We start from the raw sequence: 461,373 nt of genomic DNA, 5'->3' as shown, positions 1-461,373 counted from the left end.
GCGACGCGCGGTGCACCAGGCCGTAGCAGACGAAGGTGCACGCGAACGCCGCGTCGACGCCCTCCTCCGTGAACACCTTCAGCAGCTCGCGGAGGTAGCCCGCCTGTTCCTCTTCGTCGCGGACGTAGTCGCCGTTCAGCCGGACCGGGACGTCTCCGTCGTACTCGAGGATCTCGCCGCTGCGGGCGCCGAGGTCGGCCGCGCCGCGGTAGGTCGTGCAGCCGAACTCCGTGATCGCCACCGGCTTGCCCGCCGCGACCAGGGTGCGAATGCCCTCCTGGTAGACGTGCTCGACCTCCTTCGAGCGGTGCGCGTCGACCGAGACGATGTCGAACGGCGTCCAGTCGACGCGCTCCAGCGGGACCGACGCGTAGGTGATCTTGCCGCCGAACCGCGCGCGGACCGCCTCGACCGCGCGGCCCAGGAAGTCGTTGACGCGGGTGGGGAGTTCGGCCAGCGCTCGCAGTGATTCCGGGGACCGCTCGAACAACCCGGCCATGCGCTCCGGGAGGCTGTCGCCCGGCAGAAAGCCGTGGTTGAACAGGCTCAGCTCGGCGCCGGTGACGAACACGACCTCGGCTCCCGCGACCCGAAGGCGTTCGGCTCGCTCGGCGCCGTCGGCGAGCTGTTCGAGGATCTCCGCCGGCCGCCGGTCCCAGGGGAACGGCGAGAACCACACCTCCAGCCCGAGGGCGGCCGCTTCCCGCGCGGCGAACTCGATCCGGTCCAGGTCGGTGCCGAACAGCCGGACGGCCGTGCAGTGCAGGTCGTCGCGGATGATCGTCAGCTCACGCCGGACCACCTCGGGTGCGAACGGGCGGCGGATGGTGCCGCCGACCGCCATTCCGGTGTCGTAACCGATGCCCTTGGCTCGCATAAGGGGTGCCCTCCAGAAGAAATAGCGTACGGTACGTACCGTACCCTATTGACAAGGTACGGTGAGTACCGATGACCGAAACGAAGACCCGGCGGCGCGGCGCCGAACTGGAGGACGCGATCCTGCGCGCCGCCGCCGACGAGCTGACCGAGGCCGGCTACCCGGGCCTGACCATGGAACGCGTCGCCCAGCGGGCCGGCACCAACAAGAACACGATCTACCGCCGCTGGCCGAACCGCGCCGCGCTCGGCGTCGCCGCCTACCGGCACCTGGCCGAGGACACCCTGCGCCCGCCCGACACCGGCGACCTGCGCGAAGACGCGCTCGCGTTGCTGCGCGCCGTCAACTGCGGCGCCTCCTCCCCCGCCGCGCAGATCCTGCGCGGCCTGCTGGCCGGCGTCAGCGACGACCCGGACCTGCTGGCCCAGCTGCACGAGCAGGCCGGCGACGGCGGCACCACCGCGTGGCTCACGCTCCTCGACCGCGCCGTGGCCCGCGGCGAGGCCCCGCCCGAGTCGCTGCACCCGCGCGTCGCGACCGTCGCGCTCACCTTGCTGCGCAACGAATACCTCACCCGTGGACTGACCACAGTGGACGACGGCGTCCTCGTGGAGATCGTCGACGAGGTCTACCTGCCGCTGATCCGCGGGCGCCGCGCCGGCGCGTAGAGCGTCAACCGCAGCGCCGGGTCCTCGTTCGCCTGGAACGTCGCGTACTCGTACTCCACCGGCTCCGGGCGGTACAGCGTCTTCCGGCCGGGTCCACTGTGGACGACGTCGTGGCGCTCCCACCAGCCCGCGAACTCGGGGCAGCCCGCGCGCAGGCGGCCGGCCAGCGCGGTGAACGCCGGGTCCGGCGCCCACAGGTCGTGCGCGGCGTGGAACTGCGCCACCGTGTGCTCGGCCTGCGCCGCCCAGCCGGGCCCGAACAGCCGCCGCCCCCGCTCGTCGAGCAGCAGGAACACCAGCACGTTCCGGTCCGCCTCGGGCAGCTTGCCGAAGTCGGTGAACAGCGAGACGGCCGCGCGGTTCCAGGCCAGCACGTCCCAGCGGCGGCCGGTGACGTACGCGGGCTGGGTCAGGTTCTCGATCAGCCCCCGCGTCGCGTCGGGGACGGACTCGCGGGCGAACGCCGTCCGCGCCGGGTTGCGGGCCAGTTCACGCAGGTGGGCGCGCTCCGCGTCGTCCAGCCGCAGGGCGCCGGCCAAGGCCTCGATCGTCTCCGTGGACGGGCTCACCGTGCGGCCCTGCTCCAGCCGGATGTACCAGTCGACGCCGATGCCGGCCAGCTCGGCGACCTCCTCGCGACGCAGCCCGGGCGTCCGGCGGCGGCGCCGGTCCGGCAGCCCGAGCGCGACCGGATTCAGCCGTTCCCGCCGCGACCGCAGGAACTCCCCCAGCCCGGCGCGGGCCACGTCCGCCATCGTCGACCTCCGGGTGGCACGCAACAGTCCCAGGATGATACCAGGCCTGGATAGGTCGTCCGGGAACGCGAAGGCTGGTCTTATGAAAGCTGCTGTCCTCGAAGAATTCGGCACGATGCCGTCCGTGCGCGAGTGGCCCGATCCGGTGCTGGGCACCGGCGAGGTGCTCGTCGACGTCGTCGCGGCACCGGTGCTGCCCTACGCCGGGGAAGTGTTCCGCGGCGAGCGGAACTACCTGCTCACGCTGCCGGTCGTGCCCGGCGCCGGCGCGGTCGGGCGGGTGCGCGCGACCGGCCCGGACGCGACCCGGCTCAAGCCCGGCGACTGGGTGTTGTGCGATCCGACCATCCGCTCCCGTGACGACGCCCGCACGCCGGACATCACGCTGCAGGGGCTGAGCGCACGCGGCGAAGGCGGCCTGTTCCTGCAACGCCACTTCGGCCACGGCGCCTACGCCGAGCAGGTGCTGGTCCCGACGGAGAACGCCGTCCCGCTCGGCCCGATCGACGCCGCCGACGCCGGCCGGTGGGCCGCGCTCTCCCTCTGTCTCGTGCCGTACGGCGGCCTGCTCGCCGCCCAGCTCCAGCCGGGCGAAACGGTGCTGGTCAGCGGCGCGACCGGCAACTTCGGCAGTGCGGGCGTGGCCGTCGCCCTCGCGATGGGCGCGGCCTGCGTGGTCGCCCCGGGCCGCAACGCCGACGCGCTGGCCGACCTGGAACGCCGGTTCGGCGCGCGCGTCCGGACGGTCCGGCTCACCGGCGACGACGACACCGCGCGGATGCGCAGCACGGCGCCCGGCCCGATCGACGTGGTCCTCGACCTGCTGCCGCCGTCGGCGGGAGCGGCCGTCACGCGGACCGCGGCCATGACGGTGCGCGAGTACGGCCGGGTCGTGCTGATGGGCGGCGTCGGCATGCTCGGCGGCGACGACCTCGCGCTGCCCTACCCGTGGCTGATGCGCAACAACATCACCGTGCGCGGGCAGTGGCTGGCCCCGCGCGAGGCGAACACCGGCCTGATCGCGCTGGCCCGCGCGGATCTGCTGGACCTGGGCGGGTTCGCCGTCACGGAGTTCGGCCTCGACGAGATCGCCGACGCCGTCGGCCACGCGGCGAAGGAGCAGGCGCGGTTCGCGCTCACCGTCATCCGGCCTTGAGTGCCGACGCCTGACCAGGCTGCTCGGCGGCCGCGCCCAGGATCCAGTTCCGGAACTCGACCGCGAAGTGCTGCAGGTGGTGCTCGATCACCTGCGGGCCACAGGTGACCGGCAGCGTCACCGAGAGGCGGGCGGTGAACCCGCCCTCCTCCTCGGCGAACGCGTTGGCGATGGAGCCGACGACGGTGCCGTCCTCGAGCACGAGGCGCGACCGGCGACCGCCGGGCGGCGGCTCCGCTCCCGGCGTCGCGGAGTCGTCCCACTCGCGCATGAAGAACGAGCAGACGTGCTCGCCGAGCGTCTCGACGATGTTCACCCGGCCGCCGGCCGCGTGGATCGAGTAGTGCTCCGGGTGGCCCGCGAGCAGGACGTCCTCCCGGCCGAAGGCTCGCGAGAGCCATTCGGTGAACTGTGCCGCGGTGATGCCGTGGGCACGCAACGTCGTCGTGCCGGTCGTTTCCTCCCCGGCGGAGAGCGCGACCTGTTCGCGCAGGAAGGCGCTTCCGGCCGCGATCTCGTCCCGCAGGAGGTCGAGCAGCCGCTCGCGGCCGAGCTTTCCCTTCAGCAGCGCCAAAGCCCGCCGTGCGGCCACCACCTCGAACCGCTCGACGCGCCCGTCGTGGTCGTCGCCGGCCAAGCGCACCCAGGGTGCCGGTTCGGCCGTCGCTTGCCGGACGGGAAGCTGCAGGTAGGAGGCGTGTTCGCCGCCGGTGTGGACGACGTGCTGCCCGCGGTTGGCGCCGGTGTACTCCCGGATGCCGGGCATCATGGTGCCCAGCAGGTTCCGCGAGCTGACGACGAACCGCAGCTGCTCGCCGGCGTGGAACGCGAGCCCGACCGGGAGCAGCTCGATCTCGACGTCGACGACCTCGCCGGCTGAGAGGCGCTCCACGCGGTCGAAGCTGTGGGCCGGCACGTCGGGAGTCGAAAGGGCCTCGTCGAGGTGGCGGGCCGAGACGCGCAGGCGTCCGTCGGAACCCTTGTACCGCAGGATCGTCGCGCCGTGCTCGGTCACGTCGTGGACGAGCGCGCCCCGGTTGGGGACGGTGAACGCCTGGAGCGGCGTGCCGTGGGCGTCGAGCTTCTGCACGAGCACGAAGACGTCCATGTCGTCGGCGCCGCGCGCTTCGAGCCACAGGTGCGCTTTCGGGTAACCGGCCAGCACGGTGTCGCGGTCGAACCGCACGACGAAGGACACCGCGTCCGGGTTCGCGTCGACCGCGTAGGTCACGGCGGCCTCGTCGGCGGGGGCCGTGGTCGTCAGCGCGCGCGAGCGGCCGTCGAGGTAGTACTTCGTCGACGTGACGTCCGCCGGGGGAAACTCCTCCGCGGCGACGCCGACCTGGTCGCCGCCCTGGAGGTCGAGGATCGCGTAGCGCACCCGGGGCGTCCGCTCCCAGCCGTTGTCCTCGCCCTTGAGGTAGTGGTCGAAGAAGCGGCGCAGGTCGGCCACGTTCGCTTCGTCGTAGTAGTCGGGCCACTCCTGGCTGTTGTGCACGCGCAGCCACTTCTCGGGCGACGCGATCCGCCGCCAGGCGCGGAACGTCCCGGCCGTGTGCAGCGTGTTGGAGTAGCTGGCCACGACGTAGGCCGGCACGGTGATCCGGCCGAAGTCGGGGATCTTGTTCTCCCACAGGTCGTTCACCAGCGGGTAGCGCTCGACCTCGGTGAGGATGTCCTCCTTGCCGTTCTTACCGAAGAAGCTGCCCTCCTGGAGCTGCCTGGCGAACCCGGTGTCGGGCATGCCGCCGCGCATCACCAGGTCGCGGTAGACGTCGCTGACGCCTTCCCACGGGTTGATCGCCGCCAGGTGCGGGGGCTGCTCGGCGGCGGTGAACCACTGGGAGACCGCGAGGTAGGAGGTGCCGCTCATGCCGACCTTGCCGGAGCACCAGGCCTGCTGCGCCAGCCACTCGATCACGTCGTGGCAGTCGCGGCCTTCCTGGCGGTCCCACAGCACGCTGTCGCCCTCGGAGTCGACCACGCCGCGGACGTCCGGATTGCAGATCGCATAGCCCCGGGCGCACCAGTACGCGGGGTCCGGGCCTTCGAACTTCTCCAGCCCGGACACGATCCCGTTGTCGAGACCGACCATCCCGAAGACGCCCATCGCGCTGGCGGAACTCCCCTGTCCCTTGCCGTACGGGCTCCACGCCACGATCACCGGCACCGGCTCCGCACCGGCCGGGCGGAAGAGGTCGACGCGGATCGTCACCCCGTCCCGCAGGCGGACCGCCACGTCCTTCTCGAACACGACGTCGACGGGCAGGGCCCGGAACTGCGGCGCGACCCGGAACCCCGCCGCCAGCGTCCGGGTGCCGGGGTCGAACCCCGTCAGCACGCCGGTCCGGGCGGCCGGCAGCGGCCGGGACGGCACGTACACCCTCTGGTCTTCACTCATGTCCCCGACCGTACGTCTGTTCTGCTCAGAACTCAACACTCGTTGAGATCGGCGGGCCGACCGCTACATTCGGGTCATGACCACGCAGGAAGACCCCGCGGCGGGGACGCGCCGTGGCCGCCGGCCCGGCAGCGGCAGCACGCGGCAGGTGGTGCTCGACGCGGCCCGGGCGCGGTTCGCCCGTGACGGTTTCGCCACGACCACGATCCGGCGCATCGCCGCCGACGCCGGGGTGGACGCGTCGCAGGTGATGCAGTTCTTCGGCTCGAAGGACGAGCTGTTCGCGGCCGTGATGGCCGTCCCGCGGTCCGCGCTCGACCGGTTCGACACCGCCTTCGAGGGCCCCGACGAGCACCTGGGCGAACGGGTGGTCCGCGCGTACCTCGGCGCCTGGGAGGGCGCGGCCGGCGAGTCGGAACCCCTGATGGCGATGCTGCGCGGCGCGATCACCAACGACCACGCGAGCGCGCAGCTGCGCGACTTCATCCAGTCCCGGTTGCTGCACGGCACCCGGGGGCGGGGCGGGGACGACGCGATGCTGCGGGCCGGTCTCGCGGCGGCGATGCTGGTCGGCATCGTCACGAGCAGGCAGATCATCGGCGTGCCGGTGCTCGTCGCCGCCGACACGGAGCAGCTCGTCGCGACCGTCGCCCCCGCGATCCACCAGATCCTCGTGGGCGCCCGCCCGGAGCGAGCGTGACGAGCACCCGGCTCGCCCGCCACGAGCGGATCGCGGCGGAACTGTCCACTTTGGACGTCCTGGCGACGGCGACCCCGCTGGGCAGCGGGATCGGCGGCACGACCTGGCTCGCGCGGGTGGCGGGCGAGCCCGTCTTCGTGAAGCGGATCGCGCTCACCGACGTCGAGCTGCGCCACGAGGGGTCGACCGCCGACCACTACGGCCTGCCGCCTTGGTACCACTACGGTGTCGGCTCCGCGGGCGGCGGCGCGTGGCGGGAGCTGGCGGCCCACCGCGACGCGAGCGAGTGGGTCCGCACCGGCACGTGCGAGAACTTCCCGCTGCTGCACCACTGGTGCGTCCGCCCCGGCCTGCCGCGCGCGCCGCTGCCCCCGGCCGAGCTGGAGCGGGACGTCGCGTTCTGGCACGACGACCCGGGCGTGCGGCGACGGCTCGAAGCCCTCGACGCGTCGAGCACGGATCTCGTGCTGTTCCTGGAACACCTGCCGCGGACGCTCGCCGAGTGGCCGGACGCGCCGGTCCGGTTCGTCGACGAAGAACTCCGGCGCGTCACGGACTTCCTCGCCGGGCAGGACGTCCAGCACTTCGACGCACACTTCGCCAACATCGTCACCGACGGCGGACGGCTGTGCCTCACCGACTTCGGCCTCACGCTGTCGTCGCGGTTCGAGCTGTCGGACGCCGAGGCGGAGTTCCTCGCCGAGCACACCACGCACGACCGGGCCTACGTCCTGGCCCACCTGGTCAACCGGATCGTCCGCCCGTTGCGGACGTGGCCGCACCCGCGTGTCCGCAACGACTTCGTGCGCGACTGCGCCGCGGGAAAGCCGGTCCCGGAGCTGCCGCCGGACGCGGCCGCTCTCCTGCGCCGGTACGCCCCGCTCGCCACCGTCGTCAACGAGTTCTACTTCGCGCTGCACGGCGACAGCCGGAAGACGCCGTATCCGGCGGACGAGATCGCCCGGCTGCTCGGCGCGCTCTGAACCCCTCACGGACTACTCGCGTTTGACTAGACCCTAGTACTCGTGTTTGAGTACTCACATGGGAGCAGTTCGGTTGTTCATCCTCGGCGCACTGGCGCGGGGCGGTCCGATGCACGGGCACCAGATCCGGCGGGCGGCGCAGGTCGACCGCACCGAGCTCTGGGCGGACGTCAAACCCGGCTCGCTCTACGGCGCGCTGCGGCGGATGGCGGACGAGGGCGTCATCGAGGCGCTGCGCACCGAACGCGTGGGGAACATGCCCGAACGCACGGTCTACACGATCACCGAAGAGGGCCGGCGCGAGCTTTCCGTGCTGCGCCACACCATCCTCACCACCACCAAGCTGCGCCCGGATCCGGTCGACCTGGCGCTGGCCTACACCGAGGACCTCGACGAGGCGACGTTGCGGGCGCTGGTCGAGGACCGCCGGGCCGCGCTCGTCGCGGAACTCGCGTCCTGGAAACACCTTCAGGAACACGCGGGGCCCTACCTCGACGGCCTGGAGCCGCTGGGGTTCGACCACGTGCTCATCCGCCTCGAAGCCGAGGTGACCTGGCACGACCGGGTGCTGGACAAACTGACGGATCTGCTGGCCAACCGGGGAGAACAGACATGAGAGCACTGATCATCGGCGGCGGCATCGGCGGGCTCGCGATGGCCCAGTCCCTCACCGCGGCCGGCGTCGACGTCCAGGTCCACGAGCGCAACAGCGAGGCGGCCGACTGGCTGCAGGGCTACCGCATCCACCTCAACCGGTTCGGCTGCCGCGCCCTGCGCCGCTGCCTGCCGGGCCCGCTGTGGGACGCCTTCGCCGCCACCGCGGGCGATCCGGGCGCGGGCCTGAGCTTCCAGACCCACCGCCTGCGCGAGCTGCTCTTCGTGGAGGAGGAGCTGATGACCGGCGGGACCGGCGACCACCGCGCGGTCAGCCGGATCGCGTTGCGGCGGCTGCTCCTGGCCGGCCTGGGCGAGAACGTCCACTTCGGACGGACGTTCGAGCGATACGAGACCAACCCGGACGGCACGGTGACGGCGCACTTCGCCGACGGCGCCACCGCGACCGGCGATCTGCTGATCGGCGCGGACGGCGCCAACTCCCGGGTGCGCGCCCAGCTCCTGCCGCACGCGCACCGGGTGCCGACCGGCGCGGTGGGCGTGGCCGGCCGGCTGGCGCTGACCGACGAGACCCGCGCCTGGCTGCCGTCGCGGATCCGCGGCGGGATGAACATCGTGCTGCCGCCGGGCGGCAGTTTCCTGTTCACCGCGGTGTTCGACGGCCGGACCCGCACCGCCGAAGCGGTCGGCGACGGCATCGACCTGACGGCGTTCGGCCTGACCGGCACCGATCTCCTCGACGACGTCCAGGACTACGTGCTCTGGGCGTTCGCGGCGAAACGCGCCGGCTATCCGGCCGACGTGGAGTCGCTGCCCGGGCCCGCGTTGCAGAACGTCGTGGCCGAGCACATCCGCGGCTGGCACCCGGACCTGCGCCGCATGGTCACCGACTCCGACCCGGCGGGCGTGCACGCGATCGCGTTCAAGTCCGCCACCCAGGTCGAGCCCTGGCCGACCGGCCCGGTGACCCTCATCGGCGACGCCGTGCACAACATGACCCCGGTGATGGGCCTGGGCGCCAACACCGCCCTCCGGGACGCGGCCCTGCTGGCCCACCAGCTCAAGGCCGTGCACCGCGGCGAAGCCGGCCTGACCGACGCGGTCGGCGAGTACGAGCGCCGGATGCTGGCGTACGGCTTCGAAGCCGTGAACACGTCGCGCTCCTTCGCCGACCGGTTCACCTCGGACAACGTCCTGGCCCGCCAGGGAATGAAGGCGTGGCTCCGGATGTGCGCCGCCGTCCCGGCCGTGAAGCGGAGCAGCTTCACCGACGAGTGGACCGACGACCTCCCCGCCGCGAGCGTCGCCCTGGTCTGAGCTCCCCGTAGCCGCTGGTCACCCGACCGGCGGAAATGGTGTACGCCCCTGTACACCATTGCTACTGGCTGGTAGGTTACCGATTCACCATTGTGATCCACTTCATGATTCAAAGGGGAGTCATGATCAAGCCTGCCCGCTTGCTGGCCGTCGCCGCGGCCCTCACGCTGACCGTCGCCGTGGCGCCGGCGGCCTCCGCGGCTCCGGCGGCCGATTCCTTCTACACCTACAGCGGCAGCGAACCGCTGTCGTCGTTCGATCCCGGGGCCGTGCTCAAGACCCGGACGCTGAGCTACCACATCGTCGGCATCCCGACTCCGCTGACGGCGATCCAGCTGCTCTACCGGACCACCGACGCGCAGGGAAATCCCGCCGCCAACGTCACGTCCGTGGTGCGGAGTCCCAACGGGGACAACAAAAAGGCCATCTCCTACCAGTCGGCCTACGACTCGCTCAACCCGGCGGACAGCCCGTCGCGGGCGATCGCCGGTGACGTCACCCTCGGCGGGCTGCTGCCCAACGGGGAGTCCCTGCTCGTCACGCCCGCACTGCTCCTGGGCTACAACATCCTCATCCCCGACACCGAGGGGCAGGACGCGAACTTCGCCGCGGGGCCGGAGTACGGCACCAACACCCTGGACTCGATCCGGGCCGCGACGAAGGCGACCGAGACGGGCCTGACCGGTACCACCAAGTTCGGCCTCATCGGCTACTCGGGCGGTGCTATCGCGACCGGCTGGGCGGCCGCGATAGCACCGAGCTACGCACCCGATGTCAACAAGAACCTGGTGGGCTTCACCGAAGGCGGCGTGCTCGTCGCGCCGTCGCACAACCTGAAGTACGTCGCCGGCAGCCCGGTGTGGTCCGGCGTCATCCCGATGGCGCTCGTCGGCGTCGCCCGCTCCTACGACATCGACCTCAAGCCCTACGCCAGCGCGTACGGCCTGAAGGTCCTCCAGGAGGTGGAGCAGGCGTCGATCATCAACGCGCTGGGCCGCTACCCGGGGCTGACGTGGGAGAAGCTCGTCAAGCCGCAGTACTCGAACCCGAACTCGGTGCACCCGTTCGTCGACGCCGTCAACAAGGTGAACATCGGCTCGGCGCCGACGCCGTCCGTTCCCGGCTTCATCGCGCAGGGGAACAACGGGCTGCTGGAAGGCACCTTCGGCAATCCGCCGGGGATCGGGACGGGTGACGGCGTGATGGTCGCCGGCGACGTGCGGGCGCTGGCCCGGCAGTACTGCGCCGGCGGCAACAGCTCGATCAAGTACGCGCAGTACGACCTGCTCAGCCACGTCGGCGGCGCGGTGCGCTGGGCGCCCGACGCGATCGGCTGGCTGAACGACCGGTTCGCCGGGAAGGCCGCGCCGTCCAGCTGCGGGCACATCCCGGCGGGCAACTCGCTCGCCCCGGAAGTCCCCACGAGCTGACACCGCTGTGCCCGGCCGGAGCACCCGGCCGGGCACAGTACGGTCTGCACGTGACAGCGCACCGGAAGCTGCCGAAGGGCCCGCACAGCCTCAGCCGTGACGAGGTGGCCGGCACCCAGCGCGCCCGGCTGATCGACGCCGTGCTGGAGAACGTCGGCACCCGGGGCTACCTCGGCACCACGGTCGGGCACATCACGGCGACCGCCGGCGTCTCCCGGACGTCGTTCTACCAGCAGTTCGCCGACAAGCAGGACGCCTTTCTCGCCGCATACCGCGTGCTCAGCAACGACTTCATCGACCAGGGCGTCGCCGTGGCCGCCGCGGCCCCGACCCCGCTCGAAGCCGTCGCCGCGTGCGGCGACTTCCTCGTCGACTACGTCCACCGCCGCCCGACGGCCGTCCGCGCCGTCCTGCTCGAGATCTTCGCTCTCGGCGACGCCGGTCTCCAGGCCCGCGAGGAAGTCCTGCGTGCGGGCGAAGCCGTGTTCGACCGGACGGTCCTTTGGTTGCGCAGCACCGATCCCGCGCTGCCGGCGCCGCCGCCGTTCACCGCGCGCACCGTCGTCGCCGCCACGATCGAACTCATCACCCAGGCCATCTGGCAGGCCACCGAAGAGGCGTACGACCAGGCCCGGGAAGCCGTCCGCTACACGTGGCTGCTCGGGATGTTCGGGCACCAGAGCCTCAGCTGGTGAGGCCCGCCTCCGCGCACTTGCGGAACGCCGCCACCAACCGGTTCCGGTCCCCCGCGCGGGTCGCCAGGGCCACGTGGCTCGGCTCGACGTCCGCCAGCGGGACGGTGGTCAGGTCCGGGCGCAGGCCGGTGGGTGTGGCGGAGCCCGCCGGGACGATCGCCACCGCCTGACCGCTCGCGACCAGCTCGATCTTGTCCTCGATGGCGCTGATGAACGGCCCGTCCGGCGCCGGGCGGCCGTCGGGACGCGGGTCGACGCGCCAGAAGGCGTCCCATTCGGCGTCGGACGCGCGGGGCAGCGGCTCGTCGGCGATGTCGTCGAGCGTCACGGATTCCTTGCCCGCCAAGCGGTGGTCGCTCGGGATCAGCAGGACCCGCGGCTCGTCGCGCAAGACCGTCACGTGCAGCCCGGTGCTGGGCAGCGGCAGCCGGACGATCGCCGCGTCCACGCGGTTCTCGAGCAGCGCCGCGCGGGCGTCGTCCCACTTCAGGTGGAGCGTGCGGACGTCGGCGTCCGGATGGCGGTGGCGCAGCGCGCGGACGGCCGGGGTGACGATCAGGTTCCCGGTGTAGCCGACGGTGATCCGGCTGGGCCGGGCGACCGCGCGGGCGCGGGCCGTCGCCGCGGCCGCCGAGCGCAGGACGTCGGCGGCGAGCGGGAGGAACGCCTCGCCGGCCTCGGTGAGCCGGGTACCTTGCGGCGTGCGGTCGAGCAGGCGCGCGCCGACCTGCTGTTCCAGCCGGACGATCTGGCGGCTCAGCGACGACTGCGTCAGGTGCAGCTCGGCGGCGGCGCGGCCGAAGTGCCGGTGCTCGGCGACGACGGTGAAGCTGCGCACCAGCCGGAGATCGAGGTCGTCCACGGTCCGAGCATACCGCCGTGAGCTGTGGTGATGCACAGATCGCGACACGCGATGCGAAACGCCAATTGGACGCGGGGTGCGTGGTGGCCCACGGTGGAGGCATGGACATCACCACGGCTCGTGCCGCGCTCGGCCCGCTCGGCGTCTACCTGCCGATCTCGTTCACCAGCAGCCCCTCGGCTGCGGACCAGCGCGAAGGCGCGCGATGGCTGGAGCGCGCCGGGTACCGCGCCGCCTGGACCAACGAGGTCGTCGGCGGCAAGGACGCCCTGGTGCAGCTGGCCGTGCTGCTCGCCGCGACGGACCGGCTCACGTTCGGCACCGGCATCGCGAACATCTGGGCGCGCGAGCCGCAGACGCTGCACGCGGGCGCGGCCCAGCTGGCGGACGCGTACCCGGGCCGGCTGGTGCTCGGGATCGGCGTCGGCCACGCGCCGCAGGCCGCCGGGGTCGGGCGCGAGTACGGCAGCCCGGTGAAGACCCTGCGCGACTACCTCGAGCGGATGACGGCGGAGACGTGGCCGCCCGCGCCGGACGTGGCGTACCCGCGGATCCTCGGCGCGAACGGCCCGAAGATGCTGGCGCTGGCGGGCGAACTCGCCGACGGCGCCTACCCCGCGAACCTCCCCCCGGCGTACACGACCGAAGCGCGCAAGACGCTGGGCGCGGACAAGCTGCTGGTGGTCGGCCTGACGGTAGTCACCGAGGCTGACCCTTCCCTCGCTCGCGCGGCGGCGCGGGAGAAGGTTGCTGCCAGCCTGGGCCTGCCGTGGTACGGAAAAGCCATGGAACGCTTGGGTTTCGACGTCGCCGACGTCGACGCCTTGGCGGACGCGGTGGTCGCCCACGGCGGCCCGGACGCGATCGCGGCCAAGGCCCAAGAGCACCTGACGGCGGGCGCGGACCACGTCCTGCTGATGCCCCCGACAACCGACGACTTCCTCGCGGACGTCGCGGAGCTGGAACGACTCGCGCCCGCGTTCGGCACTTTCACGTGAAAGTGCCGGACGCGGGCGCGGAGCCTGCCTACAGGTCAGCTCAGACCAGGTCGTACCGGTCCGCGTTCATGACCTTGTGCCACACGGCCACGAAGTCGCGGACGAACTTGTCCTTGGCGTCGTCGCTCGCGTAGACCTCGGCCAGGGCGCGCAGCTCCGAGTTGGAGCCGAACACCAGGTCGGCGCGGGAGCCGGTCCACTTGACCTCGCCGGTGGCGCGGTCGCGGCCCTCGAAGGTCTCCTGGTCCTCCGACGTCGACTTCCACTCGGTCTCCATGTCGAGGAGGTTCGCGAAGAAGTCGTTCGTCAGGGCACCCGGCGTCGAGGTCAGCGCACCCAGCGACGTCTGCTTGTGGTTCGCACCCAGCACGCGCAGGCCGCCGATGAGGACGGTCAGTTCCGGCGCGCTCAGGTTCAGCAGGTTCGCGCGGTCGATCAGCAGGAACTCCGACGGCAGGCGGTGGCCCTTGCCGCGGTAGTTGCGGAACCCGTCGATCGTCGGCTCGAGCGGCGCGAAGGACTCCGCGTCGGTCTGCTCCTGCGTCGCGTCGGTGCGGCCCGGGGTGAACGGCACCGTGATGTCGACGCCCGCGTCCTTGGCGGCCTTCTCGACGGCCGCCGCGCCACCGAGCACGATCAGGTCGGCCAGCGAAACCTTCTTGCCACCGGCGGAGAAGGACTCCTGGACGCCCTCCAGCGTGCGCAGGACCTGCGCGAGCTGGTCGGGCTCGTTGACCTCCCAGCCGCGCTGCGGCTCGAGGCGGATGCGGGCGCCGTTCGCGCCGCCGCGCTTGTCGCTGGCGCGGAACGTCGAAGCCGACGCCCACGCGGTCGAGACGAGCTGGGCGACGGTCAGGCCCGAGTCGAGCAGCTTGGCCTTGAGGTCGGCCACGTCGGCGTCGGAGACCAGCTCGTGGTCGACGGCGGGGACGCGGTCCTGCCAGATCAGGGCTTCCTGCGGCACCAGCGGGCCGAGGTAGCGCTGGATCGGGCCCATGTCGCGGTGGGTGAGCTTGTACCAGGCGCGGGCGAACGCGTCCGCGAACTGGTCCGGGTTCTCGTGGAAGCGCTTGGAGATCTGCGCGTAGACCGGGTCGACGCGCAGCGCCAGGTCGGTCGTCAGCATCGTCGGCTTGCGGGCCGGGTCACCGGCCTCCGGGCCGGGGATGGTGTCCTCGGCGTCCTTCGCCACCCACTGGTGGGCGCCGGCCGGGCTCTTCGACAGCTCCCACTCGTAGCCGAACAGGTTGTCGAAGAACTGGTTGCTCCACTGCGTCGGCGTGGAGGTCCAGGTCACCTCGAGGCCACTGGTGATGGCGTCGCGGCCCTTGCCGGAACCGAAGGTGTTGTTCCAGCCGAGGCCCTGCTCCTCGATGCCGGCGCCCTCGGGCTCCGGGCCGACGTGCTCGTCGGGGTCGGCCGCGCCGTGCGTCTTGCCGAAGGTGTGGCCACCGGCGATGAGGGCGACGGTCTCCTCGTCGTTCATCGCCATCCGGCCGAACGTCTCGCGGATGTCGCGGGCCGAGGCCAGCGGGTCCGGGTTGCCGTTCGGGCCTTCGGGGTTGACGTAGATGAGGCCCATCTGGACCGCGGCGAGCGGGTTCTCCAGGTCGCGGTCACCGGTGTAGCGCTCGTCGCCCAGCCAGGTGCGCTCCGGGCCCCAGTACACGTCCTCGTCCGGCTCCCACACGTCGGCGCGGCCGCCGGCGAAGCCGAAGGTCTTGAAGCCCATGGTCTCCAGGGCGCGGTTGCCCGTGAAGATCATCAGGTCGGCCCACGAGATCTTCTGGCCGTACTTCTTCTTGACCGGCCACAGCAGGCGGCGGGCCTTGTCCAGGTTCCCGTTGTCCGGCCAGCTGTTCAGCGGCGCGAAGCGCTGCATGCCGGCGCCCGCTCCGCCGCGGCCGTCGTCGATGCGGTAGGTGCCGGCGCTGTGCCACGCCATGCGGATCATGAACGGCCCGTAGTGCCCGAAGTCCGCGGGCCACCACTCCTTCGACGTGGTCAGCACCGCGTCGACGTCCGCGGCCAGCGCGTCCAGGTCGACGGTCTTGAAGGCGGCGGCGTAGTCGAAGTCCTCACCGAGGGGGTTGGCGACGGCGGGGTGCTTGCGCAGGATCTTCAGGTTGAGCTGGTTCGGCCACCAGTCGCGGTTTCCCGCGCCCTCGGTCGGGTGGTTGCGACGCCCGGCCGAGACCGGGCAGCCGCCCGCGGTCTCCTCGTTCATCTCGCCAACAACGGCGTCAGGGCTGTCAGACACAGGAATCCTTCCGGGAAACGGTGTTCAGGAACTGGAACAGTCGGGGCACAGGCCCCGGTAGACGACCTCGGCCTCGTCGATGACGAAACCGTGGGCTTCGGAGGCGGTCAGGCAGGGCGCACTGCCGACGGCGCAGTCGACGTCGGCGATGGCCCCGCAGGACCGGCAGACGACGTGGTGGTGGTTGTCCCCGACCCGGGCTTCGTAGCGCGCCACGGAACCCGGGGGCTGGATGCGCCGGAGCAGCCCGGCGCCGGTCAGTGCCCGCAGGACGTCGTAGACGGCCTGGTGGGACACTTCGCCGAGGTCGCCGCGCACGACACCGATGATCGAGTCGGTGTCGGCGTGCGGGTGGCCGTGTACCGCGGTCAGCACCGCCAGCCGTGGACGCGTGACGCGCAGGGACACCCCGCGCAGCATCCGCTCGAACTCCGAAGTCGTGGGCACGGCGGCGAGTCTGCCCGATAATCTGGAATGAATCAAGATTGACTCCGCCGGAGCCACCCATCCGGGTCTTGACCGCTACAGCTCGGCACGGTGATCGTCGGTCCGGCCATGCCGTTGACAAGGCGTTCCGGGCTCGCGCGGGCAGAGCACCCACATCTCCGACGCCGTGAACGCGTACAGCCGGTACGCCGACGGCGCCGTGACGTCGTCGAGGCTCACGGCCGCGGCGCCGTCACTCCGGGGGTAACCGGCCAGGGCGCGTTCGAGGTCGTCGCCGGCGAGTTCCCGCGCTTCGCCCGCCGCGTACACCGCGCGGCCGTGGTACGGCGCCACCGTCGAGTCGAAGACGACCACGCTCGCCCGCGGGCGTTCGGCCAGGTTGCGGGAGTGGCGGGCGTCGATCGCCGAGACCCAGACGAACTCGCGGTCGCCCGCCGGGGCGAAGTAGACCGGGGTGAGCCAGGGCGCGCCGTCCGGGTCGGTCGTGCCCAGGGTCAGGTAGCGGTTGGCCTCGATCAGGTCCCGCGCGTGGGCGTTGAGGTCACTGACGGTCATCGGGACATCCAACCGTATTCCCCGATCCGGTGAGATGGAGATCACGAGCGGCGGCGTTTACCGGGGCACCGGCCGGGTAACCGGACCGCGTCCGGGTTGGTTCACTTCTCCCAGGAGTTGTTCGCATGACCAGCGTCCTGACCGGCGGCCGCGAAAACGCCCGCCGGGTCCCCCCGCAGCAGCGCCGGCCGGACGGAGGCGACCCCTCCGCCGAGCTCACGCGGCTCGCGGCCCTGGCCGATCTGGCCCGGCGGTCGACACCGCCGATCATGCACCGCGCGATCCTCGCCGGCGGCGATCCGGCGAGCGTGGCCGCGGCCGCGCGGCTGAGCGCCGCCCAGGCCCACATCCGCTGGCACGAGTGGGCGGGCACCTCGGTCCCCCTCGACGAGTACCTCCGGGTCCACACCGCGTTCGCCGACGCCATCGGCGCCCACCACGACGTCATCCAGGAGATCTGATGTCCGCCACCACCGACACGCCGCCCGCGCCGCCCGCGCCGGGCACCCGCGCGACGCTAGCCGAGCTGGCGGCCCTGGGCGAAGCGGCGACGGGCCTGCTGACGGAGATCACCGAGCACCTGGCGCAGCTGGACCCGCCCGCGAAGGACTGACCTCGCACAGCTGACCACCCGCGTCCACTGTGGACGTGGGTTTCGCGCTTCTCAGGTGAGCCGAGTCCTCCGCGGCAACGGCCTCTCAGCCGCCGCGAACCCCAGGTGCTCCGAGACCTGGGCCGCCGCTTCCGCTGTGCTTCGGCCGACCGGCTCCAGGCGGTTCGCCAGCCTGGCCGCCGGTGCGGAGATGTTCAGTGCCGCCACCACGCGGCCGCGGAAGTCGCGGACCGGGGCCGATACTCCGGCCAGGCCCTCCTCGAACTCCTCGTGGACGCGGGCGTAACCGTCGCGGCGGCACTCCTGGATCTTCGCCCAGAGCTGCGGCAGCGTGCGGACCTCCGAGCGCGGGTCGTCGGCGTCGAAGGCGGGGAAGCGTACGTACAGCTCGTCCGGGGTCGCGTCGAGCAGCAGCACGCGCCCGGCCGACGTGCAGTACGCGGGCACCCCGCGCCCCTCCCAGTCGTGGGCGCGGAACGAGTGCCCGGACACCGAGAGCAGCGTCAGCACCTCCTGCTCCCGCAGGACGCACAGGTGGCTGGTCTCCTCCAGCTCCGCCGACAGCGCGTGCATCACCGGCTCGGCGGCGCGCACCAGCCGATCCTCCACAGTGCGCGCGACCAGGGAGAACAGCCGCCAGCCCAGCCGGTAGCCGAGGGTGTCCGGATCGCGCTCGACGACACCCTCTTCCGCGAGGGCCTTCAGCGCCCGCGAGACCTGGCTCTTCTCCCGGCCGGTCAGCTGCGCCAGCCGGACGACGCCGAGCCCGCCGGCCCGCTGCGCTTCGGGCGAGGCCAGGGCCTCCAGCAGGTCCAGGTCACGGCGCAGACCGTGGCCCGAAGGCCGGGCCGCGTCGGCCGGGAGCGTCATCTCCGGACGTTAACAGTTGGCCTGAGCGCAACGCGCGTTGCGATGTGCCGCCGTCCCTTGCCGCGTCCCGCCGCGGCTCATAACGTCGAAACCGATGAAGATCACCGACATCGTCCTGGACCGGCTGCGGCTCGACCTCGACCCGCCGCTGCGCGCGGCGTGGGACCCGCGGCCGCGGCACCACTTCGACGCGACGATCGTGCGCGTCCACACCGACGAAGGCGTCACCGGCATCGGGTCCGGCGACACGATGGCCGGGTTCGACGCCGTCAAGGACCTGTTCCTCGGCGAAGACCCGCTCGACATCGTGCGGCACGTGAAGGCCATCGAGACGGCCAACTTCCACGGCGGCCGCTTCTGGCCGCTCGAGGCCGCGCTCTGGGACATCATCGGCCAGGTCGCCGGGCTCCCGGTTTCGACGCTGTTCGGCAACGCGGCCAAAGCGGTCCCGGCCTACGCGTCGTCGGCCGAATTGAAGCCGCCCGCCGAACGCGTCGAGACGGCGCTGCGGGCGCGCGAAGCCGGGTTCCGGGCCATGAAGATCCGCATCGACCGGGACCACGTCGCCGACGGGATCGCCGCCGTCACCGCGGTGCGCGACGCACTCGGGCCCGACTTCGCGATCATGGTCGACCTCAACCAGTCCTGGCGGATGGCCGGGGACACGGCTGCCGCGTCGGACCTCGCCAAGACCCGCGGGATCGTTCGGCGGCTGGCCGAGCTGGACGTCTTCTGGGTCGAGGAGCCACTCCCCTACGAGGACGTCGACGGCTTCCGGACGCTGCGCGCGGAGAACCCCGGCGTCCGGATCGCGGCCGGCGAGATGCACCACTCGGTGCCCGAACTGCTGCGGTACCTGGAACACGACGTCCTCGACGTCTACCAGATGGACGTCGTGCTCGCGGTCGGCATGCACCGGGCGCGCACGCTCGCCGAAGTGGCCCAGCTCAAGCACCGGGCCTTCACCCCGCACAGCTGGACCAACGGCATCGGCGTGCTGGCCAACCTGCACGTCGCCGCCGGGGTCGGCGGCGGGCCGTTCTTCGAGTTCCCGTGGGACCCGCCAGGCTGGACGCCGCAGCGGCGCGACTTCATGCTGGCGGAGCCGCTCATGATCACCCCCGACGGCACCCTGGAGGTCCCGCAGCGGCCGGGCCTCGGCGTCGAACTGGACGAGGAGGCGGTGGCCCGGTGGCGGATCTGACGCACCAGGACTGGCAGGCCCTGGCGGACAAGCTGACCTTCGAGACCCGGCCGTTCGTCGGCGGCCGGCCCGTCGAGTCCACTTCGGACGCCACGTTCGCGAGCACGTCCCCGCGGAACGGCCGGGAGCTGACGCGGATCCCGGCCGGGAGCGCCGAAGACGTCGACCGGGCGGTCCGCGTGGCGCGGGAGTCGTTCGAGGACGGCCGGTGGCGCGGCCTCGCGCCGCGTGAGCGCAAACGTGTGCTCCTGCGCTGGGCCGAGTCCATCGTGGACAACGCCAACGAGCTGGCGCTGCTCGACTCCCTCGAGATGGGCAAGCCGGTCGGCGAGGCGCGGCGCGTCGACGTCACCAAGGCCGCCGAGACGATCGCCTGGTACGCCGAGACGATCGACAAGACCTACGACGAGGTCGCGCCCACCCCCGGCGACGCGCTGGCGTGGATCACCCGGGAGCCGCTCGGCGTGATCGGCGTCGTCGTCCCGTGGAACTACGCGCTGCTCATCACGTCCTGGAAGCTGGGCCCGGCGCTGGCCACCGGCAACTCCGTCGTCGTCAAGCCCGCCGAGCAGACGTCGCTGGCGACGCTGCTGCTGGCCCGGCTGGCGACCGAGGCCGGGCTGCCCGACGGCGTGCTCAACGTCGTCCCGGGCCGCGGTGAGGTCGTCGGCCAAGCGCTGGGGCGGCACCCGGACGTCGACAAGATCGCGTTCACCGGCTCGGCCGAGGTCGCGCGGTTGTTCCAGGTCTACGCCGGGGAGTCCAACGGCAAGCAGGTCGCCGTCGAGGCGGGCGGCAAGTCACCGCAGCTCGTCCTGCCCGGCGCCGATTTGGCGGCAGTGACACAGGCGGTCGCGTGGGGCATCTTCTACAACGCCGGGCAGACCTGCAACGCGGGTTCGCGCCTGGTCGTGCCCGCCGCGTTGAAGGACGAACTGCTCGCCGAGGTCATCTCGGTCACGGACTCGACGTTCCGGATCGGCGACCCGCTCGACCCGGCGACCGTGCTCGGCCCGCTCGTCGACGACGTCCAGCTGGACCGCGTCCTGGGTTATCTCGACGGCGCCCGGGCCGACGGCGCGACGATCACCCACGGCGGTGAGCGGGTGCTCACCGAGACCGGCGGGACGTACCTCGAACCGACCATCGTGGACGGTGTGCGGCCCGGGATGACCATCGCCCGCGAGGAAGTCTTCGGACCGGTCCTGTCGGTGCTCACCTACGACGGCGATGTCGGCGAAGGCGTCCGGCTGGCCAACGACAGCGACTTCGGGCTGGTCGCGTCGGTCTGGACGCGGGACGTCACCACCGCCCACCGCGTCGCGCGGCAGCTGCGCGCCGGGACGGTGTGGATCAACACCTTCGACGCCAGCGACGTGATCACCCCGTTCGGCGGCTTCAAGGCGACCGGCGCCGGCCGGGACAAGTCGCTGCACGCCTTGGACGCCTACACCGCCCTCAAAACCACCTGGCTCGCGCTCCCGGAGGATTAGCGTGCGACTGAGCATCGAACCCACCGGCCGGACGGAGTTCGGCCCGGGTGTGGTCGCCGACCTGCCCGCCTACGTCGACACCCTGGGGCGGACCCGCGCGTTCGTGGTCACCGACCGGGGCCTGCGGGCCACCGGCATCGTCGGGCGCGTCGAGCAGATCCTGGCCGCGGCCGGGCTCGAACACGCCGTCCACGAGGACGTCGGCCCGAACCCGTCGACCGCCGAGCTCGACCGCGGTGCCGCGCGCCTGCGCGAGTTCGGCGACGCCGCCGTGGTCGCGCTCGGCGGCGGCTCGGCGCTGGACGCGGCCAAGGGCATCTCGCTGCTCGCCGGCAACCCCGGCGCGGCGGCCGCGGACGCGGACCGGCTGTGGGACGCGGCGGAGGGATTGCCCCTGATCGCCGTCCCGACGACGTCGGGCACCGGCGCCGAGACCAACGGCTTCGGCGTCACCGAGGACCTGTGCGCCCGCCGGAAGGTCTACATCGGACATCCGTCGGTGAAGCCGCGGATCGCGGTGCTCGACCCGGAGCTGACCGTCGGCCTGCCGCCGGCGGTCACCGCGGCCACCGGCCTGGACGCGCTCGTGCACGGCGTTGAATCGCTCGCCTCGCGCGGGTCGAGCCCGGTGTCCGCGGCCTACGCGGCCCAGGCGGTCACCTTGGTCGGCCGCTGGCTGCCGGTCGCCCACCGCGACGGCGGTGACCTGGAGGCGCGCTCACAGCTGATGCTCGGGGCGCACCTGGCGGGCCACGCGCTGACGCTGTCGGGCCTCGGCTTGGTCCACGGCCTCGGCCACGCGCTGACCGCCCACACGGGCACACCCCACGGCGTCGCGCTGGCCGCGGTGCTCGAGGAGGTGATGACCTTCAGCGCGCCGTCCGCTCAAGCCGCGTACGAGGCGGTGGGCCGCGCGCTGCGGGTCACGCCCGAACCGGACTGGGCGGCGGCGTCGATCGCGGCGGTCCGCGAAGTCTCGGGCGCGCTCGGGATCAAGCGCCCGCTGCGCGACCTCGGCGTCACGGCGGACCTGATCCCGGCGATCGCCGAAGGCGCGCTGGCCGACGCGGTGACCAAGAACGCCCCGCGGCACCCCTCCGAGGCGGAGACCGTGGAACTGCTGCGGTCGGTGTACTAGGGTGACTTCAACGAAGGGCAGCCTAACCTAACCGGAGGTCGAGATGGCACGGCAGAACCTGACGGCCACCCGGATCAAGCCGGAGACCGCCGAACTGCTCACCATGCGGGTGCTTCGCCGTGAACGCCTTTCGCCGCACTTCGCGCGGGTCACCCTCGGGCAGAACGACGTCGAGTCGTTCACGCCGATGGGGTTCGACCAGTGGTTCCGGCTGTTCATCCCGATGGCCGAAGGGTCCCTCGACAGGCTGCCGAACAAGCTCAACGCGCTGGCCTACGCCAGGTTCCTGACCATCGCCAAGACGAGCCGGCCGGTGCTGCGCAACTACTCCGTCCGCGCGTACCGGCCCGACGGCCCCGACGGACCGGAGCTCGACGTCGACTTCGTCCTGCACGGCTCCGCCGCGGACGGGACCGCGGGCCCGGCCGCGACCTGGGCGCAGCACTGCGCGCGGGGCGACGCCGTCGCGATCCTCGACGAGGGCATCGGCTTCAACCCGGCACCCGGCCGCGAGCACTTCCTGCTCGTCGCCGACGAGACCGGCCTGCCGGCGATCGCGGGTGTGCTCGCCGCACTCCCCCGCGACGCGACCGGGCACGCCCTGATCGAGCTCCCCGACGCCGAGGATCAGCAGCCGCTCGACGCACCTCCCGGGGTCGAGGTCACCTGGCTGGCACGCGGCCGCGGCGCCGCCGCCGGACAGGTGGTGCTGGCCGCCGCCCAGGACACGCCCGTGCCGGCGGTTCCGGTGCACGGCTGGGTGGTCGGGGAATCGGCCATGGCCGTCGCCCTGCGCCGGCACTGGGTGCGGGCCGGGATCCCCAAGGACGACGTCATGTTCTGCGGTTACTGGAAGGCGCGCTGAACCCGCGTTCCTGGACGACCCACGTGTTGCCGTCCGGGTCGGCGAAGTCCAGGAGACTCGCGTAGTCCCGCCGCCGCGGATCGGCTCCGGGCGCGAAATCCCCTTGCCAGTCCACGGATTTCTTGTGCCGGACCTCGCTGACGGGGACACCGCGACCGGCCAGTTCGCGGTGCGCGGCTTCGATGTCGGCCACCACCAGATAACCGGCGCGGGCCGAGCCGGGGGCCGCGTCGGTCAGGCCGGTGCCGAGCTGGATCGAGCACGCCGAGCCGGGCGGAGTCAGCTGCACGACGCGGAACCCGTCGTTCGGCCGGTAGTCGACGTCCAAGGCGAAGCCGGCCTGGCCGGCGTAGAACCGGATCGCCCGGTCGACGTCGGCGACGGGCAAGGTGACGACCTCGATGCGGTAGTCCATGGCGCGGGCGCCATCCGGCGGCTGGCTGGACATGAGTGCTCCTTTCAGACGAGGGGTTCGCCGCCGTCGACGCCGAGCGTGACGCCGGTCAGGAAGGTGTTCGTGAGCGCGAAGACGACCGCGTCGGCGATGTCTCCGGGGCGGCCGATGCGCCGCGCGGGGTTCGTGGCCGTGCGGGTGGCGAACAGCTCGGCTTTCTTGTCCGCGCCGAGGCCGTCGTAGGCGCCGGTGTCGATCGTGCCCGGCGAGACCGCCGTGACGCGGATCGGCGCCAGCTCGACCGCGAGGCCGCGCGTCACGACGTCGACGGCCGCGTTGGTCGCGCCCACCGCGAGCATGCCGGCGGCGGGTTTGCGGGCGGACGAGCCCGAGAAGAAGACGAACGAGCCGTCCTCCGGCATCCGCGGCGCGAGGTACTTGGCCAGCAGGATCGGGCCGAGCACCTTGACCTCGAACGACTTCAGCACGGTGTCGTGGTCGAGGTCGCCGACCGCGCCACGAGCGCGGGCCGAAGCCGTCGACACGACGTGGTCGATCCGGCCGAGCCGTTCGGCCAGCGCGGCGACGCCGGCTTCGTCGGTGAGATCGGCTTGCTCGGCCGTGACGCCCGGGTCGTCGTACGCCGCGGCGAGGGTGTCCGGGTCGCGGCCGGCGACGACGACCGTCGCGCCCGCCTCCCGGAGGGCCAGGGTGACGGCGCGGGCGATCCCGCTGCCGCGGCCGATGACGAGCACACGGCGGTCTTCCAGGGTGGCGGACATGGTCACTCCGTTCCGGCGGGTGCGGCCGCGGCGCGGGACCGCAGCTCGTCGGGATCGAGGCCGCGGTCGACGCCGTGCGGGGACACGGTCTGGCCCGGTTCGAGGGCCAGCTTGCGGTCGTCGAGGTGGACGTCGACGAGGTCCGGTTCGAAGGAGACGAACCCGGACACCCGGGCCACCTCGGGCCACGCCGCGGGGTACGACCACGCGGCGCGCTTGCGGGAGCCGATGTCGAAGTAGCCGGCCAAACCCTTGTAGGGGCAGAAGGTCTGGCCCTCGACCGGGATCAGGGCCGCCTGGTCGACGTCTTCGCGCGGCACGTACCAGCGCGGCGCGAAGCCGGACTCGTAGAGCACGACCGGGCGACGGGTGTCGGCGACGACGCGATCGCCGTCGCGCACCACGAGGTGCCGGGACGTCCGCCGGATGTCGACGCGGTGGTACGGGTCGGCCGCGTGCCCGAGGATCCGCTCGTCCTCCTCGTAGAAGGCGTCCATCGCCCGCCAGGCGAAGGCGACGCGGTCGCGCAGCACGCCGGCGTGGTCCGGGAGGCCGGTGTACTGCCAGGCCGCCCGCGGCGCCTCCTGCTCCCCCGCCCGCACGGTGAACCACGCGGCCGGGCCGAGCTCGCGGTGGGTCGTCGTGCGCGGTTCGGTGCCGAGCACGCCCTCGGCGACGTCGGCGCGCGGGAAGTACGCCACCGGGTAGCGGTTCGGCTCGTGCAGGAGCACGACGTCTTCGCTGTCGGCCACCCACTGCCCGCCGAAGCGCACGCGCATCCGGCGGCGCAGCGGCTCGGCGAACAGCAGCCGCTCCGGCAGCGGCTGCGGCACCAGGAAGTGCCCGACCGACCGCTCCGAGAGCGGTCCTTGCTGCCACGACAGTCCCATGACCTGCCCCTTTCCGGCTAACCCCATAGATCAACTTTACTGGTTAGACACGGAACCACAGGAGGGTGTAACCTGTCGACTACGAGTTGGGAGGTTAGACCGATGGGCTTCGAAAAGCTGCTGCTCGACCTGTTGAACAGCACCCCCGTGCGCAACGGCGCACCCGAGGACGACCTGGCCGACGCGGCACTCGGCCGCAGCTGGCTCGCCGCCCACGGCCAGCCGGCCTCCGAAGCGGAGTGGCAAGCGCTGCGCGAGGCGCGTGCCGTGCTGCAGCGGATCGTGCGCGGCGAGGACCCGGCGGCGTCGGCCGCGCCGTTCGTCGAAGGCCTGAGCTACCGGGCGCACTTCGCGGACGACGAGATCCAGTGGGAGCTCGATCCCGCGCCGGGTCATTCCGCCGCGTCCCGGGCCGTGCTCGCCTGGGCCGACCTCACGAAGGCCGGCGGGAACCGGCTGCGCCCGTGCGCGAACCCGGAGTGCCGGCTGTTCCTGATCGACCACAGCAAACCCAACAGCGCCCGCTGGTGCTCGATGGCGGTCTGCGGCAACCGCATGAAGGCCCGGCGGCACTACCAGCGCTCGCGCGCCGAACCCGCGGAGTGAAACCGTGCCCAGACTGCTGTCCCTCAACGTCGGGAAACCGAAGGACGTGCCCTGGCAGGGCCGGACCGTCCACACCGGAATCTTCAAGTACCCCGTCGACGGCCCGGCGATGGTCCGCCGGCTCAACATCGACGGTGACGGTCAGGGTGACCTGGGCGGCCACGGCGGCGAGAACCGCGCGGTGCTCGTCTACCAGCGCCAGTCCTACGACTTCTGGCGTGACGAGCTGGGCCGGGACGACCTCGAATACGGCCAGTTCGGCGAGAACTTCACCGTCGACGGCCTGCCCGACGACGAGGTGCACATCGGCGACCGGTACCGGATCGGGGAGGCCGAGCTCGAGGTGACGCAGCCGCGCGTCACGTGCTTCCGGGTGGGGATGCGCCTCGGCGAGCCGCGGATCCCGGCGCTGCTGGTCGCGCACCACCGGCCCGGCTTCTACCTGCGGGTGATCCGCGAAGGCCGGGTCCGGGCGGGCGACGAGATCGTCCGCACCCGGACCGGGCGCCACGAGATGAGCGTCGCCGACATCGACGCGCTGCTCTACCTGCCCGGGCGCGACACCGCCGATCTCCGCAAGGCCGTCGACATCCCGGCGCTCAGCCCCGGCTGGCAGGGGTCGTTCCGCGACCTGCTCGCCGGCCACGAACACGAACGCAAGCCCGAAACCGTGGCCTGGACCGGGTTCCGCGAGCTGCGCGTGTCCCGCGTCGTGCCGGAGAGCACCACCGTCACGTCGATCCACCTGACGGCCGCGGACGGCGCGCCGCTGCCCCGGCCCGAGCCCGGCCAGTTTCTCACGCTGCGCGTCCCCGGGGCCGGCGACCCGGCGCCGGTCCGCAGCTACTCGCTCTCGGCGATGCCTTCGGACACCGAGTACCGCATCAGCGTGAAGCGGGAGGACCACGGCGCGGTGAGCGGCTTCCTGCACACCCGGCTGACCGCCGGCGCGGTCCTGCCGGTCGCCGCGCCCCGCGGCGACTTCGTCTTGGCCGAAGACGACTCGCCGGTGCTCCTGATCTCCGCCGGCATCGGCGTCACGCCGGTCCTGGCGATGCTGCACACGCTGGCGGCGGCGGGCAGCACTCGCGACGTCCGCTGGCTGCACACCACCCGCTCGGCCGCCGAGCACGCCTTCGCCGCCGAAGCGCACACACTGCTCGCCGGGCTCCCCCACGCCCGCGAACACGTCTACTACACGGCGGAAACCCCGCCGTCCGGCACCGCGGGCGCCCGGCGGGGCCGGCTCGACCGGGCCACTTTGTCCACTTTGGACCTGCCGGTCGACGCGACCGCATACGTTTGCGGTCCCGAAGGTTTCATGGCGGCGACGCGGGACGCGCTCGTCGGGCTCGGCCTGGCACCCGGCCGGGTCCACAGTGAACTGTTCGGCGCGTTGCCGGCGATCAACCCCGGGATCGTCGACGCCGTCCACGCGCCACCTCACCCACCGGCCACCCCGCCGGGCACCGGCCCCCGGGTCACGTTCGCCCGCAGCGGGCTGACGGTGCCGTGGAGCGCGGACTACCCGAACGTCCTGGAGTTCGCCGAGGCGTGTGACGTGCCGACCCGCTGGTCCTGCCGGTCCGGCGTCTGCCAGACGTGCGTGACGCCGGTGCTGTCGGGCGAGGTCGGCTACGAGCCCGACCCGCTGGAGGACCCACCACCGGGCACGGCGCTGGTGTGCTGCGCCCGGCCGCGGTCGGACCTGGTGCTGGACCTGTGACCGCCCGGACGGCGTACACGCGAGAGCCGTGGCAGTCTCGGGGCCATGACGTCAGAACGGTTCGAAGTGACCCGCAAGGTCGAGGCGCCGCCGGCGAAGGTGTTCGCCCTGCTGACCGACCCCCAGGGGCACGTCGCCATCGACAGCTCCGGGATGCTGCAGTCCGCGGACGGCGAACCGGTCCGCGGGGTGGGCGACGAGTTCGTCGTGCACATGGACCGCGAGTCCCTCAACGATGTGCCGATGGGCAAGTACGACGTCACGGTGATCATCACCCGCTACGAGCAGGACAGCCGGTTGGAGTGGACGATCTCCGGCACCATCCAGCCGCCGATCCGGCACCTCTACGGGTACCGGCTCGAGGCGGACGGCACCGGCACGCTCGTGACGTCGTACTACGACTGGAGCCAGATCGAGGAGCGGTACCGGGACAAGATCACTTTCCCGATCATCCCCGAGACGGCGTTGCGCGCAACGCTCGGCATCCTGGCCCGCACGGTCGAGTGACCAAGGTCGAGTGACGGCGTGGAGTAGCGACTCAGGTCGGGTGCCCGGGGTGATCACGCGGACTAAAGTGAGCTCACCCCGACCACCGGAGGGGCCGTGGAGCTGGAACTGCGTCACCTGCGCGCGCTCGTGGCCGTGGCCGATACGCGCAGTCTCACCCGGGCCGCCCGGGTGCTGCGGGTTTCCCAGCCCGCGCTGTCCGGGCTGCTGCGGCGGGTCGAACGCTCGGTCGGTGGCCTGCTGTTCGTCCGCTCCCCCACCGGCTGCGTGCCGACGCCGCTGGGCGCGGACGTCGTCGCCGAAGCGCGCACCGTGCTCGCCGGGGTCTCCGCGCTGACCGAACGGATCGGCGAACAGCGGGCGCCCGCCGGGCCGTTGCGCGTCGGCGGGTACTGCGGCTTCCTCCACCTGGCCGTCTCGCGGTGGCTGCGGGACCAGCCGTGGTGCCACGGCGTGAGCGTGCAGGAGGACCAGGACGAGGCCGTCGCGCTGGCGCGGGTCGCCGCGGGCTCGCTCGACCTGGCGCTGGTCTACCTCCCGCCGCTGCCGGACGCGGTCGTGCCGGACGGCGTCGGGAGCGTCGTCGTGCACCCGCGGGAGCCGGTGTTCGTGATCCTCGCGCACGACCACCCCCTGGCGCGGAGCCGGACCGTGCCGTTCGCCGGGCTCGCCGAGCACCCGTGGGCGGACGATCCGCCGGGCACCACGCGGTGGTCGGCCTACCTGCAGCGGGTGTGCCGCCGGCACGGCGTCGCGCTCGACCAGCCGCACCGGCCGCAGTGCCTGGCGACGCTGCAGGACCTCGTCCGGGCCGGCATGGCCGTCGCGCCGGCGCTCGCGACGCGCGAGGACCTGCCGGCGACCATCGTCGTGCGGGCCATCGAAGGCGCACCCCTGTGGCAGGAGCTGCGGCTCTGCTACCGGCCGGGCACGCCGGTGGCGGCGCGGATCGGCGAGATCCACGACGCCGTCGTGCGCGTCTACGCCGGCCGGCAGGGCTGCAGTGCCGCGTTCGACCACTGGTGGCGCGAACGCGGCCGCGAGCTGCTGCCGGCCGGCTGAGCCGACGCCGGTGGCCGGGGTGCTCGCCGGTCCGGCGTTCACCCTGGTCTCAGACGGTCACGCGCCAGGTGCTGTTCGGCGACGGGACCTCGAACCGCAACGTCGAGCAGTCGTAGTCGGCGGGCCGCGGGTTCGCGGTGGGCCGCAGCGGCGAGTTCGTCGCCGACGCCGCCACCCACTGCCCGGCGACGCGCAGCCGCAGCGAGCTCGACTCGAACACCGCGCCCCGCGCGTCCGCGCAATAGTAGGCGTTGCCGGTCGCGGGGTTGCGCGTCGAGTAGAGCTCGAAGATGTCCCAGCCCTCGTCGAGCCCGCTCTGGTCGCTGCCGCTCTGGGTGAAGAGCGTGTCCCACACACCGGTCTTCACGTTGCGGAGCGACGCGGTCCAGCTGTTGGCCGTGGTGTTCGTCCGGACCTCCTGCACCGTGTAGGCCGGGTGCCCGTCGACGGTGCTCGTGTAGTTCGCGAGGAACGCGCTGTCGATCGGCACGACCTTGGCCGGCGACACCGATCGGCACCAGTCCCACGCCCAGACCTGCGCTGCCTGGCCGAGCCCGTACGCGGTGACCACCTCGACGCACGAGTGCCCGGTGGGTTTCATCGTCGGCGCGTAGACGACGTCCGAAGAGTGGGAGATCCGCAGACTCGGCGTGACGCTCTGGGTCACGACCAGGCCGTCGGCGCTGGTGACCAGCTGGGGTTCCGGCCCCCAGAAGGTGTGCTTCTGCGCGGCGGCCCGGGGCGCCGCGCGGCCGGCCTGCGCCCGGCGGACCTCCAGGAACCGGTCGGCCGCGGGCCCGGCGGCGGCCTTCGCGGCGGCCCCGGTCAGCCCGGGCACGGTCCCGCCCGGCGCGGACATCGGCACAGCGGCAGCGGCCTGGACGGCGGCGAGCGGGGCGGCGCCGGCCGGCAAGGCCAGGGCGAGCACCGCCACCACAGCGGCGCAGAAGACGGTGGACAGTTTCCGCATCTCGGCATCTCCTCGTCGGCGAAGGAAACCGCGCGGACGGTGGGGAGCGGGGAGGACGCCGTCCGCGGGCCACCGGAGGTTAGGCCGGGCTTTCCCTTGTGCGGCAGCGACTTTCGACGGGTCGGAGCGCGTCGTCGCAGGCCACCGGGGTCATACGATCTGCGACGGTGAGGCGTTATGCCCCCGTTCGGCGCAGGGGCGCGTCCGGAGTGGACGGACACGCGCGTTCGGCGCGGCGGCCCGCGCGGATGGGTGCGGCACCCGTTCGGGCCAGTCCGGTCCCAGGTCATGGGCACGGTTGCGCATGGCCGCATGGAAGGGTCCACTCGGCCGAGCCACTACTACCGCGGAAGGACCACCATGTCGGTCACCGACGACCTCCTGGCCAACAACGCCGAGTACGCCGCGCAGTTCTCCGGGCCGCTGCCGCTGCCGCCCGCCAAGCACGTCGCCGTCCTGGCCTGCATGGACGCCCGCATCAACGTCTACGGCGTCCTCGGCCTCAACGAAGGCGAAGCCCACGTCATCCGCAACGCCGGCGGTGTCGTCACCGAGGACGAGATCCGGTCGCTGGCCATCAGCCAGCGGCTGCTCGGCACCGAGGAGATCATCCTCATCCACCACACCGACTGCGGGATGCTGACCTTCACCGACGACGACTTCAAGAAGTCGATCCAGGAGGACGTCGGCGTCAAGCCCGCGTGGGCCGCCGAAGCCTTCACCGACCTCGACACCGACGTCCGCCAGTCGATCGCGCGGATCAAGAACAGCCCGTACATCCCCAAGAAGGACTCGGTGCGCGGGTTCGTCTTCGACGTCGCGACCGGGAAGCTGAACGAGGTCGCCTGACGGCGTTCAGGCGGTGAACGGCGCGGGACCGAACCGGCCCCACGCCACGAACGCCGCGAGCGCGAGGTAGGTCAGGTTCAGCGCCACGAACCGGCCGGCACCGTCGTGGCGGAGGTGGGTGATCATCGCGCCGATCATCAGCACCACCCAGCAGGCGGCGGTGACCGGCACCAGCACCGGCGCGACGCCGGTGAGAGCGGGCAGGACCAGGCCGATCGCGGCCAGGAGCTCGAGGACCCCGAGGGTCTTCACGAAGCCGGCACCGAAGTCCCCGGTCCACTGCCCGCCGGGGATCCCGGCCAGTTTCTCCTTGGCCACGAAGGTCTTGCTGACCCCACCGGTCAGCGCGACGACGGCGAGCAGTCCGGCGGCGATCCACAGTGCGATGTTCACGGGGTTCTCCTTGAGGTCTCGGTGATCGACCTCGAGATGCCGTCGGACCGGAGTTTGTGACACCTCGCGAGACATTGCGGAAGGTGAGCACACGGCTACGTCGAAGACGTCGAAACCACACCTTTCGGGCGATGAAGGTGATCTCCTCCAACAGGGCGTAACGGATCACCCGCTTGGTCGATAGTCCGTTCGTGTCCGGGACGCCCGGACCTTCACGAGGGGACCCATCGCTCATGTCTCGACTCCGCCTGGGAGCGCTCATCGCCACCGGGGCCGTCGCCGCCCTGATCTCCGCCGGGTGCTCCAGCACCTCCGGGACCGCCGAGCCGGCCGGCGCGTCCGCCGCTCCCGCCGCCGCGTCCACCTCCGCCGAGGCCAAGGCCGCGTCGCTCGACGCCAAGCAGGCCGGGACCGCCGTGGTCGCCGCCGCGAAGCAGGCCAAGGCCGTGCACGTGCGGGGCACCGTCTCCGAGGGCGGGAACATCAACCTGGACCTGCAGCTCAACCCGGACAGCGCGAGCGGCACCATCGTGAAGGACGGCCTCGAGGTCCCGGTGCTGCGCGTCGGGGACAAGTACTACTTCCGGTTCAGCGAGTCGCTGATCAAGGAGGCCGGGATCCCGGCGTCGCTGAGCAAGCCGCTCAAGGACAAGTGGGTGCCCTCGACGTCCCAGATCGGCGCCGGCATGGGCGAGGCGTTCAAGCAGTTCCTCGACTACAAGACCTTCACCGACAACACCATCGGCGAGATCGACTCGGCGACCTTCTCCGGCGGCGAGCAGACGACCGCGGGCGGCGTCCCGGCCCTGAACTTCACCAGCTCCGACGGCACCGCGACGGTGGCCGCCGCCGAGCCGCACTACCTGCTGCGCATGCAGGAGCCGAAGAGCGGCACGATGGAGTTCAGCGACTGGGACAAGCCGACGACGGTCACCGCGCCGAAGGCCTCGGAGATCTACTCCGGTCCGGGCGCCTGACCCGGCCGACCCCCGAGCCCGGCAGCGACGCGCTGCCGGGCTCGGTGTCGTTTCAGGCCTTCAGCGCCGCCAGCTCCACGCGACGACCAGTACGTGACGACTCCAGCCCCGCCTCGGCCAGGCGAATGCCACGCGCGCCGGCCAGGAAGTCGTACGGGTGGGGCTCGTCCGCGACGACGTGGCGGACGAACTGCTCCCACTGCGCCTTGAAGCCGTTGCCGAACTCGGCGTTGTCCGGCACCTCCTGCCACTGCGCGCGGTAGTCCCGCGTCTCCGGCAGGTCCGGGTCCCACACCGGCTTCGGCGTCACCTCGCACGGCTGGACGACGCACTTGTGCAAGCCGGCCACCGCGCTCCCCCGCGTGCCGTCCACCTGGAACTCGACCAGCTCGTCGCGGTGCACGCGCACGCACCACGACGAGTTCAGCTGCGCGACGACCCCGCCGTCCAGCTCGAAGATCGCGTACGCGGCGTCGTCGGCCGTCGCGTCGTAGGTGGTGCCCTGCTCGTCCACCCGGGACGGGATGTGGGTCACGGCGCGCGCGGTCACCGCGCGGACCGCGCCGAACAGGTTCTCCAGCACGTAGTTCCAGTGGCAGAACATGTCCACGACGATCCCGCCGCCGTCCTCGGCCCGGTAGTTCCAGCTCGGCCGCTGCGCGCTCTGCCAGTCGCCTTCGAAGACCCAGTAGCCGAACTCCCCGCGCACGGACAGGATCCGGCCGAAGAACCCGCTGTCCACCAGCCGTGCGAGCTTGCGCAGGCCGGGCAGGTACAGCTTGTCGTGCACGACGCCGTTCTTCACGCCCGCCGCGGCCGCCTGCCGGGCGAGCGTCAACGCGCCCTCGACGGATTCCGCCAGGGGCTTCTCGGTGTAGATGTGCTTGCCCGCGTCGATCGCCCGGCTGATCGACTTCTCGCGGACCGACGTCAGCTGCGCGTCGAAGTACAGCGGGAAGTCCTTGTCGGCGAGGGCGGTGTCGAGGTCGGTCGTCCAGCGGGTCAGGCCGTGCCGGCCGGCGATCTCGGACAGCTTGTCGTCGCTGCGGCCGACGAGCAGCGGTTCGAGCTGCACGCGGGAGCCGTCGGCGAGCAGGACGCCGCCCTGCTCGCGGATCACCAGGACCGAGCGCACCAGGTGCTGGCGGTAGCCCATCCGGCCGGTGACGCCGTTGAGCACGACACCCAAGCTGTGTTTCGTCATTTCCACCTCGTCATTCGGGGAGCGCGTACCGGCGGAACCAGGCCGCGGCCGCGCGCAGGGGGACGTCGATCGGCGCGAGCGCCGGGTACCAGGCCTTCTCCCACTCCAGGGAGATCCAGCCCGACCACGAACGCAGGAGTTCGCCACACTCGGAGAGCGGGATCGCGCCGTCGCCCGGCGGCACCGGGGTCGGGTCGTCGCGGCCCACGGCGTCCTTGACCTGGAAGTAGCCGAGGTAGCGGCCCAGCACCTCGCGGGTGACGGCCGGTTCCTCCCCGGCGCGCCACGGGTGCACCGCGTCCCACAGGACGGCGACCAGGTCCGGGTCGCCGAACGGCTCGACCACCTCCAGGGCCGCGGCGCCGGTGGGACGCGAGTCGTGGGTTTCGAGCAGCAGGCGCACCCCGGAGTCACGCAGGTCGTCGAGGACGGCTTCGATCCGGGACCGCGCATCGCCGTCGCCGCCCGGGAAGACACGCACGGCCGGCGCGCCGATCCGGTGCGCCAGCTCGATCAACGCGCGCAGCTCGCCGATCACCGGCCCGTCGGGGCCGGGGCGGCAGACCTTCGCGTACCCGGCCAGGCACGCGACGGCGAGCCCTTGACCGGAAAGGAGCGAACGGAGGTCGTCGACGGCCCGGCCCGGCAGTCCCAAGTGGACTTCCTCGCTCGCGTGCACCCGCAGCTCCAGGCCTTCGCACCCGTGCGCCGACGCGGTATTGGCGGCCTCGCGCACCGGGATGCCCGGCATGCCCAGCGTGCTCACGGCGAACCGCCAGCCCATCGACGACCTCCTTCGCTCAGCCTCCTTTGTAAGCGCTTACAGTGTTGTGTGTCAAGCGTTTCACGTGCCGTCGATCAGCCGGACGGCGATGTCCGGGCTGAACGTCCCCGCCGGCACCGTCGGCGCGATGCCGCACTCGCCGTCGGAGACACCGGGCGTCTTCACCCACAGGAGCATCTCCGCGCCACCACCGGCTTGCGCGGTGACACCGAGCTTGCGCCCGGCCGGGTTGCACCAGTTCCCGTTGGAGCCGTTGGCGTTGCGGCTGGTGTCGATGACGAACTGCGCGCTGCCGCCCACCCCCGACTTCACCGAATTGGCGTAGCTGATCGACTGGCTGGTGGTGTAGTAGTTCGACACGTTCACCGAGAAGCCGCGGACGTTGGCCACCCCGGCGGCCTTCAGCCGGCTCGCCATGGTCGCCGCCGCCACCCAGCCGGCGTTGCCGCCGTCGAGGTAGGCGTAGGTGTTCGGGGCCTTCTGCTTGAACATCTGCGTCGCGTACGTGAGCATCGTGTTCCGGTCGGCGATCTGCGCGCTGCTCATGCAGTCGAAGTCACCGAGGGCGTCCGGCTCGATGATCACGACCGCCGGGTGGGTCCCGACGCCGGCCGCGAAGCTCGAGATCCACGTCTTGTATGCGCCGAGACTCCCCGCTCCCCCACCGGATTCGCCGCCACACGCGTCGCGGCCGGGCAGGTTGTACGCCACGAGCACCGGGAGCTTGTCGTGGCTGTCGGCGGCACTGACGTAACTCGCCACCGACGTGCCGATGGCGCTGTCGTTGCCGAACCACTTCGCGATCGGCTTCGACGCGATGGCCGCGTTGATCTTCGAGGCTCGTGAGTCACTCGAGTGCGACGCCACCCACTGGGCGGGCGCCGAACCCGTGTTGACGTAGAAGCCGCTGGTCAGGTCGAGCGGACTGGCGGCGTTCGCGGGCACCGCGGTGCCGACGAGCAAGAGCGCCGACACCGCGATGACGCGGGCTGTCCACCGCATTGTGGACCTCCTTCTTTCCGGGGGAACGGGCTGCCGCGGGGCCCGGGGGTCGGCACCGCCTTGGTGCGGCGGTACCTGCGGCGGGTGGGTCTGCGTGGCCGGGTCCACCGGTGGGGTCGTGAGTGTTTAGGGCGGTTCTAACCGCCCTGAACACTCACGACCAGCCGCGGCAGACCAGCTTCCGGAGCGGACGTCAGCGGGTGCCTGTGCCGGCGGCGAAGGCCGCGATCCAGGCGAGTGACGAGTTCCAGTTGATCGCCGTCTCGTTCGTGGAGTACGAGAAGATGTCGTCGATGTAGCACTTCGCGGGCGCGCAGCCGGGCAGGTTCTGCTGGGCGACCGGGTCCTGCAGCCCACTGTTCGGGCCGCCGGCCAGCGAGCCCGGCGGCGGAGTCGGCAGCTTCGGGTCGAGCTGGTGGGCCCAGATCCGGCCGTGTTCGTTGGTGCTGGCCCGTTCGCCGTAGCCGGTGACGAACGACTGGTTCAGCCCGTTGCGGCCGAGCAGGTAGTCCATCGACTCGAGGACGGCGTCGCGGTAGCCCGGCCGGTGCGTCAGGTCGTACGCCGTCGCGATCACCAGCGCGTTGTTCGTGGTCGAACTGGTCGAGCCCCACGGGTAGGCCGCGTCCTCGAACGGGTTCGGGTAACCCTGGCTGTTCACGTTGCGGACGTACTGGTCGGCGACGCTCAGCACCCGCTGCCGGGCACCCAGGACGCGATCCAGGGGGAAGCGCCACGGGAGGCGGGCGATCGTGAGGTCGGTCAACGCGCCGGTGTCGCGCCACGAGAACCCGTCGGCGGTGATCCGGCCGGTCATGGACTTCAGGTAGGTCCGGTCGCCGGTCGTGGCGTACAGCTCGGTCGCGGCCCAGGAGAACTCGTCGGTGACGTTCGTGTCGGCGTACGCGCCGCCGCCGACGCTGTCGTCGGCCGGCGCGTAGATCGCCGGGTGAGCGAGCGCGGCCTGCCACGCCGTCTTGGCCGCGGCCAGGCACTTAGCCGCGAACGCGCGGTCGTAGGGCTGCCAGACGCGGGCGCACTGGGCGGCCGCGGCGGCCAGGTTGAGCGTCGCCGCGGTGGACGGCGGGTGCAGGTAACGCGGCTGCGCGTCGGCCTCGGGCTGGGTCGGCAGCGCGGTCCAGGCGAGGTCGTGGATCTTGTGGTGGGCCATGCCCGCGAGGGACTGCCCGGCCGGGACCTGCATCTTGAGCAGGAACTCGACCTCCCAGCGTGACTCGTCGAGCACGTCGGGGACGCGGTTGCCCGCTTCAGGCACCTTGAGCAGGCCGTCTTTCAGGTTCGTCCAGTCCCCTGTGGACAGCGAGCGCTCGTAGCTGTCCATGAGCTGCCACGCGGCGAGCGCGCCGTTGACGACGTACTTGCCCTGGTCGCCGGCGTCGTACCAGCCGCCGCTGACGTCGAGGGAGTAGTCGCAGGTGCCGGGCAGGCACGGCACGGAGGTGTCGCCCTTGTTGGGCGCGACGCCGATGTGCCCGGCGGGGCGGGCGTAGGCGTCGCCGGCGTAGGCGGCGTCGATCGGGGTGCCGCTGCGGACGAGGTAGAAGTACTCCAGGGAGTCCTTGCGCAGGCCGTCGTACGGGTTGCGCGTGATGTCGAACGGCTCGCTGACGGCCGCGCCGACGGCGAGGGTGTAGCCGGTGCCGTCCTTGCGGTAGCCGCCGAAGTCCGCGATGTGCACGTGGTCGCCGGAGGCGGCGTCGTCACCCCGCACCTGGGTCCGGCCCTTCTTGACGACTTTGCCGCTGCGGTCGCGAAGTTCCCACGGGACCGGCGTCGTCGAAGCATCCACAATGGACGCCTCCTTCGGCCCGGCCGTCGCGTACCCGACCTGGTTCACCCGCACGGGTGAGCCGTAGTCCTTGCCGCCGCCGGGCGCGATGGCGCCGCCGGTGAGCGAGACGTCGTCGACGCAGAACGTGTAGGCCTTGGTGGCGCCGCCGAACTGGAAGTTCACCTGGCCGCGCAGGGTGGACAGGCTGGAGTTGCCGGTGAAGGTGAACGTCTTCGGGGTGCCGGTCACGGCGGCGGTCTTCGAGAACATCGTCGTGCTCGGGGCGACCGCGAGAGCGAGGCCGGCGCGGATCGTGACGTCGGCGGTGGCCGTCGCGGTGAACCGCAGCGTGTACGGCTGGCCCGCTTCGAGCGGGATGTCGTTTTCGCCGAGCATCGAGTCCCACGGGTTGACCGTGCCGGCGGGGACGTCGGCGCAGAGGCGGCCGGCGTCCACTCGGGACGGTGTGGTCCCGCTGCTCCACCAGGGGGCTTTGGTGGTGTCGAAGGTGCCGTTGAGCACGCGTTCGTACGGTGCGTCGGCGTGCGCGGCCGGGGCCAGCGACACGACGAGCACGACAGGCAGACAGGCTGCGAGCAGCCTGGGTCTTACGGACATACCGGTTCTCCTGGGGATCGAGCGGGGATCGGAGGAGCCGGCACGCCACAGCGTCAATGCGGGATGGTGCGCTCCGGGCGGCCGGTGTGTCAACCGTCGCGGGGTCTTGACAGCTGCCTCTTCACAACCGCGCCAACTCCGGGTTACAGTCCTGTAAGCGCTTCCAATTCTGGCGCAAGCCAGCCAGCGTCTCACCGGCACAGCCGCAGCGTCGCAGCAGGTGAAGGTGTTTTCACAAAGTCGTGATGAAGGCCGTACGGACTGTTAGCGGTTCCGGAATCGGCCTCGTAAGTGGAGGTTTCATGCCTGCCAGACTCAGGCGAACACTGCTGGCCACCGCCATGGCCGCCACCCTCGTCGCCGCCGCGGCCTGCGGCGGGGCGAGCGACGATCAGCAGAGCGCGTCCGGCCCGGTCACCCTCGTGGTGAAGACGTTCAGCCAGTTCGGCTACGACGCCCTGTACAAGCAGTACGAGGCGAGCCACCCCGGTGTCACCATCAAGGAGGAGAACATCGGGAAGCTGGGCGACTACTCGCCCAAGCTGCAGCAGTGGATGACCGCGGGCTCCGGCGCCGGCGACGTCGTGGCGCTCGAAGAGGGCATCATCAGCCAGTACGTCGCGAAGCCGGACAAGTTCGTCAACCTCCTCGACAAGGGCGCGGACTCGCTCAAGCCGGACTACCTGGACTGGAAGTGGAACCAGGCCCTGACCGCCGACGGCAGGACGCTGATCGGGCTCGGCACCGACATCGGCGCCCAGGGCATGTGCTACCGCAAGGACCTGTTCCAGAAAGCCGGGCTGCCGGTCGACCGCGACCAGGTCGGCGCTCTCTGGCCGACCTGGGACGCCTACCTGGCCACGGGAAAGCGCTTCCTCACCGCGAACACCGGCGCGAAGTTCTACGACTCCTCCAGCGGCATGTACCAGAACATCCTGATGCAACAGGGTGATCACACGTACTACGACAAGGCCAACACCTTCGTCGCGGACAGCAACCCCGCCGTGCGCAGCGCCTACGACCAGACCGTCGGGATGATCCAGGGCGGCCTGTCGGCCAACCTCGACCAGTACAGCCCGCAGTGGAACGCCGGGTTCAAGAAGGGCACGTTCGCCACCATCGCGTGCCCGTCGTGGATGCTGGCGACCATCCAGAAGCAGGCCGGCCCGGAGAACGCCGACAAGTGGGACGTCGCCAAGGTGCCGGGCAACGGCGCGGTGCGCGGCGGCTCGTTCCTCGCGGTGCCGAAGCAGAGCAAGCACCAGGACCAGGCCGTCGAGCTGGTGAAGTTCCTGACCAGCGCCAAGGGTCAGATCGGCGCGTTCCAGGCGAAGGGCAACTTCCCGTCGTCGCCGCAGGCCATCGACGACCCGGTCGTGCAGGGGCTGACCAACGCCTACTTCGGCAACGCGCCGGTCGGGAAGATCTTCGGTGCCAGCGCGAAAGCCGTGAAGCCGGTGTACCTCGGCCCGGCGAACGTCGCCATCGGCGACCGGTTCACCAACGCGCTGCTCGCCGTCGAGCAAGGCAAGCTCCAGCCCGACGAGGCGTGGGCGAAAGCCATCGACGAAGCCAAGCGCCTGGTCAAGTAGCCCGCCGGGCGGGCGCACGCGATCAGTCCGTGCGCCCGCCCGGCCTCCATTAAGGACACCCAGTTGGTCACCCAGCAACGGCCCCGCGCGGCCGCGAAACCCCCGGCGCCGCCGCGCCCGCGGGAACGCGGCAGCCTGCTGTCCCGGTGGGACCTCAAGGCCTCGCCGTACCTGTACATCGCCCCGTTCTTCGTCCTCTTCGCGGTCTTCGGCCTGTTCCCGCTGCTCTACACGGCGTGGGTCTCCTTGCACGACTGGGACCTGGGCGGGGACGGCGGGTTCATCGGCCTCGACAACTACGCCACCCTCTTCGGCGACCCGGACTTCTGGAACGCCGTCGGCAACACCCTCGGCATGCTGGTGCTGGCCACCGTGCCGCAGCTGCTGCTCGCGCTGGTCGTGGCCGCGCTGCTGAACCAGCAGCTGCGGGCCCGGCTCCTGCTGCGGATGGGCGTGCTGCTGCCGATCGTCACGTCGGTGGCCGCGGTCGGCATCGTGTTCAGCCAGATCTTCGACCGCGACGCGGGCATGGTCAACGGCCTGCTCCACCTCGTCGGCGTCGCTCCCGTCGACTGGCGGGCCGACAAGTGGTCGTCCTGGATCGCCATCTCGACCATGGTCGACTGGCGCTGGACCGGCTACAACTCGCTGATCTACCTGGCCGCGATGCAGTCGATCCCGCGCGAGCTCTACGAAGCGGCCACGGTCGACGGCGCGTCCAAGATCCGGCAGTTCCGCAGCATCACGGTGCCGATGATCCGCCCGGCGATCGTGTTCACGGTGATCATGTCGACCATCGCCGGCATGCAGCTGTTCACCGAGCCGCTGATCTTCGGCCAGGGCACCTACGCCATCTCCGGCGGCTCGCTGCGCCAGTTCCAGACCGTGTCGATGTACATGTTCGAGAAGGCCTTCCGCGACGCCGACCTCGGGTACGGCTCGGCCATCGCGTGGATGATCTTCCTGCTCATCACCATCCTCGCGGTCGTCAACTTCCTCATCACCCGGAGGTCGTCGAAGTGATGCGGAAGACTTCTCCCCTGGTCTACGTCACGCTGCTGGCCGGGATCGCGCTGTCGGCGTTCCCGCTGTACTGGCTGTTCGTGGTCGCCACCCGGACCAACGACATCGTCGGCGACTGGCCGCCGCCGCTGCTGCCCGGGGGCAACCTCTTCGGCAACGTCGGCCGGCTGTTCTCCGCGGAGGACGCGAACTTCCTGCTGGGCATGGTGAACTCGGCGATCGCGTCGGTGGTCGTCACCGTCTGCGTCGTGTTCTTCAGCACCCTGGCCGGGTTCGCCTTCGCCAAGCTGCGCTTCCGCGGCCGCAACGGGCTGCTGGTGGTCATCCTCGGCACGATGATGATCCCGGTGCAGATGGGCATCATCCCGCTGTACATGATCATGGTGCAGCTGGGCTGGCAGAACCGGCTGCAGGCGGTCATCGTGCCGTTCCTCGTCTCCGCGTTCGGCGTGTTCATGATGCGGCAGTACGCCGAGCGCTCGGTACCGGACGAGCTGATCGAGGCCGCCCGCATCGACGGCTGCTCCACGTTCCGGATCTACCTCACGGTCGTGCTGCCCGCCTTGCGGCCCGGCGCGTCGGTGCTGGCGCTGTTCACCTTCATGAGCACCTGGAACGAGTTCCTCTGGCCGATCGCGGTGCTGGAGAACGACAACCCGACCGTGCAGTTCTCCCTGAACCAGCTGTCCACGAGCTACTACACCGACTACACGCTGATGTTCGCGGGCGCGCTCGTCGCCTGCGTCCCGCTGCTGCTGGTCTTCCTGGCCTTCGGCAAGCAGATCATCGGCGGCATCATGGAAGGAGCGGTCAAGGCGTGAGCACGTTCGAACCCGGTTTTCTCTGGGGCGCGGCGACGTCGAGCTACCAGATCGAGGGCGCGACGGCCGAGGACGGGCGGGGTCCGTCCATCTGGGACACCTTCGCCGCGACCCCGGGCAAGGTCGACCGCGGCGACACCGGCGACGTCGCCGCCGACCACTACCACCGCTACCGCGACGACGTCGCGCTCATGCAGGAGCTCGGCCTCGGCGCGTACCGGTTCTCGATCGCCTGGCCGCGGATCCAGCCGGCCGGGTCCGGCGTGGCCGAGCAGCGCGGCCTCGACTTCTACCGGCGACTTGTCGACACGCTGCTGGAGCGGGGCGTCCAGCCGTGGCCGACGCTCTACCACTGGGACCTGCCCCAGCCCCTGGAAGACGCCGGTGGCTGGCCGAACCGCCACACCGCGCAGCGGTTCGCCGAGTACGCGGCGATCGTGCACGACGCGCTCGCCGACCGCGTCACCCACTGGACGACGCTGAACGAGCCGTGGTGCTCGGCGTTCCTGGGCTACGCCACCGGCCGGCACGCGCCGGGCCGGCAGGAGCCCGGCGCCGCCGTGCGCGCCGCCCACCACCTGCTGCTGGGCCACGGCCTCGCCGCGGAAGTCATGCCGGGCAGCACGGTCGGCCTCACGCTCAACCTGACCGAGGTCACCCCGGCGACCCGCGGCACGCCCGACGTCGACGCGGCCCGCCGGATCGACGGCATGCAGAACCGGCTGTTCCTCGACCCGGTGCTGCTCGGCGACTACCCCGCCGACGTCCAGGCGGACCTGGCCGGCGTCACGTCGTTCGACCACGTGCTCCCGGGCGACCTGAAGACCATCTCGGCGCCGCTGGACTTCCTCGGCGTCAACTACTACTCCCCCATGCTCGTCGCCGGCGGCGGCGCGCCCCGGCCGTCGGCCTACGTCGGCTCGGACCGGGTCGCCCAGGTCGACGGCGGCCACCCCCGGACGTCGATCGGCTGGGAGATCGACGCGGGCGGCCTGCTGGCCGTGCTGACCCGGCTGAAGCGGGACTACCCGGCCATCCCGCTGTACGTCACGGAAAACGGCGCGGCGTTCGACGAGCCCGTGCACGACCGGGCGCGGGTGACCTATCTGGACGGTCACCTGCGGGCCTGCGCGGCCGCGATCGCCCGCGGGGTGCCGCTCAAGGGGTACTTCGCGTGGTCGCTGCTCGACAATTTCGAGTGGTCCTTCGGGTACGCGCAGCGGTTCGGGCTCGTGCACGTCGACTACGAGACGCAGGAGCGCACGCTCAAGGACAGCGCCCGCTGGTACGCCGCCGTCATCGCCCGGCACGGCCTGTGAGCGCTCACACCCTTGTTAAGCTGACCGTCCGATCGACCAGGGGGAGGCGAGCACGATGAGCAACCGGCCGTCGACGCTCGAGGAAGTGGCGCGCCTGGCCGGGGTGTCCACCGGCACCGTGTCCCGGGTGATCAACAACGCCCCGCACGTCAGCACGAAATCGCGAGAAGCCGTGCAACGCGCGATCGAAGAGCTCGGGTACGTGCCGAACACCGCGGCCCGGTCGCTGGCCACGGCGCGGCGTGGCGCGGTGGTGCTGGCCATCTCCAGCGACGACCCGGCGTTGTTCGCCAACCAGTTCTTCGCCGAGGTGATCGCCGGGGTCAACGCCGTCATCGAGGAGACCGACCTGCAGCTGATGCTGGTGCTCGCGGCGTCCGAACGCGGCCGCTCGCGGCTGACGCGGATCCTGCAGTCGCGGGCCGCGGACGGTGTCATGCTGCTGGCCCTGCGGGAGAACGACCCGCTGTCGAAGATCGCCGACGAGGGCCAGGTGCCGGTGGTCCACGGTGGACGTTCGCTCGACCGCACTCCCCCGCACTACGTCGACGCCGACAACCGCGGCGGCGCCCGGCAGGCCGTGGAGTACCTGGTCTCGCTCGGGCGGCAGCGGATCGCGACGATCACCGGGCAGACCGACCAGCACGCCGGCGTCAACCGGTACCTGGGGTTCCGGGAGGCCCTCGCACTGGCCGGGCTGCCCGACCACCGCGTCGCGCACGGCGACTTCAGCGAGGCGAGCGGCGTCGAGGGAATGGCGCGGCTGCTCGACGAGCACGCGGATCTCGACGCCGTGTTCGTCGCGTCCGACGCGATGGCCGCCGGGGCGCTGAAGGTCCTGCGCGAACGGGGGCTTTCGGTGCCCGACGACGTCGCGGTGGTCGGGTTCAACGACATCGTCACCGCGCAGCACACGCACCCCGCGCTGACCACGGTCCGCCAGCCGATCGAGGCGCTGGGCCGGGAGATGACGCGGATGCTGGTGCGGCTCATCGACGGCGAGAAGCCGACGTCGCTGATCCTGCCGACCGAGCTGGTGGTCCGCGAGTCCGCCTGAGCGCGTCATCCGGCGGTCACGTCCAAGGGGTCGAAGCCGATCCGGATCGTGAAGCCGTCCGGCCAGCGGATCTCTGTGCTGTCGGCGGTGACCTCGGCTTCTCCGGCGCCGAGTACCGCATGGGCGGCGAAGACTGTCGTGCCTTCGGCGGGACCGGTGAGCCGGGTCAAGGTCACGGAGGGGACGTACGCGGTGCCGTGCGGCGCGCGGACCTCGTCCTGCCCGGTCCAGCCGCTCAGGGGGCGGAGGACGGACTCGCCGGGAGCGGTGGCCCAGCCGGTCTGCTCGGCGGTCGCTCCCGGCGGGCCGCCGACCACCCGGTGCACCCGCACCTCGTCGTGCCCGCGCACCACGGTGACGCTCTCGACCCGCAATCCCGGTACGGCCGCCGTCGTGAAGATCGGGCGGTGCCAGGACGCGGCCCACCCCCAGCCGTCGCCGTGGCCCGCGCCGAGGGGGTGGATGCGGCGGCGGACGCTGCGCACTCCCCCGACGACGACGGCGAAGTGGTTGTCCGACGGGTTGTCCTTGGCCGTGGGGCCGGTGTGGGTGGAGTAGGCGAAGCGGCCGTAGTGCGGGTCGTCGCCGTCGGCCGACTCGGCTTCGTGGGGCCTCAGGTGGTCGCTGCCGTGGTTGTGCAGCCGGACGACGCCGTCCGCCTTCTGCAGCAGGAAGCCCGGTGCGGGCTCCGCGCGTACCGTGTCCGCGTCGTCCGATTCCTCAGTGGACGTCCACAGTGGATGATCTTCGGGCGCAAGCAGGCAGACGAACGCCTTCGACGCCCAGTACGGCGAGCCCGGGCCGGAGTAGAACTGCGTGGTCGGCGCGTGCGGGCCGTGCCAGCCGAGGCTCAGGAGGCCGTTGCCGTCGACGGCGTCGTGGTCGAGGAAGTACTTGAGCGCGCCGCTGAGCAGCCGTCGTGACACGCCTGGGCGCAGCGGGGTGTCGCCGGTGACCGCGCCGAGGCCGATCGCTGAGACGGCGGCGAAGCGGTAGGTCAGGGAGCGTCCGAAGTGGAGCGGGGCGCCGTTGGCGCCGAACCACAGCTTGAAGCCCTCCAGGTGCTCGTACAGCCGGCCGCCGTGGCGGGGCGGTTCTCCCGCGAGGTGGGCGTCGAGGACCGGGTAGAGGTGCAGGGCCCAGCCGTTGTAGTGGTCGAAGGCGCGGCCGTCGCCGTCGGCGTACCAGCCGTCGCCGCGGTACCAGCCCTCCAGGAGCTCCAGCGCGCGGTCGCGGGCCCGCGCGGTCTCGGCGTCACCGCGGCCGACGTCGTCGAGGAACCCGGCGACGGTGAACGGGAACAGGTACCAGTTGTTCGGCGCCGGGACGTGCCTCAAAGCACCGCGCAACCATGCTTCGACGCGGTCCTGGACGTCTTCGCCGAGGTGGTCCCAGAGCCACGGGCGCGTCAGGCGGAGGCCGAGGGCGACGGACGCGGACTCGACCATCGGCTGCCCGGCGACGTCGTGGCCGAGGATCACCGGCCACGACTCGGCGTCGTCGCGGCCGGGGGTGCGGGTGCCCGCATCGAGACCTTCGGCGTAGCGCTCCAGCCAGTTGTGCGGGTCACCACCCCCGGCCACGCGGAAGCCGGCGGCGAGGAAGGTGCGGGCGAAGCCTTCGAGACCGTCCGAGCGGACGCCGCTGGCCGACGCGGGTCCGGGCAGGTCGAGCCGGGCTTTCCCGGGGCTCGCCCAGCGCCACGCGGCGGCGAGGAGGCCGTCCGCGGCGGCGACCCAGTGGTCGCGCGTGTACCCGGTGTGCGGGCTCAGTTCGCGGTCGTCGTCCGGCAGCTTCACGCGATCAACCCCATCCGGTCGCGGCGCAGGGGGTGGGCGAAGCCGTTGCCGGCGGCCCAGCGCGCGACCTCGGCGACGGCCAGCGCGGCCAGCCGGCCCATTTCGTTGCCCTGCGAGCCCGCCAGGTGCGGGGTGATCAGCACGTGGGGGTCGTCCCAGAGCGGGTGCGCGGGCGGCAGGACTTCGGGGTCGGTGACGTCGAGGATCGCGCGGAGCCGCCCGGCGCCGGTGGCCTCGGCGAGGGCGTCCTGGTCGAGGACGGCGCCGCGGGCGGTGTTGATCAGCACGGCGTCCGGGCGCATCGAGGCGATCAGCGACCGGCTGACCAGGCCGCGCGTTTCGGGCAGCAGGGGCGTGTGGACGCTGACGACGTCACTGCGCGCGAACAGCTCGGCCAGGCCCACTCGTTCGGCTCCTTCCACGTCGCCGGCATAGGGATCATGCACCAGTATCCGCAGGTCGTGGGGGCGCAGCAGCTCGATCACCCGGCGTCCGATCATCGACGCGGACAGGATGCCGACCGTCCGCCGGTAGTTGCCGACGTCCCGGAGCCAGTCGTCGCGGGTCCGGTTTTCCCGGTATTCGCGGGCGCGTTCGAGCACGCGTTTGCCCGACAGCAGGATCATGGCGAGGGTGTACTCGGCGACCGGCACGGCGTTGGCCGCGGCGGCCGACGTCACCTCGATGCCGCGGTCCCAGCACGCCTCGGTGACGTGCGCGCGGACCGACCCGGCGGTGTGCACGATCGCGCGCAGCTTCGGGGCGGCGGCGAGCGCGGCGGCGTCCAGCGGCGGGCAGCCCCAGCCGGTGACCAGCAGTTCGACGTCCCGCAGCGGGTCGCCCGCGAAGTCGTCGAGCACACCTTCGGTCAGGTCCACGAGGCCGCGCAGCTCGGTCAGGGTTTTGTCGTCGAGGACGGCGTGGGCCGCGTCCCGGCTCATCGCGAGGGCGGCGCGGATCACTTGACGGCTCCCGCGGTGAGGCCGGAGCGCCAGAAGCGTTGCAGCAGCACGAAAGCCAGCAGCAGCGGGAGGACCGCGAGCAGCGAACCCATGATGACGACCGGGTAGTACTCGGGCGACACGGTGGCCGAGCTGTTCCAGGTGTAGAGGCCGAGGCTGACCGGGTAGAGCTTCTGGTTCGACAGCATCACCATGGGCAGGAAGAAGTTGTTCCAGATCGCGGTGAGCTGGAACAGGAACACCGTGACCACGCCGGGTCCGAGCATCCGCAGCGCGACGCGGAAGTACGTCTTCAGCTCGCCGGCGCCGTCGATGCGGGCGGCTTCCAGGACCTCGTCCGGGACGTACCCCTGGCTGAACACGCGGCCGAGGTAGACGCCGAACGGGTTGAACAGCACGGGCACAAACACCGCCCACGGCGTGTCGACGAGCCCGGTGCCCGAGGCGATCAGGTACAGCGGCAGCGCGAGCACGGTCTGCGGCACCATCACCGCGGCGAGCACCAGACCGAAGAGCTTTTCCTTGTGCTTGAAGCGGTATTTGTCGAAGGCGTACCCGCAGGCGATGCTGATCAGCGAGCTGAGCGCGCCGCCGACGACGGCGTAGAACAGGCTGTTGGCGTACCAGCGGCCGTAGATCCCTTTGTCCATCGCGAAGAGGTCTTTGAGGTTGTCCAGCGGCGAAAAACCTTTCAGGGAAAGCAGATCGCTGCCGAAAAGCGCGTCGCCGTTCTTGGCGGCGGCGAGGACGAGCCACAGCACCGGCAGCAGCGTGTAGAGCACGGAGATCCCGACGACGGTGTTGACGGCCGTGCGGCTGAGCAGCTTCACGGCTTCACCTCCCGGGTGCGGTTGGTCCAGCGCGTCACGCCGTAGGACAGCGCGATCGTGCAGGCGAGGAGGATCACAGACGCGGCCGCGGCGAGGCCGTAGTTGTTGCGGGTGAACGCGGCGTCGTAGATGTACATGCTGGGCGAGAAGCGGGCGGTGATCACCGGCGTGGACTGCGAGAGCAGCATCGGCTCGGTGAACAGCTGCAGGGACCAGATGAGCGTGAACAGCACGACCATCACGACGCTCGAGCGGATCAGCGGCGTCTTGATCCGCAGGGCGGTGCGAACCGGCCCGGCGCCATCGACCACGGCGGCTTCGAGCACTTCGCGCGGCACGGCTTGGAGGGCGGCGTAGAAGACGACGACGTTGTAGCCGAGGTTGCTCCACAGGGCGATGTTCACGATCGCCGGGAGGACGGCGTGGAACCCGAGGAAGTCGACGGTGAGCCCGGCCTTGCCGAGGACGTCGACGACCGGGCTGAGGCCGGGGGTGTAGAGGTAGAGCCAGATGATCGCGGCGATGATCCCGGGCACGGCGTGCGGCAGGAAGAGCCCGAGCCGCGCGAGCGACGTGAGCCGCGCGGCGGCGGAGTCGAGCAGCAGCGCGAGCCCGAGCGACGCGACGACCAGCAGCGGCAGGTAGATCAGGCAGTAGAGGGCGATCACGCCGAGTCCACTGAGGAAGGTGGGATCGGTGAGCACGGCGAGGTAGCTGCGCAAGCCGACGAAGACGGTGTGCTCGGGCCCGAAGCCGAGCCCGGGTTCGTCGGCGCCGAAGAAGCTCAGCCAGACGGCGGTCCCGACGGGGATGAGGAAGACGACGAGGAGGAGCACGAAGAAGGGCGCCATGAGAATGGCGGCCGCGGACCGCTCTTTGTCCCGTCGGCGCGGGGTTGCGGCTTTCGCGGGCGGCTTGGCCGGGCGGGTGAGGGTGGCGGTCATCGACGACCTCCGGTCAGCTGGGCCCGGTCGCCGACGGTCATGGCCGCGGGCGGGTTGGCCGGGCCAGCCAGGGTGGCGGTCATCGGCGACCACCGGCCGGCTGGGCTCGGTCGCCGGCGGACCGCAGCTCCGCGAGACAGCTCACCTGCAGCTGGGCTCGGCTGCCGCCGGGTCGCAGCTCCGCGAGACAGCTCACGTGCCGCTGTTCGCCGCGATTGAAGTCCGTGAATGCCACATTGAGGGACATAGTGTCCGTGAACGTGGCATTCACGGACTTCGGGAGGACAGGGGTGGGCGGGCAGCTGTCGGCCGCCGTGCTCGGCCGCGAGAGTGCGAGGCGGGGCGGCGCGGTGGGCCGCGAGAGTGTGGGGCGCGTTGGTGTGGCGGGCATCGACGATCTCCGGTGGGGCGTGGCGCCCGGCCGGAAGGCGGGCGCCACGCGGTCCGGGCGGAGAGTGGGTGCCGTGCGTGTGGTCATCGGTGGCCTCCCCGGCGGTCGTGGCATCCGGCTGAGGGGTGGGAGTCTGCGGTCATCGGGAATCCCTCAGCTTTCGTGCTCGGTTGTGGCCAAGCCCAGCGCGACCAGGTCCGGCATCGTTGCCTTTTGGGCGTCGCGGACCGCGTCCAGCACCGTGCCTTGGCCGGCGCCCGCTCGGGCGAAGCCGTCTTGCAGGACTCGTTGGGTTGCGCTCATTCGGGGGCCCCAGAGCCAGCCGTCGCGGATCAGGTGGGCCTGGGTGTCGAAGAGGCGGTAGATGTCCTGGCCTCCGTAGTAGCTGCGGTCGAACGCTTTGCCGCCCACCTCGACCAGGGCCGGTGCCGCCGGGTACTGGCTGCTTGTGCCGCTCGACAGCCTGGCTCGCAGCGCGTCCGGGTGGGAGACCTGCCACTCGATGAACTCCATCGCCGCCTCCGGGTTCGCGCTGTCCTTGGTGACGGCGAACGTCGAGCCGCCGTGGGTGCCGACCGCCGGGTGGGCCGGGTCCCACTGCGGCAGCGGTGCGATCGCCCACTTGCCCTTCTGGCCGGGGCGCGCCTTCATCTGCGCGCCCGCGTCCCACGCGCCGCTGAGCCGGGCCACGACCAGGCCCTGCCCGATCTGCGCGTCGCTCTGCCGGCTCAGTGACGCGTTCGTGAAGACCAAGCCGTCCTCGATCAAGCCCTGCCAGAACGCCGAGACGCGCTGGGTCGCGGCGTCGGCGAGCGAGACGTTCCACGCGCCCGCCGACGTGTCGAACCAGCGTGCTCCGGCCTGCCACGCGAACGCGGCGAACTGCAGGGCGCCGTCGGTCGGGAACAGCGCGATCCGGCGGCGGCCGTCGCGGATCCGGCGGGCCGCCGCGGCGAACTCGTCCCACGTGCGGGGAATCGGCCCGCCGAACAGGTCCGCGCGGTAGTGCAGCACCATCGGCTCGACGTCCAAGGGCACGGTGAACACCCGGCCGGCGAACGTCGTCAGCCGCAACGCCTGCGGCAGCAGCTTCGCGCGGAGGCGGTCGCTCACCAGGTCCGTGATGTCGCGGGCGACACCGTCGATCGCGAAGCCGGGCACCTGCGGGTACTCGATCGTGGCGACGTCGGGGGCGTTGCCGGCGCGGGCCGCGTTGCTCAGCTTCGCGTAGCCGCCCTGGTCACCGGACGGGATCTGCTGGAAGTCGACGCGGATGCGGTTCTGCGTGCGGTTGAACGCGTCGACGACCTGCTGGCTGCCGCGCAGCGCCGACCAGAACGTGATCCGCGTGGGGCCGCCGGAACCGCCGGGCGCCGAGCACGCGGCCGCCAGGGGCAGGGCCAGGCTCGCGGCCAGCACGGCTCGGCGGCTTGCAGGCATCGTCGCCTCCTGTGGTGCGTTACGGGGACGCCCACAGTCTGATCACCTGAACGTTTTTCGGTCAATAATTCCGCTCAACTCGGTCAAACGATCGCGTTGAGGCTCGCACCTTCAGCTCGGGCAGCACCGCCACCTGACGCGCCGGCCCGGCGCCCGCTTCGAGCCGCTCGAGCAGCAGCCCGGCCGCGAGCCGGCCCACCTCGGCCTTGGCCGGCGCGACCGCGGTCAGCGGCGGGCTCCCCAGCGCCGCGACGACGTCGTCGTAGGCCACGACCGAGCAGTCCCGCGGCACGGCGATGCCGGCCTCGGCCAGCTGCCGGACCAGCATCAGCGCGTCGACGTCGCCGTGCATGACCACGCCGGACGTCCCGCGCTCGCGCACGACGTCGGCCAGCGACGGCCCGGTGGCGACGGCGGCCGGGTCGGCGCCCGCGTCCGGCGCGCTGAGCACCGCGGCCGCGTCCTCGACCTGCGGCCGCGCGGCGCAGATCTCGGCGAAGGCGGCGCGCAACGCCCGCGCCGTCGGGCTGTCGTCACGCGCGGCCAGCACCAGCCGCCGGTGCCCGAGCGCCACGAGGTGCGCCACCGCGAGGTGCATGCCGAACCAGTGATCCGTGCACACCGAATCCCGCGCGTGCAGCGCACTTCCCCGGCGGGCACGGCGTTCCAGCAGCACCACGGGCACCTCGACGCCGGCCAGCCAGCCGTCGTCCGCGGCTTCGGCCGCGACGGTGCGCCAGCGCGGCGCGATCAGCAGGCCCCGGACGTCGTCGCCGGCGAGCGCGCGTTCGACGATCGGCCGCTCCGCGCCCGCGACCTGCGGCGCCGGGTGCAGCACGATCCGCGTGCCGGCCTCCTCCAGCGCTTCGCGGGCGCCGTGGACGACCTCGTTGAGGTAGGCGTGCCGCTCGGGCACGACCAGCGCGACGACGCCGGTGCCCCGCTCCCCCGGCACCGGCGCCCGCCGCACCGGCACCAGCGACCGCGCGACGCCGTGACCGCGGCGAAGGCGGCCTTCGCGGGCGAGGTCTTCGACGTCCCGGCGGGCCGTGATGACCGAGACCTCCAGCTCGGCGGCGAGGTCGGTGACCCGCACCTCGCCGCGCGCCTCGACCACGGCCAGGACCCGCTGCCGCCGGTCCGCACCCGTCTCCCGCATCACGCCACCCTGACTGCTCGTTTGACCGTTTGATCGAGCATAGCGATCAAACGGCTTACGAGTCGACGGCGCCGAGCATCCGGAAGCCGCGGTCCACGACCGTCTCGAACGGCGTGCCCGGCGACACGGCCGCGAGCCGGAACGCCGTCTCGAGCACGCCGAGCGTGAGGTCGGCGACCAGCGGCGCGACGACGTCCAGGTCGGCCGCGCCGGCCAGCCGCCCGCGGACGTGCGCCTCGAGCTCGCTCAGCCACCTGATGCGGTTTTCGTAGGCCTGCCCGAGTACCACGCGGGAGCTGACCATGATCCGGGTGTAGGCGGCCGCCTGCGCGAGCGCTTCGGCGTCCATCCCCGCCAGGTAGGCCGACACCGCGGCGTGCAGGCCGGCGAGCAACGGCTTGTTTTCCTTGTCCAGCAAGGCGAAGAACGCTTCACGCCGCTCGGCGTCGTCCGCGGCGAGGACGTCCTCCTTGGCCGTGAAGTACCGGAAGAAGCTGGCTCGGGAGACGTCGGCGCGCCGCGCGATGTCCTCGACCGTGGTGGCCTCGAAGCCCTGGGTGGTGAAGAGGTCGAACGCGGCCCGGCGGAGGGCCTGCTTCGCGATGGTCTTCTTGCGCTCGCGCAAGCCGACCGCGGGGACGTCGCCGGACAAGCTTCCAGTCGGCATGCCGGAAGCCTACCGACGTGCCGGCGTTTCCCCCGGTGACGCAAGAAGGAATTGGCGTAAAAGAAAAGTCCCGCTTCCGCTCGGCGAAGGCTGAGGGGGAGTTGCCTGCGAGCGGAAGCGGGAGTCCGAGGCCGGTACGGGGGTCGCCTCGCGGCGAGTGGCGCGACACGGCTCCGGCGGACCGGACTTCCGTGAAGGCTGGGGGTGAGGCCCGGGGACCCACCCGTACCGACACTCGTTACAACGCCAGGGAGAACGCGGTGTTCCCGCGCCGCACGGTGACGTGCGGCACTCGCGCCGGGGTTTGCCCGGTGCGCCCCCGGGTATTCCGGTGACCACGCCGAACGAAAGAGCTCCCTTGTCCATGTTGACCGTCCTGTTCGGCGTCGCCGGATTGCTCGCGCTCGCCGCCGCGGTGCTGCCGAAGCTGGTCGCCGAACGGCCGTTCTCGACCCCGCTCGTGATGCTCATCGCCGGCGTCGGCCTCGGGCTCCTCCCCCTGCCCGCGCCCTATGGCGGCGGCTGGACCGACCCCACCGCGCACCTGGAGAGCGTCGAATCGTTCGCCCAGCTGGGCATCCTGGTGTCCCTGGCCGGCGCCGGGCTGTCCGTGGACCGCCCGTTCGGGTTCCGCGCCTGGGCGTCGACGTGGCGGCTGCTCGGGATCACGATGCCCGCCATGATCGTCGTGGTCGCGGTGCTCGGCTGGTGGTGGCTGGCGCTGCCCGCCAGCGCCGCGCTGCTGCTCGGCTCGGTGCTCGCGCCGACCGACCCGGTGCTGGCCGGGGACGTCGGGGTGCCGTCGCCGGACGTCGAGCCGGGACTGGCGCGGGACAACGAGATCCGGTTCACCCTGACCACCGAAGCCGGCCTCAACGACGGGCTCACGATGCCGTTCGTGCTGCTGGCCCTCGCGCTCGCCGGGCAGCGGGCGGGCGTCGACCTGCGGTGGATCCTGGTCGACCTCGTGCTGCCGGTCGCGGTCGGCGTGCTCGTCGGGCTGGCCGCCGGGTGGGTGCTGGGCTGGGCGATGTTCCGGGCGCCGTCGTCGCGGCTGCGGCTGGCCGAGTACGCCGACGGGCTCGTGCTGCTCGCCTTGGCGTTCCTGCCGTACGCGGTCGCGGAACTGGTGCACGGCAACGGGTTCGTCGCGGTCTTCGTGGCCGCCGTCGCGGTGCGGACGCAGGAGCGGTCCCACGAGTACCACGGTGTGCTGCACTCGTTCGGCCGCCAGCTGGAACGGCTCTTCGTCGCGATCGCGCTGCTCGGGCTCGGCCTGGCCATCGGCGACGGGCTGCTGCAGGGCATCACGGTCGTCGAGGTCGTGCTGACGGTGGTCGCGGTCCTGGTGGTCCGGCCGGTGCTCGGCTGGCTGTCGCTGCTCGGCTCGTCGGCCGGGCGGCACGCCTCCCCCGCCATCGCGTTCTTCGGCGTGCGCGGGATCGGCACGCTCTTCTACCTCGCCTACGCCCTCGACCGGTTCCCGGTGCCGCGGCCGGACGTCCTGTGGCGGATCGGCGCGCTCGCCGTCGCGCTGTCGGTGGTGGTGCACGGCATCCTCGCCGAACCGGCGATCCGCCGGATCGAGTCCCTCGGCGGCCACCTCCCGGTCGGCTGACGCTCGTTTGTCCCCGGCTCCCGCGGGTAGCCCTGGAGCATGAGCCCAGACGAGGACGCCGTCGTCCGGCACCGCCTCCACGCGAAGTTCGCCGGCCCGTCCTGGCTGCAGCCGTGGCTCGAGGGCCACAGCGGCCTCGACCTCGACGCGACCGGGCTGCACGTCCACCTCGGCCCTTGGTCCGTCTCGACGCCGCTGGCCAATCTCGCCGGCGCCGAGGTCAGCGGGCCGTTCAAGCCCTGGCGCGCGCTCGGTGTCCGGCTGTCGCTGGCCGACCGCGGCCTGACGTTCGGCACGAACGCGGCCCGCGGCCTCTGCGTCCGGTTCCGGGACCCGGTGCCCGGCATCGAGCCGTCCGGGCTGCTGCGGCACCCCTCGCTGACGGCGACGATCGCCGAGCCCGACCTGGTCGCCGACGTCCTCAACCAGGCGATCGGCGCCTGACTCAACGCCGGCCCAGCCGCTCCAGCAGGTGCCGGACCGGGAGCGTCATCGCACCCAGGCCCAGCGCCGGCGTCACGCCGTCCTCCGGCGCCGCCAGCCGCCGCTCCAGCTGGGCCAGCAGCTCGCGGCCGCGGTCCAGGTCCACCGGGTGCCCGGTGGTGCCGACGGCGCGGACGACGTCGGCGACGCTTTCGATGAGCTCGGCCAGCGCGTCGCGGGCGTCGGGCCACGGGAGGACGAACGTCTCCTCGTGCTCCGAAGCCGTCCGGACCGCGCCGATCAGCTGCTCCACCGGGGGCCAGAGCGCGATCAGCGTCTCGGTCCGGCGGTCGTGGTCGTGGCCGGAGCGGGGGTGCCGCCGCCGCAGGTTGAGGACGCGCTCCTCGCGGGTCTGCCGGACGGCGTCCGTGGCCGCGGTGACCAGGCTGCGCAGCTCGCGGGCCTCGCCGAGCCAGTCCTCGACGTCGCCGGGCGGCTCCTCGGCGCGGATCAGCGCGGCCGTGCTGTCGAGGAACGCCGCCATCGCCGTGGCCAGCCGGCCGGCGGCCGCCGCGATGCGCTGCCCGAACAGCGGCGGGTACACCAGCGCGTTGACCGCGGCGCCGATCGCCGCGCCCAGCGCCGTCTCGATCAGCCGGTCGCCCAGCAGCACCGTCGGCGTCCCGTAGGCGATCAGCAGCATGCCCGTGACGCCGACCCAGACCCCGGAGTCGCCGAAGCGGCGCCACGACCCGGCCAGCAGCCCCAGGAACACCACCAGCCCCAGCGCCACCGCGGGCCACGGGATCAGCTGCCCGGCGATCCCGGCCAGGACGACGCCGGCGGCGACCGCGCCGACCTGCTGCGCCCAGCCGCGCACCGACCGGTAGACCGTCGTCTCTACGAGGAACACCGCGGCGTAGGGCGCCAGGAAGGGCTGCGGCAGGTGCAGCACCGCCGTCGCCAGCAGCCACGCCCCGGTGGCCGCGAGGGTCGCCTTCGCCGCCTGCACGAGGACGTGGCGTTCCCGGCCCGGGACGCGGAAGGCGCGCGTCAGCCAGCCCAGCGGCGTCCGGACGCCCTGGCCGAGGACGTCGTCGCCGGCCGCCGATGTCATCTGGTCCACCCGCCGCGACTACCCGGCCCGGCGCCGGTCCACGCATGATCGCCCGGAATCCGGGTACCCGTGCCGCATGATCACGTGGGAGGCCAGACCGGCGCACGGTCTGCTGGAAAACGCTCCGCCGAAACCGCTGCCGCTGCCCCGCTCCACCGCTTCGATCGGGTCCGACCTCCGCACGCTGTACGCGGCGGGCGCGCTCGACCTGCCGCAGCCCGGCACCGGCGGGCTCGTCGGCCGCTGGGCCGCGCTGGCCGCGCTCGGCCGGATCGACCTGACCCTCGCGCGGCTGGCCGAGGGGCACACCGACGCCGTCGCGATCCTCGGCGAAGCCGGCCTGATCCCGGTGCCCGGCGCGCTCTACGGCGTCTGGGCGGCGAAGTCCGGCGGCACCGGCGCGACCCTCGAGGACGGCAGGCTCGGCGGCACCGTGCGGTTCTGCTCCGGACTGTCCCTCCTGGACCGGGCGCTCGTCGCGGCGGGCGACCGGCTGGTCGACGTCGACCTCACCGACCCCGGCGTGCAGCGGCACCCGGACACCTGGCAGGCGGTCGGGATGGACGCCTCCGACAGCGGCGACGTCGTCTTCGACGGCATCCTGGTGTCCGCCGACGCGCACATCGGCCCGCCGGACTGGTACATCGGGCGGCCCGGCTTCGCGCTGGGCGGCGGCGGGGTCGCCGCCGTCTGGCTCGGCGGCGCGGCCGGCGTCTTCGACGGCGTCGTGGCATACCTGCGCGAGTCCGGCCGCGCCGACGACCACCAGCTGGCCCACCTCGGCGCGATGCACGCCGCGCTGCGCTCGGCCGAGACGCTGCTGCTGCAGGCGGCCGGCACCATCGAGCAGGCCGCCGACCCGTGGCACGTCGCCAGCACGTGCCGCGCGGGCGTCGAGCACGCCGTCCGCGAGATCCTCGACCACGCGCCCCGGCTGACCGGCGCGAGCCCGCTGGGCCGCGACCGCCGGTTCGCGCAGCGGCTGGCCGACCTGAGCGTCTACGTCCGCCAGCACCACGCCGAGCGCGACCTCGCCGCGCTGGGCCGGCAGGTGCTGGACGCCGTGGAGGACGTGTGACCCCCGAGACCGCCTGGACCCGGGAGTTTCCCGAGTGGACGGACGACAGATTCACCCGCGCGCTGGTCGTCGCCGCCCACCCGGACGACGAGACGCTCGGCGCGAGCGGCCTGCTGCAGCACCTGCACCACGCGGGCACCGCCGTGACGCTCGTCGTCGCCACCGACGGCGAGGCCGCGTTCCCCGACGCCGGGCCCGAGGAGCGCCGGGAGCTGGGCCGCACCCGGCGCCGGGAACTGCGGGACTCCCTGCGGGAGCAAGGACTTTCCGACGTCGAACCGGTCTGGCTCGGCCTGCCCGACTCCGGGCTCGCCGACCACGAGGAGGCGATGACCGAGGCGCTGCGCGAGCACGCCGAGGGCCGCGACCTCGTGCTGCTGCCGTGGCCGGAAGACCCGCACCCGGACCACCGCGCGGCCGGCCGGGCCGCACTCGCCGCCGCGCCGGTGACCGCCCACCGCTGGTCCTACCCGATCTGGCTGTGGCACTGGCACTCCCCCGCGGACACCGGGATCCCCTGGCCGCGGGCCCGGTCCTACCGGCTGACCGGCGCCGAACGCGCCGCGAAGACGGCCGCCGTCGCGGCGTTCACCTCCCAGCTCAAGCCCGGGCCGCGGGGTGAGGACCCGATCCTGCCGCCGGAGGTCCTCGCGCACTTCGACCGGCCGGCCGAGACGTTCTTCCGCGAGCCGCCCGCGCGGTCGGCGCCGGTGAGCCGGTTCGCCGAGCTGTACGCCGCGGACGACGACCCGTGGCACGTCGCCGACGGCTGGTACGAGCGGCGCAAACGCGCGGTGCTGCTCGCTTCCCTGCCGCAGGAGCACTACGGCACGATCGTCGAACCGGCGTGCGGCCTCGGGCTGCTGACCCGCGACCTGGCGGCGCGTTGTGACCGGCTGGTCGCGTTCGACCCGGTTCCCGAAGCCGTCACGCGGGCTGCTTCTTCGGTGGCCGGCTTGTCGCATGTGGACGTCCACAGTGGATCTGTCCCTTCCGGACTCCCGAGTGGACCGGTGGATCTGCTGGTGTACAGCGAACTCCTGTACTACCTGGACGACGCCGACCTCACCGCGACCATCGAGGCGTCGGCGGCGGCGCTGCGGCCGGGCGGGGAGCTGGTCGCCGTCCACTGGCGGCCGTGGGCCCCGGAGGCGCCCCGCGACGCCGCCGAAGCGCACGGACGGCTGCTCGCGCACCCGGCGTTCGACCAGGTGGTGGCCCACACGGACGAGGCGTTCCTGCTGCACGTGCTGAGGCGCCGGTGATCACGGCGGTCGGCGTCGTCGTCCCGGCGCGGGACGAGCGGGACCTGATCGAGCCGTGCCTGCGCGCGCTCCGGCAGGCGTTGTGGCGGCTGCCCGCGCGGGTCGAACGCGCGGTGTGCGTGGTCGCCGACCGGTGCGCGGACGACACCGCCGCCCGCGCCCGCGCCGTGTTCGGAGGGTGGGCGACGGGCCGGGTCGTGGTCACCGGCCGGGAGCGCACCATCGGCGAGGTCCGCGACCTCGGCGCCCACGCGGTGCGGACCGACCTGGCCGGGCACGCGGCGTCGCAGGTGCTGCTGCTCAACACGGACGCCGACACGCGGGTCGGCGTCGGCTGGGCGCGCGAGCACCTGCGCCGCGTCGAGCGGGGCGCGCACGCGGTCACCGGCCCGGCCGAGCTGGCGGCGCCGTTCCCTGGGTCACCGGACGCGGCCCGCCGCTACCACGGGGTGGTCGCGGGCGGGGTGAACGTCTACGGCGCCAACCTCGGAGTCCGCGCGGACGCGTTCGACACGGTCGGCGGCTTCGGCGTCTGCCGCACGGGCGAGGACCACGACCTGTGGCGCCGCCTCGGCGAAGCCGGGTTCCACTGCCGGGTCGAGCCCGCGGCGGTGGTCCGCACGAGCGCCCGTCTCGACGGCCGCGCTCCGGACGGGCTGGCGGCGCTCCTTCGTACGTTGCGGGAGGAACCGGTCGCCTGAGCTGCGCCCGGCTCGATGGGCCCGCCACGCTGATTCGTCCGTTGCGGGCGGAACCCGTCGCCGGACGATTACCCCGGCCCGTGGTGGGTACGCCCAAGGATGACCTCCGAAAGCCTGGTAGTGATCGGCAGTGGCGCGGCCGGGGTGTCGGCCGCCCGGGCGTATCGCGAAGCCGGTGGGCGCGGCGATGTCCGCCTGCTCACCGCCGACACCGATCCGCCCTACGAGCGGCCGCCGTTGTCCAAGGACTTCCTGCGTGGCGAGACCGACGACATCGGCATGGAGAGCGAAGAGTTCTTCACCTCGCAGGACATTTCGGTCTCGCTGGGCGATCCGGTCATCGAGCTCGGTGACCACCGCGTGCGCACCGCCGCCGGTCTGGAGCACGCCTTCACCCGCTGTGTGCTCGCGACCGGCGCCGAGCCCGTGCGGCCGGACATTCCCGGCGCGGAGCACGTCGACGTGCTGGTGCTGCGCTCGGCGAAGTCGGCGCGCGAGCTGCAGAAGGTCGCGTCCGACGCGCGCAGTGCGATCGTCGTCGGCGCCGGGTTCATCGGCTGCGAGGCCGCGGTTTCACTCGTGCGCCTCGGGGTGCAGGTGACCGTCGTCTGCCAGGAGGACGTCCCGCAGGAAGCCCGCCTCGGCCGCGACGCCGGGATCCGGATCCTGCGGTGGCTCAAGGCCGAAGGCGTCAGCGTGCTGCGCGGTACGACGCTGGAGTCGATCGAGGCCGGGCACCGGATCCGCTCGGACCTGGTGCCGGTGCTCGACGCCGGGCTCGTCCTGCTCGCCACCGGCATCCGCCCCCGGAGCACGCTCGCCGAGAAGGCCGGGCTGACGATCGAACAGGGCCGCGTCCGCACCGACGCCCGGCTGCGCACCAGCGCGGCCGACGTCTTCGCGGCCGGCGACGTCGCCTTCGCGGACAACACCGCCGCGGGCCGCGCCCTGGCCGTCGAGCACTGGGGCGAGGGCCTGGCCATGGGCGCGATCGCCGGCCGCAACGCCGCCGGCGAGTCCGAGACCTGGGACGACGTCCCGGGCTTCTGGTCCGAGATCGGCGACCGGGTGCTGAAGTACGCCGCCTGGGGCGACGGCTTCGACCACGCCCACCTGGTCGAGCGCGACGGCGGCGGCTTCACGGTCTGGTACGAACGCGACGGCGCGGCGGTCGGCGTCCTCACCCACGAAGCCGACGACGACTACGAGCGCGGCGAGGAGCTGATCCGCAAGCACGAGCCGGTGCCCGCGAAGGGTTAAGCGCGAAGCTCCCCGGACAGCCGCCGGTGCATGGTCGCGCTGCGCTCGTCGAGCCCGGCGATCTCCACACTCTTCCCGCGGCTTTCGTACTTCGCGGTGACGGCGTCGAGCGCGGCGACGGTCGAGGCGTCCCAGATCCGGGCCCCGGTGAGGTCGACGACCACGCTGTCCGGATCGCCGGCGTAGTCGAACCGCGAGACGAGGTCGTTGCTGGAGGCGAAGAACAGCTCCCCCGCGACCGCGTAGACGATCTGGGTGCCGTCCGGGTCGGTGACGGCGGTGACCTCGACGACGCGCGCGACCCGGCGGGCGAAGATGACCATCGCGAGGACGCTGCCGACGACCACGCCGATGGCGAGGTTGCCGGTGGCCACGACGACGGCGACCGTGATGACCATGACGCCGATCTCGCCGGCGGGCAGGCGCTTGAGCGTGGCCGGGGCGACGCTGTGCCAGTCGAAGGTGCCGAACGCGACCAGCACCATCACCGCGATCAGCGCCGCCATCGGGATGTCGGACACGACCGGGCCGAACACGATGCACAGGATCATCAGGAACGTCCCGGCCAGGAACGTCGAGAGCCGGGTGCGCGCGCCGGCCGTCTTGACGTTGATCATGGTCTGGCCGATCATCGCGCAGCCGCCCATGCCGCCGAAGATCCCGGTGACGACGTTGGCGACGCCCTGCCCGATCGCCTCGCGGGTCTTGCTGGAGCGGGTGTCGGTGAGGTCGTCGACGAGCTTCGCGGTCATCAGCGACTCCATCAGCCCGACCAGCGCGAACGCCAGCGCGTAGGGCGCCAGCAGGGTGAGGGTGGCCCAGGTGAACGGCACGTCCGGCACGCCGGGGACCGGCAGCGACGACGGCAGCGCGCCCTTGTCCCCCACCGTCGGGACGGTGATCCCGGCGGCGATCGTCAACGCCGTGAGCGCGACGATGGCCACCAGCGGCGCCGGGACGGCCCGGGTCAGCTTCGGGAGCAGCACCATGATCAGCAGCCCGGCGGCGAACAGCGGGTAGACCGGCCACGGGACGTCGATCAGCTCCGGCACCTGCGCCAGGAAGATCAGGATGGCCAGGGCGTTGACGAAGCCGACCATCACGCTGCGCGGCACGAACCGCATCAGCTTCGCGACGCCGAGGGAGCCGAGCACGATCTGGAACAGGCCGCCGAGGATGACCGTGGCGACGAGGTAGCCCAGGCCGTGCTCCCGGGCGAGCGGCGCGACGACGAGGGCGATCGCGCCGGTGGCCGCGGAGATCATCGCCGCGCGCCCGCCGGCGACCGAGATCACCACGGCCATCGTGAACGACGCGCACAGCCCGATCCGCGGGTCGACCCCGGCGATGATCGAGAACGAGATCGCTTCGGGGATCAGCGCGAGCGCGACGACCAGCCCGGCGAGGACCTCGGTGCGGGCGACCTTCGGCGAGAGCCACGCCGGGCGCGCACGCGGGAACAGCGGAACTGAAGGCACGGGGAACGACCAGACATGCTCGGACGCGACGATCACCGCGTCGGCGTAGACAACGTGATCGTCACGGTAGAGGAGCGCCGCCGGTGGTGAGGGAGCCCGGTGAACGAAGTGAGGGCGGGGTCACGCCCGGGGCAGCGGCCGGGCCCGCTCCCGGATCTCTTCGAACAGCTCGTCGACGCGCTCGTGGACGCGGGGACCGCCGTCGGGGCCCGTCCAGTAGCGGCGGACCGTACCGACCAGGCGGTAGCAGACGTCGACGGGGACCAGGTAGCAGTCCGTGCCGCACCCGGCGTCGTGGAACAGGATCGCCTCGACCTCGGGCTCGGCCGCCGCGAGCAGCGGGTGGCCGGCGGACAGTTCGGTCCAGAGGTCGAGGGTCACCAGGCTTTCGGCGGCTCCCGCCGGGCCCGGGTGGAACGCCGCGACGCCCGCCCCGCGGCGCAGGAAGAACGCGAAGCCCGCCGGGATGCCGAGGCCGGCCCAGTCGATGGCGGCCACCGGGCGGTCCGGATCCCACAGGTACCGCTCGGGCACCGCGCGGTAGCGGGGGTCGCCGCGGTGGCTTTCGATGAAGAGCAAGAAGCAAGCCCGGCACGCGCACAGCAGGCCGCGGCGGCCGGTGTCGACCAGGTGGCCGTGGCGCGAGGCGACCGGCGTCCCGCACAGCTCGCACTTCTCCAGCCACGCCGAACGCTGCTCCGGCACCGGGCCCGGCTGGTCCGCGCGGTGCGGGAAACCGGTGCGGGAGCTCATGAAGCCCGCCCTTCCGCGGCCGGCCCCCAGCCGGGCGGCGGGCCCATGCCGATCTGGAAGAGCGCCGCGGGCTCGGTCAGCTCGACGCCGGTGAGCTCCGGGGCGGCGTCGAGGACCGCCGTTTCGAGCAGCGCGTCGGCCGCCGCGGCACCACAACCGCGGCCGCGGGCCACCCGCACCCGCGCGACGCCGTCGTCGACGCCCAGGAATTCGGCGTCGGTGCCGAGCCGGTCCAGGGCCAGGCGGACGCGGGTGCCCGCGTCGTGCGGGTGCAGGTCGTGCAGCACCAGGAGCCCGGCCAGCAGGCCGTCGCCGGCGAGCTCGTCGAGCAGGGCCGGGTCGCGCACGCGCAGGAGACCGGCGATCCGGGCGAGGCCTTCGCCGTAGAGGTCCAGCAGTTCTTCGACGCGGTCGCCGACGGCGCGGACGGAAGGCATCGGCGTCACCAGCTGGTGGCCCGCGACGGCGTGCTCTGCGGCTCGTCGGCACCCGGCTTGGTCCGGATCTCCCGCAGGATGCGGATCGCCGAGCCCGACACGGTGCTCGCCGCGGCCGGGGCGCCGGCGCCCGCCGGGTCCTCCATGAAGGGCATGAACTTGTCGGGGAAGCCCGGCATGGTGCAGCCGATGCAGATGCCGCCGACGTTCGGGCAGCCGCCGACGCCGTTGATCCAGCCGCGCTTGGGCACGTTGCACTTGACGACCTGGCCCCAGCAGCCGAGTTTGACCAGGCACTTCGGCGAACCGTGCTGCTCGGCGAACTCGTCCTGCTCGTAGTACCCGGCCCGGTCGCAGCCTTCGTGGACGGTGTTCTGGAACAGCCACTTCGGACGCAGCGCCTCGTCGACGGCGATCACCGGCGCCCGGCCGGACGCCTGGAAGAGCAGGTGCAGGATGGTCTCCGAAAGGTTGTCGGGCTGGGCGGGGCAGCCGGGGACGCACACGATCGGCAGGCCGGCCTTGGAGCGCCAGTCCCAGCCGAGGTAGTCGGGCACGCCCATCGCGCCGGTCGGGTTGCCCGCCATGGCGTGGATGCCGCCGTACGCCGCGCAGGTGCCGACGGCCATGACCGCCATCGCCTTGGGGGCCAGCCGGTCGAGCCATTCGCTGGCCGTCACGGGCTGGCCGGTGAGCGGGTCGTTGCCGAACCCGGACCAGAAACCCTCGGTCTTGTTCGTCTCGTCGGCGATCGAGCCTTCGATCACCAGGATGAACGGGTCGAGTTCGCCGCGATCGGCTTTGTGCCACCACTCGATGAAACTGTCCCGCGTCCGTTCGGGACCGCACTGGAAATCGAGGAACGGCCAGTGCATTTCGATCTTCGGCAAGCCGGGAAGGCCGCCGAGAACGATCTCTTCGATACTGGGCTGGCTCGCCGCGGTCAACGCCACCGATTCGCCGTCGCAGCTCAGCCCGCCATTCATCCAGAGAATGTGGACGGTGGGTGGGTCATTCGCGGAGTCGGCCGGCGGGCCGTTGCCGTGCTGCGGGGCCCTGTCCATCGATGCGCACCTCTGAAGGCTCGGGAAGTTCAGGAAATCCCGCCTCGGGACGGCCCGACGGACGCTCACCGTAGACCTGTCCGGCAGTGGCGGCAAGAGTGTCCGGTCCGGTCGCGACAGAACCGGGGCGACGCGCTACTCCGTTCCGGGGTCGGGGAAATTCCCCCGCACGGCTACACTCGGAGGCCACCGGAAGGGGCACTTCGAGTGGTTGAGTCGGCTGGTCTGTCGCGCGGCGAGGCGATCGAGGTGGTATCGGTCGAGGTCAGCACGAAGGTTTTCCCGGCGAGGCCGTCAGCGGTTCCGGAAATCCGGGAATTCCTCCGCGGTTGCCTCGCGGACTCACCACTGGCCGAAGCGGAAGATCGCGAAGTCGGAAACACGATCCTCCGCACGTTGCTGGCCGCCGCGGGCCCGGCGGGAATGATCGAAATCTCGTGCCGGAAATACCCCGGCCGGGTCGAGTTCGACGTCTTGCCCTCGGCGACGGCGCACCTGGATCCCGCCGCGCCGGAAACGCCGGTTCCGGAAGAACCCGGCGAGGCGGCGGAGAGCTTCGCCGAGTGGATGACGGAGGCGCTGCGCCGCACGGGCACCACCCGGGAGGCCGCCGCGCGGCGGCTCGGGGTGTCGGTGAAGACGGTGAACCGCTGGATCGGCGGGCAGACCGAGCCGCGGCTGCGTGAGCTGCGCCGGATCCAGGAGCAGTTCGGCGACGTGCCGCTGCGCTGAGCCCGCCGCGGACACAAGTGTCCGGCCGTCAGTTCTCGCTCGCCCACGATCCCGGCGTCGCCAGCTCGATGGTGCACCCCGACGCGTCGGAGCTGATGTCGAGCCACTCGCAGATCTGGTCGGTCAGCCACAGCCCGGTGTCGGAGCAACGCAGGTCCGGCGGCCGCGACCCGAAGAACGGCGGCAGGTCGAGCGGCTCGTCGCTGTGCAGCGTGCAGACCACGCGCCCGGCGGCCGGGCGGACCCACACGGCCGCGCGGCCGATGCCGTGCTCGGTCAGGTAGGTGATGGCCTCGCCGACGGCGATGCCGAACATGGCCACGGCGTTCTCGGGCCGCAGCAGCGGGCCGGCCTTCTCGAGCACGTAGCGCCGCACGGCGACCAGGTCGCCCTCGAAGCGGAAGATGTCGGCGGCTTCGCCGAGCGGCGGCGGGGACGCGGGAAGGCCCTCGACCCGCTCGGGCGCGGCGAACTGCGCGGACGGCTCGGCCCTGCCGCCGACGAGCAGCTCCGGGTGCGCGCGCCGGGCGTCCTCGATCGCGCCGGCCTCGAAGATCCTGGTGTCGTACGGGCAGAGCATCCAGATCCCGGTGTCGGCGAGGGCCACGTTGAACCCGGCCTCGGTGTGCGGCCACCCGGCCGCGCCGACGCGGGCCGGTTCGGCGAGCACGCGCACGGTGCTGCCCGGCGCCGTCGACCGGTAGCGCGTCCAGTACCGGTGCAGCGCGGCCGCGAGCTGCGGCGGACGGCGATCGAAGCAGGCCGGCTCGACCAGGACGATCCTGCCCGCGTCGGCGCCCAGCACGTCGTCGAGCAGCTCCTGGTTGGCCTCCGTCGTGCCGACGAGCACCGGCTCGCCCCGGCAGAGCCCGTCCCGCGCGAAGGGGACCGCCATCGCGAGGAACTCCGCGTCGCTGCCGTAGACGCAGCTCTGGTGCCGAAAGTCTGTCTCGGCGGGGACGGACGTCGGGGTCGCCATACGCGCTTAACCTCCGGGGACCGGTCTTCGAACTCGACCGCAAGATGGTGTCGTTCCGCAGAACGTTCTGTGGGAACGAGGGGAGAGTACCCGCGGCGGAGCCTTTTCGGTATCGCCGCAGGAATCCATTCCACCTTTCGGAGCATTCACGCCTGGTCGTTTTGGAACGTCCCGGTACCGCGCCATTTATGTCCCGTGCGTCGATCACCATCGACACAGGTCAGAGCCGTGCCGGCCATCGACGTACCGGCGTCGCGACCATTTATGTCCAAGCGCCCGCGAGCCTCGACCACAACTGTCCCGGCGACGGCCGGAAAATACCTCGCGGAAATGCCACCAAGTGTGCGCGTTGTTCGCAAAACACGAATACCCGGAGTCCGGTGGCAATGCCCGGCGGGCCGAGCGGGCCGGCCCCCTGATCCCACCTCCTAGCACTGGGTACCGCCGACCATCTCGGCGAGGTAGCCCGCGACCGCCGAGGCGTCGCCCGCGTCGGAGATCAGGGCGATGTAACCGTCGGGGCGGATCAGCACGAGGGTGCGGGCACCCGCGCCGTACGCGTCGGCGAGGAGGCCTTCGGTGTCGGCCACCTCGCCGGGGGCGGCCGGTGCTTCGACGACGCGGAAGGTCGTGACGTCGATCGATGGTGTGGCGCCGAAACTCAGCAGCGTGAAGCGGCCGCCGCGGGTCAGGTCGAACAGCCGGCGTTCGCCTTCCGGCGTCGTCAGCCCGGTCGCGTCGGGGGCGCGGTCGCCGGCACGCAGCCGCGCGGTCTCGTCGCGGTCGTCGCGGGCCAAGGCGGAGTCGCGGTAGCCGACGCCGAGCTGCTTCGTGCTCGCGTCGCTGCGGACGACGAGGCCCTTCTGCTCGATCGCGTCCTTGAGACGCGCGTCCGACAGCGCGAGCACCCCGGCCGCGACCGGGCGGCGCTCGGCCTCGTAGGTGTCGAGCAGCGCCGGCGACGCGCCGTTCGCGACCGCCGCGAGCTTCCAGCCGAGGTTGTACGAGTCCTGGATGCCGGTGTTCATCCCCTGGCCGCCGGCGGGCGAGTGGATGTGCGCCGCGTCGCCGGCGAGGAACACCCGCCCCGCGCGGTAGCGGTCGACGAGGCGGATGTTGGCGCGCCACAACGACGTCCACGCCGGTTCGTGGAGCCGGATGTCCGCGCGGCCGCTGCGCCGGTCGAGGATTGCCTGCATGTTCGCGAGGCCCGGCTCGGGATCCTGCCCCGGTGCGACGCTGGCCTGGTACTGGAAGACGCCGGTCGAGGGCAGCGGGCAGAGGTTGACCATGCCGTCTTCGTGGCGCCACATGTGCCAGGCGTCGCGATCGAGGCCGTCGACCTCGACGTCGGCGACGATCATCCGCACCGCGTCCCGGGTCTCGCCCTCGAACGCGATACCGGCCTGCTTGCGGACGACGCTGTGGCCGCCGTCGCAGCCGACCAGCCAGCGCGCGGTGACCGTCTCGGTCTCGCCGTCCCGGACGACGACCGCCGACACGCCGTCGTCCGACTGCTCGAAGCTCTCGAGCGCGGTGCCGAACTCGACCGCGCCGCCGAGTTCCGTGAGCCGGAGCCGCAGCGTTTCCTCGATCCGCCACTCGGGCGTGATCAGGCTCGCGGGGTACGGGATGTCGGGGCGCGCCGCGACCGGCTCGGTAGCGCTCGACGTCACCCGGCCGTCGGGCGCGGTCGTCCGGATCGGCATCGCCATCCGGCCGTGTGCGAGCACCCGCTCGACGACGCCGAGATCGTCGAACACCTCGAGGCTGCGCGGCTGGACGCCCTTGCCGCGCGAGCCGGGCTGCGGACCGGGAGCGGCGTCGACCAGGCGGAAGGGGACGCCGCCGCGGGCGAGCACGCAGGCCAGCGTCAACCCGGTCGGGCCCGCGCCGGCGATCAGCACCGTGGTCATCTCGTCCTCCGTCTCAAGAAAGGAATCTCTTTCTAACGCTAGAGTAGAGTGACTTGCCAAGAAAGGAAAGGCTTTCTATCGTGGGCCGGGTGGTCACCGAGTCAGCCGAACCCGCACGCCGTCGCCGTCACGGCAAGCAGCTCGAGGCCGCGCTGCTCACCGCCGGGTGGGACGAGCTGGTCGAGGTCGGTTACGGCCGCCTGACCATGGAGTCGATCGCGGTCCGCGCCCGCACCAGCGAGGCCGTGCTCTACCGCCGCTGGGCCAACAAGGACCGGCTGGTGCTCGCCGCGATCGAGCACCACCGGGGCGCCCACCCGGTCGCGCAACCCGACACCGGCACCCTGCGCGGCGACCTGATCGCCCAGCTGACGGCCGCGAGCGAAGCACTGGCCGCGTTCTTCGCCATCGCCGTGGCCACGGCCTTCGCGGGGCTGCTCGCCGACACCGGCCTGACCCCGGCGCAGGTCCGCGACCAGGTCATGGGCGACCAGCCACTCCCCCACGGCCGGGCCCTCTACCAGCGCGCCCACCACCGCGGCGAGATCGACCTGGCGCGCATCCCCACAGCGGTACTCGACATGCCGTTCGACCTGGTCCGCCACGACCTGGTGATGGGCCTCGAACCCCCGAAGCCCGAGCGCATCGAGGCGATCGTCGACGAGCTGTTCCTACCGCTGGTGCGGGCGACCGCCTAGGGCGCCTCGCGGCCAGCCACACCCGGTCCCGGGTCGGCGGGAGCTTCGTGAACCGGAGCTATCCGGCTTCGCGGCGCCGGTCGGGACGGCGCGCGCGAGCGCTCAGACCGGGCCGGAGGCGGGCGGGGCTCGGGGCTCGGGGCTCGGGGCTCGGGGCTCGGGGCTCGGGGCTCGGGGCTCGGGGCTCGGGGCTCGGGGCTCGGGGCTCGGGGCTCGGGGCTCGGACCAGCTGAAACCCCGCTGAGACGTGCGCGCCGCGTTGTTGTGCGGGTGAACGCAAAAGGCTCCGCGACGCACACCTGGTGCGTCGCGGAGCCTTTCGTGCGTACTGCTTACTTCTTCGGGCTGTTCTCCGGGCTCGGCGCGGGCTTCGGCGGGGTCACCGCCGGCTTCGGCGGGACGGCCGCGGGCTTCACACCGCTCGTCGGCGCCGCCGGGGGCTTGGCCACCGGGGTCTTCGTGCCGTTCTGCGGGGCCGGCGGCGGTGTCGCCGGGGTCACCGGCGGCTTCGGCGCGCTGCCGTTGGCCTGCGCGGCCGCCTTCTCCGCGGCCGCGTCGGCCTCGTGGAGCTGCGGTTCCGCCAGCGGGTTGCCCCGCTTGGCGCGCAGCACCGCCGCCGCACCCGCGGCGAGGACCGCGATGCCCAGCAGCCACGGCCAGCGGGCCTTCTTCGACCGCTCGCCCTTGGCCGCGCTCTTGGCCTCGGCCAGCGCCGCCGTCAGGTCCCTCTTCGCCGTCGCCACCGTCTTGCGGCGCTTGCGGCTGGAATCACCCCGCGAGCCGACGACGGCCGCGACCGCCTCGGCGGCCTTGCGGCCCGGGTCGCGCATCTTCACCGCGCGGGCCAGCACCTCGTCGCGCGCCGCGACGGAGTTCACCCGCAGCTCACGGCGGGACGCCTTCGTGCCCTTGTCGAAGTCCTTCGTCGCCTTGCGGCCGACCTGGGCCAGCTCGTCGGCCCCCTCGGTCAGCTTCCGGTCGGTGATCTCCACCGCCCGCGCGGCCGCGTCCGCGCCCACTCGCGCGGCCTCGACGGCGAGCTCTCGCACGCCGGCCGCCGCCGTCTTCACTCGTTGCCCGACCGCAGCGTCGCCCATGGCTTCACCTCTCCACTCGTTTCGGCGGACGTCGCCCACCACACCCCCTGGCTACCCACCCGAGGGCCGTCTCGAACATGCCGCCGGAGACACGAATGTGAAGAATGAAATACGTGTGTGTAAATCCATTCCGTAGCATCGAAGGCGAATTCGATCAACACCGACGTTCGTAGGGCATTCCCGCTCACCGGTGACCGGACAGGGAATGGACAACCGCAAGTTCGTTCTTGACCAACCGGCACACCGTCCCCGTAATGTGGTCCCCGGATGATCGCGGACGCGGGATCCCTTTCACACGAACGAAGGAGGACGTCGGTGAAGCTGGTTCGGCTCGTCAAGAAAGCGCTCCCCGCAAAGAGCCTGAAGGCCTACGCCTGGTACGGCTGGATCTGATCTTCAGCACCGGATCGGGCCGGTTCCGGGCATCCCGGAACCGGCCCACCGATTCTCTCGAAGGAGCACGGAAGAGTGGTCATCGCCGCCGGTAACCGGACAAAACGCACCGTCTTCGCGCCCCGGATCGACCGGCTGCTGCGGGAGCACCGGGGCGGCGAGCTCTTCCGGCTCGAACCGGACACCATCGGCGTCGCGGACCCCGATCTGATGAACGCCCTGCTCCTGGCCCGCCCGGCGAACGCCGAAGAACGGCCCACGTTCAAGCCCGTCCTCGGCCGGCGCGTCACCCGGACGGAGTCCGCGAGCCTGATGCAGGCCGTCGGCGCGGACGTCCGGGCCGCCCTGAAGAAGCCCACGGGCCGGCTCGACCTCACCGGGAAGTGGCCGGCCGTGCCGCACGCCCACCTGCGTGACCTGGTCTTCGGCCGCGAAACCCGCCGGTTCCGGACGCTCGTCGACCGGCGGCTGGAGCTGACCCCGAAGCTGACCTGGTCGGCCGTCACCACCGGGTCCGCGGTGCTCCCGCCGTCCCCCGAGGGCCGGGAGCTGTCCACCCTCGCGCGCCAGGTCCTCGCGGCGGACGGCTTCGCCGAGCGGCGCTTCCGGATGTACCTCTACCGGCGCGTCGCCGCGCCGATCTGCTTCACCGTCGCCGCCCTGGTCACCAACGCGGTCTGGCTCGGCGCGCCGTTCGCCGACGACGTCCCGAACGAGCACGTGCTCGACGAAGCCCTGCGGCTGCTGCCGCCGTCGTGGAACATCCTGCGCGTCCGCTCGCCCGAGTACACCGAGGTCGACGCGCGGATCACCCCTGGTGACGACGTCCTGCTGCTGCCGATCGTCAGCCACCGCTCCCCCGCGCTCTGGGACGACCCGGACGAGTTCCGCCCCGAGCGCTGGGCGGACCTGGACGCCGACACCCAGCCGGGTTACCTGCCGTTCGGCCACGTGAGTGAACGCTGCTGGGGCCGTCACATGGTGCTGCCGCTGGCCAGCCGCCTGCTGGACGTCGTGCGCGCGGAAGGGCTGGTGCCGGACCCGCGGCAGCTCAAGGGGCACGTCGATCTCGACGGCCTGCTGGAGGTGGCCGACCTGCGCGTCGTGCGCCGCTGACCCCTTGACACCCGCCGCGGTCCGCGCGCATCCTGAGTCTTATCAGGTTCCCTGATATCAGGAGGCGTGGCGATGAGCGCGGACTTCGGCCTGGGCAGCTGGCCCGCGCGGCGTGCCCGGATCGACCCGGGCCGCGTCGCGCTGACGCAGGCCGGGCGCACCCTCACCTACGCGCAGCTCGCCGGCCGCGTCGACCGCCTGGCCGGCAACCTGACCCGGCGCGGCGTGCGACCCGGCGATCGCGTCGCCTACCTCGGCGTCAACGACATCGCCGTGTTCGAGACGCTCTTCGCCACCGCCCGCTGCGGCGCGATCTTCGTGCCGCTCAACTACCGGCTCGCCCCCGCCGAGATCCGCTACATGCTCGGCGACAGCGGCGCGTCGGTCCTCGTGCACAGCCCGGACGCCGACGCCCTCGTCGCGGCGGCCGGACCCCACGACCTGCGCGTGATACCGGCCGGCGGCGACGGGGACGGACCGCCGCCGGACCCGGACGTCGGCCTCGACGACCCGTGCCTGCTGCTCTACACCTCCGGCACCACCGGCCGCCCGAAGGCGGCGGTCCTCACCCACGGCAACCTGACCTGGAACACCGTCAACCAGCTCGCCCACCTGGACGTCCTCGGCACCGACAAGGCCCTCTGCATCGCGCCGCTGTTCCACTGCGTGGGCCTGGGCCAGATCACGCTGCCGACGCTGTTCAAGGGCGGCAGCGTCGAGCCGGTCGCCAGGTTCGACGCCGGGACGATCCTCGCGCGCATCGCCGAAGCCGGGATCACGAGCTTCTCCGCCGTCCCCACGATGCTGGAGATGATGTGCCGCCACGAAACGTGGGCGGCCACCGACCTCAGCTCGCTGACCTGCGTCCTCTACGGCGGCTCGCCGGTGGCCGAACGCGTCGCGCGGGCGTGGCTCGACCGCGGCGTCCGGCTGCTGCAGGGCTACGGCATGACCGAGGCCTCCCCCGGCGTCTTCATGGCCACCCACGACGGCACGCTCGACCACCCGGTCGCCGCGGGCGTGCCGCACTTCTTCACCGACGTGGCCGCCGACGGCGGCAAGCCGCTGAGCGCCGAGCCCGCCGAACTGCTCGTGCGCGGCCCGCACGTCTTCGACGGCTACTGGAACCGGCCCGAGGAGACGGCCGCGAGCTTCGCCGGCGCGCACTGGTTCCGCACCGGCGACGTCGTCCGCGTCGAGGACGACGGCTGGGCCCACATCGTCGACCGGGTCAAGGACCTGATCATCTCCGGCGGCGAGAACGTCTACCCCGCCGAGATCGAGGCGATCGCCGTCCAGCTCGACGCCGTCGACGCCTGTGCCGTGGTCGGCGTGCCGGACGAGCGCTGGGGCGAGGTCGGCGCCGCCTACGTCGTGGCCCGCGACGGCGCGGAGCCGGACGAAGCCGCGTTCCGCGCCCACCTCGAAGCGCACCTGGCCCGGTACAAGGTGCCGAAGTACGTCCGGTTCGTCAAAGCGTTGCCGCGCAACGCCACCGGCAAGATCCGCCGCGTCGAACTGCGCCGGCAAGCCGCCCAAACCTACGGAGCCGCATGACCAGCACGCTGCACCTCGAACTGCACGACGACGTCGCGGTGCTGCGGCTGTCGCGGCCGAAGAAGCGCAACGCGCTCGACGACGCCACCGTCCTGGCCCTCGAAACCTTCTTCGGCAACCCGCCGGCTGAGGTGAAAGCCGTCGTGCTCGACGCCGAAGGCGACCACTTCTCCGCCGGGCTCGACCTCTCGGAGCTGACCGAGCGGGACGCGTTCGAGGGCCTGCAGCACTCGATGATGTGGCACCGCGCCTTCGAACGGATCGAGCGCGGCCGCGTCCCGGTCGTCGCGGTGCTCAAGGGCGCGGTCATCGGCGGCGGTCTCGAACTCGCGTCGGCCACGCACATCCGCGTCGCCGAGTCGACGGCGTTCTACGCGCTGCCGGAGGGCCAGCGCGGCCTGTTCGTCGGCGGCGGCGGCTCGGTGCGGGTGCCGCGGCTGATCGGCGCCCACCGGATGACCGACCTGATGCTCACCGGCCGCGTCCTCGACGCCGACGAGGGCCACGCGGCCGGCCTGTCGCACTACCGCGTCGAGCCGGGCGAAGGCCTGGAGCACGCGCTCGGCCTGGCCCGCAAGATCGCCACGACGTCGCCGATCACGACGTTCGCGGTGCTGCAGGCGCTGCCGCGCATCGCCGAGGCCAACCCGGCGGAGGGCTACCTGCTGGAGGCGCTGATGGCGGCGGTCGCCACCGGCAGCACCGAGGCCCAGGACCGGATGCGGGCGTTCCTCGACAAGCGCGCGGCGAAGGTCGCCCGGTGACGCCGCTGCGCCCGGTCGCCGCCGACGTCCGCGACACCACGGAGATCGGCCGCTACCTCGGCTGGCTGACCACCCACCGCGGCCTCGGCTTCGAGGACTACGCGAGCCTGCACCGCTGGTCGGTGACCGATCTCGACGGCTTCTGGTCGTCGATCCGCGACTACTTCGGCGTCCGCTTCCACACGCCGGAGACGGCGGTCGTCCCGGATCCGCGCATGCCGGGCACCGAGTGGTTCCCGGGCGCGACGCTCAACTACGCCGAGCACGCCCTCAGCCACCGGCCCGACGACGAGGTCGCCGTCATCGCGTATTCGCAGACGCGTCCGCGAGAAGAGCTGACCTGGGCGCAGCTGCGTGACCAGGTGGCCAGGGCCCGCGCCGGTCTCAGGCGGCTGGGCGTCGGACGCGGCGACCGCGTCGTGGCCTACCTGCCGAACATCCCGGAAGCCGTCGTCGCGTACCTGGCCACGGCGAGCCTCGGCGCGGTGTGGGCGTCCTGCGCGCCGGAGTTCGGGGCCCGCGCGGTGCTCGACCGGTTCGGGCAGGTCGAGCCGAAGGTGCTGCTGACCGTCTCGGGGTACCGGTACGGCACCAAGGACGTCGACCGCCGCGGCGAGGTCGCCGACATCGTGGCCGGGCTGCCGACCGTGGAGCACGTCGTCCGGGTCGGGTACGGCGACGACGCCACCGGCTGGGCGGAGTTGCTGGACCAGCCGGGCGAGCCGGGCTTCGAGCCGGTCGGGTTCGCGCACCCGCTGTGCGTGCTGTTCTCCTCCGGCACCACCGGCAAACCGAAGCCGATCGTGCACGGTCACGGCGGGTTGCTGCTGGAACACCTCAAGAACCACGGCCTCAGCTGGGACCTGCGGCCCGGCGACCGGCTGCTGTGGTTCTCCACCACCGCCTGGATGATGTGGAACGCGCTCGTGTCCGGGCTGCTGACCGGCGCGTCGATCGTGCTGGTCGACGGCAACCCGCTGCACCCGGACCTGGCCTGGCAGTGGCGTCTCGCTGCCGAAACCCGCGCGACGCTGCTGGGCGCGAGCCCGGGTTTTCTGATGGCGTGCCGGAAAGCGGACCTCGACCCGGCGGCGGATCTGGACCTGTCGGCGTTGCGCCAGATCGGCGCGGCGGGCAGCCCGCTGCCCGCCGAGGGCTACCGGTGGGTCGCCGACCGGTTCCCCGACGTCCTGCTCAACGTCGGCAGCGGCGGCACCGACGTCTGCAGCGGGATCGTCCAGGGCAGCCCGCTGCAACCGGTGTGGGCCGGCGAGATCTCGGGCCCCTGTCTGGGAGTCGACGCGCGGGCGTTCGACGAGCGCGGCGAGCCGGTGGTCGGTGAGCTGGGCGAACTCGTGATCACCGCGCCGATGCCGTCGATGCCGGTCGCCTTCTGGGGCGACCTCCCGGTCACCGACCCGGATTCCCGGTACCGCGCAACGTACTTCGCCGACTACCCCGGCGTCTGGCGGCACGGCGACTGGGTGCGCTTCTCACCAGACGGCGGCTGCGTCATCGCCGGCCGCTCCGACGCCACGCTCAACCGCGGCGGCGTCCGGCTCGGCACCGCCGAGTTCTACACGGTCGTCGAGGAGCTGCCGGAGATCGACGACTCCCTCGTCGTGCACCTCGAAGACCCGGCGGGCGGCAACGGCGACCTCCGCCTCTACGTCGTCCTGCACGACGGCGCGCTGGACGACGACCTGCGCCACCGCATCAAGAGCGCGTTGAAGAGCGCGCTGTCGCCGCGGCACGTGCCCGACGAGATCACCGCCGTCCCGGTGATCCCGCGCAACCGCACCGGGAAGAAACTGGAGCTGCCCGTGAAGAAACTCCTGCTCGGCGCCCGCCCCGAAGACGTCGTCGGCCGGGACGTCCTGGCCGATCCCACCGCCCTCGACCACTTCCGGGCGCGCGCATGAGCACCGTCGCGGTGGTCGGTACCGGCGTGATCGGCGCGAGCTGGGCGGGCCTCTTCCTCGCCCACGGCCACGACGTCGTCGCCACCGATCCGGCGTCCGGCGCCGAAGAACGGCTGCGCAGTGCGCTCGAAGGCGTGTCGACGGATCGCCTGCGGTTCGTCGATGACGCCGGCGAAGCGGCCGCCGCCGCGGACTTCGTTCAGGAGAACGGTCCGGAGCGCGAAGACGTCAAGCACGCGTTGTTCGGCGTCCTCGACGAGGCCGCGCGGCCGGACGTGATCCTGGCGAGCAGCTCGTCCGGGCTGCTGCCCAGCGTCATCGCCCGCGGCTGCCCGCGTCACCCCGAGCGGGTCGTGATCGGGCACCCGTTCAACCCGCCGCACCTGATCCCGCTCGTCGAGGTCGTGCCCGGCCGCGACACCGCGCCCGAGGTCGTCGACCGGGCCGTGGAGTTCTACACCTCGGTGGGCAAACGCCCGATCCGGCTGACGCGCGAGCTGCCCGGCCACGTCGCGAACCGGCTGCAGGCCGCGCTGTGGCAGGAGGCGTATTCGCTGGTCGAACGCGGGGTCGCGACGGTCGCCGACATCGACACGGCGATCGCGTACGGGCCCGGGCTGCGGTGGGCGGTGCTCGGCCCGTTCGTCAACCAGCACCTGTCCGGCGGCGCCGGCGGCCTGGCGCACGTCCTGCGGCACCTCGGCCCGCCCACCGAAGAATGGTGGCGCGACCTGGGCCAGGTCCACCTGACGCCGGAACTCGCCGAGACGCTCATCTCCGGGGTGGACGCCGAACTGGCCGACACCGACCAAGCCCGGCTCGTCGCCGCGCGCGACGCCGTCCTCGACCAGCTGCTGGCCGCCAAGGCCGCGCAGCCCGACCTGCCCTGACCTGGAGATACCGGTGGATCTTTCCGCACTGACCGCCCTCGACGTCCACACCCACGTCGAGCAGGACGGCCACGGCTGCTTCGCGCTGGACCAGGAGCTGCTCGACGCGTCCGCGAAGTACTTCCGCGCCGACCAGGACCGGACGCCGACCGTGACGGCGATCGCCGAGCACTACCGCGCCCGCAAGATGGCCGCGGTCGTGTTCACCGTCGAGGCGCCCGCCGCGACCGGGCATCCCGCGCTGTCGAGCGAGGAGATCGCCGACGCGGCCGCCGCGCACCCCGACGTGCTCATCCCGTTCGGCTCGGTCGACCCGCACTCCGGCAAGGCCGCCGTGCACCGCGCGCGCCGGCTCGTCACCGAGCACGGCGTCCGCGGGTTCAAGTTCCACCCCAGCCTGCAGGGTTTCGAGCCGAACGACCCGCGGTTCTACCCGCTCTACGAGGCGATCGGCGAGCTCGGCGTCCCGGCGCTGTTCCACACCGGCCAGACCGGGATCGGCGCGGGCCTGCCGGGCGGGCGCGGCATCAAGCTGCGTTACTCGAACCCGATGCTGCTCGACGACGTCGCCGCCGACTTCCCGCACCTGACGATCATCCTGGCGCACCCGTCGGTGCCGTGGCAGGACGAGGCGATCTCGGTGGCGACGCACAAGGCCAACGTGTACATCGACCTGTCCGGCTGGTCGCCGAAGTACTTCCCGCCGCAGCTGGTCCGCGCGGCCAACACGCTGCTGAAGCGCAAGGTCCTGTTCGGCTCGGACTTCCCGGTCATCACGCCGGACCGCTGGCTGGCGGACTTCGCCGAACTGGACATCAAGGACGAGGTCCGGCCGATGATCCTGAAGGACAACGCGATCCGGCTGCTCGGCCTATCCTGAGCCGGTGGCAGCGATAGCACTCCGGCCGGTCGAAGACGCCGATCTCGACGCGTTGTTCGAGCAGCAGCGCGACCCCGAGGCGGTCCGGATGGCCGCGTTCACCCACAAGGACCCCGACGACCGCGAAGCGTTCGACGCGCACATGGCGAAGGTGCGGTTCTCCGCCGGGATCACCCACCGCGCGGTGACCCGCGACGGCGTCCTCGTCGGCAGCATCGCCGCGTTCGTCATGGAGGGCGACACGGAGATCACGTATTGGATCGACCGGTCGGTGTGGGGGCAGGGCATCGCCGGGCAAGCGCTTGCCCTGCTGCTCGACGCGGTCGAGGTCCGGCCGCTGCACGCGCGCGCCGCCAGCGACAACGCCGGGTCGTTGCGAGTCCTGCAGCGGGCGGGCTTCACCGTCGTCGGCACCGACACCGGGTACGCGAACGCCCGGGGCGCGGAGATCGAGGAAACGATCCTGCGGCTCGACTAGCGGCGCGGATCGACGTGGACCTTCGGTCCGGGACCGGCGTGGTGCTCCCCGGCGAGGACGGCGCCGACGTCGTCGAGCCCGACGGTCGCCGCGACCAGCGGCCGCGGGTCGACGGCGCCGCTCGCGTACGCGGCGATCGTGTCGGCCAGGCCCGGTGACGCGGACAGGATGCCGACGGCCGTGACGTCCTTCAGGACCAGCTCGCGGGTGTCGATCAGGCTGGGCTGCCCGGCCAGTCCGATGTAGACGGCCCGGCCGGCCGGTTCGACCAGGTCGAGGGCCAGCGCGGGCAGCTCGACGGCGTTGGACGCGTCGACGACCGCGTCGAAGGACGAATCCGGGAGCGTGCCGCGGGTCCAGGCGTGCGCGAAGCCGAGGGTGCGGGCGAAGGCGAGGGTGGGCTCGTCGCGTCCGAGCAGGTGCACCTCGGCGCCGGCCGCGCGCAGGAACAGGGCCACGAGCAGCCCGATCGTCCCGGGCCCCAGCACCAGCGCGCGATCGCCGGGCCCGACGGCGGCGGCCTGCGCCGCGCGCAGAGCGTTGCCACCCGGCTCGACCAGGGCGCCGAGGACGGCGTCGACGGAATCGGGCAGCGCGTGCAGCGACCACGCGGGGACGGCGATCCGTTCGGCCAGCGCGCCGGGCCGCCCGCCGCGGATGCCGACTTCCTCGCGGCGCGCGCAGGTGTGCTGGTGGCCTTTGCGGCAGCGGCGGCACGTCTGATCGCCGAGCATGGTGTCGCCCATGACGCGGCGCCCGAGCCACGCCGGGTCGACGCCGGCGCCGACGGCCGAGACGGTGCCGGCCCACTCGTGACCCAGCCGCATCGGGTACGCCGAGTGGCCCTGGTGCAGGTAGGCCATCTCGCCGGTGAAGAACTCGACGTCGGTGCCGCAGACGCCGGCGCGTTCGACGTCGACGACCACCTCGCCGGGGACGGCTTCGGGCACCGGGACGTCCTGCACCGAGAACGCCCGCGGGCCGGTGAGCACGAAGGCCCGCATGGTGGTGATCACCCGGGAAGTCTCACCCGGGAGCCGGGGCTCACGCCACCTGGGTCAGACGGGGATCTCCGTCGCGCGCTCCCAGCCGGCGGGCAGCGGGCTGACGTTGAGCTCGTGGTCGAGCCCGGTGTCGGAGAGGGCCCGGCGCACGACGCGGTTGTCGCCCGTGACGACGCGCAGGGTGGTGCTCTCGCGCTGCGTCCGGGCCTGGATGTCGACCAGCGCGTCGAGGCCGGCCGCGTCCAGGAGGTCGACCGCCGAGAGGTCGAGCACCAGGACCGGGAACTTGCGGTGGGCCCAGGTGGCCAGGACGGCCTCGAGCTGGGCGGCGCTCTCTTCGGCGAGGGCGCCCCGGATCCGGACCATCACGGCACCGAAGTAGGGGCGGATCACCTTGATATCGAACGCACCGGCGCCCGCGCGGGTCACGGGGATCGCCGTCGCGGGGTGCTGCACAACCAACATCGGCAGACGCCTTCGTTCACAGATTGAAGTGCCGGGCGGGAGTCCCGCTCGGACGCAGACCGGAATGGGGGTAACGGCTGTTGCCTGAACCGTACCCTCGCAGCGTAGCCTCCCGTCCTCCCGGCGCAACCCCGCCCAACGGGCGAGCCGCGCTCCACCGCCTGCCCCATGGCGGAGGGGTACCCACGCCGATCGCCACGGCTGGGTGAAGTACGGAGTGCTCGACAGCGCACGCTCGAAGAAACGGGTCCACAATGGACAAAAAGGACCCGCTCCCGCTCGGCGAAGGCTGGGGGTACCTGCGAGCAGAAGCGGGAGACAAAGCGTCGGTACGGGGGTCGCCTCGCGGCAAGTGGCGCTACACGGCTCCAGCCGGACTGGCATTCCGTGAAGGCTGTGGGTGAGGCCCGGGGACACCACCGTACCGACAGTCTGTACAACGCACGGCCTGCGGAAATGTTCCCCGCGTGACGCACGTCGCCACAACGGCCGAAGCGACGTTTCGCGGTCGCCCCGCCGGGTACCACCAGAGCGTCCGAAGGAGGGATCGCCATCGCCACCGCTGTGCTCTTCGACCTCGACGGCACGCTCGTCGACTCCAACTACCTGCACGTCCACGCCTGGCAACGCGCGTTCCGCGAGCTGGGCCGCGACGTCGACTCCTGGCGCGTCCACCGCGCGATCGGGATGGGGTCCGGCAAGCTGCTCGCCGACCTGCTCGGGCAAGCCGACGCCGACGAGCTCGGCGACCGGCTCGAAGACCTCCACAGCCGCTTCTACCTCGAGACGGCCGGGATGCTCCGGCCCTTCGACCAGGCCGCCGCGCTGATCCGCGTCATCGCCGGGCACGGGGTGCGCGTGCTCCTGGCGACGTCGGCCGGGCCCGACGAGCTGGACGTCATGCGCAAGATCCTCGACGTCGACGACGTCGTCACGGGCATCGTCGCAGGCGAGGACGTCGAGGCCACCAAGCCCGACCCGGAGCCGGTGTACGCCGCGCTGGAGCGCGCGGGAACCGAGCCGGGCGACACGATCTTCGTCGGCGACTCCGTCTGGGACGTCCACGCCGCCACCAAGGCGGGCGTGCGCACCGTCGCCGTGCTCTCGGGCGGCGTCAGCGCGGCGGAGCTGACCGAAGCGGGCGCGGTGGCGACCTACGAAGACCCCGCGGCCCTGCTCGACGGCCTCGACCACAGCCCGTTGGCGGAGCTGTTCAGCTAGCCGCGCGGGCGTGCGCCACCCACCGGCCGTTGAGCCGGTGGACCTCGACCTCTCGCTCGTAACACGCCGACAGGCCGTCGTTCGTCAGGACTTCGTCGATCGGGCCGGCGGCCGTCACCGCGCCGCGGCGCACCAGCAGGGCGTGCGTTGCCGTCGCCGGGATCTCCTCCAGGTGGTGCGTCACCGTCACCGTGGCCAGCTCCGGCTGGGCCCGGGTCAGGTTCTCCAGCGCCAGCAGCAGGTCCTCGCGGCCCGGCATGTCCAAGCCGGCGAACGGCTCGTCCAGCAGGAGCAGCAGCGGGTCGGCCATCAGCGCCCGGGCCAGCCGGACGCGGGCGCGTTCGCCCTGCGAACACACCCGCACCGGCCGGTCGCCGAGGCCGGCGCACCCGACCAGCTCCAGGAGCTTCGCCGCGCGGTCGCGGATCGTGTCGTCGTAGCGCTCCCACAGCGGCAGCACACTGCCGCTGTAGCCGGTCAGCACCACCGTGTGCGCGTTGTGGTTCTCCGCGTCGGGCAGCCGCTGGTTCGCGCCGACGAACCCGATGTGCGTCCGGATGTCCCGCAGGTCGACCGCGCCCATCCGGTGCCCGAGCACCACCGCGGTGCCCGCGCTGGGAAACCGCTGGGTCGAGGCCACGGACAGGATCGTCGACTTGCCGGCGCCGTTGCGGCCCAGCACCACCCAGCGCTGGCCGTAGTCCACCCGCCAGTCGACGCCCGACACCAGCGGCGTCCGGCCGACGTGCACCTCCACGCCGGCAAGCTCGATCGCCGGGCCGTCGAGGTTGGGCTGCACGAAGACGGGCTTGCTCATCCTTCCATGATCACACGCGTCAGGATCCCGGGTGGGCGTCGGTCATCAGGTCGGCCAGGTCCTCCGGGGCCAAGAACGACGGCGGGGGCGGCGGTCCCCACGCGTAGAGGCTCTTCTCCCCCGCCACCACCCGCGGCTCCCAGATCTGGTCCTCCAGGATGCAGTCGATGTCGGAGTAGTATTCGGAGAAGTTGCCCGCCGGGTCGCGCAGGTACCAGAAGAAGTTCGAGCCGATGTAGTGCCGGCCCAGGCCCCACGTGTGCCGCTCGGGGTGGCCCTGCAGCATCGCGGTGGCGCCGCGGCCGACCTCGTCGACGTCGTCGACCTCCCAGGACGTGTGGTGCAGGAAGCTCACCGGCGCCTGCTGGACGAGCACGTTGTGGTGATCGGTCGAGCAGCGCATGAAGGAGGCGAAGCCGGGGGCCTCGTCGCTGACCTTGAAGCCGAGCCCCTCGGTGAAGAACTTCTGGGTGGCGGCCTGGTCGGTCGAGCCGAACACGACGTGCCCGAGCTTGCGCGGGCGGACGGCCTGCTCCCGGTCGATGGCCGGCGCGCGGACGTTGGCCCGGCGCGCCGCACCGGGCTGGTTGTAGGCCACCGGTTCCGGCGGCTCCTGCCGCAGCCGCGGCGCCACCGAGACGACGACGTCGAGGCCGGTCACCGGGTCCTTGGTGTGCAGGGCGTCGCCGACGCGCCGGCTGCCGAGGTCGAGGCGGGCCAGCGACGCGGCGACGCGGTCCAGGTCGTCCGGGTCGTCGGCGCCGACGCCGAGGGTGAGCAGCCGCCGCTGCGCGCTGGGGCGCAGTTCGAGCTGCTCGCCGCCGTCGGCGGTGGCGAACCCCGAGCCGGTCGGGGTCAGGCCGAACTCGGTGTAGTACTTCGCGGTCTCGTCGACGTTCGGCACGCCGACGGTGATCTTCGTGAGGCGGTGCAGGGCCATCACGGGCTCCTTCGGGTCAGACGAGCGGGGTGATCTGGTCGTCGCGGCCGAGCAAGGCCTTGCCGTAGACCTCGTAGCCGACGGCGGGCAGCACGATCGCGTGCCGCGCGGCGACGGCCGAGTCGCGCCACATCCGCTGCAGCGGGTTGGCCTCGGCGAAGCTGCCCGCGCCGTGGGCGGACAGCAGGACGTCGAACGCCTTCGTGACGTTCTCGACGGCCCAGCCGGTGTCCGCGCGCACGCGGGCCCGCAGCTCGGCGTCGGGGTAGGTGCGGTTCGCGGCGGCGGTGTCGATGTCGTCGGCCGCGCGGAAGACGTGCAGGTGCGCCGTGTCGATCCGCATCGCGGCCTCGGCGAGCTGCAGCTGGAAGGCGGCCGACTCGGCCTGGGTGGTGTAGGCGGTGTAGGAGATCGCCTTGCGGGCGGCCTTCTCCCGCACCATCCGCAGCGCCGCGCGGCCGAGGCCGAGCTGCGGGCCGGCGAGCACGAGCGCGAGGGTGGGCACGAACGCGGCCCGGTAGAGGTCTTCTTCGGGCTCCTCCACGGCGTACCGCCCGGCGATCGCGGGCGGCACGGACATCACGCGGTGATCGGGCACGAAGACGTCCCGCGCGATCAGGCAGTTCGAGCCGGACGAGCGCATCCCGGCGACGAACCACGTCTCCTCGAGCCCGAGGTCGGTGCGCGGGATCAGCGCCATCCCCTGGTCGACGACCTCGCCGCGCTCGTCGGTCAGCGGGATGCCGACGCCGGCCCAGTCGGCGTGCCAGGAGCCGGAGTTGTAGTACCAGCGCCCGGTGACGCGGTAGCCACCGTCCACTTTGGTCGTCTCGGCGGTCGGCGCGAGGACGCCGGAGACCTTCGCGTCCGGGTTCGCGCCCCAGACGTCGTCCTGCGCCTGCCGGCTGAAGAGCCCGGCCAGCCACGCGCAGACGTTGCTCAGGGCGACGACCCAGGCGGTACCGCCGTCGGCCTCGCCGACCGCCGCGGACACTTCGAGCATCGACCGCACGGGCAGGCCGTAGCCGCCGTAGCGGCGAGGCTGGGCGATCTTGAACGCACCGGCGTCGGTCAGCGCGGCGATGCTCTCTTCGGTGACCCGCCGGTCGGTCTCACCCTGCGCGGCGTTCTTCGCGAGCAACGGCAAGATGGCCCGGATCCGGGCCAGGACGGTTTCGGTGGTGGGCGCGGGTTGTTGGGTCGCGATCGTCATGACGTCGTTGTCCTTTCGCAGACTGGTCCTTCTGCCGCGGCTGGTCGTGAGTGGTAATGCGGGTTCTAACCCGCATTACCACTCACGAGCAGGTAAGCCGGGTGCAGGCGGCTAGCGGGCGCAGGCGGCGATCAGGTCCGTGATGGGTGGCCGGGGCCGTTCGGCGAACTTCGAGTGGGTGCCGAACGTGCGGTGCGCGTAGACCAGCGGCGGGCGCTCGGCCCGGCCCAGCGCCGTGACCCGGCCGAACAGCAGCAGGTGGTCGCCCGCCTCGACGGTGCGGTCCAGGTCGCAGCCGACCCAGCCGGCGGCGTCGCGCAGCCTCGGCAGGCCGTCGTCGGCGAACCACGCCGTTTCCGCGCCGAAGCGGTCGGCGCCGCGGGTGGCGAACAGGACGGCCAGGTCGTCCTGGCCGTGGCCGAGCAGGTTGACGCCGAAGCGACCACGGTCCCGGATCGCGGCCAGCAACGCCGATCGCCGGTCGAAGGCGACGCCGACCAGTGGCGGGTCGAGCGACAGGGACGTGAACGAGCTGACCGTCGCGCCGCACGGGCGGCCGTCCTCGGAGAACGTCGTCACGATCGTCACCGGCGCGCACACCGCCGCCATCACCGCGCGGAAGCGGTCCGGGTCGAGGGCCGTCACGGCGCGGTGAACCGGTGGTGCATCCGGCCGATGCCCTCGATGGTGCTGACCAGCTCGTCGCCCGGGCCGAGGAACCGCTGGGGGCTGCGCGCCATGCCGACCCCGGCCGGCGTCCCGGTGAAGATCAGGTCGCCCGGCCACAGCGGCAGCACGGCGGAGAGGCGGGCCACCAGCTCCGGCACCGAAAAGATCAGCTCGCTGGTCCGGCTCTTCTGCACGGACTCGCCGTTGACCGCGCAGTCGAGCGCGAGGTCGTCCGGGTCGGCGAACTCGTCGGGCGTCACCACCCACGGCCCGATCGGCCCGAAGCCGGGGCGCGACTTGCCGAGGCTGAACTGCGGCGCGGGCCCGGCCAGCTGCAACGTCCGGTCGGAGAGGTCCTGCCCGACCGTCAGCCCGGCGACGTGCTCCCAGCCGCGCTCGGCCGGGACGTCGCGGGCGAGAACGCCGATGACGGCGACCAGCTCGACCTCCCAGTCCGTCGGGCCCGGGAGCGGGATCTCCCCGGACGGGCCGGTCAGGCTGCTCGCGAACTTCGTGAAGACGGTCGGCGACTCCGGCAGGCCGAGGCCGGATTCGGCGGCGTGGTCGCGGTAGTTGAGGCCGACGCCGAAGATCTGGCGCGGCGCCGGGACCGGCGCCCCGAGGTCGCTTTCCGCGAACGGCGCCGCGGTGTCGTGCGGGGCCGCCGCGGCCCAGTCCCGGAACTCGGCCCAGCGGTCGTAGATCGCCTGCGGGTCGGCGGAAAACCGCCGCTCGCTGGCTTGTTCGACGTCGACGGCGCCGGCCTCGGTCACGAGGACGAGCCGTCCGGAGAGAGTCGCGATCCGCATGAGCTGCCTTTCGATCGGTCGATGCGACTCATACTCTGCCCGCAATAGACGACTGTCAAGCACAGAATCGATTATCTGTCGCAGAGTGTGTTACGCTGCGATCATGGCGAAGAGAGCGGGCGGCGAGAGCCTGGCCGTGATGGTCTACGAGCAGCTGCGGTCGGCGATCCTCAACGGCGACCGGCCGCCCGGCGAGCGGCTCAAGCCCGGTGAGCTGGGCGAACAGTACGGCGTGAGCCTCAGCGTCGTGCGGGAGGCGCTCGGCCTGCTCAGCGCGAAGGACCTCGTGCAGGTCGACCGCAACCGCGGCTTCCACGTCACGCCGTTGTCCCTGCGCGCGCTCAACGACCTCACCGAGGCCCGCGTGGTCAACGAAGGCGCGGCGCTACGGCTGTCCGTCGAACGCGGCGGCGTCACCTGGGAGTCCGAGGTGCTCGCCGCCCACCACCGGCTCTCGGTGCAGCCGATGCTGCTGCCCGGCGACCAGCCGCGGCGCAACGAGGAGTGGGCGCTGGCGCACCTGGCGTTCCACCGCACGCTGATCGAGGCGTGCGGCAACGCCGTGCTGCTGGACATCTGCGCCCGGCTCTCGGACGCCGCCGAGGTCTACCGCGCCTGGTCGGCCACCGGCACGAGGGAGCTGCACCGCGACGTCGCCGGCGAGCACAAAGGACTCCTCGATGCCGCCCTGGCCCACGACACCGAAGCCGCGGAGACCCTCTTCGCCGCGCATGTCCGCCGCACCCAACAGATCCTCGTCGACGGCGGCCTCACACCGGCCGCCGACCGGCCCGCGACGGAGACCGCATGACCACCCGCCTGCTGCTCACCGCCGCCACCGTCGTCGACCCGCGGGACGGCGGCCTGAGCGAAAGCACCGACGTCCTGATCGAGGACGGCCGGATCCTCGACGTCCGGCCCGGTATCGAGGCAGCCGCGCAGCGCGTCGACGCGGCCGGGACCTACGTCGTCCCCGGGTACAACGACATGCACGCCCATCCCCTCGGCAAGGCCGATCCGGCGGCGACCCTCGAGCTGATGCTCGTCCACGGCATCACCGGCTTCCGGCAGATGGGCGGCAGCATCGACCTCCTGCGCCGTCGCGCCGCCGGGAAGCTCGGCTTCCCCGAAGCCTCCCCCGCGCTGCTCGCCACCCCGGGGCCGCTGCTGACGCCGGCGAACGCGTCCACAGTGGACCAGGTCGTCGCGGCCATCCGGGAGCAGCACGCGGAAGGCGCCGACTTCATCAAGGCCGGTCTCGTCACCCGCGACGTCTTCTTCGACGCCCAGGCCGAAGCCCGCCGCCTCGGCCTGCCCATCGTCGGGCACCTGCCGGCCGGCATCGACGTCGAAAAGGCGTCCCGGCTCGGGATGAAGTCCATCGAGCACCTCGGCCCCGGCGTCGCGCTGTTCGCCTGCTGCTCCGGCGACCACGACCACATCCGCGAGACCGCCGCGGCGGGCGGGCCCCAGCTGAAGCTGCCGCCGTTCAAGATCCCGTTCCTGGACAAGATCATGGACCGCGTGCTGCGCAAGCTGGTGATCAACCCGCTCAACCTCAGCAAGCCGGCCGACATCGCGAACCTCTCGCACGCCGTCGGCACGTTCGACCGCGACCGGGCGCACGTCCTCGCCGAGCGGTTCGCCGCCGACGGCACCTGGCAGGTCCCGACGCTGATCCGGATCAAGACTCAGGAACTGTGCGACTCCCCCGAGTTCGCCGACGACCCGGACTTGACGTATGTCACGCCGTCGACGCGGAAGGCCTGGCGGGCGGCGGCCGCCAGGTTCGCCGAGTTCCCGGCCGACGCCCGCGCGACGTTCACCGAGGCCTACGAACGGCAGCTCGACCTCACGAAGCTGTTCGACGACGCCGGGGTCAAGATGCTCGCCGGCACCGATTCTTCCGGCGCCGCTTGGGTTGTCCCCGGCGCGGCGCTGCACCGCGAGTTCGCGGAGTTCGCCCGCGCCGGCCTCACGCCGTTGCGGATCCTGCAGCTGACGACGACGCTCCCGGCCGAGTTCCTCGGCACGACGGACACCATGGGCACCGTCGAGCCCGGCAAGAACGCCGACCTGGTCCTGCTGGCCGGCAACCCGCTGACCGACGTCAAGCACCTCGGGCACATCGCGGGTGTCGTCCGCGCCGGAAAACATTACCCCGCCGCGGATCTGGCCGCCCGCAAGGAGAAGCTGGCCGGGTCAGTGCCCTGACCGGCCGAGCAGCTTGAGCGTGTTCTCCGAGGCGGAGCCCTCCGCCGTCGTCACGACGACGACGGTCTGCTCCGGCGAGCGCGCCGGCGTCAGGATCTGCTGGGCCACCGTCAGCGCGCCCACCAGCGGGTGGCGCAGGACGTAGGAGTCGGCTTCGCACGGCTTGACCCGGTGATCGCCCCACAGCGCGACGAACTCGGGGCTCTTCATGGTCAGCTCCCCCACCAGCGACGCCAGCAGCGCGTCTTCGGGGTACCGCCCGGCGACGGCCCGCAGGTTGCCGACGACGGCGCGCGCCTTGCGCGGCCAGTCCGCGTACAGCTCGCGGGTGTGCGGGTCGAGGAACAGCATCCGGGCCGTGTTCGGCCGGTCCGCCGGGCGCTCGGGCGCGGTCGGATCGACGTGGCCCGCCATCAACGCGTGGCCCAGCGGGTTCCACGCCAGGACGTCGCTGCGCCGCCCGAGGACCAGCGCGGGCACGTCCCCCAGCGAGCGCAGCAGGTCGCGCGCCAGCGGGTCGAGCCGTTCCGGCGGCGGCCGCCGTTGCGTGCGGGGTCGGTGCGCGGCCAGCTCACGCAGGTGTTCACGCTCGTGCTCGTCGAGCCGCAGCGCCCCGGCCAGCGCGTCCAAGATCGCGTCGGACGCGTTGACGGACTGGCCCTGCTCCAGGCGTGTGTAGTACGAGACGCTGACGCCGGCCAGCTGCGCCAGCTCCTCCCGCCGCAGCCCGGCGACACGTCGTCGTTCACCGAGGGCGGGCAGGCCGACGTCTTCGGGGCGCAGCAGGGACCGCCGCGCCCGCAGGAACTCGCCGAGAACAGCCATGTCCCCAGTAAACACGGGATCCGCGCGGCGAGCCTGACCCTGCCGGGGGTACGCAACGGCGGGGCTGGTTGCCCGCGTGAACCCGCCGCAGGCTGGGGGAAACACCAGCGAACCCGGAGCGGACATGCAGGAGATTGTGCTGGGCGACGTCACGGTCACCCGGATCACGGAGTACTACGGCTCGGTCGGGATGACACCCGAGACGTTCTTCCCGGAAAGCCCTGAAGGGGCCTGGGACGCGGACTGGCTCGCGCCCGACTTCCTCGACCGGGAGAACCACGTCTGCGTCTCGGCCATCCAGACCTGGCTGCTGCGCAGCGAAGGCAAGACCATCCTCGTCGACACCGGCGTCGGCAACCACAAGGAACGGCCGTACACGCCGGTGTGGAGCCACCTGAACACCGGCTTCCTCGGCAACCTCGCCGCGGCCGGCGTCCGGCCCGAGGACGTCGATGTGGTGGTCAACACCCACCTGCACATCGACCACGTCGGCTGGAACACCTTCCTCGACGACCGCAGCTGGGTCCCGACGTTCCCCAACGCGACCTACCTGATGCCCAAGCCGGACTTCGAGTTCTGGAACCCGGCCAACGGCCACGAGCCGAACCTGGGGCGGGGCAACCAGAACGTCTTCGAGGACAGCGTCGCGCCGGTGCACGAAGCCGGGCAGACGCTGCTGTGGGAGGACAGCCACCGCATCGACGCGAACCTGACGCTCGACCTGGCGCCGGGGCACACGCCGGGGTCGTCGGTGCTCACGCTCGACTCGGGCGGCGACCGCGCGCTGTTCGTCGGCGACCTGCTGCACACGGCCCTGCAGCTGGTCGAGCCCGACACGAACAGCTGCTTCTGCGAAGACCCCGCGCAGGCCCGTGCCACCCGGCGGCGGCTGCTCGGCCAGGCCGCGGACACGAACGCGCTCGTCCTGCCCGCCCACCTCGGCGGCCACGGCGGCGCCGAGGTCGTCCGCGACGGCGACCGGTTCGCCATCAAGGACTGGGCCCCGTTCGCCAAGCTCTGAGGAGAATTTCGTTGATCGTCACCACCACCACGGGCGCCGTCCGCGGCCACGCCGGGGTCTTCCTCGACGTCCCGTACGCCGCACCGCCGCTCGGCGCGGGCCGGTTCGCGCCACCGGCGCCCCACGAGCCGTGGGCGGGGGTGCGGGACGCGACGCGGCCCGGGCCGACCGCCCCGCAACCGCGCCGGGACGGCTTCGGGGCGCTGGACATGTCGCCGTACTTCGGGACCGGCTGGGTCCGCGGCGACGACTACCTCACGCTCAGCGTCTGGGCGCCACCGTCGGCCCGGGACCGCCCGGTGCTCGTGTTCGTGCACGGCGGCGGGTTCGTCACCGGCTCGACGCGCTCGCCGCTCTACGACGGGACGGCGTTCGCACGTGACGGCGTGGTGCTGGTGACGGTCAACTACCGCCTCGGCGTCCCTGGGTTCCTCGACCTGCCCGGCGCGCCCCGCAACCGCGGGCTCCTGGACGTCGTCGCCGCGCTGCGGTGGGTGCGCGAGAACATCGCGGCGTTCGGCGGCGACCCCGGCAACGTCACCCTGGCCGGCCAGTCCGCCGGCGCCACCATCACGGCCGGTGTCCTGGCCACGCCGGAGGCCGATGGCCTGTTCCGGCGGGCCGTCGTGCAGAGCGGCAACGGCCTGGGCGCGTTCACCCCCGAGCAGGCGGCGCGGGTCACGCGGGCGGCGGCCGACGCGCTGGGCGTCTCGCCGACGGTGGCGGCGTTCGGCGAGGTGCCGGACGAGCAGTTTGTCGCGGCGCAGCTGGGTGGCCTGGACCTGCGGACCGCGACGGATTTCGATCCGCTGCTCGGGCTGAGCGCGTTCAGCCTGGTGCTGGATCGCCAGCCCGCCGAGGCACTGGCGACCGACGTCGACCTGCTCATCGGCACGAACGCCGACGAAGGGGCGCTCTACCTTGCCCCGCAAGGAAATCTGGTCACGTCTACCGAGCAGGATCTGTTCGAGACCGCGACGCGGGTGTCGGCCGACCCCGCCGCGCTGGTGACGGCCTACCGCGCGAAACGTCCACATGCGACACCGGGCGAGCTGCGGTCGGCGATCATGGGGGACGCGTTGTTCGGCACCGGCAGCCGTCGCCTCGCCGAAGCCCACGGCAATGCGTACACCTACGAGTTCGCGTGGCGATCGTCCGCTGTGGACGGTCAGCTCGGCGCGGCCCACACCATGGAGCTGCCGTTCGTCTTCGATCGCCTGGACCTCCCGGCCCTGCGCGGCCCGCGCGGCCTGCTGGGCACCGGGGAACCGCCCGCCGAACTGGCGACGCGGATGCACACGGCGTGGGTCGACTTCGCCCGCACCGGTGACCCCGGCTGGACGCGGTCGGAAACCTGCCGTTTCAGCGAGCGGGCCAGCTCCACCGCATCCCCAGGATCCCCGGCGCCACGCCGGTCCTGAAGACGTGCGCGGGCACCACCGGCGACACGACGACCTCGGCCGACTCGCGCTCGGGGCCGTCCGGTGACTCCAGCCGATACGCGTGACAGGACAACGGCAGGGCCTTCGCGTCGAAGTGGACCTCTTGGAGGTGCTCGGACACCGGGTGCCGGAAACGGCGGTCGTAACTGGTGTCGGGGACGCCGTCGGTGTACTCGAACTCGTACTCCAGGATCGCCGTCTCGCCCTCGGCCAGCGAGCGGCTCAGCACCAGTTCGCTGACGAGGAAACCGTGCTCCGGCAGCACTTCCGTGCGTCCGGGCCCGCAGTACCGGGTGGCGACCAGCCGCGGCGGCGTCCCCGCGACGCACCCGCGCAGCGTCACCACCCGGGCCTGCACGGGTTCCGCCACCGCCCGCACGACCTCGCGCACCCGCAGCCGGGACAGCGAGCGGTCGGCGCGGACGTGCAGGGACTCGTGCAGGCTCAGCACCACCAGCGCCGGGTCGTCGGCGGCTTCGAACGAGTTCAGCACCGGGACGACGCCGTTGCGCGGACCCCACAGCCGCTCCCACTGAACCAGGCCGACCGGCGACCGGCCGCCGTCCGGGCGGGCGAGCAGACCGGTCAACGCGCCGGCGGGCAGGCCGAGGACGTCTTCCAGCACCGTGACCGCGCGCAGGGATTCGGGGCGCTCGGGCCGGGTGCGGCCGGTGCGCCAGTAGCTGAGCGTCGTGGTGCTGACCGGCGCGCCCGCCGCGGCCAGCCGGTCCTTGAGGCGGGCGAGGCCGAGCCCGCTCAGGTCGACGGCCAGCGACAGCGCCCGGCAGAACGGGCCGTCGGCGAGCGCGCGGGCCAGCTGCTCCCGGCGTCCCGGCGAGTGCACCGCGAACAACGACATGCGGGTCCTTCTCGGGTAGGTCCGTTCGGTCTAACACCCCGAGTGGCCGGTGTCACCCGACGAACGATCCGTCCTGTTCCGTTGATCGGCCCGGATCTTCGGACGGTTACCCGAACCACCCCGGCCGCTTACTTTCGGTGAGTCCCCACCGCAAGCCCCGAGGAGTCCCCCGATGCGTGAATCCCACGGCCGGTTCGTCCGCGCCGCCGCCCTGCTCGCCGGTTCCTGCGCCGCCCTCGCCACGCTCGCCGCCGCCCCCGCGTCGGCGAGCACCGCGCCGCTCTCCCCCGACGCGGCGCCGTCGATCATCGGCGGCAGCACGGCCCAGAACCCCGGCTACATCACCCGCTTCAACGGCCACGCCAACGGCTACACGTTCTTCTGCACCAGCACGCTGATCGGCGCGCGCTGGGTGCTGACGGCCAAGCACTGCATGTACGACAACAACGGCCAGCGGCTGTCCGACATCGACCTGTACGTCGGCTCGAACAGCGCGTCGGGCGGCGTGCACGCCAAGGCGTCGTCGACCTATGTCTGGTCCGGCGGCGACCTCGCGCTGATCAAGCTGAACACCAACGGCGGCAGCACGTTCGCCCAGCTGGCCGGCAGCTCCTCGGACGCCGAAGAAGGCGACACCGCGCGCGTCTACGGCTGGGGCTCGACCCAGGCGACCGACGAGGGCAGCCACCAGTCGAGCGTCCTGAAGCGCGCCGACGTCCGGATCTCCGACACCTCGGCATCCGACAACTACGGCGGCCCGGCAATCTCGGCGTCCACCCCGAACGGCGCGGTCGCGGGCGGCGACTCGGGCGGCCCGATGATCGACGGCGGCGTCCAGGTGGGCGTCTGCTCGACCAGCGACCGCTCCAGCATCACGACGTACGGCAGCGTCGCCGCGGGCCGCAGCTGGATCCGCCAGACCACCGGCGTCTGACCGGCCGGTCAGTGAATATCCCCCAAGGCGTTTGGGCGATCAGGGTACGTTTTCCGCCTTGATGTAACACCTTTCGGACTTCTCGCGGCATACGGGACAGCGATCACGCTCGGTACGGTCCCGGCGCAAGGAGTTCGTGTGATGGGTTTTCGACGCCCACTGTTCCCGCGTAGAGCCAGACGAGCGGTGGCGGCGGGGGTGATCGTGCCCCTCACCGTCGCCCTCGCCGCCGCTGTGCCCGCCGCGGCGGCGGTCCCCACCGGGTTCACCGACACCGTGGCGATCGGCGGGCTCAGCTCGCCGACCGCCGCGGCGTTCGCCCCCGACGGCCGGGTGTTCGTCGCCGAGAAGAGCGGCCTGGTCAAGGTCTTCGACTCCCTGGCCGACACGACGCCGACGGTGTTCGCGGACCTGCGGACGCAGACCCAGGACTTCTGGGACCGCGGCCTGCTCGGGCTCGCCGTCGACCCGGCGTTCCCCGCGCGGCCGTACGTCTACGTCTCCTACACGCTCGACGCCGTCCCCGGCGGCACGGCGCCGCGCTGGGGTGACACGTGTCCGACGCCGCCGGGCGCGACCGACCAGGGCTGCGTCGTCACCGGCCGCGTCTCACAGCTGACGATGGGCCCGGCGGGCACCGCCGTCAGCGAGAAACCGCTGGTCACCGGCTGGTGCCAGCAGTTCCCCAGCCACTCGATCGGTTCGCTGGCCTTCGGCCCGGACGGCGCCCTGTACGCGGGCGGCGGGGACGGCGCGAGCTTCAACTTCGCCGACTACGGCCAGGTCGGCAACCCGTGCGCCGATCCGCCCTCGCCCGCCGGGACGAACCTCGCGCCGCCGTCGGCCGAGGGCGGCGCGCTGCGGTCGCAGTCACCCCGCCGCGCCGCCGGGCAACCGGTGCTGCTCAACGGAACCCTGCTGCGCCTCGACCCCGACACCGGCGAGGGTGCGCCAGGCAACCCGTTCGCGAGCAGCACGGACGCCAACGCCCGCCGCGTGATCGCCTACGGCGCGCGCAACCAGTTCCGCTTCGGCTTCCGCCCGGGCACTGGTGAGCTGTGGGCCGGCGACGTCGGCTGGAACACCTGGGAGGAGATCAACCGCGTCCCGAACGCCGGGGACGCCGTCGCGGAGAACTTCGGCTGGCCCTGCTTCGAAGGCACGGCAAGGCAGGCCGGGTACGACGGCGCGAACCTCGACCGGTGCGAGTCGCTGTACTCCGCCGGCGGGCAGACCGCGCCGTACTACGCCTACAACCACAACGCGAAGGTCGTCGCGAGCGACCCGTGCCCGACCGGCGGCTCGTCGATCAGCGGGATCGCGTTCGAGTCCGGCAGCAACTACCCGGCCGAGTACGCGGGCGCGCTGTTCTTCGCGGACTCGTCGCGGGGCTGCATCTGGGCGATGCAAACGGTTGCGGGCCAGCCGAGCCCGACCAAGCTGGTGCCGTTCGTGACCGGCGTCAACGCGCCGGTCCAGGTCCTGAGCGGGCCGGGCGGCGACATCTTCTACGTCGCGCTCGGGAGCGGTGAACTCCACCGCGTCAGCCACCCGGCCGGCACCAACCGCCCGCCGGTCGCGGTAGCCACGGCCACGCCCGCCACCGGCCCGGCCCCCCTCGCGGTGCAGTTCGACGGCACGGGCTCCAGTGACCCCGACGCCGGTGACGCTCTCACCTACGCCTGGGACCTCGACGCGGACGGCGCGTACGACGACTCGACGGGCCCCCGCCCGACGTGGACGTACACGACCGCGGCGGTGGTGGACGCGGGCTTGCGGGTGACGGATTCGCACGGCGCGTCGGCGACGACGACGGTCCGGGTGACGGTCGGCAATCCCGCCGGCCTCGACCCGGTCCCGGTGATCGACACGCCGGTTTCGTCGCTGACCTGGTCGGTGGGTCAGTCGATCCCGTTCTCCGGCCGGGCGGTGGACGCCCAGGACGGCACGCTCCCGGCGTCGGCGCTGTCGTGGCGGCTGGCGGTCCGCCACTGCGCGGCCAACGGCACGTGCCACACGCACAACGTCCAGGACTTCACGGGTGTCGCGTCGGGTTCGTTCGTGGCGCCGGACCACGAGTACCCGTCGTACCTGCAGCTGACGTTGACGGCGACGGACTCGACGGGCCGCACGGGGACGCAGACGGTCGAGCTGCAGCCGAAGACGGTGACGCTGAACTTCACGTCGAGCCCGAACCAGGTGCTGCTCACGGTGGGCGGCACCCAGCAGCGGACGCCGTTCTCCCGCACGGTGATCGCGGGGTCGACGAACTCGATCAGCGCGGACAGCCCGCAGAACGTCCCGCCGCTGAACCTGAAGTACGCCTTCTCGAGCTGGGCCCACGGCGGTTCTCGCGCCCAGAACGTCGTAGCGCCGGCGACGTCGGCGACGTACAAGGCGAACTACCGGCTCTGCTGGCTGCTGCAGCCCTGCTGACCAAGACCGGTCGTGAGTGCGTAACAGTGTTCTAACACTGTTACGCACTCACGACCACCCCGGCACCCCCGCCGTCAGGTGATCGGGAACGTGGTGCCGATGCCCATGCCCGTGATCCACTCCGGGACCGGCTCGTAGCTCGTCCACACCAGCGGCAGGCCCGCCGCCACCTGGCCGATCAGCCAGCAGCGGACCTCGTGGCTGCCCGTGCCCGCGGTGTCCTCCAGTGCCTCGTGGCCCAGTGCCGCCACCGCGTCCGCGTCGCCCGAGGACAGCTGCGACAGGAACCACCGGTCCCACTCCGCGTTCACCCGCGCCCCGGGATCCCCGCCCATTGCGCGGACCCGTGGTTCGCGGGCTGCCGCGAAGGCGTGGACGTCTGCTCGGCCGTGGATCAGCGAGTCACGGCGCTCGCCCGCCACCGCCGGGTCGCGCGGGTCGTTCGACGGCAGCCAGTGCGAGAGCCCGCCGCTCGCCGCGATCAAGACGCGGCCGGGGAAGTCCGCCGAACGCAAGGCTGCTCCCAGCGCGTGGCCCAGGGAAACGCAGCGGCGCAAGGAAGGCAGCGGCGGTGCGGCTGTGTTGACCACCAAGGGCACCATCGGCAGCGACGTGCCGCCGGTGATCATCTCGTAGCTCTGCACGATGCCGTGGTCGACCGTCAGCGAGTACGACAGCGAGATGTCGAAGCCCGAAGAGGTCAGGCCCGCGTGCAGTGGCCAGGCCAGTGAGGACGCCACCGGCAGCGGGCCCTCCGTGCTGCCGTAGTCCCCGAAACCCGCCGCCTGTTCGACGCCCAGGACGAACGGTGGCATCACGTCGTAGAAGTTGCCGTGGAAGTGGTCCGGGCCGATCACCACGATCGCGTCCGGGGCGAGGTCCTCGACCGCGCGGCGGACGCGCTCGGCGTCGCCGAGGAAGCGGCCGCCCGGACCGTCCACCCGGGACGGTGGCAGCAGTGTCGCGAAAGGACTGTGGGACATCCCGACGAAGCCCGCGATCTCGGCCATCAGGACGGCTCCTTCCCGGTCAGCAGCCAGGTGCGGTGGACGTCGAGGAACTCGCCGACCTTCTCCCACTGCGGCCAGTGGCCGGCGTCGTCGATGACGTGCAGCAGCGCGTCCGGCAGCCAGCCGAGCAGCAGGTCGGCCTCGTCGAGCCCGCCCGTCGGGTCGTGGCTCGTCCACAGCAGCAACGTCGGCGCCGTCACCTTCGACACCCACGCCGGGTCCCACGCGAAGTCCTTGCGCACCTCCGGGTCCTGCAGCACCAGCGTGTTGGTGATCGCCTGGACGAACCCGGGCCGGGAGTAGATCCGGCGGCGCAGGTTCACCAGCTCGTCGGTGACCATCTCCTTGTGGTGGAACAGGAATTCGACGCGACGGCGGACGGTGGCGTCGCTCGGGTCGCGCACCGCCGCCATCGTGCTGTCGCGCATCCGCGCCATCACCTCGGGCTTGTTGGCGATGTTGCCCGGGGTGTTCAGGACGAGGCGGTTCACCCGGTCCGGGTGGTGCGCCGCGACCCAGGCGACGACCCAGCCGCCGAGCGACTCGCCCGACAGGTGCGTCCGGTCGATGCCCAGAACGTCCAAAAGGGACACCAGGTGCGCGGCGAGGACGTCGATCGTGTACGGCCGGTCCGGCAGGTCCGACCAGCCGTGGCCGACCATGTCGTAGACCGTGACGTGGAAGTCGGGGGCCAGCCCGGCCAGGTCCCGCGCGTACGCCTCCAGGTGCCCGCCGGTCCCGTGCAGCAGCACGAGTTCCGGCCCGGTCCCCGCCTGCAGTACCCGCGTCCGCACGACGCCGTCGTCCAGCGGGACGTCGACGTAGCGCAAGGTGTGCTCGAGTTCGCCCAGCTCGCCCCAGATCCCGGCGTGCTCGGGGATCGGCGGGCCCGACGGTTCGACGCGGGTTTCGTCCACTGTGGTCACTGTTCCTCCGCCTTCCGGGCTTCTTCCATGGTGGCCAGGCCCGCGCTTTCCCGGCGGCCCAGGCCGAACAGGCCGAGCAGCCTCGAGTTCTCGATGGTCAGGAACTCGACCGGGTGCTCGGCCGAGTCGTTGTGGTGCCGGTGCCAGGTCCACGGCGGCGTGTAGACGAACGAGCCCGTCGTCCAGCTGACGACCTCGTCTTCGATCTCGCTGTGGCCGTCGCCGGCGATCACGAAGTGCACGGTCTCGTGGTGGTGGCGCTGCATGTCCGAGCTCTCGCCGGCCGGGATGACCTGCCGGAACAGCTCGAACGTCGTGGTCGGCAGGGTGCCCGCGACGCGCAGCGACGTCGGGTTCGGCACCGAACCGGCCGGGATCTCGACGAGGTCCTCGTCGTGCACGACGAGCGGGCGCTGCTCGCCGGGGCGCACGACGTGGGCGATGCTCGTGAGGAAGTCGCTCATCGCGAACTCGGGTCCGGACGTGGACATGGGTTTCCTTCCCTTGCCGTGACCACTCAGGCCGGGCATTCCGTGCGGCCGCCGTCGACCGTCAGCACCGTGCCGTTGACGTACCCCGCTTCGGCCGACGCCAGGAACGCCACCGCGGCCGCGACCTCGCCCGGCGCGGCGGCCCGCCCGGCCGGGATGTCGGCGAGGTCCTGGGCCATCGCGGTGGCGACGTCGATGCCGGCGGCGTCGGCCCGGCCGCGCACCACCGCCAGGCGGCGCGGCGTGAGGGTCGCGCCGACGGCGACGCAGTTGACCGTCACCCCTCGATCGGCGAACTCCCGGGCGGCCAGCTTCACCGCGGACGTCGTCGCCGACCGCAGGACCGTCGACGCGGCGAGCGCGGGCTGTGGCTGCCGCACCGCCGTCGACGTCGTGACGACGACCCGGCCGAACCCGCGTTCGGCCATCGCGGGCAGCGCGGCCCGCATCAGCGCGAGCGGGCCGAGGAGCAGCAGGTCGAGGTCGTGGTGCCACTGCTCGGCGGGGATGTCGAAGACGCCGCCGGGTGCCGGGCCGCCGGTGTTGGCCACGACGACGTCGAGCGAGCCGTACTGCTCGCGCACGCGCGTCACGGCGTCGGCCGCCGCGGCGGGCACGGCCAGGTCGCAGACGCGGTAATCGACGCCGTCGCCGAGCGCCGACGCCGTCTCGGCCAGGGTCTTCTCGGTCCGCCCGGCGAGCACGACCCGGTGCCCGGTGGCGAGCAACGCGGCCGCGGCGGCGGCGCCGATCCCGCCGGCGCCGCCGCCGACGAACGCGACCCGGGGACTGGGGTGCTGGTTGGTCTCCATGATGTGTCCTACATTCGGTCCATGAGCGAGAGCGGCCAAGGGTGAGTCCCACTGCCCGGGACTCCCGATCGGCTGACGACGGGTCGGCGGCCGGCGCGCTCGAACGCGCGGCCGCCATCCTGGACGCCTTCGACGCGACCCACCGCGAGCTGCCGCTGGCCCGGCTGGTCGAGCGCTCGGGGCTGCCGCGCTCGACCGTGCACCGCACGGCGGCCCGGATGATCGAGCTGGGCTGGCTCGACAAGCCCGGGGACAAGTACCGGATCGGCACCCGGCTGTTCGAGCTGGCCGGCCTGGTCCCGGTGCGCCACGAGCTGCGCGAGGCCGTGCTGCCGTACCTGCAGGACCTGTACGCGGCGGCGCGGACCACGGTGCAGCTCGGCGTGCTCGACGGCGTCGACGTGCTGGTCGTCGAGAAGATCACCGGGCACCGGCCGCTGCCGATGCTCTCCCTGGTGGGTGGCCTGATCCCGGCGCACTGCTCCGGCCTCGGCCGGGCCATCCTGGCCTGGTCGGACGCGGCGACCGTCGACGCGGTCGTGGCGGCCGGGCTCACCCGGCGCACGCCCCGCACGATCACCAGCCCCGAGGCGCTCGCCCGGGAGCTGGCCACCGTGCACGAGCAGGGCTGGGCCTACGACCGGGAGGAGGGCAACGCCGGGATCAGCTGCGTGGCGGCGCCGATCTTCGACTTCACCGGCAACGTCACCGCCGCGCTGTCGGTCACCGGGCCCAGCGCCGCCGTGCAACCGGACCGGATCGGGCCCGCCGTCCGGATGGCGGCCGCCGCGGCCAGCCGGGCGTACGCCGCCCGCCGGTGGGCGGTGCCGCGGCCCGCGCCCGAGCTGCCGTCCCAGTGACCAGGACTCCCGGTTGGCTCTCCGCGGCCGGTTGTTCCACGCTGTGGCCCACGCCGCGCCGGAGCTGCCCGGCACCGGCGCCGGATCAGGAGGACCAGGCATGCACGTCGCGATCATCGGGGCCGGGCTCGCCGGGCTCACCACGGCCAAAGTGCTGCTGCAAGCGGGCCACGACGTCGTGGTCTTCGACAAGACCCCCGACGTCGGCGGCGTGTGGAGCCGGACCCGCCGCTACCCCGGCCTCACCACGCAGAGCCCCAAGGCCCAGTACTCGTTCTCGGACTTCCCGATGCCGAAGGACTTCCCGGAGTGGCCGGGCGGGGCCCAGATCCAGCAGTACCTCGCGGCCTACGCCGACGTCTACGACGTCACCCCGCACCTGCGCCTGGAGACCACCGTGGAGTCCGTCGTCCCCGACGGCGCCCGCTGGGTGGTGACCACGGACTCCGGCGTCCCGGAGACGTTCGACCGGGTCGTCGTGGCCAACGGCGTGTTCTGCGAACCGGCGGTCCCGGACTACCCGGGACGCGCGGAGTTCGAGGCTGCCGGCGGCCGCGTGCTGGCCGGCAGCGATTTCACCGACGTCGAAGAGGCACGCGGGAAGCACGCGCTGGTCGTCGGCTACGGGAAGTCGGCCTGCGACGTGACCGTCGCGATCAGCGAGGTCGCCGGGACCACCGACGTCATCGCCCGGCAGCTGCTGTGGAAGGTGCCGCGCAAGATCGCCGGGTTCCTCAACTTCAAGATGCTGCTGCTGACCCGGATGGGCGAGGCGCTGTTCCGCTACCGGTGGCTGCGCGGGTTCGAGAAGTTCCTGCACGGCCCGGGAAACCGGCTGCGCGCGTCGATGCTGAACTCCGTCGGCTCGGTGTCGGTGCGGCAGTTCCGGTTGCGGCAGCACGATCTCCTGCCGTCCGGGCAGATGGAGGACATCGTCAAGGGCGCGATCGGCCTGGCCACCGAAGGCTTCTTCGAGGGCGTGGCCGGCGGCACCATCCGCGTCCGCCGCGACCAGGTGATCACCCGGCTGCACGGCGGCGACCGGCCGGGCGCCGAATTGGCCGACGGCACGGTGCTGCCCGCCGACCTGGTCGTCTGCGCGACCGGGTTCACCCAGGGCGTGCCGTTCCTGGACGAGACCGTGCAGAAGCAGCTGTTCGACGAACGCGGGAACTTCCTGCTGTACCGCCAGATCCAGCCGCTGCGGGCGCCGGGGCTCTACTTCAACGGGTACAACTCGTCGTTCTTCAGCCCGCTCAACGCCGAGATGGCGGCGCTGTGGATCGCGGCCGACCTCGCCGGCGCGCTCGCGCTGCCGGACGTCGAGGCACGGCACGCGGACGTCGTCGGGCAGCTCGCGTTCCTGGACGTCGCGACCGGGGCGCACCACTGCCGCGGCACGAAGATCATCCCGTTCTCCATCCACAACGTCGACGAGGTGCTCGGCGACCTCGGCCTGCAGATCCCCCGGTTCACCCGGGCGACGCACTGGCTGAACCCGGTTTCCCCGGCGGCGTACCGGAAACTGACGCCCGAGCTGCTGGCGCGGCTCGCGAAGCACACCCCCGAACCTGCCGCACTCTAGGAGGATTCCCGATGGACACCGCACCGAAGACCGGCCACCACGTCATCCACCCGGGTGACGGCACGAACCTCGGCGCGATCGGGCTGGGCATCCACGCCCGGCTCACCGGCGCCGACACGAACGGCGCGTACTCGCTGTTCGAGTACGTCGTGCCGCCGGGCCTCGGCGGGCCGCCGACCCACATCCACAGCCGCGAGGACGAGCTCTTCACCTGCGTCCAGGGGCAGGTCGAGGTCGAGCTGGACGGCGAACGGCACGTCCTCGGCCAGGGCGATTCGCTGCTGATGCCGCGCGGGGTGCCGCACGTGTTCCGCAACCCGTTCGACGAGGAGACCCGCATCGTCGCCGTCGTTTCCCCGCCCGGGCTGGAGAACTACTACAAGGAACTGAGCGAGCTGCCGCCCGGGCGCGACATGAAGCTGGTCGCGCAGGTGATGACCCGCTACGGCCTTTCGCTGCAGAAGTGACCGGCCACGAACGGATGGTGCGCGCGATGTGCGCGGCCGTCGACGCGGGTGACGCCGAGGCGTTCGGCTCCTGGTTCGCCGAAGACGCGACGTACACCTTCGGCAACGGCGAAACCCTGTCGGGCCGCGACGCGATCGTCGCGGCCACGGCGGGGGCCGCCGGCGCGTTGCCGTGGGTCCGGCACACCGTGGACCAGGTGGCTTTCGCCGGAGACGACCAGCTGTTCTGCCGCTTCACGATCGAAACGGAGTCCCCGGAAGGCAAGCCGCTCGCCCTGCCGTGCGTCACGGTCATCTGGCTGGACGGGCCGCGGATCGTCGACTACCGCGTCCACATGGACATCTCCCCGGCGCTCGCCTGAGCCCAGCCCCGCTGTGACCTGAGTCACCTCTGCCCCGATTCCCGGAACCCGTTCGCGGGTTCGGAGAACAGCAGATGACACTGGCGGAGCGAGAGGCGGGCGATGACCCCGGAGAACCCCGAAGACGACGACGCGAGCGTGATGGCGCGCTCCCGGGACGAGCCGAGCCTGTTCGCGGTCATCTTCGACCGCCACGCCCGGCACATCCACCGCTACCTGGCCCGACGCCTGGGCCCGACGGCCGCGGACGACGTGCTCGCGGACACGTTCCTCATCGCGTTCGGCAAGCGCGCGAAGTTCGACCTGTCCCGGCCGGACGCGCGGCCGTGGCTCTACGGCATCGCCACGAACCTCGTCTCACGGCACCGGCGGACGGAAGTGCGCGCGCTGAAACTCCGGCTGGCGCTCGGGCCGCCCGCCGCGGAAGACGGTCACGCCCAACGGGTCGCCGACCGCGTCACCGCGCAGGCCCTCGGCGCGAAGCTCGACCGGGCGCTGGCCGTGCTGCGCCCCCGCGAGCGCGACGTCCTGCTGCTCGTCGCCGCCGAAGGGCTGGGCTACCAGGAGGTCGCCGACGCCCTCGCCATCCCCGTCGGCACCGTGAAGTCGCGGCTCAACCGCGCCCGGGCCCGCGTCCGCGCCGAACTCGGCGCCGTCGAACTCGTGAAGGAGACCTCGCACCATGGATGAGCTGGACCTGATCCGCGAACGCGCGGAGGCCGTCGGCTTCGCGACGGCGGAGGACCTCGCGCCGGCCCGGGCGCGGCTCGTGGCCGCGACGCGGACCGGACGGCCCCGCCGGTGGTTCTGGGCCGCGGGCGCCACGACGATCGGGCTGGCCGCGGCGATCACCGCCGTCGTCACCCTGACCCCGGCCGACCGGATCGGGGTGGGGGCCGGCGTCGCGAACGCCGATCCGGTGAAGGTGCTGACCGAGGCGGCCGGCGCGGCGCTCGCGGAACCGGCCACCGCGCCGCGCCCGGACCAGTTCCTCTACGTGAAGACGGCGCTTCCGGAGCACCGGACACGCGAGGTCTGGCTCTCGGTGGACGGCACCCGCGACGGCTTGATCGACGGCACGAAGTCCGCCGGCTGCCGAGACGGGAAAGCTCCCGTCTACGGCGCCAACAACCCGAAGCTCGAAGGCACTCTGGAGGACTGCCAGCCCTACCCCGCCTACCGGGCGGACCTGCCGACCACGGCCGACGCCATGTTCGCCTACCTCGAAGCCCACCACAGCGGCGAAAAGGGCGACACGAACGCGCTCGGCAAGGACGTGGTCGCCCTCGCCTACGAGCAGGCCCTCACCCCCGCGTCGTACGCGGCACTGTTCGCGGCGGCGGCGAAGGTGCCGGGCCTGACGGCCCTCGACCACGTCACCGACGGCGCCGGGCGTCCCGGAGTGGGCATCACCTGGCCGGTTCCGCCCGGCTCGTCGCCGGAAGCGAAGCCGGAGGTGCTCGTCTTCGACCCGGCCACGCACCGGTTCCTGGGCACGGACAGCAGCGCGGTGGTGGTGAAGACCTTCGTCGACCAGGCCGGGCAGCGCCCCTGACCGCTCGGCTGTGGCGGGCTCCCGGCTCGCTCAGTCGAGCCCCGCGCGGCCCTCGGCCCAGTAGGCCTTGCCGGTGACCGCGCGGGGTGGGTGCGGCCACGTCCGGCTGTCGCGGCGGATCGCGTGGACCGTCGCCGCGTCGCCGGTGACGACGAGGCTGCCGGGGCCGGCCGCGCGGGCCCGGCTCAGCAGCTCGGCACGGTCGGCCGTCTTCCCGACCACCTGCGCGTCGAGGTCCAGGCCGGCCAGGACCTCGGTCAGCCCAGCGGGATCGCGCGCTTCGAAGACGTGTGACACCTCGGCGGTGACGGTCCGCAGCGCACAGGCGAGCGCCACGCTGGACTCGTCCCCGACGAAGACCACCGGGCCGGCGGTGGCGCGCAGGTCGATCGACCGGCGCGGGCCGAACACCTCGCAGGCGTCGCCGACCGCCACCTGCCGCAGCCACCGCGCCGCCGGGCCGTCGCCGTGGGTGAAGCCGAGCAGCTCCGTCACGCCGCGCTCGACGTCCCAGCCGATCGGCGTGTAGGTGCGCAGGCTCAACGTGCCCCGCCGCGGCCGGAACTGCAGCTTCGCGCCCGGTACCCAGGTGGCCTTGCGGAAGGCGTCGGCCGCCAGTTCCACGCGCACGAAGTCGGACGGCAGCCGGGTCACCGCGGTGACCCGGGCGGTGTCCAGCACCATGCCGCCGGCGAGGTCGGCGAGGCGTTCGAGTGCGGTCATCGTGCTCCTTTTCGACGTCCCCATGGACATCTCACGAACTCTGGACGGGCTCGGGTACCGCTTAACGAACGGGTATTGCGGCGCTACGGCGACAGTCCTAGCGTGTGCCCCGACCGTTGATCGGACTGGGGGTCCCATGCCACGTAGTCGTCGATTCATCATGCCCATCGGAGCGGTGCTCGCCGCCGGAATGCTCCTCGCACCACCCGCGAACGCCGCGGCGGGGCCCACCACCCTGCCCGCGAGCCAGTACACGCTCAGCGCGAACTACCACCAGTTCGACGCCGTCGACGCGGCGCTCGTCTCGACGCTGGGGACCGCCGCCGTGCACACGGTGATGGACAACGCGAACCACGACCGGACCGGGCTCCCGTCGTCGTTCGCCCCGGCCGGCCTGTCGACCGGGTTCCAGTTCGACAGCGCGGACAACTCCGACTGCGCGAACTACCCGCAGGGCATCACGACCAGCCGGGACGCGGTCGGCACGGCCGACAGCGGCAACTACGACGGCCACCAGCTCGTGGCCGTCAGCTGGTACACCAAGGCCTCCTGCACGGGCGCGCAGGAACGCAGCCGGATCACGCTGGTCGACTGGGATGCCACCTACCCCAACAAGTACCGCAAGATCCTGCTGGTGCAGCCGACCGGAACCGCGGCGGCGCCGGACTTCCAGGACATCCCGATCCACGCGGGCGGGGTTTCCTGGTACGGCGACTACCTGTACGTCGCCGACACCGGGCACGGCATGCGCGTGTTCGACATGCGCAAGATCCTCAAGACGAACACCGGTGGCACCGCCGACCAGATCGGCCACCAGAGCGGCAGTACCTATTACGCGCACAACTACGCCTACGTCCTGCCGCAGGTCGGCACCATCACGGCGAGCACGACGTCCGGCACCAACCTCGCCTGGTCGTCGATCTCGCTGGACCGGGTCAGCAAGTCGATCGTGATGGCGGAGTACACCTGCGCGTCGGGCTGCACGGACTACCCGAACCGCGCCCCGCGCGCGGTCCGCTTCCCGTTCGCCGCGGGCGCGACGACGTTCGCCGCGACGACGACCGCGAACCAGGCGCTGCAGCTGCCCTGGTACAAGCTCAACGGCGTCGCCTCGCACAACGGGCGCTGGTGGTTCAACTCCTCCGGGGACAAGAAGCTGTACTACTGGACCTCGGCGACCGGCCCGGCCACGCACACCTGGGTGGGCAGCGGTGAAAGCCTGTCGTACTGGGAGGACTCGGCCAACGCCGACCTGCTGTGGAGCCTGCAGGAGGGCGCGGGCAGCCGGAACGTCTTCGCCGTCACGCAGGCCACCTACGGGGCCTGACGTAAGCTGGGCGAAACGGACACGCCCCAGCGGAGGTGCAGGTGACGAGGCTCAAGCAGCTGCTCGTCGTCCTGCTGATCCTCCTCGGCACGGCGACCGGCGCGACCTCCTGGGACGCGCCGGTCGTCACCGCCGGGCCGTCGGCGTCCACTCAGGACACACTGACCGAGCGGCCCGCCGTCCTGCGGGTCACGGCGACCGCGCCACACCTGACCGCGCCGGCGCCGCACACCTGGTGGGCGGTCCACCCGCTCGCTCTCGAAGCGTCCTCGCCGGACCGGACCGGCCGCGTCCTGGACGCGCCCGGCACCCGATCGGCCGTCTCCCTCCCCACCGCGCAGTCCCCTCGGGCCCCGCCCGCCTGGTGAACCGGATTTCCCTGTTCACCACGCCTTCAGTGAGGACTGCGTTGTGCCCTTTGTCGTGCTCGTTCTGCTGATCGCCACAGTCGTGGCCGCGGTCGGCCTGCTCGTGAAGATGTTCCGGAACGACGAACCGCTCATGGGCGGGTTCGCCCTGTGCCTGCTGGTCGGCCCGGGAGCGGTGCTGGCGTTCCTGCACCTGGCCCTGGACGGCTGACGTCCGGCCCGGCCGGCGCTCGCTCCGGGCGCCGGCCGGGCTCGCTTATGCTCATGAGGTGGAGACGGCACTGATCCTCGGCGGCTCGGGTGTGGGCCTGCTGATCTTGCTCCTGATCACCACGTTCGTGCTGCTCGGCCGCCGCGCGCGCCGCGGCCGCAAGTCCGGGAAGTACACCTACCGCGCCAAGCCGAACGGCACGTACGACAACTCGTCGAGCACCCCGCACTGACCGGAAGCTCAGCCGTCGTGGACGGTCAGCTCCACGCCTTCGGCCAGCCGGTACGGGCGAGTGTCCACAATGGCCCCCAGCCAGCGTCGCAGCCGTGACACCTCCGCGCGGACCGTCACCAGGTGCTCGGCGTCTCCGTACAGGGCCCGGCTCAACGCTTCCGCCGACAGGCCCGCCGGGCCGGCCGTGCGCAGGCAGCCCAGGATCTCCGCGTGCCGCGGGGTCACCGGGCGGCACCAGCTCGTGTCGCCCGAGCGCATCCGCAGCATCGGCGCCCCGGCGACGTCGAGGTCCAGCCACACCCGGCGCTCGGTGTCGGCCGGGCGCACGAGCCAGCCGTCCGCCAGCCGCTCCGGCAGGCACGCGCCCAGGCCCGGCACCGCCAGCACCTGGCCCTCCGACGGCGCGGCGATCCGCTCCCCCGCCGCGATGCCGACGGCGTGGGCGACCCAGCCGTCGTCGTCGACCAGCAGGGCGGGGCCGGCCAGCACCGGTTCCGCCGTGCGCCGCAGCCGGTCGAGGCGCTCCTGGTGGTGGCGCCACAGCTGCGACTCGGCCAAGCGGCGGCCGGTCTCGACCAGCGCGCCGATCGCCGGGTGCAGGGTCAGGGCCGGGCCGCTGACGTCGATCACCCCGAGCAGCTCGCCCGTGCGCGGGTCGTGCACCGGCGACGCCGTGCAGTACCAGGGGTGCTGGTTCTGCTCGAAGTGCTCGCCCGCCAGCAGCTCGACCGGTGCGGCTTCGGCGAGCGCGGTGCCGATCGCGTTCGTGCCGACGCGGGCCTCCCGCCAGTCCGCGCCCTCGGCGAACCCCAGCGTGTCGGCCTGGCGCCGGATGCGGGGCGAGCCCTCGCGCCACAGGATGACGCCCTCGGCGTCGGTCACCACCAGCAGCACGTTCGCCGTGTCGAGCACCTGGCCGAGGTCGCCGACGACGTGGCGCAACGGCGAAGCGTGCCGGCGTCGCGCGACCTCGTCGAGCGGGACCGAGTCGCGGGTGTTGATGCCGTCGGCGGCGAGGCCCAAGCTCAGCGCGCGGGACCACGACCGCGACACCAGCGGCCGCGGCCGGACGCGCGGGCGGCCGCCGCCGATCACGGCTTCGTGCATCCGGACGAGGTCACGCGCGTGCGCCGGCAGGCTGGCACCGGGCGGTAGGGAGCTGTGCACGCCCATGGGCCACCTCCGCACCGTCGCGTCGGCCCACCAGCCTAGATCCGCCGGCCGGGTCCGCCAAGGGCGTGCAACACGGTGCAACCCTTGCCGCCGCGGTTCACCCAGGAGTGTGATCGGGGGCACAGCCGACGCTTGGGAGTGCTCATGACACAGACGGTGGATCGGACGGCCGCGACGGACACGCCGCAGGCCCGGGTGGACGCCTGGCTGAACCGGTTCGAGACGGCCCTCGCGGCCCGCGACGCCGAAGCCGCCGCCGCGCTCTTCGCCGTCGACAGCTACTGGCGTGACCTGGTCTCCTTCACCTGGACGATCAAGACGGTCGAAGGCCGCGAAGGCGTGACGGGGCTGCTGGAAGCCACCCTCGACCGGATCGACCCGTCCGGCTTCCGCACCACCGAGCCGCCGACCGAGGCCGGCGGCGTCACCGAGGCGTGGCTCGAGTTCGAGACCGCGAGCGGGCGCGCGAAGGGCCACCTGCGGCTGAAGGACGAAGGCGCGTGGACGCTGCTGACCAGCCTGCGTGAGCTCAAGGGCTTCGAGGAACGGCAGCGCGACCGGCGCGCGAAGGGCGTCGAACACGGCGTCGTCCGCGGCCGGACGTCCTGGGCGGAGAAGCGGGCCGAGGAAGACGCGCGTCTCGGCTACGAGCAGCAGCCGTACGTCGTGGTCATCGGCGGCGGCCAGGGCGGCATCGCGCTCGGCGCGCGGCTGCGCCAGCTCGACGTGCCGGCCCTGGTCCTGGAGCGCAACGCGCGGGCCGGCGACTCGTGGCGCAAGCGCTACAAGAACCTCTGCCTGCACGACCCCGTCTGGTACGACCACCTCCCCTACCTGCCGTTCCCGGAGAACTGGCCGGTGTTCGCGCCGAAGGACAAGATCGCCGACTGGCTGGAGATGTACACGCAGCTGATGGAGGTGCCGTACTGGACGAGCACCGAGGTGACGTCGGCGAAGTGGGACAACGACGCGGAGCAGTGGCTGGTGACCGTCGTCCGCGACGGCGAGGAGCTGGTGCTGACGCCGCGGCACGTCGTGTTCGCGACCGGGATGTCCGGCAAGCCGAACGTCCCGGCGTTCCCCGGGATGGACGACTTCGCCGGCGAGCAGCACCACTCGTCACGCCACCCCGGCCCGGACGCCTACGCCGGCAAGAAGGCGGTCGTCGTCGGGTCCAACAACTCCGCGCACGACATCTGCGCGGCGCTGTGGGAGCACGGCGCCGACGTCACCATGATCCAGCGCTCCTCGACGCACATCGTGAAGTCGGATTCGCTGATGGACCTGGGCCTGGGCGACCTGTACTCCGAGCGCGCGGTGGCCGCGGGCGTCACCACCGACAAGGCGGACATGATCTTCGCGTCGATCCCCTACCGGATCATGGCGGGGTTCCAGACGCCGGTGTACGACGCGATCCGCGAGCGCGACCAGGACTTCTACGAGCGCCTCGAAAAGGCCGGTTTCCGGCACGACTGGGGTGACGACGGGTCCGGCCTGTTCATGAAGTACCTGCGGCGCGGCTCGGGCTACTACATCGACGTCGGCGCGGCCGAGCTGGTCGCCGACGGGAAGATCAAGCTGGCCCACGGCCAGGTCGATCACCTGACGCGCGACGCCGTGGTGCTGGCGGACGGCACCGAGCTGGCGGCCGACCTCGTCGTCTACGCCACCGGCTACGGCTCGATGAACGGGTGGGTCGCCGACCTCGTCGGCCAGGAGACCGCGGACCGCGTCGGCAAGTGCTGGGGCCTCGGTTCGGAGACGACCAAGGACCCCGGGCCGTGGGAAGGCGAGCAGCGCAACATGTGGAAGCCCACCCAGCAGGAGGGCCTGTGGTTCCACGGCGGGAACCTGCACCAGTCGCGGCACTACTCCCTCTACCTCGCGCTGCAGCTCAAGGCGCGGTTCGAGGGGATCCCGACGCCGGTCTACGGCCTGCAGGAGGTGCACCACAAGGCGTGAACCGCCCGGGCGTGCCCGACGTGTTCGCGGTGTGAGGCCACCTACCGCGGAAGACGCCGAGATCACGCAGTGGGCCCAGCTCGCCGGCCGCGGCGACCGGCAGGCCCTCGACCGGTTCCTGCGGGCGACCCAGCCGCACGTCCGGCGGTACATCGCGAGCCTGAGCGACACCCAGACCGCCGACGACCTGACGCAGGAGACGTACCTGCGCGCGCTGGGCGGCCTCAGCCGGTTCCGGGCCGATTCGTCGGCCCGGACCTGGCTGTTCACCATCGCCCGGCGGGTGGTGGCCGACCACATCCGCGGCCTGCGCGCCCGTCCGCGTCAGGCCGCGCTGGCCGACTGGCAGTCCGTGGCCGAGGGGATCGCCCCCGCGGTGTTCGAGGAGCGCGTCGTGCTCGGCCACCTCGTCGCGGAGCTCGAACCGGACCGGCGGGACGCCTTCGTGCTCACCCAGACGCTCGGACTGTCCTATGTGGACGCCGCCGCGGCGTGCGGCTGCCCGGTCGGCACGATCCGCTCCCGGGTGGCGCGCGCCCGCGACGACCTCACGGCGGCGATGCGGGAAACCCCCGCCCGGTGCGCCTAAGCTCGCCGGATGACCCCACCGGCGGGACGTCTCGTCACCGAGACACTCGGCTACGACGGCGGCCGGCCGGTCACGGCGTACGTTCCGGCCGCTCTACCCCGGTTCGTCGTGTTCGCCGGGGACGGTCCGTCGATCGCGTCGTGGGGCGGCGATCTCGAGGCGGCCGGTTCGCCGCCCACGATGATCGTCGCCGCGCACCGCACCGACGACGAGACGCGGCGGATCCACGAGTACTCACCGGGCGAGAGCACGGCGGAGTTCAGTTTCGACCCGGAGCGGTTCGCCGCCCACGAGACGTTCTTCGTCGAGGACGTCCGCCGCTGGGCGCGATCGCGGTTCGGCGTCGCACTCCCGGCCGAGCGGACCGCGGTGCTCGGCGTCTCGGCCGGTGGAGAGCTCGCGCTCGCCGTCGGGCTGCGTCACCCCGACGTCTACGGCGCGGTCTTCTGCGCATCGCCGGGCGGCGGGTACCGGCCGCCCACGGTGCTGCCGGAGCCGCTCCCGCGCGCGTATCTCGTCGGCGGCACGAGGGAGCCGTGGTTCCTCGCGAACGCGACCCGGTGGGCCGACGCCCTGCGCGACGCCGGCGCGGACGTCGTCATGGCGGAACGGACCGGGTCCCACGGCGGCGCGTTCTGGCGGGCGGAGGTCCCGCTGATGGTGGCGTGGGCGTGCGCCGCTGGACAGCGGCTACGCCATCGCGACGAGCAGGCAGCCCATCCCGACGCTGGTGAGGATCCGGCAGGCGCCCAGCAGCCGCGGTGACCGGTTCCGCTCGGCCGTCGCCCCGGCGCCGGGCGCGCCGACCAGGGTCGCGCCGAGCCGGACCGTGTGCGCCGCGAAGTACCCGGCCAGCACCCACGCGATGATCGGCACCGCGAGGCCCGTCCCGACCCCCGCCACGGCGGTCATGCCGGGCATGGTGGCCATCTCGTGCATCCCCGCCATGTCCATCCCGGCCATGTCGGACATGTCGTGGGCGGCGGGGATGCCGAACATCGGTGGCAGCTCGGGCATCGCGACGACCATGTACAGCATCGCCGCGCCGCCGACGACGTGGTGCAGTTCCCCCGCCGGGGCCCGCCGGCGCAGGATGCGCGCGGTGAACCACACCGTGACGCCGCCGAACAGCGCGATCCACACCGGCGCGGGCAGCGGGTCCATCGCCGGCACGACCGTGACGGCCATCCCCGCGCACAGCACGAGGTGCGACGCGTGGGCCGGGCCGTCACCCCACCCGGCGGCGGGCCCGTCGCGGCGGGAGAGCACCCACCGTCCGGCGTAGTACGCGGCGAGCAGGAGGAACACGACGCCGAGCGCCAGCCGCAGCGCGAACGAGGCTGTCATCGCACCACCTTTCGAGGAGGATCCGCGCATAGGTCGGACGGCGGGGGCGAAAAGTTCCCGGCGGCCCGGCGTCACCCCGGCCCACCCGGATGGTTACGGTGGGTGGGAGTTTCTCCCCGCGGACAGGAGGCGCCCGGAAATGCCGTCGGACGATGCCGGTTCCCTGAACACCCCGGTCGGCGTCGACCCGGACCGGGCCAGCGTCGCGCGGGTCTACAACTACTTGCTCGGCGGCAAGGACAACTACGAGATCGACCGCAAGACCGCGGACCAGCTGGCGGCGTCGATGCCGGACGTCGTCGAGGTGGCCCGCGAGAACCGGCTGTTCCTCATCCGGGCGATCCGGTTCCTGGCCCACCAGACCGGGATCTCGCAGTTCCTCGACTGCGGCTCCGGGCTGCCGACCGCGGAGAACGTCCACCAGGTCGCGCAGCGGTTCGACCGGCTGTCCAAGGTCGTCTACGTCGACAACGACCCGGTGGTCACCGCACACGGCCGGGCACTGCTCGAGGACAATGAGCTGACCCGCTACGTCGAAGGCGACATCTTCGACCCGCGCAGCATCCTGGACCACGAGGTCGTGCGCGCTCACCTGGACTGGACTCAGCCGATCGTGTTGTCGCAGGTCGCCACCCTGCACCACCACAAGGGCGACCGCCACGCGCCGGCCGAGGTCATGCGCGAGTACATCGACGCCCTGCCATCGGGGTCGCACGTGCTCATCTCGCACCTGCTCGACCCGCAGGAACCCGCGGACAGCGACGCGGCGCACCAGCTGTCCGACGTCGTGGCCCGCGGCTCCCTCGGCGGCGCGACCTGGCGCACCCACGAGGAGATCGCCGAGCTGTTCGACGGCCTGGAGCTGATCGACCCGGGCATCGTGCCGCTCTACCAGTGGTGGCCCGACGGCCCGCGCATCAAGCCGGTCACGGTCGCGCACCGCATCATCGCCGGCGGTCTCGCCCGCAAGCCGTGACCGATCAGGGTTTCGTCCAGGCCGAACGCCGGTAGCAGCGGAACCCCGCCCGGCCGAGGTTGGCGGCGCTGACCGACCCGGCACGCGCCGTCGCGACGGCCAGCACACAGCCCGCGTCGGCCGCCACCCGCAGCCGGTGCCGCAGCAACCGCGGCTGGGCGCCGCGCCCCCGGTGCGCCGGCAGGGTGGCCGCACCCCCGAGCACCGCGACGTCACCGTGCACGGTCATCCCCGCGGCGGCGATCGGCGTCCCGCCCTCGACCAGCAGAAACCGCCGCATCGCCGGCACCCGGTGCTCGGCGGCGACGAACGCGGCGACCACACCGGTGACCTCGTACCCGGCGAGCAGGACGTCGACGACGTCGTCGGCGTCGGCTTCGGTGACTCCCGGGTCGGCCGCGGGCGGCTCCCCGAGCCGTCGCACGGCCAGGAGGCGGTCCTCCGCCCGCACCAGCCCTTCGGGCACCTCGTCGCCGGTCGTGAGCACGGTGGGGTCCCAGCCGGGCTCGGCCAGCAGGCCGTCGAGCGCGGGCAGCGTCTCCGGCGTGACTCCGGAGACCGTCGACAGAAACCCCAGGGCGGGGTCGGTGGCCAGCACGGCCAGCAGCCCGCCGTGCTCCCACACCCGGAACCGCCCGGGCAGCCCGGCCGCGGTCGCCGCCGCACAGGCCAGCCCCATCCGGCGGTGCAGCGCCCGCTCCGCGTCCCCCACCTCGCTCGACACGCCCCCAGCATGCCCCGCCGACCAGGTGATCGTTTGACCCGGCCCACACGTGGGCAGTGATCACCCGGGGACGGTGGCACGCGGAAAGCCGGTGGTGAACAGGTGGACAACCCAAAGCGAGCCGACACGGCCGCCGAGCCGGCAGACGCGGCCACGAGCGCCGAAGCGGAGTCCGACGAACTGGCGGACGCCCTGGCCGACCTGCACCAGCGGATCACACGCCACGAACACGCGGTGAACACCCACCTCAACCGGCCCCGCTGACCGCGACAGGCTTCGGAAACCGAGCCGATAAGGCCTTCGTCGACAGAGGCGCTGGTGGTCTTGCCCTCGCCGCTCCCGGTGGTCGCCCGGGACGATGCCTCGGCGCTGGTCACCGACTCCGCCATGGCCGCCGGTGCCCCCGCCGGGTCGCGACGGTGCTCGTCGCCACCCCGACCATGACCGCCGAGCAGCTTCGCCACTTCGGGCGCCGACGACCTGCTCGTCAGCGTCCGCACGGTCAAGCACCACGTGTCGAACCTGCTGGTGAAACTGGGTGCGAAGGACCGGGCCCACGCCGTGGCCCTCGCGTTGCGCTCGGCCGCGGCCAGCGGCTGACGCCGGCGGCACCGCCGTTCTCCTCCGGTGCACAACCCGGAGGAGAACGGCGACGATCCGTCAGGTTCCCGGGGTCACCGGGGTCTTCGACACCCCCTTGCCGCCCGTGGACGTGTTCGACGCGCCGATCACGTTCGGCTTCTTCTGCGAGACGCAGTCACTCTGGTTCGTCGCGTTGATGCCGTAGCCCGACGCGTTCGTCAGCGTGAACGTGTTCTTGCTGAACGTGGTGCCGCAGCCCGCGTTCTCCCAGACGTTGTGCACCTGGAAGCCGTCCAGGTACGGGTGGGTCACCTTGTTGCCGGTGATCGTGTACTCGTCGCCCTTGACGTCGATCGTGGAGTCGCCGGAGTTCTGGTTCTTCTCCCCCGTGCCGTCCAGGGTGTTGCCGGAGATCAGGCCGTCGTGGGTGCCCTCCTTGATGTCGATGCCCTCGGCCGCGACGCCGGGGCCGATCTTGTTGTCCAGCACCTGGATGTAGTCGCCCGCGTCGGGGCTCTCGCCGCCGCCGGTGCCGTAGCACTCCCAGTTGCTGTTCGCCGAACCCAGGTAGACGCCCTCGCCGTAGCCGGGCTCCTCCTTGCCGGTGTTGTAGACGGTCGAATTCTTGATCACGCCGTACGCACTGCTCTTGCGGAAGTGCACACCCTCGTAGCCGATGTCGTGCACGCTCACGCCGTCGATGGTGACGTGGGTCGCGCCGTCGAGGACGATGCCCTTCTTCGAGTTCGTGACCGAGATTCCCTTGATGTTCCAGTAACTCGCGCCCTGCAGCCACAGGCCGTAGCCGGTCTGGCCGGACGGGCAGTCGGTGTCACCGGGGTTGAACAGCGGGTCGTGCAGCACGGCCTTCGCGCTGCCGGTCAGGGTGATCGGCGCCGACGCCGTGCCCGGCTTCGTCGCCACGAACGCGCCGCTGTAGTCGCCGTCCGCCAGCGCGATCGTGTCGCCCGGCTTGGCCGCGGACAACGCCGCGGACAGCTGGGTCGCGGTGGTGACGGTGATGGTCGTCGCCGCGGGGTGCACGAGCTGCCCGACCAGGCTCAGCGCCGCCAGTGTCTTGATCATCGAATGGTCCTTTCCGGACGGTCAGTTCGCCGGGATGTTCTTGAGGAACAAGGACTTCGCGGTGCTCGTCTTCGTGTCGTCGACACCGTGTCCGTTCGTGTAGTCCCGCTGCTCGTTGTGCGCCCAGTCCACGATCGGCTGGCCGCCGACGTCGAGGTGGTGGAACTTGGTGCCGTCCCAGCCGAACTGGTAGATCTTGGTGTGGTCGGCGTAGTACGGCGTGTACGCCGCGCCCGCGGTGATCTGCTTGGTCATCGTGTTGTTGAAGAAGACGTTGCGGGGGCCCGACGAACCGGACCACTTGACCGCCTTCTGCCCGGTCGACCAGTAGATCGGGAACCAGGTCGAGTCGTCCGGCGCGTCACCGCCCTCGTCACCGCAGTGCGCGGTGCAATTGCCCGAGCGGTGGGCGTAGGACACCCGGTTGGTGTTGTTCTCGAACAGGTTGTTGCGCTCGTAGCCGCCGTGGATGTTGAAGTCCGAGTCGATGTCGTTGCCGATCACGACGTTGCCCGAGGCCGACCACTGGAAGGTGAAGTGCCGCAGGTCGCGGGTGGTGTTCCCGGCGTAGAGCGAATCCCAGACGCGGGAGCCGCGGAAGTAGCCGTTGCCGCCCTTGCCCTTGTTCCACGAGCCGTCGAGCTCGTTGTTCACGATCTGGAGGTTCTTGGCCTCCTCCGTCACGATCGGGTGCGACCCGGTCATCGTCGAGTGGATGCCGGTGACCCAGGAGTCGGCCGCCCACTTGAACACGATGCCCTGCATGGCCAGCGACGGCGCCAGGTTGCCGTAGTTGTCCTTGGCCTGCGCTTCGGTGATGCCGGCCGGGGCCGACTGACCGAAGGTGAAGTTCTCGAAGCCGACGCCGACGATCGGGTCCGGGATCGGCGACGCCTTGGAGGCGTAGACGCTGCCGTCGATGGCCGCCGAACCGTCCGAAGTGGAGTCGACCGGCATGTCGTACTCGAGCGGCTTGTCGATGGACACGGTGTGGTTCTTGGTGTCGATCGCGGTGATGGTGAACCACTGCTGGCGCATGTGGAGGTTCTCCAGTGGCCACGTCGTCGGGTAGGCGTTCATCGACTTGTAGAAGTTGATCGAGTTCGCGGCCCGCATGTTGATGAAGCCGCCGACCTTCATGTTCGTGGTCTTGGCGCTGGTGGCCAGGTAGACGGTCTTGTCTCCGGCCCGCGCCGCGAAGCCCTTGTCACCCGGCTTCTCACGCAGCTTCGCGCCCGCCTTCCAGTGCACGTTGACCGTGCCCTCGAAGATGTCCTTGCGGTTGGCCGGCGCGGCCTTGTACTCACTGGCGTAGCTCGGGTCGACGCCCCGCGACTGCACGCGGAAGAGGCCGCGGCCCGGCCACAGCCAGCCGCCGGAGCCGTCTTCGTAGCCCATGTTGCCCTGGTCCCACTGGTCCCCGTCCGGCGTGAGGACGTCGTACTCGGTGTTCTTGTCCGGGGTGTAGACGAACTTCGTCTGGTCCGTGCCGGCGCCGCGCAGGATCAGGTAGCCGGCGTCGACGTGGATCTCGTGCGTGACGTTCAGCGTGCCGGCCGGGAAGGTGATCAGGCTCAGCTTGTCGTAGCTCGCCGAGGGCGTGCACGACGTGTGGATCTTGTCGATGGCGGCCTGGATGCCGGCGGTGTCGTCGACGCCGTCGTCCGGCTTGACCTGGTACGTCGAAGCGAGCTGGGCCGCGGTGATCTTGCAGCTCGCGCTGGGGTTGACGGCACTGGCGCCGGGCAGGTTCCGGCCACCGCGGTAGCCGGCCTTGCTCCAGTCGTACAGCCCGGACACGGGGGCCGCCCGGTTGCCGGCCGAGGTGTCCAGGGTGGTGAGCGCGCCGGGGCCGGGTGCGACCGCGGTGGCGATCGACGGCGACACCGCGTTGACGCCGGCCGCGATGAACGCGGCGGCGGCGATGCCCGCGACTATTTTCTTGCGTGACAAAGGAACCCTCCGATCGAATGATGCACGGGACAGGGCACGGGGCCCTCGTGGAGACGCGGAACTCAGGCGGTGACGGGAATCCCGCGCGCCGGCCTCCTGGGGAACGCCGGCGGGACGGCGGGAACCGTCTCCGGGGACGTCGGGTACGCGGCAGACGACGAGGCTGCCGGCCGGGCGGTGACCGCCGGGCCGATCGCTGGTCTGGGCAAGGCTCCTCCGTAGCTGACTGGTTCTCACCAGGACTGCATGAAGGCGGCGTTGCCCCGAACCGTACAGCGTCGGGTCACGCTAGTAAAGATACTTTCCTAACAAAGGGTGTCCTACCGGCCACTCAGGGCGAGCCGACCTTCGCTTCCACCAGGGCATTCCCGACGAGCGCCCGGTCGCCGTCCCGCACGGTGCGGCTCAGCTCGACGTGGCGGAATCGACAGCGAGCGAGGGAGGTGCCGAGCGGCCGGCCTGGTTCGCCCCGTGGGCGGCCGGCGCGGCCCGCGACACCACCCCGGACGTGCTCGCCGTCGCGCTGCAGTACGCCGACGGCGCGCCCCCGCTGCGGGATCCCACCGGGCTCCGCATCTCCGGCGACGCCACGTTCGGCGAGGGCGCCGACTCGAGGGGTTACCTGGCGCTTCCCCGACGGCGTCGGCGGCGGGACCCGGCCCGCGGGTGTCCCGGGTCGGCAACCTTCGGCGACACGTCGTTACTCGAGGGCACGGGCGGGTACGCACCGGCGTGCCGGACCGCGACCCTTGTGACCCTAGCCTTCGAGCTGGTCGCGCAGCTGGTGCAACGTCTTGGCCAGCAAGCGCGAAACCTGCATCTGGGACACGCCGACGCGGGCGGCGATCTGCGACTGCGACAGGCCTTCGAAGAAGCGCATCCGGACGATCGCCTGCTCCCGCGCCGGCAGCTTCTTCAGCAGCGGGACGAGCGTGTGGTGGTCCTCGACGAACCCGATCCCGGCGTCCGGCTCGCCCATCACCTCGGCCAGGGAGCTGCTGCCTTCGCCGTTGTTGAGCGGCTGGTCCAGCGACGATGTCTCGTAGCAGTTCGCCGCGAGGAGGCCGTCGCGGACGGTCTCGACGTCGATGCCGAGGTGGCCGGCGAGCTCGCTGGGCGTCGGGGCCCGGCCCAGGTGCTGGGCGAGCTCCGTGGTGCCGCGGGACAGCCGGCCTTGCAGCTCCTGCAGGCCGCGCGGGACGCGCAGCGCCCAGCCGGTGTCGCGGAAGTGCCGGCGGACCTCGCCCATGACGGTCGGGACCGCGAAGGACAGGAAGTCCGCTCCGTGTGTGGGATCGAACCGGTCGACCGCTTTCATCACCCCGAGCCGGGCCACCTGGACCAGGTCGTCGCGGGGCTGGCCCCGGCCGCTGAACCGGGTCGCGATGTGGTCGGCGAGCGGGAGGAACTCGATGATCAGCCGCTCGCGCAGCCGCGCCCGGCCGGCGTGGCCCTCGGGCAGGGCCGCGAGCTCGGCGAACAGCGGCGCGCAGTGGGAGTAGTCGTCCCGCTTGCGCTCGCGGGACCGCGGGTGGTCGTGCGTGGCCGGCACCGGGACGGCGACGTCCTGCTCGGTGCGGCCCGCGACCGGCGTGACGGTCGTCAAGGCGATCTCCTGTTCGTCGGGCTGCTGATACCCCCGCCACGGCGGGGCAAACCTCGTTCCGCGGTGACGGACGTCATCGTGACACTGCAGTTACGAACCGTCTCCGCCGGTAGGCCATTTGGTCCACAGTGGACGGCCAAACCACGGTCCGGCGCACCCCGCGCGCCAACCCGCTAGGATCCTTGCTGATCCGTTGAAACCACAGCGGTTGTGGTGGCGGCCGCGACTCGGCCCCACGTACGCAGCAGTGGCGAACGGAGACCGGAATGGCGGACACGGAACTCACCGGCCAGCTCGACGAACTGGCCGCGTCGGCCTCGGCCCTCACCCGCGCGCTCGAATCCGCAGACGGCGAGCAGAGCGTCCTCGACACCATCGTCACCGAAGCGGTCAACGCGTTCCCCGACGCCGACATGGCCAGCATCACCGCCATCCACCACGGCGAACCGGAGACCGCCGCGCATTCGGACCAGCGCGCCGTGGACATCGACCGGCACCAGTACGAAGCCGGCGACGGCCCGTGCCTGCAGGCCGCCGAGACCGGGCACGTCGTGCGCGTGTCGCTGTCCACGGCGACGCGGGAATGGCCGGAGTTCACCAAGCACGCCACCGCACTCGGCGTCGGCAGCTACCTCGCCGCGCCGCTGCGCGTCGACGAGACGCTCGACGGCGCGCTGAACCTCTTCGGCTTCGGCGACCACGGCTTCGCCGAAGCCGAATCGCACATGCTCAGCGTCTACACCACGCTCGTCGCGTTCGGGCTGCGTACCGTCCGCCGCTACCGCGTGGCCTTGACGGAGTGCGAGAACCTCACCACCGCCATGCGATCGCGCGCGGTGATCGAACAGGCCAAGGGCATGCTGATGGCGATCCACCGCATCGACGCCGACGACGCCATGCGGCGGCTCGTGCGCCAGTCGCAGCAGACCAACGTCAAACTGCGCGACGTCGCACACCGGTTCGTCACCACGGTTTCGGACAAGGACATCCGGGCCTGACGCCTCTCGTACCCGGGTATGAGGAAGCCGGCCCGCTTCTCGTGCCCCGGTACGGACTTCCGCTTCCCGCACGGCGGCGGCCCGGCGGCCTGCCTACTTTCGGCTCATGGACATCCGAACGGACCACCCCACTCCCCCGGGCACGCTGGTCGCCGCGTTCTTCGGCTACCTCGTGTCGACGATCTCCGCGCTGGTCGGCGCCGGGCTGCTGCTCGGCTACCGGGACGAGCTGGCGCAGGCGCTGCGCACCGCGAGCGCCAGCTCGTCCTCGGCGCACCTGACCGAAGACCAGATCCAGCGGTCGGCGACCTTCGGGCAGGCGGCGGGGATCGGGGTGCTGGTCGTGCTCGCCGCGCTGTACCTGTTCCTGAGCTTCCGGCTCAAGGCCGGCCGGAACTGGGCCCGCATCGTGCTGACGATCGTCACGCTGCTGCAGGTCGCGTCCCTGGTGGCGACGTCGGGCACCGCGGTGAACTACGTCAGCACCGCGGTGTCGGTGCTCGCCCTGGTGTTGTCGTACCTCCCGGCGTCCAGCACCTACATCGCGCGCGTGAAGCACGCCCGCTGACACCTCCCGACGTCGCCGCGGGTCAGGCGCAGCTGCCGGAATCCGTGGCGAGCACCGGGTCCTTCGCGGGACGAGCGCTGAACGGCGTCTTCTCGTAGACGCTCAGCGCGCCGTCGCGCAGCGTGTAGACGGTGCGGGTGCCGGAGTACGTCATCTGATCCACCGGGCGGCTGACGTCGTCGTTCTCGGCGGCGACGGTCGTGAACGCGCGGCCGCCTTCCAGGGGCGTGCACTGGTAGCCGAGGTGCGCGGCGACGCCGCCGCCTTCGGCGACCGAGAACGGCTTGTCGTCGGCGCCGACGACCTGGCTCAGGTTGCGGCCGTCGTAGTGCAGGACGGAGTAGAACGTCGTGTTGGCGCCGACGGACTGCGTGACGACCAGTTCGGCCCGGCCGTCACCGTTGAGGTCGGTCACCCGCGGCGCCTCGATGCCGAACTGGCTGTCGGCCGGCAGGTGGATCGACGTGTACGTCCCGTTCACCGTGGCCGAGATCAGCTGGTCGCTGTCGCCGGTCAGCTGCGCGGTGACGGTCTCGATCTCCCCGTTGCCGTCCAGGTCGGCGACGGTGGTGACCAGGGCCGGGCCCGCGGCCATGGCCGGCGCGGCGGCGGCGAAACCCAGCGCCGCGGCGAGGCCGGCGACGGTGGCGGTGCGGACGAGTCCGGTGCGGTTCATGAGATCTCCCTCCGTCTTCCGGTGATCTTTTCACCGAAAGTGCTCTCATGGAGGAAGACGGTCACGGCGCCGGTGCGTGCACCGCGGGTGCGATGTGCCACACGAACGCAACCTCGGCTCCAAGGCCAGGTCAGCCCAGGGACGCGCTCGCCGCACGCAGCTCGTCCAGGGCGGCCAGGACGCGCGGCGCGAACTCGCCCGCGGTCTCGCGGTCGGCGTCGGACCACTCGGCGTAGGCCCGCTTGAAGGCGAGCACGCCCAGCTCGGCCGCGAGGTGGGCGATCGGGTCGGGCACCCCGCGGGCGACGAGCGCCGCCGTCATGGCGGCCGCGAGACCGACGCTCTTGAGGGCGTCCCGCTCCTGCAGCTCGGCGCTGGCGGCGACGGCCGCCTTCAGCCGGGGGCCGAGCTCGCGGTTCATCGGGCCCATCGTGCTCGCCGCGCGTTCGAGGCCGGCCGCGACCGCTTCGAGCGGCGTGGCTCCCGGCGGCGCTTCGGTGATCCCCTCGGCCAGCAGCCTGCTCAAGGCCTCCTGCCCGGCCACCAGCAGGTCGCGCTTGTCCGGGAAGTAGCGGAAGAAGGTGCTTCTCGTGACCCCGGCCTGCTCGGCGATCTGCGCGACCGTGGTGGCGTCGTACCCCTGCTCGGTGAAGAGGTCGACGGCAGCCAGGACGAGCCGTTCACGCGCCCCCGGTTCCCATCGTGCCATGGGGCGATCATAGGTGATGGGACTAGTGTCGCATCACTCTGGTAGCGTGATGAGACACTAGTCCCATCACTTTCTGGAGAGTCCCATGCATGTCTTTGTCACCGGCGGCACCGGGCTGGTCGGCTCCGCCGTCGTCGCGGAGCTGCTCGGCCACGGCCACACCGTGTCGGTGCTCGCCCGCTCCGACGCGTCCGCACTGGTCGCGGAGAAGGCCGGCGCCGAGGCGGTGCGGGGCAGCATCGCCGACCTTGACGTCCTCCGCGCCGGGGCCGAGCGGGCCGACGGGGTGATCCACCTGGCCTTCAGCAACGACTTCAGCAGCGCCGAAGCCGTCGCGCGGTCGGTCGCCGAGGAGAGCGCCGCCATCGCGGCCCTGGGCGAGGCGCTCGTCGGCAGCGACCGCCCGTTCGTCACGGTCTCGGGGACGCCGTGGGTGTCCGGCCGCCTCTCCACCGAGGCCGACCCGGCGCCGACCGACGGGCCGGTCGGCGGCCGCGGCCGCGCCGTCACGGCCGCCCTGGAACTGGCCTCGCGCGGGGTCCGCAGCTCGGCCGTGCGGCTGCCGCGCACCGTCCACAACGAGGGTGACGGCGGTTTCGCCGGCCTGCTGACCCGGATCGCGCGGCAGACCGGCGTGTCCGGCTACCCGGGCGACGGCACCCAGCGCTGGCCGGCGGTGCACGCCCTCGACGCGGCCGTCCTGTTCCGGCTGGCCCTGGAGGAGGCCCCGGCCGGGACCGCCTGGCACGCCGTGGCCGACGAAGGCGACGCGGTCCGCGACATAGCCGCGGTCATCGGCCGGCGCCTGGGCCTGCCGGTCGAATCGGTGGCCGAGGAGACGTTCGGCCCGCTGGGCCCGATCTTCGCGGCCGACCAGCCCTCGTCGAGCGTCCACACCCGGGAAGCGCTCGGCTGGGAGCCGAAGCACCCGAGCCTGCTCGAGGACCTGGAGAACATCCAGGCCTGACCGGACCGGCAGCGGGATAATTCGGTCCCGCTGCCGGTACCTCACAGATCATGATGACCGGGTGAGCACCACACCCACGCTCGGACCCGTGCCCCAGCGCGTGACCGTCGACGCAGATCAGGTCCGCCGGCTCGTCGCCGAGCAGTTCCCGCGGTGGGCGGGCCTCCCGGTCCGGCCCGTGACGGACGGCGGCTGGGACAACCGGACCTTCCACCTCGGCGACACGATGTCGGTGCGGCTGCCCAGCGCGGCCGAGTACGCCTTGGCGGTCGCCAAGGAACAGCGCTGGCTGCCGGTGCTCGCGCCGCGGCTGCCGCTGCCCGTCCCCGTGCCGCTGGCGGAAGGCCGTCCCGGCGCGGGCTATCCGTTCGCGTGGTCGATATACCCGTGGCTCGAGGGCGAGCCCGCGAGCGCGGACCGGATCGCCGACCCCGTCGGGTTCGCGGCCGACCTCGCCGATTTCCTGGTGGCGTTGCGGAGCGTCGACACCACGGACGCGCCCCGGCCGGGCACGCACAACTGGTTCCGGGGCGGCACCCTGCGCACGTACGACGAGTCGGCCCGGCGCGCGCTTGCCAAGCTGGCCGGCCACGTCGACGTCGACGTGGCCGGCGAGATCTGGCAGACCGCGCTGGCCGCACGCTGGGACGGCGCGGAGACCTGGTTCCACGGCGACGTCGCCCCGGGGAATCTCTTGCTGCGAAACGAAAAGCTGGCAGCGGTCATCGACTTCGGCACCTGCGGCGCCGGCGACCCGGCCTGCGACGTGGCCATCGCGTGGACCCTCCTGACCGCCGACGGCCGCCGGTCGTTCCGCGAGCGGCTGTCCGTCGACGACGCCGAGTGGGCACGCGGCCGCGGCTGGGCGCTGTGGAAGACGCTCGTCACGTGCGCCCAGACCTGGGGCCGCGATGACCACGAAGCCGTGAACGCACGGCGTGTTCTGGACGAGATCTTCGCCGAGTATCAGCCCTAGGACCGCTTCATCCCCACACCGCCGATGGCAAGCCGTTGTGCCGGGCGGGGGGCGCGTAGTGCTGGGCCGTCCGGCCACCAGTCCTGCAGGCGCACCAAGCCCGGGTCGAGCAGGTCGAAGCCGGTGAACAGGCGCTCTACTCCCGTTTCGGTGCGGCAGCGGACGGGGCGGTGGCAGCGGGACTCCCACGTGCGTTCGATCGCGTGCGGGGTGAAGCCCGCGCCGGTGGGTTCTGCCCAGCAGCTCAGCGCCAGCACCGATCCCGGCGGCAGCAGTGCTCGGTAGCCGGCCAGGGCCGCGACCAGGCGGGCGTCGTCCGGTTCGTGCTGGACGCCCGTGGTCAGCAGTACGGCGACCGGGCGGGTGAGGTCGAACGCCGTGCTGACCGTCTCGTGGCCCAGCAGGTGCCACGGTTCCAGGTGGTCGGCGCGCACCACCGCGGTGTTGTCGTTGTCGTCGAGCAGCGCGCGTTCGTAGCTGAGCACGAGGCTGTCGGTGTCGGTGTAGATGACCTTCGCGTCCGGGTTCTCCCGCTGCGCGGTCTGGTGCGTGTTGTCCTGCGCGGTCGGCAATCCCGCGGCCAGGTCCAGGAACTGGTCGACGCCGCGGGTGGCGAGGTGGCGGACGACCCGCACGTGCCACGCCCGGGCCGCGCGCAGCAGGTCGGTGAAACCCGGCGCGGCCTCGTCCAGGTCGCGCAACGCGGCGCGATCGGTGGCGTAGTTGTCGTGGCCGCGCAGGGCCGCGTCACGAATGCGGGCCGGTGACGCGACGTCCTGGTCCCACCAATGATCCGACCACACATCCGGGTCGACTGCGAGAGTCACGCCACCTCCGGATCGGGACCACATTCACCTGGGCTGGCAGTTTAACCACTTTGGTAACTCCTGTGACCACATCGGGGGCTACACGAAAGAATGGTCCGTAGCAGGCGGTGAACCACCGGCTGTGGGTCACCGCCCGCCGATCGGCCGGGCGATGCGGCCGTTCAGGTAACGCGGCCGGCCACAGCCGGTCACCGCACCGGCTCCACCATGCTTTCCAGGTTCTCGCGGGCGATCCGCTTGCGGAACTCCCCCTCGTAGGAGGCGTCGCCGGAATCGTGCATCGTCTCGGTCATCCGGACCGCGGCCGTCTGCCGCGCCCACGTGTGATCGAGACAGGTTTCGGAATAGCGGTCGAGCAGGCTCGGATCGTCGTTGTCGATCTGCTGGACGACGGCGCGGGCGAGCACCTCGGCGTCGTGGAGGGCGAGGCTCATCCCTTCCGCGCTCATCGGGGAAATGAGGTGCGCGGCGTCGCCCAGGAGGTAGAGCCGGCCGTAGCGCATGGGGCTGAACACCACCCCGCGCAGCGGCACGACCTGCTTGCTCGTGATCGGCCCGCGGACCGCCACGGGCTCCCCGAACCGGGTGCCCAGTTCGGTCCAGACGCGCTCGTCCGGCCAGTCGCCGGCGGTGTCGGTGAGCGGGCACTGCAAGTAGACGCGGCTCGCGCGCGGGCCGCGGGTGATCCGCGCGGCGAAACCGCGGGAGTGCACCGCGAGCACGGCCGGCGGATCCGCCGGCACCTCGGTCAGCACCGTCAGCCAGGCGTACCCGAACTCGTGGGTGTCGCAGGTGAGGACGTCGGCGGGCACGGCCGTCCTGCTGACGCCGTGGTAGCCGTCGGCCCCGGCGACGACGTCACAGCCGAGCACCTTCGCCGTATCCGACGCATCCCGGTAGCGCACCCGGGGCGACTCGGTGCCGATGTCTTCCAGCGCAACGTCTTCGGCCTCGAAGCGCAGGTCGCCGCCGTCGCGCAGGAACACCCGGATGAGGTTCCGGACGAGGACCTGCTGGGGGCAGAACGCGCCGTTGGCATCGTCGTCGTCGAGGTCCATCTTCCACCAGCGCGTCTCCCCGTCGATCAGCAGCGGCATCCCCGCGTCGGACGATTCGTGGCTCGTGCTGCCCTCGACGACCTCGTCCAGGCCCCACTCCCGCAGCACGCGCACCCCCTGCGCGTCGAGGGACCCGGCCCGCTGCCGGTGCTCGACGTGCTCGCGGCTGTGCTTCTCCAGGATCACGCAGCCGATTCCGCTGCGCAGCAGGAAGTTCCCGAGGGCGAGCCCGGCGACTCCGCCGCCCACGATCACCACGGTGGTGTGCTCTTCGGTGTTGGTCATGGCACCACCGTGGCCCCGGACGCGCGGGCCGACCACCGGTATCCGGCCAGCCGATGCCGGAAACCCGCCAACCTCAGGCGCCGTGGTCCTGGAGGCCGGCCTGGTAGCGGCCGGGCGTCTGGCCGACGACGGCGGTGAACGCCTCGATGAACGTCGAGGGGTTGGACCAGCCGCACGCGATCGCGGTGTCGGTGACCGACTGCCCGCCGGTGAGGTGGGCCAGGGCGTGGTGGATGCGCAGGATGGTGCGCCAGCGGTGGAAGCCCATGCCGAGGTCGGCGTGGAACAGCCGGCTGAGCGTGCGCTCACTCGCGCCAGCGGCGCGGCCCAGCTCGGCCAGCGTCGCGGTCCGGCCGGGATCGGCGCGCAGGAGATCGGTGACGACGCGCAGCCGGTCGTCGCGCGGTTCGGGCAGGTGCAGGGACTGCTCGGGCGGCTCGCCGAGCTCGTCGAGCACCACCGCGCGCAGCCGTTTCTCGGCCTCGGGCGTCCGCCCGTCCGGGCCGGTCAGCGCCAGGAGAACTTCCCGCAGCAGCGGGCTCACCGCGAACACACTGGGGTGCGCCACGAGCCCGCCGCACTCCGCGGCCGGGATGGCGACGAGCCGGGCGTCGGTCCGGCCGTAGAAGCGGTGGGAGTGCGCGAACCCCGGCGGCGTCCACGTCACCCGGCTGGCCGGCGCCACCCACGTCCCGCGCTCGGTCGTGGTGGCCAGCGCACCGGCGGCGGCGTACACGAGCTGGCCGTCGGGGTGGGAGTGCGCGTCGAGGTGGTAGCCGTGCGGGAGCCAGCCGCCACCACGTGGCGTCGGCCCTCCCGGCTTCGCGGGCGGCTTCGAGACTTGGCGGGTTTCCGGCATCGGGCGTCAGTTTACCGCTGGTCGGTTCAGGTAGTGGTCGGGCCGTAGGGGGCGTGCGCGGTCTCCGTCGCCAGCGCCCAGTACCGGTCGCCGTAGGACCAGTGCCACCACTCGCTCGGATAGTTCACGAAGCCGCTCGCCGACATCGCCTCGATCAGCAGCGGCGGCACGCTCTACACCTGGAACGGCCTCGGCATGAACAAGTTCGCCAAGGCGGTCGTCCACGGCGCCGGCTGGTCCCCGTACTTCTGACCCCGATGGCCGTGAAGGCCTCCTTCCCGGCCATAAGAGCTGGTAAGGAGGCCTTCACGGCTTTCAGGGGTGACGTCCTCGCCGGGTGTCACATTTCGGGGGGATCTGTCACTGGGAATCGCGCCCGGGGGCATTTCGGGCGCGATTCTTCCTCATCGGGGGTCGAGTTCGTCCGTCAGCGCGGCGTCGACCTTCGCCGCGGCTCGACGCAGCGTCCGGTGGGCCGCGGCCAGCAATGCGACGGCGGCCAGTGCCGCGACCATCGCCCAGGCGCTGCCGTCGTCGTCTGCCGGGACCACCGCGAACGTGACCAGGGAAAGCAGCAGCCAGCGATTCCGGTCGCCAGCCCGGATCCGCGGCCGGCGGGGAGCGTGGTCGCGCGCGATCGACTGCGCCTGCCCAGGTACACCCATCGATTCTCGGCCTCCCGTCGGCGATCCACGCGCGCCTTGACGTCACGGATCGCAGTCGTCTGACCCCCGAACAGTCGATCTGCCCGACAAGAGAGTTACAGATTTTTCTGTTTTTGACTCAGCGCAATCATCGATTCAGTCGAATGAGTGAAGAAACCGTCTTGTTCTCTCTGAGTCAAAAACTTTTTCACTTTTCGCCGGGCTCTTCCTCGTCCGGCGGGGCGAGCCCGCGGTCGAGCGGGTGGGTCGAGGTGATCTCGGGCTCCACCGAGGGCGGCGCGAGCCCGCGGTCCAGGGTCCGCTCTTCGGTCTGGTTCTCGTCTTCGGCGGGCAGCCGCCCGCGGTCTTCGCCATCGTTCGTCATGGCGGCGGAGTACCCGAATTCCGGCGCGTTATCCGGCGACCACCCCTCGGACCTGCGGCGATCACGCGTCGAAGCGGAAGTACACCGTCCGGTGGTAGTCGCCGGCGGCCGCGTTCGGGCGGCTCTCCGGGCCCAGCGAGGCGACGCCGTGGAACTTGTTGCCGATCGGCGCGATGCCGTCGAGCAGGGAGAGGTTGCCTGCCGGGTAGGTGACGACCGCGTTCTGCGGGTCGGGTCCCACCGCCGGGGTGAACAACCGCAGGAACAGGCCCTCGTCCGCGGCGACCACCGTGACCGCGCCTTCGGTGGTGTCGAGCACCGCCCAGCAGGTCCGGGCGTGGTAGCCCTTGAACTCCGGGTAGCCGAACCCGCTCGACCCGGTCGCCGTGTTGTTGTACGGCTTGCTCCAGACGTCCGGCTGCACACCCCGCAGCCGGTTCTTGTAGACGCGGTAGGGCCCGTCGCCGAGCCAGGTGAGGCCCCGGACGTTCGCCTCCGGGTAGTCGAAGTTCACGCCGAGGTGGTCGTGGTCGCCGGTGGCGCGGTAGCGGTACTCCAGCCGCAGCCAGCCGTTGGCGTCCAGCCGCCACCGCACCGACGTCAGGTCGCCGGTGTAGTCGGCTTGGAAGACCCAGCCGGTGCCGTCGCGGAAGTGGCTGAACGCGGTCAGCGCGGCCGTGCCGCCGGCCGGGGCGGGACCGTTGCCGAGCGACACCGGCGCGCTGCCGCGGCGCACGCCGGTGAGCCGGCCGCTGGATTTGCTGACGGTGACCCGGGTGGCGCCGGCGACGAGCGTGACGTCGGTGGCGGTCTCGGCCGCGGTGACCCCGCCGGTGGTCGCCGGCTTGACCAGGCGCGCGGCGAAGTCCGGCGCCTTGCGGATCCGCCACGTCCAGCCGGCGACGTCCCGGCCGGTCGCGTCGGTCACGCTCAGCCGCAGCGCGTCGGCGCCGGTCCAGTCGGCGGGCAGGCCGAGCGTCACCGCGCCGGTGGCGCCCGGGGCGACGTCCGGCGCGCCGGCCTGGCCCTGGGCGAGCACCTGGTGGCCGGGGCCCGCGCCGGGCGAGGGGAACGCGAGCAGCTGCCAGCCGAACCGGCACGTCCGGAGGTTCGTGAAGTCGTACCGGTTGACGAGCTTCACGGTCTTGTCGAACGACGCCGGGAAGACCGTGTCGTAGTAGCCGGGACTGGCCAGCTGGACCGGCGACCAGATGTCCTTGATCGTGAAGAAGCTGCCTTCCTTCTCGCGGTACGGGCCGAGGATGCCGTCGGGGGCCCGGCTGCCGTTGGTGTCGAGGGCGCCGCCGCGGTCGTCGCGCACGACGCTTTCGTCGACGAGCGCCCAGATGAACCCACCCGCCGAGCGCTGGGCGCCGCCCATGAGCTTCCAGTAGTCGTTCAGCCCGGCCCCGGCGCCGCCGTCGTAGAGCCCGTGCAGGAACTCGGTCGGCATGAAGACCGTGGTGCCGGCGGCCTTGGTCGCGGTGCTGCTGTAGGTCTGGTAGTGACTGGTGTCGACGCCGCTGAACGTCGTCCACGGGTGCAGCACCGCCCGCCGCTGCGGGTCGTACTGGCCGAAGTCGTCGTCCAGCGCGGTGTTCCAGCCGCCCTCGTTCCCGTTGTCCCAGAACAGGATCGACGGGTGGTTGACGTCGCGCCGCACCAGGGCCGCGACCAGCGGCGCGCCGACGCCCTCGTCGTAGTGGTGCTGCCAGCCGGTCAGCTCGTCCAGGACGTAGAGCCCGAGCTCGTCGCAGAGGTCGAGGAAGTAGGCGTCCGGCGGGTAGTGCGACATCCGGACGGCGTTCATGTTCATATCCTTCATCAGCCCGATGTCCAGCCGGGCGAGCCGGGGGCTCGACGCGCGGCCGGAAGTCGGCCAGAAGGTGTGCCGGTTCGCTCCTTTGAGGACGATCCGCTTCCCGTTGACGTAAACGCCGTCGCCGGTGCGGACCTCGATCGTGCGGAACCCGAAGCGCTCGACGGTGCTGTGCAAGGCCACGCCGGCGGAGCTCGCGAGCGTCAGCTCGACCTGGTGCAGGTTCGGCGTCTCGGCCGTCCACAGGGGCGGCTGGGCCGCGGTGGTGGTCAGCGTCGCACCGGTCGCGCCGCTCGCCACGGCGACCGAAAAGGCGCCGCCGACGGCCGTGCCGTCGAGCCGGCGCAGCTGGCCCGACACCCGGCCCGCCGCGCTCACCCCGGCGAGCGTGACCTGTGCGGTGAAAGTCCCGTCGGCGCGGGCGTCGATCGCGACGCGGTCGATCCGCGCGGCCGGGTACGCCTCCAGCGACACCGGCCGGAAGAGCCCGCCGAAGTTCCAGAAGTCGCCGCGGCGCTCGGCGTCGTTCACGGAGTTGTCGGCCGACTCCTTGCTGACGGTCACCTCGAGCAGGTTCGCCGCGCCGAGCCGCAGCAGGGCCGTCACGTCGTAGCGGAAGCGGTAGAAGCCGCCTTGGTGCACCGGTCCCGCCGAGACGCCGTTGACCCGCACGTCGGCGTCGGTCATGGCGGCCTCGAACACCAGGAAGATCCGGCGCCCGGCCCAGGACGCCGGCGGCGTGAACGAGTGCCGGTAGTTGCCCTTCTCCGCCGGGACGAGGTCTCCGCCGTAGTGGTAACTGCCGAAGCCGTGGCACTCCCAGTTGGACGGCGTCGGGATCGTGGCCTGCTCCCCCGCGCGCCGGCCGGCCGTGACCTGGAAGTCCCAGTCGACGGTGTGGTCGGCGTCGCTGCCGGTGAGCAGCATCGTCTCGGTCACCGGGCCCGCGAGCGCCGCGCCGGTTCCGGCCGCCGACGCGGCCCCGGACGTCGGCAGTCCCGCGGCGGCCACACCGGCCGCGCTGATCGCCAGCGCGCGGCGTCGGGTGAGTTCCACCAGGCCTCCCGAAGTCCGATCTGATATATGACACACCGTACAACGGCAATCACCGACTGAGCGGACAAGCAGCCGGACAAGTCTTGACGTCCGGTCGCGCGCCCACGACAGTGGTGCGGCACTCCGCACCCTCCCCGCGGTCTCCGGCCGATCCCCCGTGAAAGGTAGGAGAATGTTCTCCTCGAACGTCCGTCGGCGATTGCGCCTCGGTGTCCTGACCGCCGTGATCGCCGCCGCCGCGGTGGTCGCGCCCACCGCCACCACCGCGACCGCGGCCACCGGCTCGACCGTGGTCGGCGTGGCCTCCGGGCGCTGCCTCGACGTCGTCGGCAACAGCACCGCGGCGAAGACGCGCGTCAACATCTACGACTGCAACGGGCAGGCCAACCAGGGCTGGACGTTCACCTCGGCGGGCGAGCTGCGGGTGTACGACGGCACGATGTGCCTCGACGTCGCCGGCGCGAGCACCACCTCCCCGGCCGACGCGCAGATCTACACCTGCAACGGCGGGGCCAACCAGAAGTGGCGGATCGGCACCGACGGCACGATCACCGGCGTTCAGTCGGGCCTCTGCCTGGACGTCACCGCGGCGGGCACCGCCAACAGCACCCTGGTCGGGCTGTGGACCTGCAACAACGGCGGCAACCAGAAGTGGCGAACGTCGCTGGCCGCCGACACCCAGCCGCCGAGCGTGCCGGGCAACCCGCGGGTGAGCGACCTGGTCTGCGACGCCGTGACGTTCTCGTGGAACGCGGCCACCGACAACGTGGGCGTCGCGTTCTACGACGTCTACCACGACGGCCAGCTGATGAAGTCGGTGAGCGGGAGCACCCTGTCGACCAGCCTCACCGTCGTCGGCGGCGTGACCTGGGGCCTGTACGTGAACGCCCGCGACGCCGCGGGCAACGTCTCGCAGGCCAGCACCACCGTGCCGATCACCCCGCCGCAGTGCCAGCCGGACACCCAGGCGCCGAGCGCGCCCACCAAGCTGACCGGTTCCGCGGCCGGCACGACGGTGACCCTGAACTGGACCGCGGCCACCGACAACATCGGCGTCCGGGCCTACGACGTCTACCGCGGCGGCGCCAAGGTCGGCACCGTCACCGGGACCGCCACCGCGCCGCCCGCGACCACCTTCGTCGACAGCGGTCTCGCGGCGAACACGAGCTACTCGTACTACGTCGTCGCGCGGGACGCACAGGCGAACGTGTCGGCACCCAGCGCGTCCACGACCGTCACGACCGGCGCGGCCTGCGGCGCATCCGTGTGCACCGTGACGCAGATCGCCACCGACACCGACATCCCGTGGGGCCTGGTGACGCTGCCGGACGGCACGATCCTCTACACCCGGCGCGACGCGCACGACATCGTCCACCTGAACCCCGCCACCGGGGCCAAGACCACCGTCGGCACGGTCTCCGGCGTCGACAACACCGACGGCGAAGGCGGCCTGCTCGGCCTGGCCGTCGCGACCACGTTCTCCAATGACCACTGGCTCTACATCATGCACACCTCGCCGTCCGACAACCGGATCGTGCGGATCAAGCTGGAGAACGACAAGCTCACCACCAGTTCGGAGCAGGTCCTGCTCAGCGGGTTGCTGCGCAACAAGTTCCACAACGGCGGCCGGCTGCGCTTCGGCCCCGACGGCAAGCTCTACGCCAGCACCGGCGACGCCCAGAACGGCGACAACGCGCAGAACAAGACCAGCCTCAACGGCAAGGTCCTGCGCTTCAACCCGGACGGCAGCGTGCCCTCGGACAACCCGTTCGGCAACCAGGTGTGGAGCTACGGCCACCGCAACCCGCAGGGGCTCGCGTTCGACTCCCAGGGCCGGTTGTGGGAGCAGGAGTTCGGCAACGCGATCATGGACGAGACCAACCTGATCACCAAGGGCGGCAACTACGGCTGGCCGGCGTGCGAAGGCACCTCCGGGACGTGCGGCACCGCGGGCTTCATCGCCCCGAAGCGCACGTACCCGACGGCGGACGGCTCCTGCTCCGGCATCGCCATCGTCCGCGACGTGATCTACGTCGCGTGCGAACGCGGGACCCGGATGTACCGCGAGGTGATCAGCGGCAGCGACCTGACGAACGTCCAGGCGTACTTCAACGGCACCTACGGGCGGTTGCGCACGGTCGAACCCGCGCCCGGCGGCGGACTGTGGCTGACGACGACGAACAACGGTGACAAGGACAGTATTCCCGACAACAGCGACGAGAAGATCTTCCACGTCGTTTTGGGTGAATAGCCCCACCCGAACTCTTTCGCAATGGCAACTATCCCCGATAACCTGCTGACCGACCGTCGAGAAAAGGAGCCTCGTGACTTCAGCAGGGCACGCGCCGGACCTTCTGTCTCCGGAGTTCGCCGCCGATCCGTACGCCGCCTACGACGTCATGCTCGAGCATTCGCAGGTGATCTGGCACGAGGGAATGCAGAGTTACGTCATTTCGCGCTTCGAGGACGTGTCGCGCGCCTTCAAGGAAGGCGTGTTCACCACCGAGAACTACGGCTGGCAGCTGGAACCCGTGCACGGCCGGACCATCCTGCAGATGAGCGGCCGGGAGCACTCGATCCGGCGCGCCCTGGTGGCGCCGGCGTTCCGGGGCAACGAGCTGGAGCAGAAGTTCCGCCCGGTGATCGAACGCAACTCGACGCAGCTCATCGACGTCTTCCGCGGCCGCGGCTCGGCCGACATCGTGACGGACTACGCGCGGCACTTCCCGATCAACGTGATCGTCGACATGCTGGGTCTGGACCAGAGCGACCACGCCCGGTTCCAGCGGTGGTACAGCGCGATCATCGCCTTCCTCGGCAACCTCAGCCAGGACGAGGCCGTCACCGCGGCCGGCCTCCAGACCCACGACGAGCTCGCCGCGTACATGATCCCGATCATCCGCGACCGCCGCGAAAACCCCGGTGACGACCTGCTTTCCGCGCTCTGCGCCACGGAAGTCGACGGCACCACGATGAGCGACGAGGACATCAAGGCGTTCTGCAGCCTGCTGCTGGCCGCCGGCGGCGAGACCACGGACAAGGCGATCGCCAGCCTGTTCCGGAACCTCCTGGAGCACCCGGACCAGCTCGACGCCGTGCGCGCGGACCGCGACCTGATCCCGAAGGCGTTCGCCGAAACCCTGCGGCACACCCCGCCGGTGCACATGATCATGCGCCAGCCCGCGGAAGACGTCGAGATCGGCGGCGAGAAGATCCCGGCCGGCAGCACGGTGACCTGCCTGATCGGCGCCGCCAACCGCGACCCGCGCCGCTTCGCGAACCCGGGCGCGTTCGACATCTTCCGCACGGACCTGCCGACCGAGACAGCGTTTTCCGCGGCGGCGAGCCACCTGTCGTTCGCACTGGGCCGGCACTTCTGCGTGGGTGCGCTGCTGGCGAAGACGGAGATCGAGGTGGGCGTCAACCAGCTGCTGGACGCGATGCCGGACGTCCGGCTCGCCGAAGGCGCGGAACCGGCCGAGCGAGGCGTCTTCACCCGGGGACCGGCGTCGGTGCCGGTGACGTTCACCCCGGCGTAGGCGCCGGCGGGATCGGCGTCCGGTTAGCCTGCGGTGGTGACCGTTCCCGACCGCGAGCAGGTGGCGCGCACCTGGACCGAGCTGATCTCCGGGGCCGTCACCAGGGCCGCCGCGCACGCCTGGGCCGTGCGGTGGGTGGAGGACGAGCCGGAGCGCGTCACCGATCCGATGACCGGGAGCGCGCTCCTGCACCTGCACGGCTTCGACCAGGCCTGCACCGCCGACGGCCTGGTCGGGCCCGGCGCGAGCACCGACTGGCTGCACAGCGAAGCGGACATCGCGGCCGCCTTCACCCGCTGGCAGACGGCCACCGCCGAGTACGACCGCGACCTGGCCGGATACCGAGCCAAGGCCCGGGAGCGCGCGCTCGAACTGCTGCGCGAGGAACGCGCCGGCGGCGGCCAGGCGAGCTAGCCCGTCGCCGCGCGCCGACCCCCGTTGTCCGTGAAGGCCTCCTTACCGGCCATAAGAGCCGGTAAGGAGGCCTTCACGGACATGCGAGCGGGAGCGCCGAGGTCACGGTCACCACGTCGCCGGGCCGGCGACGTGGACCGGGGTGAAGACCACCGGCAGGCTCTCCAGGCCGCGCATCCACACCGATGGCCGCCACACCAGGTTCTCCGCCGGGACGGCCAGTTCCAGGTCCGGGAGGCGGTCCAGCAGCACCTCGACCGTCGTGCGGGCGATGACCTCGGCCACTTCCGGTGCGGGGTAAGGACATCCGTGCTCGCCGTGGCCGAACGACATGTGCGCGTGGTTGCCCAGTGCGCCCGATGCCGCGTCCGGGCGGGCGTGCGGGTCGGCGTTGCCCGCCGCCAGGCCGAGGACCACCAGGTCACCCTGGCGGACGCGGACGCCGCTCAGCACCGTGTCGCGCGTGGCGAAGCGGCCGATGAAGTTCTGCGTGGGCGTGTCGTGCCACAGGACCTCGTTGAGGGCCTGGCCGACACTCCCCCGGCCGCCCGACAGCGTCATCGCGAAGCGGCTGTCGGTCAGCATCAGCCGGATCGTGTTGCCGATCCAGTTGGCCGTCGGCTGCTGAGCCGCGGCCGTCACCACCAGCAGGTCCTGGACGACCTCGTCGTCGGTCAGGTTCGCCGGGTCCTGCATCATGGCCGTGGGCACGTCCGCGCCCGGCTGCTGGTGCTTCACCGCCACCAGCCGCGCCATCGCCTCCTGCACCCGGCCGTACGCGGGCAGCGCCTCGGGGCCGACGTCCAGCGACAGGGCGACGTCCCGCACCAGCGCGGGGGCCTCCGAGTCGGGCATGCCGTACATCTTCGCGATCGCCAGCAGCGGCGCCTGCTGGGCGAACCGGGCGATCAGGTCGGCTTCGCCGGAGCCCGCGAACTCGTCGATCAGCCGGTCCGCGATGCGCTCGCAGTGGGCGCTGAGGTCGAACTGGTCGACCGCCGACAACGCGTCGCCGATCGCGCCCGCCCGCCGCCGGTGTTCCGCGGCCTCGGTGAACATCACCGACGGGTTGTGCATCACGTACGGCAGCAGCGGCCAGTCGTCGGGGACGTTGCCCCACTGGTTCCACCGGCGGCTGTCGCGGGCGAACAGCTGCGAGTCCTGGCACACCTGGTGGATCTCGCGGTAGCCGGTCAGCAGCCAGGCCGGGATGTCGCCGTCGAGCAGGACCGGGACGACGCCGCCGTACTGGCGCCGGATCCGGGCGTAGAGCGCGGCGGGATCCTTCTGGAACTCGGGCCCGTACAACCGGACGCGGTCCGCCGCGGGGATCGTGTCCGCCGGGGTGCTGGTCTGGAAACCGGTCACGATGCGCCCTCCCGGACTGTGGACAGGGTGTAGAGGTGGTCGACGAGCGAGATCAGCACCTGCTTGGCCGAGTCCCGGTCGCGGGCGTCGCAGTCGACGAGCGGCACCTCGTCGGGCAGGTCGAGCGCGGCGCGGACGTCGTCGAGGCTGTGCTTCGGCGGCCCGAAGTTGTTGCGCGCCACGATGAACGGCGTCCCGTGGTGTTCCAGCCGGTCGATCGCGTACCAGGACTCGGCCAGCCGGCGGGCGTCCACCAGGACGACGGCGCCGAGGGTGCCGGCGAAGAGGCTGTCCCAGAGGAACCAGAACCGTTCCTGCCCCGGCGCGCCGAACAGGTAGAGCACCAACTGCTCGTCGAGGCTGATCCGGCCGAAGTCGAACGCCACCGTGGTCGTCGTCTTGGCCTGCACCCCGCGGGTGTGGTCGACGCCGATCCCGGCCTGCGTCATCGTCTCTTCGGTGCTCAGCGGCCGGATCTCGCTGACCGACCGGACCATGGTCGTCTTCCCGACGCCGAAGCCGCCGACGATGACGATCTTCAGGCCGTCGGTCGCGGTGTCGGCCAGGGGCAGACGTTCGTCTTGTTCAGAGATTGCGGAGTCCAACGAGCACCTTCTTGAGGAATTCCGAGTCGGAGGTCCGTCCCGCGGCCTGGGCCGACGACGGATGTCGGGCGGACACCTTGCCCATGGCCAGCAGGTCCGCGAGCAGAATCTTGATCACACTCACCGGTAGCGCCAGATCGGACGACAGCTCGACGACGGACGTCGGCTTCGCCGCGATCTCGAGGATCCTGACGTGCTCGGACTGCATACCCGCCGACGGCTGCGACTCCCGGACGATCAACGTGACGAGATCGAGGTCGATGTCGTCCGCGCTGCTGCGTCCGCCCGTGACCGTGTAGAGCCGGTCCGGGTCCTCCCCGTCGAGCGCCGAGCGCGTCACGAAGCCGGGTGGTCAGCCGCCGTGAAGCGCGGCGGGGCGGTGAAGACCGAGCCGATCTGTTCCACCAGCTCGTCCATGTTGTGGCCGATCAGGCCCACGTCGGCGTCCTCCGTGGCGATCACGGCCAGGTGCGAGCCGACACCCGCCTCCACGATGAAGAGGATCCCGCCGTGGAACTCGGTCATCGAGTTCCGCACGCCGCCGGTGCCGTCGCCGAACTCGACCGACGCGCCGTGCGCCAGCGCCTGGACGCCGGCGGCGATCGCGGCCAGCTGGTCGGCGCGGTCGACGGTGAGGCCCTGGGTGTGACAGAGCTTCAGGCCGTCACGGGACAACACGAGCGCGTGACACGCGCCGGCCGTGTTGCCGACGAGGTTCTCGAGGAGCCATTCGAGGCTCTTGTCCGAATCAGTCATCGAATCCGGGGACCGGGCTGGCGGGTCCCCTCGCTCCAATCTGGCGGGGTGTGGGTGTTCGGGGGGAGCGACGGGTCACGCGTCTTCGCCGGTGTCCGCCGGGGTGGCGGCGTGGCGCGACGGAGCGGTACTGCCGCTGCGCCGCTGCTGGAAGGCACCGAACCGGGAACCGGTGTCCCGCTCGGCCCGGGCGGTGCTCGGCGTGGGCGACGGCGGCCGGCGCGACGCGGCGGTCAGCGTCTGCCCGCGCGAGCGCCGCGGCAGCTCGGACGGCTCGGCCAGGTCGCCGGTGATCTCGTGGCTCGTGTCGTCGGCGGGCCCGGGCCACGCGACGGCGGCGGAATCGTCGGCCTCCGGCACCGTTTCCGGCCGGGGCTGCGTGATCAGCTGCGTCGGAATGCGCATGACAACACCGATCCCCCCACGCGAAGACGGCCGGAAGAAGACGTGCAGCTGGTGCTTGCGGGCCAGGCAGCCCACGACCGCCAAGCCGAGGCGCGTGCCCGACATCGAGGTCAGGTCGAGTGGCTGGTCCAGCGACACCGCGCGCTCGGCGCGGACGAGGGCCTGCGCCTTCATCCCGAGGCCGCCGTCCTCGATGGTGATGACCGCGCCGTTGTGCAGATCTTCGACATAAACGTGCACTTCTTCGGACGGCGCCGAGAACTTCGTCGCGTTGTCCATGAGTTCGGCGAGCGCGTGCATGACGTCTTCCGCGGCGTAACCGACGACGGCCACCCCGCTCGCGGAATGCACCCGGACCCGCTGATAAGCGCCGATGCGGCCGAGGGCGCCGCGCAGGATGCTCTCCATCCGGATCGGTTTCGTCCAGCGGCGGCCCGAGCGCGCGCCGGTGAGCACGGCGATGCTGTCGGCCAGCCGGCCCGCCTGCGCCGTGCTGTGGTCCACTTTCAGGAGGTCGCCGAGCATCGCGTCGGACGACCGGTTCTCCATCTCCCGCAGGTCCCCGAGGGTGCTGGTCGCCAGCGCCTGCAGCCGGCCCGCGGCGTTCGCGCAGGCGGCGGTCGCGGCCGCGCGCCGGCGTTCCCCGACGGCGATCTCGTCGACCACCAGCCGCAGGACGCGCTGGTGGAGTTCGTCGGCCGGGCGCGGGACCTCGGCGAGCACGCTGTCCGCGGGCGCGCCGCCGCGCAGCCGCCGGACCGCGTCGGGCACCGTCTGCTCCAGCAGCCGGGCCAGTTCACCGTCGCTGTACCGGACGAACTCGCGGGCCTGCTGGGCCTCATCGAGCGCGGTCCGCGTCTGCCCCGTCGCGTGCGCGACCTGATCGGTGCGGCGCAGCGCGAAGAACACCGCGACGCACGCGACGATCCCGGTCAACGCGCCCGCGATGGCGATGACAATCCCCTGACCACCGGAAACCGACAGGGATATCCACGTCCAGATCGCCGCGGCGACGACCGCGGTGACGACCACCCCGATTACGGCCCGGCCGACTGACTCGCGTTCTTCCCGATGCTGTGCGGGCGGTCGTTCCGACATCGCTCCACTTCCTCGAGTCCGATTGGTGCCCGAACAGTACTCGGTTTGCCGACCGAGATCACGGGTCGGTTTCGGTGCGCCTACAACGGCGGCGACACTAACGCCGCCGTCGCGGGCCGGGCAGCGCGGGTCCCCGATTTCCGGGCGATCCCCGGCCCTTACTCGAATTCCGCCGGATCCGCAAGGCTCGTGGCAGCCAATGCGTATCGGCGACATCTCCGGGAAAGGCGTGTCGGTGTCATGTCGGCGTCATGTCGGGGCCGTGTCGGCGGGGTCACACACGCTCGGTGGCAATTCGCACCACCGTCACCGAAGGAGCACCCATGCGCACTCCCGTCACGATCGTCGGCGCCGGACTCGGCGGCCTCATCCTGGCCCGGGTCCTGTCCCGGCACGGGATCCCGGTCACGGTCCACGAAGCGGAGGCGTCACCGACGGCCCGCGCCCAAGGCGGGATGCTCGACATCCACGACCACAACGGACAGCGCGCTCTCCGGGCGGCCGGCCTGATCGACGATTTCCGCGCCATCGTCCTGCCGGGCCGGGAAGCCATGCGGGTCGTCGAGACGGACGGGACCGTGCTGTACGACAAGGCCGACGACGGCACCGGCGGCAGTCCCGAAGCGCAGCGCGCCGCGTTGCGGCAGCTGCTGCTCGATTCCCTCCCGGCGGGCACCGTCCGGTGGGGGCACCGGGTCGACGGCGTGCGCGCCCTCGGCGAAGGCCGGCACGAAATCACCTTCGCCGACGGCACCACCGAGGTGACGGACCTGCTCGTCGGCGCGGACGGCGCGTGGTCGCGGGTCCGGCCGCTGCTCACCGACGTCACGCCCGAATACGCCGGGAACGCGTCTATCGAGACTTTCCTGTTCGACGCCGACAACCGGCACCCCGGGGTCGCGAAAGCCGTCGGCGACGGGGCGTTGATGGTGTTCGACAAGAGCGCGAGCGGGAAGGTTTTCCTGGTGCACCGGGAAAGCGACGGAAACCTGCACGCTTACCTGTGGCTGGCCCGGTCGCTGGACTGGTTCGGCGAAATAGACTTCGCCGATCCCGCGGCGGCGACCGCGCGCATCGCGCGGGAAGTCGACGGCTGGGCCCCGGAACTGGCCGCGGTGATCACCGAAAGCGACACCGCCCCGGTCTACCGCCGCCACTACACACTGCCGGTCGAGCACCGCTGGGACCGGGTACCGGGAGTGACACTGCTCGGCGACGCCGCCCACCTGCAGCCCCCGAACGGCGAAGGCGCCAACCTGGCCCTCCAGGACGGCGCCGAACTGGGCGCGGCCATCGCCGCACACCCGGGCGACATCGAGGCCGCGCTGGCCGAGTACGAGGAGGCACTGTTCCCACGCAGCGCCGCATCGGCGGCCCAGGGCGTGGCGGACAACGCGATCCTGCTGGGCGACAACGCGGCCCTGAACCTGATCAACCTGGCGGAGAGGTTCGCCGAGTAGTCACCCGGGGGGCGCGCGCGGCGGGGTGGGTGCTGCGCCGGGATGCGATGCGGATGTGCGGATCACGACACTCGGCCGCGCGACAGCGGACAGTCGCCGCGCGGCGCGGGGAGACCCGGCGAACCCGCGGCCCAGGCCCGCGCGCGGCGGGGGGTGCTGCGCCGGGCCGACGCAGGTCGACGGCTTCCGCCGACCGGCCGCGCGGCGAAGCCGCGGCCCGAGCGACGGGCTTGGCACCCGCCCGCCCGCGATGCGGATGTGCGGATCACGACACTCGGCCGCGCGACAGCGGACAGTCGCCGCGCGGCGCGGGAAGACCCGGCGAACCCGCAGCCCGGCCCGCGCGCGGCAGGTTAGGTGCTGCGCCGGGCGGGCACGGCTTCCGCTGACCGGCCGCGCAACGGCAGACCGTCGTCGCGCGGCGCGGGGAGACCCGGCGAACCCGCGGCCCGGGCCCGGGCGCGGCGAATGGGTGATGATGGTGGCGTGCGGATCACGACTCTCGGCCCTCTGGCGGTGGATGGCCGGCCGGTGCGGGGTGATCGGCTGGCGGCCGTGATCCGGGAGCTGCTCGATGCCCGGGGCCGCACCGTTTCCACGACCGCGCTGGTCGACGCGGTCTGGCAGGGCGCGCCTCCCGAGGACGCCACCGGTGCGGTGCAGGCCCTGGTCGGCCGGGTGCGGCGGCTCGGGGTGCCGGTGCGCACCGGGCCCGGTGGGTACCGGATCCCGGTCGATGAGGTGCAGCTCGACGCCGTCGCCGTCCGCGCGCTCGCCGATCGTGGCCGGCAGGCGCTGGCCGAAGGCGACGCGGGGCGCGCGCGAGACTGCGCCGACGAGGCGCGGGCGTTGTTCCCGGAAGTTCCGGAGCCGACCCGGCTCTTCGGCGACGTCGTCACGCTGCGGGCGGAGGCCGCTTTGGCCGGTGGAGGGCCGGTCGACGAGGCGGACCTGCGCCGGCTGGCCACCCGCGTCCCGCCCGACGAGCCCGCCGCCGCGCTGCTCGTGCGGGTCCTCGCGGCCCAGGGCCGAGACGCCGAAGCCTTCGACGTGGTCGAGCGGGTGCGTGGCGAGCTCGTCGAGCGGTACGGCGCCGACCCGTCGCCGGTGCTCGCCGACGCGCACCTCGCCCTGCTGCGCGGGCAGCTGACGGCGCGGCCGCACCGGGCCGGTGGGCTGCCGGCCGCCTGGCGCCGGGTGATGACGCCGCTGATCGGGCGCGAGCCGGATCTCGTCGCCGTCAGACAGGCGCTGCGGGAGGCGCCGGTGGTGACCGTCGTCGCCACCGGCGGGGCCGGGAAGACCCGGCTGGCCGCCGAGATCGCCCGTTCCGCCGAGCCCGTGCGGGTGGTCGAGCTGGCCGGCCTGCGCTCGCCCGCCGAGGTGCTGCCCGCCGTGCTCGCGGTGCTGGGCGGCCCGGACACCCTGGCCCCGGACCGCCGTCCGCTCGGGCCCGACGAGCGGCTGCGGGCCCTCGGCGCCGGGCTCGACGGGCTGCTCGTGCTCGACAACTGCGAGCACGTCCTCGACGCCGTCGCGCACGTCGTGGCCGAGCTGCTGGCCGTGGCGCCGCCCGGGTTCGGCGTGCTCGCCACCAGCCGGGCGCCGCTGGGGCTGCTCGGCGAGGTCGTCCACCGGCTGCCGACGCTGCCCGACGACGAGGCGCTCGCCCTGCTCGAAGCCCGCGTGCGGGCCGGCGGCGCGACGCCGGCCTGGCCGCGGGACCGGGCGCTGGCTCTCGCGCACCGGCTCGACAACCTGCCCCTGGCGCTCGAACTGGCCGCCGCCCGGCTGCGGTCCATGCCGCTCGACGACGTCCTGGCCGGGCTCGGCAACCGGTTCGCGCTGCTCGACGACGCCGTGCGCGGGCTGCCCGAACGCCACGCCGGCCTGGGGGCGCTGGTCGGCTGGAGCCGTGAGCTGCTCGAGCCCGGCGAGCGGGAGCTGCTGGAACGGCTGGCCGTCATCCCGGCGCCGTTCACCGCGGACCTCGCCGAGGCCGTCGCGGGCCCCGGCGCCCGCCGGGGGCTGGCGATCCTGGTCGAGCAGTCGCTGCTGCGGCTGGAGGACGACCGCTACCGGATGCTGGAGACGGTCCGCGAACACGGCGAAGCCCGCCTCGACGCGACCGGGCGCGCGGAAGCGATGGCCGGGCTGGTCGGCTGGGCCGTGCGACGGGCGGTGTCGCTGGGGCCCGACTTCGTCGGCCCCGCCCAGATCGAAGCTCTGGATGCCTGCGCGGCCGACCAGGACAATTTCGTCGCCGCCCTCCGCTGGGCGTGGGACCACGACGACGAACCGGCCGCGGTCGACGTCGCCACGGCCCTGTTCCAGCTGTGGACGGTGCGCGGCCGGCACCTCGAGGCCGGCGCGTGGGCGCGCAGGCTGCTGCACCTCGACGACCCCGCCGCGCGGGCGCGGTCGGCGATCACGCGCGGCCGGGCCACTGCGCGTCCGCTGCCGCACGCCGACCGGCTCGCGTGGCTGTGCGTGCTGATCGGCGTCAACGCGGGCAACACCGGGCCCGTCCGCCTCACCGTGCTGGCCCGCCGCGCGCTGCGCACGCTGTTCGCGGAGCGCCCCGGCGACGTCTCACCGCGCACGGCCGCGCTGGCGGCGGCGATGCCCGGGCTGGAGCAGGCGGTCCCCGACAAGAGCCTGGCCGACGCCGCGATCCTCGTCGCGCACCCGGACCCGTACGTCCAGGGGATGGGCCACTTCATCCGGGCCGTCCTGGTCGAGGACGCCGGCACCCGGCGGTCCGGCGACGCCGAGCTGGCCTACCGCCGGTTCGAGGCGATCGGCGACCACTGGGGCATGGGGATGGCCGCCCACGCCGCCGGGCACACGACCGGGTCCGACGAGTGGCTGCGCCGCAGCGAGCGGCACCTGGCGCTGGTCGGCGCGGCCCAGGACGCCCGGTCGACGCGCGTGCTGCTCGACACGCAGCTGGCGCTGGCCGGCGACGCCGAGGCCGAGCGACGGCTGCGGCAGACCGCCGGTTCGGCCGGCCTCGACGTCCACCAGGCGCGGCTCGGCCTGGCCCAGCTGGCCTGGCGCCGCGGCCGGCCCGAGGAGGCCACGGCCCACGTGGACGCGTTGCTGCGGGCCGGCCCGCCGGCCGTCTTCCGGATCGCGGTCGCCGTCCTCCACGTGTGGCTCGGCGCCGGCGCCCGGGCCGCCGACACGCTACGTGCCGTGCGCCCCGAAGTCCTGACCGCCCACGACCGCCCGCTGCTGGGCGCCTGGGCGATGGGCGGCGCCGAGCTGGCCGCCACGACGACGCCGCGCAAGTCCGTGAATGCCACATCGAGGGACGTAGTGTCCGTGAATGTGGCATTCACGGACTACCGGGGTGAGGCCGCGGTCGCGCGTGAGCTGTGGGCGATGGGCACGCGGGTGGGCGCGAACGCCAGCCAGTTCGCTCCGCAAGGGCGCGGCGAACACCTCGCGACGGCGTTGGGCGACCGGGAAAGCCGCGAGCGGTTGCTGGCCGACGTCGCCGTGCTCACGGGAACCGCGCTGTACGGCCGCATCAGGGCGTTGATGGACGAACTGCTCGCCTGAGCCCGGTCCTCAGAAGAGGGACTGCTGCGCCGGTTCCTCCTCCGGTTGGCCCCGGCGGCCGTTGAGGGCGAACTTGTCCTCGATCGTCTCGTCCGGGTCCGGGAAGCCGTACTTCGCGATCAGCGGGCGGATCCGGGCCCCGATCTCGTGCCGGTAGGACGTCTCCGAACCGGACGAGTACAACCGCGTGTACTCCGAGACCAGCTCCGGGTGCGCGCCGCGCAGCCAGGTGAAGAAGACTTCCTTCACCGCCGACGACAGGTAAAGCGGGTGGTACAGCACGCTCGTCGCGCCCGCTTCGGACACCGCGGACACCAGTTCCTCCAGCTGCTCCGGCGAATCCGTGAGGTGCGGGAGGATCGGCGACAGGAACACCGTGCACTCGAGGCCCGCGTCGCGGATGGCGCGGACCGTCGCCAGGCGCGCCGTCGTGGTCGCCGTGCCGAACTCCACCGACTGCTGCAGCTGTTCGTCCAGGATCGACAGCGAGACGCCCAGGTGCACCGTCGTCGCGCGGCTCGCCTTGGCCAGGAGGTCCAAGTCGCGGCGGATCATCGTGCCCTTGGTCAGGATCGAGAACGGGACGCGGTGGCCCGTCAGCGCGTCGATGATCCCGGGCATCAGCGCGTAGCGGCCCTCGGCACGCTGGTAGACGTCGGTGTTGGTGCCGAAAGCCACGCGCGGCGGGAGTTTCCGCTTGCGGGCCAGCTCGCCCCGCAGCACCTCGACGATGTTCGTCTTGACGATGATCTCGTTGTCGAAGTCACCGGCGACGTCCAGCCCGAGCCGCGTGTGCGTGGGACGCGCGAAGCAGTACTGGCACGCGTGCGTGCAGCCGCGGTACGGGTTCATCGTGTACTCGCCCGGCAGCATGCGCGCGTCCGCCGGCACGTGGTTCAACGCGCTCTTCGCGAGCACCTCGTGGAACGTCACGCCCCGGAACTCCGGGGTCCGGACACTGCGCACGAACCCGGTCAGCCGGGCCAGGCCCGGCAGCGTCCCCGCGTCGACGCGGTCGGTGCGCTGGCCGTTCCAGCGCATCGAATCTTCGTTCACCGTCTCAGGTCTCCTCTTGCCGGGCGCTCAGCATGCCCGACCGCGCCGAGCCGGGCCAGGGCGCCTCACCCCACCGCCTCACCCCACTGGCCCGGCCCGGAGACCTGCCGCGGATCGGTGACGGAGTGGTAGGTGCCGTGCACGAACACGAGCGCGGGCGACTGCCGGTCGTGGCCGGTGGCCAGGACTTCCCCGACGACGAGCGTGTGGTCGCCGAGGTCGATCGGCTGCCGCAGCGCGCACTCCAGCCAGCTCGCGCCGTCGAGCACGAGCGCCCCGGTCCGCTCCCCCGGAGTCGCTTCGAGAACCGCAATTTCGGAGACCCGCGAGGACCGCGGGCCGGCGAGGCGCCCGGCCAGCTCCCGCGCGCTCGCGGGCAGGATCGACACGACCCAGCGGCCGGTGTCGAGCAGGTCGGCGAGGAACACCGACTCCTTGCGGAAGGACAGGGAGATCAACGGCGGGTCGAGGGAGATCGAGCCCAGTGAGTTGACGGTGACGGCGTCGTGGCGACGGCCGCCGGGGGTGTCGCGGTAGGTGGTGGCGACGCACACGCCGGTGGCGAAGGTGCGCATCACGCCACGCAGGTCGGGGGACATTCGGCTGCTCCCGGGGTACGGGCCGGCCCGCCGGAGCGGGCCGGCCGGTGGTCAGACTCCTTGCGGGGACCGGAAGAACCGGTCGGGGTCGTACCGCTGCTTGACCTCGGCGAGCCGGGCGGCGTTCGGCCCGTAGTAGGCGCCGCGCCAGTCCTCGAGGTCCGGGTCGGTGAAGTTGACGTAGGACGCGTCCGGCGCGAACTCCCCCGCCTCGGCGTGCAGGGCGTGGAGCCAGTCCAGGTTCGCCTGGACGACGCCCGGCGCGTCGTCCTCGGCCCACGACGTGTCGAGGCTGAGCAGGAACCGGGTGTCCCGGTGCGGGAACGCGGTGTCCCCCACCGGGACGCGGCCGATCGCGCCGCCCCACGCGAACAGCGCGGCGCCCGCGCCGTCGGGGTTGCCGCTGCCCGGCCACTTGTCGACGGCCCGGACGAGCGCCTCGACGCCGTCGTCGCCGATCGCGTGCGGCGTGCAGCGGGTCCGGGCCGCGAACGCCCCGCCCTCGCTGGCGTGGTGCAGGTACGTCGCGGCTTCCCAGAAGTCCCGGTCCTCGATGTCGGCGCGGTCGGGGGCCGCGACGGCGAACACGGGCGCCAGCAGCTCGCGCAGTTCCGCCGCCGGACCGAGGTGGTGGCCCACCACGGAGACGACGCCGTCGCCGCCCGGCGACCGGGCGATGCCGATCCGCGCGGAGAACTCCTCCGGCGCGGCCAGCATGACCACCTGCATCGTGGCCAGCACCTCGACCGCGTGCGGCCACGACCAGAGCAGCAGGCAGGTCGAGCCGGCCGGGGCCGGGCGCGCCTGGAACGTGAAGCTCGTGTTGACGCCGAAGTTGCCGCCCCCGCCGCCGCGGCAGGCCCAGAACAGGTCCGGGTTTTCGGTTTCCGACGCCGTGACGACCGTGCCGTCGGCGAGGACGACGTCGGTCGAGACCAGCGCGTCGCAGGTGATGCCGTGCGCGCGGGAGATCGTCGTGACGCCGCCGCCGAGGGTCAGGCCGCCGATGCCGACGGTGTCGGAGTTGCCGAGCGGGAAGGTCAGGTCCCACGGCCGCAGTCCGGCGTAGAGCGCCTTCATCTGCGTCCCGCCGCCGACGGTGACCCGCCCGGTGCCGCGGTCGACGCGGATCCCGGACAGCCGCCGCAGGTCGAGCACCAAGCCGGTGTTCGCGGAGAAGCCGGCGTAGCTGTGCCCGCCGCCGCGGGCCACCAGCGGGACTTCCGCCGTCCGGGCCCACTCGATCGCGCGGGCGACGTCGCCCGCGTGGACGGCCGAGAGCACCGCCGCGGGGCGGGTGGCGGCGAACCGCCGGTTCACCGGCACCGTGGCTTCACCGAAGCCGCGGTCGCCGGGGAGCCGGAGTTCGCCGTCCACCAGGCCGCGCAGGGTGTCCCACGCGGTCATCGCGCCGCTCCCGCGAGCTCGAGCTCGGCCGCGAGGACCTCCTCGAGGTAGGACACGCCCTTGGCGGCGTTGTCCCCGTGGCGCTCCCAGACTTCCCGCAGCACCAGGTGGCCGCCGTGCCACTGCGGGGTGTTGACGCTGTTGCCGGCGATCACCTCGCCGGTCACCAGGACCATCGTGTAGGCCAGCCGCAGCACGCCGGTCGGCCCGCAGACGCCGGTGACGGTGCCGCGCCGGACGTGGCCGCCCTCGAACGTGGCCCAGACCAGGTCGCCGTGCTGGTGGTACTCGGCGTACGTGCCGTCACCGCCGCCCAGCGCGCGGAACCGGCGGCCGTGGTAGTCGACGCTCATTCGTCCACGTCCAGGAGTCCGGCCGGCATCGCCAGCGTGGTGCCGACGGGCGGGGGCTCGATGTCCTCGGAACCCACCTCGACGAGCGAGGCCGCGTGCGCGAGCCGCTGCTCGCACGTGTCGCGGTCGGGTGCCTGGCACACGACGAACGAGTGCCGGGCGATGTAGCCGCCCGGCGGCAGCCGCAGCGTGGTGCCCGGCTCCGCCATCGGGGACGCGGTGACCAGCCCGGGTGCCTCCGTCGGGACGGAGATCGAGTGCAGGACGCAGTCGTGGTCCGGGTAGCCGAACCGGATGCCGGCGACGCCCTCGCGGCTGTGCGAGACGTCCGGGCGCTGCCCGGTGGCGACGTCGAACAGCACGCTGCCCGGGTCGATGCCGGTCGCGGTCTTGCCGAGGAACGGGATGAGGTCGCCGCCGAGCCGGCCGTTGACCTCGATGATCACCGGGCCGGAGCGGGTCAGGCGGACCTCGGTGTGGGTGATCCCGTTCTCGATGCCGAGCACGTGGTGGGCCTTGGCCAGCACGCCCAGCAGTTCCTCGTCCTTCAGCAGCGGGTCGGCGGAGTCGACGACGTGGCCGGTCTCCTCGAAGAACGGCGGCATGCCGGTGCTCTTGCGGGCGATGAACATCGGCAGGTACTCGCCCTTGTGGACGGCGCCGTCGATGCTGATCTCCGGACCGTCGGCGTAGCCCTCGATGATCGCGCCGCCGCGGTAGGGCTCGTCGCCGACGAGGCTGGCCTCGTGGGCGACGCGGTAGGCGGCGTCGAACTCGGCGTCGTCCCGGGCGAGGGAGACGCCCATGCTGGCGCCGAGCGCCCGCGGCTTGACGACCACCGGGAAGCCGATGCGGGCGACCGCCGCGCGGGCGTCGTCGAGGTCGGCGGCCAGGTGGAAGCCGGGCTGCGGCAGGCCGGCGGCGGTGAGCCGGACGCGGCAGCTGTGCTTGTCGCGGCAGCCGTGCACGCCGGGGATGCTCAGGCCCGGCACGCCGAACTCGGCCGCCAGCTCGGCCGCGGGCATCACCAGCGGCTCGTCCCAGCAGAGCACGCCGGCGATCGTGTACTCGGTCGCCAGCTTGCGGGCGGTTTCGGCGAGCAGCGCGTGGTCGAAGACGTTGACGACGGTGATGTCGTCGAAGTACTCGTGCTGCCAGGTCGGGTTGAGGTTGTTGATCAGCACCAGCCGCAGCCCGTTTTCACGGGCCCGGTCGGACACGCTGCGGACGAGGTATTCGCGGTAGAGCTTGAGCCCGCTGCCGATGACGAGCAGCGCACCCGGGGCGGTCGAGGTCATGGAAGACGTTCCTCCGGTCGGAAAGTGTTCAGGGGAAGGTGGTTGAGACGACGGCGATCAGGCGAGCGTGCCGACGGCGGTGGCCTGGCCGGCCAGCTGCGCGACGACGGCGTCCGCGGCCAGCGGTGCCGTGCGGAAGCCGTCACCGCCGCTGGCCGGGCGGGCCCACACCGCGGGCCCGACCCGGACGAAGCCGGTGTTGCCGTCGGCGGCCGTGGCGTAGTGGCAGTGCTTGACCCGCACCACGTCGTATCCGTCCACATCGGACACGACGCCGGCGGCGAGCACCCGCGCGGCCCAGCCCGCGTCGTCGTCGGGCCCGGACAGGGTGGTCACCTCGCGCCGCACGGCGTCGGTGCTCACCTTGAGCAGGGTGCCCGCCACCGAGGGCAGCAGCCACGCCCGCCCGTCGGTGCCGATCCCGCCCACCGTGGGCGTCGCCGCCCACGCGTGGGCGAGCGCGGCGGGCGGGCGCAGGTACACCATCGTCTGGCGGTGCAACGCCACCGGCCGGTCGACCAGCGCCCCGGTCCACGGGCCGGCGGCGACGAGCACGACGTCACCGGTCACCGTGGTGCCGTCGGCGAGCCGGACGCGGGCGCGGTCCGGGTCGATGCCGACGGCTTCCCGGCCGGGCCGCAGCTCGGCGTCGGGGTGGTGGCGCAGCCAGCGCGCCGCCGCGTGCAGCATCCGGTCGGCCAGCAGCGTCCCGGCGTGCGGTTCGAGCACCGCGCCGCTGCCCCGCGGGAACCCGACGAGCGGGTACGCCGACGGGTGCACGATCCGGATCGGCACCCCCGCGGCCGACGCCGTGGCGACCGCCGCGGGCACCTGGCCGGGGGGCAGGGCCTGGAGGACCCCGACCCGCCGGTAGAGGCCGGCACCCGGCAGGTGGTCGCACAGCAGCGCGTCCAGCTCGCGCCAGTGGCGGTGCAGCTCCGCCGCCTGGCGCGTGGCGGCCGTGTCGCCGACGACGAGGGCCCGCAGCGCCCGGTGCTGGTCGAACGACGTGGCGCCCGGGTGCGGCACCGGGCCGCGCTCGAGCAGCACCACGCGGTGCCCGTCCAGGACGCACCGGATCGCGGTGAGCAGCCCGGAGATGCCGCCGCCGACCACCACGACCCGCAGGCCGCCGCGCCGGGAGCCACCGGTCCACGCCCAGTCGCCGCCCGGCGTGGCCGCGGCCGCGCCGGGCCGGGCGGCGGAGTTCGCCGTCCGGTCCGCACCGGCCAGGACGACCTCCGCGACGTCCGGCACCACACCGGTCGCCGCCGGGCTCTCGCCCAGCAGCACCGCCGTGCCACCGTCCCGGCCACCGCCGGTCACCGCCGGGTTCTCGCCCAGGACGACCGCGCTGCTCAGCCCACCCTGCCGGGTGCCGGCGCTCATCGCCCGGCCTCCGCCGGGCGCAGGCGGGGCAGGGCGGCCGGCGTGAACGAGTCCACGTCGGCCGGGGCCGCCCCGGCGTCCTCGCCGAGGACCGCCGCCGCCAGGTCGACCAGGATCGGCGCGGCGGCGCGCAGCAGCCGGTCGACCTCGAAGCAGAAGTCACCGGCGTCGGCGCCGGTCACCTCCCGGCGGTCGAGCCGGGCCAGCTGGTCGGTGATCGTCTCCGCGGCCCGGTTCAGGCTGAACCCGGCCAGCTCGTACGACGCCGCGAAGCGCTCGGCCATCCGGGCCGCGCCGCGGCGCGAGCGTTCCGACACCGCCAGCGGGCCGAGGCCGATCCACCGGTTCACCTTGTCGGCGACGCGGTTCCAGGGTTCGACCAGGCGGGTGCCGGTGACCCGCGCGAGCGCGTCCCGGCTGAAGCTGGTGCGCTGGTGCTCGGGGCTGGTCGCGGCCAGGTGGAACCGGATCAGGTCCCGCGGCACCTCGGCGGCCAGCTCCCGGCTCCACACCACGTGCCCGCGGCTGGTGGAGAACTTCCGGTGGTCCAGCTCGTAGAACTCGTTGGTGAGGTAGCGCGTCGGCAGGTCGTACTGGCCGTCGAAGGCCAGCAGCATCGCCGGGCCGGCGATCGCGAACGGGTAGATGTTGTCGAACCCGAGGAAGTACACGATCTCCGAGCCGGCCCCGGCGAGCCACAGCGCGTCCTCGGTGCCGGCCGCGACGCCCCGCTGCTCGGCCGCGAGCGCCGTGCAGTGCATGCTCCACGCCATCGGCTCGGCGTTGGGGTTGACGACCTGCCCCGCGACCTCCGGGAAGGGCACCTTGATGCCCCAGGAGATCGGGTAGGTCACCGGGAAGTCCGGCAGCGGCCGCGACAGCATCTGCGCCATCGCCTGCGCCATGTGCGGCCGCATCCCGGCGGCGTTCGCCGCGAAGTGCGCCCGCAGCTGCTCGCGGTAGCGCTCGACCGGCAGCACGAGGACGTCGGCCTCGCGCAGCACCACGGGGTCCTCGGGGTCCAAAGTGGACCGGACGCCGAGGAGCTCGCCCGCCGCCACCAGGGCCCCGCAGCTCTCGCAGAGCCCCGCGCAGCTTTCGGCGAGGCACTCCGGGCAGCCGCCGGCCGCGAAGCCGTCCAGCAGGAACTCGCCGGTCCGCTCGGAGTACGGGAACTTCATCGTGCGCAGTTCCAGCTTGCCCGCCGAGTGGAGCCGGCCGACGAAGTCGACGACCCACTTGGTGAACCGGTCGTCGTCGCCGGTGTAGCCGTCGACGCCGATGCCCAGCGCGGCCAGGCTGGCCTCGATCTGCGCGGCCGAGGTGGCCACCAGCTCCGCCGGGGTGACGCCGCGGTGGTGCGCGGTCGTCACGACGAACGTCGAGGTGTCCTGGAAACCGGTGCCCAGCAGGACTTCCCGGCCCTGGGCCCGGGCGTAGCGGGTGTGCACGTCCGCGGCCAGGAACGGGCCGGCGATGTGGCCGAGGTGCAGGTCCCCGTTCGCCGTCGGCGCCGGGGAGATGACCACGGTCCGCGTGTTCATGACACGCTCGCTTCGTGGCGGGCCGCGAACTGGGCCGTCATCTCGGCGTCCCACCAGACGCCGTAGTACTCGAAGTCCGCGTCGCCCTCGTTGGTGACGCAGTGGGTCGAGCCGGGCGGCAGCCGGACGATGTCGCCGGCGGTGAACGGGTGCGGCTCGCCGTCGACGATCAGGGTGGCCGCGCCGTGGACGGCGATGAAGATCTCGTACTCGTGGTGGGCGTGCGGGGTGGAGGTGGTGCCGGGGCGCAGGACGCACCAGGCGCCTTCGAACGGCGCGTTGAGCTCCGGCCAGGGCAGCAGCCGCTGCGAGTCGAGCCCGTACGCGCGCTCCAGGTGCTCGCGGTCGAGCCTGCGGACGTCGATCATGCCGCCACCACCACGGACTCGCCGGAGGTGCGGCGGCCACCGTCGGGACCCGTGCCCGTTTCGCGGCGGTCGACGATGTCACGGACGATGTCGGCCGAGCGCTGGGCGAGCACGCTGATCAGCGAGTCGGAGATGCCGTGCGTGGCCTCGTTGACGCCCTGCAGGTACAGCGCGCCGTGGGCCTCCCGGCCGAGCTCGGCGCGGTACTGCCGGTTGACCGAGACGGTGTCCAGGCCGATCGAGTCGGCCAGGCCGCGGACCATCGCGGGCATCCGCGAGTCGAAGCCGGTGCCCAGGAACACCGCGTCGCAGCGGATCTGCTCGATGCCGCCGTGCTTGAGGTCGCGGACGTCGAGCACGACCTCTTCGCCGCCGCCCTCGACCTCCGCCGCGCGGGCCCCGACGACCTCGCTGAGCGCGCGGATCGTGGAGACCGGCAGGCCCTGCATCTTCTGCCGGTAGATCATCGTGTACAGCTCTTCGAGGAACGGCGCCGCGAGGCCGGCGTAGTTGGTCAGGTGCATCTCTTCCAGCACCCGCGCCCGCGCCTCGTCGGTCATCGTGAAGAACTCGTCCACGAAGGACGGGAAGAACAGCTCGTTGACGAACTTGCTGGTCTGGTAGTCCTTGAGGCCGATCGCGCGGACCAGCATCGTCGGGGACGAGCCCTTCGCGTGCTCGTGCAGCGCCATGAACATCTCGGCCGCGCTCTGCGCCCCGCCGACCACGACCGGCCGCAGCGGCTTGCCCGGGCGGGCCTGCGCCACCGTGTCGGCGACGCGGGTGCTGTACTCGGTGCTGTGCACGACCCGCTCGGCCGGCAGCCCGCGGAAGACCTCCGGGACGTGGGCGTCGCGGCCGCCGCCGACGATCAGGTCGCGGCAGAGGACCGTGTCGCCGTCGGACAGCGGGACGGTGAAGCCGAGCACCGCGCCCGACTCGGAGTGGATCGGCAGGATCCGCTCGGCGCGGGCGTTGTAGCGCACCCGGACGCGCTCGAGCGAGTCGGCGACCCACTGCAGATACGCCGAGACCTGCCAGCGGAACGGGTTGAAGGTGCCGAGATTGACGAACTCGTCGAGCTCACCGCGCTCGTGCATGAAGTTGAGGAACGAAAACCGGCTGCGCGGGTTGCGCAGGGTGACCAGGTCCTTCACGTAGGACACCTGGCTGCGGGCCCACGGCAGCATCAGGTTGCGCTGCCACTTCACGTCCTCGTGCTGCTCCAGGATCATGGCGCCGCCGGCCAGATCGGACCGGCCGCACTCCTCGATGGCCACGGCCAGCGCGAGGTTCGCCGGGCCGGCCCCGATCATCAGGACATCCACCTCGTGGACGGTCATAACGTGCCTGCTTTCCATCTCGGGGTGCGGCGCGCCGGGTCCCGGCGCGCCGCACGGGGACTACTTGCTGACGGTCACGCTGAAGAGGTCGAGCTCGCGGAACTGGGTGGGCTGGACGTCGTGCAGCCGGGTCGACCAGGCCGCGGTGCCGGACTGCCACCAGATCGGGATGGTCGGCATGTCCTGCAGGACCAGCTTTTCGGCCTGCTGGTACAGCGCCTGGCCCTGCTGCTGCGACGGCGCGGCGTCGGCTTCCTTGAGCAGCTCGTCGACCTTCGGGTTCGAGTACTGCCCGACGTTCGAGGCGGCACCGGTGCGGAACAGCGGGTTGAGGAAGTTCTCGATCGACGGGTAGTCCGCGACCCACGCCGAGCGGTAGATGCCGGTGACGCTCCGGTCGTTCAGCTTCGAGCGGAAGTCGCCGAGGGTGGTCTGCGGGGTGAACTTGCAGGTGCGGCCCAGCGAAGCCTGGATCTGCTTGCAGATGACCTCCATCCACTCCTGGTTGCCGGAGTCGATGTTGGACGTCAGCTCGATGTCACCCTGGAACCCGGAGGCGTCGAACAGCTGCTTGGCCTTCTGCGGCTCGTAGGTGCACAGCTCGCCGCACTGGTTGTCGAGGTGGCCCTGGACGTTCGGGGCGACCAGGCCGTCGGCCGGGGTGCGGCCGCCGTTGAAGACCTGCTGGATCATCGACTTCCGGTCGATCGCCATGGAGATCGCCTGGCGGAACTGCGGGTTGTCGTAGCGCTTGTCGAACAGCGGGAACGCGATGGCCTGGTAGCCGAGGTAGGTGTAGGTCTTGCGCCGGTTCTCGGGCAGGTCCTTCTTGATCTTGCCGCCCTGGGTGGAGGTCCACGGCGTGAACGACAGGAAGTCGAGCTTGTTGGCCAGGACGTCGGCGTAGGCCTTGTCGAGGTCGGTGTAGAAGCGGAAGTCGATGCCGCCGATGTTCACCTTCTGCGTGCCGGCGAAGCCGTCGAACCGCTTGACGACGAGGTCCTTGCCCGGCGTGTACGACTCGAACTTGAACGGCCCATCACCGATCGGGTGAGCTTCGAAACCCTTGCGGTCGGCGAAGAAGCTCGCGGGCAGCGGGAAGAACGCCGCGTAACCGAGCTGGACGCCGAACTCCGAGAACGGCGCGTCGAGGGCGACGGTGAACGTGCTGTCGTCGACCAGCTTCAGGCCCGAAAGCTCCTTGCTCGCCGGCAGGGTGGCCGGCTGCTTGCCGTCCGAGGTGGCGTTGTTGACCTGCGCGAAGCCCTGGACGTGGGAGAAGTAGCTGGCGCCCGCCATCAGGTTCGGCGAATAGGCGGTGTAGTTCCACGCGTCGACGAAGCTCTTCGCGGTGACGAGGGTGCCGTCGTGGAACGTCCAGCCGGACTTGAGCTTGATCGTCCAGGTCTTCGAGTCGGTCGTGCTGATCGAGTCGGCCACGGCGTTGTGCGGGGCGGCCGTCTTGGCGTCGTACTCGATGAGGCCGCGGAACAGCGTGCCCAGCACGCTGATCCCGCCGACCTCGGTGGTGTTGCCGGGCACCAGCGGGGCGGCCGGCTCGGTCTCGCTGTAGCTGACGACCGCGTCGCGGTCGATGTTCGCGGCGGCGGCCGCGGGGGCCGCGGCTCCGTCGGGGGTGCTGGCGGCGGTCGTGCCGCCCGGGGTGCTGCACGCGGAGAGCGTGACAGCCAGTGCGGCGGCCGCGCACACGGCGACCTTGAGCTTGCGCATCGGTTTCTTCCTTAGGTGGAGGGCGGATCGGGGTGGTTCGGGGTGGGTCAGCGCCGGCTGGAGGTGATCCCGAGGGCCAGCGGGAACGCGGGCCGGCCACCGAGCAGGTGGGCGCCGGCGGTCTGCAGGATCCGGTCCTGCGCCACGATGTGCTGGCACATCGTGGTGGTGTCGCGCAGCCAGCGGTCCAGCGGCGAGGGCCGGTAGATCGCGCTCGTCTGCACCAGGTCGTAGAGCCGGGTGACGATCGAGCGGGCGGTGCGGAACGCGTGCCGCCGCGACAGCGGGAGCGCGGCGCGCTCGGACGGCGTGAGGTCGTCCAGGGTGCCGCCCGCGGACAGGACTTCGTGCTGGCGGCGAAGGGCGCCGTAGACGCCTTCGCGAGTGGCGTTGAAGTCGGCTTCGCAGTCGGCCAGGGTGACCTGCGTGCGGTAGTCCTCCGCGCGGCCGGCGGCGACGGAGAGGTCACGGGCGTGGTCCAGCGCGGCGCGGGCGACACCGAGCGCGACGCCCGGCATGTTCCGCATGTGCACCTCGGGCTGGGCCAGCGGGCCCGTCCCGCTGCGGACGTCCGAGAAGACCAGCGTGTGCTCGGCGGGCACGAACACGTCGGTGATCGTGTAGTCGCAGCTGCCGCTGCCCGCGAGACCGGTGGTGTGCCAGGTGTCGAGCACCTCGACGTCGGACTTCGGCACCATGAGCAGGATCGAGTCGTGCGGGGCCCCGTCGGCGCCGGGCTCGGGTGCGCCGTCGCGGTAGAGGAAGGCGCCCGAGACGACCCAGTCGGCGTGGGTGACGCCGCTGCCGAACTGCCAGCGGCCGGTGAGGCGGTAACCGCCGGGGACGATCTCCGCGCGGCCGTTGGGGAACAGCAGGCCCGCGGTCGCCACGTCCGGGCTGGGGAACATCTCGTCGGCGACGGCGCGGTCGAGGAAGGACGCGTAGAGACCGGTGTCGGACCCGATCATCGCGCACCACCCGGCGCCGGCGTCACCGTAGGCGATGGCCTCGATCACCTCGGTCTGCTCGGCCGAGGTCAGCTCGGGGCCGCCGCGGTCCTTGGCGAACCCCATCCGGAAGACTCCGGTGGCACGCAGCAGTTCCACGACGTCGGCGGGCAGCCGCCGGGCCCGCTCGATCTCCTCGGCGCGCTCCCGGAGCACCGGCGCCAGTGCCTGGGCACGGGCGAGGACCTCCGCGGCGGTATCGGGCGGCCTGACGTCACCTTCGGGCACGGACAGCGGCTCGACAACGGTCATCTCATCACTTCCTCGGGGCTCCAACTGCAGGTCGCGGACTCGGTCCGGCCGCGTTGGAAGTGATTCAAGGCTTCCGTTTAATTGATGGAAACCATTGGCCACCAAGGAAAATCAATACCGTGTGATTTGAGGTAGACGAGTGGGTAACGACGGCGGGCCGCGAGGGGACCCGCAGGTCCCGTCGCGGCCCGCCGGCCGGTCGGCTGCGCTCAGCCGGTGACGGCGCTGTTCACGGCGCCGAAGTCGAGGCCGCCCTCGAGCGCGCTGTAGGTGCCGTGCCCGAGCAGCTCGACCGCGGCGTTGCGGGCGACGGCGTAGGCCGCCTGGGCGATCGCGGTGCCGACGCTGATCCGGCGGACGCCGACGGCTTCCAGCTCCGCGACGCTCGGGGCGCCCGGCCACACCATCACGTTGACCGGCAGCGGGCTCTCCTTGACCAGGAGGCCGAGGGTCTCCAGGTCGATCAGGCCCGGCACGAACAGGCTGTCGGCGCCGGCCGCGGCGTAGGCGCCCGCCCGGGTCAGGACGTCGTCGAGGCGTCCCTCGGCCTCACCGATGCCGAAGAGGTAGACGTCGGTGCGGATGTTGATCCACAGCTCGGGCAGCCCGGCCGCGGTCGCCGCGTCGCGGGCCGCGCGGACCCGGCCGACCTGGGCGGGGACGTCGAACAGCGGCCCGCCGGGCGCGGTCGAGTCCTCCAGGTTGATCCCGACGGCGCCGGCCTCGACGATCGCGGCGACGGTCGCGGCGACGTCGTCGTCGGACGGGCCGTAGCCGCCTTCGATGTCGGCCGTCACCGGGACGTCGACGACCTGCACGATCCGGGCGACCAGGGCGGCCATTTCGGCGCGCGTCAGGCCGTGCCCGTCGGGCCGGCCCGCCGACCAGGCGACCCCGCCGCTGGTGGTGGCGATCGCCGGGGCCCCTGCCTGCGCGATGAGGGCCGCGCTGGCGGCGTCCCAGGCGTTCGGCAGCACCAGCGTGCGGTCGTGGTGCAGGGCACGCAGTGTTTCGGCGAGCCCTCGCTGGACGCTGTCCATGGACATTCTCCTCGTTCCTTCGGTTACTTCGGTGGGTCTGCCGCGGCTCTCGTGAGTGGTTAGGGCGGTTAGAACCGCCCTAACCACTCACGACCAGCCGCGGTAGGTCAGGCCGCCAGCGTGGGGACGCCGGCGGCGATCAGGTGGGTCGCGGCGAACGCGCGCCACGGGTGCCAGGCCTTCGCCAGGCCCTCGCTGTCGTCGAGGATGTCGTTCGCCAGCAGCGTCGTGCAGAGCGTCCGGTCGGCGGCGGGGAACGCGTCGGCGTAGCCCAGCCGCAGCGCGATCTGGTGGGCGGCGCACTCCCCCACTCCCGGCACGGCCGTCAGCGCGGCGGTGAAGTCGGCCAGGCTCGTGCCGCCGTCGAGCAGGGTCTCGTCGGCGGCGACCGCGGCGGCGAACCCGCGCACCGTCTTGGCGGTGGCCGCGGGCAGCACGCCCGCCAGGTCCGCGTGCGCGAGCGTCTCGGCCGAGGGGAAGAGGTGGGTCAGCCCGTCCTCCAGGCCGGGGACCGCGGTGCCGGCCGCCTCGACCAGCGCGGCCAGCTGCCGCCGGACCAGCGGCCGGGCGCTGCGCTGGCTCAGCACCGCCTCCACCCCGATCTCGAAGAACCCCCAGGCCCCGGGGACGCGGAGGCCGGGACGCGCGCGCAGCAGCGGGGCCAGCACCGGGTCGTCGCGCAGCGCGGCCTCGGCCGGGGCGGTGTCGGCGTCGACGCCGAACATCCGCCCGACGCGGTCGACGACGTGGATGATGCCCTCCCAGAACGGCATGTGCGCGATCAGCAGCAGGTGGTCGTCACCGCCGCGGCGCACCTCGACGACGCCCGCCTCGCCGTCGATGCTGATCGTGCGCCGGTAGACGCCGTCGAGCACCGACTCGACGCCGGGGACCGCGCGCTCGCCGAGGAACGTGCTCAGCGCCTCCCAGTGCAGGGGCGGCGCGAACGGCAGCCGCATGGCCAGGCCGCCGTCCGCGGCGAGCCGGTCGGCGCGCCGGCGCCGGTTGCGCAGCTCGACCGGGGACGCGCGGAAGACCAGCTTCATGTCGCGGTTGAACTGGCGGAGGCTGCCGAACCCGGAGGCGAAGGCCACGTCGGCGACCGTCAGGTCGGAGTCGTCGAGCAGGCGGCGGGCGAAGTGCGCCCGCCGGGAGCGGGCGAGCTGGTCGGGCGTGACGCCGAGGTGGTCGTGGAAGAGCCGGCGCAGGTGCCGCGGGGACACCGCCAGGCGCTCGCCCAGCGCCGCCTCCGTCCCGGTGTCCAGCGCGCCGGCGATGATCAGCTGGACCGCGCGGCAGACGAGCTCCGGCGCCTCGGCCCCGACCGGGCCCGCCACCCGGTAGGGGCGGCAGCGCAGGCACGCGCGGAACCCCGCGGCCTCGGCCTCGGCCGCCAGCTCGAACGTCTTCACGTTCTCCGCGAGCGGCTTCGCGCCGCAGCCCGGGCGGCAGTAGATGCCGGTGGTGACCACGGCCGAAAAAGTCGTCATGACACAGGTCTAAGGGATGCGCGGGCGCGAAGCTAGCCACATCCGGACATGCCGCACGGAGGCGTATCCGGGCCGCGGAGATCGTGTCCGGATCTGACCAGACTCGGCCGCTCGCGCCCGGCAGAGTCTTCCTCAACGGCGGCGCGCCGGACGCGCACCGCACTAGAGAGAGGCTCTCCGATGCTGGCGAAGGTGTTCCCCATCCCCCTCAAGCCGGGCAAGCAGGACGAAGCGGAGAAGCTCGTGCACGAGTTCGCGCCGCTGGGTCCCGGGCAGGAGGACGGCACCCTGTCCTTCCGCGTCTACCGCGACCCCGCCAAGCCGGACTACCTGCTGTTCGTCGAACACTTCGCGGACCAGGCCGCCTACGACGCCCACACCGGGTCGGCCGCCTACCAGAAGCTGATCGCCGGCCAGTTCGCCGACCTGATCCTGGAATTCGTCGAAATCGATCACGAGCAGATCGTCGGGCTCTGATTTTCCCGCACCGGCCGGATGCAGCAATCGCTGCGTCCGGCCGGACGCTTGTGCGGTGAATTGCGCGACCGAAGGGTCACGCTCCGAATTCCTCGCACCGCGGATCGCCCCCGAGTTGATTTTCCGGAGGAGACAACTCTGCCGGTCAACTCGCCCGGCGGCTGGAATGTGTACGCCGCTCCTCGGCCCGAGGCCGATTCCGGTGCGGCGCACCCGTTCGCAAGCCACCAGGAGGCTCCACCGTGACCCCGATCACCGACAAACCCACCGGCGTGCTGGCCGTCCTGCGCCGGACTCCGACGCCGGTGCGGTACCTGCTCGGCGGCGTGCTCGTCAACCAGCTCGGCGCGTTCGTCCAGACGTTCATGGTGCTGTACCTGGTTTTCCGCGGCTTCTCCGCGGGCCAGGCCGGCCTCGCCATCGCCGCGTACAGCATCGGTTCGGTCCTCGGCGGGCTGGCCGGCGGGGAGCTGGTGCACCGCATCGGCCCGCGCGCCACCATCTTCGCCGCGATGCTCGGCTCGGCCGTGGTCCTCGCCGTCGTCCCCCTGTTCGCCAGTCCCGGGATGTTCGTGGCGCTGCTCGTCGCACTGCTGCTGGCCGGTCTCGCGACCCAGAGCTACCGGCCCGCGGCGGCGGTCCTGCTGAGCGAGCTGATGCCCGCAGACGATCGGGTGATGGGCTTCTCGATGATGCGCACCGCCCTCAACCTCGGCGCGTCGCTCAGCCCGCTGATCGCCGCCGGGCTGATCCTGCTGGACTGGAACCTGCTGCTGTGGTTCGACTCGGCCACCGCGGTGCTCTACGCGTTCCTGGCGATCCGGCTGCTGCCCGACCACCGCGTCGAGCGCGAGGCACCGTCGGAGCGGGCCGATACCGGCACCCGGGCGGCGTACGCGACTTTGCTGCGGGACGGGCGTTTCTGGTTCTTCCTGGCGTCGGTGCTGATCGGCTCGATCGTCTACGTCCAGTACACCGTCGCCCTGCCGCTCAAGATCAACTCCGAAGGCCACCCGACGTGGCTCTACAGCGTCGTGCTCGTGACCGCATCGGCCGTGCTCATCCTGTGCGAGCTGAAGATCACGTCGTTCGTCACGCGCTGGCCGGGGCGCGTCGCCGCCACGGCCGGCACCGCGCTGATGGGACTCGGGGTCGCCGGCTTCGGCATCAGCGGCGGCTCGGCCGTCGCGCTGATCGTGTGTACGGTGGTGTTCGTCTTCGGCATCATGATCAACGGCCCGACCATGTTCGCCTACCCCTCGTCCTTCCCGTCGGCCGTCAAGGCGCGCTACATCAGCGCCCACCAAGCGACTTTCGGCCTCGGGATGGCACTCGGTCCGCTGTTCGGCGTCGCCACGTGGGTCGCGCTGGGCAACGGGGTCTGGTGGCTGTGCGGCGCGCTCGGCCTGGTGGCGGCGCTGTGCGCCCTGCTCGGCATGACCGCCCCCCGCGCACGCGTCGCCGTAGCCTGACCACCACAGCAGCGCCCCGGCCGCCCGCACCGCGCGGGCGGCCGTCGAGCGTTCGCACAATTCACGCGATGGATGTAAAAGATCACCGGAATTCGCCGGAAAATCAGGCACACAATACACGAACGGGCCAACGACACCGCCATGCAGCGGAAGAGATACCAGCCGCCGTCAGCGACGCTGAGTGAGTAAGGGGAAGGGGATTCACATGGGCAGACCGGAAAAGCCCGTCAACACGTCCGGCGGCGTCGCCACCCAGTTCGCTCGGGAATTGCGCGAACTGCGAGCACGGGCCGGAAATCCGACATACCGGGAAATGGCCCGGTCGGCGATGTTCTCGTCGTCCGTGCTCTCGAGCGCGGCGAGCGGCAACAGGATGCCGTCGCTGCAGGTGACCCTCGCGTTCGTCGCCGCGTGCGGCGGCGACGACGAGGCGTGGCGGCGGCACTGGCACGTCGCCACCGGCGGCTATACGCAGCCCTCGATCGGGGGGCGCACCAGAAGACCGGCACTGTTCCAGCGGCGCGGCGGGGTTCCGTCGCACCCGGCTCAACTACCCCAGCGGCCGCGGGGGTTCACCGGCCGCACGACCGAGCTGGCGTGGCTGCGCTCACCCGGGGACACGCCCATGGTGATCAGCGGCCCGGCCGGGGTCGGCAAGAGCGATCTCGCGCTGTACTACGCCCATTCGGTCGCGGCGGACCTGCCCGACGGGCAGCTCTACGCCGACCTCGGCGGCCTGCGCCACGGCCTGGCCGGCGCGCCGGCCGCACCGGAGGCCGGCGACGTCCTCGACGGCTTCCTGCGGGCCCTCGGCGTCGAGGACCTCTCCGGCAGCTTCGACCACCGCGCCGGGGTCTACCGCACGCTCCTGGCCGATCGCCGGCTCCTGGTGCTGCTGGACAACGTGCAGGACGAGCAGCAGGTGCGCCCGCTGCTCGCCGAGACCACCACGAGCACCACGCTGCTGGTCAGCCGCAAGCGGCTGCTGGGCCTGCGCGACGTCGACCGGTTGCAGCTGACCCCGCTGTCACGCGGCGACTCGATCGCGATGATCACCGCCGCGCTGCCGCACCTCGCCGTCACCGCCGGGCAGGACTGCGCACGGCTCGCCGAGCTGTGCGGGGACCTGCCGCTCGCGCTCGACCTGGCCATCCGCAAGATCGCCTCACGGCCGCACCTGACCCTGCGCCGCGTCGTCGAAGAGTGGCGCCTGAACGACAACACCGTCGACTGGCTGAGTGTCGGGGACCTGTCCATGCGGTACTCCCTGGAGTCCGCCTACCGCACGCTCAGCCCGCCCGCACGGGAACTGCTGCACCAGCTCGCCCGGACCCCGGCCGGCACGCCGGGGTCCCTGCCTCCGGGCGAAGACGAGCTGGCCGAGGAAATCGCCGACGCCGGCCTGCTCTCCCACGCCGACCCGTACCTCGACGGCCGTGGGCTGCCGCAGCCCATGCGCGCCTTCGTGCTCAGCACGATCGAGCAGCCGCACGGCCACGAATACCGGGCCATGGCGGGGCCCGTGTCCGCCTGACGCGCCACCGGACGGCCCGGCAACGACGCACGCCGTCCCGTGACGCATCATTTCGCCGCGATTCCGGGGCGGCCATCCGGGTGCGGTCAATCGCACCCTCACGTCGGCATTCGCCGTACCTGTAACACTTTGTCCCCTCCCGCGCGTCCTCGGGAAGAGCCGATTGATTGTCCTTTCCGGACAACGCTCCCAGCCAAGTCCGCCATGGCCTGTAATCAGCAGGGAACCGGCGTGCATTCCGCACGCCGACGCCGGCAGGACCTCGTACCCGGCCCCCGCCCCTTCACGGCCTCGCCGGCCGTTTTCCGGAAGGACAGGACATGCTCGACAACGGCATCCCCGTAAGGATTCCGGAGCCCGACGGGGCCGGCCGGGCCGCCGAGCGCCACCGCCCGGCCGGCACCCCGATCCGCCCGCGTCTCGCGCCGGCGGAAGAGCTGCCGCCCAGGGTGGTGCGGCCGACCGATTTCCGACACTACAGGCCCTATCTCGCGATGGCTGCTTCGATCATGCTGCTCGTCGCCGCGATCTGGGTTTCCTCGGTGGCGCACCCGAACGCGGCGTGGCACACCATCGCGTTGTTCGCCCACCTCGCCTCCCTCGTCCTGGGTCTCGGCGCGGTGCTGGTGGCCGACTACTTCTTCGCGTTGTGGGTGCTCGGCCGCTCGACGTTCGCCGAAGCCGTCCGCAGCACCTCCCGGCTGCACCTGTTGGTGTGGGCCGGGTTGACGGGCCTGGTCGGCAGCGGCGCGCTGCTCGAACCGAACCTGCACGCGGCCGCCACGGTGGTGAAACTGGCGCTGGTGGCCGTGCTCACCGTCAACGGCGTCCAGGTCATGGAGCTGGGCAAGCGGATGGCCGTCGTGGCCGGTCCCGTCCCCCGGCGCCTGCTCGTGCGCGGCGGCCTCACCACGGCGATCTCGCAGCTGTGCTGGTGGGGGGCCGTCGTGATCGGGTTCCTGAACGCCAACCGCTGATTCCCCTGCCGTTCCCGCGCCCGGCGCGGTTAATCGACCAAGATCGGGAACCTCCACGTGCTTTCACCCATTGTCGCCGCCGAAGCGGCGAAGCTGTCCGGATCTGGCCAGACCTCCGGCCACGCTCCCGGGCAATCTGATGACCCCGGGCCGGAGATCGGAAACCCGGCCGGGGAAAGAATCGAATGGAGATGTGATGATCACCAAACTGGTGCGCGCGGTGTCCTCGGCGATGCGGCCGGCGACCTCGGCCACGACGATCGCCCAGCGCCTCGACGCGGCTCGGGCGCAGCACCTCATGACGATCGAGCTGTTCCGCCTCCGCGGCCTGGGCTGACCCGGTCCGCTCGATTCGCCGGGCCCCACCGGCCGCCTTCGGACGTCCACCGTCGTACGTCCGGACGCGGCGAACCCGCGGTACAGCACCGATCCGGCCGGGCGCCCCCACTCGAGGGCGCCCCGCCAGCCCGTACCGCCCGCCCGACGAAACGAGTGACCATGACCAGCACCGTCCCGCGTGTCTCCCCGGCCACCACCGAGGAAGCCCCGGTCTCCCACCGCAGGTTGCTGATGTGCGCCGCGGACTACTTCCGGATCGACTACGAGATCAACCCGTATATGCACGTCGGCGTCCAGCCCGACGTCGCGGCCGCGGTCGCCGAGCACGACCGCATCGTCGCCGCGCACCTGGCCGCCGGCCGCAAGGTGGAGTTCGTCGACGCCGACCCCGGCTGCCCCGACATGACCTACACGGCCAACGCGGCGGTCGTCCGCGGCGACCGCGCGGTGCTGGCCACCCTCCCGCCGGAGCGGGCCGCGGAAACGCCGCACCACCGGGCCTGGCTGGAGGAAAACGGCTTCGACGTCGCGGAGACGCCGTACGCCTTCAGCGGCCAGGGTGACGCGCTGGCCTGCGGCGACCTGCTGCTCAGCGCCCACGGCCAGCGCACGGACTTCCGCGCGCTCGACACGCTGTCGCGGCACCTCGGCTACGAGGTCGTCGCCCTCCGGACCACGAGCCCGCAGTGGTACGACCTGGACCTGGCGGTCGCGGTGATCCACCCCGGCCGCGTGCTGGCGTACAACCCGCAGGCGCTGGACGCGCCGAGCCTGCGCACGCTGCGCGGGCTCGGCATGGACCTGATCGAGGTGGCCCCGGACGAGGCGGCGGCGTTCGCGCTGAACCTGATCAGCGACGGCCGCACGGTGACCATGACCAGCGGCGCGCCCCGCCTGGCCGCGGACCTGCGGTCCCTGGGCCTGGCGGTGGTGCAGCTGGACACCACCGAGCTGCGCAAGGGTGGCGGCGGCATCCGCTGCACGGCCCTGACGCTGGACAACCCGGCCTGACGCCCCGTGCCTGGCGAGCCTCGCGCTCGCCAGGCACGCCGTCGTCGCTCGCGCGGGTGCCCCGAAACTCGACCGAAACTCTTTGCCCGGCCTCGGCGCCGCGTGCTCTCCTGATCGCGGACAGTGAACATCGTCGATTTTCGTCCAGGTCACCGACGACTTGGTTCCCAGGCCCGGAAAACGCCGGCGGGGACTCGACCCCGAGGTGGACAGCTCCTGGGCGGGAGCCCGGAAGGAGATCTCGGATGGCGGGAAGTTCGTCAGGCCTGCGCGGCAACCGGTGGTGGCGGTCCTCGGTCGGCCGGGTAGTGGCCGGAGTCACCACCGTGACCGCCGTGGCCGCCGTCCTCGTGGCCGCTCCCGGCGCCGACGCCGCGGCCAGCACCCTGGGCGCCGCGGCCGCGCAGTCCGGCCGGTACTTCGGCACGGCGATCGCCGCCGGCAAGCTGAGCAACTCGGCCTACACCACGCTCGCCGCGCGCGAGTTCAACATGGTCACGCCCGAGAACGAGATGAAGCCGGACGCGACCGAGCCGAACCAGAACCAGTTCAACTTCTCTTCCGGCGACCAGATCTACAACTGGGCGATCAGCCACGGCGCCCAGGTCCGCGGCCACACCCTGGCCTGGCACGCCCAGCAGCCGGGCTGGATGCAGAACATGGGCGGCAGCTCGCTGCGCAGCGCGATGATCAACCACATCCAGAAGGTGATGGCCCACTACCAAGGGAAACTCGCGTACTGGGACGTCGTCAACGAGGCCTTCAACGAAGACGGCAGCCGCCGGTCGTCGAACCTGCAGAGCACCGGCAACGACTGGATCGAGGTCGCGTTCAAGACCGCCCGCGCGGCCGACCCGTCGACCAAGCTCTGTTACAACGACTACAACATCGACAACTGGAGCTACGGCAAGACCCAGGGTGTCTACAACATGGTGCGGGACTTCAAGTCCCGCGGCGTGCCGATCGACTGCGTCGGCCTGCAGGCCCACTTCACCGGCGGCAGCTCGGTTCCCGGCAACCTCCAGACGACGATCTCCAGCTTCGCGGCGCTCGGCGTCGACGTGGCGCTGACGGAGGTCGACGTCACGAACGCGTCGACGTCGCAGTACGCGGCGCTGACCCAGGCGTGCGTGAACGTCGCGCGCTGCGTCGGCATCACCGTGTGGGGCGTGCGTGACAGCGACTCGTGGCGCTCCGGCGAGAGCCCGCTCCTGTTCGACGGCAACGGCAACAAGAAGTCCGCCTACAACTCGGTGCTGAACGTCCTCAACTCCGGAGGCACGACCACCACGCCGACGACGACCCCAACGGGCACCACTACCCCGACCACGACCCCGGGCGGCGGCAGCTGCAGCGCCTCGCTGTCGGCCGGCCAGTCCTGGAGCGACCGGTACAACCTCAACGTCTCGGTCAGCGGCGCCAGTTCGTGGACGGTGACCATGACGGTGCCGAGCCCCGCGAAGATCATCGCCACCTGGAACGTCAACGCCACCTGGCCGAGCAGTCAGGTCATGACCGCGACACCCAACGGCAGCGGCAACAACTTCGGGGTGACCATCCAGCACAACGGGAACTGGAACTGGCCGAGCGTCAGCTGCAGCACCTCCTGAGGGGGTGGTGGGTGACTCGTCCGCGAAGACAGGACTTCGCGGACGAGTCATTCACGCAGCGGCTCGGCTACTGCCTCGCGAGCGCCCACGGCATGAGCTTTTCGGCGAGTGCCCGGCTGAACGGGCTCACCAGTGCCTGCAGTTCGGCGCAGGCGGGCTCGCCGATGTGGGCGTAGGGCACGACGCTGTTCTCGTCGGTCGCCTTCTCGATCTCCGCTCGGCGGGCGGCGCCGCCGGGGGTGAACGTCAGGTCGGCGTCGTCGGTGAGCCAGTCCCGCTCGCGGAGGCCGGTGACGGCCCGGTTCCAGTCGTCCTCGGACCACCCCCGGGACGTGCGCAAGGTCTCGGCGGGGACGGCACCGGAGGCGGCGTGGGTGATGAGGGCTTCGACGCCGCGCAGGCCGGCCGTCAGCAGGGCGGCCACGTGCGCGTCGCCGCGGTGCTCGCGGAGCAGGGTCTGCGCGTGCCACAGGACCAGGTGCGGCTCGGTGGGCCACGGCAACGCCGCGTGGGCGGCGAAGAGCGGGCGGCCGGTGACGTCGCCGGTGACCGTCTCGGCGGCCTCGCGCAGGAGTACGGCGGCCCGGCGCATCCCGGGTGAGCCGATCGCGTCGCCCAGGACGCCGCGCAGGGCCTGGTCGGCCGCGGCGTAACGGGCGGCGAGGACCGCGGCCGGCTCGCTGGCGGACCAGACGGTGCTGATCGACGCCGTGACGAGGGCCGGGTTGAAGTTGAAGAAGGTCGCGACCACGACCGGCGCCGGGACCGCGCCGAACGCCGCCGACCGCGACGCGAAGTAGCCGGCGCGGCCGGTGATGCCGAGCTCCGCGTACGCGGCGGCGGCTTCCGGCGCGAAGTAGATCATCCCGTGGTATGGCTCCAGGAATCGCCAGGTCCGGCGCGCCGTTTCGATCACCGCGCCAACATACCACCCGGTCGGTACGGCGCCGGTCTTCCTGCTCCCGAGCCCGGGAGCACGCGGCTATGGCCGCAGCCGCTTGCGCATGATCGGCCGGCTCGGGAACGTCCGGCCGATCTCGGTGAACCCCGCCCGGGTGAACATGGCGACCGTGCCGGTGAACACCGCGGAGGGCGACGGGACCGCCGCCAGCGCGGCGACGTCGACCGGGTGTCCGTCCACAACGGACCCCCCGTGCTCCCGGGCCCACTCGACGGCGGCGCCCAGCAAGGAAACGCCGGCACCGTGACCCCGGTGCCCGCGCCGGACGACAAAACACGTGACCCACCACGCCGCCGGATCGTCCTCGAGCAGCCGGCGCACCGCACGGTTCCCCGTCACGCCCGGCAGCAGGGCGCGCGGCTGCACCCGGGTCCAGCCCACCGGTTCGTCGTCGACGTACCCGACGAGCCCCACCGGCACCGCGACGGTGTCGACCTCGCGACGCAGCGCGGCGCGGTTGTCCGGCTGGTCGTGCCGCCGGAACCGCTGGCACCAGCAGCTGTCGCCCCGGCCGGCCCGGCCCGCGAACACCCGCTCCAGGTCCGGCCACGAGGCCGGATCCAGGGGCTGCGACCGGAACGTCATGCCGGACAGTGTCGCAGCCGGACCGTCGTCACCGCCTGCCGAAGCTAAGCGCCGGGGTCTCCGGCGAGTGCCCGGTACGCCGGCCGGAGCAGTTCGGTGACGTCTTCGCCGCCCGCCGTGATCGTGAACGGCGGGGCCTGGTCCAGGAGCGCGTCGACCGGTGTACGCGGTCCGTGCAGCGGTGCCGCGGCGGCCAGGCCCGGGGCTTGGCCGCCGGCGAAGAAGGTGTCCATGACCTCGGTCAGGGCCGGCGACCGGTCGTCGGGATCGAGCGGTTCGGCGGAGATGAGCCGGTTCTTCAGCTCCTCCAGCAGCGTTTCGCGGTTCCGGCCGCGCAGGGCGAGGACGGTGAACGGGTCGTCGGCGACCCGGGCCACGAGCGCGGCGAACACGGCGTTCAGGTGGCCGCACGGCACTTCGGCGTCCGGGCAGGTGCAGTCCAGCGACACCTCCCGCGCCGACGACGGGAACAGCGGCAACCGGACCGCTGTGAAGATCTGCTCGACGTCGCGGGGCAGCTCGCCGCTGAGCAGCAGGACGGTGGCCGACGCCTTCGCGGCGAGGGCGTGGGTGATGGCCGCCCAGTCCGCCTTCCCGAACGCCGTCAGCCCGATCCGCACCTGGTACGCGCGGCCGTCCCGCACCTCGGCCTCGACGCGCCCGGCGCCGACCTCCAGGGACACGACGCGGCCCCGGCCGGGTGCGGGCAAGAGGACGCCGATCGCCGTCAGCGCCCGGAGGAACCGGGTCGGCCACCACGGGAGCGGTTCAGTCATCGATCGCGTCCTCCCCCAGGGTGAGCACCCCGCGCAGCGCGTCGGTGGACAGTTCGGTGAGCCGGCTTTCGCCCTCGCCGACGACCATGCCCGCGAGCGCGCGCTTCCTGGTGATCAGGGTGTCGATGCGGTCCTCGATGGTGCCCGGGCAGACGAACTTCCGGACCTGGACGGTGCGGCCCTGGCCGATCCGGAACGCCCGGTCGGTGGCCTGGTTCTCCACGGCCGGGTTCCACCAGCGGTCCAGGTGCAGGACCTGGCTGGCGGCGGTCAGCGTGAGCCCGGAGCCGCCCGCTTTGAGCGAGAGCACCAGGATCCGCGGCCCGTCGCCGGATTGGAAGCGGTCCACGATCGCGTCTCGCGCGCCTTTGGCCAGGCTGCCGTGCAAAAAGGCGACTTCGACGCCGAGCCGGTCGGTCAGGTGGGGCACGAGCATGTGGCCGAACTCGGTGTACTGCGTGAAGCACAGCACCCGATCACCCGACGCCAGGATCTCCGCCAGGACCTCTTCGAGGCGGCTGACCTTGCCGGAGCGACGCCCGATCGGGGAGCCGTCGTGCAGCAGGTGCGCGGGGTGGTTGCAGACCTGCTTGAGCTTCGTGATCGCGGCGAGGACGTTGCCGCGGCGCTTGATGCCCTGGCTGTTCTCGATCTTCTTCATCATCTCGTCGACGATCGCGCAGTACAGCGTGCCCTGTTCGCGGGTGAGCCGGTACTCCTGCCGGATCTCGAGCTTTTCCGGGAGCTCGGGGACGATCGCGGGGTCGGTCTTCACCCGGCGCAGCAGGTACGGCCGCGTGAGCCGCCGCAGCTCGGCGGCCACGTCGGTGTCGCCCCGCCGCTCGATCGGGACGGCGAATCGTTGCCGGAACTCGAACCGGCTGCCGAGCAGCCCGGGGTTGAGCAGGTCCAGCACCGACCACAGGTCCGCCAGCCGGTTCTCCACCGGGGTGCCGGTCAGCGCGAGCCGGTGCCCGGCCGTGAACCGCCGCACCGCCTTGGCCGTCGCGGTGTCGGCGTTCTTGATGGCGTGCGCTTCGTCGAGCACCAGGCGCCGCCAGGTGACCTTCTCGAGTTCATCGGCGTCACGGGCGGCGGTGGCGTAGGTCGTGACGACGAGGTCGGCCGCGGCGACCTGCTCGGCGAGCGCGTCGCCGTGCGCGCGGGCGCTGCCGTGGTGGGCGTGGACCCGCAGGCCCGGCGCGAAGGTCGCCGCCTCCCGCTGCCACATGCCGACCAGCGACATCGGGCACAGCACCAGCGTCGGCCGGTGCTCGCCCGCGGCCCGCTCCAGCGCCTCGAGCGCCAGCGTCTGGACGGTCTTGCCGAGACCCATGTCGTCGGCCAGGCACGCCCCGAGCCCCAGCTCCGCCATGAACGCCAGCCAGGCGACACCCCGCTGCTGGTAGGGGCGCAACGTGGCCCGGAACGACGGCGGCAGCTCGACCGGCCGCAGGGCCTCCTCGACCCGCCCGGCCAGGACGTCCCCGACCCAGCCGTCGGCGCTGACGGCGGTGACCGGGAGCGGCGCCTCCCGCGCGAGGTGCACCAGCTCCAGCAGCTCGGCCCCGGTCGGGGGCTCGGTGTGCCGGTGCGGGTCGCGGCGCAGGAACTCGAGACCGGCGCGCAGGCGATCGGCGTCGACGCTGATCCACCTCCCCCGCAGCCGCACCAGCGGGGTCTTCGCCGCGACGAGGGTGGCCAGTTCTTCCCGGCCGATTTCGACGTCGCCCACCGCGATCGTCCAGCGGAACGTGGCCAGCTCGTCGCGGCCCACCCGGTTGCGGGTGACGACCTGCTCGGACGGCGTGCTGCGGACCGACAGCCGCAGCCCGAGCCGGCGCCTGCCGTCCCAGGAGGCCGGGAGCTGCACTTCGAACCCGGCCTCGATCAGCCGGGTCGCACCCGAGGTGAGGAACCGTTCGGCTTCCTCGACGGTCAGGTCGTACTCGGCCGGCTGCGTCCGGCGCAACGCCGGCGCCAGCATCGGTTCGACCAGCGCGGCCCGGCCCAGTTCGGCGACGAGCAGCCCCTTCGGGTCCCGGACCAGCCCGTGCGCCTCGCCCGACCAGATCTGCCCCGCCGAGAGCAGCAGGCTCGGATCGGCCGTCGCGCGCAGGAGGAACCGCAGCTGCCACTTGGTGCCGTCGCCGGTCTGGTCGTCGGGATCGGCGTCGGCCGGTCGACGCAGGGTGCCGGTTTCGGCCAGCCGGAAACACGCCCGGCCGTCGACGACGTCGGTGTCGGCGACCTCGTCCCACTTCGCGACGGCCTCGGCCAGCACACCCAGCTCACCCAGCGGCAGCTCGACGCGGGGACCGCCGCCCTGCAACGCGGCCAGCCACACCCCGGCCGCGCCCCGGCCCCCGCGCAGGTCGACGGGCGGCTCCGCGCGCGCGAGCCGGTCCCGGACCGCCGTGTCGACCAGGGTGTGAAGGGCATCGGTGACGAGCGCGCGCGGCGAGGCCCCGGTGAGCGGCGCGACCTGCTCGGCCCGTCCGACCGGCGGCATGGCCGCGACCAGCGCGTCGAACGCGACGAAGTCGACGCCTTGCAGCACCGGGCGCCACCGGGCCTCGGCCGCGTCGCCCTGGCGGAGCAGCGTCGGCAGCACCCGCCCGCGCCGCACCAGATCCGCGGCCAGGCGGGCCACCGCGCGCAGGTAGGTGACGGATTCGCCGTACGAGGCGGCGTCGTCGAGGTCGTCCAGCTCGGTCGCGTCCACGATCAACGCCGGCACCGACCACGGCCGCAACGACGGCGCCGGGCCACGCCGCTGACCCGCAGCCTGCTCGGTGGAGGCGAGCGGCCGGCTCGCCCGCGACGGCAGCAGCAGCGTCGCCGACGTGGGTTTGCCGGGGTGCAGCGCGGTCAGCTGCGCGCTGGAGACCGCGAAGGGATGCGGCAACGCGATCCGCGCCGACCGGCTCGACGTACCGGCCGGGCGCCGGTCGTGCTCCGCCCACAGCAGCAGCCCCCGGCCCGGAGACCACAGAGCGTGCACCACAGGCAAGGTCCGAGGCTCCTTAGTCCGATCCGGGTTCCCCGCAGATCGTCGCACGCCTGGTCGAAGCGGCCCGTCAGTACTGGCCGAGCCGGGCGCGGACCTCGGCCGCCTTCGGGTGGGACAGGTCGTCGAAGACCACCAGGGCCGCCTCCCAGTACCGCGTTCCCTGCGCGGGGTTGCCCGTGTCGTGCAGCAACGTGCCGATCTTCTCCAGCGTCGACGCGCGGCCTTCGGCGTCGCCGATGTCCTCCCGGATCAGCAGGGCCTGCTGGTAGCTGCGCTCGGCCTCGATGAACCGCCCGTCGCACGCCCGCGCGTAACCCAGGTTGTGCTGGACCGTCGCTTCGAGGTGACGATCACCGAGCCGCGCGGCGAACGCGGCCGCTTCGGCCAAGCGCTGCCTGGCCTCCTCGGTGCGGCCCATCGTGGCCAGGACGAAACCGACGTTGCCGAGCACCTTCGCCTGGCCCACCACGAACCCCGCCTCGCGGCACAGCTCCAGCGACGTCTCCAGCGCCGCCAGGCCCGGGGCGGACTCGCCGGCCTCGTGCAGCACCATGCCCAGGCTGTCCAGCGCCGCGGCGCAGCCGGTGGTGTCGCCCAGTTCCCGGAGCATCCGCTGGGCCTGGTCGAGGTGCTGCCGGGAGGCCGCCAGGTCGCGCAGGCCGTAGCGGTGCGCCGCGCCCAGGCTGTAGTGCATCGCGGCCTCGGCGGCCCGGTTGCCCTCCCGGCGCGCCGCGTCCAGCCCGGCCAGCGCCAGCGCGCACCACGACGACGGGTCGTAGGTGCGCCAGAGGTGGCCGCGGAGCACGTCGATCAGCTGCCAGGCCACGCCTTGCGGGCCGTGGTCGACGGCGTGGGCCACGACGGCGGCGAAGTTCGCGCGTTCGGCGGTCAGCCAGACCCCGGGCTCATCTCGTTCCCGCCAGGGCGACGGCGGGTACTGGCGCAGCTCCGAGAGCCGCAGCATGCCCGGGTACAGCCTCGCGGTCGCCTGCGTGGCGGTCTCCAGGTAGTAGTCGAACAACCGCTCGAGCGCCGCCGCCCGGTCCGCTTCCTCGTCGGCGCGGGCGCTGCGCTGCCCGGCGAACAGGCGGAGCAGGTCGTGGGTCTGGAACCGGCCACCCGGCCGTCGTTGCACCAGGTGCGCGGCGACCAGCCGGTCGACCATCCGCGCCGCGTCGTCCACGCCGGCGCCGGCCAGCGCGGCGATGGCCGGCATCCCGGCGTCGGCTCCGGGCAGCGACCCCAGCAGCCGGAACAGCCGGGCCGTCTCCGGCGGGAGCGCGGCGTAGGACATCTCGAAGGCCGTCAGCACCGCGGACCGGCTGTCGCCGCCCAGGGAGAGCCCGGCGAGCCGATCGCCTTCGGTCAGGACGGTCAGGTACTCCGCGACCGTCTTCCGGCCGGCGATGTTGGCGGCGGCGATCCGCAGCGCGAGCGGCAGGTGGGCGCACAGCCGGGCCAGCTCCGCCAGCGCCCCGGGCGAGGCTTCGGCCGCCTCCCGCTCGCACGACGCCCGCAGCAGCGCGATGGCTTCGCCGCGGGAGACCACGTCGAGCTCGACCAGCAGCGCGTCGACGTGCAGGGTGAGCGCGGCCAGGCTGTTGCGGCTCGTCACGAGCACAGCGCAGTGCGGGCTGGCGGCGATGAGCGGGCGCACGTGGTCGGGGCTGACGGCGTCGTCCAGCACCAGCAGCATCCGGCGGTCGGCCAGCACCGAGCGGAAGAGGGCGACCCGGGCGTCGAGGTCGACCGGGATGGTGGCGGGCGCGACGCCGAGCGAGGTGAGGAACGCGGCCACCACCTCGCCCGCCGACCGGGTGCCGACCGTGGAGAAGCCGTTGAGCCCGGCGTGCAGCTGCCCGTCCGGGAAGCGGTGGCGCATCCGGTGCGCCCACCGCACGGCCAGCGCCGACTTCCCGACGCCCGCGGTGCCGCTGAGGACGACGACGCGGGCCGAGGCGTGCGGCGCGGCGTCGAACACGAACTCGTCGAGTTGCCGCAGCTGCGCGTCCCGGCCGATGAACCGCGACGGGTCGGGCGGCAGCTCGGCGGGGATGGGCGCGGCCGGGGTCCCGGAGCGGCGGCTGAGCAGCGCCGGGGTCGGCGTGCCCGGTTCCTCGCGGATGCTGTGCAGGTAGGTGCGCTGCAGTTCGGGACCCGGCTCGAGGCCGAGGTTCTCCCGGAGCCGGCCGCGGAAGGCGAGGAAGACCTGGACCGCGGCCGCCCGCTGCCCCGAGGCGGCCAGCGCCCGCATGATCCGCTCCGTCAGTCCCTCGTGCAGCGGGTCGGCGAAGGCCGCTTCCCGCAGCCGGTCGAGGACGTCGTCGTGGTGGCCGAGCGGCACCGCGAGATCCGCGTAGTCGAGCACGGCCTTGAGGCGCTGCTGGGTGACCGCGACGACCACCGGGTGCGGGGCCGCGGGCAGCAGGACGCCGTCCAGGACCTGACCGCGCCACAGCTCCAGCGCCGACCGGTAGGACCGCACGGCCGCGGCGGAATCGCCCGCCCGGCGGTCTTCCTGGGCCTGCGCCAGGGTTTCGGCTAACTCCAGCAGGTCGCTCTGCCCGGGTGCCAGGCCGAGGCGGTACCCCGGCCCGACGCGGGTCACCAGCCCAGGATCGGCGTCCAGGCCGGCGAAGAACTTCCGCAGCCGCGAGACGTAGGTCTGGACGAGGTTCACCGACGACTCCGGGGACCGCTCGCCCCACAGGAACTCCACGACGTCCGCGCGGGACACCACCTGGTTGGCGCGCAGCGTGAGCAGCCCCAGCAGCCGGGCCTGCATCACCGAGCCGAGCGGTACCTCACGGCCGTCCCGCCGCACCGCCAGCGGGCCCAGCACCTCGACGCGGAACCCGCCGGCCCGCTCGCCGGGCGCGGGGCTGTTGTCCGCCAGCCCGGTGACCTCCAGGAGCTTCGCCAGCGACCGCGCGTGCGGCCGGCGCACCTCGCCCCGCTCGATGTCCCGCAACGTCCGCACGCTGACCCCGGCGAGCCCGGCCAGCTCCTGCTGGCTGATCCCGGCTCGCCGCCGGTACGCCAGCAGCCGCTCCCCCAGCGTCATCGGCCCCCTCGCAAGTCTTCCCCTGTTCCTGCCGATCGTCGCCGGATTCTGCCGGTCGGACCGCCGAAGTTTCGACGAATTCGCAGGTGGAACGCGATACGCCCACGTACAGGAAACGTACAGCGTTCAGGCGTCGCCGCACCATATGGTCGGGTTGTCACCAACTGGGGGATTCATGCTTCGCATCCACTTCACCGACGCCGACCTCGTGCGCGTGCGGATCCTCGCCGAGCCCGACCCGATGTGGGAGGTACTGCTCAGCCTGCACCTGACGACGCCGGCACCGGCCGACCTGCGCTTCCGCGGCTGGCGGCGCGGCCTGCCGGCGCGCCTCGCCCGCCCGGCCGGTGTGCTGCGCACGCTGAGCCGGCCGACCGGGTACTCCCCCGACTTCCTCACGCCGTCCGGGGACGTCGCCGACTTCGGCACCGGGCTGGACCTCGTCCTCAGCACGCCGCGCGAGAGGCTGCGCGCCGACATCGCCCAGCTCGCGTCCGGCACCCGGGTCGCGTCCTGGCCGGCGGACCTGGCCGACGGCAACGTGCCGGCCCTGAACCTGCTCGGGGACGCGCTGACGACCTACCACGACGCGGCCGTGAAGCCGCACTGGGAAACCATCCGCCGCCACATCCGCGCCGACCGCCGGAAGCGGGCGGAACTGGCTGTCACCCGGGGTTTCGAGGCCGTCCTGGCCACCCTGCACCCGTCGGCCCGCTGGCGCGCCCCGGTCCTCGAACTGGCCTACCCCGTCGAGCAGGACCTGGTCCTCGGCGGCGCCGGGCTGACGCTGGTGCCGTCGCTGTTCTGCTGGCCGGGCCCGATCACGCTGCTGCGTCAGCCGGACCGGCCGGTGCTCGTCTACCCCATCGCCCCGGAGCCCGGCTGGGCGACCGAGCCCGCCACCGGGTGCGACCGCTCGCTCAACACCCTGCTCGGCAACACCCGCGCCGAGGTCCTGCGCGTCATCGCGACCCTCCCCCGGGTGAACACCACCGAACTGGCCCGCGCGGCGGGCATCTCACTGGCCAGCGCGAGCCAGCACACGTCGGTGCTGCGCGGAGCGGGCCTGGTGACGACGGGCCGATCACGCGGCTCGGCCTTCCACGAACTCTCCGAACGCGGCTCTTCCCTGCTGTGCCACTGAAGTTCCCGGGCCGGAGCGTCAGCCGGGGATTTGCCGGTTGGAGAAATACGGCTTGCGGAACGGGAAGTCGTTGCCCAGCCAGTGCTTCAGCACCGATTGACCTTCGTGTCGTACCCGCTCGGTGTCACCACCAGCTGAGGTACACGTCGTGCTCCAGGAGGTTCACCGGTGACGCCGCCGCATTCCGCCGGTCCCTGGCGATCTTGGACCGCATCGGCGCGCGGTTCGAGCTGGAGCGCACGAAAGAGGCGGCAGGCTGACCGAAGCCCGCCTCACGACGGGCCGATCACGCGGCTCGGCCCTCCACGAACTCTCCGAACGCGGCTCTTCCCTGCTGTGCCACTGAAGATCCCGGGCCGGAGACCTCAGCTTCCCGCTCCGGTCATCGCCGCGTACTCCCGGCTGAAGAAGAACTCCCGCTCGCCGAAGGCCGGGCGCAGGGCGTCGAACCAGGTGGCGGTGGGGTCGTACGCCGCGAAGAACGGCTGCTGTGTCCAGCGGGGGTCGCGGGCCTGGATGAACCGCAGGACGAACACCCGCTCGCCGTGGACTTCGGCGACGCCCTGGATCTCCACCTTGCCCGGGCCGCAGCTCATGCTGGGGCCGCGCGCGGTGCGGGCCAGGCCGGACACCGCGCTGACGGCGTCGGCGTAGATCCGCCACGTGCGCACCAACGGCACCTCGAAGTGGTTGCGTGCCCCGGTGTCGCGCTCGACGAACATGTAGTAGGGCACGATGCCCAGTGCCACCTGCCGTTCCCACATCCGGGACCACACCCGCGGGTCGTCGTTGACGCGCGCGAGGACCGGCGCCTGGCTGCGGATCACCGCCCCCGTCTCGCGGATCCGGCGCACGGCCTCGGCGAACAGCGGGTCCTCCATCTCCCGCCAGTGGTCGAGGTGGGCCATCACCGCGAGGTGCCGGCCGCCGGCGACGATCCGCCGGAACAGCGCCAGCAGCTCGCCGGCGTCGTCGTCCAGGACGAAGCGGTGCGGCCAGAAGGTGAGCGCCTTGGTGCCGATCCGGATGGTCCGCACGTGCTCCAGCCCGGGGTCCGCCAGGAGCGGGTCGAGGTACCCGGCCAGCCGGTGGGTCCGCATGACCATCGGGTCGCCGCCGGTCACCAGGACGTCGGACACCTCGGGGTGCGCGCGCAGGTAGGCGCGCAACGCCGTGCTGTCCGGCGCGGAGAACCGGTCTTCGGCGCCGACGAACTGCGGCCAGCGGAAGCAGAAAGCGCAGTACGAGTGGCACGTCTGGCCCGCGGAGGGGAAGAACAGCACGGTGTTGGCGTACTTGTGCTGCATCCCGGGCAGCGCGTCGCCCTCGAGCGACGGCACGTTCAGCGTCTGCTGCCCGGCGGGGTGCGGGTTGAGCTCCTCCCGGATCTTCCGCGCCAGCGCCTGGATCTCCGCGGCCGGCGCGCCCAGCCGCACCAGCTCGGACATCGCGGCGTAGTGCTCGGGGGAAAGCATGTCCCGGTGCGGGAACAGCAGCCGGAACAGCGGGTCGGCGGGCGGGTCCGCCCAGTCGATCAGCTCGTTGAGGACGAAGTCGTTGATCCGGAAGGGCAGGATGTGCGACACGACCTCCATCTCGAAGCGCAGGTCCGCCGGCAGCTTCGCCAGCAGGTCGAGCCGGCTGGCCTGGCGGAACCGGTAGGCCTTGAACCGCGCCGGGGCCGGCCGGACGCGCGAGCTGGTCAAGGCCGGGTCCGGGAGAAGTGCCGCGCGAGGGTGATCAGCGGCGGGAGCCCGGCGAGGATCCGCTCCGCGCTCAGGCCGAAGTCGACCAGGCACGCGACTTCGTCCACCCCCGCCGCCGCGAAGCGTTCGACGACGGTCCGGCAGCTTTCCGGCGAGCCGATCAGCGACCCGTCCCGCAGGTAGCGGTCGCAGGTCAGGTCGAGCAGGTCTTCGACGACGTCGTCCGGCAGGTCCTCGGCCGGCATCCGGTGGCCGCCGCTGATGGTGCCGCCGCCCTTCGCCGCCTTGGTCTCCAGGGAAACCGCCGAGCGGAGGTACTCGCGGAACGGTGTTCTCGTCGTCGCTTCGGCTTCGGCTTCGTCGTCGGCCAGGTGGGTGTGCAGCATCAGCGAGACGACGCCGGTGGCGGGATCGAGCCCGGTCCCGGCCCGGGCCTCGCGGTACAGCTTGATCTTCGCCGTGAGCTGGTCGACGTCCTGCCCGATCAGGTGCGTCAGGACGTTCGTGCCGCGGGCGCCGGCGTCCACGAACGTCTGCGGGTTGCCCGACGACGTCAGCCAGATCGGCAGCTCCGGCTGGACCGGCCGGGGGAACAGGCGCACCGGCACCGGGTGCCCCAGCCCGTTGGGCAGCTCGATCGCCTCGCCACGCCACAGCCGTCGCAGGTCGTCGAGCTGCGCGAGCATGACGTCCCGCCGGTCGGCGTAGGTCTGCGGGCTCAGCACGAAGTCGTTGACGTTCCAGCCCGCGCCGAACGACACCGCGGCCCGGCCGCGGGAGAGGTTGTCCACCACGGACCACTCTTCGGCCATCCGGACGGTGTTGTGCAGCGGCGAGATCAGGCTGCCGGCGCGCAACTGCAGCGAATCCGTCGTCATGGCGAGCGCCGCGCTCGTCAGCGCGGGGTTCGGGAAGACGCCGCCGAACCGGTCGAAGTGCCGTTCCGGCGTCCAGACGGCGCTCAGCCCGCCCCGGTCGGCCAGTTTCGCGGCGGCGAACATGGTGTCGAAGGTTTCGGAGGCGGCCGCACCGTCGGGAGCGGCGAAGAACATGATGCCGAAGCGCATCGGGTTTCCCTTCGTGGTGGGCGGTCAGGCGACGACCGGATCGGACGGCTGCTTCTCGTCACCGGGCAGCACCGGCGGGTGGCGCAGCGCGGGCACGACGGTGCCCACCAGCGCGACCAGCACCAGCCAGCCCAGCATCACCAGCACGGTCGTCGTGCTGCCGTAGAACTGCAGGAGCACCCCGGCCAGCAGCGGGCTGAGCGGGGTGGCCGACTGGCTGATGAACCGGCAGGCGCTGTCGACCCGGCCCAGCAGCTCGTCGGGGACGAGCACGATGCGGTAGGTGGAGAGCACCGAGTTCCACAGGGGCGCGGCCGCGAGCATGAGCCCGAACACGACACCCATCACGACGATGTTGCCCGCGACCAGCAGGATCGGCAGCAGCGCGGCCCACACCCACGGGAACCCGATGACGATCCAGGACGCGGGGATCCGCTCGGCCGCCCACGTCGCGGCGAACGACCCGAGCAGCCCGCCCACCGCGGCCACGGTCAGCACGGTGCCGACCACCGCGGCCGACGTGCCGGACTCGTGGCCGATGACGACGAGCAGCGTGGGCATCCCGTTCCCGACGAGGTTCGTGGCCGCGACCATGAGGGCGCTGCCGCGCAGGAACGGCTGGCGGAACAGCCAGCGAAGCCCGTCACGCACCCCCGAAATCAGCGACAGCGCCTTCGTGTCCGGCACCGGCGCCGACCGGAACCGGGTCTTGATCATCGACACCGTGACGTAGGAGACGAGGTACGACAGCGCGTCGCCGAGGAACGGCAGCAGCGCGGCGATCGAGAAGAGCGTCCCGCCGATCGGCGGGCCGGCCAGCATCGCGCCGTATTCCCGGCTTTCGTTGCGCGCGGTCGCGGAGCGCAGCTGGGACGCGGGCACGACGTGGCGCAACGCCCCCACCTCCGCCGGCGAGAACAGCACGGTGGCCGAGCCTTCGACGAGCGCCACGACGATGATGTGCGGGTACGTCAGCCAGCCCGTCGCGAGCCCGCCGACGATGCTGGCGAGCGCGACGAACCGGACGAGGTCGCACGTCAGCATGAGCCGGCGGCGGTCCCACCGGTCGGCGAAGAACCCGGCGGGCAGGCCGAGCAGCCACTGCGGCGCGCCCCGCGCCGTCGCGACCAGCCCGGCGAGCACGGGCGACCCCGTCAGCGAGAGCACCAGCAGCGGGTAGCCGACGTAGGACATCCGGCTGCCCAGCACGGACGCCAGCTGGCTGACCCAGAGCAACGTGAAGTCGCGGTTGCGGCTCAGTGGCACCGGAATCTCGGCCGGTCCGGCAGATTCGGGCGCGGGCGCCGAGGGTTCGTCGCGGGCGGTCATCCGGCCGCCTCCAACCCGGCCCGGAACACCGAAACGACCTGGGCGAGCTGGGGTTCTTCGAGCACCGACAGGTGGGTGCCCGGCACCTCCAGCAGCTCGGTGCGCGGCGCGTGCTCGCGCCACGCTTCGAACCAGGGCCACGACCAGTTGCCGTCGGTCGCCTTGAGCACGGTGAGCGGGACGTCGGCGGGCCGCGGCCGGTAGTTCCGCTTGGCCATCCGGAAGAACCGGTTGCGGCGCAACACGCTCTCCAGCGCGTCCTTCCCGAGCCCGATCTGCTCCTCGCGGAAACCGGCCTGCCGCACCAGGTCCGTCAGCCGGCGCGGGGCGAGGCCGGTCCAGTCCGCGTCGGAGATGCCCTCGGCCACGGCGATCATCTCGTCGAGGAGCCCGTCGAGGTGGTGGCGTTGCCGCGTTTCCGGTGCCTGGACGACGGAGTCGACCAGGCCGACCCAGCTCACCTCGGCGCCCGCGCGAAGCAGCTGGGCCGCGGCCTCGTAGGCGACGATCCCGCCGAACGACCAGCCGCACAGCCGGTACGGGCCCGCGGGTTGCCACCGCCGGATCCGCTCGACGTAGACCTCGGCCATCGCCACCACCTGGTCGGGCGCGGCGGCCGTCACGAGCGACTCGTCGAAGTCGAGCCCGACGAGCGCGAAGTCCGGCTCCAGCGCCCGCGCCAGCGCGTAGTACCCGGTGACGCTGCCGGTCCCCTCGTGCACGCAGAACAGGGTGCGGTCCCGGGGACCGGTGTTCAGCGGCACCAGTCCCGGCGTCACCGTCGGCTGCCCGGCGGCGGCCAGCTCCGCCAGCCCGGCGACGGTCCGCGCCTCGAAGATCGCCCGCAGCGGCACCTTCACGTCGTGCCGGGCGCGCAGGCGGGCGACGACGTGCGCGGCGAGCAGCGAATGCCCGCCGAGGTCGAAGAAGTCGTCGAACACCCCGACCCGGTCGAGGCCGAGCACCTCGTGCCAGATCGCGGCGATGGCCGTTTCCAGCTCGGTGCGCGGGGCTGCGAAGCCCGACCCTAGCTCCGGACGCGCCGAGTCGGGATCCGGCAGCGCCAGCCGGTCGATCTTCCCGTTCGCCGTCTTCGGCAACGCGGGCAGAAGCACGAACCGGGCCGGAATCTGGTACTCCGGCAGGGATTCTTCGAGCGACGCGCGCAGCTGCGGGACCGCTGCGTCGGTGCCGGCGGGCACGACGTAGGCGACCAGCCGCTGGTCGCCCGGCTCGTCTTCCCGCGCCACGACGACGGCTTCGGCCACGGCTTCCAGCGCCCGCAGGTGCGTCCCGATCTCGTCGAGCTCGACCCGGAACCCGCGGATCTTGACCTGGTGGTCGGTGCGGCCGAGGTGTTCGAGCACCTGGCCCGGTCCCCAGCGGCAGAGGTCCCCGGTGCGGTAGAGCCGGCCGTCGCCGAAGGGGTTGGGCAGGAAGCGCTCGGCCGTCAGCCCGGGCCGGTCCCAGTAGCCGCGGCTGACGCCGGCGCCGCCGATGTACAGCTCGCCGGGGACACCCGCCGGGCACGGCGCCATCGCCGCGTCCAGGACGTAGACCTCGGTGCCGGCCATGGGCTCGCCGACGGGGTAGGTCCACGCCGACCCGGCGCCGGCCGGGACCCGGATCCGCGTCGCGGTCATCGTGGTTTCGGTCGGCCCGAACTGGTTGACCACCTTGCCCGCGAGCCAGGCGCACTCCGCCAGCCGCTCGGCGTACAGGTGCTCGCCGCTGCACAGGACGAGGCGGACCGCGGCCAGGCCGGCGTCGGGCACCGGCTGCGCGGCCAGCTCGTAGAGCAGGGTCGGCACCACGCTGAGGATCGTGCTCACGCGGTGCCCGGCGAGCAGCGCCACGACCGAGGCCGGGTCCTTGGCGGCGTCCGGGTCGGTGACCACGAGCTTCGCCCCCGCCGACAGGGCGACGAAGATCTCGCGCACGGAGGCGTCGAAACCCCAGCCGGACAACGTGATCCCGGTGTCGGCCGGGCCGATGCCGTACTCGTCCCGCAGGTAGCCGATCCGGGCCAGCGCGTTGCCGTGGGTGGCGACGACGCCCTTGGGGCGCCCGGTCGAGCCGGACGTGTAGACGACGTACGCGGCGCTGCCGGGGTGGATCGCGGCGGGCGGGACCGGCCGGGACTCCGCCGCGTCGTCGTCCCCGTCGATCAGGAGCACGTCGCCCCGGAACCCGGCGAGCGCCCCCGCCGCGGTGGCGGCGTCGGTGAGGACCAGCCCGGTGCCGGTGTCCTCGAGGATGAACGCCACCCGGTCCCGCGGCTGGCGCGCGTCGATCGGGACGAACGCCGCCCCGGTCTTCGCCACGGCGAGCGCGCAGATCACCGCTTCCGCACTGCGCGGCAGGCAGATCCCGACGAAGACCTCGGGGCCGGCACCGCGCTCGCGCAGCCGCGCGGCCAGCGCGTCCGCCCGCCGGTCGACCTCCGCGTACGTCAGCTCCGCCGGCCCCGCCAGCGCGACGGCGTCCGGGCGGGCGGCCGCCTGCTGTTCGAAGAGCCGGTGCAGCCCGGTCACCCCGGCGGGCACGTGACTCGTGCGGTCGGCGTTGCGGCCGCGCACCAGGCTTTCGTGTTCCGCTTCGGACAACAGGGACAGGTCCGAGAGCCGGGCCTTCGGATCGGCGACGACGGCCGAGAAGAGCCGCTGCACGTGCTCGCTCAGCCGGCGCACGCGCTCGGCGTCGAACAGGGCCGTGCTGTACCGGATGCCGGCCAGCAGGCCGCCGGGGGTGTCGGCGAAGGCCAGCGTGAGGTCGAACTTCGCCTGGTTGGTCGTGAACCCGTGCTCCTCGGTGTGCACGCCCGGCAGCTCCCACTCGCCGGCCGGCACGGTGTTGACCGACAGCATCACCTGGAACAGCGGTGTCCTGGCGAAGTCCCGCTCGGGCTGGAGCTCTTCGACGAGCCGTTCGAAGGGCAGGTCCTGGTGCTCGTAGGCGCTCATCGTCACTTCGCGCACCCGGTCGAGCAGCTCGGCGAACCGCGGGTCACCGCCGAGGTCGGTGCGCAGCACCAGGGTGTTGACGAAGAAGCCGATCAGCCCCTCGACCTCACGCCGGTTGCGCCCGGCGATCGGGGTGCCGACGGCGACGTCGGTCTGGCCGGCGTAACGGCCGAGGACCAGCTGGACGCCGGCGAGGATGACCATGAACAGGGTCGTGCGGTGGTCCCGGGCGAGTCCGCGCAGGCCGGCGGCGAGCTCGGCGGGCATGCTGAACTCCAGTGACGCGCCTTCGGTCGAGCGGACCGCGGCGCGGGGCCGGTCCGTCGGCAGCTGCAGCGGCGGGACGCCGGTGAGCTGCTCGCGCCAGTAGCCGAGCTGCTCGTCCAACACGTCGCCGCGCAGCCAGTTCCGTTGCCAGACGGCGAAGTCCGCGTACCGGACCGCGGGTGCGGGCGTTTCGGGTGCGGTGCCGCGCAGCGCGGCCCGGTACCCCTCCCCCAGCTCGCGGACGAGGTTGCGCGCGGACCAGGCGTCCATCGCGATGTGGTGGGTGGCGAACAGCAGGACGTGGTCGTCGGCCGCGACCCGGAACAACGCGGTGCGCCACACCGGGCCCGTCACCAGGTCGAACGGCTTCGTGGCCGGCCCGCGGATGGCGTCGTCGAGTGCTTCGACGTCGACATCGAAGACCGGGATCCCGACCGGGCGGGCGGGGTGGATCCGTTGCCCCGCTTCGGTTTCCCCGGCGGCGAACGTGGTCCGCAGCACCTCGTGCCGGGCGATCACCCCGCCGAGCGCGGTTTCCAGGGCCGCGACGTCGAGGGCGCCGATCAGCCGCCAGGCCAGCGGGACGACGTACTCGGTGCTGCCCGGTTCGAGCTGGTCGAGCAGCCACAGCCGTTGCTGGGCGAACGACAGCGGGAAGAGGTCGCCGTCGCCGGCCACCCGCTCGATGGGCGGGATCCGCCGCCCGGTCCGCCGTTCGTCGAGCAGCCGGGCCAGGTCCGCGACCGTCGGTTCGGCGAACAACGCCCGCAGCGGCACCTCGGCGCCGCCGAGCCGGCTCAGCCGGGACACGACCTGGGTCGCCAGCAGGGAATGCCCGCCCAGCGCGAAGAAGTCGTCGTAGACGCCGATCTCGTCGATCCCGAGCACGTCGGACCAGACGCCGGCGACGAGCTCCTCGGACGGCGTCCGGGGCCGGACCGGACCGGCGGCCAGCTCTGGCCGGGCACCGCCCGGCGCGGGCAGGCCGCGCCGGTCGACCTTCCCGTTGCCGGACAACGGCAACGCCGGCAGGAACACGAACGCGGCGGGCAGCATGTAGCCGGGCAGCACCGCCGCGACCCACTCGCGGACGGCGGGCTCGGTGAGGTCGCCGTCCGCGACGAGGTAGGCGACCAGCCGGCGGTCACCCGGGGTGTCCTCCCGCGCGACGACCACCGCTTCGGACACCGCGTCGAGCAGCAGCAGGCGCGCCTCGATCTCGCCCAGCTCGACGCGGTACCCGCGGATCTTCACCTGGTGGTCGGTGCGGCCGAGGAACTCCAGGTCGCCGTCGGGCTGGAAGCGGGCCAGGTCACCGGTGCGGTAGAGCCGCCCGGAGCCGAAGGGGTCGGGCACGAACCGCTCGGCCGTGATGTCCGGGCGCCCGAGATACCCGCGGGCGACGCCGTCGCCGCCGATGCAGAGCTCCCCCACGACGCCCACCGGCACCGGGTTGAGCGCCTCGTCGAGCACGTACATCCGGGTGTTCGCGATCGGGCGCCCGATCGGCACGGGCACCGAGGGGTCGAACCGTTCGTCCGCGACGTAGATCGAGCAGCCGACGACGGTCTCGGTCGGGCCGTACTCGTTGATCACCCGGGACTTCGGGGCGATCCGCTGCCAGGCCGCGAGGGTCTCCGGCTTGACCTCGTCGGCGCCGACCACGTAGGTCCGGACGGAGCCGAGCTGCTCGTCCTCGCCGATCATGCCGCGCAGCAGGTCGAGGTGCCCGGGGGTGATCTTGAGCAGGCTGAAGTCACCGGGCGCGGACAGCAGCTCCCGCAGGGAGTCGTGCCCGCGATCGGCCGCGAGCAGGGTGACGTCCTTGCCGCCGATGAGCGGCAGGAAGAAGTTGGGCATCGAGAGGTCGAAGGCGATCGAGCCGAGCATGGGAGCGCCGGACGCACCGCCCAGCCCGTAGCCGTCGATGGCCCACCACAGGTAGTTGACCAGACCCTGGTGCGCCACGAGGACGCCCTTGGGCCGGCCGGTGGAGCCGGAGGTGTACATCACGTAGGCGAGGTTGTCCGCGCGGACGGGCGCGCCGGGGTCGGTCTCCGGCAGCCCGGCCGCCACGGAGACGTCCGCGTCGAGCACGATGGCCCGCTCCGCGTACTCCGCCGGCAGGCCCGGTTGTGTCCGCGGTTCCACCAGGACCCACTCCGCGCCGGTGTCGTCCAGCATGAAGCGCATCCGTTCGGCCGGGTGCCCCGGGTCCAGCGGCACGTAGGCGGCGCCGGACTTGAGGATGCCGAAGATCCCGACGAGCGCGTTCACCGACGGGCTCACGCAGATCCCGATCCGCTGCTCCGGCCCGGCCCCGAGCCCGCGCAGGTGGTGGGCCAGCCGGTTGGCCCGGGCGTCCAGCTCGCCGTAGGTCAGCCGCGTGCCGTCGGTGTCCACCACCGCGACCGCGCCGGGATCGCGGGCCGCGCACGCCGCGAACAGCTCGTGCACGCAGCGGTCGGCGGGGTATCCGGCGTCGGTGGCGTTCCACTCGGTGACGATCAGCTGCCGCTCCGCCGGCGTGAGGATGCCGAGGTCGCCGACCAAGGCGGCGGGATCCGCGGCCAGCCCGAGCAGCAGGGTGCGCAGGTGCCCGGCGAGCAGGCCGGCCCGGTGGCGGTCGAACCGCGCCCGGTCGTAGGTGATCTCCACGCGCAGGAGGTCGCGCACCGCCGCGACGACGCTGAGCGGGTAGCCGTTGCGTTCGCGCGCGCCGACCGGCACGAGTTCCACGCCGCCCGCCGACTGGTCCGCCGCGGTCGCGGCGGGGTAGTTCTCGAACACGAGCAGGCTTTCGAACAGCGGCGTGCCCTGCGGTACCCCGCTGCTGCTCTGCGCGAGCACGAGCGGCGTGTAGTCGTACTGGCGCAGGCGGAGCTGGGCGTCCTGGACCGACCGCAGCCACTCGCCGACCGGTTTCGCCGGCTCGACGCGCACCCGCAGCGGCAGCGTGTTGATCATCAGCCCGACCATGGACTCGACCCGGTCGGCTTCCGGCGGCCGGGTGCTCATGGTGGCGCCGAAGACGACGTCGCGCTCGCCGGTGTAGCGGGACAGCACCAGCGCCCACGCGCCCTGCAGCACGGTGTTGACGGTGATCCGCTGCGCCCGCGCGAACTCCCGCACCCGCGCGGACTCCGCGGCGTCGAGTTCCAGCTCGGCCACGGCGAAACCGGACTCGGTGCCGGGCCGGTCGGCGGTGATCTTCGTCGGGGCGGTGAAGTCGGCCAGCTCTCCCTTCCAGTACCGCTCGGCGGCGGCGGTGTCCTGGGCGCCGAGCCAGCGCAGGAACGAGCGGTACTGCGGCGCGGGCTCCAGCACCACGCGCCGGCCTTCGCTTTCGGCGCGGTAGCACGTCATGAGGTCGCGCAGCACCAGCCGGACGCTCCAGCCGTCCAGCAGCACGTGGTGGAAGCTGAGCACCATCAGGTGTTCCCGGTCCGTCTCCCGGAAGAGCGTGACCCGCAGCAGCGGCGCCTTGGCCAGCGAGATGCCTTCACGCCGGTCCTGCGCCAGCCACGCTTCGAGCCCATCTGACGGCACCCGGCCGAGCACGGTGACCGGCACCGTCACCGACCGCTCGATCAGCTGGAGCGGTCGGTCGACGCCCTGCCAGCGCACCCGGGCGCGCAGCGCGGTGTGCCGGGCCACCACCGCCTGCCACGCCCGCTCCAGCGCGGCGGTGTCGAGCGGCCCGTCGAACCGGTACAGCAGCTGCTCGAAGTCCACGCCGCCGTCGGGGTCCAGCAAGCTGTGGAACAGCATCCCCTCCTGCATCGGTGACAGCGGGAGGATGTCCTCCAGTGGCGAGGCCTCCATCAGACGTCCCTTCGGTATTCGTCGATGATCAGGTCGAGGGTCTGCTGGTCGAGGCCCACGAGCGGGAAGTCCGCGGGGACCGCGCCGGTGGTGCCCGGGGCGGTGCAGTGGGCGATGACCGCGGCGAGTTCGGCGACGAAGGCGTCGGCGAGCCGGTCCGCGGTCTCCGCACGGTGCAGGTTCCGGGAGTAGCCGACGGTGATCCGGAAGCGGCCGCCGCTGATCTCGGAGTTGAGTTCCAGCACGTGCGAACGCCGTCCGCTCGGCGCCTGCGCGCTCCCCCGCGGCTCCTCGGCGCCGCCGAACGTCCGGTCGGCGGCGAGCACGTTGTCGAACTGCCCGAGGTAGTTGAACAGCACCTGCCCGCCGGAATCCGTGAGCCCGGCGCCGCCGGGGGCGAGGTACCGCAGGATCCCGTGGCCGACGCCGCCCCGCGGGATCTCGCGCAGCGCCTGCTTGGTTTCCTTGAGCACCTCGGCGATGCCGGTGCCACCGCCGGTGTCCAGGGCCACCGGGTAGATCGAGGTGAACCAGCCGACCGTCCGGGACAGGTCCACCCCCGCCACGATCTCCTCGCGGCCGTGGCCCTCCAGGTCGATGACGACGTCGGAGGCGGTGGCGTACGGCCGGATCGCCAGCGCGAGCGCGGTCAGCAGGACGTCGTTGATCTGCGTCCGGTACGCGGCGGGCACCTCGACGAGCAGCGCGCGGGTCAGCTCCGCGCTCAGTTCGCGCGTGACCCGCGCCGTGGATTCGACGGTGTTGGCCCCGCCGGGGTGGTCGACCGCGATCACGGCCCCGGGGCCCGTTCTCTTGCCCCAGAAGTCGATTTCCCTGTCGGCGGCGGGGGAAACCGCGTACTCCGGCAGCATCCGCGCCCACTGCAGGAACGACGTCGTCTTGGCGGGCCACGTGATCGGCAGGCCCGCCCGCACCTGCCGGTAGCCCGTTTCCAGGTCTTCGAGCAGCACCCGCCACGAGACGCCGTCGACGACGAGGTGGTGGGCCACGAGCAGCAGCCGCCGCCCGCGAGGGCCGAGATCGGCCAGCAGCGCGCCGAACACCCGCCCGGCCCGGATGTCCAGGCTCGCTTGCAACCAGTCCGCCTCGACGGTGAGCGCGGTATCGGTCGCGCACCGCACTGTCCACAGTAGATCGCCGGGGACCTCGGCCGTGCCGGACTGCGTCCAGCCGTCCGGCCCGGGGGTGAACCGCGCGCGCAGCATGTCGTGCTGCGCGGCGAGCCGGTCCAGGACCAGCCGGAGGTCCCGCTCGGTCGCCGCCGGCGGCACCGTGACGATCATCGACTGGTTGTAGTGGTCGAGGTGCGGCAGGTCGCGGGCGAAGAACCAGTGCTGGATCGGTGTGAGCGGGGCGTCGCCCGTCACCACGCCCTGCTCGGCCCGCACGACCGGCGCCGTCTCGGCCGCCGCGGCCAGCGCCGCGATGGTCTGGTGCTCGAACACCATCCGAGGCGTGATCCGGAGGCCGCCGGCCACGGCCCTGGCGACGATCTGGATGCTCAGGATCGAGTCCCCGCCGAGGTCGAAGAAGTTGTCGAACACCCCGGCCCGGTCGAGCCCGAGGACCTGCGCCCAGACGCCGGCCAGCAGTTCCTCCGCCGGGGTGCGCGGTTCGGCGAAGCCCGAGGCGAGTTCGGGCCGGGCCGCACCGGGAGCGGGCAGCGCACGACGGTCGACCTTGCCCGTGGCCGTCAGCGGCAACGCCGGCAGGAAGACGAAGGCGCCGGGCACCTGGTGGGCGGGCAGCGTCCGCTCCAGCCAGGCCCGCAGCTCCGAGACCGACGGCGTCCGCCCGGCGGGCACGACGTAACCGACCAGACGGCGTTCGCCCGGCTTGTCCTCCCGCGCGGTGACCACGGCCTCGGCGACGTCGGCGGATTCCAGCAGCCTCGCCTCGATCTCGCCCAGCTCGATCCGGAACCCGCGGATCTTGACCTGGCGGTCGGTCCGGCCGAGGTACTCCAGGACCCCCGCCGCCGACCACCGGCCGACGTCACCGGTCCGGTAGAGCCGGCCGGTGCCGAAGGGGTCCGGGACGAACCGCTCCGCCGTCAGCCCGGGGCGGCCGAGGTAGCCGCGGGTCACGCCCGCGCCGCCGACGTACAGCTCGCCGGGCACGCCGATCGGGCAGGGCGTCAGGTCCGCGTCCAGCACGTAGGTGCGCAGGTCGCTCAGCGCCCGGCCGATCGGGCCGGCCGCGGCGTCACCGCGGGTCGACGACGTCAGCACGAGCGACGTCGTGTGCACCGTCGTCTCGGTGATGCCGTACATGTTGACCAGCGCGACGGCCCGGGTGCGGTGGTCGTCGAACCAGGGGCGCAGCGTGGTCAGGTCGAGGGCCTCGCCGCCGAAGACGACGAACCGCAGGTGCCCCGGTCCGGCGGCGATCAGCGGCCCCATCAGGGCCCGGAACGCCGTCGGCGTCTGGCTCAGCATGGTGACGTGCTGCTCGGCGACGACGCCCGCCAGCCGCTCGGGGTCGCGGGCCACCGCGTTCGCGGCGATCACCGTCCGCCCGCCGGTGGTCAGCGCGCCCCAGATCTCCCAGACGGAGAAGTCGAACGCGTAGCTGTGCGTCGAGAGCCACACCTGCTCGTCGTCGAAGCCGAAGGTCTCCCGGGTCGCCTCGAACAGCCGGCTGGCGTTGGCGTGGGTGACCTGAACGCCCTTGGGTTTGCCGGTGGAGCCGGAGGTGTAGATGACGTAGGCCAGGTTCTGCGGGCTCATGACGGGCCGCGGATCGGTGTCGGGCAGGCCGTCGAGCACCGCGGTGAGCGCCGCGTCGTCGAGGTTCACGACTTCGGCCGCCCAGTCGCGGGTGGCGGTGGCCGCGTCGGTGACGACGAGCGCCGTCCGGGCGTCGGAGATGATGAACGCGAGGCGCTCGGCCGGGTACGCGGGATCCAGCGGCAGGTACCCGGCGCCGGACTTGAGCACGGCGAGCAGGCTCACCACGGTCCGGACCGACCGCCCCAGGCACAGCCCGACGAGCTGCTCCGGGCCCGCGCCACGCCGGCGCAGGTGGTGGGCCAGCCGGTTCGCCCGGCGGTTCAGCTCGGCGTAGGTCAGGACCGCGCCGTCGGTGTCGGTGACCGCGACGGCGTCCGGACGCTCGGCGGCGTGCCGCTCGACCAGCTCGTGGAGCAGCGCGGCGCCGGTGGCCGAGCCGCCGGGATTCCACTCCGCGACGACCTGGGCGTGTTCCCGCTCGGTGAGCAGGGGCAAGTCCGACAGCCGCCGGCCCGCGTCCCGCGCGACCGCCTCCAGTACGCGCCCGACGTGCTCGCCCAGCCGGGTCACCCGGCCGGCGTCGAACAACGCAGTGCTGTAGCGGATGACGCCCGCGAGCCCGTCCGGGGTGTCGGTGAAGGCGAAGGTGAGGTCGAACTTGGCGTGCCGCGCGCCGAGCGGGAACTCGGTGACCTCGACCCCGGGCAGCGCCCACGCCCCGGGCGGGGTGTTGTCGAGGGTGAGCATGACCTGGAAGAGCGGGGTGCGGGCCAGGTCACGCTCGGGCCGCAGTTCGTCGACGAGCCGTTCGAAGGGCAGGTCCTGGTGCTCGTAGGCGTCCAGGGTGACCGTGCGGACGCGCTCCAGCAGCTCGGTGAAAGCCGGGTCGCCGGACAGGTCCGCGCGCAGGACGAGCGTGTTGACGAAGAACCCGACCAGGTCCTCGACCTCGGTCCGGGTGCGCCCGGCGATCGGGGTGCCGACCGCCACGTCGTGCTGCCCGGAGTGCCGCGCGAGCACGGCCTGCACCCCGGCGAGGACCACCATGAACAGCGTCGCCCGGTGGTCCCGCGCCAGGCGTCGCAGCCCGGCGGCGACCTCGGCGGGCACGGTGAACTCGATCGCGGCGCCGTCGGCCGAGCGGACGGCCTCGCGGGGACGGTCGGCCGGCAGCTCGAGCGGCGTGAGCCCGGCCAGCCGGTCCCGCCAGTGGCCGAGCTGGGCCTCCAGCACCGGCCCGGTGAGCCAGTTCCGTTGCCACGCCGAGAAGTCCGCGTACTGCGTCGCGAGCGGCGGGAGCCCGGGAGCGCCCCGCCGGTAGTGGTGGCTCAGCTCCCGCACGAGCACACCGGACGACCAGGCGTCGGCGACGACGTGGTGCATGGCCAGCACGAGCACGTGCTCCCGCGGGCCGAGCCGGACGACGGCGGCGCGCCACAGCGGTCCGGTGCCGAGGTCGAACGGGCGGTACACGAAGTCGGTGACGACCTGCTCGGGCGCGCGGTCGCCGGTTTCCAGGACCGGCAGGGTCACCGCGACGGCGGCCGCGATGTGCTGGGACGGCTTGCCTTCGACGGTCGGGAACGCCGTCCGCAGCACCTCGTGCCGCGCCACGACCGCGGCCAGCGCCGCTTCCAGCGCGGCCGGGTCGAGCTCGCCGGTCAGCCGCCAGGCCATCGGCGCGATGTACTCGGTGCTGCCGGGCTCGAACTGGTCGAGGAACCACAACCGTTGCTGCGCGAAGGAAAGCGGGAGCCCGGCCGCGCGGTCGGCGTGCGGGATCGGGCTGAGCGCGGTCCCGTCCGCACCGGAGAGCCGCTGGGCCATCCCGGCCACCGTGGGTGCCTCGAACAGCAGCCGCAGCGGCACCTCGCGGCCGCTCGTGCGGGCGAGGCGGGCCACGACCTGGGTCGCCAGCAGGGAATGCCCGCCCAGCGCGAAGAAGTCGTCGAAGACGCCCACCACGTCGACGCCGAGGACGTCGCTCCAGATGTCGGCGACCAGCTCCTCCAGCAGCCCGCGCGGCCGGACCGGGCCGCTGCCGAGGTCGGGCCGCGCGGTGTCCGGCGCGGGCAGCGCCCGGCGGTCCACCTTGCCGCTGCCGGACAGCGGGAGGGCGGGCAGCACCACGAAGGCCGACGGGACCAGGTAGCCGGGCAGCGACGACGTCAGGCGGGCGCGCAGGGCCGGCAGGTCGAGCGGGTCCGCGCCGGGCACCAGGTAGGCCACGAGCCGGCGGTCGTCCGGGGTGTCCTCCCGGGCCACCACGACCGCCTCGGCGACGCCGGGCTGCGCCAGCAGCGTCGCCTCGATCTCGCCGGGTTCGACGCGGTGGCCGCGGATCTTCACCTGGAAGTCGGTGCGCCCCAGGTATTCGAGGTGCCCGTCGGGCGACCAGCGGCAGGAGTCGCCGGTCCGGTAGAGCCGGCCGGACCCGAAGGGGTCGGGGACGAACCGTTCCGCGGTCGGCCCGGGCCGGTCCCGGTACCCGCGGGCCACGCCGGCCCCGCCGATGTACAGCTCGCCCGCCACGCCGATCGGGCACGGCGACATGGCCGCATCGAGCACGTGAAGGCGGGTGCCGGCGATCGGCCGGCCGATCGGGACGCGGCCCGGGCCGGCGACGGCGCCCGCGGGCAGGGTGTGCACGCAGCACCCGACCACCGTCTCGGTGGGCCCGTACTCGTTGACCAGGTAGCCGCCGGCCGGCAGCCCGGCGAGCACTTCCGTGGCCGCCGCGGCCGGGAGGTCCTCGCCGCCGACGATGACAGCGGGCGGGAACACGACCCCGGCCGGCGAGGTGCCCGCCAGCACCCTCAGGTGGGTGGGCGTCAGCTTCACCAGGGCGGCGCCGGGCGCGGGCAGCAGTCCGGCCGGGTCGGCGCCCTCCTCGGCCAGCTGCACGGGCCGGCCGGCCAGCAGCGGCAGGAAGATCGACGTGACGGTCATGTCGAAGGCGGGCGACGAGTGCAGCACCGCACCGCCGGCCCGCGGGAACGGGTACGCGCCGGCGGCCCAGGCGAGGTAGTTCGCCAGCCCCCGGTGGGTGATCTGCACGCCCTTGGGGGTACCGGTGGAGCCGGAGGTGTAGATGACGTAGGCGAGGCTCTCCGGGTGGCCACTGGGGTCCCCGGCGGGGGCGTGCCCGGCGATGGCCCGTGCGGTGGCCGGGTCGTCGACGTCGACGACGTCCGCGCGGATCCGGGCGCCCAGGTCGGTGGCGTGCGCGGTGTCGGTGAGCAGGACGGCCGCGCGCGCGTCCGCCAGCGTGGCGGCGAGGCGCTCGGCCGGGTGCCCCGGATCCAGCGGGAGGTAGGCGGCGCCGGCGCGGTGCACGGCGAGCAGGGCCACGATCGTCTCCGGGCGGCGGGCCAGGCAGATCCCGACGACGTCCTCCGGCCCGGCCCCGCGGTCCCGCAGGTGGCCCGCGAGGCGCTCGGCGCGGTCCACCAGCTCGCGGAAGCTCACGGTGGTGCCGTCGGCGGCGCGGACCGCGACCGCGTCCGGCTGGTCCTGCGCGTGCTTCGAGAGCACGCGGTGGATCCACCCCGGCCGCTCGGCCGCCTCGGGGCGTTCGGCGGGGCCGGTGCCCCACTCCTCGACGACCGTCCGGCGTTCGGCTTCGGTCAGCAGCGGGATCGCCGAGAGCCGCGCACCGGGATCCGCGACGACCCCGGCGAAGAACGTCCGCAGGTGCTCGCCCAGCCGCTCGATCCGGCGCGCGTCGAACAACGCGGTGCGGTAGGAGATGACGCCCGAGAACTCCTCGGCGTTGTCGGTGAACGCGAGGGCGAGGTCGTACTTGGCGCGGTCGGTGGTCAACGGGTGGTCGGCCAGGGTCAGGCCGGGCAGGCGCAGCCGCAGCGCCGGGGTGTTGTCCACCGACAACGAGACCTGGAACAGCGGCGTCCGGGTGAGGTCGCGGTCCGGGCGCAGCTGCTCGACGAGCCGTTCGAACGGCACGTCCTGGTGCTCGTAGGCGCCCAGCGTGGTGTCCCGCACCCGGGCGAGCAGGGCCGTGAAGGCGGGGTCCCCGCCGACGTCGGTCCGCAGCACGAGGGTGTTGACGAACATGCCGATCAGCGGCTCGGTCTCCGGGCGGGCGCGCCGGGCCACCGGGGTGCCGACGGTGATGTCGTCCTGACCGGTGTACCGGGCGAGGACGGCCTGCAGCCCGGCGAGCACGACCATGAACAGGGTCGCGCCCTCGGCCCGGGCGAGCGCCCGCAGCCCGTCGGCGGTCGCGGCGGGCAGGGTGAACTCGAGCGAGGCACCGGCGGTCTCGGTGGCGGCCGGGCGGGGCCGGTCGGCGGGCAGGTCGAGCACCTCGGTCCCGGTGAGCCGGTCGCGCCAGTACGCCAGCGGCTCGTCGAGCGCGGGACCGCTCAGCCGGTCCCGCTCCCACCGGGCGAAGTCGGTGTACTGGATCGGCAGGTCCGCCGGCGCCGGAGCGTGCCCTTCGACGGCGGCCCGGTAGGCGCGGCCGATCTCCTCGGCGAAGACGGCGGCCGACCAGGCGTCCGCGACGATGTGGTGGATCGTCAGCGCGAACACCGAACGGCGAGGGCCGGTCCGGACCAGCAGCGCGCGCCAGACCGGCCCGGTGCCCAGGTCGAACGGCTCGGCGACAAAACCGGCCAGCACGTCGTCCAGGTCTTCCTCCCGTGCTTCGCACACGGTGAACGGCACCGGGCCCGGCGGCGCGACGACCTGGACGGGCTCGCCGTCAGCGGTCGGGAACGTGGTCCGGAGCGTGTGGTGCCGGTGGGCCACCTCGGTCAGCGCGGCGCGCAACGCGCCGGCGTCGACCACCCCGGACAGCTCCCAGCCCAGCGGGATGACGTAGTCGGTGCCGCCCGGTTCGAGCTGGTCGAGGAACCACAGCCGGTGCTGGGCGAAGGACAGCGGCGCCGGGCCGCGCCGCCCGGACCGCGCGATGGGCGCCTCCGCCGCGGATTCCCCGGCCGCCACCGGATCGACGGCGGAGACGAGGGCGGCGAGCTTCGCGACGGTCCGCGTCTCGAAGAGCGCGCGCAGGGACACGGCGAACCCGTGCCGGCTGCGCAACCGGGCAACGACGTGCGTGGCGAGCAGGGAATGCCCGCCCAGCGCGAAGAAGTCGTCCAGGACACCGACCTCGTCCAGGCCGAGCACCTCCCGCCAGACGCCGGCGACGGCGGCCTCGGCCGGCGTCCGCGGCCGCACGGGTGCCGCCCCCAGCTCCGGCCGTTCGCTCCCGGGCGCGGGCAGGGCGCCGCGGTCGGTCTTCCCGTTCACCGTCCGCGGCAGGGCCGGGAGGGCCACGAAGACCGACGGCACCAGCGACGCGGGCAGGACCCGCTCGAGCTCGGCGTGCAGCCACGACGCGGCGGGCGGCGCGCCGGACGTCGTGAAGTAGGCGGTCAGCCGCTGGTCTCCCGGGACGTCCTCGCGCAGGACGACCACCGCGTCGGCGACCGGCTCGAGCGCGCGCAGCGCGGCCTCGATCTCCGCCGGCTCGACGCGCAGTCCGCGCACCTTCAGCTGGTTGTCGAGCCGGCCGAGGTGCTCGAGGGTGTGCGCGGGCGACCAGCGGCAGCGGTCACCGGTGCGGTAGAGCCGGCCGCCGCCGAACGGGTCGGGCACGAAGCGCTCGGCGGTCAGGCCGGGCCGGCCCAGGTACCCGCGGGCGAGGCCGGGACCACCGATGTACAGCTCGCCGGGCACGCCGACGGGACACGGGTTCAGCGCGTCGTCGAGGACGTAGAGCGTCGTGTCGCCGACCGCGGAACCCACGTCGTAGCGCCACGACGGCCCGGCGCCCGCCGGCACCCGCGTCCAGGTGACCGTGATCGTGGCTTCGGTCGGGCCGAACTGGTTCAGCACCTTCCCGGCGAGCCAGGCGCAGCCCGCCAGCCGTTCGGCGTGCAGCCGTTCACCGCTGCACAGCACCAGCCGGACGTCCGCGGGCACACCGGCGGCGGCCGGCTGGGCCGCGAGCTCGTACAGGACCGACGGCACCGTGCTCGCGATCACCGTCACCCGCGCCGCGGCGACCAGGCCGACCACCCCGGCCGGGTCCTTGGCCGCGTCCGGCCCGGCCAGCACCAGCCGCGCCCCCGACGTGAGCGTCCCGAGGATTTCGCGCGCCGACGCGTCGAAGCCGAACCCGGCGATCGCGAGGACGACGTCCGACGGGCCTAGGTCGTAGTCCGCCCGGATGTGCCGGATCCGCCGCGACACGGCCTCGTGGGTCGCGACGACGCCCTTCGGCTGTCCGGTCGAGCCGGACGTGTACGCGATGTAGGCGACGGAAAGCGGGTGCACCGGCAGGGCGAGATCGTGCCCCGGCCGGCCGGCGATCGCCGGGTCCCGCGGATCCACCGTCCGGCCCGCGAACCCCGGCGGGAGCGCGGCCGCGGTGTCCCGGTCGGCGAGCACCAGGCCGATCCCGCTGTCGGTCAGGAGGTACTCGAGCCGAGCCTGCGGGTAGCCGGGATCCAGGGCGACGTAACCGATGCCCGTCTTGAACGCGGCGAGGATGCCCACGATCGCGTCGGCCGACCGGGGCAGGCAGATCCCGATCGGGGCGCCCGCCGAGGCACCCGCCGCGAGCAGGTGCCGGGCGAGCCGGTTGGCCCGGACGTCGAGTTCGCCGTAGGTGAGGCGGCCGCCGTCCGGTTCGACGAGCGCGACGACGTCCGGGGACGTCTTCGCGTTCGCCTCGAACAGCGCGTGCGCCGGCTCGGCCGGCCCGGACACGGGCGCGCCGGCGGGCACGAGTTCGCCGCGTTCGGCGTCGGTGAGCAGCGGCAGGTCGGACAGCCGGACCTCGGGGTCGACGGCGACGGCGGTGAGCACCTGCAGCAGGTGCCCGCACATGCGGGTCATCCGGGCGGTGTCGAACAGCTCGGTCCGGTAGCGCACCCAGCCGGTCAGGCTGTCCGCGCTGTCGACGAACCCGACCGTCAGGTCGAACTTCGAGTGCAGGAACTCGACCGGGAACGCCTCGGCACGCAGGCCGTCCAGCTCGAGGTGGTCGAAGGTGGTGTTCAGCACCAGCAACGCCTGGATCAGCGGGGTGCTGGTCCGGTCCCGGTCCGGGTGCAGCTGTTCCACCAGCCGTTCGAAGGGCAGTTCCTCGTGGTCGTAGGCGTCGAGCGCGACCTCGCGGACCCTGGCCAGCAGCTCCGCGAACGTCGGATCGCCGGACAGGTCGGTGCGCAGCACGAGGGTGTTGACGAAGAACCCGATGAGCGCCTCGGCTTCTTCCCGGCCGCGGCTGGCGATGGGGGTGCCGACGGCGACGTCGTCCTGCCCGCAGTAGCGCCCGAGCACCACCTGGACCGCGGCGAGCAGGATCATGAACCGGGTCACCCGGTGCTCGCCGGCCAGTTTCACCAGCCCGTCGGCCACGTCCGGCGGCACGGTGAACTCGACGGCGGTGCCCTCGGCCGAGGCGAGCGCCCCGCGCGGGCGGTCCGTCGGCAGGTCGAGCGGCCGGATCCCGTCGAGCTGCCGGCGCCAGTGCCCGAGCAGCCGGGACGCGACCGCGCCGTCGAGCCGCTCCCGTTGCCAGCGCGCGAAATCCGCGTACTGCATGGTCAGCTCCGGCAGCACCGGCGGCCGCCCGGACAGCGCCGCCCGGTAGCACTCCCCCAGCTCGTCCACGAGGTTCCGCGCCGACCAGGCGTCCATCACGATGTGGTGCGCGGCGAAGACGAACACGTGGTCGCGCTCGCCCGCCCGGACCAGCCCGGCGCGCCACAGCGGGCCGCGGGCCAGGTCGAACGGCTCGGCCGCGAACCCGGCGACCACCTTGGCGAGGTCGTCGTCCCGGGCGTCGAGCAGCGGCAGCCGGGCCGGTTCCGCCGCCGTCACGACCTGCGCGGGCTCACCGTCTTCGGCGACGAAGCGGGCGCGAAGCACCTCATGGCGGGACACGACCCTGGTGATGGCGTCCTCGAGCGCGGGGACGACCAGCTCGCCGGTGAGCCGCCAGGCGAACGGCACGACGTACTCGGCGCTCCCCGGTTCGAGCTGATCCAGGAACCACAACCGTTGCTGCGAAAAGGACAGCGGTGCGCCGGACATCGGCTTCCTCCGAAACACGTGACGATCAGGGACGGGCGGGGTACCGGCTGGCTCCGGTGAGCCGGCGGAACTCGGCCGGCTCGACGTTCCCGCCGCTCACGACGGCGACCGTGCCCGCCGCGGCCGGCAGGGTGCGGGCCGCTGCGAAGGCGAGGGCGCCGGTCGGTTCGACGGTCAGGCCGAGCACGGCGAGTTCCTGCATCGCCGCGAGGACTTCGTCTTCGGCGACCTCGACGACTTCGTCGACCAGCCGGCGGATCAGCGGGAAGGTGAACGCGCCGGGTGTCTGGGCGAGAACGCCGTCGCAGACGGAGACCGGGGGGTCGATCTCGATCCGCCGGCCCGCCGCGAGCGACAGCGCGGTGTCGTTGGCCGCGCGTGGCTCGGCGGCGACCACGCGGACCCGCCGGCCGGCGACCTCCACCGCGGCGGCCACCCCGGCGAGCAGCCCGCCGCCGCCGACCGGCACCACGATCGTCGTGGCCCCGGCCAGCTGCTCGAGGATCTCGAAGCCCACCGAGGCCTGCCCGGCCACCACCAGCGGGTGGTCGTAGGACGACACCGGGACCGCGCCGGTCGCGGCCGCGATCTCCGCCACCCGGTCCCCTCTGGCGTTGTTCCCGCCGGCGCACGTGATCACCCGCGCGCCGAGGCGCCGGATCCGGTTCCGCTTGTACGCGCTGGTCGCCTCGGTCATCACCACCGTGGCGTCGGCCCCCATCCGGGAGGCGGCCCACGCGGTGGCGATGCCGTGGTTCCCGGACGAGCCGACGACGACGGCGGCCGGCCCGAGCGCGGTGAGGGCGTTGAGCGCGCCGCGTGCCTTGAACGACCCGGTGACCTGCTCGTTCTCGCACTTCAGGTGGATCCCGGTGTCCGGGTCGGTCAGGATCGGCGTGCGCCGGATCAGCGGTCCGATGCGGTCGCGCGCCGCCAGGCACTGCCGGGCGAACGGCGTTCTCGGTGCGGGCATGCCGACCTCGTGCCGGGGCGGCCGGATCAGTTCCCGGCCGCCTGCCGGTCCATGAACGTGCGCAGGCTCAGCGGCCGCATGTCGACCCAGACCCGCTCGATGTGCTCCAGGCAGGCCTTCCGGGCGCCGCGGGTCCCGTCGGGCCGCCAGCCCCGCGGGATCTCCTTGCCCACCCGCCAGATGGAGTACTGCTCTTCCTCGTTCACGACGACCTGGTACTCGAACTCGTCTTCCGTGGTGTCGTTCGGCATGGCTGTTCCCCGTTTCGGTCGGTTGCGCCGGTTTCGTCAGGCGCGAAGGGCGGCGTGGAGGAGCACGTTGGCGCCGGCGACGAGCTGTCCCGGCGCGGTGTGCTCTTCGGGTGCGTGGCTGATCCCGTCGCGGCTGGGCACGAAGATCATCCCGACCGGCGCGACGGCGGCGATCATCTGCGCGTCGTGCCCGGCGCCGCTGGGCATGGCCACGACGGGCAGCGCGAGGTCCGCCGCCGCCTCCTCGATCGCCGTCTGCAACGCCGTCGCGGTCCGGACCGGCGCCGAGCGCATGGTCGTCACGCACGTGACGTCGACCCCGGCTTCGCGCGCGGACCGCGTGGTTTCCTCGCGGAGCAACGCTTCCACGACCTCGAGGCGGGTCGCGTCGAGGTCCCGGATCTCGGCCGTCAGCCGCGCCCGGCCCGGTACCACGTTCGCTTGTCCCGGCTCGACGGCGAGGTCGCCCACGGTGCTGACCGCGCACAGCTTCCGTTCGGCCGAAAGGGCTTCGACCCGCAGCACCAGCTTCGCCGCCGCCACGAGGGCGTCGCGCCGCTGGTCCATCGGTGTGGTTCCCGCGTGGTTCTGCTTGCCCCGCACCTCGAACTCCATGATGGTGCGCCCGACGATGCCGGTCACCACACCGATCGGGATACCGCGGGACTCGAGGACGGGCCCCTGTTCGATGTGCAGTTCGAGGTAGGCCGCCATCATTCCGGGCGGCCAGACGGCATCGCCGATCGCGTCCAGGTCGCCGCCGGCGCGGGCCAGCGGCTCACGGATCGAGCGGCCCGTCCGGTCGACGGCGGCCTCGGGCGCGTCCAGCTGCCCGCTGACCGCCAGCGAACCCCAGAAGGGGTAGGGGAAAAGGGCGCCCTCTTCGTTGGAGAACGCCACGGCCACCGGGGCGTTGCGCATCGGCAGGTCGTGTTCGGCGAGGGTCCGCAGCACTTCCAGCCCGGCGACCACGCCGTAGGTGCCGTCGAAGCGGCCGCCCCGCCGCACCGTGTCGACGTGCGACCCCATCAGCACCACCGGATCGTCGGGAAGCGTTTTCCCGTGGTGCAGGAAGAGATTGCCCGCTTGATCCACCGTACTGCCCAGGCCCGCTCGCGCGGCCGCGTCGCGCAAAAACGCGCGCGCGGAATCTTCCGCGGAAGTGAACCCAAGCCTGGACAAACCGCCCTCGGAATCGACACCGTACGTAGCCAATTTGTCGAGATCGGCCAGCATTCGCGTGCCGTTCACCCGTACAGCGGATCGATTCGAATCGAAGATCGCTACCGAACGAGCCGATTCCACGGCCGACAGAAATGACATAAAAGTACCTCTCACCTGCCCGCATCGTTGCGTGCAACCCGGCACCGAGCACATCCCCGGACCGGTTTCCGCCCTGTTTCAGCGAGAACCGATGCTCGCCGGGCTCGACGTTCGTCCCGACTATAGCTCGCGTTTTCCCGACGAAGGAAGGGAATTCCCCACCACGCCCGAGTGGGTAAAATTACCGACAGCTGACAAATTGATCACTGCTAGCGTGAATCGCTACGAAGATCTCCAAGATCAGCACATACCGGAGACACGTGAATGAAAAACTCTTCCAAGATCGATATGCCGCCGGAAACGAAACCGGACCCGGTCGGCAGCACCGTCATCCAGGCATGGACCGAGGTGCTCGGCAGTCCGCCCGACGGACCGGAAACGAACTTCTTCGACTTCGGCGGCCATTCGACCGCCGCCATGCGGATGATCACCCGGCTGCGCGCCCGCTGGGACACCGAGGTGCCGATCAGGCTCATCTTCGAGCACCCGGTGCTGGCCGACTTCATCGCGGCGGCGCGGCGGCTGGTGGCGGCGGCGGCGACGTCAACAGAAGAACCGGCGTGACCACCTTCGCCGTCGCCTACGACCGGGGTGCGGTCAACGCGGCCGAGGTCGCGCTCAGCCTCGGCGCGCTCGGCGACCTGGTCTTCGTGGGCCACGAAGCGGGACCCGCGGGACCGCTCGTGCCGCTGCTGCGCGAGCTGGGCGAGGTCCTGTTCCTGGACGACGGCCTCGAGCCCGTGCTCACCCGGCTGGCCGCGATCGGGATCGACGCCGTGGTGACCTTCAGCGACACCATGATGCCGGTCGCCGCGCGCATCGCCGACCGGCTGGGCCTGCGGTTCCACTCGGCGCCGGCCGTGGCGCTGCTGACGGACAAGCTGCGGCAGCGCGACGAGCTGCGCGCCCACGGCGTCGACGAGGTGCGGGCGCACCCGGTCCGCCACGCCGGCGACTGGCCGGGCGCGGTGGCCGCGGTGGGCGTCCCCGCGGTGCTCAAACCGTTGCGGGGACAGGGAAGCCGGGACACCCACCTCGTCACCGACGCCGAAGCGGGCGCCCGGCTGAGCGCGGACCTGCTGGCGGGCCCCGACCCGGTGGCGGGCCTCGTGCTCGAAGAGTTCCTGGCCGGGCGCCCCAGCGAGCCGTTCGGCGACTACGTCTCGGTCGAGAGCGTGACGACCCCGCGCGGGGTCCGCCACCTCGCCGTGACCGGGAAGTTCCCGACGTTGCCGCCCTTCCGCGAAGTGGGCCAGTTCTGGCCTTCCCCGCTGTCCCCGGCCGAAGAGCGGGAGGTCGAGGAGCTGACCGGGCGCGCGCTGAACGCGCTCGGGGTGCGCTTCGGCGTGAGCCACACCGAAGTCAAGCTGACCGCGGCCGGCCCGCGGATCATCGAGGTCAACGGCCGGATGGGCGGGCACATCAACGACCTCGCCCGCAGGGCTCACGGCCTGGACATGGTCCAGCTGACCGCGCGGCTGGCCCTGGGGGCCGAGCTGCCCGAGCGGCCGCCCCGGCCGGAGCAGGTTTACTTCCAGTACAACACCCCGGCCCCGGTCGGCGCCTTCACGCTGCTCGAGACCCTGGGCGTCGACGACGTCCGGCGCGTCCCCGGCGTCACCGGGTACCGGCCGTACTTCGAACCCGGCACGGCGCTGCCGGCGTCGGTCATGACGCGGCCGCTCGACCTGATCAGCGGGGTCGCCGCGGACCACGACGAGATGCTGGCCCGGCTGGCGCGGGTGCTCGACCGCCTGACGTTCGCGATCGACACCGGCGGCGGCCGGGAGCTGGTCACCGCGGCGGAACTCGGCCGCGCGCGGACACCGGCACGGTGAGGCCGTCCCGGACGGCCGCGGAGAAAGGAAGCAAGTGCGCGAAACCACGGTGATCTGCCTGCCGTTCGCCGGCGCGGGCGCGTCGTTCTTCCGGGCCTGGCAGCCCCTGGCGCCGGCGTCGCTCGACGTCGTCGCGGTCCAGCTCGCCGGCCGCGAAGAACGGTTCGTCGACGAACCGCACGCGGACGTCGGCCGCGCGCTCGACGACGTCCTGCCCGCCGTCGTCGAGCGGATCGAGGGCGCCGGGCGGATCGCGCTGTTCGGGCACAGCCTGGGCGCGGTGCTCGCGTTCGAGCTGGCCCGGCGCCTCGACCGGCTCGGCGCGCCGCTCACCCGGCTCTTCGTGAGCGGCTCCCCCGGGCCGTGGAGCGGCCGGGAAAGCCGGGCGAGCGGCCTGCCCGACGACGCGTTCCTGGCCCAGGTCGAGCGGTTCTCCGGCTACGCCCACCCGACGCTGCGGCACCCGGAGATGCGCTCGATGCTGCTCCCGATGCTGCGGGCCGACGTCGAGATGCACGAGAACTACCGCCCGGACGCCGAGGGTGCACTGCCGATCCCGGTGACCGCGCTGCGCGGACGCGACGACGCACTGGTGAGTGCCGCCCGGATCGCCGAGTGGGCGCGGGCGAGCACCGCCGGCTTCCGCTCGGTCGAGCTGACCGGCGGCCACATGTACCTGGTGGACCGCGCCGAGGAGGTGCTCGGCCTGCTCGCCGGCGAACTGGCCGTCGCCGGGGAAAGCGCGCCATGAGACTGCGGGACAAGGTCATCGTGGTCACCGGGGCCGCCAGGGGCGTCGGGCGCGCCTGCGCGACCGCGTTCGCACGCGAGGGCGCCGATCTGGTGCTGCTGGACATCGCGGGCGACCTCGACGGCGTCCCGTACCCGCTGGGCTCGGCGAGCCAGCTGGCCCTCACCGCCGACCTGTGCCGCGACCAGGGCGTCGCCGTGCGGACGCACCACGTCGACGTGCGGCACCTGCCCGGGATCGTGACCGCGGTGGCCGACACCGTCGAGCGGTTCGGCCGGATCGACGTGCTGGTCAACAACGCCGGGATCGCCGCGCCCTCGGGCAAGGCCGCGCACGAGATCGCCGAGGAGGAGTGGCAGCTGATGATCGACGTCGACCTGTCCGGTGCGTGGCGCGCCATTCGCGCCGTCGCCGGCGGGATGGTCGGCCGGCGGTCGGGCAGCATCGTCAACATCGCCTCGACCGCGGGCCTGGTCGGCTACCGGTACTTCGCCGGCTACGTCGCGGCCAAGCACGGGCTGATCGGGCTCACCAAGGCCGTCGCGCTCGACTACGCCCCCGCGAAGGTGCGGGTCAACGCGCTGTGCCCGGGGTCCGTCCGCGACGACGACGCCGTCGAGGGCCGCATGCTCTCGGAGATCGCCCGGTCGCTGGCGGTCCCCGTCTCCGAGCACGAGGCGACCTTCCTGCAGGCGCAGCCGATGAACGCGCTGATCGAACCGGACGACGTCGCGGCCGCCGCGGTGTGGCTCGCCTCCGACGAGTCCCGGCAGGTGACCGGCAGCGTCCTGACCGTGGACGGCGGCTTCACCGCTCGATGACCCCGGCTCCCGACGCCGGGCACTCCCAGGAGGGTTTCCTTGTCCAGTAAGGCATCCCGGTCGCCCCGGGCATCGTGTCACGCCCTGCGGGTCCACCTCCCCCACCTGCCGGCCGAGGCGGAGCCCGTGTTCCGGGCCGCCGTGACGGCGTGGTGGCCGGCCCGCCCGCCCCGGCTGTGGCTGGACCCGGTCCCCGCGCCCGCCGGTTCCCCCGCGGCGGACCGCCGGGTCCACGCCGAACTGCACCGGCCGATCGAGCCGGGCGGCCCGGTGCTCCGAGCCGTGTGCCTGGTCTACGCGGACGGATCGGCCGACCTGGTGCTCGTCGCCCGGCGGCAGGCGCTGGACCTGACGTCGTTACGCCTCATCGCCGACGTCGTCACGGGCACGCGCGCGGCCGCGGAGATCTCACCACCGGCACCCTCCGTCGACCCCGACTGGGATGACGGCGAAACCGCCTGGGCCACCTCGGATCCGCGGGCGGGTGACCGCAGTGGCCAGGTGGACATCGTACTCGGCGCGGCGGGCTCCGGCACAGTACCGGCACTGGTCGTAGCGGCGGGCCTGGTGCTCAGCCGGTACACCGGGCGGACGACGCAGGAAATCCTGCTGTGCGCCCCGGAACCGGACCGCCCGGCCGCGGTTCTCGGTGCGTTCGACCGCTTTTCGGTGCCGTCCCTGGACTTCTCGGGCGAGTCGACCCTCGGCGAGCTGGCGGACCCCGACGCAGCAGCGAGGCCCGCCGGTCAGGCCGTCGCGATCGTCGCGAATGGACAGACCGCCGACGGGTACGTCGCCTGCCAGGCCCCGCTGTGCCCCCTGACGCTCGTCCCCCGCACAACCGCCGGTCAGCTGACCGTGACCGTCCACCACCGGCTCGCGGACGTCGACGACGCCTCGGCCGCACGGTTCGCCACCCACCTCGCCCGGGTGTACGCCCAGGTGCTCGCGAGTGCTCCGGAACGCGACCCACGGGACCTCGACCTCGTCGACGACGCGGAGGCCGCGGCACTCGCCGCACTCGGCCGTCCGTCCCGGGAGCCCGGCCGGGAACCGGAGCGCATCGAGCGCGTCTTCGCCCGCCGGGCGGCCGAGCGGCCGGACGCGACCGCCGTGTCCTGCGAAGCCGAATCCCTGACCTACGAACAACTCGACGACCGGTCCACCCGCCTCGCCGCGAGCCTCGTCGAGCACGGCGTGCGCCCCGGCGACCGCGTGGGCGTCTGCCTCGACCGAGGCCTGGACCTGGTGGCCACGCTGCTCGCCGTGCTCAAGGCGGACGCGGTCTACGTGCCGATGGACCCGGCCCACCCCCGGGACCGCCTCGCCTGCACCGTCGCGGACGCGGATCTGCGGCTCGTGGTGGCCGCGACCGCCGAACTCCCGGCGAGCGACGTCGAGTGGGTACCACCGGCAGCGCTTTCCCTTGGTACCGGGGAACTTCCGGTTCCGGCGCGCAGTGCCGACGACGCCGCGTACGTGATCTACACGTCCGGCTCCACCGGCCGCCCGAAAGGCGTCGTGGTGCCGCACCGCAACGTGCCGGCACTGCTGGCCGCCACCACCGGCGACTTCGGGCTCGGCCCGGACGACGTCTGGACGCTGTTCCACTCGAGCGCGTTCGACTTCTCCGTCTGGGAGATCTGGGGCGCGCTGCTCACCGGCGGCCACCTAGTCGTGGTGCCGTACTGGGTCTCCCGGTCCCCGGCCGAGTTCCGCGCGCTGCTCGCGTCACGGCGGGTCACCGTCCTCAGCCAGACGCCGTCGGCGTTCGCCCAGCTGATGGCCGCCGACCGGGCGCCGCTCACGCCGTTGCCGCTGCGGCTGGTCGTGTTCGGCGGCGAAGCGCTGGATCCCGCCCCGCTGCGCGGGTGGTTCGACCGCTACCCCGAGAACCGGTGCCGGCTGGTGAACATGTTCGGCATCACCGAAACGACGGTGCACGTGACGGCGCAGACGATCACCCGCCGCGAAGCACTTTCCGGCTCCCGGTCGGTCGGACCCGCACTGCCGGGCTGGCACCTCTACGTACTGGACGAACGCGGCCGCCCCCTACCGGTCGGCGTACCCGGCGAGATCCACGTGGGCGGCGCCGGAGTAGCCATCGGCTACCTCGGCCGGCCGGCCCTGACGGCGGAGCGATTCCTGCCCGACCCGATCACGGGCGGCCGCATGTACCGCAGCGGCGACCGAGGCCGCCTGCTGCCCGACGGCCGCCTGGAACACCTCGGCCGGCTGGACGACCAGGTCAAGATCCGCGGGTTCCGCATCGAACCCGGCGAAGTCCGCGGCGTACTCCGCCAATGCCCAGGCGTGCACGACGCCGCAGTGGTAGTCGGCGGCCGCGACACGGGAGACAACGCGGCACTACGCCTGGACGCCTACGTAGTAACCGACAGCACCACAACGACAGCGATCCGCCGATGGGCGGCAAAACTCCTCCCGGAACACATGCTCCCGGCCACGATCACGGTGCTACCCCAGCTACCCCTCACACCGAACGGCAAGTTCGACACGGCAGCCGTCCCCGAACCGGAGTTCACCCACAACTCCACCTCCGACCGCCCAGACAGCGCCGACGTCGACGTCGACCCGGCCATGCTGAAGATCTGGGCAGAGGTGCTGGGCAAACCGGTAGAACCGGACGACGACTTCTTCAGCCTGGGCGGCAACTCGCTCTACGCGGTCCGCCTGGACGCCGCGATGCAACAGCAAGGCTTGCCCGCCTTGCCGTTGCGCGAGCTGTACCTGAATCCGACCATCCGTAAGCTGACAAACGCCCTAAAACCCCACGGCGGCCGGCGGTCACGCGGACGGCCTGAACATCCCCACGGCAGGCCTTGATCCGGTGAAACCAGCCGCTTCGCTCACCGGATGGTGTCGACCAGCAGGCTCGCGGCCACTTTCGCGCCGTCGGCGCGCATCCGGGTGCTCAGTGCCGTGGCCCGCGCCCGGGTCTCGGGGGCGAGGGCGGTCTCCAGCGCGGCGTCCAGGGACGCTCTGGTCGCGGTCCGGCCGTCGAGTGCCGCGCCGACCTCCAGCTCCGCCACCCGGCCGGCCCAGTACGGGTTGTCCGCCAGCTGGATGGGCACCACGACCTGCGGCACGCCCGCCCGGGCCGCGGTCGCCGTCGTGCCCGCGCCGCCGTGGTGGACCACCGCGGCCACGAGGCCGAACAGGCGCTGCTGGTTGACCTCGCCGACGGCGAAGCAGTCGTCCCGGCCGTCGGCCAGGTCCAGGTCCGCCCAGCCGCGGGCGACGAGCACGCGGCGGCCGCGGGCGCGGGCCGCCGCCACGGCCCACGCGGCGATGTCCGGCGACGGCCGGATGCTGCCGAAGCCCACGTAGACCGGCGGCGCGCCCGCGTCGAGGAACGTCTCCAAGCCGGCCGGGAGCGGGCGTTCGTCGGCCTGGCTCCAGGCGCCCGTCTGGACGACGTCGATCCCCGGGGTCTCCGGCCACGGCCCCAAGGCCGGATCCGCGGCCAGCCACGGCCGGCCGGTGTAGACGTGGGCGCGCACGTCGTCCACCGGGGGCAGGCCGAGGGCCGCGCGATGGCCGTTGAGCGGCTCGCGGAACTGCTCGTTCACCCGGCGGGCGTCCTCATCCCACCGCGCCGGGTTGTCGTCCCCGGCGGGCTCCGGCCAGCCCGGCCGCGGCGGCGGCGCGTGGTGCGGCGAGGGAAGGTTGACCGCGGCGTAGGTCACGTACACGTAAGGGATCCCCGCGGCCTCGGCCACGGACCGCGCGCCGACCTGCGCCAGGCCGGCCACCACCAGCGCGTCGCACCCCTCCGCCGCCGCCGGGAGGATGCCGAACTGCGCGTCGACCAGCTCGGTCCGGTACCGCGCCAGCTCCGCCGCCGACGGCGGTGTCGCGCGCATCAGCTCGCGCACGGGCGGTCCGATCGGCACCAGGTGCACGCCCAGGCCGGCCAGCCGCTCCGCGAACTCTTCGTCGGGTGGAGCGCACAGCCGCACCTCGACGCCGTGCGCCCGAAGCTGCACCGCGAGCGCGACCAGCGGTTCGACGTCGCCACGCGTCCCGTAGGTGGACAACAGCACCCGCATTCGCGCCCTCTTCCGTTCCGCCGGGCCGCCGGCCACGGCCGGGTGTGCGGCAGCAGCTTACGGCGCGAGTCGATCACCGCGCCCTCTCGCCGGGGGCCGTCCCCGGCTGGCTACGGTCGGGTGCGCAACGTTTTCCGATCGTCCCCACGACCCGAGGGCCACGCGATGCACGGTTCGGACCGACCCCGCCCCGACGTTTCGATCATCCTGCCCTGTGCCGGGGTCGGGTCGCGCTTCGGCGCGCCCTACCCGAAGGAGCTGCACTGCCTGGCTCCCGGCGTCACGGTGCTCGACCGCAGCCTGGAGACCGCCGTCGAACTGGCCGGAAGCGGGCTCACGGTGCGCGTGGTGGTCGTGTTCCGGCCCCACAAGCTGGATACGGTGCGATACCTCGCGCGGTACGCCGGGATCTTCCAGCTCGTTTTCGTCTACCAGGACGAATCGTTCGCACCGGCGCTCGACGGAGCGATCCGATCCGCCCTGCCGATGACGGCGGGACCGGTGGCCCTCATGTTGCCTGACATCGTTGTCTCCGGCGCCGGCAGCGCCGGCGTGCTGCTCACCGCGCTGCAGCGGACAGCGGCGGCGGGCTGGGCCGCGGTGGCCGTCGAAGAGCAGGATCCCGAGACGCTGCGCCAAATGGGCGCCCTGACCGTCGCCGAACGGGACGGCGCCGTGACCGTCGAGGCGGCCGCCGAGAAGCCCGCGGATCCCACCGGCTACAACGCGTGCTGGGGCATCGTGACGGTCACTGAAGAGCAAGCGCACCGCTTGCCCGACGTCGTGCGCAAGGAGACGGCCAGCCCACTGACCGGCGCGGTCGCCCTCATGGTGGAGCGAATCGTCAACTACAACACCGCCGCCGGCTGACCGCGTGGCCGACGAGCGGCCGTCACGGTGTCACGGAGGGTCGACCTTCAGCTCGCTGACGGTTACCGGCACGGCTGACTGGAAGGCAACTACTGCCAGAACGCCCGTACAGAAAGCCGGATCGCTCAACGTAAGCGTGGCGTACCGTCAGCTCCTGGCCGGCTCGGTTCGGCAGTGCCACGCTGTGCCAGGTGGTGACCGAAGGTCAGAACGATCGCCCACTGACTGTTGACGCGACCAGGGGGCTTGGCGGTGCAGTTCGCCAAGTCCACGTGATCTTGCGGATCGTGCCGGTCATGATGACGATCACCTGCTTCGCCCCGCCCTGCGTCGACACCACCACCTGGCGGTGGAAGACCTGAACCGTCGTAGTACTCCACCCCACGGCCCGAGCAGGGGGAAACACCACGCCAGGCGGCGCGGCCGAGGCGACACCGGTCGTCGTGGCGGCAATGGCCGCCATCAACGCGAGGGGCACTCCCAGCCGAGTAGCAGGTCGCAACACACCGTTCCTTTCACCGGAGCGGGCAGCGCCGCGACGATTCGCGACGCACGTTTATCGGTGTAGTGCGGACGGGTTGTCCGGCGCCGGAGCCTGGACGCCGGACATCAACACCCGAACAATCGGCAACTGACCCGGGGAGGGGTTGGACAAGCCATGCCACGTGCAGAGCGACCGTTGGGACCTGGCTCGGCTAGCGCACTTCTCGTCGACGACGTTGTCCGACGCCGCAGGCGGTCGCCGGCTGCCCAGCCTGGCGGTCACGCTGGCGTACGTCACAGCCTGCGACGGCGACCGGGTGGCAACGTCGGTGGCACGCGGTCTCCGCCGAGCTGAACGACCTCGAACTCGAACACGCCGACCAGGCCGCCGCCACAGCGCCCTACGTCGGCCTGGCCGCGTACCGCTCTTCGGACGCCGGACGGTTCTTCGGGCGCGAGCGATTGGTCGACGACCTCGTCGCCCGGCTTCGGCGGCAGCGTCTCCTCGCCGTGTTCGGGCCCTCCGGAGCAGGCAAGTCGTCCGTGTTGCGTGCAGGACTCGTCCCGGCGCTGGAGGAGATAGACAGCGCTGGGCCCCGTTGCTCCGGAGCGGGCAGGATGTGGTGCGGGGGTCGTGCTCGTCGGACGCGCGATCCCTTTCCCGGCCCGAGGATTGGACGCGCATTGGGACGCTTGTCGGTGTTCACCTTCCAGTACATCGCCATCGACACCGAGGCTGGTGTCACGCCGGAAGAGTTCGAGACGTTCGTGCGTGGTGAAGGCGTTCACCTGCCCGTGTACCCGGGGTGGCGGTGGACGTTGTTGCGCGGGTTGCGCGGCGAGCGGACCGGGCAGTACCTGATGTTGTACGAGATCGAGAGCGCCGAGCAGCGCGACCTTTACGTCACGGCCCGGGGTGAGCAGACCGAGCCCGCCCGGCTGTTCTGGGCGCGGCACCCCGAGGCGGAGGCGGTGCTGGCGCGGTGGCGGCGGCTGGGGACGTTCGGTGAGCTGCCGACGTTGTTCACCGACTACCGGCTGCTGGCCGACAATCCGCGGAGCACGGTCACGCCCGGCCCCCGCTACCGCGATCGGCCGGGTGAGGAGCCCGTGGCCCGGGTCGTCGGGATCCACAACCTGGCGTTGCGCGCCGGTGTGACCGAGGAGGTGTTCGACCGCTTCATCGCCGAGAACCACCACCGGATCGACGACTACCCGGACTGGCGGTTCCACGTGCTCAAGGGCGAGCGGGGCAACCGCCTCGACCAGTACGTGATGATGATGGAGATCGCGAGCCTGGACGCGCTGGACGTCTTCTACCCCGAGCCCGACATCGCCACCGGCGAGGCCGCGGAGTTCGCGTCCGCCCACCGCGACACCAAGCAGATGTACGAGGAGTGGAAGCAGCTGGCCTCGTTCTCCGGCTCACCGCTGATCTACACGGACTACCTCGCCGTCGCGGAGAACCCGGCGTAGTCCCGCACGACCGGGACGGCCCGTCGTCGTGACCACCTCGACGCGCAGGCGAGCCGTACCGGGCCCGGCGCCTCGGGAGGCCACCAGGTGGGTGTGACGCAGGCCACCGGGTGGGTTCGACCAGGCGGAAGGCCGGGAACCTGCGTAACTTTGGCAGCGAAATAGCGGGCGCTGTCCGTAGCCTCGGTGACCGACTGCTTAGTAGGCTCGCGGGCGGCAACCAACCCGCTTCTCAACGACGAGGAGGTCCTCCGTGACCGATTCCCCTTCCCGTGTCGCCGTGGTCACCGGGGCCGGCCGTGGCATCGGGGCCGCTGTCGCCGCCCGGCTGGCCGCTGACGGCTTCGCCGTCGGGCTGCTCGACCTGGACGAGGCCGGCGTCAAGCAGGGTGCCGACGCGATCGTCGCCGACGGTGGCAAGGCCGTCGGCGTGACGCTCGACGTCAGTGACGCCGAACAGGTCGACGCCGCCGTCGCGCGGGTGGCCGAGGAGCTCGGCGCGCCGACCGTGCTGATCAACAACGCCGGCATCACCCGCGACAACCTCATCTTCAAGATGACCGAGCAGGACTGGGACTCCGTGCTCGGCGTCCACCTCAAGGGCTCGTTCCTGATGACCCGCGCGGTCCAGAAGCACATGACGGCGGAGAAGTGGGGCCGGATCGTCAACCTGTCCAGCACCTCGGCACTCGGCAACCGCGGCCAGGTCAACTACTCCGCGGCCAAGGCCGGTATGCAGGGCTTCACCAAGACCCTCGCGATCGAGCTGGGCAAGTTCAACGTCACGGCGAACGCGATCGCCCCGGGCTTCATCGCCACCGACATGACGGCGGCGACGGCCGAGCGGATCGGCATGTCGTTCGACGACTTCAAGGCGGCCGCCGCGTCGCAGATCCCGGTGCAGCGCGTCGGCACGCCGGACGACATCGCCAACCTGGCGTCGTTCCTGGTGAGCGACGGTGCCGGGTTCATCTCGGGCCAGGTCATCTACGTCGCCGGCGGACCGAAGGACTGAGGCGGATGCGCGAATTCGACAGCCTCGACGCCTTCGCCGCCGCGGTCGGCGAGCACCTCGGCTACAGCGACTGGCACACGATCACCCAGGACCGGGTGAACAAGTTCGCCGACGCCACCGACGACCACCAGTGGATCCACGTCGACGAGGCGATGGCGGCCGCGGGCCCGTTCGGCGGCACCATCGCCCACGGCTTCCTGACGCTCTCGCTGCTCTCGGCGTTCGGCCCGAAGATCTACCGGGTCAACGGCATCAAGATGGGCATCAACTACGGCCTCAACAAGGTCCGCTTCCCGCAGCCGGTGAACGTCGGCTCGAAGGTGCGCGCCGGGGCCGAGCTGGTCGAGATCACCGACATCGAGGGCGGCAAGCAGGCGGTGTCGCGGTGGACCGTGGAGATCGAGGGTGCGGCGAAGCCCGCGTGCGTCGCCGAATGGGTGACGCGCTTCCTCGCGTGACGTGCCCGGCCGAGCGTTCCTCGGCCGGGGCCACTGTACGCCATACCGACCGGTCGGTATCATACCCGCACGAAGCTTGAGGAGGCTGGATGAGCACCGATCCGCCGGGTCTCGACCTGGGCCGGCTGCGCGCCCACCTGGACGCGCAGCGGCCCGGGCTGGTCGCCGGGGAGCTGACCGCGGACGTCGTCGAAGGCGGCCGGTCGAACCTCACCTACGTGGTGGGCGACGGCCGGTCGCGCTGGGTGGTGCGCCGCCCGCCGCTCGGGCACGTGCTGCCCACGGCGCACGACATGACCCGCGAGTTCCGGGTGATCTCCGGGCTGCGCGACACGCGCGTCCCGGTGCCCGAGGCGCTCCTGCTGTGCGAGGACCCCGACGTCATCGGGGCGAGCTTCTACGTCATGAGCTTCGTCGAGGGCACGCCCTACCGGACGGCCGACGAGCTGGCCGCGCTCGGCGCCGGACGCACTCGGGCCATCGCCGACGCGCTGGTCGACACCCTCGTCGACCTGCACGCGGTGGACCCGGTCGCGGCCGGGCTGGGCGACTTCGGCCGGCCGGAGGGCTTCCTGGAGCGGCAGCTGCGGCGGTGGAAGAAGCAGCTCGACGCCTCGCGCAGCCGCGACCTGCCGGGCATCGAGGAGCTGCACGAGCGGCTCGCCCAAGCCGTGCCGGTGTCCGGGAAGCCGTCGATCATCCACGGCGACTACCGGCTCGACAACGTCCTCGTCGACGGCGACGACAAGATCTCCGCCGTGCTCGACTGGGAGATGTCGACGCTGGGCGACCCGCTGACCGACCTCGCGCTGCTGGTGGCCTACGCCGAGCGGGACAAGGTGTCGCTGCAGTTCGTGTCGAACGCCAGCTCGGCGCCCGGCTACCCGAGCACCGACGAGGTCGTCGCCCGCTACGCCGAACGCTCGGGGCGCGACGTCTCGCAGCTCAATTGGTACGTCAGCTTCGCCTTCTTCAAGCTGGCCGTGATCCTGGAAGGCATCTACTACCGCTACCAAAAGGGCCAGACGGTCGGGGCGGGCTTCGAAGGCGTCGGCGCCGGCGTCCCGCTGCTCATCTCGCACGGCAACGAGATTCTCAACGAGGAGAAGTAATGGACTTCGCGTTCGACGCCAAGACCGAGGAGCTGCGCGCGAAGCTCCTCGAGTTCATGGATTCCCACGTCTACCCGGCCGAGGCCGTGTTCGAGCGGCAGCTGGCCGAGCGCGACGACCCGTGGGCCATGCCGCCGGTCGTCGAGGAGCTCAAGGCCGAGGCGCGCAAGCGCGGGCTGTGGAACTTCTTCCTCCCCGGCGACCACGGCGCGGGCCTGACGAACCTGCAGTACGCGCCGCTCGCCGAGATCACCGGCCGCAGCATCCGGCTGGCCCCGACCGCGGTCAACTGCGCCGCGCCCGACACCGGGAACATGGAAGTCCTGGCCATGTTCGGCAACGACGACCAGAAGAAGCAGTGGCTGGAACCGCTGCTCAACGGCGAGATCCGCTCCGCGTTCGCGATGACCGAGCCGGACGTCGCCTCCTCCGACGCCCGCAACATCGAGACGAGCATCCGCCGCGACGGCGACGAGTACGTCGTCAACGGCCGCAAGTGGTACATCTCCGGCGCGATGAACCCGGCCTGCAAGATCTTCATCGTGATGGGCAAGACCGACACCGAAGCCGCGCCGCACAAGCAGCAGAGCATGATCCTGGTCCCCCGCGACGCCCCGGGCCTGACGGTCAAGCGCGGCATGCACGTCTTCGGCTACGACGACAGCGACCACGGCGGCCACGCCGAGGTGCTCTTCGAGGACGTCCGCGTGCCGGTCGAGAACCTCATCGCCGGCGAGGGTGACGGCTTCGCCATCGCCCAGGCGCGGCTCGGGCCGGGCCGGATCCACCACTGCATGCGCGCCATCGGGATGGCCGAACGCGCGCTGGAGCTGATGTGCCGCCGCGCGATCTCGCGCGAGGCGTTCGGCAAGCCGATCGCGCAGCAGGGTGTCGTGCAGGACTGGATCGCCGAGTCGCGCGTGAAGATCGAGCAGCAGCGGCTGCTGGTGCTCAAGACCGCGTGGCTGATGGACACCGTCGGCAACCAGGGCGCGCACACCGAGATCCAGGCGATCAAGATCTCGACGCCGTCCGCCGTGGAGTGGATCCTGGACAAGGCCGTGCAGGTGCACGGCGCCGGGGGCGTCAGCCAGGACTTCCCGCTGGCCGCGATGTGGGCGGGCAACCGCACGCTGCGCCTGGCCGACGGGCCGGACGAGGTCCACAAGCGGTCCCTGGCCCGCCGTGAGCTGAAGAAGTACCTGTCGGAGGGCGCGAAGTGACTGTCACCGCCGAAGAACTGACCGGCCAGGTCCGCGAGTTCCTGGCCGCGCACGACCCGAAGGCCACGGACCGGATGGACTTCCTGCGGGCCCGCTACGACGCGGGTCTCGCGTGGATCCACTTCCCCGCCGGGCTCGGCGGGCAGGACGCGCCGCGCGCGCTGCAGTCCGTTGTGGACGGTCTCTTCGTCGACGCGGGCGCGCCGGACAACAACCCGCGCCGGATCGGCATCGGCCTCGGCATGGCCGCGCCGACCATCCTCGCCTTCGGCACGCCGGAGCAGCGCGAGCGCTTCCTGCGTCCACTGTGGACCGGCGACGAGGTGTGGTGCCAGCTGTTCAGCGAGCCGGGCGCCGGCTCCGACCTGGCCGCGCTGGGCACCCGCGCGGTGCGCGACGGCGACGACTGGATCGTCACCGGCCAGAAGGTGTGGACGTCGGGTGCGCACGAGTCGCAGTGGGCGATCCTGGTCACCCGCACCGACCCGGACGTGCCGAAGCACCAGGGCATGACGTACTTCATGTGCGACATGAAGGCGCCGGGCGTCGAGGTCCGGCCGCTGCGCCAGATCACCGGCGAGGCCGAGTTCAACGAGGTGTTCCTGACCGAGGTCCGGATCCCGGACACGCAGCGGCTCGGCGCCGTCGGCGAGGGCTGGAAGGTCGCGCAGACCACGCTGATGAACGAGCGCGTCGCGATCGGCGGGCACGTGCAGCCGCGCGAGGGCGGGCTGGTCGGGATCGTCGCCAAGACCTGGCGCGAACGTCCCGAGCTGCGCACGCCGGAGCTGCGTGACCGGCTCGTGCAGCGCTGGGTCGAAGCGGAGTCGCTGCGGCTGGCCGGCACCCGGCTGCGTCAGCAGCTCACCGCCGGCGCGCCCGGCCCCGAGGGCTCGGCCATGAAGGTCGCGTTCTCGGAGCTCAACCAGGCGCTCACCGGCCTGGAGGTGGAACTGCTCGGCGAAGAGGGCCTGGCCTACGACGACTGGTCGTTCCGGCGCCCGGCGATCGTCGACTTCACCGGCCGCGAGGCGGGTTACCGCTACCTGCGCGCCAAGGGGAACTCCATCGAGGGCGGCACCTCGGAGGTCCTGCGCAACATCATCGCCGAGCGCGTGCTGGGTCTCCCGTCGGAGCCGCGCGTCGACAAGGACGTCGCCTGGAAGGACCTGCCCCGATGACCGACCTGTTGTATTCCGAGGTCGAGGAAGACCTCCGGGCGTCGGTGCGCGACCTGCTCAAGGCCAAGGCCGACGCCGCGACGCTGCTGGCGCGGGTCGAAACGGCCGAGGGTTACGACCTGAAGCTGTGGCGCACCCTGGCCGCCGACCTCGGCGTCGCCGGGCTGGCGGTGCCGGAGGAGCGCGGCGGGCACGGCGCGTCGGCCCGCGAGGTCGCCGTCGTGGCCGAAGAGCTGGGCCGCAGTGTCGCGCCGGTGCCGTTCCTCGGCAGCGTCGTGCTGGCGACGACGGCGTTGCTGCACACCGGCGACGGAGAGTTCGTCGGCCGGCTGGCGGCGGGCGAGGCGATCGGCGCGCTGGCCGTGCCGCTGTCGACGACGCCGGGGGCGGGTTTCCCGTCGTCGGTGACCGCGGCCGACGGCAAGTTGACCGGCTGGGTCGGCACGGTCGCCGACGCGTCGGTGGCGGACCTGCTGGTCGTCCCGGCCGCCGGCCCGGACGGCCCCGCGCTGTACGTCGTCGAGGCGTCGGCGGCGACGGTCACGGAGCTGGTCTCCTTCGACCTGACGCGGCGGGTGGCCGACGTCGTGCTGGAGAACGCGCCGGCGGTCCTGGTGGCCTCGGGCGAGCAGGCGGCGGGCGCGCTGGAGCAGGCGTTGCTCGCCGGCGCGGGCATCCTGGCGTCGGAGCAGACCGGGATCGCCGAGTGGGCGCTCACCGAGACCGTGCGCTACCTCAAGGGCCGGTACCAGTTCGGCCGGCCGGTCGGCGGGTTCCAGTCGCTCAAGCACCGGCTGGCGAACCTCTACACCGACCTGGTGCTGGCCCGCGCGACCGCGCGCAACGCGGCGGACGCGCTGGCCTCGGGCGTCGACGTGCCGATCGCGGTGTCGGTCGCCCAGGCCCGCAACGCGCCGATCGCGGTCAAGGCCACCGAAGAGGCGATCCAGCTGCACGGCGGGATCGGGATGACCTGGGAACACCCGGCGCACCTCTACCTCAAGCGCGCCAAGGCCGACGAGCTCGCGCTCGGCACCCCGGGCCGCCACCGCGCCCGCCTGGCCGACCTGGTCGACCTGCCCGCCTGAGGCACTCCCCCGGTCTGTGAAGGGCTCCTTGCGGACTCTGAGTCCCGCAAGGAGCCCTTCACAGACTTGCGCTGCTCCAGCCCTGCCCGGGCGGGCTGGCGGGCGCCTGTCGCGCCGGCGGCGAGTCCTGCACCAGCTGTCACACGTGCCCCAGCAGTACCGGTCGTGAGTGTTTAGGAGGGTTCTAACCCTCCTAAACACTCACGACCAGCCGCGGCAGACCCGGTAACCGGCCCGGCGTTCGCGCGGCAGGGGTTCGCGCGGCAAGGGTCCGCGGCAGGGGTCTGCGGCAGGGTCCGCGGCCGCCGAATTGTGAATAGTATTCATATGCTTTCGGCTTTTCGCTCAGATGAGCGGGAATTGTGTGAGCCAGGCCACTGCGAGGGCAAAAGGGTGGCAAAAGTGCCCTTCTTCCCATGGTTCGACCCGGTGGATGCGATCTAGCCTGGGCGCCATGGAATTCGCCGTCGCGCCGACGGAAGCCGGGCCGCCCGGCACGCTCGAAGAACTGGACATCGCCGTCGGCGACCACCACCACAGCGCGCTCGCGGCCGGGCCCGCGTCGGGCGAATTCGTCCTGTTGCTGCACGGCTGGCCCGAATTCGCCGACGCCTGGACCGAGCAGCTGCACGCCCTCGGCGAGGCCGGCTACCGCGCGGTGGCCGTCGACCAGCGGGGCTACGCCGCGGGCGCGCGCCCGGACGACGTCGCCGCCTACACCATCGAGCAGCTGGTCAGCGACGCCCTCGCGTTCGCCGACAGCCAGGGCGCCGACCGGTTCCACCTCATCGCCCGCGACTGGGGCGCCATGGTCGCGTGGACGCTCGCGACGACCCACCCGCACCGGCTGCGGTCCCTGGCCGTGCTCTCCACGCCGCACCCGTCGGCGCTGCAGCACGCGGCCGCGACCGACGACGGGCAGTTCCACGACCTCGGTTACATCCGGTTCTTCCGCCGCGGTGTCGGCAAAGCCGAGAAATACCTCCTACGCGACGGGGCCGTGCGGTTACGCGCGGTTTACGACAACCGCATTCCCGTCGAATTCGTCGAACGCAACATCGCGCGCCTTTCCGAGCCGGGCGCCCTGACCGCGACGCTGAACTGGTACCGCGGCGCGACGACCGACGCGTTCGACATCCCGGCGGGCCGGATCACCGTGCCGACGCTCTACATCTGGGGCAGCGAGGACCCCTGGCTCGGCCGCGGCGCCGCCGAGCTGACGGTGCACCACATCGACGCCGAGTACCGCTTCCAGATCATCGAGGGCGCCGGCCAGCTCCTGGCCTCGGAGACGGCGGACGAAGTGATCGCCCTCCTGCTGGACCACGTGGGCCGGCACTAGCCCGTCTTGGCGACGAGCTGCTGGTAGGGCCCGGGCCGGTCCGGTAGCCGCCGATCAACCAGGTGGGCGCAGGGCGTCCAGCAGCAGGTCCGCGTAGTGGTCGCCGATCTGGCGGGCCGTCAGGGAGCCGCTGCGGTGGTACCAGGAGCCGAGGTGGTGCACCGAGCCGAAGAAGAAGTCGACGACGACGTCGGCCGGCTTGTCCGTGCGGAACTCGCCCGACGCCTGGCCCTCTTCGACCAGGCCGCGGAAGCGCTCGTGGTACTTGCGGCGCTCGGCGCGCACCGCCTTCTGCTTGTCCGGGGACAGCTGGTGCATCGACTGCAGGAAGATCGTGTTGTCGTCCAGGTTGTCGATGCTGGACACGACGACGTCCGACGCGGCCGCGGCCAGGCGCTCGCGCAGCGGCGCGCCCGACGAGGCGACGCTCTCCAGCTGCCGCGTCTGCTCGCGCAGCACCCGGGCGTAGATCTCGTAGAGCAGGTCGTCCTTCGAGCCGAAGTAGTGGTACATCGCGCCCTTGGTGACGCCCGCGGCCTCGACGATCTCCTGGACGGACGTGCGGTCGAAGCCCTTCTTCGCGAAGAGCTTCGTGGCCTGCTCCAGCAGGCGCCGCGGCACGGCGGCCTGCTCGTCGCCGGCCGCCTCGCCCGGTTTGCGGGCGCTTGCTCGCGTCACGGCAAGTCCCCCCTCCGTCGAGTTCGGACGCACAGGATATCGCTCACCCGAGGAACCGCCTCGGTACGTCCACGAGCATCGTCGTGATGTCGGATTCACCCACCCCGCGTTCGCGCAGCGCGGGCAGCACGTCACGGGTGATGTGGAGGTAGTGCCAGTTCGGCGTCAGCACCGGCAGCTGGTCCTCGGGCAGCCAGTCGATGTAGCAGGACGCGTCGTGCGAGAGCACCATGCTGCCCGCGTACCCGCGCTCGCACATCGCCGCGACGGTGTTCACCCGCTCCTCGAACGGCAGCAGCAGGTCGAGGCCGAAGCGGTCCATGCCGAGGATCGAGCCGCGGTCGGCCAGCTCGGTCAGGTACCCGAGGTCGGTGGAGTCGCCCGAGTGCCCGATCAGCACCCGGCTCAGGTCGACGCCCTCGTCGGCGAAGATCGCCTGCTGCTCCAGCCCGCGCCGGCTGACGGCGTGGGTGTGCGTCATGATCGGCGCCCCGGTTTCGAGGTGCGCCTTCGCCACCGCGCGCAGCACGCGTTCGACACCCGGGGTCACGCCGGGCTCGTCGGTGGCGCACTTGAGCAGCCCGGCCTTGACGCCGGTGCCGGCGATGCCGTCGCGGATGTCCCCGACGAACATCCCGACCAGCGGATCTTCGCCCTGCAGCATCGTGCCGGGCCCGCGGAAGTGCAGGTAATGCGGCACGTCGTTGTAGGTGTAGAGCCCGGTGGCGACGACGATGTTGACGTCCACCTCGGCGGCGACCCGCTGCACGCGCGGGATGTAGCGGCCGAGCCCGATCACCGTCGGGTCGACGATCGTGTCGATCCCGGCGTCCTTCAGCTCCTTGAGCCGCCGGATCGCCTCGGGGACGTGCTTGCCCTCCTGGAACCCCTCGTGCTCGGGGTAGTTGTCGACGAACTCGGGGCTGAGCACGAAGAGGTGTTCGTGCATCAGCACCCGGCCCAGCGCTTCCGGCGCGATCCCGCCGCGGACGGTCTCGACCACCGCTACCCCCTCGCCCGCAGTTCGCGGCGCAGGATCTTGCCGCTGGTGGTCTTCGGCAGCTCGTCGAGCACCACGATGGTGCGCGGGTACTTGTAGGCCGCCAGCCGTTCCTTGCACCAGGCCACCAGCTCCGCCGGATCGGCGGTCACGCCGGGTGCCGGGCTGATGTACGCCTTGACCGTCTCGCCGCGGTAGTCGTCGGCGATGCCGACGACGGCGGCCTCGCGGACCGCCGGGTGCGTGTAGAGGACGTCTTCGACCTCGCGCGGCCAGACCTTGAAACCGGACGCGTTGATCATGTCCTTCTTGCGGTCCACGACGTAGACCCAGCCGCGTTCGTCCATGAACCCGATGTCGCCGGTGAGCAGCCGCCCGCCGGGAATCGACTCGGCCGTGGCGTCCCGGCGGTTCCAGTAGCCGGACACGACCATCGGGCCTTCGACGGCGATCTCGCCGGCCTGCCCGAACGGCAGCTCTTCGCCGCTCTCGCCGAGGATGCGGACGATCGTGTCGGGCACCGGCAGGCCGATCGAGATGGTGCCGGACGCCGGGTCGATCGGCGCTTCGAGGTCACCAGGGACGACGACACAGCCGGCGGTCGTCTCGGTCAGGCCGTAGCCGTTGTGGATGTAGTGCCCGGTCTTCGCGCGGAACGCCTCGACGACGGCGGGCGGCAGCGCGGCGCCACCGGAGTAGAGCAGCGCGAACGACGCGAAGTGCTCGCGGCTGAAGGACGGGTGGGCCATGAGCGCCATGTAGGCCGTCGACGGCCCGACCGTGTACGACGGCTCGTGCTCGAGGAAGGCGTCGAGCACGACGCCGGCTTCGAAGCGGTAGGCAAGCGAGAGCGTGCCCTCGATGTCGATCGCGGAGCCGACTTCGCACACCATGCCGGTGATGTGGAACAGCGGCGCGAGCCCGAACAGCGTCGTGCCGGCGGGCAGGCCGCTGAAGGAGCCGAGCGCGGCGGCGTTCGTGCCGAGGTTGCCGTGGGTGTTGGTGGCGCCCTTCGGTGTACCGCTGGTGCCGGAGGTGTAGCTGATGAGGGCGACGTCGTCGAGCGCGAACGCGGGCTCCGGCGGCTTCGGCCCGGGCGTCCCGGCGGCTTCGAGGAGTTCGACGGCGCCCGGGGTCGCCTCGCGGACGACCTTGCCCAGCACGCGCTCGTCGTCGCGGGTCTGGAACTCCAGTTCGCTGGTGGTGAGCGCGATGGGCAGTTCCTTGGCCGTCTCGCCGATGTAGGCGTTCCAGCCGCGCTGCGAGCAGACGATCGCCTTGACGCCGGCGTCGGTGAGCACGTGGGTCAGCTCGCGCTCGCGGTACATCGGGTTGACCGGCACGACGATCCCGCCGGCCTTCCACGCGCCGAGCAGCGCGATGACGAACTGCGGGATGTTCTGCAGCACCAGGGCGAGCCGGTCACCGCGCTCGAAGCCGTTCTGCGTGAGGTAGCGGGCGACGCCGTCGGAGAGCTCGTCGAGCTGCCGGTAGGTGAGCCGGCCGTCGAAGTAGACGACGGCGTCCCGGTCGGGCACGTGGTCCGCGGCCCGGCGGAAGGTCTCGGGCAGCGTGGTCGCCACGACCGGTTCCAGGGGCCGTTCGCCGTAGCTCGCCAGCCACGGTTTCTCGTCGTACCAGCTCATCCAGTGACCTCCCTTGGACACCGACCGGTCGGTATGGCGACGCTAGGAGGCAGTGCCCGTCCCCGTCAAGACCCGGCCGGCTTCCGACGTTTTCCGGAATACGCAGACCGGGTGCTTCACCGGAGAATACGGACGCCGGTTCAACCTGGTTCAGATTATCTTTTTCCGGCCGATCAGGCTGGACAATCCCCTGGTCGAGACGTCAAGATAGCGCCTGGCCGCGCATATGTTCACGCTAACGAGTACGGAACATGGGAGCCATTCATGCCTGATACCGGTGGAAGACACCGCATTTCCCGGCGGACGAAACTCGCCACGGCGGCCCTGGGCCTCGCGCTCGCCGCCGGCGCCCTGGTGATCGCGACGACGACCGGCCAGACCGGCCAGGCCAGCGCGGCGAGCGCCGAGCAGATCACCTGCCCCGACGTCGCCGGGCAGCTGCCCGCGATCCCCGCCCAAGCTCAGGCCGAGGTCCAGCGCAACCTCGCCCTGCTCGACACCCAGATCGCCGAGGCCGACAACCGCCTGGTCACCAGCGCCGGCCAGGGCGGCGCGAACTTCGTCCAGAACGCCATCCTCGGCCCGCTGAAGGACAAACGGGCCAGCACCATCGACCGCATCGCGATCGCGATCGGCCGCGTCGCCGAGAAACCCCAGGGCCTCGACGCGCTCGCGGCCTGCACTCTCGGCGGGCAGCCGGCCGCCACCACGTCCGCGGCCGCACCGGCGTCCACGGAACCGAGCGCCGCGGAACCCGCCCAGGGCGGCCAGATCACCTGCCCGGACGTCGAGAGCCGGCTGCCGGCGATCCCCGCGCAAGCCCAGGCCGAGGTCCAGCGCAACCTCGCCCTGCTCGACACGCAGCTCGCCGAAGCGAACAACCGCCTGGTCACCAGCGCGGGCGAGGGCGGCGCGAACTTCGTCCAGAACGCCATCCTCGGCCCGCTCGAGGACAAGCGCGTCGCCACGATCAACCGGATCGCCACCGCGATCGGCCGCAACGCGGACAAGCCCCAAGGCCTCGACGCGCTCGCGCCCTGCAGCTTGTGAGGTCCCGCGGCCGGCGCACCCCGTGCGCCGGCCGCCAGGACATGTCCGACCATGCCTTGGGTCCAGGTGATCACGGCGTTCGGACGACCGTTGCTCGGTGGACGATGGCCGGCTTGTCCGGCCCGCGTCACTGCTTGGGCAGGGTGAAGCGGCGTTCGACCACGTTGCGACCGCAGTAGCCGACCGAGTCGAAGGCCGGCGGGCGCCCGCCGCGGGAACCGTGGCGTTTGCGGTGCCCGGCCTGATCAGCCTGCTCGGGAGCGGCGTCGGCCGCTAGCCGCGCGACGAAGCAGCCGCGGAGAGCCGGGCGGCGATCAGGCTGTTGACGGCCGCGTGGTGTTCGTTCAGGTAGAAGTGGGCGCCCGGGTAGGTGCGCAGCTCGAACGCGCCGGACGTGTGCGTGGCCCACTGCCGGGCCTCGTCGGCGGTCACCTTGGGGTCGTGGTCGCCGATCAGGGCCAGCACCGGGCAGCTGACGTCGGGGCCGGGACGGTAGCGGTAGGTCTCGGCGGCCTTGTAGTCGTTGCGCAGCGCCGGCAGGACCATGCGGATGATCTCGTCGTCCTCCAGGACCTTCGCGTCCGTGCCGCTCAGGCGCTTGACCTCGGCGAGCAGGCCGTCGTCGCTCTCGCGGTGGTAGCGCTCGTCGCGGAACGCCGAGGGCGCCCGGCGGCCGGAGACGAACAGGCCCAGCAGCTCGGTGCCGCGCGGTTCCAGCCGGCGCGCGACCTCGAACGCGAGGCTGGCGCCCATGCTGTGGCCGAAGAACGCCAGCGGGCCCGGCTCGGCCGCGAGGATTTCCGCCAGCTGGTCGGCGAGCACGAACAGGTCGTCCACCAGCGGATCGGTGCGGCGGTCCTGACGGCCCGGGTACTGGACGGCGAGGACCTCCACCGCCGGCGAAAGCGCCGCCGACACGGGGTGGAAGTAGCTCGCGGAACCACCGGCGTGCGGGAAGCAGACCAGCCGGGCCGTGGCGGCCGGGGCCGGGTGGAACCGCCGGATCCAGAGCTGGCTGTCCAGGGAGAGGGTCATGGCCGGGCCTTCCGCGTGTCGGCTGTGCTGTCGCGCGCTTACCCCGCCGAATCTGTCAAACACCCGCACGCGGGTCGACCCCTAGGTTCCGGATGAGGGGGTGCTGGGGGGCCGGGGGTGGCAGACAGGGGGGCCGACGTGCTGGTCCGGACGGTGCCGGCCGGTTTCAATGACTTACCGGCATCCGGCCGCGAGGGGAACCGCCGAAAGAAACACGTTGGGGTGAGTCATGACCGCCACCGAAGATCTCGTCGTCGGCGACCTGCCGTCTCTCGACATCGAGGCCAAGGTCGCCGAACTGGCCGAGCTGCGGGCGCACGCCGTGTCACCGTCCCGGCGCGCGACCGAGCGGCAGCACGCCAAGGGCAAGCTCACCGTCCGGGAACGGATCGACCTGCTCTTCGACGAGGGCACGTTCCACGAGATCGACCAGCTGCGGCGGCACCGCGCCACCGGGTTCGGCCTCGAGGACCGGCGCCCCTGCTCCGACGGCGTGGTCACCGGCTGGGGCCAGGTCTTCGGCCGGCGCGTTTTCGTCTACGCGCACGACTTCCGGATCTTCGGCGGCTCGCTCGGCGAGGCGCACGCGGCGAAGATCCACAAGCTGATGGACCTCGCCGAGTCCGCCGGCGCGCCGCTGGTGTCCCTTTCGGACGGTGCGGGCGCGCGGATCCAGGAGGGCGTCAGCGCACTCGCCGGGTACGGCGGGATCTTCCGGCGCACCGTCAAGGCGTCCGGGGTGATCCCGCAGATCAGTGTGCTGCTCGGCCCGTGCGCCGGCGGCGCGGCCCACTCCCCCGCGCTGACCGACTTCGTGTTCATGGTCCGCGACATCGCGCACATGTACCTCGCCGGGCCGGACGTCGTCCGCTCGGTCACCGGCGAGGACATCACCCACGAGCAGCTCGGCGGCGCGGACGTGCACGCCGGGGTGTCCGGCGCGGCCGGCTTCGTCTACGACACCGAAGAAGAGTGCCTCGAAGAGGTCCGGCACCTGATCTCGATGCTGCCGGCGAACAACCGCGAGCTGCCGCCGTCGCTGCCGCCCGGCGAGCCGGTGGACCGGCCGAACCCGGCGCTGCTGGAGCTGGTGCCGGTCGACGCGGACCGCGGCTACGACATGCGCGAGGTCATCGCGGAGATCGCCGACTACGGCCACTTCTTCGAGGTGCACGCGAGCTGGGCGCCGAACGTCCTGTGCGGGCTCGCGCGGCTCGGCGGCGAGGTCGTCGGGATCGTGGCGAACCAGCCGTCGGCCGGCGGCGGGGTGCTGGACATCCCCGCGTCGGAGAAGGCGGCGCGGTTCGTCCAGACTTGCGACGCCTTCAGCATCCCGCTCGTCACGCTCGTCGACGTCCCGGGGTTCCGCCCCGGCAGCGACCAGGAACACGGCGGCATCGTCCGGCACAGCGCGAAGCTGCTTTACGCCTACTGCAACGCGACCGTGCCGCGCGTGCAGGTCGTCCTGCGCAAGGCCTACGGCAGCGCGTACCTCGTGATGGACTCCCGCTCGATCGGCTGCGACCTGTCTTTCGCCTGGCCCACCAACGAAATCGCGGTGATGGGCGCCGAGGACGCCGTCGACGTCGTGTTCCGGCGCGAGATCGCCGCGGCCGACGACCCGGAAGAAGCGCGCCGCCGGCGGATCCAGGAGTACCGGACCGAGCTGGCGCACCCCTACCACGCCGCCGAGCGCGGCCTGGTGGACGACGTGATCGACCCGGCCCGGACCCGGCCGGTCGTCATCGAGGCGCTCGCCGTGCTGCGGACGAAGTACGCCGCGCCGCCCGCGCGCAAGCACGGGAACCCGCCGGTATGAGCGGCCCGGACGACGACCTGGCCGTGATACTCGCCGTCCTCGGCGCGCTGGGCAGTGCGAGAAGCCCGAAGCGGGACCGGCCGCCCACCGCCGCGCCGTGGCTGCGCGCCGCGGGTTACACCCCGCCCGGCTCCTGGATGAGCCGTCCCCGGGAAGTAGGGGTGCCGCCCGGCTTTCCCGCTGGTTAGCGTGGAAACATGAGCGACCAAGACACCCTCCGTGTGTCCAATCTGGACAGAGAACGCGCCGCGCGGCTGCTGCAGGACGCGCTCGGCCAAGGCATGCTGGAACTCGAGGAGTTCGCCCAGCGCTCGGCCGCGGCGGCGGCCGCGCGCACCCGCGGCGACCTGGCTCCGCTGCTCGCCGACCTGCCCGCCGCCCACGAAGCACCGCTCGCCGCGATCGAGACGCCGCCGCTGGTGCTGAAGGCGGGCATGGGCGACGTCAAGCGCACCGGCCCGTGGGACGTGCCGAGCCGCATCGACGCCAAGTGCTCCTCCGGCGACGTCCGGATCGACTTCAGCGAAGCGACGTGCCCCCATCGCGAGGTCACGCTCAACCTGGACTGCGGCTGGGGCACCATCCTCGTCATCGTCCCGCGCGGCTGGACCCTGCTGTTCGAGGCCATGGCGACCGGCGCCGGCGACATCACGAACAAGGTCACCGCGCCGCCCGAGCCCGGCCTGCCGGTGCTGCGCGCGCACTGCAAGGTGACCGCGGGCAACATCCGCTTCCGCCACCCCCGCTGAACGCCCCGCACCCGCGAAAAGGCCCGGCTCACTCGGTGAGCCGGGCCTTTCGCACTGCGGTCAGCGGGCCGCCGCGTGCTCGCGGCCGTTCTCCTTTTCCTCTTCCGGCACTTCAGTTTCCTCCGCCGCCAAGGCTTCGGCCTTGCGCTTGGCGACGCGGTGCATCAGCACGACCATGCCGAAGGAGCACGCGCCGAGCACGATCGAGCCGATGGCCACCAGCACCCGCAGCCCGGGCGCGACGTGGGCGACGAGGAACCAGCCCGGCAGGGTCGCGCCGAACAGGCTCAGGCCCAGCGACACGAATCCCTGCGGGATCACCAGCAGGACGCCGAGCAGGACGAACAGCGCGACCGCGCCGTTCTGCGGACCGCTGAGGTCGTCCTTCTTCGCCGGCTCCTCTTCCTCGCCCTCCGCCGGCTCGTCGGCGGAGGCCTTGACCTCGGTCCGGACGCCCTTGCGCATCAGGTCGAGGATCTCCGGGCCCGCCTTCTCCAGGCGGCGGTAGGCGAGCCGGCCGAACAGCCAGTAGTAGAACGCGCCGGTGAGCAGCCCGGCCGCGACGCCCGCCCAGCCCAGCAGCGAGCTGCCGGTGCGGAACCCGATCAGCACGACGACCGCGGCCGGCACGGCCAGCAGGATCTGGCCGAACAGCATGCCGAAGATCTTCAGCCGGACCTGGTCGCCGCTTTCGTCGGTGAAGCCGTCCATCGGGTTGCCGCCGGGGCGGTCCTGGAACGGCGCGACGCCGACCAGCGAGACCAGCGGCACCAGGCCCGCCGCCCCGCCGAGCATCGCCGGCAGCACGGCCAGCACCCACGGCCACGCCCAGCCCTGCCCGCTGACCAGCGTCAGCAGCGCGGTCAGCACGAGCACCGGGACCGCGACCAGCAGCAGCCACGCGACCTGCCGGGCGCGGACGTCGACGCGTTCGGCCGCCGGGGCGACCAGCGTCAGCCACAACGCGCCCGCGTCGAGGCCGTAGACGTTCGCCGACAGCGCGCCGGCGAACAGCGCGGTGATCACACCCGCGAAGGGCAGCAGCACGGTGTTGCCGTCGAGCAGCGGGAACAGCCCGCTGAACAGGCCCGCCCACAGCGCGATGCTCAGGAACCGGGCGCGGCGCAGGTCGCGGACCCACAGCCGCAGCTCCTTGCCCAGCACCCCGCCGAACGGCCCGCCGGGCAGGATCCGCTTGGTGGCCAGGCTGTCGCCGCCGGTCTGCGTCGTGCCGCCGTCGGAGAGGCCCCGGACGAGCTGGCGCGAAAGCAGCGCCGAGAACACGAAGAACAGCACCGCGCCCAGGACGGCGAGGCCGCCGAGCGAGAGCGCGACGACGCCCCAGTTGCCCTTGCCCGCCGCGTCCACCGCGACGACCGCCCAGCTCGACGGGAGGATCCGCAGGACGATGCCGCCGCCGTCGGCCCAGCCGCCGCTGAACGTGCGGATCGCCAGGCCGATGTCCATCCAGCCGGTGTTCTGCAGGCCCAGCACGAACCCGACGACCAGCGACGACAGCTCCCAGCCGAACCGCGACCGGACGAGCCGGCCCAGTGCCTGCATGCCGACCTTCGACAGCACGACGACGAACCACAGCTGCAGCAGCACGGCCGGGATCGCGACGAGCGCGGCGGCCAGGCCGAGGTGGGCGCCGTAGACGAGCAGCACGGCGAACGCGACCAGCGCGACCACCGGCGTGATGCCGACGAACCCGGCGCCGACCATGCCGATGGCCAGCGTGCGCGGGCGGATCGGCAGCAAGGTGAAGTACTCCAGCCGCAGCACCGCGTCGCCGCCGGTGAGCATCGGGCCGAACAGCCAGCCCAGCGTCCACACCATCAGCAGCAGCGACAGCACCGCGACCGCGGTTTCGGGTGAGCCGAAGTGCGAGAACCCGACCACGAGCGTGCCGATCGCGAGGACAAGGCCGATCGACCCGCCCGCGAGCATGCTGGCCGCGCGCTGCCCGCTCATCGAGCGGCGCAGCACCGCCAGCTTCATCCGGATCAGGACGCCAACCACGCCAGCCCCTCCATCCCCCCGGTGCGGGCGCCGACGAGCTCGACGAAGACGTCTTCGAGGCCGCGCCCGGCGCGGACCTCGTCCACCGGGCCGGCCGCGGCGACCTGGCCGCGGGCGATCACCGCGACGTGGTCGCAGAGCTGCTCGACCAGGGCCATCACGTGGCTGGAGAACACGACCGAGCCGCCGGAGGCGACGAAGCGCTGCAGGATCGTGCGGATGGTGGCCGCGGAGACCGGGTCGACCGCTTCGAACGGCTCGTCCAGCACCAGCAGCTTGGGCGCGTGCAGCAACGCCGTCGCGAGGCCGATCTTCTTCCGCATACCGGTGGAGTAGTCGATCACCAGGGTGCGGTTGGCCTCGGTCAGCTCGAGGACCTCCAGCAGCTCACCCGCGCGTTCGTCGATCTGCGCCTCGGGCAGGCCGCGCAGCAGCCCCTGGTACGTCAGCAGTTCGCGGCCGGTCAGGCGCTCGGGCAGGGACATGCCGTCGGGGAGCACGCCGACGAGGGCCTTGGCGTGCACCGGGTCGGCCCAGACGTCGACGCCGAAGATGTGCGACGCGCCGGCGTCGGGGCGGAGCAGGCCCACGGCCATCGAGAGCGACGTCGTCTTGCCCGCCCCGTTGGGCCCGACCAGGCCGTAGAACGAACCCTTCGGCACGGCGAGGTCGACCCCGTCCACCGCGACCTTCCGGCCGAATCTCTTGCGCAACCCGGAGAGCCGGAGCGCGGGTGCACTTTCGTCGATCGTAGGCACGTGGATCATCCCCATGGTTCGGGCGGCCCGCCGGCCGCGCTTTACCGGGCACAGCGTAGCGGCCTGCCGGGGAAAAGAGAACGCGGCACAACTGAACAGTTCGCGTCCCGCGATAAGGGTGGGCATAGGGGTTACGAATCGGCGTGTCGCGCAATTACGGTGGCAGCCGACTGCCGAGTCGACCAAACCGGCCGAATCAGACTAACCACCCCGGGCAGCGAAAAGCAATTCCGAGCCGAGGGAAGAGCCGATGACGACATCGACCGACAGCGAACTGGAGGCCCAGCTGCGCACCGCGCGGGCCGGGCTCACCTCGCTGGGCGCCCTGGGCGACCGGATCGCCGCGCTGATGCTCGGCCCGGAGGACCCGTACCCGGTGTACGCGCAGATGCGGGCCCGCGGGCCGGTGCAGAAGAGCCGGATCGGGATCTACGCGGTGCTCGGGCGCGACATCGCCGACAGCGTGCTGCGCGACCGCCGGTTCGGCCGCCGGACACTCGGCGGTTACTGGCCGCAGGGCACGTCGACGTTCGACAATTCCTTCCTGGCGATGGACCCGCCGGAACACACCCGGCTGCGCAAACTCGCGATGCCGGCATTCAGCCCGAAGACCATCGGGGCGCTGCGCCCGGATATCGAACGGGCGTGCCGGGAACTGCTCGACGCCGTCGATTCGAGCAAGCCGTTCGACTTGATGGAGAAATACGCGAAACGCGTTCCGTGCGCGGTGATCGCGACGCTGTTCGGAATTCCGGAATCGCGGCAGGCGGAGTTCGACGAGCTCGCCGCCGGGCTGAGCCTGGTGCTCGACGGCGTCGTCTCCCTGGCCGAGGCCAAGCGCCTGCAGGACGCCGTCGACGGCATGACCGCGCTGTTCACCGAGCTGCTCGCGCTGCGCGTCGCCGAGCCGGGTCCGGACCTGGTCAGCCGGCTGCTGCAGTCGGTGGACGGCGACAAGCTGACCGCGGCCGAGCTGGTCGCGATGTGCGGGATGCTGTCGCTGGCGGGCACCGAGACCACGGTCAACCTGATCGGCAACGGCACGCTCGCCCTGCTGGAGCACCCCGGGCAGTGGGACCTGCTGCGCGCCGACCCGGACCTCGCGCCGAAGGCCGTCGAGGAGGCGCTGCGCTACGACACCTCGGTGCTGATGCAGGCGCGGTTCGCGCACGAGGAGGTCGAGCTGGGCGGCAAGCGGATCCCGGTGGACAGCCAGGTGACCATCCTGACGGGCGCGTGCAACCGCGACCCGGAGGCGTTCGACCGCCCGGACGTCTTCGACCTGCACCGCCCGTCGGGCCCGGACCACATCTCGTTCTCCAGCGGCATCCACTACTGCCTCGGCGCCCCCCTGGCCCGCCTCGAGGGCGACGTCGCGTTCCGCGTGCTGCTGGAGCGGTTCCCGAACCTGCAGCGGGCGGGCGAGGTGACGCGCCGCGCGTCACCGTTCATCCGCGGCCTGCACGCGTTCCCGGTGACCGGCTGAGCTTTCTCCGACAACTGCCGTTACGGCAGCTCGGCGCGTGCAGGAAGCAACTGAAGGCCTGGATCGGGCGCCTTGGTGCCGCAGACCGCAAGCCGGTTCAACCGGCTACGCGCACTCCCAGCCACAAGGTAGCCGCGACACTGAGGTGCGGTTCCGGCCCGCCCCACCCGCGTTCGCCCCGCTGCCCGAGTGAGAGTCCTCAGTGCTCGTCGATGGAGCTTTCTGGCCACCCAGCGTCCCAAAATCCTCCATCGACACCTCGCAGCCATGGCCCCAGCCGGAAGCTCCGGGCAAAGGGAGGGACCCCGGCGCGGAGGGGCGCGCCGGGGTCCGAGGGGGGAGGGTGGTCAGGGCGTCCGGAGCAGGTCGCGGACGTGGTCCGCGAGCTGACCCGGGGTCGGCATCGAAAACACGTCCGTGAGCTTCAACCCGACGCCGGTCAGGTCCTCGACGTGCTGCACCAGCTGCACGCCGAGCAGGGAGTGCCCGCCGACGACGAAGAAGTTCGTGTCGGCCGCGACGTCCTGGCGGCCCAGCAGTCCGGCCCACAGGCCGATCAGCGTGTCCAGCAGGTCGCCGTCGGCGGCCGGGGAGCCCGGCTCCTCCCCCGCCGCGGCGCGCCGGTCGGCGGCCAGGCGGGTCAGCGCCGGGTAGTCGATCTTCTCCGTCACCGTGGTGGGCAGCCGGTCGATGGTGACGAACTCGTGCGGGACGGCGGCCCGGGGCAGCTGCGCCCGGGCGTGCTGCCACAGCCGGTCGGCCAGCCCCGGCGAATCGGACCCCTCAACGAATGGCCCCTCGACGAACGCCACCAGGATGCCGCCCGCGCTCGGCTCGCCGACCAGGACGACCGCGACGCCGGCCACCTCCGGGTGCTCGGCCAGCACCGCCTCGACCTCGCCGAGCTCGATCCGGTTGCCGCGCAGCTTGATCTGCCGGTCCACCCGGCCGACCAGCTCGCACGTGCCGTCGTGGCGCCAGCGGCCCTGGTCGCCCGTGCGGTAGTAGCGCCCGTGCACCGGGTGCTCGCGGAACTTGTCCGCGGTCAGCTCGGGCCGGTTGTGGTAGCCGATCGCGACGCCGCCGCCGGCGATGCACAGCTCGCCGTGCACGCCCGGCGGGAGCTCGCGCCCGGCGTCGTCGGCGATGAACACCGTGGTGTTGCGGATCGGCCGGCCGACGACGATCGGGTCGTCCGGCGAGGTCAGCCGGGCCGCGGTGGACCAGACGCACGTCTCGGTCGGGCCGTAGAGGTTGCGCAGCTCGCACCCGGTGGCGACGAGCCGCCGCAACAGCGCGGGCGGCATCGGCTCGCCGCCGCAGACCACCTTGACCCCGGCCAGGAGGTCGGCGACGTCGTCCAGGACGAGCCGCCACGTCGTCGGCGTCGCCTGCAGGAAGTCGACGCGGTGCTCGGCCAGCACCGCGCGCAGGGCCCGGCCGTCGGTGCGGGCCTCGTCCGGCGCGACGACCAGCGTGGCGCCGGCGTACAGCGGGAGGAACAGGTCCATCACCGACATGTCGAACGCGAACGTCGTCATCCACAGCCCGCCGTCGCCCGGGCCCAGCCCGGTCTCACCGCGGAAGTGCGTGACCAGGTTCGCGAGGTTGCGGTGCGCGAGCACCGTGCCCTTGGGCTTGCCGGTGGACCCCGAGGTGTAGATCAGGTACGCGCACGCGTCGTCCGCCTCGTCGCCTTCCACGACGAGGGTGTCCGGGACGGCCGGCCCGTCGGCGGTGATGGCCGGCAGCGGCAGCACGGTCCGGCCGTCGGCGTCAAGGGAGACGCCGTCGCCGACCAGCAGCACCCGGGCGCCGGAGTCGGCGAGCTGGTGCTCGACGCGGTGCGCCGGGTGGTCGGGGTCGATCGGCAGGTAGGCCGCGCCGATCAGCCAGCAGCCGAACACCGCCGCGACGAGTTCGGGGCCGCGCCGCCCGGCCAGCCCGACGATGTCGCCGGGGCCGGCGCCCTGGCCGCGCAGCCGGTCGGCGGTGGCCTGCGCGGTGAGCCACAGCTCGCGGTAGGTCACCGCGCGCTCGCCGTCCCGCACGGCGACCGCGGCCGGCTGGGTGGCGACGTGGTCGGCGACCGCCTCGAGGACCGTGCGCGCCCGAGTCGGCCGCCGGGTCTTGTTGGCCGCGTCGACCACGGCCCGGTCGGCGGGGCTGAACAGCGGCAGCTGCCCCACCGGCCGCTGCGCGTCGGCGCCGGCGGCGACGAGCAGCGCGTCGTAGCGGCGCAGCAGCGCCTCGACGTCGGCGCGGAAGTGCGAACCGGTCGCGTACCGTCCTTTGAGGACGGTTTCGTCCGCGTCCGCCTGCACCACCAGTTCCAGGTCGAACTTGCTGGTGCCGTTCTCGACGCTGACCGGCCGGGTGTGCACCCCGCCGATGCCGAAACGGGGCAGGCCGCCGCCCGGCTGGTAGTTGAACAGGTGCCGGAAGATCGTGCTGCGCCAGTCGGAGCTCGCCCGCGGCAGCTCCGGGAGCAGCAGGTCGACCGGGACGTCGGCGTGCGCCAGCGCGTCGAAGTACACCGAGCGGGTGCGGGCGACGAGGTCGGCGAAACCGGCGCCGAACTCGACGCCGACCCGCAGCGGCAGCACGTTCACGTGGTAGCCGATGGCGCCCTGGGCGTGCGACGGCCGGGTGTTGACCGGCGTGCCGACGACCAGGTCCGGGCCGGCGCCGTGCCGGGCCAGCAGCAGGTAGTAGGCGGCCATGTGCACGACCGCGTCGGGGGCCCGCAGCTCGCGCCGCAGCCGGTCGAGCGCGGCGAGGGCCTCGCGGGAGAGCCGGTGCTCGACGAAGTCCCCGTCCAGGACGGACCCGGCCGCCTCGGGCGTGCCGACCGAGAGCCCGAGCGCGGTGGCGTCGAACCCGGTGAGGTGATCGCGCCAGTAGGCGATCCCGGTCTCGGTCGGCACGACGTCGGGGGTGGCGCGGACCTCGGCCGCGAGCACGGCCGGGCACGAGCGGCCCACGGCCAGCGCCTCGTAGGCCTTCGCCAGTTCGGTGAAGAAGACGGCGGCGGAAATGGTGTCGAACACGAGGTGGTGCGCGGACACGACCACCACGTCGCCGTCCGGGCAGCGGAAGTGCGCCAGCCGGATCGGCGGCGTCCCGCCGATCTCGAGCGGCGCCGCCGCGAACCCGGCGACCCGCGCGTCCACCAGCTCCCGGCTCGTGTCCACAGTGGACACGTCGAGGGCGACCGCGGACGCGGGCAGCACCTCGGCGGTGAGGCGGGTGCCCTCGTCGTGGAAGACCCGGCGCAGCCCGTGGTGCCGCCGCTGGACCAGCCGCGCCGCTTCCGCGAGCACCACCGGGTCCAGCGCGACCGGCACCTCGAACCGCACCGCGATAGTGTTGACGCCGCTGCCGGGGACCAGCCGGTCCAGCAGCCACAGCGCCTCTTCCTTGGACGTGACGCCGGCTCTCGCCGGTACCTCGACGTCCTGCCCCGGGCCCTTGCCGGTGAACGTGCGCATCGTGGGTTCTCCTACTTCAGCAGGCCCGACACGGCTTCGGCCACCGCGGAGCGGCGAAGCAGGTCGTGGCGGTCGAGGTCGAAGGAAATCTCGGCGCCGGCCAGGTGGCGGCCGTCCGCCGGGGCGTCGGAGTTGATGACCGTGCAGGTGCTCAGGTCGACGGCGGTGTCGACCTGGGTCGCGCCGACGAGGTAGTGCACGTAGGCGTCGAACCAGCTCATCATCTCGTTGCGGCGCGCCTCGTTGAGGCCGAGCCGGCCGAGCCCGACGTGCCCGACCTCGCGGTAGAGCTTGATCAGCGAGTCGCCGAGCACCACGAGGTCGTCGGCGCCGTCGGCCTCGGCGAAGCCGACGGTCTTCGACTCCTCGATCTCCTGCGGGGTCAGCACGCCGACGAGCTTGTCCAGCAGCTTGTGGAACTGCCAGTACAGCACGATCGCGCTGACCGGTTCCGGGTCGAACATGACGACCGCGGGCTGCGTGCCCCGGCGTTCGCCGATCCGGCGGGCCAGCGCCGAGGCGTAGACGCCGCCGACGCAGAACCCGAGCACGCCGCGGATCTCGCCGTCGGGCAGCGCGTCGAGCCACCGGGTCAGGTAGTCCTCGCCGGTCATGTCGTCCTCGGTGCCCGGCTCCGGCTGCATCGTCTCCCAGACCGTGCTGGGCACGCTCAAGGCGGGCGCCAGGTCGGAGAACGTCGCTTCGGAGCGGCCGGGGGAATAGAAGTCGACCGCCAGCACGAAGTCGTTCTTCGCGCCGTTCTTCAGGATTCGCCATTCGGTGAAATCGTTCATCACAACTCCCCAGTACTCTGGAATTCGCGTCAAGCCTAAATGGAGGACCCCCAGGTCATTAACCCCTACCGGAGACCCTAGGGGTGCGAGATCTCCGGCAGGGCGGTGGTCAGGAAAGCTGGGCGAGCCAGTCGTTGACGTGCTTGGCGACGACCTCGGCGTGCTCTTCCAGCATCGTGTAGTGATTTCCTTCGGTCTCCGCCTCGGTGGTGGCGGAAACCCACTTCGACCGCCAGTCTCCGGCGGGCCATTCCGGCATCGGCTCGGCCGCGGTGACGAGCAGGACCGGAACGGTGACTTCGGGGGCGCGCCATTGTTCGAACAATCGGAAATAGGCGCCCATCGCGGTGAGCCGGTCGTCGTCGACCGGCGCGTACCGGCCGTCGCGGTCGGCCATGCCGCCCATCAGCCCGGGCAGCAGCGCGTCGATTCCTTCGCCGCCCGGCGCGTACCCGTCGAGGACGACCAGCGCCTGCGGGCGCAGGCCGCGTTCCGCCAGCCGCGCGGTGACGGCGTGGGCGAGAACCGCCCCCGACGAATGCCCGGCCAGCACGAACGGCCCGTCGCCGGCCCGCTCGGCGACGGCGTCGGCGATCAGCTCGACCGCCGCGTCCGCCGAGGCCGGAAGTGCTTCCCCGGTCCCGAATCCGGGCACCGACAGCGACGACACACCACGCACGCCACGCAGCGCGGCGCCGATCCCGGCGTACTGGTGCGGACCGGAGATCGCGGTCATCGACGGGACGCAGATCAGGCTCGGCTCGGCCGTCTCCGGCGCCAGCCGCACCAGCGACGCGGCGGACGCGCCGGTGGGCCGGAACCGCGACGCCGTCATCAGCATGCTGACGAAGTCGCCCGCCTGACCCTGGGCGCAGGCTTGCCGGAACAACGCGCCGAGCGTGCTCGCGGCCGGAGCCGCGGCCATGGTCGAGAGCCGCTCCGCCAGGTACCCGGCCAGCGCGTTCGGTGTGCCGAACTCGTAGACCAGCGCGGGCGGCAGGTCGAGGCCGGTCAGTTCGGTGAGCCGGTTGCGCAGTTCGACCGCGGTGAGCGAGGCGAACCCGAGTTCGAGGAACTCGCGATCGGCCTCGACGGCGTCCGCGGAGCGGTGACCGAGCACGAACGCGGCCTGTTCACGGACGACACCAAGCAGGATCTCGACCCGCTCGGCGGCGGTCGCCGAGCCAAGCCCCTCCAGCGCGCCGAGACGGACCGGTTCCGGCTTGGCCTCGACGACGGGGGCCAGCACGTCCAGGAACGCGGCCGGCCGGGTGGCACGCAGCGCGGGAGCCACGGCCGCCCAGTCGACGTCGGCCAGCACGAGCCCACGCTCACCCCGCCCCGCCGCGGCACGCACCGCGGCCAGCAGGTGCTGCGGATCGAGCGGAGCCACACCCGGCGTGGTCGGCGTGCCCTCCCAAGGCCCGGTGGCGACGCACAGCGTGCCGGCCCCCCGCTGCTGGGCGAGCACGGTGAGCCGGGCACTGGCTGCGGCGTCGACCGCCGCACCTGCCCCACCCCAGACGCACGCACCCGGCACGAGCACCAGGAACGCCTCGACGTCTTCGCCGACGTCGAGCGCTTCGCCGACCTGCTCCTGCACGGCCGCTTCGAACGCACTCGGCGTGAGCGTGTCCAGAGGCGCGGGCGAGGACGGCGTCACGAGGTGAACGACCGTGCGAGCGCCCGCGGTGACATCGCGGGTCGGTTCGGCGCCGAGGCCGGTGAGCCAGTCCTCGACCGACTCCGACACGGCCCCGGTGAGCAGCACCAGGCCTTCCGGCGTCCAAGACGTACCCGCGTCGCCGAGCGGCGCGCGCACCAGCCGCCGGGCGAGCACGCCCGCCGACCGCACTGCGACCTCCTCCTCACGACCGCCGCCGGTGAGCACCGCGCCCACCCGGCGCCAGTCCGCGGCCGTGGGCGCGGTGGGCAGGTCGAGCAGGCCACCCCAGCGGTGCGGGTACTCCTGCGCGGCCACCTGGCCGAGCGCCCAGACCTGCGCCGCACCCGGCGTCGGCACCGCGTCGGCCGTCCCGGTCCGGACGGCGCCGCTGGACAGGCACCACAGCGGCGCCTCGACCCCGGCGTCGCCGAGCGCCTGGACCAGCGCGGTGCTGAGCGCGAGCCCGTGCGTCTCGTCCAGCGACAGCAGCGAAAGCACGCCGCCGACCGGGCCGTCGAGCACCGTGCGCAGGCCACCGGCGAGCAGGTCGCGGTCGGCGTCGGTGTCGTCCAGCGCCACCCCGGCCGCGGTCGCGCCGAGGCTTTCGAGCAGCCGCACGGCACCGGCGACACGCTCGTCCTCGGCGTGCGTAGCGGGCGCCACGACCAGCCACGTGCCCGACGTCGTGCCACCGGCCGGTTCGGGGATCGAGTGCCACTCGGCCCGGTACTGCCAGCTGTCCACAGTGGACTCGGTGCGCCGGCGGCGGTGCCACGCGGACAGCGCCGGGAGCACGGTGTCGAGCGCGGCCCGGCCGTCCTCGCCGACGTTCAGCGCTTCGGCCAGCGCACCGGCGTCGGCGCGTTCGACCGACGCCCAGAACGCCGAGTCGGGCGCCGTCGCGGCGGCCACGGGTGCTTCGGCCCGCAGCCAGTAGTGCTCCCGCTGGAACGCGTAGGTGGGCAGGTCCGCCCGGCTCCCGCCCCAGCCCGCGGCCCGCGTCGCCCAGTCGAGCCGGACGCCGCGGACGTGCAGCGCGGCCAGCGCCGCGGCGAACGCGGCCGGTTCCGGCCGGTCGCCCCGCAGGGCCGGGACGACCAGGACCGCCGGGTCGTGGTCGAGCGACTCGCGGGTGAGGCCGGACAGCGGCGCGTCCGGTCCCAGCTCGACGAACGTCCGGACGCCCAGGTCGTGCAGCGCGGCGACGCCGTCGGCGAACCGGACCGCGGCGCGGACGTGCCGGACCCAGTAGTCCGCGTCCACCTCGGTGAGCAGCTCGCCGGTGACGTTCGAGACTATCGGTGTAACCGTCTTACCGTATGACAGAGACTCCGCTATACCGCGGAACTCCTCGAGCATCGGCTGCATCCGCGCGGAGTGGAACGCGTGGCTGACGCTCAGCCGCTTGGTCTTGCGGCCGAGTCCGCGGAAGTGCCCGGCCAGCGCGAGCACGGCGTCCTCGTCACCGGAGACCACAGTGGACTCCGGGCCGTTGAGCGCGGCGATCGAAACGCCGTCGCCCAGGTGCGGGTGGACCTCGTCCTCACCGGCCTGCACCGCGACCATCGCGCCGCCCGCGGGCAGCGCCTCCATCAGCCGGGCCCGGGCGGTGATCAGCTCGGCCGCGTCGGCCAGCGACAGCACCCCGCCGACGTGCGCGGCGGCGATCTCGCCGACCGAGTGCCCGAGCAGGTACGCCGGGCGCAGCCCCGCGTGCTCGGCCAGCCGGTACAGCGCGACCTCGATCGCGAACAGCGCCGGCTGCGTGTACCCAGTGCGGTCGAGCAGGTCCGGCTCGTCGATGATCGTCTTCAGTGGACGGTCGAGGTGCCGGTCCAGCGCCACGCAGACGTCGTCGAACGCGGCGGCGAACACCGGCTCGGTCGCGTACAGCTCGCGGCCCATGCCGGCGCGCTGGCTGCCCTGCCCGGAGAACAGCACGGCCACCGCCCCGGCGTGCCCCGCCGTCCCGCGCAGGACACCCGGGCCGTCGGAACCCTCGGCCACGGCGCGGACGCCGTCGAGCAGCTCGTCGCGGTCGGCGCCGAGCACGACGGCCCGGTGCTCCCAGGTGGCGCGGTGCGCGGCGAGGGTGCGGGCGACCGCGACCGCGGACAGCTCCGGTTCCCCGGCGACGTGACCGGCCAGCCGATCCGCCTGCTCGCGCAGCGCGGCGGCAGTCCGCCCGGAGATCAGCCAAGACAGCACCGAAGAGTCCTCAGTGAACTCTTCGGGCACGGCAACCGAAGGCGCCTGCTCGATGATCGCGTGGGCATTGGTGCCGCTCACGCCGAACGACGAGACGCCGGCCCGGCGCGGGCGGCCGGTCTCCGGCCACGCGCGTTCCTCGGTCAGCAGCTCGACCGAGCCCGCCGTCCAGTCCACTTGGGACGACGGCGCGTCGACGTGCAGCGTCTTCGGCAGCACGCCACGGCGCAGCGCCTCGACCATCTTGATGATGCCGCCGACGCCCGCCGCGGCCTGCGTGTGGCCGATGTTGGACTTCAGCGACCCCAGCAACAGCGGTTCGCCGGAGCGGTCCTGGCCGTACGTCTCCAGCAACGCCTGGGCCTCGATCGGGTCGCCCAGCTTCGTGCCGGTGCCGTGTGCCTCCACGGCGTCGACGTCCGATGTGGACAGACCGGCCGTCGCCAGCGCCTGGCGGATCACCCGCTGCTGCGCCGGGCCGTTCGGCGCGGTGAGGCCGTTGGACGCGCCGTCCTGGTTCACCGCCGTGCCGCGGACGACCGCGAGCACCTCGTGGCCGTTGCGCCGCGCGTCCGACAGCCGCTCCAGCAGCAGCATGCCGGCGCCCTCGCCCCAGCCCGTGCCGTCGGCGGCGTCGGCGAACGACTTGCACCGGCCGTCCGAGGACAGCCCGCGCTGGCGGGAGAACTCGATGAACACGTTCGGCGTGGCCAGCACGGTGACGCCGCCGGCCAGCGCGAGCTCGCACTCGCCGGACCGCAGGGCCTGCGCCGCGAGGTGCAACGCGACCAGCGACGACGAGCACGCCGTGTCGACGGTGACTGCCGGGCCCTCGAGCCCGAAGGTGTACGACAGCCGCCCGGACGCGACGCTGCCCGAGGTGCCGGTGCCGAGGTAACCCTCGACGCCCTCCGGCACGGAAGCCAGCGAAGTCGCGTAGTCGTGGTACATCACGCCGGCGAAGACGCCGGTCCGGCTGCCGCGCAACGTGCCCGGGTCGATCCCGGCGCGCTCGAAGGCCTCCCACGACGTCTCCAGCAGCAACCGCTGCTGCGGGTCCATCGCGATCGCCTCACGCGGCGAAATGCCGAAGAAGGCCGCGTCGAACTCGCCCGCGTCGTAGAGGAAAGCGCCTTCACGGGCGTACGAGGTGCCCTGGTTGTCCGGGTCGTCGTCGAAGAGGCCGGCGACGTCCCAGCCGCGATCGGCCGGGAAGACCGAGATCGCGTCGGTGCCCTCGGACACCAGCCGCCACAGGTCCTGCGGGCCGCGCACGCCGCCCGGGTACCGGCAGCCCATGCCGACGATCACGACCGGGTCGTCGGCCGTGGCCGCCTTCCGGGCCACCGTCCCGGTCCGGGCCGTGCCGGCCAGCCGGCGGTCGAGCTCGGCGGCCAGCGCCGCGGGCGCCGGGTAGTCGAAGACCATCGTCGCGGGCAGCCGGAGGCCGGTGGCCGCGCCGAGCCGGTTGCGCAGCTCGACCGCGGTCAGCGAGTCGAAGCCCAGCTCGCGGAACGCGCGGTCCGGGTCGACCGCCTCGGCCGACGCGTGCCCGGCGACCGCGGCGGCCTGGCCGCGGACCAGGTCGAGCAGGAACGCCGCGCGCTCGGCGGCGGGCAGGCCCGCCAGCCGCGCCTCGACCGAATCGACCTGGGCCGCGCCCGCGAGCGCCGCCGTCCGCCGGCCCGGCGCGCGGACCAGGCCGCGCATGACCGGCGGAATCATCCCGGCCGCGGCCTGCTTGCGCAGCGCCGGGACGTCGAGCCGCATCGGCACGACCAGCGCGTCCGGCGCGCCGATGGCCGCGTCGAACAACGCCATGCCCTGCGCCGACGACAGCGGGGCGACCCCGCCGCGGCTCATCCGGCGGACGTCGACGTCGTCGAGTTCGCCGGTCAGCGCGCTGCGCTCCTCCCAGAAACCCCAGGCCAGCGAGACCGCGGGCTTGCCCGCGGCGCGCCGGCGCTGGGCCAGGGCGTCGACGACGGCGTTGGCCGCGGCGTAGTTGGCCTGCCCGGCGCTGCCGAGCAGCCCGGCGGCCGAGGAGAACAGCACGAACGCGCGCAGGTCGCGGTCCGCGGTCAGCTCGTCCAGGTGCAGCGCCGCGTCCGCCTTGGGCCGCAGCACGGTGTCGAGGCGCGCTTCGGTCTGTGCCTCGACGACGCCGTCGTCGAGGACCGCCGCCGCGTGGATCACCGCGGTCAGGTCGGGCACCCCGGCGAGCAGCTCGGCCAGGGCGTCGCGGTTGGCGACGTCGCAGGCCGCGATGGTCACCTCGGCACCCAGCCCGGTCAGCTCGGCGGCCAGTTCCGGCGCGCCCGGCGCGGCCCAGCCCTGACGGCCGGTCAGCAGCAGCCGGCGGACGCCGTGCGTGGTCACCAAGTGCCGGGCCAGCAGCGAGCCGATCGTGCCGGTGGCCCCAGTGACCAGCACCGTGCCCTCGTCACCCAGGACGTCCACAGTGGACTCCGCCGGCGCCAGCCGCGGCACCAGGACCTGGCCGCCGCGGATCGCCCGCTGCGGCTCGTCGCCGGTCAGCGCGCCGTCCGGGAGGCCGCCCGCCGGGTCGAGGTCGAGCAGCAGGAACCGCCCCGGGTGCTCGGACTGCGTCGAGCGGAGCAGGCCCCAGACGGCCGCGGCCGCGACGTCGGGCGACTCGCCGTCGATCGCGACGGCGCCGCGCGTGACCAGCACCAATTGTCCGGTGAAGCGCTCGTCGGCCAGCCAGCCGCGCACCAGTTTCAGCGCGCGTCCGGCGTTCGCCCGGACGTCGTCCGCGGCGAAGCTGACCAGCACCAGCTCGGGCTGGTCGGCCTCGGCGAGGGCGTTCGGCGTGTCGTGGCAGACCGCGCCGAACGCGCCGGCCAGGCCGAACGGGTCCTCGCCGAGCACCGCCACCGACGGCGTCTCCTCCGTGACCGGAACGTCGGTCCAGGTGACGCGGAAGAGCGAGTCCGCGGCGGCCGACGTCGCGGGTGCCGCCATCGGCCGCAGCACCAGCGACTCCACCGACACCACCGGCCGGCCCGCCGGGTCGGCCGCCGACAGCGCGAGGCCGTCGGTTCCGGACGGCGCGAGCCGGACCCGCAGCGAACTGGCGCCGGACGCGTGCAGCGTGACCCCGGTCCAGGCGAACGGCAGGCGTCCGCCCTCGACCAGTCCCAGCCCGGCGGCCTGGACGGCGGCGTCGAGCAGGGCCGGATGCAGGCCGAACGCGGCCGCGTCGGCGCCGTCGGGCAGCGTCACCTCGGCGAACACCTCCACCCCGCGCCGCCAAGCCGCGGTCAGGCCCTGGAACACCGGCCCGTAGGCGAACCCGTAGTCGGCCAGGCCGTCGTAGTAGCCCTCCAGCGACACCGCTTCGGCGCCCGCGGGCGGCCACTCGGTGTCCACTTCGGACTCCACCGCGCCGGAACCGAGCACCCCGGACGCGTGCCGCGTCCACGCCTGCTCGTCCAGCGACTGCTCTTCCCGCGAGTACACCGTGAACGCGCGCATCCCGTTCGGGTCCGGCTCGCCGACGACGATCTGGAGCAGCACGTGGCCGGTCTCGGGCAGCACCAGCGGGGCGTGCAGGGTCAGCTCGTCGAGGCGGTCGCAGCCGGACTGGTCGCCGGCCCGGATCGCCAGCTCGACGAACGCGGTCCCGGGCAGCAGCACCGCGTCGCCGACGACGTGGTCGGCCAGCCACGGGTGCGTCTGCCGGGAGAGCCGGCCGGTGCACAGGTATCCGGCGTTCTCGGCGAACCCGACCGCGGCACCCAGCAGCGGGTGCGCGACGGCACCCAGTCCGGCCGACGACACGTCCGCGAACGCGGGTGCGGCCGGCTCCGGCCAGTAGTGCTCGTGCTGGAAGGCGTAGGTCGGCAGGTCGGCGCGGCGGGGGCCGGAGCCGGCGAACACCGCGGCCCAGTCGACGGTGACGCCGTGCGCGAACGCCTCGGCCAGCGCGAGCAGCAGCCGGTCGCGGCCACCCTCGTCACGGCGCAGCGTGCCGCTGACGGTGGCCGTCGAACCGGCGTCGTCGATGGTCTGCTGGATCCCGACGGTCAGCACCGGGTGGGCGCTGACCTCGACGAACGACTCGTGGCCCAGCGCCAGCAGGGCGCGGGTGACCTCCTCGAACCGGACTTGCTGCCGCAGGTTGCGGTACCAGTACGCGGCATCCAAAGTGGACGTCTCGACCGGACCGCCGGTGACCGTGGAGTGGAACACCGTGTCGGTGTCGCGCGGCCGGATCGGGGCGAGCAGCCGCAGCAGCTCGTCTTCGATGGCCTCGACGTGCCCGCAGTGCGACGCGTAGTCGACGGCGATCCGGCGCGCGCGGACGTGGTGGCCGCGGCAGTGCTCGACCAGCTCGTCGAGCGCGTCGGCGTCGCCGGACACGACGGTCGCTTCGGGCCCGTTGACCGCGGCGATCGAGATCCGCCCGGTCCACCCGGCCAGGAGTTCTTCCGCACCGGCGCGGGAAAGCGCGAGCGAGACCATCCCGCCGCGGCCGGACAGCGCCAGGATCGCCTGGCTGCGCAACGCGACGACGCGGGCGGCGTCCGAAAGGGACAGTGCCCCGGCGACGGCGGCCGCCGCGATCTCGCCCTGCGAGTGCCCGATCACCGCGGCCGGGCGGACGCCGTAGGCGCGCCAGACCTCGGCCAGCGAGACGTTGATCGCCCACAGCACCGGCTGCACGACGTCGACCCGCTCGATGGGTACGGCCGCGCGGACGACGTCCAGGAGCTGGAAGTCGACGAACGGCGCGAGCGCGGCGGCGCACTCGGCCATCCGCGCGGCGAACACCGGCTCGGTCTCCAGCAGCTCGACGGCCATGCCGGGCCACTGCGAACCCTGGCCGGGGAACACGAACACCGGCCGCTCGCCGCGGGCGAACCCCTGCGAGACGCCGTGCCCGGCGATGCCGCCGGCCAGCGCGGCGAGCCGCTCCTTCAGCTCCTCGGCGTCGCGACCCACCACGACCGCGCGGTGCTCGAACACCGACCGCGTGGTGGCCAGCGCGTGGCCGACGTCGACGGGGTTGCCGTCCACAGTGGCCAACCGAGCCGCCTGGGCCCGCAGCGCGGCTTCGGTCCGCGCGGTCAGGACCCAGGGAATCGCGCCCCGGTAAGACGGTTCGACAGTCTGGACGTCCATTTCGGACGGTGCTTCGATGATCGCGTGCGCGTTGGTGCCACTGACGCCGAACGCCGACACGGCGGCGCGACGCGGGCGGCCGGTGTCCGGCCACGCGCGCTCTTCGGCGAGCAGCTCGACCGCGCCCGAAGCCCAGTCGACGTGCGGCGTCGGCTCGTCGATGTGCAGCGAGCGCGGCAGCACACCGTGCCGGATGGCCTGGACCATCTTGATCACGCCGCCCACGCCGGCCGCGGCCTGCGTGTGCCCGATGTTCGACTTGAGCGAGCCGAGCCAGAGCGGTTCCGTGCGCTCGCGGCCGTAGGTGGCCAGCAGGGCCTGCGCCTCCACCGGGTCGCCGAGCGTGGTGCCGGTGCCGTGCCCTTCGACGACGTCGACGTCCGAAGTGGACAGTCCGGCGTTGGCCAGGGCCTGGCGGATCACCTTCTGCTGCGCGGGCCCGTTCGGCGCGGTGAGACCGTTGGACGCGCCGTCGGAGTTGACCGCGCTGCCCCGGACGATCGCGAGCACCGGGTGCCCGAGCCGGCGGGCGTCGGAAAGCCGTTCCACGACGAGCATCCCGGCGCCCTCGCCCCAGGCCGTGCCGTCGGCGGCGGACGCGTACGGCTTGCACCGGCCGTCCTTGGCCAGCCCGCGCTGGCGGGAGAACTCGACGAACGGCCCCGGCGTCGGCATCACCTGCACGCCGCCGGCCAGCGCCATCGAGCACTCGCCGCTGCGCAGCGCCTGCACGGCCCAGTGGAGCGCGACCAGCGACGACGAACACGCCGTGTCCACGGTGACCGCCGGGCCTTCGAGGCCGAGCGTGTAGGCGATCCGGCCGGACATCACGCTGGACGACGTGCCGGTGAGCATGTAGCCCTCGGCGTTCGCCGTGCTGCTGGTGAGCACCGAGGTGTAGTCCTGGGTGGCGCCGCCGACGAACACGCCGGACCGGCTGCCGCGGAGGGTTTCCGGGTCGATCCCGGCGCGTTCCAGCGCCTCCCAGGCGATCTCCAGCAGCAGCCGCTGCTGCGGGTCCATGCTGAGCGCCTCACGCGGGGTGATCCCGAAGAACCCGGCGTCGAACAGGCCCGCTTCGTGCAGGAAAGCGCCTTCACGGGTGTAGCTCGTGCCGGCCGACTCGGGGTCGTCGTCGTACAGCGCGTCCAGCGCCCAGCCGCGGTTGTCGGGGAACGTCGAGATCGCGTCGCGACCTTCGGCGACGAGGTCCCACAGCTGCTCCGGCGTCGAGATCCCGCCCGGGTAGCGGCAGGCCATCGCGACGATCGCGATCGGCTCGTCGGTGGCTCCGACGGCGGTGACCTGCGCCGCGTCGGTCGCGACGCCGAGCACCTCGGCACGCAGGAACTCCGCGAGCACCCGGGGCGAGGGGTAGTCGAACACCAGCGTCGTCGGCAGGGTCAGGCCGGTGACGGCCGTGAGCCGGTTGCGCAGCTCGACCGCGGTCAGCGAGTCGAAGCCGAGTTCACGGAACGCCTTCTGCGCGCCGAGGCCGTCCGCCCCGGCGAAGCCGAGCACCGCGGCGGCGTGCTGCGAGATCAGGTCGACGAGCAGGTCTTCCTGGTCGGCGGCCGACATCCCGCTCAGCCGCGCGTGCAGCGCGGACGCCTCGGGTGTGCGCTCGGCGGCGGCCTGCTCGGCCGCCGCCCGGAGCGCGCGGACCGCGGGCAGCTCGTCGAGCAGCGGGCGCGGCCGGGCCGCGGTGAACGCCGGGAAGAACCGCTCCCAGACGACGTCGGCGACGGCCAGGAACGTCTCGTCGCGCTCCAAAGCCTGGCGCAGCGCGGCGATCGCGAGCTTCGGGTCCATGGCCGGGACCCCGCGGCGGCGCATCTGCTCCCCCGCCTCGCCCTCGGCCATGCCGCCGTCGGCCCAGGCGCCCCACGCGATGGAGGTGGCCTTGAGCCCGCGGGCGCGACGCTGCTCGGCGAAGGCGTCGAGGTAGGCGTTGGCCGCGGCGTACGCGCCCTGGCCACCGCCGCCCCAGACGCCCGCGTTGGAGGAGAAGAGCACGAAGGCGTCCAGCTCGGGGAAGACGTCTTCGAGCGCCTGCGCACCGCTGATCTTGGCGGTGGCGATCCGGGCCAGGTCGTCGAGGACGAGGTCGTCGACGGCGCCGGTCTCGCCGAGGCCGGCCGCGTGGAAGACCGCGGTGACCGGGTCGTCCAGGCTCGCGGCGAGCGCGGTGAGGGCGTCGCGGTCGGCGGCGTCGCAGGCCGCGACGGTGACGCGGGTGCCCAGCTCGGTCAGCTCGGCGGCCAGCTCGGCCGCGCCCGGGGCGTCCGCGCCGCGACGGCTGGTGAGCACGACGTGCGCGGCCCCGACGGAGGCGAGCCAGCGCGCGACGTGCGCGCCGATGGCCCCGGTACCGCCGGTGATCAGGACGGTCGCGCCGTCCGGCCGCCAGCCCTGCCGACGCGAGACGGTCCCCGCGGCGGGCGCGGGCACCAGCCGTCGCGCGAGGACGCCGTTGTCGCGCACGGCGACCTGGTCCTCGGTGCCGGTCAGCACGGCGGCGAGCCGGGCGGCGGCGCGGTCGGAGACCTCGGCGGGCAGGTCGACCAGGCCGCCCCAGCGCTCGGGCCGTTCCAGGCCGAACACCCGGCCCAGGCCCCAGACCGCGGCCTGGGCCGCGGACGAGACCGGCGCGACCGCACCGGCAGTGGCGATCCACAGTGGAGTGTCGCCCAGGGCCCGCATCAGCTCGGTGGTGGCCGCCAGCCCGGCAGGGACCGACGCGGCGTCCGGGTGGGGACGCTCGTCCAGCGCCAGCAAGGAAAGCACGCCGTCGACAGGCTCGGTTTCCTGGTCGATACCGGTCACGACACGGACGTCGACACCGGCCGCGCGCAGCGCCTCGGGCCACGCGGTCTCGACGCCCTCGGGGACGACGACGAGCCAGGTGCCCTGAGCGACTCCAGCCGGTTCCGGCAGCGGGTTCCACGCGATCCGGTACCGCCAGCCATCCACAGTGGACTCTTCGGCGGCCTGGCTGTGCCACGCCGACAGCGCGGGCAGCACCGCGCTCAGCGGGTCGTCGGCGTCGACGGCCAGCGTCGCGACCAGCTCCCCCAGGTCACCGCGATCGACGGCGGCCCAGAAGGCGGACTCGAGCGCGTTCGTGGCCCCGAACGCCGCGCCGGCGGGGAGTTCCGGCGCGTCGAGCCAGTACCGCGCCCGCTGGAACGGGTACGTCGGCAGGTCGACGCGCTTCGGGCTGATCCCGGCGAAGAGCGCGGACCAGTCCGGCGACGCCCCGGCCGCGATGGCCGCGGCGAGCGCGTGCCGCACGGTCGTCTCTTCGTCACGCGTGGCGCGCAGCGCCGGGACGGCGGTGACGGTGCCGGTCAGGCACTCCTGCGCCATCGCGCAGAGGATGCCGTCCGGCCCCAGCTCGACGAACGTCGTGACACCGCGCTCTTCGAGCGTGCGGACGCCGTCGGCGAACCGCACCGCACGACGGACGTGGCGCACCCAGTAGTCCGGGTCGGCCAGCTCTTCAGCCGTGGCGAGACGTCCGGACACATTGGACACGACCGGAATGCGCGGCTCCTGGTAGGTCAGGGTTTCCGCGACGGCGTAGAAGTCCTCCAGCATCGCGTCCATGCGGGGGGAGTGGAAGGCGTGGCTGACCGTGAGCAGCTTGGTCTTGCGGCCCAGGGCGGTGAAGTGGTCGGCGACGGCGAGCACGGCGTCGTCGTCACCGGAGATGACGGTCGAAGCTGGGCTGTTGAGCGCGGCGACGCTCACCGCGTCGGTCAGCAGCGGGGTGATCTCGTCTTCGGTTGCCTGGATCGCCACCATCGCACCGCCCTCGGGCAGCGCCTGCATCAGCTCACCGCGCGCGGCGACCAACGCGACCGCGGCCGGCAGGTCCAGCACGCCCGCGACGTGCGCGGCCGCGATCTCACCGATCGAGTGCCCGATCAGGAAGTCCGGCGTGACGCCGAAGTGCTCGAACAGCCGGAACAACGCGACCTCGACGGCGAACAGCGCGGCCTGCGTGTAACGGGTCTTGTCCAGCAGCCGCTCGGGGTCGTCGAACAGGACTGTCTTGAGTGGAGTGTCCAACCGGGACCCGAAGGCGGCACAGACGGCGTCCAGCGCCTCGGCGAACGCGGGCTGGGAAGCGTACAGCTCGCGGCCCATGCCGACGCGCTGGCTGCCCTGACCGGTGAACAGGAACGCGGTCTTGGCGCCGGCGACCCCGGTGATCGCGCCGGGCTCCCCCGCGGCGATCGCGTCAAGGGCGTCGAGGACCTCACCGGGTTCGTCGGCGAGGACGACCGCGCGGTGCTCGTGCAACGTCCGGGTGGTGGCGAGCGAGTAGGCGACTTCGGTGACGTCGAAATCGTCAAGCTGCTCACGCAACTGCGCGGCCTGGGCGCGCAGGGCCGCGTCGGACCGACCCGAGACGACCAGCGGAACCCGCCGCCCGTCGTTGGTGGGCTCGTCGACCTCGGCGGGTTCGGCCTGCTCGACGATCACGTGCGCGTTGGTGCCACTGAACCCGAACGAGCTGATCCCGGCGCGTCGAGTGCGGTCGACGTCCGGCCACGCGCGCTCTTCGGCGAGCAGCTCGACGGCGCCGGACTCCCAGTCGACGTGCGGGGTCGGCTCGGCCAGGTGCAGGGTCTTGGGCAGGACGCCGTGGCGCATCGCCTCGACCATCTTGATGATCCCGGCAACGCCGGCCGCGGCCTGGGTGTGGCCGAGGTTCGACTTGATCGACCCGAGCAGCAGCGGCTCGCCGACGCGGTCCTGGCCGTAGGTCGCGAGCAACGCCTGGGCTTCGATCGGGTCACCCAGCTGGGTCCCGGTGCCGTGCGCCTCGACGACGTCGACGTCCGAAGTGGACAGTCCGGCGTTCGCCAGCGCCTGGTGGATCACGCGCTGCTGCGACGGCCCGTTAGGCGCGGTCAAGCCGTTGGAAGCGCCATCTTGATTGACCGCCGAGCCCCGGACCACCGCGAGCACCGGGTGCCCGTTGCGGCGCGCATCAGACAGCTTCTCCAGAAGCAGCACACCGGCGCCCTCACCCCAGCCGGTGCCATCGGCATCCGCGGAGAAGGCCTTGCACCGGCCGTCGGAGGCGAGCCCACGCTGCCGGCTGAACTCGACGAACGCCCCCGGCGACGCCATCACCGTCACACCGCCGGCCAACGCGAGCGTGCATTCCCCATTGCGCAGAGCCTGTGCGGCGAGATGCACGGCGACCAGCGAAGACGAGCAAGCCGTGTCCACGGTGACCGCCGGCCCCTCGAGCCCGAGCGCGTAGGACACGCGGCCGGTGACAACACTGCCCGCGGTACCGGTGGACAGATACCCCTCGACGCCCTCAGGCACAGCCAACAGCCGAGTCGCGTAGTCGTGGTACATCACGCCGGCAAACACACCGACACGACTGCCACGCACGGCGGCGGGCGGAATCCCGGCGCGCTCGAAGGCCTCCCACGACGTCTCGAGCAGCAACCGCTGCTGCGGATCCATCGCGACGGCCTCACGCGGCGAGATCCCGAAGAACTCGGGATCGAACTGCGCGGCGTCGTGCAGGAACCCGCCCTCACGGGTGTAGCTCGTGCCCGCGGCATCGGGATCGTCGTCGTAAAGCGCGTCAAGGTCCCAGCCGCGATCGGCGGGAAACCCGCTGACGCCATCCCGCCCCTCGGCGACCAGCCGCCAGAGGTCCGCGGGCGTACGCACCCCACCGGGATACCGGCACCCCATCGCCACAATCGCGATCGGCTCCTGCGCCCCGGCTTCGGCCTCACGCAGGCGGCGCCGCGTCTCGTGCAGGTCAGCGGTCACCCGCTTGAGGAAGTACCTGAGCTTGTCATCGTTCTGTTCGGTCATGTCAGCGCGCCCCTCAGCGTCGAGCCGTAGAAGTCTGTGTGCCGCCGTGCCCCAGCTCCGGCGTGTTGGCCGCCCCGGTAACCGTGTTGGCCGTTGGCGGTGGTGAGTCGGCCGTTCCCATCGACGAGCTGGCCGCTCCGGTCAGCGAGCCAGCCGATCCCGTCAGCGAGTCGGCCACTCCGGTTGGCGAGTTGGCCACTCCCGGCGGCGAGTTGGCCGCTTCGGGCGGCGTGTTGGCCACTCCGGTTGGTGAGTCGGCCGTCGGTGGTCGTGAGTCGAGTGGTCATGAGATACCGAACTCCTTGCCGATGAAGTCGAAGATCTCGTCGTCCGAGGCCACTTCCAGGTCTTCGGCGACCGACTGCTCCTCTTCCGGTTCCGGCTCGGCCCAGGCGGAGGCCAACCCGCGGAGGCGGCCGGCGATCCGGGCGCGGCCGGACTCGTCCGGCACCACCTGCGTCAGCGCGGCGCCGAGCCGGTCCAGCTCGGCCAAGAGCGCGGTGACCGCGGCGGTGCCGTCCGGGGCCAGATCGGCCGCGAGCCGCGCAGCCAGGTCCAGCGGGGTCGGGTGGTCGAACACCAGCGTCGCGGGCATCCGCAGCCCGGTGACCACGGCCAGCCGGTTCCGCAGCTCCACTGCCGTCAGCGAGTCGAACCCGAGCTCCTTGAACGCCCGCGCCGGCTCGACCAGGTCGGCGTCGGCGTGCCCGAGCACCGCGGCGACCTGCCCGCGGACCAGGTCCAGCAGGATCCGCTCACGGTCCTCGGCCGACGCCGTGGACAGCCGCGCGGCCAGCGCCGCCCCGGCCCCCGCCGAGACGTCCGCGCCTCGCCGCGCGGGAGCCCGGACGAGACCCCGCAGCAACGCGGGCACCTCACCCTGCGCGCGAGCCGCGGCGAGGTCGAGCCGCACCGGCACGAGCGCCGGGTCGCCGGTCGCGACCGCCGTGTCGAACAGCGCCAGACCCTCCTCCGCGGACAGTGCGGCGACGCCACCCCGGTGCAGACGCCGGACGTCGGCGCTCCCGGCCATGCCGTCGTCCCACAAGCCCCAGGCGAGCGACGTCGCCGGCAGCCCCCGGGCGTGCCGGTGTGCGGCCAGCGCGTCGAGGAAAGCGTTTGCGGCGGCGTAGTTCCCCTGCCCCGCGTTGCCGAACACGCCCGCCGCGGAGGAGAACAGGACGAACGCGTCGAGGTCGCCGGTCAGCTCGTGCAGGTTGACCGCGGCGTCGACCTTCGGCCGCAGCACGGCGCCGACCCGCTCGGACGTGAGCGCCGGCAGGACACCGTCGTCGAGCACACCGGCCGCGTGCACGACGGCGGTCACCGGGTGCTCGGCCAACACCGCGGCCAAGGCGTCGCGGTCGGCGACGTCGCAGGCGACCATCTGCACCTCCGCGCCCAGTCCCGAGAGGTCCGCCGCCAGCTCGGCGTCCGCACCACGACGGCTGAGCAACAGCAGGTCACGGACGTCGTGCGCGGTGACCAAGTGCCGCGCGAGCACCCGCCCGAGCGCGCCGGTCGCGCCGGTAAGCAGCACCTGGCCGCCCGGCCGGAACCGCGGCACGTCCTCCGGTCGCGACACCCGCGCCAGCCGCGGCGCGAAGACGTCCCCGGCACGCACGGCCAGCTGCGGCTCGTCGGTGGCCAACGCCGCGGCCAGCGCCTTCGAGGACTCGACGTCGTCGTCGAGGTCGGCCAGCCGGAACCGGCCGGGCTCCTCGGACTGCGCGGTGCGGATGAGACCCCAGACCGCAGCGGCGGCGGGGTCCGGCACGGTGTCACCCTCGGCCGCGGCGACCGCGCCCCGGGTGAGCAGCACGAGCTGAGTCGCGGCGAACCGTTCGTCCGCGAGTACGGCCTGGACCAGCGCCAATGCGAACCCGGTGGTCTCGTGCGCGGCCGCGGCGGTGAGCCCACCGGTGACCGGCACGATCAACGTGTCCGGTGCCGATCCGCCATCATCGAGAACATCGGTGAGGGCGGCGAAGTCCGCGTGAGCCACGGCGCCGATCGCCTCGGCTGCGGCCGGGTCGCCGGTGAGCAGAGCGAGCTGCCGGACGCCGTGGGCAACCGGAGCAACGGGCTGCCAGCTCATCCGGAACAACGACTCGACGCTCCCCCCAGCCGGCAGCACAAGCGGCCGGACCACCAGCGACTCGACGCGGGCGACCGGCGTACCGGCGTGATCGGTGACGTCGAGCGCGATCGCGTCCGCACCGGCCGGACGCAGCCGGACCCGCAGCGCGGTGGCCCCGGTGGCGTACAGGGAGACGCCGGACCAGGAGAACGGCAGCCGCGGCCCACCGTCTCCCCCGGTCTTCGTGCTCCCCCGCGACATCGCGTGCAGCGCGGCATCGAGCAGCGCCGGGTGCAGGCCGAACGCCGTTGCGTCGGCATCATCGGGCAGCGCGACCTCGGCGTAGACGTCCTCGCCGTCCCGCCAGATCGCCCGCAGCCCTTGGAACGCCGGCCCGTAGTCGAACCCGGCCAGCGCGAGGTCGTCGTAAATCCCCTCCACCGCAACAGATTCGGCACCCACGGGCGGCCATTCGGCCAGCATCTCCGGGACGGCCGCACCGCTCGCGAGAGCCCCGGCGGCGTGCACGGTCCACGGCTCACCGTCCCCGGTGCGCGAGTGCAGCGCGAGTTCCCGGACCCCGGACTCGCCGGGGGCCCCGACGGAAAGCTGCAGCTGGACGGAACCCTGCTCGGGCAGAACCAACGGCGCGGCAAGCGTCAGTTCCTCGACGCGGTCACAGGCGACTTGGTCACCGGCCCGCAGCGCGAGTTCGACGAACGCCGTGCCGGGCAGCAGCACAGTGCCCCCGACGGCGTGGTCTGCCAGCCAAGGGTGGGTTCGCCGCGACAGCAACCCGGTGAACACGACGGAGTCGTCGCCGGCCAGGTCAACACTCGCACCGAGCAACGGATGCCCGGCGGCACCAAGCCCCGCCGACGCGACATCACCGACCATCACCGGCGGATGCAGCCAGAACCATTCACGCTGGAACGCATAGGTCGGCAGGGCAACCCGCCGCGCCCCGGTCCCGCCGAACACCGCCGTCCAGTCCGGGGTTGCGCCCGCGGCGATCGCGGCGCCGAGTGCGGTGACCGCCGAGGCGACCTCCGGGCGCCCCTTGCGCAGCGCCGGGACCGCCGTCGCAACCACGGTGTCCTGAGCCATCGCGGACAACACGCCGTCCGGCCCCAGCTCCACGAACGTCGTGACCCCAGCCGCCTCCAACGTCCGCACGCCGTCGACAAACCGCACGGCCTCACGAACGTGCCGCACCCAGTACTCGGCGTCGAACTCCGTAACCAACTCACCGGTGACGTTCGAGACAATCGGTATAACCGTCTTACCGTAAGACAGAGACTCAGTTATACCGCGGAACTCCGCCAGCATCGGATCCATCAACGGCGAGTGGAACGCGTGGCTCACCGTCAGCCGCTTCGTCTTGCGGTCAGCGAAGTGCCCAGCGATCGCCAGCACCTCGGCTTCGTCACCCGAAATGACCGTCGACTCCGGGCCGTTCAACGCCGCAACGGTCACACCGTCTGACAGATATACCGAAACCTCGTCCTCGGTCGCCTGCAAAGCCACCATCGCCCCACCGGACGGCAGCGCCTGCATCAGCCGGCCCCGCGCGGCGACCAGAGTCACCGCGTCGGCCAGCGACAGCACCCCGCCAACGTGCGCAGCGACGATCTCGCCGATGGAGTGCCCAGCCAGGTACCCCGGCTTGACGCCCCAGCTCTCGAACAGCCGAAACAGCGCCACCTCGACCGCGAACAACGCGGCCTGGGTGTAGTCGGTCCGGTCCAACAGCGCGTTCTCGTCGAAGAGAACCGTCTTCAGCGGAGTGTCCAAAGTGAACTCAGAACACACCGTGTCCAGAGCAGAAGCGAACACCGGGAACGCGTCGTACAACTCACGCCCCATGCCCGAACGCTGGCTGGCCTGCCCGGTGAACAGGATTGCCAGCCCACCAGCGGTCGTACCGGTCTCGACGGCGCCCAAGGCATCCAGCAGCGCACCGGGCTCCTCGGCGGTAAGCACCACGCGACGCTCATGCAGCGTCCGGGTCGTAGCCTGCGAGAACGCGACATCGGCCACTCGGAAGTCCGTACCCGCCAGGTGATCACGCAGCCGTCGCGCCTGCGAGCGCAACGCCGCGTCGGTCCGGCCGGAGACGACCACCGGCACCGCACGATCCACCCCCGGCACGACGCGCGAAGGCTCAACAGGCGCCTGCTCGATGATCGTGTGCGCGTTGGTCCCGCTGAACCCGAACGACGACACCGCCGCCCGCCGCGGCCGGTCCACCGCCGGCCAGGCCCGCTGCTCGGTCAGCAGCGAGACCGCGCCGGCCGACCAGTCGACGTGCGGGGTCGGCTCGCCGACGTGCAGCGTCCGCGGCACCACGCCACGGCGCATCGCCTCGACCACCTTGATGATCCCGGCGACCCCGGCCGCGGCCTGCGTGTGCCCCAGGTTCGACTTGACCGAGCCCAGCAGCAGCGGTTCGCCGGCGCGGTCGGCGCCGTACGTGGCCAGCAGCGCCTGCGCCTCGATCGGGTCCCCCAGCGACGTCCCGGTACCGTGCGCTTCGACGACGTCGACGTCCGAAGTGGACAGACCGGCGTCGGCAAGTGCCTGGCGGATCACGCGTTGCTGCGACGGGCCGTTCGGCGCGGTCAAGCCGTTGGACGCACCGTCCTGGTTGATCGCGCTCCCCCGGACCACCGCGAGCACCTCGTGACCGTTGCGCCGCGCGTCCGACAGCCGCTCCAGCAGCAGCACGCCGGCGCCCTCGGCCCAGCCCGTGCCGTCCGCGTCGGCCGAGAACGCCTTGCAGCGACCGTCGGACGCGAGCCCGCGCTGCCGGCTGAACTCGACGAACGCGCCCGGCGTCGCCATCACCGTCACACCACCGGCCAGCGCCATCGTGCATTCGCCGGAGCGCAGGGCCTGCGCGGCCAGGTGCACCGCGACCAAAGAGGACGAACACGCCGTGTCGACCGTGACCGCGGGGCCTTCCAGACCGAGCACATAGGACACTCGGCCGGAGGCGACACTGCCCGACCCGCCGGTGCCCAGGTAGCCCTCGACGCCCGGCGGAATCGCGGGCAGCCGCGACAGGTAGTCGTGGTACATCACGCCGGCGAACACGCCGGTTTTGCTGCCGCGCAAGGAAGTCGGATCGATCCCGGCCCGCTCGACGGCCTCCCACGACGTCTCCAGCAGCAACCGCTGCTGCGGGTCCATCGCGATCGCCTCACGCGGCGAAATGCCGAAGAACGCCGGGTCGAACTCGCCCGCGTCGTAGACGAACCCGCCCTCGGAAGCGTGGCTGCTGCCCTCACGATCCGGGTCGCCGCCGAAGAGCCCGGAGACGTCCCAGCCGCGGTCGTCCGGGAACGCCGAGATCGCGTCCCGGCCGTCGCGCACCAGGTCCCACAGGTCCTCGGGGCTGCGCACGCCGCCGGGGTAACGGCAGGCGGCCGCGACGATCGCGATCGGCTCGTCGACGCCGGTCTTCGCGGTGACCGCCTCGGCTTCGGCGACCTCGCCGAGCAGGTCGGTCCGGAGCTGCCCGGCCAGCGCGGCCGGGGTCGGGTAGTCGAAGATCAGCGTCGCGGGCAGCCGCAGCCCGGTGGCCGCGCCGAGCCGGTTGCGCAGTTCGACGGCGGTCAGCGAGTCGAACCCGAGGTCACCGAAGGTGCGGGTGACGTCGACGTCCTCGACGGCCGCGTGCCCGAGCACGGCGGCGATCTGCGTGCGCAGCGTCGCCAGCACCAAGGCTTCGCGGTCGGCTTCGGGCGTGGCGGCGAGCTTGCGCGCCAGCGGCGAGCCGGTCGGCCCGGCCGCCGCGGTCCGCCGCGCGGCCGTGCGGATCAGTCCGCGCAGCAGTGGCGGAACGTCGCCGCCGTCCCGGATGCCGGCCAGGTCCAGCCGGATCGGCACGACCAGGGCCCGCCCGGCGTCCGCGTCGAGCAGTGCCAATCCGTCCTCAATAGACAGTGCGGCGACCCCGCCGCGGCCCAGCCGGCCGACGTCGGCGCCGTCGATCATGCCGTCGTCCCACAGGCCCCAGGCCAGCGACGTCGCGGCCAGGCCCTGGGCGCGCCGGTGGGCCGCGAGGGCGTCGAGGAAAGCGTTTGCAGCGGCGTAGTTCCCCTGCCCCGCGTTGCCGAACACACCGGCAGCCGAAGAGAACAGCACGAACGCGTCGAGGTCTTCGGTCAGCTCGTGCAGGTTGAGCGCCGCGTCGGCCTTCGGGCGCAGGACGGCGTCCAGGCGGTCGGCCGTCAGCGTCGACAGCACTCCGTCGTCGAGGACACCGGCGGCGTGCACGACAGCGGTCACCGGGTGCTCGGCCAGCAACGCAGCCAGCGCAGCACGGTCGGCGACGTCGCACGCGGCCACGGTCACCTCGGCGCCCAACTCACGCAGCTCCGCCACCAGCTCGGACGCGCCGGGCGCATCCGGCCCGCGACGGCTGGTCAGCAGCAGCCGCCGGACGCCGTGCGCCGCGACCAAGTGCAGGGCAACCGCGCTGCCAAGCGCGCCAGTGGCGCCGGTGACCAGCACAGTCCCATGAGGACGGAGCCCGGCGAAGGTCCCACCAGACGCGCTCACGCGGGTCAGCCGCGGCGCGAGCACGCGGCCATCGCGCACCGCGACATACGGTTCACCAGCGGAAACGGCGATGTTCAGCGCGACCGAGCCGTCGGTGTCGACGAGCGCGATGCGGCCCGGGTGCTCCGCCTGCGCCGACCGCACGAGTCCCCCAGCGGCCGCACCGGCGAGATCCGTGACGTCCTCGCCGGGCAGCACCGCGGCGCCGCGGGTGAGCACGACCAGCGACGTCTCGGCGAAGCGGACGTCGGTGAGCAGGGTCTGCAGCAGCGCCAGGGCGAGGTGCCCGCGCTCGTGGACGTCGCCGGTGAGGTTCAGCACCAGGACGTCCGGCGCCGACTCCAGGTCTTCGTCCAACTCGAGGAAGTCGTCGTACCGCTCGATGTCCAGACCAGCGTCCTGGCCGAGCAGCACCCAGCGGCCGTCGACGGTCGTCTCGGCGGGCACCGGCACCCAGTCGACGCCGAACAGCGCGTCGGTACCGCGCTCGACACTTCCCAGCGGACGCAGGGCCAGCGACGACACGGTCGCGACGGGTGCGCCGGTGCCGTCGGCGACGGTCAGCGCGACCCCGTCCACAGTGGACTTAAGACGAACCCGCAGCTCAGTGGCACCGGTGGCGTGCAGCGCTACACCGGACCACGCGAACGGCAGGTGCGCCTGGCCCGGCTCGACGAACGTGCCGAGCCCGATGGCGTGCAGCGCGGCGTCGAGCAGCGCGGGGTGCAGCGCGAACCCGGCGGCCGCACGCTCGTCGGGCAGCGCGACCTCGGCGTAGACGTCCTCGCCGCGGCGCCAGGCCGCGCGCAGGCCCTGGAACGACGGCCCGTAGCCGAAGCCGGCCTCGGCGAGCGCGGCGTAGTGGCCGGACAGGTCGATCGGGTCGCCGGCCGGGGGCCAGTCCCCCAGCGGCTCGGCCGGGATCTCCGACGCGGTCAAGGTGCCTTCGGCGTGCCGCGTCCACGGCTCGTCGGCGAGCGCGTTTTCGAGTCGCGAGTGGACGGTCAGCGGGTACCGGCCCTGCTCGTCCGCGGCACCGACCCACACCTGCAGGTGGACGGCGTCGCGCTCGGGCAGCACCAGCGGCGCGTGCAGCGTCAGCTCGTCGACGCTCCGCGCGCCGACCTGGTCGCCGGCCCGCACCGCGAGCTCGACGAACGCGGTCCCGGGCAGCAGCACGGTGCCGCCGACGGCGTGGTCGGCCAGCCACGGGTGGCTGTCCAGCGCGAGCCGGCCGGTGAGCAGCAGGCCGCCGTCAGCACCGGCGACGCCCACCGCGGCGCCGAGCAGCGGGTGGTCGGCCGGGCCGAGGCCGAACCCGGTGGCCGAGCCGGTGAAGGTCCGCGCCGGGTACAGCCAGAAGTGCTCCTTCTGGAACCGGTAGGTGGGCAGGTCGACCCGCGCGTGGTCGCCGGGCAGCAGCCGCGTCCAGTCGACGCGCGCGCCGGTCGCCCAGGCCAGGCCGAGCGCGGCCACGGCGGTCTCGGGCTCGGGACGGCCGGCGCGCAACACGGGCAGCGCCTGGACGCCTTCAACGGTCTGAGAGGTGAGCGCGGAGAGAACGCCGTCGGGGCCCAGTTCGACGAACGTGCGGGCGCCGGCCTCGTGCGCGGCAGTCACGGCGTCGGCGAACCGGACGGTCTCGCGGACGTTCCGCACCCAGTACCCGGGGTCGGCCAGCTGCGTACCCAGATCCACCGAGGACACCACGGGGATTCGCGGTTCGCTGTAGGTGAGGGACTCCGCGACCGCCCGGAACTCCGCCAGCATCGGGTCCATCAGCGGCGAGTGGAACGCGTGGCTCACGGTGAGCCGCTTGGTCTTGCGCTCGGTGAAGTGCGCGGCGACGGCGAGCACCGCGTCCTCGTCACCCGAGAGCACCGTCGACATCGGACCGTTCACGGCGGCGATCGCCACCCGGTCCGTCAGGTGCGGGACGACCTCGGCCTCGGACGCCTGGACGGCCAGCATCGCACCGCCCTCGGGCAGCGCCTGCATCAGCCGGCCGCGCGCCGTGACGAGCTTGGCGGCGTCGTCGAGCGACAGCACCCCGGCGACGTGTGCGGCGGCGATCTCGCCGATCGAATGCCCGATCACCAGGTCCGGCCGCAGGCCCCAGTGCTCGACGAGCCGGAACAGCGCCACCTCGACGGCAAACAGTGCGGCCTGCGTGAACCGCGTCTGGTTCAGCCGCTCGGCGTCGTCACCGAACATGACGTCGCGGTCCAGCTCCAGGCGCTCGCAGACGGCGTCGAAAGCGGCCGCGAACTCCGGGTAGGCGGCATACAGCTCGCGCCCCATGCCGATCCGCTGACTGCCCTGTCCGGTGAACAGGAAGGCCAGTTTCCCTTCCCCAGCCACACCCGTGACCTCGGATTCGCCGACCAGTACCGCGCGGTGCTCGTGCGCGGCCCGTCCGGTCGCCAGCGCGTAGGCGACGTCGGTGGGGTCAGCCGTCAGCTCGCGGATCGCGTCGACCTGCGCGGCCAGCGCCTCCGGCGAACGAGCGGACACGACCCGCGGTACCGCCGGAACGTCCACTCGCGACAGTTCGGCGGATTCTTCCGCCGGCGCCTGCTCGATGATGGTGTGCGCGTTGGTCCCGCTGAACCCGAACGACGACACACCGGCGCGGCGCGGCCGGTCCACCGACGGCCACTCACGCCGCTCGGTGAGCAGTTCGACCGCCCCGGCCGACCAGTCGATGTGCGGCGACGGCTCGCCGACGTGCAGCGTCTGAGGCAGGACCCCGTGGCGGATGGCCTGGACCATCTTGATCACGCCGCCCACGCCGGCCGCGGCCTGCGCGTGCCCGATGTTGGACTTGAACGACCCCAGCCACAGCGGCTCGCCGGCGCGCTCGGCGCCGTAGGTCGCGAGCAGTGCCTGGGCTTCGATCGGGTCGCCGAGCGTGGTGCCGGTGCCGTGCGCTTCGACAGCGTCGACGTCCGTTGTGGACAGTCGCGCGTCGGCCAGCGCCTGGCGGATCACGCGCTGCTGCGACGGGCCGTTGGGCGCGGTCAGGCCGCTGCTGGCGCCGTCGGAATTGACCGCGCTACCCCGGATCACCGCGAGCACCGGGTGCCCGTTGCGCCGCGCGTCGGAAAGCCTTTCCAGCAGCAGCATCCCGGCACCTTCGGCCCAGCCGGTGCCGTCCGCGTCGGCGGAAAACGCCTTGCAGCGGCCGTCGGCAGCGAGCCCGCGCTGACGGCTGAAGTCGATGAACGCGGCCGGGGTGGACATCACCGTCACGCCGCCGGCCAGCGCCATCGTGCACTCCTGGCGGCGCAGCGCCTGGCAGGCCCAGTGCATCGCGACCAAAGAGGACGAACACGCGGTGTCGACGGTGACCGCCGGGCCCTCCAGCCCGAAGGTGAACGACACCCGGCCCGAGGCGACGCTGCCGGAGCTGCCGGTGCCGAGGTAACCCTCGACGCCTTCGGGCACCATCGGCAGCCGCGAGGCGTAGTCGTGGTACATCACGCCGGCGAAGACACCGGTCCGGCTGCCGCGCAACGAAACCGGGTCGATGCCGGCCCGCTCGAAGGCCTCCCACGACGTCTCCAGCAGCAGCCGCTGCTGCGGATCCATGGCGAGCGCCTCACGCGGGCTGATCCCGAAGAACGCGGGGTCGAACTCGGCCGCGTCGTGCAGGAACCCGCCCTCGGCCGAGTACGACGTGCCGGCGTGGTCGGGGTCCGGGTGGTACAGCTTCTCGACGTCCCAGCCGCGGTCGCGCGGGAACGGCGTCACACCGTCCACACCGGACTCGACGAGCTGCCACAGGTCTTCCGGGCTCGTGATCCCGCCCGGGTAGCGGCAGCTCATCGCGACGATCGCGATCGGCTCGGCCTCGACCTCCTGCAGTCGCTGCCGGGTCTGGGCCAGGTCGGCGGTCACCCGCTTGAGGTAATCGCGGAGTTTCTCTTCGTTCACCATGGCTGCGTCCCGTTCAGATGCCGAGTTGATTGTCGATGAAGTCGAAGATCTCGTCGTCGCTGGCCGAACCGAGCCGCGAGACCGATTCGTCCACAGTGGATTCCGGTGCGCACCGGCCGAGCAACGCCTGCAGCCGGACGGCGAGCCCGGCGCGGGCGTCGTCGTCCAGCCCGGTCAGCGCGTCCCCGAGTGCGGTCTCCAGGCGGCCCAGCTCGGCGAGCACCGGCGCCGGGCCCGCCGTGTCGACGGCCCCCAGCTCACCGGCGAGGTGCGCGGCGAGGACGTCCGGGCTCGGGTGGTCGAACAGCAGCGTCGCGGGCAGCCGCAGGCCGGTCGCGGTACCGATCCGGTTGCGCAGCTCCAGCGCGGTCAGCGAGTCGAACCCCTGCTCGAGGAATCCGCGGGCCGGGACGATCGCCTCCGCTCCGCTGTGCCCGAGCACCGCGGCGGCCTGCGAACGTACGAGGTCCAGCAGCAGCGCGACCCGGTCCGCACCATCCACTCCGGACAGTGCGGCGAGCACCGCGGCCGCCGGGTCCGCCTCGGCCGCCACGCGGCGGGCCGGCGTCCGGACCAGGCCGCGCAGGACCGCGGGCACCCCGTGCGTCGCCGCGCGGGCCTGGACCAGCCCGGTGTCGAGCCGCATCGGCACGAACGCGGGTTCCCCGGACGCCAGCGCGGCGTCGAACAGCGCCAGGCCTTCGTCCTCGGTCAGCGCGGCCACGCCGCCGCGGGACATCCGCTTGACGTCGGCGTCGGCGCCCATGCCGCCGCCCTCTGTCGCCCAGAGACCCCAGGCCAGCGACGTCGCCGGCAGGCCCCGAGCGCGGCGGTACGCGGCCAGCGCGTCCAGGAAAGCGTTTGCCGCCGCGTAGTTCGCTTGGCCGGCATTTCCCATCGTGCCCGCCGCCGAGGAGAACAGGACGAACGCCTCGACGTCCCCGGCCAGCTCGTGCAGGTTCAGCGCCGCGTCGACCTTCGGCCGCAGCACGACGTCGAGGCGGTCGGGGTCGAGCCCGGCGAACGTGCAGTCGTCGAGGACGCCGGCGGTGTGCACGACCGCGGACACCGGATGCTCGGCCAGCAGGGCCGCCACGGCGTCGCGGTCGGCGACGTCGCAGGCCGCGAACGTCACCTCGGCACCCAGCTCGCGCAGTTCGGCGCCGAGTCCGGTGTCGGTGCCGCGGCGGCTGACCAGCAGCAGGTTCCGCACGCCGTACGCCGTGACCAAGTGCCGGGCGAACAGCCCGCCCAGCGCGCCGGTGGCCCCGGTGACCAGCACCGTTCCGGCCGGGTCGAGGGACGCGAGCCCCTCGTTCGCGGTCTCGGCACGTGCCAGTCGCGGCGCGCTCGCCACGCCCCGGCGGAGCATCAGCTGCGGTTCGCCGGTGGCCAGCGCCGCGGGCAGAGCGCGTAGCGACGCGTCCTGGTCGTCGGCGTCCACCAGCACCAGGCGGTCCGGGTACTCCGACTGCGCCGAGCGCAGCAGGCCCCAGACCGCGGCGTTCGCGAGGTCGTCGACGTCCGGGCCGGCCGCGTGCCGGGTCCGGAACACGATCCTGGTGTCCAGCAGGCGATCGTCGGCCAGGGCGGCCTGGGCCTGGGCCAGCGCGCGGAAGACGGCCAGCCGCACCGCACCGGCGTCGGCCGGGCCCGCCTCGCACGGCAGCACCAGGACGTCCGGCGCCGCGGCGTTGTCGTCCGTTGCGGAGAGGAAGTCCTCGTACTCGCGGACTTCGACGCCACTCGCTCGCAGGGCATCCGCCAGCGCGGGGTCGTCGCCGGCAATCGCCCAGGTGCCAGGCTGCTGCGCGGCCAGCGGGACGCCGGACCAGCCCAGCTGGAACAGCGACCCCGAGCGAGCCGGGGCCAGCCGCCCGGCCGGGCGGAGCACCAAGGCGTCGATCGTGGCGACCGGCGCGCCGGTGGCGTCCGCGACGTCCAGCTTGACCGCGTCTTTGCCCGCACCGCTCAGCCGGACGCGCAGCCGGGACGCCCCGGTGGCGTGCAGCCCGACCCCGGTGAACGAGAACGGCAGGCGGCCGGTGCCGGTGTCGTCGACCAGCGTGCCGAGCCCGACCGCGTGGAGCGCGGCGTCGAGCAGGGCGGGGTGCAGCCCGAACCCGGTGGCTTCCTCGGCGAGTTCGACTTCGGCGAAGACTTCGCCGTCGCGCCGCCAGGCGGCCTGCAGGCCCTGGAACGCCGGGCCGTACCCGAATCCGGCGCCGGCCAGGGCCTCGTACCAGCCGTCCAGGGGCACCTGCTCGGCCTCCGGCGGCCAGGACTTGAGGTCCGCAGCTGCCGGTCCCGGCTCGGGGGTGAGCGTCCCGGCCGCGTGCCGCGTCCAGGGGTCCTCGGTGTTCTCCGGTCGCGAGTGGACGGTCACCGGACGGCGGCCGGACGCGTCCGGCGCACCGACGCCGACCTGCACCGCGACGCCGCCCTGCTCGGGCAGGACCAGCGGCGTCTCCAGGGTCAGCTCCTCGATCCGCGGGCAGCCCGCCTGGTCGCCGGCTCGCAGCGCGAGTTCGACGAAGGCGGTGCCCGGCAGCAGGATCACGCCCTGGACGGCATGGTCGGCGAGCCACGGGTGGGTCCGCGTCGACAGCACGCCGGTCGCGACGAGTCCTTCGCCCCCGGCCAGCGCGACGGTCGCGCCGAGCAGCGGGTGGCCGCCCGGGGCGAGGCCGAACGCGCTCGCGTCGCCCGGTCGCGGTGCGCCCGCCGACGGCCAGAAGCTCTGGCGCTGGAAGGCGTACGTCGGCAGGGGGACTGGCCGGGTCGATGCCGGGCCGAACGGCCGGGTGACGTGCCCGCGCACCTGGAGGGTGCCCAGCGCCGTGACCGCGGTGAGCGGCTCGGGCCTACCCGAGCGCAGCGCGCTCACGAAGGTGCCGGTGGCGCTTTCCTGGGCCAGCGCCGTCAGGACGGCGTCCGGTCCCAGCTCGAGGAACGTCGTGACACCCTGGGCGGCCAGCTCGCGCACGCCGTCGGTGAACCGGACGGCCGCGCGGACGTGAGTAACCCAGTACTCCGCGTCGAACTCGGTCACCAGCTCGCCGGTGACGTTCGAGACGATCGGTATAACCGTCTTACCGTAAGACAGAGACTCAGCTATACCGCGGAACTCCTCCAACATCGGGTCCATCAGTGGCGAGTGGAAGGCGTGGCTCACGACCAGCCGCTTGGTCTTGCGGTCGGCGAACTTGTCGACCACCGCCAGCACGGCGTCCTCATCGCCCGAGATGACCGTGGATGTCGGCCCGTTCAGCGCGGCGATGGTCACACGGTCTGACAGATATACCGAAACTTCGTCCTCGGTCGCTTGGATCGCGACCATCGCGCCACCCGACGGCAGCGCTTGCATGAGCCGGCCGCGGGCCGCGACCAACGTCACCGCGTCCGCCAGCGACAAGGCGCCCGCCACGTGGGCGGCCGCTATCTCGCCGACCGAGTGCCCGAGCAGGTGTCCCGGCCGCATCCCCCAGTCCTCGAACAACCGGTACAGCGCGACTTCCAGCGCGAACAGCGCGGGCTGCGTGTACTCCGTGCGGTCGAGAGCGGCCGCGTCCTCGAAGACGACCGTCCGCAAAGGACCGTCGAACTCCGCGCACACCGCGTCCAGCGCGGCCGCGAACACCGGGTACGTCTCGTACAGCTCGCGGCCCATCCCGGCCCGCTGGCTGCCCTGCCCGGTGAAGAGCACGGCCAGCCCGCCGGTCGTCACCTCACCCTCCACAACGGACGGTGCGTGCTCGCCACGGGCCAGCACGCCCAGCCCGGCGCGGAAGCCGTCCCGGTCGGTCGCGACGACGGCCGCGCGGTGGTCGAACGACGCCCGCGTGTCCGTCAGCGCCCGGCCGATCTCGGCCAGGCCGAGCCCCGGGTGGGCGTCGAGGTGGGCGCGCAGCCGCTGCGCCTGGTCGCGTAGGGCCTGCGGCTCGCGGGCCGAGAGCACCCACGGGTGCGGCCCGGCGGCGTCCACGAGCGGCGGTTCCGCCGCGGCCGGGACCTGCTCGATGATCGTGTGCGCGTTGGTGCCGCTGAACCCGAACGACGACACCGCCGCCCGGCGCGGGCGCCCGGTCTCCGGCCACGCCCGCTGCTCGGTGAGCAGCTCGACCGCGCCGGCCGACCAGTCGATGTGCGGCGACGGCTCGTCGACGTGCAGCGTCTTCGGCAGCACGCCGTGGCGGATGGCCTGGACCATCTTGATCACGCCGCCCACCCCGGCCGCCGACTGGCTGTGCCCGATGTTGGACTTCAGCGAGCCCAGCCACAGCGGCTCGCCGGTGCGCTCGGCGCCGTAGGTCGCGAGCAACGCCTGCGCTTCGATCGGGTCGCCGAGGACCGTGCCGGTGCCGTGGCCCTCGACGGCGTCCACATCGGACGGTGCGAGTCGCGCGTTGGCCAGCGCCTGGCGGATCACCCGCTGCTGCGACGGGCCGTTCGGCGCGGTCAGGCCGTTGGACGCGCCGTCGGAGTTCACCGCGGTGCCGCGGACGATCGCGAGCACCGGGTGCCCGTTGCGCCGTGCGTCGGAAAGCCTTTCCAGCAAGAGCATTCCGGTGCCTTCGGACCAGCCGGTGCCGTCCGCCGCGGCGGCGAACGCCTTGCAGCGGCCGTCCTCGGCCAGGCCCTGTTGGCGGCTGAAGTCGATGAACGCGGCCGGGGTCGACATCACCGCGACCCCGCCGGCCAGCGCCAGTTCGCACTCGCCCTGCCGCAGCGCCTGCGCCGCGAGGTGCAGCGCCACCAGCGACGACGAACAGGCCGTGTCCACGGTGACCGCCGGGCCCTCGAGCCCGAAGGTGTAGGCGACCCGGCCGGACGCGACACTGCCGGACGTCCCGGTGCCCAGGTACCCCTCGGCGCCGGCCGGAACGGTGTGCAGCAGCGCGGAATAGTCGTTGTACATCACTCCGGCGAACACGCCGGTGCGGCTGCCGCGGACCGCGTGCGGGTCGATGCCGGCCCGCTCGAACGCCTCCCACGACGTCTCCAGCAGCAGCCGCTGCTGCGGGTCCATGGTCAGGGCCTCACGCGGGCTGATCCCGAAGAACGCCGGGTCGAACTGGTCGGCGTCGTGCAGGAACCCGCCGTGCCGGGTGTAGCTCGTGCCGGCCTGGCCACGGTCCTCGGCGTAGAGGGAGGCGAGGTCCCAGCCGCGGTTGGCGGGGAACTCCGAGACGGCGTCGCCGCCGGTCTCGACCAGGCGCCACAGCTCCTCCGGCGACCGGACGCCGCCGGGGTACCGGCAGGCCATCGCGACGATCGCGATCGGTTCGTCCACATGGGACGCTGCGGCCACGACCGTCTGGCGCTCCTGCGTGCCGAGCAGCTCGGCGCCGAGGAAGCCGGCCAGGACCTCCGGCGTCGGGTAGTCGAAGACGAGCGTCGCGGGCAGCCGCAGCCCGGTGGCCGCGTTCAGGCGGTTGCGCAGTTCGATCGCGGTCAGCGAGTCGAAGCCCAGCTCGGTGAACGCGGTGCGCGCGCCGATCGCGTCCGGCGTGGCGTGGCCGAGCACACCGGCGACCTCCGCGCGGACGACGTCGAGCACCAGCGCGTCGCGGTCCTCGGCCGTCGCCAGCCGCGCCGCGAGCGAACCGGGCTCGGCGGTGGCGGCGACGCGACGGGCCGGGGCACGCACGAGGCCGCGCAGCAGCGGCTGCACCGTCCCGCTCGCTGCGGCCTGCGCCCGGAGCACGTCGAGCACCAGCCGGACGGGCACGAGCTGGGCCTGGTCGGCGGCCAACCCGGCGTCGAAGAGCCGGAGACCGTCCTGAGTGGACAGCGCGGCGACCCCGGACGACTCCAGCCGGCGCAGGTCGGCTTCGTCGAGGGTGCCGCCCATGCCGCCGGTCTCGGCCCACAGGCCCCAGGCCAGCGACGTGGCGGGTTCGCCCAGCTCACGGCGGTGCGCGGCGAGGGCGTCGAGGTAGCTGTTGGCCGCGGCGTAGGCCGCCTGGCCCGCGCCGCCGAACACTCCGGCGGCCGAGGAGAACAGCACGAACGCGTCGAGGTCTTCGGTCAGCTCGTGCAGGTTGAGCGCCGCGTCCGCCTTCGGGCGGAGCACCGCGGCGAGCCGCTCGGGGGTCAGCGAACCGAGGACGCCGTCGTCGAGGACACCGGCGGTGTGCACGACGGCGGTCACCGGGTGCTCGGCCAGCAGCGCTTCGAGGGCGTCGCGGTCGGCGACGTCGCAGGCCGCGAAGGTGACCTCGGCGCCCAGCTCCCGCAGCTCGGCGCCCAGTCCGGTGTCCGTGCCGCGGCGACTGACCAGCAGCAGGTTCCGCACACCGTGCGCGGTCACCAGGTGCCGGGCACACAGCGAACCGAGCGCGCCGGTGCCGCCGGTGATCAGGACGGTCCCGTCGGGCCGGAACACGACCGGCGTACCTGTGGCCTCCAAGGCCAAGCGCGGCGCGAGCACCCTTCCGTCGCGGATCGCCGTCTGCGACTCGCCGCTCCCGGCGGCCGTGAGGATCCGGGTGACGTCGGCGTCACCGGCGTCGACCAGCGTGAACCGGCCCGGGTTCTCGGTCTGGGCGGTGCGGATGAGGCCGATCGACGCGGCCGCGCGGAGGTCGGTGATCCGGTCGTCCGGACCGGCGGCGACCGCGCCGCGGGTGACCACGACCAACGCGGACTCTGCGAAGCGTTCGTCGGAAAGCCACGCCTGAGCCAGTTCCAGAGTCCGGTCCACATCGGACACCTCGACCACGACGGCCGAGGGCACCTCGGTCAGCTCGGCGAGCTCGGTCACCACGGCGTAAGTCGCCGGATCCGGCTCGGCACCGGCGGCGACCGCAGCCCAGTCCACTTTGTACAGCGGCAGGTGGTCCCCGGCGAGCTGCGCGGCCTGAATCGGGCGCAGGACCAGGGAGTCCACGCTCAGCACCGGCTGACCGGCGGGATCGGTCGCCTCGATCGAGACGGCGTCCGTGCCCGCCGCGGCCAGCCGCACCCGCAGCGCGGACGCACCGGTGGCGTGCAGCGAGACTCCCGCCCACGAGAACGGCAGCCGGGCACCATCGGCGTCGAGGACGCCGAGGCCGATGCCGTGCAGGGCCGCGTCGAGCAGGGCCGGGTGCGCCCCGAACCGCGACGACTCGACGTCGGCGTCGAGCGCGACCTCGGCGAACACCTCACCACCGCGGCGCCAGGCCGTCCGCAGGCCCTGGAACACCGGGCCGTAACCGAGACCGGTGGCGTAGAGCGCGTCGTAGAGCCCGGTGACGTCGACCGGCTCGGCCCCAGCGGGCGGCCACTCCACATCGGACACTCGCGCCACGGTCTCCGGCACCAGGGTGCCGCTTGCGTTGCGAACCCACGGTTCGCCACCGACCCGCGAGTGGACGGCCAGCGACCGGCGGTCGCCGAGGGCGGCGCCGAGGGTCAGCTGCACCGTGACCTCGCCCTCGGCGGGCAGGACGATCGGCTGCTGGAGGGTCAGTTCTTCGATCCGGGCGCAGCCGAGGTCGGCGCCGGCCCGCAGGGCCAGCTCGACCAGCGCGGTGCCGGGCAGCACGATCGCGCTGTGCACCTGGTGCTCGGCCAGCCACGGCTGGGCGGCCACGGACAGCCGGCCGGTGAACAGCACACTGTCCACTTCGGCCAGTTCGACGGCCGCACCGAGCAGCGGGTGCCCGGTGGCGACCAGGCCCGCGGCGGCGACGTCGGCGGCGCTGACCGGGGCGTGCAGCCAGAACCAGCTGCGCTCGAAGGCGTAGGTGGGCAGGTCGACACGACGGGCACCGTCGAACAGCGCGGCCCAGTCCACCGGGGCGCCGGTCGCGTGCGCCACGCCGAGCGCCGCCACCGCGGTGTGTGCCTCGGGACGACCCTTGCGCAGCGCCGAAACGAACGTCGCGTCGGGAACGATCTCCTGGCCCAGCGCCGACAACACGCCGTCCGGACCCAGCTCGACGAACGTCGTGACGCCCCGGGCCGCCGCCGCGCGGACGCCGTCGAGGAACCGGACGGCCTCACGCACGTGGCGCACCCAGTAGTCAGCGTCGAACTCCGTGATCAGCTCGCCGGTGACGTTCGAGATGATCGGTATAACCGTCTTACCGTATGACAGAGACTCCGCTATACCGCGGAACTCCTCCAGCATCGGGTCCATCAGCGGCGAGTGGAACGCGTGGCTCACGACCAGCCGCTTCGTCTTGCGGCCCAGGTCGGCGAAGTGCGCCGCCGCGGCCAGCACCGCGTCCTCGTCACCCGAGATGACCGTCGACGACGGGCCATTCAGCGCGGCGACGGTCACACGGTCTGACAGATATACCGAGACCTCGTCCTCGGTCGCGTCCAGAGCCACCATCGCGCCACCCGACGGCAGCGCCTGCATCAACCGGCCCCGCGCGGACACCAGCTTCACCGCGTCCGGCAGCGACAGGACACCCGCGACGTGCGCCGCGGCCAGCTCGCCGATCGAGTGGCCGACCAGCACGTCCGGCCGCAGGCCCCACGACTCGTAGAGCCGGAACAGCGACACTTCCAGCGCGAACAGCGCCGCTTGCGTGTACTGGGTCTGGTCGACGTCCCCGTCGAGGTCCAGCCCGGCGGCGATCTCGTCGAACGCCGTCGCGAACACCGGGTAAGCCGCGTACAGCTCCCGGCCCATCCCGGCCCGCTGGCTGCCCTGGCCGGTGAACAGGAACCCCAGCCCACCGCCGGCCACCGCGCCGGACTCGCCGCGCGCGACCGCTTCCAGCCCGGCGCGCAGCTCGGCGTCGTCCGAGCCGGTCACGACGGCGCGGTGCGCGAAGCGAACCCGCCCGGTCGCCAGTGAGAACCCGATGTCGGCGGGGTTCTCCTCGGAAAGGAAGTCCAACAGCGTCGAGGCCTGGCCACGCAGCGCCTCGGGCGTCTTGGCCGAGAGCACCCACGGCACGACCGGCATCGACGCCGGCGCGACAGTCGGAGAAGGCTCCGGGTACTGCTCGATGATCGTGTGCGCGTTGGTCCCGCTGACGCCGAACGACGACACCGCCGCGCGCCGCGGCCGACCTGTCTCGGGCCACGGCCGCTGCTCGGTGAGCAGCTCTACCGCGCCGGACGCCCAGTCCACGTGCGGGGTCGGCTCGTCGACGTGCAGCGTGCGCGGCAGGATGCCGTGGCGCATCGCCATGACGACCTTGATGATCCCGCCGACACCGGCCGCGGCCTGCGTATGCCCGACGTTCGACTTGAACGACCCGAGCCACAGCGGCTCACCGGTGCGCTCGGCACCGTAGGTCGCCAGCAGGGCCTGCGCCTCGATCGGGTCGCCCAGCGTGGTGCCCGTGCCGTGCGCCTCGACGACGTCCACATCGGACGGTGCGAGCCGCGCTTCGGCCAGTGCCTGCCGGATCACGGTCTGCTGCGCGGGGCCGCTCGGCGCGGTGAGGCCGTTGGACGCGCCGTCGGAGTTCAGCGCCGAGCCGCGAACCACGGCGAGCACGGGGTGCCCGTTGCGGCGCGCGTCGGACAGCTTCTCCAGCAGCAGCATGCCCGCGCCCTCGGACCAGCCGGTGCCGTCCGCCGCGGCCGCGAACGACTTGCACCGGCCGTCGAACGACAGCCCGCGCTGCTTGCTGAACTCGACGAACGCCCCCGGCGTCGACATCACGGTGACCCCGCCGGCCAGCGCCAGCTCGCACTCGCCCGAACGCAGCGCCTTGGCCGCCCAGTGCAGCGCGACCAGCGACGACGAGCAAGCGGTGTCCACAGTGACCGCCGGGCCTTCGAGGCCGAAGGTGTAGGCGACGCGGCCGGACGCGATGCTGCTCGACCCACCGGTGCCGAGGTAACCCTCGACGCCGGGCGGGATCGTGTGCAGCCGCGACGCGTAGTCGTGGTACATCACACCGGCGAACACGCCGGTCCGCGTGCCGCGCACGGACTCCGCCGGGATCCCGGCGCGCTCGAACGCCTCCCACGACGTCTCCAGCAGCAACCGCTGCTGCGGGTCCATCGCCAGCGCCTCACGCGGGCTGATCCCGAAGAAGGCCGGGTCGAACTCGCCCGCGTTGTGCAGGAAACCGCCTTCCCGGACGTAGGACGTGCCCGACGAGTCCGGGTCGACGTCGTGCAGTGCGTCGAGGTTCCAGCCGCGGTCGGCGGGGAACGGCGAGATGCCGTCGCCGCCGTCGAGCACCAGCCGCCACAGGTCTTCGGGGCTGGCGATGCCGCCGGGGTAGCGGCAGCTCATCGCGACGATCGCGATCGGCTCGTCGCTGCCGGACGTCGTCACGGCGACGCGGGCGCGGCTCGGGCCGCCGGTCAGTTCGCCGCCGAGGTACCCGGCGACCTTGGCCGGGTTCGGGTGGTCGAACACCAGCGTGGCCGGCAGCCGCAGGCCGGTCGCGGCGGCGATGCGGTTGCGCAGGTCGACCGCGGTGAGGGAGTCGAACCCGAGGTCCTTGAACGCCCGGCCCGGCTCGATCTCGGCCGCGTCGGCGTGCCCGAGGGCCAGCGCGACCTGCGTCCGGACCAGGTCCAGCAGCGCGGTGTCGCGGTCGGCCGGGGACAGCTCGGCGATCCGCGAGCCCAGCGTCGAGGCGGCCACGGCGGTGTCCACCACGCGGCGGACGGGCACCCCGGCCAGCCCACGCATGATCGGCGCGAGTGCACCGGTGGACGCCTCGGCCCGCAGCGCGGCGGGATCGATCCGCATCGGCACGAGCACGGAGTCCGATGTGGACAGAGCCGTGTCGAACAGTTCGGTGCCCTGCGCGGCGGACAGCGCGAGCACGCCGGCGCGGCTCATCCGGGCGCGGTCGGCGTCGTCCAGCGACGCGGCCATGCTGCCGCCTGCCGCCCACAGGCCCCAGGCCAGCGACGTCGCGGCGAGGCCCTGGGCGCGGCGGTGCGCGGCGAGGGCGTCGAGGAAAGTGTTGGCGGCCGCGTAGTTGGCCTGCCCGGCGCTGCCGGTGATGCCGGACGCGGACGAGAACAGGACGAACGCGCGCAGGTCGGCGTCCGCGGTCAGCTCGTGCAGGTTCAGCGCGGCGGCGGCTTTCGGGCGGGCCACGGTCGCGAGCCGCGCCGGGGTGAGCGCGGAGATGACGCCGTCGTCGAGCACGCCGGCGGTGTGCACGACCGCGGTCAGCGGGTGCGCGGCCGGGACGGCGGCCAGTACCGCGGCGAGGGCGTCGCGGTCCGCGACGTCGCAGGCGGCGAAAGTGACCCGGTCCCCCAGTTCGGCGGCCAGCTCGGCGGCGCCGTCGGCGTCGGCGCCGCGGCGGCTGACCAGCAGCAGGTGCCGGACGCCGTGACGCTCGGCGAGGTGCCGGGCGAACAGCTTGCCCAGCGCGCCGGTGCCGCCGGTGATCAGGACCGTGCCGTCCGGGTCCAGCTCGGGCGGCGTTTCATCCGCCCGGGCGACCCGCGCAAGACGCGGGGCGAGAATGGCGCCATCACGGATGGCGGTCTGCGGCTCGCCGGTGGCGGCCGCCGCGACCAGGTCGCCGATGCCCGCGGCCGCGTCCAGGTCGACCAGGAAGAACCGGCCCGGGTTCTCCGACTGCGCGGACCGCACCAGGCCCCAGACCGGTGCCGCGGCCAGGTCCGGCACACCCGCCTCGCCTACCGGTACCGCGCCCCGCGTGGCCACGACCAGCGCGGACTCTTCACACCGCGGGTCGGTCAGGAACTCCTGGAGCACGGCCAGTGCCCGCTCCGCCGCGTCGTCTCCGGCGAACCCGGCGACGATCACCTCGGGCACGTCGTCACCCAGCTCGGCGACAGCGCCGCCGAGGCCCAGCTCGTCCGGGCCGACGAGGACGTACTCGTGCCGCGCCGGGGTGGCCGGGACGGCGGTCCAGTCGACCCGGAAAAGGCTGTCGTGGCCCCTGGTCCGCGCGGCCGCGATCTGCTCGGCCGACACCGGCCGCAGCACCAGGGACCCGATCGAAGCGACGGGGCGCCCCTCGGCGTCGGCCAGGGTGAGCGCGACGGCGTCGGTCCCGGCCCGGCTCAGCCGGACCCGCAGTGCGGACGCACCAGTGGCGTGCAGCCGGACGTCGGTCCACGCGAAGGGCAGGCTGCCGCCGCCGGTGTCGGTGAGGAAGCGGCCGAGGCCGACCGCGTGCAGGGCGCTGTCGAGCAACGCCGGGTGCAGCCCGAACGGCGCGGCGTCCGCCCCGGCGGGTAGCGCGACCTCGGCGAACACGTCGTCGCCGCGGCGCCAGGCCGTCTTCAGCCCGCGGAAGACCGGGCCGTAGCCGAAGCCGCGTTCGACGGTCCGGTCGTAGAAGCCGGCCAGGTCGACCTGCTCGGCATCGGCCGGGGGCCACTCGGCGAGTCCGTCCTCAATGGACGCACTCGCGGTAGCCAGAATACCGGAAGCGTGAAGGGTCCAGGGCTCGTCGTCGAGTCGCGAGTGGACGGTCAGGCTGCGGCGCCCGTCGTGGTCCGGCGCGCCGAGGGCCAGCTGGACGGCGACGCCGCCGGTCTCCGGCAGCACCAGCGGGGCCTGCAGGGTCAGCTCTTCGAGGTGGTCGCAGCCGGCCTGATCCCCCGCGCGGACGGCCAGCTCGACGAACGCGGTGCCGGGAAGCACGGCCGGCCCGGACACCCGGTGCTCGGCCAGCCACGGGTGCGAACGCAGCGAAAGCCGGCCGGTGAAAAGGAAGCCGTCGCCGTCGGCCAGCCCGACCGCAGCCCCCAGGAGGGGATGTTCGACGGCGCTCAGCCCGGCCGAGGTGAGGTCCCCGGGGCCGGAGGTGGCGAGTTCGGGCCAGTACACGGACCGCTGGAAGGGGTAGGTGGGCAGCTCGACACGGCGGCCATCGGGCAGCAGCGCCGCCCAGTCCGGCACCGGGCCACGCACGTGGACCTCGGCCAGCGCGGTCAGGAGTGTGCGCTCCTCCGGCCGATCCGCGCGCAGCACCGAGCTGAAGGAGGCGTCATCGGCACAGTCGGCGCCCATCGCCGACAGCACGGCGTCGGGGCCCAGCTCGAGGAAGGTGTCGACCTCGTTCGCGCGCAGGGTGCGGATGCCGTCGAGGAACCGGACGGCCTCACGCACATGCCGCACCCAGTACTCGGCGTCGAACTCCGTAACCAGCTCACCGGTGACGTTCGAGACAATCGGTATAACCGTCTTACCGTAAGACAGAGACTCGGCTATACCGCGAAACTCGTCGAGCATCGGGTCCATCAGCGGCGAGTGGAACGCATGGCTCACCGTCAGCCGCTTCGTCTTGCGATCGGCGAAGTGCGCCGCCACCGCCAGCACCGCGTCTTCGTCACCCGAGATGACCGTCGAATCCGGGCCGTTCACCGCAGCGACGGTCACACGGTCAGACAGATATACCGAGACCTCAGCTTCGGTCGCCTGGATCGCCACCATCGCGCCACCGGACGGCAGCGCCTGCATGAGCCGGCCCCGCGCGGCGACCAGCTCGGCGGCGTCGGCCAGGGACAGCACCCCGGCGACGTGCGCCGCGGCCAGCTCACCGACCGAGTGGCCGAGCAGGAACCGCGGCCGCAACCCGAGGTGGGTGACCAAGCGGTAGAGCGCGACCTCGATGGCGAACAGCGCGGGCTGGGTGTACGCGGTCCGGCCGAGCAGCTCGGCGTCGTCCAGGACTGTCGCCAGCGGACGGTCGAGGTGGACGTCCAGCGCGGCGCAGACCTCGTCGAACGCCGCCGCGTAGACCGGCTGGGTCCGGTACAGCTCGGCACCCGCGCCGACACGCTGACTGCCCTGGCCGGTGAACAGGAACGCGAGCTTGCCGTCAGAGACCGTGCCGCGGACTTGACCGGGACGTTCGGTGTCCGTAGCCAGCGCGGTCAGAGAGTCGGCGAAGCCGGCGCGATCCGCCTCGATCAGCACCGCCCGGTGCTCGTGGGCGGTTCGCGTGACGGCCAGCGAGTGACCGAGGTCGTCGAGACGGACGTCGGTGGCCAGCTGCCCGCGCAGCGACGCGGCGAGTTCCCGCAGAGCCGCGCCACTGCGCGCGGAGAGCACCCACGGCCGCAGCCGAGACTCTTCCGCCGGCCGCGTGGCCGGCGGCGAGACCGCGGGCGCCTGCTCCAGGACGACGTGCGCGTTCGTCCCGCTCATCCCGAACGACGAGACCGCCGCCCGGCGCGGCGCACCGGTCTCCGGCCACGGCCGGGCCTCGGTGAGCAGCTCGACCTCGCCCGCCGTCCAGTCCACTTTGGACGACGGCGCGTCGACGTGCAGCGTCTTCGGCAGCAGGCCGTGCCGCATCGCGAGGACCATCTTGATCACGCCGGCGATGCCCGACGCGGACTGCGTGTGCCCGATGTTCGCCTTGAGCGAGCCGAGCCACAGCGGCCGGCCCGCGGGCCGGTTCCGGCCGTAGGTGGCCAGCAGCGCCTGCGCCTCGATCGGGTCGCCCAGCGCGGTGCCGGTGCCGTGCGCCTCGACGGCATCCACATCGGACAGTGCAAGCCCGGCGGCGGTGACGGCCTGCCGGATCACCCGCTGCTGCGCGGGACCGTTGGGGGCGGTCAGGCCGTTGGACGCGCCGTCGGAGTTGACCGCCGAACCGCGGACGACCGCGAGCACCGGGTGGCCGTTGCGCTGCGCGTCGGACAGCCTTTCCAGCAGCAGGACGCCGACGCCTTCACCCCAGTTGGTGCCGTCGGCGGCCTCGGCGAACGCCTTGCAGCGACCGTCGACGGCCAGCCCGCGCTGGCGCGAGAACTCCACGAACGCGCCCGGCGTCGACATCACCGCGACGCCGCTCGCCATCGCCAGGCCGCACTCGCCGTTGCGCAGGGCTTGCACGGCCAGGTGCAGCGACACGAGACCGGACGAGCAGGCGGTGTCCACCGTGACCGCCGGGCCCTCCAGGCCGAGGGTGTAGGCGATCCGGCCGGAGACGACGCTGGCCGCGTTGCCGGTGCCGAGGTGGCCCTCCATGCCGTCGCGCGCCAGCAGCAGGAGCGTCGCGTAGTCCTGCATGTTGGTGCCCGCGAACACGCCGGTCTTGCTGCCGCGCAACGACTCCGGGTCGATCCCGGCGCGCTCGAGGACCTCCCACGACGTCTCCAGCAGCAGCCGCTGCTGCGGGTCCATCGCCAGCGCCTCACGCGGGCTGATGCCGAAGAACGCCGAATCGAACTCGGTGGCCCGGTCCAGGAAACCGCCTTCACGGACGTAGCTGGTGCCCTGGTGATCGGGGTCCTCGTCGTAGATCGCGTCGAGGTCCCAGCCGCGGTCGCCGGGGAACGGCGTGATCGCGTCGGTCTCGTCGACCGCGAGCCGCCACAGCGCCTCTGGGGTGTCCGCGCCGCCGGCGTAGCGGCTGCTCATCGCGACGATCGCGATCGGCTCGGTGTCGGTCGACTCGGCCGCGGCCAGGCGCTGCCGGGTCTCGTGCAGATCCGCGGTGACCTTCTTGAGGTAGGTCACCAGTTTTTCTTCGGTTGCCATGTCAGGCCTGCCCCTCATTCCCCAGTGGACGGTTCGTGCCCGTCATGACATCCCCAGCTCGTTGTCGATGAATTCGAGGAGTTCGTCCGCGCTCGCGTCGCTCAGCTGCTGCGCGGCGGTCACCTTCGGCTCGCCGGCGCGGCGGTCGTTCCAGCGCGCCAGCACCGCCTGCAGCCGGGCGGCGACCGCGCCGTGCAGATCGTCCACTCCGGACGGAACGTCGGCGGTGGCCAACGCCGTCTCCAGGCGTTCCAACTCGTGCAGCAGCGACGAACCGGCGTCCGGGGCCAGCCCGGCCAGCAGGTGCGCGGCCAGCGCGGACGGTGTCGGGTAGTCGAAGACCAGCGTCGCCGGCAGCCGCAGCCCGGAGGCGGTGGCGAGCCGGCCGCGGAGTTCGACCGCGGTCAGCGAGTCGAACCCGAGCTCGCGGAACGCCCGGTTCGGGCCGACCTGCTCGACGCCGTCGGTGTGGCCCAGCACGGCCGCGGCCTCCCGCCGGATCGCCCCGGTGAGCGCGTCCTGCCGCTCGGACGCCGGAGCGTCCGCGAGCAACCGGCTGAAAGCGGTTTCGCCGACGGCAGCCGGTTCTTCCGCCGGGGCCATGGCTTTCGCCGCCTCCGGCACACCGGTCAGCAGCGGCCGCGCCCGGCTCACCGCGAACGCCGGAGCGAACCGCGCCCAGTCGACGTCGGCGACGGTGAGCTGCGGGTCGCCGTCCGCGAGGGCCTGGCCGAGCGCGGTGATCGCCGCGTCCGGCGCGATCGCGGGCAGGCCGCGACGGCGGAGGTGCTCTTCGGGTGCGCCCTGCGCCATGCCGCCGTCGGCCCACGGACCCCACGAGACCGCGGTGGCCGCCAGGCCCCGGGCGTGCCGGGACGCGGCGAGCGCGTCGAGGCTCGCGTTGGCCGCCGCGTAGGCCGGCTGGCCGCCACTGCCCCAGATCCCGGAGATCGAGGAGAACAGCACGAACGCGTCGAGCGGGGTGTCGCCGAGCAGCTCGTCCAGGTGCCGCGCGCCGGCCACCTTCCCGGCCAGGACCTGCGCGAACAGCGCCGGCGTGACCTCGGGCAGCGGCACCGGGACGTCCAGACCGGCAGCGTGCACGACGGCATTGGGCGGGTACTCGGCGACCAGCTTCGCCACGGCGTCGCGGTCGGCGACGTCGCAGGCGACCACGCTCACCCGGGCGCCCAGCTCGGTGAGCCCAGCGGTCAGTTCGGCGGCGCCGGGTGCGTCCGCGCCCCGGCGGCTGGTCAGGACCAGGTGCTCGGCGCCGCTCTTCGCCAGCCACAGCGCGACCCGGGCACCGAGGGCGCCGGTGCCGCCGGTGACCAGCACCGTGCCACGCGGGGTCCAGGTACCGGTGCCGGTGCGCGGCCGCCGTTCCAGCCGGCGGGCCAGCGTCCCGGACGACCGGATCACGACCTGGTCCTCCCCGTCGCGATCACCTGCGAGCACCGCGGCCAAGCGGGTCGCCGCGCGCTCGTCGAACCGCTCCGGCAGGTCGACCAGACCGCCCCAGCGCTGCGGGTACTCCAGCGCGACGACCCGGCCGAGGCCCCAGACCTGCGCCGGTTCCGGCCGGTCGACGCCGTCGCGGGTGACGATCCACAAAGGAGCAACGAGTCCGATTTCAGCCAGGGCTTGGACAAGCGTGACCGTGCCGGCCACCGCCGTGGGCAGCACCGGGTGCTCCGGGTGCGCGCCCCCGGCGGTGCCGAGCAGCGAAAGCACCCCGGCGAACTCGTGTCCGGCGGTGGCGAGCAGCAGCTGGTCCGCGAACGCCGCGTGCGGGTCGACGTCGATGCCGACGACCTTCGCGCCGTGCGTTTCCAGCGCGTCGGCGATCGAAGCGGTGCGCTCGTCGCCGGGCACGCCGACGACCAGCCACGTCCCCTTGAGCATCGGCGAGGCGCTGGTCTCGAACGGGACCCAGCGGACGCCGTAACGCCAGGAGTCCACGATGGACTGTTCCCGGCGGCCTTCGTGCCACTCGGTCAACGCGGGCAGTGCTTCCTGCAGTGCGTCCGCGGGGAACCCCGGCAGTGTCGACAAGTCACCCTGGCGCACGGCCGTCCAGAACTCGTCGTCGCCCGCGGAAGCCTTTTCCGGAGCGGGCGCGGCCGTGGGCCAGAAGCGGGCGTGCTGGAACGGGTAGGTCGGGAGGTCGACCGGGCGCGGCGTGGTGCCGGCGAAGACGACGTCCCAGTCCGGGGCGAACCCGCGGACGTAGAGCCTGGCCAGGGCCGCGGCGAACGCGTCGGCCTCGGGCCGGTCGCCGCGCAGGGCCGGCGTCACGACCGGGTCCTCGGTCACGCCGGTGAACGACTCGGCGGCCATCGCGCTGAGCACGCCGTCCGGGCCGATCTCGGCGAACGTCGTCGCGCCGGCCGTCTCCAGGGCGCGGACCGCGTCCGCGAAGCGCACCGCCTCGCGGACCTGGCCGACCCAGTAGTCCGCGCCGAGCTCGGTCGCCAGCTCACCGGTCACTGTGGACACCAGCGGGATCCGCGGCGACGCGTAGGTGACGCGTTCGGCGACGGCCCGGAACTCCGCCAGCATCGGGTCCATCCGCGGTGAGTGGAAGGCGTGGCTGACGGTGAGCCGCCGGGTCTTGCGCCCGGTGGCCCCGAATCCGGCGGCCAGGTCCAGTACAGCCTGCTCGTCGCCGGACACGACCGTCGCTTGTGGACCGTTGACCGCGGCGATCGCGACGCCGCCGGTGAGCAGCGGCACGACCTCGTCCTCGCTCGCCTGGATCGCGACCATCGCGCCACCGGACGGCAGGGCCTGCATCAGCCGGCCGCGGGCTGCCACCAGCGCGGCCGCGTCGCCCAGGTCGAACACCCCGGCGACGTGCGCGGCAGCCAGTTCGCCGATGGAGTGCCCGGCGACGAAGCCGGGCGTCACGCCGAGGCTCTCGAGCAGCCGGAACAGCGCGACTTCGAGGGCGAACAGCGCGGGCTGGGTGTAGCCGGTGTGGTCGAGCAGCGCCGCGTCGTCCGAGCCGGGCGCGGCGAACACGACCGTCCGCAGTGGACGATCCAGGTGCTGGTCGAGGTGAGCGCAGACGGCGTCGAACGCGGTCGCGAACGCCGGGTGTGCCGCGTACAGCTCGCGGCCCATCCCGGCACGCTGCGCGCCCTGCCCGGTGAACAGGAACGCCAGCGCCCCGTTGCCGACCGTGCCCTCGACCAGGCCGGGTGCGGCGGCACCGGCGGCGAGCGCGGCCAGCGCCGCGAGCCGCGTCTCCTGGTCCGGTGCGACGATCATCGCGCGGTGCTCGTGCGCGCCGCGCCGGGTGGCGAGAGCGTGCGCGAGGTCCAGCGGATCGACGTCGGCGGCCAGTTCGGCAGCCCTGGCCCGCAGCGCCGGGGCACTGCGCGCGGACAGCACCCAGGGCAGGAGCGCCGGCCGTGTCTCCGAGGCAGTGGTCTCAGGGGTTTCGGGGGCCTGTTCGAGGATGACGTGGGCGTTGGTGCCGCTCATGCCGAACGACGAGACGCCGGCACGGCGCGGACGTCCCACCTCGGGCCACTCGCGGGCCTCGGTCAGCAGCTCGACGGAACCGGCGTTCCAGTCCACTTGGGACGACGGCGCGTCGACGTGCAGTGTCTTCGGCAGGAGACCGTGCTGCATCGCCTGGACCATCTTGATGATCCCGCCGACGCCCGCGGCCGCCTGCGTGTGTCCGATGTTGGACTTCAACGACCCCAGCAGCAGCGGCATCTCGCGGTCCTGGCCGTAAGTCGCCAGTAGCGCCTGCGCCTCGATCGGGTCACCCAGGGTGGTTCCGGTGCCATGACCCTCGACGGCGTCGACGTCCGAAGTGGACAGACCGGCGCTGGTCAGAGCCTGGCGGATCACGCGTTGCTGCGCGGGTCCATTGGGGGCGGTCAGGCCGTTGGACGCGCCGTCCTGGTTGATCGCACTCCCCCGCACGATCGCCAGGACCGGGTGACCGTTGCGCTGCGCGTCGGACAGCCGCTCCAGCAAGAGCATGCCGACGCCTTCACCCCAGCCCGTGCCGTCGGCGGCCTCGGCGAAGGCCTTGCAGCGGCCGTCCGCCGACAGCGCGCGCTGCCGCGAGAACTCGATGAACGTGCCCGGGGTCGCCATGACCAGGACACCGCCGGCCAGTGCGAGTTCGCACTCGCCCTGCCGCAGCGCCTGGGCCGCGAGGTGCACCGCGACCAGCGACGACGAGCACGCCGTGTCGACCGTCAGCGCCGGGCCTTCCAGGCCGAACGTGTAGGACAGCCGCCCGGAGACGACGCTCGCCGCGTTGCTGGTGGCGACGTACCCCTCGGTGTTCTCCGCCGCGCCGAACAGCAGCGCCGCGTAGTCCTGGCTGTTGGTGCCGGCGAACACGCCGGTCCGGCTGCCGCGGAACGCCTCGGGCGGAATGCCCGCGCGCTCGAACGCCTCCCACGACGTCTCCAGCAACAACCGCTGCTGCGGGTCCATGGCCAGGGCCTCGCGCGGGCTGATACCGAAGAACGCCGGATCGAAGTCCGCCGCGCCGTTCAGGAAGCCGCCTTCCTTGGCGTAGCTCGTTCCGGGCGCTTCCTGGCTCGGGTCGTACAGCGTGCCGAGGTCCCAGCCGCGGTCGGCGGGGAACTCGGAGACGGCGTCGATGCCGTCGGCGACCAGGTGCCACAGGTCTTCCGGCGACCGCACGCCGCCGGGGTAACGGCAGCTCATCGCCACGATGGCGATCGGGTCGTCGTCCACAGTGGACACGGCTTCCACGACGGTGGTCGCCGTGTCGCCGACCAGATCCGCCCGCAGGCTCGCGGCCAGCGCGGTGGAGTTCGGGTGGTCGAAGACGAGAGTCGCGGGCAGCCGGACACCGGTCGCAGCGGCGAGCCGGTTGCGGAGTTCGACGGCGGTCAGCGAGTCGAAGCCGAGGTCCTTGAACGCCCGGCCGGGCTCGATCGCCGTAGCGCTGTCGTGGCCCAGCACCGCGGCCGCCTCGGCCCGGACCAGCGCGACGAGCGTCCGGTCCTGTTCGGCGCGGCCCATGCCGGCCAGCCGGGTGCGGAACGTGTCGTCGCCGGGCACCGGCCCGGCCTCGGCCGCGGCGAGGGCGGCCCGGGCCTCGGGCACGCCGTCGAGCAGCGGACGCGGGCGGACCGAGGCGAACGACGGCGCGAACCGCGTCCAGTCCACATCGGCCACGACCACGGCCGGATCCTGGTTCACCGCCTGAGCGAGCGCGGCGATCGCCGTCTCCGGCCGCATCGGCGTGACACCGCGGCGGCGCAGGTGGGCCGTCGCGTCACCGCGCGAGGCCATGCCACCGCCGGCCCACGGTCCCCAGGCGACGGCCGTGGCCGGCAGCCCGCGGTCGCGGCGTGACTGGGCGAGCGCGTCGAGGTAGGCGTTGGCGGCCGAGTAGGCGGCCTGCCCACCCGCGCCCCACACGCCGGAGATCGAGGAGAAGAGGACGAACGCGTCCACGTCGCCGGCCAGGCTGTCCAGGTGAGCCGCCCCGAGCACCTTCGCGGACAACACGTCGGCGAACGCCTCGGTGTCCACAGTGGTCAGATCGGTCGGCAAGTCGACACCCGCGGTGTGCACCACGGCGTCCACCGGGTGCTCGGCCAGCAGGGTCTCCACGGCGTCGCGGTCGGCGACGTCGCAGGCGGCGATCACGACGTCCACACCGGACTCGGCGAGCTCGTCGCGCAGCTGCGCGGCACCCGGCGCGTCGAGGCCGCGGCGGTTGGTCAGCACCAGGCGCTCGGCGCCGTTCTTGGCCGCCCAGCGGGCGACTTCCGCGCCCAGGGCCCCGGTACCGCCGGTGACCAGGACGGTCCCGCGCGGCGTCCACGACGTGGTGGCAGCCGGTCGCGGCGCCCGGACGAGACGGCGCACGTAGACGCCGGAGCCGCGGACGGCAACCTGGTCCTCGCCACCGGTGCTGTCGTTCTCGCCGTTGCGGCCATTGCCGCTGGTGCTGCCAATGCCGTCGGTGCCGCGGTTGCCAGCAGCACCGCCGGTACCGGCGAAGCCGCTGGCGAGGACCCCGGCGAGGCGGGCGCCGGCCTGCTCGTCGATGTCCTCGGGCAGGTCGATCAGCCCGCCCCAGCGCTGGGGCAGTTCGAGCGCGGCGACGCGGCCCAGGCCCCAGACCATCGCCTGCGTGGCGCTGCGCAGCCGGTCGGCCCGGCCGGTCGAAACGGCGCCGCTGGTCAGCACCCACAGCGGAGCGTCGACGCCGGCCTGGACCGCCGTCAGGGCGGCCTTCAGGCTGCTCGGCATCGCGAGGTCGCTGTCGTCTTCGGTGAGCACCGCGAGCACGCCCGCCACCTCGCCGACATCGGCGAGCTGCGCGGCGAGGGTCTTGTCCAAGGTGATCCGGACGACGTCCGCACCGGCCCTGGTCACGGCGTCGGACACGGCGGTGCCGCCGTCGGAGACCAGCCAGGTGCCGGACAGCGTGGGTTCGCCGAGGTCCGTCCAGGGCTGCCAGGTCGCCCGGTACCGCCAGCCATCCACTGTGGACTCGGTGTGCTGCTGCCGGCGCCAGGCCGACAGGGCGGGCAGGACCTCGCTGAACGGCTCGTCGCCGGTGAGCGCGAGGGTGCCGGTGAGGCGGCCGAGGTCGGCGTTCTCCACCGCGGTCCAGAACTCGCGCTCGGCTTCGGTCCCGGCCACAGGCTCGGCCGACGCCGCGGCCTCGGGCCAGAACCGACGGCGCCGGAACGCGTAGGTCGGCAGATCGACGTGGCCACCACGGCCCCCGGCCACGGCCGCCCAGTCCGGCGAAACGCCGTGGACGTGCGCGGTGGCGACGGCCGCGATGAGCGCGTCCTCCTCGGGACGGTCACCCCGCAGCGCCGGGGCGAACACCCCGCCGGTCACGCAGTCCTGGGCGAGTGCAGTCAGCACGCCGTCCGGGCCCAGCTCGAGGTACGTCGTGACCCCGGCCGCTTCCAACGTCTGCATACCGTCGACGAATCGCACGGCCTCGCGCACGTGGCGCACCCAGTACTCGGCGTCGAACTCGGTGATCAGCTCACCGGTGACGTTGGAGACGATCGGTATAACCGTCTTACCGTAAGACAGAGAATCCGTAATACCGCGGAACTCGGCCAGCATCGGGTCCATCAGCGGCGAGTGGAATGCGTGGCTGACCGTGAGGCGCTTGGTCTTCCGGTTCGCGAAGTGTGCGGCGACCGCCAACACCGCGTCCTCGTCGCCGGAGATCACCGTCGAGGTCGGGCCGTTCAGAGCGGCGATGGTCACACGGTCAGACAGATATACCGAAACCTCGTCCTCGGTCGTCTGGAGCGCGACCATCGCGCCACCGGACGGCAGGGCCTGCATCAAGCGGCCCCGCGCGGCGACCAGCGTCACCGCATCGGACAGGGACAGCGCACCTGAGACGTGGGCTGCGGCCAGCTCGCCGATCGAGTGGCCCACCAGGAAGTCCGGTCGCAGGCCCCAGTGCTCCAGCAACCGGAACAGGGCGACCTCGATCGCGAACAGCGCGGCCTGAGTGTAGGCGGTCTGGTCGAGCAGAGCGGAGTCCTCGAAGACGACCGTCCGGAGTGGACGGTCCAGGTGGGTGTCGAACTCCGCGCAGACCGCGTCCAGGGCGTCGGCGAAGACCGGGTAGGCCGCGTACAGCTCGCGGCCCATCCCCGCTCGCTGGCTGCCCTGGCCGGTGAACAGGAACGCCAGCCGGCCGCCGGACGCCGTGCCGGTGACGGCTCCGGCTTCACCGCGGCCGAGAGCGCCGAGAGCGCCGAGGGCGGCGCGCAGTTCGTCGCGGCCGGTGGCCAGGAGCGCGGCGCGGGCGGGCAGAGCGGCCCGGGTGGTCGCCGACGCGACGGCCAGCTCGGCCGGCGTCACGTGCGGAGCGGCGTCCCAGTGCGCGAGCAACTGTCGGGCCTGCGCCCGGACGGCCTCGGCGTCGGTGCCCGACACCAGCAGCGGCACCCGGCCGACCGGCTGGGCGTCCGTCGTGAGGTTCGGCGCCTGAGTGGAGTCCGGCACCTGCTCGATCACGGCGTGCGCGTTGGTCCCGCTCATGCCGAACGACGACACCGCAGCCCGCCGCGGGCGGTCCACCGAAGGCCACTCGTGGGCCTCGGTCAGCAGCGACACCGCGCCCGCGGTCCAGTCGACGTGCGGGGACGGCTCGTCGACGTGCAGCGTCTTCGGCAGCACGCCGTGACTCATCGCCTGGACCATCTTGATGATCCCGCCGACACCCGCGGCCGCCTGCGTGTGGCCGATGTTCGACTTCAGCGACCCCAGGAACAAGGGCTCGGACCGGTCCTGCCCGTAGGTCGCCAGCAGTGCCTGGGCCTCGATCGGGTCGCCGAGCACCGTGCCGGTGCCGTGCGCCTCGACCGCGTCGACGTCCGAAGCAGCCAGACCGGCGTTGGCCAGTGCCTGCCGGATGACGCGCTGCTGGGCGGGGCCGCTGGGCGCGGTGAGGCCGTTGGACGCGCCGTCCTGGTTGATCGCCGTCCCGCGCACCAGCGCGAGCACCGGGTGGCCGTGGCGGCGCGCGTCGGACAGCCGCTCCAGCAGCAGCATGCCGGCGCCCTCGCCCCAGCCCGTGCCGTCGGCGGCCGCGGCGAACGCCTTGCAGCGGCCGTCCGGCGCGAGGCCCCGCTGCCGCGAGAACTCGACGAACGTGCCCGGGGTCGCCATCACCAGCGCGCCGCCGGCCAGGGCCAGCGAGCACTCGCCGTTGCGCAGGGCCTGCGCCGCGAGGTGCAGCGCGACCAGCGAAGACGAGCAAGCGGTGTCCACCGTGACGGCCGGGCCTTCGAGCCCGAAGGTGTAGGCGAGCCGGCCCGAGACGACGCTGGCGGAGTTGCCGGTCGCGACGTGCCCCTCGGCGCCCTGCGGCGCGGCCATCAGCAGCGCCGCGTAGTCCTGGCTGTTGGTGCCGGCGAAGACGCCGACCTCGGTGCCGCGCACCGCCTTCGGGTCGATGCCGGCGCGTTCGAACGCCTCCCAGGTGATCTCGAGCAGGAGCCGCTGCTGCGGGTCCATGCCGAGCGCTTCGCGCGGCGAGATGCCGAAGAAGTCGGCGTCGAACTCGGCCACGTCGTGCAGGAAGCCGCCTTCGCGGGCGTAGGACGTGCCTTCGCTCTCGGGGTCCGGGTCGTACAGCGCGTCGAGGTTCCAGCCGCGGTCGCCGGGCATTTCGGACACCGCGTCGCGGCCGTCGGCCACCAGCCGCCAGAGGTCCTCCGGTGAGCGGACGCCCCCGGGGTACCGGCAGCTCATGGCCACGATCGCGATCGGGTCGTCGGCGTCGCGCACGGTGCTGACCGCGGTCCGCGCGACGGCCTCGCCGCCGAGCAGCAGCGTGGCGAGGTGCGTGGCCAGGACGGCCGGCGTCGGGTGGTCGAACACCAGCGTCGCGGGCAGGCGCAGGCCCGTCGCGGTGCCCAGGGCGTTGCGCAGCTCGACCGCGGTGAGCGAGTCGAAGCCCAGCTCACGGAAGGCTTTCGCGGGCTCGACCTCGGCGACGCCGGCGTGGCCGAGAACGGCGGCCGCGTGCGTGCGCACCAGGTCCAGCAGCACCCGCTCGCGCTCGGCGTCGGCCATCCCGGTCAGTTGCTGGGCGAGCTCGGACGTCTCGGCAGGCTCTTCGTCGCCGGCCAGTGCGGCGGTGACCTCGGGGATCGTGTCGAGCAGCGGACGCGGGCGCGCCGCGGCGAACGACGGCGCGAACCGCGCCCAGTCGACGTCGGCCACGACCAGCGCGGTCTCGCCGGCGCCGACGGCCTGGGCCAGCGCCCGGACCGCGAGCGTCGCGGACATCGGCTCGAGGCCGCGGCGGCGCAGCTGGTCGGCGGCGTCGCCGCGCGAGGCCATGCCGCCGCCGTCCCAGGGGCCCCAGGCGACGGCGGTCGCGGTCAAGCCGCGGTCGCGGCGGGACTGCGCCAGCGCGTCGAGGTAGGCGTTGGCCGCCGAGTATGCGCCCTGGCCACCGGAACCCCAGGTCCCGGAGATCGAGGCGAAGAGGACGAACGCGTCCAGCTCGGTCTCGCCGAGCACGGCGTCGAGGTTCGCCGCGCCGGCGACCTTGGCGGCCAGGACGTCGGCGAACTCGGCCGCGTCGCCGTCGGCCAGGGGCGTCGGGCGGTCGACACCGGCGGCGTGCACCACGGCGTCGACGGGGTGTTCGGCGATCAGAGCGGCGACGGCGTCGCGGTCGGTGACGTCGCAGGCGGCGATCACGACGTCGACGCCGAGTTCGTCTCGCAAGGCTTCGGCACCTGGCGCGGCGAGCCCGGAACGGCTGGTCAGGACGAGCCGCTCGGCGCCGTTTTCCGCGGCCCAGCGGGCGACCTGCGCGCCCAGGGCGCCAGTGCCGCCGGTGACGAGCACGGTGCCCCGCGGCGTCCAGACGTCCTTTATGGACTTGTCGGCGCGGACGAGACGGCGGACGTGGACACCCGAGCCGCGGACGGCGACCTGGTCCTCGGGGCCGGTGAGCACCCCGGCGAGGCGGGCGCCGGCCCGCTCGTCGAGTACCTCCGGCAGGTCGACGAGGCCGCCCCAGCGCTGCGGCAGCTCCAGGCCGGCGACCCGGCCCAGGCCCCACGCGGCGGCCTGGCCGGCGGCGCGGACGCGGTCGGCGCGTCCGGTGGAGACGGCGCCTTCCGTCGCCACCCACAGCGGCGCGGCGACGTCGGCGTCACCCAGCGCCCGCAGCACGTCGAGCAGCTGCGCGGACGCGGTGGCCGGGTCTTCGGCCGTGACCAGTGAAAGCACCCCGGTGATCTCGCGTTCCCAGACGGCACCGGCGATCTCGACGGCCAGGGATTCGCGGGCCGCGGGCTCGACGACGACGGTCTCCGCGCCGTAGCGGGTCAGCATCCCGGACAGGGGGTGGCCGGCGGGGGCGAGCAGCAGCCAGGTGCCGGACAGCACCGGCGCGGGCAGATCGGTCAGCGGCTGCCAGGTGATCCGGTACCGCCAGGAGTCCACTGTGGACTTCTCCTGGCCGGACCGGCGCCAGTTCGCCAGTGCGGGCAGCAGCGTCTCGGCGTCGCGCTCGGTGATGGCGAGGGTCGTGGCGAGCGCGGTGGCGTCGTCGGCCTCGACGACGGTCCAGAACTCGGCATCGTCCGAAGAGGTCTCGAACCCGTTGGGCAGCTCGACTTCCGGCCAATAGCGGCGGTTCTGGAAGGCGTAGGTGGGCAGTTCGATCCGACGGGCGCCGGCCAGGACCGTGGCCCAGTCCGGGACGTGGCCGCGGACGTGCGCCTGACCGAGAGCGTGGGCGAACGCCTGCTCCTCGGACCGGCCACTCCGCAGCACGGGCGCGAAGACGGCGTCGGCGACACAGTCCTGCCCCATCGCAGAGAGCACGCCGTCCGGGCCCAGCTCCAGGAACGTGGTGACACCGCGACCAGCCAAGGTCTGCATGCCGTCGGCGAACCTCACGGCCTCACGCACATGCCGGACCCAGTAGTCCGCGTCGAACTCGGTCATCAGTTCGCCGGTGACGTTGGAGACGATCGGTATAACCGACTGACCGTATGACAGAGACTCAGCTATACCGCGGAACTCCGCCAGCATTGGATCCATCAACGGCGAGTGGAACGCGTGGCTCACGGTGAGCCGCTTGGTCTTGCGGTCGGCGAAGTGCTCCGCGACCGCCAGGACGGCGTCCTCGTCGCCGGAGATCACGGTCGAGGCCGGGCCGTTGATCGCGGCGATGGTCACACGGTCTGACAGATATACCGAAACCTCGGCCTCCGTCGCCTGGATCGCGACCATCGCGCCACCGGTCGGCAGCGCCTGCATGAGGCGACCCCGCGCGGCGACCAGCGTCACGGCGTCCGCCAGCGCGAGGACTCCGGCGACGTGCGCCGCGGCCAGCTCGCCGACCGAGTGGCCCGCGAGGAAGCCGGGCCGGAGGCCGTAGTGCTCCACCAGCCGGAACAGGGCGACCTCGAGTGCGAACAGCGCGGCCTGGGTGTAGGCGGTCTGGTCGAGCAGCTCGGAGTCCCCGAAAAGGACAGTCCGCAGTGGACGGTCCAGGTGCGTGTCGAACTCCGCGCACACCGCGTCCAGCGCGTCGGCGAAAACCGGGTGCGTCGAGTACAGCTCACGGCCCATCCCGACCCGCTGGCTGCCCTGGCCGGTGAACAGGAACGCCAGCCGGCCTTCCCCGGCGACGTCGGTGAGGGCCGACGGCTCGCCCGCGGCCAAGGCCGCCAGCCCGGCCAGCAGGGTCTCGCGGTCGGTACCCAGCACGGCCGCGCGGTGCGGCTGCCGCGACCGGGTCGTGGCCAGCGAATACGCGACGTCCGCGGGCTCCCAGCCGTCGGTGTCCAGGTGCGTCAGCAGCCGGGCGGCCTGCTCGCGCAGGGCTTCGATGGTGTGCGCGGACAGCGTCCACGGCGCCATCGGCACCGCGACGGCGGGCGCCTGGTCGGCGGGCGGCGCCTCCTCCAGGACCACGTGCGCGTTGGTGCCGCTCATGCCGAACGACGACACGGCGGCGCGGCGCGCACGACTCACCTCGGGCCACGGGCGGGCCTCGGTGACCAGCTCGACCGCTCCCGCCGTCCAGTCCACTTGGGACGACGGCGCGTCGACGTGCAGGGTCTTCGGCACGGTGCCGTGCTGCATCGCCAGGATCATCTTCATCATCCCGGCGACGCCGGCGGCGGCCTGCGTGTGCCCGATGTTGGACTTCAGCGAGCCCAGGAGCAGCGGCTCGCCGTCGCGGTCACGGCCGTAGGTGGCGAGCACGGCCTGCGCCTCGATCGGATCGCCCAGGGTGGTGCCGGTGCCGTGCGCCTCGACGACGTCGACGTCCGAAGTAGACAGTCCGGCGGCGGCAAGGGCCTGGCGGATCACGCGTTGCTGGGCCGGGCCATTGGGCGCCGTGAGGCCGTTGGACGCGCCGTCGGAGTTGATCGCCGAGCCCCGTAGGACCGCGAGAACCGGGTGCCCGTTGCGACGGGCGTCGGAAAGCCTTTCCAGCACCAGCATCCCGGCACCTTCGCCCCAGCCGGTGCCGTCGGCCGCGTCGGCGAACGCCTTGCAACGGCCGTCCGCGGCGAGGCCGCGTTGACGGGAGAACTCGATGAACGTGCCGGGTGTGGCCATCACCAGCGCCCCGCCGGCCAGCGCCAGCGAGCACTCGCCGGCCCGCAGCGCCTGCGCGGCCCAGTGCACCGCGACCAGCGAAGACGAGCACGCGGTGTCGATCGTCGCGGCCGGGCCTTCCAGCCCGAAGGTGTAGGCGAGCCGGCCGGACACGACGCTCGCGGCGTTGCCGGTGGCGACGTACCCCTCGGCGTCCTGCCGCGCGACCATCAGCAAGGTCGCGTAGTCCTGGCTGTTCGAGCCGACGAACACCCCGGTCCGGCTCCCCCGCAGGGACTCCGCCGGGATGCCGGCCCGTTCGATCGCCTCCCACGACGTCTCCAGCAGCAGCCGCTGCTGCGGGTCCATCGAAAGCGCTTCACGCGGGCTGATGCCGAAGAACGCCGGGTCGAAGTCGCCCGCGTCGTGCAGGAAACCGCCGGTACGGGCGTAGGACGTGCCGGGGTGCGCCGGGTCCGGATGGTAGAGCGCGCTGAGGTCCCAGCCGCGGTCGGCGGGGAACTCGGTCACCGCGTCGCCGCCGGAGACGACCAGGTCCCAGAGGTCTTCCGGGCTGCGCACGCCGCCGGGCAGGCGGCAGCTCATCGCGACGACCACGATCGGATCGTCGCCGGTCACCACCGTGACCGGAGTTTCAGGTCCATTGTGGACGGCGCCGAACAGCTCGGCGTCGAGCTGCCGGGCGAGCGCCTCGGGGTTCGGGTGGTCGAAGGCGAGCGACGCGGGCAGCGCGAGCCCGGTCGCCGCGGTGAGGCGGTTGCGCAGGTCGACCGCGGTCAGCGAGTCGAAGCCGAGGTCGCGGAACGCGCGGGCCGCCGGCACCGCGGCGGTGGCGTCCGGGCCGGAGTGGCCGAGCGCGAGCGCGGCCTCCGCGCGGACGACGTCGAGCAGAGCGCGCTCCCGCTCGGCGGGGGCGAGCGGCGCGAGGCGGGTGACGAGCGCGGGCCGGTCCCCGGCCGCCGGAGTGGTGTCGAGCGCGCGAACCTCGGGCAGGTCGCCGATCAGCGGCCGCGGCCGAGCCAGTTGGTAGCCCGTCGCGAACCGCGCCCAGTCGACGTCGGCAACCACGACGGCAGCATCGCCGCAGGTCAATGCCGTGACGGCGAGTTCGGGCGCGAGCGCCGGCAGGCCACGGCGGCGCAGGTCGGCCTCGGCTTCGGCGCCGACCATGCCGCCCTCGGCCCACGGGCCCCAGGCGATCGCGGTCGCCGGGACGCCCCGGGCGCGACGCTGCTCGGCGAGCGCGTCGAGGAAAGCGTTTGCAGCGGCGTAGGCGGCCTGGCCGCCACTCCCCCACACTCCCGCGATCGACGAGAAGAGCACAAAGGCGTCGACGTCCCCGACGAGTTCGTCGAGGTTGGCCGCGCCGGCGACCTTGGCCTCGACGACGGCGGCGAGCCCGTCCCGCGTCAGGTCGGCGAGCCGCGCCGGGTCGCCCGCGCCGGCCGCGTGCACGACGGCGTTCACCGGGTGCTCGGCCAGCAGCGCGGCGAGCGCGTCGCGGTCGGCGACGTCGCACGCCGCGACGACAACGTCCACACCGGACTCGGCGAGTTCGTCACGTAGTTCGGCCGCGCCCGGCGCGTCCAGTCCGCGACGGCTGGTCAGCACCAGCCGGTCGACGCCCTCCGCGGCCAGGTAGCGGGCGACGTGGGCGCCGAGCGCGCCGGTGCCGCCGGTGACCAGCACGGTCCCGCGCGGCGTCCAGGCCGTGGTGGCGGGGGCGGCGTGCGTGAGGCGCCGGCCGAAGACGCCGGTGGCGCGGATCGCGACCTGGTCCTCGGTGCCGTCGGCCAGCACCCGGGCGAACCGGGTGGCGGCGCGCTCGTCCAGCGTGGTGTCCAGGTCGATCAGGCCACCGCCGTGCTGCGGGTACTCCAGGCCGACAACGCGGCCGAAACCCCAGGTCATCGCCTGGGTCGCGCTGCGCGGCCGGTCGGCGCGGCCGGTGCCGACGGCGCCCGAGGTGACCAGCCACAGCGGGGCGGCGACCTCGTGCGCGGCCAGGGTCCGGACCAGGTCCAGCGTCGCGGCGAGGCCGTCCTGCTCGTCCAGCGAGAGCAGGGAGACGACGCCGGTGACCGGGCCGTCGAGCGTCGCCGGGGTCAGCGGCTCGACGTCGGCGCCGTGCGCGGTGAGGGCGGCGGTGACGCCGAGGGTGTCGGGACCGGCCAGCAGCCAGCGGCCGGCCAGCTCCGGGGTCGTGTCCGACGGCACCGGCAGCCACTCGATCCGGTAGCGCCAGGAGTCCACAGTGGACCTGTCTTGGCCGCGGCGGCGGTAGCCGGCGAGCGCGGGCAGGACGTCGGCGAGCGAACCGGCGGGCAGGTTCAGGGTCGCGGCGAGCGCGTCCGCGTCGCCGGTTTCGACGGCTCGCCAGAACCCGGCGTCTTCGCTGCCCGAAATCTGGGCGGTGGCGGGCTCGGGCCAGAACGTCGTGTGCTCGAAGGGGTAGGTGGGCAGGTCGATCCGGCGGACGTTGGCGCCCGCGAACAGCCCGGCCCAGTCGATCTTCGCGCCGTGCGCGTACGCGGTGGCCAACGCGGTGGCGACGGTGTCGCGCTCCGGGCGGCCGGACCGCAGCAGCGGCGCGAAGGTGCCGTCGGCGACGCAGTCCTGCCCCATGGCGGACAGCACGCCGTCCGGACCCAGCTCGAGGAACGTCGTGACGCCGTGGTCGGCCAGGGTGCGCATGCCGTCGGCGAACCGGACGGCGTCGCGGACGTGCCGGACCCAGTACTCCGGGTCGGTGACGTCACCGGCGACGATCGGGATGCGCGGCGGGGCGAACGTCAGGGACCGGGCGACCGCACGGAACTCGTCGAGCATCGGGTCCATCAGCGGCGAGTGGAACGCGTGGCTCACGGTCAGGCGCTTGGTCTTGCGGTCCGCGAACTGCGCGGCGACGGCCAACACGGCGTCCTCGTCGCCGGAGACGACTGTCGCGTTCGGACCGTTGAGCGCGGCGATGCTCACGCGCTCGGTCAGGTGCGGGGTGACCTCGTCTTCGGTCGCCTGGATGGCGACCATTGCGCCACCTGATGGCAGCGCCTGCATCAGGCGGCCCCGGGCGGCGACCAGCGTCACCGCGTCAGCCAGCGACAGCACCCCGGCGACGTGGGCCGCGGCCAGCTCGCCGATCGAGTGCCCGGCCAGGAAGTCCGGCCGCAGGCCCCAGGACTCGACCAGCCGGAACAGTGCGACCTCGACCGCGAACAACGCGGCCTGGGTGTACGCGGTCTGGTCCAGCAAGGCGGAGTCTTCGACCAGGACCGTCCGCAGTGGACGGTCGAGGTGCGTGTCGAACTCCGCGCACACCGCGTCGAGCGCGTCGGCGAAGACCGGGTGGGTTGCGTACAGCTCACTGCCCATCCCGGCTCGCTGGCTGCCCTGGCCGGTGAACAGGAACGCCAGCCCGCCGCCGGCCTCACCGCGGACGAGAGCGGCGTCGGACCGGTCCTCGGCCAGCGCCCGCAAGGCACGCTCGACGTCTTCAGCGGTCTCCCCGGTGACGACCGCGCGGTGATCGAGCGCCGCCCGCGAGGTGGCCAGGGAGAAGGCGAGGTCACCCAGGTCGGCGTCCACAGTCAGCGCCGCCGCCTGCGCTCGCAGCGCGTCCGGCGTCCGTGCGGACAGCACGACCGGCGCCAGCGACGGCCGGGCGCCGCGTTCCGGAGCCGGCTCGGCCGAAGGGGCCTGCTCGATGATCGTGTGCGCGTTGGTCCCGCCGACCCCGAACGACGACACGCCGGCGCGGCGCGGACGTCCGGTCTCGGGCCAAGCCCGCGGCTCGGTCAGCAGCTCGACCGCACCGGACGTCCAGTCCACGTGCGGGGTCGGCTCGTCGACGTGCAGCGTGCGTGGCAGGACGCCGTGCCGCATGGCGAGGACCGTCTTGATCACGCCGCCGACTCCGGCCGCGGCCTGGGTGTGCCCGATGTTCGACTTCAGCGAGCCCAGCCACAGCGGTTCGCCGCCGCGGTCGCGGCCGTAGGTGGCCAGCAGGGCCTGCGCCTCGATCGGGTCGCCGAGCACGGTGCCGGTGCCGTGTGCTTCCACGGTGTCCACATCGGACGTCGTGAGCCCGGCCGCGCCGAGCGCCTGGCGGATGACGTTCTGCTGGGCCGGGCCGTTGGGCGCGGTGAGGCCGTTGGACGTGCCGTCGGAGTTGACCGCGCTGCCCGCGACGAGCGCGAGCACCGGGTGACCGTTGCGCTGCGCGTCGGAAAGCCTTTCCAGCAGCAGGAGCCCGGCGCCCTCGCCCCAGCCGGTGCCGTCGGCCGCGGCGGCGAAGGACTTGCAGCGGCCGTCGGTGGCCAGGCCGCGCTGACGGGAGAACTCGGCGAACGCGGTCGGCGTGGTCATCACCGTGACACCGCCGGCCAGCGCCAGCTCGCACTCGCCGTTGCGCAGGGCCTGGGCGGCCAGGTGCAGCGCGACCAGCGACGACGAGCACGCCGTGTCGACGGTCAGCGCGGGGCCTTCGAGGCCGAACGTGTAGGCCAGCCGGCCGGACACGACGGCGGCGGCGTTGCCGGTGGCGAGGTAACCCTCGCCGGCGTTGCCGGAGCGCATCAGCAGGGCCGCGTAGTCCTGGCCGTTCGAGCCGACGAACACGCCGGACCGGCTGCCGCGCACCGACCGCGGGTCGATGCCCGCGCGCTCGAACGCCTCCCACGCGGTCTCCAGCAGCACGCGCTGCTGCGGGTCCATGGCCAGCGCTTCGCGCGGCGAGATGCCGAAGAAGGCCGCGTCGAACCCGCCGACCGCGGGCAGGAAACCGCCTTCTCGGGTGTAGCTGGTACCCGGGTTGTCCGGGTCGGGGTCGTACAGCGCGTCGAGGTCCCAGCCGCGGTCGGCCGGGAACGGGCCGATGCCGTCGAGGCCACCTTCGACCAGGCGCCAGAGGTCCTCGGGCGAGGTGACGCCGCCGGGGTACCGGCAGCTCATCGCCACGATCGCGATCGGATCGTCCACAGTGGACTTGGCTACCACGGTGGCGACCGGCGCGTCGCCGATCAGCTCGGCGTGCAGGTGCGCGGCGAGCAGCTCCGGCGTCGGCCGGTCGAACACCAGCGACGCGGGCAGGTTCAGTCCGGTCTCGGTGGCCAGGAGATCACGCAGCTCGACCGCGGTGAGCGAGTCGAACCCGAGATCGGCCAGTGGCCGGTCGTCGCGCACGTCGGCCACCGAGGTGAAGCCGAGCACGGCGGCAACGCCGGCGCGGACGATCCCGGCGAGCACGCCGAGAGCGTCCTTTTCGGACGGTTGCGCGGCGAGCCGCGCACGCAGTTCGGCACCCGCACCGGACTCGGTACGGGCGGGCCCGCCGGTCAGCGCGGCGACCGCCTCAGGCAGCTCGGCGAGCAGCGGACGCGGGCGCGCCGCAGCGAACCCGGATGCGAAGGACGCCCAGGTCACGTCGGCGACGGTCACCGTGGTCTCGTCACCGTCGAGCGCCCCGGCCAGCGCGGCGAGCGCCGGTTCGGTGGCCATCGGCGGCAGGCCGCGACGGCGCAGCTGCTGCTCGCCGTCACCCTCGACCATGCCACCGCCGGCCCACGGGCCCCAGGCGATCGCGGTCGCGGCCAGACCGCGCGAACGGCGCTGCTCGGCCAGGGCGTCCAGGTGGGCGTTCGCCGCCGCGTAAGCGGCCTGCCCGCCACTCCCCCAGACCCCGGCGATCGAGGAGAACAGGACGAAGGCGTCGACGTCTCCGACGAGTTCGTCGAGGTTAGCCGCGCCGAGCACCTTGGCACGCACCAGTTCCGCGAACGCCGTAAGGGACGTCTCGTGCAGCGGCGCCGAGCCGGTCGCACCGGCGGCGTGGAACACCGACGTCACCGGATGTTCGGCGAGCAGCGCGGCCAGGTCGTCGCGGTCGGCGACGTCGCACGCCGCGACGATGACGTCCACGCCGAGCGCGGTGAGTTCGTCGCGCAGCTCGGCCGCGCCTGGCGCGTCCAGGCCACGACGGCCGGTCAGCACCAGACGCTCCGCGCCGGTGGCGGCGAGGCGGCGGGCGACCTGCGCGCCCAGCGCGCCGGTGCCGCCGGTGATCAGGACGGTGCCGCGCGGGGCCCAGGACCGCACCGGCGTCGCCGGGGCCCGGACCAGGCGGCGGGCGAACACGCCGCTGGCGCGCACGGCAACCTGGTCTTCGCTGGCGTCGGCGAGCACCGCGGCCAGCCGGGCGCCGGCACGGGTGTCCAGCTCGGCCGGGAGGTCGACGAGCCCACCCCAGCGGCCGGGCTCCTCCAGGCCGAGCACCCGGCCGAGGCCCCAGACCTGAGCCTGGGCCGGGGAGACGGCCCGGTCGGCGCGGCCGGTGGCGACGGCGCCGGAGGTGGCGAGCCAGATCGGCGCGGTCACGCCGAGGGCCTGGATCAGCTCGATCGTGGCGGTCAGGCCCGTGGTCAGACCGGGGTGGGTGGGGTCGGGGGTCTCGTCGAGCGCCAGCAGGGAGAGCACGCCGGCGAGCGGTTCGTCGGCGAGGTCGCTGGCCAGATCGCTCGCGTCGGCGAGGTTGCCGGGGAGGTCGGTCGCGTCGGCGATGTCGGCAGCCAGGCCGCTCGCGCCGGCCAGGTCGCTCGCACCGGCGAGGCCGCCAATCAAGTCGCTCGCACCAGTGAGTTCGCCAGCCAGGCCGCCTGCACCGCCGAAGTTGCCGGGCAGTTCGCTCGCGTCGGCGATTCGGCGGACCCGCGCGCCGTGTGCGGCCAGGGCCTCGACGGCCGAGTCGGTGAGTGGGCCGGGCGGGCCGACGACCAGCCAGGTGCCGGACAGTTCGGCGGTCGCCGTCGGCTTGGGGGTCCAGGAGATCCGGTACCGCCAGCCGTCCACGGTGGATTCTTCGCGGCGGCGGTCGCGCCACGACGCCAGTGCTGGCAGGACCTCGCCCAGTGACGACGCCAGCTGCGCGTTGCCCGGGTCGATCGTGGCGGCGAGCGCGGCCGGGTCGCCGCTGTCGACGGCCTGCCAGAAGCCGGAGTCCTCAGTGGTGGTGGCCGGTGTGGAGGCGCTCGGCTCGATCCAGTAGTGCTCCCGCTGGAACGGGTAGGTCGGCAGCTCGACCCGCCGGGTGCCCTCGAACAGCACCGGCCAGTTCACGGCGACACCGTGCACGTGGACGGCGGCGAGCGCGGCCAGCGCCGAGCCGGGCTCGGGACGGCCGGCCCGCAGCACGGCGGCGAACACCGCGTCCGGGCCGGCGGACTCGCGCCCGAGCGCGGACAGCACACCGTCCGGGCCCAGCTCGAGGAACGTGGTGACGCCCTTCGCGGTCAGCGTGCGCATGCCGTCGGCGAACCGGACGGCCTCACGCACGTGCCGCACCCAGTACTCCGGGTCCGCCAGCTCAGCTGCGGTGGCCGGGGCGCCGGTGACGTTCGAGACTATCGGTATAACCGGCTGACCGTATGACAGAGACTCCGCTATACCGCGGAACTCGTCCAGAATTGGATCCATCAGCGGCGAGTGGAACGCGTGGCTCACGACGAGCCGCTTGGTCTTGCGGCCCAGGTCGGTGAAGTGTGCCTCGACTGCCAGCACCGCGTCCTCGTCACCCGAGATGACCGTCGAGTCCGGACCGTTCACCGCCGCAACGGTCACACGGTCTGACAGATATACCGAAACCTCCGCCTCGGTCGCCTGCAGCGCCACCATCGCGCCACCCGACGGCAGCGCCTGCATCAGGCGGCCGCGCGCGGCGACCAGCGTCACGGCGTCCGTCAGGGACCAGACCCCGGCGACGTGCGCGGCGGCCAGCTCGCCGATCGAGTGGCCGACCAGGAAGTCCGGCGTGACGCCGAAGTGCGCCAGCAGCCGGAACAGCGCCACCTCGAGGGTGAACAGCGCGGCCTGGGTGTACTCGGTCCGGTCGAGCAGACCGGTTTCGTCGAACAGGACTGTCTTGAGTGGATGGGCCAAGTGAGGCTCGAACGCGGCGCAGATCTCGTCGACCGCGGCCGCGAACTCCGGGAACGCGGCGTACAGCTCGCGTCCGGCGCCGGCCCGCTGGCTGCCCTGACCGGTGAACAGGAACGCCAGCCGGCCACGCACGGCCGTGACCCCGCGGACCAAGCCCGGCGCGGCGGTGTCGCCCGCCAGCGCGGCGAGGCCGGAGAGCAGCGCGTCGCGGTCGTCAGCGAGCAGGACGGCCCGGTGTTCCAGGGAAGGGCGACCGGCCGCGGCCGAGAACGCGACGTCAGGGAGCCCCAGCTCGGGGCGCGCGGTCAGGTGGGTGACGAAATCCCCGGCGAGTGCGCGCAGGGCCTCCGCGCTGCGGGCGGACACCAGCACCGGCAGCGGCGACGGCAGCGGGCGCGGCGGGATGACGACGACCTCGGCGTCCTCGGACTCCGAAGCGACCGGTGCGGGCGGCGCCTCTTCCAGGATCGCGTGCGCGTTGGTCCCACTGATTCCGAAACCGGAGACCGCGGCGCGGCGGGGACGTCCGGTCTCCGGCCAGTCGCGTTCCTCGGTGAGCAGCTCGACCGCGCCCGAAGCCCAGTCGACGTGCGGGGTCGGCTCGTCGACGTGCAGGGTGCGCGGCATCTTCGCGTGCCGCAACGCCTCGACCAGCTTGATCACGCCGCCGACGCCGGCCGCGGCCTGGGCGTGGCCCAGGTTCGACTTCAGCGAGCCCAGCCACAGCGGCAGCCCCGGCTCGCGCTCCTGACCGTAGGTGGCGAGCAGCGCCTGCGCCTCGATCGGGTCACCCAGCTTCGTGCCGGTGCCGTGCGCTTCGAGCAGGTCGACGTGCGCGGCGGACAGCCGCGCGTTGGCCAGCGCCTGGCGGATGACCCGACGCTGGGACGGGCCGTGCGGGGCGGTCAGGCCGTTGGACGCGCCGTCGGAGTTGACCGCGGTGCCGCGCACGACGGCGAGGACGTCATGGCCGTTGCGGCGGGCGTCGGAAAGCGTTTCCAGCAGCAGGACGCCGGCGCCCTCGGCCCAGCCGGTGCCGTCGGCCGAGGCGGCGAACGCCTTGCAGCGCCCGTCCGGAGAAAGCCCTTGCTGGCTGTCGAAGGCGACGAACGTGCCCTGGTGCGCCATCACGGTCACGCCGCCGGCCAGTGCCATCGAGCACTCGCCGGTGCGCAGCGCGTGCACCGCCAAGTGCAGCGACACCAACGAAGACGAGCACGCAGTGTCCACAGTGACCGCCGGGCCCTCCAGCCCGAACGTGTAGGCCAGCCGGCCCGAGACGACACTGGTCGCATTGCCGGTGAGCAGGTGCCCCGCGAGCCCCGCCAGCTCCGCGCCGCTGCCCGCGCCGTACTGCGAAGACGCCGCGCCGATGAAGACGCCGGTGTCCGAGCCGCGCACGGCGTCCGCCGGGATGCCCGCCCGCTCGAACACCTCCCACGCGACCTCGAGCAGGACGCGCTGCTGTGGGTCGACGGCCAGCGCCTCGCGCGGGCTGATGCCGAAGAACCCGGCGTCGAACTTCGGTGCTTCGTAAAGGAATCCGCCCTGCGGCACCCGCCCGCCGGGGCCGGGCTCGAGCTGCCAGCCGCGGTCGCCGGGGAAGTCCGAGATCGCGTCACCGCCGGTCGTGACGAGCTCCCACAGGTCCTCCGGGCTGCGCACGCCGCCCGGGAAGCGGCAGCTCGACGCGACGATGGCGATCGGCTCGGTGTCCCGCTCCTCGACGTCGCGCAGCTGCCGGCGGGCGGTGCGCAGGTCGGCCGTGAGCCGCTTCAAGTACTCGAGGTACTTGCTTTCGTCAGGCATTCGAAGTCACCTCGGGGACGCGGGGGGAACGGGGGCGGGGGCGGGGGTTCACGACATGCCCAGTTCTTTGTCGAGCAGCTCGAAGATGTCGTCGCCGGTGGCCGACTCGAGCTCGGCGTCTGCCGTGTCGGCGCTCCGGTGCGCGTCGCTCCACTTCGCCAGCAAGCTCTGCAGCCGCAACGTGATCCGGGGCTGCTCGGCCTCGTCGTGGCCGGGCGCCAGCAGCAGCGCTTCGAGCCGGTCCAGCTCGCCGAGCACGGCCGGACGGGCCGTGGCGACGGGCTCGTCCAGCAGCGCCTCGCGCAGGTACCGGGCCAGCTCGAGGGGCGTCGGCTGGTCGAACACCAGTGTCGCAGGCAGCCGCAGCCCGGTGCCGGCGTTGAGCCGGTTGCGCAGCTCGACCGAGGTCAGCGAGTCGAAACCGAGCTCCTTGAACGGCCGGGCCGGGTCGACCTCGGCGGCCGAGAGGTGGCCGAGCACCGCGGCGACCTCGCCGCAGACCAGCTCGGTCAGCAACTGCTCACGCTCCACTTCGGACATCGCGGCCAGCCGCGTCTTCAGCGCGATCCCGCCGCCCGCGGAGTTTTCCGCGGCCCGGCGGGCGCGGTGCCGGATCAGTCCGTTGAGGACAGTGGGTACGCCACCGCCGGCGGCGCGGGCCCGCAACGCGGCCAGGTCCAGCCGCACCGGCAGCAACGCCGGTTCGGCCGAGGCCAGGCCCGCGTCGAACAGCGCCAGGCCTTCGGCGGCGGTCAGCGGCGGGATCCCGCCGCGGGTCATCCGGCGCACGTCGGCCTCGGTGAGGCTGCCGAGCATGCCGCCGCCCGCCCAGGGGCCCCAGGCCAGCGACGTCGCGGGCAGCCCGGTCGCCACGCGCCGCTGGGCGAGGGCGTCCAGGAACACGTTGGCCGCCGCGTAGTTGGCCTGCCCGGCGTTGCCGAACGTCCCCGCGACCGAGGAGAACAGCACGAACGCGGCCAGGTCGGCGTCCGCGGTCAGCTCGTGCAGCCGTTGCGCGGCAAGGGCTTTCGGCGCCCACACGGTGTCGAGCCGCTCGGGGGTGAGCGCCTCGACGGTGCCGTCGTCGAGGACGCCGGCGGTGTGCACCACAGCGGTGAGCGGGTGCTCGGCGGGAATGGTGCCGAGCACCGCGCCCAGCGCCGCACCGTCGGTGACGTCGCACGCCGCGACGGTGACTTCGGCGCCCAGCCCGGCCAGTTCCTCGACGAGGTCTTCGGCGCCACCGCGCCGGCTGAGCAGCAGCAGGTGCCTGAGGCCGTGCGTGGTGACCAGGTGCCGGGCGACCAGCCGGCCGAGCGCCCCGGTGCCGCCGGTGATCAGCGCGGTGCCCGCCGGGTCGAGCGGGCGCGGCACCCGCAGCACGACCTTGCCGACGTGCTTGGCCTGGCTGAGGTACCGGAACGCCTCCGGCGCATTCCGAACGTCCCATGTGGACAGTGGCAGCGGTTCGAGCGCGCCGCTCGCGAACAGCGCGAGGACGTCCACGAACAACTCGGCGATCCGGTCCGGTCCGGCGTCGATCAGGTCGAACGCCTGGTAACGGACGTCGTGCGCGGCGGCCACCTGCTCCGGGTCGCGGACGTCGGTCTTGCCCATCTCCAGGAACCGCCCGCCGGGCGCGGTGCTGCGCAGCGACGCGTCGACGAACTCGCCGGCCAGCGCGTCGAGCACGACGTGCATCCCGCCGCCGAACGACTGCTCGAACTCGAGCGTGCGGGAGCTGGCGAGGTGCGCGTCGTCCAGGCCCATCCCGCGCAGGGCGTCCCACTTGCCGGGGCTCGCGGTGCCGAAGACCTCGGCGCCGAGGTGCCGGGCGAGCTGGACGGCGGCCATGCCGACGCCACCCGCGGCGGAGTGGATGAGCACGCGCTCGCCCGCTTGGAGCGCGCCGAGCTGAACCAGCGCGTAGTACGCGGTCAGGAACACGATCGGCGCGGACGCGGCCTGCTCGAAGCTCCAGCCGTCGGGAATTGTTACCAGGTAACGGTTGTCGGACACCGAGACCGGGCCGAACCCGCCGGCGAGCAGGCCCATCACGCGGTCGCCCGGGGCCAGCCGGGTGACGTCGGCCCCGACCTCCAGCACGACGCCGGCGCCCTCGATGCCGAGCAGCCCGGCCTCGCCGGGGTACATGCCCAGCGCGTTCAGCACGTCGCGGAAGTTGAGCCCGGCGGCGCGGACGCCGACCCGGACCTCGTGGCCGGCGAGCGGCGCGACGGCCTCCGGGCTGGGCACGAGGACGAGGTTGTCCAGGGTGCCCTTGGCCCGGGTGTCGAGCCGCCAGGCGCGTTCACCGGACGGCGGTTGCAGCGCGCCGCCGCCCCGCGTGACCCGCGGGATGAACAGGTCCCCGCCCCGGATCGCGACCTGCGGTTCAGCGGTGGCGAGTGCCGCGTCGAGCAGCTCGCCGTCGGGGGCGTCGACGAGGACGAACCGGCCCGGGTGCTCGGCTTGCGCGGACCGGACCAGGCCCCAGACCGCGGCCACGGCCGGGTCCGCGTCTGTGTGCACCGCGCCGCGGGTCCGCAGCACCAGCTTCGAGTCGGCGAAGCGTTCTTCGGAAATCCAGCTCTGGACCAGCTCCAGGACCTCGGTGACGGTCTTCGCGTCGGCCACGACCAGTTCGGGCACTTCGTCGGCGATCTCGCTGAGCGGGACCGCGACGGCGACCGCGTCGGGCTTCGGGATCGGCGTCCAGGCGAGCCGGTACAGCGGCTCGGGTGCTGCGGGGCCGGAGTCCGCCACGGCCGAAACCGGGCGCAGCACCAGGGATTCGACGGTGGCGACCGGCGCCCCGGACGCGTCCGCGACCAGCAGCGACACGGCGTCGTCGCCGGACGGGGTCAGCCGGACGCGCAGTTTCGCGGCGCCGGCGGCGTGCAGGGTGACGCCGGTCCACGCGAACGGCAGCCGGGCCGGGCGCTCGCCGGGCTGGGCGAGCTGGTCGCCGGTGCCGAGGGCAAGCGCGTGCAGAGCCGAGTCGAGCAGGCCCGGGTGCAGGCCGAACTCCGCGGTGCCGGATGGCAGCGCGACCTCGGCGTAGATCTCGGTGGCCTTCCGCCAGGCCGCGGACAGGCCGCGAAAGCTCGGGCCGTAACCGAACCCGGCCTCGGTCATACCGTCATACAGACCGCTGACGTCGATGGGCTCGGCGCCGGTGGGCGGCCACACGGCCAGCCCTTCGGACGGCACGGCCGCTGAAGTCCCGAGCGCGCCTTCTGCGTGCAGGGTCCATTCGCCGCCGCCGCCGGCCACGCGGGCGTGGACGGTCAGCGGGCGGAGCCCCTGCTCGTCGGCCTCGCCCACGCGGACCTGGACGTCGACCGCCCCGTCCTCGGGCAGGACCAGCGGGGCGTGCAGGGTCAGGTCCTCGACGCGATCGTGGCCGGCCTCGTCCCCGGCCCGCACGGCCAGTTCGACGAACGCGGTGCCGGGCACCAGGATCGCGCCGCGCACCCGGTGCTCGGCGAGCCACGGGTGGGTCCGGGCGGAAAGCCGGCCGGTGAGCAGGAACCCGTCGTCGCCGGCGGTCGCGACGGCCGCGCCGAGCAGCGGGTGCCCGGCCGCGGCGACGCCCAGGGCCGACGGGTCGCCGGTGGTGGCTGCGCGCAGCGTCGGCCAGTGGCGGCGGCGCTGGAAGGCGTAGGTCGGCAGGGCGACCCGCGGGACCGCGGCGGGGAAGGCCGCGGACCAGCTGACCGGGGTGCCGTGGACGAACGCCGTCGCCAGGCCTCCGAGCAGCGCGGCTTCTTCCGGGCGTCCGGCGCGCTGGGTCGGCGCGAACACGGCGTCGCCGGTGACGCAGTCCTGGCCCATCGCGGACAGGACGCCGTCCGGGCCCAGTTCGAGGAAGCGGGTGACGCCGGCGGCCTCCAGCGTGCGGATGCCGTCGAGGAACCGGACGGCTTCGCGGGCGTGCCGGACCCAGTAGCCGGCGTCGAACTCCAGCACCGGCTCGCCGGTGACGGTCGAGACGATCGGTATAACCGACTGACCGTATGACAGAGAGTCAGCTATACCGCGGAACTCGGCCAGCATGGGATCCATCAGGGGTGAGTGGAACGCGTGACTCACGGTCAGGCGCTTGGTCTTACGATCCGCGAAGTGCTCCGCCACAGCTTTTACCGCAGCCTCGTCGCCGGAGATGACCGTCGAGTCCGGGCCGTTCAGCGCGGCGATGGTCACACGGTCTGACAGATATACCGAAACCTCGTCCTCGGTCGCCTGGATCGCCAGCATCGCGCCACCGGACGGCAGGGCCTGCATGAGACGGCCGCGCGCGGCGACCAGCGTCACCGCGTCGGCCAGCGAGAGGACACCGGCGACGTGCGCCGCGGCCAGCTCGCCGATCGAGTGGCCGGCCAGAAAGTCGGGCCGGACGCCGAAGTGCTCCAGCTGCCGGAACAGCGCCACCTGCAGCGCGAACAGCGCGGGCTGGGTGTAGGCGGTCTGGTCGAGCAGCCCGGGTTCGCCGAACATGACCGTCTGCAGTGGACCGTCCAGGTGGGTGTCGAACTCCGCGCACACCGCGTCCAGTGCCGAGGCGAAGACCGGGTGCGTCTCGTACAGTTCGCGGCCCATGCCGGCCCGCTGGCTGCCCTGGCCGGTGAAGAGGAACGCCGTCCGGCCGGTCGCCGGGGCCGTCCCCTCGATCAGGCCGGCGGCCGACTCGCCGCGGGCCAGTGCGCCGAGACCGTCGAGCAGGGCGATGCGGTCATCGGCGAGTACGACCGCGCGGTGTTCGTGGACGGCACGGGTGCCCGTCAGGGCGGCGCCGAGGCCGGCCAGGCCGACTTCCGGCTGGTCTTCGAGCTGGGCGCGGAGGCGCTGGGCCTGGTCGCGCAAGGCGTCGGCGTTGCGGGCCGACAGCACGAACGGGGCCGTCGAAAGTTCGGTTTCCGAGAACTCCACCGCCGCCGGTGCCGGAGCCTGCTCGAAGACCGCGTGGGCGTTGGTGCCGCTCATGCCGAACGACGAGAGGCCGAACCGGCGGGGCGCGCCCGTCTCCGGCCACGGTGTCGGCTCGGTGACCAGCGCTACCGACCCCGCCGACCAGTCCACGTGGGACGACGGCGCGTCGACGTGCAGGGTCTGGGGCAGCACGCCGTGTTCGACCGCGAGCACCATCTTGATCAGCCCGGCCACCCCGGCCGCGGCCTGGGTGTGCCCGATGTTGGACTTGACCGAACCGAGCCACAGTGGACGTTCGCGGTCACGGCCGTAGGTCGCGAGCAGCGCCTGCGCCTCGATCGGGTCGCCCAGCTGGGTCCCGGTGCCGTGCGCCTCGACGACGTCGACGTCCGAAGTGGACAGTCCGGCGGCCGCGAGCGCCTGGCGGATCACGCGTTGCTGTGACGGGCCGTTCGGCGCGGTGAGTCCGTTGGACGCGCCGTCGGAGTTGACGGCGGAACCGCGCAGCACCGCGAGCACCGGATGCCCGTGGCGCTGGGCGTCGGAAAGCCTTTCCAGCAGGACCATGCCGGCGCCCTCGCCCCAGCCGGTGCCGTCGGCCGCGTCGGCGAACGCCTTGCAGCGGCCGTCGGCGGCGAGGCCGCGCTGGCGGGAGAACTCGATGAACGCCGCCGGGGTCGCCATCACCGTCGCGCCGCCGGCCAGCGCCAGCGAGCACTCGCCCGACCGCAGGGCTTGGGCGGCGAGGTGCACCGCGACCAGCGAAGACGAGCACGCGGTGTCGACGGTGACCGCCGGGCCCTCGAGTCCGAAGGTGTAGGCCAGCCGCCCGGACACCACGCTCGCCGCGTTGCCGGTGGCGACGTGGCCCTCCATCGCCTCGACCGAGGCCATCAGCAGGTTGACGTAGTCCTGGCCGTTGGTGCCGGTGAAGACGCCGGTCCGGCTGCCGCGCACCGTGCGCGGGTCGACGCCCGCCCGCTCGAAGACCTCCCACGACGTCTCCAGCAGCAACCGCTGCTGCGGGTCCATGGCGAGGGCCTCACGCGGGCTGACCCCGAAGAACGCCGCGTCGAATTCCTCGGCGCCGTCGAGGAACCCGCCCGAGCGCGAGTAGCTGGTGCCGTGGTTGTCCGGGTCAGGGTCGTAGAGCGCGTCGGTGTCCCAGCCGCGGTCGGCGGGGAAGTCCGAGACGGCGTCGCCGCCGGCGCGCAGCAGGTCCCAGAACTGTTCGGGGGTGCGGACACCACCGGGGAACCGGCAGCTCATGGCGACGATCGCGATCGGCTCGGTACCGTCCACAGCGGACTCGACGATCTCGTCCACAGTGGATTCATCGAACAGCTCCGCGGCCAGCAGGTCGGCCAGCGCGAGCGGGTTCGGGTGGTCGAACACCAGCGTCGCCGGCAGCCGCAGGCCGGTCGCGGACTCGACCAGGTCACGCAGTTCGACGGCCATGACCGAGTCGAAACCGAGCTCGCGGAAGGCGCGGCCGGGCTCGACCGCGTCGGTCCCGGCGTACCCGAGCACCCCGGCGACCTGGTGGCGCACCAGGTCCAGCAGGACGGCCGAACGCTCCGAGGCAGACGCCCCGGCGAGCCGACGCTGAAGGGCCGAAAGCTCCTCGGGCTCGGCGGCGGGCCTGCTGTCCAGTGCCGCGCGGACCTCGGGCAGCTCACCGAGCAGGGGGCTGGGCCGGGCCGCGGTGAAGCCGGGCGCGAAGCGCGCCCAGTCGACGTCGGCGACCGTGACGACCGGGTCGTCTCCCGCCACCGCCCGGGCCAGCGCGGTGACCGCGAAGCGCGGCGCCATCGGCGTCACGCCCCGGCGGCGCAGGTGCTCGGCGGCGTCGCCGGTCGCCATCCCGGCCTCGGCCCACGGGCCCCACGCGACCGACGTCGCGGGCAGCCCGGCGGCGTGGCGGGCCTGGGCCAGCGCGTCGAGGAAGGCGTTGCCGGCGGCGTACGCCGACTGGCCGGCGCCGCCCCAGGTGCCGGCGATGGAGGAGAACAGCACGAACGCGTCGAGTTCGCCCAGCAGTTCGTCGAGGTTCGTGGCCCCGGCGACCTTCGCGCCGACTACGTCGGCCAGGTCGGCCGGCGACATCTCCTCGAAGGCCTGGGCCTGGGCGACGCCGGCCGCGTGCACGACGGCGTTCACCGGGTGCTCGGCCAGCAGCGCGGCAAGGGCGTCGCGGTCCGCGATGTCGCAGGCGACGATCTCGACGTCCACATCGGACAGTTCGGCACGCAGCTCTGCGGCACCCGGAGCGTCCGGGCCGCGGCGGCTGGTGAGCACCAGCTTGGTTGCGCCGTTCGCGGCGAGCCAGCGGGCGACCTCGGCGCCGAGCGCGCCGGTGCCGCCGGTGACCAGGACGGTCCCGCGCGGCGTCCAGACGCCGTCGCGGCCGGTGGCGCGGGTGAGGCGGCGGGCGAAGAGACCATTGGCGCGGACCGCGATCTGGTCTTCGGCACCGACCCCGGCCAGCACGCCGGGCAGCCGCAGCAGGGCGCGGGGGTCGAGGTCGCGCGGGAGGTCGACGCTCCCGGCGATCCGGCCGGGGTGTTCGAGCGCGACCGCGCGGCCGAGCCCGGCCACGGCGGCCTGGGTGGCGAAGGCCCGCCGGTCCCCCGCCGGACGGTCCGCCCGGCCGACGGCCACCGCACCCCGGGTGACCAGCCACAACCGGGCCGCAGCGGCGACGCCGCCGAGAGCCTGGGACGGTGCAACACCACCCGGAATCGCAGCGTTCTTGTCGCTCGTGGCCGCCACGTCACTCAGGGCCTGGGTCGGCGCCATACCGTCCGGGGCCCCCGCGTTCGCACCGGTGATGTCGCCGAGGGCCTGGGCCAGGGCCGCGGTTGCCGTGATGCCGTCCGGGAGTCCGGCGTTCCCGCCGGGGTCCGCCGTGGCTAGCAGCGACAGGACGCCGGAGACCGGGCCTTCGGCGAACGCCTCGCGCAGCAGCTCGGCGAAGGTCGCGCGGTCGGTCGTGATCGGGACGCGCAGGATCCGTGTCCCGGCGCCGGCTTCGGTCAGGGTGTCGACGACCGCGGCGAGGGTGTCCTCCTCGCCGTCCGGGGCGACCAGCAGCCAGGTGCCGCCGACCCGGTTCGCGGCCGCGGGCAGCGGCTGCCAGGTGATGCGGTAGTGCCAAGTGTCCGAAGTGGACAGTTCGGTGCGGGATCGGCGCCACGCCGACAGCGCGGAGACGACTGGGCCGACTTCACCTTCGGGCAGGGTGAGTATGCCGGCGAGTGCTTCGACGTCCTCACGCTCGACGGCGTCCCAGAATCGTGCTTCGCCTTCGTCGACCGGGCCGGTCGACGAGACGGCCGGGACGTCGAGCCAGTAGCGCTGCTCCTGGAAGGCGTAGGTGGGCAGGTCGACGCGGGCGGCGGGGCCGAAGACGGCGGTCCAGTCGACCCGGGCACCGCCGGTGTGGGCGGCGGCGAGCGCGGTCAGCACCGTGCGGGCGGCGGGACGGCCTTCGCGCAGCGCGGCGGCGAAGGTGCCGGTGCCGGTGCCGGTGCCATTGGCAGCGGTGGCGGCGGTGCCGTCCAGGCACTCCGGGCCCATCGCGGCGAGCACGGCGTCCGGGCCCAGCTCGACGAACGTCGTGACCCCGCGGGCCTCTAGTGTCCGCATGCCGTCGGCGAAACGGACGGCCTCACGCACGTGCTGTACCCAGTACTCGGCGTCGAACTCGGTGACCAGCTCGCCGGTGACGTTCGAGACTATCGGTATAACCGTCTTACCGTATGACAGAGACTCAGCTATACCGCGGAACTCCGCCAGCATCGGATCCATCAGCGGCGAGTGGAACGCGTGACTGACGACCAGGCGCTTGGTCTTGCGGCCCAGGTCGGCGAAGTGTGCGGCGACCGCCAGGACGGCGTCCTCGTCGCCCGAGATGACCGTCGAGGCTGGGCCGTTTATCGCGGCGATGGTCATACCGTCTGACAGATATACCGACACCTCCGCCTCGGTCGCCTGTAGTGCCACCATCGCGCCACCCGACGGCAGGGCGTCCATCAAGCGGCCGCGTGCGGCGACCAACTTGACCGCGTCGGCCAGCGACAGCACCTCGGCCATGTGCGCCGCGGCGATTTCGCCGACGGAGTGGCCCAGCAGGTGGCTCGGCCGCACACCCCAGTGCTCGAAGAGCCGGTACAGCGCGACTTCCAGCGCGAACAGCGCCGGCTGGGTGTAGGCGGTGCGGCCGAGCAGATCGGCGTCGGCCGATCCTGCTTCGGCGAACATGACCATCCGCAGCGGCCGGTCCAGGTAGGCGTCGAACTCCGCGCACACCGCGTCCAGCGCGGCGGCGAACTCGGGGTGGACGTCGTAGAGGTCGCGGCCCATGCCCGGACGCTGGCTGCCCTGGCCGGTGCACAGGAACGCGGGCGCGACGCCGGTCGCCGCACCGCGGACGACGTTCGCGGCCGCCGATCCCCCGGCGAGGGCCGTCAGGCCGCGGACCAGCTCGTCGGTGTTCTCGCCGACGACCGCGGCGCGGACGTCGAACGCCGAGCGCGCGGTGGCCAGCGCGTGGCCGATGTCGTGCGGGTGCCCGGCGCCGGCGTGCTCCAGCAGCCGGGACGCCTGTGCGCGCAACGCGGCTTCCGTCCGTCCGGAAAGGACCCAAGACACCGGGCCGTCGGCGGGGGCGGGCAGCTCGGGTGCCGGGTCGCCCTGTTCCAGCACGGCGTGCGCGTTGGTGCCGCTGATGCCGAACGACGACACGCCGGCGCGACGCGGACGTCCCGTCGCGGGCCAGTCGCGCGTGTCGCGCAGCACCTCGACCGCGCCGTCCGCCCAGTCGATCCGGGTGGACGGGCGCTCGGCGTGCAGGGTCTTCGGCAGTGTGCCGTGCCGCATCGCCATGACCATCTTGATGATTCCGGCGACACCGGCCGCGGCCTGCGTGTGGCCGAAGTTGGACTTGATCGAGCCGAGCCAGAGGGGGTCCCCGGCGCGGTCGCGGCCGTAAGTGGCCAGCAGGGCCTGCGCCTCGATCGGGTCACCGAGTGACGTGCCCGTGCCGTGCGCCTCGACGGCGTCCACATCGGACAGTTCCAGGCCGGCCGCGGCGACCGCCTGGCGGATGACCCGCTGCTGGGCCGGACCGTTCGGCGCGGTCATGCCGTTGGACGCGCCGTCCTGGTTGACCGCGCTGCCGCGGACCACCGCGAGGACCGGGTGCCCGTTGCGGCGCGCGTCGGAAAGCCGTTCCAGCAAAAGCATGCCGACGCCCTCGCCCCAGCCGGTGCCGTCGGCACCGTCGGCGAACGACTTGCACCGCGCGTTCTCGGCGAGCCCGCGCTGGCGCAGGAACTCCATGAAGATCGTCGGGGTGTTCATCACGGACACGCCGCCGGCCAGCGCCATCGTGCATTCACCGGTGCGCAGCGCCTGCGCGGCCAGGTGCAGCGCGACCAGCGACGACGAGCAGGCCGTGTCGATGGTGACAGCTGGGCCTTCGAGGCCGAAGGTGTAGGCGATGCGGCCGGACGTGATGCTGCCCGCGCCGCCGTTGCCGAGGTGGGCACTGTACTCGTCGAGACCGTCCGAAGCGTAGAGCCGAGAACCGTAGTCGTGGTACATCACGCCGGCGAACACGCCGGTCCGGGAGCCACGCGCGGCCGCCGGGTCGATCCCGGCGCGCTCGAAGGCCTCCCACGTCGTGGTCAGCAGGAGCCGCTGCTGCGGGTCCATCGCCATCGCCTCGCGCGGGCTGATGCCGAAGAACTCCGGGTCGAAATCGGCGGCGTCGTAAAGGAACCCACCCTCGCGGGCGAAGCGGGTGCCGTCGCCGTCCGGGTCCTGTCCGTAGAGCAGCTCGGGGTCCCAGCCGCGGTCGGCGGGCAGCGCGCCGATGGCGTCGGTGCCCGAGGAGACCAGCTGCCACAGGTCTTCCGGCGTCCGGACGCCACCGGGATAGCGGCAGCTCATCGCGACGATCGCGATCCGGTCGTCCGCGTCATCCACAGTGGACTTGACGCGCCGGGTGGGCACGATCTCGCCGGTACCGAACAGTTCCCCGCGCACGTGCCGGGCCAGCGCGAGCGGCGTCGGGTGGTCGAAGACGAGGGTCGCGGGCAGCCGCAGGCCGGTCGCGAGGTTGAGGCGGTTGCGGAGGTCGACCGCGGTCAGCGAGTCGAAACCGAGGTCCTTGAACGGCTTGCCGTCCCGCACGGCTTCGGCGGACGCGTGGCCCAGCGCGGCGGCCGCGGTGGTCCGGACCAGGTCGAGCAGCGACTGCTCGACCTCGGCCTCGCCGAGGCCGCTGAGCCGTTCGCGCAGCAGAGATTCGTCTTCGGCGGCACCGGCCGTGGTGCGGCGGGCCGGAGCGCGGACGAGCCCGCGCAGCAGCGCCGGCACTGTGCCGGGCTTCGCCGTCGAGGTGGCCAGCCGGACCGGCACGAGCAGGGCGTCGCCGCTCCCGGTGGTCAGGTCGAACAGGGCGAGGGCGTCTTCGGTGGGCAGCGGCTCGATGCCGCCGCGGCTCATCCGGCCGAGGTCGCCGTCGTCGAGGTGGCCGGTCATGCCGGACGCCTGCGCCCACAAACCCCAGGCCAGCGACGTCGCGGGCAGCCCGGCGGCGCGCCGGTGCGCGGCGAGCGCGTCGAGGAAGACGTTGGCGGCGGCGTAGTTCGCCTGTCCCGGACCACCGAAAATCCCGGCAGCGCCGGAGAACAGCACGAACGCGCGCAGCGGCCGTCCGGCCGTCAGTTCGTGGAGGTTCGCGGCGGCGTCGACCTTCGGGCGCAGCACGGCGGCCAGGCGTTCGGCGGTCAGGGACTCCACGGTCCCGTCGTCGAGCACGCCCGCGGTGTGCACGACCGCAGTGAGATCCTCGGTCCGCGCCAGCAGCGCTTCGAGGGCGTCGCGGTCGGCGACGTCGCACGCCGCGATCTCGACGTCGGCGCCCAGCGCAGTCAGCTCCTCGGCCAGCGACGCGGCGCCGTCGGCGGCGAGGCCACGACGTCCCACGAGCAGCAGCCGCCGGACGCCGCGCTCGGCGACGAGGTGGCGAGCCACGAGCCCGCCGAGAGTGCCGGTGCCACCGGTGATCAGGACCGTCCCATCCGGACCGAACACTGTCTCGTCCACATCGGACACCGTGTGCCGCGCCAGGCGCGGGACGTACGCGACGCCGTCTCGCACGGCCAGCTCGGCCTCGTCGGCGGCGAGTGCGGCCGGGAGCAGGTCGAGCAGGCTGTCCGGCGTAACGGCGTCGAGGTCGGCGACGGCGAAGCGTCCCGGGTGTTCCGAGCGCGCCACGCGCAGCAAGCCCCAGACCGTCGCCGCGGCGGGGTCGTCACTGCCGTCCGGGCCGAGCGCGCCGCGGGTCACGAAGACCAGGCGGGAGCGGTCGAACTTCGGCTCCGCGAGCCAGGCCTGGACCAGGTCGAGGGTGTCCTGGGCGGCCCGGTGCGCGGCGGCCGCGAGCCCGTCTCCCCCACCCGGCGCGACCACGACGAAGTCCGGTGCGCCGCCTTCGCTCGACGCGGCGAGCGCGGCGAGATCGGTCCAGGAGGCGACCGAGCCGCCCAGCGGCGTGCCGAGCTGCGCCCAGGTGGCCGAACCGTCCACAACGGACAGCGGCAGCTCCGGCCAGTCCACTCGGTACAGCGCGTCCCGGACGCGGCCGGCGTCGCCGATGGCCGCGGCGTCGACCGGTCGCAGGACCAGCGACTCGACCGCGGCGACCGGCCGGCCGCTCGGGTCGGCGACGTCGAGGGAGATCGTGTCCGGCCCGGCGGGGCTCAGCTTGACGCGGATCGCGTCGGCCCCGGCCGCGAAGAGCGTCACGCCGGTCCAGGAGAACGGCAGCAGCCCACGTGCGGAACCGGTCAGACCGACGCCGTGCAGCGCGGCGTCGAGCAGGGCCGGGTGCAGGCCGAACCGGCCGGCCGTCGGCTTGACCGCGTCGGGCAGGCGGACGTCGAGGTAGAAGTCGTCGCCGGCGCGCCAGGCGGCGTGCAGACCGCGGAAGGCGGGCCCGTACTGGAAACCGGCGGCGGCGAAGGCGTCGTAGAGGCCGTCGACCGGGACCACCTGCGCGCCTTCCGGCGGCCAGGTCACGGTGTCGATGGGCGCCGGGGTACCGGACGTCGTGAGGGTGCCGGTGGCGTGCCGCGTCCACGGCTCGTCGAAGGCGGCGTCGGCGGGCCGGGAGTAGAACTCGATGGTCCGCGGGTCGCCGGCGCCGACCGTCACCTGCAGTGTGACGCCGCCGCGCGCGGGCAGCACCAGCGGCGCTTCCAGGGTCAGTTCGGCCAGCCGGTCGCAGCCGGCCTGGTCCCCCGCCCGCACGGCCAGCTCGACAAAAGCGGTGCCGGGGAACAGGATCGTGCCGCCGACGGCGTGGTCGGCCAGCCACGGCTGGGTGTGCGCGGAGAGCCGGCCGGTGAACAGGAAGCCGTCGCCGTCGGCCAGCGCGACGGTGGCGCCGAGCAGCGGGTGCGCGGCCGCGCCGAGCCCGGCCGAGCCGAGGTCGCCGGTGCGGATCGCGGAGACGTCCGGCCAGAACCGGCTGGGCTCGAAGGCGTAGGTCGGCAGGTCGGCGCGTTCGCCGGTGCCGTACAGCACCGCCCAGTCGGGCACGACGCCGCCGGCCAGCGCCTCGGCCAGCGACAGGTGGAACCGGCCGAGGCCGCCTTCGCCGCGGCGCAGGGTCCGCAGCGCGGCCGCTTCGACGCCTTCGTCCTCGAAGATCTCCTGCAGTCCCACGGTAAGCACCGCGTGCGGCGCGACCTCGACGAACGCGCCGACCTCCTCGGCGAGCATGACGCGGACGGTGCCGTCGAACCGCACGGTCTCGCGCAGGTTGCGGAACCAGTAGCGGACGTCGAGGGTCGCGGTGTCGATCCGCTCGCCGGTGACGGTCGAGTAGAACGGCACGTCGGTCGCGCGCGGGCGGACCGGTGCGACGGCGCGTTCGAACTCTTCGCGCAGTTCCTCCAGCTGCGCCGAGTGCGCGGCGTAGTCGACGGCGACGCGCTTGGCGCGCACGCCGTCGCGCTCACACCGGGCGAGCAGCGCGTCGAGCGCACTGTCGTCACCGGAGACGACCGTGCTGGCCGGACCGTTGACCGCGCCGATGGACAGCGGGCCGTCTGCGATGAGGGCCTCGACGTCGGCCTGCGGCAGGGCGACGGAGACCATGCCGCCGCGGCCGGACACCCGGAGCACCAGGCGGCTGCGCGTCACGATGACCAGGGCACCGTCCTCAAGGGACAGTGCGCCCGCGGCGACCGCGGCGGCGATCTCGCCCTGGGAGTGCCCGACGAACGCGTCGGCGGTCACGCCGTGCGCGCGCCAGACCTCGGCGAGCGAGACCATCACAGCCCACAGCACCACCTGCTGCACGTCCACGCGGTCCACTTCGGATGGTGCGCCCTCGGCGCCGGTGACGACGTCGAGCAGCGACCAGTCGACGAGCGGGGCCAGCGCGGCGGCGCATTCGCGCATCCGGGCGGCGAAGACGGGTGACGCCGTCATCAGCTCGCGGGCCATGCCTTCCCACTGCGCGCCGGCGCCGGGGAAGACGAAGGCGGTCCGGCCGGAGCCGGTGACCGCGGCGCGCGTGGCCGTCGTCAGATCGTCCAAAGCGGACAGCAGCGCGTCCCGGTCGGAAGCTTCCACGACGGCGCGGTGTTCGAAGGCCGCCCGTGTGGTGGCGAGCGTGCGGGCGACGTCCACAAGGGACAGTCCCGGGTGCGCGGCGAGGTGGTCGCGCAGGACCTCGGCCTGCCGGGTCAGCGCGGCCTCGGTGCGGCCGGACAGCAGCAGCGGCAGGGTGCCGCCGACGGGAGCCCGGTGCTCTTCGGGGGTTTCCGGCTCGGGCGCCTGCTCGATGATCGCGTGCGCGTTGGTGCCGCTCATGCCGAACGACGAGACGGCCGCGCGACGCGGTTCGCCGGTCTCCGGCCAGGTCCGCTCCTCGGTGAGCAGCTCGACCGCGCCGGCCGCCCAGTCGACGTGCGGGGTGGGCTCGGTGACGTGCAGGGTCTTCGGCAGGACGCCGTGCCGGATGGCCTGGACCATCTTGATGACGCCGCCGACGCCGGCCGCGGCCTGCGAGTGCCCGATGTTGGTCTTCATCGAGCCGAGCAGCAGCGGGCGTCCGTCCGGGCGGTCCTGGCCGTAGGTGGCGAGCAGCGCCTGGGCCTCGATCGGGTCGCCGAGGGAGGTGCCGGTGCCGTGCGCCTCGACCGCGTCGACCTGCCCGGCCGACAGCCGCGCGTTGGCCAGCGCCTGCAGGATGACCTTCTGCTGGGCCGGGCCGTTGGGGGCGGTGAGGCCGTTGGACGCGCCGTCGGAGTTGATCGCCGTGCCGCGCACCACCGCGAGCACGGGGTACCCGAGGCGACGCGCGTCGGACAGCCGGGCCAGCAGCAGCATGCCGACGCCCTCGGCCCAGCCGGTGCCGTCGGCGGCGGCGTCGAACGCCTTGCAGCGGCCGTCCGGCGCGAGCCCGCGCTGGCGGCTGAACTCGATGAACGCGCCCGGCGTCGACATCACGGTGACGCCGCCGGCCAGCGCGAGCGAGCACTCGTCACGGCGCAGCGCCTGCGCGGCGAGGTGCAGCGAGACCAGGCTCGACGAGCACGCGGTGTCGACGGTGACGGCGGGGCCTTCGAGGCCGAAGCTGTAGGCGACCCGGCCGGAGAAGACGCTCGCCGCGCTTCCCGTCGCGACGTGCCCTTCAACGCCTTCAGGCGCGTCGGCGAGAAGCGTCGCGTAGTCGTGGCTGGTGGTGCCGACGAAGACCCCGCACTGGGTGCCCTTCAGCGAAGCGGGGACGATCCCGGCGCGCTCGAAGGCCTCCCACGACGTCTCGAGAAGCAGCCGCTGCTGCGGGTCCATGGCGAGCGCTTCACGCGGCGAGATGCCGAAGAACGCGGCGTCGAACCGGCCTGCTTCGCGGAGGAAGCCGCCTTCGTTCGCGTAGGTGGTGCCGCTGTGGTCGGGGTCCGGGTCGAAGACGGCGTCGGTGTCCCAGCCGCGGTCCTCGGGGAACGGGCCGATGACGTCGCGTCCCTCCGAGACCAGCTCCCAGAGCTGTTCCGGGGTCCGCACGCCGCCGGGGTACCGGCAGCTCATCGCGACGACGGCGATCGGTTCCTGCGTCCGGTCCTCGAGGCTGCGCAGTTTCTGCCGGGTCTGGTGCAGGTCGGCGGTGACCCACTTCAGATAGTCACGGAGCGTCGCCTCATCGGCCATCGCCGCACACCTCACTTGTCGCCGTGTCTGCGTCCCCCGGCTTCGTTCGGTGCGCGCGGTTCCCGTGGTCTTTCCCGTGGTCACAGCGCTGCCCCGACGAACCGGTGCCAGGGAAACCTATGAATCCGCAGACTCCCGCGACAACCCTTAGCGACCCCCTACGCCCCTAGGCGAACCCGGCTCCGACCTGCGGAAAAGGCCCGGGACGCCGCGCCGGGAGCAGAAAGCCGTGAAGGCCTCCTTACCGGCGCTCAGAGCCGGTAAGGAGGCCTTCACGGCCCTGCGGGAGGGTCAGGAGCGGCCGAGGTCCTTGTTGATGAACTCGAAGAGCTCTTCGTCGGACGCGCCGTCGAAGACGCCCGCCGGGCTGTCCTCGACCTCTTCGTTCTCCCACTTGGCCAGCAGGGCCTGGACGCGGACCTTGACCTTGGCGCGGGTCAGCTCGTCCGTGGCGGCCGCCGACAGCACGGCCTCCAGCCGGTCCAGCTCGCCGAACACCGACGCGACGCCGTCCTCGCCGCCCAGCTCACGGCCCAGGTGCGCGGCCAGGTCCTGCGGGGTCGGGTAGTCGAACACCAGCGACGCGGCCAGCTTCAGCCCGGTCCCGGCGGTCAGCCGGTTGCGGAGCTCGACCGCCGTCAGCGAGTCGAAGCCCAGCTCGGTGAACGCCCGGTCCGGCGCGACCGCCGCCGTGCCGCGGTGCCCGAGCACCAGCGCGACGTCGGTGCGGACCAGCTCCAGCAGCGTCCGCCGCCGGCCGGCCTCGTCCAGCTCCGCGAGCTTGCCGCGCAGCTCGGCGCCCACATCAGCCGCCGCTGTCGCTTCGGCGACCTCCGACTCGAGGACCGCCCGCACCTCCGGCAGGTCCGCGATGAACGCGTTCGGCCGCAGCGCGGTGAAGCCGGGCGCGAACTTCGCCCAGTCGACGTCGGCCACCGTGACCACCGCCTCGCCGTGGTCGACGGCCTGGGTCAGCGCCGCGACGGCCAGGCCCGGGTCGAGCGCGGGAAGGCCGCGGCGACGCAGCTGCTCCTCGTGCTCGCCCTCGGCCGCCATCCCGCCGCCGCCCCACGGGCCCCACGCGATCGACGTCGCCGCCAAGCCGGCCGCTCGCCGCCGCTGCGCCAGGGCGTCGAGGGCCGCGTTCGCCGCCGCGTACCCGGACTGGCCGCTGCCACCCCAGGTCGCCGCGACCGACGAGAACAGCACGAACGCGTCCAGCTCGCCGAACAGCTCGTCCAGCGCGAGCGCGCCGGTCACCTTGGCGTCCACCACGGAGGCGAACTCCGCGACGCTGCTCGCCGCGATCGGCGTGCCCTGGCTGACGCCCGCGGCGTGCACGACCGCGCGCACCGGGGCGTCCAGCCCGCCGACCAGCGCGGCCAGCGCGTCCCGGTCCCCGACGTCGCACGCGGCGACGGTGACCTCGACGCCGGTCGCGACCAGCTCGGCGCGCAGCTCCTCGGCCCCCGGCGCGGCCGGGCCACGCCGGCTGACCAGCACCAGGTGCTCGGCGCCGTGCTCGGCCAGCCACCGCGCCATCCGGGCGCCGAGACCACCGGTACCACCGGTGACCAGCACCGTGCCGCGTGGCTGCCACGGCTCGGACGACGTCGTGGGCAACGGTGCCCGCGCCAGCCGCCGGGCGAAGACGCCGTCGGCCCGCACCGCGAGCTGGTCCTCCACGCCGTCCCCGGCGAGCACGCCCGCCAGCAGTTCGGCGACGCGGTCGTCCAGCACCGCGGGCAGGTCGATCAGGCCACCCCAGCGGTCCGGGTGTTCCAGGGCCGCGACCCGGCCCAGGCCCCAGACCTCGGCGCCGGCGATGTCGACGTGGTCGCCGTACACCGCGTCCCGCGTGATCGTCCACAAGGGAGCGTTGATGCCTGCCGTGCCGAGCGCCTGGATCAGCTCCAGGGTACCCGCGACGCCGGTGGCGACCATGCCGTGCTCCGCGTGCGGCCGGGTGTCCACGGCCAGCAGCGAAAGCACCCCGGCCAACGGGAGGCCGTCCTCGACGAGGTTCGCGGTGCCGCGCACCGTGCGCACCTCGGCGCCGTGCGTCCGCAGCGCCTCGACGACCTGGCCGCACCACGCGGCTTCCGTCTCGGGCAGGACGACCAGCCAGCCGCCGGTGAACAGCGGTGTCTCCGGTTCGGCTACCGCGGTCCACGACACCCGGTACCGCCAGTCGTCCAGTGTGGACAGTTCACGGCGTTGCCGCCGCCAGCCGGACAGCACCGGCAGGAGCGTGCCGAGCGACTCGCGGTCGACGCCCGCCGGGAGCGTCCCGGCCAGCTCGTCGACGTCCTCGCGCTCGACGGCCGCCCAGAACCGGTCCTCGGCGGCGTCCCGCGGCGCGGGTGCGGCCACCGGCTCCGGCCAGTAGCGCTCGCGCTGGAACGGATAGGTCGGCAGCGCAACCACCCGGCCCGGCGTGAACAGCGCCGCCCAGTCCACGGCGACGCCGTTGACGTGAGCCGCGGCCACCGCGGTGAGCAGAGCCTCCGCCTCGGGACGCCCGCGTCGCAGCGCCGGCACCACCACGGGCGTGCCGCCGTCGACCGCGGCGCAGTCCTGCGCCATCGCCGTCAGCACCCCGTCCGGGCCCAGTTCGACCACAGTGGACACTCCGGCGGCGAACACCGCGCGGATGCCGTCGGCGAACCGGACCGCCGCACGAACGTGGCGCACCCAGTAGTCCGCCGTGCGGAACTCGTCCGCGGTGACCGGCGCACCGGTCAACGTGGACACCAGCGGCACCGTCGGCTCGTGGTAGTCGAGCCGCTGCGCGATCGCGGCGAACTCGGCCAGCATCGGCTCCATCCGCGGCGAGTGGAACGCGTGGCTGACGGTCAGCCGCTTCGTCTTGCGCCCCAGCGCGGCGAGCCGCGCCGCGACCTCGGCCACCGGCTCCTCGTCGCCGGCGATGACCACCGCGGCCGGGCCGTTGACCGCCGCGATCCCGACGACGTCCTCGAAGCCCGCCAGCAGCGGCAGGACCTCCTCTTCGGACGCCTGGACCGCGACCATCGCGCCACCAGAGGGCAGCTCCTGCATCAGCCGGCCGCGCGCGGCGACCAGCTCGACGGCGTCGGCCAGGGTGAGCACCCCGGCGACGTGCGCCGCGGCCAGCTCGCCGATCGAGTGGCCGACCAGGACGTCCGGCCGGACGTCCCAGCTCGCCAGCAGCCGGAAGAGCGCCACCTCGAGGGCGAACAACGCGGGCTGCGTGTAGACCGTGCGATCGAGCAGGTCGTTCTCGGTGAACATGACCGTCTTGAGTGGACTGTCCAACCGGGAATCGAACGCGGCGCAGATCTCGTCGAGCGCCGCGGCGAACACCGGGTACGCGTCGTACAGCTCACGGCCCATGCCGGCCCGCTGGCTGCCCTGCCCGGAGAAGGCGAAGGCCAGTCCGCCCGCTCGTGCCGTCCCGCTGGTGACGCCCGCCGCCGGGCCGCCGGACGCGACCGCGTCCAGCCCGGCGAGCAGTTCGTCGCGGTCGCTCGCGAGCACCACGGCGCGGTGCTCGAAGACGGACCGGGTGGTGGCCAGCGCGTAGGCCAGCTCCGCCGGTTCGCCTTCGTGCTCGCGCAGCCTCGACGCCTGCGCGGCGAGCGCGGCGGCGTCGTGGCCGGAAAGCACGACCGGGATCACAGCCGGGCCCTGCACGTCCGGCAGGGCCACGGGTGCCGGGGCCTGCTCGATGACGACGTGCGCGTTGGTGCCGCTCACGCCGAACGAGGAGACGCCGGCCCGGCGCGGACGGCCGGTCTCCGGCCACTCGCGCGGCTCGGTCAGCAGCTCGATCGCGCCCGCCGTCCAGTCCACCTGGGACGACGGCGCGTCGACGTGCAGCGTCTTCGGGAGCGTCCCGTGCTGCATGGCCAGCACCATCTTCATCACCCCGGCCACCCCGGCCGCCGCCTGCGTGTGCCCGATGTTGGACTTCAGCGAGCCCAGCAGCAACGGCGTCTCCCGGTCCTGGCCGTAGGTCGCCAGCAGCGCCTGCGCCTCGATCGGGTCGCCCAGCTTCGTGCCGGTGCCATGCGCCTCGACTGCGTCGACGTCCGAAGTGGACAGACCGGCCGCGGCCAGGGCCTGGCGGATCACCCGCTGCTGCGAGGGACCGTTCGGCGCCGTCAGGCCGTTGGACGCGCCGTCCTGGTTGACCGCGCTGCCGCGGACCACCGCGAGGACCGGGTGCCCGTTGCGCTGGGCGTCGGAAAGCCGTTCCAGCACGAGCATTCCGGCGCCCTCACCCCAACCGGTGCCGTCGGCGGCCTCGGCGAAGGACTTGCAGCGGCCGTTCATCGCGAGCCCGCGTTGCCGCGAGAACTCGACGAACACGCCCGGCGTCGACGTGACGATCACGCCGCCGGCCAGCGCCAGCGAGCACTCACCGGCCCGCAGCGCCTGCGCCGCGAGGTGCAGCGCGACCAGCGAAGACGAGCACGCCGTGTCGATCGTGACCGCCGGACCCTCGAGCCCGAAGGTGTAGGACAGCCGGCCGGAGACGACGCTCGCCGCGGTGCCGGTGGCCAGGTAGCCCTCGGCTTCCTCGGTGTCGGCGAGCAGCGTGCCGTAGTCCTGGCCGCTGGTGCCGGCGAACACGCCGGTCCGGCTGCCGCGCACCGACCGCGGGTCGATCCCGGCCCGCTCGAACGCCTCCCAGGTGATCTCGAGCAGCAAGCGCTGCTGCGGGTCCATGGCCAGCGCTTCCCGCGGGCTGATCCCGAAGAACGCCGGGTCGAACTCCCCCGCATCGGCGAGGAAACCGCCTTCGCGGATGTAGCACGTGCCGCTGTGGTCGGGGTCCGGGTTGTAGAGCGCGGCCAGGTCCCAGCCGCGGTCCGTCGGGAACGGCGTGATCGCGTCCGTGCCTTCCGACACCAGCTGCCACAGTTCTTCCGGCGTCGTGACGCCGCCGGGGAAGCGGCAGCTCATCGCCACGATGGCGATCGGGTCGTCGTCGGTCGCCGCGGGGGTGATGACGTCGTCCGCCTCGTCGCCGCGCAGGTGCGCGGCGAGCACGGCCGGCGTCGGGTAGTCGAACACCAGCGTCGAGGGCAGCGTCTGCCCGGTCGCCGCGCCGACCCGCTTGGCCAGCTCGACCGCGGTCAGCGAGTCGAACCCGAGTTCGCGGAACGGCAGGTCCGGTTCGACCTCGGCGGCCGACCGGTAGCCGAGCACGGCTGCCACTTCGGCGCGGACGAGGTCGAGCAGGGCCCGGGTGTCGCGCCGCTCCTTACGGTCTACTGTGGACACTTCCGCCCGGCGGCGCGGGACGGTGACCAGGCCGCGCAGCATCGGCGGCACGTCACCCGTGATGCTCGCCCGCAGGGCCGGCAGATCCAGCTTGATCGGCACGAGCACGGCGTCGCTTGTGGACACCGCCGTGTCGAACAACGCCATGCCGTCCGCGACGGACAGGGCACCGATCCCGGCTTCGGTCATCCGCCGCAGGTCCGCGGCGGTGAGCCGGGCCGCCATGCTGCCGGCGCCGGACCACATGCCCCAGGCCAGCGACGTCCCGGGCCGCCCGGTGCTCCGGCGGCGCTGCATCAGCGCGTCGAGGAACACGTTCGCCGCGGCGTAGCTCGCCTGCCCGACCCCGCCGAGGATCCCGGCGGCCGAGGAGAAGACGACGAACGCCGTCAGCTCCCGGTCGGCGGTCAGCTCGTGCAGGTGCCAGGCCGCGTCCACCTTGGGCCGCAGCACGGTGGCGACACGCTCCGGCGTCAGCGACGCCAGCACGCCGTCGTCGAGGACGCCCGCGGTGTGCACCACGGCGGTGAGGTCGGCGATCCCGTCGAGCAGGGCCGCCGCCGCGGCGCGGTCGGCGACGTCGCAGGCCACGACGTCCACCTCGGCACCTGCGGCGACCAGCTCTTCGGCCAGTTCGGCCGCGCCCGGCGCGTCGGGCCCGCGGCGGCTGGTGAGGAGCAGCTTTCGCGCGCCCTGGGTCGTGACCAGGTGTTTCGCCAGCTCGGCGCCCAAGGCGCCGGTGCCGCCGGTGATCAGGACCGTGCCTTCGCCGAGCGTCTTCGCTTCTTCGGGGACGGTCGCTCGCACCAGTCGCGGTGCGAACAGTTCCCCGTCGCGGGCGACCACCTGCGGTTCCCCGGTGGCAACAGCAGCGGCCACCGCGTCGGTGTCGTCGGTGTCGACCAGGATGAAGCGGCCGGGCTGCTCGGACTGCGCCGAACGCACCAGGCCCCAGACGGCGGCACCCGCCAGGTCGGCACCGGCGTCCGGCCCGGCCGCACCCCGGGTCACGACGACCAGGTTCTCGCCGGTCTGCAGTTTCGCGAGCACGTCGCCGACGATCCGGTGGACGTCCTCCGGCGACTCGCCGGCGGGCACCCGGTAGACCTCCTTCGCCTCTCCGATCGGACCCGCTTGGACGGGCACCCAGTCGATGCGGAACAGCGAGTCGACGGTCTTGACGGACTCCGTCGGACGCAGCGTCACCGCGTCGGCGGTGACCACGGCCGTGCCTTCCGCGTCGACCGCGTGCAGCGAAACGGTGTCGTCACCCAGGTCGGTCAGGCGGACCCGCAGGTCACGGGCGCCCGAGGCGTGCAGCGCGAACCCGGACCAAGCGACCGGCGAGAGGCCGCCGAACGCCGCGTCGAGCAGCGCCGGGTGCAGGCCGAACCGTCCGGGCTCGACGCCTTCCGGCAGCGACACCTCGACGACGTCCTCGTCCGTCCACTCGGGAATCTTCGGCAGCACGACCGCGAGCACGCCCTCGGCGTGCCTTGTCCACGCGCCGCCGTCTTCCGGTCGCGAGTGGACGGTCACGGCCCGGCGGCCGGCGCCGTCCGGCTCACCGACCCACACCTGCAGCTGGAGCGCCCCGCGCTCGGGGAGCACGAGCGGCACGTCGATGGACAGCCGCTCGACCAGCCCGCAGCCCGCCTCGTCCGCGGCCCGCGAGACCAGCTCGGCGAACACCGAGCCCGGTGCCGCGCCGCCCAGGAGCTGCGTGGACAGACGCCCGGTGAGCAGGAACCCGTCACCGTCGGCCCGGGCCACCGCCGCGCGCAGCAGCGGGTGCCGGGTGGCGCCGAGGCCGGCGGCCGTGACGTCGCCGCCCGCGCTGGTCCGGAGCCAAAAGCGCTGCCGTTGGAACGGGTACGTCGGCAGCTCGACCCGGCGCCGGGCGGCGGTGCCGAACACCGCGGCCCAGTCCGGTTCGACGCCGTGGACGTGCGCGCCGAGGACCGCGGTCAGCAGCGCCTCGGGCTCGCCCCGGCCGGCTCGCATGGCCGGGACGAACTCGCCGTCGGCGCACGCCTGGCCCATGGCCGACAGCACGCCGTCCGGCCCCAGCTCGACGAACACCGAGACACCGCTCGCGGCGAGCGTCCGGACGCCGTCGGCGAATCGCACCGTCTCACGCACGTGCCGCACCCAGTAGTCCGCGTCGAACCGCGTCACCAGCTCGCCGGTGACATTTGAAACGATCGGTATAACCGACTGACCGTATGACAGAGACTCAGCTATACCGCGGAACTCCGCCAGCATCGGATCCATCAGGGGCGAGTGGAACGCGTGGCTGACCGTGAGCCGCTTGGTCTTCCGGCCCAGCTCGGCGAACTGCGCGGTGATCGCGAGGACGGCGTCCTCGTCACCTGAGATGACCGTCGAGTCCGGGCTGTTCAGCGCGGCGATGGTCACACGGTCAGACAGATATACCGAAACTTCCGCCTCGGTCGCCTGGATCGCCACCATTGCGCCACCCTCGGGAAGCGCCTGCATGAGACGACCGCGTGCGGCGACCAGCGTCACCGCGTCCGCCAGCGAGAGCACCTCGGCGACGTGCGCCGCGGCCAGCTCCCCGATCGAGTGCCCGGCCAGGAAGTCCGGCTGGAACCCGAAGTGCTCGAAGAGCCGGAACAGTGCCACTTCCAGGGCGAACAGGGCCGCCTGGGTGTAGCCGGTCCGGTCCAGCGGCTCGCCGTCCTCGAACAGGACCGTCCGCAACGGTCGGTCGAGGTGCGCGTCGAACTCGGCGCACACCGCGTCCAGCGCGTCGGCGAAGACCGGGAACGCGTCGTACAGCTCGCGGCCCATGCCGGTCCGCTGGCTGCCCTGGCCGGTGAAGAGGAAGGCCAGCTGTCCCCGGTCGCGGGCGACCCCGCGCAACACGCCGGGTGCAGTGAGGTCCTCGGCCAGCGCGGTCAGCGCCGTCCGCAGGTCGTCGTGGTCGGTGGCCAGCAGGGCCGCGCGGTGGTCGAGCGCGGACCGGGTCGTGGCCAGGGCGTACCCGAAGGCGTCCAGGTCCGGTGTGTCCGATGTGGCCAGTGAAGCCGCTTGGGCCCGCAGCGCGGCGGCCGTCCGTCCGGAAAGGACGATCGGCACCGGCAGCGGCGACTCGACCACGTCGGCCGGTTCCTCGGCGGGAACGGCTTCGATGATCGCGTGCGCGTTGGTGCCGGAGACGCCGAACGCGGACACCCCGGCCCGGCGTGGTGCGCCGGTCTCGGGCCACGGCTGGGCCGTGGTCAGCAGCTCGACCGCGCCGGCCGACCAGTCGACCTGTGTCGACGGCTCGTCGACGTGCAGGCTGGCCGGCAGCACACCGTGCCGCATGGCCTGGACCATCTTGATCACACCTGCGACACCGGCCGCGGACTGCGTGTGCCCGATGTTGGACTTCAGCGAACCCAGCCACAGCGGCTCGGACCGGTCGCGGCCGTAGGTCGCCAGCAGCGCCTGCGCCTCGATCGGGTCGCCGAGCCGGGTGCCGGTGCCGTGCGCCTCCACGACGTCGACGTCCGAAGTGGACAGTCCGGCGTTGGCCAGCGCCTGGCGGATCACCTTCTGCTGCGCGGGACCGTTGGGGGCGCTGAGGCCGTTGGACGCGCCGTCGGAGTTCACCGCGGAGCCCCGCACGACCGCCAGGACCTGGTGGCCGTGGCGCCGGGCGTCCGACAGCCGTTCCAGCAGGACCAGGCCGACACCCTCGGACCAGCCGGTGCCGTCCGCCGCCTCGGCGAAGGGCTTGCACCGGCCGTCGGCGGCCAGGCCGCGCTGCCGGGCGAACTCGACGAACCCGCCCGGGTCGGCCATGACGGCGACGCCGCCGGCCAGCGCCATCGAGCACTCGCCCGACCGCAGCGCCTGCGCCGCCCAGTGCAACGCGACCAGCGACGACGAGCACGCGGTGTCGAGCGTGACCGCCGAACCCTCGAGCCCGTAGGAGTAGGCCAGCCGTCCGGAAAGGACACTGCCGACGTTGCCGGTCAGCATGTGACCCTCGACGCCATCGGGCAGCTCACCGGCGCCCGCGCCGTACCCGGAGGCCGCCGCGCCGAGGAACACCCCGGTCCGGGTGCCGCGCAGGGTCCGCACGTCGATGCCGGCGCGCTCGAAGACCTCCCACGACGTCTCCAGCAGCAGCCGCTGCTGCGGGTCCATGGCGAGGGCCTCGCGCGGGCTGATCCCGAACAGGCCCGGGTCGAACTCGCCGGCGTCGTGCAGGAAACCGCCTTCCTTGGTGTAGGTCGTGCCCGCGTGCTCCGGGTCCGGGTGGTAGAGCGAGTCCAGGTCCCAGCCGCGGTCGGCCGGGAACGGCCCGATCGCGTCGTCACCGGCCGCGACCAGCTGCCAGAGGTCTTCGGGCGAGCGGACGCCGCCGGGGAACCGGCAGCCCATCGCGACGATCGCGATCGGCTCGTCGGACCCGGTCGTGACGACCGCGGTCGTTGCTTCCGGCTCGGCGCCGAGCAGCTCGCCCAGCAGGAACGTGGTCAGGTCGAGGGGGGTCGGGTAGTCGAACACGAGGGTCGCGGGCAGCTTGAGCCCGGTGGCCGTGACCAGCCGGGTGCGAACCTCGACCGCCGTCACCGAGTCGAAGCCCAGCTCGCGGAACGCCCGGGCGGGCGGCACGGCGTCGGTGCCCGTGTGACCCAGCACCGCGGCCGCTTCGGCTCGGACCAGGTCGAGCAGCACGCGCTTGCGTTCGGCCGCGGGCAGTTCGGCGAGCCGTCCAGCCAGTCCGCTGTGGACTGTCGCTGTCGTTTCGACGTCCAAAGCGGACACTTCAGGCAGATCGGCGATCAGCGGACGCGCTCGCAGCGCGGTGAACGCGGGCGCGAACTTCGCCCAGTCCACATCGGCCACCGCGAGGAACGTCTCGTCCGCGTCGAGGGCCTGCTGCAGCACCGAGATCGCCAGCTCCGGCGCCATCGGCCGCAGCCCGCGCCGGCGCATCTGCTCGCCGGCCTCGCCTTCGGCCATGCCGCCTTCGGCCCACGCGCCCCACGCCACCGAGGTGGCCTTGGCTCCGCGGGCGCGGCGCTGCTCGGCGAAGGCGTCGAGGAAGGCGTTGGCCGCGGCGTACGCGCCCTGGCCACCGCCGCCCCAGACCCCGGCGTTGGAGGAGAAGAGCACAAACGCGTCCAGCTCTGTGTCCGCGAGCGCCCGGTCCAGGTTGACCGCGCCCGCGACCTTCGCGGCCGCGTTGACCGCGAGGTCGGCGGGCCCGGTCTCGGCCAGCGGCGGCGAGACCCCGACACCCGCGGCGTGCAGCACCGCGGTGAACCGGTGCTCGGCGGTGAGGCGCCGCACCGCCTCGAAGTCGGCGACGTCACACGGGTCGACGGTGACCCGGGCGCCGAGCCCGGTCAGCTCCTCGACCAGCTCTTGTGCGCCAGGCGAGTCGAGACCGCGGCGGCTGGTGAGCACCAGGTGCTCGGCGCCGTGCCGGGCCAGCCAGCGCGCGATCTGCGCACCGACCGCGCCGGTGCCGCCGGTGACGAGCACCGTGCCACGCGGGGTCCAGCCGGTGATCGCCGGTCGCTCGGCCAGCGGGGCGCGCACCAGGCGGCGGGCGAAGACGCCGGACGGGCGCACCGCCAGCTGGTCCTCGGCTGTGTGGCCGGCGAGCACCGCGGCCACCCGCGTTTGGGCGCGCGGGTCGAGGTTTTCGGGCAGGTCGAGCAGGCCACCCCAGCGTTCGGGGTGCTCCAGCCCGGCGACCCGGCCGAGGCCCCAGACCTGCGCCTGGACGGCCGAGGTCAGCCGGTCGGACCGGCTTGCGGAGACGGCGCCGCGGGTGGCGAGCCAGAGCGGAGCCGCGACGCCGTCCAGCGCGCGGATCAGTGCGGCGGTCAGCGCGAGCCCGGCCGGGACGACGGGGTGCCCGGGGTCGGGCCGCTCGTCGAGGGCCAGCAGGGACAGCACACCGCGGAACTGCAGCGGCTCAACACCGGCGCCTGACTCGGCACCGTCGGCGGCCGAGTCGCCCTCCGAACTGCTGTCAGCGATCAGCTCACCCAAGGCAGCCGGGGTGCCCGGCCGAGCACCGTGGGCAGCCAACAGCGCCGCCAGTTGCTCGGCCGACGTGCCCGGTTCCACCGGGACCACGTACGGCTGAGCGCCGTGGGTGGTCAGCAGTGCGGTGACCGCCTCGATCTCGGCGTGCGCGCCGGCCGGGACCGGCACCAGCCAGTCGCCGTCCAGGTTCGCGGCCTCGAAGTCCAAAGCAGTCCACGCGATCCGGTACCGCCACTTGTCCACAGTGGACTTGTCGCGGCGGTTGCGTCGCCAAGTCGACAACACGGGCAGTGCGGCCCGCAGTGTCTCCTCGTCGGTGCCGTCGATCTCCAACGCGGCCGCGACGGCGGCCGGGTCGTCGCTGTCGACGGCGTCCCAGAAGGTGCTGTCGGCGAATCCGTCGCCCGTGGTGACCGTGTCGGCGAGTTCCGGCCAGAAGCGGCTGCGCTGGAAGGCGTAGGTCGGCAGGTCGATCCGCCGGCCTCCGCTGAACACGGTGTCCCACGCCACTCGCGCGCCGCCCGTGTGGGCCTGGGCCAGCGAGGTGAGCACCCGGGTGAAGCCGCCCTGGTCTCGGCGCAGGGTGCCGGTGACCGTCGCAGGCACACCCGCGTCTTCGAGGATGTCCTGCAGGCCGGTGGCGACCACCGGGTGCGGGCTGACCTCGACGAACACGTCGTGGCCGTGGCCGGCCAGGGCCTCGATCGCGTCGGTGAAGCGCACCGTCTGGCGCAGGTTCCGGTACCAGTAACCGGCGTCGAGGCCGGAATCGATCAGTGAGCCGGTCACCGTGGAGTAGAACGGGATCTCCGCCGGGCGCGGGCGCACCGGGGCGAGCACCTCCAGGAGTTCCGTCTCCAGGGACGCGACGTGCGCCGAGTGGGACGCGTAGTCCACCGGGATCCGCTTGGCCCGGATCTCCTGCTCCTCGCAGCGGGCGAGGAACTCGTCCAAGGCGTCGGCGTCGCCCGAGACCACGGTCGCCCGCGGCCCGTTGACGACGGCGATCGAGATCCGGTCGCCCCACGGTTCGATGGCCGCCGTGACCTCGGCCGGCGGGAGCGGCACGGAGACCATGCCACCGCGTCCGGCCAGTGCGAGGATCGCCTTGCTGCGCAACGCGACCACCAGCGCACCGTCCTCAAGAGACAGTGCACCCGCGACGACCGCCGCCGCGATCTCGCCTTGCGAGTGGCCTACCACGGCGGCCGGTTCGACGCCGTGGTGGCGCCAGACCGCGGCCAGCGAGACCATCATCGCCCACAGCGCGGGCTGGACGACGTCGACGCGTTCGAGGGGTTCCGCCGCGCGCAGGACGTCGAGCAGCGACCAGTCGACGAACGGGGCCAGTGCCTCGGCGCAGTCGGCCATCCGCGCGGCGAAGACCGGCGAGGTCTCCAGCAGCTCGACGGCCATCCCCGGCCACTGCGAACCCTGGCCGGGGAAGACGAACGCGACCTTCCCGGTGCCCGCCAGGCCGTGGACGGCGTTGGCGGGCTCCCCCGCGGCCAGCGCGGCGAGACCTGTACGGGCCTCCTCGGCGTCCCGCGCGAGCAGGACGCTGCGGTGCTCCATCCGGTGGCGGCACTGAATCAGCGAAAGTGCCACGTCGGTCATGCGCGGCGGGTCCACCTCGAACAGTTCCAGCAGACGACCCGCCTGGGCGCGGACGCTGTCGGCGGTCTTCGCCGAGAGCACCAGCGGGGCGAGGACGTCCTCACCCGGGGGAACCTCGGCAGCGGCAGGGGCCTGCTCGATGATCGTGTGCGCGTTGGTGCCGCTGAACCCGAACGACGACACCGCCGCGCGGCGCGGCCGATCCACCGACGGCCAGGGCCGGGCCTCGGTGAGCAGTTCCACCGCGCCCGCGGTCCAGTCGATGTGCCCCGACGGCTCGGAGACGTGCAGTGTCTTCGGCAGCGTGCCGTGCCGCATCGCCATGACCATCTTGATGATGCCGCCGACGCCGGCCGCGGCCTGGCTGTGGCCGAGGTTCGACTTCAGCGAGCCGAGCCACAGCGGGTCACCGGTGCGCTCGGCGCCGTACGTGGCCAGCAGTGCCTGTGCTTCGATCGGGTCGCCGAGTGACGTCCCGGTGCCGTGCGCCTCGACGACGTCGACGTCCGAAGTGGACAGACCGGCGTCGGCGAGGGCCTGGCGGATCACGCGTTGCTGCGACGGGCCGTTCGGCGCCGTCAAGCCGTTGGACGCGCCGTCCTGGTTGATCGCGGTGCCGCGCACGACGGCGAGCACGGGGTGCCCGTTGCGCTGGGCGTCGGAGAGACGCTCCAGCAGGATCATGCCGGCGCCTTCGGCCCAGCCGGTGCCGTCGGCGTCCGCGGAGAACGCCTTGCAGCGGCCGTCCGGCGAAAGCCCGCGCTGCTTGCTGAACTCGATGAACGCGGCGGGCGTCGACATCACCGTGACGCCGCCGGCCAGGGCCATCGTGCACTCGCCGTTGCGCAGGGCCTGCGCCGCGAGGTGCAGCGCCACCAGCGAAGACGAGCACGCGGTGTCCACCGTGACCGCCGGGCCCTCGAGTCCGAAGTGGTAGGACAGGCGCCCGGTGACGACGCTGCCCGAGTTGCCGGTGCCGAGGTGCCCGGCGACGTCGTCCTTCGAACGTTCGAGGAGGCTGACGTAGTCGTGGTACATCAGGCCGGCGAATACGCCGGTCCGGCTGCCGCGAATTGACTCCGCCGGGATCCCGGCCCGTTCGAAGACCTCCCACGACGTCTCCAGCAGCATCCGCTGCTGCGGGTCCATGGCCAGGGCTTCACGCGGGCTGATCCCGAAGAACTCGGGGTCGAACTCGGTGACGTCACGCAGGAATCCGCCGTGGCGGGTGTAGCTCGTGCCCGGGCGTGTGGAGTCGGGGTCGTACAGCGCGTCGAGGTCCCAGCCGCGATCCGCGGGCATCGGGCCGATCGCGTCCTGTTCGGACTCGACCAGTGCCCACAGCTGCTCGGGACTGGTGATACCGCCCGGGAACCGGCAGCTCATCGCCACGATGGCGATCGGCTCGTCGTCCCTTGTGGTCACTTCCGCGACGGCCTGCTCTTCGGTACCGAACAGGCGTCCGACGATCTCTTCGGCCAGCGCCGACGGCGTCGGGTGGTCGAAGATCAGCGTCGCGGGCAGCCGCAGCCCGGTGGCCGCGTTGAGCCGGTTGCGCAGCTCGATCGCGGTCAGCGAGTCGAAGCCCAGCTCGGTGAACGCCCTGGTCGCGCCGACGGCGGCGGCCGAGGCGAACCCGAGCACCATCGCGACCTCGTCGCGGACCAGGTCGAGGATCCCGTCCTGACTCAGCCGCGAGCCGGTCACGGCGACCGCGGTCCGCCGGAGCGGGGCGGTCACCAGGCCGCGCAGCAGCGGCGGCACCTGGCCGGACGCCCGCACGGCGGCGAGGTCCAGCCGGATCGGCACCAGCACGGCGTCCTCCGTGGACAGACCGGCGCCGAACAGCGCGAGACCGTCCTCGGTGGACAGTGCCGCGACACCCGCGCCGGCGAGCCGGCCCAGGTCCGTGTCGCCCAAGTGCCCGGCCATGCTCGTGCCGGTCGCCCACAGGCCCCACGCGAGCGACGTCGCGGGCAGCCCGGCCGCTCGGCGCTGGGTGGCCAGTGCGTCGAGGAAAGCGTTTGCGGCGGCGTAGTTGCCCTGCCCCGCGCCGCCGAACACGCCGGCCGCGGAGGAGAACAGGACAAACGCGTCGAGGTCGGCAGTCAGCTCGTGGAGGTTCCACGCGGCGTCGACCTTCGGCCGCAGCACCCCGTCGAGACGCTCGGGCGTCAGCGACGACAGCACTCCGTCGTCGAGGACGCCGGCCGCGTGCACCACGGCCTTGAGGTCGGTGATCCCGGCCAGCAGCGCGGCCAGGGCGTCGCGGTCGGCCGCGTCGCAGGCCACGACGTCGACCTCGGCACCGGCGCTGACCAGGGCGTTCCGCAACTCCGAGGCACCTGGGGCGTCCGGACCACGACGGCTGGTCAGCACCAACCGGCGCACGCCGCACTCGGTGACCAGGTAGTCGGCCACGGCGGCGCCGAGCGCGCCGGTGCCGCCGGTGAGCAGGACCGTGCCGTCGGTGGTGAACGCCGGTGCGGACACCGTCGCCCGGGCCAGCCGCGGCGCGTACAGCTTGCCGTCGCGGACCGTCACCTCGGGCTCGCCGGACGTCAGCGCGGCCCGCAGGTCCTCGGGTCCGGCTTCGACGTCCAGGCTGACCAGCGCGAACCGGTCCGGGTGCTCGGTACGGGCCGAGCGGACCAGGCCGTGTACCGCGGCCGCGGCGAGGCTGTCGCCCCGCGTGACGACCGCGAGCCGCGCGTCTTCCGGCTTGGTCAGCCAGTCCTGCAGGACGGCCAGGACGCGGTGGGTGGCCGCACGGACGTCATCCGGCGTGTCGCCGGTGCCGGCCTGGTCGTACACCTCCCAGTCTGCCGTGGACTGTCCACCCGGGACTTCTACCTGGTGGTCGATCCGGAACAGCGATTCGGGCCGCTTCGCGAGGTCCTCCATCGCCATCGGGCGCAGCACCAGCGACTCGGCCGACACCACGACCGCGCCGGACTCGTCGGCGGCAGTCAGGGACACCGCTTCCGGGCCGGCCTTCGCCAGCCGGACCCGCAGCGTGCGGGCCCCTTCGGCGTGCAGGCCGACACCCGCCCACGAGAACGGCAGGCGCGCCCGGTCGTCGTCGAGCAGGTCACCCAGGCCGACCGCGTGCAGGGCCGCGTCGAGCAGCGCCGGGTGCACACCGAAGCCGGCCACCTCGACGTCCTCGGGCAGGCTGACCTCGGCGAACACCTCGCCGTCACGGCGCCAAGCCGCGGTCAGGCCCTGGAACGCCGGGCCGTAGCCGAAGCCGGCGGCGGCCAGGTCGTCGTACCGCGAGCCGACCTCGACCGACTGAGCGGCGGGGGGCCACTCGGCGAGCGTCTCGGGGACCTCGGGGGCGTCGGCGGCGATAAGGCCACCGACGTTGCGGGTCCACGGCAGGTCGGCCGCGTCCTCGGCCCGCGAGTACAGCGTCAGCTCGCGACGCCCGGCCGCGTCCGCCGCGCCGGCCCACAGCTGGATCTGCACCGCGCCGCGTTCTGGGAGCACCAGCGGAGCCTCGATGGTCAACTCCTCGACCTGGCGGCATCCGGCGAGGTCGGCCGCGCGGACCGCGAGCTCGACGAACGCCGTGCCCGGCACGAGGATCGCGCCGCCCACCGCGTGCTCGGCCAGCCACGGGTGAGTCTGCGTGGACAGCCGGCCGGTGAGCAGGAACCCGTCACCGTCGGCGCGGCTCACGGCCGCGCCGAGCAGCGGGTGCTCCGCCGCGCCCAGGCCGAGACCGGTGGCGTCGCCCGTGGCGTTGCCCGGCCGCGGCCAGTACCGCACGCGCTGGAACGGGTAGGTCGGCAGGTCGACCTGCGCGGCCACCGGGTACAGGGCCGTCCAGTCGACGGTCGTGCCGTGGACGTGGGCCTCGGCCAGCGCCGTGACCAGGGTGTCCGGCTCAGGACGGCCCTTGCGCAGCGCGGGCGCGAAGGTCGCGTCCGGCAGGATCTCGCGGCCGAGCGCGGACAGCACGCCGTCCGGGCCCAGCTCGACGAACGTCGTGACACCGGCGGCTTCCAGGGTCCGGATCGCGTCGGTGAACCGGACGGTGTTGCGGACCTGGGCGACCCAGTAGTCCGGCGTCGTCGGCTCGGTCGTCCCGCCGGTGGTGACGAGCGGGATGCGCGGTTCGTGGTAGGTCACCGTCTCGGCGACGGCGCGGAAGTCGTCCAGCATCGCGTCCATGTGGGGCGAGTGGAACGCGTGGCTCACCGTGAGCCGCTTGGTCTTGCGGTCCTTGAACTGTTCCGCGACGGCCAGTACGGCATCTTCGTCGCCGGAGACCACAGTGGACTCGTCGCCGTTGAGTGCGGCGATGCTCACCCGGTCCGACAGGTGTGGCGTGATCTCGGCTTCGGTCGCCTGGATCGCGACCATCACCCCGCCGGCCGGGAGTGCCTGCATGAGGCGGCCCCGCGCGGAGACCAGCCGCACCGCGTCGGCCAGGGAGAACACCCCAGCTGCGTGGGCGGCGGCCAGCTCGCCGATCGAGTGGCCGGCCAGCGAGCCGGGCGTGACGCCGAAGCTCTCGAAGAGCCGGAACAACGCCACTTCCAGGGCGAACAGGTTCGCCTGGGCGTACTGCGTCTCGTCGACGTCACCGCCGTCGAGGTCGAAGTCGAACTCGGCCCGCACCGCGTCGAACGCCGCGGCGAACACCGGGAACGCCTGGTACAGCTCGCGGCCCATGCCGGCCCGCTGGCTGCCCTGACCGGTGAAGAGGAACGCCGTACCGCCGTCGGTGGCTTCACCGGTGATGGCGCCCGAGAGCCCCGCCAGACCGGCCGGGTCGAGGACGACCGCGCGGTGCTCGAACAGCGAGCGCCGGGTGACGAGCGCCGAACCCAGTTCGGCGGCGTCCACTGTGGTCAGCGCTGTGCGCAGCCGTTCGGCCTGTTCCCGCAAAGCTTCCGGCGTCCGCGCCGAGAAGACCAGCGGGGTGACGACCGGGGTCTCGACCGTCAGCGGGGCGCTTTCCGGGGCCTGCTCGATGATCACGTGGGCGTTGGTGCCACTGAACCCGAACGACGACACGCCCGCCCGGCGGGTCCGGCCGGTGACCGGCCACTCCCGCGTCTCGGTCAGCAGCTCGACCGCGCCGGACGCCCAGTCGACGTGCGGCGACGGCTCGGAGACGTGCAGCGTCTTCGGCAGGACGCCGTTGCGCAGTGCCTGCACCATCTTGATCACGCCGCCGACACCCGCGGCCGCCTGGCTGTGCCCGATGTTGGACTTGAGCGAGCCCAGCCACAGCGGGTCACCCGCACGCTCGACGCCGTAGGTCGCCAGCAGGGCCTGTGCCTCGATCGGGTCGCCCAGCGACGTGCCCGTTCCGTGCGCCTCGACGGCGTCGACGTCCGAAGTGGACAAACCAGCGTCGGCGAGGGCTTGACGGATCACGCGTTGCTGCGACGGGCCGTTCGGCGCGGTCAGGCCATTCGACGCGCCGTCCTGGTTGATCGCGCTACCGCGGACGACCGCCAGCACCGGGTGGCCGTTGCGCTGGGCGTCGGAGAGACGCTCCAGCAGGATCATGCCCGCGCCCTCGGACCAGCCCGTGCCGTCGGCGTCCGCGGAGAACGCCTTGCAGCGACCGTCGGCCGAAAGTCCGCGCTGGCGCGAGAATTCCAGGAACGCGCCCGGCGTGGCCATCACCGTGGCACCGCCCGCGAGGGCCATCGTGCACTCGCCGTGACGCAGTGCCTGGACCGCCCAGTGCAGGGCGACCAGCGACGACGAGCACGCGGTGTCGATGGTCACCGCCGGGCCCTCGAGCCCGAAGGTGTAGGACACGCGGCCGGAGGCGACGCTGCCCGCGTTGCCGGTGCCGAGGTGGCCGACGTAGTCCTCCGGCGCGGCCTCGAGGAGGTTGGCGTAGTCGTGGTACATGATCCCGGCGAACACGCCGGTCCGGCTGCCCCGCAACGCTTCCGGCGCGATGCCGGCCCGTTCGATGGCCTCCCACGACGTCTCCAGCAGCAACCGGTGCTGCGGGTCCATCGTCACCGCTTCACGCGGCGAGATGCCGAAGAACTCGGGGTCGAAGTTCGCCGCGTCGCGCAGGAACCCGCCCTCGCGGGCGTAGCTCGTGCCGACGTGGTCGGGGTCCGGGTGGTACAGCCCTTCGACGTCCCAGCCGCGGTCGGCGGGGAACGGCGTCATGCCGTCCACTCCCCCGGCGACCAGGTCCCACAGCTCTTCCGGAGTCGTGACGCCGCCGGGGAACCGGCAGCTCATCGCGACGATCGCGATCGGCTCGTCAACGGCCAGCACGGTGTTGACCTCGGCCGGACCGTCCACTCCGAACAGTTCGTCCGCGAGGTACGCGGCGAGCGCGTCCGGGGTCGGGTAGTCGAAGATCAGGGTGGCAGGCAGCCGCAGGCCGGTCGCGGTGTGCAGCTTGTTGCGCAGCTCGATCGCGGTCAGCGAGTCGAAGCCCAGCTCGGTGAACGTCCGGGCCGCGCCGACCGCGTCCGCCGAGGCGAACGCGAGCACCTGCGCGACCTCGGTGCGGACCAGGTCGACAAGCGCCCGTTCGCGCTCGGCCGTGTCAAAGGCACCGAGGCGTTGCTCCAGCGACGCGGTGACGGTCGAGACCGCCGCCCGCCGCTTCGACGCGGGCACCAGCCCTCGCAGCAACGACGGCACTGCGCCTCGGGCCCGGACCGCGGCCAGGTCCAGCCGCACCGGCACCAGCACGGCGTCCCCTGTGGACAGTGCCGCTTCGAACAGCGTCAGACCGTCCTCGGTGGACAGTGCGCCAATGCCGGCGGCGGACATCCGCCGCAGGTCGGCCTCGGCCAGGTCGGCCGCCATGCTGTCGGCGCCGGCCCACAGGCCCCACGCGAGTGAGGTCGCGGCCTGCCCGGCGGCGTGCCGGCGGTGCGCCAGCGCGTCCAGGTAGGCGTTCGCAGCCGAGTAGCTCCCCTGGCCCGCGCCGCCGAACACCCCGGAGGCCGAGGAGAACAGCACGAACAGGGAGACGTCGCCGACCAGCTCGTGGAGGTTCCACGCGGCGTCGACCTTCGGCCGCAGCACGGCGTCGACGCGCTCGGGGGTGAGCGACGCCAGCACGCCGTCGTCAAGAACCCCGGCCGCGTGCACCACGCCGGTCACGGGGTGCTCGGCCAGCAGCGCGGCCAGGGCGTCCCGGTCCGCGACGTCGCAGGCCGCGACGGTCACGTCCGCGCCCAGTTCGGTCAGCTCGGCGGTCAGGTCGGAGAGGGAGTCCGCGGTGGCGGACCGGCTGACCAGCAGCAGGTGCCGCGCGCCGCGTTCGGCGAGCCGGCGGGCGAAGACCGCGCCGAGCGCGCCCGTCGCGCCGGTGACCAGCACCGTTCCGTCGAACGTCGCGGGCTCGTGGTCCGCGACGGCGGCCCGCGCCAGCCGCGGCGCGAGCACTGCTCCGCCGCGAACGGCGAGTTGCGGTTCGCCGGAGGTGAGGATCCCCGGCAGTTCGGCCAGGTCGGCCGTAGTGTCGAGGTCGATCAGCGTGAACCGGCCGGGCTGTTCGGCCTGGGCCGCGCGGACCAGGCCCCAGACCGCGGCACCGGCGAGGTCCGGCACGTCGCCGTCCAGCACTGCGGCCGCGCCGCGGGTGACGACGGCCAGCCGGCTGTCCGGATCGGACTGCTGGAGCGCGTCGAGCACGAGGTGGACCGCCGCGCGGACCTCGTCCGGCGTCTCACCTTGCGGCACCAGCAGAACCGGGGTGTCCGAGTCGGACTCGGCCGGCACGGCGACGGTCGTCCAGTCCACTGTGTACAGCGACTGGCGGACGACGTCGTCTGCCGGGAGGCCCGAAACCGGGCGCAGGGAAAGCGCTTCGACCGACAGCACCGGCTCACCGGCGGTGTCGGCGGCGTGCACGGACACCGCGTCGGTGCCCGCGGCCGCCAGGCGGACCCGCAGGATGCGGGCGCCGGTGGCGTGCAGCTCGATGCCGGTCCAGCTGAACGGCAGCCGCGCCGTCCCGGTGTCCTCGACGAACGCGCCGAGCCCGACCCCGTGCAGGGCCGCGTCGAACAGCGCCGGGTGCAGGCCGAACCCGGTGACGTCGGCGTCTTCCGGCAGCGTGACCTCGGCGAACACCTCGCCGTCCCGTCGCCAGGCCGTGGTCAGGCCCTGGAAGACCGGGCCGTAGCCGAGCCCGCCGGCCAGCAGGCCTTCGTAGAGCGCGGAGACGTCGACCGGTTCGGCACCGGACGGCGGCCACTCGGCCGCGAACGGCGTCGCCGCCTCGGTGCCGGGGGCCAGCTCACCAGTGGCGTGGCGCACCCAGGGTGCGTCGCCGGTGCGGGAGTGCACGACGAGCGAACGGTGGCCCGACTCGTCTTCGGCACCGAGCGAGACCTGCACGACAACGCCGTCGGCCGGGACGACCAGCGGTGCCTCGAGGACGAGTTCCTCGACGCGGTCGCATCCGGCCGGCTCGCCGGCGTGCAGCGCCAGGTCGGCGAAGGCCGTCCCGGGCAGCACGACGACGTCGCGCACGGTGTGCTCGGCCAGCCACGGGTGGGTCTTGAGCGAGAGCCGCCCGGTGAGCAGGAACCCGCCGTCATCGGCGCGGGCGACGGCCGCACCCAGCAGCGGGTGGTCCGCCGCGCCGAGGCCGGCCGCGGTCAGGTCACCGGTGCGGGTGCCCGGCTTCGGCCAGTACAGCTCGCGCTGGAAGGCGTAGGTCGGCAGGTCGACGTGCTGCCTAGCACCGCCGAGGACGGCGGTCCAGTCGACGTCGGCGCCGCGGGCGTGGGCCGTCCCGAGCGCGGTGACCGCGGTGAGTGCCTCCGGCCGGCCCTTGCGCAGGGCCGGGACGAAGGTCGCGTCGGGGACGATCTCCTGGCCGAGCGCGGACAGCACGCCGTCCGGGCCCAACTCGACGAACGTCGTGACGCCCTGCGCCGCGGCCGTGCGGACGCCGTCGAGGAAGCGCACGGCTTCCCGGACGTGGCGCACCCAGTAGTCCGCGTCGAACGCCGTCACCAGCTCGCCGGTGACGTTCGAGACGATCGGGATAACCGTCTCACCGTACGACAGCGACTCGGCTATACCGCGGAACTCGTCGAGCATCGGGTCCATCAGTGGCGAGTGGAACGCGTGGCTCACCTTGAGCCGCTTGGTCTTGCGGCCCTTGAACTTCCGGGCGACCGCCCGCACCGCCTTCTCGACGCCGGAGATCACGGTCGAGTCCGGGCCGTTGAGCGCGGCGATGCTCACCGCGTCCGAGAGGTGTGGCGTGATCTCGTCCTCGGTGGCCTGGATCGCCACCATCGCGCCGCCTTCCGGCAGCGCCTGCATGAGCCGGCCGCGCGCCGACACCAGCGTCACCGCGTCGGTCTGGGACAGGACGCCCGCGACGTGCGCGGCCGCCAGCTCGCCGATCGAGTGGCCGACCAGCACGTCCGGGCGCAGGCCCCACGACTCGTAGAGCCGGAACAGCGCGACTTCCAGGGCGAACAGGGTCGCCTGGGTGTACTGCGTCCGGTCGATCTCCGTGCTGTCGAGGTCCAGGTCGAACTCCGCGCGGATCGCGTCAAAGGCCGCCGCGAACACCGGGTAGGTCTCGTACAGCTCGCGGCCCATGCCGAGCCGCTGGCTGCCCTGGCCGGTGAACAGGAATGCTGTCCCGCCCGTCCCGGCTTCGACGGCTTCGGCCGCGGCCAAGCCGTTGAGCAGCTCATCGGGGCCGATGCCGGTGATCACCGCGCGGTGCTCGAAGCGCGTGCGGATGTGCAGCGAGGCCGCGACGTCCGCCGGCTCGAACCCGGCCGCCAGGTGCTCGCGCAGCCGCGTGGCCTGCTCGGTCAGCGCGGCCGGCGACTTCGCCGACAGCACCAGCGGGACCACCGCCGGCGCCGGGACCTGCGGCTTCGGCGCGGGTTCCGGGGCCTGCTCGATGATCGCGTGGGCGTTGGTGCCGCTGAACCCGAACGACGACACCGCCGCGCGGCGCGCCCGTCCGGTCACCGGCCAGGCTCGCGCCTCGGTCAGCAGCTCGACCGCGCCCGACGCCCAGTCGACGTGCGGCGACGGCTCGTCGGCGTGCAGGGTCTTGGGCAGCTCCCCGCTGCGCAGCGCCATGACCATTTTGATCACGCCGCCGACACCCGCGGCCGCCTGGCTGTGCCCGATGTTCGACTTCAGCGAACCGAGCCACAGCGGGTCGCCGGTGCGCTCGGCGCCGTAGGTCGCGAGCAGCGCCTGCGCCTCGATCGGGTCGCCGAGTGACGTCCCGGTGCCGTGCGCCTCGACGACGTCCACATCGGACGGTGCGAGACCCGCGTTGGCCAGGGCCTGCCGGATCACCCGCTGCTGCGAGGGACCGTTTGGCGCGGTCAGGCCGTTCGACGCGCCGTCCTGGTTGATGGCGCTGCCGCGCACGACCGCCAGCACCGGGTGCCCGTTGCGCTGGGCGTCGGACAGACGCTCCAGCAGGATCATGCCCGCGCCTTCGGACCAGCCCGTGCCGTCGGCGTCCGCGGAGAACGCCTTGCACCGGCCGTCGGCGGCGAGGCCGCGCTGGCGCGAAAACTCGATGAACGCGTTCGGCGTCGCCATGACCGTGACACCGCCGGCGAGCGCCATAGTGCATTCGCCGTTGCGCAGCGCCTGAAGCGCCCAGTGCAGGGCGACCAAAGAGGACGAACAGGCAGTGTCCACAGTGACCGCCGGGCCCTCGAGCCCGAAGGTGTAGGCGACCCGGCCGGAGGCGATGCTGCCCGCGTTGCCGGTGCCGAGGTGGCCTTCGTAGTCCTCGTCCGCGCCGTCGAGCAGCGCGGAGTAGTCGTGGTACATCACGCCGGCGAAGACACCGGTCTTGCTGCCGCGCAACGCTTCCGGCGCGATGCCGGCGCGTTCGAAGGCTTCCCAGGACGTCTCCAGCAGCAGCCGGTGCTGCGGGTCCATCGTGACGGCCTCGCGCGGCGAGATCCCGAAGAACACCGGGTCGAAGCCGCCCGCGTCGTGCAGGAACCCGCCTTCGCGCGAGTAGCTGGTGCCGAGGTGGTCGGGGTCCGGGTGGTAGAGCCCGTCGAGGTCCCAGCCGCGGTTGTCCGGGAAGGTCGTGATGGCGTCGCCGCCGGCCGCGACGAGGTTCCACAGCTGCTCGGGGGTCGTGACGCCGCCGGGGTACCGGCAGCTCATCGCGACGATCGCGATCGGGTCGTCGGAGCCGGTGGCCGCGACGACCTCGACGGCTTCCCCGCCGCCGAACAGTTCGGTGTGGACATGTCCGGCGAGCGCGTCCGGTGTCGGGTAGTCGAACACCAGCGTCGCGGGCAGCCGCAGGCCGGTGGCCGTATGCAGGCGGTTGCGCAGCTCGATCGCGGTCAGCGAGTCGAAACCGGCGTCGCGGAACGCCTTAGCCGGGTCGACCTCGTCGCCCGAGTCGTAGCCGAGCACGCCCGCGACCTCGCCGCGGACCAGCGTCAGCAGCCGGTCACGCTGCTCGTCGGCGGCGAGCCCGGACAGGGTGTCCGCGAACGCTCCGGCCGTGCCGGTCGTCGCCGCGACCCGTCGCGCCGGTGCGCGGACCAGGCCACGCAGCAACGGCGGGACCTCGCCGGTGGCGGCGCGGATGGCCGCCGGGTCGAGGTGCACCGGCAGCAGGACCGCGCGGTCCGCGGCCAGCGCCGCGTCGAACAACGCCAGTCCCTCCTTAGTGGACAGTGGCGCGGTGCCGGCCCGGACCAGCCGGGCGACGTCGGCCTCGCCGAGGCTGCCCGCCATGCCGCCGTCCCACAGGCCCCAGGCCAGCGAGGTCGCCGGCAGACCGGCTGCGCGCCGCCGCTCGGCGAGCGCGTCGAGGTACGCGTTGGCCGCGGCGTAGTTCGCCTGCCCCGCGCCGCCCAACGTCCCGGCGACCGAGGAGAACAGGACGAACGCGTCGAGGTCGGTGGTCAGGTCGTGCAGGTTCTGCGCCGCGTCCGCCTTGGCGGCCAGCACGGTCGCGAGCCGTTCGGGGGTGAGGGATTCGACGAGCCCATCGTCGAGGACGCCCGCGCTGTGCACCACCGCGGTCACGCGGTGTTCGAACAGCAGATGTGCAAGGCCATCACGATCGGCGACGTCACAGGCCGCGATCGTCACGTCGGCGCCGAGTTCACGCAGACGCGCCGCCAGCTCGGCCGCGCCGGGCGCGTCCGCGCCGCGACGGCTGGTGAGCAGCAGGTCCCGGACGTCGTACCGGGTGACCAGGTGCTCGGCGAACAACGCGCCGAGCGCGCCGGTACCGCCGGTGACCAGGACAGTCCCGTCTCCGAAGTGGACGTCCGTTTCGGACAGTGCGGCCCGCGCGAGGCGGGGCACCGTGAGCACGCCGTCACGCACCGCGATCTGCGGTTCGCCGGTGGCCACCGCGGCGTGCAGTTCCGCGGGACCGGCGGTCGTGTCCAGGTCGACCAGGACGAACCGGCCCGGGTGCTCGGCCTGCGCCGAGCGGACCAGGCCGTGGGCCGCCGCGGCGGCGGGGTCGGCGTCGCGGGTCACGACGACGACCGTCGCCTCGGTGGGCAGCCACGTCTGGACCACGGCGAGCGCGGACACGGCGTCGGCGACCGGCGCGATGACGAAGCCGTCGGCTTCCGGCCAGCCGGCGGGAAGAGCCGTTTCAGGCCTGGGGACGGTGGTCCAGTCGACCTGGAACAGCGAGCTTCGCGCGACCCCACCAGTGAGCTGACCAGCGGAAACCGGCCGCAGCACCAGGGAGTCGGCCGAGAACACCGGCGCCCCGGACGGGTCGGCGACGTGCACCGACACCGCCTCGGCGCCGGTCGCGGCGAGGTGGACGCGCAGCGCCCGGGCGCCGGACGCGTGCAGCGAGACGCCGGACCAGACGAACGGCAGGCGCGCACCGCCCTCGGCCGGGAGGGCGCCGAGGCCGATGCCGTGCAGGGCCGCGTCGAGCAGCGCCGGGTGCAGGCCGAACCCGGACAGTTCGACGTCCTCGGGCAGGCTGACCTCGGCGAACACCTCCGTGCCGCGGCGCCAGGCCGCGGTCAGGCCCTGGAACAGCGGGCCGTAGGCCAGGCCGGCCGACTGCAGGCCGTCGTACAGCTCGGTGACGTCGACGGCCTCGGCGCCGGCGGGTGGCCACTCCGCCGGGGTCACCGGGATCGGCGCACCGGTCGCGGCGAGCACGCCGCCGGCGTGGCGGACCCACGGCTCGCCGTCCGGTCGCGAGTGGACGGACAGGGTCCGGCGCCCGGACGTGTCGGCCGCGCCGACGGTGATCTGGACGGCGACACCGCCCTGGGCCGGGATGACCAGCGGTGCTTCGAGCGTCAGCTCTTCGAGGCGGTCGCAGCCGACCTCGTCACCCGCGCGGATCGCGAGCTCGACGAAGGCCGTCCCCGGCAGCACGGTGACGCCGTGCACCGCGTGCTCGGCCAGCCACGGGTGCGTCTGCGCGGAGAGCCGTCCGGTGAAGACCAGGCCATCCCCTTCGGCCAGCTCGACCGACGCGCCCAGCAGCGGGTGGTCGGCCTTGCCGAGCCCGAGGCCGGAGGCGTCCGCGGCGGACGCCGCGCTGTGCAGCCAGTAGCGGCGACGGCGGAAGGCGTAGGTCGGGAGGTCGATCGTGCGTGCCCCCGAGCCGGCCCACAGCCGCGTCCAGTCGACGTCGGCGCTGCGGACGTCGACCTCGGCGAGCGCCGTGAGCAGAGTGTCCGGTTCGGACCGTCCCTTGCGCAGGGCCGGGACGAACGTCGCGGTCGCGGCGATCTCCTGGCCGAGCGCGGACAGCACGCCGTCCGGACCCAGTTCGACGAACGTCGTGACACCACGGCTTTCCAGCGTGCGCACCGCGTCGAGGAACCGGACCGCGCCGCGGACCTGGTCCACCCAGTAGCCCGGCGACGTCAGGTCGCCATCCACAGTGGACACAATCGGGATGCGCGGCTCGGTGAACGTCAATGTCTCCGCGACCGCGCGGAACTCCTCGAGCATCGGGTCCATCAACGGCGAGTGGAACGCGTGGCTGACCGTGAGCCGCTTGGTCTTGCGGTCCGCGAAGTGCGCCGCGACCGCCAGCACGGCGGCTTCGTCACCGGAGATCACCGTCGACATCGGACCGTTGAGCGCGGCGATGCTCACCGAGTCCGACAGGTGTGGCGTGATCTCGTCTCCGGTCGCCTGGATCGCGACCATCGCACCACCGGTCGGGAGCGCCTGCATGAGACGTCCCCGCGCCGACACCAGCTTGACCGCGTCGGCCAGTGAGAAGACCCCGGCGACGTGTGCCGCGGCCAGCTCGCCGATCGAGTGCCCGGCCAGGAAGTCCGGCCGGACGCCGAAGTGCTCGCAGAGGCGGAACAGGGCCACTTCCAGGGCGAACAGCGCGGCCTGGGTGTGCTGTGTCTGGTGCAGCTCGTCGGTGTCGAAGGCCACGTCGAAGTCGAACGCGGCGCGGATCTCGTCGAACGCCGCGGCGAACACCGGGTAGGTCTCGTACAGCTCACGGCCCATGCCGAGCCGCTGACTGCCCTGGCCGGTGAAGAGGAACGCCACCGAACCCGGCGACACCGCACCCGTCACGACACCACCGGATTCCCCGGCGGCCAGCGCGGCCAGGCCGCGCAGCAGCTCGTTGCGGTCCACACCGGACACCACCGCACGCAGCGGCATCCGGCTGCGCGTGGTCACCAGGGAGTGGGCGACGTCGAGCGCGTCCTGCTCCGCGGCGACGGCGTGCAGGCGCGACGCCTGCTCGCGCAGGGCGTCCGCGTCCCGCGCCGACAGCACGAACGGCGTGGCGATCGCAGGCTTCTCCCCCACGATCGGCTCGGCGAAGTCCGGTGCCTGCTCGATGATCGTGTGCGCGTTGGTGCCGCTGATGCCGAAGGACGACACCGCGGCGCGCCGCGGCCGTCCGGTCTCCGGCCACGGCGTCCGCTCGGTGAGCAGCTCGACCGCGCCCGCTTCCCAGTCGACGTGCCGCGAGGGCTCGTCGACGTGCAGGGTGGCCGGCAGTTCGCCATGCCGCATGGCCATGACCATCTTGATGATCCCGGCGACCCCCGCGGCGGCCTGGCTGTGGCCGATGTTGGACTTGATCGAGCCGAGGTACAGCGGGTCGCCGGTGCGGCCGGCGCCGTAGGTGGCCAGCAGGGCCTGGGCCTCGATCGGGTCACCCAGGGTGGTGCCGGTGCCGTGCGCCTCGACGGCGTCGACGTCCGAAGTGGACAGTCCGGCCGAGGCGAGGGCCTGGCGGATCACGCGTTGCTGCGACGGGCCGTTGGGCGCGGTCAAGCCGTTCGACGCGCCGTCCTGGTTGATCGCGCTGCCGCGCACCACCGCGAGGACCTGGTGGCCGTTGCGGCGGGCGTCGGAAAGCCGTTCCAGCAGCAGGAGACCGGCACCCTCGGACCAGCCGGTGCCGTCCGCCGCCTCGGCGAACGACTTGCACCGGCCGTCCGCGGCGAGGCCGCGCTGGCGGGAGAAGTCGACGAACGTCGTCGGCGTCGACATCACCGTGACACCGCCGGCCAGCGCCATTTCGCACTCGCCGTTGCGCAGCGCCTGCGCGGCGAGGTGCAGCGCCACCAGTGAGGACGAGCATGCGGTGTCGACCGTGACGGCCGGGCCTTCGAGCCCGAAGGTGTAGGCCAGCCGTCCGGAAAGGACACTGCCCGCGTTGCCGGTGCCGAGGTAACCCTCGACCTCTTCCGGGATCTCCGGCAGCCGCGCGGCGTAGTCGTGGTACATCAGGCCGGCGAACACACCGGTCCGGCTGCCCCGCAACGCTTCCGGCGCGATGCCGGCGCGTTCGAAGACCTCCCACGAGGTCTCCAGCAGCAGCCGCTGCTGCGGGTCCATGGCGAGGGCCTCACGCGGGGAGATGCCGAAGAACTCGGCGTCGAACTCGTCCGCCTCGTGCAGGAACCCGCCCTCGCGGGCGTAGCTCGTGCCGCTGTGGCCGGGCTCGGGGTGGAACAGTTTCTCCAGGTCCCAGCCGCGGTTGACCGGGAACGGCGAGATCGCGTCGGCGCCGGTCGACACCAGTCGCCACAGGTCTTCCGGCCCGCGGATGCCGCCGGGGTACCGGCAGCTCATCGCCACGATGGCGATCGGCTCGTCGACGTCGACCGCGCGGACCGGTGCCACCGCGACCGGCTCGGCCGAGCCGAGCAGCTCGGTGCGCAGGTGCGCGGCGAGGGTCGTCGCGTTCGGGTAGTCGAACACCAGGGTCGCGGGCAGCCGCAGGCCGGTCGCCGTGTTGAGCCGGTTGCGCAGGTCGACCGAGGTCAGCGAGTCGAAACCGAGCTCCTTGAACGCCTTCGCAGCGTCCACCGCGTCGGCCGAGTCGTAGCCGAGGGCGGCCGCGACGGTCTGGCGGACGACGCCGAGCAGGGTGCGCTCACGCTCCGCTTCGTCCATAGTGGACAGTCTGTCGGCCAGCGCCGAGCCACTGGCGACGACGTCAGCCGTCACCACCCGGCGGGTGGTGGTCCGGACCAGGCCGCGCAGCACGGCCGGCACCGCGGTGCCGGGGTCGCGCAGGGCGGCGGCGTCCATCCGCATCGGGACCAGCGCGGCCTCGCCGGACGCGAGCGCGGCGTCGAACAGCGCGACGCCCTCGTCCGCGGTCAGCGCGGCGACGCCGGCGCGGTTCATCCGCCGCCGGTCCGCCTCGCCGAGCCCGCCGGCCATGCTGCCGCCGTCGGCCCACAGGCCCCAGCCCAGCGACGTCGCCGGCTGCCCGGCGGCGCGACGGCGTGCGGCCAGGGAGTCGAGGAACACGTTGGCGGCCGCGTAGTTCGCCTGGCCGGCGGCGCCGAACACGCCGGAGGCCGAGGAGAACAGCACGAACGCGGACAGGTCCGTGGTGAGTTCGTGCAGGTTGAGCGCCGCGTCGACCTTCGGCCGCAGCACGGTGTCGATCCGCTCGGGGGTGAGGGTGCCGACGACGCCGTCGTCCAGCACACCGGCGGTGTGCACGACGGCGGTCAGCGGGTGCTCGGCCGGGATCGCCGCGAGGACCGCGGCGAGGGCGTCACGGTCGGCGGCGTCGCACGCCGCGAACCGGACTTCGGCGCCCAGTTCGGCGAGTTCAGCCGCGAGGGCGTCCGCGCCGTCGGCGGCGCCGCCGCGACGGCTGAGCAGCAGCAGGTGCCGCGCGCCGTGGCGGGTGACGAGGTGACGGGTGAACAACGCGCCGAGCGCGCCGGTTCCGCCGGTGACCAGCACCGTGCCGTTGACATCCACAGTGGACTCTTCAGTCACCGGGAGCGCGGCCCGCGCCAGGCGTGGGACGTACGTCTCCCCCGCACGCAGGGCGAGCTGCGGTTCGCCGGTCGCCAGGGCGGCGGCGATGGCCTGCTCGTCATCGGTGTCGGTGTCCAGCAGGACCAGGCGGTCCGGGTTCTCGGACTGCGCCGACCGGACCAGGCCCCAGACGGTAGCGGCGGCCAGGCCGGGGACGTCGTCCTCCGGCCGGACGGCGACCGCGCCGCGGGTGACCAGGACGAGCTTCGCCTCGTCGGTGCCGTCGATCCACTCCTGGACCAGCGCCAACGCCCGGTGCGCGGCTTCGTGCGCCCCGGCCGCCGAGTCCTCGGCGTCCACAGTGGCCAGTACGAACTCGGGCCGGGTGTCGCCGAGCCGGTCGAGGTGGCCGATCCCGGCCGTCCCGGACGGCTGGACCGGCGTCCATTCCAGGCGGAACATCGACTCGGTCCGGGCGGTGTCGAGCGCGTCGGCCGAGACCGGGCGCAGCACGAGGGAGCCGACCGTCGCGACCGGCTGCCCGGCGGCGTCGAACAGTTCCAGCGAGACGCCGCTGCCGGCCGGGGACAGCTTGGCCCGCAGTGCCGACGCGCCCGAGGCGTGCAGCGTGACGCCGGTCCAGGCGAACGGAATCCCCGTGCCCTCACCGGTGAGCCGGCCGCTCAGGCCGATCGCGTGCAGCACCGAGTCGAACAGTCCCGGGTGCAGCCCGAACGATTCGTCCACTTCGGACTCAAGGGTGACCTCGGCGTAGACGTCGTCACCGAGCTGCCACGCGGAACGCAGGCCGCGGAACGCCGGACCGTAGCCGAAACCGGCTCCGGCGAGGTCGTCGTAGAGCCGTGCCGTCTCCAGCGCCGTGGCGCCGGCGGGCGGCCATTCGGCCAGCTCGGCGGGCGGTGTCGCGGCGACGGTGCCGAGCAGACCGGTGGCGTGGGTCGTCCACGGGTGGCCGAACGTGGTGCCTTCCGGTCGCGAGTGGACGGTCACCTCTCGGCGGCCGTCTCCGTCCGGTTCGCCCACGGTGACCTGCAGCTGGACGCCGCCGTCGGCGGGCAGCACCAGCGGCGCTTGCAGGGTGAGCTCTTCGAGGTGGTCACAGCCCACCTGGTCGCCGGCGCGGACGGCCAGTTCGACCAGGCCGGTGCCGGGCACGAGCACGGTGCCGTGCACGGCGTGGTCGGCCAGCCACGGGTGGGTCAGCGTCGACAGCCTGCTGGTGAACAGCACGCCGTCGCCGCCCGCCAGCGAGACGGCCGCGCCGAGCATCGGGTGCTCGGCCGCGTCCAGGCCCAGCCCGGCGGCGGCGCCCCGGCTCGACGCGGTGGGCGTCGGCCAGAAGCGGCTCCGCTGGAAGGCGTAGGTGGGCAGGGTGATCCGGCGCGCGCCGGGGGTCAGCGCGGCCCAGTCGACGTCCGCGCCGTGGGTGTAGGCCGTGGCGAGGGCGGTGAGCAGGGTTCGGCGTTCCGGCCGGTCGCCGCGCAGGACGGCGGTGAACACAGCGGGCTCGTCCAGGCAGTCCTGGCCGAGTGCGGACAGGACGCCGTCCGGGCCCAGCTCGACGAACCTCGTCACGCCCTGGGCGGAGAGGGTCCGGATGCCGTCGACGAACCGGACGGCCTCACGCACATGCCGCACCCAGTAGTCCGCGTCGAACTCGGTCACCACCTCACCGGTGACGTTCGAGACGATCGGTATAACCGTCTTACCGTAAGACAGAGACTCAGCTATACCGCGGAACTCGGCCAGCATCGGGTCCATCAGCGGCGAGTGGAACGCGTGGCTGACCGTGAGGCGCTTGGTCTTGCGACCCAGCTCGGCGAACTGCGCGGCAACTGCCAACACGGCGTCCTCGTCGCCGGAGATCACGGTCGAGGTCGGGCCGTTCAACGCCGCAACGGTCACACGGTCAGACAGATATACCGAAACCTCCGCCTCGGTTGCCTGCACAGCCACCATCGCGCCACCGGTCGGCAGGGCCTGCATCAAGCGACCCCGGGCGGCGACCAGAGTGACCGCGTCCGTCAGCGAGAGGGCACCGGCGACGTGCGCCGCCGCCAGTTCGCCGATCGAGTGGCCGAGCAGGAAGTCCGGCCGGACGCCCAGGTTCTCCAGCAGCCGGAACAGCGCCACCTCGACCGCGAACAGCGCGGCCTGGGTGTAGGCGGTCTGGTCGAGCAGGGCGAAGTCCCCGAAGACGACCGTCCGGAGTGGACGGTCCAGGTGGGTGTCGAACTCGGCGCACACCGCGTCCAGGGCGTCCGCGAACACCGGGAACGCCGTGTACAGCTCGCGGCCCATCCCGGCCCGCTGGCTGCCCTGGCCGGTGAACAGGAACGCGGTCGAGCCGTCGGCGACGACGTCCCGCACCAGCTGCGCGGCGGGTTCGCCGCGGCCCAGCGCGCCGAGGGCGGCGAGCAGTTCGGCCCGGTCCCCGGTCAGCACCGCACGGTGCTCGTGCCGGGCGCGGGACGTGGCGAGCGAGAAGGCGACGTCGACCGGCTCCCAGTCCACGCCGTCGAGCTGCGCGTGGAGGCGGATCGCCTGGTCACGCAGGGCGTCGGCGTCGCGGGCGGAGAGCACCCACGGTGCTGGTTCCCCGGCGGGCAACCGTTCCGGCTCGACGGCCTCGGGCGCCTGCTCGAGAACGACGTGGGCGTTCGTGCCGCTCATGCCGAACGAAGACACCGCGGCGCGGCGCGGCCGGTCCACCGCCGGCCATACGCGAGAATCGGTCAGCAGCTCGACCGCTCCCGAAGCCCAGTCCACCTTGGACGACGGCTCGTCGACGTGCAGCGTCTTCGGCAGCAGCCCGTGCTGCATCGCCTGGACCATCTTGATGATCCCGCCAACACCGGCCGCAGCCTGGGTGTGTCCGATGTTGGACTTGAGCGAGCCCAAAAGCAACGGCGTCTCGCGGTCCTGGCCGTAGGTGGCCAGCAACGCCTGCGCCTCGATCGGGTCGCCCAATGTCGTACCGGTGCCGTGACCTTCGACAGCGTCGACGTCCGAAGTGGACAGACCGGCACTGGTCAACGCCTGTCGGATCACGCGCTGCTGCGCGGGCCCGTTCGGCGCGGTGAGGCCGTTGGACGCACCGTCCTGGTTGATCGCGCTCCCCCGCACGATCGCCAGGACCGGGTGGCCGTTGCGCTGGGCGTCGGACAGCCGCTCCAGCAGGAGCATGCCGACGCCTTCACCCCAGCCGGTGCCGTCGGCGGCCTCGGCGAACGGCTTGCACCGGCCGTCCTCGGCCAGCCCGCGCTGGCGGGAGAACTCGATGAACGCGTTCGGTGTCGACATGACGACCACGCCGCCCGCCAGGGCGAGCGAGCACTCGCCCGCCCGCAGGGCCTGCGCCGCGAGGTGCAGCGCGACCAGCGAAGACGAGCACGCAGTATCAACCGTGACCGCCGGGCCTTCGAGCCCGAAAGTGTAGGACAGCCGGCCGGACACGACCGCGGCCGCGTTGCCGGTGGCCAGGTGCCCTTCGAGACCGGGCTGCCCGGTCAGCAGTGTGCCGTAGTCCTGCAGGTTCGTCCCGGCGAAGACGCCGGTCCGGCTGCCGCGGACCGTGTGCGGGTCGATGCCGGCCCGCTCGAAGGCCTCCCAGGTCGTCTCGAGCAGCAGCCGCTGCTGCGGGTCCATGGCGAGGGCCTCACGCGGGCTGATCCCGAAGAACGCCGCGTCGAAGCGGTCGACGCCGTCGAGGAAGCCGCCGGTGCGGGCGTAGCTGGTGCCGGTGTTGTCCGGGTCCGGGTCGAACAGCGCGCCCAGGTCCCAGCCGCGGTCGGCCGGGAAGTCCGCGATCGCGTCGACGCCGTCGGCGACGAGGCGCCACAGCTCCTCCGGCGACCGGACGCCGCCGGGATAACGGCAGCTCATGGCCACGATCACGATCGGGTCGTCGGCCCCAGTGCGCATGTCGGACACGACGTCGGCGCCGGCGGTTTCCCGGCCACCGGTGAGTTCGGTGCGCAAGTGGCCGGCCAGGACGGTCGCGTTCGGGTAGTCGAACACCAGCGTCGCGGGGAGCCGGATGCCGGTCGCCGCGGTGAGCCGGTTGCGCAGCTCGACGGCGGTCAGCGAGTCGAACCCGAGTTCCTTGAACGCGCGGCCGGGCACGACCGCGTCGGTGCCGGTGTGGCCGAGCACCGCGGCGGCCTCGGTCCGGACCAAGTCGACGAGCAGGCGGTCCTGCTCGGCCTCCCCCAGCCCGGCCAGCCGGCCGGCCAGCTCGGAGACGTCGGCGGACGTCGTGTCCACAGTGGAATCAGCGAGCACACGGCGCACCTCGGGCACGCCGTCCAGCAGCGGCCGCGGCCGGGCCGCGGTGAACGCCGGGGCGAACTTGGCCCAGTCGACGTCGGCGACCACGACGGCGGTCTCGTCCGCACCGACCGCACGGCCGAGGGCGGCGATCGCCGAGGCCGGCGCGAGGGGCTCGAGGCCGCGGCGGCGCAGCTGGTCGATCGCGTCACCGCGAGCGGCCATGCCTCCCCCGGCCCACGGACCCCACGCCACGGCCGTGGCGGCGAGCCCGCGCGCCCGTCGGGCCTGGGCGAGGGCGTCGAGGTAGGCGTTCGCCGCCGCGTAGGCGGCCTGCCCACCCGAGCCCCAGATGCCCGAGATCGACGAGAAGAGCACAAAAGCGTCCAGTTCGGACGTTTCGAGCACGGCGTCCAGGTTGGCAGCACCGGTCACCTTGGCGGACAGCACCTCGGCGAACCCGGCGACGTCCACAGTGTCCAGTGGTGTCGCCCATTCGACGCCGGCCGCGTGCACGACGGCGTCGACCGGGTACTCGGCGACGAGCGCGGTCAGGGCGTCACGATCGGTGACGTCCAGCGCGGCGACCACGACGTCCACACCGGACTCGGCGAGTTCGTCGCGCAGTGCCTCGGCACCGGGTGCGGCGAGTCCGGCGCGGCTGGTCAGCACCAGCCGTTCCGCACCACCCGCGGCCGCCCAGCGGGCGACCTCGGCACCCAGCGCGCCGGTTCCTCCGGTGATCAGCACGGTGCCGCGCGGAGTCCACGACGTGACGCCGGCCGGCAGCGGCGCGGGCACGAGCCGGCGCACGTAGACGCCGGAGCCGCGGACCGCGACCTGGTCTTCGGTGCCGGCCAGCGCGCCGGCGACCCGGGCGAGCGCCCGGTCGTCCAGTTCGGCGGGCAGGTCGAGCAGGCCGCCCCAGCGGTGCGGCAGCTCCAGGCCGGCGACCTGGCCGATGCCCCAGACCAGGGCCTGGGACGCCGAGCCGAGGACGTCGGCGCGGCCGGTCGAGACCGCGCCGCGCGTCACCATCCACAAGGGAGCGTCGATCCCGGCCTCGCCGAGCGCGCGGACCAGCGTGAGGTTCGCGGCGGCGCCGAGCGTGACGCCCGGGTGTTCGGGGTGCGGCTCGTCGTTGGCGCCGAGCAGCGAAACAACACCGTCGAAAGCGGTTTCCTCGGGGATCTCGCCGTCGGTGACGACGACATCGGCCCCGGCGCGGGTGAGCGCGCCGCACAGCGGGTGTTCGGCGTCGCCGACGACCAGCCACGTGCCACGCAGCACGGGTGCCGCGAGGTCGGTCACCGGCTGCCAGGCGACGCGATAACGCCAGCCGTCCACAACGGACTCGACGCGTTGCTGCCGGTGCCACGCGGAGAGCGCGGGCAGCACGGCGCTGAGCGGCTGGTCACCGTCGAGAGCGAGAGTGCCGGTGACGGCGGCGAAGTCGGCGTTCTCGACCGCCGTCCAGAACTCGGCTTCGGCCGGGCTCGCCGACGTCGTCGTGACGACGGCGGCCGGCTGCTCCGGCCAGTAGCGCCGTCGCTGGAAGGCATACGTCGGCAGTGTGACGCGCGTTGTCGGGACACCCGCGAACACCGACGCCCAGTCGACGTCGGCGCCGTGGATGTGGACCTCGGTCAGCGCGGTCAGCACCGACGCGGTCTCGGCGCGGCCGCCACGCAGCGCGGCGGTGAAGTCGCCGGTCACGCAGTCCTGGCCCGCCGCGGTCAGCACGCCCTCGGGACCGAGTTCCAGGAACATCGTCACGCCGCGGGCGGCGAGCGTGCGCATCGCGTCGAGGAACCGGACCGTGCCGCGGACCTGGTCCACCCAGTAACCCGGGTTGGTCAGGCCGGTCGCCAGCTCACCGGACACAGTGGACACGACAGGAATACGCGGCGAATGGAAAGTCAGGGTTTCCGCCACCGCGCGGAAGTCGTCGAGCATGGCGTCCATACGCGACGAATGGAACGCGTGGCTCACCGTGAGCCGCTTGGTCTTGCGGCCTTCGAACCGCGCCACGAGGGCCAAGACGGCGTCCTCGTCACCGGAAACGACCGTCGACTCGGGACCGTTCAGGGCCGCGATGCTGACCGCGTCCGACAGGAACGGCGTGACCTCGTCCTCGGTCGCCTGGATCGCGACCATGGCCCCGCCGGTCGGCAGCGCCTGCATGAGCCGGCCGCGAGCCGAGACCAGCTTCACCGCGTCCGCCAGCGAGAACACGCCCGCGACGTGCGCGGCGGCCAGCTCGCCGATCGAGTGCCCGGCGAGGAAGTCCGGCCGCACGCCCCAGGACTCGAAGAGCCGGAACAACGCCACTTCCAGCGCGAACAGGTTCGCCTGCGCGTACTGCGTCTGGTCGAGGTCGCCGCCGTCAAGGTCGAAGTCGAACGCGGTGCGGATCTCGTCGAACGCGGCCGCGAACACCGGGTAGGTCTCGTGCAGCTCCCGGCCCATGCCGAGCCGCTGGCTGCCCTGTCCGGTGAACAGGAACGCGAGACCACCGCCGGTCGCGGTGCCGTGAGCGCCCTCGCCCCGGGCGACAGCGGCGAGCCCGGCCAGCAGGTCCTCCCGGCTCGTCGCCAGGAATCCGGCGCGGTGCTCCAGCGCGGAACGGGTGACGGCGAGCGCGGCGGCGGCTTCGGCCGGCTCGAATTCGTCGAGGTATGCGGCCAAACGACGCGCTTGGGCGCGAAGACCGTCTTCGTCCGCACCGGACACCACCACCGGCACGAGCGCGGGCAGCGTTTCCGGCGCGACGATGGCTTCCGATGGCGGCGCCTGCTCGATGATCGTGTGCGCGTTGGTGCCGCTGAACCCGAACGACGAGACGCCGGCGCGGCGCGGGCGGCCGGTCTCCGGCCAGGCCGTGGCCTCGGTGAGCAGCCGGACGGTGCCGGCCGACCAGTTGACGTGCGGCGTCGGCTCGTCGACGTGCAAGGTCGCGGGCAGGACGCCGTGGCGCATCGCCTCGACCATCTTGATGATCCCGCCGACACCCGCGGCGGCCTGGGTGTGGCCGATGTTCGACTTGACCGAGCCGAGCCACAGCGGCGTCTCGCGGTCGGTGCCGTAGGTGGCGATCAGCGCCTGGGCTTCGATCGGGTCGCCCAGGGTCGTGCCGGTGCCGTGCGCCTCGACGGCGTCGACGTCCGAAGTGGACAGTCCGGCGTTGGCGAGGGCCTGGCGGATGACGCGTTGCTGGGCCGGACCGCTGGGGGCGGTGATGCCGTTGGACGCGCCGTCCTGGTTGATCGCGCTGCCGCGCACCACGGCCAGTACCTGGTGACCGTGGCGCTGGGCATCGGAAAGCCTTTCCAGCAGGAGCATGCCGGCGCCTTCGCCCCAGCCCGTGCCGTCGGCCGCGGCGGCGAACGCCTTGACCCGGCCGTCCTCGGCGAGGCCGCGCTGACGCGAGAACTCGACGAACGTGGTGGGCGTCGACATCACCGCGACACCACCGGCGAGCGCCAGCGAGCACTCGCCCGAACGCAGCGACTGCGCGGCGAGGTGCAGTGCCACCAGCGAAGACGAGCACGCGGTGTCCACAGTGACCGCCGGGCCGGTGAAGCCGAAGGTGTAGGACAGCCGGCCGGAGACCACGCTGCCCGCGTTGCCGGTGGCCAGGTAGCCCTCGACGTCCTCGCCGGAGCTCTGCAGCAGCGTGGCGTAGTCCTGGCTGTTGGTTCCTGCGAACACGCCGATTTCCTGGCCGCGCACCGACTTCGGGTCGATGCCGGCGCGCTCGAAGGCCTCCCACGACGTCTCCAGCAGCAGCCGCTGCTGCGGGTCCATGCCCAGCGCTTCGCGCGGCGAGATGCCGAAGAACCCGGCGTCGAAGTCGGCGACGTCGTAGAGGAACGCGCCGTGCCGTGCGGCGGACGCGCCCAGGCCGTCGCCGAACAGCGCGTCGAAGTCCCAGCCGCGGTCGCCAGGCAGTTCCGAAACGGCGTCGCGGCCGGCGACGATCATCCGCCACAGGTCCTCGGGCGAGTGAATGCCGCCGGGGTACCGGCAGCTCATCGCGACGATGGCGATCGGGTCGTCGTCCTCGGCCGCGTGGGCCCGGACGAGCGCCCCGGCGGTCTCGCCGGCCAGCTCGGCACACAGGTGCTCGGCCAGCGCGGCGGGGGTCGGGTGGTCGTAGACGAGGGTCGAGGGCAGGGTCAGGCCGGTGGCCGCGGTGAGGCGGTTGCGCAGCTCGACCGCGGTGAGCGAGTCGAACCCGAGCTCGGTGAACGCCTTGTTCTCCGGCACGTCGGCGATCCCGGCGTGCCCGAGCACGGCTGCGACGCCGCCGCGGACGAAGTCGACGACCAGCAGCCGCCGCTCGGTTTCGGGCAGCCCGGCGATCCGCTCGGTGAGCGACTCGGGCCGAGTGTCGTCCATTGTGGGCTTGAGCGCGCGGACCTCCGGGAGGTCGCCGATGAGCGGGCTCGGCCGGGCGGCGGTGAAGCCGGGCGCGAACTTCGCCCAGTCGACGTCGACGACGCAGACCGTGGCCGCGTCCGAGGTGACCGCACGGTCCAAAGCGGACAGTGCCAGCTCCGGATCCATCTGCGGCACACCGGTGCGCCGCAGGCGTTCGGCGACGCCGTCGTCGGTGGCCATGCCGCTGCCCGCCCAGGCACCCCAGGCGATGGACGTCGCGGGCAGGCCGTCGGCGCGGCGGCGTTCGGCGAGGGCGTCGAGCCCGGCGTTGGCCGCGGCGTAGTTGCCCTGGCCGGGCGCGCCGAACACGCCGGCGGTCGAGGAGAACAGCACGAACGCGGTGATGGGCAAGTCGCGGGTGAGGGCGTCGAGGTGCCCGGCGGCGGTGACCTTGGCGCGCGCGACCGTGGCGAACCGGTCGGCGTCGAGCGAGTCGACGACGCCGTCGTCGAGCACGCCGGCGGTGTGGACGACGGTGGTGAGCGGGTGCTCGGCCGGGATGGCGGCGACGACCTCGGCGAGGGCGTCGCGGTCGGCCGCGTCGCAGGCGGCGATCGTGACGGAGACGCCGAGCGCGGTCAGTTCGTCGCGCAGGCCGGCGGCGCCGGGCGCGTCGAGGCCGCGACGGCTGGTCAAGACGAGGTGGTCGATGCCGCGGCCGGCCAGGTGGCGGGCCACGCGGGCGCCGAGCGCGCCGGTGCCGCCGGTGATCAGCGCGGTGCCGGTGGGCTGCCAGTCGGCGGCCGGGGCACCGGTCGCGCGGACGATCCGGTGGCCGAAGACGCCGTGGTCCCGGACCGCGAGCTGGTCTTCGTCGTGGCCGCCGGCGAGTACCGCGGCCAGCCGGGTGCCGGTCCGCACGTCGAGCCGTTCGGGCAGGTCGAGCAGGCCGGCCCAGCGCTGCGGCTGTTCCAGCGCGGCGACCCGGCCGAGGCCCCAGACCTGGGCCTGGTCGGCGCTGCGCAGGGCTTCGCCGCAGGTGACGGCCCCGGACGTGACGGTCCAGAGCCGCAGGTCGGTGCCCGCCTCGGCGAGTGCCCGGAGCGCGACGACCGTGTCCGGCAGACCGGCGTCGCCCAGGGGCAGCAGGGAAAGCACGCCCGCGGCCGGCGCTTCGGCGAGCGCGACGCGGATCTGTGTGGCCAGGGTGTCGCGGTCGGTCACCACGATCTTGCGCACGGACGCGCCGTTCGTGGTCAGCGCGGTAGAGACGTCTTCGACCAGGTCGAGCGCGGTTTCGGGGGTGAGCAGCAGCCAGTCGCCGGTGAGGTGGCCGTCGAGGTTCAACGGGGCCCAGTCGGTGCCGTAGCGCCAGTTGTCCACTGTGGATGCGGCGAGACGGCGACGGCGCCAGCCGGCCAGCGACGGGACGAGGTCGGTCAGGGCGTCGGCAGGCAGGTCCAGGGTGTCCGAGACGGTGTCGAGGTCACCGGACTCGATCGCGGCCCAGAAGCCGGCCTCGATCGGGTCGACGGCCGGTTCGACCGCGCGCTCGCGCGGCCAGAAGCGCCGGTGCTGGAACGGGTAGGTGGGCAGCTCGACGCGGGTGCCGGCGCCGCCGAGGACGGCGTCCCAGCTCACCGGCACGCCGCGGACGTACGCCTGGGCCAGCGCCGCGACGGCGGCCTGCGGCTCGGGGCGTCCCCGGCGGGTGGCCGCGGCGAAGACGCCCTCGGCCACGCAGTCCTGGGCCATCGCCGACAGCACGCCGTCCGGGCCCAGCTCGATGTAGGTCGTGACCCCGGCGGCTTCGAGGGTCCGCATCCCGTCGAGGAAGCGGACCGCGCCGCGGACGTGGGTGACCCAGTACTCGGCGTCGAACGCCGTGATCGGCTCACCGGTGACGTTCGAGACGATCGGTATGACCGGCTGACTGTATGACAGAGACTCCGCTATACCGCGGAACTCCGCCAGCATCGGGTCCATCAGCGGCGAGTGGAACGCGTGACTCACGACCAGGCGCTTGGTCTTGCGGCCCAGCTCGGCGAAGTGGGCCGCGACGGCCAGGACGGCGGCCTCGTCGCCGGAGATGACCGTCGAGTTCGGGCCGTTCAACGCCGCAACGGTCACACGGTCAGACAGATATACCGAAACCTCCGCCTCGGTGGCCTGGATCGCGACCATCGCGCCGCCGGTCGGCAGCGCCTGCATGAGGCGGCCGCGCGCCGCGACCAGCTTGACGGCGTCGGCGAGCGACAGCACCTCCGCGACGTGCGCGGCCGCCAGCTCGCCGATGGAGTGACCGACCAGGTGATCGGGCGTCACGCCCCAGTGCTCGAAGAGCCGGTACAGCGCGACTTCCAGCGCGAACAGCGCGGCCTGGGTGTAGCTCGTCTGGTCAAGCAGGGCCGCATCGGGCGAACCGGCGTCGGCGAACATGACCATCCGCAGTGGGCGGTCCAGGTGCGCCTCGAACCCGGCGCAGATCTCGTCCAAGGCGTCGGCGAACACGCCGAACGCGTCGTACAGCTCACGTCCCATCCCGGCGCGCTGGCTGCCCTGTCCGCTGAACAGGAACGCCGACCCGCCGGTCGCGGCCGTGCCCGACACTCCGGATCCGGCGGCGAGCGCGGCCAGGCCTTCCAGGAGTTCGTCCCGGTTGGCACCGGCTACGACACCGCGGTGGTCGAACCGCGCCCGTGTGGTCAGCGACGCGGCGACGTCCGCCGGTGTGACGTCCGGGTGTTCGGTCAGGTGCGCGTGCAGGCGTCCGGCCAGCGCGAACAGGGCGTCCTCGGTCTTGGCCGAGAGGGTGAGCGGCACGATCGCCGGCGCCGTGGCGTCCTCGGCGGGCTCCGGTTCGTCGGCCTGCTCGAGGATGACGTGCGCGTTCGTCCCGCTGATGCCGAACGACGACACACCCGCGCGGCGCGGCCGGCCGGTCTCCGGCCACGGCGTGGCCTCGGTGAGCAGCGCGACCGTGCCGTCGCTCCAGTCGATGTGCGGCGACGGCTCGTCGGCGTGCAGGGTCTGCGGGAGCAGGCCGTGGCGCATCGCCAAGACCATCTTGATCACGCCGGCGACACCCGCGGCGGCCTGCGTGTGCCCGATGTTGGACTTGATCGAGCCGAGCCACAGCGGGTCGCCCGCGCGGTCGGCACCGTAGGTCGCGATCAGCGCCTGCGCCTCGATCGGGTCACCCAGCGAGGTGCCCGTGCCGTGCGCCTCGACGGCGTCGACGTCCGAAGTGGACAGTCCGGCCGAGGTCAGCGCCTGGCGGATGACCCGCTGCTGCGAGGGGCCGTTGGGCGCGGTGAGGCCGTTGGACGCACCGTCCTGGTTGACCGCGCTGCCGCGGACCACGGCGAGCACCGGGTGGCCGTGGCGACGCGCGTCCGACAGCCGCTCCAGCACGAGCATGCCGATGCCCTCGCCGGAACCGAACCCGTCGGCGGCCGCGCCGAACGCCTTGCAGCGGCCGTCTGCGGCCAAGCCACGCTGCCGGCTGAACTCGACCAGCATCTCCGGCGTCGACATCACCACGACGCCGCCGGTGAGCGCCATCTCGCACTCACCGTTGCGCAGGGCCTGAGCGGCGAGGTGCAGGGCGACCAAAGAGGACGAACAGGCAGTGTCCACAGTGACCGCGGGGCCTTCTAGCCCCAGTGTGTAAGAGATCCGGCCCGACGCGACGCTCGCGGTGTTGCCGGTGCCGAAGTAACCCTCGACGTCCTCATCGGACGCGTGCAGCCGGGTGCCGTAGTCGTGGTAGGTCAGGCCGACGAACACGCCGGACCGGCTGCCCCGCAACGTCGCGGGGTCGATGCCCGCGCGCTCGACCGCTTCCCAGGACGTCTCCAGCAGCAGCCGCTGCTGCGGGTCCATCGCCATCGCCTCACGCGGGCTGATCCCGAAGAACGCGGGGTCGAAGTCGGCAGCACCGTCGAGGAAACCGCCTTCGCGGACGTAGCTGGTGCCGGCCGCGTCCGGGTCGGCGTCGTACAGGGCGGCCAGGTCCCAGCCGCGGTCGGTGGGGAACGGCCCGATGGCGTCGCCGCCACCGGAGACCAGGTTCCACAGGTCGTCGGGATTCCGGACGCCGCCGGGGAACCGGCAGCTCATCGCCACGATGGCGATCGGATCGTCTGTCGTGGTGGCCACGGCCACTTCGGTCGTCGGCGCGGGTGCGGCACCGGCCAGCTCGCCGCGGATGTGGCGGGCCAGCACGTCGGCCGTCGGGTAGTCGAACACCAGCGTCGCGGGCAGCTTCAGCCCGGTGGCCGCGGTCATCCGGTTGCGGAAGTCGACCGCGGTCAGCGAGTCGAACCCGAGGTCGCGGAAGGCCAGCCCGGCGTCGATCGCGTCGGCGGACGCGTGCCCGAGCACCCCGGCCGCCTGGCCGAGCACGATTTCGAGGACGGCCGCGTGCTGGTCCTTTTCGGACAGTCGGGCGATCCGCGCGGCCAGTCCGGTCGGCGCCTCCGCCGCGGCGGCCGGCTTCGCGGCCATGATCGCGGCCGCCTCCGGGATCTCGCTGATCAGCGGGCGGGCGCGGCCGGCGCTGAACGCGGGCACGAACTTGTCCCAGTCGATGTTCGCGATCGCCAGGAACGTGTCGTCGTGGTCCAGCGCCTGCTGGACCACGCCGATCGCGACGTCCGGCGCCATGTCGGCGCTGCCGCGGCGGCGCAGGACCTCTTCGACGACGCCTTCGGCCATGCCGCCGCCGGACCAGTGCCCCCAGGCCAGCGACGTCGCGGGCCGGCCGAGCGCGCGCCGCCGTTCGGCGAGCGCGTCGAGGAAAGCGTTTCCCGGCGCGTAGTTGCCCTGCCCGGCCAGGCCGAACGTGCCGGCGAAGGAGGAGAACAGGACGAACGCGGACAGGTCGAGGTCGCGGGTCAGCTCGTCGAGGTTGACCGCGGCGGTGACCTTGACGCGCAGGGTGCGCTCGTACTGCTCGACGGTCAGCTCGTCGAGGATGTTGTCGTCGAGCACGGCCGCGGTGTGCACGATCGTGGAGAGGTCTGGCACGGATCCGATCAGTGCGGCCAGCGCGTCGCGGTCGGCGACGTCGCAGGCCGCGGTGGTGACGCGGGCGCCGAGCGCGACGAGCTCGGCCTGCAGCTCGGGTGCGCCCGGGGCGTCGATGCCCCGGCGGCTGGTCAGCAGGATGTGCTCGGCGCCGGCCCGGGCGAGCCAGCGGGCAACGTGCCCGCCGAGCGCCCCGGTCCCGCCGGTGACCAGCACCGTTCCTTCGGGACGCCACTGCCGCGCGGCCGGCGGCCGGGCGTGGCTCGGGTCGCGGACGAGCCGGCGCGCGAACGCTCCGGCCGCGCGCAACGCGACCTGGTCCTCGCCGTCGCTCGCGGCGAGCACCCCGGCGAGGCCGCGCAGGTCGGTGGCGCCGGCGAGGTCGGCGAGGCCGCCCCAGCGCTGGGGGTGCTCCTGGGCGACGACGCGGCCGAGGCCCCACAGCAGGGCCTGGTGCGGGTGCGTCAGCGTGTCCGCCGGGTCGACCGAGACCGCGCCGCTCGTGGTGATCCACAGTGGAGCGTCGATCCCGGCGTCGCCGAGGGCCTGGACAAGGGTCAGAGTGCCGGCCACGAACGCGGGCACGGCGGGGTACTCGGGGTGCGGCCGGTCGTCGGCCGCGAGGAAGGAGACGACACCGGACGGCAAGGCGTCCGGGCAGGCGTCGCGCAGCAGCTCGGCCAGCGTGGCACGGTCGATCGTGGCGGCGTCGACGACGACCGGCACGACCGTGACGCCTTCGAGCGCGGGGGTTTCGCCGGTGGCCGAGACGACGGCGATCCAGATCCCGTCCGGCGTGATTCTGTTCTCCGGCAACGGCTTCCAGGTGACGCGGTAGCGCCACGAGTCCAGTTCGGACCGCTCCTGCTCCTGACGCCGCCAGGACGACAGCGCGGGCAGCAGCGCGCCGAGCGACTCGGCGGCACCCGCGTCCACGGCGAGGGTCCGCGCGAGCCCGTCGATGTCACCTGAGTCCACTGCGGACCAGAACCGGGCCTCCGGTTCGGAAACGGTGACCGGCGCGACGGCGTCCGGGTCCTCCTCCAGCCAGAACCGCTCGCGCTGGAACGGATAGGTGGGCAGGTCGTGCTCCGGCGCGGGCAGCACGCCGAACGTCTGCGCCCAGTCGGGCGTTGCGCCGTGCATGTGCGCCTGGGTCAGCGCGCCGAGGAACTGGTCCGCGCCGCCTTCGTTGCGGCGCAATGTGCCAACGGCCGTCGCGTCCGCGCCGGAGTCGTCCACAGTGTCCTGGACGCCGACGGTGAGCACCGGGTGCGGGCTGCACTCGACGAACACCGAGTGGCCGCGCGCGATGAGCTCTCGGGTGACCGGCTCGAACCGGACGGTGTTGCGGAGGTTCTCGTACCAGTACCGGGCGTCGAGGCGGGTGGTGTCGATCGGCTCGCCGGTCACCGTCGAGTAGAACGGCACGTCGGCCTGACGCGGCCGGATCGGCGCGAGCAGGTCGAGGAGTTCGGTCTCCAGGGACTCGACGTGCGCGGAGTGTGACGCGTAGTCGACCGGGATCTTCTTGGCCCGGACGTCCTGCTCCGCGCAGTGCGCGACCAGTTCGTCCACCGCGTCGGCGTCGCCGGAGACGACGGTGGAGCGCGGGCCGTTGACCGCGGCCACCGACAGGCGCCCGTCCCAGGCCGCGACCAGCTCGACGACGGCGTCGTGACCGAGCGGCACCGACACCATGCCGCCGCGTCCGGCCAGGGCGAGGATCGCCTTGCTGCGCAACGCGACGACCAGCGCACCGTCCTCAAGCGACAGTCCACCAGAGACGACCGCGGCCGCGATCTCGCCCTGCGAGTGCCCGACCACGGCGGACGGCTCGACGCCGTGCGCGCGCCACAGCGCGGCCAGCGAGACCATGACAGCCCACAGGACAGGCTGGACGACGTCCACCCGGTCGAACCCCGGCGCGCCCTCGACGCCGCGCAGGACGTCGAGCAGCGACCAGTCCACATGGGACGCCAGTGCCGCCGCGCACTCCTCGATCCGTGCCGCGAACACCGGCGACGCGTCGATCAGCTCGACGGCCATGCCGACCCACTGCGAGCCTTGGCCGGGGAAGACGAAGACGGACTTGACGTCACCGCGCGCGGTCCCGGTGCCCAGTTCGCCGCGAGCCAGCGCGTCGAGAGCGGTAAGCGCTTCCTGGTGATCGGTCGCCAGGAAAGCGGATCGGTACTCCAGAGCGGCCCGCGAGACGGCGAGCGCCCGGCCCACCGACGTCAGGTCGGCGTCCGGGTAGCGGGTCAGGTAGGTGCGCAGCTGCGCGGCCTGCTCGGCCAGCGCGGCGGGCGTGCGGCCGGACAGCACCAGCGGCACGGCGCCGCCGACCAGGCCCGGCTCGGCCGGCACCGGCTCGGCGTCGGGTGCTTGTTCCAGGATGATGTGCGCGTTCGTGCCGCTGACGCCGAACGCGGAGACGGCGCCGCGACGGGCGCGTCCGGTCTCCGGCCACGGCGTCCGCTCGGTGAGCAGCGACACCGCGCCCGCGCTCCAGTCCACATGGGACGACGGCTGGTCGACGTGCAGCGTCTGCGGGAGCACGCCGTGTTCGAGGGCCTTGACCATCTTGATCACGCCGGCCACGCCGGCGGCGGCCTGGGTGTGCCCGATGTTCGACTTCACCGACCCGAGCCACAGCGGGTCGCCCGGCCGGTCCTGGCCGTAGGTGGCCAGCAGGGCCTGCGCTTCGATCGGGTCGCCGAGCACCGTGCCGGTGCCGTGCGCCTCGACCGTGTCCACATCGGATGGACGGAGCTTCGCGTTGCCCAGCGCCTGGCGGATCACGCGCTGCTGAGACGGACCGTTGGGCGCGGTCAGGCCGTTGGAGGCGCCGTCCTGGTTGATCGCGCTGCCGCGGATCACCGCGAGCACGGGGTGGCCGAGCCGCTGGGCGTCGGAGAGCCGCTCGACGAGCAGCATGCCGACACCCTCGCCCCAGCCGGTGCCGTCGGCGCCCTCGGCGAACGCCTTGCAGCGGCCGTCGGGGGAAAGGCCGCGCTGGCGGGAGAACTCGACGAACGCCCGCGGCGTCGACATCACCGTGACACCGCCGGCCAGCGCCAGCGAGCACTCGCCGGTGCGCAGCGCTTGGACCGCGAGGTGCAGCGCGACCAGCGACGCCGAGCACGCCGTGTCGATCGTCATGGCCGGGCCCTCGAGCCCGAAGCTGTAGGCGAGCCGGCCGGAGACCACCGCGGCCGAGTTTCCGGTGGCCAGGTAGCCCTCGATCTCGTCGGCGACGCTGTCCACGACGCCCGCGTAGTCCTGGCCGTTGGTGCCCACGAAGACCCCGGCCCGGCTGCCGCGCACGCTGTCCGGATCCACCCCGGCGCGCTCGAACGCTTCCCACGAAAGCTCGAGCAGCAGCCGTTGCTGCGGGTCCATCGCGACGGCTTCCCGCGGCGACACCCCGAAGAACCCGGCGTCGAAGCGGTCCGCGCCGGAGATGAACCCGCCCTCGCGGACGTAGCAGGTGCCCGCGTGGTCGGGGTCCGGGTGGTAGAGCCCAGGCAGGTCCCAGCCGCGGTCGGCCGGGAAGCCGCCGATCGCGTCGCCGCCGGCGGCCAGCAGCTCCCACAGGTCCTCGGGGCTGCGGACGCCGCCGGGGAACCGGCAGCTCATCCCGACGATCGCGATCGGCTCCCTGGCCTTCTCGTCGGCCTGCCGCAAGCGGTCCTGCGCCTCTTGCAGGTCACGGGTGACCCGCTTGAGGTATTCGCGCAGCTTCTGCTCGTTCGCCATGTTCAGTCCTGTCGCAGTTCGTGGGTACGCCGGGCCGCCTCGGTCACGAGGTGCCGAACTTCTTGTCGATCAGCGCGAAGATCTCGTCGTCGGTCGCGTCGTCCAGCTCGTCGCCGAGGGCGGCGGGGACGTCCGCGGCCTGGTGCCAGGCCGTGCCCAGGTCCTTGAGCCGGGTGCCGATCCGGGCCCGGGCCTGTTCGTCGGGGGCCAGGTCGGTCAGCTCGTCCGGGCCGAGCGCGGCGAGCGCCGCCTCCAGCCGGTCCAGTTCGTCCAAAAGGGACACCGGGCCGGGGCCCTGTGCCGGCATCAGCTCGGCCCGCAGGTGCGCGGCCAGGGCCCGCGGGGTCGGGTGGTCGAACACGAGCGTCGCGGGCAGGGACAGCCCGGTCGCCGCGTCGAGCCGGTTGCGCAGCTCCACTGCGGACAGTGAGGTGAAGCCGAGTTCTTTGAAGGGCCTGGCGGGTTCGATCGCGCCGGTGTGCCCGAGCACCAGCCCGGCGGTCTCGCGAACGAGGTCCTCCAGCAGCCGGGTGCGTTCGGCGTCCGGCACGGCGGCCAGCCGCTCGGCGAACCCGCGTTCGTCCACTGTGGATACGTTCGGTTGCGGCGCGAGGTCGGCCAGCAACGGGCTGGGCCGCGACGCGGTGAACCCGGGCGCGAACACCGGCCAGTCGACGTCCGCGACGGCGACGAGCGCGGACGGCTCGGCGACCCCCAGCGCGGTGACGGCGACCCGGGGATCCATGGCGGCGAACCCGGCACGGCCGAGCCGGTCGCCGACCGCGCCGGCGGCCATGCCGTCACCGGCCCACGCACCCCAGGCGATCGACGTAGCGGGCAGGCCGTTCGCGCGGCGCTGCTCGGCGAGTGCGTCGAGGTAAGCGTTCGCCGCGGCGTAGGACGCCTGGCCGGCGTTGCCGACTGTCCCGGCGAACGCGCTGAACAGCACGAAAGCGCTCAGGCCGCCGGTCAGCTCGTGCAGGTTCGCGGCCGCGGTCGCCTTCGCCGCCAGGACGTCGGTGAAACGGTCGGCGGTCAGGGCGTCGAGGACGCCGTCGTCGAGCACGCCGGCGGTGTGCACCACGGCGCCGACGGGGTGATCGGCGAGGAACGCGGCCAGCTGCGCGCGGTCCCCGGCGTCGCACGCGGCGATGGTGACGTCGGCGCCGAGCGCGGTCAGCTCGGTTTCGAGGGCGGCCGCGCCGGGGGCGGCGGGGCCACGGCGGCTGATCAGCAGGAGGCGTTCGGTGCCCCGGCCGGCCAGGTACCGGGAGACGGCCGAGCCGAGCGCGCCGGTGCCGCCGGTGATCAGCACCGGACCGGCGGCGGCCCAGTCGACGTCGCCGCGTCCCGGGCGGGCCGGGGTCAGGCGGCGGGCGAACAGGCCGTTCGCCCTCAGCGCGAGCTGGTCTTCGCCGGTGCTGCCGGTCAGGACGCCGGTGAGCCGGGCGGCTGCTCGGTCGTCGAAGTGCTCGGGCAGGTCGATCAGGCCGCCCCAGCGGCGTGGGTGTTCGAGGGCGGCGGTGCGGCCGAGGCCCCACAGCATGGCCTGATCGGGTCGGCCCACGCGGTCGGCCGGGTGGGTGGCGACCGCGCCGCGGGTGGCGACCCACAGCGGGGCGTCGATGCCCGCGTCGCCGAGTGACTGCAGGAGGGTCGTGGTCACCTGCGGGCCGAGGCCGCCCAGGGCGAGCACGCCGTCGACGTCGTCGAGCGAGGCCAGGCGGATGGTCAGGGTTTCGCGGTCGGTGTCGTCGGTTTCGAGGATGGTGACCGCTGCGGCCTTGGTGAGTGCGTCGATGGCCGGGTCGTTCGCTTCTCCCGGCGGGACTACGACGAGCCATGAGGCGAGGTTGCCTGGGGCCGGGTCGTCCGTTGGCCGCCAGGTGATGGCGTAGCGCCAGGTGTCCACCGTGGACGTCTTGACGGGCTGTCGTGCGGCGGTTTCGAGCCAGAACCGCTCGCCTTGGAACGGGTAGGTGGGCAGGTCCCGTAGCGCGCGTTTTCCTCCGAAGACTACGGTCCAGTCCGGCTCCACGCCGGCGACGAACAGCGTTGCCAGGGCGGTCCGCAGTGCGAACGGTTCTTCGCGGTCACGGCGTTGTGTGGCGACGAACACCGCGGGTTCGGTCACGCAGTCCTGGGCCGTGCTGGTGAGCACGCCGTCCGGGCCCAGCTCGACGTAGGTGTCCACTCCGGAGGCTTCCAGCGCGCGGACGCCGTCGAGGAACCTGACGGCCTCGCGGACGTGGCGGACCCAGTAGTCGGCGTTGAACTCGGTGATCGGCTCGCCGGTGACGTTTGAGACTATCGGTATAACCGTCTTACCGTATGACAGAGACTCCGCTATACCGCGGAACTCCTCCAGCATGGGGTCCATGAGGGGTGAATGGAACGCGTGGCTCACGGTGAGCTGCTTGGTCTTACGGTCCGCGAAGTGCTCCGCCACGGCTTTTACCGCAGCCTCGTCGCCGGAGATGACCGTCGAGTCCGGGCCGTTCAGCGCGGCGATGGTCACACGGTCAGACAGATATACCGAAACCTCGTCCTCGGTCGCCTGGATCGCCAGCATCGCGCCACCGGACGGCAGTGCCTGCATGAGACGGCCACGCGCAGCGACCAGCGTCGCGGCGTCGGCCAGCGTCAGTGCGCCCGCGACGTGGGCCGCGGCCAGCTCGCCGATCGAGTGGCCGAGCAGCTGGTGGGGGGTGATGCCCCAGTGTTCGAGCAGGCGGAACTGGGCCACTTCCAGGGCGAACAGTGCAGCTTGGGTGTAGGCGGTCTGGTCGAGCAGCGCGGCGGCCTCGGCGGCTTCGGCGGCCTCGGAGCCGGCCTCGATGCTGGCAGTGACCTCGGTGCCGGGTTCGGCGAACATGACCTCCTTCAGCGGGCGGTCCAGGTGGGCGTCCAGGTGGGCGCAGACCTTGTCCAGGGCGTCGGCGAATACCGGGAACTCTCGGTACAGCTCGCGGCCCATTCCGGGGCGCTGGCTGCCCTGACCGGTGAACAGGAACGCGATCCGCCGCCCTTCGGAGGCCTCGCCGGTGGGGACGGATGGCGCGTCGGCGGCGACGGCGGTCAGGCCGGCCAGTAGCTCGGTTCGGTCGGCCGCGACCAGTGCTGCACGGTGGCGGTGTGCGGACCGGGAGGTGCTCAGGGCGTGACCCAGCTCGGCCGGGGTCAGGTCCGGCGATGCGGTGACGTGCGCGGCCAGCCGGGCGGACAGAGCCCGTAGGGCCGGCGCCGAACGGGCGGACAGGACGATGGGGCCGTCATCGAGGGGCTCTTCGACGGACTCGTCAGAAGGGGCCGCCTCCAGGACTACGTGCGCGTTCGTGCCGCCGATGCCGAATGATGAGACGCTGGCTCGGCGGGGGTGGTCGGTGTCGGGCCACGGGGTTGCCTCGGTGAGGAGCGCTACCGTGCCCTCGCTCCAGTCGACCTCGGGGGTTGGCTCGTCGATGTGCAGTGTCTTCGGCAGCACTCCGTGGTGCATCGCCAGGATCATTTTGATGACGCCGGCCACGCCCGCCGCGGACTGCGTGTGCCCGAGGTTGGACTTCACCGAGCCCAGCCACAGTGGCGCGTCCGTGCGGTCTCGGCCGTATGTTGCGATCAGGGCCTGTGCCTCGATCGGGTCGCCCAGTGAAGTGCCGGTGCCGTGCGCTTCGACGGCGTCCACATCGGACGGTGTCAAGCCGGCGTCGGCCAAGGCTTGGCGGATGACTCGTTGCTGTGACGGGCCGTTCGGGGCGGTGAGGCCGTTCGACGCGCCGTCGGAGTTCACCGCGCTGCCGCGCAACAGGGCGAGGACGCGGTGGCCGTTGCGTCGGGCGTCGGACAGCCGCTCCAGCAGGATCAGGCCGACGCCCTCGCCCCAGCCGGTGCCGTCCGCGCCGGCGGCGAAGGCCTTGCAGCGGCCGTCGGCGGACAGGCCGCGCTGGCGGGAGAACTCGACGAACGCGCCCGGCTTGGACATCACCGTCGCGCCGCCGGCCAGGGCCAGTGAGCACTCGCCGTTGCGCAGCGCCCGCGTCGCGAGGTGCAGCGCCACCAGCGACGCCGAGCATGCCGTGTCCACCGTGACCGCAGGGCCCTCGAGCCCGAAGGTGTAGGCGACGCGGCCGCAGACGACCGAGGCCGCGTTGCCGGTGAGCAGGTAGCCCTCGACGCCCTCAGGTGATTCGTGCAGGCCCGGTGCGTAGTCTTGGCCGTTGGTGCCGATGTACACACCGGTTTCGCTGCCCCGCAACGAATCCGGGTCGATTCCCGCGCGTTCGAACAGCTCCCACGACGTCTCCAGCAGCAGCCGTTGCTGCGGGTCCATCGCCAGCGCTTCGCGGGGTGAGATGCCGAAGAAGCCGGCGTCGAACTTGTCGGCGTCGTAGAGGAACCCGCCTTCGCGGGCGTAGCAGGTGCCCTTGTGGTCGGGGTCCGGGTCGTAGAGCGCGTCGAGGTCCCAGCCGCGGTTCGCCGGGAACGGCGCCATCGCGTCACGGCCCGCGGCCAGCAGCTCCCACAGGTCCTCGGGGCTGCCGACGCCGCCGGGGTAGCGGCAGGTCATCGCGACGACGGCGATCGGGTCGTCGGCCACGGCGTCAACGACCGCGCCGACCGGGGCGACATCGCGCTCCCCCGCCTCGCCGCCGAGCAGCGTGGCCAGGTCCAGCGGCGTGGGGTGGTCGAACGCGACGGTCGCGGGCAGCTTCAGCCCGGTCGCGGCGCTGAGCCGGTTGCGCAGCTCGACCGAGGTCAGCGAGTCGAAACCCAGCTCGCGGAACGCGCGGCGCGGTTCGATCGCGCTCGGGGAGCCGTGTCCGAGCACGCCCGCGACGTGGGCTCGCACCAGGTCGAGCAGGAACCGGTCGCGGTCGGTGCCGGTCAGCGCGGCCAGTTGCCCGGCGAACCCGGCAGGGGCCGGTGTGTCCGTTGTGGACGGTGTGAAGCCGCCGAGCAGCGGGCTCGGGCGGGACGCGGCGAACACCGGCACGAACCGGTCCCAGTCGACGTCCGCGACGACCGAGACGGTGTCGCCCTGTTCGATTGCCCGCGTGATGCCGGTGACGGCGAGTGCGGGGTCCATCGCGACCAGGCCGTCGCGACGGAGACGGTCGCCGCGCAGGGTGTCGTCGGCCAGGCCGCCGCCCGCCCAGTGACCCCAGCCGATCGCGGTGGCCGGGAGCCCGTCGGCCGCGCGCTGCTCGGCCAAGGCCTCCAGGAACGCGTTGGCGGCGGCGTAGTTGGCCTGGCCCGCGTTGCCGACCGTGCCCGCGAAGGAGGAGAACAGCACGAACGCGTCGAGGTCGCCGGTCAGCTCGTGCAGTGCGAGGGCCGCGTCGAGCTTGGGGCGCAGGACGTCGTCGAAGCGGTCGTCGGTCAGGGCGGAGATGACGCCGTCGTCGAGGACGCCGGCGGTGTGCACGACGGCCGTGAGGTCGAGACCGTCGAGCAGCGCGGCCAAGGCGTCGCGGTCCGCGACGTCGCACGCGGCGATCGTCACCTCGACCCCGAGCGCGGTCAGCTTCGCGCGCAGCTCTTCGGCGCCTGGTGCGGTCGCACCGCTGCGGCTGGTGAGGACGAGGTGCTCGGCGCCGTTCGCGGCGAGCCACTCGGCGACCTGGCCGCCGAGCGCGCCGGTGCCGCCGGTGACCAGCACGGTTCCGCGCGGCTGCCAGCCGTCGGCGGCCGGACGCGGCTGGGCCCGGACGAGCCGGCGGGCGAACACGCCGGAGTCGCGCACGGCGACCTGGTCTTCTCCGGTCCCGGCCAGGACCGCGGCGAGCCGGGCCGCGGCCCGGTCGTCGAGGGTCTCCGGCAGGTCGAGCAGGCCGCCCCAGCGGTCCGGCTGCTCCAGCGCGGCGACCCGGCCGAACCCCCAGGCCAAGGCCTGATCGGGGTGCCGGACGCGGTCGCCGCGGCCGGTGGTGACCGCGCCGGAAGTGATCGTCCACACGGGAGCGTCCAGTTCGGACTGCAGCAGCTTCGTCGTGGCGGCGAGCGATTCCCGGCCGTCGCCGGCCAGGGAGACGATCCCGGTCGGCGGTTCGTCCGTCAGCTCGCGGCGGACGTCGGCGCCGTGTGCGGCCAGGGCGTCGGCGACGCCGAGGTCGTCCTCCCCCAGTACCAGCCAGACGCCGGACAGCTTCACGCGCTCGACGTCGACCGGCTCCCAGGTGACGCGATATCGCCAGCCGTCCACAGTGGACGAGTCCAGGTGACGCCGTCGCCACGCGGCGAGCGCGGGCAGCACGTCGCGGAGGGTGTCCTCCGGCAGTTCGAGGTCGAGGTCCGCGCGGTCGACGGCGTCCCAGAACCCGCCGTCCGAGCCGCCCGCGGTGGGTGCGGGGGCGTCCAGCCAATAACGGTCACGCTTGAAAGCGTAGGTGGGCAGGTCGACGACCTGGCCGCCACCGAACACCTTCGCCCACTCCGGCGAGATGCCGCGGACGTGGGCGTCGGCCAGCGCGGTCAGGAACCGGCGGAGGCCGCCTTCGTCCCGGCGGAGGGTGCCCAGCGCGACGCCGAGATCGTCCACAGTGTCCTGAAGGCCGATCGTCAGCACCGGGTGCGGGCTGCATTCGACGAACACCGAGTGGCCGCGGGCGAGCAACGCGCGGGTGGCGTCCTCGAAGCGGACGGTGTTGCGAAGGTTGTCGTACCAGTAGCGGGCGCCGACGATCGTCGTGTCGATCGGCTCGCCGGTGACCGTGGAGTAGAACGGGATCTCGGACGTGCGGGGCTGGATCGGGCCGAGTACGTCGAGGAGTTCGGCTTCAAGGGACTCGACGTGCGCCGAGTGCGACGCGTAGTCCACCGGGACCCGCTTGGCGCGGATCTCGCGTTCCGCACAGCGATCCATCAGCTCGTCGAGGGCGTCCGCGTCACCGGAGACGACGGTCGAGCGCGGGCCGTTGACCGCCGCGACCGAGATCCGGTCGTCGATCAGCTCGGTGACTTCGGCGGGCGGCAGTGGGATCGAGACCATGCCACCGCGTCCGGCCAGCGCCAGGATGGCCTTGCTGCGGAGGGCGACCACGCGGGCACCGTCCTCGAGGGACAGCGCGCCGGCGACGACCGCGGCCGCGATCTCGCCCTGCGAGTGACCGACGACGGCCGACGGCTCGACGCCGTACGACCGCCACAGCGTCGCCAGGGAGACCATCACCGCCCACAGCACCGGCTGGACGACGTCGACCCGGTCGAACCCGGGCGCGCCTTCGACGCCACGCAGGACGTCCGTGAGCGACCAGTCCACTAAGGATGCAAGGGCGGCTTCACATGAGGCCATCCGGGCCGCGAAGACCGGCGACTCGTCGAGCAGCCCGACAGCCATGCCGGCCCACTGGGAGCCCTGGCCAGGGAAGACGAACACAGACTTCGCGCCGCCACGGGCCGCGCCGCGCACCGCGGCCGGGACGACGTCGCCGCGGCCCAGACCGGCCAGGACGTCGAGGGCCTCTTCGCGCGAGGCGGCCGCGAACGCGACCCGCTCCGGCAGCGCCGCGCGCGTCGTCGCCAGCGACCAGGCGAAATCGGGCAGGGCGAGGTCCGGGTCGGCTAGTCGTTCGGCGAGCCGGGCGGCCTGTTCGGTAAGCGCTTCCGCGGATCGGGCCGACAGGACGACCGGAACCACACCGGACACAGCGGACGGCAACGTCTCGGCAGCGGGCGCCTGCTCCAGCACCGCGTGCGCGTTGGTGCCGCTGACGCCGAAGGACGACACCGCGGCGCGGCGCGGCCGGTCGGCCTCGGGCCACGGCTGAGCCTCGGTGAGCAGTTCGACGGTCCCGGCGGACCAGTCGACGTGCGGGGTCGGCGCGTCGACGTGCAGGGTCCGCGGCAGTGCGCCGTGGCGCATCGCCATGACCATCTTGATCACGCCGCCGACCCCCGCGGCGGCCTGGCTGTGCCCGATGTTGGACTTCAGCGACCCGAGCCACAGCGGCGTCTCGCGGTCGCGGCCGTAGGTGGCGATCAGGGCCTGCGCCTCGATGGGGTCGCCTAGGGTCGTGCCGGTGCCGTGCGCTTCGACGGCGTCCACTTCGGATGGTGTGAGCCGCGCGTTGGCCAGCGCCTGCCGGATCACCCGCTGCTGCGCGGGCCCGCTCGGCGCGGTCAGGCCGTTGGACGCGCCGTCGGAGTTCACCGCGCTGCCGCGGACCACGGCGAGCACGCGGTGGCCGTTGCGCTGCGCGTCGGACAGCTTTTCCAGCACGAGCATGCCGGCGCCCTCGGCCCAGCCGGTGCCGTCCGCGGCGGCGGCGAACGGCTTGCAGCGGCCGTCGACCGAAAGCCCGCGCTGGCGCGAGAACTCGATGAACGTCGCGGTCGTCGACATCACGGCGACCCCGCCGGCGAGCGCGAGCGTGCACTCGCCGGACCGCAGTGCCTGCCCGGCGAGGTGCAGCGCGACCAGCGACGACGAACACGCCGTGTCGACGCTGACCGCGGGCCCTTCGAGGCCGAGGGTGAAGGCTACCCGGCCGGAGGCGACGCTGCCGGCGCTGCCGTTGCCGAGGTAGGCCTCGACGTCGGCGGGTGCGTGCGGCAGCCGGGAGCCGTAGTCGTGGTACATCACGCCGGCGAACACCCCGGCGCGGGTGCCGCGCACCGACTCCGGCGGGATGCCCGCGCGTTCCAGGGCTTCCCACGAGATCTCCAGCAGCAGGCGTTGCTGCGGGTCCATCGCCAGCGCCTCACGCGGCGAGATGCCGAAGAACTCGGCGTCGAACTCGTCGGCGTCGTGCAGGAAACCGCCTTCACGGGCGTAGAACGTGCCCGCGTGGTCGGGGTCCGGGTGGTAGAGCGCGCCGAGGTCCCAGCCGCGGCGCTCGGGGAACCCGGCGACCGCGTCCCGGCCCTCGTCGACCAGCTCCCACAGGTCCTCGGGCGAGCGGACGCCGCCGGGGTAGCGGCAGCTCATCCCGACGATGGCGATCGGTTCGGCGTCGCGCTCCCGCTCCTCGCGCAGCTCCCGCCGGACCTGCCGCAGGTCCGTGGTCACCCGCTTGAGATAGTCCCGCAGCTTGTCCTCAGTGGACATTCAGCTCACCCCAGCCCGTCGGCATGTCGCCCATCCCTCACACAGTCCCGAGTTCGCTGTCGATCAGCGCGAACATCGCATCGTCGTCGGCGGTGTCGATCTCGACGTCGTCCGCCGGTTGCTCGTCGTCGGTCCATTCGGCCAGCAGGGCCCGCAGCCGCGCGGTGATCCGCACGCGGTCGGGGTCGCCGGAGTCCACCTTGGACAGTGCGCCGCGCAGGTGGTCCAGCTGCGCCAGCACCGGCAGGTCCGACACCGCCGGTGCGGCCGGCGCCAGCTCGGTCAGCACGTAGCCGGCCAGCGCGCGCGGTGTCGGGTGGTCGAAGATCAGCGTCACCGGCAGGCGCAGGCCGAGGGCCGCGGTGAGCCGGTTGCGCAGTTCGACCGCGGTCAGCGAGTCGAAGCCGATCTCCTTGAACGCCTGGTCGCCGTCGATCGTCGCGGCCGAGGCGAAGCCGAGCACGGTCGCGGTCTCGGCCAGCACGGCGTCCAGCGCCAGCTGCGGCCGGTCCGCGTCCGGTGCCGCCGCCAAGCGGCCGGCCAGGGAGGCGGTGCTCGCCGGCTCGTCGGCCCGGCGGGAGCGGGTCCGGATCAGCTCCCGCAGCAGCGGCGGAACGTTCCCGCCGGCGCGCGCCCGGAGCGTGGCCAGGTCCAGGCGGGCCGGGACGAGCGCGGCGTCGGCCTGGCGCAGCGCGACGTCGAACAGCGCGAGGCCCTCGGCGCTGGGCAGCGCGCCCACGCCGGACCGGGTCATGCGGCTCAGGTCTGCGGCGGCGAGGTGCCCGGTCATGCCGCTGCGCTCGGCCCAGAAACCCCAGGCCAGCGCGGTGCCGGGCCGTCCTTGGGCGCGGCGCCGCGCGGCGAGCGCGTCCAGGAACGCGTTGGCCGCGGCGTAGTTGCCCTGCCCGGCGGTGCCGAGCGTCGCGGCGACCGAGGAGAACAGCACGAACGCCGTGAGCGGCCGGTCGGCGGTCAGTTCGTCCAGGTGGACGGCCGCGTCGACCTTCGGCCGCAGGACGGCGGCCAGCCGCTCGGGGGTCAGCGAGGCGAGGACGCCGTCGTCGAGCACCCCGGCCGCGTGGACCACGCCGGTGAGGTCGGGCAGCCCGTCGAGCAGGCTCGCCAGAGCCGTGCGGTCGGCGGCGTCGCAGGCGGCGATCGTGACGTCGGCGCCGAGTCCGCGCAGCCGCTCGGCCAGCTCCGGCACGCCCGGTGCGTCCGGGCCCTTCCGGCTGGTCAGGACCAGGTCGCGGACGCCGTGCCCGGTGATCAGGTGCTCGGCGAGCAGTGCGCCGAGCGTGCCGGTGCCGCCGGTGACGAGGACCGTGCCGTCGAACACCGGCAGGTCGCCGTCGGCCGGTTTGACCCGGCGCAGCCGCGGCACGTACGTCGTACCGGCCTGCACTGCCAGCTGCGATTCCCCCGACGCGAGCGCCCGCGGCAGGAGGTCTTCCTCGCCCGGGGCGACGTCGGCGAGGACGAACCGGCCGGGGTGCTCGGACTGGGCCGCGCGGATCAGGCCCCAGACCGCCGCCCCCGCCGGGTCGTCCGCCCGGGCGCCCGAGGTCAGCAGGACCAGCTTGGCCGCCGCGAAGCACTCGTCGGACGTCCATCGCCGGGCCAGGTCCAGCGCGCGGGCGGCGGCGGCGTGGGCACGTTCGGCCAGGTCTTCCGGCTCCGGGGCGATCCGGACGACGACAAAACCCTCCGGCGCTTCCAGCTTGTCGAGGTCGTCACACCAAAGGACAGTGGAGTCTGCTTCGGACGGTTCGAATTCGGTCCAGTCCACCCGGAACAGTGAGTCGGGTGCGGCGCCGGTGAGGGTTCGCGTCAGCGGGCGCAGCAGCAGGGAGTCCACTGTGGCCACCGGGGCGCCGGTCTCGTCGGCCACGGCGAGTGCGAGTTCCCCCTCCCCCACGGTCAGCCGGACGCGCACCGCGGTCGCGCCGCTGCGGTGCAGCGTGACGCCGCGCCAGGAGAACGGGATGCTGCTCGTGCCGTCGGCGCCGATCAGGACGTCGTGGCCGGCGGCGTGGAGCGCGGCGTCGAGCAGGGCCGGGTGCAGCCCGAACCGGGCGGCGTCGTCGGTCGGCAGGACCACCTCGGCGTAGACGTCCCGGCCGGCGCGCCAGGCCGCGCGCAAGCCCTGGAACACCGGGCCGTACCCGAACCCGGCGTCCGCGAGGTCCTGGTAGAGCGCGTCGACGTCGATCGGCTCGGCCGCCGGCGGCCACGCGGTCAGCGCGGTCCCGGCCGCCGGCGACGGGCCGAGCACGCCGGTCGCGTGCCGGGTCCAGTCGCCGTGGTCGTCCTGGCGGGAGTGGAAGGTGATCGCGTGGCGGCCGTCGTCGTCGGCCGTCGTGACCGCGACCTGCACGGTGACCGCGCCGCGCTCCGGCAGGAGCAGCGGGCCTTCCAGGGTCAGCTCTTCGAGCGTGTCGCAGCCGGTGTCCTCGGCCGCGCGCACCGCCAGCTCGACGAACGCGGTGCCGGGCAGCAGCACGGTGTCGAACACCGCGTGGTCGGTCAGCCAGGGGTGGGTCCGCCGGGCCAGCCGCCCGGTGTAGAGCAGGCCGCCGGTGCCGGCGAGCCGGACGGCGGCGCCGAGCAGCGGGTGCCCGGCCGCGCCGAGGCCGGCCGAGGACAGTTCGCCCGCGCCGGCCGCGGCTTCGAGCCAGAACCGCTGCCGCTGGAAGGGATACGTCGGCAGGTCTTCGACGACGCGGCCGCCGGGCAGGACCGTGCTCCAGTCCGGGGTGGCGCCGCAGACGTGGGCCTGCGCCAGCGCGTTGAGGAACCGGGCCGGGCCGCCGTCGTCGCGTCGCAGGGTGCCGACGGCGACGGCGTCCGTGCCCAGTTCGTCCACGGTGTCCTGGACGCCGATGGTGAGGACGGGGTGCGGGCTGCACTCGACGAACACCGAGTGGCCGCGCTCGGCGAGCAGGCGCACGACCGCTTCGAACCGGACCGTGTTGCGGAGGTTCTCGTACCAGTACCGGGCGTCCATCACCGTCGTGTCAAGAGGTTCGCCGGTGACCGTCGAGTAGAACGGCACCGCCGCGGCGCGCGGCCGGATCGGGGCCAGGACGTCCAGGAGTTCGGCTTCCAGGGAGGCCACGTGCGCCGAGTGGGACGCGTAGTCCACCGGGATCCGCTTCGCGCGGATTTCCTGGGCCTCACAACGGTTCACCAGCTCGTCGAGCGCGTCGGCGTCCCCCGAGACCACGGTGGACCGCGGGCCGTTGACCGCCGCGATCGAGATCCGGTCGTCGATCAGCTCGGCCACCTCGTCGTGCGGCAGGGGAATCGAGACCATTCCACCGCGTCCGGCCAGGGTGAGGATCGCCTTGCTGCGCAACGCCACCACTAGCGCACCGTCCTCAAGGGACAGTGCGCCCGCGACGACCGCCGCCGCGATCTCTCCTTGTGAGTGCCCGACCACGGCCGACGGCTCGACACCGTGCGCGCGCCACAATGCGGCCAGCGACACCATCACCGCCCACAGCACCGGCTGGACCACGTCGACCCGGTCGAACCCCGGCGCGCCCTCGACGCCGCGCAGGACGTCGAGCAGCGACCAGTCCACATGGGACGCCAGCGCGTCCGCGCACTCGTCGAGCCGCGCCGCGAACGCGGGCGAGGACCCGGCCAGCTCGACCGCCATCCCGGCCCACTGCGAGCCCTGGCCTGGGAAGACGAACGCCGTCCGCCCGGAGCCGCGCACCGAACCCGTGACGACGTCGGGCGAGCTGCCGCCGTCGGCCAGGGTGCGGAGCTGGTCCCGGAGATCGGTGCCGAGCAGTACGGCGCGCTGCGGGAACCGTGCCCGCGTCGACGTCAGCGTGTGCGCGACGTCCACTTCGGACACCGCCGTGTCCGCCAGGTAGTCCAGGAGGTTCTTTGCCTGGTCCCGCAGTTCGCCCTCGGTTCGCGCGGACAGCACGACCGGCACCGGGCCGGAAGCGCTCTCCGGCGCGTCGGTCGCGGGGGCCTGTTCGAGGACGGCGTGGGCGTTGGTGCCGCTGACGCCGAAGGACGAGACCGCGGCCCGGCGTGGCCGGTCGGTCTCCGGCCACGGCCGGGTCTCGGTGAGCAGGGCGACGGTTCCGGCGGACCAGTCGACGTGCGGGGTCGGTTCGTCCACGTGCAGCGTGCGCGGGAGGACGCCGTGGCGCAGGGCCTGGACCATCTTGATCACGCCGCCGATGCCCGCGGCCGCCTGCGTGTGCCCGATGTTGGACTTCAGCGACCCCAGCCACAGCGGCGTCTCGCGGTCCCGGCCGTAGGTCGCGATCAGCGCGTCGGCCTCGATCGGGTCACCCAGGGTCGTCCCGGTTCCGTGCGCTTCGACGGCGTCGACGTCCGAAGCAGCCAGTCCGGCGGTGGCGAGCGCGCGGCGGATGACGCGTTGCTGCGACGGGCCGTTGGGTGCGGTGAGACCGTTGGACGCGCCGTCGGAGTTGACCGCCGAGCCGCGCAGCACGGCCAGGACCTGGTGGCCGTGGCGCTGGGCGTCGGAAAGCCGTTCCAGCACCAGGACTCCGGCGCCCTCGGCCCAGCCGGTGCCGTCCGCCGAGGCGGAGAACGCCTTGCAGCGGCCGTCGGCGGACAATCCGCGCTGGCGGGAGAACTCGATGAACATGCCCGGCTGCGACATCACGGCGACGCCGGCGGCCAGGGCCAGCGAGCACTCGCCGCCGCGCAGGGCCTGCGCCGCCCAGTGCAGGGCGACCAGCGACGACGAACAGGCCGTGTCGACGGTGACCGCGGGTCCTTCGAGGCCGAACGTGTACGCCAGCCGGCCGGAGACGACACTGCCGGTGGTGCCGGTGAGCAGGTAGCCGTCGGCGCCGCCGGCCGCTTCGTGCAGGCGCGGGCCGTAGTCGGTCGCCATGGCGCCGACGAAGACCCCGGTCGACGTGCCGCGCAGCCCGGCCGGGTCGAGACCGCCGCGTTCGAGCGCCTCCCAGGTCAGCTCCAGCAGGACGCGCTGCTGCGGGTCCATCGCGACGGCTTCCCGCGGCGAAATGCCGAAGAACGCGGGATCGAAGTCCGCGACGCCGTCGAGGAACCCGCCACCGCGGGCGTAGGTCGTGCCGGCGTGTTCCGGGTCCGGGTCGTAGAGCCCGTCGAGGTCCCAGCCGCGGTCGGCCGGGAAGCCGCCGATCGCGTCGACGCCCTCGGCGACCAGGTGCCACAGGTCTTCGGGGGTCCGGACGCCGCCGGGGTAACGGCAGCTCATCGCCACGATGGCGATCGGCTCGTCGCTGACGGCCACGGTCTCCGCGGTGGCCTGCGGAGCGTCGGACAGCTCGGTTTCCAGGTGCCGGGCGAGCGCCGTCGGCGTCGGGTGGTCGAACAGCACGCCGCTGCCGAGCCGCAGGCCGGTCACCTGGCCGAGGTGGTCCCGCAGCTCGACCGCGGTGAGCGAGTCGATGCCGAGCTCCTTGAACGTCCGCTCCGGGTCGACGTCGGTCACGCCGGCGTAGTCGAGCACCACCGCGACACCCGCGCGGACGACGTCGCCGAGGCGGCGGTCGCGCTCGGCGGCGGGCAGGTCCGCGACCCGCTGCGCCCACGACCGCTCGACGGCCGGGGCCGGCGGACGCGCGGGGCCGTCGAACCAGTGCCGGACGCGCTGGAACGGGTAAGTCGGCAGGTCGACGCGGTTGCCGCGGTCGCCGTAGACCGCGGCCCAGTCGACGTCGGCGCCGTGGACGTGCAGCTGCGCCAGGACGTTGTGGAGGGTGAACGTCTCGTCGCGGTCCCGGCGCAGGGCGGCGGCGAAGGTGCCGGAGACGCACTCGCGGGCCATCGCGCACAGCACGCCGTCCGGGCCCAGCTCGACGAACACAGCGTCGCCGACAACACTTACGGCGTCGGCGAAACGGACAGCGTCGCGCACGTGCCGCGTCCAGTAGCCCGGGTCGGCGAGTTCCTCGGCGGCGGCGACGCGGCCGGTGAGGGTGGAGACGATCGGGATCCGCGGCGGCGCGAAGCTCAGCCGCGCGGCGACCGCGTGGAAGTCGTCGAGCATCGCGTCCATGTGCGGCGAGTGGAACGCGTGGCTGACGGTCAGCCGCTTGGTCTTGCGCCCCAGCGCGGTGAAATGGTCCGCCAGCGCGGTGACGGCGTCCGCGTCACCGGACAGCACCACCGCCTGCGGCCCGTTGACCGCGGCGATCGACACGGCGGGAGTCAGTGCGGAAAGCGCTTCCGCCTCGGTGGCCTCGACGGCGAGCATCGCGCCGCCGCCCGGCAGCGCGTCCATCAGCCGGCCGCGGGCGGCCACCAGCTCGGCCGCGTCGTCGAGGGAGAGCACGCCGGAGACGTGGGCCGCGGCCAGCTCGCCGATCGAGTGTCCCAAAAGGATGGACGGGCGCGCACCGCGGCTTTCCAGCAGCCGGAACAGCGCGACTTCGAGGGCGAACAACGCCGGCTGCGTGTACCGCGTCCGGTCGAGGAGTTCCGTGGGCTCGAACAGGACGTCGCGCAGCGGGACGTCGAGGTGACGATCGAAGCGGGCGCAGACGTCGTCGAGAGCGGCCGCGAAGACCGGCTGGGTCACGTAAAGCCTTTGTCCCGCACCGGTTCGCTGGCTGCCCTGACCGGAGAACAGGAAGGCGACCGGGTGCGCGTCGCGCGTGGTCCCGCGGACCACCGACCGCGACGAACCCCCGGCGGCGAGGACGTCGAGTGCCCCCGCGAGGTCGCCGTCCGGCACGACCACGGCGCGGTGGTCGAGGGACGCGCGCGTCGTCGCCAGGGAGTACCCGACGTCGACCGGGTCGTGCGCGGCCAGCCGGTCCCACAGTGATTTCGCCTGCGCGGCCAGCGCTTCCGGCGATCGGGCGGACAGCACCAGTGGCAGCGGGTCGCCGCCGCTCGTCCGGCGTGCCGGAGCCGGGGCCGCGGCGAGCACGACGTGGCAGTTGGTGCCGCCCATGCCGAACGAGCTGACGCCGGCCAGCCGGTTCGGCCCGGTCCACGGCGTGGCCTCGGTCGTCACGCGCAGGTTCAGCGCGTCGAGGGGGATGTCCGGGTTGGGCTCGATGAAGTTGAGGCTCGGCGCGATCTCGCCGTGCCACAGGCACAGCACCGCCTTCAGCAGCCCGGTGATGCCCGCGGCGCCTTCCAGGTGGCCGACGTTGGTCTTGGCCGACCCGACGAGCAGCGGGGCGCCGTCCGCGCGGGCCGTGCCGATCACCGCGCCGAGCGCGGCGGCCTCGATCGGGTCGCCGACACGCGTGCCGGTGCCGTGCAGCTCGACGTACTCGACGTCGCCCGGCTCGGTGCCGGCCCGCTCGTGCGCCAGCCGCAGCACTTCGCGTTGCGCGGATTCACTCGGTGTGGTCAGGGTTTCCGCGGTCCCGCCGTTGTTCACGGCCGTGCCGCGGATGACGCCGTAGACGCGGTCGCCGTCGGCGAGGGCGTCGGCGAGCGGGCGCAGCACGACCAGGCCGCCGCCTTCGCCGCGCACGTAACCGTTGGCGCGGGCGTCGAAGGTGAAGCAGCGGCCGTCCGGCGACAGCCCGCCGAAGCGGGACGCGCCGACCGCGCTGGCGGCGAGCAGGTTCAGGTTGACGCCGCCCGCGAGTGCCACCGCGGATTCGCCGCGGCGCAGGCTTTCGCAGGCCAGGTGCACCGCGACCAGCGACGACGACTGTCCACAGTCGACGACCAGGCTCGGCCCGCGCAGCCCGAGGGTGTAGGAGACGCGGTTGGCGATGACGCCGCGGTGCCCGCCGGTCAGCGAGTGCTGGGTGCTGACGCCGTGCTCGGTGAGCAGGTGCGCGTAGTCGTCCCAGATGGCTCCGAAGAACACGCCCGCGTTCTCGCCGTCGAGGCGGGCCGGCGGCAGGCCGGCGTCCTCCAGGGCCTCCCAGCTCAGCTCCAGCATCAGCCGCTGCTGCGGGTCCATCACCGCGGCTTCGCGCGGGGAAACACCGAAGAAGGCGGCGTCGAAGCCCGCGACGTCGTCGAGGAAAGCGCCGTACCCGGTCCCGGGCGCGTCTTCCGGTCCGGTCCAGCGTTCGGGCGGGGTCTCGGTGATGGCGTGCCGGCCACGGCGCAGCAGGTCCCAGTACGCCCCCGGCCCCGGCGCGGCGGGCAGCCGGCAGGCCATGCCGACGATCGCGATGCCGAACTCAAGCTTGGACAAGGCGAGTCCTCCACAGATCGCGGACGGGCAGGAGCAGCCGCGACGAAGCCCGTCACGCGGCGCGCGAACGCCCGACGTTCGTCGTGAGCAGGCAAAACGCTACTGAGCCCGGAGCGGGCCAGAAACCCCTAACGGGGCCCCTAGCACCCTGCACGTCACCCGGCGGGACAAGGGAAAATGCCCTGAAGGTGCCCCTCAGGGACTTCCGGTCCCTGAGGGGCACCTTCAGGGCATTGAAGCCCGAGGGTCAGACGGCCTTGCCGCGGTTGAGGTAGGTCAGCACCGCGAGCACCCGCCGGTTGTCGTCATTGGACGGTGGCAGGTTCAGCTTGGTGAAGATGTTCGAGATGTGCTTGCCGACCGTGCCGTCGCTGAAGTTGAGGCTCTGCGCGATGCCGGCGTTCGACCGGCCCTCGGCCATCATCTCCAGCACTTCGCGCTCGCGCGGGCTGAGCGTCTCGAAGGGCTCGTTGCGTGCTTGGCGCGCCAGCAGCTTCGCGATCACCGTCGCGTCCATCGCGGTGCCGCCGGCCGCGACCCGCCGCACCGCCTCGACGAACTCCTCGGCGTCGCCGACGCGGTCCTTCAGCAGGTAGCCGACGCCGCCGGCGCCGTCCTGCAGGAGTTCGTTGGCGTACAACTGTTCCACGTGCTGGGACAACACGAGCACGGGCAGCCCGGGCACCTGCTTGCGCGCGGCCAGCGCGGCCTGCAGGCCTTCGTCGGTGAAGCTCGGCGGCAGCCGGACGTCGACCACGGCGACGTCGGGGCGGTGCTCCAGCAGCGCCTTCAGCAGTTCGGGCCCGGTTTCCACCGCGGCGACGATGTCGAAACCGTGCGACTGCAGCAGCAGTGTCAAGCCGTCCCTCAGGAGAGCGAGGTCTTCGGCGAGCACAACGCGCACGGGATCTCCAAACTCACGCGGGTCGGTCCGCCGGGCCGGCTGACGACGCCCAGACTACCGTCGAACGCTTCCAGCCTTTGGGCGATCCCGCGCAACCCGGACCCGGCGGCGAGATCGGCCCCGCCGCGGCCTTCGTCCACCACCGCGCCGGCCAGCAGCCCGTCGTCGAACCGCAGCCGCACGGTGACGTCCCGGGTCTGCGCGTGCTTGACGACGTTGGCCAGCGCCTCGCACACGCTGAAGTAGACCGCCGCCTCCACCGCCGGCTCGAACCGGCCGGGCAGCTCGATGTCGACGTTCGCGTCCAGCGGCAGGTCGAGCACGAACGCCCGCAGCGCGTCCCGCAGCCCGCGCTCGGCGAGCACCGGCGGGTGGATGCCGTGCACCAGGTCCCGCAGTTCCTGCAGGGCCTTGCTCGAGGAGTCCCGCAGCTCGAGCACCAGCTCCTTGGCCCGGTCCGGGTCGCGGTCGATGAACTGCGACAGCGCGGCCAGCTTCATCCGCATCGCGACCAGCCGCGCCTGGGCGCCGTCGTGCAGGTCGCGCTCGATCCGGCGCAGTTCGGCGGCCTGCGTGGCCAGCGCGTCCGCGCGGGTGCGGGTCAGCTGCCGGACGCGGTCGTTGAGCTTGCCCCGCCGTCCCGGCTTGAGCAGCAGCGACGTCCATTCGCCGTGCAGCCGCAGCAGCGGGCCGGCGAAGGCGGCCCCGGCCGCGACGCACGCGAGCCCGACGGCGATCTGCAGCGGCACCTCCGTGCCGCCCAGCCACGAAAGCTCGCCGACGACCCCGGCCGCCTGTCCCACCGCCAGCAGCACGCCGGTCAGCCCGGTCAGCACCAGCAGCACCGGGAACGCCGCGAGCGCGCCGCCGACCACCGGGTCGGCCAGCAGCCAGGCCAGGTCGCGCCAGGTCGCCGGGTCGCCCCAGATCCAGCGGACCCGCAGCGACACCGCCGCGAACCAGCGGCGCTTGTGGTAGTCCTTCCCGCTCCAGTACCAGCCGTGCTCGGTGCGTTCGAGCCGCGGCCGCGGCCGGTACGGCACCGCCACGGGCACCCCGGACCAGCGCCCGGCCAGCTCGCGCGCGGTGTTCGCGATCCGCCGGATCAGCACCGTGATCAGCAGGAACAGCGGGAACATCCCGAGCCCGAACCACAGCACCAGCGACAGCAGGGTGCCGACCGCGAGCGCCGCTTCGCCCAGGCTGAGCAGGCCGAGCGCGGCGCCGCGCGCGAGGTCCCGCGGCGCGCGCCGCAGCCGGGTGGCCACGGGTGCGCCGGCGGCGACCGCCGTGTCACTCATGTCGGTTCCTCCTCCGGGCGAGCCCACCCGGTCAGTCTGACTCACGGAGCGTGTCCGGGCGGAGACGGATACCACCCCTGCCCGCATAAAGAAAACTCCACCCCGGTCGGGGTAGAAGAGGGGTTCTGACGAGATCCACTCCCTTCTACGTTGGAAACACACCACCGACGACCTGGGAGAACCCGATGACCACCACCGCCCCGAAGACCAGCGCCGCCGGCGCGATCGTGACCAACCTGGTCGTCGACCTCGTCGCCCCGATCGCCCTCTACTACGGCCTCCGCGCCGCCGGCGTCGACCAGCTGCTCGCCCTGCTCGCCGGCGGGGCCGCGCCCCTGGTCCACGTGATCTGGCAGGTCGTGCGGACCCGCAAGGTCGGCGGCCTGGCGCTGTTCACCCTGACCATCCTGCTGCTGAGCGTCGCCGCGTCCTTCCTCACCGGCAGCGAGCGGTTCCTGCTGGCCAAGGACGGCTGGCTGACCGCCGTCGCCGGCCTGTGGCTGCTCGGCACGCTCCGCACGAACCGCCCGTTCATCTACGAGGCCGCGCGGCCGATCGCCGACGCCAAGGCGAAGACGCCGGAAGACACCTGGACGCACCGGTTCGCCACGTCCGAGAGCTTCCGCCACGGCATGCGCGTCGTCACCGCCGCCTGGGGCATCGCGCTCGTGCTCGACGCCGTCGTCCGCGGGGTCATGGCCTACACCCTGCCGGTCGACCTGGTCCCGGGCCTCGGTGGCGCGCAGTACGCCGTGCTCTTCATCGGGCTGCAGATCTTCGGCCAGGTCTACGGCCAGCGCACCGGCCTGATCGGCGACAAGAAGAAGAGCGCCACCGCCGGCGCCGTCACCGCCTGACCCACCCCGCCCCGCCCGCCGGTGATCCGGACGAAACCTCCGAAAAGGAAGCAGACCATGTCCCGCCATTTCGCGTTCGTCACCATCCCCGCCCACGGGCACGTCAACCCCACCATCGCGGTCGTGGCCGAGCTCGTCGGCCGCGGCCACCGGGTCACCTACGCCGCCACCGCCGAGTTCGCCCCCGCGCTGCGGGCCGCCGGCGCGGACGTCCTCGTCGTCGACACCACGCTCGCCTCGGCCCACCCCGGCAAGGAGGTCACCGCCGACGACGTCGCCTGGCTGCCGCTGATCCTGCTGCGGGAGAGCGCGCAGCTGGCCCCGGCGCTGCTGGCGCACTTCGACGGCGACCTGCCGGACGTCATCGCCTACGACGTCACGATGTACCCGCTCGCCCGGATGCTCGGGCGCCGCTGGGACCGGCCGACGCTGGAGCTGTTCCCGACCTTCGCCGCCAACACCGAGTACTCCGTGGCCGAGGAGGCCGAGCGCATCGCCGGCGTCGCCGCCGAGCACCCGGCCACCGCCGCGTTCCACGCCGAGTTCACCGAGTTCCTGTCCCGCAACGGGTTCGCGGACGTCACGCCCGAGGACATCACGCGCGGCGAGCCGGACGAGCCGCGGCTGGTCTTCCTGACCCGCGAGTTCCAGTACGCCGGCGACACCTTCGACGAGCGCTTCGGCTTCGTCGGGCCGTGCCTGTCCGAACGCGGGTTCCAGGGCGACTGGACGCCGCCGGAGACCGGCCTGCCGGTCGTCTACGTCTCGCTCGGCACGGCGCACAACCTGCGCCCCGAGTTCTTCCGCGCCTGCGTGGCCGCCTTCGCCGGCCGGCCGGTGCACGTCGTGATGGCGATCGGGAACCGCGTGCCGGTCTCGGCGCTCGGCGAGCTGCCGCCGAACGTCGAGGTGCACGCCCGGGTCCCGCAGCTTTCCGTGCTGCGCCACGCGTCCGCGTTCGTCTGCCACGCCGGGATGGGCAGCACGATGGAGTCGCTGTACTTCGGCACGCCGCTGGTCGCGGTGCCGCAGATGCCCGAGCAGGACGTCGTTGCCCGGCGGATCGCCGAGCTGGGCCTCGGCCGGGCCCTGGACCGCGACGAGGTCAGCCCGGAGAGCCTGCGCGAGGCCGTCGAAGCCGTGCTCGCCGACGAAGCGCTGCGGGCCCGCCTCCGCGCGGAGAGCCGCCGCGTCCGCGAAGCGGGCGGCACCCGGACCGCCGCGGACAAGCTGGAGAACTACGCCGAGACGGCGGCTCGCTGACCCGGGCGCGGAACGCCGGAATGCCCGGTCACGCTGGGGAGTCGTGACCGGGCATCGGGGCGACCGTGGCCGGGAGGGGGCCACGGTCAAGCCGTACCGGCGACGGTCGGCTCGAGCCCGGCGGGCAGGTCGGCGCGGTTGCCGACCTTGAGTTTCCGGTAGGTGCGGGTCAGGTGCTGCTCCACGGTGGAGACCGTGATGAACAGCTTCCGGGCGATCTCGCGGTTGGTGTAGCCGTGCCGCGCCAGCGCGGCGGTGCGGTACTCGGCCGAGGTGAGCAGCGCGAGCCGGTCCGTTTCGCCGGGTACGCCCGCCGGTTTGAGGTCCTCGGCGGACATGTGCGGCTGCAGCTCCCGGCACACCGCGTCGGCCCGGCAGTCCTGGGCCACGTGCCAGGCCCGGCGGACCACCATCCGGGCGCGGCTGGTCTCGTTCAGCTCGTGGTGCGTGCGCCCCAGGTCCGCCAGCACCTTCGCCAGCTCCAGCCGGTCCCCGCCGGCCTGGATCTCGTCGACGGCCTTCTTGAGCATCGGCGGCCGGTCGGCCAGCTCGTGCGTGTTCGCCAGCACCCGCAACGTCGCCCCGAGCGCGGCGGAGTTGCTCTCGCTGACCAGGTTGAGCTGGGCGTCCACCAGTTCGGCCGCCTTGGCCCGGTCGCCGATCCGCTGGTAGGCCTCGGCGCAGCCGGCCCGCCACGGCACCAGCGCCGGCAGGTCGATGCCCCACGCCGTCATCAGCTCGCCCGCCGCCATGAAGTCCCGCAGCGCCGCGTACACCTGGTCCGTGGCCAGGTGGTGCCGGCCGCGGGCGTAGAGGTAGGGCAGCGCGTGCACGGTCCGCATCATCGCGGCCGGCACCGGCTGGGCGATCAGCGCTTCGGCCTCCTCGTGCGCCCCCATCTCGGTGCGCGCCCGGATCATGCTCGCCAGCGGCGACCCGATCGCCACACCCCAGCTCGACGCCGAGATCAGGGCGAGGGCCTTCGCGCCGTGCTCCAGCGCGGCCGGGAGACCGCCCTGCCGCACGGCGATCTCCGCCCGCAGCGCGCTGAACACCGCCTGCCAGGCCGGGGCCCGCCGCTTGGCCGACTCTTCCAGCAGCCGTTCGCACCAGGGCAGCGCCCGGTCGGTGCTGCCCGCGTACATCAACGCGCGCAACGCGAAGGTCAGCGGCTGGACCGTGGCGTCGGCCAGCCGGGTGCTCTGCAGGATCTGCTCGACCGCGACGACGACGTTGTCCCCGTAACGGCCTCGCAAGACCGCCTTGAGGATCCGGGCGGCGCGCCACTGCGTGTCGACGACCGTGCCGCTGGGCACCGGCCGGGTACCCGCGGCCCGGGCCGGCACCGGCAGCCGGGCGGCGAGCGCCGGGTGGGTGCACGCCACGGCCAGGCACAGGGCCTCGGCGTCGAGCGACATCCCGGTGTTCTCGATCTGCTTGCCGAACCCCTCGACCGCTTCCTCGGCTTCGCCGTGCCACAGAAGGTGGCGCAGCGGCCCGGGGCCGTTCGCGACCCCGCCGACGTCGGCGGCCAGCGCACGGATCCGTCGTTCGGCCGCGACCGGGGAGACCCGCCATTCGGCGTCGGCGAGCAGGGTGGTGACGGCGACCCGCTGGGCGTCGTCACCCAGCCGGCTCATCGGTTCGAGGTAGCGGACGACCTTTTCCACGTCGTCCTCGGCCAGCGCGAGCTCCGCGGCGCTGCGGAGCACGGTGGCGACCCACGGCTCGTCGAGGTCCTCGGAGGCGACGAGCATTTCCGCGACGCTGCGGCTCTCGGCGCCCGCTTCGTACAGCAGCCGGGCGGCCCGGCGGCGCAGCCGGGCCCGCCGGCCCGGTTCGATGGCCTCCAGCACCGCGGCCGCGCCGGCCGGGTGCCGGAAGCGGCCGCCGGCCAGGATCCCGGCGGCTTCGAGGTCCCCGAGCACCCGGACCGCTTCGTCCGTACCGGCCCCGGCCAGGTCGGCCGCCCGGTCGGCGTCGGCCGCGCCGGCCAGCACGGCGACCGCCGCGGCGAGGTCCAGCGCGAGCGGACCACTGCTGCGCAGGCAGCTCAGGACCGCGTTGCGGAAGGCGAACCCCGGCGACGGCTCGGCCGGGCCGCCCGCCGTCCGGTGGTCTTCGAACAGGGCGTGCACCAGCAGCAGGTTGCCGCCGGTGAGCTCGTGGTAGGCGGGGGCGAGCAGCCGGGCGGCGTCCGCGCCGAGCTCGCCGGTGACCAGCTCGACCACGCCGTCCGCGGGCAGCGTCGTCAGCCGGATGCGGCGGCAGTGCGGCAGCCGCACCAGCTCGGCGTCGAACGCCGGGCCGACCGACCGGTCGCTGGTGCGCTCCCCTAGCGCGACCAGGATCCGGGCGGAGCGGATCCGCACCATCAGGAAGAGCAGGCAGTGCAGCGAATCCTCGTCGGCGTGGTGCAGGTCGTCGACGACCAGCACCACCGGCGCCGTGCGGGAGAGCTTGAGCAGGGCGGCGGCCACCGCCCGGGAGATGTGCTGCCGCGCCGCCCCCGGGTCCCCCGCGAGGGTGGTTGCGCCGGCTTCGAGCAGCGCGGCGAACTCGTCGGCCGCCCCGGCCGGCACGGCCGGGCTCTGCACCAGCTGCCCGAGCACGCCGAACGGCAGGTCCCGCTCGGAGTCCGACGCGATGGCCTGCAGGACGACGGCCCCGGACTCCAGGGCCGTGTCGGCCAGCCTGCCGAGCAAGCTGGTCTTCCCGCTGGCGACCGGGCCGCCGATGAGCGCGACCCGGCCCCGGCCCTGCCGGACACCTTCGTACATTTCCCCTAAAATGGACATTTCCGCACGATGATGGACATACTTCATTGCTGACCAGGCCCCTCATTCCCCGCGATCGGCACGACGATCCAGCCGCGCAATTGCGGCGCGGATGACACGGCGGTTTCGCAGAGATGAATTCCGGTGATCGCGACCGAATGCGCGTCCGGCGCGGTGGAGAAGAAAACGACTTCTATGCGACCCGGGCCGGTGGCGACACGCATGTGTTCGATTCCCAGCCCCGGCTCGGCGAGGGCCCAGAGCAGGTCCACCAGTACGTGCGGGTCCAGCTCGCGGTGGGTGGCCTCGCCCGATGCGGCAAGTGTGACGCTTGCCATGTACACGGGCAGTCTCCGTACTAGGGGCGGCCGAAGCCCAGCCCGCTGATGATGTTCTTGATGGTGTCCCAGTCGAAACCGTCGGGAGTCTCGGCCTGCTGTGCGATTTCTTGAACGTTCATGATGCTGTCCCCAGTGTGTTGTTCGGCTTTCGCTGGACACAGCTTGGCTCGCCGGGCGGGCCTCCCGGAAGGGCCCGGGGGTGGCACCAAATGCCTCCGCACCTTGGTGCCAGAGCCCACCCGAACGGCCTCCGACCACCGGGTACGTCTCTGGTCGGGGTGTTAACCACGGTGTACGCTCCGGCGTGGAGGGGGTACTTGGCCAGGAAGCAACAGACTGGGGGTCGCTGCTTTTCATGCTGAAGCCACTGGGGGTGGATGCAACCGGCGAATTGGTCTACCGGACGATGGTCGCGCACCGTGATTGGGGCGTGGCCGATCTTGTGACTTCGCTAGGTTTGTCCGAAGAGGAAGTACGTACGACACTCGATCGCCTGGCCGATCTCGCACTGGTCCGGCCCTCCCGGGAGGACCCCGACGCCCTGCGGGCCGTCGATCCCGAGTTCGGCCTGCTTTCCCTGGTGCAAATGCGACAGGCACAACTGCAGCGCAGCCAGCTGGAACTGGCCGAGAGCCACGCGGCGGTGTCCGATTTGATCGCCGATCTCCAGGAGGCCGCGCCCTCCCTGAGCCCGGACGAATTGGTCGGGATCGACGAGATCCAGCGGCGTATCGAGGTATTGGCGAGCCGGGCCAGCAAGGAATGCCTTTCCTTCATGCCGGGCGGCGCCCAGTCCGAGGCGAGCATCAATGCCGGAATGCCACTCAACCAAGCCGCGTTGTCCCGCGGCGTGGCGATCCGGACCGTTTATCTGGACAGCGCGCGCAACGACGCGCGCACGCAGAAGTACGTCGACTGGCTCGTCGAACGCGGCGGTGAGGTCCGCACCCAGCCGACCCTGCCCGCCCGGCTGCTCCTGGTCGACCGCGAGACCGCGTTGGTCCCGCTCGACGCGGAGAACACGCGCCAGGGCGCCATCCAGATCACCACGCCCGGCATCGTCTCGCTGATGCGGGCCTACTTCGAGCAGCTCTGGTACAGCGCGTCGCCGTTCGGCGCCGGCCGCACCCGGGACGACGAGGGCCTGACCGGCCAGGAGCGCGCCCTGCTCTCCTTGCTCTCCCACGGCATGACCGACGAGGTGGCGGCCCGCCGCCTCGGGCTGTCCCTGCGGACGGTCCGCCGGATGATGGCCGACCTGATGGACCGGCTGAGCGCCAAGAGCCGGTTCGAGGCGGGCATGCGCGCGGCGCAGCGCGGCTGGCTGGCCTGATCCCCGCCGGGAGGTGAACGCCGGCGTTCACCTCCCGGCGGGGTTCGCGTGCTCCTCGGCCGCGCTATGCTCGGCGGCCTCTGACCCCGAGGAGGCGGCCATGCCCGAGTCCATTGTGGACGGCGTCCGGTACGGACGGGACGGCGCGGTCGCCACCGTCACCTTCGACAAGCCCGAGCGCAGCAACGCGATGGACGTCCCGATGCAGGCCCGCTACGGCGCGGCGCTGCGGGAGGCGGACGCGGACCCCGAGGTCCGCGCGGTCGTCGTCACCGGAGCCGGCAAGTCGTTCTGCCCGGGCGCCGACCTGGGCCTGCTGGACGGCATCGTCGCGGCGCCCCCGGCGGGCGGCGGCGGCCACGAGAACTTCCGCGACGTCCTCGCGGCGGCCACGGTGGGCGTCCCGGTAGTGGCGGCGATCAACGGCGGCTGCGCCGGCCTGGGCTTCGTGATCGCGTGCGCCGCGGACGTCCGCTTCGCGGCCGCGGGCGCCAAGTTCACGACGGCGTTCGCCCGCCGGGGCCTGATCGCCGAGTACGGCATCGCGAAGATCCTGCCCGAGCTGATCGGCCAGGGCCGGGCCCGCGACCTGCTGCTGTCGGGCCGCACGTTCACCGCCGAGCAAGCGCTGGAGTACGGCCTGGTCCAGGAGGTCGTCCCGGCGGGCGAGCTGACGTTGCGGGTCCAGGCGTACGCGACGGAACTGGCGACGTACAGCGCCCCGCGGTCGATGGCGGTGATGAAGCAGCAGTTCACCCGGGAAGCGGCGCTGTCACTACCGGAGTCGGCCCGCGAGGCGACGGCGTTGATGGTGGAGTCGTTCAGCCACCCGGAGCTGGCCGAAGGGCTGGCGAGCTGGAACGAGCGGCGCGCCCCGGAGTTCCCCGCCCACCCGGCCTCGTGAGTGGTAATTCGGGTTAGAACCCGAATTACCACTCACGACAGCGCCAGGGTCAGCCGCGGGTCCAGCTCTGGGCCGCGCTCTGGTTGCAGTCGTAGATCTGCAGCTGCGTTCCGTCCACCGTGGTGCTGTTCGGGTCGTCCAGGCAGCGGCCCGACTGCGGGTTCACCAAGGCTCCCGCCGTGCCGGCCTGCCACTTCTGCGCGCCCGAGCCGTTGCACTGCCACAACTGGACCTTCGTGCCGTTCGCCGTTCCACTGTTGCTGACGTCCAGGCAGCCGCCCTGGGCCTGCAGGGAGCCGTCCGCTCCGGAGAACCACTTCTGCGCGCCGCTCGAGTTGCACGTGTACAGCTGGGCGTGCGTCCCGTTCGCCGTGCCGCTCGTGGCGACGTCCAGGCACTTGCCCGCGACGCCCGAGGACACCGGGCCGATGTGCGGGAGCGTGCCGCCGTACGACGGCGGCGGGTTCGACGCCGCCCACGACGTGTTCGCCGACGTCCCGAGGGTGAAGGCCAGCGTGCCGCCCGCGGTGATCGCCGACGTCGGGGCGTACGCGTTGTTCCACGCCCCGCCGTTCCACGTCGCGCTCTGGACGTACGGCGCGTTGTCCGCCGCCGCCGGGGCGTTGATCGTCAGCGTGTTGCCGCTCGGCAGGCTGACCACCGACTGGGTGAACAGCGGGCTGCCCAGCGCGAGGTCGGGCGTCCCCGGCGTCATCGGGTAGAAGCCCAGCGCGGAGAAGACGTACCACGCGCTCATCGCGCCCAGGTCGTCGTTGCCGGCCAAGCCACCCGGCGCGTCCGTCCAGATCTGGTCCTGGACCTGGCGCACGACCTTCTGCGTCTTGTACGGCTGCCCGACGTAGTCGTACTCCCACGGCAGTTCGAGGCTCGGCTCGTTGCCCAGGTCGGCCTGGCTGCCGCCGCTGCCGTGGAATCCGGCCAGCACGCTGTCGAGGTAGCTGATCAGCGACGCGTTGCCGCCGCGCGCCGCGGCCAGCCCGGCGACGTTGAACGGCACCATGCCGGTGTACTGCCACGACGTGCCCTCGACGAAGTTCGACCCGCTCGCCGGGTTGAAGCCGGCGGTCCAGCCGCCGCCCGCGTCCTTGGGCTGCATGAACCCGGTGGCCGGGTTGAAGGTGTTCTTCCAGTTCTGCGCGCGGCCGGCGTAGACGGCCTGGTTCGCGGTGTCCCCCAGCGCCCCGGCGAACGCCGAGAGCGCGAAGTCCGCCGTGTTGTACTCCAGCTGCGTCGAGACCGGGCCGTAGAAGTTGCAGCACTGGTAGGTGCCGTTGGCCGGCAGGTACCCCGGCGCGTTGAGCGCGTTCAGCCCGGGCCGGACGTTGTTCGCCGCGCTCGCTTCGTGCAGCATCGCCTGCAGCGCCGCCGACGTGTCGAAGTTCTTCGCGCCGAAGGCGTAGTAGCTCGCGAGGATCGCCGTGCCGGGATCACCGACCATCACGTACGTCTCGCCGTTGTTCTGCGCCCACTTGGGCAGCCCGCCGCCTTGCGCGTAGTCGGCGATCATCGACTGCGCGATGTCACTGGTCTGCGTTGGCGCCACCAAGGCCGTCAGTTGTGCTTGGGTCCGGTAGATGTCCCAGCCGGAGAAGTTGGCGTACTGCGCCGAATGTCCGCTCGCGACGGTGTGGACCTGGTTGTCGAAGCCGATGTACTGCCCGTTGCTGTCGGAGAAGACGTTGGGGTGCAGCAACGAGTGGTACAGCGCGGTGTAGAACACGCGCTGCTGCGCCGTGGTCCCGCCGGCGACCTGGATCCGGCCGAGCATCGAGTTCCACGCGTTGTGCGCGGCCGTGTGGGTCGCGGTGAAGTCGAACGCGGGGATGTCCCCGGTCCGGTTCGCGACGGCGTTGGCCACCGAGACGTACGAGACGCCGACCTTGGCCTGCACGGTCCGGTTGGTCGTCGTGTCGAACCGGACGTACGCGCTGCCCGGGCCCGCGGCCGGAGCGGCGGGAGCGGCGGCGGCCGCGGCCTTCGGCTCCGCGCCGTGCAGCTTGTCCGTCGACGCCTTGGGCGTCACGGCGGGCGCGGCGGCCGTACCGCTGGAGCTGAACGGGCGGTCGAAGACCAGGTCGAAGTAGAGCGTGTAGGTGAACCCGGCGCCGCAGAAGTGACCGGACGTGACCGATCCGGACACCTCGGTCGGGCTGACCACGGTCCACGTCTGGTTCGACGTCCCGTTCTGGCTGCCGTTGAGCTTGAAGAGCAGGTTCGCCTGCGACGTCGAGGGGAACGTGAACCGGCCGAACCCGGACCGCAGCGCGGCGGTCAGCTCGGTCTTGACACCGTTGTCGAGACCCACGGAGTAGTACCCCGCGTCGGCGGTTTCGTTCGCGTGGGAAAAGGAGTCCGTCGCGCCGGTGTTGACCGCGCCGACCGTCGGCAGAATGGGGACGTCACCGTCGGCACCACAGCCCGGACCGGACAAATGCGTCAAACTGAAACCGGTGATCGAGGAATCCTTGTATTCGTACCCGCCGCCGTCCGGGCGGCTGGGCGTGTCGGGACTCCACTGCACCATGCCGAACGGCACGTCGGCGCCGGGAAAGTCGTCGGCGGCGTTGGACGTGCCGATGAAGGGGTTCACGACGGACGCGGGATCGGCGACCAGTGTCGCCGCGGAAGCGGAAATGGGAATCAGGCCGGCCACGGCCAGCACGGAAGCGGCCGATAGCCGCATGAGGGAACGCAAGACCATGTCACTTGTCCTTCGCCGTTGAGCACAAGCACCAATCCGTCTTCCGGGGTCCGGGTGGCGGAGCCCCCGGCTCGGGGCGGAGCCCCGGAATTGCACAGCCGCGGTTTCGAGAACGGTCCTCGCGCGCTGACACCGTTGTCAACGGTCCGTGGTGATCCTGTCGCGTTCCGGACACGGCCGGGTGAAGCCGATGACTTTTCCGGCCGCGGGCCGTCAGTACTGAAGTCCGCGAAACGCCTCAAGGAGACACCTCCAGGAGACAGCATGGCGAAACTGCTCTACGGCTTCAGCATGTCGCTCGACGGCTTCCTCGCCGACCCCGGCGGCGACATGTCCTGGCTGACCCCGTACCTGCGCCCCGATCCGGCGGTCGACGCCCTGATCCCGCGGATCGGCTCGCTGCTGGTCGGGCGCCGGACGTTCGGCGGCGACGACCCCCACCGCGGCGACGCGGAGCGCGAGGGCAAGGCCTTCGGCGGCGGCTGGGAGGGTCCGCAGTTCGTACTCACCCACCGGCCGGCCGCGCCGGTCCCGGACGTCACCTTCGTCGGCGACCTGCGCGAGGCCGTCGACGCGGCGAAGGCGGCCGCGGGTGACAAGTACGTCAACGTCCTCGGCGCCGACGTCGCGCGCCAGTGCCTCGAAGCCGGGCTCCTGGACGAGATCCTCGCGATGCCCGTGCCGGTCCTGCTCGGCGACGGCGTCCGGATCTTCGACCACCCCGGCGGCACGACCGTCCCGCTCGAGGTGGTGGCGCCGAACTGGTACAGGGTGATCCGCTAGGGCCGCATCCCGAACGACGGGCGGCCCACCAGCTTCGGCAGCACGGCGTAGGCGTCCGGCACCCAGTCGCACAGCCGGGCGCGGGTCTCGCGCGGGTCGATGACGTCCTCCACCGAGAATCGTTCGGCCGTGCGGAACGGCGAACGGACGGCGTCGAGGCGGGCGCGGATCTCCTCGATCCGCGCCTCCCGGTCGTCGGCCGCGTCGAGTTCGGCGCGGTAGGCGGCCTCGATGCCGCCCTCGACGGGCAGCGAACCCCAGTCGCCCGAGGGCCACGCCCAGCGCCGGACCAGCCGGTGCCGGTTGGTCTGGCCCGCGCCGCCGACGCCGAACACGCGCCGCACGATCACCTCGGCCATCGGCACCCGCGCCTGGTAGACGGCGGTCACCGCGCGGGCGCCGTGGCGGATCGCGCCCGCGCGTTCGGCCGCCGCGCCGATCACCATGCCGGCCTGGTCCGTCAGCGACACCAGCGGCAGGTGGAACGTCTCGCAGAGGTCGACCAGGCGCGTCATGACGTCGGCGCCCTCGGGCGTCAGGGTCGCGCCGCGGTACGGGTCGGTGGCGAGCACGCCGACCGGATGTCCGTTGAGCCGCGCCAATCCCGCGTACGCCGAGCCGCCCGAGACGGCGTAGTCGAACACCGAGCCTTCGTCGAAGACGCCGTCCAGCAACGGCCGCAGCCGGTAAGGCTGACGCCGGTTGCGCGGGACGAGCGAGAGCAGCGCCTCGTCGCGGCGGTCGGTCGGGTCCTCAGTGGACCCGACCGGCGGCAGCGAGTCCACAGAGGACGGCAGGTACGACAGGAACTGCTTCAGCACGGCGAAAGCCTCGGCTTCGGAGCCGACGATCCGGTCCACCGCGCCGCTGCGCCGGTGGACGTCGGCGCCGCCCAGTTCCTCTTTGGACAGATCCTCCCCCGTCGCGTGCTTCACGACCGGCGGCCCGGCGACGAACAGCTGCGCGACGTCCTCGACGAGCACGCACAGGTGCGACATCACGGCCCGCGCGGCACCCAGCCCGGCCACCGGGCCGAGGCACGCCGCGACGACCGGCACCGTGGACAGGTTGTCCACCACCAGATCCCAGGCCGGGTTCACCGGGACGTAGGTGAACCCGTGCTGCTCCAGCATCTTGACGCTGCCGCCACCACCGGTGCCCTCGATCAGGCGCACCATCGGCATGCCCAGCTCGTTCGCGAGCCGCTCGGCGTAGACCTGCTTCTCCATGATCGCCGCGTCGGCCGCGCCGCCGCGCACGGTGAAGTCGTCCCCGCCGATCGCGACTCGACGTCCATCGAGCCGAGCGGTGCCGATGACGAAGTTGGCCGGGGTGAACGACTCCAGCGAGCCGTCCACGTAGGACGCCGTCCCGGCCAGCGCGCCGATCTCGTCGAAGGTGCCGGGGTCGGCGAGCGCCGCGATGCGTTCGCGGACCGTCGAGCGCCCGGCCGCGTGCTGGCGGGCCACCTTCTCCGGCCCGCCCATCCGCTCGGCCAGCTCGCGCCGGCGGGCGATCTCACCGACCTCCGGCTCCCAGCTCATGCGTCGCCGAGCGCCTGCTCGACCTTGCGCTGCAGCTTGTTCATCCCGCCGAGCCACCGGTCGGTCTCGGTGGCGCGCGCCGCGTAGTACCCCGCGACCTCCGGGTGCGGCAGAACGAGAAAGCGCTTCTCCTCGATCGCCTTGAACAGCGCGTCCGCCACCTGCTCGGGCTCGATCGCCGACGCGCCCATGAGCAGCTGCCCGGCGGTGCCGGTGCTCTCCAGCATCGCCGTGCGCACCCCCTGCGGGCAGATCGCCTGCACGGTGAGGCCGCGGTGGCGGTAGGTCGCCGACAGGTACTCGGCGAAGGCCAGCGCGCCGTGCTTGGTCACCGAGTACGGCGCCGAGCCGAGGCTGGTGAGCAGCCCGGCGGCGGAGACCGTCGCGATGAAGTGGCCCTTGCCGCGCTCGAGCCACGCGGGCAGCAGCAGGTTGGCCGCGCGGACGTGCGCCATCACGTTGACGTCCCAGGTGCGCGCCCAGACCTCCTCGGGGCTTTCCGCGCCGCCGAAGGGCGCGATCCCGGCGTTGGCGCAGAAGACGTCGATCTCGCCCAGGGTCTCCCGCGCGCTTTCGACCAGCTTCGCGACGCCGTCGACGCTCGCGACGTCACCGACGAACGCCGTCGCGCCGATCTCGGCCGCGACCTCGCGGACCTTGTCGCCGTCGAGGTCCGCGACGACGACCTGGGCACCTTCCGCGACGAACCGGCGGGCCAGCGTCGCGCCGATACCGCCGCCACCACCGGTGACGACGACGCCGGTCACAGGCCACCGCCCAGGGTCACGCCGCCGTCGAGGACGACGGTCTGGCCGGTGATCCAGCTCGCGTCGTCGGACAGCAGGAACGCCACCGCGCCCGCGATGTCGGACGGCAGGCCGAGGCGCTTCATCGGGTACGCCGAGGCGACCTCCTCCTCGCGGCCTTCGTACAGGGCGGTCGCGAACTTCGTCTTGACGACGGCCGGCGCGACGGCGTTGACCCGGATCTTCGGGCCCAGCTCGGCGCCGAGCTCGACGGTCAGGCGGATCAGCGCGGCCTTGCTGACGCCGTACATCCCGATGCCGGGCGAGGCGCCGAGGCCGGCGACGGAGGCGACGTTGACGACCGCGCCGCCGTGCTCGCCCATCCACGCGTCGCGGGCGCGCTTGGTCCAGCCGAGCGGCGCGAGCACGTTGACGCCGAGGATCTTGGCCGCCGCGCCCGGGTCGATGTCGAGCGTCGAGCCGTAGACCGGGTTGATGCCGGTGTTGTTGACCAGGTAGTCGAGCCGGCCGAAGGTCTCGATCGTCTTCGCGACGGTCTCGTCCTGGTGGTCGGTGTCGTCGGACTTGCCGGGCACGAACATGGCGACGTCCGGGCCGCCGAGGGAGCTGACCGCCTCTTCCAGGGCTTCGGGCTTGCGCGCGGTGATGCAGACCTTGGCGCCGCGCTCGACGAGCGTCTTGGCGATGCCGAGGCCGATGCCCCGGCTGGCCCCGGTGACGATCGCGACGCGATCCTTGAACGAGTTCACGGCAGGGTGTCTCCTTCGACGTTGCCCGGAACATACTAAGCGGTCGGTTGTTGGTGCCATTATGCGCGATCCGCCCGCGGCCTCAAGACCGCGCGCGTCACACGCCGCGCTCAGCTCAGCTCGTAGTGCACCAGCTGCGCGCCACCGGTCGCGTAGTTGGCGACGTCCGCGGAGACCGCCTTGCCCTCGTCGGACCCCAGTGCGGCGGCCATCGCCTCGGCCGACTCGAAGTCGCCGTGGAAGACCGCGAAGTACGGGCTGGCCCCGCCCAGACCCTCGACGTCGAAGGCGTGCTGCATCCGGACCAGGCCGGGAAGCTTCGCCGCCAGCGGCAGGTGGACGCGGGTGTAGTGGTCGCGGAAGTGCGCGGGATCGACGGGCGGCGGGTAGAGGACGGTGAGCCGGTGCACGGGCAGTCCTTTCGGCGACGGGAGAGCGGTCCACCGAGCGGGACCCGCGACCGGACAGTAGCGGAGGACCGGCCCCCGAGCCCGCCGGTTCCCCAGCGGCTCACGCGGGTGCGACGTCGGCGCCGAACCGATCGGCGAGCGTCATGACGACGGCGAGCCGAGGTCGAGCCGCATGAGCCAGCGGACCCGGCGGTCGGCCCGCGCTTGAGTGGGCCGAACCCGGTCGAAGCCGGCTCCGGCGAACAACGTGGTCGTGCCGACGTGGGCGGCGCTCGAACCGATCCGCGCCCCCTCCGTGTCGACCGGGTACCCCTCGATGGCCGGGGCACCGCACGAACGCGCATAGGCGATAGCTCCGTCCAGCAGAGCCCGGGACACGCCGCGGCGCCGATACGGCGCCCGCACCACGAAACACACCACGCTCCACACCGGCACGTCGTCGAGCGGGGGCATCGTCCGCGACCGCACGAGCCGCTCCATCCGCGACCGCGGCGCCACGCCACACCAGCCGATCGGCACGTCGCCGTCGTAGGCCAGCACGCCGGGCGCGGGCTTCTCGGCACACAACGTGCGGACATGCTCGGCCCGCTGTTCACCCCGCAGCGCGCTGTACTCGGCCGAGGTACTCCGATACGCGAGGCACCAGCAGGCACGCTCGTTCCCGCTCGGGTTGAGGATCGCCGCCACGTCCTCGAACCGGGACGCGGGACGAACGTCGAAAGAGGCAGGCATGGGATCACCGTAGATCCGATTCCCGACCGAGCTGTGCCGGGCAACGGGGCCGGCGCCGCGGTCTTCCCGTGGCACGACGATGGCGCCGGCTCGCTGCTGAACCGACGCCATCGCCGAATCCCCGCCAAGCACGGAAGGGACACAGAACCGCGATTACCCAGCCTCGCGTCCTTTGAACACAGATCAACTCAGTACGAGCGCCGGAACGCTCAGCGGATCGTCGACCAGAAACCCGTCAGTGCCGCGGCGCCGCGGGCCGGGGCCTCGGTCATCCACCAGTGGCCCAGTCCGTCGAGGACCGCGACCTGGGCTCCCGCTCGGGCGGCCGCCCGGCGGCGTTGCTCTTCCGTGCCGACGACGTGGTCCGCCGTGGCCAGGATGGCCAGGCCCGGGCGAGCCGCCGCGCGCTCCAGTTCCAGGCCGAGGCCGGGTGGGCCCGCCTGGGCGGCCGATCGGTACAGGGCCAGCACCGCGCGGCCCATCGCCTCGCCCTGGCCCGCCGCCACCCGGGCCGCGACCGCGCGGCCCATCCCCCGCTGCACCAACGTCTCCGTGCGTTCCTCGACGGTGCCGCCGAACCGGGCCGCGACGTCGGCCTCGCCGACGCCGGGTGTCTGCCAGCGGCGGGCCAGTTCGTGCCACTCGTAGCCGGGGTCGTAGATGCCGAGCACGTCGCTGCCCCAGCTGCGCACCAGGTCCGGGCGGCTCAGCACCACGTTCACCACGTGCCCGCCGCCGACGTCGTGGCCGACCAGGTCCACCGGCTCACCCAGCGCCGTCAGCTGTTCGACCAGCCAGTCCCGGTACTCCGCGTGCGTGGCGCCGAACCCGGCCGGCAGCGGCGCCCCGAAGCCGGGCGGCGACAGGCACACCAGGTCCGAGCGGACGGCCGCCAGCTCGGCCAGCAACGGCTCCCACACCGCCGCCGTCTCCGGGTTGCCGTGGACGAACACCGCGGGCATCAGACGGCGACCGGGCTGGTCGGCTGCAGGACCGACTCCACCAGCGCCTCGCTGCGCAGGTGCGCGACCGCCTGGTAGTCCGGGTCGCGGACCATGGCCGCGAACGCCCGCCGGTCCGGGTAGCGGACCAGCACCACCATGTCCCAGGCCTGCCCGTCCTCGGCGACCAGGGCGCGCCCGCCGTCGCCCAGGTACTCGACGCTCAAGCCGTAGCGGGCGTTGATCGTGTGGCCGAGCGCCTCGGCGTAGCGCTGGTAGCTCTCGCGGCCGCCGGCCGGGCGGAACCGCAGCAGGTTGAGCATCACGACCGGGCCGCCAGGGTCGTCGGCGAGCAGGGCGTCGAGTTCGCGGTCGTCGATGTCGATCATCAGGAGCCTCCCGGGTTCAGGCTTCCACTCAAACATACTTGTTGACCGACACGCAAGTTAGTTTGATAGGCTGCGGTCATGCCGACGACCACGCGCCGCACCCAGCAGGAACGCCGTGACCAGGCGGAAGCCGCGCTACTGGCGGCTGCCGCCGAACTGGTCGTCGAGCAGGGGGTGCGCTCGCTGACCCTGGCCCGGGTCGGGGAACGCGCCGGTTACAGCCGCGGCATCGTCACCCACCACTTCGGCGCCAAGCAGACCCTGGTCGAACGGCTCGCCCGCGCCACCCAAGCCGGCTTCGTGCCCGGCCTCGACGGCGTGGCGCCCGGACTCGACCGCCTGCTGCGGCTGATCGACGGCTACCTCGGCGCGCTCAGCTCGATCGGCGTGTTCAACCAGGCTTTCCTGCTGCTGTGGGCGGAAGCTCCGACACAACCGGAGCTGGCCCCGATCTTCCGCGAGCGGGACGACGCCTTCCGCGCCGACCTGCGCGACGACGTCGAAGCGGGCATCGCGGACGGCACTATCGACCCCGGAGCCGATTCCGGCGACGTCGCCGTGGCCGTCGTCGGGCAGCTCCGCGGGATCGCGCTGCAACGGCTGCTCGATCCGCGGAGCGTCGACACCGAACAGCTGCGCCGCGGCGTCACCGGATTCTGGCGCCGGGCCCTCAGCCGACCGGCTGCAGCGGGATGACCGGATCCAGGCCCAGCAACGCCCACTTCCTCCGCACGTAGGCCGAAGCCAGGATCAGCAGGGCCTTGCCTTCCGCGGCACACCGTTCCACGAGAGCCAGCAGCGGCACCACGGCTTCCAGGGTCAGGAAGGTCACCGCCGAAAGGTCGACCACGACCGGGGTGCCGGGCGGCACGGCCAGCGCCGGCGCGAAGGCCCGTTCCACCTCTTCGGTACCGGCCAGCTCGGGTGCGGCGCGAAGGGTGAGCACCGCCGCGGCCTCGAACGGCGTGGGGTCGCCGGCTGTCCCCATCTGCCCACCTCCCTTCCGGGCTCGGGTGCGAGCGTCCACGATCTTCGGGCATTCGGCGCGGGACCCCACCCCGGATTGCCGGGTCACGACGACCGGGTGGACGTCTCCGTCGCCCGGGGCGCGTCGAGCAGGCCGGCCAGCAGCCGCAGCCGGTCGTCGTCCGGGCCGCCCGGCTCCGCGGTGTAGACGATCAGCACCGGCCCCGGCGCCCCCGGCATCGCGTACGCGTCCCAGTCCAGGTTCAGCTCCCCGACCAGCGGGTGGTCGACGCGCATCCGGCCGCGGGTCGCGGCCTCGACGTCGTGCCGGGCCCACAGCGTCGCGAACTCCGCACTGCGCACCGCCAGCGCGCCCACCAGCTCGACCGCCCGCGGGTGACCCGGCTCGGCGGCGACCTGGGCCCGCAGCATCCCGGTCAGCTCGGCGACGGTGGCCGCGCGCTCCGGGCACGCCTGATCGGCCTCCGGGTGCAGCAGCAGCGCCAGCAGGTTCCGTTCGGTCCGGGGCACCTCGGTGAACGCGCCCAGCAGCGCACCGGCCAGCGGGTTCCAGGCCAGCACGTCCAGGAACCGGCCGACGACCAGGGCGGGCGACGTCGTCGCGCGCAGCAGCCGCAGCGTGGTCGGCGGCACCTCCTCCGGCGGGTAGCGACGGGCCGGCCGGGCCGGGGTGCGGGCGGCCGCGGCGAGGCTGTGCAGGTGCCGGGTCTCCTCGGCCGAGAAGTCCAGCGCCCGGGCGATGGCGTCGAGGACCTGGCCGGAGGGCCGCACGTCACGGCCCTGCTCCATGCGCTGGTAGTAGTCCGAGCTCACCCCGGCCAGCAGGGCCAGCTCCTCGCGGCGCAGGCCGGCGACGCGCCGCCGCGGACCCGGCTCCAGGCCGACGTCCTGCGGCCGCACCCGGGTCCGCCGGGTCCGCAGGAACTCGGCCAGCGCGCGGCGGGGGTCATCGGTCACCGGCCCAGTATGCCCGCGGCGTGACCGGCGAAGGTGGGTCCGGCGGACCCAGGACAAGGCGAACGACCGTGCCGCCGTGAATACGCCCCAGGATCGGTGTCGCACCAGCCGACCACGGGAGGAAACCACGCCATGAAGGCCGCACAGATCACGAGCTTCGGAACCCCGGACGTCCTGCGGGTCACCGAAACCGACCGCCCCTCCCCCGGCGCGGGCGAGGTCCTGGTGGCGGTCGAGGCGTCCAGCGTCAACGGGCACGACGCGATCGTCCGCGCCGGTGGGCTGCGGATGGTGTCCGGCCGCAAGTTCCCGATCGGCGTCGGCCTGGACTTCGCCGGGGTCGTCGTCACGACCGGGCCCGGCGTCGAGGGCCACCGCGCCGGCGACCGGGTCTGGGGCATGGTCCACCCCCGGCAACGCCACACCGTCGCCGCCGCGGCCGAGTACGTCGTGGTCCCCGCCGAGCGCATCGCGCCAGCCCCCGCGGGTGTCCCGGCGGTCGAGGCGGCGTCCCTGGTCGTGGCGGGCAGCACCGCGCTGATCGCGCTGCGCGACAGCGTCCAGCTCAAAGACGGCGAGCGGGTCCTGGTCCGCGGCGCGGCCGGCGGCGTCGGCACCGCCGCGGTGCAGCTGGCCCGCGCGCTGGGCGGCCGGGTCACCGCGCTGGCCCGCGACCGCCACGCCGCGCTCCTGCGTGACCTGGGCGCCGACGAGGTTCTCGACTACGGCACCACGACGCCGGATCGGATCGGGCCGTTCGACGTCGTCGTCGACACCGTCGGCTCCGAGCTGAACCGCTACCGCGGCCGGCTGGCCAAGGGCGGCCGGATGGTCACGATCGCCTTGTCGCCCCCCGCGCTGGCGGCGATCGCCGCGTCGAGCATCCACGGCGCCCGGCGCATCCGCGCGTTCAGCGCCAACCCCGGCTCCGCCGTGCTGGCCGAGCTGGCCGGCTACGTCACGTCCGGCGCCCTGCGCCCGGTCGTGCAGGGGGTGTACCCGCTGGCGGACGTCGCCGCCGCGCACGAGGCCTTCGAACGCGGCGGCGTCATGGGAAAGCACGTGCTCGCCGTCAGCCGCTGAAGCTCAGTCGCGTTCGGACGGTGGCCGCGGGAAGAAGAACGCCACCCGCTTCTGGTAGTCGCTGTAGCCCGGGCGGTCCTGCATGCGTTTCTCGGTGCGCTTGGCGCCGGTGGCGAACATCAGCAGGTAGCTCATCAACGCCGGCGCGGGCAACGTCCACAGGCCGGGCGACGACGCGGCCGCCGTCAGCCACGCGCCGTCCCACACCAGCGAGTCGCCGAAGTAGTTCGGATGCCGCGACCAGCCCCACAAACCGGTGTCGAGCACCTCGGGCCGCTCGTCCTTGTCCCGCTGGGAGTACACCGTTTTCTGGTGGTCGGCCAGCGCCTCCACCACGGCGCCGCCGACCATGACGGCCAGCCCGGCCGGGGCCAGCCACCGACGCTTGCCGCGCGGGAGGGCACTGGCGGCGGCCAGCTGCACCGGAGCCGACACCAGCAGCTGGCTCAGCCCCTGGGTGAGGAACACCTTGCCGACGACCGCCGGTGTCGAAGCGCCCTCCAGGAACTCGGTGTAGCGCGGATCCTCCTCGTCGCTGCCGCGCAGGCGGCTCAGCATCTGACGTTCGAGCCGGGCCGCCCACGCGACGGTGAGCGCCGCCAGCGCCCAGCGCCGCCGGGCGTCACCGCGCCCGGCCAGCGCGCTGGTGACCGCCACGGCCGCCAGACCGGGACCCCAGACGGCGTCGGCGTAGTCGCGCCGGCCCTTGCGCAACGCGAGGACCGCGGTCGCGGCCTGCGCCGCCGTCACGACGGCGGCCGACAGCCCGGCCACCCGCCGCAGGTTCGCGGTGTCCGGCGTGCGCGGTCTCATCGCCGGGCCAGGCCGTTGAGCACGTCGGTCAGCTGCTTCTCGGTGTCGTTGCCCAGCTTTTCGAAGACCACCTTGCCCAGCGGGGCCGCGACCTTGGCCAGGCCGTTGAACTGCAGCTCGTTGGTGTAGGTGATCTCGGAACCGGCGCCGCTGGGCGTGACGTCGATGGTCTCGGTCGAGGTGGCGGTGTCGTTGCGCCCGACCAGCACGACGCGGTCGCCGGCGAGCTGCTCGAGCGTGTAGGTCAGCTCGGTGCTGATGCCGGCGATCTTGGAGGTGTTGTGCCACGACGAGCCGACCTTGACCGGGCCGCTGTCGTTGCGGGTGCAGCGCTCGGTGCCGGGGTCCCACTCTTCGGCGTGGCCGAAGTCGGCCAGGTAGGGGACGACGACACCGGGAGCCGCCTCGACGGTGAACGTGCGGGAGACAGTGGTCATGGATCCACCCTTTCGATCAGCTTCGACAACGGTCTTGAGTGCCGCGCCGGGACGGATCCACCGGCTACCCCGGTACCGGCAACGACCAAACAACCCGCCCGGGTGACACGCCTCATGTGGTCACTCCCCCGCCCGCCGCACAGCGGGCGTCACGAAGTCCACGGAGGTCACCGGCTGCCACGGCCCGCCCAGGTACCGCCACACCGCGAGCCCGGTCGCCGAACCCGTCCGGGGCCCGAAGTCCGGGCGGAGCGCCTCGATGGTCGCCCTCGCCGTTTCGCGGCTGACCTTGTTCTGGACGGTGACGTGCGGCTTCAGCGGCTGCGCGTCCTGCGCGGTCAACCACGATCGCCACCGGGTCCGCAGTTTCCCGTGCAGGGACGTCAATGCGGCGGCGGACAAGGCGATGGCGACGCCACCGCCGAGGGAGTAGACCCCGTCCACCGAGAAGGAGAACCGCGGGCACCTCGCCGCGATCTCGGCGCAGTCGGCGATGACGGCGTCCGCGTGCTCGCCCGGCAGCGCGTGGAAGAGCGTGACGTGCGCGCCCACCTTCAACCGCTCGGCCGGGAACCACGTCCGGCGCAATTCGTCCCACGCCTGCTGGGATTCCCGGTCGACGGCGAGCGTGACCACCAGCGGCGGCTCGGCTGCCGGCACGCCGTTCAGTTCAGCACGACGATCGCGGTGTTGAGCGCCGTCGCGAACAACGTCCAAGCCAGGTAAGGGACCTGCAGCGCGGCGGCCACGCGCGAGCGGCGCCAGAACACCGCGACCGCACCGGCCACCGCGACGTCGAGGAGCACGATCTCGACCAGCGCGAGCGTGTAGGCGCCGGCGGCGAAGAACAACGGCGTCCACGCCGCGTTGAGCACCAACCCGACCGCGTACCAGGTGAAGCCCGCGCGGGTTCCGCCGGCGCGCCAGTACAGCCAGCCGGACACGGCGATCAGGACGTACAGCACCGTCCACACCGGACCGAACAGCCAGGACGGCGGCGCCCACGGCGGCTGCTCGAGCCCGGCGTACACCGCACGCGAGGACGACGCGGCCAGGCCACCGACCACGGCGACGACGGCCACCGCGGCGAGGAACCCGGCCAAGGCGACCGGCGCCGGGGCGGAACGGTGCACGGTGGTCATACCGGTTCTCCGACGTTCGACGGAGCGGCGGCCGCTCCGAGCAGGTGCGCCAGCGCGTCGCCGAGCCGGGTGTGCCGGAAGACGTGCCCGGCCGCGAGCAGCCGTTCCGGTTGCACGCGCTGATCGGCGAAGGCCAGCTCACGGGCGCCGTCCCGGCCGAGCAGCAGCCGCGGTCCGAAGTGCGGCACCTTCAGCAGCGCCGGGCGCTTGAGGGTACGAGCGAGGACCCGGGTGTACTCGACGTTGCGCACCGGCTCGGGGCTCACGGCGTTCACCGGCCCGTCGAGGCCGCGGTCGGTCAGCGCGCGCAGGTAGACGTCGGTCAGGTCGTCGAGGCCGATCCACGGCGTCCACTGGCGGCCCGCGCCGAGCGGCCCGCCCAGCCCGGCGGCGAACAGCGGGTACTGCAGCCGCAGCAGGCCGCCACGCGGGCTCAGCGCCAGGCCCGTGCGGACCTGCACCACCCGGATCCCGGCCGCCGCGGCGGGTTCGGTGGCCGCCTCCCACTCGGTGACGATGTCGGCCAGGGCACCCTCGCCCGGTTTGCTGTCTTCGGTGAGGACGTCGTCGCCGCGGTCGGGGCCGTAGTAGCCGACGGCCGAGGCCGACACGAACACCCCGGGGCCGTCCGGGGTGCGCGCTGCCAGCGCGGCCAGCGCCCGGGTCGGGCCGATCCGGCTGTCCCGCACGGCTTTCAGGTGCCGGTCGTCGAACCGCCCGGCGACGGAGGTGCCGGCCAGGTGGACGACCGCGTCGACGCCGGCCAGCAGGCCGGTGGCCGGCGCGGCCGGGTCCCACGTGCGCTCGTCGCGGGTGCGCGCGGGCCGTCGCACCAGCCGGATCACCCGGTGGCCGCCGGTGGTCAGCAACGCCGTCAGCGCGGTCCCGACCAGTCCGCTCGCGCCGGTGACGGCCACGGTCAGCGGTTCGCGCCAGTACCGGTGCTGGGCGGCGAGGTCGGCGGCGAGCTGACGGTGGCGGTAGGCGAACATCGACCGGAGCAGCGCGTCGGGCAACGGCGTTTCGACGAGGTCGGTGACGACCGTCCGATCAGGACTGTCGGCGGCGAAGCGGTGGGTGTGGCGCCAGGACAGCAGGTTCGACAGCACCGGCGTGTCCAGCCGGTCGACGAACTGGTGCGGCGGCCGGTAGCCGTCCGGGTCGTGGGCCGCGACCCAGCGCAGACCGGCGGGCAGGTTCAGCCGCGCCCGGCCGTCGCGCAGGGAAGCGGCTTCGGCACCGACCTTGACGGGCTGCCACGGCGGCGTCAGCCGCACGATCGCCCCGGGCAGGCCGTGCCATGCGAACACCTCGTCGAGCGGGGCGGCCACCACGGTGGAGTACTCGAAGGTCACGCGATCACCTCCACGACGCGACTACGATCCGGATACCTGCGGAGCGTAAGTCGCGTACCGGGCCGTCGCACTCCGAACGCGATGCAGATGCGATGCAAACCGGGGTTTCAGACTTCGGACAAGCGTGGTCGCCGCGCCACCACCGGCGGCCGTGACCACGGGGTGCGGCCCCAGGGCTTGGCGACCGACAGCCACGTCATGGCCAGGAAGGCGACGATGTTGAGCGCCGCGCCGTAGGCGAGCGGGCCCGCCACCGGGCTCTCGACGCCCGCGGCGGCCGCGGCGATGCTCTGCTCGACCCACACCCCGAGGCCGAACGTGCTGTAGCCGATCACGGCGACGGTCAGCACCAGCTTCACCAGGACCCACCAGAACCGGGTCAGTCCCCACTTCGTCAACGCCCCCAGCACGATCCCGCCGACCAGGGTGGTGAAGGCCGCCGGGATGACCACGAAGTCGTCGATGCGCTCGATCAGCCGGTAGGCGACCTCGCGGACGCCGGGCTCACCGGTGTACCCGGCGGTCATCGCGAGCACGACGTTGGCCGCGCCCGCCCCCAGCCAGCCGACGGACACCGCGACGTGCACGAACACCATCACCTGCCGCAGCCGCTTCCCGGCCGTCCAACGCCCCATTTCCCCATCGTGACCGACGGCGGCCACGCCCGCAGCGCGATCCGGCGAGGACGCGCCGTACGCGCTCCAACTTCGATGCACGGGCCCGCTCTTCGTTGCGCCGGCGAGGCGGCGGTGTGACGATCGCCGAGCGGGCAACCGCCGGAGGAGGGTCGCCGATGAGTTCACTCACCACGCCGACCAAGGGGTCGAGCGCGATCGAGCGGGCGGTGGGCGACGCCGCGGACAACGCCGATCAGCGCTACCGCCTGGCCAAGGGCCTGCGGCACCAGATGAACAAGGTGTTCCCGACCCACTGGTCGTTCCTGCTGGGCGAGATCGCGCTCTACAGCTTCATCATCCTGCTGCTCACCGGGGTGTACCTGACGTTGTTCTTCGACCCCTCGATGCAGGAGGTCGTCTACCACGGCAGTTTCACGAACATGCAGGGCCTGGAGATGTCGCAGGCGTTCCGCACGACGTTGGACCTCTCGTTCGACGTCCGTGGTGGGTTGTTCATGCGGCAGCTGCACCACTGGGCGGCGTTGATCTTCGTGGCGTCGATGGCGGTGCACATGCTGCGGGTGTTCTTCACCGGCGCGTTCCGCAAGCCGCGTGAGGCCAACTGGGTGATCGGTGGTCTGCTGCTGGTCCTGGGCTGTTTCGAGGGGTTCTTCGGGTATTCGCTGCCGGACGACTTGCTCTCCGGTACGGGTATCCGGGCGACGTTGTCGGGGATCGTGTTGTCGGTGCCGGTGATCGGTACCTGGATCCACTGGGCGTTGTTCGGTGGGGAGTTCCCCGGCGACCAGATCATCCCGCGCCTGTACACGCTGCACATCCTGCTGCTGCCGGGCATCATGCTCGCCCTGGTCGGGGCGCACCTGGCGCTGGTGTGGTACCAGAAGCACACCCAGTTCCCGGGGGTACGGCGCAAGGAAACCAACGTCGTCGGCGTCCGGATCATGCCGTACTTCGCCCTCAAGGGCGGCGCGTTCTTCGTCATCGTGCTGGGTGTGCTGACGTTGATGTCCGGCCTGCTCCAGATCAATCCCGTGTGGAACTTCGGGCCCTACAACCCTTCCCAGGTCTCCGCCGGCTCCCAGCCGGACTGGTACATGGGCTGGGCCGACGGTCTCCTGCGCGTCTGGCCGGCCTGGGAGCTCTACCTCGGTGACCACACCGTGCCGCCGGTCTTCTTCGCCGGCGCCATCGGCATCGGCGTGCTGGTGACGGTCCTGCTGAGCTATCCGTTCATCGAACGGAAGCTCACCGGCGACCACGCGCACCACAACCTGCTGCAGCGCCCGCGTGACGTCCCGGTCCGCACGTCCATCGGCGCGATGGCCATCACGTTCTTCCTCGTGCTCACGCTGTCGAGCTTCAACGACATCCTCGCCTTCGAGTTCGACGTCTCACTCAACGCCCTGACGTGGGCCGGGCGGATCGGCCTGCTCGTGGGACCGCCGTTGGCCTACTTCGCGGCCTACCGGTTGTGCGTCGGCCTGCAGCGGGCCGACCGCGAGGTGCTGGAGCACGGCGTCGAGACGGGCATCATCAAGCGGCTGCCGCACGGTGAGTTCATCGAAGTCCACCAGCCGCTCGGCGGCGTCGACCGCCACGGTCACGCGGTCCCGCTCGAGTACCAGGGCGCGCCGGTGCCGAAGAAGATGAACAAGCTGGGCACCGCCGGCCACGCCGTACCGGGTTCCCTGCTGCGCCCGGACCCCGACGACGAAACCCGCGCTCTGCAACGAGGACGCCGGTGATCGCGCCGGCCGATCAGCTGCTGTAGACACCCAAAGCCGCCGCGAACGACGGCGGGAGCGGCTCGCCCACCGTCGGCAGCCCGTGCCACCCCGGGCCCGCCGGGCGCACCGGCACCCCTTCGGCACTCAGGACGCGCAGGAACCGCACGTCGGCCGACTGCGCGGTCATCGACCAGACCACGACGTCGCGTGGGGTGAACCGGGCGGACATCGCCCGCAGGACGTCGACCGAAACCGGCCCGCTCAGGAACGCGGCCGCGGCGCCGTCGTCGCTCAACGCCGCGCTGAGCATCTTGACCGGCAGTTCGTGCCGCTCGGTCGGGCCGCAGACGAACAGCACGGGCGCCGAGCCCGGCAGCGCGGCCGCCGGGGCCGCGTACCGGTCGATCGCCGCCGAGGCCGTGGTGGCCAGCGCCCATTCGGCGACCATCGCCTGGCGGTCGTCGTGCTCGGCCCAGCGTTCACCGATCACGCGCAGCACCGGCGCGACGACCTCGGTCCACGTCTTGGCCACGCCCAGGCTGGTGAAGGCGTCGTCGACCAGCCCGCCGATCGTGGGCAGGTCGAAGGACTCCGCGGCTTCGGCGAGCCGCTCCCGGCGGCGCCGGACGGTCGTCTCGGCGGCCGAGCGCGACAGCACGAGCCGGGCCGCGTCGCGTGCGCTGGTCCCCTGCGCCTGCAGCGCCCGCATCCGGCGCAGCCGCTCGACGTCCTCCGGGGTGTACCGCCGGCGGTTGTTGTCCTCGCGCTGGGCGGCGCCGATCCCGTAGCGCTTCTCCCACGTCCGCAGGGTCACCTGGGACACCCCGAGCGTCCGTGCCACCTCGCTCGAGCCGAGCGAACGTGCTTCGGACGTATCGGTCACGTCGTCTCCCCGTGTTCGTCACAGCATACGTTGCATCGCGGCTGCATCGCCGGACGAAGAGGCTCAGGTGCCGGGCTCCGGCGCGGTCATGGCCCAGCGCACCGCCTTGACCAAGGCGCCGGCCGCGAGCCGGATGACCGTGGCCTCCGCCACCGGCAGGTACGGCAGGCGCAGCCGGGCCCGGGTCCACACCGGCAGCATCCCGACCGCGGAAGCCGCGAGCACGGCGTACGGAACCCTGGCGGGCCAGGGAATCGGCGGGGTGACGAGCAGGAACCGAGCCGCTTGGCGCGCGTCCGCGCTGCCCCGCAGCTCCGGCCGGTACGCGGCCAGCGCCCGGTCGAGCTCGTCGCGCGTCCGGGGTGGATCGAGGACGCCGAGCTTCTCGGCGACCAGCGCGGTCTCCGCGACGTAGCGGTCACATCCGGCCTCGTCGAGCGGATGTGCGCCGTAACGCTGGTGGGCGCGCAGGAAGCTGTCCGTTTCCGCGACGTGCACCCACTTCAGCAGGTGCGGGTCGTCAGCCCGGTAGGGCTGCCCGTCCTCGGTGGTGCCACGCACCCGCCCGTGCACGCCCCGCACGACAGCGACGGCTCGCTCGGCGTCGTCGGTGGTGCCGAACGTCGTCACGGCGAGGAACGTGCTGGTGCGCTGCAACCGGCCCCACGGGTCACCCCGGTACCCCGAATGGGCGGCGACCGCAGCCATCGCCGACGGGTGCAGCGACTGCAGCAGCAGCGCGCGCAACCCGCCGACGAACATCGCCGTGTCGCCGTGCACCTGGCGGATCGCGCTGTCCGGAGCGAACCAGCGCGGTCCGGGCGCGTGGTGGATCCGGTCCCGGTTGCGTGGCCCGTCCGGGCCGGCCACCCGCGCGAAGAGCGCGTCGCGAGCCCGTTCACGTACCTGCGCCACGCTGGTCAGCGACATCGTCATGGGCCCTGGTCTCCGTCCTGCCGAACCGTCCGGCCGAGTCACCGCTTCGATGCAACTGCGATGCAGATTCGACCCGCTGTCGGCTCTCTCGCATCGCCCGAGCGACCTGTCCTCACTCAGCCTACCTGCCGAAACTCGACAGTCAGGCCGTTCCGGCGGGCACTCCGCAGTGGATCACCGCCGCCCGGACGCGGGCGACCGCCGGATCTTCCACCTAGATTTGCATCGTCCTTGGATCGACGGCCGGAAGGTGACTCATGGCCGAGAGCAAGCTTCGAGCCGCCTCGCGCGGGCCACGCCCGGCGAGCAGCCGGTGCGCCGCCGCCCGGGTTCGATGAGCCGTCGCGAGCACGTCGGTCATGGCGTCGGTGACCGCGTGCGGGGTCAGGCCGTGCGGGTCGAGCACGCGACCGGCCGGGATGCGTTCCAGGTCGTGGGCGACGGCGAACTGGTCGCTGGAAAACGGCAACGCGAGCGCCGGTACACCCGCCGCGAGGCACTCGGTGAAGGTGTTGTTGCCGCCGTGGTGCACCACGGCGGCCACCCGGGGCAGCAGCGCCCGCTGGGGCACCTGGTCTTCGACCTCGACCCGGTCGTGCCCGGCGAACGCCGCCCGCAGCGGCGCGACGCGGTCTCCGGCCGCCACCAGGACCGCGACGTCGGGGATCCGCAGCAAGCCGGTCACGACGGTGCGGAGCACGTCGTCGCGAGCCGACAGGAAGGTGCCGAAGGAAACCAGGACGAGCCGGCGCCGCCCACCGTCGGTCGACCGGTCGACCCGCCGCACCCAGTCGTCGGTCAGGCGGGCCGTCCCGACGTCACTGCAGTGCCCGGCGAACCGCAGCTCCGGTCCCCGCGGGAGGTCGGGCAGCCACGGCAGCTCGGGGTAGTTGAACAGCACCGCCTCCGGGGACGTCAGGCCGAACGCACTGGGCGGCGCCGGCCGGGACGGGGCGTGCTCGGCCAGGAACGCCGTGAACAGCCCGGTGAACAGCCGGTCGTTGGCCTCGGCTTCGGCGCGGAGGCGAGCCAGCTCCCCGGCGCCGGGACGGATCGCGTCCGGCCAGTACGGCGGCAGCCCGAAGAAGCGCCCGGGACCGTCCAGGACGTAACCGGGGTGACCGGGGCAGTAGGCCGCCCAGCGGCGGTCGAGGCCGTAGATCGCCAGGGTGACGGCGTAGGCCAGCTGGTCCACGAGGTACCAGTCCGGCCGGACCCGGTCGTCGAACTCCCGCACCGAAGCCAGCACCGCGGCGGGATCGGGCAGCATGTCGGCCCGCCGGTGCCGGGCTTGGGCGAGCAGCGCCGGGATCGCGCCCGCCCGCGTCGCGTCGAGGAACTCGGCCAGCCGGGCCGCTCCGGCGGCTTCCTGCTGGGTGCGCTCGGCGATGCCGGTGTTGGCGTTGTCCCCGAAGGCGAGCACGCCGAAGGGCAGCCCGTGTTCCTCGGCGAGGCCCGCGAACGCCGGCGCGCACGCGAAAGTCACGTCGGCGCCCTCGGCCGCGAGCGCCGCGCCGACCGTCGCGAGTGGACGCGCGTGCGACGCGAACGGCGGGCTCACCACCGCGATCCGCGGTCTCGTGGACGCGTTCATCCGTACCTCCTCCGTCTCCCCCGACCCTACGGCCTGAGCACTGGAGCCCAGCTGTGACGATCTCGGCGACCACGACCACCACGTACCCCACCGACGCGGTGGCCCGGCTGCGCGAACTCCGCCCCGGGGCGTCCCCGGACCGGATCGACGACGTCCGCCGCGCCCTCCACCCGTCGTTCGCCGGCCCGGCGCTGATCGAGTACGCCGGTGTCGCTCCGGCGCGGCACGACCCGGACTCCGCCTCGGCCGCCCTGCGCGCACTCGCGCGCGCACCAGTCACCCCGGCACCCGCCGAAGTCCTCGCGGCCACACCGGAAACCGGCGACGAGCTGATCGACTCCTTCGTGACGGCGGTCGCCACGGACGTCTTCGGTGACGCTGTCGTCGAACACGGTTCGGCGGCCGCCGCGGCGGCGATCCGCGCGGCGGCGGCCGGCGCGTCACCGCGTCGCCGGATCCTGCTGCTGGACCTCGCCGAACGCCACGCGCTCCGCTGTTTCCCGGTGCCCGAGGTGGTCGCCGGACTCGGCGGTGACCGCGGTTACCGGCACGCGGCGTTGCGCTACTTGTCCCAGTGCGCCGGCGACCCGGCGGCGGCCGAAGCGATCGCGTCGATCCGCGAACGAACCGACGACCCCTACGACCGCGTGCTGGCCTCGATCTGCCTGGCCCGGCTGGCCGACGTCCCGACCGACTCTCCTTTGTGGACGGTTCCGCCGCCGGACCGGCCGGGGCTGACCGTGGCCCAGTCGATGCTGCTGGGCTCGTTCGACCACCCGGGCGCCGGTGCCAGCGGCGGGCTCACGGTCCTGCTGCGCCACCTCGGGCACGCCCTCCCCCGCCGGCCCGGGATCGCCCGGGTGGTGACCCTGACCCTGCTGGGCCGGGACCGGCTGGCCGAGGAGCCCGCGCTGGCCGAGCCCGACGGGACCGGGCACGTGGTGCTGCGGCTCCCGGTGGACGCGCCGGGCGCGCCGGCCCAGATCGACCTGTCCCGGCACCGCCCGGCGATCACGTTCCTGGCCCGGCAGCTGCTGTGGCTGGCGGGCTGCACCCCGGACGTCGTCCACGTGCGGTACTCCGACGACGGATCCGCCGCGATCGCCCAGGCCGCCCGCGCGCTCGGCGCCCGCACCGTGTTCACCCTCACCGCCGACCCGCACCGCTCGCTCGCCGAGCGGCACGCCGCCGCCGGTCCCGCGGATCCCGTCGCCGCCCGGTTCGACCTGCACCGGATGTACACCGCCGACCGGCTGGTCGCGACCGCGGACACCCTGCTGGGGCTGCCCGGCCGGCCCGGCGGCGAGCTCGCCGGGTACTTCCCGCGGCTGCGGGGGCGTGAACCGGAGTCCGTCGCCGAAGGGATCCCGCTGCTGCCCCGCGTGCCCACGGCCGAAGCCCGCCAGCAGCGCCTCGCCGAGTCCCTGTTCGCGCCGGCCCCCGGCCGGCCGCGGCTGGGCGACGCCGCCCGCGGCCTGCCGGTCATCCTGTCCGTGGGCCGGCTGCACCCGGTCAAGCAACAGGACCTGCTGGTCGAGGCCTGGCTCACGCGCGGCCTGCACCGGCAGACCGCGCTCGTGCTCGTCGGCGGTGACCCGGCCGCCCCGAGCGCGGAGGAAACCCGCGTCCTCGACCGGATCCTGGCCCTGTGCGCCGAGCACCCCGAAGCGGCCGGCCGGCTGGCGGTGCTGCCCGCGATGGGCAACGAGGACGTCCGCCTGATCGAGCACGGCGTCACCCGGTGGCTCCCGGCGCCGACCCCGCACCTGTACGTGTGCCCGAGCCGCAAGGAGGAGTTCGGCATCGCCGTGCTCGAAGCGATGGACGCGGGTCTGCTGGTGCTCGGTCCGCGCCGCGGCGGGCTCGGCCACTACGTCGAGCACGGCCGCAACGGCATGCTGGCCGACACCGCGACGCTGAGCCGGTTCGCCGACGGGCTGACGGCGTTCGTGCGCGCCGCGGCCGGTGATCCCGTCCGGGCGCGGGCCGCCGCGGCCGCCGGGCGCGCGACCGTGGCCCGGCGGTTCGGCATCGACCGGGTCGCCGGGCGCTTCGCCGACGTCTACCAGCACAGCGTCGCCGCGCCGCGGCACATCGTGCCGAGACGGTGAAGACCCTGCGTGGCCGGGACCTCGGTTGGGTATTTGGTCCTCGTCACGGCCCCACGAGCGAGGAAATCGACGGTGCAGGTGCTGCTGCGATGACCGAAGACGACGACGCCCACGCGCCGCTGGCCGATCCCGGCCGGCTGGCCGCGCTGGCCGAAACCGGGCTGGGCAACGAATCCGACGCGGCGCTCGACGCGCTGGCCGAACGCGCGCGCCAGCGCGTCGGCACCCCCGTGGCGCTGGTGTCCCTGGTCACGGACCGGGAGCAGGTCTTCCCGGGTCTGGCGGGACTCGGCGAGCCGTGGGCGCACACCCGCCGCACGCCGCTCTCGGCGTCGCTGTGCCGGCACGAGGTGGTGACCGGTGCGCCGCTGATCATCGAAGACGGCGCCCTCGACCCGCGGTCGCGCGACAACCCGGTGGTCACCGACATCGGCATCGGCGCCTACGCCGGGATCCCGGTCACCGACGCCGCCGGCCGCGTCCTGGGCAGCCTGTGCGTCATCGACCACCAGCCACGCCGGTGGCGCGAGGACGAGCTGGCCGTGCTGGCCGACCTCGCCCACAGCTGCTCGCTCGAGCTGCGGCTGCGCATCGCCACCCGGGACGCCCACCAGGAACGCGCCCGCACCGACACCGCCGAAGCCATGCTGCGCGTGGCGTTCACCCGCTCCCAGCTGCTGCTGACCGCGTCCCAGGCCCTCGCCCACGCCGACGACATCTCGCAACTGCGCGAGATCGTCACCGACCTGGTCTCCGGCGACCTGAAACCGGCCTACGTCGGGCTCACGCTCACCGAAAGCGACGGTGACCTGCACCGCATTGACGACCCCCTGCAGGCGCTCGGCCCCGAGTCCGGCGACGCGTTCTCCCACGTCGAGGACGACACCCCGATCGCGCTCACCGCCCGGGAAGGGAACCTGCAGCTCTACCCCGACCCCGAAGCCATCGCCGCCGCGTTCCCCGAGACGGCGCAACGCCGTTACGCCGAACTGGGCCTGCACGCGATCACCTGCGTCCCGCTGCCCGGACCGGACGGCGTCGCCGGTGTCCTGCTGTTCGGCTGGGACACCCCGCACGACGTCGACGTCCACGAGCAGGCCGTGATCACCACGCTGGCCGGTTACGTCGGGCACACCCTGGAACGCGCCCGCTTCGTGGAAGACCGCGTCACCGTCGCGCGCGAGCTGCAGGAAGCCATGCTGACCCGGCTACCGGACCTGGCCGGCGTGCGGCTGGCCGCCCGCTACCTGCCCGTCGGGCGGCACGAGCAGGTCGGCGGCGACTGGTACGACGCCATCGACCTCAACGCCGTCGACGGCGCCGACCGCGACGCCGTCGCGCTGGCCGTCGGCGACATCACCGGCCACGACATCCACGCCGCCACCCTGATGGGCCAGGTCCGCAGCATGGGCCGGCAGGCGACCTGGGAGCGTCCCACCGGGGCGCCCTCGGCCATTCTCGCCGCGACCGAGCAGGCCTGCGTCGCCACCGGGGTCCGCGCGACCGGCACCGTGCTGCAGGCCCACCTGCGCCCCGACGCCGGCGACCGCTGGCTGATGCGCTGGGCCAGCGCCGGGCACCTCCCGCCGGTCGTGCGCCACCCCGACGGCTCCACCACGGTCCTGACCGGCGTCGACCTCATGTTCGGCTACCCCGAGCTGCGTGAGGTCCCGCTCACCGATCGCCAGGTGCGGCTGGCGCCGGGAGACACCGTCGTGCTCTACACCGACGGCCTGGTCGAACGCCGCGGGAGCGACCTGGACATCGGCATCCGCCGGCTGCGGGACACCGTCGCCGCGCTGGACCCCACCGACACGGCCCGGTTCGTCGACGACACCATCCGCCGCATGCTGGGCCAGGGGACCCCGCACGACGACGACGTCGTCGTGCTCGCCGCCCATCTCCCCGCCACCGATCGGCGGTGACCGGCCGCGCGCAGTACCGTCGAGTCATGTGGTGACACGCCCTTGCCGGGGAGATCGCCATCCCGCTCGTCTCGCGGACCGCGCACCGCCGGTCATCGCCTCCCCGGCCTGGAACGAGGTCCGTCCGTGACCGCCCCGGTTTTTCTCGGCTCGATCACCTTGCTCGACGGAGCCGTCGTGCTCGCCTTCACCGGCGAACTCGACCTGGCGACCGCACCCGAAGCCCGCACCATCGCCGCGCAGGCGCACGAGAAAGCCGCCGCCGAGGCGGGCAAGAGGCTCGTGATCGACCTGCGCGCGGTCACCTTCCTCGCGTCCGTCGGCCTGGAGCTGCTCGCCGACCACCGCAGCCGGGCCGAGCACACCGGCGTCACGATCGCCCTGGTCGCCACCACGCGGACGGTCACCCGGGTGCTGGAGGTGACCGGCCTCGACGCCCGGTTCACCACCTACGCCGACGTCGAGACCGCGGTCGCCGGCTAGAAGCTGTCTTAGTCGGTCCAGGTCCAGTCCCGGATCTCCGGCATGTCCTCCAGGTGCTCCCGGATGTAGCCGTGGTGGCGGGCCAGCATGGTGTGGCAGTGCTCGGCCAGCGCCGCGCCGCCTTCGGGCACCCGGCGCGACCTGCGCAGGGCCTCGAGGACGAGGTGGTAGCGGCTCATCCGGTTGAGCACGACCATGTCGAACGGCGTCGTGGTGCTGCCCTGCTCGGTGTACCCGCGGACGTGGAAGCGGCCGGGGTCGGGGCGGCCGTGCAGCAGCTGGTGCACGGCCCGGGGATAGCCGTGGAAGGCGAACACGACGTCGGCGGTGGCGGTGAACAGCCGCTGGAACTTGCGCTCGCTGAAGCCGTGCGGGTGGTCCCCCGGCGGGAGCAGACCCATCAGGTCGACCACGTTGACCACCCGCACCCGCAGGTAGGGGACGTAGTCGCGGAGCAGCCGGGCGGCGGCCAGGAGCTCCAGCGTCGGCACGTCACCGGCGGCGGCGAGCACGATGTCGGGTTCGCCGTCGGGTGTCTCGGTGCCCGCCCAGTCCCAAGTGGACGCTCCGGCGGCGCAGTGCGCGGCCGCGTCCTCGATTTCCAGGTACTGCAGGTGTTCCTGCTTGTCGGCGACGATCAGGTTGACGTGATCACGGCTGCGCAGGCAGTGGTCCGCGATCGACAGCGTGGTGTTGGCGTCCGGCGGGAACCAGACGCGCACGACGCCGGGCGCGAGCGGGATGGCGATGTCGATCAGGCCCGGTCCCTGGTGCGAGAACCCGTTGTTGTCGTTGCGCCAGCAGGTCGAGGTCAGCAGCACGTTGAGCGACGCGACCGAGCGTCGCCACGGCAGGTCCGCGGCGTGCTGCAGCCACTTGGCGTGCTGGACCAGCATCGACGCCGACACCATCGCGAACGCTTCGTAGGTCGCGAACAGCCCGTGCCGGCCCGAGAGCAGGTAGCCCTCCAGCCAGCCCTGGCACAGGTGCTCCGAGAGCACCTCCATGACGCGGCCCTCGGGTGAGACGTGGTCGTCGGTGGTGAGGATCGGCGCCTGCAGGCAGCGGTCGGTGGCCTCGAAGACGGCGGCGAGCCGGTTGCTGGCCGTCTCGTCCGGGCAGAACAGCCGGAACGTGCCGCCGCCGTCGGACTCCCGGGTGCTGCCGCGGTAGACGTCGCGCAGCAGCTCGCCGAACGGGCGGGTGTTGCCGTGGTGCACGACGCCGGGCGCCGGCACGGACACCGCGTACGGCTCCAGCGCGGGGATGTCGAGCCGCGTCAGCAGCCGGCCGCCGTTGGCGTACGGGCTGGCGGACATCCGCTTGTCCCCGGCCGGGGCGAGCGCGGCCAGCTCCGGGACGAGCCGGCCGCCGGCGTCGAACAGGCTTTCCGGGGCGTAGGACCGCAGCCAGCGCTCCAGCAGCCGCAGGTGCCCGGCGTTCTCGCGGACCTCCGTCAGCGGCACCTGGTGCGCCCGGAACGTGCCTTCGATCGCGACGCCGTCGACGACGTCCGGGCCGGTCCAGCCCTTCGGCGTGCGCAGGACGATCGCCGGCCAGCGGACGGGGTGGAACGGCTCGGGCGCGCCGGCGCGCGCCCGCCGCTGGTTGTCCCGGATCCGGTCGTGGGCGGCGGCGAGGGCGGCGTGCAGTTCGGTGAACACCGCGGCGGGCTCGTCACCGGACACGAGGACCGGGTCCCAGCCCTGCGCGGTGAGCAGCCCGAGGACGTCGGCGTCGTCCGCCCGGCCGAGCACGGTCGGGCCGGCGATCTTGTAGCCGTTGAGGTGCAGGATCGGCAGGACGGCGCCGTCGCGGCGGGCGTTGAGGAACGCGGGGAGCTTCCAGGACCCCGCCAGGGGCCCGGTTTCCGCTTCGCCGTCCCCGATCACGCAGGCGACGACGAGGTCCGGGTGGTCGAACGCGGCCCCCGCGGCGTGGGCGAGGGCGTACCCGAGCTCGCCGCCTTCGTGGATGCTGCCGGGCGTCTGGACGCCGACGTGGCTCGGCACGCCGCCCGGGGTGGAGAACTGCCGCACCAGCCGGGTCAGCCCGGCGATGTCGGCCGAGACGCCGGGGTAGACCTCGCCGTAGGTGCCTTCGAGGTAGGCGTTCGCGAGCAGGGCGGGCCCGCCGTGGCCCGGACCGGCGATGTAGACGCAGTCGGCGCCGGTGTCACGGATGAGCCGGTTGAGCAGGGTGTAGATCATGGACAGCCCCGGGCTGGTGCCCCAGTGCCCGAGCAGCCGCGGCTTGATGTCCGCCGCCGAGAGCGGCACCCGCAGCAACGGGTTGTCCTGCAGGTAGATCTGGGCGACGGTCAGGTAGTTCGCCGCGGCCCACCACCTCAGGTCCAGGGCCCGGTCGTGCTCGCCGTAGGGCGAGGTCGTGGTCGTGGTGCCGGTCAGGGTCGTGGTCTGCTGCATCGCCGTGGCCTTCCGGAGGCGGATCGGGCCGGCTCTCAGCCGGTCGTGCCGGTGACGCGGACCGCGGTGACCCCCGGCACCGCCTGGGCCAGCACGGTCGCGACGTGCCGATCGGTCTCGTCGTCGAACGCGTCCACGACCTCGACCGCGCCGTCGTGCACTTCGACGCTCCAGCGCCGCGGGCCGCCGTAGATCGACAGCTGGTGGCGGACGTCCGCCGAGATGACCGTGTCGTCGCGAGCGAGCGCCCGGACCAGGTCGCGCCGGGTGACGACGCCGACGACGTGGGCGCCGTCGACGATCGGCATGCTGCGGATCCGGTCCTCGAGCAGGACGCGCACCAGGTCGACGACGTCGGTGCCCGCGTCCATCCCGACAGCCGGGGTGGTCATCACCCCGCCCACGGTCCCGGACGGCGGGGCGGCCGGGCGCTCGTCCGGGCCGGCGCGGTACCGCGCGTCGCGCGGGAACCGGTCCCGCACGAGGTCCGCCTCGGTCACCACGCCGACGAGCCCGCCGTCGCCGCCGAGGACCGGGAGCGCGGTGAAACCGTGCGCGGACAACAGGTTCGCGGCGTACTTCACCGTCATCTCCGGGGTCACCGTGACGACGGGGCTGCTCATGATGTCTCGTGCCTGCATCGAAGTCCTCTTCCGTCGGTCCTGACGCTAGGCGCGCGCCCGCCGGGTGCGCTGCGGCCGTTCGTCACCGATCGCGAGGACCTCCGGCTCCCGCGGTCCGGGCGGCCAGCGCGAGGGTGGTCTGCCGGGCGATCTCCAGGTCCTCGCGCGCGGTCACGACCAGCACCCGCGCGGGTGCGTAGGCGTCGCTGACCAGCCGGTCGCCGTCGCCGGCCAGCCGCCCGGGGTCGACCCGCACCCCGAAGACGCCCAGTTCCCCGCACAGCTCGGCCAGCAGCGCCGGCTGGTGTTCCGCGACGCCGCCGGTGAACACCAGCGCGTCCAGGCGGTCGAGCGACGCCACCACCGCGCCGATCTCCCGGCGCAGCCGGTGCAGGTAGACCGCGATCGCGGCGCGGGCGTCCGGGTCGCCGTTCTCGCGCGCGGCCAGCACGTCCCGCACGTCGCCGCCGGTGCCGGTCATCCCGGCCAGGCCGCTGCCGCGCTCCAGCACGTCGTTCAGGCCGGCCGCGTCGGTGACACCGGTGCGCAGCAGGTACAGGAGCAGGCCCGGGTCGACGCTGCCGGAGCGGGTCGCCATGACCGCCCCTTCGAGCGGGGTGAAACCCATCGACGTGTCGACGCCGCGGCCGTCGCGGACGGCCGTCACGGAGACGCCGGAGCCGATGTGGCAGCAGACCAGGTGCAGCGCGGCGGGTTCCCGGTCGAGCAGCTCGGCGGTGCGCCGCACGGCGTACGCGCAGGAGAGGCCGTGGAAGCCGTAGCGCCGCAGACCGTGTTCGCGGACCCAGTTCCTCGGCAGTGCGTACCGCGCCGCGGGTTCCGGCATCAGGGCGTGGAAGGCGGTGTCGAAGCACGCGTAAACGGGCCCGGTGACGATCTCGGTGACCACCGCGGCCAGTTCCAGCGACAACGGCTGGTGCAACGGCGCCAGCGGGGTCAACGCGGTCAGCCGCGCGGTCTCCGCGTCATCCAGCAGCACCGGGTCGGTGCTCGGACCGCCGTGCACGAACCGCACACCCGCCGCGTCGATCGGCTGCCGGCGGGCCACCAGGTCCGCCAGGGGATGCCGGGCCTCGGCGGCGCCGACCGTGACCTGGCCGACCTCCCGGCCGTCGTCGACGACCGACAGCTTGACGCTCGACGAGCCGGGATTCACCGTCAGGACCCGCATCGGGCACCGGCCTCCGCCCCGGGGAGCCGCATCGGCCCACCGCCCGCGACGCTATCCGTGCGCCGATGCGGTTCGGCGATCCCCGCGAGATCAACGGGTGCCATGGTGTGCCCCTCGGTCGGCTGGTCGTCGCGCCGGGGTCCGGGGCACTCCCCGGCAGCCTACGCGCTCGGCCGTCGCCGTCGAGCAGCTCGCGGCTCACGGCGTGGGCGACGGGAAGCGGGCCCGGGGCGAGGTACACCAAAGTCACCGCGATCCGGGGATTTCGGCACCATCGCCGGCCGAGACGCCGGCCCATGCTCGGTGCACAACCGAAAAAGGAGATCACGATGTCCGTCCAGGACCGCGGCCCGTCCCTGACCACCCCCTTCGTCCCCGACCAACCGGAAACCCGGACAGCCGAACGACGCCGGCCCACCTCCGCCGCCCGCGGCCCAGCGCTCGCCGTCCTGCGCATCGTGATGGGCCTGACGTTCCTCTGGGCCTTCCTCGACAAACTGTTCGGACTGGGCTACTCCACCAGCCCAGCGCAAGCCTGGATCAGCGGCGGCTCCCCGACCAAGGGCTTCCTCGGCCACGTCCAAGTCGGCCCCATGCAGTCGACGCTGCGCGACTGGGCCGGCGCCGGCTGGGCCGACTGGCTGTTCATGCTCGCCCTGCTCGGCCTCGGCATCGCCCTCCTGCTCGGCGTGGCCCTGCGCCCGGCCGCCACCGCCGGCACCATCCTGCTCGCACTCATGTGGATCGCCGAATGGCCACTCGCCCAGTCCACCTCGGCCGGCACAGCCACGTCCTCGACCAACCCCCTGATCGACTACCACCTCGTCTACCTCGTCGTCCTCATCGCCCTGGCCGCCTTCGCCGCGGGTGACACCTGGGGCCTCGGCCACCGATGGGCGAAGCTGGACCTCGTCCGCCGCACCCCCTGGCTCCGCTGAAAAGTACGCATAAGATCCACAAAGGACAGTCACCGCTGCGGGAGGAAGACCATGCGCACCAGCACCACAGCCGGTCAGGTCATGACCCGGGACGTGCTCACCGCGACTCCGGCCACGCCGTTCAAGGACCTGGTCGCCAGGATCGTCACCGGCGGCGTCAGCGCGGTCCCGGTCGTGGGCCCGGAGGGCGGCTTGCTCGGCGTCGTCACCGAAGCGGACCTGCTGTGCCGGCAGGCGCACCAGGACGACCGGCTCGGCGCGGCGTGCCCGCACTTCGCCGGCCACCTGAGGCGGGAGGACTGGCGGAAGGCGGCCGCGCGGACCGCGGCCACGCTGATGACCGCGGCCCCGCCGACCACGACCCCGGGGGCCACCCTGCCGGAGGTCGCGCGGCTGCTCACGACGAGCGGGGTCCGCAGGCTGTTCGTGCTCGACGGCGAGCGCCTGGTGGGCGTCGTCGCGCGCCGGGACGTCCTGCGCACTTTCCTGCGCACGGACGAAGACCTGCGGGACGACGTCGACCGCACCGTGCTCGGCGACGCGCTGCACGCGGACAGGAACGCCGTGCTCGCGAGCGTCGAGCGCGGCGTGGTCCTGCTGACCGGCCGGCTCGAGTACGGAGCCGACGTGGCCACCGCGGAACGGCTGACCCTCGCCGTTCCCGGCGTCGTGGAGGTCAGGAACCGGATGGACTTCGTCTGGCAGGGTGGCCGGGCGGTTCCGCGGTGCTGAAGTAGGCGGCCCGGCGGCGCAGGTGCCGCCGGGGACCGGCGGGCGGTGGCGTGGCGGTCGTCGTCCGCGCGGCCCGGTAGAAGATCCGCTTGCCCGCTTCGATCAGCACGAGGTACCCCAGCACCATCCCGGCCAGCGCCGCGAAGAACCCGCCGGGCAACGGCGAGAACCCGAGCGTGCCGGCCAGCGGCGTGGCCGGCAGCAGCGCGCCGACGGTGACGACGCCGAGGGCCCCCAGGGTCAACGGCAGGCTGGGATGGCTGCGGAAGAACGGGATCCGCCGGGTGCGGATCGCGAAGATCACCAGCGTCTGGGTGGCCAGTGACTCGACGAACCAGCCCGAGCGGAACTGGTCCGGGCCGGAGTGGAACACCCACAGCATGACGCCGAAGGTGACGAAGTCGAACACGGAGCTGAGCGGGCCGAAGAAGATCATGAACCGGCGGATGAACCCGATGTCCCAGTGGGACGGCCGGCGGAGCTGCTCCTCGTCGACGGCGTCGGTCGGGATGGCGAGCTGGCTGGTGTCGTAGAGCAGGTTGTTGAGCAGGATCTGCGACGGCAGCATCGGCAGGAACGTCAGGAACAGCGACGCGCCCGCGGCGGAGAACATGTTGCCGAAGTTGCTGGAGGTGCCCATCAGCACGTACTTGATGGTGTTGGCGAAGATCCGCCGCCCTTCGGTGACGCCGTCGGCGAGCACGTCGAGGTCCTTCTCCAGCAGGATCACGTCGGCGGCGTCCTTGGCGACGTCGGTGGCGGAGTCCACCGAGATGCCGACGTCGGCCGCGTGCAGGGCGAGCGCGTCGTTGACGCCGTCGCCGAGGAACGCCACCCCGCCGCCGCTGAGCCGCTGGACGCGCACGATACGGGCCTTGTGCTCCGGGTTCACCCTGGCGAAGACCGTGGTGCGGGTGATCGCGTCGGCGAGCCCGGTGTCGTCGAGGTCGTCGAGGTCGGCCCCGGTCAGCGCGGCGCCGTCGCCGAGGCCCAGGTCGTGGCAGACCTTCGCGGCGACCGCGGGGTTGTCGCCGGTGACGACCTTGACCGCGATGCCGAGCTCACCCAGCCGCCGAAGGGACCGCGCGGCGTCGTGCTTGGGCGGGTCGAGGAACACCAGGAACCCGAGCAACGCCAGGCCGCGTTCGTCCGCGGGCGCCGGCGGCCGGCCGCCGGGGAACGGCCGCATGGCCACGGCGACGACCCGGTTGCCCGCGGCGAACTCGGCGTCCAGGGCGCGGCGCGCTTCGGGTGGGACGCCGGCGCAGCGGTCCAGCACGGTCTCCGGCGCGCCCTTGGTGACCAGGACGGTGTGGCCCGCCGGGTCGCGGACGACGACGGAGATCATCCGCCGCTCGTGGTCGAAGGGCAGCACCGCCAGCGTGGTGTAGCCGGCCAGCGCGGCTCGTTGCGCCGCCGAGCCCGGCGACGCCCACAGCGCCTGGTCCAGCGGGTTGCCGCCGACGGCGGCGGCGTTCTCGGTGCAGAGCAGGCCCCAGCGCAGCACTTCGCCGGGATCGCCGCCGGCCGCCGGGACGGCCCGCATGTAGTCGACGCGGCCGAGGGTGAGGGTGCCGGTCTTGTCGGTGAACAGCACGTCGACGTTGCCCAGGTCCTCGATGCACACCAGCCGTTTGACGAGCACCTTGCGCCGGCTCATCCGCCGCGACCCGGCCGCGAGGCTGGTCGACACGACCGCGGGCAGCAGCTGCGGGGTGATGCCGACCGCGATGGCGAGCGAGAACAGCAGCGCGTCGAGGATCGGCTTGTGCAGCACCACGTTGATCGCGAAGATCGACGTCGTCAGCGCGCCCGCGACGTACACCAGCAGCATCGAGAACTTCCGCAGCCCGACCTGGAACTCGGTGTCGAGCTGGTGGGTGCTCAGCCCGGCCGCGATCGCCCCGAACCCGGTGCGGGCGCCGGTCGAGACCACGACGCCGGTGGCGCTGCCGGCGTGCACGACGGTGCCCATCAGCGCGCACCCGGACAGTTCGGCCAGCGCGGTGCCCGCGGCCACGGCCGCCGTGCTCTTGTCCAGGGGCAGCGACTCCCCCGTCAGCACCGACTCGTCGCACTCCAGGCCGGTGACCGACAGCAGCCGGACGTCGGCCGGGACGACGTCGCCGAGCTTCAGCTCGACGACGTCCCCGGGCACCAGCGCGGTCACGTCGACCGGCACGGGGTGGCCGTCGCGGATCGCCACGGTCTCGTGCCGGATCTGCGCGTGCAGTGCCTCCGCGGCCTTCTCCGCGCGGTACTCGTTCACGAACCCCAGGCCGACCGAAACCGCGACGATCACCCCGATGATCACCGCGTCACCGCGCTCGCCGACGAAGTACGACGCGACGGCGGCGACCATCAGCAGGACCAGCAACGGCGAGCGCAGCTGGTGCCACAGCACCGGGATCAGCCGCGCCCGGTGCGACGACACCGCGTTCGGCCCGTACCGCGCCGACCGTTCGGCGACCTCGCCGGCGCTCAGCCCGTCGATGGTGACGCCGAGCGCGGCCAGGACCGCTTCACCGGTCAAGGCCGCGGCGTGGGTGACGTCGATGGCCGGCGCGGCCGGCCGGGCGGGCGCCTCGGCGGTCATCCGCCGTCCGCCCGGTGCGGCGGCGGCGTGCTGGTGGTGCGAAGGGACATGGGTGCCTCGGCGTTCGCGAGCGGGATGCGGGATCGGTGACGAACGGCGCCGGGGTCCGAGGCACTGGGAAATGTCTGCCGGCCGACGACGGGAAGCCGCGACCACGCAGAACCACGATCAGTGTAGGCCTCCGGGAGCTGCTCGGGTGTTTCCGGTCGACGACCACGAGGTCGTCCGCCGTCTCGCAGGCACGCTCCGCTGGGCTGGGCCCCGCCGGCCGGGAGCACGGCCACCATCCGAAATGGACAGTAGTCGTCCTTCCCTTCACCTGGTGAGAACATCCGGCGTGGCACGGCGGGTCAGTACGTCGGCCACCGAACGCCGCGCCGTCGTCGCCGTCGGCTGGCCGTAGCCGACGCGCAGCAGCGTGTGGGCCTGCCCGAGCCCGTCGAAGATCCGGTCGAGCGCGTCCCGGGTCTGCGGTGTCTCGAACGGCTGGGACAGGAACGAGGTCGCCAACCCGGCCGCGGTGGCGGTGAGCAGCACGTGCTGCATCGCCATCCCGGCCCGGACCTCGGCGTCCGGCCCGCGGTCCCGGGTGAGGACGGCGGCCAGCACCGGATCCTGCTCGAATTCGCGCGGCGGCAGCGCGGGGTTGGCGTGCGAGGCACGCAGTGACACCGCCCTGGTCCCGTACGGCGGCGGCCCGGTCGCGATCGTCGGCACGCCGTCCGGGGCCCGGGCGTCGTGCCGCAGCCACGACGCGGTCTCGGCCCGGAAGGCGGGATCGTTCTCCTGCAACGCTTCGGCGCGACGCACGAGCGCCGTCACCGTCGAGTAGCGCCCGGACGTGTCGAGGTACTCCACCTGCCCGCCTTCCTGGAGCGCGGCGGACTTGAGCGCGACGCGGGTGGCGGGCGGCACCAGCCGCGCCTCGAACGGCCGGCGGTTGGTGTGCCGCCGGAACACGGCCTCGGCGAGATCGCGGTCGGACCGCGTGCTCTTCCGGTTGCCGTCGAGCCGGAGCACCGCGAGCAGATCGGGTTCACCCGGCTCCGGGATCGTCCGGACGACGGTCGCGAGACCGGCCGCCCGCAGGCTGACGACCGCGTTGAACGCGGCCGCGCCACAGGACAACCGCGCTTCCCGGGCGAGCGGATCGGCCACCCCGAGCACGCGCGCGCGGTCCAGCCACACCTCGATCGTCTCGCCGTCGAGGACGAACCGCCAGGGCTGGGAGTTGTGCGGTGACGGTGCGCGGACGGCCGAGGCCAGGGCCTGCTCGAACATCATCGGGTGCGGTCGGCTCATCGCGGGCTCCGGACGTCAGGGATCGATACCACCCGAGCGTCCCCGACAGCGACCCTCCCGCGCGTCGGCCGTTGGTCACCGGAGTCCGGGACCTAAGACCTCCAGGCTACGTCGACGAGCCGGCAGCCGTGGCTGCCCGTTGCCGTGCGGCGGGCCGGCTCCGGAAGGTCCGGAGCCGGCCCGCCCGGCCCGGTCACCAGGGGCGGTCGACCGCCCCGCCGGCGAGCGTGAACGTGATGTAGCCGCCCTGGAAGTCGCTGCGGTACACCCCGTTCACCACGTACTCGTCGGTCTTCGGGTAGTGCAGGTAGGAGTTCTCCCACCCGAGCGCCGCCCAGCGCTTGCGGATCTCGCCCTTCACCGCGTGCGCACCCGTGGCCACCGTGTAGTAGATCGAGTGGCCGAGGCTGAAGTGGTTGTACCGGCCGCGGCCGTCCGGCGTGCCGAGCCCGTCGGTCGTCGGGTAGCCGAGGCCGCGCTCGTAGTCGAGCGCCGCGAACTTCTTGCGGATCTCCCCGTAGAGGGCGTGGGCACCGGTGTTGACCGTGTAGTAGATCGAACCGATGTTCCCGCCGTTGAGGAAGTGGTTGTACCGGCCGACACCGTCCGGAGTGGACAGTTCGTCGGTCGTCGGGTAGCCGATGCCGCGTTCCCAGCCCAGCGCCTGCCACTTGTCGCGGATCAGGCCCTTGATCAGGTGCGCCCCGGTGGCCGGGGTGGAGTAGATCGAGGACCAGGCCGTGAAGTGGTTGTAGGTGCCGACGCCGTCCGGCGCGACCGTGGTGTCGTTCTCCGGAGCCCCGAGCGCGTTGATGCCCCCGAGCGCGACGTACTTGGCCAGGATCGGCGCGGTGACGTACTTCGCGCCGGTCGCCGCGCTCCAGTAGAGGTTGCCGTTGGCGTAGGCCCGGTAGTGGACCGCACCGTCGGTGACCTCGGCGGCGGTCGGCGCCCCGAGCTTCGTCCGCAACGCCGCGTCGGCGTCGTAACGCTGGTCGATCGGCGTCGCGTAGTTCGCCGTCAACGTCATGTCACCCGCGCCGACCGTGACGATCCACGTGGTGTCCGCCGGACCGCCCTGCCAGCCGGTGAACTTCGAGACGCCGTCGATGCCCAGCGGAGCGGCTTCGACGTCGAAGCTGGCCCCTTCAGCGACCATCGCCGTGTTGACGCCGCCCTCGACGGGGATGCTCAGCGCCGCGGGTTGCGTGCTGACCAAGGTGATCCGGTGCTCGCGGGGCCGCGCCACGTAGGTCTTCGCCGCGGTCACCCCGGCGCTGTCGGTCACCGTCGCGGTGAACTCCTGCCGCGAGTCCGGGTGCTCGGTGAACGGCAGCCCGAAACTCGCTCCCGTCCCACCGGCGCCGGGATGCGAGTGACAGGTCGCTTCGCTCGGGCAGTGCCGCACCGCCGACGTCCACGTGATCGGCAGCGTGCCGTCTTCGGCGTCGGTCGCGGTGCCGCTCAGGCCGACCTGCTGGCCCACCGCGAACGTCGCGGTGTCGCCCGGTGTCGTCACGGTGAGCTGCGGGGTGTGGTTGCCGGGCGCGACCGCGACGGTGGTCGTGCCGGTGGCCCCCAGGGGATCCCGGACCGTGAGCTTCGCGGTGAACGACTCCGTGCCCGCCGCGTAGGTGTGGGTCACCTTCGGACCGGCGTCGGCCGCCGTCGTCCCGTCGCCGAAGTCCCAGTCGTACTTCAGCAGATCGTTGTCGTAGTCGACCGACGCGGAACCGTCGAAGGAGACCGTGCGCGTGTCCGGATCGGTGGTCGACGACGCGGCCGCCACCGGCGCGGTGTTGCCGGCCGTATAGGTCAGCCGCCGCAGGTTGCCGGACAGGATGTCCGCGAAGACGATGTCGCCGTTGACCGCGGCCGCGAACTTCGTCGGGCCGCCGATGCCGGTGAAGACCGGCGGGTTCTGCGGAGCCTGCGTGAGCTTGCCCTGGTCGTCGTACCGCATCGTCCAGATCTTGTTCGTGACGTAGTCGCCGAAGAAGTAGGACCCGCGGTAAGCGGCCGGGTAGCTCGATCCATTGTAGACGATGCCACCGGTGACGCTGTTGCCCTGCATCGCGCCGTTGCCGTGCTGGTACTCGAAGATCGGCGGCTGGTTCGCCACGCCGGCGCAGCCCGCGAGACCGCTGTAGCCCGGCGTCGGGTGAGTCCCTTCCCAGCACGGCCAGCCCTGGTTGGCGCCGCGCTGCACGACGTCGACCTCTTCCCAGCTGTTCCAGCCGACGTCCCCGGCGACCGGCAGGCCGAGGTTCGGGTCGATGCTGAACCGGAACGGGTTGCGGAACCCGCGCGCGAACACCTTGCTCGCGGTCGAGCCCGGGTTGGCCGCGTCGTAGTACGGGTTCCCCGGCACCCCGTTGCCGTCGGGGGTGAAGTGGAGGATCTTGCCGTAGGGCTGGTTGACGTCCTGGGACCGCAGCGCCCCCGGGTCCACCTTCGCGAAGTCGCCGTTGTCGCCGATGGACATCCAGAGCGTGCCGTCGGCGGCGGCGATGACGCCGTTGATGCCGTGGACGTCGTAGATGCCGGGCACCTCCAGCAGCGGCTGCTCGCCGCTCAGCGCGGTGGGCGCGCCCGCGGTGTCCACGGTGACCGTGAACCGCGAAAGGCGCATGACGAAGCCGCTGCCGACGTTGAGCGACCGCGTCAGGTACACGCTGCGCGAGGTCGCGTAGTCCGGCGCGACGGCCACGCCGACCAGGCCGAGGTCGCTGACGGAACGGGTCGGCAGCGTCGCGATCGTCCGGCCCGTCCCGGTCGCGGGCACCCAGCGCACCCGGCCGTCCTTGGCCGTGGCGAGGACGGAGCCGTCGGGCAGGTAGGTGAAGTCGGTCAGCTGGTACTGGCCGAGTCCGGTGTCGGTGTCCCGCAGGACGAAGCCCGACGGCAGGGCCGCCGCGGCCGCCGCCGTGGACATGACGGGCAGTAACGCCCCGGTCAGCACCACCGCCACCAAAGCGTGACGAAGTGCGCGAAGCTTTCTCAAAGCCATTGCGAGTCCCTTCCAGGCAGTCGTCTATCGCCCGAACAAGGACGCCGGTTGCACCCGGTCGAGCGAATTGACCTTTTCGTGACCACCTGACCGAAGGGCCCACCAGGACGCATCGCCGGAACCCTCTTGGCTAAGCGCTCGCTTACACTCGACACGACCGGGGTGCGCCGTCTGGTCCGTCACCCGTGGGTGTGGCGTCTGAGAGGATCACCCGATGACGATGTCCCTGTCGGCCGAGCTGTGGCCCGATGTGCAGCCCGAGACCGCTCGACGGCTGATGCTGGCGGGGGTCGAGGCGTTCGCCGAGCGCGGGTACCACGCCACGACGACCCGGGACATCGCCGGCGCCGCCGGGATGAGCCCCGCCGCGCTCTACGTGCACTTCCCGTCGAAGGCCGCGCTGCTGTTCGCGATCAGCCGCTACGGCCACGAGCAGACGCTCGCGCTGGTCGAGAACGTCGTCGCCAAGGTGTCCGACCCGGTCGAGCGGATCCGGCTGATCGTCGAGGACTTCGTCGCCTGGCACGCGCGGCGCCACACGGTCGCCCGGGTCGTGCAGTACGAGCTGCAGGCGCTGCCCGAAGAGGAGTTCAAGGTGGTCGCCGAGCTGCGGCGCGGGATCGAGCGGATCGTGCGCGAGGTGATCACCGAAGGCGCCCGCGTCGGCGCGTTCACCGTGTCGGACCCGCACGTCGCGGCCCGGGCGGTGCTGTCGCTGGGTGTCGACGTCGCCCGCTGGTACAGCGAGCGCGCCCGCCAGACCCCGGCCGCGCTCGGCAAGGAGTACGGCAGCCTAGTGCTGCGGATGCTCGGGGTGCCGGCCTAGCCGTTGAGGTGCTGCTGCCAGTCGCCGGGCAGCCGGTCCGCCGGGCCGGGGATCGGCTGGTCCTCGGGGTGCGAGTCCGGGGCGGTCAGCTCGGGCCCTTCGCTGACCGTTTCGGTCTCGAAGTTCCAGAACCAGGACTCGCCGGGCTCGAAGCTCTGGATGTAGGGGTGCCCGGACGCCTTGAAGTGCGCGGTCGCGTGCTGCGACGGCGAGGTGTCGCAGCAGCCGACGTGCCCGCACTGCGCACACCGGCGCAGGTGCACCCACCACCCACCGGCGGCGTCGCACTCGAGGCAGCCCACCCCCGTTGGCGCGACCGACGGATCGATTCCAGGCACCGAACTCACAGTCACCCTCCGGGGTTGCCGACGACCACTCGTGACGAGCCTACTCGGCACGGCGCCCCTCAGCCGACGGCGCGCGCGAAGCGGTCGGCGATCAGCCGGAGCCGCTCCACCAACCCCTCCGGCGCCTCCTCGACGACGGCGAATCGGGCAGCCCGCGGCCCGAAAGCGTCAGGTGGCCAGGCGGCGAGACGAAGGCGAGGCATCGACCTCGCGCGGCACAGCCGAGAGCGGCCACGAACGCCGGCTCGACGTGTTCGCGGCGACCGGCCCGACTCACCGGCCTCGTCTCGTCAGCCGACGGCGCGCGCGAAGCGGTCCGCGATCAGCCGGAGCCGCTCCACCAACCCCTCCGGCGCCTCCTCGACGACGAAGTCGTACCCCCACTGCGCCAAGTGGAACGGCACCACGTCCAGGTTGTTCGCCCCGGTCCGGACGCGGCAGCTGTGGTCGTCGATCGGCTCCACCACGCCGCTCGTGGGCGAGATGCGCGTCGAGACCTCCGACGCCGGGGCGGCCACCCGCACCACCAGCTGGTGCGGGTACGGCGTGGTCGAGATCGAGCGCGACACGTACGCCGCGATGTCCTCGGCCGGCGGCTCGCGCGGGGTGAAGCGGAAGCTGGCCGCCGGCTCGCCGGTGATCCGGTCGACGCGGAAGGTGCGCCAGTCCTGTTTGCCGAGGTCGAAGGCGACCATGTACCAGCGCCGTCCCGTGTGGACCAGGCGCAGCGGCTCGACCGACCGCTCGGTCTCCGCGCCGGCGCGGTCGCCGTAGCCGAAGCGCAGGCGCTCGTGGTCCCGGCAGGCCGAAGCGATCACGGTGAGCACCCCGGCGTCGACCGTCGGGCCGCTGCCCGGCAGCGAGACCGTGGCCGCCCCCAAGGCGCCGACCCGCGGCCGCAGCCGGGCGGGCAGCACCTGCTCCAGCTTCGCCAGCGCGCGCACGGACGTCTCCTCGATACCGCTGACCGTGCCGTTCGCGGCCGTGCGCAGGCCCACCGCGACCGCGACGGCCTCGTCGTCGTCCAGCAGCAACGGCGGCAGCGCGGCCCCGGCGCCGAGCCGGTAGCCGCCGGCGACCCCCGGCGTCGCGTGCACCGGGTAGCCCAGCGAGCGGAGCCGTTCGATGTCACGGCGGATCGTGCGGACGTCGACGTCCAGGCGCGACGCGAGGTCCGAACCAGGCCAGTCCCGCCGGGCCTGCAGCAGCGAAAGCAGCCTGAGCAGTCGCTCCGAAGTGCCGTACATGACACGCAGTGTGCCAGACATCGAGGACAGTTCCGGTCCTCGATCGGCCGGATGGTGCAGTCGGATGGTCAAACACTTGCCAGGCACGGCTCCGGGCGGTGAGAGTGGCGCATGCCGATCGACCCTGCCGCCCTGCTCGCCGTCGCCCGTGAGGAAGCCGAACTGGGCCGCGACGAGGGCGGCGTGCCGATCGGGGCCGCGTTGTTCGACGCCACCGGCACCCTGCTGGGCCGCGGGCACAACCGGCGCGTGCAGGACGGCGACCCGTCGACGCACGCCGAGACCGCGGCGTTCCGCGACGCCGGCCGCCGCCCCCACTACCGCGACACGATCATGGTCACCACGCTCTCACCGTGCTGGTACTGCTCCGGGCTCGTCCGTCAGTTCGGTATCGGGCGCGTAGTCATCGGCGAAGCCGAAACTTTCCACGGCGGGCACGACTGGCTGGCCGGTCTCGGCGTGGAGATCACCCTGCTCGACGACCCCGCTTGCACCGCGCTGATGACGGAGTTCATCGCCGCGCGCCCGGACCTGTGGTTCGAGGACATCGGGGTCGAAAAGTCCACATAGGACATTGCTGGGACATTTCTGTGCGAGGAGCACGTATGCCGTCATCCGTTCCGCTCGTGGATCTCTCGCCGTGGTTCACGGGCACGTCCGAGGGCCGGGCCGAGGTGGCCGAACAGGTCGACCGGGCCCTGCGGGAGTCCGGCTTCCTGCTGGTCACCGGGCACGGCGTGCCGGACGACCTGCGCGCCGGGGCCCGTGAGCAGGCGCAGCGGTTCTTCGCGCTGCCCGAGGACGTCAAGCAGCGCTACGCCGTCACCGTCGGCGGCCGCGGCTGGCTGCCGCCCGGCGTCGAGGCCAACGGCTACGCCGAGGGCACCGAGACCCCGCCCGACCTGAAGGAGTCCTTCTCGGCGGGCGCCGACCTCGGCGTCGGCGTGGCCGAGATCGACGGGTTCTGGTTCCAGCCCAACGTCTGGCCGGACGAGGTGCCCGGGCTCGCCGAGACGGCCACCGAGTACATGCGCCGGATGCGGGCGCTGTCGGACCACCTGCTGGAGATCTTCGCCGCGGCGCTCGGCCTGGCCGAGAGCCACTTCACGCGGCACACCGCGCACCCGACGTACACGTTCAACATCAACTGGTACCCGCCGATGACCCACGTCGGCGCCCCGGAGCCCGACCAGTTCCGGATCGGCCCGCACACCGACTTCGGCACGGTGACGGTGCTCGACCGCCAGGCGGGCGTGGGCGGCCTGCAGGTCTACACGGCCGACGGCGAGTGGGAGGACGCGCCGTACCACCCGGACGCGTTCACGGTGAACATCGGCGACCTGATGGCCCGCTGGACGGGCGACCGCTGGCGCTCGACCCGCCACCGCGTCCTGCCCCCGGCGCCGACGGCCCCGGACGAGGACCTGGTGTCCCTGGTCTTCTTCTACGAGACCGACCACGACGCGCGGATCACGTCGCTCGCGCCGCCGCTGGGCAAGCGGATCTACCCGGAAGTGATCGCGTCGGACTACCTGAAGGACAAGCTCGACGCGATCACCATGAGCTAGCCGGCCGGCGCGTAGATCAGCTCGAGGACCCCCGACGGGAAGGCCGTGCTCTTCACCAGGCGCAGGTTCAGCGGCGTGTCCAGCTCGGGGAACAGGGCCGCGCCCCGGCCCGTGGCGGCGGGCAGCACCCACAGGCGGTACTCGTCGACCACGCCGAGCTTGATCAGCGAGCGCAGGAACTCGGTGCCGCCGGCGGCGACGAGGTCCTTGCCCGGCTCGGCCTTGAGCTTGGCGATCTCCGCCGCCGTGTCACCGCTCGCGATCCGGGTCTCGGGCCAGTCGTCTGCGGACTCCAGGGTGCGGGAGAACACGACCTTGGGGATCTCGTTCATGGCCTTGGCGGACGGGTGGTCCGAGGTGGGCCAGAACCCGGCCATGGCCTCGTAGGTGACACGGCCCATCAGGAAGGCACCCGCCTCCCACAGCCCGTCGACGAAGTACTTCTCCTGCTCGGGATCGTCGACGCCCATCATGACGTCCCGGATTCCGTTGTCCGCGTCGGCGCTCTTGCCGTCGATCGAACAGTAGAACCCCAAGATCAGCTTCCGCATCAGGTGCCTCCTCGCGCGTGCTCTTCGTGCGAGACGGTAGGCAGCCCCGACGGGGACGGGTCCCCGCTACGCCGGATCCGCGCAGAACGTCCGGTTGCGCCCCGCGGCCTTCGCGCGCAGCAACGCCGCCTCCGCGGCCCGGAGCGCGTCGGCCAGCGGCTCGTCGGCCGCGCAGCCCGCGACGCCGATCGACACCGTCACGCCGACGAACTGCGGGCCGTCGCCCGACGCCTTCAACGCCACCAGCGTCGAGGCGATCCGCAGCCGGATGCGCTCGGCGATCGCCATCGCGTCGAACCGGCCGGTGCCGGGCAGCAGGACCGCGAACTCCTCGCCGCCGGAGCGGCCCACGAGATCCGCGGCGCGGACCTCGTCGCGCAGGGTGTCGGCGACCGCGCGCAGCACGGCGTCGCCGATGCGGGCGCCGTAGCGGTCGTTGAGCTGGCGGAAGTGGTCGAGGTCGAGCAGCAGCAGGGCCTGGCCGGGACCGTGCCGGCCGAGGCGCGTGACCTCGGCTTCGGCCGCGCCGCGCCACGACGCGGCGGTCAGCACGCCGGTGCCGGGATCGAGGGTGACGTGCTCGCGGCGGCCGCGGCCCAGGCCGCCGCGGTGCAGCACGACGGTGGCGCCGGCCAGGAACGGCACGAACAGCGGGGCGGCCAGCGCGGCCCAGCCGAACAGGACGCCGAACGCCGTCATCGCGGCGTCGAAGGCGTGCCCCGGAGCGGCGTCGCGGGGCGGGCGGGGGCCGTCGGCGGCGGTCACGAGCGCGGCGTTGACGGCGAGGAACGCCAGCCCGGCGAGGACGAGCAGGGCGACGGTGCGGGCGTCGAGGGTCGCGGCGAGCGGCTTGACCCCGGTCGCGGTGAGGAACGCCCCGGCGACGAGTCCCGCCAGCGCGGTCGACGCGGCGCCGAACACCTGGCGGTACACGGGTCTTCTGCGGACCCGGAACCATTGGTGCAGCGCGGCGAGCACGACCAGCGCGACGGCGAGCCCCGGCCGGAGCACGACCACCCCGGCGAAGACCCACGGCGTGTCGACGCCGGGCCCGAGCAGCGTGTCCTCACGGTGGCGTTCCACCGGCCGCGACAGCTCCGCGGTGACCAGCATCCCGCCCGCGAGCAGGGCGAACGGCGGCAGCATCGAGGCGAGCGGCGGGAACCGGACGGCGGCGAGGGCCACGGCGGCGACGGCGAGCACGTCCACCACGACGACAAAACAGACCTGGGTCCGGCGGGGCAGGCGCCACAGCGCCCAGCGCTGCAGCGGCACGGCGAGCAGGGACCGGCCGGGTCGGCGTCCCCCGCCGGCTGCGACCGTGGAATCCCCCACCATTTCGGCAAACTAGCCGGAATGCCGCGCCCTGTCACTCCGCCTTCAGGGGAATCTCACCTCGCCGCGGATTCCGGGACGCACGGGAGCCGCGCGCGCACGGTGCGTCATATTTCCGACCGAAGAAGGGTTGACACGCCACATTGGTCTAGTCCACTGTGTGGTGGCACAGCGCTCCTCCCGGGATGATCCCGCCGCCTCAAACCGGAGGTGCTCCATCCTTTTTCGTTTGGAGGACCCCATGAAATCAGTGCGCCGTCTGGTGACCCTAGCGGTCGCCGCCGGAGCCGCGATGGCGACGGCGGTGGGCCTCGCCCCGCAGGCCATGGCCGCGGTCGACCCGGTGCTCGCTTCCCCCTACCTGTACCAGTGGGGCGGCCAGACCAGCCCCACCGCGGCGATGTCCGCGACCGGGGTGAAAGCGTTTACCCTCGCCTTCGTGCTGTCCGACGGGACGTGCAACCCCAAGTGGGACGGCAGCCGTTCGCTGACCGGCTCGGACAAGACGCTGATCACGAACATCCGCAACGCGGGCGGGGACGTCATCCCCTCCTTCGGCGGCTGGTCCGGCACCAAGCTCGGCTCGAAGTGCACGTCGGCTTCGGCGCTGGCGGGCGCGTACCAGAAGGTCATCGACGCCTACGGGCTCAAGGCGATCGACCTGGACATCGAGAACACCGACGAGTTCCAGAACAACACGGTGCAGGACCGCATCCTCAACGCGGTCAAGCTGACCAAGCAGGCCAACCCGAACCTGAAGGTCGTCATCACCATCGGCACCACGACGACCGGCCCCGACAGCTACGGCAAGCGCCTGATCAACCAGGCCAAGGCGATCGGCGCCCCGGTCGACGTCTGGTCGGTCATGCCGTTCGACTTCTCCAGCGGCGGTGACATGGCCGCCATGACGAAGTCCGCGGTCGACGGGCTGAAGAACCAGCTCAAGACGACGTTCGGCTACACCGACGACACGGCGTACCGGCACAGCGGCCTCTCCTCGATGAACGGCAAGACCGACAACGCGGGCGAGACGGTCACGGTGGCGAACTTCAACTCCATCCGCGGTTACGCGACGAGCCACCACCTGGGCCGCTTCACGTTCTGGGCCACCAACCGCGACTGCAGCGGCGGCGGCGAGTGCAGCGGAATCACGCAGGACAAGTACGCGTTCACCAAGATCGTCGCCGGTTACACCGGCTGACACAGCGCCCGTAGTGGGGCAGTCGAGGGCCCTCTCACCGGCATCGGGGTCGGTGAGAGGGCCTTCGCGGTTTCTTGGGTTTCCGCTCAGCGGGAAGTGCCGCCGGATTCGGTTTCCGGTGAGCGGGAACCGAGTTTTCGTTCGCGAGCCGCCGGCGGACGCTGCGGCCTCAGCGGGTGTGACCGCCGTGGTGGTCGCCGCCGCCGTAGGTCGAGTAGCCCGGGTTCAGCGTGCTCAAGTCCACTGTGGTCGGTGGTGGCACCGTGGTCGTCGGGGGCGGGATCACCACCGTCGACACAGCAGGCGTCGGCGTCGGTGTCGGCGTCCGCTGGGCCTGCATGACCACCGGGGACGGCGTGGTCGTCTGCGTGGGCACCGCGAGCGCGCTCGACGTCGGCGTGCCGGTGGCCGGCTGCAGCTGCGGGAAGGGCGTGGTTCCCGGGACGGGGTCGGGCCGCACCACCAGCGCGAGCACCAGCCCGCCCAGCACCACGGTCACCGCCGACGCCAGCGCGATCCGGCTCGCCACGCCGCCCGGCTCGCCGTTCCGCCGGGCCGCCACGCGGGCCGAGCGCGAGCCCGGTTTCCGCGGCCGGACCCCTGCCTGCCGGAGCAGTTCGTCGACCGAGACCCGGTCCCGCCGCCTGCGCGCGCTGCGCGTCATGAACGACCTCCACCCCTTCGCTGATCCCGCTGGATATTAGGAACCGGCGCCGGAATTGTAAACGTGCTGATCGCAGCCCTCTCGTTATCGTTTCGAGACATCCGGAACGCGATTCCGGCCGTAGTCGTCAACAAGGAGTTCAGCGACGCAGCAGCCCCGCCACCCGGCGGGTCACGGGCGTGAACTCGGGCAGCTTCACCAGCGCCAGGAGGCCGAACGGCACCGCGATCCCGAGCAGGCCCTGGATCGGCAGCTTCACCCACGCCGCGGGGATCACGCCGAGCGAGCCCGGCACGGCGTAGCCGGCGAGCACCGCGGCCAGCACCCCGAGCCCGCTCACGCCCAGGGTGATGAGCCCGACCCGCAGCGAGCGGCGGCTGCGCAGGTGCCCGAGCCGCACCCACAGCCAGACCTGGCCGAGCACGGCGCCGACGACGAACCCCGCGCCGTTGACCAGCATGACGCCGTAGACGATGTGCTCACCGTCGAGCAGCCCGCGGCAGAGGAACAGCAGCGGGATCTTCACCGCGGTCATCACGAGCATGATCAGCGTGGGCGTGCGGGCGTCCTTCATCGCGTAGAACACCCGCAGCTGCAGCATCACCAGCGCGTACGGCAGCAGCCCGACCGCGGAGACGGCGAGGGTCTGGCCGAGCCGCTCGGCGTCGTCGAGGGTGCCGCGGCCCCAGGTGAAGATCGCGACGCCGATCGGCGTGCCGACGACGGCCAGCGCGGCGGAGATCGGCACGAAGAGCACCGTGGAGATGCGAGAGGCGAGCGAAAGGTCGCCGACGAGCCGCGCGGTGTCGCCGTCCGCGGCGGCCCGGCTCATCCGCGGCATCAGCGCGGTCAGCAGCGAGACGCCGAGGATGCCGTACGGCAGCTGGAAGAGCAGCGACGCGTAGCTGTAGGCGGTGACGCCCCCGCCGGTGCCGCCGGTCAGCACCCGCGTCGTGACGACGAATCCGACGTGGCTCACCACGACGTACCCGAGGATCCACGCGGCGAGCCCGCCGAACTCCTTCATCCGCGGGTCGAAACCCCAGCGCCAGCGGAACCGGAAGCCGGTGCGCAGCAACGCCGGGATGAGCACCAGCGCCTGCACGACGATGCCGAGCGTGGTGCCGAAGCCGAGCACGAGCAGCTTCGGGTCGCTCATCCGCACCGGGTTGAGCGTCAGCTCCCCCGGCATCAGCGCGAACACGACCAGCGTGGCGGTGACGACGACGTTGTTCAGCACCGGCGCCCAGGCCGGCGGGCCGAACACGTTCTGGGCGTTGAGGATGGCCGACATCAGCGCGAACAACCCGTAGAACAGGATCTGCGGCAGCAGCAGGTAGGCCAGCGCGGTGGTGAGCCCGGGGTTGGCCTCCGCTGACGATTTGTCGACGTAGAGCGCGGTGAACAGCGGCGCGATGGCCACCGCGACGGCCGTCCCGACGGTGAGCAGCACCAGCGCCATCGAGAGGAGCCGCTGCGTGTAGGCCCGGCCGCCGTCGGCGTCGTCCTGCGAGCGGACCAGCAGCGGCACCACGACGCTGGCCAGCACGCCGCCGAAGAGCAGCTCGAACACGATGTTCGGCAGGGTGTTGGCGACGGTGAAGGCGTCGTTGACGATCCCGGTGCCGACCACGGCGGCGAGCAGCAGCTTGGCGACGAAGCCGGTGATCCGGCTGACGGTCGAGGCGATCGCCATCCGCCCGCTCGAGCGGGCCAGCGAGGCGCCGGCCCCTTCGCTGCGACCGGCCGACACCGGCGACGCGGGTGGCCTCGCGACGATCTGGGTGGCGAACTCGTCGTACGGCCGCCGGGAGACGTCGAGGTCGCGGGTCGGCCAGTGGTGGCCGCGCAAGTCACTGGGGAGGAAGATCGTCGCTTCCTCGTCCCCCGGCTTCGTGGCCGGGGGGTCCTGATCCGCCATGGCACCACACTGCCAGGTCAGGGCCCTGAGCGGGTACGGCGGTGGTCACCGAACGTGCGAGCGAACGGCGCGACGCTCAGTGACGGCGGCTCCGGGGCTCAGGCGGCGAGGGTGATCTCCAGCGCGGCCCGGCCGGCCTCGGTCAGTTCGGCCGCGACGCGCCCGACGGCACCGTCGGCGGCGGGACGCACGTAGCCGCCGTGGGCCAGCGCGTGCGCGGTCATCTGATCGCAACAGGCGAATCCGTCTACGAAGAGGTCCGGTTCGCAGCTGCACGACATCTCAGCACGCCCGGCTGCCACCGCCCTCAGCATCGCCATCGCGCGGTGGGTGAGCTCGACTCCTGAACCGGACACCGGACTGCCTTTCTGCTTCGTGAACTACTACTACGAGTCATCGTCCATTGGGCCAATTGTGTTAGCTACAGCACTAGGACGTTTACTAGACCTTGGCGGTTCCGGCCAGTCGGCGGAGCGGGGCCCGGGCGCGGTCAACGGGCCGGAAAGTGGCCTGGACCAGTGCGTCAGTGCCGCCGGGTCAGCTCGCGGCTTCAGCCATGCGGAGTTCGAGGGTCTGCGCCCACTCGCGGACGATCTGACGCCGCCGCCGGGTGTCGTCGGTCAGCAGGTTGGCCAGACCCAGGCCGCGGGCGAGGTCGAGCGTGGCCTGGACCAGCTCGCGCACCCCCGGCCGGGACTCGTCGACGCCCAGCAGCTCGACGGTCACCCGGTGCGCCTCACGGCCGACCCGGGCCTCCAGGGGCACCAGGACGTCCCGGAGCGCCTCGTCGGTGGCCGCGACCGCCCAGAGCTGCAACGCGGCCCGGAACAGCGGCCCGGTGTACAGGTTCAGCACCATCTCGACGACCCGCTCGATGCGCGACGACCCACTGGGCAGGTCCGCGGCCTGCGCGCGCAGTTCGTCGATCTGGGCCTCGCCCAGGAGGTCCACCGCCGCCGCGACCAGGTCTTCCCGCGTCGGGAAGTGGTGCTGCGCGGCGCCCCGGGAGACGCCGGCGCGTTCGGCGATCACGGCGACCGTGACCCCGTGCCAGCCGCGCTCGCCGAAGCTGTCGAGCGCGGCCTCGATGAGCCGCCGCCGGGTCGTGCGGCTGCGTTCCTGCTGCGGTTCGCGGAGCATCCGCTACGCCGGATCGACCCAGAAGTCGAGCTGGAGGTCGTCCTCGGAGCCCCCGATCCGGTACTTCGCGAAGTCGGTGACTCCTTCGGCGCGCAGGACCTCGTCGTCGAGGAAGAAGTTCCCGGTCGCCTCGCGGCTCGGCTTGGTGAGGATCGCGTACGCGGCGTCGGCCATGATCTCCGGCGTGCGGCTGCGGTCGGCCAGCTCGGCGCCGACGACGTTGCGGATCGCCGCCGTGTCGATCGTCGTGCGCGGCCAGAGCGAGTTGACCGCGACGCCATCTTCGCGAAGTTCCGCGGCGAGACCGACGGTCACCAGGCTCATCGAGTACTTCGCGATGCTGTAGGCGAGGTGGCCGGCGGTGAACCACTTCTCGTCGAGGCTGATCGGCGGCGACAGCGTCAGGATGTGCGCGTTGGCCGAGGCCCGCAGGTGCGGGATGGCCAGCTTGGAAAGCAGGAACGTGCCGCGCGCGTTGATGTCCTGCATCAGGTCGTAGCGCTTCATGCTGACCTGCTCGGTCGGCGTCAGGTCGATCGCGCTGGCGTTGTTCACGACGATGTCGATGCCGCCGAACTGCTCCACGGTCTTCGCCACGGCCGCCGCGACCCCGTCGTCGTCGCGGACGTCGCCGAGGATCGGCAGCGCGTGCCCGCCGGCCTTCTCGATCGCCTCCGCGGCCGTGTAGATCGTGCCGGGCAGCTTCGGGTGCGGTTCGGCGGTCTTGGCGAGCAGCGCGACGTTGGCGCCGTCGGCCGCAGCGCGCATGGCGATCGCCTCGCCGATGCCGCGGCTGCCGCCCGACATGATGATCGTCTTGCCGTCCAATGTAGACAAAGCGCCTCCTCGGGACGCGGCACTTTCACGTGAAAGTGCCGCCTCGGGTCAGTAGGACTTGGGCAGGCCGAGGCTGTGCTGGCCGACGAAGTTGAGCACCATCTCGCGGCTGACCGGGGCGATCCGGCCCAGCCGGACGGCGGTGACCAGCGTGCCGAGGCCGTACTCGGTGGCCAGGCCGTTGCCGCCGTGGGTCTGCACGGCCTGGTCGGTGGCGCGGATGGCGACCTCGGCGGCGGCGTACTTGGCCATGTTGGCCGACTCCCCCGCGCCGAAGTCGTCGCCGGCGTCGTAGAGCGAAGCGGCCTTCTGGGTCATCAGCTTGGCCAGTTCCAGCTCGATCTTGATCTCCGACAGCGGGTGCGCGAGCCCCTGGTGGGCGCCGATCGGCGTGCCCCAGACCTGGCGCTGGTTGGCGTAGGAGACGGCCTTGGCCAGCGCGTACCGGGCGATGCCGAGGGAGAACGACGCGCCCATGATGCGTTCCGGGTTGAGGCCGGCGAACAGCTGCGCGATCGCCGCGTCCTCCTCGCCGACGAGCGCCTCGGCCGGGAGCTTGACGTCGTCGAGGAACAGCGAGAACTGGTTCTCCGGCGCGACGATGTCCATCGGGATCACGGTGTACTCGAACCCGGCGGTGCCCGTCGGCAGGATGAACAGCGCGGGCTTGAGCCGGCCGGTCTTCGAGTCCTCCATCCGGCCGACGACGAGCACCGCGTCCGCCTCGTCGACGCCGGAGATGTAGACCTTGCGTCCACTGAGGACCCAGCCGTCGCCGTCGCGCTTGGCGGTGGTGGTGATCTTGTGCGAGTTCGACCCGGCGTCCGGCTCGGTGATGGCGAAGACCATCCGCTTGCTGCCGTCGGCGATGCCGGGCAGCCACTGCTTCTTCTGCTCTTCGGTGCCGAAGCGGGAGATCACCGTGCCGCAGATCGCCGGCGAGACGACCATGAGCAGCAACGGCGAGCCCGCGGCGGCCAGCTCCTCGAGCACTGCGGCGAGGTCGGCGATGCCCGCGCCCCCGCCGCCGTACTCCTCGGGGATGTTGACGCCGAGGTAGCCCAGCCGGCCGGCCTCGTCCCACAGCTCGTGGGTCTTCTCGCCGGCGCGGGCCTTCTTGGCGTAGTACTCGTGGCCGTACTTGGTGCCCAGCTCGGCGACGGCCTTGCGGAGCGCGATCCGCTCTTCGGGCTCGATGAAGTTCATCGCGTTCATGCTTCTTCTCCCACCACAGCTTCTCCGACCACAGCCAGAATTGTGCCGACTTCGACCTGCTGCCCGACGGTCACCGGCAGCTCCGTCACCACGCCGTCCGCGGGCGCCGCGATCCGGTGTTCCATCTTCATCGCTTCGATCCAGAGCAGCGGATCGCCCGCCTTGACCGGGTCCCCGGCCTGCACGGCGAGCCGGACGACGGTGCCCGGCATCGGCGCGACCAGCGAGCCCGCCGCCAGCGCCGCGTCCGGGTCGGCGAACCGCGGCGCCGCCACCAGCGCGACGGAACCGAGCGCGGAGTCCACATAGGACACGCCGTCGCGCCGGGCGACGTCGAAGGTGCGCCGCACGCCGGCGACGTCCAGGACGACCCGGCCGGGCTCGGCGCCGACCAATTCGGCGTCATATCCCTCGGCGCGCAAGCCGTCTCGGCCGAGCGTGTAGACGACCTCGTACTCGCGGTCGCCGACCGAGAAGACCTTGCGCTGCCCGGCGGACCGGACGTTGCGCCAGCCACTCGGCAGCCGCCCCTGTGTCGTCGCCGACGCCCGGTTCGTCGCGGCCTCCGCCAGCGCGGCGGCCAACGCGGACAGTCGCTCGGTGTCCACAGTGGCCAGTGGTGCGGCGAGGGTGTCGAGGCCGTGCCGGTCGAAGAAGGCCGTGTCGGTCTCCCCGGCGAGGAAGGCTTCGTGCCGCAGGATGTTGACCAGCAGGTCGCGGTTGGTGACGACGCCGTGGATCTTCGTCGCCGCCAGGGCCTTGGCGAGCCGTCGCGCGGCCTCGGCGCGGGTCGGCGCCCAGGTGATCACCTTGGCCAGCATCGGGTCGTAGTGGACGCCGACGACCGAGCCGCTGACGAACCCGGAGTCGAGCCGCAGCCCCGGGCCGTTCACGAACGAACGATCCACATCGGGCACGTCGAAGGTGTGCAGTGTGCCGCTCTGCGGCTGCCAGTTCTCAGCCGGGTCCTCGGCGTAGAGCCGGACCTCGATGGAGTGCCCCACGGTCGGCGGCGGGTCGGCGGCCAGCCGTTCGCCGTCGGCGACGCGCAGCTGCAGGGCCACCAGATCGAGACCGGTCACGTTCTCGGTGACCGGGTGCTCGACCTGCAGCCGGGTGTTCATCTCCAGGAAGTAGAAGCGTCCGTCCGGCCCGGCGAGGAACTCGACGGTGCCCGCGCCGACGTAGTCGATCGCCTGGGCCGCCTTGCGCGCGGCGTCGAACAGCTCCGCACGCATGGCGTCGTCGACGAACGGCGACGGCGCTTCCTCGACGACCTTCTGGTGCCGACGCTGGATGGAGCACTCCCGCTCCCCCACCGCCCACACCGTGCCGTGCTTGTCGGCCATGACCTGGACCTCGATGTGCCGCCCGGTCTCCAGGTACCGCTCGCAGAACACGGTCGCGTCACCGAACGCGGACGCGGCCTCCGCGCTCGCACCTTCCACCGCCTCGGCCAGCTCGTCGAGGGAGCGGACCACGCGCATCCCGCGGCCACCACCCCCGGCGGACGCCTTGACCAGCAACGGAAGATCCGCGTCGGTCACCGAAGCCGGGTCCAGTTCGGACAGCACGGGCACGCCCGCGGCGGCCATCAGCCGCTTCGACTCCACTTTGGAGCCCATGGTCTCGATGGCCTCCGGCGGCGGCCCGACCCAGGTCAGCCCGGCGTCGAGCACGGCGCGGGCGAACGCGGCATTCTCGGACAGGAAGCCGTAACCGGGGTGCACGGCGTCGGCGCCGGTGTCCGCGGCGGCCTTGACCAGCAGCTCGGCACGCAAGTACGTCTCGGACGGCGCGTTGCCGGGCAGCCGGACGGCCGCGTCGGCTTCGAGGGTGTGGGGCGCGGCGGCATCGGCGTCGGAGAACACGGCGACCGTGCCGATCCCGGCGTCGCGGCAACTGCGGAAGACGCGGCGGGCGATCTCGCCGCGGTTGGCGACCAGCAGGTTCTGGATCATCGCTCACTCACATCCGGAAGACGCCGAAGCCCTCGGCGCCCTTCACTGGTCCATTGTGGATCGCGGACAGGCTCAGCCCCAGCACGGTGCGGGTGTCGCGCGGGTCGATGATGCCGTCGTCGTAGAGCATGCCGGAGAGGAACATCGGCATCGACTCGGCTTCGATCTGGCCTTCCACCATGGCGCGCATGGCCTTGTCGTTTTCCTCGCTGTACACCTGGCCACGCGCCTCGGTGGCCGCGCGGGCCACGATCGACAGCACGCCGGCCAGCTGCGCCGGGCCCATCACCGCGGACTTCGCGCTCGGCCAGGCGAACAGGAAGCGGGGATCGTAGGCCCGGCCGCACATCCCGTAGTGCCCGGCGCCGTAGGACGCTCCCATGAGGACGGACAGGTGCGGCACCTTCGAGTTCGACACGGCGTTGATCATCATCGCGCCGTGCTTGATGATGCCGCTCTGCTCGTACTCCTTGCCGACCATGTAGCCGGTCGTGTTGTGCAGGAAGACCAGCGGCGTGTGGATCTGGTTGGCCAGCTGGATGAACTGCGCGGCCTTCTGCGACTCCTCGCCGAACAGCACGCCCTGCGCGTTGGCCAGCACGCCGACCGGGTAGCCGTGGATGTTCGCCCAGCCCGTCACCAGGCTCGGCCCGTAGAGCGGCTTGAACTCGTCGAAGTCGGAGCCGTCGACGACGCGGGCGATCACCTCGCGCGGGTCGAACGGCACCTTCAGGTCGGTCGGCACGATGCCGAGCAGGTCGTCGACGTCGTACACCGGCTCCGCGTACTCCGGCTTCGGCGTCGGCCCCTGCTTGGTCCAGTTGAGCCGCTTGACGATGCTGCGGCCCAGGCGGATCGCGTCCTGCTCGTCGACGGCCAGGTAGTCGGCCAGGCCCGAGGTCCGTGCGTGCATCTCGGCGCCGCCGAGCGACTCGTCGTCGGACTCCTCACCGGTGGCCATCTTGACCAGCGGCGGGCCGCCGAGGAACACCTTCGCGCGTTCCTTGACCATCACGACGTAGTCCGACATGCCCGGCAGGTACGCGCCGCCGGCGGTCGAGTTGCCGAACACCAGCGCGACCGTGGGGCAGCCCGCGGCCGAGGCGCGCGTGATGTCGCGGAAGATCCGGCCGCCGGGGATGAAGATCTCCTTCTGCGTCGGCAGGTCCGCGCCGCCGGACTCGACGAGGTTGATCGTCGGCAGCCGGTTCTGCGCGGCGATGTCCGCCGCCCGGTAGGACTTCTTCGCCGTCCACGGGTTGCTCGCACCACCCTTGACCGTCGGGTCGCTGGCCGAGACCAGGCACTCGACACCCTCGACGACACCGATGCCGGTGACGAGACTGGCGCCGACGCGGTAGTCGCTACCCCACGCGGCCAGCGGCGAGAGCTCCAGGAACGGCGAGTCCTCGTCGAGCAGCAGCTCGACGCGTTCACGGGCGAGCAGCTTGCCGCGCTTGCGGTGCCGCTCGACGTACTTCTCGCCGCCGCCGGCCACGGCCTTGGCCTGCTCGGTGTCGATCTCGGCGAGCTTCTCCAGCATCGCCTCGCGGTTGGCGCCGAACTCGGCGGCCCGCGTGTCCACTGTGGACCTCAGGGTGGTCATGAGGTGTATCCCAATCGCTTCGCGGCCAAGCCGGTGAGGATCTCGTTGGTACCGCCGCCGATGCCGAGGATCCGGACGTCGCGGTAGTGCCGCTCCACTTCGGCCTCGCGCATGTAGCCGAGCCCGCCGTGCAGCTGGACGGCCTCGTTGACCACCCACTCGGCGGCCTCGACGGCGGTGTTCTTGGCGAAACAGGCTTCGGCGATAACCTCTTCGCCCGACACGTGCCGGATCGCGGTCTGCCGGGCGTAGGTGCGCGCGACGTCGGTCTTGCGCGCCATCTCGGTCAGCTTGTGCTGCACGAGCTGCCGCGAGATCAGCGGCCGGCCGAACGTCTCGCGCAGCCGGCACCAGTCGAGCGTCAGGTCGAGCGCGCGCTGCGCGTGCGAATACGCCTGCACCGCAAGAGAAAGCCGTTCGGTGACGAATTGGGTGGCCACCTGGGCGAACCCGCTGTTCTCGGCGCCGACGAGGTTCTCGACCGGCACCCGGACGTCCACGTAGGACAGTTCGGCGGTGTCGGAGCAGAGCCAGCCCATCTTCTCGAGCTTGCGCGACACGGTGAAGCCGGGCGTGCCGCGTTCGACGACGATCAGCGACAGCCCGTGGGCACCTTCGCCGCCGGTGCGCACGACGGTCGTCACGAAGTCGGCGCGGCAGCCGGAGGTGATGTAGGTCTTGGCGCCGTTGATGACGTACTCGTCGCCCTCGCGGACCGCGGTGGTCCGGATCCCGGCGACGTCGGAGCCGCCGTCCGGCTCGGTGACGGCCAGCGAGCCGATCTTGTCCCCGGCCAGCGTCGGCCGCACCCAGCGCTCGATCTGCACCGGGTCGTTCGCCTCGGCGATGTGCGGGACGGCGATGCCGCAGGTGAACAACGATGCGAACAGCCCGCCGGAGCCGCCGGCGTAGTGCATCTCCTCGGCGACGACGAGCGCGTCGAGGTAGTTGCCGTCCCCGCCGCCGATCTCCTCGGGGAACGCGACGCCGAGCAGGCCCAGGTCGCCGGCCGTGCGGTGCAGGTCGCGCGGCAGCTCGCCGGCGCGTTCCCAGTCGTCGAGGTGCGGCAGGACCTCCTGCTCGACGAACCGGCGCACGGTCTTGCGCAGCTCGGCCCGTTCGGGCGTCCGGAACGGATCGGTCACAGGAGCACCTCGGGGATGTCGATTTCACGAGACCGCAACCACTCACCGAAGGCCTTCGCCTGCGGGTCGAACCGGGCCTGCGAGGCGACGCCCTGCCCGAGGATGCCTTCGACGACGAAGTTCATCGCCCGCAGGTTCGGCAGCAGGTGGCGCGTCACCGGCAGGTCGGCGGTCTCGGGCAGCAGCAGCTTGAACTCGGCGACGGTCAGCCGGTGCACCAGCCACCGCCAGGCGTCGTCGGACCGCACCCAGACGCCGAGGTTGGCGTTGCCGCCCTTGTCGCCGCTGCGCGCGCCGATGACGCTGCCGAGCGGCGCCCGCCGCACCGGCCCGTGGTCGAGCGGCTCGGGCAGCTCCGGCTCGTCCACATCGGACAGCTCCACAGTGGACGTCGAAGGCGCGATGTCGACCCGCATCCCGTCCGGCAGCACGGCGACGTGCGGCACCTTCCCGGCGTCCACGTAGGCCGCCGTGTAGACGCCGTACGGCGAAGCGTCCGACGGCGGGGCCGTGACGTGGAAACCGGGGTAGCTGGCCAGCGCGAGTTCGACCGCGGCGCTCGTGAACGCGCGGCCGGCGACCTTCGGATCCGCGTCCTTGACGGCGACGTGCAGCAACGCGCTCGCGGTCTGCTCGGTGTCGGCGTCGACGTGGTCGGTCCGCGCCAGTGTCCACTTGACGTCGGCGGGCGGCCGGTCCTTCAGCGCGCCTTCGAGCTGTTCCTTCACCAACGCGGCTTTCGCGTCGATGTCGAGTCCGGTGAGGACGAACGTCGTCTCGTTGCGGAACCCGCCGAGGGTGTTGAGCGCGACCTTCAGCGTCGGCGGCGGCGCCTCGCCGCGCACGCCGGAGACGCGCACGCGGTCGGGTCCGTCCTGGCTCACCGAGAGCGTGTCGAACCGCGTGGTGACGTCCGGGCCGGCGTAGCGGGCGCCGGTGATCTCGTAGAGCAGCTGGGCGGTGACCGTGCCGGTGGTCACCACGCCGCCGGTGCCCGGGTGCTTGGTGATCACGCTGGAGCCGTCGGCCTCGATCTCGGCGATCGGGAAGCCCGGCAGGCCGAGGGCGTGCTCGGTGAAGAAGGCGTAGTTGCCGCCGGTGGCCTGAGCGCCGCACTCGATGACGTGCCCGGCGGCGACGGCGCCGGCGAGCGCGTCGTAGTCGTCACGGGCCCAGCCGAAGTGCGCGGCGGCCGGCCCGACGATCACCGAGGCGTCGGTGACGCGCCCGGTGACGACGACGTCGGCGCCCGCGTTCAGGCACTCCGCGATGCCCCACGCGCCGAGATAAGCGTTGGCGGTCAGGGGTTTCCCGAGATCCAGCTCGTCGGCGCGGGCGACCAGGTCGTCGCCTTCGACGTGCGCGATCTTGACGTCGACGCCGAGCTTGTCGGCCAGCTCGCGCAGCGCACCGGCCAGCCCGGCGGGGTTGAGCCCGCCCGCGTTGGCGACGATCTTGACACCGTTTTCCTTCGCCAGTTCGAGGTTCTCCTCCATCTGGCGGAGGAACGTCTTGGCGTACCCGCGGTTCGCGTCCTTCAACCGGTCGCGGCCGAGGATGAGCATGGTCAGCTCGGCGAGGTAGTCGCCGGTCAGGACGTCCAACGGGCCGCCGGTGAGCATCTCGCGCACGGCGGAGAAGCGGTCGCCGTAGAACCCGGACGCGTTCCCGATCCTCAAGGCCGACTCTGTCATTGCCGCCTCCGGGGGAAAGAGTCCGTCGGCGGGGCGAACTGCCCCGCTTCCCTACCGGACCCCGGAGGCCCGGCGAAGGCCTGCGCGACGGTCAGCCACTCCTCGACGTCGGGGCCCTGCGCCACGAGATCGGTGTCGGCCGGGTGCCGCCGCTGGGTGACGACCAGGCAGAAGTCCACGGCGCTGCCGGTGAGCCGCTGCTCGGCGTCCTCGGGCCCGAACGTCCAGGTGGTGCCGTCCGGCGCGGCCAGCTCGACCCGGAACTCCTCGGCCGGCGGGGCGAGCGAGTTGAGCAGGTAGGCGAAGTCGCGGGTCCGCGTGCCGAAGCGGGCGATGTGCCATAGCCGCGCGGTGGGCTCGCGGCGCAGGCCCAGCGCGTCGTAGACGTCCTGGCCGTGCGCCCAGGTCTCCATCAGCCGCGCGGTCACCATCGACGCCGCGCTCATCGGCGGGCCGTACCAGGGCAGCTTCTGCTCGTCCGGCACCGCGGCGAGGGCCTCGGCCAGCCGCGCCCGCCCGGCGCGCCAGCGGTCGAGCAGCTCCCCGGGCGACAGGTCGGCGCCTTCGGCCGCGGCTTCGTCGACGTAGTGCTCGCCGACGGTGAGCAGGCTTTCGACCTCGGCCTGCCAGTCCTCCGGATGGGCCGTGGCGATCAAGGCCTTCCCGTCGGTCCAGGTCAGGTGCGCGATCTGGTGCGCGACGGTCCACCCCTCGGCGGGCGTCGCGCGCGCCCAGTCGGACGCGGGCAGGTCCGCCACCACGTCGTCGAGTGTCCGTGATTCCGCGTCGAGATCCCCGAGGATCACGCCGAGGTCCGCCATCGCCGCCTCCTTGCGTACTGCCGCCCAGCGTGGCACCGGCCTCGATAAAAATCAAGCACGCCTGATTGTTTCACCCCGGACGCTGCGGAGACACTATTGACATCTTGCCAGTAGTGTCGGTCTGCCTTAGTTTCATCGCCATGGCCGAGACCACCTACGCCGTCGCGGACCGGATCGCCACGGTGACGTTGAACCGCCCCGAGGCGCGCAACGGCTACACGATCCGGATGGCCGACGAGCTCGGCGCGGCGATGGACCGCGCCGACCGCGACGAGGACGTCCGCGTGGTGGTGCTGACCGGCGCGGGCAACGACTTCTGCGTCGGCGCCGACCTGTCCCAGGGCGGGTTCGACTTCGACCCGGCGACCGGGCCGGACGCGGCCTGGCAGGAACCCGCCGGCCGCTGCTCGAAGCGGATCTTCACGATGAACAAGCCGGTGATCGCGGCGCTGCAGGGCGCGGCCGTCGGCGCCGGTAGCACGATCACGCTCCCCTGCGACTACCGGCTCGCCTCCGAAGACTCGCGGTTCGGCTTCGTCTTCACCCGCCGCGGCATCTACCCCGAAGGCGCGTCGGCCTGGTTCCTCCCCCGGCTCGTCGGCATGGGCACCGCGCTCGACTGGATGATCAGCGGCCGCGTCTTCCCCGCGGCGGAGGCCCTCGCGAAAGGCTTGGTGCACCAGGTTTTCCCGACCGGGACGGTGCTCGACGAGGCGTACAGGCTGGCCCGTGAGCTGATCGCGAACACCGCGCCGGTGTCCGTCGCGGTCACCCGGCAGCTGCTCTACCGGATGGCGAGCGCCGACTCGCCGTTCCCGGTGCACGAACTCGACTCGCGGCTGATCGGCGGCCTGGGCACGAACGCGGACGCCGTCGAAGGGGTCATGTCGTTCCTGCAGAAACGGCCGCCGTCGTGGGGCCTGCGCGTCGACAAGGACCTGCCCGGCTACCTCCCCTGGTTGGACGCATGACCGCCTACCCGCCGCAGCCCTGGCACCTCGTCGCGGACGCGCGCGTCTCGATCTGGCGCGTCCCGGTGGCCGACCTGCCCGCGGTGCCCGCCGAACCGCTGGTGATCGCCGGGCACGCGTCGGTGTTCACGGCGTGGATCGACTACACGCCACCCGGCCAGCTCGCCTACCACGAGCTGCTGGCGGCGGTGGCGGTCAAGGGGCGCCGGGTCTCGTGCTCGATCACCGAGATCTGGGTCGACAGCGAGGTCTCCCTCCAGGGCGGCCGCGACCTGTGGGCGATCCCGAAGGACCTCGCCACGCTGGACTTCACGAGCGGCCGCACCTTCACGGCCACGGCGGCCACCGCGGACGACTGGATAGCGACGGCGGCGTTCAAGGGCCGCGCCGGCTTGCCGTTGCGGCTGCCGACGTCGTTCGACGTCGTCCAGGAGCGTGACGGTCTCCTGCGGACGCCGGTCGGCGCGAAGGTCCGCCCGCGTCCGGCGTCGGCGGACTGGAGCTTCAACCCGGGCGGACCGCTGGGCTACCTCGCTTCGCGACGCCCGGTGACGAGCCTCGAACTCCTCGCGTCCGAGATGTGCTTCGGCGCCTGACCGTCTTCCGGCGTGCCCTCTCGCGCCACCCGATCAAGCTCAGCCGGGCCGCCGCCCCGCGTTCCGCCCGGCCGAGCGGCGTGTCGGCCGCTCCAGGCCGCCCCGGTCGAGGCTCGAACCGGCCCCCGAACTCCCTGTTCCGGGGCCTGAGCAGCACCTCTCGGTGACCGCGTAACCCGCGAGGGTGAGACCGCGACACGCCACCCATTGGGGCACGTGCAGCCTCCAACCCCTACATGTAGTCTCTGTGGACCGGCAACGCCCAGCGACGGGGAGACCGCTGCAGAGTACTGCCGGGCAGCTTCGAAGAACTTGCAGCACATGGCCTCATGAGACCCTGTGGCGATCCAACGCGTCCAAATTTGGAGACACGCATGTCAGTCGAAACCGGTCAGCGGCCGCCCGCCGCCGCCGACTCCAGCCCCACCGCGATCCGGGTCATCCGGCGGGACGGCAGCGTGTCGCCGTTCGACGCCGGGAAGATCTCGGTCGCGCTGACGAAGGCGTTCCTCGCGGTCGAGGGCGGCGACGCCGCCGCGTCCTCCCGCGTGCACCACGTCGTCGCCGAGCTCACCGAGCAGGTCGAGACCACCCTGCTGCGCCACGCCGGTCCCGAGACCGCGCTGCACATCGAGCAGATCCAGGACATCGTCGAGCTCGCGCTGATGCGCGGCGAGCACCACAAGGTCGCCCGCGCCTACGTCCTCTACCGCGAGGAGCACAGCAAGGCCCGCAAGGCGACCGAGCCCACGACGCCCGCCGAGGCGACGCTGAGCGTCAAGGGCGTCGACGGCGTGCTGCGTCCGCTCGACTGGGCCCGCGTGTCCCACGTGGTGGGCGAGGCCGTCGCCGGGCTCGACGACGTCACCGCCGAGCCGGTGCTGGCCGAGGCCAAGCGCAACCTCTACGACGGCATCAGCGCCGACGAGCTCGCACTGGCCCAGATCATGGCCGCCCGCGTGCTGGTCGAGCAGGAGCCGAACTACTCCTACGTCAGCGCCCGGCTGCTGCTGGACAAACTGCGCGGCGAGGCCCTGAGCTACCTCGCGAAGAAGCCGCGCCTGGCCAGCCAGGACGAGATGGCCGGCGAGTACCCCGCGTACTTCCGCGACTACCTGCGCCGCGCGGTCGAGCTGGAGCTGGTCGACGGCGAGCTGCTCTCCTTCGACCTGGACAAGATCACCGCGGCCATCGAGGCCAAGCGTGACCTCGACTTCGGCTTCCTCGGCCTGCAGACGCTGTACGACCGGTACTTCCAGCACCACAACGGCGTCCGTTTCGAGCTGCCGCAGGCGTTCTTCATGCGCGTCGCGATGGGCCTGGCGATCCGCGAGGACGACCGCGAAGCCCGCGCCATCGAGTTCTACGAGCTGCTCTCGACGTTCCACTTCATGGCCTCGACGCCGACGCTGTTCAACTCGGGCACCACCCGCGCGCAGCTGTCGTCCTGCTTCCTCACCACGGTGGACGACGACCTGGACTCGATCTTCCAGGCGTACAAGAACAACGCGCTGCTGGCGAAGTACTCGGGCGGCCTCGGCAACGACTGGACCCCGGTCCGCGGCCTCGGCGCGCACATCAAGGGCACCAACGGCCAGTCCCAGGGTGTCGTGCCGTTCCTCAAGATCGCCAACGACACCGCCGTCGCGGTCAACCAGGGCGGCAAGCGCAAGGGCGCGGCCTGCGCGTACCTCGAGACCTGGCACGTGGACATCGAGGAGTTCCTCGACCTGCGCAAGAACACCGGCGACGACCGCCGCCGCACGCACGACATGAACACGGCCAACTGGGTGCCGGACGAGTTCCTGCGCCGCGTCGAGGCCGACGCGCAGTGGACGCTGTTCTCGCCGAACGAGACCCCGGACCTGCACGACCTCTACGGCAACGCGTTCTCGCAGCGCTACGCCGAGTACGAGGCGATGGCCGAGCGCGGCGAGATCAAGGTGTTCCGCAAGATCCGCGCGGTCGAGCTGTGGCGCCGGATGCTCACCATGCTGTTCGAGACCGGCCACCCGTGGATCACGTTCAAGGACCCGTGCAACCTGCGCTCGCCGCAGCAGCACGTCGGCGTCGTGCACTCGTCGAACCTGTGCACCGAGATCACGCTGAACACCAACAGCGAAGAGGTCGCGGTCTGCAACCTCGGCTCGGTCAACCTGCTCAAGCACGTCACCCCCGAGGGCCTGGACACCCAGCGCCTCGAGAAGACCGTGCGCACGGCCGTCCGCATGCTGGACAACGTGATCGACATCAACTTCTACACGATCCCGGAGGCGCGCCGCTCCAACCTGCGCCACCGCCCGGTCGGCCTGGGCATCATGGGCTTCCAGGACGCGCTGTTCGAGATCGGCGTCCCGTTCGCCTCCGCCGACGCCGTGAAGTTCGCCGACGTCTCCATGGAGCACCTCTCCTACTACGCGATCTCGGCCTCGACCGACCTCGCCGAGGAGCGCGGCCAGTACCAGTCGTTCGAGGGATCGCTGTGGAGCAAGGGCATCCTGCCGATCGACTCGCTGCAGCTGCTCATCGACGCCCGCCGCGGTGACGGCCTCGACGTCGACACCTCCACCACGCTCGACTGGGCGCCGCTGCGCGAGCGCGTCAAGACCGTCGGCATGCGCAACTCCAACGTGATGGCGATCGCGCCGACCGCGACGATCTCCAACATCTCGGGTGTCGGCCAGTCGATCGAGCCGCTGTTCCAGAACCTGTTCGTCAAGTCGAACATGTCCGGCGACTTCACCGTCGTCAACCCGCACCTGGTCCGTTCGCTCAAGCAGCGCGGGCTGTGGGACGAGGTCATGGTCAGCGACCTCAAGTACTTCGACGGCAGCCTCGGCAAGATCGACCGGGTGCCGGACGACCTGAAGGCGCTGTACGCCACGGCGTTCGAGATCGAGTCGAAGTGGATCGTCGACGCCGGTTCGGTGCGCCAGAAGTGGATCGACCAGGCGCAGTCGCTGAACCTGTACATCGCGGCGCCGAGCGGCCGCAAGCTCGACGAGCTGTACCGCTACGCGTGGCACAAGGGCCTCAAGACCACGTACTACCTGCGGGCGCAGTCCGCGACGCACGTGGAGAAGAGCACCCTGCGCGGCACCGACGGCAAGCTGAACGCCGTCTCGGCCGGCACGGCCACCGCCACCGCGGCTCCCGCGGCGGCCCCGGCGGCCACCCCGGCCCCGGCGCCCTCGCCGTCGCCGGCCGCGGCCGTCCCGGCGATCCCGGTGACCGCGCCGGCCGCCAAGCCGGAGCCGAAGGAGCTGCCGAAGACGGACGTCGACTTCGTCACCACCGAAGGCGCCGCCTGCCGCATCGACGACCCCGACTGCGAAGCCTGCCAGTAAGCCCGCCCCGGCTCGTGAGTGTTTAGGGCGGTTCTAACCGCCCTAAACACTCACGAGCCCACCTGCCGAAGTGAGCGATATGACCAACGTGGAGACGACCGGCGTCACCGGCCTCGGTGAGATCGAGGTCGGGGCGGCCCGGATCAACGTCGACGACAAGCGCATGATCAACGCGCGCGCCGACGTCAACCAGCTGCTGCCGATGAAGTACCGGTGGGCGTGGGACAAGTACCTGGCCGGCTGCAACAACCACTGGATGCCGACCGAGGTCGCCATGCAGGCCGACATCGCGCTGTGGAAGTCGACCGACGGCCTCACCGAGGACGAGCGGCAGATGCTGAAGCGCAACCTCGGCTTCTTCGCGACCGCGGAGTCCTTGGTGGCCAACAACATCGTGCTCGCGGTGTACCGCCAGATCACCAACCCCGAGTGCCGCCAGTACCTGTTGCGCCAGGCGTTCGAGGAAGCCGTGCACACGCACACCTTCCAGTACATCTGCGAGAGCCTCGGCCTGGTCGAGGGCGAGCTGTTCAACATGTACCGCGAGGTTCCGTCCATTTCGGACAAGGACGCGTGGGCGCTGAAGTACACACAGCACCTGGAGGACCCGGACTTCGAGACCGGGACGCCGGAAGCCGACACGGCGTTCCTGCGTGACCTCGTCGCGTTCTACGTGATCTTCGAGGGCATGTGGTTCTACACCGGCTTCGCGCAGATCCTCTCGCTCGGCCGCCGCAACAAGATGGTCGGCATCGCCGAGCAGTACCAGTACATCCTGCGCGACGAGTCGATCCACCTGAACTTCGGCATCGACTGCATCAACCAGATCAAGATCGAGAACCCGCACCTGTGGACCGAAGAGTTCCAGGAAGAGGTGCGCGGGATGCTGAAGGACGCGTGCGAGCTGGAGGTCGCGTACGCGCGTGACACCATGCCGCGCGGGATGCTCGGCCTGTCGGCGCAGCTGTGCGAGCAGTACATGCACTTCATCACCGACCGGCGCGCGCAGCAGATCGGCCTCCAGCCGATCTTCGGCGAGACCGAGAACCCGTTCCCGTGGATGTCCGAGGCGATGGACCTGAAGAAGGAGAAGAACTTCTTCGAAACGCGCGTCATCGAGTACCAGTCGGGCGGCGCCCTCGACTGGGACTGAGTTCTCCGGCTAGGCTCGGCCACGCCACTGGTTCGCCAGGGCGTGGCCGAGCTTTGTTGTGCGTGAGGTCACACTCTGTCGAGGCAACAGGGAACCCGGTGTGAATCCGGGACTGCCCCGCAGCGGTGAGTGGGAACGAAAGCCGTCATGTAAGCACTGAGCGCGAGCTTGGGAAGCGACGGCCGGTAGGCGCGAGCGGTACGCCCACGAGTCCGAAGACCTGCCCGTGGTGCGTGCGCCGACGGCGTGCGCGAGTCCGGGCCTCGCGGGATGGGCACGCACCGAAACGCTCGCCGCCGCGCGCGTCCGGACTCCTCGAACGAGCTCGCGAGGAGAGAGCTGTGACCGAAATCGGCACTACTGTGCTGGGCTACCCCCGGATCGGTCCGGACCGGGAGCTCAAACGCGCCCTCGAGCGTTACTGGGCGGGCAAGAACGACGAAGCCGCGCTGCTGGCCACCGGTCGTGAGCTGCGGGTTCAGACGTGGCAAGGGTTGCGGGACGCCGGGCTGGACTCCGTGCCGTCCAACACGTTCTCGCACTACGACCAGGTGCTCGACACCGCCGAGCTGTTCGGCGCGCTGCCCGCACGCTTCACCGGGCTCGGCCTGTCGAAGCTCGACACCTACTTCGCGGCCGCCCGGGGCGTCCAGGACGCCCCGGCGATGGAGATGACGAAGTGGTTCGACACGAACTACCACTACATCGTCCCCGAACTGGGCCCGGACACGACGTTCGCGCTCACCGGCTCCAAGCCCCTGGACGAGTACCGCGAAGCCCGCGCGCTGGGCATCGAGACGCGGCCCGTGCTGGTCGGGCCGGTGACGTTCCTGCTGCTGAGCAAGGGCGACGAGGGGTTCCGGCCGCTGGACTTGCTCGACGGCCTGCTCGACGCGTACGCCGACCTGCTGCGGCAGCTGCACGACGAAGGCGTCGAGTGGGTCCAGCTCGACGAGCCGGCGTTCGCCGGTGACCGCTCCGAAGACGAGCTGAACGCGCTCATCCGCGCCTACCACCGGCTGGGCAAGGAGACCGCGCGGCCGAAGCTGCTGGTCGCGGGCTACTTCGGCGGCCTGGGCCGCGGGCTCGGCGTGCTGGCCCGCTCCCCCATCGAGGCGCTCGCCGTCGACCTGGTCACCGATGAGTCCTTTGTGGACGCCGTGGCGGCCGAAGGGGCGTTGCGGGACAAGGAGGTCCTGGCCGGCGTCGTCGACGGCCGCAACGTCTGGCGCACCGACCCGCAGAAGGCGCTGAGCCGGGCCGCGACCCTGCTCGGCGCGGCGGCGAAGGTCAGCGTGTCGACGTCGTGCTCGCTGCTGCACGTCCCCTACGACGTCTCACGGGAGGACCTCGACCCGCGGCTCAAGAGCTGGCTCGCCTTCGCGAAGCAGAAGGTCGACGAGGTCGTCCTGCTCGGGAAGGCGCTCGCGGGCGAGGACGTCGACCTGACGGCGGCCCGCCGGGTCGTCGCCGATCGCGCGTCGGCGGCCGAGCTGGCCGACGACCGGGTGCGCGCCCGGCTCGCGGACCTGCGGCCGGAGCACACCGTCCGCGCGCCGTACGCCACGCGGGCCGCGGCGCAGCAGGCGGCGCTGAACCTGCCGCCGCTGCCGAGCACGACGATCGGGTCGTTCCCGCAGACCGTGGAAGTGCGCAAGGCGCGGGCCGCGCACAAGGCAGGCGCGCTCGACGACGCCGGGTACGACGACGCGATGCGCGCCGAGGTCGAGCGGGTCGTCCGGCTGCAGGAGGAGCTGGGCCTCGACGTGCTGGTGCACGGCGAGCCCGAGCGCAACGACATGGTGCAGTACTTCGCCGAGCGGCTGGCCGGGTTCGCCGCGACCGACCACGGCTGGGTGCAGTCCTACGGCTCCCGCTGCGTCCGGCCGCCGATCCTCTACGGCGACGTCTCGCGCCCGGTGCCGATGACCGTGGCGTGGGCCCGCTACGCCCAAGGCCTGACGCCGAAGCCGGTCAAGGGCATGCTGACCGGGCCGGTGACGATCCTGGCGTGGTCGTTCGTGCGCGACGACCAGCCGCTGGGCGACACCGCCCGGCAGGTCGCCCTGGCCATCCGCGACGAGGTGCACGACCTCGAAGCGGCGGGCATCCAGGTCATCCAGGTCGACGAGCCCGCCCTGCGCGAGCTGCTGCCGCTGCGTTCCCGCGACCACCAGCCGTACTTCGACTGGGCGGTGTCGTCGTTCCGGCTGGCGACGTCCGGGATCGCCGACGCGACGCAGATCCACACGCACATGTGCTACTCGGAGTTCGGTGAGGTGCTGCCGGCGATCGACGCGCTCGACGCCGACGTCACCAGCATCGAGGCGGCCCGCTCGAAGATGGAGGTGCTCGCCGACCTGACGGCGGCCGGCTTCGGCCGCGGCGTCGGGCCCGGGGTGTACGACATCCACTCGCCGCGCGTGCCGTCCCCGGCCGAGGTGGCCGGCCTGCTGCGGACGGCGACGGGCGCGGTGCCGGCGTCGCGGGTGTGGGTCAACCCGGACTGCGGCCTGAAGACCCGCGGTTACGCGGAGGTCGAGCCGGCGCTGCGCAACCTGGTCGAAGCGGCCCGGCAGGTGCGCACCGAGCTGGACTGACGCCCGGGGCGGGCCGCCGCCCCCGTCTTCCAGTTTACCGGCGGGGTACGACAGAACCGCGGCTCCAAAGCCGTGAAGGACTCCTTACCGGCTCTTAGCGCCGGTAAGGAGTCCTTCACGGCTCACCCGAAAAGACTGTTGTCAGGTGGTCAACAAGGGTGCATCGTGGAGGGGTAGCCGATCTCGACGGGGAGATGGTCAGCTTGACGCGCACTGTGGGCCGGGCCGCCGAAACGTTGCGTGAGCGCGTGCCCCCGCTGACCTCGCTGCCCCTCCCCCGCGCCGTCGACCAGCGGTGGCTGCGGTCGCGCTGGCCCGTCCAGGAGCTCGCGACGCCGCCCGCCGGCAGCGGCCTCAAGCCCGTGCTCGGCGACGAAGGCCCGCCCGTGGTCGGGCACATGCTCGAGATGATGCGCTTCGGCCCCGCGTTCGGCCTCCGCCGCCACGAGCTCTACGGCCCGGTGTCGTGGACCGGCGGGTTCGGCCGCCGGATCGTCGCGCTGTCCGGGCCGGAAGCGACGCAGATCGCGCTCGTCAACAAGGACAAGGCGTTCTCGCAGGAGGGCTGGAAGTTCTTCATCGAGCGGTTCTTCGAGCGCGGCCTGATGCTGATGGACTTCGGCGAGCACCACCTGCACCGCCGGATCATGCAGGAGGCCTTCACCCGGGCGCGGCTCACCGGCTACGTCAACGAGATGGGCCCGGCCCTGCGCGAGGGTGTCGCGACCTGGGGAACGAGCGAGCGGCCGCGGCTGTACTGGTCGCTCAAGCAGCTGACCCTCGACGTCGCGACGCGCGTGTTCATGGGCATGCGCAGCGGCGCCGACTCCCACCGGATCAACCGCGCGTTCGTCAGCTCCGTGCGGGCCGGCACCGCGCTGGTGCGCGTCCCGGTGCCCGGCGGCCGCTGGTCGGCCGGGCTGCACGGGCGGAAGGTCCTGGAACGCTACTTCGGCGAGACCCTGCCCGCCAAGCGGGCCGCCGACGGCGACGACCTGTTCGCCGCGCTCTGCCACGCCACCACCGAGGACGGCGACCGGTTCTCCGACACCGACATCGTCAACCACATGATCTTCCTGATGATGGCCGCGCACGACACGACGACCATCACCAGCAGCGCCATGGCCTACTACCTCGCCAAACACCCGGAGTGGCAGGAGCGGGCGCGCGCGGAGTCACTGGCGCTGGGCGACGACGTCCTCGACATCGACGCCATCGACAAGCTGGAGACGCTCGACCTCGTGATGAAGGAGGCGCTGCGGCTGGTCGCGCCGGTGCCGTCGCTGACCCGCCAGACCGTCAAGGACACCGAGGTCCTCGGGCACTACATCCCGGAGGGCACGCTCGTCGGCGTCTCGCCGACGGTGAACCACTTCGACCCCGGGTGCTGGACCGACCCGTTCCGCTTCGACCCCGAGCGCTTCGCCGAGCCGCGGCGCGAGGACAAGTCGCACCGGATGGCGTGGATGCCCTTCGGCGGCGGCGCGCACAAGTGCATCGGGCTCCACTTCGGCGGTCTCGAGGTGAAACTGCTGATGCACGAGATGCTGCGGGCGTACCGCTGGTCGGTTCCGGAGAGTTACACCGCGCGCTGGGACTACGTCTCGCTACCGGTGCCCGCGGACGGTCTCCCGGTGCGGTTGACGCCTCGCTGACCCGCCACCCGTCCGGGTACCGATACACATGGTGACACGATGTCACCAATCGTGGAGGTCTGTCACTCGTTCAGCCGGTAGACACCCCGTTACACACGTGATGGCGTGGCATCGGCCGCCGCCGACGGGTGCCCCGTGCGGGTTCCCGGACATCGGCACCGCGCCTGAACTGGCCAGACCTGTGCGTGAAGAAGGTGGAGTGTGTCTGAGCCCGGTGCCGCGCCAGGGTTGGTGGACGTGGCCCGCAGGTGGGCGGCGACGCTCGCTGACACCAAAGGAGTAACGCTTCCCCCGGAAGAGCTCGAACAGCTCCTGCTCGGGGTCGCGACGGACGCGGTCGACCACGTCAGCTCGGGGCACGACGGGGCGCTGCTGCGGTTCAGCGCGCTCTACGCCGCGTCGCCGATGGGGATCGCGCTGGCCGACCCGGACGGCGGGATCGTCGAGGCGAACCTCGCGCTGGGCCAGCTGCTCGGGTGCCCGCCGGACCGGTTGCGGGGCCGGCACATCACCGAGCTCGGCTCGACCGGCCACGACGTCTCCCGGCTCAAGGCCGGACTGGAGCACGTGAGCACCGGCGTCGAGCGTTTCCGGGAGCGGATGCTGCTCGACCACGTCGACGACGGCAAGCTCTGGACCGACGTCACGCTCGCCCGGCTGCCCGGCGACCGGCCGGGTTCGGTGTACCCGGTGCTGATGGTCTCCGACGCGAATGAACTGCACCTGCTGCAGGAGCGGCTGGTGCACCAGAACATCCACGACCCGCTCACCGGGCTGCCGAACGCGTCGTCGTTCACCACCAAGCTCGAAGCGGCGCTCGGCGCCGGCGCGCGCGACGACATCGCGCTGATCTACCTCGACGTCGACGGCTTCAAGGTCGTCAACGACGGCCTCGGCGCCGGCGTCGGCGACCAGGTGCTGCGCGGGGTCGCAGGCAAGCTGTCCGCCGTGTTCACCGGCCACCACGACGGGTTCGTCGCGCGGCTGTCCGGCGACGGCTTCGCGGTGCTGCTGCGCGGCGAGCTGTCCGCCGCCGAGGTCGTCGAGCTGGTCGAGCGCGCGCTGGAGGACCTCAACGAGCCGATCTACCTCGGCGGGCACGGCATCGGCGTGAGCGCCAGCGCGGGCATCGTGGTGCGCGCGGCCGTCGAAGACGGGGCCGCGGAGCTGCTGCGGGCCGCGGAGATCGCGCTGCACCGGGCCAAGGAGGCCGGCAAGGCGCAGTGGATGCTGTTCGACCCGGAGCTGGACGCCCGCGACCGCGGCCGCTACCAGCTGGGCGCGGTGATCGCCGGGGCGCTGGAGAACGGCGAGTTCTCGCTGGTCTACCAGCCGACGGTGAAGCTCGCCGACCCCGACCGGATCGCCGCGGTCAACGCCGGGCTGCGCTGGAACCACCCGGAGAAGGGCGAGCTCGGCTCCGAGGAGTTCTACCCGCTGGCCCAGACCACCGGCATGACGGTCCCGCTCGGCCGCTGGCTGCTCGCCGAGTCCCTGGCCGCCACGGCCCGCTGGCGCACCCGCCTGGGCGACGCGGCACCGGACGTCTGCGTCCGCCTGCCCACGCGGCTGGCCATCGACCCGGACCTGGTGATGCTGGTCCGCGAGCAGCTGACCAAGCACGAGCTGCCGGCGACGGCGCTGCGCCTGTGCACCGACCGCGACTCGGTCCTCGACCCGCGCGGCGAGGTCCTGGACTCGTTCGCGGTGCTGGCCGACCTGGGCACGCAGCTGGTGCTGACCATCTCGGGCTCGGCGGACCTGGAGCTGATCCCCCAGCACGGCCTGCCGGTGAAGCACGTGATCCTGTCGGGCCCGGTGATCGACGCCCTGGACGCCGAGGAACCGGCCGAGTCCGACATCCGCCACCTGACCCAGCTGGTCACCCGCGCCCGCGAGCTGCAGCTGCGCGTAGGAGCGGAAGGCGTCCGCACCAACGAACAGGCGGCGCGGCTGCGCCAGCTGGGCGTGCTGGCGGCCCGAGGCCAGTTCGCCAACGACTCCGCCACGGGCGACGAGGTGGACGAGCTGATCGCGAGACACCCGGAAAGCTGACGCGCCTGCCAAACGCCCCAATGTGGCGTTGGTTGCGTCCAAAGCACCCAATGTGGCGTTCGGTGCGTCCAACGCACCCAACGCCACATTGGGGCGCTGGGAACCGTCGGCACCCGGCCACCTGACGCCTGCTCGCACCGCCCGCGGCGGCGCGCTCGCGCCCTTGGCGCCGGGCAACGAGCGACCGGCCACCCGGCGCCATCGAGCCGCGCGCCGGGCTCGTCTGCGGGCTGCTCCCGCCAACCGCGGCCGATCTCGACCAAGCCGGTCGTACGTCGGCTCCGAAGGACGGGCAGGATGGGTTCTGCCGCCGACGAGAAGGGACCTCTATGGACGCCGGAGACCTCGCCCCCGATTTCACGCTGCCCGACGACCAGGGTCAGGAGCGCAAGCTCTCGGACTTCCTGGCCACCGGACCGGTGGTGCTGTTCTTCTACCCGGCCGCGATGACCGGCGGGTGCACCGCCGAGAGCTGCCACTTCCGCGACCTCGCCGCGGAGTTCGCCGAGGTCGGCGCGCACCGGGTCGGGATCAGCCCGGACGGCGTCACCAAGCAGCGGCAGTTCTCCGCGGCCAACGACTTCGACTACCCGCTGCTGTCCGATGTGGAGGGTGAGGTCGCCAAGCAGTTCGGCGTGTGGCGCAGGCTCCTGCCCCTGCACGCGAAGCGCGCGACCTTCGTGATCGGCGAGGACCGCCGGATCCTCGAGAAGATCAAGAGCGAGCTGAACTTCACCGTCCACGCCGATCAGGCGCTGAAGGTGCTGCGGGAGCGCAACAAGGTCGCCTAGGCGTCGAGCCGCCACACGTGGTTCGTGCCGGTGCACGACGGCGCCAGCGGCTTCTCCGCCGGTTCCTCGCGCACCTTCGTGAACCCCAGCCGGGCGGGCACCGCCCGGCTGCGCGCGTTCAGCTCGTCGTGCATGATCTCGACGTAGCCGGCGCCGAGGCGGAACGCCTCCGCCGTCAGCAGCGCGACGCTCCGGGTCATCAGGCCGCGGCCGGTCCAGCCCCGGGCCAGCCAGTAGCCGATCTCGGCACCGCCGTCGCGCGTCATCACGCCGACGCCGCCCGCCACCTCGCCGTCGACGCCGATCGCGTATTCGTACGCTTCGGCGCTCTCCCAGCGCTTCGCGGTCAGCCGGAGGAACTCCGAGGAGTCGTCCGACGTGTAACCGCCGGTCGCCCAGATCAGCCACGGCCCCAGCTGTTCCAGGGAGCCGCTGACGAGCGCGGTCAGGAGGTCGCGGTCGCCGGGGTGCCAGCGGGTCAGCGTCAGGTCACCGTCGCGGTAGGTCTCGGCCGGGGTCTCCATCGATCCATGGTGCCCCGGCCGGGGCCCGCCGCGCGCGGCATTTAGTTCACGATGACGCTGTCGGGTACCTCGGTGTCGTTCTTCAGCGCGTCGAACAGCTGCTTGGACTTGTTCTTGTCCCAGTTCTCCGCCGACCCGCTGGTCACCGGGACCGTCGTGGTCACCACGCCGCCGGAGGAGATGCCGCGCATCGCGATCGCCAGGCCGGCGAGGTTGTGCACGTGGTCGCCGGAGTCCATGGTCAGCGCGTCCGGCGCCGCGGACAGCAGCGGGAAGAAGTCGAACGGGTTGAGCAGCGTGCCCGGGCTGGCGATCTGGCTGACCAGCGCACCGATGAACTTGCGCTGGTTGGCGACGCGGTCGAGGTCCGAGCGCGGGGTCGCGTCGCTGTGCCGCATCCGGACGAAGCCCAGCGCCTCGCGGCCGTCGAGGGTCTGGGGGCAGCCGGCCTTGATGCTGATGCCCGTCACCGTGTCGTTCATGTCCTTGTCGATGCACATCTCGACGCCGCCGATCGCTTCGACGATCTTCGCGAACCCGCCGAAGCCGATCTCCGCGTAGTGGTCGATGTGCAGGCCGGTGGCGCCTTCGACGGTCTGCGCGAGCAGCTTCGGCCCGCCGAGCGAGAACGCCGCGTTGATCTTGTTCGTGCCGTGGCCCGGGATCTTCACCTGGGAGTCGCGCGGCAGGGAGAGCAACGTCGGCTTCGTGGAGTTGTCCGGCAGGTGCGCGACCATGATCGTGTCGGTGCGCTGGCCGCCGGCGGCCGCGACGTCACCCGTGGCGAGGTTCTCCTCGTCGGCCGCGGTGAGGCCCTCACGGCTGTCCGAGCCGACGATCAGCCAGTTGGTGCCGGCCGCGGCGACCGGGCGGCCGTCGTAGTCGGCCAGCGCGTCGACGCGCTTGATCGAGAACTCCAGGTAGACCCAGATGCCGGCGAAGAACACCACGAACACCAGCAGCAGCGTCAGCAGGATCCGGCCGAAGCCCCAGCGGCGACGCCGGCGCGGCGGCCGTGACGGCGGGTAGTCGTCACCCCGGTTCGGCGGGGCCTGCCGCGGCGGCGGGCCCTGGGGCGGCATGTACTCCGGCTCGCGGGTGCCCATCGGGCGGGTGCGCTCGTCGTAGGGGCTCTGGCCCCGGCCGGGCAGCGGCATCATCTGCGCGCGCTGGTGGTCCCGGGAGCGGCCGGCGGGCGGCCGCGGCGGGGGCATCCGGCGGCCGCCGTCATCGCCACGGTACGTCATCACCCATCACCCAATCCCGATTCGGACAAACGTGTCTTCGTCAGTCAACCGCACGTCCTCGCAAGGAGGACGTGCGGCACCGGGGTCGGGTTGGCCGCGGGAGGTTACTTGTCGGTCACCTCGTAACCGAACTGGTGGACCTTGAGGTAGCCGGAGCGGAACCCGGCCTCGGAATAGGCCAGGTAGAACTCCCACATCCGGCGGAAGACGTCGTCGAACCCGAACCCGGCGATGTCGGTCCAGCGGTGCAGGAACCGTTCGCGCCACAACCGTAGCGTGTGGGCGTAGTCCTGGCCGAACTCGCGCATCCCGGCCAGCCTGAGCCGGGTGTTCTCGACCAGGCCGTCCTCGATCGAGCGCACCGACGGGATGATGCCGCCGGGGAAGATGTACTTGTGGATCCAGGTGTAGGCGCGCGACGACGCCATCATCCGGTCGTGGTCCATCGTGATGGCCTGCAGCCCGAACCGGCCGCCGGGGCGCAGCCGCTCGCCGATGGTCGAGTAGAACGCCGGCCAGTAGGACGCGCCGACGGCCTCGATCATCTCGACGCTGACCACGGCGTCGAACTGCCCGCTCGACTCGCGGTAGTCGCACAGCTTCACCTCGACGCGGTCGCCGAAGCCGGCCGCGACGATGCGCTCGGTGGCCAGCGCGCGCTGTTCCTCCGAGATGGTGAGCGACGTGACGGTGGCGCCGCGCGCGGCGGCGCGGATCGCGAGTTCACCCCATCCGGTACCGATTTCGAGGACTTCGCTGCCCGCGCGGACCCCGGCGTAGTCCAGCACGCTGTCGATCTTGCGGTGCTGGGCGGCGGTGAGGTCGTCGGCCGGGCCGAACAACGCCGAGGAGTACATCATCGACTCGTCGAGGAACGTGCCGAACAGGTCGTTCGACAGGTCGTAGTGCCGGTGGATGTTGGCCCGCGCGCCTTCGAGGCTGTTCTCCTCGGACGGCGGCTGGGTGCGCTCGGCGATCTTCCGGAACTTCTGCAGCACCGGCGGCACGAGCGTGGCCATCCGCGCCGCGAACGGCGTCAGCACCTCGGCCAGGTCGGACGCGACCCAGTCACCCGCCATGTAGGACTCGCCGAAGCCGATCTTGGCGTCGACGCCGAGGCGGTGGAAGAAGGCCTCCGGACGCAGGATCCGCATCTCGGGCGCTTCCGGCCCGCCGTTGCCCAGCACCGTCCCGTCCGGGAACGTCACCCGGACGTCGAGCGGGCGGACCGCACGGCGGAACAGGCTCGCGGCGATCCGCGCGCGCAGTGCGGAGTGCGGCGGGGCGGCCAGCCCCGGCCACCGGTTTTCGTCGGGGACGTCCTGAGTCGACGCGCGGTCGACACTCGAGGTGGTCACGGGTTCTCCCTCCGGCCGGCCTGGTGCGCCGGTGCTCGATCCTAATTGCCGCACCCCCGCGGCGCCCTTCGTCGAATGCCCTGTTCGGGGTGGTGTCACACGGGTATTCGGAGCCGCTCGGGTCCCGGCGCGGCCCACGCGCCCGTGAGTGTGTCGTCGGTGCTCCCGGCGATTACTTCCATTGTGAAAGCACTTGCCA

General features: G+C 72.7%; 284 protein-coding genes, 2 pseudogenes and 1 riboswitch (2 of these 287 cut by a window edge). Of the genes and pseudogenes, 127 read left to right on the top strand and 159 right to left on the bottom strand.

Annotated elements, in window-relative coordinates; translation table 11 throughout:
• Window positions 1-877: the 5' portion of a hypothetical protein gene (locus OG439_RS05210; RefSeq protein ID WP_326948194.1), read on the bottom strand. It extends 131 nt beyond the left edge of the window; 877 of the gene's 1,008 nt are visible here — the first part of the coding sequence; the start codon lies at window positions 875-877; the stop codon falls past the left edge of the window.
• 71 nt (window positions 878-948) lie between these two features.
• On the opposite strand from OG439_RS05210, the gene OG439_RS05205 reads away from it, so the two are divergent.
• Entirely contained in the window at window positions 949-1,545 is a 597-nt protein-coding gene (locus tag OG439_RS05205) for a TetR/AcrR family transcriptional regulator (RefSeq protein ID WP_326948193.1), read from the top strand.
• On the opposite strand, the gene OG439_RS05200 is transcribed toward OG439_RS05205, so the two are convergent.
• Window positions 1,506-2,300 (bottom strand): helix-turn-helix transcriptional regulator, encoded by a 795-nt coding sequence (locus OG439_RS05200; RefSeq protein ID WP_326948192.1) that lies wholly within the window; start codon window positions 2,298-2,300, stop codon window positions 1,506-1,508. The genes OG439_RS05205 and OG439_RS05200 overlap by 40 nt on opposite strands.
• 82 nt (window positions 2,301-2,382) lie before the next feature.
• Here OG439_RS05200 and OG439_RS05195 point away from each other — a divergent pair, with 82 nt between their 5' ends.
• On the top strand, window positions 2,383-3,456 hold the full coding sequence (locus OG439_RS05195) for a zinc-binding alcohol dehydrogenase family protein (RefSeq protein WP_326948191.1): 1,074 nt from the start codon (window positions 2,383-2,385) through the stop codon (window positions 3,454-3,456).
• Here the strand turns inward: OG439_RS05195 and OG439_RS05190 are convergent.
• Window positions 3,443-5,857, bottom strand: a complete 2,415-nt coding sequence (locus tag OG439_RS05190) for a CocE/NonD family hydrolase (protein ID WP_326948189.1) — start codon at window positions 5,855-5,857, stop codon at window positions 3,443-3,445. The two genes, OG439_RS05195 and OG439_RS05190, sit on opposite strands and share 14 nt — an antisense overlap.
• A 76-nt stretch (window positions 5,858-5,933) precedes the next feature.
• Here OG439_RS05190 and OG439_RS05185 point away from each other — a divergent pair, with 76 nt between their 5' ends.
• The 6 genes from OG439_RS05185 to OG439_RS05160 all read left to right on the top strand — a co-directional run bounded on the left by OG439_RS05185 (window position 5,934) and on the right by OG439_RS05160 (window position 11,597).
• Window positions 5,934-6,557, top strand: a complete 624-nt coding sequence (locus OG439_RS05185; RefSeq protein ID WP_326948188.1) for a TetR/AcrR family transcriptional regulator — start codon at window positions 5,934-5,936, stop codon at window positions 6,555-6,557.
• Window positions 6,554-7,540, top strand: a complete 987-nt coding sequence (locus tag OG439_RS05180) for a hypothetical protein (RefSeq protein ID WP_326948186.1) — start codon at window positions 6,554-6,556, stop codon at window positions 7,538-7,540. The genes OG439_RS05185 and OG439_RS05180 overlap by 4 nt, the downstream gene beginning before the upstream one ends.
• A 58-nt stretch (window positions 7,541-7,598) precedes the next feature.
• Window positions 7,599-8,156, top strand: coding sequence for a PadR family transcriptional regulator (locus OG439_RS05175; protein ID WP_326948185.1), 558 nt, complete (start codon window positions 7,599-7,601; stop codon window positions 8,154-8,156).
• A complete protein-coding gene (locus OG439_RS05170; protein ID WP_326948184.1) occupies window positions 8,153-9,472 on the top strand; it encodes an NAD(P)/FAD-dependent oxidoreductase in 1,320 nt (439 codons plus the stop codon). The genes OG439_RS05175 and OG439_RS05170 overlap by 4 nt, the downstream gene beginning before the upstream one ends.
• Window positions 9,473-9,594: 122 nt before the next feature.
• Window positions 9,595-10,902, top strand: coding sequence for a lipase family protein (locus tag OG439_RS05165; RefSeq protein ID WP_326948183.1), 1,308 nt, complete (start codon window positions 9,595-9,597; stop codon window positions 10,900-10,902).
• 50 nt (window positions 10,903-10,952) lie between these two features.
• Complete coding sequence (locus OG439_RS05160) at window positions 10,953-11,597, top strand: TetR/AcrR family transcriptional regulator (RefSeq protein ID WP_326948182.1); 645 nt, start codon at window positions 10,953-10,955, stop codon at window positions 11,595-11,597.
• Here OG439_RS05160 and OG439_RS05155 read toward each other — a convergent pair.
• Complete coding sequence (locus tag OG439_RS05155) at window positions 11,587-12,459, bottom strand: LysR family transcriptional regulator (protein WP_326948181.1); 873 nt, start codon at window positions 12,457-12,459, stop codon at window positions 11,587-11,589. The genes OG439_RS05160 and OG439_RS05155 overlap by 11 nt on opposite strands.
• 101 nt (window positions 12,460-12,560) lie before the next feature.
• Between OG439_RS05155 and OG439_RS05150 the strand changes: the two genes are divergently transcribed.
• Window positions 12,561-13,457 (top strand): TIGR03620 family F420-dependent LLM class oxidoreductase, encoded by an 897-nt coding sequence (locus OG439_RS05150; protein WP_326948180.1) that lies wholly within the window; start codon window positions 12,561-12,563, stop codon window positions 13,455-13,457.
• Window positions 13,458-13,497: 40 nt separating this feature from the next.
• Here OG439_RS05150 and katG read toward each other — a convergent pair whose 3' ends face one another.
• The 3 genes from katG to OG439_RS05135 all read right to left on the bottom strand — a co-directional run bounded on the left by katG (window position 13,498) and on the right by OG439_RS05135 (window position 16,719).
• Entirely contained in the window at window positions 13,498-15,684 is a 2,187-nt protein-coding gene (gene katG, locus OG439_RS05145) for a catalase/peroxidase HPI (protein WP_442792283.1), read from the bottom strand.
• 57 nt (window positions 15,685-15,741) lie between these two features.
• Complete coding sequence (locus tag OG439_RS05140; RefSeq protein ID WP_247049742.1) at window positions 15,742-16,164, bottom strand: Fur family transcriptional regulator; 423 nt, start codon at window positions 16,162-16,164, stop codon at window positions 15,742-15,744.
• A 75-nt stretch (window positions 16,165-16,239) separates the two neighbouring features.
• Window positions 16,240-16,719 (bottom strand): pyridoxamine 5'-phosphate oxidase family protein, encoded by a 480-nt coding sequence (locus OG439_RS05135; protein ID WP_326948178.1) that lies wholly within the window; start codon window positions 16,717-16,719, stop codon window positions 16,240-16,242.
• A gap of 125 nt (window positions 16,720-16,844) precedes the next feature.
• Between OG439_RS05135 and OG439_RS05130 the strand changes: the two genes are divergently transcribed.
• Both OG439_RS05130 and OG439_RS05125 read left to right on the top strand, forming a co-directional pair.
• Window positions 16,845-17,180 (top strand): hypothetical protein, encoded by a 336-nt coding sequence (locus OG439_RS05130; RefSeq protein ID WP_247049736.1) that lies wholly within the window; start codon window positions 16,845-16,847, stop codon window positions 17,178-17,180.
• Window positions 17,180-17,332, top strand: a complete 153-nt coding sequence (locus OG439_RS05125) for a hypothetical protein (protein WP_326948177.1) — start codon at window positions 17,180-17,182, stop codon at window positions 17,330-17,332. Before OG439_RS05130 ends, OG439_RS05125 begins: the two co-directional genes overlap by 1 nt.
• 51 nt (window positions 17,333-17,383) lie before the next feature.
• Here OG439_RS05125 and OG439_RS05120 read toward each other — a convergent pair whose 3' ends face one another.
• Window positions 17,384-18,202: an IclR family transcriptional regulator gene (locus tag OG439_RS05120; RefSeq protein ID WP_326948176.1), complete on the bottom strand. Its 819-nt coding sequence runs from the start codon at window positions 18,200-18,202 to the stop codon at window positions 17,384-17,386.
• A 94-nt stretch (window positions 18,203-18,296) separates the two neighbouring features.
• Here OG439_RS05120 and OG439_RS05115 point away from each other — a divergent pair, with 94 nt between their 5' ends.
• Genes OG439_RS05115 through OG439_RS05100 form a run of 4 tightly spaced genes read left to right on the top strand, consistent with a single transcriptional unit; the run spans window position 18,297 to window position 22,902 of the window.
• Window positions 18,297-19,406: a mandelate racemase/muconate lactonizing enzyme family protein gene (locus tag OG439_RS05115; protein WP_326948175.1), complete on the top strand. Its 1,110-nt coding sequence runs from the start codon at window positions 18,297-18,299 to the stop codon at window positions 19,404-19,406.
• Window positions 19,394-20,899, top strand: a complete 1,506-nt coding sequence (locus OG439_RS05110; RefSeq protein ID WP_326948174.1) for an aldehyde dehydrogenase — start codon at window positions 19,394-19,396, stop codon at window positions 20,897-20,899. The genes OG439_RS05115 and OG439_RS05110 overlap by 13 nt, the downstream gene beginning before the upstream one ends.
• Window position 20,900: 1 nt before the next feature.
• Window positions 20,901-22,037: an iron-containing alcohol dehydrogenase family protein gene (locus OG439_RS05105; protein ID WP_326948173.1), complete on the top strand. Its 1,137-nt coding sequence runs from the start codon at window positions 20,901-20,903 to the stop codon at window positions 22,035-22,037.
• Between the two features lie 43 nt (window positions 22,038-22,080).
• Window positions 22,081-22,902 (top strand): siderophore-interacting protein, encoded by an 822-nt coding sequence (locus tag OG439_RS05100; protein WP_326948172.1) that lies wholly within the window; start codon window positions 22,081-22,083, stop codon window positions 22,900-22,902.
• Here OG439_RS05100 and OG439_RS05095 read toward each other — a convergent pair.
• The 3 genes from OG439_RS05095 to OG439_RS05085 are packed head-to-tail and all read right to left on the bottom strand — an operon-like array spanning window position 22,871 to window position 24,995.
• On the bottom strand, window positions 22,871-23,350 hold the full coding sequence (locus tag OG439_RS05095; RefSeq protein WP_326948171.1) for a VOC family protein: 480 nt from the start codon (window positions 23,348-23,350) through the stop codon (window positions 22,871-22,873). The genes OG439_RS05100 and OG439_RS05095 overlap by 32 nt on opposite strands.
• A gap of 11 nt (window positions 23,351-23,361) precedes the next feature.
• On the bottom strand, window positions 23,362-24,078 hold the full coding sequence (locus OG439_RS05090) for an SDR family oxidoreductase (RefSeq protein ID WP_326948170.1): 717 nt from the start codon (window positions 24,076-24,078) through the stop codon (window positions 23,362-23,364).
• 2 nt (window positions 24,079-24,080) lie between these two features.
• On the bottom strand, window positions 24,081-24,995 hold the full coding sequence (locus OG439_RS05085; protein WP_326948169.1) for a DUF427 domain-containing protein: 915 nt from the start codon (window positions 24,993-24,995) through the stop codon (window positions 24,081-24,083).
• A 75-nt stretch (window positions 24,996-25,070) separates the two neighbouring features.
• Between OG439_RS05085 and OG439_RS05080 the strand changes: the two genes are divergently transcribed.
• From OG439_RS05080 to OG439_RS05065, 4 genes are all read left to right on the top strand, one after another.
• A complete protein-coding gene (locus OG439_RS05080; RefSeq protein WP_247049718.1) occupies window positions 25,071-25,574 on the top strand; it encodes a CGNR zinc finger domain-containing protein in 504 nt (167 codons plus the stop codon).
• Window positions 25,575-25,578: 4 nt separating this feature from the next.
• The gene (locus OG439_RS05075) at window positions 25,579-27,300 is read left to right on the top strand and encodes an MOSC and FAD-binding oxidoreductase domain-containing protein (protein ID WP_326948168.1); all 1,722 of its coding nucleotides are present in this window, start codon (window positions 25,579-25,581) and stop codon (window positions 27,298-27,300) included.
• Between the two features lie 45 nt (window positions 27,301-27,345).
• Complete coding sequence (locus OG439_RS05070) at window positions 27,346-27,807, top strand: SRPBCC family protein (protein ID WP_326948167.1); 462 nt, start codon at window positions 27,346-27,348, stop codon at window positions 27,805-27,807.
• A 96-nt stretch (window positions 27,808-27,903) separates the two neighbouring features.
• Entirely contained in the window at window positions 27,904-28,869 is a 966-nt protein-coding gene (locus OG439_RS05065) for a LysR family transcriptional regulator (RefSeq protein WP_326948166.1), read from the top strand.
• A 49-nt stretch (window positions 28,870-28,918) separates the two neighbouring features.
• On the opposite strand, the gene OG439_RS05060 is transcribed toward OG439_RS05065, so the two are convergent.
• On the bottom strand, window positions 28,919-29,839 hold the full coding sequence (locus tag OG439_RS05060; RefSeq protein WP_326948165.1) for a carbohydrate-binding protein: 921 nt from the start codon (window positions 29,837-29,839) through the stop codon (window positions 28,919-28,921).
• A 360-nt stretch (window positions 29,840-30,199) separates the two neighbouring features.
• Between OG439_RS05060 and OG439_RS05055 the strand changes: the two genes are divergently transcribed.
• Window positions 30,200-30,688: a beta-class carbonic anhydrase gene (locus OG439_RS05055; RefSeq protein ID WP_326948164.1), complete on the top strand. Its 489-nt coding sequence runs from the start codon at window positions 30,200-30,202 to the stop codon at window positions 30,686-30,688.
• Between the two features lie 6 nt (window positions 30,689-30,694).
• On the opposite strand, the gene OG439_RS05050 is transcribed toward OG439_RS05055, so the two are convergent.
• On the bottom strand, window positions 30,695-31,081 hold the full coding sequence (locus tag OG439_RS05050) for a DoxX family protein (protein WP_326948163.1): 387 nt from the start codon (window positions 31,079-31,081) through the stop codon (window positions 30,695-30,697).
• A gap of 233 nt (window positions 31,082-31,314) precedes the next feature.
• Between OG439_RS05050 and OG439_RS05045 the strand changes: the two genes are divergently transcribed.
• Entirely contained in the window at window positions 31,315-32,058 is a 744-nt protein-coding gene (locus tag OG439_RS05045; RefSeq protein ID WP_326948162.1) for a hypothetical protein, read from the top strand.
• A 52-nt stretch (window positions 32,059-32,110) separates the two neighbouring features.
• Here the strand turns inward: OG439_RS05045 and OG439_RS05040 are convergent, their stop codons facing one another.
• The 4 genes from OG439_RS05040 to OG439_RS05025 form a co-directional block, all read right to left on the bottom strand.
• Complete coding sequence (locus tag OG439_RS05040) at window positions 32,111-33,262, bottom strand: Gfo/Idh/MocA family protein (protein WP_326948161.1); 1,152 nt, start codon at window positions 33,260-33,262, stop codon at window positions 32,111-32,113.
• Between the two features lie 10 nt (window positions 33,263-33,272).
• Window positions 33,273-34,046 (bottom strand): sugar phosphate isomerase/epimerase family protein, encoded by a 774-nt coding sequence (locus OG439_RS05035; RefSeq protein WP_326948160.1) that lies wholly within the window; start codon window positions 34,044-34,046, stop codon window positions 33,273-33,275.
• A 60-nt stretch (window positions 34,047-34,106) separates the two neighbouring features.
• Window positions 34,107-35,048, bottom strand: a complete 942-nt coding sequence (locus OG439_RS05030; RefSeq protein ID WP_326948159.1) for a glycoside hydrolase family 6 protein — start codon at window positions 35,046-35,048, stop codon at window positions 34,107-34,109.
• A gap of 193 nt (window positions 35,049-35,241) precedes the next feature.
• Complete coding sequence (locus OG439_RS05025) at window positions 35,242-37,458, bottom strand: glycoside hydrolase family 9 protein (RefSeq protein WP_326948158.1); 2,217 nt, start codon at window positions 37,456-37,458, stop codon at window positions 35,242-35,244.
• Between the two features lie 302 nt (window positions 37,459-37,760).
• Between OG439_RS05025 and OG439_RS05020 the strand changes: the two genes are divergently transcribed.
• The 5 genes from OG439_RS05020 (at window position 37,761) to OG439_RS05000 (ending at window position 43,270) form a co-directional block, all read left to right on the top strand.
• Entirely contained in the window at window positions 37,761-39,050 is a 1,290-nt protein-coding gene (locus OG439_RS05020) for an ABC transporter substrate-binding protein (protein WP_326948157.1), read from the top strand.
• A gap of 63 nt (window positions 39,051-39,113) precedes the next feature.
• The gene (locus OG439_RS05015) at window positions 39,114-40,073 is read left to right on the top strand and encodes a carbohydrate ABC transporter permease (RefSeq protein WP_326948156.1); all 960 of its coding nucleotides are present in this window, start codon (window positions 39,114-39,116) and stop codon (window positions 40,071-40,073) included.
• On the top strand, window positions 40,073-40,894 hold the full coding sequence (locus tag OG439_RS05010; protein ID WP_326948155.1) for a carbohydrate ABC transporter permease: 822 nt from the start codon (window positions 40,073-40,075) through the stop codon (window positions 40,892-40,894). Before OG439_RS05015 ends, OG439_RS05010 begins: the two co-directional genes overlap by 1 nt.
• Window positions 40,891-42,213, top strand: coding sequence for a GH1 family beta-glucosidase (locus tag OG439_RS05005; protein ID WP_326948154.1), 1,323 nt, complete (start codon window positions 40,891-40,893; stop codon window positions 42,211-42,213). Before OG439_RS05010 ends, OG439_RS05005 begins: the two co-directional genes overlap by 4 nt.
• A gap of 55 nt (window positions 42,214-42,268) precedes the next feature.
• Window positions 42,269-43,270: a LacI family DNA-binding transcriptional regulator gene (locus tag OG439_RS05000; protein WP_326948153.1), complete on the top strand. Its 1,002-nt coding sequence runs from the start codon at window positions 42,269-42,271 to the stop codon at window positions 43,268-43,270.
• Window positions 43,271-43,275: 5 nt separating this feature from the next.
• Here the strand turns inward: OG439_RS05000 and OG439_RS04995 are convergent, their stop codons facing one another.
• The 7 genes from OG439_RS04995 to OG439_RS04965 all read right to left on the bottom strand — a co-directional run bounded on the left by OG439_RS04995 (window position 43,276) and on the right by OG439_RS04965 (window position 51,462).
• Complete coding sequence (locus OG439_RS04995; protein WP_326948152.1) at window positions 43,276-45,069, bottom strand: DUF2264 domain-containing protein; 1,794 nt, start codon at window positions 45,067-45,069, stop codon at window positions 43,276-43,278.
• Window positions 45,066-46,031 (bottom strand): hydroxyacid dehydrogenase, encoded by a 966-nt coding sequence (locus OG439_RS04990; protein ID WP_326948151.1) that lies wholly within the window; start codon window positions 46,029-46,031, stop codon window positions 45,066-45,068. The genes OG439_RS04995 and OG439_RS04990 overlap by 4 nt, the downstream gene beginning before the upstream one ends.
• The gene (locus OG439_RS04985) at window positions 46,028-46,861 is read right to left on the bottom strand and encodes a carbohydrate ABC transporter permease (protein WP_326948150.1); all 834 of its coding nucleotides are present in this window, start codon (window positions 46,859-46,861) and stop codon (window positions 46,028-46,030) included. The genes OG439_RS04990 and OG439_RS04985 overlap by 4 nt, the downstream gene beginning before the upstream one ends.
• Window positions 46,858-47,805 (bottom strand): carbohydrate ABC transporter permease, encoded by a 948-nt coding sequence (locus tag OG439_RS04980; RefSeq protein WP_326948149.1) that lies wholly within the window; start codon window positions 47,803-47,805, stop codon window positions 46,858-46,860. Before OG439_RS04980 ends, OG439_RS04985 begins: the two co-directional genes overlap by 4 nt.
• Before the next feature lie 544 nt (window positions 47,806-48,349).
• Window positions 48,350-49,636: an ABC transporter substrate-binding protein gene (locus tag OG439_RS04975; protein WP_326948148.1), complete on the bottom strand. Its 1,287-nt coding sequence runs from the start codon at window positions 49,634-49,636 to the stop codon at window positions 48,350-48,352.
• 61 nt (window positions 49,637-49,697) lie between these two features.
• Window positions 49,698-50,795 carry a substrate-binding domain-containing protein gene (locus tag OG439_RS04970; RefSeq protein ID WP_326948147.1) on the bottom strand — a complete coding sequence of 366 codons (1,098 nt, stop codon included), beginning with the start codon at window positions 50,793-50,795 and terminating at the stop codon, window positions 49,698-49,700.
• 55 nt (window positions 50,796-50,850) lie between these two features.
• Complete coding sequence (locus OG439_RS04965; protein WP_326948146.1) at window positions 50,851-51,462, bottom strand: TetR/AcrR family transcriptional regulator; 612 nt, start codon at window positions 51,460-51,462, stop codon at window positions 50,851-50,853.
• Between the two features lie 364 nt (window positions 51,463-51,826).
• Between OG439_RS04965 and OG439_RS04960 the strand changes: the two genes are divergently transcribed.
• Both OG439_RS04960 and OG439_RS04955 read left to right on the top strand, forming a co-directional pair.
• Window positions 51,827-53,080 carry a cation:proton antiporter domain-containing protein gene (locus tag OG439_RS04960; protein WP_326951491.1) on the top strand — a complete coding sequence of 418 codons (1,254 nt, stop codon included), beginning with the start codon at window positions 51,827-51,829 and terminating at the stop codon, window positions 53,078-53,080.
• Between the two features lie 39 nt (window positions 53,081-53,119).
• Window positions 53,120-53,524 (top strand): hypothetical protein, encoded by a 405-nt coding sequence (locus OG439_RS04955; RefSeq protein WP_326948145.1) that lies wholly within the window; start codon window positions 53,120-53,122, stop codon window positions 53,522-53,524.
• Between the two features lies 1 nt (window position 53,525).
• On the opposite strand, the gene OG439_RS04950 is transcribed toward OG439_RS04955, so the two are convergent.
• On the bottom strand, window positions 53,526-54,620 hold the full coding sequence (locus OG439_RS04950; protein ID WP_326948144.1) for an FUSC family protein: 1,095 nt from the start codon (window positions 54,618-54,620) through the stop codon (window positions 53,526-53,528).
• 76 nt (window positions 54,621-54,696) lie between these two features.
• Between OG439_RS04950 and OG439_RS04945 the strand changes: the two genes are divergently transcribed.
• The 4 genes from OG439_RS04945 to OG439_RS04930 all read left to right on the top strand — a co-directional run bounded on the left by OG439_RS04945 (window position 54,697) and on the right by OG439_RS04930 (window position 58,924).
• Complete coding sequence (locus tag OG439_RS04945; RefSeq protein ID WP_326948143.1) at window positions 54,697-55,698, top strand: acyl-CoA dehydrogenase family protein; 1,002 nt, start codon at window positions 54,697-54,699, stop codon at window positions 55,696-55,698.
• Window positions 55,695-56,963, top strand: a complete 1,269-nt coding sequence (locus tag OG439_RS04940) for a bifunctional PIG-L family deacetylase/class I SAM-dependent methyltransferase (RefSeq protein ID WP_326948141.1) — start codon at window positions 55,695-55,697, stop codon at window positions 56,961-56,963. The genes OG439_RS04945 and OG439_RS04940 overlap by 4 nt, the downstream gene beginning before the upstream one ends.
• Window positions 56,960-57,664 (top strand): glycosyltransferase, encoded by a 705-nt coding sequence (locus OG439_RS04935; RefSeq protein WP_326948140.1) that lies wholly within the window; start codon window positions 56,960-56,962, stop codon window positions 57,662-57,664. Before OG439_RS04940 ends, OG439_RS04935 begins: the two co-directional genes overlap by 4 nt.
• 99 nt (window positions 57,665-57,763) lie before the next feature.
• Window positions 57,764-58,924: an NAD(P)/FAD-dependent oxidoreductase gene (locus tag OG439_RS04930; protein WP_326948139.1), complete on the top strand. Its 1,161-nt coding sequence runs from the start codon at window positions 57,764-57,766 to the stop codon at window positions 58,922-58,924.
• On the opposite strand, the gene OG439_RS04925 is transcribed toward OG439_RS04930, so the two are convergent.
• The 4 genes from OG439_RS04925 to OG439_RS04910 form a co-directional block, all read right to left on the bottom strand.
• The gene (locus OG439_RS04925; protein ID WP_326948138.1) at window positions 58,921-60,402 is read right to left on the bottom strand and encodes a SulP family inorganic anion transporter; all 1,482 of its coding nucleotides are present in this window, start codon (window positions 60,400-60,402) and stop codon (window positions 58,921-58,923) included. The two genes, OG439_RS04930 and OG439_RS04925, sit on opposite strands and share 4 nt — an antisense overlap.
• 120 nt (window positions 60,403-60,522) lie before the next feature.
• The gene (locus OG439_RS04920) at window positions 60,523-61,155 is read right to left on the bottom strand and encodes a DUF5947 family protein (protein WP_326948137.1); all 633 of its coding nucleotides are present in this window, start codon (window positions 61,153-61,155) and stop codon (window positions 60,523-60,525) included.
• Window positions 61,152-61,592 carry a NifU family protein gene (locus OG439_RS04915; protein WP_326948136.1) on the bottom strand — a complete coding sequence of 147 codons (441 nt, stop codon included), beginning with the start codon at window positions 61,590-61,592 and terminating at the stop codon, window positions 61,152-61,154. Before OG439_RS04915 ends, OG439_RS04920 begins: the two co-directional genes overlap by 4 nt.
• A 5-nt stretch (window positions 61,593-61,597) precedes the next feature.
• Window positions 61,598-62,656: a hydrogenase expression protein HypE gene (locus OG439_RS04910; RefSeq protein ID WP_326948135.1), complete on the bottom strand. Its 1,059-nt coding sequence runs from the start codon at window positions 62,654-62,656 to the stop codon at window positions 61,598-61,600.
• Between the two features lie 396 nt (window positions 62,657-63,052).
• Here OG439_RS04910 and OG439_RS04905 point away from each other — a divergent pair, with 396 nt between their 5' ends.
• Window positions 63,053-63,388, top strand: a complete 336-nt coding sequence (locus tag OG439_RS04905; RefSeq protein ID WP_326948134.1) for a helix-turn-helix domain-containing protein — start codon at window positions 63,053-63,055, stop codon at window positions 63,386-63,388.
• 28 nt (window positions 63,389-63,416) lie between these two features.
• Here the strand turns inward: OG439_RS04905 and OG439_RS04900 are convergent, their stop codons facing one another.
• Window positions 63,417-64,367 (bottom strand): MEDS domain-containing protein, encoded by a 951-nt coding sequence (locus OG439_RS04900; RefSeq protein WP_326948133.1) that lies wholly within the window; start codon window positions 64,365-64,367, stop codon window positions 63,417-63,419.
• A gap of 428 nt (window positions 64,368-64,795) precedes the next feature.
• On the bottom strand, window positions 64,796-66,283 hold the full coding sequence (locus tag OG439_RS04895; protein WP_326948132.1) for an FAD-dependent oxidoreductase: 1,488 nt from the start codon (window positions 66,281-66,283) through the stop codon (window positions 64,796-64,798).
• Between the two features lie 89 nt (window positions 66,284-66,372).
• On the opposite strand from OG439_RS04895, the gene OG439_RS04890 reads away from it, so the two are divergent.
• A complete protein-coding gene (locus OG439_RS04890) occupies window positions 66,373-66,981 on the top strand; it encodes a TetR/AcrR family transcriptional regulator (RefSeq protein ID WP_326948131.1) in 609 nt (202 codons plus the stop codon).
• A 332-nt stretch (window positions 66,982-67,313) separates the two neighbouring features.
• On the opposite strand, the gene OG439_RS04885 is transcribed toward OG439_RS04890, so the two are convergent.
• Complete coding sequence (locus OG439_RS04885) at window positions 67,314-68,078, bottom strand: hypothetical protein (protein WP_326948130.1); 765 nt, start codon at window positions 68,076-68,078, stop codon at window positions 67,314-67,316.
• A gap of 267 nt (window positions 68,079-68,345) precedes the next feature.
• Between OG439_RS04885 and OG439_RS50005 the strand changes: the two genes are divergently transcribed.
• The 8 genes from OG439_RS50005 to OG439_RS04850 all read left to right on the top strand — a co-directional run bounded on the left by OG439_RS50005 (window position 68,346) and on the right by OG439_RS04850 (window position 76,078).
• Window positions 68,346-68,471, top strand: coding sequence for a tryptorubin family RiPP precursor (locus tag OG439_RS50005; protein WP_371827495.1), 126 nt, complete (start codon window positions 68,346-68,348; stop codon window positions 68,469-68,471).
• Window positions 68,472-68,546: 75 nt separating this feature from the next.
• Entirely contained in the window at window positions 68,547-69,587 is a 1,041-nt protein-coding gene (locus OG439_RS04880) for a cytochrome P450 (protein ID WP_326948129.1), read from the top strand.
• A gap of 72 nt (window positions 69,588-69,659) precedes the next feature.
• On the top strand, window positions 69,660-71,144 hold the full coding sequence (locus tag OG439_RS04875) for an acyl-CoA synthetase (protein WP_326948128.1): 1,485 nt from the start codon (window positions 69,660-69,662) through the stop codon (window positions 71,142-71,144).
• Window positions 71,141-71,908, top strand: coding sequence for a crotonase/enoyl-CoA hydratase family protein (locus tag OG439_RS04870; protein WP_247049648.1), 768 nt, complete (start codon window positions 71,141-71,143; stop codon window positions 71,906-71,908). Before OG439_RS04875 ends, OG439_RS04870 begins: the two co-directional genes overlap by 4 nt.
• Window positions 71,905-73,830 carry an acetoacetate--CoA ligase gene (locus tag OG439_RS04865; protein ID WP_326948127.1) on the top strand — a complete coding sequence of 642 codons (1,926 nt, stop codon included), beginning with the start codon at window positions 71,905-71,907 and terminating at the stop codon, window positions 73,828-73,830. Before OG439_RS04870 ends, OG439_RS04865 begins: the two co-directional genes overlap by 4 nt.
• Window positions 73,827-74,720, top strand: a complete 894-nt coding sequence (locus OG439_RS04860) for a 3-hydroxyacyl-CoA dehydrogenase NAD-binding domain-containing protein (RefSeq protein WP_326948126.1) — start codon at window positions 73,827-73,829, stop codon at window positions 74,718-74,720. The genes OG439_RS04865 and OG439_RS04860 overlap by 4 nt, the downstream gene beginning before the upstream one ends.
• A 13-nt stretch (window positions 74,721-74,733) precedes the next feature.
• A complete protein-coding gene (gene couO, locus OG439_RS04855) occupies window positions 74,734-75,600 on the top strand; it encodes a 4-hydroxyphenyl-beta-ketoacyl-CoA hydrolase (RefSeq protein WP_326948125.1) in 867 nt (288 codons plus the stop codon).
• Between the two features lie 4 nt (window positions 75,601-75,604).
• The gene (locus tag OG439_RS04850; RefSeq protein ID WP_326948124.1) at window positions 75,605-76,078 is read left to right on the top strand and encodes a GNAT family N-acetyltransferase; all 474 of its coding nucleotides are present in this window, start codon (window positions 75,605-75,607) and stop codon (window positions 76,076-76,078) included.
• On the opposite strand, the gene OG439_RS04845 is transcribed toward OG439_RS04850, so the two are convergent.
• Together OG439_RS04845 and OG439_RS04840 are read right to left on the bottom strand one after the other, a co-directional pair.
• On the bottom strand, window positions 76,075-77,082 hold the full coding sequence (locus OG439_RS04845) for a zinc-dependent alcohol dehydrogenase (RefSeq protein ID WP_326951490.1): 1,008 nt from the start codon (window positions 77,080-77,082) through the stop codon (window positions 76,075-76,077). The two genes, OG439_RS04850 and OG439_RS04845, sit on opposite strands and share 4 nt — an antisense overlap.
• A 54-nt stretch (window positions 77,083-77,136) precedes the next feature.
• Window positions 77,137-77,547 (bottom strand): STAS domain-containing protein, encoded by a 411-nt coding sequence (locus OG439_RS04840; RefSeq protein ID WP_326948122.1) that lies wholly within the window; start codon window positions 77,545-77,547, stop codon window positions 77,137-77,139.
• Between the two features lie 564 nt (window positions 77,548-78,111).
• Here OG439_RS04840 and OG439_RS04835 point away from each other — a divergent pair.
• On the top strand, window positions 78,112-78,768 hold the full coding sequence (locus OG439_RS04835; RefSeq protein ID WP_326948120.1) for an HAD family hydrolase: 657 nt from the start codon (window positions 78,112-78,114) through the stop codon (window positions 78,766-78,768).
• On the opposite strand, the gene OG439_RS04830 is transcribed toward OG439_RS04835, so the two are convergent.
• From OG439_RS04830 to OG439_RS04810, 5 genes are all read right to left on the bottom strand, one after another.
• Window positions 78,761-79,585 carry an ABC transporter ATP-binding protein gene (locus tag OG439_RS04830; RefSeq protein ID WP_326948119.1) on the bottom strand — a complete coding sequence of 275 codons (825 nt, stop codon included), beginning with the start codon at window positions 79,583-79,585 and terminating at the stop codon, window positions 78,761-78,763. The two genes, OG439_RS04835 and OG439_RS04830, sit on opposite strands and share 8 nt — an antisense overlap.
• A gap of 19 nt (window positions 79,586-79,604) precedes the next feature.
• Entirely contained in the window at window positions 79,605-80,525 is a 921-nt protein-coding gene (locus OG439_RS04825; protein WP_326948118.1) for a VOC family protein, read from the bottom strand.
• Window positions 80,526-80,541: 16 nt separating this feature from the next.
• The gene (locus OG439_RS04820) at window positions 80,542-81,738 is read right to left on the bottom strand and encodes an acyl-CoA dehydrogenase family protein (RefSeq protein ID WP_326948117.1); all 1,197 of its coding nucleotides are present in this window, start codon (window positions 81,736-81,738) and stop codon (window positions 80,542-80,544) included.
• A gap of 111 nt (window positions 81,739-81,849) precedes the next feature.
• Complete coding sequence (locus OG439_RS04815; RefSeq protein ID WP_326948116.1) at window positions 81,850-82,383, bottom strand: flavin reductase family protein; 534 nt, start codon at window positions 82,381-82,383, stop codon at window positions 81,850-81,852.
• The gene (locus OG439_RS04810) at window positions 82,380-83,216 is read right to left on the bottom strand and encodes a fumarylacetoacetate hydrolase family protein (protein ID WP_326948115.1); all 837 of its coding nucleotides are present in this window, start codon (window positions 83,214-83,216) and stop codon (window positions 82,380-82,382) included. Before OG439_RS04810 ends, OG439_RS04815 begins: the two co-directional genes overlap by 4 nt.
• A gap of 103 nt (window positions 83,217-83,319) precedes the next feature.
• Here OG439_RS04810 and OG439_RS04805 point away from each other — a divergent pair, with 103 nt between their 5' ends.
• Together OG439_RS04805 and OG439_RS04800 are read left to right on the top strand one after the other, a co-directional pair.
• Window positions 83,320-84,027 carry a GntR family transcriptional regulator gene (locus tag OG439_RS04805; RefSeq protein WP_326948114.1) on the top strand — a complete coding sequence of 236 codons (708 nt, stop codon included), beginning with the start codon at window positions 83,320-83,322 and terminating at the stop codon, window positions 84,025-84,027.
• On the top strand, window positions 84,024-85,430 hold the full coding sequence (locus OG439_RS04800; RefSeq protein WP_326948113.1) for an amidohydrolase family protein: 1,407 nt from the start codon (window positions 84,024-84,026) through the stop codon (window positions 85,428-85,430). The genes OG439_RS04805 and OG439_RS04800 overlap by 4 nt, the downstream gene beginning before the upstream one ends.
• Here the strand turns inward: OG439_RS04800 and OG439_RS04795 are convergent.
• On the bottom strand, window positions 85,419-86,255 hold the full coding sequence (locus OG439_RS04795) for a helix-turn-helix transcriptional regulator (protein WP_326948112.1): 837 nt from the start codon (window positions 86,253-86,255) through the stop codon (window positions 85,419-85,421). The two genes, OG439_RS04800 and OG439_RS04795, sit on opposite strands and share 12 nt — an antisense overlap.
• A 124-nt stretch (window positions 86,256-86,379) precedes the next feature.
• Here OG439_RS04795 and OG439_RS04790 point away from each other — a divergent pair, with 124 nt between their 5' ends.
• A complete protein-coding gene (locus OG439_RS04790; protein ID WP_326948111.1) occupies window positions 86,380-87,276 on the top strand; it encodes an MBL fold metallo-hydrolase in 897 nt (298 codons plus the stop codon).
• 5 nt (window positions 87,277-87,281) lie between these two features.
• The gene (locus OG439_RS04785) at window positions 87,282-88,697 is read left to right on the top strand and encodes a carboxylesterase/lipase family protein (RefSeq protein ID WP_442792323.1); all 1,416 of its coding nucleotides are present in this window, start codon (window positions 87,282-87,284) and stop codon (window positions 88,695-88,697) included.
• Here the strand turns inward: OG439_RS04785 and OG439_RS04780 are convergent.
• Window positions 88,639-89,577, bottom strand: coding sequence for a hypothetical protein (locus OG439_RS04780; protein WP_326948109.1), 939 nt, complete (start codon window positions 89,575-89,577; stop codon window positions 88,639-88,641). The genes OG439_RS04785 and OG439_RS04780 overlap by 59 nt on opposite strands.
• Before the next feature lie 172 nt (window positions 89,578-89,749).
• On the opposite strand from OG439_RS04780, the gene OG439_RS04775 reads away from it, so the two are divergent.
• On the top strand, window positions 89,750-90,511 hold the full coding sequence (locus tag OG439_RS04775; RefSeq protein WP_326948108.1) for a S1 family peptidase: 762 nt from the start codon (window positions 89,750-89,752) through the stop codon (window positions 90,509-90,511).
• Window positions 90,512-90,709: 198 nt separating this feature from the next.
• On the top strand, window positions 90,710-92,947 hold the full coding sequence (locus OG439_RS04770; RefSeq protein WP_326948106.1) for a PQQ-dependent sugar dehydrogenase: 2,238 nt from the start codon (window positions 90,710-90,712) through the stop codon (window positions 92,945-92,947).
• A 74-nt stretch (window positions 92,948-93,021) separates the two neighbouring features.
• Here the strand turns inward: OG439_RS04770 and OG439_RS04765 are convergent, their stop codons facing one another.
• From OG439_RS04765 to OG439_RS04750, 4 genes are read right to left on the bottom strand one after another with little or no spacing between them, the layout of a single operon-like run.
• Window positions 93,022-93,957 (bottom strand): 2,3-dihydroxyphenylpropionate 1,2-dioxygenase, encoded by a 936-nt coding sequence (locus OG439_RS04765; protein ID WP_326948105.1) that lies wholly within the window; start codon window positions 93,955-93,957, stop codon window positions 93,022-93,024.
• Window positions 93,957-94,883, bottom strand: coding sequence for an alpha/beta fold hydrolase (locus OG439_RS04760; RefSeq protein WP_326948104.1), 927 nt, complete (start codon window positions 94,881-94,883; stop codon window positions 93,957-93,959). Before OG439_RS04760 ends, OG439_RS04765 begins: the two co-directional genes overlap by 1 nt.
• The gene (locus OG439_RS04755) at window positions 94,880-95,374 is read right to left on the bottom strand and encodes a cupin domain-containing protein (protein WP_326948103.1); all 495 of its coding nucleotides are present in this window, start codon (window positions 95,372-95,374) and stop codon (window positions 94,880-94,882) included. The genes OG439_RS04760 and OG439_RS04755 overlap by 4 nt, the downstream gene beginning before the upstream one ends.
• Before the next feature lie 26 nt (window positions 95,375-95,400).
• Entirely contained in the window at window positions 95,401-96,186 is a 786-nt protein-coding gene (locus OG439_RS04750) for an SDR family oxidoreductase (RefSeq protein WP_326948102.1), read from the bottom strand.
• Window positions 96,187-96,227: 41 nt separating this feature from the next.
• Between OG439_RS04750 and OG439_RS04745 the strand changes: the two genes are divergently transcribed.
• The 6 genes from OG439_RS04745 (at window position 96,228) to OG439_RS04720 (ending at window position 101,015) form a co-directional block, all read left to right on the top strand.
• Window positions 96,228-97,046, top strand: a complete 819-nt coding sequence (locus OG439_RS04745; RefSeq protein WP_326948101.1) for an IclR family transcriptional regulator — start codon at window positions 96,228-96,230, stop codon at window positions 97,044-97,046.
• 100 nt (window positions 97,047-97,146) lie between these two features.
• Entirely contained in the window at window positions 97,147-98,631 is a 1,485-nt protein-coding gene (locus tag OG439_RS04740; RefSeq protein ID WP_326948100.1) for a flavin-containing monooxygenase, read from the top strand.
• An 11-nt stretch (window positions 98,632-98,642) separates the two neighbouring features.
• The gene (locus OG439_RS04735; RefSeq protein WP_326948099.1) at window positions 98,643-99,098 is read left to right on the top strand and encodes a cupin domain-containing protein; all 456 of its coding nucleotides are present in this window, start codon (window positions 98,643-98,645) and stop codon (window positions 99,096-99,098) included.
• A complete protein-coding gene (locus OG439_RS04730) occupies window positions 99,095-99,460 on the top strand; it encodes a nuclear transport factor 2 family protein (RefSeq protein WP_326948098.1) in 366 nt (121 codons plus the stop codon). Before OG439_RS04735 ends, OG439_RS04730 begins: the two co-directional genes overlap by 4 nt.
• Window positions 99,461-99,562: 102 nt before the next feature.
• On the top strand, window positions 99,563-100,150 hold the full coding sequence (locus OG439_RS04725; RefSeq protein ID WP_326948097.1) for an RNA polymerase sigma factor: 588 nt from the start codon (window positions 99,563-99,565) through the stop codon (window positions 100,148-100,150).
• Window positions 100,143-101,015 (top strand): CU044_5270 family protein, encoded by an 873-nt coding sequence (locus tag OG439_RS04720; protein WP_326948096.1) that lies wholly within the window; start codon window positions 100,143-100,145, stop codon window positions 101,013-101,015. Before OG439_RS04725 ends, OG439_RS04720 begins: the two co-directional genes overlap by 8 nt.
• Window positions 101,016-101,045: 30 nt before the next feature.
• Here the strand turns inward: OG439_RS04720 and OG439_RS04715 are convergent, their stop codons facing one another.
• The gene (locus OG439_RS04715) at window positions 101,046-101,738 is read right to left on the bottom strand and encodes a siderophore-interacting protein (RefSeq protein ID WP_326948095.1); all 693 of its coding nucleotides are present in this window, start codon (window positions 101,736-101,738) and stop codon (window positions 101,046-101,048) included.
• A gap of 160 nt (window positions 101,739-101,898) precedes the next feature.
• Here OG439_RS04715 and OG439_RS04710 point away from each other — a divergent pair, with 160 nt between their 5' ends.
• Genes OG439_RS04710 through OG439_RS04695 form a run of 4 tightly spaced genes read left to right on the top strand, consistent with a single transcriptional unit; the run spans window position 101,899 to window position 103,876 of the window.
• Window positions 101,899-103,065, top strand: a complete 1,167-nt coding sequence (locus tag OG439_RS04710; RefSeq protein WP_326948094.1) for a hypothetical protein — start codon at window positions 101,899-101,901, stop codon at window positions 103,063-103,065.
• A gap of 41 nt (window positions 103,066-103,106) precedes the next feature.
• Window positions 103,107-103,433 carry a hypothetical protein gene (locus OG439_RS04705; protein ID WP_326948093.1) on the top strand — a complete coding sequence of 109 codons (327 nt, stop codon included), beginning with the start codon at window positions 103,107-103,109 and terminating at the stop codon, window positions 103,431-103,433.
• Window positions 103,434-103,476: 43 nt separating this feature from the next.
• A complete protein-coding gene (locus tag OG439_RS04700) occupies window positions 103,477-103,644 on the top strand; it encodes a hypothetical protein (protein WP_326948092.1) in 168 nt (55 codons plus the stop codon).
• A gap of 58 nt (window positions 103,645-103,702) precedes the next feature.
• A complete protein-coding gene (locus OG439_RS04695; RefSeq protein ID WP_326948091.1) occupies window positions 103,703-103,876 on the top strand; it encodes a hypothetical protein in 174 nt (57 codons plus the stop codon).
• A gap of 8 nt (window positions 103,877-103,884) precedes the next feature.
• Here the strand turns inward: OG439_RS04695 and OG439_RS04690 are convergent, their stop codons facing one another.
• Complete coding sequence (locus OG439_RS04690; RefSeq protein WP_326948090.1) at window positions 103,885-105,051, bottom strand: GAF domain-containing protein; 1,167 nt, start codon at window positions 105,049-105,051, stop codon at window positions 103,885-103,887.
• Between the two features lie 144 nt (window positions 105,052-105,195).
• Between OG439_RS04690 and OG439_RS04685 the strand changes: the two genes are divergently transcribed.
• The 3 genes from OG439_RS04685 to OG439_RS04675 are packed head-to-tail and all read left to right on the top strand — an operon-like array spanning window position 105,196 to window position 108,367.
• Entirely contained in the window at window positions 105,196-107,013 is a 1,818-nt protein-coding gene (locus OG439_RS04685; protein ID WP_326948089.1) for a flavin-containing monooxygenase, read from the top strand.
• A gap of 31 nt (window positions 107,014-107,044) precedes the next feature.
• Window positions 107,045-107,602 carry a sigma-70 family RNA polymerase sigma factor gene (locus OG439_RS04680; RefSeq protein ID WP_326948088.1) on the top strand — a complete coding sequence of 186 codons (558 nt, stop codon included), beginning with the start codon at window positions 107,045-107,047 and terminating at the stop codon, window positions 107,600-107,602.
• A 9-nt stretch (window positions 107,603-107,611) separates the two neighbouring features.
• Window positions 107,612-108,367, top strand: coding sequence for an alpha/beta hydrolase (locus OG439_RS04675; RefSeq protein WP_326948087.1), 756 nt, complete (start codon window positions 107,612-107,614; stop codon window positions 108,365-108,367).
• Here OG439_RS04675 and OG439_RS04670 read toward each other — a convergent pair.
• Complete coding sequence (locus tag OG439_RS04670; RefSeq protein ID WP_326948086.1) at window positions 108,293-108,949, bottom strand: DUF5134 domain-containing protein; 657 nt, start codon at window positions 108,947-108,949, stop codon at window positions 108,293-108,295. The two genes, OG439_RS04675 and OG439_RS04670, sit on opposite strands and share 75 nt — an antisense overlap.
• Before the next feature lie 139 nt (window positions 108,950-109,088).
• Between OG439_RS04670 and OG439_RS04665 the strand changes: the two genes are divergently transcribed.
• Entirely contained in the window at window positions 109,089-109,925 is an 837-nt protein-coding gene (locus OG439_RS04665; RefSeq protein ID WP_326948085.1) for an SAM-dependent methyltransferase, read from the top strand.
• A gap of 4 nt (window positions 109,926-109,929) precedes the next feature.
• Here OG439_RS04665 and OG439_RS04660 read toward each other — a convergent pair whose 3' ends face one another.
• Complete coding sequence (locus OG439_RS04660; protein WP_326948084.1) at window positions 109,930-110,649, bottom strand: GNAT family N-acetyltransferase; 720 nt, start codon at window positions 110,647-110,649, stop codon at window positions 109,930-109,932.
• A gap of 102 nt (window positions 110,650-110,751) precedes the next feature.
• On the opposite strand from OG439_RS04660, the gene OG439_RS04655 reads away from it, so the two are divergent.
• Both OG439_RS04655 and OG439_RS04650 read left to right on the top strand, forming a co-directional pair.
• Window positions 110,752-110,913 carry a hypothetical protein gene (locus OG439_RS04655; RefSeq protein ID WP_326948083.1) on the top strand — a complete coding sequence of 54 codons (162 nt, stop codon included), beginning with the start codon at window positions 110,752-110,754 and terminating at the stop codon, window positions 110,911-110,913.
• 216 nt (window positions 110,914-111,129) lie between these two features.
• Window positions 111,130-111,249 carry a LuxR C-terminal-related transcriptional regulator gene (locus tag OG439_RS04650; protein ID WP_326951489.1) on the top strand — a complete coding sequence of 40 codons (120 nt, stop codon included), beginning with the start codon at window positions 111,130-111,132 and terminating at the stop codon, window positions 111,247-111,249.
• A gap of 60 nt (window positions 111,250-111,309) precedes the next feature.
• Here OG439_RS04650 and OG439_RS04645 read toward each other — a convergent pair whose 3' ends face one another.
• The 3 genes from OG439_RS04645 to OG439_RS04635 all read right to left on the bottom strand — a co-directional run bounded on the left by OG439_RS04645 (window position 111,310) and on the right by OG439_RS04635 (window position 115,822).
• A complete protein-coding gene (locus OG439_RS04645) occupies window positions 111,310-112,317 on the bottom strand; it encodes a right-handed parallel beta-helix repeat-containing protein (RefSeq protein WP_326948082.1) in 1,008 nt (335 codons plus the stop codon).
• Window positions 112,318-112,338: 21 nt separating this feature from the next.
• Window positions 112,339-114,270, bottom strand: coding sequence for a hypothetical protein (locus tag OG439_RS04640; RefSeq protein ID WP_326948081.1), 1,932 nt, complete (start codon window positions 114,268-114,270; stop codon window positions 112,339-112,341).
• 757 nt (window positions 114,271-115,027) lie between these two features.
• Window positions 115,028-115,822, bottom strand: coding sequence for a SigB/SigF/SigG family RNA polymerase sigma factor (locus tag OG439_RS04635; RefSeq protein ID WP_326951488.1), 795 nt, complete (start codon window positions 115,820-115,822; stop codon window positions 115,028-115,030).
• Window positions 115,823-116,142: 320 nt separating this feature from the next.
• Between OG439_RS04635 and OG439_RS04630 the strand changes: the two genes are divergently transcribed.
• Window positions 116,143-116,874, top strand: a complete 732-nt coding sequence (locus OG439_RS04630) for a GAF and ANTAR domain-containing protein (RefSeq protein WP_326948080.1) — start codon at window positions 116,143-116,145, stop codon at window positions 116,872-116,874.
• Window positions 116,875-116,980: 106 nt separating this feature from the next.
• Window positions 116,981-117,442, top strand: coding sequence for a hypothetical protein (locus OG439_RS04625; protein ID WP_326948079.1), 462 nt, complete (start codon window positions 116,981-116,983; stop codon window positions 117,440-117,442).
• A 22-nt stretch (window positions 117,443-117,464) separates the two neighbouring features.
• On the opposite strand, the gene OG439_RS04620 is transcribed toward OG439_RS04625, so the two are convergent.
• Together OG439_RS04620 and OG439_RS04615 are read right to left on the bottom strand one after the other, a co-directional pair.
• The gene (locus OG439_RS04620; protein ID WP_326948078.1) at window positions 117,465-118,118 is read right to left on the bottom strand and encodes a VCBS repeat-containing protein; all 654 of its coding nucleotides are present in this window, start codon (window positions 118,116-118,118) and stop codon (window positions 117,465-117,467) included.
• A 130-nt stretch (window positions 118,119-118,248) separates the two neighbouring features.
• Window positions 118,249-118,827, bottom strand: coding sequence for a TetR/AcrR family transcriptional regulator (locus tag OG439_RS04615; RefSeq protein ID WP_326948077.1), 579 nt, complete (start codon window positions 118,825-118,827; stop codon window positions 118,249-118,251).
• 85 nt (window positions 118,828-118,912) lie between these two features.
• On the opposite strand from OG439_RS04615, the gene OG439_RS04610 reads away from it, so the two are divergent.
• Both OG439_RS04610 and OG439_RS04605 read left to right on the top strand, forming a co-directional pair.
• On the top strand, window positions 118,913-119,794 hold the full coding sequence (locus tag OG439_RS04610; protein ID WP_326948076.1) for an SDR family oxidoreductase: 882 nt from the start codon (window positions 118,913-118,915) through the stop codon (window positions 119,792-119,794).
• 61 nt (window positions 119,795-119,855) lie between these two features.
• Complete coding sequence (locus tag OG439_RS04605) at window positions 119,856-120,770, top strand: aminoglycoside phosphotransferase family protein (protein WP_326948075.1); 915 nt, start codon at window positions 119,856-119,858, stop codon at window positions 120,768-120,770.
• Here the strand turns inward: OG439_RS04605 and OG439_RS04600 are convergent.
• The 7 genes from OG439_RS04600 to OG439_RS04570 all read right to left on the bottom strand — a co-directional run bounded on the left by OG439_RS04600 (window position 120,767) and on the right by OG439_RS04570 (window position 127,703).
• The gene (locus tag OG439_RS04600) at window positions 120,767-121,597 is read right to left on the bottom strand and encodes an SAM-dependent methyltransferase (RefSeq protein ID WP_326948074.1); all 831 of its coding nucleotides are present in this window, start codon (window positions 121,595-121,597) and stop codon (window positions 120,767-120,769) included. The genes OG439_RS04605 and OG439_RS04600 overlap by 4 nt on opposite strands.
• A gap of 188 nt (window positions 121,598-121,785) precedes the next feature.
• Window positions 121,786-122,940 carry a 4-hydroxybenzoate 3-monooxygenase gene (locus OG439_RS04595; RefSeq protein ID WP_326948073.1) on the bottom strand — a complete coding sequence of 385 codons (1,155 nt, stop codon included), beginning with the start codon at window positions 122,938-122,940 and terminating at the stop codon, window positions 121,786-121,788.
• A gap of 73 nt (window positions 122,941-123,013) precedes the next feature.
• A complete protein-coding gene (locus OG439_RS04590; RefSeq protein WP_326948072.1) occupies window positions 123,014-123,799 on the bottom strand; it encodes a helix-turn-helix domain-containing protein in 786 nt (261 codons plus the stop codon).
• Window positions 123,800-123,825: 26 nt separating this feature from the next.
• Window positions 123,826-123,969, bottom strand: a complete 144-nt coding sequence (locus OG439_RS04585; protein WP_326948071.1) for a M15 family metallopeptidase — start codon at window positions 123,967-123,969, stop codon at window positions 123,826-123,828.
• Window positions 123,970-124,203: 234 nt separating this feature from the next.
• Complete coding sequence (locus OG439_RS04580) at window positions 124,204-124,464, bottom strand: hypothetical protein (RefSeq protein ID WP_326948070.1); 261 nt, start codon at window positions 124,462-124,464, stop codon at window positions 124,204-124,206.
• Between the two features lie 187 nt (window positions 124,465-124,651).
• Window positions 124,652-124,828 (bottom strand): hypothetical protein, encoded by a 177-nt coding sequence (locus tag OG439_RS04575; protein WP_326948069.1) that lies wholly within the window; start codon window positions 124,826-124,828, stop codon window positions 124,652-124,654.
• Between the two features lie 61 nt (window positions 124,829-124,889).
• Window positions 124,890-127,703 carry a glycoside hydrolase family 2 protein gene (locus tag OG439_RS04570; protein ID WP_326948068.1) on the bottom strand — a complete coding sequence of 938 codons (2,814 nt, stop codon included), beginning with the start codon at window positions 127,701-127,703 and terminating at the stop codon, window positions 124,890-124,892.
• Window positions 127,704-127,875: 172 nt separating this feature from the next.
• Here OG439_RS04570 and OG439_RS04565 point away from each other — a divergent pair, with 172 nt between their 5' ends.
• From OG439_RS04565 to OG439_RS04555, 3 genes are all read left to right on the top strand, one after another.
• Window positions 127,876-129,954 (top strand): PQQ-dependent sugar dehydrogenase, encoded by a 2,079-nt coding sequence (locus tag OG439_RS04565; RefSeq protein ID WP_326948067.1) that lies wholly within the window; start codon window positions 127,876-127,878, stop codon window positions 129,952-129,954.
• Between the two features lie 73 nt (window positions 129,955-130,027).
• On the top strand, window positions 130,028-131,242 hold the full coding sequence (locus OG439_RS04560) for a cytochrome P450 (protein ID WP_326948066.1): 1,215 nt from the start codon (window positions 130,028-130,030) through the stop codon (window positions 131,240-131,242).
• A 36-nt stretch (window positions 131,243-131,278) separates the two neighbouring features.
• Complete coding sequence (locus tag OG439_RS04555; protein WP_326948064.1) at window positions 131,279-131,656, top strand: hypothetical protein; 378 nt, start codon at window positions 131,279-131,281, stop codon at window positions 131,654-131,656.
• Between the two features lie 108 nt (window positions 131,657-131,764).
• Here OG439_RS04555 and OG439_RS04550 read toward each other — a convergent pair whose 3' ends face one another.
• From OG439_RS04550 to OG439_RS04530, 5 genes are all read right to left on the bottom strand, one after another.
• Window positions 131,765-133,024 (bottom strand): cytochrome P450, encoded by a 1,260-nt coding sequence (locus tag OG439_RS04550; protein ID WP_326948062.1) that lies wholly within the window; start codon window positions 133,022-133,024, stop codon window positions 131,765-131,767.
• Complete coding sequence (locus tag OG439_RS04545) at window positions 133,021-133,629, bottom strand: GTP-binding protein (protein ID WP_442792282.1); 609 nt, start codon at window positions 133,627-133,629, stop codon at window positions 133,021-133,023. The genes OG439_RS04550 and OG439_RS04545 overlap by 4 nt, the downstream gene beginning before the upstream one ends.
• The gene (locus tag OG439_RS04540) at window positions 133,610-133,969 is read right to left on the bottom strand and encodes a DUF742 domain-containing protein (RefSeq protein ID WP_326948061.1); all 360 of its coding nucleotides are present in this window, start codon (window positions 133,967-133,969) and stop codon (window positions 133,610-133,612) included. The genes OG439_RS04545 and OG439_RS04540 overlap by 20 nt, the downstream gene beginning before the upstream one ends.
• Window positions 133,966-134,385: a roadblock/LC7 domain-containing protein gene (locus OG439_RS04535; RefSeq protein ID WP_247049526.1), complete on the bottom strand. Its 420-nt coding sequence runs from the start codon at window positions 134,383-134,385 to the stop codon at window positions 133,966-133,968. The genes OG439_RS04540 and OG439_RS04535 overlap by 4 nt, the downstream gene beginning before the upstream one ends.
• Before the next feature lie 75 nt (window positions 134,386-134,460).
• Complete coding sequence (locus OG439_RS04530) at window positions 134,461-135,822, bottom strand: sensor histidine kinase (RefSeq protein ID WP_326948060.1); 1,362 nt, start codon at window positions 135,820-135,822, stop codon at window positions 134,461-134,463.
• 389 nt (window positions 135,823-136,211) lie between these two features.
• Here OG439_RS04530 and OG439_RS04525 point away from each other — a divergent pair, with 389 nt between their 5' ends.
• Window positions 136,212-137,348 (top strand): FAD-dependent oxidoreductase, encoded by a 1,137-nt coding sequence (locus OG439_RS04525; RefSeq protein WP_326948059.1) that lies wholly within the window; start codon window positions 136,212-136,214, stop codon window positions 137,346-137,348.
• Window positions 137,349-137,834: 486 nt separating this feature from the next.
• Entirely contained in the window at window positions 137,835-140,915 is a 3,081-nt protein-coding gene (locus OG439_RS04520; protein ID WP_326948057.1) for a BTAD domain-containing putative transcriptional regulator, read from the top strand.
• 9 nt (window positions 140,916-140,924) lie between these two features.
• Here OG439_RS04520 and OG439_RS04515 read toward each other — a convergent pair whose 3' ends face one another.
• From OG439_RS04515 to OG439_RS04455, 13 genes are all read right to left on the bottom strand, one after another.
• Window positions 140,925-141,971 (bottom strand): radical SAM protein, encoded by a 1,047-nt coding sequence (locus tag OG439_RS04515; RefSeq protein WP_326948055.1) that lies wholly within the window; start codon window positions 141,969-141,971, stop codon window positions 140,925-140,927.
• Between the two features lie 65 nt (window positions 141,972-142,036).
• Window positions 142,037-142,570, bottom strand: coding sequence for a flavin reductase family protein (locus OG439_RS04510; RefSeq protein WP_326948054.1), 534 nt, complete (start codon window positions 142,568-142,570; stop codon window positions 142,037-142,039).
• A 51-nt stretch (window positions 142,571-142,621) separates the two neighbouring features.
• Window positions 142,622-143,977 carry an FAD-binding oxidoreductase gene (locus OG439_RS04505; RefSeq protein WP_326948053.1) on the bottom strand — a complete coding sequence of 452 codons (1,356 nt, stop codon included), beginning with the start codon at window positions 143,975-143,977 and terminating at the stop codon, window positions 142,622-142,624.
• Window positions 143,974-144,330, bottom strand: a complete 357-nt coding sequence (locus OG439_RS04500; protein WP_247049516.1) for a hypothetical protein — start codon at window positions 144,328-144,330, stop codon at window positions 143,974-143,976. The genes OG439_RS04505 and OG439_RS04500 overlap by 4 nt, the downstream gene beginning before the upstream one ends.
• Window positions 144,327-145,628, bottom strand: a complete 1,302-nt coding sequence (locus OG439_RS04495; RefSeq protein WP_326948052.1) for an ATP-grasp domain-containing protein — start codon at window positions 145,626-145,628, stop codon at window positions 144,327-144,329. The genes OG439_RS04500 and OG439_RS04495 overlap by 4 nt, the downstream gene beginning before the upstream one ends.
• A gap of 57 nt (window positions 145,629-145,685) precedes the next feature.
• Window positions 145,686-147,017, bottom strand: a complete 1,332-nt coding sequence (locus OG439_RS04490; RefSeq protein ID WP_326948051.1) for an NAD(P)/FAD-dependent oxidoreductase — start codon at window positions 147,015-147,017, stop codon at window positions 145,686-145,688.
• Window positions 147,014-148,561, bottom strand: coding sequence for a class I tRNA ligase family protein (locus OG439_RS04485; RefSeq protein ID WP_326948050.1), 1,548 nt, complete (start codon window positions 148,559-148,561; stop codon window positions 147,014-147,016). The genes OG439_RS04490 and OG439_RS04485 overlap by 4 nt, the downstream gene beginning before the upstream one ends.
• Complete coding sequence (locus OG439_RS04480; protein ID WP_326948049.1) at window positions 148,558-148,929, bottom strand: cupin domain-containing protein; 372 nt, start codon at window positions 148,927-148,929, stop codon at window positions 148,558-148,560. Before OG439_RS04480 ends, OG439_RS04485 begins: the two co-directional genes overlap by 4 nt.
• On the bottom strand, window positions 148,926-150,272 hold the full coding sequence (locus OG439_RS04475) for a SidA/IucD/PvdA family monooxygenase (RefSeq protein ID WP_326948048.1): 1,347 nt from the start codon (window positions 150,270-150,272) through the stop codon (window positions 148,926-148,928). The genes OG439_RS04480 and OG439_RS04475 overlap by 4 nt, the downstream gene beginning before the upstream one ends.
• Window positions 150,273-150,332: 60 nt before the next feature.
• Window positions 150,333-152,003: a peptide ABC transporter substrate-binding protein gene (locus OG439_RS04470; protein ID WP_326948047.1), complete on the bottom strand. Its 1,671-nt coding sequence runs from the start codon at window positions 152,001-152,003 to the stop codon at window positions 150,333-150,335.
• A gap of 47 nt (window positions 152,004-152,050) precedes the next feature.
• On the bottom strand, window positions 152,051-153,262 hold the full coding sequence (locus tag OG439_RS04465; RefSeq protein ID WP_326948046.1) for an acyl-CoA dehydrogenase family protein: 1,212 nt from the start codon (window positions 153,260-153,262) through the stop codon (window positions 152,051-152,053).
• A gap of 209 nt (window positions 153,263-153,471) precedes the next feature.
• Window positions 153,472-154,302 carry an isocitrate lyase/PEP mutase family protein gene (locus OG439_RS04460; protein WP_326948045.1) on the bottom strand — a complete coding sequence of 277 codons (831 nt, stop codon included), beginning with the start codon at window positions 154,300-154,302 and terminating at the stop codon, window positions 153,472-153,474.
• A gap of 107 nt (window positions 154,303-154,409) precedes the next feature.
• Entirely contained in the window at window positions 154,410-155,792 is a 1,383-nt protein-coding gene (locus OG439_RS04455; protein ID WP_247049500.1) for an AlkA N-terminal domain-containing protein, read from the bottom strand.
• Between the two features lie 192 nt (window positions 155,793-155,984).
• On the opposite strand from OG439_RS04455, the gene OG439_RS04450 reads away from it, so the two are divergent.
• The 7 genes from OG439_RS04450 (at window position 155,985) to OG439_RS04420 (ending at window position 163,212) form a co-directional block, all read left to right on the top strand.
• On the top strand, window positions 155,985-156,269 hold the full coding sequence (locus tag OG439_RS04450) for a putative quinol monooxygenase (RefSeq protein WP_247049498.1): 285 nt from the start codon (window positions 155,985-155,987) through the stop codon (window positions 156,267-156,269).
• A gap of 242 nt (window positions 156,270-156,511) precedes the next feature.
• Window positions 156,512-157,741: an MFS transporter gene (locus OG439_RS04445; protein WP_247049497.1), complete on the top strand. Its 1,230-nt coding sequence runs from the start codon at window positions 156,512-156,514 to the stop codon at window positions 157,739-157,741.
• A 205-nt stretch (window positions 157,742-157,946) separates the two neighbouring features.
• Window positions 157,947-159,275 carry a helix-turn-helix domain-containing protein gene (locus OG439_RS04440; protein ID WP_326948044.1) on the top strand — a complete coding sequence of 443 codons (1,329 nt, stop codon included), beginning with the start codon at window positions 157,947-157,949 and terminating at the stop codon, window positions 159,273-159,275.
• A gap of 494 nt (window positions 159,276-159,769) precedes the next feature.
• On the top strand, window positions 159,770-160,252 hold the full coding sequence (locus OG439_RS04435; RefSeq protein ID WP_326948043.1) for a hypothetical protein: 483 nt from the start codon (window positions 159,770-159,772) through the stop codon (window positions 160,250-160,252).
• A gap of 196 nt (window positions 160,253-160,448) precedes the next feature.
• Window positions 160,449-160,589 (top strand): hypothetical protein, encoded by a 141-nt coding sequence (locus OG439_RS04430; protein ID WP_247049491.1) that lies wholly within the window; start codon window positions 160,449-160,451, stop codon window positions 160,587-160,589.
• A 161-nt stretch (window positions 160,590-160,750) separates the two neighbouring features.
• Window positions 160,751-161,602 carry a dimethylarginine dimethylaminohydrolase family protein gene (locus OG439_RS04425; RefSeq protein ID WP_326948042.1) on the top strand — a complete coding sequence of 284 codons (852 nt, stop codon included), beginning with the start codon at window positions 160,751-160,753 and terminating at the stop codon, window positions 161,600-161,602.
• A gap of 245 nt (window positions 161,603-161,847) precedes the next feature.
• Window positions 161,848-163,212, top strand: coding sequence for an endo-1,4-beta-xylanase (locus OG439_RS04420; RefSeq protein ID WP_326948041.1), 1,365 nt, complete (start codon window positions 161,848-161,850; stop codon window positions 163,210-163,212).
• 67 nt (window positions 163,213-163,279) lie between these two features.
• Here the strand turns inward: OG439_RS04420 and OG439_RS04415 are convergent, their stop codons facing one another.
• The 5 genes from OG439_RS04415 to OG439_RS04395 all read right to left on the bottom strand — a co-directional run bounded on the left by OG439_RS04415 (window position 163,280) and on the right by OG439_RS04395 (window position 171,611).
• Window positions 163,280-164,128, bottom strand: a complete 849-nt coding sequence (locus OG439_RS04415; RefSeq protein WP_326948038.1) for an SCO6745 family protein — start codon at window positions 164,126-164,128, stop codon at window positions 163,280-163,282.
• Between the two features lie 66 nt (window positions 164,129-164,194).
• Window positions 164,195-164,758 (bottom strand): GNAT family N-acetyltransferase, encoded by a 564-nt coding sequence (locus OG439_RS04410; RefSeq protein ID WP_326948037.1) that lies wholly within the window; start codon window positions 164,756-164,758, stop codon window positions 164,195-164,197.
• 44 nt (window positions 164,759-164,802) lie between these two features.
• A complete protein-coding gene (locus tag OG439_RS04405) occupies window positions 164,803-165,534 on the bottom strand; it encodes an SWIM zinc finger family protein (RefSeq protein ID WP_326948036.1) in 732 nt (243 codons plus the stop codon).
• A complete protein-coding gene (locus OG439_RS04400) occupies window positions 165,527-168,547 on the bottom strand; it encodes a DEAD/DEAH box helicase (protein WP_326948035.1) in 3,021 nt (1,006 codons plus the stop codon). Before OG439_RS04400 ends, OG439_RS04405 begins: the two co-directional genes overlap by 8 nt.
• Before the next feature lie 67 nt (window positions 168,548-168,614).
• Window positions 168,615-171,611 carry a BTAD domain-containing putative transcriptional regulator gene (locus tag OG439_RS04395; protein ID WP_326948034.1) on the bottom strand — a complete coding sequence of 999 codons (2,997 nt, stop codon included), beginning with the start codon at window positions 171,609-171,611 and terminating at the stop codon, window positions 168,615-168,617.
• 175 nt (window positions 171,612-171,786) lie between these two features.
• Between OG439_RS04395 and OG439_RS04390 the strand changes: the two genes are divergently transcribed.
• Window positions 171,787-172,755, top strand: coding sequence for an ArsR/SmtB family transcription factor (locus OG439_RS04390; protein ID WP_326948033.1), 969 nt, complete (start codon window positions 171,787-171,789; stop codon window positions 172,753-172,755).
• Window positions 172,756-173,120: 365 nt separating this feature from the next.
• On the opposite strand, the gene OG439_RS04385 is transcribed toward OG439_RS04390, so the two are convergent.
• The 8 genes from OG439_RS04385 to OG439_RS04350 are packed head-to-tail and all read right to left on the bottom strand — an operon-like array spanning window position 173,121 to window position 197,285.
• Window positions 173,121-174,461, bottom strand: a complete 1,341-nt coding sequence (locus OG439_RS04385) for a KamA family radical SAM protein (protein ID WP_326948032.1) — start codon at window positions 174,459-174,461, stop codon at window positions 173,121-173,123.
• Window positions 174,458-175,528, bottom strand: a complete 1,071-nt coding sequence (locus tag OG439_RS04380; RefSeq protein WP_326948031.1) for a MupA/Atu3671 family FMN-dependent luciferase-like monooxygenase — start codon at window positions 175,526-175,528, stop codon at window positions 174,458-174,460. Before OG439_RS04380 ends, OG439_RS04385 begins: the two co-directional genes overlap by 4 nt.
• 24 nt (window positions 175,529-175,552) lie before the next feature.
• Window positions 175,553-176,857, bottom strand: a complete 1,305-nt coding sequence (locus OG439_RS04375) for an MFS transporter (protein WP_326948030.1) — start codon at window positions 176,855-176,857, stop codon at window positions 175,553-175,555.
• On the bottom strand, window positions 176,854-183,912 hold the full coding sequence (locus OG439_RS04370; protein ID WP_326948029.1) for a non-ribosomal peptide synthetase: 7,059 nt from the start codon (window positions 183,910-183,912) through the stop codon (window positions 176,854-176,856). The genes OG439_RS04375 and OG439_RS04370 overlap by 4 nt, the downstream gene beginning before the upstream one ends.
• On the bottom strand, window positions 183,912-194,738 hold the full coding sequence (locus tag OG439_RS04365; RefSeq protein WP_326948028.1) for a non-ribosomal peptide synthetase: 10,827 nt from the start codon (window positions 194,736-194,738) through the stop codon (window positions 183,912-183,914). Before OG439_RS04365 ends, OG439_RS04370 begins: the two co-directional genes overlap by 1 nt.
• Before the next feature lie 25 nt (window positions 194,739-194,763).
• The gene (locus OG439_RS04360; RefSeq protein ID WP_326948027.1) at window positions 194,764-195,711 is read right to left on the bottom strand and encodes a threonine ammonia-lyase; all 948 of its coding nucleotides are present in this window, start codon (window positions 195,709-195,711) and stop codon (window positions 194,764-194,766) included.
• 26 nt (window positions 195,712-195,737) lie between these two features.
• The gene (locus OG439_RS04355) at window positions 195,738-195,962 is read right to left on the bottom strand and encodes an MbtH family protein (RefSeq protein ID WP_326948025.1); all 225 of its coding nucleotides are present in this window, start codon (window positions 195,960-195,962) and stop codon (window positions 195,738-195,740) included.
• A 36-nt stretch (window positions 195,963-195,998) separates the two neighbouring features.
• Entirely contained in the window at window positions 195,999-197,285 is a 1,287-nt protein-coding gene (locus tag OG439_RS04350) for a M20 family metallo-hydrolase (RefSeq protein WP_326948024.1), read from the bottom strand.
• Between the two features lie 264 nt (window positions 197,286-197,549).
• Here OG439_RS04350 and OG439_RS04345 point away from each other — a divergent pair, with 264 nt between their 5' ends.
• From OG439_RS04345 to OG439_RS04325, 5 genes are all read left to right on the top strand, one after another.
• Window positions 197,550-197,849 (top strand): phosphopantetheine-binding protein, encoded by a 300-nt coding sequence (locus OG439_RS04345; RefSeq protein ID WP_326948023.1) that lies wholly within the window; start codon window positions 197,550-197,552, stop codon window positions 197,847-197,849.
• Entirely contained in the window at window positions 197,846-199,123 is a 1,278-nt protein-coding gene (locus OG439_RS04340; protein ID WP_326948022.1) for a hypothetical protein, read from the top strand. Before OG439_RS04345 ends, OG439_RS04340 begins: the two co-directional genes overlap by 4 nt.
• Before the next feature lie 34 nt (window positions 199,124-199,157).
• Window positions 199,158-199,874, top strand: a complete 717-nt coding sequence (locus tag OG439_RS04335; RefSeq protein WP_326948021.1) for a thioesterase II family protein — start codon at window positions 199,158-199,160, stop codon at window positions 199,872-199,874.
• On the top strand, window positions 199,871-200,695 hold the full coding sequence (locus OG439_RS04330) for an SDR family oxidoreductase (protein ID WP_326948020.1): 825 nt from the start codon (window positions 199,871-199,873) through the stop codon (window positions 200,693-200,695). The genes OG439_RS04335 and OG439_RS04330 overlap by 4 nt, the downstream gene beginning before the upstream one ends.
• Window positions 200,696-200,821: 126 nt before the next feature.
• Window positions 200,822-203,539, top strand: coding sequence for an amino acid adenylation domain-containing protein (locus tag OG439_RS04325; RefSeq protein WP_326948019.1), 2,718 nt, complete (start codon window positions 200,822-200,824; stop codon window positions 203,537-203,539).
• A 23-nt stretch (window positions 203,540-203,562) separates the two neighbouring features.
• On the opposite strand, the gene OG439_RS04320 is transcribed toward OG439_RS04325, so the two are convergent.
• Window positions 203,563-204,765, bottom strand: a complete 1,203-nt coding sequence (locus tag OG439_RS04320; RefSeq protein WP_326948018.1) for a glycosyltransferase — start codon at window positions 204,763-204,765, stop codon at window positions 203,563-203,565.
• Window positions 204,766-204,930: 165 nt separating this feature from the next.
• On the opposite strand from OG439_RS04320, the gene OG439_RS04315 reads away from it, so the two are divergent.
• Window positions 204,931-205,635, top strand: coding sequence for a hypothetical protein (locus OG439_RS04315; protein WP_326948017.1), 705 nt, complete (start codon window positions 204,931-204,933; stop codon window positions 205,633-205,635).
• 205 nt (window positions 205,636-205,840) lie between these two features.
• Here the strand turns inward: OG439_RS04315 and OG439_RS04310 are convergent, their stop codons facing one another.
• Complete coding sequence (locus OG439_RS04310) at window positions 205,841-206,113, bottom strand: hypothetical protein (protein ID WP_326948016.1); 273 nt, start codon at window positions 206,111-206,113, stop codon at window positions 205,841-205,843.
• 356 nt (window positions 206,114-206,469) lie between these two features.
• Here OG439_RS04310 and OG439_RS04305 point away from each other — a divergent pair.
• The 9 genes and pseudogenes from OG439_RS04305 to OG439_RS04265 form a co-directional block, all read left to right on the top strand.
• Window positions 206,470-206,643 (top strand): annotated as a pseudogene (locus OG439_RS04305) (nSTAND1 domain-containing NTPase); the annotation flags it as partial.
• Between the two features lie 159 nt (window positions 206,644-206,802).
• A complete protein-coding gene (locus OG439_RS04300; protein ID WP_326948015.1) occupies window positions 206,803-207,594 on the top strand; it encodes a hypothetical protein in 792 nt (263 codons plus the stop codon).
• Window positions 207,595-207,847: 253 nt separating this feature from the next.
• Window positions 207,848-208,609, top strand: coding sequence for a 3-oxoacyl-ACP reductase FabG (gene fabG, locus OG439_RS04295; protein ID WP_247049388.1), 762 nt, complete (start codon window positions 207,848-207,850; stop codon window positions 208,607-208,609).
• A 5-nt stretch (window positions 208,610-208,614) separates the two neighbouring features.
• The gene (locus OG439_RS04290; protein ID WP_326948013.1) at window positions 208,615-209,067 is read left to right on the top strand and encodes a MaoC family dehydratase; all 453 of its coding nucleotides are present in this window, start codon (window positions 208,615-208,617) and stop codon (window positions 209,065-209,067) included.
• A gap of 89 nt (window positions 209,068-209,156) precedes the next feature.
• Window positions 209,157-210,179 carry a phosphotransferase family protein gene (locus OG439_RS04285; RefSeq protein WP_326948012.1) on the top strand — a complete coding sequence of 341 codons (1,023 nt, stop codon included), beginning with the start codon at window positions 209,157-209,159 and terminating at the stop codon, window positions 210,177-210,179.
• Window positions 210,179-211,402, top strand: a complete 1,224-nt coding sequence (locus OG439_RS04280; RefSeq protein WP_326948011.1) for an acyl-CoA dehydrogenase family protein — start codon at window positions 210,179-210,181, stop codon at window positions 211,400-211,402. The genes OG439_RS04285 and OG439_RS04280 overlap by 1 nt, the downstream gene beginning before the upstream one ends.
• Window positions 211,399-212,583 carry an acyl-CoA dehydrogenase family protein gene (locus tag OG439_RS04275; protein WP_326948009.1) on the top strand — a complete coding sequence of 395 codons (1,185 nt, stop codon included), beginning with the start codon at window positions 211,399-211,401 and terminating at the stop codon, window positions 212,581-212,583. The genes OG439_RS04280 and OG439_RS04275 overlap by 4 nt, the downstream gene beginning before the upstream one ends.
• Entirely contained in the window at window positions 212,580-213,671 is a 1,092-nt protein-coding gene (locus tag OG439_RS04270) for an acyl-CoA dehydrogenase family protein (protein ID WP_326948008.1), read from the top strand. Before OG439_RS04275 ends, OG439_RS04270 begins: the two co-directional genes overlap by 4 nt.
• 454 nt (window positions 213,672-214,125) lie before the next feature.
• A complete protein-coding gene (locus OG439_RS04265) occupies window positions 214,126-215,013 on the top strand; it encodes an alpha/beta fold hydrolase (protein ID WP_326948007.1) in 888 nt (295 codons plus the stop codon).
• A 54-nt stretch (window positions 215,014-215,067) separates the two neighbouring features.
• Here the strand turns inward: OG439_RS04265 and OG439_RS04260 are convergent, their stop codons facing one another.
• From OG439_RS04260 to OG439_RS04250, 3 genes are read right to left on the bottom strand one after another with little or no spacing between them, the layout of a single operon-like run.
• Complete coding sequence (locus OG439_RS04260) at window positions 215,068-215,691, bottom strand: TetR/AcrR family transcriptional regulator (RefSeq protein WP_326948006.1); 624 nt, start codon at window positions 215,689-215,691, stop codon at window positions 215,068-215,070.
• A 43-nt stretch (window positions 215,692-215,734) separates the two neighbouring features.
• A complete protein-coding gene (locus OG439_RS04255) occupies window positions 215,735-216,694 on the bottom strand; it encodes a phosphotriesterase family protein (protein ID WP_326948005.1) in 960 nt (319 codons plus the stop codon).
• A gap of 2 nt (window positions 216,695-216,696) precedes the next feature.
• Window positions 216,697-218,337, bottom strand: coding sequence for an AMP-binding protein (locus OG439_RS04250; RefSeq protein ID WP_326948004.1), 1,641 nt, complete (start codon window positions 218,335-218,337; stop codon window positions 216,697-216,699).
• A 264-nt stretch (window positions 218,338-218,601) separates the two neighbouring features.
• Between OG439_RS04250 and OG439_RS04245 the strand changes: the two genes are divergently transcribed.
• Entirely contained in the window at window positions 218,602-219,387 is a 786-nt protein-coding gene (locus OG439_RS04245) for a hypothetical protein (protein ID WP_326948003.1), read from the top strand.
• Between the two features lie 273 nt (window positions 219,388-219,660).
• Here OG439_RS04245 and OG439_RS04240 read toward each other — a convergent pair whose 3' ends face one another.
• Complete coding sequence (locus OG439_RS04240) at window positions 219,661-220,422, bottom strand: thioesterase II family protein (RefSeq protein WP_326948002.1); 762 nt, start codon at window positions 220,420-220,422, stop codon at window positions 219,661-219,663.
• A 229-nt stretch (window positions 220,423-220,651) separates the two neighbouring features.
• Here OG439_RS04240 and OG439_RS04235 point away from each other — a divergent pair, with 229 nt between their 5' ends.
• Genes OG439_RS04235 through OG439_RS04225 form a run of 3 tightly spaced genes read left to right on the top strand, consistent with a single transcriptional unit; the run spans window position 220,652 to window position 222,990 of the window.
• On the top strand, window positions 220,652-222,241 hold the full coding sequence (locus tag OG439_RS04235) for an acyl-CoA carboxylase subunit beta (protein WP_326948001.1): 1,590 nt from the start codon (window positions 220,652-220,654) through the stop codon (window positions 222,239-222,241).
• The gene (locus OG439_RS04230; RefSeq protein ID WP_326948000.1) at window positions 222,238-222,429 is read left to right on the top strand and encodes a hypothetical protein; all 192 of its coding nucleotides are present in this window, start codon (window positions 222,238-222,240) and stop codon (window positions 222,427-222,429) included. Before OG439_RS04235 ends, OG439_RS04230 begins: the two co-directional genes overlap by 4 nt.
• Window positions 222,430-222,438: 9 nt before the next feature.
• A complete protein-coding gene (locus OG439_RS04225; RefSeq protein WP_326947999.1) occupies window positions 222,439-222,990 on the top strand; it encodes a DUF1707 SHOCT-like domain-containing protein in 552 nt (183 codons plus the stop codon).
• Between the two features lie 60 nt (window positions 222,991-223,050).
• On the opposite strand, the gene OG439_RS04220 is transcribed toward OG439_RS04225, so the two are convergent.
• Window positions 223,051-225,012, bottom strand: coding sequence for a hypothetical protein (locus tag OG439_RS04220; protein ID WP_326947998.1), 1,962 nt, complete (start codon window positions 225,010-225,012; stop codon window positions 223,051-223,053).
• Window positions 224,997-225,770 (bottom strand): ABC transporter ATP-binding protein, encoded by a 774-nt coding sequence (locus OG439_RS04215; RefSeq protein ID WP_247049358.1) that lies wholly within the window; start codon window positions 225,768-225,770, stop codon window positions 224,997-224,999. The genes OG439_RS04220 and OG439_RS04215 overlap by 16 nt, the downstream gene beginning before the upstream one ends.
• Before the next feature lie 250 nt (window positions 225,771-226,020).
• Here OG439_RS04215 and OG439_RS04210 point away from each other — a divergent pair, with 250 nt between their 5' ends.
• The gene (locus OG439_RS04210; RefSeq protein ID WP_326947997.1) at window positions 226,021-227,256 is read left to right on the top strand and encodes a cytochrome P450; all 1,236 of its coding nucleotides are present in this window, start codon (window positions 226,021-226,023) and stop codon (window positions 227,254-227,256) included.
• Between the two features lie 347 nt (window positions 227,257-227,603).
• On the opposite strand, the gene OG439_RS04205 is transcribed toward OG439_RS04210, so the two are convergent.
• The 13 genes and pseudogenes from OG439_RS04205 to OG439_RS04150 all read right to left on the bottom strand — a co-directional run bounded on the left by OG439_RS04205 (window position 227,604) and on the right by OG439_RS04150 (window position 378,396).
• Window positions 227,604-230,747, bottom strand: coding sequence for a non-ribosomal peptide synthetase (locus OG439_RS04205; protein WP_326947996.1), 3,144 nt, complete (start codon window positions 230,745-230,747; stop codon window positions 227,604-227,606).
• Window positions 230,748-230,758: 11 nt separating this feature from the next.
• Complete coding sequence (locus OG439_RS04200) at window positions 230,759-231,541, bottom strand: hypothetical protein (RefSeq protein WP_326947995.1); 783 nt, start codon at window positions 231,539-231,541, stop codon at window positions 230,759-230,761.
• Between the two features lie 109 nt (window positions 231,542-231,650).
• Entirely contained in the window at window positions 231,651-246,419 is a 14,769-nt protein-coding gene (locus OG439_RS04195) for a type I polyketide synthase (RefSeq protein WP_326947994.1), read from the bottom strand.
• Window positions 246,416-246,706 (bottom strand): hypothetical protein, encoded by a 291-nt coding sequence (locus OG439_RS50000; protein ID WP_442792281.1) that lies wholly within the window; start codon window positions 246,704-246,706, stop codon window positions 246,416-246,418. The genes OG439_RS04195 and OG439_RS50000 overlap by 4 nt, the downstream gene beginning before the upstream one ends.
• Entirely contained in the window at window positions 246,703-257,001 is a 10,299-nt protein-coding gene (locus OG439_RS04190; RefSeq protein WP_442792322.1) for an SDR family NAD(P)-dependent oxidoreductase, read from the bottom strand. Before OG439_RS04190 ends, OG439_RS50000 begins: the two co-directional genes overlap by 4 nt.
• A 16-nt stretch (window positions 257,002-257,017) precedes the next feature.
• Window positions 257,018-272,404 carry a type I polyketide synthase gene (locus OG439_RS04185; protein ID WP_326947992.1) on the bottom strand — a complete coding sequence of 5,129 codons (15,387 nt, stop codon included), beginning with the start codon at window positions 272,402-272,404 and terminating at the stop codon, window positions 257,018-257,020.
• 42 nt (window positions 272,405-272,446) lie between these two features.
• The gene (locus tag OG439_RS04180; protein WP_326947991.1) at window positions 272,447-295,249 is read right to left on the bottom strand and encodes a type I polyketide synthase; all 22,803 of its coding nucleotides are present in this window, start codon (window positions 295,247-295,249) and stop codon (window positions 272,447-272,449) included.
• A 48-nt stretch (window positions 295,250-295,297) separates the two neighbouring features.
• Window positions 295,298-311,416: an SDR family NAD(P)-dependent oxidoreductase gene (locus OG439_RS04175; protein ID WP_326947990.1), complete on the bottom strand. Its 16,119-nt coding sequence runs from the start codon at window positions 311,414-311,416 to the stop codon at window positions 295,298-295,300.
• 291 nt (window positions 311,417-311,707) lie between these two features.
• On the bottom strand, window positions 311,708-358,987 hold the full coding sequence (locus tag OG439_RS04170; protein WP_326947989.1) for a type I polyketide synthase: 47,280 nt from the start codon (window positions 358,985-358,987) through the stop codon (window positions 311,708-311,710).
• Between the two features lie 43 nt (window positions 358,988-359,030).
• Window positions 359,031-368,030, bottom strand: a pseudogene (locus tag OG439_RS04165) (type I polyketide synthase); the annotation flags it as partial.
• Window positions 368,031-368,067: 37 nt separating this feature from the next.
• Complete coding sequence (locus OG439_RS04160) at window positions 368,068-376,191, bottom strand: type I polyketide synthase (protein WP_326947987.1); 8,124 nt, start codon at window positions 376,189-376,191, stop codon at window positions 368,068-368,070.
• 247 nt (window positions 376,192-376,438) lie between these two features.
• Complete coding sequence (locus OG439_RS04155; protein WP_323331878.1) at window positions 376,439-377,095, bottom strand: response regulator transcription factor; 657 nt, start codon at window positions 377,093-377,095, stop codon at window positions 376,439-376,441.
• Window positions 377,059-378,396 carry a sensor histidine kinase gene (locus tag OG439_RS04150; RefSeq protein WP_326947986.1) on the bottom strand — a complete coding sequence of 446 codons (1,338 nt, stop codon included), beginning with the start codon at window positions 378,394-378,396 and terminating at the stop codon, window positions 377,059-377,061. The genes OG439_RS04155 and OG439_RS04150 overlap by 37 nt, the downstream gene beginning before the upstream one ends.
• 185 nt (window positions 378,397-378,581) lie before the next feature.
• On the opposite strand from OG439_RS04150, the gene OG439_RS04145 reads away from it, so the two are divergent.
• Both OG439_RS04145 and OG439_RS04140 read left to right on the top strand, forming a co-directional pair.
• The gene (locus OG439_RS04145) at window positions 378,582-379,253 is read left to right on the top strand and encodes a VC0807 family protein (RefSeq protein ID WP_326947985.1); all 672 of its coding nucleotides are present in this window, start codon (window positions 378,582-378,584) and stop codon (window positions 379,251-379,253) included.
• 57 nt (window positions 379,254-379,310) lie between these two features.
• Window positions 379,311-380,516, top strand: coding sequence for a macrolide family glycosyltransferase (locus OG439_RS04140; protein WP_326947984.1), 1,206 nt, complete (start codon window positions 379,311-379,313; stop codon window positions 380,514-380,516).
• Window positions 380,517-380,602: 86 nt separating this feature from the next.
• On the opposite strand, the gene OG439_RS04135 is transcribed toward OG439_RS04140, so the two are convergent.
• Window positions 380,603-383,314, bottom strand: a complete 2,712-nt coding sequence (locus tag OG439_RS04135; protein WP_326947982.1) for a helix-turn-helix transcriptional regulator — start codon at window positions 383,312-383,314, stop codon at window positions 380,603-380,605.
• Window positions 383,315-383,337: 23 nt separating this feature from the next.
• The gene (locus OG439_RS04130) at window positions 383,338-383,637 is read right to left on the bottom strand and encodes a hypothetical protein (protein ID WP_247049330.1); all 300 of its coding nucleotides are present in this window, start codon (window positions 383,635-383,637) and stop codon (window positions 383,338-383,340) included.
• 352 nt (window positions 383,638-383,989) lie between these two features.
• Here OG439_RS04130 and OG439_RS04125 point away from each other — a divergent pair, with 352 nt between their 5' ends.
• Both OG439_RS04125 and OG439_RS04120 read left to right on the top strand, forming a co-directional pair.
• Complete coding sequence (locus tag OG439_RS04125) at window positions 383,990-384,967, top strand: LuxR C-terminal-related transcriptional regulator (protein WP_326947980.1); 978 nt, start codon at window positions 383,990-383,992, stop codon at window positions 384,965-384,967.
• A gap of 100 nt (window positions 384,968-385,067) precedes the next feature.
• Window positions 385,068-385,871, top strand: coding sequence for an enoyl-CoA hydratase-related protein (locus tag OG439_RS04120; RefSeq protein ID WP_326947979.1), 804 nt, complete (start codon window positions 385,068-385,070; stop codon window positions 385,869-385,871).
• Between the two features lie 49 nt (window positions 385,872-385,920).
• Here the strand turns inward: OG439_RS04120 and OG439_RS04115 are convergent, their stop codons facing one another.
• Window positions 385,921-388,593 (bottom strand): lectin, encoded by a 2,673-nt coding sequence (locus tag OG439_RS04115; RefSeq protein ID WP_326947978.1) that lies wholly within the window; start codon window positions 388,591-388,593, stop codon window positions 385,921-385,923.
• Window positions 388,594-388,857: 264 nt separating this feature from the next.
• Between OG439_RS04115 and OG439_RS04110 the strand changes: the two genes are divergently transcribed.
• Entirely contained in the window at window positions 388,858-389,376 is a 519-nt protein-coding gene (locus tag OG439_RS04110) for a dihydrofolate reductase family protein (RefSeq protein ID WP_326947977.1), read from the top strand.
• Here OG439_RS04110 and OG439_RS04105 read toward each other — a convergent pair.
• The 7 genes from OG439_RS04105 to OG439_RS04075 form a co-directional block, all read right to left on the bottom strand.
• Window positions 389,373-390,920, bottom strand: a complete 1,548-nt coding sequence (locus OG439_RS04105) for an acyl-CoA carboxylase subunit beta (RefSeq protein ID WP_326947976.1) — start codon at window positions 390,918-390,920, stop codon at window positions 389,373-389,375. The genes OG439_RS04110 and OG439_RS04105 overlap by 4 nt on opposite strands.
• Window positions 390,917-391,687 carry an SDR family oxidoreductase gene (locus tag OG439_RS04100; RefSeq protein ID WP_326947975.1) on the bottom strand — a complete coding sequence of 257 codons (771 nt, stop codon included), beginning with the start codon at window positions 391,685-391,687 and terminating at the stop codon, window positions 390,917-390,919. Before OG439_RS04100 ends, OG439_RS04105 begins: the two co-directional genes overlap by 4 nt.
• Entirely contained in the window at window positions 391,684-392,436 is a 753-nt protein-coding gene (locus OG439_RS04095) for an SDR family oxidoreductase (RefSeq protein ID WP_326947974.1), read from the bottom strand. The genes OG439_RS04100 and OG439_RS04095 overlap by 4 nt, the downstream gene beginning before the upstream one ends.
• Window positions 392,437-392,546: 110 nt before the next feature.
• Window positions 392,547-392,846, bottom strand: a complete 300-nt coding sequence (locus tag OG439_RS04090; RefSeq protein WP_326947973.1) for an EthD family reductase — start codon at window positions 392,844-392,846, stop codon at window positions 392,547-392,549.
• A 141-nt stretch (window positions 392,847-392,987) separates the two neighbouring features.
• Window positions 392,988-393,689, bottom strand: a complete 702-nt coding sequence (locus tag OG439_RS04085; RefSeq protein ID WP_326947972.1) for a GNAT family N-acetyltransferase — start codon at window positions 393,687-393,689, stop codon at window positions 392,988-392,990.
• 98 nt (window positions 393,690-393,787) lie between these two features.
• A complete protein-coding gene (locus OG439_RS04080; RefSeq protein WP_326947971.1) occupies window positions 393,788-394,540 on the bottom strand; it encodes an alpha/beta fold hydrolase in 753 nt (250 codons plus the stop codon).
• Window positions 394,540-394,908, bottom strand: coding sequence for a DUF1330 domain-containing protein (locus OG439_RS04075; RefSeq protein ID WP_326947970.1), 369 nt, complete (start codon window positions 394,906-394,908; stop codon window positions 394,540-394,542). Before OG439_RS04075 ends, OG439_RS04080 begins: the two co-directional genes overlap by 1 nt.
• A 78-nt stretch (window positions 394,909-394,986) precedes the next feature.
• Here OG439_RS04075 and OG439_RS04070 point away from each other — a divergent pair, with 78 nt between their 5' ends.
• Window positions 394,987-395,604: a TetR/AcrR family transcriptional regulator gene (locus tag OG439_RS04070; RefSeq protein ID WP_326947969.1), complete on the top strand. Its 618-nt coding sequence runs from the start codon at window positions 394,987-394,989 to the stop codon at window positions 395,602-395,604.
• Here OG439_RS04070 and OG439_RS04065 read toward each other — a convergent pair.
• On the bottom strand, window positions 395,579-395,896 hold the full coding sequence (locus OG439_RS04065) for an STAS domain-containing protein (RefSeq protein WP_326947968.1): 318 nt from the start codon (window positions 395,894-395,896) through the stop codon (window positions 395,579-395,581). The two genes, OG439_RS04070 and OG439_RS04065, sit on opposite strands and share 26 nt — an antisense overlap.
• Before the next feature lie 83 nt (window positions 395,897-395,979).
• Window positions 395,980-396,852 (bottom strand): helix-turn-helix transcriptional regulator, encoded by an 873-nt coding sequence (locus OG439_RS04060; protein ID WP_326947967.1) that lies wholly within the window; start codon window positions 396,850-396,852, stop codon window positions 395,980-395,982.
• Between the two features lie 132 nt (window positions 396,853-396,984).
• On the opposite strand from OG439_RS04060, the gene OG439_RS04055 reads away from it, so the two are divergent.
• On the top strand, window positions 396,985-397,935 hold the full coding sequence (locus tag OG439_RS04055) for an NADP-dependent oxidoreductase (RefSeq protein WP_326947966.1): 951 nt from the start codon (window positions 396,985-396,987) through the stop codon (window positions 397,933-397,935).
• A gap of 3 nt (window positions 397,936-397,938) precedes the next feature.
• Here the strand turns inward: OG439_RS04055 and OG439_RS04050 are convergent, their stop codons facing one another.
• From OG439_RS04050 to OG439_RS04025, 6 genes are all read right to left on the bottom strand, one after another.
• Entirely contained in the window at window positions 397,939-398,748 is an 810-nt protein-coding gene (locus tag OG439_RS04050; protein ID WP_326947965.1) for a DUF1295 domain-containing protein, read from the bottom strand.
• Window positions 398,745-399,185 (bottom strand): SRPBCC family protein, encoded by a 441-nt coding sequence (locus tag OG439_RS04045; RefSeq protein WP_326947964.1) that lies wholly within the window; start codon window positions 399,183-399,185, stop codon window positions 398,745-398,747. The genes OG439_RS04050 and OG439_RS04045 overlap by 4 nt, the downstream gene beginning before the upstream one ends.
• Before the next feature lie 120 nt (window positions 399,186-399,305).
• The gene (locus OG439_RS04040; RefSeq protein WP_326947963.1) at window positions 399,306-399,845 is read right to left on the bottom strand and encodes a 2'-5' RNA ligase family protein; all 540 of its coding nucleotides are present in this window, start codon (window positions 399,843-399,845) and stop codon (window positions 399,306-399,308) included.
• A gap of 5 nt (window positions 399,846-399,850) precedes the next feature.
• Entirely contained in the window at window positions 399,851-400,327 is a 477-nt protein-coding gene (locus OG439_RS04035) for a TspO/MBR family protein (RefSeq protein ID WP_247049289.1), read from the bottom strand.
• Window positions 400,324-401,682 (bottom strand): TIGR01777 family oxidoreductase, encoded by a 1,359-nt coding sequence (locus OG439_RS04030; RefSeq protein ID WP_326947962.1) that lies wholly within the window; start codon window positions 401,680-401,682, stop codon window positions 400,324-400,326. The genes OG439_RS04035 and OG439_RS04030 overlap by 4 nt, the downstream gene beginning before the upstream one ends.
• A 107-nt stretch (window positions 401,683-401,789) precedes the next feature.
• Entirely contained in the window at window positions 401,790-402,317 is a 528-nt protein-coding gene (locus OG439_RS04025) for a hypothetical protein (protein ID WP_247049285.1), read from the bottom strand.
• Between the two features lie 158 nt (window positions 402,318-402,475).
• Here OG439_RS04025 and qcrB point away from each other — a divergent pair, with 158 nt between their 5' ends.
• Window positions 402,476-404,065, top strand: coding sequence for a cytochrome bc1 complex cytochrome b subunit (gene qcrB / locus OG439_RS04020; RefSeq protein ID WP_326947961.1), 1,590 nt, complete (start codon window positions 402,476-402,478; stop codon window positions 404,063-404,065).
• A gap of 13 nt (window positions 404,066-404,078) precedes the next feature.
• On the opposite strand, the gene OG439_RS04015 is transcribed toward qcrB, so the two are convergent.
• The 3 genes from OG439_RS04015 to OG439_RS04005 all read right to left on the bottom strand — a co-directional run bounded on the left by OG439_RS04015 (window position 404,079) and on the right by OG439_RS04005 (window position 407,460).
• Complete coding sequence (locus OG439_RS04015; protein WP_326947960.1) at window positions 404,079-404,930, bottom strand: MerR family transcriptional regulator; 852 nt, start codon at window positions 404,928-404,930, stop codon at window positions 404,079-404,081.
• Between the two features lie 63 nt (window positions 404,931-404,993).
• Window positions 404,994-405,866, bottom strand: coding sequence for an oxygenase MpaB family protein (locus OG439_RS04010; protein ID WP_326947959.1), 873 nt, complete (start codon window positions 405,864-405,866; stop codon window positions 404,994-404,996).
• A gap of 214 nt (window positions 405,867-406,080) precedes the next feature.
• A complete protein-coding gene (locus OG439_RS04005) occupies window positions 406,081-407,460 on the bottom strand; it encodes a glycosyltransferase (protein WP_326947958.1) in 1,380 nt (459 codons plus the stop codon).
• Window positions 407,461-407,513: 53 nt separating this feature from the next.
• Between OG439_RS04005 and OG439_RS04000 the strand changes: the two genes are divergently transcribed.
• The 3 genes from OG439_RS04000 to OG439_RS03990 all read left to right on the top strand — a co-directional run bounded on the left by OG439_RS04000 (window position 407,514) and on the right by OG439_RS03990 (window position 411,979).
• Window positions 407,514-409,571, top strand: a complete 2,058-nt coding sequence (locus tag OG439_RS04000) for a glycosyltransferase family 4 protein (RefSeq protein WP_326947957.1) — start codon at window positions 407,514-407,516, stop codon at window positions 409,569-409,571.
• An 89-nt stretch (window positions 409,572-409,660) separates the two neighbouring features.
• Window positions 409,661-411,496 (top strand): SpoIIE family protein phosphatase, encoded by a 1,836-nt coding sequence (locus OG439_RS03995; protein WP_326947956.1) that lies wholly within the window; start codon window positions 409,661-409,663, stop codon window positions 411,494-411,496.
• A 126-nt stretch (window positions 411,497-411,622) separates the two neighbouring features.
• On the top strand, window positions 411,623-411,979 hold the full coding sequence (locus OG439_RS03990; protein WP_326947955.1) for an STAS domain-containing protein: 357 nt from the start codon (window positions 411,623-411,625) through the stop codon (window positions 411,977-411,979).
• A gap of 8 nt (window positions 411,980-411,987) precedes the next feature.
• Here the strand turns inward: OG439_RS03990 and OG439_RS03985 are convergent, their stop codons facing one another.
• The 3 genes from OG439_RS03985 to OG439_RS03975 all read right to left on the bottom strand — a co-directional run bounded on the left by OG439_RS03985 (window position 411,988) and on the right by OG439_RS03975 (window position 416,220).
• Window positions 411,988-414,405, bottom strand: coding sequence for a phosphoketolase family protein (locus OG439_RS03985; protein WP_326947954.1), 2,418 nt, complete (start codon window positions 414,403-414,405; stop codon window positions 411,988-411,990).
• A 35-nt stretch (window positions 414,406-414,440) separates the two neighbouring features.
• Complete coding sequence (locus OG439_RS03980; RefSeq protein ID WP_326947953.1) at window positions 414,441-415,046, bottom strand: CBS domain-containing protein; 606 nt, start codon at window positions 415,044-415,046, stop codon at window positions 414,441-414,443.
• A 64-nt stretch (window positions 415,047-415,110) separates the two neighbouring features.
• Complete coding sequence (locus tag OG439_RS03975; protein ID WP_326947952.1) at window positions 415,111-416,220, bottom strand: acetate/propionate family kinase; 1,110 nt, start codon at window positions 416,218-416,220, stop codon at window positions 415,111-415,113.
• A gap of 329 nt (window positions 416,221-416,549) precedes the next feature.
• Here OG439_RS03975 and OG439_RS03970 point away from each other — a divergent pair, with 329 nt between their 5' ends.
• Both OG439_RS03970 and OG439_RS03965 read left to right on the top strand, forming a co-directional pair.
• Window positions 416,550-417,158: a DoxX family membrane protein gene (locus OG439_RS03970; RefSeq protein WP_326947951.1), complete on the top strand. Its 609-nt coding sequence runs from the start codon at window positions 416,550-416,552 to the stop codon at window positions 417,156-417,158.
• 51 nt (window positions 417,159-417,209) lie between these two features.
• Window positions 417,210-417,890, top strand: a complete 681-nt coding sequence (locus OG439_RS03965) for a CBS domain-containing protein (RefSeq protein ID WP_326947950.1) — start codon at window positions 417,210-417,212, stop codon at window positions 417,888-417,890.
• Here OG439_RS03965 and mgtA read toward each other — a convergent pair.
• The 3 genes from mgtA to OG439_RS03950 all read right to left on the bottom strand — a co-directional run bounded on the left by mgtA (window position 417,835) and on the right by OG439_RS03950 (window position 424,798).
• Window positions 417,835-420,486: a magnesium-translocating P-type ATPase gene (gene mgtA / locus OG439_RS03960; RefSeq protein WP_326947949.1), complete on the bottom strand. Its 2,652-nt coding sequence runs from the start codon at window positions 420,484-420,486 to the stop codon at window positions 417,835-417,837. The genes OG439_RS03965 and mgtA overlap by 56 nt on opposite strands.
• A gap of 315 nt (window positions 420,487-420,801) precedes the next feature.
• Window positions 420,802-421,788 carry an Acg family FMN-binding oxidoreductase gene (locus tag OG439_RS03955; RefSeq protein WP_326947948.1) on the bottom strand — a complete coding sequence of 329 codons (987 nt, stop codon included), beginning with the start codon at window positions 421,786-421,788 and terminating at the stop codon, window positions 420,802-420,804.
• A gap of 193 nt (window positions 421,789-421,981) precedes the next feature.
• The gene (locus OG439_RS03950; RefSeq protein ID WP_326947947.1) at window positions 421,982-424,798 is read right to left on the bottom strand and encodes a PQQ-dependent sugar dehydrogenase; all 2,817 of its coding nucleotides are present in this window, start codon (window positions 424,796-424,798) and stop codon (window positions 421,982-421,984) included.
• 214 nt (window positions 424,799-425,012) lie between these two features.
• Between OG439_RS03950 and OG439_RS03945 the strand changes: the two genes are divergently transcribed.
• Window positions 425,013-425,624, top strand: a complete 612-nt coding sequence (locus OG439_RS03945; RefSeq protein ID WP_326947946.1) for a TetR/AcrR family transcriptional regulator — start codon at window positions 425,013-425,015, stop codon at window positions 425,622-425,624.
• On the opposite strand, the gene OG439_RS03940 is transcribed toward OG439_RS03945, so the two are convergent.
• Together OG439_RS03940 and OG439_RS03935 are read right to left on the bottom strand one after the other, a co-directional pair.
• Entirely contained in the window at window positions 425,621-425,962 is a 342-nt protein-coding gene (locus OG439_RS03940; protein ID WP_247049270.1) for a UBP-type zinc finger domain-containing protein, read from the bottom strand. The two genes, OG439_RS03945 and OG439_RS03940, sit on opposite strands and share 4 nt — an antisense overlap.
• Before the next feature lie 299 nt (window positions 425,963-426,261).
• Window positions 426,262-427,218 (bottom strand): helix-turn-helix transcriptional regulator, encoded by a 957-nt coding sequence (locus OG439_RS03935; protein WP_326947944.1) that lies wholly within the window; start codon window positions 427,216-427,218, stop codon window positions 426,262-426,264.
• Window positions 427,219-427,329: 111 nt separating this feature from the next.
• Here OG439_RS03935 and OG439_RS03930 point away from each other — a divergent pair, with 111 nt between their 5' ends.
• Window positions 427,330-427,788, top strand: coding sequence for a nucleoside deaminase (locus OG439_RS03930; RefSeq protein ID WP_247049268.1), 459 nt, complete (start codon window positions 427,330-427,332; stop codon window positions 427,786-427,788).
• A gap of 35 nt (window positions 427,789-427,823) precedes the next feature.
• A complete protein-coding gene (locus tag OG439_RS03925; protein ID WP_247049267.1) occupies window positions 427,824-428,786 on the top strand; it encodes an isopenicillin N synthase family dioxygenase in 963 nt (320 codons plus the stop codon).
• Here OG439_RS03925 and OG439_RS03920 read toward each other — a convergent pair.
• Together OG439_RS03920 and OG439_RS03915 are read right to left on the bottom strand one after the other, a co-directional pair.
• On the bottom strand, window positions 428,783-429,337 hold the full coding sequence (locus tag OG439_RS03920) for a dihydrofolate reductase family protein (protein WP_326947942.1): 555 nt from the start codon (window positions 429,335-429,337) through the stop codon (window positions 428,783-428,785). The two genes, OG439_RS03925 and OG439_RS03920, sit on opposite strands and share 4 nt — an antisense overlap.
• Window positions 429,338-429,403: 66 nt before the next feature.
• The gene (locus OG439_RS03915; protein ID WP_247049265.1) at window positions 429,404-430,675 is read right to left on the bottom strand and encodes a GGDEF domain-containing protein; all 1,272 of its coding nucleotides are present in this window, start codon (window positions 430,673-430,675) and stop codon (window positions 429,404-429,406) included.
• Between the two features lie 238 nt (window positions 430,676-430,913).
• Here OG439_RS03915 and OG439_RS03910 point away from each other — a divergent pair, with 238 nt between their 5' ends.
• Window positions 430,914-431,873, top strand: coding sequence for a chitinase (locus OG439_RS03910; RefSeq protein ID WP_326947941.1), 960 nt, complete (start codon window positions 430,914-430,916; stop codon window positions 431,871-431,873).
• Window positions 431,874-432,042: 169 nt separating this feature from the next.
• Here OG439_RS03910 and OG439_RS03905 read toward each other — a convergent pair whose 3' ends face one another.
• The 11 genes from OG439_RS03905 to OG439_RS03855 all read right to left on the bottom strand — a co-directional run bounded on the left by OG439_RS03905 (window position 432,043) and on the right by OG439_RS03855 (window position 444,877).
• A complete protein-coding gene (locus OG439_RS03905) occupies window positions 432,043-432,537 on the bottom strand; it encodes a hypothetical protein (protein ID WP_326947940.1) in 495 nt (164 codons plus the stop codon).
• A gap of 139 nt (window positions 432,538-432,676) precedes the next feature.
• The gene (gene murJ / locus OG439_RS03900; protein WP_326947939.1) at window positions 432,677-434,458 is read right to left on the bottom strand and encodes a murein biosynthesis integral membrane protein MurJ; all 1,782 of its coding nucleotides are present in this window, start codon (window positions 434,456-434,458) and stop codon (window positions 432,677-432,679) included.
• 98 nt (window positions 434,459-434,556) lie between these two features.
• Complete coding sequence (locus OG439_RS03895) at window positions 434,557-434,814, bottom strand: hypothetical protein (protein WP_326947938.1); 258 nt, start codon at window positions 434,812-434,814, stop codon at window positions 434,557-434,559.
• 181 nt (window positions 434,815-434,995) lie between these two features.
• Window positions 434,996-435,598, bottom strand: a complete 603-nt coding sequence (locus OG439_RS03890) for a TetR/AcrR family transcriptional regulator (protein ID WP_247049261.1) — start codon at window positions 435,596-435,598, stop codon at window positions 434,996-434,998.
• 3 nt (window positions 435,599-435,601) lie between these two features.
• Entirely contained in the window at window positions 435,602-436,435 is an 834-nt protein-coding gene (locus OG439_RS03885; RefSeq protein ID WP_326947937.1) for an SDR family oxidoreductase, read from the bottom strand.
• A 48-nt stretch (window positions 436,436-436,483) separates the two neighbouring features.
• Window positions 436,484-437,650, bottom strand: coding sequence for an acyl-CoA dehydrogenase family protein (locus OG439_RS03880; protein ID WP_326947936.1), 1,167 nt, complete (start codon window positions 437,648-437,650; stop codon window positions 436,484-436,486).
• Window positions 437,647-439,611 (bottom strand): ATP-binding protein, encoded by a 1,965-nt coding sequence (locus OG439_RS03875; protein ID WP_326947935.1) that lies wholly within the window; start codon window positions 439,609-439,611, stop codon window positions 437,647-437,649. The genes OG439_RS03880 and OG439_RS03875 overlap by 4 nt, the downstream gene beginning before the upstream one ends.
• Before the next feature lie 7 nt (window positions 439,612-439,618).
• Window positions 439,619-441,217: an acyl-CoA carboxylase subunit beta gene (locus tag OG439_RS03870; RefSeq protein ID WP_326947934.1), complete on the bottom strand. Its 1,599-nt coding sequence runs from the start codon at window positions 441,215-441,217 to the stop codon at window positions 439,619-439,621.
• Window positions 441,214-442,362, bottom strand: coding sequence for an acyl-CoA dehydrogenase family protein (locus OG439_RS03865; RefSeq protein ID WP_326947932.1), 1,149 nt, complete (start codon window positions 442,360-442,362; stop codon window positions 441,214-441,216). Before OG439_RS03865 ends, OG439_RS03870 begins: the two co-directional genes overlap by 4 nt.
• Window positions 442,359-444,056: an acyclic terpene utilization AtuA family protein gene (locus tag OG439_RS03860; RefSeq protein ID WP_326947931.1), complete on the bottom strand. Its 1,698-nt coding sequence runs from the start codon at window positions 444,054-444,056 to the stop codon at window positions 442,359-442,361. Before OG439_RS03860 ends, OG439_RS03865 begins: the two co-directional genes overlap by 4 nt.
• Entirely contained in the window at window positions 444,053-444,877 is an 825-nt protein-coding gene (locus OG439_RS03855) for a TIGR03084 family metal-binding protein (protein WP_326947930.1), read from the bottom strand. The genes OG439_RS03860 and OG439_RS03855 overlap by 4 nt, the downstream gene beginning before the upstream one ends.
• Window positions 444,878-445,017: 140 nt before the next feature.
• Here OG439_RS03855 and OG439_RS03850 point away from each other — a divergent pair, with 140 nt between their 5' ends.
• The 8 genes from OG439_RS03850 to OG439_RS03815 all read left to right on the top strand — a co-directional run bounded on the left by OG439_RS03850 (window position 445,018) and on the right by OG439_RS03815 (window position 458,045).
• Complete coding sequence (locus OG439_RS03850; RefSeq protein ID WP_326947929.1) at window positions 445,018-445,848, top strand: enoyl-CoA hydratase-related protein; 831 nt, start codon at window positions 445,018-445,020, stop codon at window positions 445,846-445,848.
• Complete coding sequence (locus OG439_RS03845; RefSeq protein WP_326947928.1) at window positions 445,845-446,444, top strand: acetoacetate decarboxylase family protein; 600 nt, start codon at window positions 445,845-445,847, stop codon at window positions 446,442-446,444. The genes OG439_RS03850 and OG439_RS03845 overlap by 4 nt, the downstream gene beginning before the upstream one ends.
• 374 nt (window positions 446,445-446,818) lie before the next feature.
• Window positions 446,819-449,791 (top strand): ribonucleoside-diphosphate reductase subunit alpha, encoded by a 2,973-nt coding sequence (locus tag OG439_RS03840; RefSeq protein ID WP_326947927.1) that lies wholly within the window; start codon window positions 446,819-446,821, stop codon window positions 449,789-449,791.
• 79 nt (window positions 449,792-449,870) lie between these two features.
• A complete protein-coding gene (locus tag OG439_RS03835) occupies window positions 449,871-450,944 on the top strand; it encodes a ribonucleotide-diphosphate reductase subunit beta (protein ID WP_326947926.1) in 1,074 nt (357 codons plus the stop codon).
• Between the two features lie 48 nt (window positions 450,945-450,992).
• A riboswitch (cobalamin riboswitch) is annotated at window positions 450,993-451,186 on the top strand.
• Window positions 451,187-451,285: 99 nt separating this feature from the next.
• The gene (metE, locus tag OG439_RS03830) at window positions 451,286-453,544 is read left to right on the top strand and encodes a 5-methyltetrahydropteroyltriglutamate--homocysteine S-methyltransferase (protein WP_326947925.1); all 2,259 of its coding nucleotides are present in this window, start codon (window positions 451,286-451,288) and stop codon (window positions 453,542-453,544) included.
• Between the two features lie 194 nt (window positions 453,545-453,738).
• On the top strand, window positions 453,739-455,199 hold the full coding sequence (locus OG439_RS03825) for a cytochrome P450 (RefSeq protein ID WP_326947924.1): 1,461 nt from the start codon (window positions 453,739-453,741) through the stop codon (window positions 455,197-455,199).
• Window positions 455,200-455,436: 237 nt separating this feature from the next.
• Complete coding sequence (locus tag OG439_RS03820; RefSeq protein ID WP_326947923.1) at window positions 455,437-457,254, top strand: diguanylate cyclase domain-containing protein; 1,818 nt, start codon at window positions 455,437-455,439, stop codon at window positions 457,252-457,254.
• Between the two features lie 329 nt (window positions 457,255-457,583).
• Window positions 457,584-458,045: a peroxiredoxin gene (locus tag OG439_RS03815; RefSeq protein ID WP_326947922.1), complete on the top strand. Its 462-nt coding sequence runs from the start codon at window positions 457,584-457,586 to the stop codon at window positions 458,043-458,045.
• Here the strand turns inward: OG439_RS03815 and OG439_RS03810 are convergent.
• From OG439_RS03810 to OG439_RS03795, 4 genes are all read right to left on the bottom strand, one after another.
• The gene (locus tag OG439_RS03810) at window positions 458,042-458,569 is read right to left on the bottom strand and encodes a GNAT family N-acetyltransferase (RefSeq protein ID WP_326947921.1); all 528 of its coding nucleotides are present in this window, start codon (window positions 458,567-458,569) and stop codon (window positions 458,042-458,044) included. The genes OG439_RS03815 and OG439_RS03810 overlap by 4 nt on opposite strands.
• A gap of 41 nt (window positions 458,570-458,610) precedes the next feature.
• Entirely contained in the window at window positions 458,611-459,816 is a 1,206-nt protein-coding gene (locus OG439_RS03805) for an LCP family protein (RefSeq protein ID WP_326947920.1), read from the bottom strand.
• 104 nt (window positions 459,817-459,920) lie between these two features.
• A complete protein-coding gene (locus OG439_RS03800) occupies window positions 459,921-461,174 on the bottom strand; it encodes an SAM-dependent methyltransferase (RefSeq protein ID WP_247049243.1) in 1,254 nt (417 codons plus the stop codon).
• A gap of 95 nt (window positions 461,175-461,269) precedes the next feature.
• On the bottom strand, window positions 461,270-461,373 hold the 3' end of the coding sequence (locus OG439_RS03795) for an alpha/beta hydrolase (protein ID WP_326947919.1). Its footprint extends 589 nt past the window's final position; 104 of the gene's 693 nt are visible here — the last part of the coding sequence; the start codon falls outside the window, past its right edge; it ends in the stop codon at window positions 461,270-461,272.

Origin of the sequence: Amycolatopsis sp. NBC_01307 (assembly GCF_035975215.1) — a bacterium.
Taxonomy (GTDB): Bacteria; Actinomycetota; Actinomycetes; order Mycobacteriales; family Pseudonocardiaceae; genus Amycolatopsis.
The sequence above is the reverse complement of the archived record's forward strand: the minus strand, read 5'-3'. Positions and strand labels throughout refer to the sequence as shown.

What these genes read in the sequence shown, in the direction of transcription:
- OG439_RS04765 (WP_326948105.1), bottom strand. Translation starts at nt 93,957, where the DNA reads ATGGCCGAGATCGCGGGCTTCGTCGGGATGTCCCACAGTCCTTTCGCG.
- OG439_RS04790 (WP_326948111.1), top strand. Translation starts at nt 86,380, where the DNA reads ATGCAGGAGATTGTGCTGGGCGACGTCACGGTCACCCGGATCACGGAG.
- OG439_RS05070 (WP_326948167.1), top strand. Translation starts at nt 27,346, where the DNA reads ATGACGTCAGAACGGTTCGAAGTGACCCGCAAGGTCGAGGCGCCGCCG.
- OG439_RS04110 (WP_326947977.1), top strand. Translation starts at nt 388,858, where the DNA reads ATGGCGAAACTGCTCTACGGCTTCAGCATGTCGCTCGACGGCTTCCTC.
- OG439_RS04150 (WP_326947986.1), bottom strand. Translation starts at nt 378,396, where the DNA reads ATGAGTGACACGGCGGTCGCCGCCGGCGCACCCGTGGCCACCCGGCTG.
- OG439_RS04750 (WP_326948102.1), bottom strand. Translation starts at nt 96,186, where the DNA reads ATGGAGACCAACCAGCACCCCAGTCCCCGGGTCGCGTTCGTCGGCGGC.
- OG439_RS04420 (WP_326948041.1), top strand. Translation starts at nt 161,848, where the DNA reads ATGGCGGGAAGTTCGTCAGGCCTGCGCGGCAACCGGTGGTGGCGGTCC.
- OG439_RS04145 (WP_326947985.1), top strand. Translation starts at nt 378,582, where the DNA reads ATGACCACCACCGCCCCGAAGACCAGCGCCGCCGGCGCGATCGTGACC.
- OG439_RS04290 (WP_326948013.1), top strand. Translation starts at nt 208,615, where the DNA reads ATGCGCGAATTCGACAGCCTCGACGCCTTCGCCGCCGCGGTCGGCGAG.
- OG439_RS04330 (WP_326948020.1), top strand. Translation starts at nt 199,871, where the DNA reads ATGAGACTGCGGGACAAGGTCATCGTGGTCACCGGGGCCGCCAGGGGC.
- OG439_RS04245 (WP_326948003.1), top strand. Translation starts at nt 218,602, where the DNA reads ATGCCTGATACCGGTGGAAGACACCGCATTTCCCGGCGGACGAAACTC.
- OG439_RS04805 (WP_326948114.1), top strand. Translation starts at nt 83,320, where the DNA reads ATGGCGAAGAGAGCGGGCGGCGAGAGCCTGGCCGTGATGGTCTACGAG.
- OG439_RS04580 (WP_326948070.1), bottom strand. Translation starts at nt 124,464, where the DNA reads ATGGGTGTACCTGGGCAGGCGCAGTCGATCGCGCGCGACCACGCTCCC.
- OG439_RS04285 (WP_326948012.1), top strand. Translation starts at nt 209,157, where the DNA reads ATGAGCACCGATCCGCCGGGTCTCGACCTGGGCCGGCTGCGCGCCCAC.
- OG439_RS04270 (WP_326948008.1), top strand. Translation starts at nt 212,580, where the DNA reads ATGACCGACCTGTTGTATTCCGAGGTCGAGGAAGACCTCCGGGCGTCG.
- OG439_RS03910 (WP_326947941.1), top strand. Translation starts at nt 430,914, where the DNA reads ATGAAATCAGTGCGCCGTCTGGTGACCCTAGCGGTCGCCGCCGGAGCC.
- OG439_RS04980 (WP_326948149.1), bottom strand. Translation starts at nt 47,805, where the DNA reads ATGACCGCCACCCTCACCCGCCCGGCCAAGCCGCCCGCGAAAGCCGCA.
- OG439_RS04500 (WP_247049516.1), bottom strand. Translation starts at nt 144,330, where the DNA reads ATGAGCGTCGACTACCACGGCCGCCGGTTCCGCGCGCTGGGCGGCGGT.
- OG439_RS04975 (WP_326948148.1), bottom strand. Translation starts at nt 49,636, where the DNA reads ATGCCTGCAAGCCGCCGAGCCGTGCTGGCCGCGAGCCTGGCCCTGCCC.
- OG439_RS05045 (WP_326948162.1), top strand. Translation starts at nt 31,315, where the DNA reads ATGTCTCGACTCCGCCTGGGAGCGCTCATCGCCACCGGGGCCGTCGCC.
- OG439_RS04915 (WP_326948136.1), bottom strand. Translation starts at nt 61,592, where the DNA reads ATGCCTTCCGTCCGCGCCGTCGGCGACCGCGTCGAAGAACTGCTGGAC.
- OG439_RS04620 (WP_326948078.1), bottom strand. Translation starts at nt 118,118, where the DNA reads ATGAACCGCACCGGACTCGTCCGCACCGCCACCGTCGCCGGCCTCGCC.
- OG439_RS03905 (WP_326947940.1), bottom strand. Translation starts at nt 432,537, where the DNA reads ATGACGCGCAGCGCGCGCAGGCGGCGGGACCGGGTCTCGGTCGACGAA.
- OG439_RS04565 (WP_326948067.1), top strand. Translation starts at nt 127,876, where the DNA reads ATGTTCTCCTCGAACGTCCGTCGGCGATTGCGCCTCGGTGTCCTGACC.
- OG439_RS04690 (WP_326948090.1), bottom strand. Translation starts at nt 105,051, where the DNA reads ATGGGCGTGCACAGCTCCCTACCGCCCGGTGCCAGCCTGCCGGCGCAC.
- OG439_RS04755 (WP_326948103.1), bottom strand. Translation starts at nt 95,374, where the DNA reads ATGTCCACGTCCGGACCCGAGTTCGCGATGAGCGACTTCCTCACGAGC.
- OG439_RS04180 (WP_326947991.1), bottom strand. Translation starts at nt 295,249, where the DNA reads ATGCCTGACGAAAGCAAGTACCTCGAGTACTTGAAGCGGCTCACGGCC.
- OG439_RS04370 (WP_326948029.1), bottom strand. Translation starts at nt 183,912, where the DNA reads ATGGAGGCCTCGCCACTGGAGGACATCCTCCCGCTGTCACCGATGCAG.
- OG439_RS04440 (WP_326948044.1), top strand. Translation starts at nt 157,947, where the DNA reads ATGGGCAGACCGGAAAAGCCCGTCAACACGTCCGGCGGCGTCGCCACC.
- OG439_RS04360 (WP_326948027.1), bottom strand. Translation starts at nt 195,711, where the DNA reads ATGCCCGCACCGAGAACGCCGTTCGCCCGGCAGTGCCTGGCGGCGCGC.
- OG439_RS04210 (WP_326947997.1), top strand. Translation starts at nt 226,021, where the DNA reads ATGACGACATCGACCGACAGCGAACTGGAGGCCCAGCTGCGCACCGCG.
- OG439_RS04625 (WP_326948079.1), top strand. Translation starts at nt 116,981, where the DNA reads ATGGACATCCGAACGGACCACCCCACTCCCCCGGGCACGCTGGTCGCC.
- OG439_RS04780 (WP_326948109.1), bottom strand. Translation starts at nt 89,577, where the DNA reads ATGTCGTTGTTCGCGGTGCACTCGCCGGGACGCCGGGAGCAGCTGGCC.
- OG439_RS04380 (WP_326948031.1), bottom strand. Translation starts at nt 175,528, where the DNA reads ATGCGCTTCGGCATCATGTTCTTCGCCGCTCCCGACGGTGCGGCCGCC.
- OG439_RS04105 (WP_326947976.1), bottom strand. Translation starts at nt 390,920, where the DNA reads ATGAGCTGGGAGCCGGAGGTCGGTGAGATCGCCCGCCGGCGCGAGCTG.
- OG439_RS04410 (WP_326948037.1), bottom strand. Translation starts at nt 164,758, where the DNA reads ATGACGTTCCGGTCGCAGCCCCTGGATCCGGCCTCGTGGCCGGACCTG.
- OG439_RS03805 (WP_326947920.1), bottom strand. Translation starts at nt 459,816, where the DNA reads ATGACGTACCGTGGCGATGACGGCGGCCGCCGGATGCCCCCGCCGCGG.
- OG439_RS03975 (WP_326947952.1), bottom strand. Translation starts at nt 416,220, where the DNA reads ATGCGGGTCCTGACGGTGAATCCCGGCTCGTCGAGCGTCAAGCTGTCG.
- OG439_RS03930 (WP_247049268.1), top strand. Translation starts at nt 427,330, where the DNA reads ATGCCGATCGACCCTGCCGCCCTGCTCGCCGTCGCCCGTGAGGAAGCC.
- OG439_RS04665 (WP_326948085.1), top strand. Translation starts at nt 109,089, where the DNA reads ATGCCGTCGGACGATGCCGGTTCCCTGAACACCCCGGTCGGCGTCGAC.
- OG439_RS03875 (WP_326947935.1), bottom strand. Translation starts at nt 439,611, where the DNA reads ATGATCCAGAACCTGCTGGTCGCCAACCGCGGCGAGATCGCCCGCCGC.
- OG439_RS03980 (WP_326947953.1), bottom strand. Translation starts at nt 415,046, where the DNA reads ATGCAGGCACGAGACATCATGAGCAGCCCCGTCGTCACGGTGACCCCG.
- OG439_RS03935 (WP_326947944.1), bottom strand. Translation starts at nt 427,218, where the DNA reads ATGTACGGCACTTCGGAGCGACTGCTCAGGCTGCTTTCGCTGCTGCAG.
- OG439_RS04900 (WP_326948133.1), bottom strand. Translation starts at nt 64,367, where the DNA reads ATGGCGACCCCGACGTCCGTCCCCGCCGAGACAGACTTTCGGCACCAG.
- OG439_RS05120 (WP_326948176.1), bottom strand. Translation starts at nt 18,202, where the DNA reads ATGACGCTCCCGGCCGACGCGGCCCGGCCTTCGGGCCACGGTCTGCGC.
- OG439_RS04085 (WP_326947972.1), bottom strand. Translation starts at nt 393,689, where the DNA reads ATGGCGTCGGTTCAGCAGCGAGCCGGCGCCATCGTCGTGCCACGGGAA.
- OG439_RS04485 (WP_326948050.1), bottom strand. Translation starts at nt 148,561, where the DNA reads ATGAACACGCGGACCGTGGTCATCTCCCCGGCGCCGACGGCGAACGGG.
- OG439_RS04390 (WP_326948033.1), top strand. Translation starts at nt 171,787, where the DNA reads ATGCTTCGCATCCACTTCACCGACGCCGACCTCGTGCGCGTGCGGATC.
- OG439_RS05100 (WP_326948172.1), top strand. Translation starts at nt 22,081, where the DNA reads ATGGCACGGCAGAACCTGACGGCCACCCGGATCAAGCCGGAGACCGCC.
- OG439_RS03810 (WP_326947921.1), bottom strand. Translation starts at nt 458,569, where the DNA reads ATGGAGACCCCGGCCGAGACCTACCGCGACGGTGACCTGACGCTGACC.
- OG439_RS04860 (WP_326948126.1), top strand. Translation starts at nt 73,827, where the DNA reads ATGAGCACCGTCGCGGTGGTCGGTACCGGCGTGATCGGCGCGAGCTGG.
- OG439_RS03890 (WP_247049261.1), bottom strand. Translation starts at nt 435,598, where the DNA reads ATGCTCCGCGAACCGCAGCAGGAACGCAGCCGCACGACCCGGCGGCGG.
- OG439_RS03860 (WP_326947931.1), bottom strand. Translation starts at nt 444,056, where the DNA reads ATGACAGAGTCGGCCTTGAGGATCGGGAACGCGTCCGGGTTCTACGGC.
- OG439_RS04235 (WP_326948001.1), top strand. Translation starts at nt 220,652, where the DNA reads ATGACCGCCACCGAAGATCTCGTCGTCGGCGACCTGCCGTCTCTCGAC.
- OG439_RS04065 (WP_326947968.1), bottom strand. Translation starts at nt 395,896, where the DNA reads ATGGGGACAGCCGGCGACCCCACGCCGTTCGAGGCCGCGGCGGTGCTC.
- OG439_RS05025 (WP_326948158.1), bottom strand. Translation starts at nt 37,458, where the DNA reads ATGTCCGTAAGACCCAGGCTGCTCGCAGCCTGTCTGCCTGTCGTGCTC.
- OG439_RS04895 (WP_326948132.1), bottom strand. Translation starts at nt 66,283, where the DNA reads ATGACCACGGTGCTGATCGCCGGCGCGGGCCCGACCGGGTTGACGCTG.
- OG439_RS05195 (WP_326948191.1), top strand. Translation starts at nt 2,383, where the DNA reads ATGAAAGCTGCTGTCCTCGAAGAATTCGGCACGATGCCGTCCGTGCGC.
- murJ (WP_326947939.1), bottom strand. Translation starts at nt 434,458, where the DNA reads ATGGCGGATCAGGACCCCCCGGCCACGAAGCCGGGGGACGAGGAAGCG.
- OG439_RS03945 (WP_326947946.1), top strand. Translation starts at nt 425,013, where the DNA reads ATGACGATGTCCCTGTCGGCCGAGCTGTGGCCCGATGTGCAGCCCGAG.
- OG439_RS05190 (WP_326948189.1), bottom strand. Translation starts at nt 5,857, where the DNA reads ATGAGTGAAGACCAGAGGGTGTACGTGCCGTCCCGGCCGCTGCCGGCC.
- OG439_RS04885 (WP_326948130.1), bottom strand. Translation starts at nt 68,078, where the DNA reads ATGGGCGACGCTGCGGTCGGGCAACGAGTGAAGACGGCGGCGGCCGGC.
- OG439_RS04035 (WP_247049289.1), bottom strand. Translation starts at nt 400,327, where the DNA reads ATGACCACCGTGCACCGTTCCGCCCCGGCGCCGGTCGCCTTGGCCGGG.
- OG439_RS05060 (WP_326948165.1), bottom strand. Translation starts at nt 29,839, where the DNA reads ATGCGGAAACTGTCCACCGTCTTCTGCGCCGCTGTGGTGGCGGTGCTC.
- OG439_RS04945 (WP_326948143.1), top strand. Translation starts at nt 54,697, where the DNA reads ATGATCACGTGGGAGGCCAGACCGGCGCACGGTCTGCTGGAAAACGCT.
- OG439_RS05055 (WP_326948164.1), top strand. Translation starts at nt 30,200, where the DNA reads ATGTCGGTCACCGACGACCTCCTGGCCAACAACGCCGAGTACGCCGCG.
- OG439_RS04970 (WP_326948147.1), bottom strand. Translation starts at nt 50,795, where the DNA reads ATGCGGGAGACGGGTGCGGACCGGCGGCAGCGGGTCCTGGCCGTGGTC.
- OG439_RS05185 (WP_326948188.1), top strand. Translation starts at nt 5,934, where the DNA reads ATGACCACGCAGGAAGACCCCGCGGCGGGGACGCGCCGTGGCCGCCGG.
- OG439_RS04845 (WP_326951490.1), bottom strand. Translation starts at nt 77,082, where the DNA reads ATGCGGGCCTTCGTGCTCACCGGCCCGCGGGCGTTCTCGGTGCAGGAC.
- OG439_RS05200 (WP_326948192.1), bottom strand. Translation starts at nt 2,300, where the DNA reads ATGGCGGACGTGGCCCGCGCCGGGCTGGGGGAGTTCCTGCGGTCGCGG.
- OG439_RS04775 (WP_326948108.1), top strand. Translation starts at nt 89,750, where the DNA reads ATGCGTGAATCCCACGGCCGGTTCGTCCGCGCCGCCGCCCTGCTCGCC.
- OG439_RS03970 (WP_326947951.1), top strand. Translation starts at nt 416,550, where the DNA reads ATGTCCGTCCAGGACCGCGGCCCGTCCCTGACCACCCCCTTCGTCCCC.
- OG439_RS04725 (WP_326948097.1), top strand. Translation starts at nt 99,563, where the DNA reads ATGACCCCGGAGAACCCCGAAGACGACGACGCGAGCGTGATGGCGCGC.
- OG439_RS04840 (WP_326948122.1), bottom strand. Translation starts at nt 77,547, where the DNA reads ATGTTGGTTGTGCAGCACCCCGCGACGGCGATCCCCGTGACCCGCGCG.
- OG439_RS03915 (WP_247049265.1), bottom strand. Translation starts at nt 430,675, where the DNA reads ATGGTGGGGGATTCCACGGTCGCAGCCGGCGGGGGACGCCGACCCGGC.
- OG439_RS04205 (WP_326947996.1), bottom strand. Translation starts at nt 230,747, where the DNA reads ATGCGCACGTTCACCGGCAAGGGCCCGGGGCAGGACGTCGAGGTACCG.
- OG439_RS04830 (WP_326948119.1), bottom strand. Translation starts at nt 79,585, where the DNA reads ATGAGCAAGCCCGTCTTCGTGCAGCCCAACCTCGACGGCCCGGCGATC.
- OG439_RS04120 (WP_326947979.1), top strand. Translation starts at nt 385,068, where the DNA reads ATGCCCGAGTCCATTGTGGACGGCGTCCGGTACGGACGGGACGGCGCG.
- OG439_RS05205 (WP_326948193.1), top strand. Translation starts at nt 949, where the DNA reads ATGACCGAAACGAAGACCCGGCGGCGCGGCGCCGAACTGGAGGACGCG.
- OG439_RS04720 (WP_326948096.1), top strand. Translation starts at nt 100,143, where the DNA reads ATGGATGAGCTGGACCTGATCCGCGAACGCGCGGAGGCCGTCGGCTTC.
- OG439_RS04115 (WP_326947978.1), bottom strand. Translation starts at nt 388,593, where the DNA reads ATGGTCTTGCGTTCCCTCATGCGGCTATCGGCCGCTTCCGTGCTGGCC.
- OG439_RS04480 (WP_326948049.1), bottom strand. Translation starts at nt 148,929, where the DNA reads ATGATCGACGTCCGCAGGCTCGACCGCGAGCACCTGGAGCGCGCGTAC.
- OG439_RS04735 (WP_326948099.1), top strand. Translation starts at nt 98,643, where the DNA reads ATGGACACCGCACCGAAGACCGGCCACCACGTCATCCACCCGGGTGAC.
- OG439_RS04010 (WP_326947959.1), bottom strand. Translation starts at nt 405,866, where the DNA reads ATGACGATGTCGCTGACCAGCGTGGCGCAGGTACGTGAACGGGCTCGC.
- OG439_RS03985 (WP_326947954.1), bottom strand. Translation starts at nt 414,405, where the DNA reads ATGCAGCAGACCACGACCCTGACCGGCACCACGACCACGACCTCGCCC.
- OG439_RS04470 (WP_326948047.1), bottom strand. Translation starts at nt 152,003, where the DNA reads ATGCGCAAGCTCAAGGTCGCCGTGTGCGCGGCCGCCGCACTGGCTGTC.
- OG439_RS03825 (WP_326947924.1), top strand. Translation starts at nt 453,739, where the DNA reads ATGGTCAGCTTGACGCGCACTGTGGGCCGGGCCGCCGAAACGTTGCGT.
- OG439_RS04320 (WP_326948018.1), bottom strand. Translation starts at nt 204,765, where the DNA reads ATGCGGGTGCTGTTGTCCACCTACGGGACGCGTGGCGACGTCGAACCG.
- OG439_RS04930 (WP_326948139.1), top strand. Translation starts at nt 57,764, where the DNA reads ATGACCTCCGAAAGCCTGGTAGTGATCGGCAGTGGCGCGGCCGGGGTG.
- OG439_RS05150 (WP_326948180.1), top strand. Translation starts at nt 12,561, where the DNA reads ATGGACATCACCACGGCTCGTGCCGCGCTCGGCCCGCTCGGCGTCTAC.
- OG439_RS04195 (WP_326947994.1), bottom strand. Translation starts at nt 246,419, where the DNA reads ATGACCGAACAGAACGATGACAAGCTCAGGTACTTCCTCAAGCGGGTG.
- OG439_RS04670 (WP_326948086.1), bottom strand. Translation starts at nt 108,949, where the DNA reads ATGACAGCCTCGTTCGCGCTGCGGCTGGCGCTCGGCGTCGTGTTCCTC.
- OG439_RS04645 (WP_326948082.1), bottom strand. Translation starts at nt 112,317, where the DNA reads ATGATCAAGACACTGGCGGCGCTGAGCCTGGTCGGGCAGCTCGTGCAC.
- OG439_RS04280 (WP_326948011.1), top strand. Translation starts at nt 210,179, where the DNA reads ATGGACTTCGCGTTCGACGCCAAGACCGAGGAGCTGCGCGCGAAGCTC.
- OG439_RS04715 (WP_326948095.1), bottom strand. Translation starts at nt 101,738, where the DNA reads ATGACCGCACTCGAACGCCTCGCCGACCTCGCCGGCGGCATGGTGCTG.
- OG439_RS04475 (WP_326948048.1), bottom strand. Translation starts at nt 150,272, where the DNA reads ATGACCGTCCACGAGGTGGATGTCCTGATGATCGGGGCCGGCCCGGCG.
- OG439_RS04045 (WP_326947964.1), bottom strand. Translation starts at nt 399,185, where the DNA reads ATGACCACTGTCTCCCGCACGTTCACCGTCGAGGCGGCTCCCGGTGTC.
- OG439_RS04350 (WP_326948024.1), bottom strand. Translation starts at nt 197,285, where the DNA reads ATGTCATTTCTGTCGGCCGTGGAATCGGCTCGTTCGGTAGCGATCTTC.
- OG439_RS04355 (WP_326948025.1), bottom strand. Translation starts at nt 195,962, where the DNA reads ATGCCGAACGACACCACGGAAGACGAGTTCGAGTACCAGGTCGTCGTG.
- OG439_RS05010 (WP_326948155.1), top strand. Translation starts at nt 40,073, where the DNA reads ATGCGGAAGACTTCTCCCCTGGTCTACGTCACGCTGCTGGCCGGGATC.
- OG439_RS04490 (WP_326948051.1), bottom strand. Translation starts at nt 147,017, where the DNA reads ATGAGCGCCGGCACCCGGCAGGGTGGGCTGAGCAGCGCGGTCGTCCTG.
- OG439_RS04425 (WP_326948042.1), top strand. Translation starts at nt 160,751, where the DNA reads ATGACCAGCACCGTCCCGCGTGTCTCCCCGGCCACCACCGAGGAAGCC.
- OG439_RS04365 (WP_326948028.1), bottom strand. Translation starts at nt 194,738, where the DNA reads ATGTCCGGCGCACCGCTGTCCTTTTCGCAGCAACGGTTGTGGTTCCTG.
- OG439_RS04535 (WP_247049526.1), bottom strand. Translation starts at nt 134,385, where the DNA reads ATGACTGATTCGGACAAGAGCCTCGAATGGCTCCTCGAGAACCTCGTC.
- OG439_RS03995 (WP_326947956.1), top strand. Translation starts at nt 409,661, where the DNA reads ATGACCGAAGACGACGACGCCCACGCGCCGCTGGCCGATCCCGGCCGG.
- OG439_RS04505 (WP_326948053.1), bottom strand. Translation starts at nt 143,977, where the DNA reads ATGACCGCGTGGGACACCCTGCGCGGCCTGGTGGACGGCGAACTCCGG.
- OG439_RS50005 (WP_371827495.1), top strand. Translation starts at nt 68,346, where the DNA reads ATGATCGCGGACGCGGGATCCCTTTCACACGAACGAAGGAGGACGTCG.
- OG439_RS03870 (WP_326947934.1), bottom strand. Translation starts at nt 441,217, where the DNA reads ATGACCACCCTGAGGTCCACAGTGGACACGCGGGCCGCCGAGTTCGGC.
- OG439_RS04345 (WP_326948023.1), top strand. Translation starts at nt 197,550, where the DNA reads ATGAAAAACTCTTCCAAGATCGATATGCCGCCGGAAACGAAACCGGAC.
- OG439_RS04375 (WP_326948030.1), bottom strand. Translation starts at nt 176,857, where the DNA reads ATGACCGCCCGCGACGAACCCTCGGCGCCCGCGCCCGAATCTGCCGGA.
- OG439_RS04005 (WP_326947958.1), bottom strand. Translation starts at nt 407,460, where the DNA reads ATGAACGCGTCCACGAGACCGCGGATCGCGGTGGTGAGCCCGCCGTTC.
- OG439_RS04950 (WP_326948144.1), bottom strand. Translation starts at nt 54,620, where the DNA reads ATGACATCGGCGGCCGGCGACGACGTCCTCGGCCAGGGCGTCCGGACG.
- OG439_RS04135 (WP_326947982.1), bottom strand. Translation starts at nt 383,314, where the DNA reads ATGTCCATTTTAGGGGAAATGTACGAAGGTGTCCGGCAGGGCCGGGGC.
- OG439_RS03950 (WP_326947947.1), bottom strand. Translation starts at nt 424,798, where the DNA reads ATGGCTTTGAGAAAGCTTCGCGCACTTCGTCACGCTTTGGTGGCGGTG.
- OG439_RS04615 (WP_326948077.1), bottom strand. Translation starts at nt 118,827, where the DNA reads ATGGCACGATGGGAACCGGGGGCGCGTGAACGGCTCGTCCTGGCTGCC.
- OG439_RS04200 (WP_326947995.1), bottom strand. Translation starts at nt 231,541, where the DNA reads ATGAACGATTTCACCGAATGGCGAATCCTGAAGAACGGCGCGAAGAAC.
- OG439_RS50000 (WP_442792281.1), bottom strand. Translation starts at nt 246,706, where the DNA reads ATGACCACTCGACTCACGACCACCGACGGCCGACTCACCAACCGGAGT.
- OG439_RS05130 (WP_247049736.1), top strand. Translation starts at nt 16,845, where the DNA reads ATGACCAGCGTCCTGACCGGCGGCCGCGAAAACGCCCGCCGGGTCCCC.
- OG439_RS03880 (WP_326947936.1), bottom strand. Translation starts at nt 437,650, where the DNA reads ATGAACGCGATGAACTTCATCGAGCCCGAAGAGCGGATCGCGCTCCGC.
- OG439_RS04050 (WP_326947965.1), bottom strand. Translation starts at nt 398,748, where the DNA reads ATGAGACCGCGCACGCCGGACACCGCGAACCTGCGGCGGGTGGCCGGG.
- OG439_RS04740 (WP_326948100.1), top strand. Translation starts at nt 97,147, where the DNA reads ATGCACGTCGCGATCATCGGGGCCGGGCTCGCCGGGCTCACCACGGCC.
- OG439_RS03925 (WP_247049267.1), top strand. Translation starts at nt 427,824, where the DNA reads ATGCCGTCATCCGTTCCGCTCGTGGATCTCTCGCCGTGGTTCACGGGC.
- OG439_RS04395 (WP_326948034.1), bottom strand. Translation starts at nt 171,611, where the DNA reads ATGACGCTGGGGGAGCGGCTGCTGGCGTACCGGCGGCGAGCCGGGATC.
- OG439_RS04630 (WP_326948080.1), top strand. Translation starts at nt 116,143, where the DNA reads ATGGCGGACACGGAACTCACCGGCCAGCTCGACGAACTGGCCGCGTCG.
- OG439_RS03850 (WP_326947929.1), top strand. Translation starts at nt 445,018, where the DNA reads ATGGCCGAGACCACCTACGCCGTCGCGGACCGGATCGCCACGGTGACG.
- OG439_RS04795 (WP_326948112.1), bottom strand. Translation starts at nt 86,255, where the DNA reads ATGGCTGTTCTCGGCGAGTTCCTGCGGGCGCGGCGGTCCCTGCTGCGC.
- OG439_RS04170 (WP_326947989.1), bottom strand. Translation starts at nt 358,987, where the DNA reads ATGGCGAACGAGCAGAAGCTGCGCGAATACCTCAAGCGGGTCACCCGT.
- OG439_RS04575 (WP_326948069.1), bottom strand. Translation starts at nt 124,828, where the DNA reads ATGACGAACGATGGCGAAGACCGCGGGCGGCTGCCCGCCGAAGACGAG.
- OG439_RS04250 (WP_326948004.1), bottom strand. Translation starts at nt 218,337, where the DNA reads ATGAGCTGGTACGACGAGAAACCGTGGCTGGCGAGCTACGGCGAACGG.
- OG439_RS04460 (WP_326948045.1), bottom strand. Translation starts at nt 154,302, where the DNA reads ATGGACAGCGTCCAGCGAGGGCTCGCCGAAACACTGCGTGCCCTGCAC.
- OG439_RS04435 (WP_326948043.1), top strand. Translation starts at nt 159,770, where the DNA reads ATGGCTGCTTCGATCATGCTGCTCGTCGCCGCGATCTGGGTTTCCTCG.
- OG439_RS04430 (WP_247049491.1), top strand. Translation starts at nt 160,449, where the DNA reads ATGATCACCAAACTGGTGCGCGCGGTGTCCTCGGCGATGCGGCCGGCG.
- OG439_RS03835 (WP_326947926.1), top strand. Translation starts at nt 449,871, where the DNA reads ATGACCAACGTGGAGACGACCGGCGTCACCGGCCTCGGTGAGATCGAG.
- OG439_RS04405 (WP_326948036.1), bottom strand. Translation starts at nt 165,534, where the DNA reads ATGACTGAACCGCTCCCGTGGTGGCCGACCCGGTTCCTCCGGGCGCTG.
- OG439_RS04820 (WP_326948117.1), bottom strand. Translation starts at nt 81,738, where the DNA reads ATGACGATCGCGACCCAACAACCCGCGCCCACCACCGAAACCGTCCTG.
- OG439_RS03815 (WP_326947922.1), top strand. Translation starts at nt 457,584, where the DNA reads ATGGACGCCGGAGACCTCGCCCCCGATTTCACGCTGCCCGACGACCAG.
- qcrB (WP_326947961.1), top strand. Translation starts at nt 402,476, where the DNA reads ATGAGTTCACTCACCACGCCGACCAAGGGGTCGAGCGCGATCGAGCGG.
- OG439_RS04225 (WP_326947999.1), top strand. Translation starts at nt 222,439, where the DNA reads ATGAGCGACCAAGACACCCTCCGTGTGTCCAATCTGGACAGAGAACGC.
- OG439_RS04070 (WP_326947969.1), top strand. Translation starts at nt 394,987, where the DNA reads ATGCCGACGACCACGCGCCGCACCCAGCAGGAACGCCGTGACCAGGCG.
- OG439_RS04315 (WP_326948017.1), top strand. Translation starts at nt 204,931, where the DNA reads ATGCACGGTTCGGACCGACCCCGCCCCGACGTTTCGATCATCCTGCCC.
- OG439_RS05175 (WP_326948185.1), top strand. Translation starts at nt 7,599, where the DNA reads ATGGGAGCAGTTCGGTTGTTCATCCTCGGCGCACTGGCGCGGGGCGGT.
- OG439_RS04610 (WP_326948076.1), top strand. Translation starts at nt 118,913, where the DNA reads ATGCATGTCTTTGTCACCGGCGGCACCGGGCTGGTCGGCTCCGCCGTC.
- OG439_RS04685 (WP_326948089.1), top strand. Translation starts at nt 105,196, where the DNA reads ATGACACAGACGGTGGATCGGACGGCCGCGACGGACACGCCGCAGGCC.
- OG439_RS04510 (WP_326948054.1), bottom strand. Translation starts at nt 142,570, where the DNA reads ATGTCCCCCGACCTGCGTGGCGTGATGCGCACCTTCGCCACCGGCGTG.
- OG439_RS04265 (WP_326948007.1), top strand. Translation starts at nt 214,126, where the DNA reads ATGGAATTCGCCGTCGCGCCGACGGAAGCCGGGCCGCCCGGCACGCTC.
- OG439_RS05170 (WP_326948184.1), top strand. Translation starts at nt 8,153, where the DNA reads ATGAGAGCACTGATCATCGGCGGCGGCATCGGCGGGCTCGCGATGGCC.
- OG439_RS04870 (WP_247049648.1), top strand. Translation starts at nt 71,141, where the DNA reads ATGACCAGCACGCTGCACCTCGAACTGCACGACGACGTCGCGGTGCTG.
- OG439_RS05000 (WP_326948153.1), top strand. Translation starts at nt 42,269, where the DNA reads ATGAGCAACCGGCCGTCGACGCTCGAGGAAGTGGCGCGCCTGGCCGGG.
- OG439_RS04910 (WP_326948135.1), bottom strand. Translation starts at nt 62,656, where the DNA reads ATGGACAGGGCCCCGCAGCACGGCAACGGCCCGCCGGCCGACTCCGCG.
- OG439_RS04875 (WP_326948128.1), top strand. Translation starts at nt 69,660, where the DNA reads ATGAGCGCGGACTTCGGCCTGGGCAGCTGGCCCGCGCGGCGTGCCCGG.
- OG439_RS05040 (WP_326948161.1), bottom strand. Translation starts at nt 33,262, where the DNA reads ATGACGAAACACAGCTTGGGTGTCGTGCTCAACGGCGTCACCGGCCGG.
- OG439_RS04800 (WP_326948113.1), top strand. Translation starts at nt 84,024, where the DNA reads ATGACCACCCGCCTGCTGCTCACCGCCGCCACCGTCGTCGACCCGCGG.
- OG439_RS05115 (WP_326948175.1), top strand. Translation starts at nt 18,297, where the DNA reads ATGAAGATCACCGACATCGTCCTGGACCGGCTGCGGCTCGACCTCGAC.
- OG439_RS03840 (WP_326947927.1), top strand. Translation starts at nt 446,819, where the DNA reads ATGTCAGTCGAAACCGGTCAGCGGCCGCCCGCCGCCGCCGACTCCAGC.
- OG439_RS05090 (WP_326948170.1), bottom strand. Translation starts at nt 24,078, where the DNA reads ATGTCCGCCACCCTGGAAGACCGCCGTGTGCTCGTCATCGGCCGCGGC.
- OG439_RS04495 (WP_326948052.1), bottom strand. Translation starts at nt 145,628, where the DNA reads ATGACCTCGACCGCCCCGGGTGCGCTGCTCGTCATCGGCAGCGGGCTC.
- OG439_RS03920 (WP_326947942.1), bottom strand. Translation starts at nt 429,337, where the DNA reads ATGCGGAAGCTGATCTTGGGGTTCTACTGTTCGATCGACGGCAAGAGC.
- mgtA (WP_326947949.1), bottom strand. Translation starts at nt 420,486, where the DNA reads ATGACCGCCGAGGCGCCCGCCCGGCCGGCCGCGCCGGCCATCGACGTC.
- OG439_RS04075 (WP_326947970.1), bottom strand. Translation starts at nt 394,908, where the DNA reads ATGATCGACATCGACGACCGCGAACTCGACGCCCTGCTCGCCGACGAC.
- OG439_RS04465 (WP_326948046.1), bottom strand. Translation starts at nt 153,262, where the DNA reads ATGACCGTTGTCGAGCCGCTGTCCGTGCCCGAAGGTGACGTCAGGCCG.
- OG439_RS04810 (WP_326948115.1), bottom strand. Translation starts at nt 83,216, where the DNA reads ATGCGGATCGCGACTCTCTCCGGACGGCTCGTCCTCGTGACCGAGGCC.
- OG439_RS04960 (WP_326951491.1), top strand. Translation starts at nt 51,827, where the DNA reads ATGTTGACCGTCCTGTTCGGCGTCGCCGGATTGCTCGCGCTCGCCGCC.
- OG439_RS05035 (WP_326948160.1), bottom strand. Translation starts at nt 34,046, where the DNA reads ATGGGCTGGCGGTTCGCCGTGAGCACGCTGGGCATGCCGGGCATCCCG.
- OG439_RS03855 (WP_326947930.1), bottom strand. Translation starts at nt 444,877, where the DNA reads ATGGCGGACCTCGGCGTGATCCTCGGGGATCTCGACGCGGAATCACGG.
- katG (WP_442792283.1), bottom strand. Translation starts at nt 15,684, where the DNA reads ATGAACGAGGAGACCGCGGGCGGCTGCCCGGTCTCGGCCGGGCGTCGC.
- OG439_RS03845 (WP_326947928.1), top strand. Translation starts at nt 445,845, where the DNA reads ATGACCGCCTACCCGCCGCAGCCCTGGCACCTCGTCGCGGACGCGCGC.
- OG439_RS04920 (WP_326948137.1), bottom strand. Translation starts at nt 61,155, where the DNA reads ATGAGCTCCCGCACCGGTTTCCCGCACCGCGCGGACCAGCCGGGCCCG.
- OG439_RS04825 (WP_326948118.1), bottom strand. Translation starts at nt 80,525, where the DNA reads ATGGCCCTGCACCGCCTCACGAAGATCACCGTCGGCGTGCCGAACGTC.
- OG439_RS04240 (WP_326948002.1), bottom strand. Translation starts at nt 220,422, where the DNA reads ATGACCCTCTCCCTGGACAGCCAGCTCTGGATCCGGCGGTTCCACCCG.
- OG439_RS04055 (WP_326947966.1), top strand. Translation starts at nt 396,985, where the DNA reads ATGAAGGCCGCACAGATCACGAGCTTCGGAACCCCGGACGTCCTGCGG.
- OG439_RS04025 (WP_247049285.1), bottom strand. Translation starts at nt 402,317, where the DNA reads ATGGGGCGTTGGACGGCCGGGAAGCGGCTGCGGCAGGTGATGGTGTTC.
- OG439_RS05080 (WP_247049718.1), top strand. Translation starts at nt 25,071, where the DNA reads ATGGGCTTCGAAAAGCTGCTGCTCGACCTGTTGAACAGCACCCCCGTG.
- OG439_RS05165 (WP_326948183.1), top strand. Translation starts at nt 9,595, where the DNA reads ATGATCAAGCCTGCCCGCTTGCTGGCCGTCGCCGCGGCCCTCACGCTG.
- OG439_RS05125 (WP_326948177.1), top strand. Translation starts at nt 17,180, where the DNA reads ATGTCCGCCACCACCGACACGCCGCCCGCGCCGCCCGCGCCGGGCACC.
- OG439_RS04175 (WP_326947990.1), bottom strand. Translation starts at nt 311,416, where the DNA reads ATGGCCGATGAGGCGACGCTCCGTGACTATCTGAAGTGGGTCACCGCC.
- OG439_RS04710 (WP_326948094.1), top strand. Translation starts at nt 101,899, where the DNA reads ATGCCCATCGGAGCGGTGCTCGCCGCCGGAATGCTCCTCGCACCACCC.
- OG439_RS04525 (WP_326948059.1), top strand. Translation starts at nt 136,212, where the DNA reads ATGCGCACTCCCGTCACGATCGTCGGCGCCGGACTCGGCGGCCTCATC.
- OG439_RS04955 (WP_326948145.1), top strand. Translation starts at nt 53,120, where the DNA reads ATGAGCCCAGACGAGGACGCCGTCGTCCGGCACCGCCTCCACGCGAAG.
- OG439_RS05085 (WP_326948169.1), bottom strand. Translation starts at nt 24,995, where the DNA reads ATGGGGTTAGCCGGAAAGGGGCAGGTCATGGGACTGTCGTGGCAGCAA.
- OG439_RS04140 (WP_326947984.1), top strand. Translation starts at nt 379,311, where the DNA reads ATGTCCCGCCATTTCGCGTTCGTCACCATCCCCGCCCACGGGCACGTC.
- OG439_RS04230 (WP_326948000.1), top strand. Translation starts at nt 222,238, where the DNA reads ATGAGCGGCCCGGACGACGACCTGGCCGTGATACTCGCCGTCCTCGGC.
- OG439_RS03955 (WP_326947948.1), bottom strand. Translation starts at nt 421,788, where the DNA reads ATGAGCCGACCGCACCCGATGATGTTCGAGCAGGCCCTGGCCTCGGCC.
- OG439_RS05135 (WP_326948178.1), bottom strand. Translation starts at nt 16,719, where the DNA reads ATGACCGTCAGTGACCTCAACGCCCACGCGCGGGACCTGATCGAGGCC.
- OG439_RS04675 (WP_326948087.1), top strand. Translation starts at nt 107,612, where the DNA reads ATGACCCCACCGGCGGGACGTCTCGTCACCGAGACACTCGGCTACGAC.
- OG439_RS04125 (WP_326947980.1), top strand. Translation starts at nt 383,990, where the DNA reads ATGCTGAAGCCACTGGGGGTGGATGCAACCGGCGAATTGGTCTACCGG.
- OG439_RS04595 (WP_326948073.1), bottom strand. Translation starts at nt 122,940, where the DNA reads ATGACCAACACCGAAGAGCACACCACCGTGGTGATCGTGGGCGGCGGA.
- OG439_RS04965 (WP_326948146.1), bottom strand. Translation starts at nt 51,462, where the DNA reads ATGCCGACTGGAAGCTTGTCCGGCGACGTCCCCGCGGTCGGCTTGCGC.
- OG439_RS05020 (WP_326948157.1), top strand. Translation starts at nt 37,761, where the DNA reads ATGCCTGCCAGACTCAGGCGAACACTGCTGGCCACCGCCATGGCCGCC.
- OG439_RS05030 (WP_326948159.1), bottom strand. Translation starts at nt 35,048, where the DNA reads ATGCGGTGGACAGCCCGCGTCATCGCGGTGTCGGCGCTCTTGCTCGTC.
- OG439_RS04455 (WP_247049500.1), bottom strand. Translation starts at nt 155,792, where the DNA reads ATGACGACTTTTTCGGCCGTGGTCACCACCGGCATCTACTGCCGCCCG.
- OG439_RS04185 (WP_326947992.1), bottom strand. Translation starts at nt 272,404, where the DNA reads ATGGCAACCGAAGAAAAACTGGTGACCTACCTCAAGAAGGTCACCGCG.
- OG439_RS05095 (WP_326948171.1), bottom strand. Translation starts at nt 23,350, where the DNA reads ATGTCCAGCCAGCCGCCGGATGGCGCCCGCGCCATGGACTACCGCATC.
- OG439_RS03965 (WP_326947950.1), top strand. Translation starts at nt 417,210, where the DNA reads ATGCGCACCAGCACCACAGCCGGTCAGGTCATGACCCGGGACGTGCTC.
- OG439_RS04590 (WP_326948072.1), bottom strand. Translation starts at nt 123,799, where the DNA reads ATGCCGGAAACCCGCCAAGTCTCGAAGCCGCCCGCGAAGCCGGGAGGG.
- OG439_RS04080 (WP_326947971.1), bottom strand. Translation starts at nt 394,540, where the DNA reads ATGCCCGCGGTGTTCGTCCACGGCAACCCGGAGACGGCGGCGGTGTGG.